Here is a 460,037-nt window from a genome sequence, read left to right as displayed (position 1 = left end):
ACCAAGATCGAGGCCGCTCGGCATCTCGTCTACGCCTCGGCCGCTGCCTCCGAGCGTGGCGACAAGCGGGCTGGGTTCATGGCGTCCGCGGCGAAGGCCTACGCCTCGGATATCGCCATGGAGGTCACCACCGACGCCGTTCAGCTCTTCGGTGGGGCTGGGTACACCCGGGACTTCCCCGTTGAGCGCATGATGCGGGACGCCAAGATCACGCAGATCTACGAAGGCACCAACCAGATCCAGAAGGTCGTCATGGCCCGCGCCCTGCTCAAGGGCTGAGTCTCCACTCGAAGCCCGACCACGGCCGGCGGCACCGGGTGTCGCCGGCCGGTCAGGTTCCTTGTTTCTCGGTGGCCCAGGACGTCATGATCAGCAGGGCGTCGTGGGACGGCGTTCCCTTTTCCGCCGTCAGGACCATCAGGCGCTGGCCTGATCCGTCCGGGCTCGCCCATGTGTCGCAGTCCAGGGTCAGCTCTCCCACCAGTGGGTGCCTGTAGTGCTTCGTCCCGTAGCTCGCGCTGTTCACCCTGTGCTCGGCCCACCACCCGCGGAAGTCCTCGTCCTGGACCGATAGGTCGCCCACCAGCCTGGCCAGTTCCGGGTCCTCCTGGTCCTTTGCCGCCTCCAGGCGCAATGCCGCTACCGCGTCCCTCGCGTCGTGTGCCCAGTTCACGTGCAGCTCTCGGATCGCCGGGTTCGTGAACAGCAGCCTGAGGTAATTGCGGCGGTTCTGGGGGATTTCCGCGAAGTCCGTGAACAACGCCTTCGCCGCCGGGTTCCAGGCCAGGATGTCGAGGCGCTTGCCCAGTACCAACGCCGGGGTCTCGGTCAGCTGGCTCAGCAGCCTGGTCATCGCCGGGCGGACCCGCTGGGGCGGACGGCGGCGGCGGGGCAGTGCGTCCGCCCTTCCCGCCAGCTCGTACAGGTACCGCTGCTGGTCCTCGTCCAGGCGCAACGCCTTCGCCAGCGTGATCAGCACCGGTGCCGATGCCCGGACCCGGCCCTGCTCCAGGCGGACGTAGTAGTCCACGCTGATCGATGCCAGGTGGGCCACCTCCTCGCGGCGCAGCCCCGCCACCCTGCGCGCCGAGTCCGGCTCCGGCAGGCCGCACTCCTGCGGGGTCAGCTGGGCCCGGCGGGCCTTGAGGAACGCGCCCAGCGCTCGCGGGTCCGTCTCCGACGTCATGCCTCCAGTCTCCCGCCGCCGCCCGGGGGAGGGGAGTAGCGAAGGGGGGCAAGTCTTTTCCCAGGCAGAAACCTGTCTCTCCCGCCCCGGCGGAATCGGGCGCAAGTTGGTGGAGCAACCACCGACGACCCAGGGAGAACCTCCGATGGCCAAGACCACCGTCACCTTCGACAGCGCCGGCATCCCGCTCGCCGCGCACCTCTACACCCCCGACACCCCCGCCTCCGGGCCGCTGCCCGCGCTGGTCGTCGGGCACCCCGGGACCGGCGTCAAGGAACAGACCTCCGGCACCTACGCCCAGCTCATGGCCGAACGCGGGTTCGTCACCCTCGCCTTCGACGCCGCCTACCAGGGCGAGTCCGGGGGCCTGCCGCGTGGCCTGGAAGACCCCGCCCAGCGCGTCGAGGACTTCAAGGCCGCCGTCTCCTTCCTCACCACCCGGGATGAGGTCGACGTCGAGCGCATCGGGCTGCTCGGGATCTGTGCCTCCGGTGGCTACTCGCTCTCCGCCGCCGGGGGTGACCACCGCGTCAAGGCCGTCGCCACCGTTTCCGGGGTCGACGTCGCCCGGCAGTTCCGCTTCGGGGCCGACGGCACCCAGGATCCCGCCGTCTTCCAGGGGCTGCTCGACCTCGCCGCGCAGGCCCGGACCGCCGCCGCCCGGGGGGACGACCCCGGTGTCATGACCATGTTCCCCGAGACCGCCGAGCAGGCCGGGGCCCTCGGTGGGGAGCACGGCGTCGAAGGCTTCGAGTACTACTGCACCCCGCGCGGTGCGCACGAGCGGTCCGCGAAGTTCCTCGCCTGGCCCAGCCTCGACAAGCTCGCCTTCTTCGACGCCTTCCGCGCCGTTCCGCTGATCGCGCCGCGGCCGCTGCTGCAGATCATCGGCAGCCGGGCCGTCACTTCGTGGATGGCCGTCGAGATCCACCAGCTCGCCGCCGGGCCCAAGGAGCTCCACTGGATCGACGGCGCCAGCCACGTCGACCTCTACGACAAGAAGGAGTTCATCGACCCCGCCGTCGAGAAGCTCGCCGACTACTTCACCGGCGCGCTTACCAGCAACGACACTGAAGGAAAATGACCCACTAGGGGGAGTGTCCGGACAAGTTACTTGCGCGTTAAGTCTGCGGTGACGCGGATCACCATCGGTTCACAGAGAGGTGAAACGGATGGGCGCAACGACGCGCAGGTGGCTCACGGCGGCCGTCGCCACGGTGGCGGCGCTCGCACTGGGGACGGGGACCGCCCAGGCGGCCGAACGGGAACCGACCGGGCCCGTGCAGCCGAACATCCTGACGGCCGCCCTCTACTCGCTGGGTGCGCCGACCATCGCGCCGCCCGGGGCGAACGACTGGAACTGCAAGCCCAGCGAGCGGCACCCCAACCCCGTCCTGCTGTCCAACGGCACCACCGCCAACGCCTACGAGAACTGGGCGAACCTTTCGCAGAAGCTCGCCGACGCCGGGTACTGCGTCTTCGCCGGGAACTTCGGCGGCACGCCGGGGACCTTCCTGCAGACCGTCGGCCCGATCGTCGACACCACGAAAGCGCTTGCTGCCTTCGGGGACAAGATCCTCGCCGCCACCGGGGCCGCGAAACTCGACGTCGTCGGGCACTCGCAGGGCGGGATGAACATCCGGTACTGGATCAAGTACCTCGGCGGTGCCGACAAGATCAGCAGGCTCGTCGGGCTGTCGCCGTCCAACCACGGCACCGACCTCTTCGGCCTGCTCAGCACCCTCGAGATGATCCCGGGCGTGCCCGCCGCGCTCGGCACCGTCTGCCAGGCCTGCAACGAGCAGACCGTCGGCTCGGACTTCCTCACCGACCTCAACGCCGGTGGCGAGACCGTGCCCGGCATCCAGTACACCGTGATCCAGACGCGGTACGACGACGTCGTGACGCCGTACACGAGCGCGTTCCTCAAGCCCGCGCCGAACGTGAAGAACATCCTGCTGCAGAACGTCTGCGGGCTCGACTTCACCGACCACCTCGGCATCACCTACGACCCGGTCGCCCAGGGGCTCGTGCTCAACGCGCTGGACCCGGCCCACGCCAAGACGCCGCCGTGCGTGCCTGTGCCGCCCGTCATCAGCTGAGTTTCGCCACATGAGACATAACCCACCGCCGGGGCGGTTTTCCGCTCCGGCGGTGCCACCCTCGAAGGATGTACTGGCCGGTTCCGGCGTCCTGGACGCCCCACGACGAAGCCGAGCTGGTCGCCGGCTGGCGGCTGTGGCTCGAACTGTCCGACCGCGCCTGGCCGACGGCCGCCTGGGACGGCACGCCCGCCGACGCGGCCCGGCAGCTGCGGGAGCTCCTCGGCGCGTGCGACGAGATCGAAACCGCTTACCGGGCGGCGGCGCGTGAGCCGTCACCCGGGTTCCTGAGCCTGACGCAGGGGCTCGCCGTTACCGCGGGCTCGGTGATCAGCCTGTGGTTCGACGACTTCGACCAGCTCGACGGCGAACGCGCGGCCCTGCTGCACGAGGACCTCGCGCGGTTCGCCGAACAAGCCGAGCAGGTGCTGACGCTGCTCGCGGTCAACGGCGGCTGGGCCCGCCTCGACGAGGTGCGCCGCCGCCCCGCGTGAGAGCGGATGAGAAAGTTCTCATCCGCCTTTCACGACCGGCTCACGACGGCCCGGAACCGTGGCGGGCATGAACCGCAAGATCGTGCTGGCGCTGGCGCTGGCCGTGGTCGTCGCCGCGGGTGCGTTCGCGGTGCGGGCGACCTCCGCCGCGACGCCACCCGACCTCGGCCCGCCGATCGTCGCGCCGGCCGGTGGGGGAGCGCCCGCCCCGGCCGACGGCGGCGCGCGGCCGGTGCCGCCCCAGGTGGCCGGGGTCGGCGATGCCGACGATGATGACGACATGCCTGATGGCGACGACGTGTTCGACGACTGACTGCTTTCGGGGGGTTCGGGTGGCGGAGTCCCCGGCCCGGGGCGGAGCCACGGAGGTCACTGAGCCATGAGCGCCCGCGCCCGCATCCTCGGCTGGGTGCTGCTGGTTGTCCTGCTCGCGTTGGCGGGCACGCTGCTGGCCACCCGGACCGTCCTGCACAACCAGCTCGACCAGCGGCTCGACACGGAGATCTCGCACGAGTCGGCCAAGCTGCGCGCCTACCTCGCTTCACCGGACTCGCGGCAGCCGGACGTCGACGCGCTGCTGCACCGCTACCTCGAACGCAACCTGCCCGAGCAGCACGAGACGTTCTTCTCGATCGTCGGCGGCGCCGCCGCGCGGCGCAGTGCCGTCGAGCCGCCCGCCCGGCTGGACACCGACCGCGCGCTGGTCGCCGACCTGGCGCGGGCCACCACCCCGGGCTACGGCACGGTCGAGACGGCCGTCGGGTCCGTGCGCTACGGCGTGCTGCCCGTGTCCGTGGAAGGCGATCCGCGGCGCGGGGCGCTGGTCGTCGCCGAGTTCGTCGACCACGCCGCCGGCCAGATCGACGACGTCCTCGGCGTCATGGCCGCGATGTCGGGGGCCGCGCTGGTGCTGGCCGGCCTGGTCGGCTGGCTGGTCGCCGGGCGGATCCTCGCGCCGGTGCGGGAGGTGCGGCTGGCCGCCGAGCAGATCGGCGAGTCCGACCTGACCCGGCGCATCGACGTGCGGGGCTCGGACGACGTCGCCGCGCTCGGCCGCACCTTCAACACGATGCTCGACCGGCTCGAGCGGGCCTTCGCCGACCAGCGCGAGTTCATCGACGACGCCGGGCACGAGCTGCGCACTCCGATCACCATCGTGCGCGGGCACCTGGAGCTGATGGGCGACGACCCGGACGACCTGGCCGTGACGCGCCGCCTGGTGCAGGACGAACTCGGCCGGGTGCAGCGGATGGTCGACGACCTGCTCGTGCTGGCGAAGTCGGGCCGTCCGGACTTCGTGCACCCCGGCGCCGTCGACCTCGCCGACCTCACGGTGGAGACATTGGCCAAGGCGCGGCCGCTCGCCGAGCGGGTTTGGCGGCTGGACGGGGTCGCCGAGACCACCGTCCGGGCGGACGGGCAACGGCTGGTGCAGGCGCTGCTGCAGCTGGTCGCGAACGCCGTCCGGCACACCACGGCGGAGCAGGAGATCGCCGTCGGCTCGGCGGTCACGGCGACGTCCGTGCGGCTGTGGGTGCGCGACACCGGCGAAGGCGTCCCGCCGGACTCGCGGACCCGGATCTTCGAGCGGTTCAAGCGGGGCAGCAACGCCGACGGCGACGACGGCGCGGGGCTGGGCCTCCCGATCGTCGCGGCCATCGCCGCGGCCCACGGCGGTTCGGTGCGCCTCGACAGCGTGCCCGGCCGCGGGGCCACGTTCACCATCGAGTTCCCGCTGACGCGGGTGTCCACTGTGGAGGCACTCCGGTGACCAGCATCCTGGTGGTCGAAGACTCGGCGCGGATCGGCGCGTTCGTCGAAAAGGGCCTGCGTGCCAACGGGTTCGCCACGCACTGGGCGAAAACCGGCGCGGCCGGGCTGACCGAGGCGCTGACCGGCGCGCACGACCTCGTCGTCCTCGACCTCGGCCTGCCCGACCTCGACGGCGCCGACCTGCTCAAGGCCCTGCGCGCGGCCGGGCGCACGACGCCGGTCGTCATCCTGACCGCGCGCGACAGCGTGCTCGACCGGGTGGCAGGCCTCTCCGGCGGCGCTGACGACTACCTGTCGAAGCCGTTCGCGTTCGAGGAGCTGCTGGCCCGCATCCGGCTGCGGCTGCGCGGGCCCGCCGACGCCGAACCCGCCGTGCTGCGCGCCGGTGACCTCGGCCTCGACCTGCGCACCCGCCGGGCTTCGGTCGGAGGAGTGGAGTGCGACCTGACGGCGCGCGAGTTCGCGTTGCTGGAGACGCTGATCCGCAACCGCGGGCAGGTGCTTTCGCGCGAGCAGCTGCTGGGCAGCGTGTGGGGGTTCGACTTCGACCCGGGGTCGAACGTCGTCGACGTCTACGTCCGGTACCTGCGCCGGAAGGTCGGCGCGGAGCGGATCGAAACCGTGCGGGGCATGGGTTACCGGCTGCGGACCGTCGAATGAGGACGCTCTCATCTGCGTCTCACGGCCCTCTCCCGGTGGGCGGCCACAGTGGACTCCATGATCCAGACACTCCTGCACCTGGTGGCCGACCTCGCCGCCGCCTCCTTGCTCGCCTTCGGTCTCTACGCGCGGCGTCACCAGCGGCGTGACCTCGCCTGCGCGTACCTCGCGCTGAACGTCGGCGTCTGCGCCGCGGTTGCCCTGCTGGCGGCGGTCCCCGCGGCGAGCGCGCTCGGGTTCGGCCTGTTCGGCGTCCTGTCGATCATCCGGCTGCGCTCGGACGCCATCACCCAGCAGGAGGTCGCGTACTACTTCGTCGCGCTCGTGCTGGGCCTGGTCAACGGCATCCCGGCGGCGGACTGGCGGCTGGTGCTGCTCTTCGACGTCGTGCTGCTCGGCGTCCTGTACGTCGCCGACCACCCGGCGCGCGCGGGCGGTCCGGTGCGGCGGACGGTCGTGCTCGACACCGTGCACCCGGACGAGCGGGCGCTGGTCGCCGACGTCGAGGCGCGGCTGCACGGCACGGTCGTCCGGCACCAGGTGTCCGAAGTGGACTACGTGCGCGAGGTGACCGTGGTCGACGTCCGGTTCCGGCCGCACCCGGTGCCCGCCCGGGCGGTGGTGCCGCGGTGAGCGAGCGCGGAACGGCCGTGGTCTCGGCCGTGACGGGGAGCCTGCCCGGCCTGTCGCTCGCGGAAGTCGTCGCCGGGAGCGAGCTGATGACCCGCGCGGACCGCAAGTACCTGCTGCGGCTCCCGGACTTCCTCGCGGTGGCCGACGCGCTCGGTGACGGGCTGCTGGCCCTCGACATCGAGGGGCGGCGGTCGTTCGCCTATTCGTCGGCTTACTTCGACACGCCGGACCTCGCGGTGTTCCGCGCCCACCGGCAGGAGCGCCGGCGCCGGTTCAAGATCCGGACCCGCACGTACGCGGACACGGCCGACACGTACTGCGAGCTGAAGCTCAGCGGCCGCCGCGAGGAGACGATCAAGCGCCGCCACCCGCACCCGACCGCGGCGGCGGACGTGCTGACGCGCGAGTCGCTGGCCTTCCTCGGCCGGGTGCTGGGCTCGGCCGGGCACGACGTCCCGGGCGGGCTGGCCGCGGTGCTCGTGACGGACTACCGGCGCGGCACGCTGGTGACGGCCGATCGCCGGACCCGGATCACGTGCGACACGGCGCTCGTCTGGTCGGCCGGGACCCGCTCGCGTGCCGCGTCGCGGGACCTGGTGCTGCTGGAGGTCAAGTCCGCCACCGAGCGCAACCCCGTGGCGGAGACGCTGTCCCGGCTGCGGCTGCGGGAGACGTCGGTGAGCAAGTACTGCGCCGGGGTGGTGGCGCTGGGCCTGGCCCCGGGGAACCGGTGGCTGCCGGTGCTGCGCCGGCTCACCGCTCGCTGACGGCGGCGGCGACCCCGGTCAGTAGCCGATCAGTCGCGCATCCGCACCGCGCCCGTCCCATCGCCGCGCGAATTAAGCCGCTCGGCCCAATCGGACCGGCGCGGTGCTGGGTACTCCCCCTGGCATGAACCGGACAGAGGCGACCGCCGAACGCGGCGAAAAGAGCGATACCGCGCAGCTGCTCGGCCGCGCCGGCATGGCGTGCTACGGCGTCGTGCACCTCGTCATCGCCTACCTGGCGCTGCAGGTGGCCTTCGGGGACAGCGAGCAGGCCGACCAGAAGGGTGCCCTGCAGCAGGTCGGCTCGACGGCGTTCGGGCAGGTCCTGCTCTGGATCCTCGCCGTCGGACTGGTCGCCTTCGGGCTGTGGCAGTTCCTGATGGCCGCCGTCGGGTACACCTGGGTCTTCGGCGGGAAGCGCACGCGCAAGCGGATCGGCGCCGCCGCGCGCGGGGTCGTCGGGCTCGCGCTCGGGTTCACCGCCTTCCGGCTCGCCACCGGCAGCGGGGGCGGCGGGTCGAGCAGCCAGCGCCAGCAGGAGTTCACCGCCAAGCTGCTGTCCCTGCCCGCCGGGCCCGCGCTGGTCGTCATCGCCGCGGCCGCCGTGTTCGGCGTCGCGATCGCCGCCGCGATCAAGGGCGTGAAGCAGAAGTTCCTCGAAGACCTCGACACGACCGAGCTGCCCGGCCGGTCCCGCCGCTGGGTCGGCTGGCTGGGCACGACCGGTTACCTCGCCAAGGCCGTCGTCTTCACGGTCGTGGCGATCCTGCTCGCCATCGCCGGCTTCGACGCCGACGCGCACAAGGCGGGCGGGCTGGACGCCGCGCTCAAGACGCTCGCCGCCCAGCCCTTCGGCACCGTGCTGCTGACCGTCGTCGCGCTCGGGCTCGCCGCGTTCGGCGTCTACTGCTTCGCGGCCGCCTGGGCGCACAAGCGCTAACGGCGCGCCACCCGCGCGAGGTATTCCTTGCGGTCCAACGGGTTCTCGCCGGTCCGTGGCCGCGTCGGCGGGGGACCGGGGCAGGGGCGGTACTCGGCGAACTCGCTGAGGAACACCCCTTCGCCCTGGCTGAGCGCGGGCAGGGCCTGCTCGAACTCGTGGACGTGCCCGGCCGGGATGGTCCCGTGCAGTGTGCACGAACTGGCGCCGACGACGGGCTCGCCGGGCACCGCGCGCAGGTCCGCGAGCTTGAGCAGCACCGCGCTGACGGCGTTCGCCGGGATCTCCAGCTCGAACCGGTGCACCGGCTCGTGCACCCGCGTCCCGGCCTCCCGCAACGCCGCCATCAGCACCAGCGGCGTCATCTTGCGGAAGTCGCCCGCGGCGCTGAGCGGGCTGAAGAACGCCGTGTGCGTGAGCGTGACGGCGCAGTCGAGCACCTCCCAGCCGTACAGACCCTGCTCGAGGGTGGCGTGGACGGTCTCTTCGATCGCCTTGTGGAACGCCAGCGGCAGCGAACCCAGCTCGACCGACAGCCCGAACGTGACGCCGGGGCCGGGTTCGACCCGCAGCCCGACCGTCGCGAAGAAGTACAGCCGTTGCTCGGGATCGAGGTGTTCGACGGCCTCGCCGCGCCCGACCGGCTTCTCGACGTACAGCGTGCGGGTCGGCTCGAAGGTGACGTCGATCCCGGCGCCGTCGGCCAGCATCGCGCGCAGCACCTCCTTCTGCACCTCGCCGTAAAGGCGAACCGAGACGTCGTGGCCGCGTCGGCGGACGTCGATCAACGGGTCCTCTTCGGACAGCCGCGTCAACGCCGCGAACAGCGCGGCGGCCTGCTCGGGCCGGACCGGCCGCACCACCGTCTCCAGGCTCGGCGGCGCGAACACGCCGTCGCGGGCGGTGCCGGGGGAGCCGAGCCGGTCGCCGATCCGGACCTCGCGCAACCCGCGCACCCGGGCGACGTCCCCGGCGAGGGCGACGTCGTCCCCGGCGACCTCGACCGCCGAAACCCGGCCGGTCAGCTCGGTTTCGCCGCGGTAGAAGGAAATCCGCTGCCGCGGCGCGAGTGAGCCCGACCGCAGCCGGGCGTAGGCGATCTTCTCCCCGGCGCGGCCGCGGTCGATCTTGAACACGGTCGCGTCCAGCGGTCCGGCACCGCTGCGTTCGGTCGCCGGGAGCAGCTCGGTCATCGCCGTCACGAGGTCGGCGACCCCGGCGCCGGTGATCGCCGAGCCGGACAGCACGGGGTGCGCGTCGGCGCGCGCGACCTGGCGGGCCAACTCGGCGCGGCAGGCGGCCTCGTCGACGCGTCCCTCCACATAGGACTCCAGGAAGGCGTCGTCGCCGTCGGCGAGGAATTCGGCGAGTTCGTCCGCGTTCAGCGGGATCGCGCGTGGCGCCAGCTTCGCGCGGATGTCGTCGAGCTGATCGCGGGCGCCCGCGCGGTCGGTCTTGTTGACGAAGACGAGCGTCGGGATGCCGAGGCGGCGCAGCGTCCGCATCAGCACGCGGGTCTGGGCCTGGACGCCTTCGACGGCCGACACCACCAGCACGGCGCCGTCGAGCACGCGCAGGGCGCGTTCGACCTCGGCGATGAAGTCCGCGTGGCCCGGGGTGTCGATCAGGGTGATCCGGGTGTCGCCGCTGGTGAAGGAGACCACGGCGGAGCGGATGGTGATGCCGCGACGGCGTTCCAGCTCGAGGGAGTCGGTCTGGGTGTCGCCGCGGTCGACGCTGCCGAGGCGGGTGATCGCGCCCGCTTCGAAGAGCAGGCGCTCGGTCAGGCTGGTCTTACCGGCGTCGACGTGCGCCAGAATGCCGATGTTCAGGGTTTTCACGGTCGTGGGAGATCCTTTGTGACGCGGGTGACAGGCCGGGTCGGACGGTCTGTCGGCGCATCGGGGTCTCCTCACGGTCGTGGACGCAGGTCAGGGCGAAGATAGCCGCGCGGCGGTGGTCGGGGAAGCGAATTTCCGTCCCTGTCGGTTCCCTGTCGATCACCCTCCGGAGCTTCGGGTGCGGGTGCCGGGTCCCCTACTTTGGGTCGGGTCAGTTGAAATTTCACCTACCGGGGAGCTGAAACGGGATGTTCGGACGGTTCAAAGACGTGGCCCTGTTGCTGGGGAGGATCGGCGTCGCGGTCGTCTTCCTCGCGCACGGGCTCCAGAAGTGGAACAACGGCATCGACGGCACGGCGAAGTTCTTCGAGATGACGGGCATCCCGCTGCCGACGGTCGCGGCGGTCTTCGCGATGACCGTCGAGATCCTCGGCTCCCTCGCGTTCATCGCCGGTTTCCTGCTGCCGCTCGTCGGCCTCGGCTACGTCGTGATCTCGCTCGGCGCGCTGCTCTCGGTGCACATCGACAACGGCCTGACCGGCCAGGGCGGCTACGGCTCGTCCTGGTGCTGGCGCTGGCCGGGCTCGCCCTCGGCTTCAACGGCGGGCGGCTTTCGCTGGACCACCTGCTGTGGGGCCGCAAGCGCGCCCGCCAGGCCGAGTCCGCCGAGCTTCCAAACGGCCTGACCCGCGAAGTCACCCTGCGGGTCGTGAGCGTTTAGGGCGGTTAGAACCGCCCTAAACACTCACGACAGCGTCAAGCCGGGAGGTCCGCCGTGGTGCGCTCGGCGTCGCGGCGGGCCGCCAGCTTCGCCGGGTCCGCGTTGCTCACGTGGACCAGGTGAACGCCCGCGGCGAGCGGGACGAGCAGGCCGTCGAGGATGCCCTCCGGTCCGCTCCAGTCCTTCGTGGACAGCACCCGGTCGTCCGGGGTGAGCCCGAGTTTCGCCGCGCGGGCGCGGGCTTCGGCCAGCACCTCGTCCACAGTGGACTCGAACAGCGCGGCCGTGTCGCCGGGGATCGGGAAGAGCGGGCTGAACTGGTCGCCCGCCGCGCGCGACTCCGTGAGGTAGTCGAACGCGCCGCCGCCCGGCGGCTCGGCCAGGCCGCGGCCCATCGGGTCGAGCGTCACGACGGCGGTCGCGGCCGCGCCGGTCGGCTCCGGATCGTCGGGTCCGACGAACGCCACCCGCGCGCCCGCGCCTTCGGTCACCACGCGCGCCCCGCACCACCACGCCCCGAGCAGCACGCCGACGGTCTGCCAGTGCGCCGGGAGCTGCACCGCCACGGCGTCGCCCGGCTCGACGTCGAACTCCTCGGTCAGCCAGTTCGCCGTCTTCGCCGCCCAGTTGGCGGTGGTCGCCACGGACAGCTCGACGCGGCTGCCCAGCTGGTCGTCGTAGTGGGTGATCAACGGTTTGGCGGCCGGCAGCGGGCGCAGCAGCTCGTCGGTCAGGCTCATGTGGACAAGGCTAAAGCGCGAACCACGCGCTTCGCCGGTTGACACGGCGTCTCCCGGCTCAGTACGTTTGCTTTGCAAGCAAATCTATCTCGTCCCTGGGGGACCACCATGACCATTCTCGTCACCGGAGCGCGCGGGCACGTCGGCCGTGCGGTGCTCGACGCGCTCGTCGCCGCGGGTCAGGACGTCCGCGCGTCAAGCCGCGACGCCACCACGCTGGACGTGCCCACCGCGAAGGTGAGCGCCGACCTGGAGGATCCGTCCACACTGGACGCCGCGCTCGACGGCGTCTCGGCGGTGTTCCTGTACACGCGGCCGTCGGGGATCGACGGCTTCGTGAAGGCGGCCGAGGCGGCGGGGGTGCGGCACGTCGTGCTGCTGTCCTCGGGCGCGACGCTCGAACCGGATTCCGCGCACAGCCGCATCGCGCGCGTCCACCGGGCGGCGGAGGAGGCGCTGATCGCGGCGCCGTTCGCGGAGACGATCCTCCACCCGGGCGCGTTCGCGACCAATGTCCTGGGCTGGCGCGCGGACATCGCCGAGGGCGTCGTCCGCACCCCGTACCCGGACGCGCGGATCGGCGCCGTCCACGAGCGGGACATGGGGGACGTCGCGGCGAAGGTGCTCGCGGACGGCTCCCACCTCGGGGAGGCGTTGCAGCTGACCGGGCCGGAGCCGATCAGCTTCCGTGAGCAGGCGGCCGTCCTCGCCGACGTCCTCGGCCTGCCGCTGGCGGTCGAGGAGCTGACTCCCGAGCAGGCCACCGAGCGGATGGTCGCGCTGGGCTGGCCGCCCGAGGTACCGCCGGGCGTCCTGCGGGTGTGGGAGCGCACGACCCGGGAGCCGGCACCGGTGACGGACGTGGTCCGCGAGGTGACCGGGCACGCGCCGCGGACGTTCCGCCAGTGGGCGGAGGACCACCGCGCCGACTTCGCCTGACGGAACTTTCGTAGGGAAAGTGACGCTCAGTTGACGCAGGGGACTCCGTCGGCGGCTTGGTGCACCGGCGTCGCGGCGGGGGCGGCGCCGCTGCCCGAGCCGCCGCCCGCCGGGGCGCCGCCCGGGGCCTTCGCGGCCGCCGGGGCCGCGCGGCCCGCCAGGCCCGCCACGAACTCGCGGACCGCCTTCGGGTCGATCTGCACGATGCTCTGCCCGTCTTCGCTCCGGCCGTTCGCCGTCACCACCGGGATCGTCGCGAACGTCAGCTCGCCCGACGCGATGCCCTTCGCCTGCTGCGCGAACTGCAGCAGGTCGAGCCCCGAGTCGAGGGTCAGCGACCGGTGCACCGCGTCCATCAGGTTGTTCAGCGTGCCCGGGCTGGTCAGCGTGCCCGCCGAGAGCACCTGGTGCAGCGCCGAGGACAGGAACGCCTGCTGCCGCACGATCCGGTCGAGGTCGCCGCGCGGGAGGTTCTTGCGCTGGCGGACGAACGACAGCGCCTCGCCACCCGACACCGTCTGGACGCCGCGGCGGAAGTTCGCGCCCGAGTCCTTGTCCTCCGTTGCGTGGTTCAGGCACACCTTGACCCCGCCGAGCGCTTCGGTCAGCAGATAGAAGCCCAGCAGGTTGATCTCGGCGTAGTGGTCGATCCGCACCTGCGTGAGATCCTGCACCGCCTGCACCAGGACGCGGCGGCCCTCGGTGTCGGAGTCGCGCTCGATCTTCGCCTGGTCGTGCTCGCCCTGCCCGCGCAACTGGTGCGCGTACTGCGACTTCGCGATGCCGTACGCGGAGTTGATCTTGGCTTTGCCGCGGCCCGGGATCTCGGTCCACGTGTCGCGCGGGACCGAGACCGCCGACGGCTTCGCGCCGTTCTTCGGCACCCGCAGCAGGATCACCGTGTCCGTGTTGACCGCGCCGTTGTTGGCCTCGGTGCGCAGGTCCTTCAGCACCCGCAATGGAAGCTGGTTGCCCTGGGCGTCGGTTCGCGCGTCGCTGCCGACGAGCAGGATGTCGTCCGCGCCGTCGTCGGCCGGCGGCGGCGCGGGCTCCCCGGCGCGCGGGGTCAGCGCGTCCGTCGTCGGGACGTTCTGCTGCAGCTGGTCCTTGGTGACGTACGCGTAGCCGCTGACGCCGAGCGCGAGCAGCGAGACCAGGCCGACCGCGACCCGGCGCGTCACCCGCCCGGCGCGCCGCACCTTCGAAGGTGCCGCGACCGGCGGCGCCGCACGCGGGAACGGCGAAGGCTTCCACTCCGGATCGTCGCGCTCCGTCACCGGCTCCGCGGCCGGTTCCGGCTGTTCCCGCTCGTCTTCCATCCCCTGCATACCTCCCCCGACCACCCTGCGTACGCAGTCTGAGTTGACGCAGGGAACGTCGCCCGCGGTGATCGGCGGCGCGGCGGGGGTGGAGGAAACGGGCGCCGACGGCGGCGCCTTCGGGACCGACGACGTCGGGGCGCCCCCGGAGCCGGCGGCGGAGTTCCGGAAGTCCTTGCCGAGCAGCACGCGCACGTGCCCGGCGGTGACGTCCCGGTCCGGCTCGGCCTGGACCGTGGTGCCCAGCGCCTGCTTGACCAGCGCCAGCGCGGTGTCGTCGGCCGGGTTGTACCGGACGACCGTGGTGTTGCGGGTGCTCAGCTTCTGGTCGGCGGCCAGGGTGAAGCCCTTGTTCTGCAGCATCGTGTGCGTCTGGCCGGCCAGCGTCGTGGAGCCCGAGCCGTCGAACAGCTCGATCGTGACGGCCTTCGCGCCGGGGAGCTGCGTCGACGTCGGGGCCGCCGGGGTGTCGCCGTCCGAGGTCAGCCGCGTCACCTCGGCCTGGACCGCGGCCTGGTCGACGCGCAGGACGTCGGCGCCGCCGATCACCGCGTTGCCCAGCGTCGGGATCGTGTGGAACTCGATGTTGCCGCCGGTCAGGCCGCGCATCTGCTCGGCGAACTCGGTCAGGTCCCAGCCCTGCGACACGACGACGGACTTCTTCACCGCGGCGACCAGGTCGGCGATCTTCGCCGGGCTGGTCAGCACGTCGGAGGAGATGACCTTGCGGGCCAGCCCGGACAGGAACGCCTGCTGGCGGGCGATCCGGTCGAGGTCGTAGTTGGGCAGGCCGTAGCGCTGGCGGACGAACGCCAGGGCCTGCACGCCCTCGATCGTCTGGCGCCCGCCCGGCAGGTCCACGCCGGACTTGATCTCCTTGACCGGACCGTTGAGGCAGACCTCGACGCCGCCGATCGACTTGGTGATCTCGTAGAAGCTCGCCAGGTTGACCTCGGCGTAGCGGTCGATCATGCCCGGCTTGCCGATGAACTTCTCGATCGTGGCGATCAGGTTCTTCCGGCCGGCGACCTTCGCCTGGGCGTCGGCCTCCTTGAGGTCGGTCATGCCCTGGCGCTGCAACGTCTTGTAGGTGTCCGTGTACGCGTAGACGAACGCGCTGTTGAGCTTGTGCTTGCCGTAGCCGCCCGCCAGCTCGACCCAGGAGTCGCGGGGGAAGGAGATCGCGATCGCGTGCTTCCCGTTCTGGGGGATGTGCACGAGGATCATCGTGTCGGTGTTCAGCTCGCCGTCGGAGACGCCGGCGTGCAGCATGTCGAGCACCTCGCGCGGCAGCGGGTTGCCCTGCGCGTCGGTGCGGCTGTCCTGGCCGACCAGGAGGATGTCGATCGCACCGTCGAGCGGTTTCGCGTGCGCCTCGGTGTCGGCGAAGACGTTCGTGGTGGTCAGGCCGGTGTTCGGGTCACCGATGAAGTGCCAGCCGTACCAGGTCAGGGCCAGGATGGCGACCGACAGCAGGGACACGACGACCTTGCCGCCGCGGCGTGCGAAGACCGCGACGCCGTGGCTCCGGCGCGCCGGGACGGGCGGCGCAGGCCATTCGGTCACGCGCTTCCTCCCCTGTGAACCCCGTGCTTCCCCCAGGACACCCCTGTGTCTCCAGGAGAGACTCTACTGAGGGTGTTGTTGGACCTCCGTAGGCTGGGGGCCGAATTGCCCCGGTCGGGGCGCGAGGAAAGGCGGGAAGATGCGGGTCCTGGTCACCGGTGGTGCGGGGTTCATCGGGTCGCACTACGTCCGGCAGGTGCTGACCGGCGCCTACCCGGCGCTGCGTGACGCCGAGGTGGTCGTGCTGGACAAACTCACCTACGCCGGCAACGAGGCCAACCTGGCTCCGGTCGCCGCCGACCCGCGGCTGCGGTTCGTCCGCGGCGACATCTGCGACACCGGGCTGGTCGCCGAAGTCATGCGCGGGGTCGACCTGGTGGTGCACTTCGCCGCGGAGTCGCATGTGGACCGCTCGATCCTCGGCGCCGCCGACTTCGTGCTGACGAACGTGCTGGGCACGCAGAACCTGCTGCAGGCGGCGCTGGAGGCGGGCGTCGGCAAGTTCGTGCACGTGTCGACCGACGAGGTGTACGGCTCGATCGAGCACGGTTCGTGGACCGAGGACCACCTGCTGGAGCCGAACTCGCCGTACTCGGCGTCGAAGGCGTCGTCGGACCTGGTGGCGCGGTCGTTCTTCCGCACCCACGGGCTGCCGGTGTGCATCACGCGGTGTTCCAACAACTACGGTCCGTACCAATTCCCGGAGAAGGTGATCCCGCTGTTCGTGACGAACCTGCTCGACGGGCGGAAGGTGCCGCTCTACGGCGACGGGCTCAACGTCCGCGACTGGCTGCACGTGGACGACCACTGCCACGGCATCCAGCTCGTCGCCGACGGCGGGCGGCCGGGCGAGATCTACAACATCGGCGGCGGCACGGAGCTGACGAACCGCGAGCTGACGGAGAAGCTCCTGGAAGCGGTCGGCGCGGGCTGGGAGAGCGTCGAGCCGGTGGAGGACCGCAAGGGTCACGACCGCCGGTATTCGGTGGACATCACGAAGATCGGCGAGGAGCTGGGGTACGCTCCGCGCGTGTCCTTCGAGGACGGTCTGGCCGCGACGGTGGCCTGGTATTCGGACAATCGCGCGTGGTGGGAGCCCCTGGCGGAGCGGGCCGCGCTCAAGAAGTAGAGGATGTGCCTGTGCGGCTGACGGTGCTCGTGCCCGGCGGTTCCGGACAGCTCGGCCACGACCTGGCCGCGCTGGCTTCCGATGCGGTGGACGTCATCGCCCCGGGGTCGGCGGAGCTGGACGTGACCCAGACCGGTCAGGTGCTGGCCGCGGTCGGCGCGTTGGCCGAGCGGGCCCGTGAGAACGGGTCGGCGCCGGTGGTCGTCAACGCGGCTGCGTACACGGCGGTCGACAAGGCGGAGACGGACGAGGAGCGGGCGTTCGCGGTGAACGCCGACGGGCCTCGGGTGCTGGTCGCGGCTTGTGCTTCTCGCCGGGTGCCGTTGATTCATGTCTCCACGGACTATGTCTTCTCCGGGGATGCTGCTTCGCCTTATGAGCCTTCCGATGCGCTCGGGCCGCGTTCGGCTTATGGGCGGACGAAGGCGGCCGGGGAAGACGCCGTGCTCGGGTCGGGGGTTTCTTCCTGGGTGGTCCGGACCGGGTGGCTCTACGGGAAGTCCGGGTCCAACTTCGTGAAGACCATGACTTCTCTGGAGTCTTCGCGGCCGGAGCTGTCCGTTGTGGACGATCAGGTGGGTGGTCCTACGTGGACCTTCGACCTGGCTTCCGGGCTTCTCGAGCTGGCTTCGCGCGTGGCCGCGGGGGAAGGGCCGGAGCAGCGGGTCCTGCACTGCACGAACGCGGGTTCGGTGAGCTGGTGCGGCTTCGCCCGGGCGATATTCTCGCACCTCGGGGCGGATCCTTCGCGGGTGAAGGCGTGCACGTCGGCGGAGTACCCGCAGGCGGCTACGCGACCGGCGTACTCGGTGCTGTCGCCCGCCGCGTGGAAAGAGGCAGGGCTGACCCCGATGAGGTCGTGGGAAGAAGCGCTGGACGCCTACTTCGCGGCGTAGGCCAAGACTCAAGCGCCCCAATGTGGCCTTGGTTGCGTCTGACGCACCGAAGGCCGCCTTGGTTGCGTGTGACGCACCGAAGGCCACATTGGGGCGCTTGGGCCCGGCTCAGTGACGGCCTGAGGCGAGCCGGTAGGCGCCGACCGTCAGCTCGGCGCACGTCCGCCACGTGAAGTTCGCCGCGTGGGCACGCCGGGATGCCGACGTCGCCACCGCGTGCGGGTCGATCACCGCCGTGCGCAATGCCTCCGCCAAGCCGTCCACGTCTCCGTACGGCACCAAGCTCGCGCAGTCCCCGGCCACCTCGCGCAACGCCGGGATGTCCGTGCACACCACCGGGACGTCCGAGGCCATCGCCTCCAGCACCGGCAGCCCGAACCCCTCGTCTCGCGAGGGCAGCACCAGTGCCGACGCCCCCGCGACCACCGTGCGCAGGTCCACATCGGACAGATAGCCCGTCTGGCGCACCCGCGGTCCGCGCGGGAACGGGCCCGGCCCGGCGAACACCAGGTCCGGCAGGTCGGCCGCCGCGTCGTGGGCGCGCGTCAGCCAGTCCAAGCCCTTGCGCGGGCCCGCCGCGCCCGCGAACAGCAAGTAGCGGGCAGGCAGGCCGAGGCGCGCGCGCCGCTCGTCGTCCGGCGGGCGCGCGGTGAACCACGCCGGGTTCACGCCCAGCGGCGTCACCACGATCTTGTCGCGGGAGACGTCGAGGCGCTCCGCCACCGCGTCCGCGACCGCCGCCGTCGGGGTGCAGATCACGTTCGCGCGACGGGCGCCGCGGCGGACCAGCTGCGGCAGGTCGCGGTCGCTCGGGGCCAGCTCCGCCGGGTTGTCCAGGAACGCCAGGTCGTGGATCGTCACCACGCCCGCCGCGCGCAACCGGCCCGGCAGCACGAAGTTCGTGCCGTGCACGACGTCCGTCGGGCCGGCGAACAGCTCCACCGGCGGGAAGTCCGACCGCACCCACGCCATCCGCAGCAGCCGCGCCGCCACCGGCATCCCGCGGGCCCGCGCGCCGTACGGCAGCACGTGCCGCAGCCGCCGCCAGCCCCGCAGCGTGAACGCCACCGCGCGCGTGTCCACCTCGGGGATCGACACCAGCTCTTCGCTCAGCGCCGCCGTGTACCGGCCGATCCCGGTGCGCGCGCCGAGGAGCGGGGTGCCGTCGAGGAGGACGCTGAGGGACCTAGCCACGGCGCAGCCGTTGCTTCGCGACCTTCAAGACCCGGCCACCCGCGCGCCGCGCCAGCTCGGCCGGGCCGCCGGCGGCCAGGTACTCGCGGACCAGGTCGACGTCGCGGCGCAGCAGGGCCCGGCCGCGCACCGGCGGCGTCGCCGTCAGGTCCGCCGAACCGGGCAGCCGGTCGGCCGCCGGGCGCGGGTCGCGGCAGAACTCCACCAGCGGCTTCAGCGCCTCGGGCCACGCGTACCGCTGCGCGACGACGGCGATCCGCTCGACGCAGCCCGCGGCGAACTCCTCGTCGTACAAGCACTTTTCGAGCGCATCGGCCAGCGCGTCGGCGTCTTCGGCCGGGACGACGACGCCGAGGCGCTCGGCCCGGACCAGGTCGGCGAACGCGTCGCCGTCGGTCGTGACGATCGGCAGCCCGGCCCACAGGTAGTCGAGGACCCGGGTGCGGAACGCGAACGTCGTCTCCACGTGCTCGTAGTGCGTCGTGACACCGCAGTTCGCGTCGAGCAGCCAGTTCTGCCGCTCGTGGTAGGGCACCCACTGCTCGTTGAAGTAGACGTGCTTGCCGGTCAGCCCCAGCGAATCCGCGAGCCGGATCGTCCGGGCGCCGATGTCCATCTCGGTGACCTCGGGGTTCGGGTGCTTCATCCCGAGGAACACCAGCCGGACGTCGGCGCGGCGGCGGCGCAGCGCGTCGATCGCGCGGACCAGCGTCAGCGGGTCGAACCAGCTGTACACCCCGCCCGCCCACAGCACGACGTGGTCGGTGCCGCCGATGCCCAGCGACGAGCGCAGGCCGGGGCCGGTGCGCTTCGGCGCCTCGGGCGACAGTCCGAAGGGGACGACCGCGAGCAGCGACTGCGTCGTCGGGTCGGCGTCGTAGAGCCGCGGCGAAAGGCGGCCGAGCGCGGCCAGGTGCCCGAGCCACAGGTGCCGCTGCCGCTCGGACGCGCAGAGGAAGAAGTCGCCGCGCTCGAGCTGCGCGTCGAGCACCCGCGTGACGCCGGCGAGGTCGGCCGCGCGCTGGTCGTCGGCGACGCCCTTGCCCTGCTCCAGCAGCTCCAGGTGCATCGGGTCGTAGAGGTCGGCGACGACGATCTTGCCGCGGTGCTCCTTCTTCAGCGACGGCGCCAGTTCGAGCACGTGCCCCTGCAGGATGACGATGTCGGCCCAGGCGACCGGCGCCTCCAGCTCGCGGTGCTTGCCGGAGCCGACGCGGAACGGCGCGGGCGGCGGCGTGGCGAGCGGGTTCGTCGTGACCAGGTGGACGTCGTGCTCGGCGGACAGCGCCAGCGCGATGTTCCAGGCGCGGATCGCCGGGCCGGCCATCCGCTCGGTGAGCGCGTCGCCGGTGATCACCAGGATCTTGCGCCGCTGCCCGAACGCCTGCTCGATGCCGAACGCCTCGACCAGGATGTCGTGCGCGGCGAGGTAGCGCGGCAGCGGGTAGGCGGGCTCCAACGCCTTGCGCAGCAACGGAAGCAGGTCGGCGTCGGTGCGGACGCGGGCGGCCTGCTCGGCCGCGCGGGACTCGGCCAGCGACGGCAGCAGCTCGACGAACTGGTCGATCGCGAGCAGCCCGGCCAGGGTGGTCCGCGGGATCGCGACGTCGCCGGACTCGACCGGGCCGACGCCTTTTTCGAGGTCGAGCTGCGTGGCGTCCAGCTCGCCGCGGGCGGTGGCGCGCCGGACGGCCAGCGCGAGCGCGGCGGGCAGCGCGCGGGCGAGCGTCTCGTCGGAGAGGTTCTTGTAGAGCGCGGCGAGGGCGTTGCGCTCGAGGAGGAAGGTTTCGCGGCCCGTTTCCGGCGCGTCGACCGCGGACATCGTGCCGTGGTGGCGGTGGTAGGTCACCGATTCCGGGACGTACCGATAGCGCCAGCCGCGCAGGTTGAGCCGCCAGCCGAGGTCGACGTCCTCGTAGAACATGAAGAACCGCTCGTCGAAGCCGTCCAGCTCGGCGAACACGCTCGCCCGGACGAACATCGCCGAGCCGGTGCCGAACAGGACGTCCTTCGCGACCTCGTGCTCGGTGGCCGGGACGTCGGCCAGCGGCGCGCCGGCGTGGCGCTTGTAGCCCATGCCGAACCAGGTCAGGCCGCCGTCGACGAAGTCGGTGCCGGTGCCGTCCCAGTCGAGGACCTTGCTGGCCACCGCGGCGACGCGGGGCTGCGCGCGCAGCTCGGCGACCGCGGCCGAGACCCAGCCGGGCGCCGGGCGGGCGTCGTTGTTGAGGAAGGCGAGGACGGTGCCCTTCGCGTGCTTCGCGCCGAGGTTGCAGCCGCCCGCGAAGCCGGTGTTGCGCCCGGCCGCGACCACCTGGGCCTGGGGGACGGCCTCGCGGATGCGCGCGGCCTCGCCCTCGCCGGAGGAGTTGTCGACGCAGATCAGTTCGAAGCTCGGGGTAGTCGTGCTCGGCCAGTGCGCGCAGGCAGGCGATCGTGTCGTCGGCGCCGTGGTAGTTCACGACGATCACCGAGACGAGCGGTTGCGGGTCCCCCTGCGCCAAAGCCAGCTCCTCGAGGTCGGGTGCCGCAAGCTTAAAGGCCCGCCCACGCCTCCCAGACCGCGCCTCGGCCCAGTGCCGCCCGGCGGCCGATCGCGCGGCGGGCCGTCAACGTCGCAGGTAGCCGCGCGGCCACCTCGGCCAGCACGCGGCAGCGCAGGCCGAAGCGGAAGTTCGCGGCGGACGGCCGCCCGGGCCGCAGCGGCAGCACGGCGGTCAGCGCGGCGAACTTGACCAGCTGCTTCACCGCGACGTCGCGGGGCGCGCAGCGCAGCAGCATGAGCAGCCGGTTGCGCTCGTTCCAGCGGTGGAACTCCGGCGAGCCCGGCTTGCTGCTGACGCCGTGGGCGTGCTTGACGCGCGCGTCCGGCGCCGCGACGACGTCCCACCCGGCCAGCCGCAGCCGCCACGCCGTGTCGGTGTCCTCGTAGTAGCAGAAGAAGCTCGCCGGGACGCCGTGCACGGCGCGCAGGGCGTCGCTGCGGAGCAGGGCCGCGCCGCCGCAGAAGCCGAACACCTCGCCGGTGGGCTCGGTGCGGTCGGCGCCGTGGCCGTCGGCGGTCAGCCGGACGCCGGTGGACTGCGTGCGGCCGTCGAGGCTGACGAGCAGCGACGTCGCCGCGGCCGCGAGCGGCGCTTTCTCGAGGGTGTCTTCCAGCGTCGCGAGCCAGCCGGGCGCCGGTTCGGCGTCGTCGTTGAGCCACGCCATCAGCGGGGTCTCGACTTTTCCGAGCGCGACGGAGAGCGCGCCCGCGTACCCCGTGTTGCGGGGCAGGCGAATTACTTGCGGACGCGAAGGATGGGCCGCGAGCAGGGCGTCGGTGCCGTCGTCGGAGGCGTTGTCCACCACGAGCGTCCGATGTGGACGCGTCTGCGCGGCGAGCGCGTCGAGGCAGGCGGTGACGTGCCCGGCGCCCCGCCAGGTCACGACGACCACCGTGGTGGCGGGATTCGCGGTCACGTCCCGCACAATAGCCGCGTGCCCGAACTGGTCGTGCTCGCCGAGCAGCTCCTCGCGCCCGTGCCCGGTGGCACCGGGCGCTACACGGCCGAGCTGCTCCCCGCGCTCGCGAAGACCGCGCCGCCGGGCTGGACGGTGTCCAGCGTGGTCGCGCGGCACGCCGACGTGGGCCCGGCCGAGCTCGAGGGCGTCGACGGGCCGCGGGTGCTGCGGATCCCGCCGCGCGCGCTGATCGCCGCGTGGCAGCTGGGCCTGCGCTGGTGGCCGGGTGGCGACGCGGTGCACGCGCCGACGCCGTTCGCGCCGCCGCGCGCGCCGGCCGGGAAGACGTTGAGCGTGACCGTGCACGACACCGTGCCGTGGACCCACCCGGAGACGCTCACCGCGCGCGGCGTCAGCTGGCACCGGTCGATGATCGCGCGGGCGGCGCGGCGGGCGTCCGGGCTGGTGGTGCCGACGCGGGCGGTCGCCGACGAGCTGGCGGTGCTGATCGACGTCGACGTCCCGGTGCGCGTGGTGCCGCACGGCGTGCGCGTCCCCACCGGTGACGCGGACCTGGAGCTGCCCGCGAAGTACGTGCTGGCGGTGGGCACGATCGAGCCGCGCAAGGGCATCGACGTGCTGGTCGACGCGGTCGCGGCCCTCGACGGCACGGTCCTCGTGCTCGCCGGGCAGCCGGGCTGGGGCGGCATCGACCCGGTCGCGCTGGCCGCGGACCGGGGCCTGCCGGCCGAGCGGCTGCGGGTGCTGGGGAAGGTGTCGGACGCCGAGCTGGCGACCGCGCTGCGGCACGCGAGCGTGCTGGCCGTGCCGAGCCTGGCGGAGGGCTTCGGGCTGGGCCTGCTGGAGGCGATGGCGGCCGGGGTCCCGGTGGTGCACACGGACGTCCCGGCGCTCGTGGAGGTGGCGGGCGGAGCCGGGGTGACGGTGCCGCGCGGCGACGCGACGGCGTTGGCGGCGGCGCTACGGGAAGTACTGGATTCACCCGCTGTGGCTGCGGATTTGACTCGATCGGGGCGCGAACGGGCCCGGATGTTCACGTGGCGTCGCGCCGCGGAAGCCGTTTGGGCGATCCACCGGCGGGCGCACGAGTAGCCGGTTTGCCAGTTCCTCACCAAGGGGGCGGGGCACCGCCGTACCCTGCAGGGGTGAGCGATGATCCCCGGGTCTTGATCGACGCGACCGCGGTTCCCGCGGACCGCGGCGGGGTCGGCCGCTACGTGGACTCGCTCGTCGCGGCGCTCGACGCGGACGGCGCGCGCCTCACGGTGGTCTGCCAACCCCGGGACCTGCGGCTTTACGATCGGCTGGCACCGGGCTCGCGGGTGGTGCCGGCGTCCCCGACGACGACCACCCGGACGGCCCGTCTGACCTGGGAACAGGCGACGCTGCCGAGGCTGGTCCGCCGCCTGGGCGCGGACGTGGTCCACTCGCCGCACTACACGATGCCGCTGGCGACGTCGGCGGCCTCGGTGGTGACGTTGCATGACGCGACGTTCTTCACCGACGCGGTGCTGCACTCATCGGTGAAGGCCCGGTTCTTCCGGGCGTGGACGGCGACAGCGCTGCGGCGCGCGACGCTGTGCGTGGTGCCGTCCGCGGCGACGGCGGCCGAGCTGGCCCGCGTCGGCCCGGTTCGGCACGCTTCTCTGGAAGTCATTCACCACGGCGTCGACACGGAGCGCTTCCACCCGCCATCGCCGTCGGAGGTCGCGGCGGCTCGGGCGGCGGTCGGTCTCGGCCGGACGCCGTACGTGGCGTTTCTGGGGGCGTTGGAGCCGCGGAAGAACGTGCCCGCGTTGATCCGCGGGTTCGCGCGGGCGGTGGCCGGTCAGCGGGACGCGCCCGCGTTGGTGCTGGCTGGGCAGCCGGGGTGGGACACGCAGGTGGAGCGGGCGTTGGACGCCGTGCCGCACCGGCTGCGGGTGATCCGGGCGGGGTACTTGCCGTTCGGGACGCTGGCGGGGTTCTTGGGCGGATCGACGCTGGTGGCGTACCCGTCGTTGGGGGAGGGGTTCGGGCTGCCGGTCCTCGAGGCGATGGCGTGCGGCGCGTGCGTGCTGACGACCCGGCGGCTGTCGTTGCCGGAGGTCGGGGGTGATGCCGTGGCGTACTGCGGAGTGGGTGCGGGGGATGTCGCGGCGGCGATTTCGGAGCTGCTGGCGGACCCGGGGCGGCGGGCCGAGCTGTCGATGGCGGCTCAGCAGCGGGCGAAGGAGTTCTCCTGGGCCACGACCGCGGAGCGGCACCGGGAGGCGTATGCCAAGGCCTGGTCGCGCCACCTGCGGACCCGCTGAGTTCTTCCAGCGTGCTGCTGCACCGGGGTCCGCGACTGACCCTCCGTGACGAGTGGACAATGGCCGGGTGACTGAGCAGAACCGCTATGGCGACGATGTCGGCGTCGTGACCGTGACCTACTTCTCCGGGGACACCCTCGAGCGGATGCTCGACAGCCTCGAGAAGGCCACCGAGCGCGAGGTCCACGTCGTCGTCGCCGACAACGACTCCACCGATGGGGCCCCCGAAAAGGCCTCGCGGCGCAAGAACGTGCAGCTGCTCAGCATCGGCGAGAACGTCGGCTACGGCACCGCCGCCAACCGGGGCGTCGCCGAGCTCGACGACCGGTACGGCTGGGTCGTCGTCGTCAACCCCGACCTCGAATGGGAGCCCGGTTCGCTGGACGCCCTGCTCGACGCCGCGAAGCGGTGGCCTCGTGGGGGTGCCTTCGGGCCGCTCATCCACGATCTCGACGGCACCGTCTACCCCTCCGCGCGGCTGCTCCCCTCCTTCGGGCGGGGCATCGGGCACGCCGCCTTCGGGAAGGTCTGGCCCGGCAACCCCTGGACCAAGCAGTACCGGCAGGAGACCGGCACCCCCGTCGAGCGGACCTCCGGCTGGCTTTCCGGCTCCTGTCAGCTCTTCCGGCGGGAAGCCTTCGACTCCGTCGGCGGCTTCGACACGCGCTACTTCATGTACTTCGAGGACGTCGACCTCGGCGACCGGCTCGCCAAAGCCGGCTGGCTGAACGTCTACGTGCCCTCTTCGAGCGTCACCCACGAAGGTGGTCACTCCACGTCGCAGGCGTCGAAGAAGATGCTCAAAGCCCACCACGACAGCGCTTACCGCTACCTCGCCGACCGCCACCAGGGCCTCGCCTGGAAGCCGGTGCTCGCCGCCGCGAAGCTCGGGCTCGCCCTGCGGCTGAAGCTCGAGACCCGCTAGATCCCGTCGAGCCGGCGCGAGAGGTCGGACTTGCCGTTGTTCTGCGTCACCGTCGGCACCAGGCCGGTGTCCTCCGGGTCCGGCTCCTTCAGCGGGCTCGTGATCGGCTCGGCCTGGGGCCGGCGGGCCAGCGGCGTCGTCACCGGCGCCGGGGACGGCTTCGGCAGCGGGGTCGTCGGCGTCGGCGTGCTCAACGGCGTCGTCGCCTGCTGGCGGCGCCCGCCCTGGGACTCCAGGCGCCGCGTCGGGGCCGAGCCCGCCAGCGGGTGGTCGTTCTCCTCGATCAAGGACGCCGGGAGCTGCGTGGTCGTGTCCGGATCACTGCTGCGGTCGAGCCCGTCGATCGCCGCGCGCGGGATCTGCTGCGTGTTCGACGAGTCCATCGGTGACGTCGCGCTGTCGGGTGTCACTACGAACGCACCGCGCGCTTGGGCTCGTGCGAGCAGGGCGTCCGCCCGATCGCGGGGGTCCATCCCCTCGGCCTCCCGACTGACCCGGGGCCCTCTGGGGAAAGGCCCGTCTGTTTCCTGTCTAGGGTAGGCCCTCCGGGCGACCTCCGTCAGGGTTTCCCGCGGCTTGTCGCTCAGCGGTGCGTGATACAAGAGGAGATTTCCGTGACGTCCGAGGTCCGAGCCGACGCAGTCGACGCCGTCGTGCTGGTCGGGGGCAAGGGCACCCGCCTCCGGCCATTGACCCTGTCGGCGCCGAAGCCGATGCTCCCGACGGCCGGGACACCGTTCCTGAGCCACCTGTTCTCGCGCATCCGCGAAGCCGGGATCCGGCACGTCGTGCTGGGCACGAGCTACCGTGCGGAGGTGTTCGAGGAGTACTTCGGCGACGGCAAGTCGATCGGTCTGGACCTCGAGTACGTCGTCGAGGAGGAGCCGCTCGACACGGCCGGGGCCATCCGGAACGTCCACGACAAGCTGCGCGCCGAGCACGTGATCGTCTTCAACGGCGACATCCTCTCCGGCGCCGACGTCGGCGAGCAGCTGCGCGTGCACCGCGAAAGCGAGGCGGACGTCACGCTGCACCTGCAGCGCGTGCCGGACCCGAGCCGGTTCGGGTCGGTGCCGACCGACGAGACCGGCCGCGTGGAGGCGTTCCTGGAGAAGACGCCGAACCCGCCGACCGACCAGATCAACGCCGGCTGCTACGTCTTCCGCCGCCCGGTGATCGAGGCCATCCCGGCCGGGCGCCGCGTGTCGGTCGAGCGCGAGACGTTCCCGCAGCTGCTGGAGCAGGGCGCGCACATCCAGGGCTTCGTCGACGCCTCCTACTGGCTCGACGTCGGCACGCCGGAAGCGTTCGTGCGCGGCTCCGCCGACCTCGTGCGCGGTGTGGCGCCGACGTCGGCGCTGCCCGGCCGTCCCGGCGACTTCCTGGTCCTGGACGGCGCGTCCGTCGCCGAGGACGCCCAGCTCTCCGGTGGTTCGACCATCGGCGTCGCCGCGGTGGTCGGCTCGGGCGCGAAGATCGACGGCTCGGTGCTCTTCGACGGCGCGGCCGTCTCCGAGGGCGCGATCGTCGAGCGCTCGGTGCTCGGGCACGGCGCGCGCGTCGGCGCGGGTGCGGTGCTGCGCGGCGTCGTGCTGGGCGATGGCGTGTCCGTCGGTGCCGGGTGCGAGCTGCTCGACGGCGCCCGCGTGTGGCCCGACACCGTGCTCCCCGACGGTTCCGTCCGCTTCTCGAGCGACGCGTAGCCCGATGTTCTGGCGTCCCGCGTACGAAGTCGACCTGGGCTCGGTCCTGGGACCGCTGAAGCGCGGCCGCGGGTCGCTCAACATCCTCACCGACGAACGCGGCATCACCTGGCTCGCGTCGAACACGCCCGACGGGCCCGGCACGCTGGCGCTGCGCCGCCTTTCCGACGGCCGCATCGAGGCCGCGGCCTGGGGTGAGGGCAAGGACCGGCTGCTCGACGGCGTCCCGGCGCTGCTCGGCGCGAACGACGACGACTCCGCGTTCGTCGCGCACCACGACGTCGTCGCGCGGGCCCGGCGCGAGAACCCCGGCCTGCGGCTCGGCGCGACCGGCGTGGTGTGGGACTGGCTGGTGCTGGCCGTGCTGGAGCAGAAGGTGGCCGGCAAGGAGGCGATCCGGTCGTGGGCCGAGCTGTGCCGCCGCTTCGGCGCGCGGGCGCCCGGCCCGGGGCCCGAGCGGCTGCGCGTGCCGCCGACGCCGGTGGCCCTGCGGTCCCTGCCGGATTGGCACTGGCACCGCGCGGGCGTCGACATCAAGCGCCGGACGACGTTGCTCAACGCCGCCCGCGTCGCCCACCACCTGGAGAAGGCGGTGGAGCTGGGCGGGCTCGCGGGACGGCACTGGCTGCGCCAGGTGCCGGGCATCGGCGTGTGGACGGCGGCGGAGATCGCGCAGCGCGCCTGGGGCGACCCGGACGCGGTCAGCTTCGGCGACTACAACATCCCGTCGATGGTCGGGAACGCCGTGCTGGGCGTGAAACTCGACGACGCGGGGATGGCCGAGGTGCTGGCACCGTACGCGCCGCAGCGGCAGCGAACCGTCCGGTACCTGGAGCGGGCGGGGCACAAGCGCCCGCGCTTCGGCCCCCGCATCGAACTGCGCGACTACCGCGCCATGTGAGGACTTCGGCTACTGCTGTGGGGGATATCCCGGTGGCGGGTAGGGCGGCTGCTGGCCGGGGTAGGGCGGCTGCTGTGGCGGGTAGCCCGGCGGCTGCTGGCCCGGGAAGCCTTGCTGCGGCGGGTATCCCGGTTGCTGGTACCCCGGGTACTGCGGCGGGTACGGCGGCTGCTTGGGCTTGCTCGAATTGACCACGAGCAGCACGACACCGACGATCGCCGCGATCACCACCAGGATGATCAGCAGCATGAGCACGCTCACCATCAGCTCTTCCCCTCGTCGAGTGCCGCGCGGACGATCGCCAGCGCTTCGGCGTCGTCGAGGCCGAGCTTACGAGTCGTCTTCGCGTACTCCGCGGCGGCCTGCTGGGCACGGCGGCGGCTCTGGTCGCCCGACGCCGCCACGAAGCTGCCTGCCCGCCCGCGCGTCTCGATCAGCCCCGCCTCCTCCAGCTCGCGGTAGGCGCGCGCGACCGTGTTCGGGGCGATGCCGAGGTCGGCCGCGAGCTGGCGGACCGTCGGCAGCTTCGTGCCGACGGCCAGGCTCCGGTCATTGATCCGCGTCGCGAGCCCGGACCGGACCTGCTCGAACGGCGGCACCGGCGAGCTGCTGTCGAAGGGGACGATCACCAGCTCTGCGGACCCGCTCCCGGACCGGGCAGCGTCTGCTGCGGGTACGGCGCCGGAGCCGGGTACGGCTGCTGCGGCGGCGGGTACCCCGGCTGCTGCGGAAACCCTTGCTGCGGCGGGAAACCCTGCTGCGGGAACCCGGCCTGCGGCGACGGCGGTGGTGGCGCGAATCCCTGCTGCGGTGGCGGGAAGTTCTGCGGCGGCGGGAAGTTCGCCTGCGGGAACTGCCCGCCGTTCTTCATCGCCTCTTCGCGGCGCATCTTCGACACCCGGACGATCACCGCGATGACGAACACGATGATGCCCAGCACGATCAGCCCGAGCACGATGTAGCCGAACACGCCGGTGTCGCCGCCACCGCCGGAGTGGTAGTGCACCCGCTCGGGGAACTGCGTAGCCATGTGGTCCCTCCCTGTCCGCGACCCAGGCTAGTGCCCGGCACCGACAGGAATGGCCGCTTTCACCGGATCGGCGAGATCTTCGGAGCCCTCGGGCAGCGCGTCGACCGGCCACCACCGCAGGTCGTCGGACTCCTCGCTGCGCACCGGCGATGCGCCCGGCGGGGCGTGCACGGCGTAGCGGACGTCGAAATGCCGCGTCGGCACGCCGAGCGAGCACGTGATCGGGTGGACGTCCAGGTGCACCGGCTCCGCGGAGATCCGCAGGCCGTCGATGCCGGACTCCTCGGTGGCCTCCCGCAGCGCGGCCGCGGCCAGCGAGACGTCGGACGGCTCGCAGTGGCCGCCGAGCTGCAGCCAGCGGCCGACACGCGGGTGCAGCGTGAGCAGCACCCGCGTCCCGGTGTGGTCCAGCACCACCGCCGACGCCGTCAGGTGCCCGGCCGCGCACGACCGCTGACAGCTGTCCTCGCGCGCGGCGAGGAACCCGAGGAACGCCTGCCGCAGCGATTCCTGGGACCCCACCGCGGGCCGCCACGACGAAAGCGTCGCGACGGCGTCTTCGTGCAGGCTCACAGCTCCAGCAGCCCTTCCCCGGGCGTGCCCAGCTCACGGGCGGGCGGCGTTTCGAGCGGCACGCCGATCGCGACCGAGCCGAGCGGCTGCCAGCGTTCGTCGAGGCCGAGGACGTCCCGGACGAGGTCGGCGGCGAAGATCGTCGACCCGATCCAGCACGAGCCCAGCCCTTCGGCCGCCAGCGCGACCAGCAGGCCCTGCACCGCGGCGCCGCCGGCGACGGTGAACATTGTCTTCTCACAGTCGTTGCGGCGGGCGTCGCGGTAGGTGTGCGCGCCGTCCGGGACCAGGAACGGGACGACGACTTCCGGGGCCCGGTAAAGGATGTCACCGCGGCTGAGCCGCTTCGCGATCTGCTCGGCGGTGAACTCGTCGCCCGCCAGGTCGGCCTGCCACGCCTCGCGCATCGCGTCGAGGAGCTTCTTCCGCACGCCGGAGTCGCGCAGCCAGACGAACCGCACCGGGTGCGTGTGGTGCGGCGCGGGCGCGGTCAGCGCGGCGGCCACCGCGCGACGCAGTGCGTCCGGGTCCACCGGCTCGTCCGCGAACTGCCGCACCGAGCGCCGCGCCGGGACGGCTTCGCGGCGGCCCTGCGCGATGGCTTCGTTGGTGCCCAGCCGGAACAGGTCCTCGTCGAGCGGGCGGACGAGGCTCCGCGCCGTCGAGCCGTCGTCGAAGATGTCGAGTCCGCGCACGACGGCCACCGGCGTGCCGCCGAGCTTGCCCTTGACCAGGTCGGCGGCCGCGGCCAGCTCGTCGGCGACGGCGACCTCGGTGACGGCCAGCTCGTTGCCCTGCCCGTCTACCTCGCCGCGGTAGGCGTGCAGCACGCGCAGGCCGGACGCGCCGATCGCGGCGTCGGTCTGCCCGACCCGCCACGCGCGGCCCATCGTGTCGGTGACGACCACGGCGACCTCGACGCCGAGCCGCTCGCGCAGGCCGTTGCGCAGGGCCAGCGCGGACGCGTCCGGGTCGGCGGGCAGCAGCGCGACCTCGTCGCCCTCGACGTTCGACGCGTCGATGCCGGACGCCGCCTGCACGATCCCCAGGTGGTTCTCGGTGATGACCGTCCGCGCGATCCGCGCGACCACCCGGACGGCCTCCTGCTCGACCAGCTTCCGGCGCTCGGCGTCGCGGACCTCGGGGTCGGCGGGCACCTTGACGAGCCTGCCTTCGGCCTTGGAGACGATCTTGCTGGTCACGACCAGGACGTCACCCGAGCGCAGCCAGGGGGCCGCCTTGACGATCGCGCCGGTCAGGTCGTCGCCGGGGCGGAACTCCGGCAGCCCGGTGACGGGCAGGATCTCGAGCTTCGGCGAAGCGTGGTCATGCAACGGGGGCTCCCGCGAGGTCGAGGGCGGCGCGGGCCATCGCCGCGGTCGCGTCCACATCGGACATCAGCAGCGGGACGTCGCGGACGGTCACGCCCGGCACGTCCGCCGTCTCGCCCTCGGCGATCAGCCAGCCGTCGAGCACGCCGTCGGCCTTGCGGGACCCGTAGTGGCGGCCCACCGCCTCGGCCGACGTCTCGACGCCGATCGCGGTCAGGCACGCGTCGGCCATCCCGCGCAGGGCCTTGCCGCCGATGATCGGCGACACCCCGACGACGCCCGCGGACGTCTTGCGCAGCGCGTCCCGGACGCCCGGCACCCCCAGCACGGTGCCGACCGAGACGACCGGGTTCGACGGCGCGAACAGCACGGCGTCGGCGTCCTTGATCGCCTCCAGCACGCCCGGGGCGGGCTTGGCCTCGTCGTTGCCGACCGCGACGATCGAATGCGCCTTCGGCTCGGCGCGGTAGCGCACCCACCACTCCTGGAAGTGCACGGCCTTCTGCTGGCCGTCCTGCTCCGGGTCGTCGATGACGACGTGCGTCTCGACGCGGTCGTCGGACATCGGCAGCAGCCGGACGCCGGGCTGCCAGCGGTCGCACAGGGCCTCGGTCACGGCCGAGAGCGGGTAGCCCGCGCGCAGCATCCGCGACCGGATGAGGTGGGTGGCGATGTCCTTGTCGCCGAGGCCGAACCAGGTCGGCTCGGCGCCGTAGGCGGCCAACTCCTCCTTGACGACCCAGGTCTCACCCGAGTGCCCCCAGCCGCGTTCGGAGTCGATCCCGCCGCCCAGGGTGTACATGCAGGTGTCCAGGTCGGGACAGATCCGCAGGCCGTGCATCCAGACGTCGTCGCCGGTGTTGACCAGCGCCGTCACCTCATGCTCGGACTCCGAAGCACCTTCCGGTGCCATGCCCAGCGCTGCCTTGACACCCAGCAGGAAGCGGGCCCCGCCCACTCCGCCGACCACTACCACGATCTTCACGACGTCGAATCCTCGCACGAGCCGGGTGCGGGCACCCAGTACCGGTATCTGTGGTGCGGGGCGTAGCCGAGCCCCGCGTAGAGCGCGAGCGCGCCCGAGTTCCCCTCCGCCACCTGCAACACCGCCCGGTCGGCCCCGTGTTCCTGGCCCCAGGCGTGCAGCGCGCCCATCAGCGCGGACGCCAGGCCGCGACGCCGGTACTCCGGCGCGACGGCGAGCCGTCCGACGTGCAGCCAGCCGTCCACCAGCGCACCGCGGACGGCCGCTGCGGTGCCCTCGCCGTCGACCACGACGCCGTAGCCGACCTTCCCGCCGGTCAGGACCAGCCGCGCGCCTGCGCCGTCCGGGTCCGAGCCGAGCACCAGCTCCCACCAGCCGGGCGTGGGCTCGTCCAGCACTTTCACGCCTGGGGGCGGCACTTTCACGTGAAAGTGCCGCGTCGTGAGGACGACGACCTCGTGGCCCGCGCCGTGGCCGGTCGCCGGGACCCACCCCTGAGCGGCGATCGCGTGCTCGTTCGGGCTGTCGCGGACCACCTGCACCATCGGCGGGATCCCCCGATCGTGGGCGAAGTCACACACCGCGCGCAGCGCCTCGGGCAGCGGGCGGCCGGGGTCGCCGACCGCGAGCGCGCTGTTCGCGCGCCCGGTGAAGCCGTCTGCCCAGCGCAGTCGCCAGTCCTTCGAGAACTCTTCGACCAGCGGCGGCCATGCTCTGCTGCAGACGACTTCGAGCGCTTCGGGTGCGTTCACAGCTAGATTGTGACCGAGGCCTCGATGAGGCGCGGAGCTATTTCCGGGAGGTGGCCGTGGGCATCCAGCGCAAGGACGAGCGGCACAACGAGAAGCTCGTCGACGAGATCTCCGAGGGGTTCAACCGCGCCGTGGGGGAGAAGAAGGACGAGGACGAGGCACCCAAGCCCCGCTTCGTCATCACCGGTGACGCGCGGGCGACCCCGCCCGCGCGCCGTCGGCAGAGGTGAGAACGGCCATACCTCGGGTATGGCTAAGGCTTGCCTCACCAACCGAACGGGTGGCCGAACCGCGTAGTGTCGGCACCGACTGGCTGTTTGCAGAGAAAAGCAGGAGTGCGCAGTGACCTACGTGATCGCCGAGCCCTGCGTCGACGTGCTCGACAAGGCGTGTATCGACGAGTGCCCCGTGGACTGCATCTACGAGGGCGAGCGGATGCTGTACATCCACCCGGACGAGTGCGTCGACTGCGGCGCCTGCGAGCCGGTCTGCCCGGTCGAGGCGATCTACTACGAGGACGACGTCCCGGACAACTGGTCGGACTACACCAAGGCCAACGTCGACTTCTTCGACGAGCTGGGCTCGCCCGGCGGCGCGTCGAAGGTCGGCAAGACGGCCAACGACCCCGCCTTCGTCAAGGCGCTGCCCCCGCAGGGCGAATGAGCCGGATCGCGCTGCCCGACTTCCCCTGGGATTCGCTCGCCGAGGTCAAGGCCACGGCGCAGGCGCATCCCGGCGGGGTGGTCGACCTCTCCATCGGCACGCCGGTCGACCCGGTCCCCGAAGGCATCCGCGCCGCGCTGGCGTCGGTGTCGGACATCCCCGGGTACCCGACCACGCACGGCATCCCCGCGCTGCGCGAAGCCGCGCGCGCGGCGCTTTCGCGGCGGCACGGTGTCGAGGACATCGAGCCGGACGCGGTGCTGCCGACGATCGGTTCGAAGGAAGCCGTGGCCTGGCTGCCGCGGCTGCTCGGCTTCGGCGACGGCGACCTGGTCGTCATCCCGGAGCTGGCGTACCCGACGTACGAGGTCGGCGCGCTCCTGGCGGGCGCGTCGATCCTGCGGTCGGACGGCCTGACGGCGCTCGGCCCCCAGCGGCCGGCGATGCTCTGGCTGAACTCGCCGTCCAACCCGACGGGCAAGGTGCTGCCGGTCGAGCACCTGCGCAAGGTGGTCGAGTGGGCGCGCGAACGCGACGTCGTGGTGGTCTCCGACGAGTGCTACCTGGCGCTCGGCTGGGAGACGGACCCGCTGTCGGTGCTGCACCCGGACGTCTGCGACGGCCGGATGGACGGCCTGATCGCGGTGCACTCGCTCTCGAAGTCGGCGAACCTGGCCAGCTACCGGGCCGGGTTCCTGACCGGTGACCCGGTCCTGATCAAGCGGCTGCTCGAGGTCCGCAAGCACGCGGGCATGATCGTGCCGCGTCCGGTCCAGGAGGCGATGGTCGCGGCGCTGACCGACGACGAGGCGTTGACGGCCCAGCGCGAGCGTTACGCCCGGCGTCGGCTGGCGTTGTGGAAAGCGTTGCAGGACAACGGGTTCCGCATCGACCACTCCGAGGCGGGCCTGTACCTCTGGGCGACGAGGGACGAGGACGCGTCGGCGACGGTCGGCTGGCTGGCCGAGCGCGGGATCCTGGTGGCCCCGGGAACGTTCTACGGCCCGAAGGGCGGCAAGCACGTCCGAGTGGCCCTGACGGCGACGGACGAGCGGGTGGACGCCGCTGTCGAGCGGCTCACGGCTCCTCGCTGAGCCGCTTCCCGAGGATCGCGAGCAGCGCGGCGGCGACGAGGAAGTACCCGGCCGACACGAGCGGGGCGGACGGGTCGAGCGGGCCCGACGTCCGCCGCGTGAAGAGCCCCGCGGCGAACCCGAACCCGACGGCCGCCGTGGTGACCAGGGCGGCGAACGCCGGGAGTTCTCCGCGCGGGGCGGCCGCGCTCGTCACGGCCGCCACCGCGCCCAAGGCGAAGATCAGCAGCGCCCCGGACAGGAGTCCCTGGATGGTCTGGCTGTCCCCGCCGAGCTGAAGGCCGACCGCGGCCATCGGAAGGGCGGCGAGGACGGCTGCCCGGGCGGCCCAGGGAAGGTGCCTGGCGGCGGTCCCGCTGAAGATGCCGACGAGGGCCACGACCCACAGGTACCCCGGCCGCCCGGCGGCGAGCGAAGAGTGCGCGAAGACGAGGACGGTCGCGGGGGCGGCGAGAACGAGCGCACTGGCAGCGACGGCGAAGAGCCGGTCCCGGCTCCCGGCGGCGGCGAGGCTCGCTACGACCAGGAGGACGCCCACGAGGCCGCCGGTCGTGGTGCCGAGGAGCTGCCGGCCGAGGACGGCGACGAAGGCGGTCGGGATCAAGGGGAGGAAGACCACGACGGCGGCGGGCCAGACTCGCCTGGTAGCCGAGTGGGTGGCGGCCGTGACGGGCCCGGAGCGCGTCGAGGTCTGGTCGGTGGGCGAGTTCGGGCCGTGCGGGGCTTGCTCGGGCGACCATGTGTGTCCGGTCGTCGAGGTCTGGTCGGTGGGCGAGTTCGGGCCGTGCGGGGCTTGCTCGGGCGACCATGTGTGTCCGGTCGTCGAGGTCTGGTCGGTGGGCGAGTTCGGGCCGTGCGGGCTTTCCTCGGGCGACCACGCCGGCCCGGCCGCCGAGCCTGGCCAACCCGGCGGGTTCTTCGCGGCGGGCGAGGCGTGTGAGCCGTGGTCGGCGGGCGGGATCTGCCAGGCAGGCAAGGTCTGCCCGGCCGGCGCGCCCCGCCCCACCAAGGCCGCGCCCGTGAGCAGCGCCGCCACCCCGGTCACCGCCAAGCGCACCGCGGCTCCGGCGTCGAGCAGCGGCCCGACCAGCGCGACCCCGTAGTAGGCCGCCACCGCGACCACTCCGACGACCATTCCCGACCGGGCCGCCGCGAGCAACCCCACCAGCAGCACCCCGGATGCCGCGCTCAGCACGCACGCCGCCACCGGGTGCGCGACCACGTCCGGGACGGGCGCGTCCTCGCCCGGCACCCGGACCGTCACTTCCCGCAGCACCGGTAGGTGCGCCAACGCGGCCGCGAACACCCCGACCGCCCCGGCCGGGAGCAACCACCGCCAGAACCGTGCCGCGAACAGGCAAACCGCGATCGCCACGGCCCCGCAGAGCCCTACCGCGAGCTGCGTCCCCGCGTGGCGGGGCGTGTCGATCCCGACCCGCAGCAGGTACGAGATGGACTGCGGTGCTCCGGTCGTCGCGAGGACGACCACGCCGCCCAGAACGGCCGGCAGACTCGGGCGCGGCTCGATGGCATCGGTCACCTTCGCACACTATTGGACATCGCCGGTCAGTAGTCCCGCCCAGTCAACCCGCGGTACACGAACCGGGTGAGCAGCTCGACGGCTTCCTCGTCGGTCGGCGGGGTCCAGCCCTGCGGGGCGCCGTGCAGCCACGTCGCCGCGAACGAGTCGACCATGCTGTACATCAGCATCGCGCAGCGGCCGGGCGTCGACGGGAGGCGGAGCCCGGCGCGGGTGATGTGCGCCAGGTGGTCGTCGAGGTCGGCCGCCTGGGACGCGCCGAACTGGGCGACCGTGCGCGCGAACGAGTCGCTCACCATCGCCGCCTGGCGCAGGGCCAGCATCGTCGCCGCGTTCTCCCGGTAGAAGTCCCAGTACTGCTTCACGTGCCAGCGCACGGCCGCCGGGTCGGTGAAGTCGGACAGGTGGTCCTCGCGCTCGGCGCTCTCGTCGCCTGAGGCCGCGATGTCGGCCAGGAGCGCTTCGAGCAGCTCTTCCTTGCCCGCGAAGTGGTTGTAGAACGACCCCGCGGCCCGGCCGGCCTCGGCCGTGATGTCCGTGATCTTCGTGTTGAGGTAGCCCTTGCGCGCGAACACGCGCTTCGCCGCCGCCTTGAGCGCGCTCTCCGTCTCGGCGGCCTTCTCCTTGCGGTTCGTCGCCGTCATCGGCACCTCCCTTGACACGAGAAGCTAGCAGCGCCATTCTGAATCCAGATTCACTGAATTTCAATTCACCGGGAGGACGACATGGACACACGGGTGCTGATCGCGGGGGCGGGACCGACCGGGCTGACGCTGGCCATCGAGCTGGCGCGCCGCGACGTCCCGGTGCGGATCATCGACAAGGCCGAGACGTACTTCGTCGGCTCGCGCGGCGACGGCATGCAACCGCGCACGCTGGAGGTCTTCGAGGACCTCGGCGTGCTCGACGCGGTGCTGGCCGCGGGCGGCCCGCCGGTGCCGATGAAGATCCACCTCGACGGCGAAGTCGTCGACGAGCGGATGATGTTCGACCTGGTCGACCCGACGCCGTCGAAGCCGTACCCGACGGGCTGGTTCCTCGGCCAGTCGCAGACCGAGGGCATCCTGCGCGACCGGCTGGCCGAGTTCGGCGTGCGCGTCGAGCTCGCCACCGCGCTCACCGGCTTCGAGCAGGACGCCGACGGCGTGACGGCCACGCTGAGCACCGGCGAGACCGTCCGCGCCGAGTACCTCGTCGGCGCCGACGGCGGCAAGAGCTTCGTGCGCAAGGCGCTGGGGATCGCGTTCGAGGGCAGCACCGACGAGTCGATCCGGATGCTGCTCGGCGACGTCCGCGCCGACGGCCTCGACCGCGCGTACGGCCACTGGTTCGCGGGGAAGGACGAGCCGATGAGCGGGATGATGTTCAGCCCGCTGCCGGGGACGCCGCTCTTCCAGTTCGGCGCGTCGCTCGCCGAGGGCGAGGTGGACGTCGAGACGGCGCTGCCCGCGGTCCAGGCCCGGCTCGACGCGCTGAGCGGCGGCACCGTCAAGCTGTCCGGCCTGGCCTGGTCGACGGTCTGGCGGCCGAACACCCGCCTGGCCGCGCGCTTCCGCGACGGCCGCGTCTTCCTGGCCGGCGACGCGGCGCACGCGCACCCGCCGACCGGCGGCCAGGGCCTCAACACGGGCATCCAGGACGGCTACAACCTCGGCTGGAAGCTGGCCGACGGCTCGCCGGAGCTGCTCGACAGCTACGAGCCCGAGCGGCGGACGGTCGCGGCGCGAGTCCTCGGGGTCACGTCGGAGCTGCTGCGGAAGTACATCGACGGCGACGACGACGCCCACCGCCGCGGCGAGGACACCCAGCAGCTGGACATCACCTACCGCGGCGGCCCGCTGTCCCCGGCGGGCACGGGCGCCCTGCGTCCGGGCGACCGCGCCCCGGACGCGCCGCTGGTCGACGCGAACGGCAAGCGGGTCCGCCTGTTCGAGCTGTTCCGCGGCCCGCACGCGACGGAGCTGCTCTTCGGCGACGGCGAGACGACGGGCTACCGGATCCTGCCCGCGGGGAGCGTCGCGACGGGCCCGGACCTGGTCGACGAGGGCGGCCACGCGTACGAGGCCTACGACGTCCAGCCGGGCACGCGAGTCCTGATCCGCCCGGACAACTACGTGTGGTCGATCTCCCGCGCCGCCTCGTGAGTGTTTAGGGCGGTTAGAACCGCCCTAAACACTCACGACGGGGTCAGGCGTGGAGGGCGCGGGCGGCCGCGTCGACCGCCGCCCAGGAGCCGCGCCAGGCGGCGCGGGCCTCGGCGCGGCGGGCCAGCTCGCGCTCGGCGATCCGCCCGGCGACGAACCCGACCGCGGCGTCGGCGGTGTCCAGCACCGTGCGCATCCGCTCGGCCGCGATCACCGCGTCCTGGTGGTCGCCCAGCACGGTCTGGAAGTCCTTCGTCGCCTTGATCAACGTCTTGATCCGCGCCGCGCGCTTCTTCTTCGCCGACGTCAACGCCAGCTCGGCGGCGTACCGCAGCTTCTTGCCGTGGATGCGCAGGGCGTGCAGGTCGTCGTCGGGCGGGTCGGCGGGCAGCGCGCGCACGGCTTTGGCGAGCTTGCGGTGCGGCTTGGCCAGCCCGCCGATCAGGTCGTGCGGCCGGTCCGCGGCGCCGGGCGACGTCTCCTGCGTGAGCAGGCTGACTTCGCGCAGCAATGCCGAGTAGCGGACGCTCGACAGCGCCCGCGTCAGCCGCCCCTTGGCCGCCGCCCGCTCGGTGACGAATTTCGACACCAGACGGCGTCCCGCGGCCTGGTCGCGCACCTCGAACTCGGCGATGACCTCGCGCAGGTGCCCGATCAGGACGTCGTAGTCGCGCACCTCGCCCAGCGACTGCCCGAGCCAGCCCAGCTCCGCGCGCACCGGCTCGGCGCCGTCCCCGACCAGCGTGCCGGAGAGCTTGAGCACGCTGCGCATCCGCCGCAGGGCGACGCGCATCTGGTGCAGGTCCTCGGGGTCGGCGCCGGAGCGGGTGCCGGGCTCGTGCGCGAGCAGGGCCCGGATCTCGCGGTCGAGCTTGGCCCGGACGTGGTGGACCGCCGGATCGGCCGGGCCCGCCTCGATCGGGAAGCTCCGGCAGGCCGACTCCACCGGGGTACGCGGCAGCGATTCGGTGGTCACACCATGAATTCTAGGTGAACGAGGTCACTCAATCGTTCGCGTGCAGCATCGCGTTCAGCTCGACGCCGGAGCCGGTCCGCGGCACGACCTCGACCGCGCCGGTCGCGGAGTTGCGCCGGAACACCGCGCCCGAGATGCCGTTCAGCTCGCGGGCCTTCACGACCTTGCCCTCGACGACGACCTTCGTGCCCGCGGTGACGTACAGCCCGGCCTCGACGACCGTGTCGTCGCCCAGCGAGATCCCGACGCCGCCGTTCGCGCCGATCAGGCAGCGCTCGCCCAGCGAGATCGTCTCTTTGCCGCCGCCGGAGAGCGTGCCCATGATCGACGCGCCGCCGCCGACGTCCGAGCCGTCGCCGACCACGACGCCGGCCGAGATGCGGCCCTCGACCATCGACGCGCCGAGCGTGCCGGCGTTGAAGTTGACGAAGCCTTCGTGCATCACCGTCGTGCCGGACGCCAGGTGCGCGCCGAGCCGGACGCGGTCGGCGTCGCCGATGCGGACGCCCGACGGCATGACGTAGTCGACCATCCGCGGGAACTTGTCGACGCTGTAGACGGTCACCGGGCCGCGCGCCCGCAGCCGCAGCCGCGTCGTCTCGAAGCCCTCGACCGGGCACGGGCCGTGGTTGGTCCACACGACGTTGGCCAGCAGGCCGAACATGCCGTCGAGGTTCTGGCCGTGCGGGCGGACCAGCCGGTGCGAGAGCAGGTGCAGCCGCAGGTACATGTCGTGCGTGTCGGCCGGCGCGTCGGCCAGCTTGCCGATCGTCGTGCGCACGGCGACGACCTCGACCCCGCGGTCGGTGTCCGGGCCGAGCAGGCCCGCGGCCGCCTCGCCGAGCAGCTCCGCGGCCTCTTCGGCGGTGAGCCGCTCGGTGCCGGGCGTGCCGCCTTCGGTCAGCTTCGGGTGCGGGTACCAGGTGTCGAGGACCGTCCCGTCGGTCGTGACGGTGGCCAGCCCGACGCCGCTGGCGCCGGTCGTTTCGGGGTTCGGGCTCTGCTCGCTCACGCCCGACACGGTAGTCCCTGTTTTCCGGGGCCGAGCCCCGGACCCCAGCCGGGGGCAAGCCCCCTGGACCCCCGGAAAAGACGGTGTGTGACGCGGATCAACCACTCGTGGGCCGCGCGTCCACCTGCTTCTTCAGGCCGGAAAGGGCGGCGGCGATGTCGACGAGCGCCTGCGTGCACGGCCCGCCGGCGGTGGGGACGGTCGTGCAGCTCGCGCCGCGGAAGGACTTGACCGCCTGCTCGAGCTTGTCCGCTTCGGCGACCAGCTGCGGGTCGCGGTCGTCCGCGCGCTTGCGGGCCGCGCCGGGGACGTTGCCGACCTCCGTGACGTACTTCTCACAGCCCTTCGGCAGCTGGGTCTGCGGGCTCGCGAAGCACTGGTCGACGGTCAGGGCGTCCAGCTTGGTCGGGAGCGCGTCGGGGCCGGGCTCGCCGCCCTGCTTGGGTGTCGGGCCCGCCTCGTTGCCGCAGCCGGACAGGACCAGGACCAGCACCGCGCCGCCCACTGCGACTCCGAACCTACGCACACCCTCACGGTAGCGTGCCGGGCATGAGCCTCGACCTGCACGCCGATCCCGTCGACCTGACCGCCGCGCTCGTGGACACCTTCAGCGTGTCCGGCTCGGAGGCCGAAATCGCGACGGCGGTGCAGGAAGCGCTTCGCGCGCAGGCGCCGCACCTCGAGGTCGTCCGCAACGGCGACGCCGTGCTGGCCCGCACGAACCTCGGCCGCGCGTCGCGGGTGGTGCTCGCCGGCCACCTGGACACCGTGCCGGAAAACGGCAATTTCCCGTCCCGGCGCGAAGGCTCCGGCGAGGACGAGGTGCTGCACGGCCTCGGCACGGTCGACATGAAGGGCGGCGACGCGGTTTTCCTGCACCTCGCCGCGACGCTGCCGGAGCCCAAGCACGACGTCACGTTCGTCTTCTACGACAACGAAGAGGTCGAAGCGGTCAAGAACGGCCTCGGCCGGATCGAGCGCGAGCTGCCGGAGTGGCTGGCCGGCGACCTGGCGATCGTCGGCGAGCCGTCGAACGCCGTGATCGAGGCGGGCTGCCAGGGCACGATGCGCGTCGAGCTGCGGCTGGCGGGCAAGCGCGCGCACACGGCACGGGCGTGGATGGGGGAGAACGCGATCCACGCGCTGGCCGAGCCGTTGCGGCGGCTGGCGGAGTACACACCGCGGATCGTCGACATCGACGGCCTGACCTACCGCGAGGGCCTGCAGGCGACGTCGATCAGCGGCGGGGTGGCGGGCAACGTGGTCCCGGATTCGGCGGTGCTGACGGTGAACCACCGGTTCGCGCCCGACCGCTCGCCGGAAGCGGCGGAACGCCACCTGCGCGAGGTGTTCGACGGGTACGAACTGTCCGTTGTGGACCTTTCGCCGGGCGCGCTGCCGGGCTTGTCGGCCCCGGCGGCGGCAGAGCTGGTCGAGGCGGCGGGCGGCCGCGCGGCGGCGAAGCTGGGCTGGACGGACGTCGCGCGCTTCGCGGCGCTGGGCATGCCCGCGGTCAACTTCGGGCCGGGCAACCCGACGCTGGCGCACACGCGGCAGGAGAACGTCCGGACGGCGGAGATCCGCCAGGTGACCGAGGTCCTGCGCAAGTTCCTGGGCTGAGCCCCCAGCGCCCCAAGGCGGCCTTGGTTGCGTCTGACGCACCGAAGGCCGCCTTGGGTGCGTCTGACGCACCGAAGGCCACATTGGGGCGTTGTGGCCGTCGTCACACTCGCGGCTCTGAGCTGCGGTGACGCACGGTCGCGAGGTGTCACCGCAACTTTTCGCCGTCCCCGTCCGTATCTCCCGGTGAAGCCGCGCTCTGGGAGGACCCATGCCGAAAACCGCGAGACGGGCCGCGGCCGCCGCCGTGCTCGCCATGGCGGTGGCCGCGGCTCTCACCGCGTGTGAAAGGCAGCCCGTCGCCGCGCCCGCCGCCGGGACCGTCGTCACCGCCATCGGGGACGCCACCTCCGTCCCGCCGCCGCCCGCCGAACGCGAGCCCGTCACCCAGACCGTGCCCGTCGAGGTCGCCATCACCTTCCCGCGGACCGGGTCCGGGCAGTGGATGTTCACCCCCGGCAGCGACGACGTCGCCGGGACGCAAGGCCGCCTGATGCGCTACCGGATCGCCATCGAGACCGACATCGACGGCGTCGGGCCCGCCGACTTTGCGCGGCAGATCCGCGGCATCCTCGGCGACCGCCGCGGGTGGACCGCCGGCGGCCAGTGGCGGCTGCAGCACGTCGGGCCCGATCAGCCCGCCGACTTCACGATCTACCTCGCGACCCCGGCCAGCCGCGACAAGCTGTGCGGCGGCACCGCCGACGGCTACACGTCCTGCCGCAACGGCAGCAACGTCGTGCTCAACGTCGCCCGCTGGGCCCACGCCGTCCCGAACTACGGCGCGCCGCTCGACGTCTACCGCCAGTACATGGTCACGCACGAAACCGGGCACCGGCTCGGCCAGGGCCACGAACTGTGCCCGGGCCCCGGCAAACCGGCGCCGGTGATGGAGCAGCAGACGCTCGGGCTGCACGGCTGCGTCCCGAACCCGTGGCCGTTCCCGAACGGCCGCGCGTACGAAGGCCCGCCGGGCGAGTACGACGACCCGATCCCGGCGGGCGACTCGTGAGTGGCAATTAGGGTTCTAACCCGAATTGCCACTCACGACATCTTCAGCGGCCCTGGAGAGACTTGACGTTGTCGCCGAAGGTCCAGCCCTTCGAGCCGTCCCAGTTGATCGACCAGTCCATCAGGCCCTTGAGGCCCGGAATCGACCGCCACGCCTGCGAAACCAGGCTCGGCGACATGTACCCGCCACCCGCGCCGGGCTGGGCGGGCAGGCCAGGGACCTGCTTGTCGTAGGGCACCCGGATCGTCGTGCCCTGCACGACCAGGCCGTTGTTCAGGCACTGCGTCTGCACGGTGAAGCCCTGCACGGTCCCGGCCTGGTACGAATCACCGGCGCAGCCGTACATGGATCCGTTGTAGTACTGCATGTTCAGCCACCACAGGCGGCCGTTGTCCGCGTACTTCTTGATGATCGGCAGGTACGCGCCCCAGATCGAGCCGTAGGTGATGCTGCCGCCGGTGACGTACGCGGTCTCGGGCGCCATCGTCAGCCCGAAGTTCGACGGCATCTGCGCGAGCACGCCGTCGATGATGCGGATCAGGTTGGCCTGAGACGTCGACAGCGTCTTGATGTTGCCGCTGTTCGTCAGGCCGGTCTCGATGTCGATGTCGATCCCGTCGAAGTTGTACTTCTTCAGGATCGGCACGACCGTGGCGACGAACTTGTCGGCCACCGCCGACGACGAGAGGTCGATCCCGGCGGCCGCGCCGCCGATGGACATCAGGATCGTCGCGCCCGCGGCCTTCGCCGCGCACATCTCCGTCGGCGTGGACACCTTGACCCCGGCGTCCATCCCGTCCTCCCACAGCACGGTGCCGTCGGAGCGGATCACCGGGAAGGCGGCGTTGATGACGTTGTAGCCGTGCTGGGCCATGCGGCTGTCGGTGATCGGGATCCAGCCGAGGCCGGGGTGGACGCCGTTCGCGGCGCCGTCCCAGTTCTCCCAGTAGCCCTGGAGGACCTTGCCCGCGGGCCGCGACTTCACCGCGCACGTGTCGGCCTGCACCGCCCCCTGCGCGGGGGCCGACACGAGCAGCGGGACGGCCAAGACCGCCGCCAGAAGGGTTCCGAACAGGCGGGTTCTGCGACCGGACATACCGGCTCCCATCGTCGTTGAGGGCGAACGCGGCGTGTCCGCCCAACATAAGCGCCGCGGAAACCGTTGCCTACCTACGAACGGGTGGTCTAGACAACCCGAGCTTTCACGTGAAAGCTCGGGGGCGGCGCTTTCGTAGGGAAAGTGCCGCCCCCCGCAGGTCAGACGGTGAGGGTCCAGGCGGACAGGTAGCCCGTGTCGGCCGGGCCGACGTCGCGGATGCGCAGCTGCCAGGCCCCGTTCGCCGCCTCCGAAGAGGCGTTGACGGTGTACGTCGTGTCGAGGTTCGGCGTCGAGTCGCTGCTGGAGTTCTTCAGCCGGTACGCCGTGCCGTCCGGGGCGACGAGGTCGATGACCAGGTCACCGCGGTAGGTGTGGGTGATGTGCACCTCGACCTTCGTGGTGCCGGACGCGTTGCGCGCGCACCCGCCGACGTTCGCCGTGCTGCTCACCGCGGCACCCGGGTAGTCCGGGATGTCGAGGCGCGTCGAGTTCGTCACCGGCGCGCACGACGAGCTGCCGACACCCAGCGAGAACGACGCCGTGTGGTCGACGTTCACGCCGTCTGCGGTCACCGTGACCGGGAACGTGCCGGTCGGGGTCGAAGCCGACGTCGTGATGGTCAGCGTCGAAGAGCCGCCGGACTGCATGGTCGCCGGGCTGAACGACGCCGTCGCGCCCGCGGGCAGCCCGGACGCCGACAGCGAGATCGACTGCGCGCTCCCGGACGTCGTCGCGGTGCCGACGGCGACCTGCAGCGACTGTCCGGGTTGGACGGTCCCGGCCGTCGGGTTGAGCGACACGGAGAAGTCGTTGCCCTGCGGCGCGGCGACGGCCAGCTTCCAGAGCGCGTACCCGATCGCGTCGGAGTTCTTCTCCAGCGGCGCGTCCGGGATGTTCGAGATCGTGTCGCAGGCGCGGTGGTAGCAGTTGTCGAACGGCGAACCCGCGGTGCCGCCCCACTTCTGCGCTTGCGACGAGCTCTTGATGTCCCCGGCGCCGGTCGCCAGGCCGCCGACCGGGATGCCCGCGCTCTTGAACGACGCGTGGTCGGAGCGGCCGTCGCCTTCGCTGTCGCCCTCGGTCGGGATGCCGATCGAGGAGAAGTACTCGTCGAAGACCGCCTTGATCGACGCGACGTCGTCGTAGACGAAGTAGCCCCAGTTCTTGGAGCCGATCATGTCGAAGTTGAGGTAGGTCTTGATCTTCGTGCGCTCGGTGCTCGGCAGGTTGTTGACGTAGTACTTGGAGCCGACCAGGCCGGACTCCTCGTCGGCCCACCAGCCGAACCGGACGCGCTTGGCCATCGCCGGGTTGGTGCGGGCCAGCGTCAGGGCGACCTCGAGGATCGACGCGCTGCCGGAGCCGTTGTCGTTGATGCCGGGGCCCGCGCTGACGGAGTCGAGGTGGGCGCCGAGCATGATGACCTGGCTCGCGTCGCCCTGCGGCCACTCGGCGATCAGGTTCTGCGACTGCCCGATGCAGCTGGTGCACGTCTGGCGCGTCGTCGTGTACCCGGCGTTCTTGAGCAGGTTTTCCACATAGGACACCGACGCCGCATAGCCGCCGCCGCGCGGCGAGCGCGTGCCGCCGTTGTTGTTCGCGATGGTCTGCAGCTGGTTGAGGTGGGTCTTGATGTTGGCCAGCGAGATGTCCGGCGCGGCGAGCGCCGTGGCGGGCGCGGCGGTGGCCGTCGGCACGCTGACGACGCCCAGCACGGCGGCCAGGGCGGTGACCCCGGCGCCGAGTCGTGTCTTCCACTTCATGGCGGTGAATTCCTTCGGTGGGGGTTGGGGAGTACGACGGGCCCGAGCTTTCACGTGAAAGCTCGGGCCCCAGGTGGGAGCTTTCACGTGAAAGCTCCCGGTGGTGCTACACGGTCAACGTCCAGGAGGACAGGTAACCGGTGTCGGCGGGGCCGACGTCTCGGATGCGGAGCTGCCACGCGCCGTTCGCGGCTTCCGAAGAAGCGTTCACGGTGTAGGTGGTGTTGATGTCCGGCGCCGAGTCGCTGCTCGAGTTCTTCATGCGGTAGGCCGTGCCGTCCGGCGCGACCAGGTCGAGGACGAGGTCACCGCGGTAGGTGTGGGTGATGTGCACCTCGACCTTCGTGGTGCCGGACGCGTTGCGCGCGCAGCCGCTGACGGTGTTCGTGCTGCTGACCGCGGCCGCCGGGTAGTCGGGGATGTCGAGGCGGGTCGAGTTGGTCACCGGGGCGCACGACGACGTCGTCCCGACCGTCAGCGCGTACGTCGCGGTGTGGTCGGTGCTGGCGCCGTCGGCGGTGATGGTGATCGGGAAGCTGCCGGTCGGGGTCGACGAGGTCGTCGCGATGGTCAGCGTCGAGGAACCGCCGGACTGGATGGTGGCCGGGCTGAACGTCGCGGTCGCGCCGGCCGGGAGACCGGACGCCGACAGCGTGATCGACTGCGCCGCGCCGGAGGTGATCGCGGTGCTGATCGTGGTGGTGGCCGAGGCGCCCGGCTGCACCGAACCCGAAGCCGGGTTCAGCGCGACCGAGAAGTCCGCCCCGCCGCCGCTGCACGAGGCCGGCTCACCGGTCGCCGCGGTGACGGAGACGGCGTCCCACGCGGCCTTGGTGGCGTTGTACTCGGTGCAGCTGCCGGGGAAGAGCGCGATCGCGGCTTCGAGGGTCGCCTTGCGGGCGGCCTTGTGGTTCCACGACGAGGTCTTCTTCAGCAGGCCGTTGTAGAAGATCTTCCCGGCCTTCTGGATGCCGACGCCGGTGACGGTCGAGTTGTTGCACGTCGGGCTGGTGGGCTTGCCGCCACCCGGGTTCGAGCCCTCGGCCAGCAGGTAGAACCAGTGGTTCTGCGGACCGGCGGCCGCGTGCACCTCGGTGCTCGGGATGGACGAGGAGTAGCAGTTCGGGTCGCCGACCTTCGACGGCTGGTACATGTAGCGGATCGGGCCGTCGCCGACCAGGTTGACGCCTTCGCCGACCTCGTAGTCCGGCGTGTCCTTGGCGTTGTTCGCGTACGCCTCGGTCAGCGCGCCGAAGATGTCACCGGTCGACTCGTTCAGGCCGCCGTTCTCGTTGCCGGACCCCGCGCCACCCGGGGTGGTCTGGAAGATGGCGTGCCCGTACTCGTGGGCGACGACGTCGATCGAGGTGGCCTGGCGCTGGTTGTCCTGCGAGTGGCCGAAGTGCGTCGACGAGCCGTTCCAGTAGGCGTTGACGTCGTTGAGGCCGACCGACGCCGGGTAGCCGCCGCCGGTGCCGTTGATGCCGTTGCGGCCCAGCCAGTCGCCAAGCATCTTCCACTCGGTCTGCGAGCCGAACAGCGTGTCGACGCAGCCGGTCTCGAGGTCGGTGCCGGAGCCGTTGCCCCAGGTGTTGTCCGGTCCACTGTAGACGGAACCGCCTTCGCGGCCGCAGCTCAAGCCCGTGCGGGCCGGGTCGCGCATCGTGTACGTGCTGCCGGACTGCGTCGTGTCGATGGAGACGTTGCCGACGTAGTAGCTGTTGCCGGTCCCCGCGACTTCCACGGTGTTCGGCTGGGCCTGGCGCTTCGCGCCGGAGTCGAACGTCCGGACGTCGTCGCGCTTGTCGAGCACCGCGCCGGTCGCGGCGTCGACGAACACGTGCAGGTTGCTCGGCGCCGTGGCGGTGCGCCCGGCGACGACGACCTCGTAGGCCAGCTTCGGGGTGGCGCCGGCCAGCACCACCTTTTCCGGCGTGCTCACACTGTCCACAGTGGGCAGCTGGGCGCGCGCGGTGGCGGCGGCCTTCGCGGCGTCGACGAGGGCCTGCGTGCCGACCGTGATCGGCGCGGTTTCCGCGGCGCTGGTGCCGCGGACGCGTCCGGCGCCGTCGGCGACGACCACCGCGTCCCCGCCCACGACCCGCAGGCCCTGGTAGGTCCGCTGGTAGGCGCCGTAGAACAGGCCACCGCCGCCGGCGGTGAGCCCGATCCGCTGGAACGCTTCGGCCGGGCCGCGGCGCAACGCGTCGAGTCCGCTGGCGGCGGCCTGGTCGGCCGCGCGGGCGGCGGCGACGTCCGGCGCCGCGGGCTGGGCCTGGGGAGCCGCGCTCGCCGGGGTCACCGGCAGCGCGAGCGTCATGGCGAGCCCGGCGGCGGCCGCCAAGCCCGTTCTGAACGCACGATGGGTCATCGAGGTCACCCTTTCAGGAAGGCGAAATCGTGGACCGGCAAGGGGAAAAGGAGACGTGTCCCGGCTGTCAACAGGAGGTATGCGCCCGGACGCATCCGAGTAAAGGATCAGCGATTCGGGCCGTCAATGGACCGAACGGACTAATACCGCGTTCCGGATTACCGCGTCAAATCGTGCAAACCCCACCGCAGCAGGGCGTTCTCGGTGAATTCCGCGCTGGAACGACTTTCGTAGGGTTTGTGCCGGACACCATCCGAACGCCGGACGATCTCGATCACCGGGAATCGTTAGTACAGCTCAGGAATCCCGCTCAGGCGGGTTCCGCGCCCAGGGCGAGCAGGCCGTCGCGCAGCACGTCGGCCGCCTCCGCCTGCCGCCCGGTCTCGCCGAGGAGCTCGCTCAACGGCCGCAACGCCCGCGCCAGCACGCCGCGTTCCCCGAGCCCGGTGGCGAGCTCGACGGCGGCCCGCAGGTCCTCGGCCGCGCGCCGGGCGTCGCCGCGGGCCATGGCCAGTGAGCCCAGCTGCAACCGCAGCTCCGCCGCCAGCGCCGTGCCCGCCGCGACCGACGGCCGGACCTGGTCGAGCAACGCGCCCGCCGTCTCCAGCCGTCCCGCCGCGAGGTACTCCCCGGCGAGCTCGACGGTGATCGCCGGGACGTCGTCCGGCCACGCCGTCTCCCGCGCCGCGCCGAGGTCGGCCAGCGCGCCCTCGACGTCACCCGCGCGACCGCGGACCCGCGCCCTGGCCAGCAGGCAGTGCGCCATCGCCGGGTGCAGGGCCCGTTCCTGCATGAGGTCGTAGGCCGCGGCGACCGACGCGGCCGCGTCGGCGAACCGGTCCGCCGCCAGGTGGCTGCGGCACACCTCGATGTGGCTGCGAGTCAGTTCGGCCAGCACCGCCGGGCCGCCGCGGTGCAGCCGCAACGCCGACTCGGCGTACTCGGCCGCCCGTTCCAGGTCGCCCTGGCGCAGGTGCCGCTCGGCGAGGCAGGCCCGCAACGTCAGCAGCAGCGACGGCTGCGGGTAGCCGTCGCGCAGCAGTTCGGCGTGGCAGGTTTCCAGCAGGTGCACCGCGTACCGCGCCTCGCCCCACTCGGACAGGACCGCCGCGCGCAGCGGCACGACCATCGCCCGCACCGGCGGCGGCTCGCCCGAGAGCGTCGTCTCGGCCTCCGCGACGTACTTCGTGCGGGCGTCGCCGGTCGAGTACCCGGCCAGCCACAGCAGCGCGATCCCGGCCTGCCGCGGCCGGTCGAGCCGCTCGGCGCGGCGCCGGATCCGCTGCATCCGCGGGGTCGCGCGGCGGGCGTCGCCGGCCAGGAACCGTTCCGCCGTCTCGATCGAGCTCGAGGTCGAGCTCGATCAGCTCGCGCGGCGAGCTGCCGCCGAGCAGCTCGTCGGGGTCGATGCCGAGCTGCTGCGCGAAGAACCGGAGCGCGTCGCCCGACGGCGTCCGCGCGCCGGTTTCGACCGACGACACGTACGCCGCGGAGTACTGCGGTCCGGCGAGCTCCCGCTGCGTCAGGCCGCGTTCGGTGCGCAGCTCACGCAGGCGTTCGCCGACGCTCTCGCTCACTCGGGCCGCCTTTCCACCGGTTCAGGGTAGGCCGCGCGGTGGTGTGGTCCACCACCGCGCGGCCGGGATCAGCAGGCGCCCGCGTCGCTCCACACGGCCCACGAGGTGGGCGCGCCGGGCTCGGCGCCGGTCGAGTACCACAGGGACGTCCACTTGTGACCGTTGTGGCCGACGACGTCGTCGGGCACGTACGCCTTCGCCGCGTCCCACTCGGCGATCCCGTCGCAGCCGGTCGGCGGGGTGCCGGTGCCGACGGTGAGCGAGAACTGCGCGGTGTGGTCGGCGTCGGTGCCGTCGCCGGTGACCGTCACCTGGCTGGTGCCCTCCGGCGTGGTCGCCGAGGTGGTGATGGTCAGCGTCGCGGAGCCGCCGGACTGGACGCTCGCCGGGCTGAAGGTCGCCTTGGCGCCTTCGGGCAGGCCGGTCGCGAGGAGCTGCACGGTCTGCGCGTTGCCGGAGGTGATCCGCGTGGTCACCGTGGTGGTGGCGGTCTGTCCGGGTTGGACGGACGCCGACGTCGGCGACAGCGTCAGCGAGTAGTCGTTGCCCGCGGGCGGCTGGCCGCTGCAGGTCGGCTCACCGCTGACCGCGGCGACGCTCACCGCGTCCCAGGCGGCCTTGGTGGCGGTGAATTCGGCGCAGCTGCCCGGGAAGAGCGCGATCGCGGCTTCGAGCGTGGCCTTGCGGGCCGCGCGGTGGTTCCACGACGACGTCTTCTTGAGCAGACCGTTGTAGAAGATCTTGCCCGCCTTCTGGATGCCGATGCCGGTGACCGTGGAGTTGTTGCACGTCGGGCTGGCGGCACTGCCTTGGGAGAGCAGGTAGAACCAGTGGTTCTGCGGCCCCGCGGCGGCGTGCACCTCGGTGTTCGGAATGGCCGAGGAGTAGCAGTTCGGGTCCCCGACCTTGGACGGGTTGTCCATGTAGCGGATCGGGCCCTGGCCGACGAGGTTGACGCCCTCGCCGACGCTGAAGTCCGGGGTGTCCTTCGGGTTGTTGGCGTAGAACTCGGTCAGCGCGCCGAAGATGTCGCCGGTGGACTCGTTGAGGCCGCCGTTCTCGTTGCCGGACCCCGCGCCACCCGGCGTCGTCTGGAAGATGGCGTGCCCGAACTCGTGGCCGACGACGTCCATCGGGGTGGCTTGGCGGCGGTTGTCCTGCGAGTGGCCGAAGTGCGTCGAGGAGCCGTCCCAGTAGGCGTTGACGTCGTTGAGGCCGACGCTGGCGCGGAAGCCACCGCCCGCGCCGTCGATGCCGGTGCGGCCCAGCCACTCCCCGAGCATCTTCCACTCGGTCTGGACGCTGTAGAGGGCGTCGACGCAGCCGGTTTCGAGGTCGGTGCCGGAGCCGTTGCCCCAGGTGTTGGTGCTCTTCGTGAAGATCGAGCCGCCTTCGCGCCCGCAGGCGATGCCGCGGCGGCCGGGGTCGGTCATCGAGTAGGAGCTGCCGGAGCCGGAGGTGTCGATGGAGACGGTCCCGGCGTAGTAGGAGTTGCCGGTGCCCGCAGCGGTGGCCGCCACAGGCGCGGCGGCGCGGGCGGGTCCGGCGAAGGTGCGGATGTCGTCGCGCGTGTCGAGGACGGCGCCGGTCGCGCTGTCGACGAAGACGTGCAGACGGGTCGGCGTGGCGCCCTGGTGCCCGCTGACGACGACCTCGTAGGCGAGCTTCGGGGCGTTCCCGGCCAGCACGACCAGCTTCGGTGCGTCGGTCTTGTCTACTGTGGACACTGTGGCTGCGGCGATCTTCGTCGCCTGCGCGGCACTCAGGGCGGCTTTCGTGTCGACGGTGATCGGCGCGGTCTCGGCGGCTTCGGTGCCGCGGACGCGCCCGGCGCCGTCGGCGACGACGACCGCGTCCCCGCCCACGACCGGCAGGCCGTGGTAGGTGCGCCGGTAGGAGGCGAAGTAGAGCCCGCCGCCACCCGGGGTGACTCCGGTGCGGACGAAGGCCTCCCCGGTGCCCTTGGCGAGCCGGTCGGCGCCGGAGGAGGCGGCCTGGTCGGCGGCACGGGCGGCGAGCGCCTCGGGCGGGGTGGCGGCGGGAGCGGGGGAGGCGGCGGCCGGGATCGCCGGCACCGCGAAGGTCAGGGCCAGGCCGGCGATCGCCGCCAGCCCACGTGGGGATCTCATGGGGCACCTTTCCGGGGAACGCGAGGAATGTGCCCGGCGGGATAACTGCTGTTATGGCGCCGGACGCGTCCGAGTAAAGGTTCCGGTCGCCGGTCGGTCAATGGGCCGAACGGAGCAGCGGGCCACTTCGGCGATCACGCGGATTCCGGCGAAACCCCAGCAAACGGCCGGGTTGCCGACTGGTCTGAACCAATTCACCAGACTTTGGTAGGGACTTCGCGCCGGGCGGACCACCGGGTGCGCAGGTCCGCTTGGTGGCGGGCGTGTGTAGCGGGTGCGCGGACCGCCGCGGGCGCTGGTCCGCGCTCAGGTGTCGGTAGAAGCCGAGTCGAGGCCGCGCCGATAAGCCTCGACCGCCTCATCAAGCCGCCCCTGCTCCCGCAGCACGTCGCCGAGTCGCAGGGCCGTCGAAACCGCCGCCCCGTGCAGCGAAGCCCGCGTCTGGATGTCCGCGGCCTCCCTCAACAGCCGCGTCGCCGCCGCAAGATCGCCCTGGGCCTGCGCGATCAACCCCCGCAACCCTGTCGCCTCGCCCAGCGCCTCGACGTCACGCGCCAACAGCGGCCAGACCGAAGAAACCAGCTCCGCGGCCTCGTCCGGCTCACCCTGGCGGAGCCGGACCTCGGCCAGCTCGACCGTCGCCCCCGCGACGCCCTCCTCGGCACCGATGGCCGCGAGCTGGTCGCGGGCCGCCGTCAGCTCCTCCCGGGCCTCCGCCACGCGGCCCAGGCGGCGCAGCAAGTACCCGCGGGCCCAGCGGCAACGGGCCGCGTCTCGGTCGAAACCCACCGATGTGAACAGGCGGCACGCCTCCGTCAGGTCCTGCTCCGCCTGCTCCGCGCGGCCGATCGCCTGCCACACCTGCGACGCCTGCCTGTGGAACCGCGCGACGAAGTCCGGCCGCGTGGCCGCGCGCGTCAGACGAACGCCGTCGAGGGCCGCGCGCCGGGCGCGGTGCAGGCCGCCCATCTCCATCAGCGGGTGGATCAACGCGCTGAGCAGGCACAACTCCGCGTCGGGATCGAGATCCGGGGAAGCCAGTGCCTCTTCGACCCGCGCGATCGCCGTGCCCGCGTCGCCGCTCAGGTACCGGCAGCCGGACCAGCGGTGCACGATCATCGCCCGCAGCCACGGCGGTGCCGCCTCCGCCAGTTCCGCCGCGTGCTCCAGCTCCTCCTGCGCGCCCGAGACGTCGAACAGCTGCCACTTCACCTCGGCCTGGCAGAACCGCGCGTAGCACTCGACGTCGTCGAGGTGGTAGCCCGCCGCCTGCTTCGCGACGTCGGCGAACCGCTCTTCGGCGAGGGCGACGCGGCCCTGTTCGAGGTCGCGGTAACCCTCGTCGAGCGACGCGCGCAGCTCGTCGGCGATGCCCGGCGGACGGCCGAACCGGAGCTCGTCGACCGTCAGGCCGAGCCGGTCGGCCAGGTAGGCCAGCATCTCCTCCGACGGCGGCCGGCTCCCGGTCTCGACCTTCGCCAGGAACCCCCGGTCGTAGCCCGGCTCCGCCAGCTCGCGCTGGGTCCACCCGCGGTCGGCGCGCAGCCGCCGGATCCGCGCGCCGAGCGGTTCGGTCATGGTCCCACGGTAGGTCATCGCCGCCGCGAGCGCGGAAACGGACATATTGACGTCCCGAGCGCGCCCAGGCTAGCGTTTAATAGGAAACTTTCCTAACAAAGTGGAGGGCGATCATGCGCCTGCTTCCCCTCGCGACGGCGGCCGCGCTCGCCGTGCCCCTCGCGGCGACCCCGGCCGAGGCCGCCACCCCGGCCGAGGTGCGCGTCGACCAGGTCGGGTACGCGCTCGGCGAGGCGAAGCACGCCTACCTCCTCGGGGGCGCGCCGGGGAAGTTCGCCGTCGTCGACGAGCGGGGCCGCACGGTCCGGGAAGGGCGCACCGGCGTGAGCCTCGGCTCCTGGAACGCGCGCTACCCGGCGGTGTTCGACCTCGATCTGTCCACTCTGGACCGGCCGGGCACCTACCGCGTCAAGGCTGCCGGGGCGACGTCGCCGCCGTTCCGGATCGACACCGCGCGCCGCCTCTTCCGCCCGCTCGTCGGTGCCACCACCGAGTTCTTCCAAGCCCAGCGCGACGGCCACGACGTCGTCCCCGGCCGCCTCGACCGGAAGCCGTCGCACCTCGCCGACCGGACCGCGACCGTCTACGCGGAGCCGAAGTTCGAGGGCGAGGGCGGCGACGAAATCGTCGAACCGCTGAAGCCGCAGGGCGGCCCGGTCGACGTCGAGGGCGGCTGGGTCGACGCCGGGGACTTCGTGAAGTTCACGTCCAACACCGCGTATTCGCTGGCCGAGCTGGGGTTCGTGCTGCGTGAGGACCCCGATCCGGTGCTGGCCAAGGAGGTCCGCTTCGGCCTCGACTGGCTGGACAAGATGTGGGACGGCCGGACGAAGACGCTCTACGCCCAGGTCGGCATCGGCACCGGCAGCGAGGAGTTCGGCTTCCTCGGCGACCACGACGTCTGGCGCAACCCGCAGGACGACGACGCTCTCGACGTCCGGCCCGGCGACCCGGCGTACTTCGTCAAGCACCGCCCGGTGTTCCCGGCCGCCCCGGCGGGCGCGCCGCTCTCGCCGAACCTCGCGGGCCGCGTCGCCGCCGCCTTCGCGCTCGGCGCGCAGGTGCAGGCCCACCGCGACCCGAAGCTCGCCCGCCACTACCTCGCCGAAGCGGCCGCGGTGTTCGCCCAGGCCAAGACGGCCGACGTCGGCGAGCTCGTCACGGCGTACCCGCACGCCTACTACCCGGAGTCGTCGTGGGAAGACGACCTGGAGCTGGGCGCGACACAGCTCGCCCTGGCCGCCCGCGCCCTGAAGGACCCGCGCGCGACCGGCTGGGCCCGCGAAGCGGCGAAGTGGGCGAAGGCCTACATCGGCAGCGGCGACAAGAGCACGTTGAACCTGTACGACACGAGCGCGCTCGCCCACGCCGACCTCGCCGTCCTGCTGCGGGCCGGGGTGCCGGGTGCCGCGCTCGGCGTCCGCGACCTCGCCGCGGACCTGCGCCGCCAGCTCGACTCCGGCGTCGAGGCGGCGAAGAAGAGTCCATTCCGGACGGCCGTCGCGGTCACCGACTTCGACGCGGCCAGCAAGAGCTTCGGGTTCGCCGCCACGGCCCGGCTCTACCAGCGCGTGACCGGGGACTCGCGCTACGCGGCCTTCGGGGCGCAGCAGCGGGACTTCACCCTCGGCGCCAACGCGTGGGGCGTGTCGCTGGTGGTCGGCGTCGGCTCGACGTTCCCGCGGTGCCCGCACCACCAGGCCGCGAACCTCGCCGGACCTTCGAAAGTGCTGTACGGCGCGGTCGTCAACGGCCCCAACGGCGCGGACAACTTCGCCGACCTGCCGTTCCCGGCGGGCGCGAAGGAATGCACTCGTCCGTATGAATCCTTCGACGGCCAAGGAAGTCGCTACGCCGACGACTTGAGTTCATGGCCCAGCAACGAGCCCGCCATCGACTTCACCTCGACGGCGCTTCTCGCATTCTCGCTGGCGGGCAGGCCGTAGCATGGGGAAGTGAGCGAACAGTCTGAATGGCCGGACGGCCAGTACCCCGAACGCCCGGTAGAGCGCCACAAGGGCCCGGTCGTGCTGCGCCGCGACCGCCGCGACCAGGGCAGCACGACCGACCAGCGGCTCCTGGATTCGCGCGGCCCGAGCGACTGGGTGCACACCGACCCGTGGCGCGTGCTGCGGATCCAGGCCGAGTTCGTCGAGGGCTTCGGCGCGCTCGCCGAGGTCCCGCGCGCGGTCACCGTGTTCGGCTCGGCGCGCACCAAGCGCGAGAACCCCGAGTACGAGCTGGGCCGCAAGATCGGCGGCGCGCTCGCCAACGCCGGCTTCGCCGTGATGACCGGCGGCGGCCCGGGCGCGATGGAGGCGGTCAACCGCGGCGCGGCCGAGGCCGGCGGCTTCTCCATCGGGCTCGGCATCGAGCTGCCGTTCGAGCAGGGCCTGAACCCGTGGGTCGACCTCGGCGTCAACTTCCGCTACTTCTTCGCCCGCAAGACGATGTTCATCAAGTATTCGCAGGCCTTCATCTGCCTGCCCGGCGGTTTCGGCACGCTCGACGAGCTGTTCGAGGCGCTGACCCTGGTGCAGACCAAGAAGGTCACGAAGTTCCCGGTGGTCCTGTTCGGCAGCGCCTACTGGGGCGGGCTGTACGACTGGATCAAGAACTCGGTGATGGCCGAGGGCAAGATCAGCCCGGGCGACCTCGACCTGCTGCACGTCACCGACGACATCGACGACGCCGTCCGCGTGGTCCAGGAGTCCTACCAGGCCTGGGAGGACACGCACTGATGAGCCGGATCTGCGTGTTCTGCGGTTCGTCCATGGGCTTCTCGCCGCGCTACGCCGAGCAGGCGGCGGCGCTGGGCAAGCTCCTGGCCCAGCGCGGCATCGGCCTGGTGTACGGCGGCGCGAGCGTCGGCACGATGGGCGTGGTGGCGGACGCGGCCCTGGCGGCGGGTGGCGAGGTGATCGGCGTGATCCCGGAGGCGCTCTCGAGCGTCGAGATTTCGCACGCCGGGCTGTCGGAGCTGCACGTCGTGAAGGACATGCACGAGCGCAAGGCCAAGATGGCGGCGCTGTCCGACGGTTTCCTGGCGCTCCCGGGCGGTGCGGGCACGCTGGAGGAGCTGTTCGAGGTCTGGACGTGGGCCCAGCTGGGCTTGCACGGCAAGCCGATCGGCCTGGTCGACGTCGACGGCTACTACGAGCCGCTGATGACGTTCGCCGACCACATGGTCGCGGAGGGCTTCCTCAAGGACGGCTACCGGCAGCTCCTGCTGACCGACCCGGATCCGGCCGTGCTGCTCGACAAGTTCGCGACGTACGAGCCGCCCGCGCCGCCTAAGTGGGCGAAGGAGCCGCCGGGGATCTGACGTCGGTGCTCGCCCGGACGAACGCGGCCACCGCGCGCGAGCGCGTCCGGTCGGGCCACGCCAGCAGCACCGACGTCCGCGGCGCGTCGAGCACCGGGACGCACACGACGTCCGCGCGCGCGTGGCGGCGGGCCGACTCCGGGACCACCGCGACGACCTGGCCCAGCGCCACGAGCTGGAGCAGCTGCCCCGCGTCCCGGATCTCGGGCCCGCGCACGTCGCTGCCCGGCCACCGGGGGAACGGCTCGCCGTCCAGGTCGGCGAGCACCAGCGCCGACCGGCCGGCCAGCCGGTGGCCGCGGGCGAGCATCGCCACCTGGTCCTGCTCCAGCAGCAGCTCGGTGTCGAACCCGGCGCAGTCGTCGTGCGGGCCGTGCAGGAACGCCAGGTCGACGCGGCCGTCGCGCAGCATGCGGGACTGCTCGCCGACCCCGCCCACGACGACCTCGACCTCGATCGCGTCCGGGTCCTCCCGGTACCGCGGCAGGATCGTCGCCAGCAGGCCCGCGTCGCCGTCGGGTTTCATCGCCACGAGCAGCTTCGGTTCGGATTGGCCCGCGCGCTGGGCCCGGCGGACCGCGGCGGCCACCGCGTCGAGCGCTTTGCGGCTCTCCGCGAGGAAAACCGCGCCTGCTGGCGTCAGGGTCACACCGCGGCTCGTGCGGTTCAGCAGCGGCACGCCCATGCGGCGTTCGAGTTGCTGGATGGCGCGCGACAGCGGGGGCTGCGCCATGCCGAGGCGCCGCGCGGCGCGGCCGAAGTGCAGTTCTTCGGCGACGGCCACGAAATACGCGAGCTCCCGCGTCTCCATACCGCCAGAGTATCGGCCGATGCGGCATCGGTGTTGGCTCGCGCGAGGCGCCCGCTGGTGTGCTGGAGCCATGAACGAAATCACTCTGGTCACCGGCGCGAACAAGGGCATCGGCCGCGAGATCGCCGCCCAGCTCGCCGCCCTCGGGCACACCGTCGTCATCGGCGCCCGCAACGCGGAACTGGGCGAGAAGGCGGCCGCGGAGCTGGGCGCGGATTCGGTGGTCCTCGACGTCACCGATCCCGCCTCGGTCGCGGCGGCGGCGTCCTCACTCGAAGAGCGCTACCGGCGGCTCGACGTGCTGGTCAACAACGCCGCCATCGCCCGCCCACCGGGCACCGACCTGGCACACCAGAGCCCCAGCACGGCCGACCTGGGCACGCTGCGCACGATCTTCGAGACGAACTTCTTCGGCGTCGTCACGGTGACGAACGCGCTGCTGCCGCTGCTGCGCCGGTCGAAAGCGCCGCGCATCGTCAACGTCTCCAGCAGCGCCGCGTCGCTGGCCCGGAACGCCGATCCCGCCGTCGAGCTGCCGATTTCCGCCGGTTACACCCCGTCGAAGACCGCGTTGACGTCGTTGACCCTGCAGTACGCGAGGGAGCTGCGGCCCGACGGGATCCTGGTCAACGCCGTCTGCCCGGGCTACTGCGCCACCGACCTGAACGGCCACGCGGGGTTCCGGACCCCGGCGCAGGGCGCGGTCGCGGCGGTGCGGATGGCGACGATCCCGCCGGACGGCCCGACCGGCACCTTCGTCGACGACGAGGGCCCGGTGCCGTGGTGACTCAGGCGACGTCCTCGCTGGGCCGCTTGTGGTAGGTGTCCACGTACTCCTGCCCGGAGATCTCCAGGATCGCGTACATGACCTCGTCGGTCACCGAGCGCCGGATCGCCGGGGAGTAGTCCTGGCCCTCGTAACGCGAGAAGTCCAGCGGCTTGCCGAACGTGATGCCGATCTTCGCCAGACGCGGGATCTTCGCGCCCTTCGGCTGGAGGCCCTCGGTGCCGGTCAACGCGACCGGCACCACCTTCGCCCCCGTCGCCAGCGCGAGCGCCGCGACACCCGTGTGGCCGCGGTGCAGCCTGCCGTCGAGGGAGCGCGTGCCCTCCGGGTAGATCGCGAAGACACCGCCCGCGTCGAGCACCTTGCGGGCCGCCTCCAGGGCCGCGAGCCCGGCCTGGGCGTTGCCGCGCTCGACCGGGACGTAGCCGAGGCCGCCGAGGAAGCCCGCCAGCAGCTTGCCCTTGACGCCCTTGCCGACGAAGTACTCCGCCTTGCCGAGGAACTTGACCTGCCGCGGGGTCGCGAACGTGATCACGCCGGTGTCGAGGGCGGCGCGGTGGTTGGCCGCCAGCAGCACCGGGCCGGTGAGCGGGACGTTCTCCACGCCACGCACCTCGGGCCGGTACACCGCCCTGGCCAGCGGGCCCAGCACGAACCGGACAAGCAGCGCGATCAAGTGGTCCTCCTCTTCGGTGCGGTGCCACCAGCATGGCACGATCGTTACCCGTGAGTTGGTTCGAGCGGCGTACGTGGCAGGAGCCCGGGTGGACGCCCGAGGCCATCGTGACCGCGAAGGGTGACCGGACGGTTTCGGTCGTGCTACCGGCGCTGGACGAAGAGCGGACCGTGGGCGACGTCGTCGCGTCGGTCCGCCCGCTCGTCGGCTCGGTCGTCGACGAGCTCGTCGTCGTGGACTCGGGTTCCACGGACGCCACGGCGCGAACCGCCGAGGCCGCGGGCGCGCGCGTGGTCCGCCGCGAGGACGTCCTGCCGGACCTGCCGCCGGTGCCCGGCAAGGGCGAGGTGCTGTGGCGCTCGCTGGCCGCGACCAGCGGCGACTTCGTCGTGTACCTCGACTCCGACCTGGTCGACCCGGACCCGGCGTTCGTGCCGTCGCTGCTCGGCCCGCTGGTCACCGAGCCGGGCGTGCACCTGGTCAAGGGCTTCTACCGCCGCCCGCTGCGGCTGGAGAGCAGCGGCGGCGGCCGCGTCACCGAGCTGCTGGCGCGGCCGGTGCTCTCGGCGTTGCGCCCGTCGCTCGGCGGGCTGATCCAGCCCCTCGGCGGCGAGTACGCGGGCACGCGCGAGTTCCTCGAATCGGTGCCGTTCGCGGCCGGGTACGGCGTCGAGATCGGGCTGCTGCTCGACGCCGAGGCGCGCTACGGCCTCGACGGCCTGGCGCAGGTCAACCTCGGCGTCCGCAAGCACCGGAACCGGTCCCTGCTGCAGCTGGGCGTGATGTCCCGCCAGATCCTCGGCACGGCGCTGGCGCGCTGCGGTGTCCCGGCGGCGGACGCGCCGCTGACGCAGTTCGTCCAGGTCGACGAGGAGTGGCTGCCGGACGTCACGGACGTCCGGGTCGCGGACCGCCCGCCGATGCGGGAAGTGCTCGCCCGTCCTCGAGGGTGAGGACCTCGTCGAAGCCGTCGAGGTGCTCGGGCCGGTGGGTGACGAGGACGACGGTGCCTTTCGCGGCGTCCAGGACCCGCTTGAGGACGGCGTCGCCGTGGGCGGGGTCGAGGCCTTCGACGGGTTCGTCGAGCACGAGGACGTCCGGGGCCGCGAGCACCGCGCGCGCCAGGACGAGCCGCTGCCGCTGACCGCCGGAGAGGTGCTCGCCGTCCGGGCCGGTTTCGCGGTCGAGATCGAGGTCGAACCCGGCGGTCTCGCAGGCTTGCCGCAGCTCCTCGTCGGTGGCGTCCGGCTTGGCCAGGGCGAGGTTCTCGCGGACGGTCGTGTGGAAGACGTGGGCGTCGGCTTCGGCGCCCGAGATGGTCTTCGGCAGGTCGGCGTACTCGGCGAGCGGGTGGCCGTCGAGGGTGACGCTGCCGGACGTCGGCCTCTCGAAGCCGAGGAGCAGCCGGAGGAGCGTGGTCTTCCCGGCGCCGCTGGGCCCGAGGATCCCGACGCGCTTGCCGGGCGGGAGGTCGAGGTCGACGTCCTGGAGGGCGGGGGCGCGGCCCGGGTACCGGACGGTCGCTCGGCGCAACCGGAAGTGCCCGTGCTCCGCGTGCCGGGTGCCTTCCGCTGGGGTCGGTTCGGCGAGCACGGCCCGGACGCGCGCGGCCGATTCGCGGATCTCGGGAACCCGTTTGGCGGCGCCGACCAGGGGGAGGACGACCTCGAAGGTCGTGAGCGCGGCGAGGGTGAGCGCGGCGGTCCACGGCACGGAGGCGTGCGCGAGCAGTGCGACGGCGACGGTGGTGAGCAGCTGGACGAGCACCCCGGCGGCGCTCAGTAACGCCGTCTGGCCCGAGGCCTTCCGATCGCTGTCTTCGAGGTGGCCGACGACGTCCGCGGCCCGGGCGCGGTGTTCGTCGAGCGCGCCCGCGGCGACGAGTTCCCAGTGCCCGGTGACGAGTTCGACGGCACGTTCGGCCAGCTCAGCGCGTTTCGGGGCGTTCTCGGCGGCGGCGCGGGCGGTGACCCGGACGACGCACCAGGGCAGCAGGACCCCGGCGACGAGCAACCCGACGGCGAGCGCCCCGGCGGCGGCCACGGAGGCGGTGGCGGTGACCGCGACCGCGGTGGCCCCGACGATGGTGGCGACACCCGCGGGCAGCAGCCACCGCAGGACGGCGTCCTGCAGAGCGTCCACGTCGGACACGAGCCGGGTGACGAGGTCCCCGCCGGAGAACCGGGTCCCGGGGACGAGGGCCTGGTAGACGCGGGTGCGGAGGAGGCTGAGCCACCGCAGGACGACTTCGTGCCCGGCGAGGCGTTCGGCGTACCGGAGGCCGCCGCGGAGGAGGGCGAGGGCCCGGACGGCGACGATGGCGACGGTGAGCGCGGCGAGCGGCGGCCGTTCGGCGGCGCGGAGCAGCAGCCAGGCGGCGGTGGCCATGAGGGCGAGGGCGGCGAGTTCGGCCCCGGCGCCGAGGAGCGCGGCGCGGAGCAGGCGGATAGTGTCCTTTTTCGACACGGCCCAGAGGTTCACGCGGCCACCTCCGCACAAACGCGCCCGTCCCGCAGCGACACGACCCGCTCGGCGAGCGAAACCATCGCCGGACGATGAGCGACCAAGACAGCGGTCCGCCCGGGCAACATCCGCCGGGTAGCCGAAAGAACCGCCGCCTCGGTACGCGAATCCAGCCGAGCGGTCGGCTCGTCCAGCAACACCAACCCAGCTGAAGTCCGGGCCAACGCCCGCGCCAACCCGACCCGCTGCCGCTGACCGGCCGACAGGACCTCACCCAGCTCTCCCACCGGCGTCCCGTACCCCGAAGGCAACCCACCGGCCACCGAGTCCAAAGCCGCCGCCCGCGCCGCGGCGGGAACATCCGCGGAAACACCCAAGGCGATGTTCGACTCCAACGACCCCCGGAACAACGTGGGCCGCTGCGGGACCCAGGCGACGTCGGCCAGCCAGTCGGCGGGCGACAACGTCCGCAGGTCCACCCCGTCGACCAGCACCCGCCCCGAAGACGGCGTCACGAACCCGAGCAGCACGGCCAGCAAGGTGCTCTTCCCGGACCCGCTCGGCCCCACCAAGGCGACCCGCGAACCGGCGGGCACCGACAAGTCCACATCGGACAAAGCCGGAACCCCGTCGTAAGAGACCGAAACGCGTTCGAGAACCAGCGAAGGAGCGCCCCGGCGACGGCACCGGGCCCCGGAGAGCGAAGGGACCACCGGCACCGCGAGCGCCTCCCGCAACGCCGTCAACCCCTCGGCCGCCGCGTGGAACTTCGCGCCCGCGGCCCGCAGCGGCAAGTACGCCTCCGGCGCCAGGACGAGGATCAGCAACGCGGTCCGCGCGTCGAGACCTCCGGAGAGCAGCCGGAACCCGATCGGCACGGCCACCAGCGCCACCGAAAGCGTCGCGACCAGCTCCAGCACCAGCGACGACAGGAACGCCACCCGCAACGTCTTCATGGTGGCGTCGGCATGCGCGTCGGCCATGGCTTGAACCGAACGAGCCTGCGCCGAAGCCCGGCCGAACACCTTGAGCGTCCCGAGCCCGCGGACGACGTCGAGGAAGTGCCCGCCGAGCCGCAGGAGCAGGCCCCACTGCCGGGCGGTCCGCGCCGCCGTGTGCTTGCCGACCAGGATCGCGAACACCGGGATCAGCGGCAATGTCGCCAGGACCACCACCGCCGACGTCACGTCCGTCGTGAAGAGCCGCACCACTACCGCGATCGGCACCACGACCGACACCACCAGTGACGGCAGGTACCCCGTCAGGTAGCTGTCGGTGGCGTCGACCCCGCGCGTCACCTGCGTCGCGACGACGCCCGCGCGGTCGGCGCGTGAGTCGAGCAACCGGCGCCGCAGGCCGCCGCGCACGGCCGCCGCGAACCGTCCACTCAGGACGGAATGCGAGAACGCGAGCACGACCCGCGACGCGATCGCCACGACCAGGAACAGTGAGACACCACCGCCAGTGAGCAAGGTCGCGAGCCCCTCGGCCTGGAGCAGCACGGCGACCGCCGAGGCCACGCCCAACAACGTCAAAACCACCAGGTACGGCCGGAGTCCGGGCAGCGCAGGCACGACGTCCCCCTAGAAGTGCAGCAGCGAACGCTGGTCGACCGGACGCCGGTGCGCGCGCCACGTCAGCCACTGGACCACCAGCAGCACCAGGACCGACGGCGGCGCGAACCACGCCAGCACCGAGAACGTCCCCGATGCCGTCGCCGCCTGGTCCACCGTCAGCGCGTAGCCCGACGAGACCAGCACGGTCGGAAACCGCAGCGTGCCGACGAGCAGTGCCGGGCACGCCGCGAGCACCATCGCGCCGACCAGCGACACCCGGTACCGGCGCGCCACCAAGCCGAAGTGGGTGACGGCGAACGCGGCGAACGCCAGCACGACCGCCCCCACGCCGAGCGCCGTCACGCCGTCGAGGGCGAAGAACCCCCACGCCGTCGCGATCACCAGGAATGCCAGGACCGGCCCCGAGAAGGCCCGTGCCAGCCGCACCGCGCGGCCGGTCAGCTCGGCCGGCGCCCGCACCGCGAGGAACACCGCGCCCTGCAAGCAGAACAGGGCGACGAACCCGAGCCCCCACAACACGGCGTACGGCGTGAACAGCGCCAGTACGTCCCCGGACGGCGAACCGTCGGCGTCCAGGGGCAGGCCGACGACCAGGTTGCCGAGGAACAGCCCCCACGACAACGCCGTCACCAGCGCGCCGCCGACGATGCCCGCCGTCCAGGCGCCGCGGGGCGCGTCCGGGCGGCGGCTGCGCAGCTGCATCGACGCCGTGAACGTCACCAGCCCGAGCAGCAGCGTCACGACCAGCACGTACGCCCCGGCGAACACCTTGCCCTCCAGGTGCGGGAACGCGCCGAACAACAGCCCGACCGCGGCCACCAGCCACACCTCGTTGGCCAGGAAGAACGGCCCGAGCGCGCCGAGCGTCTGCCGCCGCTTCCGCTCGTCGGCCTCGAACGCGGGCAGCAGCATGCCGACGCCGTAGTCGTAGCCGGCCAGCGCGAAGTACCCGCAGGTCAGCAGGCCGAGCACGCACCACCAGATGGTCACCACGGTCAGACTCCGCTCAGGACGGGCCGCTCGGCCGGCTCTTCGACCGGCTCCGGGCCGCGCTTGGCGACCCGCGCCATGAGCACCCAGTCGGCCACCGCGAGCGCGGCGAACAGCAGCGAGAAAGCGATGAAGGAGAACAGGATCTGGCCGGCCGGGACGTCCGCGATCGCGTCGGCGGTGCGCAGCTTCCCCCAGACCAGCCACGGCTGGCGGCCGAGCTCGCGCACCAGCCAGCCCATGATCGCCGCCGCGAACGGCAGCGGGATCGCCGCGACCATCAGGTAGTGCAGGAACCGCGCTTTCGTGACCCAGTTCCGGAACAGCAGCAGCGTGCCGAGGATCGCGCAGAGGAACATGACGAACCCGAGCGTGATCATCGCCCCGAGCGGCGCGCCCACCGCGGTTTCCTGCAGCTTGTCCGGTTGGTACGCCTTGAGCTTGCCGAACTGCGCGAAGCCCTGGTTGACCACGAAGATCGAGCCGATGAGGGCGGCGACCACGCCGAGCCGCATCGACCGGCGGAAGAACTCGACCTCGGGCGTGCGCTTGAGGAAGTGGTAGGCGCTGACGCCGACGACGAAGAACCCGCCGGTCAGGATGGCCGCGCTCACCACGTGCGGGAGCGAAGCGACCAGCGCCGGGTTCGAGAACAGCGCGCCGAAGTCGTCGAGGTGCAGCGTCCCGTTCTCGATGCGGCTGCCGACCGGGTTCTGCAGGAACGAGTTGGCCAGCATGATGAACAGCGCCGACGCGTACGCGGTCAGCGTGACCAGCCAGATCAGCGTCAGGTGCAGCCACTCGGGCATCCGCCCGAAGCCGAAGATCCACAGGCCGAGGAAGGTCGACTCGAGGAAGAACGCGACCAGCGTCTCAATGGCCAGCGGCGCGCCGAAGACGTCGCCCGCGAACGTGGAAAGGCCGGTCCAGGTCAGCCCGAACTGGAATTCCATCACGATTCCGGTCACGATGCCCAGCGCGTAATTGATCACGTACAGGCGGCCCCAGAAGCGGGTCATCCGCAGCAGCTCGGGCTTGCCGCCGAGCGCCCAGCGCGTCTGCATCACGGCCACCAGCGTGACCAACCCCAGTGTGAGCAGCACGAACAGGAAGTGCAGCGATGTCGTCGTCGCGAACTGGAGTCTCGCGACCGGGAGTGCGTCCATGGCGCCCGACTATATACGTAGGCTGGCTACATGTAGCCACCAAATCCATGAGATCCGGGTCATCTCCGGGAAATCCCCGGGTGCCCTCGTGGTGCCGCGGCAATAGCCTCTCCGGGGTGGGATGCGTAGACTGCGTACCTATGAAGGCGGACACCTTGCGCGGGCACCTCGACGCGTTGCTGCTGGCCGTGCTCGACGGCCGCAAGCTCCACGGCTACGCGATCATCGAGGCGCTCCAGCTGCGTAGCGACGGCGCGCTCGACCTGCCGACCGGCACCGTCTACCCGGCGCTGCGCCGGCTCGAGCGGGCCGGCTGGCTCGCCAGCGAGTGGGACGTGGTGTCCGGCCGCAAACGGCGTACCTACCGGCTCACCCGCTCCGGCCAGCAGGCGCTCGCGGCCGAACGCGCCGAGTGGCGGGAGTTCACTACGGTCATCGGGGGAGTGCTGGAGGGGCGCGCGTGATCGACGGATACATCCAGGAAGCTCGACCGGCGGCTGCACGGCTGCGGCCGGTTCAAGGCCGACCTCCTCGAAGAGGCCCGCGACGGCCTGCACGACGCCGCCGACGCCTACCGGGCCGGCGGCTGGACCGACGAGGACGCCGAACGCCGCGCCGTCGCCGACTTCGGGCCGGCGGCCGTCGTCGCCCGCGACTACCAGGCCGAGCTCGGCATGCTCAGCGGCGTCCGCACGCTGTGGAAGCTCGTCATCGGCGTCCCGTTGATGCAGGTGTCGTGGGATTATGCGCGGATCCTCACCTTCGGCGAGTGGACGAAGCTCTCGACGCCGACTCCCGACTGGTACAAGGTCGTCGCGCACGCCTCCCACGGCGCCGTGTTCATCGTGCCCGTGATCGGGCTGCTCGCCCTGCTCGGCACCCGCTGGCTCAGCCGCCGCCTCGACGGCGTCCGGCTCGCCCGGTTCTGCGGCGTGCTCATCGCCGTCGCCGTCGGCGTCAACCTCGCCTCCGTCGGGCTGCTGATCGGCGCGACCGGCGTCGTCGACGCCTCGAGGCTGTTCCTGAGCGTCCCGTGCGCCCTGCTGATGGTCGCCTGGGTGCTGCTTTCGGTCCGGCTCGTCGTGCTCGCGCGACGATCCTGGGGTGGGTATGCCACGATCGTCGCGTGACGACCGCGCTGATCTACCTCGTAGTCATGCTGCTGGTGGCCGCCGTGGTGTTCCTGCTCGCCGCGGTCGTGTTCGGCCGGGGTGAGGAGCTTCGCCCCGCTGCCGCCGGGCAGCTCGCCCACGCGGCTGCCCGCCGAGGACATCACCGGCGAGGACCTGAACGAGGTCCGCTTCCAGCTGGTGCTGCGCGGCTACAAGATGTCCGAAGTGGACTGGGTGATGCGGCGCCTCGGCGTCGAGCTCGACGAGCTGCGCGCCCGCGTCGCCGAGCTGGAGCAGCGCGAACGCGAGCGGGAGAGCTCGCCGGAAGGCGCTCAGTGACGGACCTGGTGCTCTCGGTCGACGTCCGCGCCCCGGCCGGCACGGTCTGGCTCGCGCTGACCGACTGGGCCCGCCAGGGCGAGTGGATGCTCGGCACCGAGGTCGAGGTCGTCGAGGGCAACGGCCGCAGCGTCGGCTCGCGGCTGTCGGCGTTCACCGGGGTGGCCGGGATCGGCTTCACCGACACCATGGAGATCACCAGCTGGGAGCCGCCGGTGCGGTGCGCGGTCCGCCACCTCGGCAGCTTCGTGCAGGGCACCGGCGTGTTCCAGGTGGTCCCGAAGGGCGCGACGCGCTCGACGTTCGTCTGGGCCGAGCACCTGCGGCTGCCGTTCGGGCCGCTGGGGCGGCTCAGCTGGCCGGTGGTGCGGCCGGCGTTCGCGCTGGGGGTGCGCCAGTCGCTGCGGCGGTTCGCGCGGTTCGCGGAGAACTATTCGGTGGGTGGGGATGAGTGAGCTTCTCGGCGCCGACGGCGTCGCGCGGTGCAGCTGGGGCAATTCGACCCCGGACTACGTGGCCTACCACGACGAGGAGTGGGGCGTGCCGCTCCACGGGCAGGACGAGCTGTACGAGCGGCTGTGCCTCGAGTCGTTCCAGTCGGGCCTGTCGTGGATCACGATCCTGCGCAAGCGCGAAGGCTTCCGGAAGGCGTTCAAGCGGTTCAAGCCGGCGAAGGTGGCGAAGTTCGGCGACGCGGACGTCGAGCGGCTGATGCAGGACGCGTCGATCGTCCGGAACCGGGCGAAGATCCTCGCCGCGATCAAGAACGCGCAGGCGATCGCTTCCCTGGACACGCCCTTGGACGACCTCTTGTGGTCGTTCGCGCCTTCATCGCACAAGCGGCCCGCGACGATGGCCGACGTCCCGGCCATCACGGACGAGTCGAAGGCGATGGCGAAGGAGCTGAAGAAGCGCGGCTTCGTCTTCCTGGGCCCGACGACGTGCTACGCCCTGATGCAGGCGACGGGCATGGTCGACGACCACGTCGAGGGCTGCTTCCGCGCGGGCTGAAGGGGACGTTCAGTGCATGTGACGCGCTGAAGGGGACTTTCCTCGCATCAGATGCCAGGAAAGTCCCCTTCAGCTCACTTGCCCTGGAAGTCCGGCTTGCGCTTGCTGACGAACGCCTCCACCGCTTCGGTGTGGTCGGCGGTCGCGCCGAGCGCGGTCTGGGCGGCGTCCTCGGCCTCGAGGGCCTCGTCGAACGTCGACTGGGCGGCCAGGTTCAGCACGCTCTTGATCTTCGCGTAGGCCACCGTCGGCCCGGCCGCGAGCTTCGCCGCGACCTTCTGGGCGCGCGCGGGCAGCTCCTCGTCCGGCACGACCTCGCCGACCAGGCCGAGCCGAAGTGCCTCGGCGGCGTCGACGTTGCGGGCCAGCAGCATCAGCTCCGCGGCCCGGCCGTAGCCGACCAGCCGCTGCAGCGTCCACGACGCGCCCGAGTCCGGGCCGAGCCCGACGTTGGCGAAGGCCATCAGGAACGACGACGACTCGGCCGCGATCCGCAGGTCGCTGGCGTAGGCGAAGGCGGCCCCGGCACCGGCGGCGGTGCCGTTGATCGCGGCGATCACCGGCTTCGGCATCTCCACGATCGCCTTGACGATCGGGTTGTAGTGCTCCTTCACCGTCTGTAGCGGAGCGGGGTCACCCGCCTGCAGCAGCCCCACGTGCTCCTTCAGGTCCTGGCCGGCGCAGAACGCCTTGCCCGAACCGGTCAGCACGACCGCGCGGACGGCTTCGTCCTCCGCCGCCCCGCGCAGGCCCGCGAGCAGTGCTTCCTTGAGCTCGACGGTCAGCGAGTTGTACGCCTGCGGCCGGTTGAGGGTGAGGGTGCGCACCCCGTCGGCGTCGGCGGTCACCAGGACGTCGGATGTGGTCACGTCTTCTCCTTGCGCGGAAACATCGGTCGTCCGACAGTCTTTCATTCCGTGCGAGCCGCATACCAGCACCGATACGACGGCAAAAGATCGGTCCGCTGATGCGCCCGGCCGCTGATGAGGGACAATGGACACCAGACCCGGCTGGCTTTCACGCGAGCGCGACCCGGGCGCGCCGGTTGAGACGGAGGGAGCACGCTATGGCGGCCATGAAGCCCCGGACCGGAGATGGTCCCCTCGAAGTGACTAAGGAGGGGCGGGGCCTCGTGATGCGCGTACCGCTCGAGGGCGGTGGGCGACTCGTCGTCGAACTCTCCGCGGAGGAAGCGAAGGACCTCGGCGCCGCACTGGCGGAGGTCACCGGCTGACCCAGCCCTCCCGAACCGTCCTTCCGTCGCACCCCGGTCTCCCTTCGGAGGCCGGGGTCGCGGTTCCTCTGCGCCCGAAGGTTGCTCACTGTGCGTAATCCGCTACCCCCCGTTCCGACGAACCTGCTCGACATCGAGGTCGCGGACTCCCTGCGTCGCGGCGTCCCGACGGCTCGGCTCGTGGCCGCTCCCGACAACGATGACGTCGAGCCGCTGGAGATCGAGGGCGTCCGGATCACGGGCAAGGCGGGCGACGTCCAGACGGTGCCCGGTGACGGCCCCCGCTGGGTCGCCGGCCTCGGCGAGGGCGAGCCGAAGGGCTACCGCAAGACGGGCGCGGCGCTGGCCCGCGCGATCAACGCGTCGCTGGCCGAAGACGTCGACAACGGCGGCAAGGCGTTCCGCGCGGTGCAGCTGGAGCTGCCCGAGGAAGCGTCCGGCGAGCACGTCACCGACCTGACGCTGGGCCTGCTGCTCGGCGGCTACCGGTACCAGGTCTCCGGCGACGACCCGAAGCCGTCGGTGCGGACCGTGCGGCTGGTGTCGGCGGACCCGGCGGTGCCCGCGCTGGTCGAGCGCGCCACGGCGCTGGCCGCGGCGACGGCGCTGACCCGCGACCTCGCGAACACGCCGTCCAACGTGAAGACCCCGGCCTGGCTCGCGGACACCGCGGCCCGCGTGGCCGGCCCGCGCGTCGAGGTGACGGTGCGGGACGAGAAGTGGCTCACCACGCAGGGGTTCGGCGGCGTGCTGGCGGTCGGCGGCGGCTCCGACCGGCCGCCGCGGCTGATCGAGCTGGCCTACCGGCCGTCGGGGGCTTCCCGGCACCTGCTGCTGGTCGGCAAGGGCATCACGTTCGACACGGGCGGCCTGTCGATCAAGCCGGCCGACGGCATGCACCTGATGCGCACGGACATGGCGGGCGGCGCGGCGGTGATCGCGGCGGTCCGCGCGATCGCGGCGCTGGGGCTGCCGATCCGCGTGACGGCCCTGGTCCCGGCGGCGGAGAACCACGTGTCGGGCTCGGCGTACCGGCCCGGCGACATCGTCCGCCACTACGGCGGCAAGACGACCGAGGTCGCGAACACCGACGCGGAAGGCCGCATGGTGATGGCCGACGCGCTGGTGTACGGGATCAAGCGGTTCAGCCCGGACTACGTCGTCGACGCGGCGACGCTGACCGGCGCGATGAAGGTGTCCCTCGGCCTGCGCACGGGCGGGCTGTTCGCTTCGGACGACGCCCTGGCGGCTCTGGTCGCCGAAGCGGGTGCCCGCGTGGGCGAGGCGTGGTGGCGGATGCCGCTGGTGGAGGACTACGCGGAGAACGTGCGCGGCGAGTTCGGTGACGTCCGCCAGACGCCGGCGGGGCCGGGCGGCATCACGGCGGCGCTGTTCTTGCGCGAGTTCACGGCGGGGCTGCCGTGGGCGCACCTGGACATCGCGGGCCCGGCGCGGTCGGAGAAGAACTACGACGACGTCGTCCCGGGCGCGACGGGGTTCGCGGCCCGGACGCTGGTGGAGCTGGCGGCCTCACTGGCCTGAGCCGCCTCGACGAGCAGTCCGGCCAGTTCGGCGGGCATGGTGATCATGCAGTCGTGGCCGGTCGGCAGCTCGCGCAGGCGCGCGGTCGCCGGAACGGGCCGACGCGTGATGCCTTCCGGCCGCCCGGCGACGCAGTGGATGTGCGTCTGCGGGATCGCGCGCACTGCCGGGTTGTCCAGGTGCACGGGCTGCCGGAGGCAGTTCACGGGCTGGTCCGAAAGCATCGACCGCAGCCAGGCGACGTCCTCGGGATCGGTGACGCCGAACAGGCCGAGCGGCGGCGGCAGTTCCGGCAGCGGCGGGACTCGCCAGCCGTCGACGGCGTCGTCGATGAGCTGCTTGGTGAAGGGCAGGACGTCCACCGCGGTTTCGCCGTCTTCGGGGACCATCGCGTCGAGGTAGACGAGGTGCGCGATCCGGTCCGGGAGCCGGTTGGCCACCGACGAGATGACCAGCCCCGCGTAGCTGTGGCCGACGAGCACGACGTCGTCGAGCGTCTCGGCCAGGCGCGCGACGTCGTCGACGTGCGTGTCGAGCCCGACGTCGGGGCTCAGCAGGTGCGCCTTCTCGCCGTAGCCGGTCAGGGACGGCGCGAACACCCGGTGCCCCGCCGATTCGAGCAACGGGACCACCCGGTCCCAGCACCGCCCGCTGTGCCAAGCGCCGTGTACCAGCAGAAACGTCGACATACCCACTCCGGTTCCTATCAGTGCCTCGGTACCATTCGGTAACCATCGTGATCGACTTGACCCGGACCAGGCAATAAGGCACTTTCTGGTGCCCCGGTTCTCTGGAGGTGACCGTGCAGGACGTGTGCCGGACCCGAGCGGTGCTCGACATCGTCGGGGACAAGTGGGCGCTGCTGGTGGTCCGCATGCTCAAGGACGGGCCGCTGCGCTTCACCGAGCTCAAGCGAGCGGTCGACGGGATCAGCCAGCGCATGCTCACGGTGACCCTGCGCGACTTGGAACGCGACGGCCTCTTGACGCGCACGGTCCACGCGGTGATGCCCCCGCATGTGAGCTACGAGCTGACCCCGATGGGCCGCACGCTGCGCGAGGCGGCGGCGCCGTTGCTGGAGTGGAGCGTCCGGCACATGCCGCAGATCGACGCGGCCCGGGCGGCGTACGACGAGCGCGGCTAGGAGCGCGTCGCCAGGACGTGCGCGCGGAAGCCGGTGACCGCGGGCGTCATCGGCTCGTCCGCGCGCCAAGCGAGCCCGATGGTCCGGTACGGCGTCGGCGACAGCGGCACTTCGGCGACCCCCGCGGGCGTCCCCGGCCCGAACCGCGGCAGCAGGGCGACGCCCAGCCCGGCCGCCACGAGGCCGCGCACCGTGTCCGACTCCTGGCCCTCGAACGCGATCCGCGGTGTGAAGCCCGCCGCCGCGCACAGCTCGTCCGTGAGTGTCCGGACGCCGTAACCCTGCTCCAGCAGCACGAACTCCTCCTCGGCCAGCTCCGCCACGCGCACCGACTCCCGGCCCGCGAGGTGGTGGCCCGCCGGGACCGACAGCAGGATCTCCTCCTGGACCAGGCCCGCCGACTCCAGCGACGACACCGCGGGCAGCGGCGCCAGCAACGCGAGGTCCAGCTCGCCGCCGACGAGCCGGTCGATCATCTCCTGCCGCGAGCCCTGGACCAGCGTGAACCGCACGCCCGGGTGCCGCGCCCGGTGCCCGGCCAGCAACGACGGCACCAGCGACCTCCCGAGCAGGTGCAGGAACCCGAGCACGACGTGCCCCGACTCCGGTGCGACCTCTTCGCGGGCCAGCCGGACGCCGGTTTCGACGGCCGCCAGGCCCCGCTCGGCCGCCTCGGCCAGCAGCTCCGCCGCGCGGGTGAGCCGGATGCCGCGGCCGTCGGGCACTGTCAGCGGTGCTCCCAGCGCGTCGGCCAGCGCCGCCAGCCGTCGGCTGACCGTCGGCTGCGGGACGCCCAGCAGCTCCGCCGTGCGTGTGACGTTCCTCGTCTCCCGCAGGGCGGCGAGCAGGGGGAGGTGCGATGCCACCTGCGCGGACAGCGAGTCATACTTCATCACATCGATCGTCGCATATGAACGCATTAGACGTATTGGTTAGGCCTGCTTACTTTCGAACGGTGACCTCCACCCGCCGCGTCAAAGCCGCGGTCGCCGCCGCCGGGATCTCCTCGTTCGCCCTGCTCTACGCTCCGCAGCCGGTGCTGCCGCAGCTCGCCGCGCAGTACCACCTGGATCCGGGCGGCGCGGCGCTCGCCGTGAGCGTCGCGACCGGTGCGCTCGCCATCGCCGTCCTGCCGATCGCCGCCCTGTCCGAGGTGATCGGCCGTCGTCCGGTGATCCTCACGTCGGTGATCGCGTCGGTCGTCTTCGGCCTGCTCCTGCCGCTGATGCCGACGTATCCCGCGTTGCTGGTGTTGCGTGCCCTGCAGGGGGTCGCGATCGCGGGGTTCCCCGGGGTGGCGGCCGCGTATCTGGCCGAGCGACTGGGCCGGGCGGGAGTCGCGGCCGCGGTCGGGGCGATGATCGCGGGCAACACCGTCGGCGGCATGCTCGGGCGGCTGGCCAGCGGGTTCACCGCCGGCCAGCTCGGCTGGCGGGGTGCCCTGTTCGTCGTCGCCGGGGTCGGTGCGGTGTGCTCGGCCATCACCGTCGTGACGCTGCCGCCGGGCTCGCGGCCTCGCGGGGACGCCCAGCTGCGCGCGGTCGCCCGCGGGCTGCTCACCGCGGTGAGCCGTCCGGTGCTGCTGGCCCAGTACGCCGTCGCGCTGCTGGCGATGGGCTCCTTCGTCGCGCTCTACAACGCCGCCGGGTTCCGCCTGACCGGCGACCCGCTGAACCTGTCCCCGGCGATCGCGTCACTGGTCTTCCTGGCGTACGCGACGGGTTCGGTGTCGTCGGCCGCGGCCGGGCGGCTGGTGGCGCGCGTCGGACGTCGGCGGGCGTTGATCGGCTCGCTGCTGCTGACCGCCGCCGGTGCCGCCCTGACGCTGCCGAACTCGTTGCCGCTGGTCATCGCCGGTTTCTTGGTCCTGACCTGCGCGTTCTTCGCGGCCCACGCGGTCGCGAACGGCTGGGCCGCGGCGGACGCCCCGGAGGACGCGCGCGGCCAGGTCGGCGGCACCTACACCGCGACGTACTACCTGGGCAGCAGCGTCGGCGGCGCGGCCGGCGCGTGGGTCTACGGGCACGAGGGCTGGCCGTGGCTGATCGCGCTGGTCGCGGTGTGGCTCGTGCTGGCGGCAGCCGCCGTCGGGGCGGGGACGCGGGGTCGGGCCGGGCGTCCGGAGGCTGCGCGGGTCCCCGTGGGGCCGGGTCTCGAGCGCGGTCCTGAAGGGTCCTTTCCTCGCGTCACATGCGAGGAAAGGACCCTTCAGCGCCGCAGATGAGACGAACGTCCCCTTCAGCGCGCCCGGGCTCAGATCGCGGCGCCGACCAGCAGCCCGCCGCCCACCGGCAGCAGCGCCGGGACGATCCGGTCGTCCTCGCGGAAGGCCCGCGCCACCTCGCGCAGCGCCAGCGTCTCCGGATCCCGGTGAGCCGGGTCGATCACGCGCCCGCCCGCCAGGACGTTGTGGAAGGCGATGATCCCGCCCCGCCGCAGCAGGGACACGCCCAGCTCGTAGCACCCGGGGTACTCGATGTGCGCGGAGTCGACGAACACCAGGTCGTAGCCGCCCGGCGTGAGCCGCTGGAGCACGTCGAGCGCGCGCCCGATGATCAACCGCGTCCGGCCGGGCGCGTACCCGGCCTCGCGGAACGTCACCCGCGCCGCACGCTGGTACTCCGGCTCGACGTCGATCGACGTCAGCACGCCGTCCGGCGCCATCCCGCGCAGCAGGCTCAGCCCGCTGACCCCGGCACCCGTCCCGACCTCGACCACGGCCTTCGCGCACAGCGTCGCGGCCAGGAACCGCAGGGTCGCGCCCGCACCCGCGCTCAGCGGGGTGCAGCCCAGGTCGGCGGCCCGCGCCCGGGCCGCGGACAGCACCTCGTCGTCGGGCAGGTACCCGTCGACGAACCCGGAATCGGCCGGTGCGGCCGCAGGGGTGGGCGTGTTCACGCACGGAGGTTAGCGTTGGTTGTCGATAAATCCGTGCAGGCTCCCTGGTAAGCACCGCGGGAGATGTTCTCAGCCTGCTCTCAGTCCAGTCTCACTAGAACCATAAGGAAGCCGGACAGACTCGATCCCGAACACGGGAACACCGTGCCGACGACCCGCGTTGGGTGGAGCAGACAGGAGAAACGCAGATGGAGGTGCCTGCTCCCGCGATGCAGACCGTTGCCGAAACCGACGTCGACGCGGCTCAGCCCGTGTCCCTGGACGAGGCGGCCTGGACGCCGCCGTCCTGGGACGAGGTCGTCCGCGAACACGGCGACCGGGTCTACCGGCTCGCCTACCGCCTGACCGGCAACACCCACGACGCCGAGGACCTGACGCAGGAGACCTTCATCCGGGTCTTCCGCTCGCTCGCGTCCTACAAGCCCGGCACCTTCGAGGGCTGGCTGCACCGGATCACCACCAACTTGTTCCTGGACATGGCCCGCCGCCGCTCGCGCGTGCGGATGGAAGGCCTGCCGGACGACACCGACCGCATCGTGGGCGACGACCCGAGCCCCGAGCAGGTCTACTCGGACACGCACCTGGACCCGGACCTGCAGGCGGCGCTCGACGAGCTGCCCCCGGAGTTCCGCGCCGCCGTGGTGCTGTGCGACGTCGAAGGACTTTCGTACGAGGAGATCGGCGCGACGCTCGGTGTCAAGCTCGGCACCGTCCGCAGCCGGATCCACCGCGGGCGCCAGGCACTGCGCGCTTCGCTCGAGCGCCGGCGCGCTCACGCACCGGAGTCTGCGAAGGTGTCGGTATGACCGCACCGCGAGGCTGGGGACTCCCCGAGTCGCACTTGCTGCCGGAGGTCGTGGTGGCCTTCGTGGACGGCGAGCTTTCCCACGGCGCCCGTGACCGCGCGGCGTCGCACATCACGCGCTGCCAGGCGTGCGCCGCCGAGGTGCGCGCCCAGCGGCAGACCGTCGAGGCGATCCGCCGTGCGGGCGCCCCGTCGATGTCGGCCGGGTTCCTGGCGAGCCTGCAGTCGATCCCGCAGCACACCGAGCTGCCGAGCGCCCCGGACAACCTGGCGATCACGGCCGACGGCCAGCTGGTCGCGATCCAGCGCCCCGACCGCGTGGCCGGGCTGCGCGACACGGGCGTCCTGGGCGGCGTGTCCCCGCTGGGCTCGTCGGCCCCGCTCGGCCAGTCGGCGAACGTCCTCGGCGGCGGCCGGTTCAAGCGCCGCGCCGCGCAAGGCGCGGGCGTCGTCGTGTCCGGCCTGGTGCTGAGCGCGCTGGCGTTGGTCGGGACGTCCGCGGACAGCGGTGACGCCAACCCGGAGACGGGCGGCGGCGCACCGCAGCAGGCGAACCTGCTGCCCGCCCAGATGGCGGTCCCGCAGCAGCAACGACCGGCCCCCGCGCCGACGTCGACACCGGTGAGCACCCCGGCGCCGGTCGGCATCCGCTGAGTCTTCGTTCCAGGAAGGCCGTCACGAGTCGTGGCGGCCTTCCGTTTCGACGTCCGGATTGCTGTCCCGTGCGAAGTTCCGGCCTGGCAAGAAACAGCCATTTCACCGGGTGACCGGCAGACTCGAAGCACCGGGCTTGGGTATCGTCACGCCCAGCCACCTGATCTTCTGCACCGGGGAATGGATGACCGAGCCGAACGTGAATCCCGAGCAGCCCGGCGCGCGCGAAGCCGACCGGCTGGGTCCGCGGCCGCTCGCGCGGCCCGCCGTCGATCCGGCGCAGGCCGCCGTGTTCGGGCGGCCGCAGGGCGTCGACGGGGCGTTCGACCAGCTCTACACCCCGCAGCGGACCAACGGCGTCAGCCTCGCCCCGCCCGCGCCCGAGTCGCTCGCCGAAGCCTTCCGGCGGCCGCCGGGGGCCGAAGGCGTGCTGCTCGAACGGCCTCGCGAAGCCACCGGTGAACCGCCGGAAGCCGACCCGCCGCTGTGGAACAGCACCGCCGACCCGTGGCGCGATCCGGGTGCCGGTGCGGTGCTCGCCGGGCCCGCGGTGCCCGCCGAAGACGAGGAAAAGCCCGCGAAACGGCCGCCCGGCGCGCTGCTCAGCCTGCCCGAGGTGCTGTTCGGACGCCGCGTGCAGCCGAAGGCGCTGGCGCTGCTCGGCGTCGTCGCGCTGCTCGTCGGGGCGGCCGGCGGCCTGGTCGGCTGGTGGGTCGCCGACACCGGCACCGAGCTCACCGGCTCCGCCACGATCTCCGAGGCCGAAGCGGCCAAGGAGCGGCCCGCCGGCTCCGTCGCCGACATCGCCAAGCGCGTCGCACCGGCCGTCGTCTCGCTCGAGGTGTTCAAGCCCGGCGCCGAATCCGGCGAGCAGGGCTCCGGCGTGATGATCGACCCGCAGGGCTACATCCTCACCAACGAGCACGTCATCGCCTCCGCGGCGGCCGACCCGGGCGTCAAGGTGACGGCGATCTTCGTCGACGGCACCCGCACCGAGGCCAAGCTCGTCGGCGCGGACCAGAAGACCGACCTGGCCGTGGTGAAGGTGAACGTCACCAACCCGACGGTGCTGCAGATCGGCAAGTCCGCGGATCTGCAGGTCGGCGACACGGTGATGGCGATCGGCTCGCCGCTGGCGCTGCAGAACTCGGTGACGGCGGGGATCGTCAGCGCGTTGAACCGCCCGATCACCGCGGGCGGCGACAACGGGGCGGCGCCCGTGACGTACGAGGCCATCCAGACCGACGCGGCGATCAACCACGGCAACTCGGGCGGCGCGCTCGTCGACGCGACCGGCGCGCTGGTCGGGATCAACTCGTCGATCCGCTCGTCCAGCGCGGACGGCGGCAGCATCGGCATCGGCTTCGCCATCCCCAGCGACTACGCGATCAAGATCGCGAAAGCGCTGATCAAGGACGGCAAGGTCCAGCACGCGGACATCGGCATCAACGCGTCCTCGACGGTGGCGGGTTCCTCGACGATGGGCGCGCAGGTGAAGAACGTGGCGCCCGGCGGCCCGGCGGCGAACGCGGGCATCAAGGAGGGCGACGTCATCACGAAGATCGGCAACCGCCTGGTCCGCGACTCCGCGGAGCTGACGGTGGCGGTCCGCGCGCACGACGTCGGCGAAGTGGTCCCGGTGTCCCTGGCCCGCGACGGCGCGAGCTTCGTCGTGGACGTAACCCTGGCTTCCGACTGAGTTCCCGCGTTCGGCCTGCCGGAGCGCGGCCGCGGGCGGGTACCCTGGGCGGGTAGGTTCTTCTTCGGAGGTTGACTGGTGTTCGACAGCGTCGGATGGGGCGAAATCCTCGTCCTCATCATCGCCGGTCTCTTCATCCTCGGCCCGGAACGGCTGCCCGAGGCGGCGTCGTGGCTCGCGAAGAGCGTGAAGAAGGTCCGCGACTTCGCGACGGGCGCGCGCGAGCAGCTCCGTGAGGAGATGGGCCCGGAGTTCGACCAGCTGCGCAAGCCGCTGGAGGACTTGCGAGGTCTGCGCAATTTCGACCCGAAGCGAGTGGTGACGCAGCACCTGTTCGACGGCGACGCGGACCCACTGGGGCTCAAGGGCATCACGAACGGCAGCAGCACACCGACCAACGGGACGAACGGCTCGAACGGCTACACGGTGGGCCAGACGCAGTCCGCGCCGGAGCCCCTGAAGCCGGGCGAGCGCCCGCCGATCGACCCGGACGCCACGTAGCCCCAGTTCTCAAGCGCCCCAAGGCGGCCTTGGTTGCGTCTGACGCACCGAAGGCCGCCTTGGTTGCGTCTGACGCACCGAAGGCCACATTGGGGCGCTTGGCACTGGCGGCCCGCCGGGTGTCTTGAATGAGTCATTCAGGGCGTCGGAGGTCCTGAATGACTCATTCAAGACTTTTGCGGGCCGCCTGGGGCGCTGGGGACTAACGGCCCGCCGGGGTCACGTTCAGCATCATCCCCGCCAGGCCGCGGGCCTTCACCGTCAGCTTCTTCGCCGCTTCCTTCAGCACCAGCGACGCCGGGGCCTCCGGCTCGGTCAGCACCAGCGGCTCGCCGGCGTCGCCCTGGGAAACCATCCGCGGGTCCATCGGCACCTGACCCAGCAGCGGCACCTCGGACCCGATCGACTTGGTCAGCGAGTCCGCCACCGTCTGGCCGCCGCCGGAGCCGAACAGCTCCAGGCGGGATCCGTCGGCCTGCTCCAGCCACGACATGTTCTCGATTACCCCCGCCACGCGCTGACGCGTCTGCAGCGCGATCGCGCCGGCGCGCTCGGCCACCTCGGCCGCCGCCTGCTGCGGGGTCGTCACCACCAGGATCTCCGCGTTCGGGATCAGCTGGGCCACCGAAATGGCGATGTCGCCCGTGCCCGGCGGGAGGTCCAGCAGCAGGATGTCCAGGTCGCCCCAGAACACGTCCGCCAGGAACTGCTGCAACGCCCGGTGCAGCATCGGCCCGCGCCACACCACCGGCGTGTTGCCCGGGGTGAACATGCCGATCGAGATCACCTTCACGCCGTGGGACTGCGGCGGCATGATCATCGTGTCGACCTTGGTCGGCTTCTCGCGCGCGCCCAGCATGCGGGGGATCGAGTGGCCGTAGATGTCCGCGTCCACCACGCCGACCGACAGCCCGCGCGCGGCCATCGCCGCCGCCAGGTTGACCGTCACCGACGACTTGCCCACGCCACCCTTGCCCGACGCCACGCAGTACACCCGCGTCATCGAGCCCGGCTGCGCGAACGGGATCACCGGCTCCGCGGCGTCCCCGCGCAGGGACTTCCGCAGCTCCGAGCGCTGCTCGTCGCTCATCACGTCCAGCTCGACGCGCACGTCCACGACGCCGGGCAGCTTCGAAACCGCCTCGCGGGTGTCATTGGTCAGCGTCGCCTTCAGGGGACAGCCCGCCACCGTCAGGTAGATGCCGACCGTGACGACGCCGTCGTCGGCGACGGCGACGTCCTTGACCATCCCCAGGTCCGTGATGGGTTTCCGGATCTCGGGATCTTGCACGCTCTTCAGCGCGCTGCGGACGTCCTCGACGCTGGGGAGCTGCTGAGTGCTGGTCACCCCGTCCATGTTACGAGCCGGTAGGAGTGCGCGGCTTCCTGGGCTTGACGTCCAGGTCCTCGCGCAGCCGGTCCAGCTCGCTGCGCAGGTAGTCGCGCGTCGCCACCTCACCGATCGCCAGCCGCAGCGCCGCCAGCTCCCTGGCCAGGTATTCCGTGTCCGCTTTCGTCTGGGCCGCCCGGTTGCGGTCCTCCTCCAGGGAGACGCGGTCGCGGTCGTCCTGGCGGTTCTGCGCCAGCAGGATCAACGGCGCCGCGTACGCCGCCTGGGTCGAAAAAGCCAGGTTGAGCAGGATGAACGGATACGGGTCCCACTGCAGCGACACCGCCGTGATGTTCAGCACGATCCACACGATGACGATCAGCGTCTGCCAGAACAGGTACTTCCCGGTGCCGAGGAACCGCGCCAGCCGCTCGGACAACCGCCCGAAGGTGTCCGGGTCGATGTTCAGCTTGAACCGGGCTTGGCTGCGGGGCTGGTCGAGCCGCCGTCCCGAAGTCAGCTCAGGCACGGTCTTCCTCCAAGGTGTCGTGCAGCCCGGTTTCGCGCCAGTCCTCCGGCAGCAGGTGGTCGAGGACGTCGTCGACGGTCACCGCGCCGATCAGGTGGTCGTCGGTGTCGACGACCGGCCCGCAGGTCAGGTTGTACGCCGCGAAGTAGCGCGTCACCTCGGCCAGCGACGCGCCCGGCTGCAGCGGCGGCAGCCCGGTGTCGACGGCGCTGGCGACCAGCTCCGCGGGCGGCTCGCGCAGCAGCCGCTGGAAGTGCACCACGCCGACGTAGCGCCCGGTCGGCGTCGCCGTCGGCGGGCGGCACACGAACACCATGCTGGCCAACGCCGGCGGCAGCTCGGCGTTGCGGATGTGGGCCAGCGCCTCGGCGATCGTCGTGTCCGGGGTCAGCACCACCGGCTCCGGCGTCATCAGGCCGCCCGCGGTGTCCGACGAGTACTCCAGCAGCCGCCGGACCGGCGCCGACTCCTCGGGCTCCATCAGCTCCAGCAGGCGGCTCTGCTCGGCCGGGGCCAGCTCGGCCAGCAGGTCGGCGGCGTCGTCGGGGTTCATCGCCTCGAGGACGTCGGCCGCGCGCTCCTCGGCCAGGTAGGCCAGCAGCTCCTTCTGGTCGTCGTCCGGGAGCTCTTCGATGACGTCGGCGAGGCGCTCGTCGTCCATCGCGTCGGCGACCTCGTGGCGCCGCTTGAGCGGCAGGTCGCGGACCGTCGCGGCGATGTCGGCCGGGCGCATCGTGTCGAACAGCATGAGCAGCTGGCCCGCGCCCTGCGGCTGGGCGCCGAGGTCGGCCAGGCCCAGCCCGGCGACGTCCGACCAGGGCAGCACCTGCATCGTCGCGCGACGGCGGCCCAGCCCGAGCCGCCGCTCGCGGATGGCGAGCTTGGCCAGCACCCAGTCGCGGGTGCGGGTCGGCTCCATCCCGGCGTCGACGACGGTGATCCGCGTGCCGGACCCGGCGAGCGTCGCGTGCGCGTCGAGCAGCTGGCCGAGCACCAGGACCTCGTTGGGGCGCTGGTTGAACTGGCGCATGTTGACCGAACCGGTGGCGAGCGTGACGGCGGTGGGCTCGATCGAGGTGACCCGCAGCATCGGCACGAACACCCGCCGCCGGGTCGTCAGCTCGACGACCAGGCCGAGGATCCGCGGTGGCTGCGCGTCCAGGCGCAGCCCGGCGACCAGGTCACGGACCCGGCCGATGGACTCGCCGTCCGGGCCGAACACCGGCAACCCGGACAGCTGAGCTGCGAAAACCCTGTTGACCGCGGCCATGCCGCTGACACTATCGGCTGGCCGCCCACGGAGCGATTTCCGCCACTGTGACGAAGGCCGGGTCGTCGCTTTCTTCGCCGGGTTCGAGGTGTTCTTCGATCATCCAGAGCCAGTTCTGCACGGCCCGCACGAGCGTCCAGCCGCGGGCGCGGGCGGCGTCCAGCTCCTGCGAGGCGACGATCATCCGAAACCGTTCGTCCAGTGTGGACTCGGTGAAGCGGTTCCAGAACAACGGGATGACGCCCCACTCGAGGTCGCCGGAAAGGGGCTTGGGGTCGATGACCAGCCACGGCTCGCGCGTGCCGGCCAGGACGTTCTCGAAGTGCAGGTCCTCGTTCACCAGCAGCTCATCCGCCGACGGCCCGAGCTTCGCGGCAGATCGCGACGGCGTCGTCGACCAGCCGCCGCTCGAACGGCTCGCCCAGCTCCGCCCACCGCCGGGGCAGCTCCTCGACCAGCTCCTCGGCTTCGACACGCAGGTGCCGCGCCAGCGACGGCGGTGCGGGGACGGCCAGGCGCCGCGCCAGCTCGCCGATGAGCGGCACGGCGGACCGCAGCGGGAGGTCGTCGAGGGTGCGGCTCGCGTCCAGCCGCTCCAGGAGCAGGACGCCGTCCTCGGGCGCGGACTCCAGCAGCAGCACCGCACCTCGACCGTTCCATGTGGACAGTGCGAGCGGCTCGTCGGCGGACTCTTCGTCCCGCCAGCCCAGTTTCAGCACCACCGGGGTGCCGTCGGCCCGGCGCGCGGGCTGCACGACGCCGACGTAGCCGTGCATCGCCGCGCCCTCGAACGTCAGTCCCCACTTCCGCGCGTAGGCGGCGGCCAGTTCCGGCAGCGCCGCGAGCCACGGGACGGCTTCCGGGCCGAGGACCCGCGGGGCCCGCGCGGCGAACAGCGGCGGGACGGCAAGATCGTGCACCACCCCAGCCTGGCAGCCGCGTCCAGCGCTTTTCGCGCTGGTCCGCACGGGCGTACGCTGGGATTTCAGGGGAAATCGAGCCCCGGGAGCAGCCATGGTGGTGGAGATTCTCAGCGCCGTCGTCGTCGCGGGTGGTGCCTGGCTCGCGTCCAGCGTGCGCGTCGTGAAGCAGTACGAACGCGGTCTGGTCTACCGGTTCGGCCGGGTGCGGCCGCGGGTCGCGGAACCCGGCCTGATGGTGCTGGTGCCGTTCGCGGACCGGCTCCAGAAGGTCAACATGCAGATCGTGACCATGCCGGTGCCCGCTCAGGACGGCATCACCAGGGACAACGTCACGGTCCGGGTGGACGCGGTCGTCTACTTCAAGGTGATCGACCCGGTCGTCGCGGCGGTCAACGTGCAGGACTACCGGTCGGCGGTCGGCCAGGTCGCGCAGACGTCGCTGCGTTCGATCATCGGCAAGAGCGACCTTGACGACCTGCTCTCCAACCGCGAGCGCCTCAACGAGGGCCTGGAGCTGATGATCGACAGCCCGGCGCTGGACTGGGGCATCCACATCGACCGCGTCGAGATCAAGGACGTCGCACTGCCGGAGGCGATGAAGCGCTCGATGTCGCGGCAGGCCGAGGCGGAGCGGGAACGGCGCGCGCGCGTCATCTCCGCCGACGGTGAGCTGCAGGCGTCGCACAAGCTCGCGCAAGCCGCGGCGACGATGGCCGACACCCCGTCGGCGCTGCAGCTGCGGCTGCTCGAAACCGTCGTGCAGGTGTCGTCGGAGAAGAACTCGACGCTCGTCCTGCCGTTCCCGGTGGAGCTGCTGCGGTTCCTCGACGCGCAGACGCCGAAGCCCGTAGCCGAGGCCGCGCCGGAGGTCAAGGAGGCGAATCCGGAGGTGAACGGCCACGCGACGCCGTCGCCGCGCAGCCCCGGCGACGCCGTGCTGCCGACGGCGGACTAGTTGTCGAGGTAGCCGTTCGCGCCCAGGATGATCAGCGTGGTGAAGAACCCGACCCACAGCGCAACGACGACGTAGCCGACGATCACGGCGGCCGTGGCCATCCCGCGGCCGCCCGCCTCGCCGCGGTTGGTCTTGCTCAGCGCGATGTGACCCATGATCAGCCCGGCGACCGCGGTGATGCCGGAGCAGAAGCCGAGGATCGAGCAGACCAGCGCGCCGATGGCGAGGGAGTTGTCCTGCTTCGGCGGTGACGCGTACGGCGCCGTGTACGGGCGGCCGTACGGGTACGCCTGCTGGTAGCCGGGCTGCTGCAGGTAGGCCGACGCCGGGTGAACCGGCTCACCCGGCGTCGCGAACGGCGTGCCCGGGATGTGCGCCGCGGGGGTCTCGAACGCACCCGGCGGCAGCTGCCCCGGCGCGGCCGGGGTCTCCGCGACCGTGGTGTCCGCGCTCGCGGTGTCGGCGGCTGTCGTGTCCGCGACCGTGGTGTCCGGCTCGGCCGTGGCGGGCGGGTCGTAGTTCTCCGGCGTGTACGGCGCGGGATCCGCGGTCGGCGGCGGGTCGTACGACACGGTCGGATCGGCGGCCGGGCGGTCTTTGTCCCCGGACGGGTCGGTCATGGCTTTCTCCCCTCCGCGCCGCACTTTACGGTGCGGATCACCGGCAGCGTGAGCGCCCTCATAGCAGGGTCGCCGGAATGGGGTCATACTCACCGGTAACCCAGCGCCGGGAGCCGGCGTCGAACGGAAAGGGAGCCGTGATGGCCCGTCTCGCCCAGACCGCCGGCCTGACCGACGTGCAGCAGGAGATCCTGTCGACGGTCCGCTCGTTCGTGGACAAGGAGGTCATCCCGCACGCGCAGGAGCTCGAGCACGCCGACACCTACCCCGCCGACATCGTCGAGGGCATGAAGGAGATGGGCCTGTTCGGGATCACCATCCCGGAGGAGTACGGCGGGCTCGGCGAGTCGCTGCTGACCTACGCGCTGGTCGTCGAGGAGATCGCGCGGGGCTGGATGAGCGTGTCCGGCGTGATCAACACCCACTTCATCGTGGCGCACATGATCTCCCGCCACGGCACGGAGGCGCAGAAGCAGCACTTCCTGCCCCGGATGGCGACGGGCGAGGTGCGCGGCTCGTTCTCGATGTCGGAGCCGGACCTGGGGTCGGACGTCGCGGCGATCAAGACCCGCGCGAAGCGGGACGGCGACGGCTACGTCATCGACGGCTCCAAGATGTGGCTGACGAACGGCGGTTCGTCGAACCTGATCGCGCTGCTGGTTCGCACCGACGAAGGTGCCGAAAAGGCCCACCAGAACCTGACGACGTTCCTCGTCGAGAAGCCGGAGGGCTTCGGCGAGGTGGCACCGGGCCTGACGATCCCGGGAAAGATCGACAAGATGGGCTACAAGGGCGTCGACACGACCGAGGCGGTCTTCGACGGCTACCGCATCGGCGCGGACAAGGTGCTCGGCGAGGCACCGGGCAAGGGCTTCGCGTACATGATGGACGGTGTCGAGGTCGGCCGGGTGAACGTCGCGGCCCGGGCGTGCGGCATCGCGATCCGGGCGTTCGAGCTGGCGGTGGAGTACGCCCAGCAGCGCAAGACGTTCGGCAAGGCGATCGCGGAGCACCAGGCGGTGGCGTTCAAGCTGGCCGAGATGGCGACGAAGGTCGAGGCGGCGCACCTGATGATGGTGAACGCGGCCCGCTTGAAGGACTCGGGCGAGCGCAACGACGTCGAGGCGGGAATGGCGAAGCTGATCGCATCGGAGTACTGCGCAGAGGTGACACAGGACGCGTTCCGCATCCACGGAGGCTACGGGTACTCGAAGGAGTACGAGATCGAGCGCCTGATGAGGGAGGCGCCGTTCCTGCTGATCGGCGAGGGCACGAGCGAGATCCAGAAGACGATCATCAGCCGAGGCCTCCTGCGCGAGTACAAGACGAGGGGCTGAGCCGACAGGCTTGAAAAAGAGCTGGGTGGTCATCCCGTCGCCTGAGGCCGTCAAATCACTTTGAGCCAGGCCCGCAACTACCTCTTCAACGCGACTTAGCTACGGAGGCTTGCGGGCCTGGCTCAAAGTGATAGGCCTCAATCAGGCGACGGGATGACCACCCAGCGACCCCGGGGAGAGGTGCCGAGACTACGAGGCCCCGGCCATCCCGGAGCCTGCCCGTCCGGCGAGGACATTCTTTTGATCTTTGAACCTGCGTCATCGAAAAAGATGGCGGGCCCGACATCCCCCACTCCGCCCGCCGCCCCGACCCCGGCCAGACCCGCGTCTTGAATGAGTCATTCAGGACCTCCGAAGACCTGAATGACTCATTCACGACCCGCGGGCCCCGGCGGGGGGTCGTGGTGAACCGCGCCCGGCCTTTCGGGGTAAGCGGCTCGCACCGTCCGGGCGTTCTTGACAAGATGGACGCCCAGACCCACGAGTGCGCAGGTGATGATGGTGAGTAGTCCCTTCGGTGGGGGCCGGGCGCCCCAAGGTCTGCCTCGGCTGCCGACCCCGCCGACCGGCTGGCCGATCGGGTCCTATGCGACCTACGGCGAAGCGCAGCAGGCCGTCGACTTCCTCGCGGACAGCGAGTTCTCCGTCTCCGACGTCACCATCGTCGGGGTCGACCTGATGCTCGTCGAACGCGTCATCGGGAAGCTCAGCTGGGGGCGCGTGCTCGGCACCGGGGCCGTCTCCGGGGCCTGGTTCGGCCTCTTCGCCGGGCTGCTGCTCGGGCTGTTCGTCAACCAGGGCTTCGCGCTGCAGCTGCTGACCGGGCTCGTGCTCGGCGTGCTGTCCGGGCTGATGTTCGCCGCCATCGGGTACAGCATGTCGCGGGGGCGGCGGGACTTCTCCTCGGCTAGCCAGCTCGTCGCCGGCCGGTACGACGTCCTGTGCCAGCCGCGCTCGGCCGAACAGGGCCGGGAACTGCTCGCGAAGCTCGCTTTGAAGCCACCCCCTGCCACCCCCTGAAAACCCGACCACTACCAGGGAAAAATCACGATTCGACGCGCGGTGGGCTGAATCGTTACCGATACTGCTTGCGGGGTGTGATCGCCCGGCATAAGTTGTCCGACACCAGTCGGGCGGCCTCGCCCAACCAGCGCGGCGGCCCGAGCACTAGCACGTCGGGGTGCTGGCGCGGTTTCGCCTCATCGCGTCGTGGTGCCCTCCGGGCGCCATGGCATCCGGCGTGCACGCGGGTGAGGAGGCCTTATGGGGAAGAGGATCGGCGCGGGCAAACGGGGACGCTCGCCCGGCCGCACCGCAGTCCTGCTGGGGGCAGGGGCTTTGGTGACCGGCATGCTGGCCGGTTGCGGTTCGGGTGGCGGCCTGAAGATCAACGTCTACTACGCGCCCGAAGACAGCTTTCAGAAAGTCGTCGACAACTGCAACAAGGCGGCGAACGGCCGCTACGAAATCGTCTACAACAAACTGCAGCGCGGCGCGGACGACCAGCGCCTGCAGATGGCCCGGCGGCTCGCCGCGGGAGACACGGCGATGGACGTCCTCGGCCTCGACGTGACCTGGGTTTCGGAGTTCGCCGAAGCCGGCTGGGTCGAGGAGTGGAAGGACCAGAACAAGGCCGAGGCGACGCAGGGCGTCCTGCAGGGGCCGCTGGAAACGGCGACCTACAACGGGAAGCTCTACGCGGCCACGAAGAACACGAACGTCCAGCTCCTCTGGTACGACGACCGCATCACGCCCACGCCGCCGAAGACGTGGGACGAGATGATCGCCAAGTCCAAGGAGCTCAAGGCGCAGGGCAAGCCCTACAGCATCGTGTTCACCGGCGCGCAGTACGAAGGCCTCGTCGTCTTCTACAACACGCTGGTGGAGTCGATGGGCGGGCACATCCTGTCCGACGACGGCAAATCCGTGGTCCTCGACGACGGCGCGGTCAAGGCGCTGGCCCTGCTGAAGCAGATCGCTTCGTCGGGCATCACCGACCCGTCGCTGACCAACTCGAAGGAGGACGACGTCCGCCAGACGTTCCAGCGCGGTGACGCCGCGTTCGAGCTGAACTGGCCGTTCGTCTACGCCTCCTACGCCAAGGAGAAGCCGCAGGACGTCTCGCACTTCAAGTGGGCCGTCTACCCGGAGGCGAAGCCGGGCACGCCGGCGAAGACCACGATCGGCGGGTACGACCTCGCCGTCAGCTCGCTGTCGGAGCACAAGCCCGAGGCGTTCGAGGCGGCGCTGTGCCTGCGCAACGCGGAGAACCAGAAGTTCTCGGCGATCAACGACGGCGTGCCGCCGACCATCGAATCGGTCTACCACAACGACACGCCGCTCGACCCGTCGAAGCCCGCGAGCGCCGACAACCCGAACATGGCGCTCAAGTACCCGATGCGTGACTCGATCATCGACGCGATCAAGGACGCCGCGGTGCGGCCGCTGACCCCGGCCTACCAGAACATGTCGACGGTGATGTCGAAGGTACTCTCGCCGCCGGCCGACATCGATCCGCAGGCCACCGCGGACAAGCTGCGCGAGCAGCTCAACGACGCGCTCCAGTCGAAGGGAGTGATCCCGTGACCGTCCAGGACTCGACCCCGGCCGGGGCCACCGTCGCCGAAACGACGACACCGGCCAAGAAGGGCAAACCCGCCCTCTCCGAGGGCAAGAAGGCCGAGCGGCGGCTCGGGTTGTGGCTGTGCGCGCCCGCGTTCCTCGTGATGGTCGCGGTCACCGGCTACCCGATCGTCTACTCGATCTGGCTGTCGCTGCAGCGGTACGACCTGCGCTTCCCGGCGCAGCAGCAGTTCGTCGGCTTCGACAACTACGGCGCCGTGCTGTCCAATTCGTACTGGTGGACGGCGTTCGGCACCACGATGTTCCTGACCGTGGTGTCGGTGGCGATCGAGTTCGTCCTCGGCATGGCGCTGGCGCTGGTCATGCACCGGACGCTCGTCGGCCGCGGGCTGGTGCGCACGGTCGCGCTGATCCCGTACGGCATCGTCACGGTCGTCGCGGCATTCTCGTGGTACTACGCCTGGACGCCGAAGACCGGCTACCTGGCGAACTGGCTGGCCGCGGACGCCGCACCGCTGACCGAGCAGTGGCCGTCGATGTTCATCATCATCGGCGCCGAGGTGTGGAAGACGACGCCGTTCATGGCGCTGCTGCTGATGGCGGGTCTGGCCCTGGTGCCGGACGACCTGCTCAAGGCCGCGGCGATGGACGGCGCGAGCGCGTGGCAGCGGTTCACGAAGGTGATGCTGCCGGTGATGAAGCCGGCGATCCTGGTGGCGCTGCTGTTCCGCACGCTCGACGCGTTCCGCATCTTCGACAACATCTACGTGCTCACCGGCGGCGCGCAGGACACCGGTTCGGTGTCCATGCAGACCTACGACAACCTGGTCAAGGGGCTCAACCTCGGGATCGGGTCGACGATGGCGGTGCTCATCTTCATCACCGTGGCCATCATCGCGTTCATCTTCATCAAGGTGTTCGGCACGGCCGCACCGGGCTCGGACAACGGGGGTAAGCGCTGATGGTGATGGGAACCGTCACGACGGGCCGCAAAGTTCGCTGGGGCCTGGTCGACATCCTCGTGCTGGTGTTCGCGCTGGTGCCGGTGCTCTGGGTGGTTTCGCTGTCGTTCAAGACCAAGGACACGCTGACCGACGGGTACTTCATCCCGCAGTCGTGGACCTGGCAGAACTACGCGGACATCTTCCAGACGTCGGAGTTCCTGCTGGCGCTGGTGAACTCGATCGGCATCGCGGTCATCTCGACGGTGATCGCGGTGGTGCTGGGCACGATGGCCGCGTACGCGATCGCGCGGCTGGACTTCCCCGGCAAGCAGCTGCTGGTCGGGCTCTCGCTGCTGATCGCGATGTTCCCGCAGGTGTCGCTGGTGACGCCGCTGTTCAACATCGAGCGGAACCTGGCGCTGTTCGACACGTGGCCGGGGCTGATCCTGCCCTACATCACGTTCGCGCTGCCGCTGTCGATCTACACGCTGTCGGCGTTCTTCCGGGAGATCCCGTGGGAGCTGGAAAAGGCGGCGAAGATGGACGGCGCGACGCCGGCGCAGGCGTTCCGGCGGGTGATCGCGCCGCTGGCCGCGCCGGGCGTGTTCACCACGGCGATCCTGGTGTTCATCTTCTGCTGGAACGACTTCCTGTTCGCCATCTCGCTGACGTCGACCACGGCGTCGCGCACGGTGCCGGCGGCGCTGTCGTTCTTCACCGGGTCCTCGCAGTTCGAGGACCCGACCGGGCAGGTGAGCGCGGCCGCGGTCGTGATCACCATCCCGATCATTGTGTTCGTGTTGTTCTTCCAGCGTCGCATCGTGGCGGGGCTGACCTCCGGTGCGGTGAAGGGGTAGTCATGGCAGAAATCGTCCTCGACAAGGTGTCGAAGAAGTACCCCGACGGCGCGCTCGCGGTGTCCGAAGTGGACATCACCATCGCCGACGGCGAGTTCATCATCCTCGTGGGCCCGTCCGGCTGCGGGAAGTCGACGACGCTGAACATGGTGGCGGGCCTGGAGGACATCTCCTCGGGCGAGCTGCGCATCGACGGCCAGCGCGTCAACGAGAAGGCCCCGAAGGACCGCGACATCGCGATGGTGTTCCAGTCCTACGCGCTGTACCCGCACATGAGCGTCCGCGAGAACATGGCCTTCCCGCTGCGGCTGGCCAAAGTGGACGACAAGACGGTGCGGGCCAAGGTGGAGGAGGCCGCGAAGATCCTCGACCTCACGGCGCACCTGGACCGCAAGCCGGCCAACCTCTCCGGTGGCCAGCGCCAGCGCGTCGCGATGGGCCGGGCGATCGTCCGCAGCCCGAAGGCGTTCCTGATGGACGAGCCGCTGTCCAACCTGGACGCCAAGCTGCGCGGCCAGATGCGGACGTCGGTGTCGAAGATCCAGAAGCAGCTCGGCACCACGACGCTGTACGTGACGCACGACCAGACCGAGGCCATGACGCTGGGCGACCGGGTCGTGGTGCTGCGGGCCGGGTACGTGCAGCAGATCGGCTCGCCGCAGTTCCTCTACGACAACCCGGCGAACCTGTTCGTGGCCGGGTTCATCGGCTCGCCGTCGATGAACTTCGTCCCGGCGACGCTGGAGAACAACGAGCTGCGCAGCGCCCTCGGCACGACGCCGCTGACGGACCGCGTCCGCCAGCTGGTGGAGAAGGCGAACGCGCCCCGCGACGTGATCGTCGGCATCCGGCCGGAGCACTTCGAGGACGCGGCGCTGGTCGAGGCGGGCCAGAAGGCGGGCGGGGCGACGTTCACCGCGCACATCGACGTCCTCGAGTCGATGGGCTCGGAGAAGTTCGCCCACTTCACGGTGGAGGGCGAGGTCGCCACCGCCGAGGAGCTGGCCGAGCTGGCGGCCGACAGCGGGTCGGCCGACGTCCCGGGCGCGGAGTCCCAGATCGTCGCGCGGTTGTCGGCGGAGTCGTCGGCGACGGAGAACGCCGACCTCGAGGTCTGGTACGACGCGGACAAGATCAAGCTGTTCGACCCGTCCAACGGCAAGAACCTCACCTACGAGGACTAGCCGGTCGTGAGTGTTTAGGGCGGTTCTAACCGCCCTAAACACTCACGACGGCTACGCGCGGGGGAGGCGGGGGAAGAGCGAGGATGCTGCTGTTCGGGCCAGGGCGCACGTGCCGTCGCCCGCTGTGCCCGCTGTTTCCACCACGCTGATTTCCGCCAGCTCGCGGCGGCCCGCCGCCTGCTGGGTCGTGTCGACCAGGCAGAACGCGCCCGCGGTCCGGACTCGGGCCTCGCGGCCGCCGAGCTGCTCGGCCGGGCCCGTCGGGGTCGCGGTTTCCACCGTCAGCTTCAAGCTCACCTTGCCGCGGATGCAGCTGTGCCCGGACAGCTCGGTCGTCGGCTGGGCGCCGGCGCCCGCGACGGCGTCGAGGTCGTGGCTGTCGAGCAGCGCGCACGGCGCGACCCAGCCCCACGAGCGGTCGGGGAACACCAGCCTGCCGACCTTGTTCGCGGTGACGGCCGCGAGTGCCGAGCCGACGGCCGCGTCCGCGACACCGCACCGCGCGCCCTGGTCACCACCGTTGTCGGACACCGACAGGTCGAGCCGGTTCCCGTCGGCGAAGGTGATCGCCCGGGTGCACGCGCTGTGGTCGTTGAACATCGACTGCTGGACGGCGACACCGTCGGGCACCGGCCCGGGGTAGGCGTACGGCTTGATGTTCGGGTCGGCGTCGAAGGCCAGCGGCCCGATCCGGATGGTCCGCGCGCCAAGCGTCGCCTGGCAGGAGTCGAACGTCGGGACGGCGACCGCGCCGGGCGCCACCTCCGGCACGTTCAGCAGGCTGCAGAGGTCGACGGTGCCGAAGTCCCCGAGCGCGGCGGACGCCGTCAGCGGCGAGGGCCCGGACTGGTCGGGTGCCGCCTGCGTCGTCGTCGCGCACGCCGCGGTGAGCAGGGCGCAGAAGATCGCGACGGCCAAGCGGATCAGACGCGGGTACACGGGGTGCAAGTATCACCACATCCCGCCGAAAAACCAGCCCTGACGGGGACATCTCTCAATTTCCCGTGGCGACGTCCGGTAGAGCCGCAGGTCACCGGGGGTCCCGAAGTTTCCGAAAGAATTTCGGGATTCTCGGGGGCGAAGGTCCCCTAGGGGCGGAATCCGTCCGGCGAGCGATGCGGAAGTGGGTACTCCGGTGGTGAAGTGGAGATATCGAGCTTCTTGAACAGTGGAGAAAGGGCAAGATGATGAGCACACCGGTCACCCGACGGCTGTCCCGCCCGCGCCACGGCCGCATGATCGGCGGTGTGTGCGCGGGGCTGGCGCAGCGGTTCGGCATGAAGCCCAACACCGTGCGGCTGCTGGCCGTGCTGTCCTGCCTGTTGCCCGGGCCGCAGTTCGTGGCCTACATCGTGCTGTGGGCGGTCATGCCGTCCGAGTGACGGTGGTGAGGAAGCCGCGCCAGGCGGCGGAGTCGACGGTGAAGGAGGGGCCGCCGGGGTCTTTGGAGTCCCGGACGGCCACGGCGGGGGAGACGAACGCCACCTCGACGCACGCGGTGTTTTCGCCGCCGCTGTAGCTGCTCTTCCGCCACTCGGGGTTCAGGCTCACGGTTCACCTCATGCGCTCAGCAGGTCGGCGAGCTGCAGAACGAGATCGCGTGACTCGCCCTCGCCGAGCGCCATCTTACTGAGGCTGGCGAATTTCTTGGCGAGAGCGGCGACCGCGGAAGGCTTCACCAGCTGCAGGTTGCCGCCCGCGTGGTCCACGTAGCCGAGATCGCCGATGGTGTCCGGCGGAAACCGCAGCACGCTGAACGGCCCGCGCAGCCCCTCGTAGGCGCCCGCGATCGCCGGAGCGATCTGGAAGGTCACGTTCGGCAGCTCGGAGATCTCCGCCAGGTGCAGCAGCTGGGCGATCAGCACGTGCGGCTTCGCGATCCGCCGGGTCAGCGCGCTCTCGTCCACGATCGCGTGCACCGTGATCTGGTTCTCGCTGCGAAGCCGCTCGCAGCGGCGCATCCGCACGTGGAGCTGGTGGTTGCGCTGGCGGGTGCCGAGATCGGCGAAGAGCGCGCTCGCGTATTCCTCGGTCTGCAGGAGGCCCGGCACGAACGCCAGCTCGAAGTTGCGGACCGAGACCGCCTCCGCCTCGAGCGCCGGGTAGCTGTTGACCGACACCCCCTCGATCCGGTTCTGGTTGGGCCGCTTGGCTTCCCGCGCGATGTCGACCAGCCGCACGAGGTCGTCCTCAGGCACGTGGTACAGCTCGGCCATCGCGCGGGCGTGCAGGGGGTGGATGGCGCCCTGCCCCTTCTCCAGCCGGGACAGCGTGCTCTTCGACATGTCGAGGTCGCCGCCCGCTTGCTCCAGCGTCAGGCCCGCCTTCTCCCGCCAGGCCTTGAGCTCTCGCCCGAGCTGCAACCGCCTGATCGCCGGAACGCTGTAATACGCCAACCCGCGCACCTCCCCGTCACCATGATCGCGCGGGGTGCAGTGTCCGGGCGGGAGGCCGTCGCCGGGATCCCGCGCCGATCACCCCATCAGGGGCGCCAGCAGGACATCGCTTCGTCGACTTCGGCCACGTCGAGCGGCGGGTGCGGCAGCTTCGACGGCTTGCCCGGCGCCGCGCGCAGGCCGTCGAGGAGCATCGTGAGGCAGCGGCGCCACAGGTCCGGCTCCACCGCGCACGTGAACTCGATCGCCGAGCCCACCATCATGTGCAGCAGCGGGATGTCCGTCGGGGAGAAGTCGGCGCGCAGGCCGCCCGCCTCCTGAGCCCGTTCGACGAGCCTTGTGATCAACGGCACCATGCGGGCTTTCGCCTCGGCGACGTGCTCGTGGCCGAACTTGTTCGACAGCATGATCTCGCGCAGCCCGCGGTCGCCCGAGTGGAGCTCGATCGACTTCCAGGTGAAGTCGACGAACGCCTGCCAGGCGTCTTCGGCCTTCAGCGCCTCCTCGGCGAGGTCGCCGATTTCCTCCATGCGCTCGGCGAACATCGCCTCGACCAGGTGTTCCTTGCTGGGGAAGCGGCGATAGACCGTGCCGACGCCGAGGCCGGCGTGGTGTGCGATGTCGTCCAGCGTGGCCTCGAGCCCGCGCCGGCCGAACACCTCGCGGGCCGACGCGAGGATGCGACGGCGGTTGAGTTCAGCGTCACGCCGCAGCGGCCGCGCCGGTGCGGCGGGACCAGCGTCCCGTGCCATACGTCCAGTCTAACGCGTCAAGTAGAGGCGTCCTCTCCGCTTCTTGTGTACCTTGGGTCGCGTAAGGGGAGATATCTACTCCACATACCGTCTTGATCACTCCCAGTGAGGGGACACCCATGTCCGAATCGACCCTCGCCGTCGCGCCGCCGGGGGACGCGCGCGCCGTCGAGAACCCGCACCACGCCAGACGCTGGCTGATCCTGGTGATGATCGGCATCGCGCAGCTGATGGTGGTGCTGGACGCGACCGTCGTGAACATCGCGCTGCCCTCGGCTCAGGCTGACCTGGGCTTTTCCAACGACGCGCGGCAGTGGGTCGTCACGGCGTACGCGCTCGCGTTCGGCAGCCTGCTGCTGCTCGGCGGCCGCCTGGCCGACCTCTTCGGCCGCAAGAACGCGCTGCTCGTCGGCCTGGCCGGGTTCGCCGCGGTGTCCGCGCTCGGCGGCTTCGCGACCAACATCGAGATGCTGCTGATCGCGCGGGCGGCACAGGGCGTGTTCGGCGCGCTGCTCGCGCCCGCCACGCTTTCGCTGCTGACCACGACGTTCACCGACCCGAAGGAACGCGGCCGCGCGTTCGGTGTGTTCGGCGCCATCGGCGGTGGCGGCGCGGCGATCGGCCTGCTGCTCGGCGGCGTGCTCACCGAGTACCTCGACTGGCGCTGGTGCATGTTCGTGAACATCATCTTCGCCGTCGTCGCGTTCGCGGGCAGCTCGGTCCTGCTGCGCAACGAGAAGTCCGAAGGCCCGCGCCCGAAGCTCGACCTGCCGGGCACGATCACCGCGTCGGCCGGCCTGTTCGCGCTGGTCTACGGCTTCGCGAACGCCGAGTCGGACTCGTGGTCGTCGGTTTCGGTGTGGGGCTTCCTCGGCGCCGGTGTCGTGCTGCTGGGCGTGTTCGTGTGGCTGCAGCAGCGCGTCTCGCACCCGCTGCTCCCGCTGCGCGTGCTGCTCGACCGCAACCGCGGCGGCTCGTACCTGGCGATGTTCCTGCTCGCCATCGGGATGTTCGCGATCTTCCTGTTCCTGACGTTCTACGTGCAGCAGAACCTGCACTTCACGCCGATCGAGAGCGGCGTCGGGTTCCTGCCGATGGTGGCGACGCTGATGCTGGCCGCGACGACGGCGACGAGCGTCCTGCTGCCGCGCTTCGGCCCGCGTCCGCTGGTGCCGACGGGCATGGCGATCGCCGCGGTCGGCCTGTTCTGGCTGAGCGGCATCGGGCTGGAGAGCACGTACGCGAGCGGCGTCCTCGGCCCGCTCCTGGTGATGGGCTTCGGGATCGGGCTGGCGATGGCGCCGGCGATGAGCGTCGCGACGTTCGGCGTCGAGGCGCACGACGCGGGTGTCGCGTCGGCCGCGGTCAACACGATGCAGCAGGTCGGCGGGTCGATCGGCACCGCGCTGCTCTCGACCCTCGCGGGCAACGCGGCCACGGCGTACCTCGCGAACAAGGTCCCGACCCCGCAGCTGGCGGCCGAAGCGTCGATCGAGAGCTACACGACGGCGTTCACCTGGGCCGCGGTGATCTTCCTCGCCGGTGCGGTGCTCAGCGGGCTGCTGCTGCGCCCGGGCGTGCCGAAGGGCGAGGCCGCGCCCGGCGCCGTCCACATGTAGAGCGTCAGGTGACCAGGCCGTGGCGGTAGGCGTACACCACGGCCTGGACCCGGTCGCGCAGGTCGAGCTTGGTGAGGATGCGCGAGACGAACGTCTTCACGGTTTCCGGGCTGATCACCAGCGCCGCGGCGATCTCGCTGTTGGACAGCCCGTCCGCGATGAGGCGGAGGACCTCCAGCTCGCGGGCGGACAGCGGGTGGTCGGCCGCGGTGCCGGCGGGCCGGATCCGGGCGGCGTGGCGGCCGACGAGCTGGCGCGTCACCTCGGGGTCGAGCAGGGCCGCGCCCGCGGCGACCGTCCGGATCCCGTGCAGCAGGTGCTCCGGCGGCGCGTCCTTGAGCAGGAACCCGCTCGCGCCCGCGCGCAGGGCCTCGTAGACGTACTCGTCGAGGTTGAACGTCGTCAGCACGAGCACCTTGACCGGGTGCGCCACCCCGGGCCCGGCGAGCAGCCGGGTGGCCTCGATGCCGTCGAGGACCGGCATGCGCACGTCCATCACGACGACGTCCGGCCGGACCTTGGCGGCGAGGTCGACCGCGGCCCGGCCGTCGCCGCACTCGCCCGCGACGGCCATGTCCGGCTGGGCGCCGATGATCGTCACCAGGCCGGTGCGGATGAGCATCTGGTCGTCGCAGACCAGGACCCGGACGGTCACGAGCGGCTCCCCGTCGGGATCCGGGCCCGGACGACGAACCCGGCGTCGCGGGCGTCGGCGCTGAAGTCGCCACCCAGCACGCTGACGCGTTCGCGGAGCCCGGCGAGCCCGCGGCCGGGTTCGTTCTCGCCGGGCGGGCCGTCGGTGCGGACGGCGACCTCGATCTCGCGTTCGCCGTGCCGGACCTCGACGGACGTGCGGCGGCCGCGGGCGTGCTTGAGCGCGTTGGTCAGGGCTTCCTGCACGACCCGGTAGGCGACGAGGTCGGCGCTGCCGGAGGACTCGGCGGGGGTGCCGTCTTCGGTGAAGTCGACCGGCTGCCCGGCCTCGCGGGCGGTCTCGACGAGCGTGCGGAGGCTGCCGCGCGGGGTCGTCTCGGTGCCGTGGTCGGGGTTGAGCAGGTCGAGCAGGTGCCGCAGGTCCGTGATGGCCCGGCGGCCGGTGCCGGTGATGGCGGTCAGCGACTCGTCGAGGCGGGTGGGGGCGGCGGTGAGGTACCGGGCCGCCTCCGCCTGGACGACCATGGCCGTCACGTGGTGAGTGACGACGTCGTGCAGTTCGCGGGCGATGCGAGCGCGTTCGGCGGCGCGGGTGTCTTCGGCGACGCGGAGGCGGCGTTCGGCCTCGGCGGCCCGGGTGGCGCGCAGCCACGCGCCGATGCCCCACGCGAAGACCAGCAGCAGGTAGAAGGTGACGAACTCTTCGGGAGGTTCCGTGCCGAGCCGAAAGAGGACGACCGCGAGCACCGCGTACGCCGCGGAGTAGAGCAGCACGGTGGCGCGCCGTCGTTCCCCGTAGGCGCCCGCGCTGATCAAGGCGACGGCCAGGGCGGCCCCGGAAACCAGGTGGTAGCCGCGGACCTGGTCGATGACGAAACCCAGGGACACCAGGGCGAGGCAGGTTCCCGGCCACCGCCGCCGCCCGGCGAGCGGGAGGCATTCGAGCCCGATGGCCACGAAGGTGAGCGCGTCGAAGGGCCGCGCGGGGAGGCCGCCGAGCTGAGTTCCGTGGCTCTGGACGGCGGGCAGGAACGCCGCCGTCAGGAACAGCAGCCCGAGCGGCAGGTCCCGGACGGCGACGTCGAACCGGCGCCACCGCGCCAGGATCCGCTCGATCACGCGGAGAGTGTATTCACGGCGTCGACCTTGACGGCGCGGCGGCGGAGGTTCCCGCGCCGGTGGGCCAGCCACAGGAAGACGCAGGTGGCGAGCACGCAGAACAGCACGGAGTAGAGGCTGCCTTCGGGCCCGAAGTCGCCTCCGGTGAGCGCGACGGGGCCGGAGGTGACGGCGTCGAGCAGGCCCTGCGGAGTGCCGTTGCCGGAGACCTCGGTGCCGAAGAGGCCGCCCGCGGCGAAGTTCCAGCCGAAGTGCAGCCCGATCGGCAGCCACAGCTTCCGGGTGGCGATGTAGGCGGAGGTCAGCAGGCCACCGGCCTCGATGGCGATGGCGAGGGCGCCCCAGAGGGTGGCGTGTTCGTTGAAGAGGTGGGAAAGGCCGAAGAGGACGGCGGTCAGCACGAGGGCGATCCAGGTACCGGTCCATTGCTCGATGATCCGGAAGAGGACCCCGCGGAAGAGAAGTTCTTCGGTCACCGCGGCGGCGGCCATGAAGCCGACCAGGCCGAACGCGCCCGGGATCGAGCCCCAGCCGCGGACTTCGTAGTCGCCGAGGAAGGCGAGGTTCGCGATGACGGCCCCGAAGAGGGCGACGCCGATGACGGTCCCGAGAGCGAGGCCTTGCGGCTTGGCCAGTTCGGCGACGGGGCGGTGTTCGGTCTTCCCCACGACCCAGCGGTAGACGAAGACCGCCGCGGTGGCGGTCGCGCCGCCGAGGACGAGGACGAGCCACGGGTTCCCGACCGCGTTGGTGGCCTGGCCACCGAGAAAAGCGACCGCCGCGACGGCCAGCAACTGCCAGACCAGCCTCATGAGAATGCTCCTTCACCAAGTCCCGCGGCTGTGTGCCGCGGCTGGGAGGAACGCTAGGGATTTTCGCGGCGGTGATCGTCCCCGTGGGGTGGACACCTGGGTGTAGCTCGCGTGGGGGACAGCGGAACCTTGGCGGACCGAGTACTTCGAGACTCCGAGGGTTCTGGTGATGACCCGACTACTACAGTGTCACTGTGCGTATCGGAGTTTACGTTGACGGTTACAATCTGTACTACGGCGGGCGCGGGATCATGGGAGGCTCGGGCTTGGCCGGTTGGCGTTGGCTCGATGTCCGCCGACTGGCCGAGGATTTGATCGCGCGACGCTCCGGCTGGTCCGGTGCCCGGGTCGAGCGCGTCGTCTTCTGCACCGCCCGGATCAGTGGGGCGAGTCACCCGACGGGTTCCCGCGACCAGAACGTGTACCTGCGCGCCTTGAAGGCCGCGAACTCGGTCGACGTCATCGAGCTGGGGCGCTATGTGAACCGGGTGGCCACCGCGCCGCTGGCGGTGAAGGGCCCCAAGGGAAAGCCGGTGGTGGCCACCGCGGCCTGGCCGATCATGGTGCAGGACGCGGCCGAGCAGCCGGTCTCCGACGCCCGGTTCATGGTGTCGGTCGCCCGGCGTGAGGAGAAGGGGTCGGACGTCAACGTGGCTTCCCACTTGCTCCTGGACCTGATGCACAAGCGTGTCGACGCGATCGTGGTGATCAGCAACGACAGCGACTTGGCGTTCCCGATCGCGCAAGCTCGTCAGCTCGTGCCGGTCGGCGTGGTCAACCCGACCCGCAACTACGTCGCCGGTGCGTTGAGCGCGGACGCGGGTGACGGCGTCGGCGGGCACTGGTGGTGGCAGCTGGCCGCTACCGACCTCACCAACGCTCAGCTTCCCCCGCGGATCGGCACGCTGTCCCGGCCGCCGGGATGGTGAGCCACCACCGGTCCGGGTGGTGGTGAGGTCGCGCCGCCATCGTGTAAAGTGTCTTTACACACCGCCCGACCCCCTCGTGGGTCGGGTTTTTTCATTCTCGGGACTGCTAGTGCCGCCGGGAGCGGAGGGTCTCGATGACCTCGTCGTCCCACCGATGTGTCCTGATCAACCGGTACCGCTCCGCCGCCACCCACATGTACGCCTCGGCGTCCGTCCGGTCCCCGATCAAATCCGCCTGCCGCAGCATCGCGACCACCGGCACGAACTCCTCGTCGAACCACCGCTGCGCCACGCTCGCCCGGTCGCAGAACTTGCCCTCGTCCTGCATCAGCCGGAAGCCCCACGCCTCCACGTGTTCGCCCAGCTTCGCGTAGTCCCACGGGTCCGACACGATCACCGATGCCCGCGCGTGCCCCGTCAGCGGCACCCGCTCCAGGAACAGCCTCCGATAATCCTTGACGATCAGATCGCCGCGGTGGCGGATGCCCGCCGGGTTGAGTTTGGTCCGGACCACCGTCACCGCTGCCTCTATTGTGGACAGTCCCTGCGCCAGTGCGACCGATACCCGGTGGTGGCCATCGATGATGAAGTGCAGCTCGCCGACGCGGTACACCTCGATTGGCGGGATCTCCTCTCCCCGCCGCGCCGCCAGCGCGAGCCGCTCCCAGCGCTCGCGGACCCGGCCCGACGTCGGGCGGAAGCGGCGGTCGAAGTCGCGGCTGCGGTCGACCGTGCCGACGATCGAGTCCAGCTTGATCACCCGCAGCCCGATCCGGTGCTCGCCCAGGTAGCCGAGCGCCTCCACCACCTCGTGGAACGGCAGCATGATGTTGACGTCGTCGGGCTCGCGCCGCAACCACGTCGAAAGCCGCGAAAGCACCTGGCCCCGGCGGGCGCGGAGGAAGTCGTTCTCCGCGTCGGCGCGGGGGAACCCCGTCTCTTTCATGAGAACTCCATGATCCGGTGGCCCACCACGTTGCGGATCCGGGTGGCGCCGACCACGCGGTCCGGCACCGGCTCGCCGTGCGGGTGGATGTGCCCGTGCAGCAGCCACTTCGGGCGCAGCACCTCGATCGTCCGGTGCAGGCACGCGAACCCGCGGTGCGGCGGGTCCGGCCGGTCGCCCAGGTCCAGCGGCGGCGAATGCGTCAGCAGGACGTCGACGTCGCGGCCGTCGCGCCACCGCTTCAGCCGGGCCCGCCGCACCAGACCGCGGGCGCGGCGGGCCTGCTGGCGCTGCGTCCACTGGTTCGGCCCGTCGTTGTAGCGGACTGAGCCGCCGAGGCCGGCGAACCGGAGGCCGGCGACGTCGACGACCCGGCCGTCGGCGTTGACGCCGCCCGCCGGGCCCGGCCAGACCGTCGGGAAACCGTCCTTCATGGACAGCCCGCCGTAGCGCGTGTACCCGCTCAGGTCCGGGTCGTGGTTGCCCGGCACGAACACGCACGGCGCGTCGAGCGCGCTGGCCAGGAACGCGAGGTAGTCGTAGGGGAGGTCGCCGGCGCCGATGACGAGGTCGACGGCGACGGCGCGGACCGCGCCGGTCCACAACCGCTCGTCGACCTCGTCGGAGACCACCAGCGCTTTCGGCATGGCCCCAGGATAGGACTCCCGGGCGTCATTTCATCCCGTGCGCGAACCCCGGGTCGGCGACGATGACGAAAGTGATGACGACGATCCACAGCACGCTGAGCGCGAGCGCCCAGAACTTCAGGTTGGACAGCATCCGAGGCATCACGAATTCTCCGAATCCGGTGAGGAAAAGAAAGGGGACCTAGAGCCAGCCGTTCTTCCGGAATATTCGGTACAGCAACAGGCAAATCCCGAGGATGACCGTGATCACCAGCGGGTACCCGAACTTCCAGTGCAGCTCGGGCAGATAGTCGAAATTCATCCCGTAGATGCCCGCGATCATCGTCGGCACGGTGATGATCGCCGCCCACGACGTGATCTTGCGCATGTCGGTGTTCTGCTGCAGGGAAATCTTCGCGACCGTCGCGTCGACCAGTGTGGACAGCAGTTCGTCGAACGCCGCCACGCGCTCGGACACCGTCGTGAGGTGGTCGGCGACGTCGCGGAAGTAGGAGCGGACCTCGTCCGGCACCAGCCGCGTGTAGCCCTCGGCCAGGCGCTGGATCGGCGTCGCCAGCGGCATCACCGCCCGGCGCAGCTCGAGGACCTCCCGCTTCATCAGGTAGATCTGCTCGGCGCTGACCTGCGAGCGGGGCGCGAAGACCTGCGCCTCCATGACGTCGATGTCGTTCTCGATCCGGCCCGTGACGTCGAGGTAGTGGTCGACGACGTGGTCGGTGATCGCGTGCACGACCGCGGCCGGGCCCAGCTGCAGCCGCTCCGGGTCGTCGTCCAGCTCCCGGCGCAGGCGCGCCAGCCCCGAGTGGTTCCCGTGCCGGACCGTGATGACGAAGTCGCGGCCGAGGAACACCATGAGCTCGCCGGTCTCGACGATCTCGTTCGCCGTGGTGGGGGACTCGTGTTCGACGTACCGGACGGTCTTCACCACGAGGAACAGCGTGTCGTCGTAGCGCTCGAGCTTCGGCCGCTGGTGCGCCTCCAGCGCGTCCTCGACGGCCAGCTCGTGCAGCCCGAACGTGTCCGCGACGCCCTGGATCTGCTGGGCGTCCGGCTCGTGCAGGCCGATCCAGACGAAGCCCTCGTGCCGCTTCCGGACCTCCTTGATCGCCTCGGAGTGCGTCCAGCGGCCGGGGAGGCGCTCACCGGCGACGTACACCGCGCAGTCGACGACGTACGCCGACAGCGGCACGGGGACCGGGCGGACGGGAACGGCGCCCTTGTTGCCGCGGCCGCGAAGGCCGCCGAGCGAGGGTATGGCGGGCATGGGATCTCCTGGGCGTCGTGCGTGGTCGTGCGAGACGACTGACCAGGGGCGGAACGCGTCCGCCCGGCGACACAGCAGCGTTCCCGGGAAGAGAGGGCCTACCTGCCGGCCGGTGAGGTGGGAACGCTGGAACTACTAGGGAGCGGACTATCGCCACTACTCATCGGGGTTCCTCACCTCCTTCGGGCCGGGTGCAGAGTGGTGGGGCTCGCGTTGACGCGCGAACACCAATGGTTGAGGGTACTCCTCACTACGGATGCGTGTCGTACCAGCCTCACGCGGTGTTACGCGGACAGGAGAAGACGAGTGCAGTTCGGTCGGTACTACGAGGAGTTCGAGGTCGGTGCGGTCTACAAGCACTGGCCGGGCAAAACGGTCACCGAATACGACGACCACCTGTTCTGCCTGATCACGATGAACCACCACCCGCTGCACCTGGACGCGCACTACGCCGGAGAGACCACCGATTTCGGCAAGAACGTCGTCGTCGGCAACTACGTCTACTCGCTGCTGCTGGGCATGTCGGTGCCCGACGTTTCGGGCAAGGCGATCGCGAACCTCGAGGTGGAATCGCTCAAGCACGTGAAGCCGACGTTCCACGGCGACACGATCTACGGCGAGACCGAGGTGCTCGACAAGACGCCGTCGAAGTCGAAGGACGACCGCGGCGTGGTGTACGTCGAGACCCGCGGCTACAAGCAGGACGGCACGATCGTGTGCACCTTCCGCCGGAAGGTGATGGTGCCGAAGCGCTCATACGGGGAGACTCGGGGCGGGGAGCAGCCGGGCCGGCCGGTGCCGCACGAATGAGGCTTTGATGGACCTGGACGCGATCAAGGGGATACTCCGCACGTTCGCGGAAGTGGAGGCGCGCGGGGTCTCGCCGCTGTACGAGCACCTGGCGCTCCAGGCGTCGGCGGACGACGACGTCGCGGGTCTGCTGACGGAGGCCCGCGACGGCGAGGTCCGAGGGACGCTGCTGATGGCGGTGGCGCACCGGCTGGTCCAGGCGGACCCGATCCACCCGCTGTCGCGCTACTACCCGTCGTTGGGCGGCTTCGACGGCGTCGACTCCGAGACGTGGCCGCTGTTCCGGTCGTTCCTGCTGGAGCGGGCAGCGAAGGCGCGTGAGCTGATTTCGTCGCGTTATACGCAGACGAACGAGGTCCGCCGGGCGGCGCTGCTGTACCCGGGCGTCGCGCGGGCGGCGAAGGAGGCGGGCGGGAAGGTTTCGCTGCTGGAGGTGGGGTGTTCGGCGGGGTTGCTGCTGGGCCTCGACCGGTTCGGCTACCGCTACCAGTGCGACGGCGGCGAGCAGTTGACGGCCGGTCCGGCCAAGTCGGCGGTCGGGCTGCACTGCGCGCTGGACTTGGCCCCGGGCGCGGTGGCGCCGAAGCTGCCGAAGAAGCTCGCGGTGCTGGACCGGGCTGGTCTGGACCGGGCGCCGGTGGACCTTTCGGACGAGGACGAGCTGGCCTGGCTGGAGGCGTGCGTCTGGGCCGACCAGCCGGACCGCATCCGGCTGCTGCGCACGGCCGCGGCTGAGCAGGCCCGGCATCGGCCTACGTTGATCGCCGGTGATGGGGTTGACGATCTGGCCTCCGCTGCTGGGACTCTTGATGGGCCTTTGGTGGTGTTGACCAGCCATGTCTTGGCTTACTTCAGCCCTTCGCGGCGGGAGGAGTTCGTAGCTGCCCTCGCCTCGCTGGCTGAATCCCGGCCGGTGTGGTGGGTTTCCGAGGAGTTCTACGGGGCTGGGTTGGAGCTGGTTTTGCCTGGTCGGGCGGATCTTGCCGGGTCCGATGGGCTTGCCACGCTGGGCGTTGTGCGGTGGGACTCCGGGAAGCCCGAGGCTCATGCCCTGGCTCGGACCGCGCCGCATGGGCAGCGGATGACCTGGCTGCCGCTTTAGCGTTCGGAGCGCTCCGGCGGCCCGTGGTGGCGGGTCGCGAATGGGTCATTGGCGGCGTTGGTGGTCCCGAATGAGTCATTCGCGACGTTCCTGCTGGGGCCCGCCGCGGATCCGCCCGCACTGCCTGCGCCCCGCTCGGTCCGCCCGGCCCGGCCTGCCCGCCTGCCCACCTCTGCTCGGCTCCGCCGCCAGCCCGCCAGCCCGCCAGCCCGCCAGCCAGCCAGCCAGCCAGCCAGCCCCGCCGTCCGCCGCCCCGAGCGTCCTGAATGAGTCATTCAAGACCTCCCAAGCCCTGAATGACTCATTCAAGACGCCGCGACCAGCCCTGGCGGCCGAGATCAAGCCCGTGGCAACGCATCCCAGTCACGAAGCGTCACGAACAAGAGATCCACCAGCTCCCCAGCCGCCTCCAGGGCCGACAGGTCTGCCGCATCGGACCAACGGGCCTCCGTTGCGTCGTCACCCGCCGTGAGCACTCCGCCGACCACCGCGCACGCGTAGTCGAAGATCTCGAACGGGCCCCGGGTCACCTTGCCGATCAATGTGCCCGGAATCACGTCGAGTCCCGTTTCCTCCCGAAGCTCCCGGACCACGGCCTTTTCGTCCGTTTCGCCCGGTTCGACTCGGCCACCCGGCAGCGACCACTGCCCCGAACCGGGGTCGTTCGCTCGCCGGATGAGCAGCAAGCGGCCCTGTGCGTCGAACGCGATCCCGCCTACGCAGCGGATTGTGGCTCCGGGAACGTGCTCCATGTCCCGAAGGGTAGACGTGACCGACTTGAAAACCGATGTCCTGTACACGGAGAGTAGTCGTACGGTACACTTCGGACCGCGTGCTGACCCAAGCGCGGGACTTACCTCCCCTGCGCCTGTCCAGTGCGGTACAAGTTAATTGCCCTTGTCCGGTGTCACCGTAAGAGACGGGATTTGATCGCGGTGAACGTGAAGAAGATTGCGGGCCTCGCCGGTATCGCGTTGGTGCTGTTCTTCGTCATTGCGCAGCCGGGGCAGGCCGCTGGCCTGGTCGGCAACATCATCGACTTCCTGCGCAGCTCGGCCGAATCGGTGATCACCTTCGTCAGCAACGTCTTCAGCTGAGGCGATCGGGGCTAACCTGGACCCATGTTCGCGCCACGCGACCCCGACGAGTACCTCCTCGACACCGAGCGGCGGGTCATCCGGATCCGCCGCCACTGGGCGGTGCTGCTCTGGGACACCTTCGAGGCGGCCGCGCTGCTGGCCATCTGCGTCCTGGTGTCCTACCTGCTGCCACCGGCGCTGTACATCGGCCAGAACATCCTCTGGTACGTCGCGCTGCTCGTCGTGCTCCGGTTCGCCTACGTGGTGATGGAGTGGTGGGTCGAGCGGCTGGTCGTCACCGACAAGCGGTTCGTGATGACCACCGGGGTGTTCACCACCAAGGTGCTGATGATGCCGATCAGCAAGGTCACCGACCTCAGCTACGTGCGCACCGCCACCGGCCGCATGATGGGCTACGGCACGATGGTCGTCGAGTCCGCCGGGCAGATCCAGGCGCTGAACCGGATCGACTACCTGCCGCGGCCCGAAGAGTTCTACGACACGATCTCCGAGCTGGTCTTCGGCGACAAGCAGAAGCAGGCCGAACGCTTCTCGATGATCAAGGCCCAGCGCGCCGCGCGGGGCAAGAAGCCGGTCGGCTGAGCCGTCCCGGCGCAGGTGTGACGTAGCGCATCGTCGACAATGGACACGATGCGCATCGACCTGCACGCCCATTCCACCGCTTCCGACGGCACCGACACGCCGGCCGGGCTCGTCGCCGCGGCCGCGAGAGCCGGGCTCGACGTCGTCGCGATCACCGACCACGACACCACCGCGGGCTGGGCGCCCGCCACCGACGCCGTGCCGCCGGGCCTCACCCTGGTCCCCGGCGCCGAGCTGTCCACGGTGTCGATCGACCCCGAAACCGGCAGGCAGATCAGCGTCCACCTGCTCGCCTACCTCTTCGACCCGACGGCGGAGGCCGTGGTCGTCGAGCAGACCCGGCTGCGCCTCGAGCGCCGCACGCGGCTGCGCCGGATGGCCGAGCGGATGGCCGCCGACGGCCTCCCGATCGACGCCGACGAGATCTTCGGCCTGCTGCCCGAGGACTCGCCGCCGGGGCGCCCGCACCTGGCGCAGGCGCTGGTCCGCGCCGGGCTGGTCAAGTCCGTCGACGAGGCCTTCGCCGACTACCTCAGCCCGCGCCGCGGCTACTACGTCGCCCGCCGCGACACGCCGGTCGAGGAAGCCATCGACATGATCGCCGCGGCCGGCGGCGTCACCGTCATCGCGCACCCGTTCGCCTTCAGCCGCGGCGCCACCATCAGCGAGGACACCCTCGCCGACCTGGCCGCGCGCGGGCTCACCGGCGTCGAAGCCGACCACCCCAACCACGACGCGCCGACGCGGGCCCGCACCCGTCAGCTCGCCGGCGAGCTCGGCCTGCTCGTCACCGGCTCCAGCGACTACCACGGCACGAACAAGACGATCGCGCTCGGCGAGTGCACGACCGCCCCGGAGCAGCTCGAGGAGCTCGTCGCGCGCGCGACCGGGTTCCAGGTCGTGAAGGGCTGAAATGGCGATCGCCGACCTCTTCGACGCGAAGCTCTTCATGAGCGCGACGATCACCTTGATCGTCATCATGGACCCGCCCGGCACGGTGCCGGTGTTCCTCAGCCTCGTCGGCCGCAAGCCGATGGCGACGCGGGCGCGCGCCGCCCGTCAGGCCGTCCTGGTGTCGCTGCTGGTCATCAGCCTGTTCGCGGTCGCGGGCCAGGCGATCCTCGCCTACCTCGGCATCGGCATCCCGGCCCTGCAGGGCGCGGGCGGCCTGCTGCTCCTGCTCATCGCGCTGCAGCTGCTCACCGGGAGCGGCCACGAACCGGAGGCGGCGGCCGAAGACGTCAACGTCGCACTCGTGCCGCTCGGCACGCCGCTGCTGGCCGGGCCCGGCGCGATCGCCGCGACCATCGTGTTCGTCCGGCAGGCCGACGGCCACATCGGCGCGTACATCGCGCTGGCGGCCGCGATCGTCATGACGCACTTCGTGATCTACATCTGCATGCGCTACTCCGGCGTCGTCATCCGGCTGATCAAGGAAAGCGGCATCACGCTGCTGGCCAAGGTAGCCGGTCTGCTGCTCGCGGCCATCGCCGTCGAGCTGGTCGCGAACTCCGTGCGCGGGTTCATCTCCGGCGCCGGCTGACCCCCGCCACCCGGGTTGTCCTGCCGGACAGGATCCGCCCGGTTCGTTGACATCGTTGGCACCGCTCGCGCAGCCTGAATCCCAGCTCAGCGCTTGAAACGATTCAACGTCCTTGCGGAGGCCTCGATGAAGTGGCTCAGAGCAGTCCTGCCGGTGACGGTCCTGGTGGCGAGCGGTGTGGTGGCGGCGCCCGCCGACGCCGCGCCGGGCTGGCAGAAGTACGTCGTCGCGCCGACGAGCCGGGACGTCCGGCCGGTGAAGGTGCTGTCGACGACCGGCGACGTCACCAACCCCGACGGCCTGCTCGGCCGGGGTGTCGCGACCCTGAAGCGCGACGCGCCGCCGCCGAAACCGGCCTGGCCCGCCGGGACGACGGCGACCGCGTCGTCGTTCCACGCCCCGAACAACGGCGGCAACGGCCAGCCGCGCACGTACGACCCGGGCAACGCCGTCGACGGCGACACCGAGACGTTCTGGAACGACGACACGATCGGCGCCTACCCCGACGTCCTGACGATCACCTCGGCCGCGCCCATTTCGCTGCCCGGCGTCACCCTGTTGTCCAATGTGGACGGCGTGCCGCAGGACTACACCGTCGAGGTGCTGGACGCGGGCGCGTGGCGCGTCGCGGCCACGGTGAGCGGCAACACGGCCGTACAGCGCGCCGTCGCGTTCGACCGGCCGGTGACCACCACCCAGGTCCGGATCACCGTGACGAAGGACCAGAACACGCCGTCCGGCGAGTTCAGCCGCGTCGCCGAGGTCTGGCCGGGGCTGGTCGCCGACCCGCCGGTGCCGTCGGCGGTCATCGACTTCGGCAAGGTCGTCGCCGGGTACCCGAAGATCGCTTTCGCGGGCGCGTCGGCGAACCGCCCCGGCGTGCGGCTCGCGTTCTCGGAAACCCTGCAGTACCTGGGCGAACGCTCCGACTTCACGCGCTCGGACTTCTCCGGCGGGCCCGGCACCGACCAGTACGCCGTGCCTTCGGCGCCGACCGTCTGGCGCGACACGAAGGGCTGCCTGAGCGGGACGCAGGTCTGCGCGGACGGCCTGCACGGCTTCCGCTACCTGCGGATCAGCCTCGACGCGCTGGCGTCGGACTCGCCGCTGGCCCAGCCGTCCGGTGAGGTGCGGATCAGCGGCGTCTCGCTCGACTTCACGCCGTTCCTCGGCACGCCGGACACCTACCGCGGCTGGTTCGAGTCCTCCGACGACGCCTTGAACCAGTACTGGTACGCCGCGTCCTACACGAACGAGCTGGGGATGGACACGTTCCGCGAGTCCGATGTGGACCCGCGCGGCGCGTTTTCGCCGTCGCTGGACGGAAAGCTCGTGCTGCACGACGGCGCGAAGCGCGACCGGGACCCGTACGTCGGCGACGTCGCGGTGTCCGGGCTGACCGAGTACCTGACGCACCAGGACGGCACGGCGGCGAAGAACGTCCTGGCCGACCTCGCCGACCACCAGCGGGCCGACGGCTGGATCCCGCCCGCGTCGATCAACAACTACACCTTGCCGCTGTTCGACTACCCGCTCTGGTGGGTGACGTCGAGCTGGGACTACGTGCTCTACACGGGCGACACCGCGTACGCGTCTTCGTACTACTCGCACCTCGTGAAGACGCTCGACACGTGGTACCCGTCGGTCACCGATTCGCGCGGGTTGCTCGCGAAGGGGCTCAACGGCACCGGCGGCTACGGCGACTACGCGTTCCTGCCGCGTACGGGCGAAGTGACGTACTACAACGCGTTGTACGTCCGGGCGCTTCAGGGCGCGGCCGGGCTCGCTCGCGCGACCGGGCACCCGGCCGACGCGGATCGCTGGCTGGCGCGCGCTTCGGCCGTCGCGGCGGCGGTGAACCAGTACCTGTGGGACCCGGCGGCGGGCGCGTACCTGGACTCGGCGACCGGCGCGGTGCGCCACGGCCAGGACGGCAACAGCCACGCGATCGTGGCCGGGATCGCGTCGCCGGCGCAGGCGACGTCGGCGTTGGCGCGGCTGGCGGCCGGGGCGTTGCCGTACGGGAACCCGTTCATGGACAACGACACTCTCGTCTCCGACGGGACGAAGCGCGTGTACGCGTTCACGTCGTTCCCGGAGCTGGTCGCCCGGTTCCGGACGGGGCAGGCGGACTCGGCGATCGACCAGATCAAGCGGATGTACGGCTGGATGGCCACGCACGACCCGGGCATCACGGCGTGGGAAGGCATCGGCGAAGGCGGTTCGCACTACGAGCAGGGATACACGTCGGCGGCGCACGGCTGGTCGACCGGCGTGGTCCCGGCGCTGACCAACGAGCTGCTGGGTGTCTCGCCCGCCTCGCCGGGCTTCGCGACGTGGACGGTCGCGCCGCACCCGGGCTCGGTCAAGTGGGCGCGCGGGGCGGTGCCGACGCCGAAGGGCGCGTTGTCGGCTTCGTGGTCCCAGAACGGTTCGGTGTTCTCGCTGACGGTTTCGGCGCCGCGCGGGACTTCCGGCTCGCTGGTGGTCCCGGCCGGGCATCTCGTGTTGCTCGACGGGCACGCGGTGCGGGGCGGGACGTTGGCCGTCGGCGGGGGGACGCACACCGTGCTTGTCGTGCGGTAGCCGGGCTTTCCGCGCGGGGTGGCGCGCCCCGCGCGGAAAGTGTCGGTGGTGGTGCGTAGCGTGGGCGGCGTGAAGGAGCAGATGGGGTTCGACTTCGGCGTCGCGCAACCGGTGCGGCTGACGAAGGTCTCGCCGGCGCGGCTGGCGACCTTCGACGACTGCCCGCGCCGCTACCGGCTCGCGTACCTCGACCGGCCGACGCCGCAGCGCACCGGGCCGTGGGCGCACAGCACGCTCGGTGCGGTGGTGCACAACGCGTTGCGGGCGCTGTTCGACCTGCCGGTGCTCAAGCGCGTGCCGCAGCGAGCGGTCGCGCTGGTCGCCGAGTTCTGGAAGGACGCGGGCTTCGAGAGCGACGAGCAGGCGGCGCGGTACCGGGCGCGGGCCAAGGGGTGGGTGGCGGAGTACGTCGAGGACAACGACGTGAGCCACGACCCGGTCGGGCTCGAGCGGTGGGTGTCCGCGCCGGTCAACTCCGAGCCGGGGGAGCGGCCGTCGATGATCATCGAGGGCCGCGCCGACCGGATCGACGCGCGGGCGGGGGAGCTGGTGATCGTCGACTACAAGACGGGCCGCCGCCCGCCGGACGAGTACGAGGCGCGCGCGTCGCAAGCGCTGGCGCTGTACGCGGTGGCGGCGGCGCGGACGTTGCGGATGCCGTGCACGACGGTCGAGCTGCACCACCTGCCGACCGGCACGATCGCGGCGGCCGAGCACACACCGGAGAGTTTGCGCCGGCACCTGCAACGCGCGGAGGAGACCGCCGGGGACTTGAGGCTGGCCACGGATACCCTGGACGCGGGCGGCGACGGGGACGTGCTGTTCCCGCCCCGCCCGGACCGGCGCTGCGCCTGGTGCGACTTCCGGCCGAGCTGCGCGGCAGGCCAGGAAGCCGCCCCGGCGGCGCAGCCGTGGGACCTGCTGGCGCCCTGACGAGGAGGGGGAACGTGGCTTCACCGGACACCGACGAGCTGGCGACGGTGCCGCTCCCCGCGGGAGAGGCGGACGCGGAGCAGACCGAGCCGCAAGAGCGGGTCGAGCCCGAGGAGATCGAAGCCGCCACATCCGAACCCGTGGCTCTCGAGCGGGAGCGCGGGCGCTGGTGGCGCGGCTTGACCGGCTCGCTGGCCGCAGGACTCGCCGTGCTCGCGATCGGCGTGCTGGTCGTGGCGGGCATCTGCCTGTACACCGGCGCCCCGGGGCCCGGCGCGGCCATGCTGATCGGCCACCCCGTCGCGGCGGTGCTGGCCCTGTCGGCTCAGCGCGTGGTGGATCGGCGCAACGGAGCCGCAGCCGTGGGCGCCGGGGTGGCCGTGGTGCTGTTCACCGTCTCGGCGCTCACCCTGTTCTGGCTCACCTGACCAGGCTTACTTCAGCGCCGTCAGCGTGTCGCCGCGCTGTTCGAGCAGCACCGGGCCTGCCGCGCCCAGGCGGACCACTCCCGCGTACCCGCGGCGGTCCACCCCGACCGTGCGGATCGTCGACCCGTCGTTCTCGTTCAGCACCGCCAGGCCGCCCTTGATCGGGACCACCAGCTGCTGCGCGAACGTGATTCCCGGGCCCATCGCGCTGCTCAACGTCCAGCGCGGCGAAAGGTCGTCGCGGGACAACGCCAGTACCTTCGATCCGCTGAACCAGTACACGTTCTGGGTTGTCCTGGTCGTCGCTTCCGTTCCCCCGGGCGGGTCCTGGGCCAGGTCCGACTCCGGCACGTCCAACGGGTACGCCGCGCGCTGGGAACCGTCGCCGTTGTAAATCACCAGGAGCTTCTGGTCCGGCAGGACCACCGCCGTCAAGTCGCCCGACATCGCGATCACGCGCGCCCTCTTGCCCGCCAGCACCGAACTGAAGCTGACCTGGGGCTCGTCGTCCTTCTCCGGGGCCGCCTTGTACACCGTCAGGCGGTCGGCCGGGTCTCCCGGGCAGCGCTCGATCACGCCGACCTTGCCCGACGCCGCCGCCACCGTGCCGTACGTGCAGCCCGTCCTCGGCTGCTTGCCCGCGTTCACCAGCGCCGGGACCTGGCCGTACTCGGCGCTCTTCACCAGGTCGTCGCGCCACGTGTCGAGGAGCTTCTTGCCCGTCGTCGTCACGTGCGAGCCGTCGCTGACCAGCTGCGTGCCCAGCTCCGCGTTGCCGTTGCGCTGGGCCGTGATCCGGCCCGTGCCCGGGTCGAGCTGCGTGACCTCACTGCAGTTCAAGCTCTTGTGGTACACGGCGTTCAGCCGCCCCCACGTCTCGTTCACCGTGCACAGCGGCAAATCACGCGAGTAGTGCCAGCGGATCTGGCCGGTCAGCGGGTCGCGGTCGGCGACCTCGCCGCCGTCCGCCGTCGCCACCGTGTCGCCCGCCACCACCGGGACCGGCGTCGCGCCGCTGCGAGCGCTCCACAGTTCCGCCAGCGAACCCGGCACCTTGTCCGGCGCCGCCGGCAACGGCGGTGGTGGCGCCGCCTCGGTCCGGTCGGTGGCCGCGCTGTCGCTCGTCACCGCCACGACCAGCGCGACCGCCACCACGACGACCGCGATCAGCGCCGCGATCACCCTGTCCCGCCCGCGGTTCCAGGGCGACCGGCGCGCCTTCACCCGCGGTGCGGGCGCGGGCGGGCTCTCGACGTCTTCGAGGACGTCCTCGGAGCCGTACTCGGGAGCCGGGTCCGCTTCAGGCGCGTCTTCCGGCGCCTTCGACTCGTCGCTCACTTACCCGACCCCCGTGCGTAGGCCTCAGTCTGCCGACGCAGGTGTATCAGACGTGGCGACCGGACGGCGACGGCGGCGCCGACGAGCCGGGCGCTCGGCGTTCTCGCCGGACTCCTTCTCGGTGGCCGGGCCGGTCGCCTCCGGGGCGGTGCCACTGCGGCGACGCGTCCGCGTGCGACCCTCCGACGCCGGAGCCGGAGCCTCGCCGGACTCGGCGGCCGCCTTGTCCGCGGCCTCGATCGCCTCGGCCGCGCGCGAGCCGCCGCGGGTCCGCTTGCGCGGGGCCCGGGTGCGCTTGCGCGGCGCGTCTTCGGAGGCGGGCTCGCCACGACGACGGCCGCGCTTCTTGCCGCCCAGGTCCTCTTCCTCCTCGGCGGCCAGGCCCGCGCGGGTCCGGTTGGCCAGCGGGAGCCGGCCGGTGGTGCCCGCCGGGATGCCCAGGTCCTCGTACAGGTGCTTCGACGACGAGTACGTCTCCACCGGCTCCGGCTTGTCCAGCCCGAGGGTGTCCGAGATCAGCTTCCAGCGCGGCTCTTCGTCCCAGTCGACCAGGGTGACGGCGACGCCGGTGCGGCCCGCGCGGCCGGTGCGGCCGATGCGGTGGACGTAGGTCTTCTCGTCGTCCGGGCACTGGTAGTTGATCACGTGGGTGACGTCGTCGATGTCGATGCCGCGGGCGGCGACGTCGGTCGCGACCAGTACGTCGACCTTGCCCGAGCGGAACGCGCGCAGCGCCTGCTCGCGGGCGCCCTGGCCCAGGTCGCCGTGCACGGCGGCGGCCGCGAAGCCGCGCTCGACCAGGTCGTCGGCCACCTTCTGCGCGGTGCGCTTGGTGCGGCTGAAGATCATCGTCAGGCCGCGGCCCTCGGCCTGCAGCACGCGGGCGATGACCTCGGGCTTGTCCATCGAGTGCGCCCGGTAGACGAACTGGGTGGTGCGCTCGTGGATCGCGCTCGCGTCGTTCTCTTCGGCGCGGATGTGCGTCGGCTGGCGCAGGAACGTGCGGGCCAGCGTGATGATCGGGCCGGGCATGGTGGCCGAGAACAGCATCGTCTGCCGCTCGTCCGGCACCATCCGCAGGATGCGCTCGATGTCGGGCAGGAAGCCGAGGTCGAGCATCTCGTCGGCCTCGTCCAGCACGAGCCCACGGACCTTGCCGAGGACCAGGTGCTGCTGCTCGGCGAGGTCGAGCAGCCGGCCCGGGGTGCCGATCACGACGTCGACGCCCTTGCGGAGCGCCTCGATCTGCGGCTCGTACGGGCGGCCGCCGTAGATGGCCAGCGTGCGGATGCCGAGGTGCTTGCCGGCGCCCTTGAGGTCGTTGGCGACCTGGATGCACAGCTCGCGCGTGGGCACCACGACCAGCACCTGCGGGGTGCCGTCGCCGGGGACCTGCACGCGGTGCAGCAGCGGGACGCCGAAGCCCAGCGTCTTGCCCATGCCGGTGCGGGCCTGGCCGATGAGGTCGTCGCCGGCCATCGCGAGCGGCAGCGTGAGCGCCTGGATCGCGAAGGTCCGCTCGATGCCGGCCTCGCCGAGTGCCTTGACGATCTCCGGCTTGACGCCGAAGGACGCGAAGGTCGGGGCCTCGGGCTCGACCTCGACGCCCGCCTGCAGCGGGTGCGAGGTGTCGAGCGCGGCCGGGCCGGTCTCGCTGTGTTCCAGCGCGACGGCGGGGGGCTGTTCGGTTGTGGGAATTTCTGCGGTCAGGGTGATCGCCTCTCTCGTGACCAGCGCGCACAGCCCTGGGTCCGCTCGACACTCGACCGGGAGTAAACCCTGGTCCCTGGCGCTGATGTGAAGCGCGGAACCGGTCCGTCCCGGGAATGCCGGAAGAGGCGTGCACGCACATTGCAGTACGTCGGCAAGCCACGTGACCTGCCTGTTTCCCGACGCCGGTATGGCGTACGGAAGCTTGATCTCGAACGCCAGTGTACCTGGTCAGCAGTTTTTCGACAGTACCCGGCGCGCCGGAGCCAGTGTGATCGGTCTCGTCGCGGCACGCCCGGGTGCTTCGGCGATACCCTGCCCCCGTGACCGAGCCGAAAGAGATCTCCGAGGGCGTAGTCGACCTTCTGGGTGTGATCGCCTACCTCGAACTGTCCGCGTTCGACCGGATGGCGGAAGACGCCCGCAGCGCCCCGACGCTGGACGGCCGGGCGGCGCTGGCGCAGATGGCCGCCGCGGAGATCGGTCACTACGGCCTGCTCGAGAAGCACCTCGCCGCGCACGGCGTCGAGATCGCGGACGCCATGGCGCCCTTCGTGGCCCAGGTGGACGCCTGGCACGCCTCGACGCCGCCGAAGTCGTGGCTCGAGTCGCTGGTCAAGGCCTACGTCGGCGACGGGCTGGCCGCCGACCTCTACCGCGAGATCGCCAGCTGGCTCGACGCGGAGACCAAGGACCTCGTGCTCACCGTGCTCGCCGACACCGGCCACTCCGCCTTCGCCGAGCGCGAGGTGGCGGCCGGCATCCAAGCCGACCCGAAGACCCGCGACAAGCTCGCCCTGTGGGGGCGCCGCCTGCTCGGCGAGGCGCTGACCCAGGCCCAGTACGTCGTCGCCGAGCGCGACGGGCTTGCCGAGCTGATCGTCAGCGGTTCGGGCGACCTCTCCGGAATTGCCGCGCTGTTCCGGCGGTTGCAGCAAGGGCACACCAAGCGCATGCAGGCGCTCGGCCTGGGCTGATCCCGATGGAGTACCCGGAAGTGACGACGCGGTCGAGCGCGGACATGCGCCACCGGAACGAGCCCGTTCGGTTAGCCTTGCCGAGCACATCCCTTACGAATTTCCAGCGGAGGTCCCACGTGGAGGTCAAGATCGGCATCAAGGACACACCGCGCGAGCTGGTGGTGTCCAGTGGCCAGTCTCCCGAAGAGGTGGAGAAGCTGGTCGCCGAGGCCCTGACGGCCGGTGACGGGCTCTTCCGCATCAGCGACGAGAAGGGGCGCAAGTACATCGTCCCGTCCGACCGCATCGCGTACGTCGAGATCGCCCCGTCCGACGTCCGCAAGGTCGGCTTCGGCGTCGGCGACTGACAGTTTCTTCGGACACCGGTGGCGGTCACCTCGCGAGGTGACCGCCACCGCCGTTCACCCGGCCACCCCGAAGGGGTTGTCGATGACGTACCGCCACTTCCCGTCCGCGCCGCGGCGGGCGACGTCGGTGGCGGTGCCGCGCACTTCCCGGCCGATCGACCAGTCGACGACGAGCAGGGCGAGCCCGCCCGCCACGTGGACGCGGCGCGGCCGGACCTCGATCGGACGGCCGAGCCGTTGCAGGGCGTCGTTGGCGGCCCGCCGCGCGTCCCCGGTGACGGCCGTGCCGTCCGCGGTGACCAGGACGGCGTCGGCTTCGTAGACCCGGTCGAGCAGATCGGGGTCGCCGCTGTTGAAGGCCTCGGCGAACACCGCCGGGTGCCGGGCGGCCTCGGTGGTCAGTGTGAAGGTCATGGCGACCAGCGAACCGGAGGCGCACGTGGCTCACCAAACGGTGCGGAACTGGGACGAAACCCTCGTCCCGTCCGCGGCCGGGCGCACCGACCGGCCGACGCCGGACTGCCCGGTGGAAGCGGCGCTGGCGGCCGTCGCCGGCCGCTGGACCACCCTCGTGCTGCGCGAGCTGATGCACGGCCCGCACTCCTACAGCGCCCTGCGCGCGGCCTTGCCGCGGCTCAGCGACAAGGTGCTGACCGAGCGGCTCGCCGACCTGCGTGCACGCGGCCTGGTGCGCCGCTCGGCGCGCACCGGGTTCCCGTCGCGGGTGACCTACGACCTGACGGACGCGGGCCGCGCGCTGCGGCCGCTGCTCGTGGAGCTGTACCGCACCGGCGAGGAGCTGCTCAGGCGTTGCAGCTCTTCCAGGGTCGTCGGCACGTGGAACGGCGGCGTGCTGGTGCCCGTGATGCGGTAGCGGCCCCACGGGTCCGGGTCCGACAGCTCGCCCGTGGCGGTGTGCGTGCCCGTCTCGATCGTCACCGGCTTCTTCTTGCCGCCCGCCAGCTTCGCCAGCTCCTCGTTCACCGCCACCCGGCCGTACCAGCGGTAGTAGCCGTCGATCGGCTGGAAGTAGCCGCGCAGCTCGACCGTCGCCGGCACGGAGACCCCGTCGACCACCAGCGTGGCCGGACCGCTGTAGCCGTCTTCGTCGTGCTCGCTCATGACGTTTCCTCCAACGACTGCGAAGCGCGGCCCAGCTGGACCACCTTGTTGGCTTCCAGGGGCTGGTTCGGGTCGATGACCACGCCGTTCTGGCGGGTCAGGCCGTCGATGGCCGCCCAGATGATCTGCGTCAGGTACTCGACGACCGCGTCGCGGCCCATCGAGCGGCGGTCCAGCCACCACTCGCCGGTGTTCTGGACCATGCCGACGATGCCGTGCGCCCACGGCTCGGCCGCGCCGGAGTCCATGTTGAACATCCGCATGTAGTCGCCGAGCAGCGCCGTCAGCGCCGTCGCGATCAGCTCCTTGTCCTCGGCGACGACGTCCGAGGAGACCGGCTTCTCCGGGCGCCCATGCGCCAGCAGCCGGTACAGGTTCGGGTGCTCCTCGATCACCGTGAAGAACGCGTCGAGGGCCATCCGGATCCGCGGGACCGGCGCCAGCTCGGCGTTGATCGCCGGGATCAGCCGCTCGAAGAGGATCTCCGTGCCGCGCTGGCCGAGCGCCACGTAGAGGTCGGCCTTGTCGTCGAAGTGCCGGTACAGCACCGGTTTCGTGACGCCGGCCTCCGCGGCGACGTCCTCCATGCCGAGGTCCGGCCCGTGCGTGTCGAGGGCCCGCAGCGCGGCCTCGACGAACTCCTTGCGCCGGGCGATCCGGTGCTTGCGCCAGCGGTCGCGGCGGGCGTCGCCGGTCGCCTCCTCGTCGCGCGACGAGGACTTGGACTGCTTGCCGGAGCGCTTGACACGTTCGATCACGAGCCTCATGCTACCAGAGGTAACTGTTACCTCAAGTTACATGTTGCGGAAGGGGTGTCGGCAATGACGCGGACGCTGAAGGAAACGGATCGCGAGAAGACCGCGGACCGGCTGCTGAAGTCGTCGGCGAACAAGTTCTACGACCCCGACGTCGACATCGACTGGACCGCGCCGCTGGTCGAGGGCAAGCGCTACATCCTCGAAGAGCGCTCCTCGCTCTACGGCACCGAACTCTGGGAGAAGCTGACCCCCGAGCAGCGTGTCGAGCTGGGCAAGCACGAGATCGCGAGCATCGCGACGACCGGGCTGTGGTTCGAGATCCTCCTGATGCAGATGCTGCTCAAGGAGGTCTACGAAGAGGACCCGACGTCCGCGCACGCCCAGTTCGCGCTCACCGAGATCGCCGACGAATGCCGCCACTCGACGATGTTCGCGCGGATGGCGGCGCGGATCGGCTGCCCCGCCTACGGCCCGGTGCCGTGGCTGCGCCGCCTCGCGAAACTCATGCCGACGATCTCCTACGGCCCGGCCCGCTACGGCGCGATCCTGGTCGCCGAGGAAGTGCTGGATCGGCTGCAGCGCGAGCAGATGAACGACGAAGGCATCCAGCCGCTGGTCCGGATGGTCAACCGGATCCACGTCCTCGAAGAGGCCCGGCACGTCACCTTCGCGCGCGAAGAGGTCACGCGCGGGATGGCGAAGCTGTCGAAGGCCGAGATCGCCTACCAGCAGTTCATCATCGCGCTCATCTCGTACTTCGTGACGCGGGCGTTCATCAACCCCAACGTCTACAAGGCGGTCGGCATCCGGCCGCGCGACGGCGTCGAAGCGGCGCTGAACAACCCGAACTGGCACGGGACGATCGCCTGGGCCGGGGAGAAGATCATGCCGTTCCTCGAAGAGTCCGGGCTGGTCGGGCTGCCCGGGAAGTTCTTCTGGCGCAAGTCGTTCCTGCTCCCGGCGGGCCGATGACCACCGCGTCGCGGCTGCGCGACCCCTCGATCGAGCACCGGTTCGTCGCGAGCGACGGCGCCGCCCTGCACGTCTCGCAAACCGGCCCGGCCGACTCCGCGGTGACGCTGGTGCTGGTGCACGGCTGGACGCAGGACCACCGCACGTGGGACTTCGTCGTGCCGCACCTCGACCCCGGCGTCCGCGTGCTGCGCTACGACCTGCGCGGCCACGGCGGCTCGGCGCAGGCTCGCCCCGGCGCGGCGACGATCGCCCGGCTGGCCGACGACCTCGCCGAGCTCATCGCTTCGCGGGTGCCGTCCGGACCGGTGGTGCTGGCCGGGCACTCGATGGGCGGCATGACGCTGATGGTGCTCGCCGAACGGCACCCGTCGCTGGTCCGCGAACGGCTGGCGGGCGCGGCGTTCGTGGCGACGTCGTCCGGCGACATGGACAAGCTGACGCTCGGCTTCCCCGGACTGGTCGGCCGGAGCGTGACGCGTTTCGAGCCGAAGCTGGCCCGACTGCTGGCCGGGCTGCGGTCGGACACCCTGCGGCTGCGGCCGGGGATGGTCCGCTCCGGAGCGCGTCGCCTGGTGTTCGGGAACCGGCCGGGACGCGAGCAGGTGGACAGCGTCGTCGAGCAGCTGCTGGCGGCGCACCCGGCGAGCGCGGGCATGTTCCTCGACGCGATCGCGTCCCACCGCGGAGTGGGCGGGCTGGGCGCGCTGTGCGACGTCCCGTCGGTGGTGCTGGCGGGGGAGAAGGACCGGCTGTGCCCGTTGGCGCACGCGAAGGTGATCGCGGACGAGCTGCCGCACGCGGAGTTCGTCCGCTACCCCGGCGCAGGCCACATGCTCCCGCAGGAGCGCCCGTACGAGGTGGCCCGCCGCATCAGCGCGCTGGTCCGCACGGCCGCTCGCTGACAAGCGCCCCAAGGCGGCCTTGGTTGCGTCTCACGCACCGAAGGCCGCCTTGGGTGCGTCTGACGCACCGAAGGCCACATTGGGGCGCTTGGGTCAGGCGTCCTTGAGGGGGAAGCCGCCGCCGATGCCTCGCCAGGCCAGGTTGGCCGTCAGGGCCACTGCTTCCTCCTGGCTCATCGACTGGTGGTGCTGCAGCCAGAACCGGGCGCTCACCTGGCTCATCCCGACCAGCCCGACCGCCAGCAGCCGCGCCTTGTCCTCGTCGAGGCCCGCGTCCGCCGTGATCGTCTCGGTGATCGCGTCCACGCTCGCCGACGTCGCCCGGTCGACCGCTTCCTGGACCGCCGGCTCGCCGCGCAGGTCGGACTCGAACACCATCCGGAACGCGCCCGCGTCGTTGCTGACGAAGTCGAAGAACGCGCCGACCGTCGCCGGGACGCGCTGCTTGTTCTCCGTCGTCGAGTCCAGCGCGTTCTGCACGCGCTTGACCAGCTCGTCGACGTGGCTCTCCAGCAGCGCGATGTACAGATCGAGCTTGCCGGGGAAGTGCTGGTACAGCACGGGCTTCGAGACGCCGGCGACCTCGGCGATCTCGTCCATCGCGGCGGCGTGGTAGCCGTTCTCGGCGAAGACCCGCTGCGCCGCGGCGAGGAGCTGGGCCCGGCGCTCCGTCCGGGGCAGCCGCACCCCACGTTGCTGCAGCCGCGTCATCTCCGTCATGCTCTTCCTCCCGTCCTCGGCCCTTCGACGGGCGGGTTCGCCACCGCGTGAAGTCGACCTGAAGATTACTCGCCGGTATGTATGCCTTGCCACGGGTCGGGCATCCTGGGTTCGTGAACACCGCCGCGACCGCGCGGGCGCCGCTGACGCACGTGCCCCTTTCGACCAGGGAATTGCCGTCCCTCGAGCCGGTGGTCCCGCCGTGGCCGGCGAACTTCGAAGAGGTCGGCACCGCCCGGCTGCACGTCCGCCGCACGCCGGGTCCCGACGGCGTGCCCGCGGTGTACGTCCACGGCCTCGGCGGGTCCTCGACGAACTGGACCGACCTGGCCGCGCTGCTCGCGCCGGTCGCCGGGGGCACCGCCCCCGACCTGCCCGGCTTCGGCTACTCCGAGCCCGAGGAGGGCTTCGACTTCAGCCTCCAGGCCCACGCGGAGGTCGTCGCGCGGCACATCGAGGACGTCGGCGCGCCCGTCCACCTGCTCGGCAACTCGATGGGCGGCGCCATCGCGCTGCTGGTCGCCGCGCGGCGACCCGAACTCGTGAAGACGCTCACGCTCATCTCCCCGGCGGTCCCGGACCGGCGGCTCGACCCGCGCCGCCTCTCCGACCCGCGGATGGCGCTGGCCTACCTGCCGCTGGTCGGCGCCCGGGTGCGGGCGCAGCTGGCCGCGCTCGGCCCGCGGGAACGGGCCATGCAGGTGATCAAGCTGTGCTTCGCCGACCCGTCGCGGTTCCCGGAGAGCAGGCTCGACGAGCTGGCCGAGGAGCACGGCGCCCGCGCCGGGTTCGATTGGGCCGCGCCGGCGCTCGCGCGCAGCACCTTCGCCATCTTCCGGGCCTGGTCGACGCTCGGGAAGGCGTCGCTGTGGGCCACCGCGCCGCGCGTGCGGGCACCGACGCTGGTGGTGTGGGGCCGTGACGACCGCGTCATCTCGGTGCGGCGGGCCGTGCGGACCGCGCGGGCGCTGCCGCGGGCCCGGCTGCTCGTGCTCCCGCGCACCGGCCACGTCGCCCAGATGGAACGTCCGGTCGTCGTCGCGAAGGCCGTCCTGGGCATGTGGGAGCACGTCGAAGCGGGCACCTGGTAGTCCGATCGGGTGACAACAAATCCCCGGGTGGTGCGCCAGTCGCCGATAACGGTTCGGTGGCGCTGTGGCACCCTGGTGCGGTGGACCGGGTGAAGCAGGACGCGCGAGGCGAAGATCGGCGGGCTCCCCACCGCGCGTCGGCCCGCCGCGTGCCGCACGGCGCCCCGGAGCCCGAAGAGTCCCCGCGCACCGGGCAGTACCGGCCGTCGAAGCAGCCCGCCCAGCGCATCGGCGAGGACCGCTACCGGCCGGGCACCCGCCGGACGAGCGCCGAACCGCTGAGCGCCTCCTGGAAGCCGCACCAGGAAGCCCGGCAGGCGAAGCCGGAGCCCCCGAAGTCCGGGCTCGCGAAGCTGACCAAGACCTACGGCTGGCGCGTCTACGCCCTGCCGATCCTCGTCGTGCTGACCGTGCTCGTCGTGGTCAACACGGCCAACAGCCCGGCCCAGCCGATCGCCGAGGAGGGCACCGGGACGAGCGTCGAGTCCGCGGGCGGCGACTCCTCCGGCGGCGCCATCGACGGCAACGGCGAGCAGGGCATCCCGGAGAACCCGGCGACGCCGGTCAAGCTCGACGTGCCGACCGCCGACCTGCCCACCGGCAGCCCGTTCACGCAGACCGGCAAGGGCACGTGGCACGTCGTGCCGGGCAGCGGCCCGAAGGTCGGCACCGGGAAGCTGTACACCTACACCGTCGAGGTCGAGGACGGCATCGACCCGGCGAGCTACGCGGGTGACGACGCCTTCGCGAGCGCCGTCCAGGGCACGCTGTCGGATCCCAAGAGCTGGACGTGGGACGGCAAGATCGCGCTGCAGCGCGTCGACGCCAACTTCCCCAACCCGTCGTTCCGGGTGAGTCTCACCACACCGGACACCACGCACCGCGCCGACGCCTGCGGCTTCCAGATCACCTTCGAGGCGTCCTGCTACCGCAAGAGCATGGGCCGCGTGCTGATCAACCTGGCCCGCTGGGTGCGCGGCGCGAAGGCGTTCGGCGCGGACATGACCGCGTACCGCCAGTACGCCATCAACCACGAGGTCGGGCACGCCCTGGGCAACCAGCACGTCGGCTGCGGCGGCAACGGCCAGCCGGCGCCGGTGATGATGCAGCAGTCCTTCGGCGTCGCCGACGACTACGTCTCGATGCTCAACGACATCCCCGGCGGCGACAAGGGCAAGGTGGCCAAGGACGGCCGTGTCTGCGTGCCGAACGCCTGGCCGAACCCCACTCCGAAGCAGTAGCGCGTCCCATCATCTGGACGAGGGAAGGCATATTTGCCTGCGCGCGTTGTGCATAGTGGGATGGACGCGATCCGCGCGAGATGGAGGACCCGATGTCAGCACTGCCGCCGCTCGTCGAGCCGGCTGCCGAGCTCACCAAGGACGAGGTGGCCCGGTACAGCCGTCACCTGATCATCCCGGACGTCGGGGTGACCGGGCAGAAGCGGCTGAAGAACGCGAAGGTCCTGGTGATCGGGGCCGGCGGCCTCGGCAGCCCCGCGTTGCTGTACCTGGCCGCGGCCGGGGTCGGCACGCTCGGCATCATCGACTTCGACGTCGTGGACGAGTCGAACCTGCAGCGCCAGGTCATCCACGGTCAGTCCGACGTCGGCAAGCTCAAGGCCGCGTCCGCGCAGGAGTCGATCGCCGAGATCAACCCGCTGGTCAAGGTGCACCTGCACACCGACCGGCTGGACTCGTCGAACGCGCTCGAGATCTTCGAGCAGTACGACCTGATCCTCGACGGCACCGACAACTTCGCCACCCGCTACCTGGTGAACGACGCCGCAGTGATCCTCGGCAAGCCCTATGTCTGGGGCTCGATCTTCCGGTTCGAGGGCCAGGTCAGCGTCTTCTGGGAGGACGCGCCGAACGGCAAGGGCCTCAACTACCGCGACCTCTACCCGGAGCCGCCGCCTCCCGGCATGGTCCCCTCCTGCGCCGAGGGTGGCGTGCTGGGCGTGCTGTGCGCGTCCATCGGCTCGATCATGGTGACCGAGGCGATCAAGCTCATCACCGGCATCGGCGAGCCGCTGCTCGGCCGCCTGATCAGCTACGACGCGCTGGAGATGAAGTACCGCGAGGTCAAGATCCGCAAGGACCCGGAGACGCCGAAGATCACCGAGCTGATCGACTACGAGGCGTTCTGCGGTGTGGTTTCCGACGAGGCCGCGCAGGCCGCGTCGGGCAGCACGATCACGCCCGCCGAGCTCAAGGCCAAGTTCGACAACGGCGACAACTTCGCCCTGATCGACGTCCGCGAGCCGCACGAGTACGAGATCGTCAACATCAAGGGCGCGACGCTGATCCCGAAGGACCGGATCCTGTCGGGCGAGGCGCTGGCCGAGCTGCCGCAGGACAAGCCGATCGTCCTGCACTGCAAGTCGGGTGCCCGTTCGGCCGAGGCCCTCGCCGCGCTGCACGCGGCCGGGTTCAAGGACGCGACGCACCTCGGCGGCGGCGTGCTCGCCTGGGCGCGCCAGATCGACCCGAGCCTGCCGACCTACTGATCGTTGTCCCGTGAGGGGCACCTTCCCGGCTTTCACCGCCGTGAAGGTGCCCCTCACGGCGTTTCGTCCGACTCCTAAAACACTGCGTGACCAGCGCGTCTTCTCGATCGTGGACCACCCGGCCGGGTAACGTCACGACCCGTGCGGTCAACCCTCGAAAGACCTCCGGCCCGCGTCTGCGGGGCCTTCGGCGGCGATGCCGACACCACCGAGCCGTTACCGGACTCGACGGCCTGGCGCTGCGGCGACCTCGTCTTCAAGCCGGTCGTCGACAAGGCCGAGACCCTCTGGACCGCCCGCGCCCTCGACTACGTCGACGAGCCGGGCCTGCGCGTCGCGAAGCCGGTCCGCTCGACCGACGGCCGCTGGATCGTCGGCGGCTGGACGGCCTCCCGGTTCGTGAGCGGCACGCCGGAGCACCGCGGTGACGAGTCGGTCCTCGCCGCCGTGAAGCTGCACCGGGCCACCCTCGGCCTGCCCCGGCCGGACTTCCTCGCCGCCCGCCAGGACCTCGACGCCGTCGCCGACCGCGTCGCCTGGGAAGAGCTCGAAGTCCCCCTCGAAGAAACCAAGGGCGGCCGCTGGTTCGAGGTCCTCGCCGGCTCGCGCCGCCCCATCAAGCTCCCGCACCAGGTGGCGCACGGCGAACTGCTGGCGGGCCTGCTGTTCGACGGCGACGCGGCCCCGGGCCTCGTCGACTTCGTCCCCTACTACCGCCCGGGCGAGTACGGCGCGGCGATCGTCGCGGTCGACGCGCTCGCGTGGGGCGGGGCCACCCGGGCGCTGCTCGAACGCTGGGCGCACCTGCCGGAGTGGCCGCAGCTGCTGCTGCGCGCGGTGCTGTTCCGCCTCGCGGGCAACGCGCTCAACCCGCGGTCCACCCAAGCTTCGCTCGACGGCCTGCGCGCCGCCGCGAGCGAGGTGTCCGGCATTCTGTGACCGAGGTCGCAAGATCGCGCGTCATCTCCGGTTCCGCCCCGCTGACCTCCGGACTCCCGTTCCGTGGACGCCGATCTCACCGGCCGGGCGACGGCCGCCCCGCCGTAATGTCAACTGCCTGAAACATTCGGTCGAATCCGGTTAACAAGGCCTCCTTAGCGTCAGGGCATCCCCGAACGCCGAGGAGGTGCCCGTGCCGCAGGTCGACACCCACTGCCCGTACTGCGCGCTGCAGTGCGGGATGAGCCTGGACGGCGCCCGCGTGACGCCGCGGGACTTCCCGGTGAACGCCGGCGGCCTGTGCCAGAAGGGCTGGACCTCCGGCAGCCTGCTCACCAGCCCGAAGCGGCTGACCACTCCGCTGCTGCGGGTCAACGGCGCGCTCGAGCCGGTGAGCTGGGACTTCGCCCTCGACTTCGTCGCCCGCAAACTGCGTGAGACGCAGGAAGCCCACGGTCCGGACGGCGTCGCGATCTTCGGCGGCGGCGGGCTGACCAACGAAAAGGCCTACCTGCTCGGCAAGTTCGCCCGCGTCGCGCTCGGCACCTCGCAGATCGACTACAACGGCCGGTTCTGCATGTCCTCGGCCGCCGCCGCGGGGATCAAGGCCTTCGGCGCCGACCGCGGGATGCCGTTCCCGGTAACCGATCTGAAACAAGCCGACGTCGTGCTGCTCGCCGGGGCGAACCCGGCCGAGACGATGCCGCCGTTCACCCAGCACCTGCGCGGCACCGACCTGATCGTCGTCGACCCGCGGCGCACCCCGACCGCCGAGCTGGCGAGCCTGCACCTGGCCCCCGCGCCGGGCACGGACCTCGCGCTGGCCCTGGGCATCCTGCACGCGGTCGTCGAAGGCGGCCACCTCGACCGGTCCTATGTGGACGAACGAACGAGCGGCTTCGAAGACATGTGGCGGATCGTCGCGAGCTGGTGGCCGGAGCGCGCCGAGCGCGTCACCGGCGTCTCGGCCGCGGACATGCGCCTCGCCGCCGCGAAGCTCGCCACCGCCCGCAACGCCTACATCCTCACCGCCCGCGGCACCGAGCAGCACGCCACCGGCACCGCGACCGTCGGCGCGTGGATCAACCTCGCGCTCAGCCTCGGCCTGCCCGGCCGCAAGGGCTCCGGGTACGGCTGCCTGACCGGTCAGGGCAACGGCCAGGGCGGGCGCGAGCACGGCCAGAAGGCCGACCAGCTGCCCGGCTACCGCAAGCTCGACGACCCGGCCGCGCGCGAGTACGTCGCCGGGGTGTGGGGCGTCGACCCGGAAAGCCTGCCTGGTCCCGGCCGCTCGGCGAGCGAACTGCTCGAAGCGCTCGGCCAGGACGGCGGCCCGAAGGCGCTGATGGTCTTCGGCAGCAACGTCGTCGTCTCGGCGCCGCGCTCACAGCGCGTCCAGGATCGGTTGTCGTCTTTGGACTTCCTGGTCGTCGCGGACTTCGTGCTGTCGGAGACCGCGGCCATGGCCGACGTCGTCCTGCCGGTCACCCAGTGGGCCGAGGAAGACGGGACGCTCACCAACCTCGAAGGCCGAGTCCTGTTGCGCCGCAAGGCGTTGACGCCGCCGCCGGGCGTCCGCTCGGACCTCGACGTCCTCCACGGGCTCGCCGAACGCCTCGGCCAACCGGACGGCCGGTTCCCGACCGACGCCGAGACGGTGTTCGAGGAGTTGCGGATCGCGTCGAAGGGCGGCGTCGCCGACTACTCCGGTGTCAGCTACGACCGGTTGCGCGCGGGCGAGGCCCTGCACTGGCCGGTGCCCGCCGACGACCACCCCGGCACCCCGCGGATGTTCCTCGACGCCTTCGCCCACCCCGACGGCCGCGCGCGGTTCGTGCCGGTGGAGCACACCGGCCCGGCCGAGCTGCCGGACGAGGACTTCCCGTTGCAGGCCACCACCGGCCGCGTGCTGCAGCACTACCAGTCGGGCGCGCAGACCCGGCTCGTGCAGGAGCTGAACGACGTCGTGCCGGAGGCGTTCGTCGAGGTCCACCCGGACACCGCCAAGCGCGCCGGGCTGGAAGAAGGCGACCGTGCGGTGGTCCGGTCGCGGCGCGGCGAAACCGTCGCGAAGGTCCGGTTCGCCCAGTCCCTGCAGCCTGATCTCGTGTTCCTGCCGTTCCACTTCCCGGGTGAGCAGCGCGCCAACCTGTTCACCAACCCGGCGCTCGACCCGGTCTCCCGGATGCCGGAGTTCAAGGTGTGTGCCGTGTCCTTGTCTACTGTGGATGGTGCCGCGTGAAGCCTCGTGAAGTCGTCATCGTCGGCTACGGCATGGCCGGAGCCCGGCTCGCCGACGAAATCCGCCGCCGCGACCCGATCGCCGAACGCGTCCGGCTGACCGTGCTCGGCGCGGAGAAGCACGCGGCCTACAACCGGGTGCTGCTCTCGGCCGTCGTCGCGGGCGGGATGAGCGCCGAGAGCGTTCGCCTGCACGACGACGAATGGGCCGCCCGCCACAACATCGATCTGCGGCTCGGCGTCGACGTCGCCCGCATCGACCGCGAGAAGCGCTGCGTCGAGCTGGCCGACGGCTCCACGGTGGACTACGACGCCCTGGTGCTCGCCACGGGCGCCAACCCGTGGATCCCGCCGGTCGAAGGCCTCGAAGCCGGGCCGGGCGTGGTCGCCTTCCGCAGCCTCGACGACTGCGCCAAGATCCTCGACGCCGCCCGCTTCGGCGCGCCGGTAGCCGTCCTCGGCGGCGGCCTGCTCGGGCTGGAAGCCGCCCGCGGGCTGGCCGGGCGGGGCAACCAGGTGACCGTCGTGCACCCGCTCGGGCACGTCATGGAACGCCAGCTCGACCCGGCCGCCGGGCACGTGCTGGCCCGCCAGCTCAGCGACATGGGCGTCACGTTCAAGTTCGGCGCCACCGCCGCCCGCTACCTCCCGGGCGACGGGCTCAAGCTCGACGACGGCACCCTCGTCCCGGCCGACCTGGTCGTCGTCGCGGCCGGGGTCCGCGCCGAGACGAGCCTGGCCGCCGACGCCGGGCTGGACGTCGACATGGGCATTCTCGTCGACGACACCCTGCGCACCAGCGACGGCCGCATCCACGCCCTCGGCGACTGCGCCCGCCACCCCGGCGCCCCGGCCGGGCTCATCCAGCCCGCGTGGGAACAGGCCGAAGTCCTCGCCGACGTCCTGACCGGGACGAACGCGGCGGCCCGCTACCGCGGCACCACGGCCGTGACCCGGCTCAAGGCCCGCGGCATCGACCTCGCCGCACTCGGCGAGACCCAGCTCGAAGCATCCGACAACGGCGCCGAGGTGCTCACCTTCAACGACCCCACCGGCGGCCGGTACGGCAAGCTCGTCGTCCGCGAAAACCGCGTCACCGGAGCGATCCTGCTCGGCCTGCCCGACGCGGCCGCGACCATCACCCAGTTCCACGACCGCGGGACGCTGCTGCCGGAAGACCGGCTCGCCGTCCTGCTGGGCCGCGCGCTGCCCAGCGGCAGCACCCCGGCGGCCAGCCCGGCCGACCTGCCCGCGGCCGCGGTGATCTGCCGCTGCAACAACGTCACCAAGGGCCGGCTGATCGAAGCCTGGAAGGCCGGGGCCACCGACACTCCCGCACTGGCGCGGGCCACGCGAGCCACGACGGGCTGCGGCGGGTGCACCGACACCGTCGGCGGCATCGCCAACTGGCTCGCGGCGCAATGACCGACCCGACCCGTCGCAAGGAGAACTTCGTGGCACACCAAGGAAAGCACTGGATCGAGCACTGGGAACCCGAGAACGCCGAGTTCTGGGAGTCCACGGGCAAGAAGGTCGCCCGCCGCAACCTCTGGTTCTCGGTCTTCGCCGAGCACATCGGCTTCTCCATCTGGACCCTGTGGTCGGTCATCGTCCTGTTCATGGGCAAGGACTACGGGTTTTCCGCGGCCGACAAGTTCCTGCTCGTCTCGACGCCGACGCTGATCGGCGGCCTGATGCGGCTGCCCTACACCTTCGCCGTCGCGAAGTTCGGCGGGCGCAACTGGACGGTCGTGTCCGCCGCGCTGCTGCTGATCCCGACGGCGCTGGCCGCCGTCGTGCTGCACCCCGGCACGTCGCTCGGCACGTTCCTGCTGGTCGCGGCCCTCGGTGGGGTCGGCGGCGGCAACTTCGCGTCGTCGATGACCAACATCAACGCCTTCTACCCCGAGAAGCACAAGGGCTGGGCCCTGGGCCTCAACGCCGGTGGCGGCAACCTCGGCGTCGCCGCGATCCAGCTGGTCGGGCTGCTGGTGATCGGCACGGCGGGCGCGACCGCGCCACGGGTCGTGCTGTTCATCTACCTGCCGCTGATCGTCGTCGCCGCGGTGTGCGCGTACTTCTACATGGACAACCTCGCCACGATGAAGGGCGACACCAAGGCGATGCGCGAGGTCGTCAAGGAGCCGCACACCTGGGTGATGTCGTTCCTCTACGTCGGCACGTTCGGCTCGTTCATCGGCTACAGCTTCGCCTTCGGCCTGGTGCTGCAGAACCAGTTCGGCCGCACCCCGCTGCAGGCGGCCGCGGTGACGTTCCTCGGCCCGCTGCTCGGCTCGCTTTCACGGCCCACGGGCGGCTGGCTCGCCGACCGCGTCGGCGGCGGCAAGATCACCTTCGCCACGTTCATCGGGATGGCGCTGGCGACGGTCGTGCTGGTCCTCGCCTCGACGTCGAAGTCCCTCGCGCTGTTCACCATCGCGTTCATCGTGCTGTTCGTGCTCACCGGCATCGGCAACGGCTCGACGTACAAGATGATCCCGGCGATCTTCCGCGCCAAGGCGAGGATCGCGATCTCGAACGGCGCCGAGGAAGCGGCGGAGCTGCTCAAGGCGCGGCGCCTGTCCGGCGCGCTGATCGGCCTGGCCGGCGCGATCGGCGCCGAGGGCGGCCTGTTCATCAACCTCGCCTTCCGGCAGTCGTTCGCCGACGCGCACAGCGGGGTGCCCGCGTTCATCGGGTTCCTCGTCTTCTACGGGCTCTGCTTCGCCGTCACCTGGGCGGTCTACCTGCGGAAGCCCGCCGAACAGCCCACGAGTGAGCGCGGTCTGGCGCTCGCGGGAGCGGAGGTCTGACATGCCCACCTTGGTCGTCGCCGGACACGGCATGGTCGCCCACCGGCTCGTGGAGGCGGTGCGCGCGGAAGACCCTTCCGGCACTTGGCACATCGTCGTCCTGTCCGAGGAGCCGCGCCCGGCGTACGACCGGGTGGCGCTCACGTCCTACGTGGACACCTGGGACCCCGCGTCGCTCGCCCTGCCCGGGTCCGACTACGCGGATGACTCCTTTGTGGATCTCCGGCTCGGGGAGCTGGCGGTTTCAGTGGACCGGGCCGCGAAGACGGTCACCACGGCGTCCGGTGCCGTCGTCGCCTACGACGCCCTGGTCCTGGCGACCGGCTCGCGGCCGTTCGTGCCGCCGGTGCCCGGCCACGACCTGCCCGGCTGCTTCGTCTACCGGACCATCGAAGACCTCGACGCGATCCGCGCGGCGGCGATCGACAAGCCGGGCCGCGGCCGCCGGTCGGCCGTCGTCATCGGCGGTGGCCTCCTCGGCCTGGAGGCCGCGAAGGCGTTGCGGGACATGGGACTCTCCCCGCACGTCGTCGAGATGGCGCCGCGGCTGATGCCGCTGCAGGTCGACGAGGGCGGCGGCTCGCTGCTGCGGCGGCTCATCACGAACCTCGACGTGACCGTCCACACGGGAACGTCGACCGACGCCATCGAGGCCGACGGCTCGCGGCTGCTGGCCAAGCTGGGCAACGGCACCGAGCTCGACGTCGACCTCGTCGTGTTCTCCGCGGGTGTCCGGCCGCGCGACGACCTCGCCCGCCGGTCCGGTTTGGACGTCGGCCCGCGCGGCGGCGTCCTGACGGACTTGTCGTGCCGGACCAGCGACCCGGCGATCTACGCGATCGGTGAGTGCGCCGCGGTCGACGGTCGCGTGTACGGCATCGTGGCGCCCGGCTACGCGATGGCGGAGATCGTCGCGGCCCAGCTGACCGGCGGCGCCGGGGAGTTCCCGGAGCCGGACACGTCCACGAAGCTGAAGCTGATGGGCGTCGACGTCGCTTCCTTCGGCGACGCGCACGCGGCGACTGAAGGCGCGTTGGAAGTCGCTGTCAACGACGCGGTCGCCGGGACGTACAAGAAGCTCGTGGTCACCGACGACGGCAAGACGCTCCTGGGCGGGGTGCTGGTCGGCGACGCGACCGAGTACAACACGCTGCGCGCGCTGGTCGGCCGTCCGCTCCCGGCCGAGCCGGGCGCGATCCTCGCCCCGGCGGGCGGCGGCGCGGCGGTCGGCGTCGACGCGCTGCCGGACACGGCACAGATCTGCTCGTGCAACGCGGTGTCCAAGGGCGCGATCACCAACGCCATCCACGAAGAGGGCTGCGACACCGTCCCGAAGCTGAAGGCGTGCACCCGCGCGGGCACGGCCTGCGGGTCGTGCGTCCCGCTGCTGAGCAAGCTGCTCAGCGCCGCCGGCGTCGAGCAGTCGAAGGCCGTCTGCGAGCACTTCCCGCAGTCGCGCGCCGAGCTGTTCGAGATCGTCCAGGCCACGCGGATCACGACGTTCAGCGAGCTGATCAGCCGCTACGGCTCGGGCAGCGGCTGCGCGATCTGCAAGCCCGCGGTGGCGTCGATCCTGGCCACGCTGGGCAACGGGCACGTGCTCGGCGGCGAGCAGATGACGTTGCAGGACACCAACGACCGGTACCTGGCGAACCTGCAGCGCAACGGCACGTACTCCGTCGTCCCGCGGATCCCGGGCGGCGAGATCACGCCGGACAAGCTGATCGTGATCGGCGAGGTGGCCCGCGACTTCGGGCTGTACACCAAGATCACCGGCGGCCAGCGGATCGACCTGTTCGGGGCCACGGTGGACCAGCTGCCGCTGATCTGGCGGCGGCTGGTGGACGCCGGGTTCGAGTCCGGGCACGCGTACGGCAAGGCGTTGCGCACGGTCAAGTCGTGTGTCGGGTCGACGTGGTGCCGCTACGGCGTGCAGGACAGCGTCGGGCTGGCGATCGAGCTGGAGCTGCGTTACCGCGGGCTGCGGTCGCCGCACAAGCTCAAGTCGGCGGTCTCGGGCTGCGCGCGGGAGTGCGCCGAGGCGCGCAGCAAGGACTTCGGCATCATCGCGACGGAGAACGGCTGGAACCTCTACGTCGGCGGCAACGGCGGCACCGCCCCGCGGCACGCTGACCTGCTGGTGTCCGATGTGGACACCGAGACGCTGATCCGCACGATCGACCGGTTCCTGATGTTCTACGTGCGCACGGCCGACCGGCTGCAGCGGACGGCGCCGTGGATCGAGGAGATGGAGGGCGGCCTCGACCACCTGCGCGCGGTGATCGTCGACGACTCGCTCGGCATCTGCGAGGACCTCGACGCGGCGATGGCCAAGCACGTCGACAACTACGCCGACGAGTGGAAGGGCGTCCTGGAGGACCCGGAGAAGCTGGCCCGGTTCACGTCCTTCGTCAACGCGCCGGGCACGCCCGACCCGGCGATCTCGTTCCGGTCGGAGCGGGAGCAGAAAGTGCCCGTGATGCTGGGTGTCCCGGAGGTGCGCCGATGACGACGTCGATCGAACGAACCTGGACGGCGGTCTGCGCCGCCGGCGCGGTGCCGGAGTACGCGGGGGTGGCCGCGCTCCTGGACGGCGGCGTGCAGGTGGCGATCTTCCGGCTGCCGGGCGACCGGTTCTACGCACTGTCCAATTGGGACCCGTGCAGCGGAGCGGCGGTGCTGTCCCGCGGCATCGTGGGCGACGCCGGTGGCGTCCCGGTGGTGGCGTCGCCGGTCTACAAGGAACGGTTCGCCCTCGACAGTGGACAGTGCCTGGACGCGCCGGACGTTTCGGTGCCGGTGTTCGAGGTGCGCGTGCGAGAGGGCGTGGTCGAAGTGGAGAGCCCGTGAGCGATGTGCTCCCACTGGCCGGTTTCGTGGTCGGCATCACCGCGGCGCGCCGGGCGGACGAGCTCGGCGCGCTGCTGGTGCGCAAGGGGGCGAGCGTCCGCTACGGGCCGGCGATCCGCATCGTGCCGCTGACGGACGACACGGAGCTGCACGCGGCGACGACGAGGCTGTTGTCGTCCCCGGTGGACGCGGTGGTGGCGACCACGGGCATCGGCTTCCGCGGCTGGCTCGAGGCGGCCGAGGGCTGGGGCCTCGGCGATTCCCTGCTCTCGCGGCTTTCGTCGGCTTCGCTGCTGGCGCGCGGCCCGAAGGTGACGGGCGCTCTTCGCGCGGCTGGCCTTTCGGAGTCGTACTCGCCGACGTCGGAGAGCAACGCGGAGTTGTTGCAGCACCTGCTGGCGTCGGGCGTTTCGGGGATGCGGATCGCGGTCCAGCTGCACGGCGAGCCGTTGCCGTATTTCGTGGACGCGTTGCGCGACGCGGGTGCCGAGGTCATCGAGATTTCGGTGTACCGGTGGGTGAGTCCGGTCGACCCGGGCCCGGTGGACCGGTTGCTCGACGGGGTGCTGGACGGATCGATCCACGCGTTGCCGTTCACGAGCGCCCCGGCGGCGGCGTCGTTGATCGCGTTGGCGCGCCGGACGGGCCGGTTGCCGGGGCTGGTGTCGGCGTTGTCCGGGCCGGTGGTGGCGGCGTGCGTCGGGCCCATCACGGCTGGACCGTTGGCGGCGCTGGGGGTGCCGACGGTCCAGCCGCAGCGGGCCCGGATCGGGGCGTTGGCACGGACGGTGTCGGAGACGCTGGTGGCCCGCTCGCCGCGGTTGCGGGCCGGGGGACGGTCGATCGAGCTGCGCGGGCAAGCGGCCATTGTGGACGGTGAGTGGCGGGAGGTGGCCCCGGCACCGATGGCGTTGCTGCGGGCTTTGGCGGCCTCGCCGGGGCGGGTGGTTTCGCGGCGTGAGTTGATCTCGGCGTTGCCTGGGGGCGGGGAGGAGCACGCGGTGGAGACCGCCATCGGGCGGCTGCGGACTTCACTGGGGGGCGGGAAGGTGGTGCAGACGGTGGTCAAGCGGGGGTACCGGCTGGCCGTGGACGCCTGAGCCGCCGGGCTTGCTCCATCCGGGCGACCGCGTCTTGCCGCCGCCCCATGAGGGGAATAACCTATAGCCCAAGCTAGAGCTCATAGCCTGGAGTGACCCGGTGGACGAGACGCGCGGACCCCAACGACGCCGCCGGGCGGACACGCGGCGGGAGATCCTCGACACCGCCGTCGACGTCATGCGGGAGCGGGGCGTCGCCGGACTCAGCCTCTCCGAGGTGGCGCGGCGCGTGGGCATTCGGCAGCCCTCGCTCTACAAGCATTTCGCCTCGCTCAACGCCGTGTACGACGAGCTGTTCCGGGAGGGCGCGGAACAGCAGCGAGATGTGGTGGCCCGGGCGGTGAAGGGGAGCCCGCCCGGGCTGCCCGCCCTCACCGCCGCCGTCGAGGCGCTCGGGCGGCTTGCCATGACCTTCCCCGTGCACGCCCAGCTCGTCGCCTGGCGGCCCGTGCCCGAGTTCGCTCCTTCGCCCGAAGCCTTCGGGCCCAGCGTCGAAATGGTCGAGCTGGTGCGGGGAACCCTGCGGGACGCCGTCGCGGCGGGGAAGCTCGACCCCGCCGCCGATTCCGACGCCGGTGTCGCCCTGGTTTCGATCGTGGTTTCCGGGACCGTCACCCAGCAACTGGCCAACGAACCCGGCGCCACCTACGAAGAAGGCCGCTTCAGCTCGCTGCTGCCGCAGGCCTTCGCCATGTTCGTCCGGCACTTCACCCCGGGAGGGGAGCCATGCACCAGACCCGGACCACCCACGCTCTGACCATCCCGCGCCCGGACCGCGAAGAAGTCGCCTGCGGCGGCCTCGCGGAGCTGACCGCGCTCGACGACCTCCTCAGCTCGCTCGACGACAGCGACTGGCGACAGCCGACCGCCTGCGGCTGGACTGTGCACGAGGTCGTCGCCCACCTCCTCGGCCAGCACCTCGAGACGGCGCGGCCGTGGACGATCGGTGGCCGAATCCGCGCCGCCCGGCGGCGGTTTCCTGGACTGTCCGCTTTGGACGCGCACAACGCGTTGCAGGTGGCCACCTTCTCGCCACTGTCCGATGTGGAGCTTCGAACGCGGCTCGCGCGGGTCGGCCCGCGTGCGGTCCGGATGCGGCGGCGCACGCCGGGGTTCATCCGGCGGCAGCCGAGCGAACGGTACTTCCCCGGCGAGCCGCTCGTCGAGCCGGAAGCTCGCGTACGTCATGGATGTGCTGTCCAATCGCGACACCTGGATGCACCGGCTGGAGATCGCGCGCGCCACCGGCCGCCCGTTCCGCGGAGGCGACGACGGCGTCGTCGCACAGGTTGTGCGCGACCTCGCGCAGGAGTGGACGGGTCCGCCGCTGGTCCTGGAGCTCACGGAGCCGGACGGACAGTGGCGGCTCGGCGACGGCGAGCCCGTCGCACGGGTGCGGACCAGCGCGATCGACTACCTGTGGCACCTCTCCGGGCGGCCGGGGGAGCCGCACCTCGAGGGCGACCCCGCCGCGGTGGAGGCGCTGCTGGCGGCTCGCGTCGTGTTCTGACCGGCCCGGGTCAGCCGACCCAGGTGACGGTGTGCTTTCCGAACCCCCGCGCCGCCGCGACCCGGGCCGCCTCGGCTTCCGCTTCCTCGCGGACCGCCGGGCGGAGCGGGTCGAACACCGTCATCGTGAACGCCAGCTTCGCGCCGCTGCTCTTCGTGCGCCATGTGCCCGCGATATCGCCGTCGGCGATCAGCACCCCCGGGTTGCCCAGCATCTTCCAGACCTCCTTGCGGCGCGCCGGATCCGGGACCAGCAATGCCTTGTCCCGCGCCTGGATGAACGGGTCCCACGGTGGCAGCAGCCGCACCACCTCCGGCTCCGGTGGGTTCTCCAACGCCGCGAGACGGTCCGACGGCAGGTACCGGACCTTACCGTCGACCTTCACCTCGGCCAGGTCCGCCGGCCACGTCCGGTCCACGACCGCGCGGGCCGTGCCCGCGAACTCCGCCGCGTCGCCGGGGGACGCCGGGCCGTTCAGGCGCAAGTACCGCTCGACCACCGCCGTCGCCGCCGCCGGGTCCGGGGACTTGCGGAGGCGGCCGCGGCCCTCCAGCGGTGCCAGCGTCGCCGGGGATGCCCCCGCCACCAGGCGGACGCCGCCCAGCGGGGCCGCGATGCGCATCAGCTGCTCGTGGATGTGCGTCGCGTTGCACCCCCGGCACCAGCGCGAGAACGAGTCCGGCACCTTCTTCGTCACCGCCGTGCTCGCCGCGCCCTTCGTCATCGGCTCGGTCACCACCGCGCGCAACGCCGCCGCCGCCGTGAACACCACCTCCGACGCGCCCTTGCCCGTCACCGCCACTTCCTTGCGCTGCCACAGCATCCGGGCCAGCGCGTCGGCGTCGTCCAGCGGGATCAGCGCGCGGATCGCCTCCGGCAGGTCCGCGCGCAGGTGGTAGTGCGGTGCGCCGCGCAACGTCCAGGCCAGCACGAGCCGGTCGTCGTCCAGCGACACTTCGCCGTCGAGCCGGGCCACCAGGGCCAGCAGCGCGGTGTCGCGCATGCTGTCCTGGAGCCCGGCCCGCACCACGGCGAGGTCGGCGACGTCGGCCGCCGAGCGGTGCAGCCCGTGCTCGGCGATGCGGTAGGCGAGTACCTGACGGCGGTCCACGAGCGACTCCTACAGCGCGTACTCGAACGTGTAGCCCAGCTGGTCCTCGCCCAGCGCGCCCCCGGACGTGCCGGTCCCGGTCAGCCCGGTCAGCTCGCCGGTGCCCGAGCCGGGCACGACGGTGAACGTCGAAGCGATGCCCTTGGCGTCGAACGTGTACTCGTGGCGCACGATGAACGTCCCTTCGCGACCGTCCACCTTGCCCTCGAAGCGCTCGAAGCTCGGCGACGTCGTCTGCCCGCTGTCGTAACCCTCGCCCGCGTAGTACAGCAGAAGGTCGCAGCTCGACTCACCTTCGATGACCCCTTGGTACGCCATCGTGGCGCGAGCGTGAGCCACGCGAGGACCGCCTTCGGTCCCGCTGACGACCTTTTCTTCCCAGTTCTTGGTGGTGAATGCGTTCATGGGGACCACCTTGCCCGCTTTACCTGTCAGCTTGTGTCAGGTATTTCTGCAAAACTGGATTTCATGCGCGCCAGCCGTCTCCTGTCCGTCCTCCTGCTGCTGCAGAACCGCGGCCGGATGACGGCCGAGGAGCTGGCCGAAGAGCTCGAGGTCTCGGTGCGCACGGTCTACCGCGACATCGACGCGCTCTCGGCGTCCGGCGTCCCGGTGTACGCCGACCGCGGGCGGACCGGCGGCTACCGGCTGGTCGACGGCTACCGCACCCGGCTCACCGGGATGACCGAAGAGGAGGCCCAGTCGCTGTCGCTGGCCGGGCTGCCCGTCGCCGCGGCCGAGCTGGGCCTCGGCACGGTCCTCGCGGCCGCCCAGCTCAAGCTGTACGCGGCGCTGCCCGCCGAGCTGCGCGACCGCGCCGGCCGCGTCGCCGAGCGGTTCTACCTGGACGTCCCCGGCTGGCACCGCGGCATCGAAAGCCTGCCGACGCTGTCCGCGGTCGCCGACGCCGTGTGGTCGTCACACCGGATCCGGATCCGCTACGAACGGTGGGGCCAGCGCGTCGTCGACCGCGAGGTCGAGCCGCTGGGCCTGATCCTGAAGGCGGGCAACTGGTACCTCGCCGCGCGCTGCGACGGCACCGACCGGACGTACCGGATCTCGCGCGTGCTTGAGCTGCAGGACCTCGGCGAGGTGTTCGAGCGGCCCGCCGGGTTCGACCTCGCGCGGTACTGGCAGGAGTGGTCCGAGCAGTTCGAACGCCGGATGTTCCCGCGCGTCGCGGTGGTGCGCCTGTCGCCGCGGGCGCAGGCTCTCGTACCGTTCTACGCAGGTTCCGTGGGCGCTCGTGCACTGCGCGAGTGCCGCAACGATCCCGACGCGGACGGCTGGCTCACCGTGGAGCTGCCGGTGGAGCCGGGTGAACCGGCCATCGGCGAGCTGCTGCGCTTCGGGCCGCACCTGGAGGTCCTCGCACCGGCGGACCTGCGCGCGGAGCTGGCGGCAGCGATCGAGGAGATGGGCGCGTTCTATGGGTGAGCTGAGCGGGATCGCCATCGGCGTCACGGCCGAACGCCGGGCGGAGGAGTTCATCGGAGCCCTCGAACGGCACGGCGCCGACGTCCGCCACGCGCCGACGATCACCATCGTCCCCCTCGACAGCGACCCCGAGCTGAAGGCGGGCACGCAGGCGCTGCTGGCTTCGCCGATCGACTTCACGGTGGTGACGACGGGCGCGGGCTTCCGAGGCTGGCTCGACGCGGCTTCGGAGTGGGGCCTGCGCGACCGGCTCGTGACGGCGCTGGGAGCGTCCCGGATCTACGCCCGCGGCCCGAAGGCGGTCGGCGCGGTGCGGGGCGCCGGGCTGCGGGAGTCCTTTTCGGCCGCTTCGGAGACCAACGCGGAGCTGTTCGGGGCGTTGGCTTCGGCCGACGTGGACGGCGCGCGGGTCGCGGTCCAGCTACACGGGACGCCGCTGCCGGAGCACACGGCACCGCTCGTCGAGGCGGGGGCGTCACTGGTGGAGCTACAGCCGTACCGGTGGTTTTCGCCGCCGGACGTCACGCCGGTGCACCAGCTGATCGACGCCTCGGTGGCGGGCGAACTGGGCGCGCTGGCGTTCACGAGCGCCCCGGCGGCGGCGAACTTCCTGGCGCTGGCGCGGTCCTACGGCCGGTACGACGAGCTGCTGGCGGCGATGCGGGGGCCGCTGGTGGTGGCGTGCGTCGGCCCGGTGACGGCGGCGCCGCTGGAAGCCGCGGGGGTCGAGACGGTGCAGCCGGAGCGTCAAAGGCTGGGGGCGCTGGTGAAGCTGCTGGTCACGGAGCTTGGCGGCGGGCGGCCGTAGCGCCCCAATGTGGCCTTCGGTGCGTCAGACGCAACGAAGGCCGCCTTGGGTGCGTCAGACGCAACCAAGGCCACATTGGGGCGCTTGAAGCTGGTCAGTCGTCGTTCGGGAGCTCGCCCGCCTCCGCGGCCCGGACCGCTTCCCGCCCCGCGGCCTCCTCGCTCAGCCCGCGCCGCCAGTACCCCGTGAAGCAGATCAGCCGCTTGTCGACTTCGCGCTCGCGCACCAGGTGCCGCCGCACCTGCTTCACCACGCCCGCCTCGCCCGACACCCACGCGTACGGCCTCCCGCCCGGGAACGCCGCTCCGCGCACCGCCTCCAGCAGCGCCTCGCCCAGCGGACGTGAGCCGCGCAGGATCCAGTGGATCTCCACCGCGCCCAGCGTCTCGAACGACTGCCGGTCCGCGCGGTCCGCCAGCTCCACGAACACCGACGCCCGCGTGCCCGGCGGGAGCCGCTCGACGATCGCGCCGATCGCGGGCAACGCCGTCTCGTCGCCCACCAGCAGCTGCCAGTCGCTTCCCGGCGGCACGTCGTACAGCCCGTGCGGGCCCAGGAACGCCACCCGGTCGCCCGGCGTCACCCGCGACGCCCACGCCGACGCCGGGCCTTCGTCGCCGTGCAGGACGAAGTCCACGTCGATCTCCGCCGACTCCGGGCGGTGCGCCCGCAGCGTGTACGTGCGCATCGGCGGGCGGACGTCGTCCGACATCGCCAAGTACGTGCGGTACCACGACATCACGTCGGAGCCCGTTTCCGGCAGCACCGGCTCGGGCTGTCCCGCCTGCGGGAAGAACACCTTGACGTACTGGTCGGGCGCCCCGGGCGGCACGTCGCGGAAAGTCTCCCCGCCGAACGTCACGCGCACCATGTGCGGCGTCAGCGGCCGGACCGCGGTCACCCGCGCCCGGTGGTACGTCAATGCGGGGCGCTCCACCTGCGTCGTCATTAGGCGAGGCTAACCTAAAAGTCAGAGGTCAGAACAGGCCCTCCTCGTCACCTTCCGGTTTCCACCGGTACTTCCGCAGGTCGACGCGCTGGCCGTCGGCCAGCACGCCCTCCGCGCGCAGCCGCTCCAGCTGGTCGTGGACCAGGTGCGGCGCCGGGGTGCCGTTCGCGCGCAGGATCCGGTGCCACGGCAGGTCGTGCCCGTCCTCGGCGAGGATCGCGCCGACCATCCGCGGCGAAGGCGCGCCGGCGAGCGCCGCGATGTCGCCGTACGTCGCGACCGTGCCGGCCGGCACCGACTCGATGATCTCCCGCACGCGCTCGTGCAGAACGTCGTCCATGCCCCCACTGTGCCGCACGGGTACGACACTTCCGGTGCCCGCCCGCCGCACCGCCGGGGCCCTTCGCCGACCGCACCCCCGCCAAGCCGTGCCGGTGCGACACCCGGGGGACCCGGCGTGGTTCCATCGCGGGGTGAACAGGAGGCGAACGGCGCAGGCGGACGCGCGGCTGGTGCGCACGCCGATCGCCGCCACACCCGCGTTCACCTGGGACGAAGGCGCGCGGCGGCTGCTCTCCGCACCCGGCGGGTTCCGCCGCGTGCTCGGCGGCCCCGGCACGGGCAAGACGGCGTTGCTGGCCTCGGCCGCGACCCGGCGCATCGCCGAAGGCGCCGACCCGGAGAACGTGCTCGTGCTCACCACGTCCCGCAAGGCCGCGGACGCGCTGCGGGCCGACATCACCCGCCGCCTCACCGCCGACCCCGAGCTGGCGCGGCCGCTGCCCCGGACCGTCCGCGAGCCGCTCGTGCGGACCGTCCACTCGTACGCCTACTCGCTGCTGCGGCTCGAGGCGATGGCCGAAGAGCTCCGCCGCCGCGGCTGCTCGCCGGCGCCGAACAGGACGTCGTCGTCCGCGAGCTGCTGGCCGGTGACCTCGACGAAGGCGCCGAGTACTGGCCCGAGCAGCTGCGGCCCGCCTTGATGGTGCCCGGGTTCGCCGAGGAGCTGCGCGACCTGCTGATGCGCGCCGCCGAGCGCGGGCTCGGCCCGGCGGACCTCGCCGAACTGGGCCGCCGCCGCGGGCGCGAGGAGTGGGTCGCGGCCGGGCACTTCTGGGCGCAGTACGAAGAAGTCACGCAGCTGCAGGGCGCGGGCGGCAACGCGCTGGGCGTCGCGAGCGCGCCCGCGCTGGACGCCGCCGAGCTGGTCACGTCGGCGCTGCTCGCCCTGGAGGACGACGACGAGCTGCGCGAACGCGAACGCACCCGCGTGCGGCACCTGTTCGTCGACGACGCCCACCACCTCGACCCGCTGCAGACCAGCCTGGTCCGGATGATCGGGCACACGGCGGCCGAGTTCGTCGTCGCCGGCGACCCCGACCAGAACGTCTATTCGTTCCGCGGCGCCGACGCGAGCCTGTTCGCCGACGCCGACCCGGACGGCAGCCGGACCGTCACGCTCACGACGTCGCACCGGCTGGCCCCGGCCGTGCGGCTGGCCGTGGCGAAGATCGGCGCGACGCTGCCGGGCGCGTCGCCGCACCGCAAGATCCTCCCGCCCCAGGGCGCCACGGGCGGGAACGTGCGGGTCCGCGTGATGCCGACCCCGGCCGCCGAGGCGAGCTGGATCGCCGACCAGCTCCGGCGCGCGCACCTCGTCGACGGCGTGCCGTGGTCGGAGATCGCGGTGCTCGTCCGGTCGCCCGCGCGGACTTTCCTGGTGCTGCAACGGGCGTTGCGCGCGGCGGGGGTCCCGATCGGCTCGGCGACCGAGGAGCTGCCGCTGGCCCGCCAGCCCGCGGTGCGGCCGCTGCTGGCCGTCTTGAAGCTGGCGCCGTCGCCGGAACTGCTCGACGTCGACCTCGCCGAAATGCTGCTGTCGTCCGCGCTCGGCGGCGCGGACCCGCTGGCGCTGCGCCGGTTGCGGCGCGGCTTGCGACGCCTCGAGCTGGCCGGCGGCGGGCAGCGCTCGAGCGACGAGCTGCTCGTGGAAGCGTTGCGCGGCGGCGACATCCTCGCCGGGCTGGCCGACGCCGAGGCCGAGCCGGTGCGGCGCGTCGGCGCGTTGCTGCGGGTGACGCACCAGGCCGTGGCGCGCGGCGACGGCGTCGAGCAGGTGCTGTGGCAGCTGTGGCGCGAAAGCGGGCTGCAGGAGAAGCTGCTGAACCAGGTCGAGCGCGGCGGGTCGCTGGGCGCGCAGGCCGACCGCGACCTCGACGCCGTCGTGGCGTTGTTCGACGCGGCCGGTCGCTATGTCGACCGGCTGCCGCGCGCGAGCGTCGCGTCCTTCGCGGATTACCTCGGCGCGCAACGGATCGCGGGTGACACGCTGGCCCCGGCCGCCGTCCCGTCCGACGGGGTTTCGCTGCTCACCGCGCACGCCGCCGCCGGTCGCGAGTGGACGGTCGTCGCCGTCGCCGGGGTCCAGGAGGGGGCGTGGCCGGACCTGCGGCTGCGCGGCTCGGTGCTCGGCGTGGAGCGGCTCAAGGACCTGATGGCCGGGGTCGACGACGACGCCGTCTCCCAGACGGCCCCGATCCTCGCCGAGGAACGGCGCCTGTTCTACGTCGCGATGAGCCGGGCGAAGCGGACGTTGCTGGTGACGGCGGTGTCGGGGGAGGACGAGCAGCCGTCGCGGTTCCTCGACGACCTCGAGGAGAACGGCGCCGACGACGGCGGGCTCGACTCGCGGATGAAGCCGCCGGGCCGGTCGCTGGTGCTGGCCGAGCTGGTCGGGGAGCTGCGCGAGGTCGTCTGCGACGACAAGGCCGAGCCGTCGCGCCGCCGGCGGGCGGCCAAGCAGCTGGCCCGGCTGGCCGAGGCGAAGGTGCCGGGCGCGCACCCGTCGACGTGGTACGGCTTGCTGCCCGCGTCGACCGACGTGCCGGTGCACCCGCCAGGTGACCTGATCCGGATCTCACCGTCCACAGTGGAAATCCTGACCAAGTGCCCGTTGCGGTGGATGATCGAGCGGCACGGCGGCAGCGACCCGGCCCAGCTCGCGGCCGTGACGGGGACGCTCGTGCACGGGCTCGCGCAGGCTGTGGCTTCCGGCCGGACCGACGCCGAGCTGCAGGCGGCGCTGGACGAGGCCTGGGTCCGGGTCGACGCCGGGGCGCCGTGGTTCTCCCGGCGGGAGCGCCGGCGGGTCGAGCAGATGCTGCGGAACTTCGTCACCTGGCTGGAGCGCAGCCGGGCCGAGCTGAAGGAAGCCGGGGTCGAGCAGGACATCGAGGTCGAGCTGCCCGCCGGGGGCGCGGACGAGGTCCGGGTGCTGCTGCGGGGCCGGGTCGACCGCGTCGAGCTGGACGCCGACGGGCGGCCCGTGGTCGTCGACATCAAGACCGGGAAGGTGCCCGTCTCCGGGGCGGACGCCGAGGTGCACCCGCAGCTGGCCGCCTACCAGCTCGCGGTGCTGCTCGGGGCGATCAAGGGCAGCAACGAGCCCGGCGGGGCCCGGCTGGTCTACGTCGCCAAGGCCAACGCCAAGACCGGGTCGACCGAGCGGTCCCAGCCGCCGCTGGACGAGGTCGGCGGGAAGCAGTGGCTGGACCTGGTCCGCGACGCGGCCGCGTCCGCCGCCGGACCGGACTACCAGGCGCAGGAGAACCCCGACTGCGACCGATGCCCGGCGCGCGGGTGCTGCCCGCTGCGGCCCGAGGGCAGGCAGGTGCCGGGCCCGTGACCGACCCGACCACCACCGAGCTTTCACGTGAAAGCTCGGCCTCCGGCCGTGGCGCGGCACTTTCACGTGAAAGTGCCGGGGTTGGGGTGGGCTCGTGAGTCCGCTGCTCATCGCGAACCCCGTCGAGCCCGCCGAACTCGCCGATGCCCTCGGACTGCACCGGCCGACTCCCGAGCAGGCCACGGTCATCGCCGCGCCGGTGGAACCTTCGCTCGTCGTCGCGGGGGCGGGCGCGGGCAAGACCGAGACCATGGCCGCGCGCGTGGTCTGGCTCGTCGCGAACGGCATCGTCAGCCCCGACCGCGTCCTCGGCCTCACCTTCACCCGCAAGGCCGCCCGCCAGCTCGGCGAACGCGTCCGCGCGCGGCTGCGACGCCTCGCCGGGTCGGGACTGCTCGACCGCCTCGACCCGACCGGCGGCCTGCGAGCCACCGTCGTCGCGGGCGAACCGACCGTCCTCACCTACCACGCCTACGCCGGGCGCCTGCTCTCCGAACACGGCCTCCGGCTGCCGGTGCAACCCGGCGTCCGGCTGCTGTCCGAGACGTCGTCGTGGCAGATCGCGCACCGGGTGGTGTCCACTTGGGACAACGAGCTCGACACCGACCGCGTGCCGCCGACCGTCACCGCGGATCTGCTCGCCCTCGCCGGGGAACTCGGCGAGCACCTCATCTCCACCGAACAGCTCGCCGAGTACACGACGTGGATGTGCCGCGTCATCGAAAACGCCCCGCGCGCCAAGGGGCAACGCGCCGCCCTGCCGCAGAAGCTGACCGAAATCATGGCCGCGCAGCACTTCCGGCTCGCGCTGCTGCCGCTCGTCGAGGAGTACCACCGGCGCAAGCGGAACGAAGGCGCCCTCGACTTCGCCGACCAGATGTCCCTCGCCGCGCAGCTGGCCAGCGGGTACCCGTCGGTCGTGCGCGGGGAGCGTGAACGCTTCGGCGCCGTCCTGCTCGACGAGTACCAGGACACCGGGCACGCCCAGCGCGTCCTGCTCCGCGCCCTCTTCGGCGGCGTCGAGAACCAGCCCATGCCGGTCACGGCCGTCGGGGACCCCGCGCAGGCCATCTACGGGTGGCGCGGGGCCAGCGCCGCCAACCTGCCCCGCTTCACCACGGACTTCCCGCGCCACGACGGCGAACGGCTCGTCCCCGCGAACGAATTCGGGCTCCTGACGAGCTTCCGCAACCCGCCCGAAATCCTCGACCTCGCCAACGCCATCGCCGAACCGCTGCGGGCCCGCGGTCTCGGCGTCGAACGGCTGCGGGCGCGCGAAGGCGCCCCGCCCGCGGACATCGCGTGCGCGTTGCTGCCCGACATCCGCGCCGAACGGGAGTGGGTCGCCGACGCCGTCGCGCGGCGGTGGCACGCCGTCCGGGAGGAAACCGGGAAGCCGCCGACCGCCGCCGTGCTCGTGCGGCGGCGGGCCGACATGGCCCCCATCGCCGCCGAACTGCGCGCTCGCGGGTTGCCCGTCGAGGTCGTCGGGCTCGGCGGGCTGCTCGACGAACCCGAGGTCGCGGACCTCGTCTCGACGCTCAAGGTGCTGGCCGACCCGCTCTCCGGCAGCGCCGCGGCCCGGCTGCTCACCGGCGCGCGCTGGCGGCTCGCGGCCGCCGACGTCGCCGCGCTGTGGCGGCGGGCCGGGGAACTTTCCAGCCCCGAGAAGGCCTCGGCCGAACCCGAGCTGGTCGCCGAGCGCGTCGAGCAGGCCGGGCTGATCGACGCCATCGACGAGCCGGGCGATCCCGCGCGGTACTCCGAGGAGGGCTACCAGCGCATCCGGCGCATCGGCCGGGAGCTGTCGGCGTTGCGGCGGCGGCTCGACCAGTCGCTGCCCGAGCTGGTCGCCGACGTCGAACGCACCATGCTGCTCGACGTCGAGTCCCTGGCTCGCCCCGGATCCGCCGGGCGCGCGCACCTCGACGCGTTCGCCGAGGTCGTCACCGACTACGCCGAGACGGCGCCGACTGCCACCCTGCTGTCCTTTGTGGACTACCTGAACACCGCCGCGCACGCCGAAGACGGGCTCACCCCCGGCGAGGTCGAGGTCGTGCCGGACCGGGTGCAGGTGCTGACCGTGCACTCGGCGAAGGGCCTCGAGTGGGAAGTCGTCGCCGTCCCGCACCTGGTGCACGAGGTCTTCCCGGGACGGCGGCGGTCGTCGTCGTGGCTGCGGACCGCGACGTCGCTGCCCGCCGCGTTGCGCGGCGACGCCGAAGACTTGCCGGAACTGCGGATCGCCGACGGCTACGACCGCAAGGAAGTCCAAGAAGGACTGGAACTGCACGAAGCCGGGTTCGTCGAACGGGAACAGGCCGAGGAACGGCGGCTCTGCTACGTCGCGCTGACGCGGTCCGAGCACGCGCTGATCGTCTCCGGGTACTGGTGGAACGAAAGCAGCAGCCGCGCCAAGGGGCCGTCGGAGTTCCTCACCGAGATCGCCGACGTCCTGCGCGAGACCGGCGTCGGGCAGCTCGCCGAATGGGCACCGGAACCGCAGAAGGAGGACGAGAACCCGCTCGTCTCGGACTCGCGGACGTCCAAGTGGCCGGTGGACCCCCTCGCCGACCGCCGCACCGGCGTGCAGGGCGGGGTCGACCTCGTCTTCGAGGCACTGTCCAATTCGGACGAGGCGGACGAGGAAGAGGAAGCCGACGAAGACGGCTGGCGCACCGACACCGACGTCCTGCTGGAGGAGTGGGCGCGCAAGGACGACCACGTCAAGCTGGTCCCGCTGCCGTCCCGGCTCACGGTGAGCCAGCTGGTCGCCCTGGCCGAGGACAGCGCGCGGCTCGCGAGCGACCTGCGTCGCCCGCTTCCGGTGGAGCCCAACAGCTTCGCCCGCCGCGGCACGGAGTTCCACGGCTGGCTGGAACGCCGGTTCGCGGGCGACCAGCTCATCGAGATCGACGACCTCCCGGGCGCGGCCGACTTCGGCGAGGCACCGGACGCGGACTTCGAGGAGCTGCGGGAGGCGTTCGAGGAAAGCGAGTGGGCGACGCGGGTCCCGGAGGCGGTCGAAGTCACCTTCTCCGCCGACGTCGAGGGCATCACGCTGCGGGGCCGGATGGACGCGGTGTTCGCCGACCCCGACGGCGGCTGGACGGTGGTCGACTGGAAGACCGGCGCGGTCCCACCGGAGTCGCGGCTCCCGGCGCTGGCGGTCCAGCTGGCGGCGTACCGGATGGCGTGGGCCGCGTTGAAGAACGTCCCGGTGGAGCGGGTCCGGGCGGCGTTCCACTACGTCCGGGCGAACCACACGGTCCGCCCGGCCGACCTGCTGGACGCGGAAGGCCTGCGGCGCCTGCTGCGCGACATCCCGGAGGCGTGATGCGCTGAAGGGCGCTTTCAGTGCACCAGATGCGAGGAAGGCGCCCTTCAGCGCGTCAGATGCGAGGAAGGTCCCCTTCAGCCCGCTGCGGCGGCGACCGGTCCAGCGGTGGCGGGCCCGTGTGAGGTGGCCGTGAACTCATCGTTTCACGCGGCGGCCGATCACCCGGTTCGGCTATCCTCCGGGCGTGAGTGACGCCGGACACCCGGGAGCGGGTGCATGAAGGCACTGAAGCGGCTGCCGCTGGGCAGTCTCACCGACCGGCCGGACCACGAGCTCGTCGGAATCCTGCGGATGCCGGAGCTGACCGTCAGCCCGCTCCGCTCGATCGTCAAGCGGATCATCGGCGCGATGCTCGCGCTGCTGGCCACGGTGATCATCGTCTACGTCGACCGCGACGGCTACCGCGACGCCAACGGCGACGGGCTGTCCCTGCTGGACAGCCTCTACTACGCCACCGTCTCGCTGTCGACCACGGGCTACGGCGACATCGCGCCCGCCACGTCGTCCGCGCGGCTGGTCAACGTCCTGGTCATCACGCCGCTGCGGGTGCTCTTCCTCATCGTCCTCGTCGGGACCACCCTGGAGGTGCTCACCGAGCGCTCCCGGCAGGCGTTCAAGATCCAGAAGTGGAGGACGAAGGTGCGCGACCACACGGTCGTCGTCGGGTTCGGCACCAAGGGCCGGTCCGCCGTCAACGCGCTGCTCGGCGACGAGAACGTCGCCCCAGGCCAGATCGTCGTCGTGGACACCGACCAGCAGGCCCTCGACGCGGCCAGCGCGCTCGGCCTCGTCGCCGTGCACGGCTCGGCCACCCGGGCCGACGTCCTGCGCGTCGCCGCGGTGCAGCACGCCCGCGCGGTCGTCGTCGCCCCGAACCGGGACGACACGGCCGTGCTCGTCACGCTCACCGCCCGCGAGCTGGCGCCCAAGGCGCACATCGTGGCGTCGGTGCGGGAGGCGGAGAACGTCCACCTGCTCAAGCAGTCCGGGGCCAACCAGGTCGTCGTGTCCAGCGAGACGGCCGGGCGGCTGCTCGGGATGGCGACGTCGACGCCGCTGGTCGTCGACATCATGGAGGACCTGCTGACCCCGGAGTCGGGGCTGGCGATCGCCGAGCGGCCGGTCGAGCCGTCGGAGGAGGGCGGGTCGCCGCGGCACCTGCCGGACATCGTGCTCGGCGTGGTCCGCGACGGCGTCCTGTACCGCGTGGACGCGCCGCAGGCCGACGCCATCGAGCCCGGCGACAAGCTGCTCTACGTCAGGAAGGTGACCCCGGCGGAGAAGATCGAGCAGCGGTAGCCCGGTGCGCCCCAAGGTGGCCTTGGTTGCGTCTGACGCACCGAAGGCGGCCTTGGTTGCTCCTCCCATGCCCCCACCGCCGCCCTCAACGGAGGCGCTTCGCGCCGCAGTGCCTATTCAACGCACCGAAGGCCACATTGGGGCGCGGTAGCCCCGACCAGGGCGCCTGGGTTTTGACCGCGGGATCTGGAACCATGGCCGGGTGCCCCCGCGATCCCTCGCCCTGAAGTGGCCCACGGTGGCGATCCCCGCCGCGGCGGGCGTGCTCGTCGTGCTGCTCGCCTGGCTCGCCGGGCCGGGGCTGCTCGGGATCACCAACGACGACCTCGGCGCTCCCGTGCAGGCCGAGGTCACGAAGCCCGCGCCGTGCGACAACCCGAACGCCGTGGAGACCGTCAAGTTCACCATCGCCGGGAAGACGCACGAGGGCACGCTCAACGGCTGCGGGCACGGCCAGGGCGAGCGCGTCGAGGTCGGCGTGCCGGAACCGCTGCCGGACCAGGGCACGGTCACCGTCCGGGCCGCGGACACCTCCGCCGGCGCGCAGGACGCGCGGCGGCCGATCGGGCTCGCGCTGCTGGTGTTCGCCTGCTTCTCCGGCGGGATGTTCGTCTACCTGTGGCTGAGCATCCCGCTGCGGCCGAAGCCCGCTAGCTGACCTCGGACGACGGCGCCGCGAAGGTGTTGCAGTCGGCGATCCGGTTGCTCGTCGCGCCCGCCCGCCACCAGGACGCGTAGTGCGCGTTCGTCCCGTGGTCGTGGCTGCGGGAGGTGTTGTCGCCGCGGGTTTCCTGGTCGTTCCAGGCCTTGTTGTACATGTCGCGGCTGATCGTGCCGCCCTGGTCGACGTGCGCGCCGAGGAACATGCCCGAGAAGCACTGGGCCTGCAGCTCCTTGCGCCGCGACATCTCCAGCCCGGCCGGGCTGTTCTGACCCGCCTCGTAGATCTTCTGCCAGGCCGCGTCCATCAGGCCGGCGACCTCCTGGACGTGGTGGCCGTACTCGTGGGCGAACAGGGCCAGGTAGACGCCGGGGTTGTTGCCGTACTGGTCGGTCTGCAGCCCGCGGAACGGGACGTACAGGTTGTTTTCGCAGTAGTACGCGGCGGTCGCGATGCCGACCTGGATGGTGCCGCACTCGGTCTCGAAGCTCGCGCCGGTCGGGAAGTGCAGCGCCGGCGGCGTGAACGGCAGGTGGTAGGCCTCGAGGAACGGGCCCCACGCCGCGTCGAGGCACTTGCTGGCCGCGGTGAAGAACGCCTCCGCGCCGTCCTGCGTGCTCTGCCAGACCGGGAGGGTGCAGACGCGGTTCTGCAGCCCGGCGTTCGGGTCCTGCAGGATCGGGTGGTCGGCGAGCTTGAGGATCTTCTGCGGGCCGGTCGCGCTGGGCGTCGACGGCTCGGTCGAGGGGCTCGACGCCGAAGCCGGGGCGCCCGCGCCGCCGGGCGGCAACTGCGAAGGGACGTCCTGGGACGACGGCGCGTCGCGGTAGTTCGTGTTCGCCAGCGGGGTTTCGCCGCGGTTGAGCGCCACGATCGCGACGAGCCCGAGCACCAGCACGGCCACCGCGCCCAGGCACACGCCGATGACGGCGGCGGGCGAGCGGCGTTTCGGGGCGGCCACCGTGTGCGGGCGGCCCAGCCACGGGAGGTCCGGTCGCGCATCCGGCACCGGCGGCGGCTGAACGGTTCCGCGAGGCGGTACCTGGCCGTGGGGCGGTTGCGTCATCTGGGCAGTCCCGAGGGTCGGTACGGACCGGGGGTACCCGGACCGGCGTTCAGCATATCGGGGGAACGGGGGCTCTCGCACCCGTCCGTGCGCGTGCCGTCACCACTCGCGGACGTCACCCCAGGTCTGGCCGGGTCTCCGCGGCTCTGAGAGAGTGTGGTCAAGCAGGTACTGCAGGCGAGGGGCTTCGATGACAGACACCGGTGGCGCGCCCGGCGGAGAGGGCGCCGACACGCCGACACCGAGCCAGGGGATCCCCCAGGCTCCCGCCCCTGGAACGGGTGAACCGAAACCGGGTGACGCTCACGCGGAGTCACCGGCCACGCCGCCGCGCGGGTGGCAGGCGCCGGACACCCAGGCGACGCCGCCGCCCGGCTGGCAAGCGCCCGGTCAGCCGGCCCCGCCCGCGCCGTCGCAGGGCTGGCAGCCGGACGCGCTGCCGCCCTACTCCCAGCAGCCGCGGTACACGCCGCAGCCGGGCTGGAGCCCGCACGGGCTCGGCAAACCCGGCGTGATCGCGCTGCGGCCGCTCAACATCGGCGACATCCTCGACGGCGCGATCACCGCGATCCGCCGGTACCCGCTGCTGATCCTCGGCATCGGCGCGGTGGTGGCGGTGCTCAACGCCGGCCTCGCCTTCCTCGTGCAGCGGTACGTGCTCGCCGACCTCGAAGACCTGACCGCGACGGCCAACCTGGGTCCCGGCGCCACCGAAGAAGAGCTGCGGAACGCCGTGTTCGGCGCGTTCGGCGACGTCTTCCTCGCGCTGATCCCGACGCTGCTGATCACGACCCTGCTGCTGACGATCACCACCGGCCTGATGGCCGCGGTGATGGGCCGCGCCGCGCTCGGCCGCGAGGTGACCTTCGGCATCGTGTGGCGCGAGGTGCAGCCGCGGCTGCTGCCGCTGTTCGGCGTCGCGTTCGTCTACGCGCTGGTGACCACCGTCGGCCTGATGCTCTGCGTCATCCCGGGCGTGGTGGCGTGGGTGTTCTGGGCGCTGGCCGCCCCGGCGCTGGTGCTGGAGCGCGGCACGTTCCGCGCCGCGTTCTCCCGCACGGTCAAGCTGGTCGCCGGCGCGTTCTGGCGGGTGCTCGGCGTCCTGGTGCTGGCGAAGGTCATCCAGTCGTTCTTCGAGAACATCATCCAGCTGCCGTTCACCTTCGGCACCGGCGTGTTCGACCAGGTGCTGAACCCGGGCAAGGTGTACGTGCCGAGCACCGGCGACCTGCTGCTGGCCTCGGCCGGCCAGATCGTCTCCGGCACCATCGCGATCCCGTTCGTCACGCTGGTCACCGTGATCGTCTACCTCGACCAGCGGATGCGCCGCGAGGGCATGGACATCGAGCTGGCCCGCGCGGCCGGGGTGCAGCCGCCGCAGGCATGGTGACGCTGCTGCTCACCGACGTCCCGGTCGACATCGACCGGGACGATGCCCGGCGCGCGGCGGTGGCAGAGCTGAGCGACCCGAAGTACCGGGACGCGCAGCCGAACATCCTGCAGCAGATCGGGCAGTGGCTCGGCGAGCAGCTGGAGAAGGTGCTCAACGGCCTGTCTTCGGTCGTTCCGGGCGGGCCGCTGGGATTGCTGCTGGTCGTCGTGCTGCTGATCGTGCTCGTCGTCGTGGTCCGGCTGCGCACCGGCAAGGTCGCCCGCACCGCGCGGGCCGGCCGGGTGGTCTTCGGCGGGAAGCGCCAGAGCGCGGCCGACTACCGCCGTCTGGCCACCGAGGCCGCCGCCGCGGGCCGGTACGACGACGCCGTCCGCGACCGCTTCCGTGCCGTGGTGCGGGCGTTGGAGGAACGCGCCCTGCTCGACACGCGCTCGGGCCGGACCGCGGATGAAGCCGCCGCCGAAGCCGGAGTCCTGCTGCCGAACGTCGCGAACGAACTGCGGCAAGGCGCGCGGTTGTTCGACGACGTCCACTACGGCGGCCGCGACGGCACCGAAGCCGCCTACCGCGCCCTGACCGAGCTGGACGAACGCTGCCGCCGCGAGCGGCCGGTCGCGCTGGCGGACTCGTGAGCACTTCGGTTTCGCCGGACCTGCGCCGGATCTGGCGTGGCGCACGGGTTCCGCTCGCCCTCGTCCTCCTGATCTTCGCCGCGGGCGCCCTGCTGCTGCTCGGCCGCGGCGAGCAGACGCACGGCGCGCTCGAACCCGGCTCCTACGAACCCGGCGGCGCGCACGCGCTCGCGAAGCTCCTGCGCGACCACGGCGTCGACGTCCGGACCGCGCACACGATGGCCGAAGCCGACGACGAGCTCGGCGAGGACGCGACGCTGCTGGTCACCCAGCCGGACCTGGTCCCGGCGAAGCGGCTCGACGCACTGCGCGAGCACGCGGCCGACGTCGTCATGGTGACGCCGGGCGCGCCGACGCTCCACGATTCGCTGCCGCTGGTGCACCCGGTCGGCCAGAACGACGTCGGCAGGCTGAGCCCGCAGTGCACGGTCGCCGCGGCCGTCGCCGCCGGAGACGTCACCCTCGGCGGGATCGGTTACGCCTCGCCCGGCGCGCGCTCGTGCTACCCCGGCGAGGACGGCGGCGGCACGCTGCTGCAGCTCGCCGACGCGGGCGGCACGACGACGCTGCTCGGCACGTCGGCGCCGCTGACCAACGACCGGCTCGCCCAGGACGGCAACGCGGCGTTGGCGCTGCACCTGCTGGGGCAGCACCCGAAGCTCGTCTGGTACCTGCCGTCGACGACGGACCCGGGGCTGGACGACACCCGCAAGTCGATCTTCGAGCTGATCCCGGACGGCTGGTACTACGGTGCCGCGCAGGCGTTCATCGCCGTGGCACTGCTGGCGTTGTGGCGGGCGCGGCGGCTCGGCCCGGTGGTCACCGAGCCGCTGCCGATCGTCGTCCGCGCGGCCGAAACCGCCGAGGGCCGCGCCCGGCTGTACCGGCGGGCGAAGGCGGCCGACCACGCGGGTGAGACGCTGCGGGAGGCGGCGCGGACCCGGCTGCGGACGACACTGGGCCTGCCCCGCGACGCCGACGCGGCGGCGCTGGTGACGGCTGTGGCCACGCGCACCGGCCGCGCGGCGAACGAGGTGGGCGCGGTGCTCTACGGCCCGCCGGTGACCGACGACGTCGCGCTGGTCCGGCTGGCGGGCGAACTGGACAGGGTGGAACGAGAGGCGGGGCGAACTTGACCAGCGAAAACGCGACCGGGGCCCGAGACGCGCTGATCGCGCTGCGCGCCGAGGTCGGCAAGGCCGTCGTCGGCAACGACGCCGCGGTCACCGGGCTGATCCTGGCCCTGCTCTGCCGGGGGCACGTCCTGCTCGAAGGCGTCCCCGGCGTGGCGAAGACGCTGCTGGTGCGGGCCCTGGCCGCGGCACTGGACCTGGAGACCACGCGCGTGCAGTTCACGCCGGACCTGATGCCCGGCGACGTCACCGGCTCGATCGTCTACGACGCGCACAGCGGCGAGTTCTCCTTCCGCGAGGGGCCGGTGTTCACGAACCTGCTGCTCGCCGACGAGATCAACCGGACGCCGCCGAAGACGCAGTCCTCGCTGCTGGAGGCGATGGAGGAGCGGCAGGTCTCGATCGACGGCAAGTCCCGGCCGCTGCCGGACCCGTTCATCGTGATCGCCACCCAGAACCCGGTGGAGTACGAGGGCACCTACCCGCTGCCGGAGGCGCAGCTGGACCGGTTCCTGCTCAAGCTGACGATGCCGACGCCGTCGCGTGAGGACGAGATCGGCATCCTCTGGCGGCACGCGCAGGGCTTCGACCCGCGCAACCTGGCGGCGGCGGGGCTGAAGTCCGTCGCCGGGGCGACGGAACTCGCGGCCGCGCGGGAAGCCGTGGCGCGGGTGACGGTCGGGCCCGAGGTGATCGGGTACGTCGTCGACCTGTGCCGGGCGACGCGGCAGCTGCCGTCGGTGCGGATCGGCGTTTCCCCGCGTGGTGCCACGGCGTTGCTCGCGGTGGCGCGCGCGTGGGCGTGGCTCGCCGGACGCGACTACGCGACGCCCGACGACGTCAAGGCCCTGGCGCGGCCCGGGCTGCGGCACCGGCTGGACGTGCGGCCGGAGGCGGAGTTGGAGGGCGTCACCGCGGACGGCGTGCTGGACCGCGTGCTCGCGTCCGTGCCCGTGCCGCGCTGACATGGCCGTCACCGGAAGGCTCGGGCTGCTCGCGCTGTTCGGCGCGCTGGTGGTCGGGCTGCTCGTGCCGTCGGACACCGGGATCCTGCTGGTCGGCGGGGTGCTCCTGGTGCTGGTGGTCGTCGACCTCGTGCTGGCGGGCGGCGTGCGGCCGTTGACGTTCCGGCGTTCCGGCGACACGTCCGTGCGGCTCGGCGAGCCGTGCGAGGTGACGCTGGTGGTCGCGAACCCCGGCCGTCGCACGGTGCGCGGGCAGCTGCGCGACGCCTGGCCGCCGAGCGCGGGCGCGGCCGACCGGCACGCCCTGCGCGTCCCGCCGGGGGAGCGCCGGGCCTTGGTGACGGCGTTGCGCCCGACGCGCCGCGGTGACCGGACAGCGGCTCGCGTGACGGTCCGGTCGGTCGGCCCGCTGGGCCTGGCCGCGCGGCAGGGTTCGCACGAGGTGCCGTGGACGGTCCGCGTGCTGCCGCCGTTCCACAGCCGCAAGCACCTGCCTTCGCGGCTGGCGCGGCTGCAGCAGCTCGACGGCCGCAACGCGGTGCTGATCCGCGGCCAGGGCACGGAGTTCGACTCGCTGCGCGAGTACGTGATCGGCGACGACGTCCGCTCGATCGACTGGCGGGCGACCGCCCGCGCGGCCGACGTGATGGTCCGGACCTGGCGCCCCGAACGCGACCGGCACGTGGTGCTGGTGCTCGACACGGGCCGCGTCTCGGCGGGCCGGGTCGGCGACGCACCCCGCCTCGACGCGGCGATGGACGCGGCGTTGTTGTTGGCGGCCTTGGCTTCCCGGGCCGGTGACCGCGTCGATCTGCTCGCGTACGACCGGCGGCTGCGGGCGGCGGTGCAGGGCTCGTCTGGACCGGCGTTGCTGACGTCGCTGGTGAACGTGATGGCGCCGCTCGAGCCGTCGCTGATCGAAACGGACGCGCGGGGCATGGTCGCCGAGGTGCTGCGGCGCACCCGCCGCCGCGCCCTGGTCGTGCTGCTCACCGGCCTCGACGCGGCTCCGCTCGAGGAAGGCCTGTTCCCGGTGCTGAGTTCCCTGACCGCGCGGCACCAGTTGGTGGTCGCGTCGGTGGCGGACCCGCGGGTGGCGGAGATGCTCGCCGGTCGCGGTGACGCGGAAGCCGTCTACGACGCGGCGGCCGCGTCGCGAGCGGTGGCCGAGCGCCAGAAGGTGACCGAACGCCTGGCCCGGCACGGCGTCAGCGTGGTCGACGCCGTGCCCGAGGAACTGCCGCCCGCGTTGGCCGACCGGTACCTGGCCTTGAAGGCGGCGGGCCGCCTTTAGAACCAGTGCACGCAGTGCGGGACGCGCTCGGTGCGGAAGAGCGCGTCGGCGCGGGCGGCCGCGTCGGTGTGGTGGGCCCGGACGTGCCCGGCCCGCACCAGCGTGCTCGGCGGGGTGCCGCCGAGGTAGACCGAGCCGAGGTCGCTGACGTCGAGCGAGAGGTCGGGCTCGCGGTCGGTCGGGACGCACTCGGCCTTGCCGTCGCGGACCGTCAGCAGGTGGCGGCCGCGCTCGCCGAGGAACGGGTCGTCGACGTCGAGGACCAGCTCGCCGTCGGCGAACCAGCCGCGCGTGGCCAGCGCCCGCGGGACGTCCAGCAGCCGCACCCAGAGCCAGTCGGTCTCGTCCTTCAGGCGGCAGGCGCGCAGGTCCGTCAGCTGCCAGCGCAGCGGGTGGCCGGGCGGGACGTGCTTGAACACGACCTCGGTGACCAGGTCGTGGCCGAGCACGAACCGGGCCAGCGCGCTGAACACGGCGTCGTCGGCGGCGATGACCTCGTCGACGGTCAAGGTGTTGTCGGGGTCGCCGACCGCGTAGCTGGCGTACCCGTCCGGGACGCCATCGGCGTCGCGGTGGACGGCGATGTGGCGCGGGGCCGCGGTGATCGGCGGCTGGCCCGCTTTCGCGGCCCACCAGCGATGTGGCCGGGACAACGCGCCGGGCTGGGCGCGGCGGTAGGCGTCGTAGACCTCTTCGAGGAGGTCGCCGCACTCGGCGCGGCGCAGCAGCTCGACCGTGCCGGAGTCCGTGCTTTCCGCGCGTGGCACGGCGAAATCGGCTTGCCGACGGGGGACGCTGAGCTTCTGCGTGAACGTCGCCGGCCCGTAGCCGAACCGGCGGTAGATCACGGCTTCCGAGGCGAGCAGCACGGAAATCGCTTCGCCGCGGGCTCGGACGTCGGCGAGCTGGCGGCGCATCAACGCGCTGAGCACGCCCCGGCGGCGGTGCGAGGGCGCGACGCCGACAGCGGTCACCCCGGCGACCGGGACGACGACCTCGCCGGGCAGCGTCAGCTCGAAGGAGTACGCGCCCGCGGTGCCGACGGGCAGCCCCTCCGGCGTCACGGCGACCAGGTTGCGGTCCATCTCGAAGGCCGACCACCAGAGCCCGCCGCCGCTCTCGGCGGGCGTCTCCGGGAAGCGGCCGAACGCGGCGTGGACGGCGTCGACGAAGACGTCGAGGTCGTCGTCGGTGGTGGAACGGATCTCCATCGCTGCCTTTCCGGATCTCGGGTTCGCCGCCACAGTGCAGCGGTCCCCCGAGGGGAGGGCAAGCGAATTACCCGGCAGAGTGGCTGCGGTGGTGCGCGGCCCGCACGGCTGTTAAGCCCGAAGGATGCGGAAGCCGCTCATCGCGTGCCTGGTCCTGCTCGCCGTCTCCGTGCCGGGCACGGCCTCGGCCGCCGACGGCTCGCCCGTCTACCTCGCCGACGGCGGGGGCAAGCTCTCCCTGGCCGCCGTCGACGGCAAGGCCGTGCTGGCCGACGCGGCGGACCCGAACGCGAAGTGGACGTACGACAAGACGTCGCAGCACTTCACGAGTGTCCCGAGTGGACAGTGCCTGACCGCGGCGAGCCCGGTCGACGGCGTCGCGGTGAAGCTCGCGCCCTGCGACGACAAGGACAAACACCAGTCCTGGCGGCGCGTCGCGGGCCTGCCGGGCCTGGTCGAGATCGCGAACGTCGCGACCGCGCGCTGCCTCACGGCCGAAGCCGCGACCGCGGGCGCCCGGCTGTACCAGGAGGTCTGCTCGCTGACCGGCATCGCGAACACGTGGGCGGCGGGTGGCCGGACGCTGGCGATCCTGTCCGGCAACGGCCAGCGCCTGGCGTCGAAGGACCCGGGCGCGCCCTTCGTGGTCCGGGTGATCGGCGAGAACGGCCAGCCCGCCGCGGACGTCCCGGTGAACTTCTACGTCCGCGCGGCCCGCCCGAAGAACGTCCTGGTCTTCGAGGGCGGCAGCGAGACGGCGTCGGCCAAGACGGGCGCGGACGGCAGCGCGGCGAGCCCCAAGCTGACGTTGACCGAGCCGGGCGAGTTCGAGGCCCGGTTCGTCGGGACGGCTGGGCTCGACGACGGATCGTCGATCGCCTTCGAAGGCTCGTGCCTATGCTGACTCGGGCAGCGCGTCCCCGGCGTCCCGGGCGTCGAGGTCGCCGACTTCTCCCTCGCGAGCCGCGCGGCGGCCGAGGGTGAAGACGTAGCCCAGGAACAGCACCTCGACGAGCCCGCCGATGCCGACGCGGACCCACGTCGGCCAGCCCGACGGCGTCACGAACGCCTCGATGATCCCGGACACGAACAGCACGCACGCCAGCCCGAGCGCCATCACGACGACCGACCGGCCCTGCTCGGCCAGCGCTTTCGTGCGTGACCGGCGGCCGGGGTCGATGACCGTCCAGCCGAGTTTGAGGCCGGTCCCGGCGGCGATGAACACCGCCGTCAGCTCCAGGAGGCCGTGCGGCAGCAGCAGGCCGATCATCACGTCGCCGCGGCCGGCCGCGCTCATCGCGCCGATGATCAGGCCCGCGTTGAGGGAGTTCGCCCACAGCGCGGCGATCACCGGCAGGCCCAGCGCGATGCCGAGGAAGAGGCAGGTCGCGGCGACCCACGCGTTGTTCGTCCACACGCGTGCGGCGAACGACGACGCCGGGCCGGTCGAGTAGTAGCTCTCGGCCTCGCCGCCGGGCCGGGTCAGCTCGTTCAGCTCGTCCGGCGTCGCGATCGCCGCCCGCACGTGCGGGTCGCCCGCCACCCAGACGGCGATCACGGCCATCACCGCGATCGACACCAGCGCGGCCGGGATCCACCAGCGCCGCGAGAGGTAGACGGCGGCGGGGAAGCGGCGCGCGAAGAACAGGGCGACCTCGCGCCAAGCCGGGTTGTGCGAACCCGAGATCGCGCTCCGGCCGCGGGCGACCAGCTCCGAGAGGCGCCCGATCAGCGCCGGGTCGGGCGCGACCGACCGCACGATCGACAGGTGCGTCGCGGTGCGCTGGTAGAGCGTCACCAGCTCGTCGGCCTCCGCGCCGGTCAGCTTGCCGCCGCGGCGGGCCAGCTCGCCGAGCCGGGTCCACTCCGCGGTGTGCGCGGCGACGAAGACGTCCACATCCACCAGGCCACCCTATCCGTCGATACGCTGGGTGGCGTGCACGAGGAATCCGAGCTGGTCACCGGCGAAGCCGTCGTCCTGGACCTGCGCGTGGCGAAGCTCGCCAGCCGGGCGCTGGCGATGGCGCTCGACGTGCTCGTGCAGTTGGCGTTGCTGGTGGGCGCGATCTTCGCGCTGACGATCGCGGTGCCGGCCGACGACGAAGCCCTGGCGCTGACGCTGGTGCTGGTGTTCCTGGTGCTGATCATGGTCGGCTACCCGGTGCTGTTCGAGACGCTCTCGCGCGGCCGGTCCCTGGGCAAGATGGCGGTGGGCCTGCGGGTGGTCCGCGTCGACGGCGGCCCGATCCGGTTCCGGCACGCCCTGGTGCGCGGCCTGGCGGGGTTCGTCGTGGACTTCTGGACGCTGGGGCTGTTCGGCGCGGTGGCGGTGATCGTGTCGCTGTGCTCGTCGGACGGCAGGCGCGTCGGCGACTTCCTGGCCGGGACGCTGGTGGTCCGCGAGCGGGTCCCGGAGAGCACGGGGTACCCGGCGATCGGGATGCCGCCGGGGCTCGAAGGCTGGGCGGCCCAGCTCGACCTGACTCGGCTGCCGGACGACCTCGCGTTGGCGAGCAGGCAGTTCTTGGCGCGGTTTTCGGAGCTGCGGCCGGAGGCGTCGCACGCGCTGGGCTGGGGGTTGGCGCAACAGGTGGGGAACGCGCTGGGGACGGCGGTGCCACCGGGGGTGCCGCCGTGGGCGTTCCTGGCGGCGGTGCTCGCCGAACGGCGGCGGCGGGATCACGCGCGGGCGTTCCAGGCTTATACGGCTCGGGTCGAGGCCGCGCGGGGGCAGGTGGGGGTCGGGCAGGCTGGGTATCCGCAGGCGGGCTTCGGGCAGGCTGGGTATGCGGCTGGCGGGCCGTTCGGTGATCCGGCCGCGGGGCAGCCGCACGCGGGTTGGGCCCAGCCGCAGGCTGCGGCGGGCGTGCTGCAGGGTGGATCAGCTCAGCCGCAGGCGGGCTGGAGCTCGCCGCAGGTGAGTTCGGCCGAGCCGCAGGCGGGTTCCGGCGTGCCGCAGGCGGGAGCGGGCCAGCCGCAGGCGGGCGCGGCCGAGCCGTCGCCTCGGTCGGCGGCCGAGACGTACCCCCCGACTCCGCCGTCGGGGACTGCGGTCGAGAACCCGTTCACGCCGCCGAGCTAGGAAACGTCACTCGAGGCGGCGAGCCACGTGTTGCACTGCTGGTTGCGGTTCTTGGTCGCACCGTGTTGCCACCAGCTGATGTTGTGGCGGGCGCTGCCGTGGTCGCGTTTGCCGTTGCGGGCGTAGTCGTCGCCGCGGTCCTGGGCGTTCCAGGCTTCGTTGTAGATGTTCTTGTCGACCGAGCCGCCGGAGACCGACGCCGAGCCGAGGAACATGCCCGAGAAGCACTGGGCTTCCAGTTCCATGCGGCGGGAGAAGCTCGAGGCCCGCCGCCGAGTCGGCGCCCGCGTCGTAGCGCTGGTCGCCGTAGGCCTCGGTGATGCCGGACAGGTTCTGCACGTGGTGGCCGTACTCGTGGGCCAGGATCGAGAGGTACGGGCCGGGGTGGTTGCCCCACGTTTCGATCTCGATGCGGTCCATCGGCATGTAGATGGTGTTGTTGGTGGGGCAGTAGAAGGGCGTGACGCCGGTGGTGGTGCCCCCGCTGCCACAGGGCGTCGAGGACTCCGAGATCGACCGCGGCACGGACAGGTTCGGCGACTCGAACGGCAGGTCGACGGCGCCGAGCATGCGCGACCACATCGCGTCGAGGCAGGCGATGCCGGACTGGAAGAAGCGCTGGACGCTGTTCTGGTCGGTCGCCCAGCGGGTCAGCGAGCAGGGGATGTTCTGCAGGCCGTAGTCGGCGCGGCCGAAGAGGGGGTTGTCGCCGGTCCGGGGCACGGAGCGCGGGCCGGACGGGGTTTGCGACGTCGGCGTCGCGCGTTCGGTGGTGGTGCGGGTCGCGCTGGTGGTGGTTTCTTCGGATTCGGTGGTCTCGGAGGTGGTCTCTTCAGTGGTGCTGTAGGTGGGATAGGTGCTGGAGTAACCGGCATCGGCGACGTGCCGCGAACCGCCCCCGGCAAGCGCGACGGCGGCGACGAGCCCCCCGACCACGGCGACGATCCCGATGATCGCCACGGCGACGATCACCCCGGCATTGGACTTCTTCGCGACGTAGGGGGTGTAGCCGGGAGCGAACCGAGGCCCGAACGGCGAGCCCGGCGGTGGTCCGGCGTAGGCGGGGTGGAAGGCAGCGGCGGCGACCGGGGGTGGGAGGGGAGCCCCGGCCGGTGGGACTGGGCGGCCGAAGGGTGCGGTGCCGGACTGCGGGTAGGGCCCGGACGGAGGGCCTGGGGTGGGAAAGCCTTGAGTACCTTGCGGTCCACGCGGCGGTGGACCTGGCTGCGGCCAGCTTGGACCGTGCGGCGCGCCTGGCCCCTGCGGCCCACCCGGCGGCTGGCCCGGCTCACCCGATCCACCGCGCCCCGGTCCACCCGGCGACCCCTGGGGAAGAGGCCGCGGCACGGGCGGCGGCAGCGGCCGAGCCCCCGGCGGCGGCAGCGGGCGTCGCGGATCCTGCGGCCCGGCACCCTGCGGCCCCGAGCCCCACGGCCCAGGACCCACCGGACCCGAGCCCCACGAACCGGGACCCTGCGGGCCTTGCGTCATCGAAGCGGAACCCCCCGTGCGATTTCCCCGTCGGAACCGGCGTACCTGCGGTGATCTCGCCGTTCCGGGCGTCAGCATAGATCGAGTGCTCTAGGGTGTGGTGCTGTGTCGATGAAATGGGGGATCGCGGTCGCGGTCGCCGCCCTGCTGGCCACCAGCGGGGTCGCCTTCGCCGATGACGGGCCCTCCGCGGGGCCCGTGCTGCCGAACCTGCCCGCCGACCAGGTCAAGAAACCCCAGCTCCTCACCGGCACCGACGTCCAGCCGCCGGACGGGCCCACCGCCGACGTCGCCCTCAAACTCCTTCGCGACGGCTCGCTCGAAGTCACCGAAAAAGTCACCGTCCCCGGCGGGAAGCAGCTCACCTCGCGGGTTCCGCTCAAGGTTCCCGCCAGTGAAGACCAGGACCGCGTCTTCGCCATCCGCGACGTCAAGACCGAGGGCGCCGCCAGCGGACAGCTCACCGCCGACCAGCTCGTCCTCACCTTCACCGGCGGCGCCGCCACCGTCACCTACCGCGTCGACGGCGCCGTCGCCGACCAGAGCGGCCGTCAGCAGGCCCGGTGGCAGGTCGCCAGTGGCTTCGACGCCCCGCTGGCCAAGCTCACCGCGTCCTTCATCGCGCCGTCGCCGCGACTGTCCCCTGTGGACTGCTTCGCCGGTCCGCTCGGCTCGAACCAGCGCTGCACCCTCGCCGAGCTCGACCACACCGGGGTCGTGCGGCTGGAACAGAACGACGTGCGGCCCGGTGACCGCGTCGACCTGCTCGTCGGGCTGCCCGCGAACACCGTCCCGGCGACCGCGGAGTTCGCCCCCATCGGCCTGCTCGCCAACGCCTTCGCCCTGACGCCGCTGACCGGCGTAGTCTTCGCGCTCCTGCTCGCTTTCCTCGTCGTGGGCGGCATTTTCGTGTGGCGACGCCGCAAGCAGGACGCCGGCGCGCTGCACGCCGCCACCGGACCCGTCGAGGTGCTGCTGCGCGACGGCGACCGCGTCTTCTTCGCCAGCCCCGACGGCGTGCTGCCCGGCCAGGTCGGCACCGTCGTCGACGAGACCGTGGACGTCGTCGACATCAGCGCCACCGTCGTCGACCTCGCCGTCCGCAACTACCTGTGGCTCGCCGAAGTCCCCGGGCCCGACTGGCAGATCGCCCGCCGCAACCCGCCGGACGAGCACCTGCACGACTTCGAACGCGCCGTCTGCGAAACGCTGCTGCCCGAGGGCACCGACTCCGTGCTCGTCTCGCAGCTGCGCGCCCGCGGCGGGCTCGACCTGCGCCGGATCAGCGACGCCATGTACGCCGACGTCGTCACCAAGCGCTGGTTCTCGCGCCGCCCCGGCGCCGCGCGGGGACGGCTGACCTGGCTCGGTGCCGGGATCTTCACCCTCGGCCTCGTCGCCACCGCCGTGCTCACCTTCACCGCCGGTTACGCGCTGCTCGGCGTCGCCGTCGCGCTCGCCGGGCTCGCCGTCGCCGCGGCGGCCGCGCTGCTGCCGTCGCGCACCGCGCGCGGGCGGGCGCTCGTCGGCCAGGTCCGCGGCCTGCTCGACTACCTGCACCACGCCAAAGCCGAGGACATCCCGCCCGCCGACCGCGAGCTGGTGTTCTCCCGGTCGCTGCCGTACGCGGTGGTGCTCGGCGACACCGAACGCTGGCTCGGCACCTTCGCCGCGCTGAACCCGGCGTCGGACGGCTCGGCCGGGCTCTACTGGTACGGCGGCCTGGAGACCGACCGCGACCTGCGCCGCTTCGGCACGCACTTCCCGTCGTTCCTGACCGCGCTCGACGGCCTCCTCACCGAGTCCCGCCGCGCCGCCGCGACCCGCTAGTGCTCGCCGCGGCCGCGCTGGCGCTCTTCCTGGCCGCGGCCCCGGTCGCGACGGAAGACCAGCCGCCACTGCCGACCGTGCCGCAGAGCGCCGAGATCCAGCTCAAGGTGCAGCGCGACGGCTCGCTGTCGGTCGTCGAGGCGATCTCCGTGCCCACCGGCATGACGATGGACCGCCGCGTCGCGCTGCGAGTCGCCGCGCCGCACCACCGCGACCGCGTCTACACCGTCCGTGACGTCGCCATCGAAGGTCGCGGCAACGCCCAGCTGGAGAAGGACGCCTTCACCGTCCACCTCACCGCGGGCACGTCGCTCGTCCGGTACACAGTGGACGGTGCGGTCGCCGGGAACCAGGTCACCTGGGAGCTGGCGGGCGGCTGGAACGCCGACCTGAAGTTCATCCGCGCCTCGTTCGCCGCACCCGAAATCCCGACCGCCGTCGACTGCCTCGCCGGGCCGCCGGATTCGGACTTCGCGTGCGGCGCGGCGCAGATCGACCACGCCGGGCTCACCCGGTTCAGCCAGCAGAACCTCGCCGCGGGCCAGCGGATGACGGCGACGGTGGAACTGCCGCCGGGCACGGTCCCGGAGAACGCGAAGCTGGTCCCGTCGGCGACGATCGGCGGCGCGTTCGTGCTCACCGCGCCGGTCGCCTGGGCGTGGGCGGCGTTCGGAGCGCTCTTGCTGGTGGCGGCCGCGCTCGTCTGGCTCACGCGGCGCCGGGACGCTGACACCGCGGACGCGCCGAAGGTCGAGCTGGTCGCGAAGGGCGGCGAGTTCGCGTCGCCGGAGGGGGTGCTGCCGGGCCACGTCGGCGTCCTCCTGGACGGCCGCGCCGGGCCCGCGGACCTGGCCGCGACCGTGCTCGACCTCGCCGTCCGCAACTACCTCTGGGTGAGCGCCGAGGACACCGGGTGGCGGCTGGCCCGCCGCAACCCGCCCGACGAGCACCTGAGTGCCTTCGAACGTGCCGTCTTCGCGGCCGTCGTGCCGGATGACTCGGTGACGCTCGCCGAACTCCGGCAGCGGCACGTCGACCTCCCGCGGGCGGAACTGGACGCCGACCTCGTCGCCCGCGGCTGGCTCGCCGGACGGCCGCGGCGGCTCGGCCGCGCGGGGATCCGGATCGTCTTCTACGGCGTCTTCCTGACCGTCCTGCTGACCCTGACAGTCGGATATGCCCAGCTCGGCGTCATCGTCGTGCTGGCCGGGGCCGCCGCCGTCGTGGCCTCGGCCGCGTTGCCCGCGCGGCGGCGAGCGGGTCTCGACGTGGCGCGACGCTTGCGTGGCGTGGCCGAGAAGCTGGCGTCGGTCAAGCCCAAGGACCTGACCAAGCCCGAGCGCGAGCTGGTGTTCTCCCGCGGCCTCCCGTACGCGCTCGCTCTGGGCGAACTAGGACCGTGGGTGGCCGCTTTCGCCGGGCTCGACCACCCGCCGCCGGTGTACTGGCACGCCGGCGGCATCGCCCCTGACCAGGCCGGATCCTTCGCGACGGCGCTCGCGGGCACGTTCGCTCCCGCCCGCCGTGGTCGCCTCCAGGGCCTCGTGAGCGTGAAACAGGGTTAGAACACTGTTTCTCACTCACGAGCCGGGACGCACGCGACCGCCGACCCGTCGTAGGGTGGGGCCATGGCCGATCCCGAGCTCGTCCGATACACCCTCGACAACGGTCTGCGCGTGGTACTGGCACCCGACGCGACCGCGCCGGTGGTCGGCGTCAGCGTGCACTACGACGTGGGTTTCCGCTCCGAGCCGGAGGGGCGCACCGGTTTCGCGCACCTCTTCGAGCACCTGATGTTCCAGGGCTCCGAGAGCCTCGAGAAGCTCGCGCACTTCCGGCACGTGCAGTCCAGCGGCGGGACCTTCAACGGGTCCACCCACCCGGACTACACCGACTACTTCGAGGTGCTGCCGAGCGCCGCGCTCGAGCGCGCGCTGTTCCTCGAAGCCGACCGGATGCGCGCGCCGAAGCTGACCGCCGAGAACCTGGCGAACCAGATCGACGTCGTCAAGGAAGAGATCCGGCTGAACGTGCTGAACCGGCCCTACGGCGGGTTCCCCTGGATCACCCTGCCGCCGGTCCTGTACTCGACGTTCCCCAACGCGCACAACGGCTACGGCGGCTTCGAAGACCTCGAGAGCGCCACGGTGGACGACTGCGCCGCGTTCTTCGACACGTACTACTCGCCCGCGAACGCCGTGCTCACGGTGGCGGGCGACTTCGTGGTCGACACGGCGAAAGAGCTGATCGAGAAGCACTTCGGCGACGTCCCGCACCGGCCCGCGCCCGTGCGGCCCTCGTTCGCCGAGCCGCTGCCGACCGAAGAGCTGCGCGGCGAGGTCGAGGACCCGCACGCGCCGCTGCCCGCGCTCGGCATCGGCTACCGGATGCCCGACCCGATCAACGACGTCGACGGCTACCTGGCCTACCTCGTGCTGGCCGGCGTGCTCACCGACGGCGACGGCTCCCGCCTGCAGCAGCGTCTGGTGCACCGCGAGCCGCTGGTCGTCGACATCGGCGCCGGGGCCGGGCTGTTCGGCCCGTTCGAGGCGCGCGACCCCGACACGTTCACCATCACCCTCATCCACCCGCACGAGGTGCCCCGCGAGCGCGTGCTCGCCGCGCTGGACGACGAGCTCGAGAAGCTCGCCGAGACCCCGCCGGACGAGCAGGAGCTGCGCAAGGTGACGGCCCGCTGGACGGCGAGCCTGCACTCCGAGCACGACAGGCTCGTCTCGCGGACGCTGGCGCTGGGCTCGTTCGAGCTGCTCTACGGCGACGCGTCGCTGGTGTACAAGCTGGCGGACCGGATGGCGGCCGTCACCGCGGAAGCCGTCTCGGCGGCGGCGAAGGCGCTGCGCCCGGACGCGCGCGCCGTGCTGGTGGTCAAGCCCGCTTCGGAAGGGAACAACGAGCAGTGACTTCGGCAACGCACCGCAGCGCGGAGGAGATCGGCCGCACCGCGCTGGGCCCCCGCCCGCTGCCCCCGCTCGGCGAGCAGCGCGCCGCCGCCGATCTGTCCCATGTGGACACCGAACTGAGCAACGGCCTGCGCGTGCTGGCCGTGCGCAAGGCGACCGTGCCGATGGTCGAGGCCCGGCTGTGGATCCCGTTCGCGGGTGAAGACGCCCTGCACCCGGCCACGGCCGAGGTGCTCGCCGAGACGATCCTGACCGGCACGGCCCGCCGCAACCGCATCGAGATCGACGCCGAGCTGGCCCTGATCGGCGGCGACATCGGCGCCGGCGTCGACCCGGAACGCCTGGTGCTGACCGGATCCGCGCTGGCCGAGAAGCTGCCGACGTTCCTCGACGTGCTCGGCGACGTCCTCACCGGCGCGACGTACGCCGACGACGAGATCGCGCGGGAGAAGGAGCGGCTCGTCGAGCGGATCGCCGTCTCGCGGACGCAGCCGCGCACGATCGCGCGCGAGGCGCTGCAGAAGCACCGCTACGGCGACCACCCGGCGACGCGCGAGGTCCCGCGAGCCGAAGACGTCGCGGTCGTGACGCCGGAGCAGGTGCGCGCGCTGCACCAGGCGTCGGTGCTGCCGCGCGGTTCGGTGCTGGTGCTGGTCGGCGACATCGACCCCGCCGCGGTGCTCGGTGACCTCGAAAAGGTGCTCGGCGGCTGGGCGTCGGACCGTTCGGCCGTGCGGCTGCCGCCGCTGCCGGACCTGACCGGGCCGAACGTGCTGCTGGTGCCGCGCGCCGGCGCCGTCCAGTCGCAGATCCGGCTTTCGGCGCAGACGATCCCGCGCACGGACCCGGGCTACGCGGCGCTGCAGCTGGCGAACCTGGCCTTCGGCGGGTACTTCTCGTCGCGGCTGGTGGAGAACATCCGCGAGAGCAAGGGGTACACGTACTCCGCGCACTCCGGGTTCGAGTTCACCGACGGCACGGCGGTGGTCAACGTCGACGCGGACACCGCGACCGGCGCGACGGCCCCGGCGCTGCTGGAGACCCGCTACGAGCTGGGCCGCCTCGGCCAGGTCCCGCCGTCGGGCGACGAGCTGGAGTCGGTGCGGCAGTACGCGATCGGTTCGCTGCTGACGTCGACGTCGTCGCAGTCCGGGCTGGCCGGCCAGGTGCTGGCGCTGGCGTCGACCGGGCTGGGCCTGGAGTGGCTGAACGAGCACCCGGCGCGCGTGGCGGCGGTGACGGCCGACGAGGTGGCCGAGGCGGCGCTGAACTACTTCGCGCCCAAGCGGTTCACGGGTGTGGTGGTCGGCGACGCGGCGGTGCTGGAACACAAGCTCCTGTCCCTCGGCGACGTCGTGGTGGGCGAGCCCGCCTGATGAGCGTCCCCTTCGGTCTCGGCTCGCTGCCGACCCTGTCCCGGTCCACTGTGGACCGTCAGGAAGGCTTGCGCACCAACCCGTCGCGGCTGGTGTCGCGCTGGCCCGACGCCCGGGTCGTCCTCCTGGACGACACCGGGCGCACCCCGGTCGTCGAGGGATCGTCGACGCTGGCGTTCCGCAAGGCGATCGACTTCGGCTCGGCCCCACCGGCGGACGCGGTGTTCCTCGGCGAGTGGCAGGACACGGACTACTGGTCGCTGCCGGGCGGGCCGTCGGGTTCGGCGGACACCGTGAAGATGGCGGGCAGCTGGGGTTTCGTGGAGGAGGTCCCGCGCGCGGACGGCGAGGTCTGGGTCGACCTGCGCGGCTACGGAGACCTGCTGGACGACACCTCGGCGGGGCTGTTCACGACGGCGCAGGCGTTGCGCTTCTGGCGTCGCCAGGCGAAGTTCTGCACGCGGTGCGGACACCCGACAGAGCTGATCCAGTTCGGCTGGGCGAGCAAGTGCACGAACGACGGACGCGAGGAGTACCCGCGCACGGACCCGGCGGTGATCTGCCTGGTCCATTCCACGGAGGGCGTCAACGGGTCGCACGTGCTGCTGGCGCGCCAGCCGATCTGGCCCGCGGGGCGGTATTCGGTGCTGGCCGGGTTCGTCGAGGCGGGGGAGTCGCTCGAGGCCTGCGTGGTCCGGGAGATCCGTGAGGAGGTCGGCGCTTCCGTTTCGGACGTGCGGTATCTCGGGAGTCAGCCGTGGCCGTTCCCGCGGTCGATCATGCTGGGGTTCACGGCGCGGGCGGATCGGTCGTTGCCGTTGACCCCGGCGGACGGCGAGATCGAAGAGGCGTTGTGGGTGTCACGCGAGGAGGTGCGCGCGGCGTTCGAGAACAGCCAGCTGAGGAACGAGGGCGCACGGCCGACGCCGATCGCGGACGGCAAAGCGGAGATGATCCTGCCGGGGAACTCGTCGATCGCCCGCGTGATGCTCAAGGCCTGGGCGGACGCGGAGGAGTAACGACCCGCCACAGAGCGCGACCAAACGGCCCTGGCTACCCGCCGGGGCCGTTTTCGTTGCGCTGTGTGAAACCGACCCCAAGCGCCCCAAGGCGGCCTTGGTTGCGTCGCACGCACCGAAGGCCGCCTTGGTTGCGTCTGACGCACCGAAGGCCACATTGGGGCGCTTGAGGCGGGGCAAGCGTTACCTGCTCTTTTGCCGAGACCGTTGACGGCTGTGCTCCGGCTCACTACAGTCCCCGGAAACCGTCTGTAAAGTATCCTAATTAAGTCGGGGAGACGAACGAGTGCGAGCCGGTAGCCCGCGGATGCTGCGCGAGATCAACGATCGCGCCGCCATCGAGGTCCTCCTCCGGGAAGGCCCCCTCACGCGTGCCGAGCTCGACTCGCCATCGGGCTCTCCAAGCCCGCCACCGCGCAGCTCATCACCCGGCTCGAGCAGGACAACCTTGTCATCAAGGCCGGTGTGCGGGGTGGCGGGCGCGGGCCGCGTGCCCAGCTCTGGGCCGCCAACGGCAGCCTCGCCTTCGTCGCCGCCGTCGATCTGACCCCGCACGTTGCCGACTTCGTCGTCGCCGATGTCGCCGGGGTTGTGCTCGCCGAGTACCGGGCTCCTCTTCCCGTGCACGAAGGCGCCGATGTCGTCGGGGCCTTCGGCGAGGCCCTCACCACCGTCGCCGAAGAAGCCGGGATCAAGCGGGAAGACCTGGCCCACGTCGTGATCGGCGCGCAGGGGGCGTTCGATCCGCGGACCGGCCTGCTCTCCTCCGCCCCGCACATCCCCGGCTGGCTCGGCTTCGACGTCCCGCAGAAGCTCTCCGACGAACTCGGCGTCGACGTCCTCATCGAGAACGACGTCAACCTCGTCGCCGTCGAGGAGATGAGCGTCGGGATGGCCCAGGACGTCGACGACTTCGTCATGGTCTGGCTCTCCGAAGGCGTCGGTGGCGCCGTCGTCATCGGGCGGCGGCTGCTTCGCGGGGCCACCGGTGGAGGCGGCGAGATCGACTGGATGCGCGTGCCCGATCCGGCCACAGTGGACACCGGCGACGTCTGGCCCGAAGCCGGGGCGCGGTTCGGGAACCTCGTCGACTCGCCCGCCATCTGCCGCCTCGCCGCCGCGCACGGCATCGAAGCCGAGACCGCCTGGGAAGCGGTCGAAAAAGCCGGGAAAAGCCCCTTTCTCGACGACCTGGCGCGAAGGGTCGCCGGGGGAGTGGCGAACCTCGTCGCCGTCGCCGATCCGCAGCTCGTGCTCCTCTGCGGGGACACCAGCCGCGCCGGTGGCGAAGCGTTCGCCGCGCTGGTGCAGGAAAAGCTGCACGAACTCGTCCTGCCGCGCACGCCCGTCGGCTGCGCTTCCGTGCAGGGCAACGCCGTTCGCGCGGGCGCTCTGCAGTCCGCGCTGGCCAAAACCCGCGAGGACGTCTTCGGCGTCGTCACCCCCACGCTCCTCGGCTCACGCCGGACCGAGGACAAGCACCCGAGTAGCCCCAACCGATGAGGAGGAGGGCCATGCCCCCTACCACCCGGACCCGTCGCGGCGCGCTGTTGGCGGCCGCCGCCGCGGCGTCCGTCCTGCTGACCAGCGCCTGCTCCGGCGCCGCCGCGCCGAGCGGGGGTGACGCGGCGGCCGCGCCCGGCAAGGACGACAAGCTCACCATCACCGTGTACTCGAAGTTCACCGACCGCGAGTACGGCGTGGTCACCGCCGGCCTCAACAAGCTCAAGCAGAAGTTCCCGAACATCGAGATCAAGCACGAGGGCAACCAGGACGACGACAAGCTCACCCAGTCGATCCGCGGCGGCAACCCGCCCGACGTCGCGATCTCCTTCTACACCGACAACCTCGGCGCCTGGTGCTCCACCGGCAGCTTCCAGGACCTGAAGCCCTACATCGACCGCGACAAGATCGACCTGAACCAGATCCCGGAAGCGGTCCGCAACTACACCGAGTACCAGGGCAAGCGGTGCGCGATGCCGATGCTCGCCGACGTCTACGGGCTCTACTACAACAAGGACATGTTCGCGGCGAAGGGCATCACCTCGCCGCCGAAGACGACGTCGGAACTGTTCGAGGCCACCAAGAAGCTCACCGAGTTCAACCCGGACGGCTCGATCAAGGTCGCTGGCTTCCTGCCCTCGATGCCGTTCTACGCCAACCAGGCCCAGTACTGGGCGCCGAACTTCGGCGCGCCGTTCCTCGGCCCCGACGGCAAGTCGGACCTCGCCACCAACCCCGGCTGGAAGGCGATGTTCGAGTTCCAGAAGCAGCTGATCGACTTCTACGGCGGCCACGCCAAGGTCGAGCAGTTCAAGGCCGGCCTCGGTGACGAGTACTCCGCCGACCACGGCTTCCACAAGGGCAAGCTGGCGATGATCTACGACGGCGAGTTCCGCACCGCGTTCCTCAAGGACCAGGCGCCGAACGTCAACTACGGCACCGCGCCCGCGCCGGTGCTCGACACCATGGCCGACCACTACGGCGGCGGCTTCACCACCGGCACGATCATCGCCATCCCCAAGGGCGCCAAGAACCCCGGCGCCGCGTGGGAGCTGATCAAGCAGGTCACCCTGGACACCGACACGCTGGTGGACATGGCCAACGGCCTGAAGAACGTGCCCAGCACCAAGGCGTCGCTCACCTCGCCGCGGCTGGACCTGCAGCCGCAGTTCAAGACGTTCCTCGACATCTACGACAGCGGCAAGCTGGTGGCCAACCAGACCACCCCGATCGGCGACGCGCACCTCAAGGCGGTCAACGACTTCGCCGAGAAGTGGCAGGCCGGCTCGGTGCCCGACCTGACCGAAGGCCTCAAGAAGGTCGACGCGCAGATCGACGACGAACTGAAGCAGAAGGGCGCGGGCGGATGACGACGCTCGCCGAAAAGGCTTCCCCGTCCGCACCGGCAACGGTGCGGGCGGGGGCCCGCCGGGCCAAGCGCCGCCGGACGGTCTTCCTCTTCATGGCACCGGCGTTCGTCGGGTTCCTGGTCTTCTTCGGCTACCCGCTGATCGCCACCGTCTACTACTCCTTCACCCGCTACGACCTGATCAACCCGCCGACGTTCGTCGGGTTCGACAACTACGTCCGGATGTTCACCACCGAGCCCCTGGTCGGCACGGCCGCGTACAACACGCTGTGGCTGGTGGTCGTCCTGACGGTCTGCCGGGTCGTGTTCTCCCTCGGCGTCGCCTCGGTGATCTCGCGGCTGAAGTCGGGCGTCGGCCTGGTCCGGACGCTCTGCTACCTGCCGACGCTCGCCCCGCCCGCGGCGGCGACGCTGGCCTTCGTCTTCGTGTTCAACCCGGAATTCGGGCCGGTCAACCGGTTCCTGCGGCTCGTCGGCATCGACGGTGGCCTCTGGTTCAACAGCCCGGCCATGTCGAAGCCCGCGCTGACGCTGCTCGCGCTGTGGGGCTCCGGCGAGCTGATGATCATCATCCTGGCCGCGCTGCTGGACGTCCCCACCGAGCAATACGAGGCCGCCGAACTCGACGGCGCGGGTCCAATCCGCCGGTTCTGGCACGTCACGCTGCCGTCGATCTCGCCGGTGCTGCTGTTCGGCGTGGTCAACTCGATCATCTACGCCCTGCAGTTCTTCACGCAGGCGATCGTGGCGGCGTCCGCGAGCGCGGGTACCGCCGACGTCGCCGGGAACTCGAAACTCATCGGGGCACCGCAGAACTCGACGCTGACCTACCCGATCTGGCTGTACGTCCAGGGTTTCCGCTACTTCAACATGGGTTACGCGGCGGCGATGGCGGTCCTGCTGTTCATCGTGAGCGCGGCCTTCACGTGGATTCTCGTGCGGCAGTTGCGGAAGTCCCAGCACCAGGAGGAGGGCGCATGACCGCCGTGGCCGAAGCGCCGCCGCGCGAAGCGGGCGTACCGCCGAAGGTGCGGTTCAAGCGGAACTGGGACAAGCGGCTGTCGTTCATCGCGCTGCATTCCGTCGGCATCGCGATGGGCGTGATCTTCATGCTGCCCATCCTGTTCGTCTTCCTCACCGCGGTGATGGCGAGCGACCAGGCGATGACGGCGAGCCTGTGGCCGAGCGAATGGCACTTCGAGAACTTCGTCAAGGTGTTCCAGAAGGCGCCGCTGCTCGAATACTTCGGCAACAGCCTGCTGTATTCGGCGCTGGCGACGGCGGGTGCGCTGCTGTCCGCGATCCCGGCGGCCTACGGGCTGTCGAAGCTCAAGTGGCGCGGGCAGAACCTGTTCTTCATGCTGACCGTGGCGGCGATGCTGCTGCCGCCGCAGGTCACCGTCGTGCCGCTGTACGACCTGTGGGTCCGCCTCGGCCTCACCGGCACGCTGGTTCCGCTGATCGTGCCGTACTTCTTCTTCGACGCCTTTTCGATCTTCCTGCTCCGCCAGTTCTTCCTCACCATTCCGAAGGACTACATCGAGGCGGCGAAGATCGACGGCTGCACCGAGTTCCAGGCCATGTACCGGGTGCTGATCCCGATGGCCAAGCCGGGGATCGCGGCCACCGCGATGTTCTGCTTCCTGTTCACCTGGAACGACTACTTCGGGCCGCTGCTCTACACCGGCGAGAACCAGGACCACTGGCCGCTTTCGCTGGCCATCGCGTCCTTCCGCGGCATGCACCATGTCGAGTGGAACATGACGATGGCGGCGACCGCGCTGATCATGGCGCCGGTGATCGTGCTGTTCATCTTCGCCCAGAAGTCGTTCGTCAAGGGCATCACATTCACGGGAGTCAAGGGATGAAGCTGGCAGTCGTCGGTGGCGGGTCCACCTACACGCCGGAGCTGATCGACGGGATCGCCGGGCGCCGGTCCACTTTGGACGTCGACGAGATCGTGCTGGTCGACCCGGACGCCTACCGCGTCGAGGCCGTCGGCGGGTTCAGCCAGCGGCTCCTCGACCACGCCGGCCACCCGGCGCGGATCAAGACCACGCAGTCGCTGGAAGAGGGCGTCGACGGCGCGTCGGCCGTGCTCATCCAGCTGCGGGTCGGCGGCCAGCGGGCGCGGCGGTCCGACGAAACGTTCCCGCACGTGTGTGGCTGCGTCGGGCAGGAGACGACCGGCGCGGGCGGCCTGGCGAAGGCGCTGCGCACGGTCCCGGTGGTGCTCGACATCGCCGACCGCGTCCGCAAGATCGCGGGCGACGACACATGGATCGTCAACTTCACCAACCCGGTCGGCATCGTCACCCGCGCCCTGCTCAACGAGGGCCACCGCGCGGTCGGGCTGTGCAACGTCGCCATCAACCTCCAGCGGCAGTTCGGTCGCCTGCTCGGCGTCGGCGCGGACGACGTCAAGCTCGTCCACACCGGACTGAACCACCTGAGCTGGGAGCGCGGCGCCCTCGTCGACGGCGTCGACCGGCTGCCGGAACTGCTCGACCAGCACCTCGACTACCTGTCCAACGAGGTCAGCGTCCCGCCGGAGTGGCTGCGGCGGATGAACGTCGTGCCGTCGTACTACCTGAAGTACTTCTACGCGCACGACGAGCAGGTCACCAAGCAGTGCACCGAGCGGCCGCGCGCGGACGTCGTCTCCGACGTCGAGGAAGAACTGCTGAAGATCTACCTCGACCCGGAGCAGAACACCAAGCCGGAGTCGCTGGAGAAGCGCGGCGGCGCCTACTACTCGGAAGCCGCCGTGCAGCTGGTGCACGCGCTGACCGCGGGCGGCCCGGCCGAGGAGCACGTGGTGAACGTCCGCAACGACGGCACGTTCCCGTTCCTGCCGGACGACGCCGTCATCGAGTCCCGGTCCACTGTGGACTCCCAGGGTGCGGTTGCGATCCCGCAGCCACCGGTCGAGCCGAACTTCTCGGGCTTGATTTCGGCGACGACGGCCTACGAGTTCCTCGCGCTGGAGGCGGCGGTCAAGGGCGGCCGCGACCGCGTCGCCGACGCCCTGCTCGCACACCCGCTCGTCGGCCAGTACAGCAAGGCCGACACGCTCGCCGACTCGCTCGTGCGGATCAACCGCGAGTACTTGCCGTGGGCGCGCGGATGAAGCCTGCGGTCATCGCCATCGACGGGGGGAACAGCAAAACCGAGGTCCTCGTGATCTCGGACGACGGCGTCGTGCTCGGCAAGTCCCGCGGCCCCGGCGCGTCGCCGCAGAACATCGGCGTCGCGGCCTGCGTCGCCGCGCTGGAAGACCTGGTGCTCGAGGCGTACCCCGCGTTCGGCGAGAAGCCGTCCGCGGTGCACACCTCCGCGTACCTGGCGGGCCTCGACTTCCCGCGCGAGGAAGAGGCCCTGCACGCGGCGCTGGCGGCCCGCGGCTGGAGCGACACGCTGACCGTCGGCAACGACACCCTCGCGCTGCTTCGGGCGGGTAGCGCGGGGGTGGGTGTCGCCGTCGTGTGCGGCGCCGGGATCAACGGCGCCGGGGTCGGCCCGGACGGCCGCGTGCACCGCTTTCCCGCGCTGGGCAAGATTTCCGGCGACTGGGGCGGCGGCTACCGCCTCGGCGAAGAAGCCCTGTGGTGGGCGGTCCGCGCCGAAGACGGCCGCGGCCCGCGGACGGCGTTGCTGTCCGCCGTCGCCGGCTACTTCGACCGGCCGACGCTGCTGGACGTGGTGCAGGGCCTGCACTTCGAGGAGATCGACCCGGCCTCGATCCACGGCCTGTGCCCGCTGCTGTTCGAAGTGGCGGCGGCGGGCGACGAGGTCGCGCAGGACATCGTGACGCGGTTCGTCGAGGAGGTCAGCGTGTTCGCGGCGGTGATCCTCCGCGAACTGGACCTGACCGAAGACGCGCCGGAGATCGTCCTCGGCGGCGGCGTCCTGACCGGGGTCGGCGCGCCGGTGATCGCGGAGATCGAGCGCCGCTGCCTGAAGGTGGCGCCGCGCGCGGTGGTCCACGTCGTCGACGTGAACCCGGTCGTCGGCGCGGCCCTGTTCGGACTCGACACGCTGGGTGCCTCGGAGGACGCCAAGGCGGCCTTGAAGGCGGCGACCCAGCGCGTGTGAAGACCCTGGCGGGACCTGCCTCGAAGCGGCGCGAGGCAGGTCCCGCCAGACCCCTCAGGACGCCAGGATCTCGCCGGTTTCCAGCAGGGACTTGAGGTCCGAGAGGATCCAGCTCCAGCCGCCACCGGCGTTCTCGCCGGGCCCGGCGTTGACGTCTTCCAGTTGCCCGCTCACGAGAGCGGCGGTGTTCGGCGCGCCGGTGACGTCGTGGGTGATGGTGAGTCTGGTGCCCGCGGTCTTCGTTTCCTCGATGTCGTAGGTGAGCGTCGTGTACGGCTCGTCGGCGACTTCGGGGCTCATCAACAGCTTCCAGGTGACGACGAGCTTGCGCGGCGGGTCGGCTTCGAGGACCTCGCCGTCGACGAGGTCGCCGGTGAAGCCCGCGTCGATGAACTCCCGCGTCGGCCGGGTGCGGTGCTTGCCGCCCGGCTTGAGGTCGTAGTCGGCGAGGCCGGTGTAGCCGTACTTCTGCGTCCACTCGGGCTTGGTGATGGCTTCCCAGATCCGCTCCGGGGTGGCCTTGATGTAGACGCGGTGGACCTGCACGGTGTTCGTCATGGTTCTTCGCCTTCCAGCTCGGTTTTGAGGTCGAGGAGCGCGGTGACCCGGCGCTCGGTGTACTTGTCGATCCACCGGTCGTGGATCTGCCGGATCGGGACGGGGTTGAGGAAGTGCCGCTTCTCGCGGCCTTCCTTGCGCGCGACGACGAGTCCGGCTTCTTCGAGGAGCTTCAGGTGCTTCATGACGCCGAAGCGGGTCATCTCCACCTGGGTCTCCAGCTCGGTGAGCGTGCGGCCGTCACGCTCGAAGAGCAGGTCGAGCAGGAACCGGCGGGTCGGATCCGCCAGCGCCTTGAACACCAGGTCGTCGTCGGGCACGTCGAAGAGAATAGGTGACCAAAAGGTCACATGTCAACGAGTGCTCAGAGGCGGTCGCGCTTCGACTCCAGGAAGGTCCGTTCGGTGTCGTTGGTGGCCAAGGCGATCGCTTCGTCGTAGGCGGCGACGGCCTCGTCCGTGCGCCCCAGCCGGGCGAGCAGGTCCGCGCGGGTGGCGGGCAGGAGGTGGTAGCCCGGCAGGTCCAGCTCGTCGACGACGGCCAGCGCGACCGCGGGGCCGTGCACCTCGGCGACGGCGACCGCGCGGTTGAGCGCCACGATCGGCGTCGGCGTCCGCTGCCACAGCTGGTCGTAGAGGGCGAGCACCTGCGTCCAGTCGGTCGACGGCCCGTCCGTGTGCACGGCGTTGATCGCGGCCTGCAGCTGGTACGGCCCCGGCTGGTTGCGCCGCAGGCACCGCCGCACGAGGTCGTGCCCCTCGGCGATCAGCTCGCGGTTCCACAACGACCGGTCCTGCTCGGCGAGCGGCACCAGCTCGCCCGAGCGCCCCACCCGCGCGGGCCGCCGCGCCTCGGTGAGCAGCAGCAGCGCCAGCAGGCCGAGGACCTCCGGCTCGTCGGGCATCAGCTCGGCGAGCGCCCGCGCCAGCCGGATCGCCTCCAGGCACAGGTCCGTCCGCAGCAGCTCGCCCGACGTCGACGCGTACCCCTCGTTGAACACCAGGTAGAGCACGGTCAGCACCGGGGCCAGCCGGTCGGGGAGCTCGGCCTCGCCGGGCACGCGGTAGGGGATGCCCGCGTCGCGGATCTTCTTCTTCGCGCGGACGATCCGCTGGGAGATCGTCGCCTCCGGCACCAGGTAGGCCCGGGCGATCTCGGGCACCTCGAGCCCGCCGAGCAGGCGCAACGTCAACGCCGTCTGCGCCAACGGGGACAGCGCCGGGTGGCAGCAGGTGAAGATCATGCGGAGCTGGTCGTCACGCACCGGGCCCACCTCTCGTGGCTCGTCGGGCTGGCTGAGCAGCAACGCCTGCGCGTGGCGGGCCTCCCGGGTGGACTCCCGGCGCAGGCGGTCGATCGCCCGGTTCCGCGCGGTGGTCACGATCCACGCGCCGGGGTTGGGCGGCAGCTCCTCCGCCCACTTCTGGACGGCGATCGCGAACGCGTCCTGCACGGCCTCCTCGGCGAGCCCGATGTCGCCGAGGAGGCGCGTCAGCGTCGCGACGCACCGGCCGTACTCCGCGCGGTAGACGTCGTCGAGGTCCATCAGCGGCGCGAGCCGTCGTCGAACGGGCGCACCTCGATCGGCTGCCCGCACGCCAGCGAGCACTTCTCGGCCCAGGTCAGCGCCTCGTCGAGGTTCTCGGCGTTGATCACCCAGAACCCGCCGAGCTGCTCCTTCGTCTCGGCGAACGGGCCGTCGGTGATCGTCGTCGCCCCGCCGCTCGAAGCGCGCACGACCGTGGACGCGTGCGAGTGCTCCAGGCCGCCGACGAACACCCACGCGCCGGCGGCCTTCATCTCGTCGGTGACCTTCCCCGTGCGCGCCATCATCGCCAGCACGTCCTCCTCCGGCTCCGGCGGCGCGCTTTCGTCGAACTGGACGGCGAGCAGGTACTGCTTCATGGCGAACTCCCTCGGTGGTGAAGACGGTCCTTCACCTCGGCTACGAACGGGCTCGCCGCCATTCGACACCTAAACGACGAGGGAGAGGGGGAGAATCAGCGCGATCGCGACCACGGAGATCAGCGTCTCCATCACCGACCAGCTCTTCAGCGTCTGCCCGACCGACAGCCCGAAGTACTCCTTGACCAGCCAGAACCCGGCGTCGTTGACGTGCGAGAAGAACAGCGAACCGGCGCCGATGGCCAGCACGAGCAGCGCGCTGTGCGACGGGTCCATGCCCGCGGCCAGCGGGGCGACGATGCCCGCCGCCGAGACCGTGGCGACCGTCGCCGAGCCCGTCGCCAACCGGATCGCCACCGCGACCAGCCAGCCGAGCAGCAGCGGGGACAGGTGCGCGTCCTTGGCCAGGCCGGTGATGACGTCGCCGACGCCGGCGTCGACCAGGGTCTGCTTGAACCCGCCGCCCGCGCCGACGATCAGGGTGATCCCGGCGATCGGGCCCAGCGAGTCACCGACCACAGTGGACAGCTTCTCGCGGCCGAGCCCGGCCGGGCGGCCGAGCAGCACCATGCCCACCAGGACCGCGGCGAGCAGCGCGATCAGCGGGTCGCCGACGAAGTCGAGGATCTTGCGGGCCTGCGTGTCCTTGCCCAGCAGGATGTCCGAGAGTGCCTTCGCGAGCATGAGCACGACGGGCAGCAGCACCGTCGTGAGCGTCGCGGCGAAGCTCGGCCGCGGCTTGTCCGTGTCGGCGCGTTCCGGGATCAGGCGCTCCGGCGGCTGCGCCTCCGGCACCAGGCGCGCGGCGACCTTGCCGAACAGCGGGCCCGCGACGATCACCGTCGGGATGCCGACGAGCAGGCCGAACGCCAGCGTGATCCCGACGTTCGCGTTGAGGGCACCCGCCGCCGCGAGCGGGCCGGGGTGCGGCGGGACGAGGCCGTGCAGCACCGACAGCCCGGCGACGGCCGGGATCCCCACCAGCATCAGCGGTTTGCCGGTGCGCTTGGCCGCGAGCAGCACGACGGGGATGAGCATGACGAGGCCGATCTCGAAGAACATCGGCAACCCGATCAGCGCGGCGACCAGCGCCATCGCCCACGGCAACGCGGCGCCGCGGGCCTTGCCGAGCACGGTGTCGACGATCTGGTCGGCGCCACCGGAGTCGGCCAGCAGCTTGCCGAGCATGGCGCCGAGGGCGATGAGGATGCCGACGGACGCGATGGTGCTGCCCACCCCGGCGGAGAACTTCTTGATCACGTCGGTGATCGGCATCCCGGCGGTCAGGCCGAGCACGAGCGAGCCGAGCACCAGCGACAGGAACGGGTGCAGCTTCACCTTCGTGATCAGCACGACGATGACGGCGATCGCGAGGAGGGTCGCGCCGATCAGGCGGGTGTCGTGGCCGGTCCAGCCGGCGGCGAGGACGGTGTTCACACGTGCTCCCGGAAAGCGGTCAGGGCGGCTTCGGTGATCTCCTGGGGAGTGCCGCCGATGTCGAAGATCGCGCCGGGCTCGTCCGGCTCGAGGGGTTCCAGGTCGGCCAGCTGGGAGTCCAGCAGCGACACCGGCATGAAGTGGCCCGTGCGCGTCGTCATGCGCTGGGCGAGGAGGGCACGCGGGCCGTGCAGGTGCGCGAACCAGACGTCGCCGCCGGTTCTCAGCACGTCGCGGTAGCGGCGCTTGAGCGCGGACGACGTCACGACGCCGCCGGTCGCCTGGTGCTCGCGGATCCAGCCGGCGATGGCCTCGAGCCAGGGGGCGCGGTCCTCGTCGGTCAGCGGGTGCCCCGCGGTCATCTTGTCGATGTTGGCTTTCGGGTGGAACGTGTCCGCTTCGGCGTACTCGACGCCCAGCGCGTTCGCCAGCGCCGTGCCGATCGTCGTCTTCCCGGAGCCTGACACGCCCATCACCACGATGACGGTCATCCGCACCTCCCACTTCGTTGTGCTCAGGTGAGTGAAACTCAAAAGTACTACTTATTCAAGATGAAGTACTACTTAATCGAGTCAGACGGCTAGGTTGGGACGGGTGAGGCACGAGCAGGTACTGGACGAACTGGGCGCGGCGATCGCCAACGGGGCGCTGGCCCCGGGCACGGTGCTGCGGTCCGAAGAGCTTCAGGAGCGCTTCGGTGCTTCGCGGACGGTGGCGCGCGAAGTCGTCCGGGTCCTCGAGACGATGCGGCTGACGAGCAGCAAGCGCCGCGTCGGGGTGACGGTGCGGGAGCCGGGGGAGTGGAACCACTACGACCCGCGGCTGATCCGCTGGCAGCTCGACGGCCCGGCCCGCCCGGCGGCCTTGGCGACGTTGAACGAGCTGCGGTCGGCGATCGAGCCGTGCGCGGCGCGGTACGCGGCCCTGCGGGCGACGCCGGAGGAGCGCGGCCGCCTCGGCGCGCTGGCCGAGCGGCTGGCGCGGACGGCCCGCGCCCGCGACCTCACGACGTTCCTCGAGTTCGACATCGCGTTCCACGACCTGCTGCTGTCGGCGTCGCGGAACCCGATGTTCGCGCAGCTGTCCGAGGTGGTCGCGGAGGTGCTGACCGGCCGGACGGGGCACGGCCTGATGCCCCCGGAGCCGCAGCCGGAGGCGGTGGCGCTGCACGCGGAGGTGGCCGCGGCGGTGGCCGGGGGTGAGGCGGACCGGGCGGAACGGGCGATGCGGGACATCGTGGTGCAGGCGCGGGACGAGATCGCGGCACTGGTCGAGTAGCCTCGTCGGGTACTGGACGTTTCTTCCGCCGGGGGGCACGGGTGAGCGCGGCGCGCGCGATCGGACTGGTGTTGGGTGTGGCGGCCGACGGCGCCCTCGGCGACGCCCGCCGTCGACCTCCGGTGACGGCGTTCCGCCGGTTGTCACAGCGTCGGGGCGCGGCGCTGGCGGGAGCTTTGGTAGTCGGCGGGCTGCTGCTGGAGCGCGCGGGGCGCGGGCGTCCGGTGGTCCAGGCCACGGCGACGGCAGTGTCGACGTGGGCTGTGCTTGGCGCGGCCGGGCTGGCGTTGCAGGGCACGGAGCTGGCTCGGGATCTGGAGGAGTGCCGCTTCGAACCCGCTCGCGCGACACTGTCCGAACTGGACCCGCGGGTCGCCGACAGTCTTGATTTAGTGGGGCTTTCCCGGGCCTCCGTGGAGACTTTGGCGGAGAACACTTCCGATGCGGTGGTGGCTCCGTTGGTCTGGGGTGCGGTTGCCGGCGTGCCGGGTTTGGTGGGCGCGCGGGCGGCCAGCTTGTTGCGCCGCGCCCGGGTGGGGCGTCAGGGGCATTGGGCGATCGACCGGCTCGATGAGCTGGTTCACCTGGTGCCGACGCGGGTTGCCGCGGGGTTGACCGTGCTGGCGGCCCCGGTGGTCGGTGGCTCGGCTGGTGGGGCTTGGCGGGCTTGGCGGCGGGACACGATCGCTCATCCCAGCCCCAATGCCGGACGGGTCGAGGCGGCTTTCGCCGGGGCATTGGAGATTCGGGTCGGGGGGCGGACCGTTTACCCGCACGGGGTGGCTGAGCTGCCAGTGCTCGGGGTTGGGCGGAACCCGGATGCCGGGCATGTGACGCGGGCTGTGGAGCTGTCGCGGGTTGTCGGGTGGCTGGCCGGGGTGACTTCCGTGGTGCTGGCCGTGGTGGCTGGGTTCTGGCGCCGGTCGCGCTGAGGTGCTCGGGGCCCGGCCGCGGCTTGTCGTGTGGGCGGCGGTGGCGTCGCGAATGACTCATTCGGGACGTCCATGGTCCCCAATGAGTCATTCGCGACGTCGCACGCCCGGTCGTCGCCCTGACTCTTCCCCAGGGCGCGGCGGATGTGGACAACTGCGCCGCCGAGGCCGCTTCGCGCCGGTTTTGTCGGCCGTCGCCGATAGACTGGCCAAGGGGACGCCCCCCAAGGGAAGGGCGGGGGCCGGGCCTCTCAGCCGCGGCGGCGCAACTGCCCCAAAGCAGCCTGATCCAGCCGCCCGCCCCGCTCCGCGAGCCGCGCCCCGATCCGTTCCCGGTCCTCGGCCCCCTTGTTCCCGCCGAACTTGAACTTCGCCCGCACCCCCGTGATCGTGAACTCGATCCCGCGGATCCCCGGCAGCAGCCGCCGGTCCGGGGCCTCCGTCGCGCTCACCTCGGCCCGCGCCCCGTCCGGCTCGAAGTGCCTCAGCTGCCGGTCCAGCAGCTCGGCCTTCGCCGCCGGGTCGTCGACCAGCCGGACGTCGCCCTCGAGCTGCACCGTCGCGTAGTACGACGTCGGCACTCCGTGCTCCGGGTCCGCCGGGGTGTTCCAGTCCGCCCGGATGTACGTGTAGTCGTCGACCACCGTCAGCAGCGCCCTCGGGTGCTCCTCCAGCAGCGGCCAGATCGGGTTCGGCCGGGCCAGGTGCGTGACCACCGTGCGGTCGCCGTCGAACGCGAAGTGCGCCGGTGTCACCACTGGCAGGTCCCGGCCCGCGCCGCCCGCGATCAGCTGGCCGAAATCGTGCTCGGACAGCCACTCCCGCCACTCGGCGTCGTCACGGGCCGCGTCCCACGGGTGGATCAACATGCGACCAGTTCAGCACCGCAAGTGGCCTTGCCCCAGGGCCATTTCCGGCCTATTGCTGATGGCCACTTTCCGCGTACTCGTCCTCGGCCAGGATCTCCGCGACGGACTTGCGGCGGACCTTCTCGGTCGACGGCGTCGTCAGCGCACCACCCGGCTTCAGCTCGCGGACGGTGAAGTACAGCCAGCCCAGCAGGGCCATCGCGCCGAACGCGATCCACTGCAATGCGTACGACAGGAACGGTCCCGAGTCGGTCTGCGGCAGCGGCAACGCGCCGAGCACGCCGGGCTGGCCGTTGTCGAGCTGGAAGTACCCCGGCCGGATGTCGAGCTTGCCCGCCCGCGCGACGACCCGCGAGTCGACGACGTAGCTCTGCAGCCGCCCGCCCGTCGAGGCGTCGGCGAACGCGTCGCGGTTCTTCGGGTCGGTCTCGTCGGCGCGGACGCGGGCCGTGACCTGCACGGTCCCGCCCGGCGCCGGCGCGAACGGCAGCGCGCCGGACTTGCTGTCGAGCCGGACGTACCCGCGGTCGATCAGCACGACCGTGCCGTCGGTGGTCCGCAGCGGCGTCAGCACCTCGAAGGCACCCTCACCCTGGACCGTCCGCAGCCGCGCGACGACCTCCTTGTCCGGCAGGTACTGGCCGGTGATCGAGACGAGGTGCCATTCGGTGTGCTGGTCGGGCACGGTCCCCGGCGGCAGCAGCTGGTTCAGCGGCAGCGGCGCGGCGGTGAAGGAGGCCTCCAGGGCGGCGTTCTGCTGCTCGCGTTCGGTGTTCCGGCTGAACTGCCACGGCGAAAGCAGCGTGAAGCAGCAGACGGCGAAGGTGAACACCACCACCGTCAGAGCCAGCCACCCGGGCCGGAGCAGGAACCGCAACCGCACCCCACCACGGTAGGCCGTGCCCCGCCGCGGGCGCCCGCCGACCTCCGCCGGATGTGACCGCTACCCCCGCGAACGCACCCAATCCAGCAAACCGGGCACGGCGCGCTCGATCATGCCGAGGACGTCCTCGAAGCCATCGTCGCCGCCGTAGTACGGGTCCGGGACCTCGGCCCCCTCGGGCGCCGACGGGTCGAACGACCGCAGCAGCCGCACCTTCGCCGGATCGTCGACGCGGGCCCGCAGGAACTCGGCGTGCCCTTCGTCGGCGGCCAGCAGGAGGTCGGCGCCCAGGTCCTCATCGGAGACCTCGGAGGCGACGTGCGAAGTCGGGTAGCCGTGCGCTTTCAGGGTCGCGCGGGCGCGCTTGTCGGCGGGCTCCCCAGCGTGCCAGGGCCCGGTCCCGGCGCTGGTCACGCGGACGGCATCGGCGAGGCCGGCATCCTCGAGCCGGGCGCGGAACACCAGCTCGGCCATCGGGGAGCGGCAGATGTTGCCGGAGCAGACGAAGACGATGTGCGTCACGCCGCGAGCGTAACCGGCGGGTTCACCGGGAGCGGACGACGCCGGTCGCGCCGCGGCGGGGCGCCCGCCAGGCGCGGCGCGAGTGTCGGCGAGCGTAACCGGCGGGTTCACCCGGTCACCCGCTCGCTCGGCGGTACCACCGGCCCGCGCCGGTCACTTAGCGTCGATCACGCGAGGACGCGAACCGAAGGGAGAGCGATCATGCACGGGTGCTGCTCGAAGTGCACCGGCCAGGGCTGCGGTTGCTGCGGCAACTGCAACTGACCCTCCACCCGGCGCTCGCGGCGGCGGCGGTCCGACGCCGCCGGAGCGCCCCTAACGGCTGGTCGCCGAAGTGCGCGGCCTCGGCGTGGCCCCGCACCGTACATGCGAAGATCCCGGGGTGCCCGCCCTCTCCGAAATCATCACCGCCCTGGAGCAGGCCTACCCGCCCGCACTCGCCGAGTCGTGGGACGCGGTCGGCCTCGTCTGCGGCGACCCGGCCGAACCCGTCACGCGCGTGCTGTGCTGCGTCGACCCCGTCGCCGAGACCGTCGACGAAGCCCTCGACTTCGGCGCGCAGCTGATCGTCGCGCACCACCCGCTGCTGCTGCGCGGCGTGCACGGCGTCCCCGCCGACACCGCCAAGGGCGGCCTCGTGCACCGGATGATCCGCGAAGGCGTCGCCCTCTACTGCGCGCACACCAACGCCGACTCCGCCGACCCCGGTGTCTCCGACGCGCTGGCCGAGGCGATCGGGCTGCGCGTGACCGGCCCGCTCGCGGCCAACGAAGACGGCGTCACCGGCATCGGCCGCATCGGCGAGCTGCCCGAACCGGAGCCGTTCGCGGTGTTCGTCCAGCGCGTCGCCGACGCCCTGCCCGCGACCGTGCCCGGCGTGCTCGGGGCCGGCGAGGAGAACCGCCCGATCCGCACCGTCGCCGTGTCCGGCGGTGCCGGGGACTCCTACCTGAAGCAGGCCACCGCCGCCGGCGTCGACGCCTTCGTCACCGCCGACCTGCGGCATCACCCCGCCGGTGAGCACCTGGCCGGCACCGGCCCGGTGCCCGCGCTGGTCGGGCTGACCCACTGGGCCAGCGAATGGCCGTGGTGCGCGCAAGCCTCGGCGGTCATCGGCCACGCCTTTGCGGGTAACGTCGACGTTCACGTCTCCACGCGGTGCACCGACCCGTGGAACGTCCGCGCCGAGCGCACATCTAGCTAAGAGGAGCACCGTGAAGGCCGAACCCGCCGTGCAGCGCCAGTTGCTCGAGCTCGCCAAGGTGGACGCCGAGCTCTCGCGCACCGCGCACCGCCGCCGCACCCTGCCCGAGCTGGCCGAGATCGACGCCGGGGAGAAGACCGTCCGCGAGCGCCGCGACGCGCTCGTTTCGGTGGAGACCGCCGCGTCGGACCTCGACCGCGAGATCGCCCGGCAGGAGAAGGAGATCGAATCGGTGCGCGCCCGCGAGGACCGCGACCGCAAGCTCCTGGCGTCCGGCTCGGTCAACTCGAAGCAGATGACCGACATCGAGCACGAGCTGCAGTCGCTCGAACGCCGTCAGAGCGCGCTCGAGGACGACCTGCTGGAGCTGATGGAGCAGCGCGAGGCCCTCGGCCTGGACGCGCAGCGCACCGGCGCCGAGGTCGACAAGGCCGAGGCCGAGGTGGCCGCCGCGACCGCCCGCCGCGACGAGGCGTTCAAGGACCTCGACACCACCCGCGCGCGCCGCGAGGAAGACCGCGCGAAGCTGGTGCCGCGCTTCCCGGAGCCGCTGCTCAAGCTGTACGAGCGGGTCCGCGAGCACAAGGGCATCGGCGCCGCGCTGCTGCGGGCCCGCCGGTGCGGCGCCTGCCAGCTGGAGCTGGACCGCAACACCGTCAACGAGATCAAGGGCGCGCCCGAGGACGACGTCATCCAGTGCGAGAACTGCGGCGCGATCCTGGTCCGGACCATGGAGTCGGGTCTGTGACGTCGCACGTCATCATCGAGGCGGACGGCGGCTCCCGCGGCAACCCGGGTCCGGCGGGCTACGGCGCCGTGGTCAAGGACAGCGACGGCGAGGTGCTGGCTGAGCGCAAGGAAAGCCTCGGCGTCGTCACCAACAACGTCGCCGAGTACCAGGGCCTGATCGCCGGGCTGACCGCGGCCGCCGAGCTGGGCGCGTCCACTGTGGACGTCCGGATGGACTCGAAGCTCGTCGTGGAGCAGATGTCCGGGCGCTGGAAGATCAAGCACCCGGACATGCAGCCGCTCGCCGAGCGGGCGAAGGAACTGGCGGCGGGCTTCTCGCGCGTCAAGTACGAGTGGATCCCGCGCGCGCAGAACTCCCACGCCGACCGCTTGGCCAACGAGGCGATGGACGCGGCCGCCGGAAAGCCGGTCGCCACGCCGAAACTTCCGACCCGGAGACCCGACCGCGGGACGACCGCCTGGACCGGCGCGCAGGGCACCCCGACCCGGCTGCTCCTGCTGCGCCACGGCCAGACGGAGATGTCGGCGCTGCGCCGCTACTCCGGCCGCGGCGACGTCCCGCTCACCGAGCTGGGCCGCGCGCAGGCCGCCGCGGCGGCGAAACGCCTGGCCGCGACCGACGGCCTGGTCGTCGACGGCGAGGCCGTCCCGATCATCTCGTCGCCGCTGACCCGCACGAAGCAGACCGCGCAGGCCGTCGCCGACGCGCTCGGCGGCCGCGTCGAGACCCACCCCGGCCTGATCGAGACCGACTTCGGCGAGTGGGAAGGCCTGACGTTCGCCGAAGCCGCCGACCGCGACCCCGAGCTGCACCGGTCCTGGCTCGGCGACAGCTCGGTGGCCCCGCCCGGCGGGGAGAGCTTCGACGTCGTCCACCGGCGCGTCCGCAAGGCCCGCGACGAGCTGATCGCCGAGCACGGCGGCCGGACGCTGGTGCTGGTCAGCCACGTGACGCCGATCAAGACGCTGCTGCGGATGGGCCTCGACGCCGGCCCGCAGCTGCTGTTCCGGCTGCACCTGGACCTGGCGTCGCTGTCGATCGTCGAGTTCTACCCGGACGGGAACGCGTCGGTCCGGCTCGTCAACGACACCTCGCACCTGGCCTGACCCGCGAAAATGTGGGGTGGATCACGCTCAACGCCGACGCGTGGCCGACCCCGGATGGGGTATTGGCTACAGTGTCTCGACCGCGTCGCCGCGGTGAGGGTCCCGGCCACCGGGTCCGATCAGGGGGCGCCAGCTCGCGCGTATCCCACCGGCAGAAGCCTGCGGGCGGAACAGTGACGAGGACATGACGGCTAGCGCACTCACCGAGACCTCCCAGAGCGACGTCCCCGAGGACCCCGCGCCCACCGCCACCCGGCGGGGCTGGGGCGCCCGGTTGGCGCCGGTGCTGGCCGTGCTCGCCGGCGTCGCGGCGGTCGCCGTGCACGCCACCCGCTACGGCCACTGGATCGTCGACGACGCCGCCATCACGTTCTCCTACGCCCGCAGCTTCGCCGACGGCCTCGGCCCGGTGCTGCAGCCGGGCGCCCCGCCGGTCGAGGGCTTCTCCGACCCGACGTGGATGGTGCTGCTCGGCCTCGGCAAGCTGGTCGGCCTCTTCGACCACGGCCTGCTCTTCGGCATCCCGGACTACGTGCTGTTCCCCAAGGCGCTGGGCCTGCTGTTCACCGGCGGCATCCTGACGGCCTGTTACATCGCGGCGAAGCAGATCTTCACGCGCTTCGCGTGGCTGGCGACGCTGATCGCCGGGCTGACGCTGGCGACGATCCCGTCGTTCGTCATCTGGGTCGTGTCCGGCCTGGAGAACTCGCTGTTCGCGTTCGCCGTCGTCACGCTGGCCGTGACGCTGTTCGTCGCGGTCCGCAACGACACGCTCCTGACGCCGAAGATCGCGCTGTGGTCGGGTGTCCTGGTCGCGTTCGCCGCGCTGACCCGGCCGGAAGGCCTGATCTACGCGGGCGCGTACCCGCTGGCGGCGCTGTTCCTGCTGCGCGGCGGCCTGTTCTGGAAGAGCTTCCGGCTGGCGCTGCTGTCGGTGGCGGCGTTCGCTGTGCCGTTCGGCGCGTACGTCGTCTGGCGGCACGCGGAGTTCGGGCGGCTGCTGGCCAACCCGTCGGTCGCGAAGCAGCAGGGCCTGCCCGGGATGGACGCGCTCAAGCGGCCCCTCGAGCTGGTCGGCTACGCGGGCTGGGCGGGGGTCGTCCTGCTCGCGCTGGTGATCGTGTTCGCGCTGGCCAAGGCACCGTGGCGGCGTTCGCTGATCGCGCTGCTGGTGCCGCTGGGCCTCGGGATCGTCGCGTACGGCGTGATGGTCGCGGACTGGATGTACCAGCACCGCTTCGCCAGCCCGATCTGGGCGCTGGCGGTCATCGCGGGCACGCTGTCGGCCGGGGAGCTGCTGAAGCACCGGCGGGCGCTGCTGCGCGTCGGCGTCGTCGTGGTGCTGGTGGGCGCGTTCGTGCCGTCGGCGGTCGGGTTCGCGGCCGCGGCGGACAAGTTCGCGAAGAACCCGAACATCACGGCGTGCCTGGTCGCCGACCGCTTCGGCCGCGGCTTCAACACCTACGCCGACATCCTCGGCCTGCAGAAGGCGTCGCTGCTGCTGCCGGACCTCGGCGGTTCGTCGATGACGAGCCGGCTCGAGCTGGTCGACATGGCGGGCCTGGTCAACAAGCCCATCGCCGACCTCGTCCACGACAACGACCTGGCGGGCCTGCGGAACTACGTGTTCGACACGGTGAAGCCGACGTTCATCCACTCGTGGGGTCCGTGGGCGGCGGGCAACGGCATCGCGCTCGACCCGCGGCTCGACCGCGACTACGTGCTGATCTACAGCTCGCCGGTGGAGGGCCTGCGCAACGGCGACTGGGTCCGCAAGGACGCGGTCACCGACCCGGCCAAGCTGAAGGCGGCCCAGGAGTACGCGGCGAAGACGATCCCGCTGGTGGCGGCGGACCGCTTCGGCGGCCCGCTGGACGACTGCGGCGCGACGATGAAGCCGGGCCAGACGATCACGACGCCCAGCTGAGGCCCACCCAGAGCGCGACGGTCGCGGCGGCCAGGCTCAGCGGGGTCGTCGCGGCCCCGAGCGCGTGGAAGGTCCGCGCCGAAGGGTGCTGCGGCAGCGTCCGCCGCCAGAGGAGCGTGGCGAGCGAGCCGAGGTAGCTCGCGTTCGGGCCGATGTTGACGCCCAGCAGCACGGCGAGCAGCACGCCCGGCGCCGGGTGCGGGCCGAGCACGGAGAGCAGGATCAGCGTCGCGGGCAGGTTGTTGACGAGGTTGGCCAGCAGCGCGGCCACTCCAGCGGTGAGCAGGAGGTCGGCGAGTCCGGTCGACGTCGGCAGGACGTCGCGCAGCAGGCCGCCGAGCAGGTGTTCCGACACGGCCTCCACGACCACGGCCAGCCCGAGCACGAACAGCACGAGCTGCGGCGCCGCTTCGCTGACCAGCTGCCACGGCCGGATGGTGCCCCGAGCGAGCGCCCGGACCCCGAGGATGAGCGCGGCGAGCATGGCGATCCACCCGGGTTCGACGTGCCCCAGCTGCCCGACCCCGAAGCCGACGAGCGTCAGGCCGAGGACGACCAGGGCGAACGTCGGGGTCTCCAGGTGCCGCCCGGGTTCGGCGGTCTCGCGTGGTTTGAGGTCGTCCTTGAAGAACCGCAGGAAGACGAGCAGTTCGATGCCGATCGTGACGAGCCACGGCAACGCCATCAGGGCCGTGAACCCGGCGAAGGTCAGCCCGGAGGCGGCGAAGGCCAGGAGGTTGGTCAGGTTGGAGACGGGTAGGAGCGTCGAGGCCGAGTTGGCGAGGTGCGCGCAGGCGTAGACATGCGGGCGCGGCGGCAGGGCGAGGCTCTGGGCGGTGGCGAGCACGACGGGGGTGAGCAGGACAACGGTGGCATCGAGGCTGAGGACGGCGGTCACCCCGGCCGCGGCGGCGAAGGTGAGCACGAGCAGCCGCCGCGGTTTGCCGTGACAGGCCTCGGCGAGGCGGTTGCCGAGCCAGGTGAAGACGCCGTCGACACTGGCCAAAAAGGACAAAAGCAAGATGGCGGCGAGAAAGCCGAGGGTGGGCAGGATCTCGACGGCCCGGCGCCCGGCTTCGGCGGGTTCGACGAGACCGAGGAGGAGAGCGAGCCCGGCGGCGGGAACGGCGGCGACGGCTTCGGGCCAGCCGCGCGGGCGGACGATGGCGAAGACAAGCACGGCGGCCAGGAGTGCCAGGCTTCCCGCGCCTGCCCAGAAGTTCACGCGTTCACGCTAATCGACGGCGGTCGGAAGTCAGTGGCCGCTGGGTCCGGACTCACATCGAATCGGGGGTGCGTCAGGCGACACGTCCACCCGGCGCGCGGGCATGGCGGCCACCGCTTCGGGCCAGCCGTGGGGGCCGCACGGCGGCGACTCGTTCGGGCCGGTGTTGGGGCTGAAGAGGGCGGGGACGGCGGCGGGCGCAGCGGCCAGAATTCCCGCGCCTGCCCCGAAGCTCAGGCCGCCGCGCACGACCGACGGACCGCGGCCGAGCACGGCCCGCCGCCCAAGTCGGCCCCGAGCCCGCGGGGGCGCCCCCGTCTTCCACTCTACCGGCGACCACCGACAATTCCGGCGCCGCTCACATCCCCTTCGAGTCCGATGTGGACTTCCCGGCCTGCGGACCCTCGAACCCGACATGGCCCGAGTAGAGCAACGGCGCCGGGCAGGGTCAACGCGCGTCCGTCCGCTGGGACTTCGCCAGCGCGCCCCCGAGTTCCGCCCGCCCCGGAATCCCCAGCTTCCGGTAAGCCCCCGACAAATGCAGCTCCACCGTCCGCCGCGTCAAATGCAACGCCGTCGCGATCTCGCGGTTCGTCAACCCCTGCGCCGCCATCACCGCGATCCGGTTCTCCTGGCGCGTCAAGCCGTGCTCGTTGTCCTTCGCCGGGGTCAACGCGCGACGCGCCGACCGCAGCTCCTCCGCCGCTCGCCGGGCCAGCGGACGCGCGCCGCAGTGCTCGCTCAGCTCCACCGCCTGCCGCAGTGTCTCGATGGCCTTCTCGGACTGGCCGTGCCGTGCCTGCAACGTGCCCAGCTCCGTCAACGCCGTCGCCAGCTGCAGCCGGGCCGGGGACGACCGCAGCGTCGAGATCGCCTTGTTCAGCGCCCGCTCGGCTTCGTCGTCCTCGCGCACCAGGCCCAGTGTCGTCAACGCCGTGCCCAACGGCCGCGCCGCGCCCCAGCGCGTCGATGCCGTCATGTCCTCTTCGGCCAGGCGGGCCGCGTCGTCCGCCTGGCCCAACGCCAGCGCCGCCCGCGCCGCGTGCGCGCGCCACGGCACGAACCCCGGGAACCGCATCCCGTGGTGCGCCAGCCGCCGTCCGCAGCTCAGCAGGTCCTCGAACCCGAACCGCGTGTACCCCGTCGCGACGCGCAGGCGGCCCCGCGCATACAGCAAGTACGTGTGGGTGAACAGGCCCTGGCTCGCGACGAAGTCCATCCGGTCCAGCAACGACGTCGCCGCCTCGAAGCGGCCCAAGTCCACCCAGCACTCGACCAGCTTCGCCGCGCACAGCACGCCGACCGGGCACGTCGTCGTCCCGCCGCGCTCGTCGAACCGGCGCAGCAGCGACTCGAAGTGCACGCTGGCCCGCTGCAGGTCGCCGCTGGCCTGCAACGCGATCCCGCGCGCGAGGGTCGGCAACGCGCCGTGCGGCACGTGCACGTCCCACGGCTCACGCTCGACGTCGAGCACCCGGCACAGCCGGTCCACGTGCGACGGCTCGTCCGCGAGCACCGCGGTCGCCAGCGTGAAGAAGTAGTGCTGCTCGAACAGCTCGCCGTCGTCGCCGGTCAACGCGTCCGCGAAGTGGCCGAGCGCGTCCTGCGCCGATTCGCCGCTGCGGACCGCGTCGAGCGCCAGCAACGCCGATCGGCTCCGCTGCGCCGCCGGGTCGGTCAGCGGCGCCCACTGCTCCTCGAAGTCGCGGAACTCCGGCGGCGGCCCGAGCCTGCTGCCCGCTTCCGCGAGATAAGTCATGCACAGCAACGGCCACACGGCGTCCGGCCCGCCCGCGTCGAGCCGCGCGGCGATCTGGCCCGCCGCGCTGATCCCGAGCCGGGCGTCTTGGCCGCCGCACAGCGACAGCAGCATCGCCGTCGCGATGAACGCCGCCGTCTCGCGGTTGCCGATGTTGTCGACCGCCTCCCGCACCCGCTTCGCCGCCGCGGACGGGTCGAGCTGGAACTCCGCGTGCGCGAGCTGCAGCAGCACGGCCACCCGGCGCCCGGACGTCAGCCGTTCCTCCAGCGCGCGACGCAGGTGGCGCGCCGCCAGCTCGGGGTGGCCCGAGAACACGGCGTTGCGCGCGCTCAGCCGCAGCACGTCCACGCCCCACGGGATCCGGATCGCCGTCGCTTCCAGCAGGTGCGCGGCGACGCGCTCGGCCGGCGCGCCTGATTCCGAAAGCAGTTTCGCCGCCCGCGCGTGGCTGACCGCCCGCGTCGTGCGCGGCATGTCCCGCAGCACGGAGTTGCGGACGAACGAGTACGTCAGCGTCGGCTGGTTGCTGTTGTTGAGCACGTGCAGCCGGACCATGGTGTCGATCGCCTGCAGCGCGTCGAGCTCGTCGACCCCGGCGAGCTGGGCCAGCAGGTCGAACCCGGCGTCCTCGCCGAGGATCGCGGCCGCCTGCAGGATCGCCGGCGCGTGCGGGAATTCCTGCATCCGGGTGTGGAGCACCTGCCCGATCAGCGACGAGCCGAGTTCGTGCGGGTCCGCGCCGGGCAGCAGCCGCGGCCGCAGCGCCTGCAGCAGGTACGGGTTGCCGCCGGTGGCCTCGCGGCACGCGGTGGCGAGCTCGCCGGGGGCGAGGCCGAGGATCTCCGCCGCGGCGGCGTCGCCGAGGCCGTTGAGGGTGATCGACGCCGGTGTGCAGCCCGCCATCTCCAGCAGCGCGACCTCGTGGTGCGGCGGGTGCCCGATCAGCGACGTCAGGACGATCAGCACGGGCAGGCCGGCCACGCGGTTGCGGATGTAGGCGAGGCAGCGCATCGACCAGGCGTCGGCGAGGTGGACGTTGTCGATGCCGAGGAACAGCGGCCCCCGTCCGGCGGCCTCGCGGACGAGCCCGAAGAAGAGGTCGAGTGCCTCGCTCTCCCCGGCGGGCCCGCACAGGTCGGTGGCGGCCGGCCGCGGGGCGCCGGGAGCCGCGAGCGCGTCGGCCAGCTGGCGGGCGAGCCCGCCGGGCAGGTGGCTCTCGAGCCGCGACCCGGTGGCGACCGCGACGGTGAAGCCCGCGTCCCCGGCCAGCGCCGCGACGGCGTGCAGGGTGGCGCTCTTGCCCATGCCGAACTCGCCGATCAGCACCGCGCTGGCCGCCGAGCCGCCGAGCACGGCCGGGAAGAGGCTGGTCAGACGGCTGAGCTCGGGCTCGCGGCCGGGGAGCCGCGGGGCGGGACGCTTCGGTACCGAAGCCCCGCTGACGGGGTGCTCGGGATTTACTTCGGTATCCACCGTAAGGACTTTCATGTTGGGTTGGGGCAGACTACTGGAATCCGGTCGGCCAGGGGAGATCCCGCAGGTCACGGCCGGTACCGGCCACGACGGGAGCAGGGGAGACGATGCACGCAGCGGAGGCGAACCGGATCCCGCCGCCCGCCGGGCGAGCAGCGCACAGGCCGAGCACGGCCGCGGCGAGCGCGAGCACCAGCAGCGCCGAGCCGAGCGGGCCGGAGAACACGCCCGGCTTCCGCCGCCGAGCCGCGCCCGTGACGGGCGTCGGGTAGCGACTGGTCGCCGCGCGGGCCGAGTGGCCGGAAATCGGCTGACGGCGTTCGGTCGGCACGTCGACGACTCGCGGGCCCGAACCGCCGATCGGCAGGTAACCCAGCCGGACCGCCTCCGCCAAGGCCGCGGCCACCGGCTCGAACCCCGCGACCCGTTCCCGGCACCGAGCACAACCCCGCAGGTGTGCCTCGAACTCCGCCGCGTCGTCGAGCACCCCGAGCCCGAGGGCCGCGGATTCGCGGCGCCGCCCCCTCATCGCACCGCCATTTCCCCGAGCGCCTTCCGCAATTGCCGCATCGCCGTGTACAAGCGCGATTTCACCGTTCCCTCGGGAATTCCCAGAATTGTCGCCGCCTGCCGGACGGTGTTTCCGGCCAAGTAGGTCTCGTGGATGACGGACTGGTATTTCGCGTCCAGTTCCGCCAATGCCCGGGTAATCGTTAGTGCGGCTAACGAACTGTCCGCGCGGTCCGCGGACTCGGCGTTTTCCGGGATCTCCAGCGCGACCTCCTGCGGGCGGACCCGGCGATTCCGCCAGCCGTCGATGACGATGCGGCGGGCCACCGTCAGCAGCCAGCCGCGCAGCATTCCCGGTTCGCGTTCCAGCGTGTCGGAGTGCTGCCACGCGCGGATCATCGTCTCCTGCACGACGTCTTCGGTCCACTGCCGGTCGTGGTTGGTCAGGGCCAGGACCTGCGCGAACAGTGTGGCGCGGAAGTCCTTGTACAGCAACGGGACGAGGTCGTCGCCGGGCTCGACCGCCGTCGCGGTGCCGGTGTGGCCGACGGGGGCGCGACTTTCTCTTCCCGGTGCTTCCATAAAGCTCGCAACCTCACCTGACTGGCGGACCGTGGGGCTATCGGAGCGTAGCGCAAAAGCAGTTAATAGGCCATATGCCTCACTTTCCCATTCCCATTTGGCGACGGCCGCTACGGCGACCGGCCACGCGTGGTTCACAATGTGTCTTGTGATGCACATCACAGTCTCTAAAAGGTGACGACGAGAACCGGATCACACCTTCTCCCCGTAGCTCCCGGTGAGGACTCCACCGCGAAGGGAGAACGGGAATGCCGCTGCGCTGGGTGGCCCTGCTGGCCATCACGACCGCGCTCGTGCTCGGCGCCGCCGTCCCGGTTTCCGCCGCGGAACCGCAGCAATCCGACCGCACCCTGCTGACCCGGCTGAAACAGCACACGCTGTGGGCTGTGCCGTCGAGCAGGCTCGCCGCCGAGCGGGCCACCAACCGGCGCGTCCGGGCCGTCGCCGTCCGGATCGCCGACGACCAGGCCCGCCTCGACGTCGCCCTTCGCGCGGCAGCCGACCGGCTCGCCGTCACCCTGCCCGCCGAACCCACCGCGCGCGAACGCGGCTGGGCCGACGAAATCGCCGCGGACTCCGGGGACGCGTTCGACCGCGCCTACGTCAACCGCCTCCGCGCCGAGTACGGCAGCCTCTTCGCCCTCGCCTCCGACGTCCGCGCCGGCACCCGCGACGACGACGTCCGCGCGTTCGCCCAGACCGCCGTCGACACCGCGCTCGGCCACCTGACGCTCCTCGAGAGCACCGGCCTCGCCGAAACCACGTCCCTGCTCGTCTCCGCCACCGAGGACGACACCCTCGGCGGCGGCGACGTCGCCCTCGGCGCCGCGCTCGTGGCGCTCGCCACCGTCGCCACGTTCGGCCTGCTCCGCCTGCTCGGGACCCCCGGCAGGACCCCGCCGCGCACCCGGAGGTAAGCCGCCCCATGTCCCCCTCAGCCGCGCTGGTCCCGGTGTCGCCGCACGACACCGGGATCGCCGAGGCCGCCGCGCTGTCCGGCCGCCTCGCCTACCTCTGCATGTGCCTGACGCTCTGCTGGGGCGTGCTGGCCGCCACCGGCTGGGTCCGCCGGTTCAGCGGCCGGGACGCGCTGCGCTCCGGGCACGTCGTGCTCGCCACGTTCACCCTCGCCACCGGCACCCTGCACGGGCTGACGTTCCTCTTCCTCGAAGACGACCCGTTCGGCGTCGCCGACCTGCTCGTGCCCTTCTACGACGCCACGCCGCGGCACGCGCTCGGCGTCGCGGGCCTCGAACTGGTGATCGCCGTGTCCGTCACCGCGGGCCTGCGCCGCGGCCGCTGGCTGCGTTTTCACCAGGTCGGCTACGGCGCGATCGGGCTGCTGGCCGTGCACGCCTGGCTCGGTGCTGTCGCAAGTGGACACTTGGCCGTGGTGTGGCTGGCCGGGATCACGCTGCTCGCGCCGCCGGTGATGCTGTCCGTGCTGCGGGTGCTGCCCGCGGCGGTGCTCGTCCGCGCCGGGCTGATCGCCCCCGCACCGGAGGAGCCCGGCGACGAACTGCGCGTCGACGTCGACAGCCACCGCTGCCACGCCTACGGCGTCTGCCAATCCGAGGCGCCGCAGGTCTTCCGGCTCGGCCAGGACGGGCAGCTCGAGTACGAGAAACGCCCGCGGGCACAGGAAGTCCCGAACGTGCGCGCCGCCGCGCGCGCGTGTCCCATGCGAGCCATCCACCTGGCGGGAGCGACCCGATGAGCGAACGCATCGTCATCGCCGGAGCCGGCCTGGCCGGCCTGCGCGCCGCGGAACGGCTGCGCGAGCTCGGGTTCGACGGCGAAATCGTCGTCCTCGGCGCCGAACCCGGCATCGCCTACCACCGCCCGGCGCTGTCCAAGCAGCTGCTGACCGGCGCGGTCAGCCGGGCCGACACGCAGCTGGCCGACCCGCTCGAAGTCGACGCGGAGTGGTACTTCGACACGCCCGTCACCGCGCTGTCGCCGAACCGGCAGATCGTCCACCTGCGCGACGAGGAGATCCGCTACGACGGCCTGATCATCGCCACCGGCGTCGAACCGCGTCGCATGCCCGGCGCGCTGCACGGGCACCCGCGGGTCGTCGTCGTGCGCACGCTATCCGACACGATCGCGCTCCAGCGCGCGCTCGCCACGGCACCCGGCCCGGTCGCCGTGATCGGCGACGGCTTCATCGGCTGCGAGGTCGCCTCCAGCCTCCGCGAGCTGAACCGCGACGTCGTCCTCATCGGCCGCGCGCGGGCGCTCCTCGCCGACGTCCTCGGCCCGGACATCGGCGACTGGCTCACCGCGCTGCACACCGCCCACGGCGTCCACGTCGAACTCGGCACGACGATCCGGCGCTGGCGGCCCGGGCCGTCTTCGGTCGGCCTCGAATTCACCGACGGGCGCGCGATCGACGTCGCCTGCGTCGTCGTCGCGGTCGGCAGCGTCCCGGCGGTGTCGTGGCTGCGCGGCGCCAAGCTCCCGCTCGACGACGGCGTCGTCTGCGGGCCGACGTGCCACGTCGTCGGCTCGTCGACGATCGTCGCGGCCGGTGACGTCGCCCGCTGGCCGAACCTGCGTTACGACTCCGCGCCGCGGCGGGACGAACACTGGCTCAACGCCGTCGAAATGGGCCGCGCGGCCGCCGAAAACCTGCTGATCGGGCCGCAGGGCGCCCCGGCTTACACGCCGGTGCCGCGCTACTGGTCCGAGCAGCACGGCGTCCGCATCCAGGTCGCCGGGCGGCCCGGCCTCGGCACCGACACCGTCCTGCTCGAGTCGCCGATCCCGAGCACGCGGCCGATCACCGGCTTCGTCCGCCGCGGCAAGCTCGTCGGGCTCATCGGCCTCGACAGTCCCGCGGCGGTGCTGCACTGGACGGCCGAGCTCGCCCGCCAGCACCCGGCCCCGGCGGCCGAACCGCGCGCGGCGGTGGCCGGGTACTGAGCTACGATCTGCGCGCGGACGAGCTGGCAGGGCGGTCGCGAGCCGGGGAGACCCGGCCCGAGGAAAGTCCGGACTCCGCAGGGCAGGGTGGTTGCTAACGGCAACCCGGGGCGACCCGCGGGAAAGTGCCACAGAAAACAGACCGCCCCGGTCTCCGGACCGGGGTAAGGGTGAAACGGTGGTGTAAGAGACCACCAGCATCCCGGGTGACCGGGGTGGCTGGGTAAACCCCACCCGGAGCAAGGCCAAGAGGGAGCGCGAGCTCCTGCGCAGGCGTTCGAGGGCGGCCCGTCCGAGCCTGCGGGTAGGCCGCTGGAGCCTGCCGGCGACGGCAGGCCGAGATGGATGACCGCCGCCCCGCGAGCCGCGAGGCGACCGGGGAACAGGATCCGGCTTACATGCCAGCTCGTCCGCCCCAAGCCCTCGTGAGTGTTTAGGGCGGTTCTAACCGCCCTAAACACTCACGACAAGGTGAGGGACAGCGGTTCCGCAACGTGGTTACCCGGTAGTAGGGTGCCGCCATGGCGGGTGACGAGAAGCGGTTCAAGTCGGCGTTCGATTCCCTGCACGCCCTGGCGTACTTCGCGCCCGAGGTCGATGCCGCGCTCACCGGGATCGGGCTGCGGCCCGGCCGGATGCCGTACTTCGCGAGCCGGTCCGCGGCCATGGGCGCCGTCGGCCCCGAGGTCGTCGCGGCCACCTTCTACAACTTCAACCCCGAGGTCGTCGCCCGCGTGATCCCGCGCGCCTGGACCCTCGCGACGCCGGAGCAGGTCCTCGAAGCCCGTCTCGACGGCGTCGACAAGGCCCTGACCCGGCTGCTCGGCGACCACGTCAAGAGCGACGAAGTCGCCGAAGCCGCCGAGCTGGCCCGCGAGGCGAGCGACGGGTGCACCGGCGAAGGACGTCCGCTCTACGCGGCCCACGCGGGGCTCGACTGGCCCGGCGAGCCGCACCTCGTGCTCTGGCACGCCATCACCCTGCTCCGCGAGTACCGCGGCGACGGCCACATCGCCGCCCTCGTCCTCAACGGCCTCAGCGGGCTCGAAGCCCTGCTGACCCACGTCGCCACCGGGCGCGGGTTCGCCGTCGACGCGGCCAAGCTGACCCGCGGCTGGAGCGACGAGCAGTGGTCCGCCGCCGAAACCGGGCTCCGCGACCGCGGGATCCTCGACGCCGACGGTTCGCTGACCGAGGCGGGCGTCGCCGTCCGTGACCGCGTCGAGGTCGCCACCGAGGCCGCCGCGAAGGGGCCGTGGGACCACCTCGGCCCCGAAAAGGCCGCCCGGCTCGAGGAGCTGTGCCGCGGCCTCAGCCGCCGCGTCGTCGAAGCCGGCGCCTTCCCGGACGGCGTCTTCGCCCGCCGCCGGGCCTGACGGGTCAAGATCACGCTATGTAGTGAAAAAGATGTTAAGTTCTGCGCGCCCTGTGACGGACGGCGGCGGAGTCCAAGATCGACATGGGCCTGGACCGGCCGGAGGGCGGTCACAGAGCGGACTCGCGCGACACGGCCGTTCGGGTCATGTCACACTGTTCCAGGCCGCACAACGGCTGTGGCGTCAGTACCCACAGTGAGCAAATCCCGGGCATTGGGGTGAGTTCGTCAGCACACTGAGAAGTATGGGTGGCCGGGGTTTAACCCGAGGACCCTTGCCGCGATGATGGTGGGCGTGGAGTTTTCGTGTGCCACGCGCGCCACACCGGTTGAAGAGGCAGCCGACATCTACGCAGCGCGCTTTGACCACTACCCCTCGTAGCCTCCATGATGTTGTTCGAAGCACCGCCTGAGCCAGAACCGCGCGGCCCCCACCGCGCACCGGGAGTATCGCGATGACGACCTTGACCACCCTCGACACGCTGGCCGCCGGCGAACTGGGCACCGGAAACGTGCGCCAGTGGCTGCTGGACAACATCATCCCCCTGGTGCTGCTGGCCGTCGCCCTCCTCCTGCTGTGGCTGGGCGGTGGCAAGGGCGACAACGCCGGCGTGATGCGGCGGCTCGCCGGCGTGGTCATCGCGCTCGCGATCATCGGCCTCGCGGTCAGCGGCGCCGGCGTGAACGTGGGCCAGTGGATCGCCGGCCTGTTCACGGGCTGAGGCGGACGGCGTGCGCATCAGGACTGATGACGAGGTCTACCGGGTCGACGCCGTCTGGCTCGGCCCGCCGAAAGCGACTTTTCCCTGGCGAGCCCGCTACGTCGCGTGGCTCATCGGCATCCCGGCGTTCTTCGTCGTCCTCGGCGTCGAGCGCTGGGCGGGGTGGAGCTTCGGGTTCTTCTCGACGGCGTGGGCGTTCGTCGCCACCATCGTGATCACCCGGCTGCTCACCGCCAAGATCAGCCACGAGCGCCCGCTGGGCACCGTGGTCGCGATGGCGGGGCGCGAGCTGAACACCCCCAGAGAGGTGACCACGGGCACGGGTGGCGCGGTCAGCGCCAGCCGGATCCGGGTACGGGCGGAACGCCCGCTGCCGAAGCACAAGCGGAGGCGGCAGTACCAGCACCACGGCGTGCCGCCGGGTGCGGCCTACACCCAGGGAACACCACGAGCGCGCCGGAGCCGCAGCAGTGCGGCTCGGGCCGGGAGGTAGTCGTTGTTCGGTCGCGGCGGTAGCCGAGGAAAACAGGGTCGGGACGCACACACGGGCGCGTGGCAGGCGCCCGAGCAGGTCCGCGCGCCGCGGAACGGCTCGGGCGGCAAGGGCCGGCGCCTGACCGGCGAGCAGGCCATTCCGGCGTACACCCCGTCGATCGCCGTGCGCAGCATCGACGGGCACCTGGTCCGCACCGGGTTCGAGGTCTACGCCTGGTACCGGCTGGCGCCGCAGCGCTGGTCGTTCCGCTCGGACTCGCAGCGGCGCGACCTGATCGCGGCCATCGCGGGCCAGTACGCCGAGCTGCAGGGCCGCTGGCTGCACCTGCGCGTGACGAACCGGCCGTACCCGATCCGGATGTGGGCCGAGGCGCACGTCTACAACGCGCACGGCCGCCCCAACGACGTCCCGGGCGCGCTGTCGTTCGACGACTACCTGATCGGCGAGCAGCAGCAGCTCATGGGCCGCTCGATGGCCGAAAAAGAGGTCTACCTGGGTGTCCAGGTGCAGACCCGGCGCATGGTCGACCGCGCGGTCGAGCGGGCCGCGCCGGTGCTGCGCAAGATCCTGCCCGAGGCCGTCGACGCCGAACTGGCCGCGCTGGACTCCGAGGTCGAGCACCTCGACCAGGTCATCGGCAGCGCCGGGCTGGAAGGCCGTCCGGTGCACGCCGAGGAGATGTCCTGGCTGATGCACCGGTCCTGTTCGCTGGGGCTGCCCGCGCCGCGGAACATGCCCGCCGTGCCGGGCGCGGCGTGGGAGCCGGAGGACCTGGCCAGCTTCACCGACGCCGCCGACTTCTACGCCGAGCCGTACGCGCCGACGGTGACCGTCCGCGGCCGCACCGGCTCCAACGCCGGCGTCTCGCGGCACCTGGCGATCCTGACCGTCGGGCAGATGCACGGCCTGCAGATTCCCGAGGTCGACGACCCGTGGATCCAGCACGCGGACCGCCTGCCCGCCGCGGTCGAAGTGTCCGCGCGCATCTACGTCCGGCGACCCGAAGAGGTCGCCGGAGAACTGCAACGGCAGATGAACAAGGTCCGTTCGCAGGTCAAGCACTACACGGACGAGCACGAGCTGGAGCCACCGCAGTCGCTGTCGCGCCAGGCCGGGCGCGTGCTGGAGATCGACGACGAGATGACGTCGGGCTTCACCGCGCTGGCCACCCGCGTCCGGTCGTGGTGGCGGCTGGCGGTGTCCGGCCCGACCGAGCGCGACGCGCTGCGCCTGGCCCAGCAGCTGCTGGATCTGTACAAGCCGAAGATCGCGATCGAGCACCCCGAAGCGCAGTACGCGATGGCCCGGGAGTTCATCCCGGGCGAGCCGCTGGCGTCGGCGGCGTACATGCGCCGCGGTTCGGTGGTGTGGGCGTCCTCGGCGGTCCCGACGGCGACGGCGGAGGTCGGCGACCGGCGAGGCATCCTCCTGGGCGAGACGTGCACGGCGACGCGGCGCCCGGTGGCCTGGGACCCGTGGATGGCCCAGGAGATCCGCGACGGCTCGGGCCTGACGGCGATGGTGGCGGGCCTGGGTGGTGGTAAGTCGTTCCTCGGCGGCGGCATCGTCTACAAGACGCTGCGCGCGGGGGCGAACTGGACGATCCTCGACCCCTCGGGGCCGCTGTCGCGGCTGTGCGACCTGCCGGAGCTGCGCCCGTACGCGCGGCCGATCAACCTGCTCAACGCGCAGCCGGGGATCCTGAACCCGTACCGGGTGGTCGCCGAGCCGCAGATCGAGCACTTCATGGACGAGGACGACCCCGAGCGGTCGTGGCGCCGGGAGAAGGCACTGGCGGGTGCGACCCGCCGGCGTCTGGTGCTGGACGTCCTGACGGGGGTGCTGCCGTACGAGGTCTCGCGCATGGCGCAGACGCGGATCGTGCTGCTGCGCGCGGTCCGCGCCGTGGGTGGCCGGTTCGACGCGGACCCTGGCCAGGTAATCGATGCGCTGAGGCGGGATTCGTCGGAGCACCACGAGCACGCGGGCGTCGTCGCGGACTTCCTCGACGAGATGCGCGAGCGGATGGCGCTGCTGATCCCGGAGACGGACGCGGACCCGTACTCGGAGACGCGCGACGACCGCCTGACGGTCCTGACGATGGCGGGGCTGACGCTGCCGAAGGACGGCGTGCCGCGCGAGTACTGGACGGACGCGGAGAGCCTCGGCGTCGAGATGCTGAACCTGGCGGCGTGGCTGACCCAGCGGTCGGTGTACGAGAAGCCGAAGGAGATGCGCAAGGGCGTCTGGATCGACGAGGCGTTCTTCCTGTCGGAAGTCCCGACCGGGCGTGTGCTGATGAACCGCTTCGCGCGTGACTCGCGGAAGTGGAACGTCCGGGTGCTGCTGTCGTCCCAGATCCCGGCGGACTTCTTGAAGATCCAGGGTTTCGTGGCGCTGCTGGACTCGGTGTTCGTGGGCCGCCTCGATGACGACGACGCTCAGGCTGACGCTCTGCGCCTGTTGAAGGTGCCGGTGGGTGTCGGGTACGAGCAGGTCGTCGCGGCTTTGGGCCGTCGTCCCGGTTCGCAGCGGGGCCTTCTCGAGCGGGACGTCGAGCCGCGCCAGTTCATCTTCGGCGACGGCGCCGGAGGCGTGGAGCGCATCCGCGTCGACTTCTCGGGCCCGCACCTGGACCACCTGAGGGCGGTCATGGACACAACGCCGGGTTCGAAGGACGCGGCCCCCACGCGGCGGCCCGGGAACGAGCTGGCGTTGCCCGCGGAAGAGAAGAAGCCGTTCGTGGCGTCCCCACCGGAGGACGACATCGAGCTGGAGCAGGACTTCGAGCTGGCGGCGGAACTGGAGGTCGGCCTGGCCGACGAGAACCTCCTGGGCGCACCGGACCCGCTGGCATCGGAGACAGGCGAGGTCGAGGGCGGCGTCCAGTCGCCGAACGGCCAGCAGCACGCGCGAACGGGCGGAAAGGGCGGCACCGGCCGGGACGCCGCATGAGCACCCTGCTGACGCTGGCGGTCCTGCTGACGTTGGCCGCGGGATGGCATTCGCTCAAGCGGCGGATCAAGGAGGGCCCGCGCTCGGCCCGCCGAGTACCGAGCCGCAAGGCGACGATGTTCGCCGTGATGCTGGTGCTGGGCCTGCAGGCGATCGCGACGGCGCCGGCCGCCAGCGCGGCGGCTTGTGGTGAGGCCCCGAACCCGGAACGTCCGGGTGCGGGGATGGTCGGTGCCATCGACCCACCGGAAAGCGCCCACGGCGAGGGCTTCAGCCCGTACCGGGCTTACGGCTACGCCGGCATGGTCTGGGACACCTTCGAAACCGACTGCAGCCCGCTGTCGGGGCTCGGTTCGCCGAGCGCGTCGCTCGACACCTGGGCCGGCAACCAGCTGTTCAACATCGGCAAGAACATCGTGGGCGCCACCAACTCTCTGCACTACACCGTTCTGCAGGGCAGTCTGCTGAGCCCGTTGTACAACGCGGTCAAGGCGGGCGCGGACAAGATCTACAACAACATCTACGCCCAGTTGTTCGGCCTGGTCGCGCTGATCATGTCGATCATGATGTTCCGCAACATCTGGCGCGGCGACTTGGCCGCCGTGAGCAAGCGGGCGCTCTACGGACTCGCCGCGGTCTGGCTGGCCGCATCGTCGTTGGCGCTGCTGCGCTATCTGGATCCGATCGACAACGCGATCGTGAAGACCACGACGAACATCCAGGCCGGCTTCGTCGACGCCGGACCGCCGTCGGCGCCGCCTGCGCAGAGCCCGACCCCGGCCCAGATCACCTGTCAGAACAAGGGAACGACGGCGGGCCGGCCGACCTGGGACATCCTGCCGACCGACCTGCACTGCCAGATCGTCTACGAGAACTGGCTTCGCGGGGAGTTCGGTTCCGCGACCTCACCGCAGGCGCAGCAGTACGGCGCGCCGTTGCTGGACGCCCGCGCTTTCACGTGGGAGCAGATCCAGCAGGGCGGTGACGCCGATGCCGGCCTGGTCGACTCGAAGAAGGCCGCGTACAAGGACATCTCCACCAAGCTCGGCCCCGCCACCGGCTACTTCACGGGCGAGGCGGGCGGGCGCACCGGTGCCGGGTTCCTTTCGCTGGGGCAGGCGTTGGTCTACTCCCTGTTCCAGTTGCTGGCCAAGGCGTCGATCCTGCTCGCGCAGGTACTGATCCGGCTGCTCGCCTTGACCGCGCCGTTGATCGGGCTGATCGCACTGATCCAGCCCCAGATCCTCCACCGCGTGCTGAAGGTCGCCGGCGGGGTCGCGTTCAACCTGATCGTCCTGTCGGTCCTCGCCGGGGTGCACATGCTGCTGCTCCAAGCGATCTTCGGAGCGGGCAACTCGCTGAACATGCTCACGCAGATGGTTCTCGCCGGGCTCATCACCGTGCTGCTGTTCATGGTCGGACGCCCCGTCCGCCGCCTCTGGCAGATGGTCGAGATGTCGGTCAGCATGGTCGGCGCCGCCGTTCCGTCGCCCGGCGGCGGGATCTTCTCCCGCTTCCGGCGCCACAAGAACGGCCCCACCCCGCAGGACGAGTTCTGGCAGCACGTCCGCGAGACCGACGACGTCGTTGACGGGGAGCAGCGCGGTCCGCTCGGGGCCACCGCCGGTGGCGGGCGCTTCCGGCCCGAGGCCACGATCTTCGCCAACGCCCAGCGCCTCGACAACACCTCCGGCGCGTCCCGGCCGGCCGCGGCCTGGTCCGGGGCCTGGCCGGGGGCCATCGGCGGGGGCTCCGCCGGTGCGCTGCCCTCCGGTGGCCGTCCCGGCTCGCCCGTGTTCGGCCAGTACAACCCCGCCAACGGCGATCCCGGCGACTACGTCGTCGTCGGCGCCGGGGGACGTCCGGTGCTGCGGGGTGAGGAAAGCCGTCGCGTCGACACCTCGCCCGTCGCCGATCGGCGGTGGAGCGATGAACCCGAGCCCGTCGTCGTGCCTTCGCACCTTCGCGCCCCTGAGTCCGGCTTCAGCGACTACGTCCCGCCGGACGCTCCGCGCACCCCCGGTGTTCGGGCGCAGCCGCGGCGGGTCGATCCCGAAGTCGTTGCCGGGAAGCCTGTTTTCGTGCTGTACCGGCCTTCGCGCGGCATCGAAGTGCGGGAAGAACCCCGTGACACCGACCAAGTCATGGGGCGGTGACCGATGCCGATCCGCACCAACCGCGGCCGCGCCGCGGTCTACCGCCGCCTGTGGGGCTGGCCGCTGCGCTCGCCCCGCCACCTCGTCGGGACGCTCGTCTTCCTGGCCATCCTCATCACCGCCCTCGGCGTCGTGCTGCCGAAGGTCGTCGGCAAGCAGCAGGCCAAAGCGGCGCCGAGCACCGGGCCGACCACGTCCATCCACACGACGCCGCCGGGCGTCGCCGCGCCCGGCCCGACGTCCAACCTGCCGACGCGGCTGTCCGCGCCGCTCGCCACCCCGACCACGGCCGCCCCGAACGGCGACGCCGTCCGCGTCGCCAAGGAGTGGGCCGCCGCTTGGGTCAACCATCCCGCCGGCATCACGTCCGAGCAGTGGCTGGCCCAGCTCAAGCCGTACACGACGGAGGAGTACCTGCCGGTGATGGCGTCGGTCGACCCGGCGAACATCCCGGCCACGAAGGTCACCGGTGAGCCGGTGGTCGGCACGTCCTACACCAGCTCGGTGCAGCTGACGATCCCGACCGACGGCCCGAAGCTCAGCATCACGGTCGTCACCACCAACGCGGGCTGGCGCGTCGCCGACTACGACCAGGCGAGCTGACGGTGCGGCGCCTGGGGTTGTGGCTGGGGCTGGTCGTGTTCGTCGCGATCGGCGCCCTCGTCGTGACCGCGGTCGCCGCGAAAGTCGTCATTGACAACCAGCAGGCGCAGGCCCGCGGCGTGTCCCTGACCAGCTGCGACGCCTCGGTCGGGCCCACGCAGCCCGGCCAGGGCGACCGCGGCGAGATCGACGCGTCCAAGCTGGACGGCGAGCAGCGCGGCATCGTCGCGCTGATCATCTCCATCGGCAAGCAGCGGTCGCTGGCGCCGCGCGCGTGGCAGGTCGCGATCCAGGCCGGGATGACCGAGTCGGGCCTGCACAACCTCACCTACGGCGACCGCGACTCCCTCGGCATCTTCCAGATGCGCCCGTCGATGGGCTGGGGCTCGGTCGCCGAGGTGACGAACCCGCCGTACCAGGTCAACAAGTTCTACGACGTGCTCCTCGCGGTGCCGGACTGGGAGAACAAGCGGCCGGGCGACGCGGCGCAGGCCGTCGAGCGCTCGGGGTTCCCGGACCGCTACCACAAGTGGGAGCCGATGGCGGCGACGCTGGTGGAGAACGTCGGCCAGGTCGTCGACGTCGTCGCCTGCGGCACCGGCGTGGGCAACCTGCTGCCGCCGAGCGAGGCCGCGGGGAAGGCGATCAGTTTCGCGCTGGGCGAGCAGGGCAAGCCGTACGTGTGGGGGGCCACAGGGCCGAACTCCTACGACTGCTCGGGGCTGATGCTGCGCGCGTACGAGGCGGCCGGGATCATCCTGCCGCGTGTGTCCCGCGACCAGTACCGGGCGGGCGCGATGCTGCCGGTGCGCGAGGCGCAGCCCGGTGACCTGCTGTTCCTCGCCACGGACCCGTCCAACCCGAACACGATCCACCACGTGATGATGTACCTGGGCGACGGCAAGGTCGTCGAGGCCCAGCAGACGGGCGTGCCGGTGCACACCCGGCCGTTCTCGTTCGACGAGGCCGAAGTGGTGCCGCAGGCGGTCCGCCCCGGCGTTTAGCATGGGTCGCGAGGGCCTTGACACGAATCGGCCGATTCACCCGACGTCGCGGCGCTTCCACGAGCAGGCGGCCGCGTACTGGCAGAGGATGAGCACGTGGGACGGAAATTCGGCAGGCGAGGCAAGCCCGGCGGCGGAGAGCCCCGCGACCCGGCGACGCTGTTCGGCGCGCCCCAGCCGCCCCGGCAGTCGGCTCGCCCCGCGTCCAGCACGCCCCTGTCCGACCAGCTGAGCCAGGGCTACCCGGGTGTGGACGCGGGGTACGTCGTGCTGCCCCGATCCTTGGCGGAGGGGATGTCGTTGCCATGGCAGCAGCAGATGGCGGCGCTGCTGGCCCAGTTCCACGCCGAGCACGCGTCGCTGGCCTGGCCGATCTACCGGGTGGTGCCATCGCGGTACGAGCGGCTGGAGGATTTGGACGAGGAGCAGCTCGCGGAGGCGGGCTACCTGGTCGAGATGGACGCCGACGGCGAGATGGTCTACCGCGAGCGGAGCGGAAGGAAGGTCGAGGACCCGGAGAACACGACGGTGCTGGTGTCGTGCCTGGACCCGATCCCGAAGCCCGCGGCGCGACCGGCCCCGCCCCCGCCCGGCGCCCCGCCTGGGCAGGCGCCCGCGCCGATGAACATCGGTCCGGCCCCGGTGTGGCGGACGGTGCCGCATCCGCCTCCCGCGTCGGCGGTGCCGGGGACGCCTGAGCAGCATGTTCCGGAGCCGTCCGGGTGGACTTCGTCTCCGGCTCGGCATGCGGCTCCGTTCGAGGAACGGCCTGTTCATCCGGTTGCGCCTGATTTTCAGGCTGGGCCGGTGACGATGCCTTCCGGGGTTCCGCAGACGGCTGCTCCTTTGCCGCCTTCTGTTTCGCCTGCCGGGGCTCAGGCCGGGTTTGGTGGCTCCCCGGCTGGGTCGGCTTTTGAGTCGTCTGCTGATGTGCAGCCCGGCGCTGTGCCGCCGGTCGGCGCGCCGGAGACGCCAGCTGTGCCGCAGTCGGCTGCGGTGGAGGCGGAAGTTCCCGCCGAACACTCGCAAACGCCGCCCGTCGCTCCACAGGCGGGGGCCTTGGGCGCGCAACCGTTTGCTGAGGCGCAATCGCAGTCCGCGCCGCCTGCTTCCGAGCCGGAGCCGAAGGTGCCCACGGCTGGTGCGCCGACTGAGCCGGAATCCGCGTCCGGGCCAGTGCCTGCCGAACACTCTCCGGCTGAGTCGCAATCCGCGGCCGTGCCCGAGCCGTCTGCTGGTTCGGAGGCGGGGGTTTCCGCTGCGTCCGAGCCGGAGCTGGCTGCCGCCGAGGAGGCGGGACCTGCGCCGGTCGAGCCGGAATCCTCTGGTGGTGCGCAGACGGAAGAATCTGCCGCGTCTGCGCCGGTCGAGCCAGAGTCTTCTGGGGGTGGACCGGTAGCGGAGCCCGCCGCGCCGGAGCCCTCTGGAGGTGGGCACTCAGCGGAGCCCGCCGCGCCGGAGTCTCCCGCTGGTGCATTGCCGGAAGAGTCCGCGCCGGTCGAGTCGGGATCCGCATCCGGGTCGGTGCCGCCTGCGGAAGAGCCGCCAGCGCCGCCCTCGCCGGTAGTTTCTCCGTCTGCGGACGAGCCGCAAGCCTCGACCGAGGCGCCGCAGTCACCTGCAGTTGCGCCGCCTGCGGACAGGCCGCAGCCGCAATCGCCGGTGGGCGCGCAGCCCTTCGCGCCACCTGCCGCCACGCAGCCGCCGGTTGGTGCGGAGTCTCCTGCGCCGTACTCGACGGAGGTTTCGCAGCCTGTGGCGCCAGCCGCGGCTGCACCCCCGCAGCCGCCCGTCGACGCGCAGTCAGCTGCACCGGCTTCGGCCGCGCCCCAGTCGCAGCCTCCTGCGTGGCAATCACCGGCTGCCCCGCCGCAGCCCCCGGTGGGCTCGCAACCCGCTCCGGCCGCTGGCTCATCGCAGCCGCACGAGCCGCAGCCGCACGAGCCGCCGCAGCAGCCGCAGCAGCCGCAGCCCGCCATGGGCTCGCAGTCCGCTCCGGCCGCTGGCTCAGCTCAGCCACCGATTGCCCCGCCGCAGGCCCCCATGGCCTCGCATCCCGCCCCGGCCGCGGGCTCAGCTCAGCCGCAGCAGCCGGTTGCCCCGCCGCAGCCGCCGCCTCCCGCGGTCGCCCAGCCCGCCGCACCTCAACCGCCCACCTCCCCGGAGTCTCACCAGCAACCTCCGGCCGCCACCCCACCCTGGGCCCCCACCCCCACCAGGCCCAAGCCCGTCTTCCCAGGCCCGGAATCCACCCCCCAGCCCTTCCCCACAAGGCACGCCGCCCCGGCGCGGCCAGTCTTCCCCGGCCCCGGCACGATGCCGCCCGCTCCGAGCGCTCGGCCCGTCTTCCCCGGCTCGGACACTCCGCTCCCGCAGCCCTCGCGCACCGAACCCGACACCCCGCCCCGCGGTACTCCGCGCGGCTGGTTCGACGAGTTCACCGAACAGCCACCACCCGAAGACCCGCCGGACTTCGGGCCCACCGGGGAACCCACCGAGATCCCCTATCGGTACAAGCGCTGACAGACCGCCTCGCGGGTGCGAACCTTGTTCCATGGCCAAAGACCCGAACCCGGACCCGGGGTGGTACTACAACACCCGCACCCACGAGGTCGAACACCTCGAACGCAGCCGCAGCGTCGACCTGCTCGGGCCCTACCCCGACGAGGCCACCGCCCGGCGGGCGCTGGACATCGCCAAGGAACGGACCCGGCAAGCCGACGCCGCCGACGCCGCCTGGAACGACGACTAAACCGCCAGCCGAGGTCCCAAGACGAACTCCGGGTCCACCTGCGCCGCGAGGTCGGCGCCCGCCCAGGCGCGCGCGTTGCGCAGGTGGAACTCCACCGCCTGACGCTGGTAACGCGCCCAGTCGCGCTGCTCCGCGTCCACCGCCGCGTGCATCGACCGCAACGTCGACAGGTTGCGGGCCTCCAGCTCCGTGATCGGGCGGGCCGCGCCGCGCTCCGCCGCTCGCACGTGCCCTGATGCCGAAATCCAGCCCAGCAGCGCCGCGCCCACCTGGTCCTGGAGGAACTCGACGTCCTCCGCGTCCGTCACCTTGTTGCCCACCACCACGAGCCGCACGCCGAAGTCGCGCGCGTAGTCCGCGTACTGGCGGTAGACCCCCACGCTGCGGACCGTCGGCTCGCACACCAGGAACGTCACGTCGAACCTCGTGAACAGCCCCGACGCGAACGCGTCCGCTCCCGCCGTCATGTCCATCACGACGTACTCGCCGTCGACGTCGACCATGTGGTTCAGCAGCAGCTCCGCCGCCCCCACCTTCGAGTGGTAGCACTTGACGCCCAGGTCGTCCTCGTCGAACTGGCCCGTGACGCCCAGGCGGACCCCGCCCAGCTCACGGAAGCACGCCGAAAACACCGGGTTGTCCTCGAACGGCCGGACCAGCCTCGACCCGCGGCCCGGCGGCGTCGTCTTGATCATCGACGCCGCGTCGGGGATCCGCGGGTTGTCGCCGCGCAGGTAGTCCTTGATCAGGGCCATGTTGTCGCCGAGCGTCGGCCACGCGATGGCCTCCTCCTCGGTCGCGCCGAGCGCCACCGCGAGGTGCTGGTTGATGTCGGCGTCGATGGCCAGCACCGGCCGCCCGGCGTCGGCCAGGTACGCGACGAACAGCGACGACAACGTGGTCTTCCCGCTGCCGCCCTTGCCGACGAACGCGATCTTCACGTCTCGGATCCCTTTCTGGCAATGAAGACGGTTTTCATTATTGTCCCGTAACGTACACCCGACCGGCGCGCGCCCGATCGGGCGATCATCGGGCCCCGGCGGGGTTAGGGTTGGGGGGTGCCTCCCCTCGTGATCAGGACACACTCGGCGGGCGGGGACTTCGGCCCCCTGCGTGCCGAGTTTTCGCTGCCGGAGTCGTTCGGGCCCGAGGTGCTGGCCGAAGCGGAGGCCGCGGTCCTGGACCCGCTGGCGAGCGCCGGTCCCCGCGAGGACGCGACGGACCTGCCGCTGGTCACCATCGACCCGCCCGGCGCGAAGGACCTCGACCAGGCGATGGTCGTCGAACGCACCGCGCACGGCTTCCGCGTCCACTACGCCATCGCCGACCTGGCCGCGTTCGTCCCGCCCGGCGGCGCGCTCGACCGGGAGTCGCGGCTGCGCGGGCAGACGCTCTACCTGCCCGACGGCAACGTCCCGCTGCACCCGCCGGTGCTCTCCGAAGGCGCGGCGAGCCTGCTGCCCGGCGAGGTCCGGCCCGCGGTGCTCTGGACCATCGAGACCGACGACGCGGGCGAGCTGACGGCCACCCGCGTGCGCCGCGCTCTGGTCCGGTCGACCGAGCAGTTCGACTACGAGACCGTGCAGGCCGCGCTCGACGCCGGGAACCCGCACCCGTCGGTGGCCGCGCTGCCCGAGCTGGGCCGGGCGCGGCGCGAGCTGGCCGTGCGGCGCGGCGCCGTCGAGCTGCAGCTGCCCGAGCAGGAGATCAGCGGCGACCCGGACGGCGGCTGGGTGCTCGCGCGCCGCCCGCGCACCGCCGTCGACGCCTGGAACGCCGAAATCTCGCTGCTCACCGGCATGGCCGCGGCGCGGATCATGATCGACGCGGGAGTCGGCGTCCTGCGCACGCTGCCCGACCCGGAGCCCGAGGCCGTCGACTGGCTGCGCCGCTCGGCCGAGGCGCTGGGCATCGCGTGGGCGCCGGAGACGACGGTGTCGGAGTTCCTCGCGAAGCTCGACCCCGGGCAGCCGGCGTCGATGGCGCTCTACGCCGACACGACGAGACTCCTGCGCGGCGCGGGCTACACGGCGTTCGACGGCGAGCTGCCCGCGCTCACCACGCACGCGGGGATCGGCGGCGCGTACGCGCACGTCACGGCGCCGATCCGGCGGCTGGTCGACCGGTTCGCCACGGAGATCTGCCTCGCCGTCTCGGCCGGGCGCGAGGTGCCGGAGTGGGTACGGGCGGCGCTCGCGGACGTCCCGGACCGCATGATGGCCTCGGACACGCTCGCCGCGAAGGTCGAGCGCGCGTGCATCGACCAGGTCGAGGCGTGGGTGCTGGCCGAGCACATCGGCGGCGAGTTCAGCGCGGTGGTGCTGCGCGCGGACGAGAACAAGGCGGAGATCCTCGTCGAGGACCCGACGGTGATGGCGAAGTGCGCGGGGGAGAAGCTGACCGCGGGCGAGCGGATCGCCGTCCGGCTGACCGCGGTCGACGTCGACAAGCGGAAGGTGTCGTTCGAGCGCGCATGAGGACCTCGGAACTGGTCGACGACCTGGGCGAGACGGTCCCGATCGACGGGCCGGTCGCGCGGGTGGTGTCGCTCGTGCCGTCGCTGACCGAGGCGGTCGAGGTCAGCGCGCCGGGACGGCTGGCGGGCGCGACGGACTACTGCACCCACCCGGCCGGTCTGGACGTGCCGCGCGTCGGCGGCTCGAAGTACCCGAAGCTCGACCGGGTCCTGGACCTGGCGCCGGACCTCGTGCTGGCCAACTCGGAGGAGAACCGCCCCGAGGACGTGGAACGATTGCGCGCCAACGGGATCCCGGTATGGGTGATGGCCGCGGCGGCGACCGTGCCCGCCGCGCTGGGCTCGCTGCGGCGGATCCTGACCCAGGCGTACGAGCTGGAAGAGCCGGACTGGCTGGTCGAGGCCGAGGAGGTCTGGCGCGAGGTCCGGCCGGTGCGGTTCCACGCGGTGGTCCCGGTGTGGCGCAAGCCGTGGATCGTCCTGGGTCGCGACACGTTCGCCGGTGACGTCCTGCGCCGCGTCGGGGTGGCGAACGTCTACGCCGGTTCGGAGGAGCGTTACCCGCGGCCGGACGTCGAGGAGTTGCGCGCGCACTTCGCGGCCGATGCGGACTTGCTGGTGCTGCCGGACGAGCCGTACCTGTTCACCGAGGAGGACGGGCCGGGCCACTTCCCGGACGCGCAGTACGTCCTGGTCTCGGGCCGCCACCTCACCTGGTACGGGCCGTCACTCGTCGAGGCCCACGCCGCGTTGACGGAGGTGTTGGCCGGGCTGTGAAGTCGAAGCCCGTGCGCCGGGCGGCGCGAACGGCGTCGGCGACTTCGGCCGGGCGGACGGGATCGGTCGGCAGGTGCAGCCAGTTGTCCGGCCGCGGCCGCCCGGTGTCGACGACGAGCGTGGCGCCGGGCCGGTCGGCGAGTTCGACCGCGAAGGTCATTGTCGAGCCGAGGCCCTGGGAGTAGGTCGGCTTGGGGCGGACCGTCCAGCGGTAGCCGGTGCCGTCGACCGTGATGAGCCGCGAACCCCTGCGCGTCAGTGACACGGACCCTCCTCGCTCGGCCCCGAACCTACGCCGGGGCCGAGCGAGGCGCGATCGATTTCAGAGCGTCAGGCCGGTGAGGACCGTTACCCGCTCCTCGGTGAAGTCCGCCATCGCCGCCGCCGGGCCCTCGCGGCCGACGCCCGAGTCCTTCACCCCGCCGTACGGCATCTGGTCCGCTCGGAAGCTCGGCACGTCACCGACGATCACCCCGCCTACGCGAAGCGCCGCCGACACCTCGAACGCCGTCGGCAGCTCGCGCGTGAACACGCCCGCCTGCAGCCCGAAGCGCGACGCGTTGATCCGCGAAACGCCCTCCTCGACCGATGACACCCGGACCAGCGAAACCACCGGCCCGAACACCTCCTCGGCCATCACCGACGCGTCCTCCGGGACATCCGCCAGCACCGTCGGCTCCACCGTCGCCCCCGACCGGCCGCCGCCCGTCAGCAGGCGCGCGCCCGCGGACACCGCCGATGAGACCCAGGAAGAAACGCGCGAAGCCGCGTCCTCGTTGATCAGCGGGCCCACGTCCACGCCTTCGGCACGCGGATCGCCGGTGCGCAGCGAAGCGACCTGCTCGACAACCTTCGAAGCCAGAGCGTCGAAAACTGAAGTGTGCGCGTAGACCCGCTGCACCGAGATGCACGACTGCCCCGCCTGGTACATCGCGAACGTCGCTATCCGCTGGGCCGCGAAGTCGAGGTCCGTCCAATCGGGACAGACGAGGACCGCGCCGTTGCCGCCCAGCTCCAGCGCCACGTGCTTGCGCGGGACGCGGTCGCGGATCGCCCAGCCGACCGGGACCGAGCCGGTGAACGACACCACCGGCAGCCTCGGGTCCTCGACCAGCCGCGACGACGTCTCGTTGTCCACCGGCAGGATCGACCACGAGCCCGCCGGGAGGTCCGTCCCGGCCAGGATTTCGCCCAGCAGCAACGCCGTCAGCGGCGTCGCCGGCGCGGGCTTGAGCACGATCGGCGCGCCGACCGCGATCGCCGGGGCCACCTTGTGCGCCACCAGGTTCAGCGGGAAGTTGAACGGCGTGATGCCCAGCACCGGCCCGCGGGGCACGCGCCGGACCAGCGCCAGCCGCCCGGTGCCGCCCGGGTCCGTGTCGAGCCGCTGCAGCTCGCCCGAGAACCGGCGGGCCTCCTCGGCCGCCCAGCGGAACGTCGACACCGCGCGGCCGACCTCGCCGCGCGCCCACTTCAGCGGCTTGCCGGACTCGGCGGTGATCAACGCCGCGATCTCTTCGGCCCGCTCACCCAGCGCGCGGGACACGTGGTCCAGCGCCCCGGCGCGGACGTGCGCGGGCAGCGTCGCGAACTCGTCGGCGACGTCGGCCGCCGCCTGCACCGCCGCCTCGACGTCCACGGGCGACGGGACGAAGTGGGAACCCGCCGAAGAGCCGTCGTAGGGGTGCCGGACGGTGGCGGTCTCCCCGCCGGTCACCGGCTTTCCGGCCACCCAGAAGGGAAAGGTCATTTGCGGGCCTCCGTGCGGACAGCGTGCTCGAGGACCGACAGGCCCTCGTCGAGCAGGTCGGTGGACAGGGACAGCGGTGGCAGCAGCCGGACGACGTTGCCGTACGTGCCGCAGGTCAGCACGACGACGCCGGCCCGGTGGCAGGCCGCCGCGACGCGCTTGGTGAGGTCGGCGTCCGGCTCCGAAGTCCCCGGACGAACGAACTCCGCGGCCAGCATCGCGCCGCGCCCGCGGACGTCGCCGATCACGCCGGTCTCGGTGGCCAGCGCACGCAACCGCGGCAGCACAACGCCTTCGATGCGCTTCGCCGACGCAGCCAGGTCTTCGGCCTTCATCGTCTCGATCGAGCCGAGCGCGGCGGCGCAGGCGATCGGGTTGCCGCCGTACGTCCCGCCGAGCCCGCCCGGGCCGACCGCGTCGAGCAGTTCCGCGCGGCCGGTGACCGCCGACAGCGGGAGGCCGCCCGCGATGCCCTTCGCCGTCGCGATCAGGTCCGGCACGACGTCTTCGTCGCTGGAGGCGAACCAGGAACCCGTGCGGCAGAAGCCCGTCTGGACCTCGTCGGCGACGAACACGATGCCGTTTTCGCGGCACCACGCCGAAATCGCCGGGAGGAAGCCGCGCGCAGGCTCGATGAACCCGCCCTCGCCCTGGATCGGTTCCAGCACGACCGCGGCCACCTGGTCGCCGCCGATCTGCTTCTCGATCCGGTCGATCGCCAGCGCCGCGGCTTCGGGGCCGGACAGGCCGTCGCGGTACGGGTACGAGCCCGGCACGCGGTAGACCTCGGGCGCGAACGGCCCGAAACCATGCTTGTAGGGCACCGACTTCGCGGTCATGCCCATCGTCAGGTTGGTGCGGCCGTGGTAGGCGTGGTCGAACACGACGACGGCCTGGCGCCCGGTCGCCACCCGCGCGATCTTCACGGCGTTCTCGACGGCTTCGGCGCCGGAGTTGAACAGCACGGACTTCTTCGCGTGGTCGCCCGGCGTCAGCTCGGCCAGCGCCTCGCAGACCTCGACGTACCCCTCGTACGGCGTGACCATGAAACAGGTGTGGGTGAACCAGCACGCCTGCTTGCGGACGCGGCCGACGACCGCCGGCGCCGAGTGCCCGACGTTGGTCACCGCGATCCCGGAGCCGAAGTCGATCAGGACGTTGCCGTCGGCGTCGGTGAGCAGCCCGCCGCTCGCGGACGTCACGTAGACGGGCAGCACCGAGCTGACCCCGGCGGCGACGGCGTCGACGCGGCGCTGCTGCAGCTCGCGCGAGGCGGGGCCGGGGATCTCGGTGCGCAGCCTGCGCTGCCGGGGCGCCGGGGCCTGCGGCTCGGCGGTGGTGCTTGCGGTCACGGCGTGCTCCTGGGGAAGTCGGTGGACGTCCCCAGGATGAGTCCCGTGAGGGCCGCCGTCAGCTGGCCTTCTTGGACAAATCGGCGCGTACAATTGGCCGTTATGGCACTCACGCTGGCCGGGCTGACCGCCGAGCGCCCGCTCGGGCTGCGGGTGCTGACCGGCGAGGACCTCCTGGACCGCCCGATCGGCTGGGTGCACCCGACCGAGCTGACGAATCCGCAGGCGTTCCTCGAAGGCGGCGAACTGCTGCTCACCACGGGCCTGGCACTGGACGAGGAGACGTCACCGGACTACGTGCGGCGGCTGGTCGACGCCGGGGTCGCCGGGCTCGGCTTCGGCGTCGGGCTGAGCCACGAGTTCGTTCCGCGTGCGCTCGTCTCCACCGCCGCCGAGGTGGGGCTGCCGGTGCTCGAGGTGCCGCGCGAGACGCCGTTCATCGCCATCACCCGCGCGGTGTCGCGGGCGGTGGCCGCCGACGAGTACGCGACGACGGTCCGGATCGGCCGTGCCCAGCAGGAACTGACCCGCACGGCGGTCGGCAAGGGCGGCCCGGCCGGGGTGCTGCGCAAGCTGGCGAAGCTCGTCGACGGCTGGGCGCTGCTCCTGGACACCGCGGGCGCCGAGGGGACCGGCTCCGCGCTGTCTTACGCCGACGAAGTGCGCGAAGAGCTGAAGCAGCTTCGTTCGGGAACGCGCGTCTTCGCGCTCGACGGCCACGAAGTCGTGCTGCAGACCCTTCCCACGCGGGCGCGGCGGGCGCTCGCGGTCGGCACGCCCGAGCCCCTCGACACCGCCGGGCGGCACGTCGTGAACACGGCGGTCGCCTTGCTTTCCCTTGCGCTGGAACAGGATCTGAAGCTCACGCACGCGTGGCGGTCGCTGCGGACCGGCGTGGTGGACCTGCTCGCGGCGGGGCAGCACGAACTCGCGCTCGGGGTGATGACCACCGCGTGGGGCGACCCGCCGGAGCCGCCGTGGGCGGTGGTCGCCCTGGTCGGCGGGCCCGCGCAGCGCCGCCGGGTCGGCGACGCGCTGGAAGGCGACGGCTCGCTGTTCTTCGCGGAGTCGGGCTCGGCGGTGCTCGTCATCGGCAAGTCCGGCGGCGACGTGCTGGATCGCGCGCTGACCGCGGCGGCGACCGTCGGGCCGATGTACGCGGGCCTGGTGGACCCGGTGCCGCTGGAGAACTTCGCGGTGGCGGCGGAACAGGCGGACCTGGCCGCCCGCGCGGCCGAGGCGGACGGCAAGCCCCTGGTCACGTACGCGGAACACTCAGCACGCGGCCTGCTGTCCCTCATCGACCCGGTGGTCGCGCGCATCTACGGCGAAAACCTGCTGGCCCCGCTGCGCCGCCACGACGAGTCCGGCCGCGGCGACCTGGTCGAGTCGCTGCGCACCTGGCTGGAACACCACGGCCACTGGGACGTCGCGGCCGCGCGGCTGGGCGTCCACCGCCACACGCTGCGGAACCGCATCCGGAAGGCGGAGGAGCTGCTGGGCCGCGACCTCGACTCCCCAGGAGTCCGCGCCGAACTCTGGGTCGCGCTCCAAGCCTCGTGAGTGGAAAACAGTGTTCTAACACTGTTATTCACTCACGAGCACGATGGGGGAGTCGCCGCAGCGACGGAGGACCGGGCCGGGCTCCGCGCCCGCCGACCACCACGCCGGGACGTCGACCTCGCGCACCAGCGACCCCGTCGGCTGGCGGACGCTGTTGGACACGATCACCCGCCCCTGCGCGTTCAGCAACGCCGCGCCGCGGCCGAGCGCCCGCAGCCGCGGCCGCACCGCGCGCTCGAACTCGCGCACGTAGACGTCCGCGCCCACCACGCCCGCGAAGGCCCCCGCGCGGAACACCGGGATCGTGAACGTCAGCGTGTACTCGTCGGTGCAGAGGTAGTCGACGTACGGGCCGTTGATGTGGCGGCGGCCCGTGTCGCGCGGGACCGTGAACCACGACTGGCGCGTGTAGTCCAGGAAGTTCTCGCTGCCCGGGTCGAGGCTGATGAACAGCTGCGTCGGCGGTTCGCCGCCCGAGCCCGTCCACCATTCGAAGCCGAACTCGGAGTCGGTGAGCACGTGCGGGGCGCTGACGAAGCCGGCGCCGATGATCAGCCCGCCGAGCGCCTCGGTGACCTGCGGCCGGATCCGGTGCAGGGCCGACGCGGCCGGGGCGTCCGCCAGCACCGACTCGGCGGCCGCCAGGAGCGGCTTGAGCCGTTCGAAGACCCCTTCCACCAACGCCGAAACCTGCTCGACGACCTCGTCGCCGGCCAGCGTGCGGGTGTCGTTCACGGTGCTCACCTCGATGCGCGGGTTGTGCGGAGTTTACGGGGCGAGCAAGCCGAGGTGCACGTCCGCGAGCCGGTCGAGCGCGCCGAGGACGTGTTCCTCGGTGAGCTTGCGGGCCAGCTCGCCGTCGGCGGCGGCGATCGCGGCGGCGATCGCCGCGTGCTCCTCGTGGGAGTGTGCCCCAGGCCCGAGCGGCAGCCACAGCAGGCCGCCGCGTTCGCTCTGCAGGTGCAGCTCTTCCTGGGTGAGCCGCGGTGACTGCGCGGCCGCCGCGACCTCCAGGTGGAACTGCCGTTCCGCCCGCGTGAAGTCGGTGCCGTGGGCGGTGCGGAGGTCGTCCGCGGCCAGCCGCAGGCGGGCGACGTCTTCGGGGGAGCTGCGTTCGGCGGCGAGCTTGGCGGCGGCCCCGGCGATCGCCAGGTAGTGGTCGCCGACGTCGCGCAGGTCCGACAGCGACACCTCGCGCAAGCGTTCGCGCCACGCGTCCGGCGGCGGGTTGGCCGGCGCGCGGACGAAGCTGCCGCCGCTGCGCCCGCGCCGCGTCTCGACCAGGCCCTGCTGCCGCAAGGCCACCAGCGCTTCCCGGACCGTCACGGTCGAGACGCCGAACTGCGCGGCCAGGTCGGCTTCGCTGGGCAGCTGCTCTTCGTCGGCGAGCAGGCCGAGCGTGATGGCGTCGACCAGCCGGGCCGCCACCGCTTCCGCCCGCCCGACCTGGCCGAGCGGCGCGAACATGGCGGACCGCGCGCTGTGCGACATGCCCTTGCGCATCGTGACCTTTCGCTGCCGTCGACTACCCGTTCGCACCAATCTTGCCTGATCCTCTTGTCCTATTACATATGGACTTATATGTTTTAGCTCCCGCCAGCTGAGGAGACCCACCGTGCAGGAGCTGAAGCACTACGTCGGCGGCGCGTACGTCGAGTCGAAGTCGGGCCGGACGGCCGAGATCGTCGACCCGGTGACCGGGCGGCCCTACTGCACCGCGCCGATCGCCGGCCCCGAGGACGTCGACAACGCGCTGCAGGTCGCCGCGACCGCGTTCGAGACCTGGCGCGAGACGACGCCCGCCCAGCGCCAGCTCGCGCTGCTGAAGATCGCCGACGCCCTCGAAGCCCGCGCCGACGAGATCGTGCGCGTCGAGTCCGCGAACACCGGCAAGCCGATCGCGCTGACCATGGCCGAAGAGATCCCGATGATCCTCGACCAGGTCCGCTTCTTCGCCGGGGCCGCGCGCGTGCTGGAAGGCCGGTCCGCGGGCGAGTACATGGAAGGCCACACGTCGTTCGTCCGCCGCGAGCCGGTGGGCGTCTGCGCGCAGGTCACGCCGTGGAACTACCCGCTGCTGATGGCCATCTGGAAGATCGCGCCCGCGCTCGCCGCCGGAAACACCGTCGTGCTCAAGCCATCCGACACCACCCCGGCCTCGACGCTGCTGCTCGCCGAGATCGCCGGCGAGTTCCTGCCGCCAGGTGTGCTCAACGTGATCTGCGGCGACCGCGACACCGGCCGCGCGCTGGTCGAGCACGACATTCCGGCGATGGTGTCGATCACCGGCTCGGTCCGCGCGGGCATCGAGGTGGCGCGCAGCGCGGCCGACGACGTCAAGCGCGTGCACCTGGAGCTGGGCGGCAAGGCGCCGGTCATCGTCTTCGCCGACGCCGACCTGGAAGCCGCCGCCGAGGCCATCGCCGTCGCGGGCTACTTCAACGCCGGGCAGGACTGCACGGCCGCCACCCGGGTCCTGGTCGCCGACGAAGTCCACGACACGTTCGTCGCGGCGCTCTCCCGGCAGGCCGAGGCCACCAAGACGGGCAAGCCGGACGACGAAGACGTCGCCTACGGCCCGCTCAACAACGCCGCCCAGCTGGAAAAGGTGGCCGGGTTCATCGACCGGCTGCCGTCGCACGCGACCGTCCACTGTGGAGGCCGACGCGCCGGGGACGAGGGCTACTTCTACGAAGCCACCGTCGTTTCCGGGGTCAAGCAGGACGACGAGATCACCCAGAACGAGGTCTTCGGGCCGGTCATCACCGTCCAGCGGTTCGCCGACGAGGCCGAAGCGCTGAAGGCCGCGAACGGCGTCCAGTACGCCCTCGCCTCCTCGGTCTGGACGCGCGACCACCAGCGCGCGATGCGCCTGGCCGGGAAGCTCGACTTCGGCTGCGTCTGGATCAACACCCACATCCCGCTCGTCGCCGAGATGCCGCACGGCGGGTTCAAGAAGTCGGGCTACGGCAAGGACCTCTCGCTGTACGGCCTCGAGGACTACACCCGTGTCAAGCACGTGATGAGCGCACTGTGAGGGTCGCGATGCCCAACCAAGCACCCACCGAGACGCGGGAAGAGCCCGCGGCCGCCGAGCACACGCGACCCGCGATCCGGCTTTCCGGGCTGCGCAAGCACTTCGGCGACGTCCACGCGGTCGACGGCGTCGACCTCGACATCCCGCCCGGCGAGTTCTTCTCGATGCTCGGCCCGTCCGGTTCCGGCAAGACGACGGTGCTGCGGATGATCGCCGGGTTCGAGCTGCCCACCGGCGGCACGATCGAGCTGGAGGGCCACGACGTCAGCCGCCTCGCGCCGTTCGAGCGGGACGTCAACACGGTGTTCCAGGACTACGCGCTGTTCCCGCACATGACCGTGCTGCAGAACGTCGAGTACGGCCTGCGCGTCAAGCGCGTCCCGAAGCGGCAACGCCGGGAGCGCGCGCTCGAGGCGTTGAAGACGGTGCGGCTGGAGGACTACGGCTCGCGCAAGCCCGCGCAGCTTTCGGGCGGGCAGCGCCAGCGCGTCGCGCTCGCCCGCGCGCTGGTCAACCGGCCCAAGGTGCTGCTGCTCGACGAGCCGCTCGGCGCGCTCGACCTCAAGCTGCGGCAAGCCATGCAGCTGGAGCTCAAGCAGATCCAGCGCGACGTCGGCATCACGTTCGTCTTCGTCACCCACGACCAGGACGAAGCGCTGACCATGAGCGACCGCATCGCGGTGTTCAACAACGGGAAGATCGAGCAGGTCGGGCCGCCCGAAGAGGTCTACGAACGCCCGGCCAGCGCGTTCGTCGCCGGGTTCGTCGGCACGTCCAACCTGCTCGGCGGGCGCGGTGCCGAGACCGTGATCGGCAGGCCGGGGCTGTTCAGCATCCGGCCGGAGAAGATCCGCATCGACGACGCGCTGTCCGAACCCGCCGCGGCGGGGGAGACGAGCGCGACCGGCACGGTCACCGACGTCGTCTACGCCGGGGCGACGGTGCGCTACGCCGTGACGCTCGACGCCGGCGGCCAGCTTTCCGTCGTCCGGCAGAACACCGACGGAGCCGCCGCGTTCGGAGCCGGGCGCGTCCGGCTGAGCTGGCGGAACGAACACAGCTTCCAGGTCCAGTAGTCCCTCGAAAGGGTTGCCATGAAGAACAGGAAGACGCGGCTTGCCGGGATCCTCGGCGCTAGCCTGCTGTTGGCTGCATGTGGCACGTCGGGGTCGAACTCCGCCGCGCCGCCCGGCGCGCAGGGGTTCACCCCGCCGAAGCTCGAAGCGCTGAAGGCGCTCGGGCAGCCGGAAGGCCAGCTGAACGTGCTCGCGTGGCCGGGTTACGCGGAGAACGGCTCCAACGACCCCAAGGTCAACTGGGTGACGCCGTTCGAGCAGCAGACCGGCTGCAAGGTGAACGTCAAGCCGTTCGGCACGTCCGACGAGGCCGTGACGCTGATGAAGACCGGCCAGTACGACGTCGTGTCCGCCTCCGGTGACGCGTCGCTGCGGCTGGTCGCCTCGGGTGACGTCGAGCCGGTGAACACCGCGCTGGTGCCGAACTACGCCGACGTCCAGCCGTTCCTCAAGGACAAGTCCTGGAACAGCGTCGGCGGTGTCTCCTACGGCATCCCGCACGGCTGGGGCGCGAACCTGCTGACCTGGCGCACCGACAAGGTGACGCCCGCGCCGACGTCGTGGTCGGTGATGTTCGACGCGAACTCGCCGTACAAGGGCAAGGTGATCGCCTACGACTCGCCGATCTACATCGCCGACGCCGCCCTGTACCTGATGGCCCATCAGCCGGACCTCGGCATCAAGAACCCGTACGCGCTGGACGACAAGCAGTTCACCGCCGCGGTGAACCTGCTCAAGCAGCAGCGGCCGCTGGTGAGCGAGTACTGGTCGGACTACCTCAAGGAGTCACAGGCGCTGAAGAACGCCGACGCCGTCGTCGGCACCGCCTGGCAGGTCACGGTCAACCTGACCAAGGGCGAAGGCGCGCCGCTGGAGTCGGCGGTGCCGAGCGAAGGCGCCACCGGGTGGTCGGACACCTGGATGGTGGCGGCGAAGTCGCCGCACAAGACGTGCGCCTACAAGTGGCTCGACTACATCATCAGCCCGAAGGCCAACGCCCAGGTCGCCGAGTACTTCGGCGAAGCGCCGGCGAACACGAAGGCGTGCGCGGAGATGACGGACAAGACCCTCTGCGACACCTACCACGCCAACGACGCGGCGTACGCGTCGAAGATCGCCTACTGGACCACGCCGATCGCCCAGTGCATCGACGGCCGCACGGACGTCAAGTGCAAGGACTACGGCGAGTGGACGAAGGCCTGGACCGAGATCAAGGGCTGACGGCCTCCGCAAGCTCCGGCCGGTCGTGAGTGTTTAGGGCGGTTCTAACCGCCCTAAACACTCACGACAACCCGCACCGATGATGAGGTGACATGACTGCGCTCTCGGCCTTCTTCTACCGGAAACCCCGGCTGCGCCTGGGTTTCCTGCTCTCGGCGCCGCTGCTCTGGCTCGGCCTGGCCTACCTGGGCGCGCTGGCCGCGTTGTTCGTGACGGCGTTCTGGCACACGGACGCGTTCACCGGCCAGGTCGTCATCGAGTGGTCGCTGGACAACTTCAAGACGTTGTTCACCGACGCGGTGTATCGCACGATCACGTTCCGCACGGTCGGCATCGCGGCGCTGGTCACGGTGATCGACGCGGTGATCGCGTTCCCGATGGCGTACGCGATGGCCAAGCTGGCTTCGCCCCGGGCGCAACGCATCCTGGTGATCGCGATCATGACGCCGCTGTGGGCGAGCTACCTGGTGAAGGCGTACGCGTGGCGCTCGATGCTGTCCGGCAACGGAGCCCTGAGCTGGCTTTCGCCTGGTTATGGTGTCACAGCCACGATCATGACGCTGTCGTACTTGTGGTTGCCGTACATGATCCTGCCGATCTACGCGGGCCTGGACCGGCTCCCGGATTCCCTGGTGGACGCGTCGGGTGACTTGGGGGCGCGCTCGTTCCGGACGTTCCGCTCGGTGATCCTGCCGCTGACGTTCCCGGCGATCGTGGCGGGCTCGATCTTCACGTTTTCGCTGTCCTTGGGCGACTACATCGCGGTGAAGATCGTCGGCGGCACGTCCCAGATGCTCGGCAACGTGGTCTACGACAACATCGGCGCGGCCAACAACTTGCCGTTCGCGGCGACGGTCGCCACGGTGCCGGTGGTGATCATGCTCGTGTACTTGGCCGCGGTGCGCCGCACCGGCGCGTTGGACAACCTCTAGGAGCTTCTTGTGCGCAGGGTGTTGTGGGCGGCGTTGGGGCTCGGCTTGGCGGTGATCTACTTCCCGCTGGTGGTGGTGCTGCTCAACTCCGTCAACGCGGACACCACGTTCGGGTTCCCGCCTTCGCGGTTCACGTTCGAGTGGTGGAGCCGGGCGGCGTCCAATGAGGGTGCGTTGCATGCGCTGTGGACGAGCGTCGAGGCTGGTCTCGCGGCGACAGCGATCGCGCTCGTGCTTGGGACCATGGCGGCTTTCGCCTTGCAGCGGTATCGGTTCTTCGGGCGGAATCCCGTGTCGTTGCTGATCATCCTGCCGATCGCGCTGCCGGGCATCGTCACGGGCATCGCGCTGAACAATGCGTTCAGAACCATTTTGGGCATCGACCTCGGGTTGCTGACGGCGATCATCGCGCACGCGACGTTCTGCATTGTGGTGGTGTTCAACAACGTTGTCGCTCGGTTGCGTCGGATGGGTGGGAACCTTGAAGAGGCGTCGATGGATCTTGGGGCTACTGGGTTCACGACGTTTCGGTTGGTGACCTTTCCGATGTTGCGGTCGGCGTTGCTGGCTGGTGGGTTGCTGGCGTTCGCGCTGTCGTTCGACGAGATCATCGTGACTACGTTTACTCTCGGTACGGGCATGGAGACGCTGCCCATCTGGATCTACAACAACCTCTTCCGGCCGAATCAGGCGCCGATCGTGAACGTCGTCGCTGCGGTGTTGATCGTGGTTTCGACCGTGCCGGTTTATCTGGCGCAGAGGCTGTCGGGGGACACCGCTTCGGGTGGCCGGTTGTAGCCGTCTTTGAACCGGCGGCCGGCAACGCAAAGCAGGCACGAGATCACCAGACCTCCCCCGCCCCTCGTCCTCGCCGCCCTTCAGTCGACGGTTGAGCTTGTCAAGGCACGCTTTCCCGCCTTGACAAGGTCTACCGGCGGCTGAACACTCCGCGAGGAGGGGTGGGGGATGTCGGGCCCGTTCTCCCTCTTCGGGACGTTCAAAGATCAAAAGAATGTCCTCGCCGGACGGGCAGGCTCTGGGATGGCCGGGGCTTCGTAGTCTTGTTGCGTTCTCGCGTGGGCCGCGAGGTGGTCATCCCGTCGCCTGATTGAGGCCTATCACTTTGAGCCAGGCCCGCAAGCTTTCGTACTTCGGCTGAAGTAGACGAGGTAGTTGCGGGCCTGGCTCAAAGTGATTTTGACGGCCTCAGGCGACGGGATGACCACCCCGCTCCTTTGTCTGGGTTGGCTGGGCTACTCGCGGAACGCGTCCGTTGCCGCTCTGAGCGCTGACAACACCCCCGGGTCCGTTACCGCGTGGCCTGCTCCCTCCAGCAACCTCAGCTCCGACCCCGGCCACGCCTGGTGCAGCTCGTACGCCGTTGTCGGGGGACACACCGTGTCGTACCTTCCCTGCACTATCACCCCCGGGATTCCTGCCAGCTTGCCCGCGTCGCGGATCAGCTGTCCTTCCTCCAGCCATGCTCCGTTGCTGAAGTAGTGGACCGCCAGCCTTGCGAATGTCAGTGCGAACCCCGGCTCCGCGTACTGGCGGACGAACGATTCCTGGGGCTGGACCGAGACCGTCGCTCCCTCCCACGTGCTCCAGGCGATCGCCGCCCGGTGGCGGACCTCCTCCGATGGGTCCTCCAGCAGCTCCGCGTACGCCGCCAACGGATCGTCGCGTCGGGATTGCGGGATCGGTGCCAGGAACTCCTCCCACTCTCGGGGGAACACGTTGGCCGCGCCGCCTCGGTAGATCCAGTCCAACTCACTTTGGCGAACCGTGAACACTCCGCGCAGGATGATCTCGGAGACTCGCGATGGGTGGGTCTCCGCGTACGCGAGGGCCAGCGTTGCTCCCCACGAGCCGCCGAACAGCTGCCAGCTCTCTATGCCCAGGCGCTCTCTGAGCATCTCCATGTCCGATACCAAGTGCCACAGCGTGTTGGCCCTCAGGTCTTCCGCCCCCGGTGTCGACTCGCCTGATCCTCGCTGGTCGAACAGGATGATCCGGTAGGCCGCCGGGTCGAAGTGCCTTCGGGCCATCGGGGCTATTCCGCTTCCCGGGCCTCCGTGCAGGACCACCACCGGCTTTCCCGCCGGGTTGCCCGCCTCCTGGCAGCGGATCCGGTGGCCGTCGCCGACCTCCAAGAATCCTTCCGCTCGGGCGGGGATCGGTGGGTAAGGCTCTCCATGCCCGACACTCTGCCGGAATGGCTCGGCCGTCGCCCCGACACCCTGGGATTTCCCAGTGCGGGACGACGGCCAAGTAGGTGGGGGCCCGCCCCCGCCGCCGGGCTGAGCGGGCCCCCGGTCCGTGTCGCTTCAGCAGCCCGATGCCGGGGCCACGTTCGCGAAACCCTTTGCGTTCGTCACCGTGTTGTTGCCGCAGATCTTCGTGCCCTGCCCCGTCTTCGCCACGTAGAACCCGTACGCGTACGGGGACTGCACGTCCGCGATGTTGTTCGAGAACGTGTTGTCCCGGCCCCAGCCGTCCAGCTGGACGTGGATCTCGAACGCTCCGTACGTCGCGTCGTGGACGTACACCTTCGATCCCTTGTTGCCGGTGATCAGGTAGCCGTTGCCCTTCGCGTCGATCCAGCTGTCCGCGTAGTGCTCGCCCGTCTGACCCGTGCCGTCGAACGTGTTGCCGCGGATCTCGCCGCCCGTGGTGCCTTCCTTGATGTCGATCGACTCCGCCCGCACGTCCGGGCCGATCTTGTTGCCGATCGCCTTGTTGCGGTCGCTGCGGTCCGGGGTGCCGCCCGGCCAGTTCGACACCGCCGAACCGAAGTAGATGCCCTCGCCGTAGCCCGCGTACTCGCGGCCCGTGTCCGTGACCTCCGAGTTCTGGACCACGTTGTCGGTGCTCGTGTACTGGAAGTGGATGCCCTCGTGGCCGATGCCCGTCACCTTCACGCCGTCGACCAGCGTGTTGTGCACGCCCAGCGCCATCAGGCCCTTCTGGCCGCCGGTGATCGTGAAGCCCGACAGCGTCCAGTAGCTGCCCGTCAGCTCGATCGTGCGCCCGCCGGTCGCCTTGACCACCGCCGACCGCTGCCCGGTCAGGGTGATCCGGCTGGTCGCCGTGCCGCTGTTCGCCGCCTTGAAGTTGCCGGTGAACGTCGTGTCCGCGGCGAGCTGGATCGTCGTCCCCGGTGCCGCGGCGGCCAGCGCCGAAGCCAGCTGGGCCGACGTCGACACGGTCACCGTCGCCGCCGACGCCGTCGGCACGGCCACGGCCGCCAGTGCGGCGGCCCCGGCCAGCACGGCCAGCACCCGCTCACGCATTCGATCCTCCTCGTCGAGGGTCCGGTTTTCCGTCGTGGCGGCGACGAGGCACCACGCTAAGCCACGAGCCGAACACCAGTCAAGGACATGATTGGTGTTCATGGATGTGAACAACTGAGAGGACGCTGAGCGCGCGTGTCCCCCTTGCCCCCGGTTAACGAATGGGCCGGTAGTTTCGGGTGTCGGGATTTTCGACGGCAGTTTCGAAATGAGGGTACGGAATGTCCGCGGTGACCTATGTCGAGGCGATTGTCGTCGGGGCATTGCAAGGGGTGTCGGAATTGTTTCCGGTGTCCAGTCTGGGCCACAGCATCCTGTTGCCGGCCTGGCTCGGCGGCTCGTGGCAGCGGGACCTGAGCATCGGGAAGGACTCGCCCTACCTCGCGGTGCTCGTGGCCATGCACGTCGCCACCGCGCTCGCCCTCGTGCTGTTCTTCCGGAAGGACTGGGTGCGGATCGTCGGCGGCCTGTGGACGTCGATCCGCCACCGCGAGGTCCGCACCCCCGACCAGCGGCTCGCGTGGCTGCTGGTGCTCGCCACCATCCCGGTCGGGCTGGCCGGGCTGCTGCTGGAAGGCCTGCTGCGCGACTTCCTCGGCAAGCCGGTGCCGTCGGCGATCTTCCTCGCGCTCAACGGCGGGGTGCTCTACGCGGCCGAGAAGTTCTCCCGGAAGCCGCCCGCCGAGGAAGCGGACACTGTGGACTTTTCGGCGGAGGAGACGCTGGTGATGCGCGCGGTCACCGTCGAGGAGAAGACCGACGTCCGGCTGGCGAAGCTGCGGGTCGGCGAGGCCGTGCTGATCGGTGCGGCGCAGATCCTCGCGCTGCTGCCGGGCATCAGCCGCTCGGGCATCACGATGGTCGCCGGGCTGCGGCGCGGCCTGGGCCACGAGGACGCGGCCCGGTTCGCGTTCCTGCTCGCCACCCCGGTGATCCTGGCCGCGGGCGTGCTGAAGCTGCCGACGCTCTTCGCTCCCGAGAACCACGCTTCGCTCGGCCCGGCGCTTGCCGGCAGCGTTGTCGCCGGGGTCGCTTCGTACATTTCCGTCCGTTTTCTCACCGGATACTTCGAAACGCGCACTCTGACCCCGTTCGCCATTTACTGTGTGGTCGCCGGAATCGGCAGCCTCGTCTTCTTCGCGGTCTGACGTGCACCTCACCTTCGACGTCCCCGCAGTCCTCGGCGTGCTCGTCGCGGGCACGCTCTACGTCCGCGCGGCCCGCCACCGAAGCTGGCCGCCGGGCCGCACGACGGCGTTCCTCGCCGGGCTCGCGACGATCGTGGTCGTCACCTGCTCGCCGCTCGCGGTCTACGACCGGACGTTCTTCTGGGTCCGCTCGGTCCAGACGGTCACCCTGCTGATGATCACGCCGCTGCTGCTGGCCCTGGGCTCACCGATCCGGCTGCTGCTGGACACCGCCGAGGTCCCGTGGCTGCGGCGGCACGGCCGCGGCCGGGTGGCCCGCGCGCTGACGTTCCCGCCCGTCGTGACCCTCGCCCTGGTCGTGCCGGTCCTGGTGCTCTACCTGACCCCGCTCTACGACCTCGTGCTGCGCTCCTCGATCGCCGACGGCCTGGTCCGGCTGGCGCTCGTGCTGGCCGGGTTCAGCTACTTCTGGACGCGGCTCGGGCTCGACCCGACGCCGAGAGCGGACCCGCACCTGGTGTCGGTGTGGATCGCGTTCACCGAGGTCGTCTTCGACGGCGCGCTCGGCCTGGTGCTGTGGCTCGGCCCGCTGCTGGCTCCGGCGCACTACGCGGCGGCGCACCCGGGGTGGGGCCCCGACCCGCGCACGGACCAGATCATCGGCGCGGGAGTCCTCTGGATCGGCGGCGACGTCGCCGGGCTGCCGTTCGTGGTGGCCCTGTTCGTCCGCTGGGCCCGCGACGACGAGCGGCGCGCGAAGCAGATCGACGTCCAGCTGGACGAAGAAGCCGCTTCGGGTGCCGCACCGTCGTCGGGACTGTGGTGGGAGAACGACCCGGCCCTGGCCGAGCGGTTCCGGCGCCGGTGACCGAGGTGCTCGAGCGCCCCAATGTGGCCTTGGTTGCGTCAGACGCACCCAAGGCGGCCTTCGTTGCGTCTGACGCACCGAAGGCCGCCTTGGGGCGCTTGGGGTCAGTCGTGGAAAGCGTGTTCCGGAGCCGGGAACTCACCGCGGCGGACGTCCTCGGCGAACGCCGTCGCCGCGTCCTGCAGGACCGTCGCGACGTCGGCGTACCGCTTGACGAACCGCGGGGCCTTCCCACGCCGCAGCCCGGCCATGTCCTGCCAGACGAGCACCTGCGCGTCGCAGTCCGGGCCCGCGCCGATGCCGACCGTCGGGATCTTCAGCTCCGCCGTGACGCGCTTGGCGGCTTCGGCGGGCACCATCTCCATCACCACCGCGAACGCGCCGGCCTCCTGCAGCGCCAGCGCGTCGGCGAGCAGCACGTCCGCCGCCTCGCCGCGTCCCTGCACCCGATAGCCGCCGAGGTTGTGTTCACTCTGCGGGGTGAATCCGATGTGGCCCATCACCGGCACGCCGGCCGAGGTCAGCGCCTCGACGTGCGCGGCGAACCGCCGGCCGCCTTCGAGCTTGACGGCGTGCGCGCGGCCCTCTTTCATGAAGCGGACCGAGGTTTCCAGCGCCTGCTGCGGCGAGAGCTGGTAGGAGCCGAACGGCAGGTCCGCGACCACGAGGGCCCGCTTGACCGACCGGGTGACCGCCCGGACCAGCGGCAGCAGCTCGTCGACCGTCACCGGCAGCGAGGTGTCGTACCCGAAGACGTTGTTGGCCGCGGAGTCGCCGACGAGCAGCACGGGGATCCCGGCCTCGTCGAACAGCGCGGCGGTGTACATGTCGTAGGCGGTGAGCATGGGCCACGGCTCGCCGCGCTCCTTGAGCTCCCGCAGGTGGTGGACACGGACCTTCCGGCCCGGCGCCGGTTTGGCGGCGGGTCCGGTGCCGTAGGGGGCCGGTTCTTCAGCGGTGGCAGACATCGTCGTCGACCGTCCTTCCCTCGAGGCCTCGGTGAGGTCCCCGGGTCGTGGAGCAGAGGCGTCTCAAAGCGTGACACGCTCACCGGCGGGCCCCAACCACCTGGGACCAGCTTCACACCCTCGAGGACGAGGCCCCGTCAGCCTTCAGGTTGATGCCCGGGGACAACCAACCTGTGTTCACTGACGTCAAGAAGAGGCATGACCCCCGACCGTCCGCGAAAGGCGACGAAAGCAACGATGGGAAACCTCGCGAACACGCGTCCTCGCCTCCCCGCGTGGAAGGCGAGGGCGGGCGGGATCGTCGCGACCGTTGTCCAGCTGGCCGCGGTGTTCTCGGTCGTCCTGCTGTTCGCCGGCGGGGCGCACGGGCGCCTGCTCAACGGCATCGACATGGCCTTCTCCAGCCTGAGCGTGCCGACCAGCGCGAGCCTGGTCATGGTGCTGCTGCTCGTGGTGCTCGGCGGGGCGCTGCGCCGCCGAAAGAAGGCGGCGCTGTACACGCTGGTGCTGTTCCAGGTCGGCGGGCTGCTGCTGACCCTGGCCCTGCAGGCGACGCTGCTGTGGTCGCCGGAGCTGCTCTCGCTCGGGTCGCGGCAGGTCCGGCACATCCCCGTCCAGCTGTGGGCCCTCACCGTGGCCGACCTGCTCTCGGTCGGGCTGATCGTGTTCCTGCTCAAGTTGCGCCCGGCGTTCCCGGCGCGGCTCGCGCCGAGCGCCTGGCGCGACGGCCTGACCATGCTGTTCGGCGGGTTCGCCGTGGTCATCCTGGTCGGCTGGGCGCTGGCGGAGGCATTTCCGGGCCACCTCGGCGACACCTGGGAGCGCTTCGCCTGGGTGGTGAACCACGCCACCGGTGAGAACCTGCAGCTGCGCCGGATCGGCGTCGGTGAAGGGCCGGGCTGGCTGGACGTCCTCATCGACCTCTGCGCGACGACCGTCGCCACCGGGGCGCTGTACATGCTCTTCCGCGGCGTACGCAGCCGTCGCCTGCGTACGGACGACGAAGAGCTTCGCGTGCGTCAGCTGCTCGCCGAGCACGGCGAAGACGACTCGCTCGGCTACTTCGCCACCCGGCGCGACAAGAGCGTCGTCTTCTCGCCGAACGGCCGCGCGGCGGTCACCTACCGCGTGCTCGGCGGCACCAGCGTCGCCAGCGCCGACCCGATCGGCGACCCCGAGGCGTGGCCGGACGCCGTGCGCGCGTGGCTCGACGAGACGCGCACGTACGGCTGGACGCCGGGGGTGCTCGGGGCGAGCGAACGCGGCGCGAAGGTGTACACCGACGCCGGGCTGCGGGCGCTGGAGATCGGCGACGAAGCCGTGCTCGACGTCCGCGAGTTCAGCCTCGCCGGGCCGGAGCGGCGCTCGGTGCGCCAGGCCGTCAAGCGCATCGAGCGGGCCGGCTACACCTCGCGGGTCCGCCGCCACGGCGAGATCCCCGAAGCCGAGATGACCGAGCTGCTGGCCAGGGCACAGGCCTGGCGCGGGGCCGAGACCGAGCGCGGGTTCTCGATGGCGCTGGGCCGCCTCGGCGACCCGAGCGACGGCCGCAGCGTGATGGTCGAGGCCTACGACGCCCACGGTGACCTGCGCGGGCTCCTGTCGTTCGTGCCGTGGGGGCGGCGCGGGCTGTCGCTGGACCTCATGCGCCGCGACCGCGACGCCGAGAACGGCCTGAACGAGTACATGATCGCCGAGGTCGTCGCGGCCGCGCAGCACCTCGGCGCGCAGCGGGTCTCGCTCAACTTCGCGATGTTCCGCGCGGTGTTCTCCGAGGGCGAGCGGATCGGCGCGGGCCCGGTGCTGCGGGCCTGGCGCGGGATCCTGAGCGTCTTCTCGCGGTTCTTCCAGCTGGAGTCGCTCTACCGGTCCAACGCCAAGTACGGGCCGGACTGGGAGCCCCGGTTCCTCTGCTACTCCTCGGCCCGGCGGCTGCCGCGGGTCGGCATCGTCGCGGGCGCGCTCGAAGGGTTCGTCCCGACCGGGCGGTCGCGGTCGCTGCGGCTGGAGAAGGTCGGCGACGACTTCGTCGCGCGCGTCAAGGAAATCGAAGAGACGACCGCGGTCCCGGCGCCGAAGCCGGTGCGGCGGCCCGAACAGGTCCGCGTCCGCATCGCCAAGCTCGCCAAGCTGCGCGAGGCGGGCATCGACCCGTACCCGGTCGGGTTCCGCCGCGACGACCACATCGGCGACGTCGTGGCTAAGTTCGGCGACCTGGCGCCGGGCACGGTCACCGGGCACCGGGTCCGGATCGCCGGGCGCGTGCTGAACCTGCGCGTCCTCGGCGGGCTGTGCTTCGCCCGCGTGAAGGACTTCAGCGGCGAGATCCAGCTGATGCTCGAGGCGGGCGAGCTGGACCTGAACCGCTGGCGGACCGGCGTCGACCTCGGCGACCACGTCGGCGTCGGCGGCCAGGTCGTGACGTCGAAGCGGGGCGAGCTTTCGGTGCTCGTCGACGAGTGGACGGTCACCGCGAAGTGCCTGCACCCCTTGCCGGACAAGCGGAAGGGCCTCACCGACCCCGAGACGCGGGTGCGGCAGCGCTACCTCGACCTCGCGGTCAACCCGGACTCCACGAACATGCTCCGGCTGCGGTCCACAGTGGTCCGCGCGGTGCGCGACCGGCTGCACCACGCCGACTACCTCGAAGTCGAAACACCGATGCTGCAGACGGTCCACGGCGGCGCCAACGCCCGCCCGTTCGTCACCCACATCAACGCCTACGACATGCGGATGTACCTGCGGATCGCGCCGGAGCTGTACCTGAAGCGGCTGTGCGTCGCCGGGGTCGAGCGCGTCTTCGAGCTGAACCGGAACTTCCGCAACGAAGGCGTCGACGCGACGCACAACCCCGAGTTCACGATGCTCGAGGCGTACCAGGCGTACGCGGACTACGACACGATGAGGACGTTGACGCGGGAGCTCGTGCAGCACGCGGCCGAAGCGGCGTACGGCGCCCAGATCGTGCGAAGGCCCGACGCCGACGGGAAGCTCGTCGAGCACGACATCTCCGGTGACTGGCCGGTGGTCCCGGTGCACCAGGCCGTTTCGGCGGTCTTCGGCGAGGAGATCGACTCCGGGACGTCGGTGGCCGATCTGCGCCGCCTCTGCGTGGCCGCGGGGGTGCCGGTGGGGGAGGACCCGAGCCACGGCGACCTCGTGCTCAAGGCGTTCGAGCACCTCGTCGAGGGCGCGACCGTGCTGCCGACCTTCTACACCGACTACCCGACCGACGTTTCGCCGCTGACCCGCCAGCACCGCGCGGACCCGCGGCTGGCCGAGCGCTGGGACCTGATCGCGTTCGGCTCCGAGGTCGGCACGGCCTACACCGAGCTGACCGACCCGCTCGAGCAGCGGCGGCGGCTGGAGGCGCAGTCGCTGCGCGCGGCCAGCGGCGACGTCGAGGCGATGGAGCTGGACGAGGACTTCCTGCTGGCACTGGAACACGGCATGCCGCCCACCGGCGGCCTCGGGCTCGGCGTCGACCGGCTGCTGATGATGCTCACCGGCGCGTCGATCCGCCAGACAGTCCTGTTCCCCTTCGTCCGTCCGCAGGGATAACGAGTCAGTAGCCCCGGTAAGCGTCACACCGCCGGGACAGCCCCGGTCGCTTACTGTGTGCCTCGTGCGCACGGCTCGAATCACCTCGGCCCTCCTGATGGGGGTGGCCGTGCTGGCGTATTCGGGCTGGGTGCTGGAGTTCTTCCTGCCGACCGGGGTGTCGCCGGTGCACGACCCGGTCGACGACCTGCTGTCCGGGCCGCCGGTGTTCCGGGTGCTGCTCGCGGTGTCGGGCGTCGCGTTCCTGCTCGCCGGGCCGCCGCTGCACCGCCTCGGCCCGGTCCAGTGGGTGGCGCGGCTCAGCTCGATCTCGGTGAGCGCGTTCGGCGCCGTCGCGCTGGTCCAGGCCGCCTACCCGGACCGCAGCCACGCGCTGTCGTCGCTGCTCAGCGTCGTGCTCGCGGTCGGGGTGGTCAGCCTGGTGCTGTGGTGGCCGCCGGGCTGGCGGGCGCTGGCCGTCGCCGGGCTGGTGGTGGTGATGGTGACCTGGCTGGCCGTCGTGCTGGCCCGGCAGCTGGACGCGTTCGAGGGCGTCCTCACGCGGTTCCAGCTGGTGGTGCGGGCGGTGCTGTTCGCCGTCGGCGGGGCGTACGCCTTCATCAAGCCCGCGCCGCGACATGCTCCTCGAGGCGGCTGAGCAGCTCCAGCAGCGTCTTCCGCTCGTTCTCGTCGAGCACGCTGAAGGTCTCGTCGGCGTGGCCCCGCTGGATCCGTTCGATCTCCGCCAGCCGGCGGCGGCCGGCGTCGGTGATGGCCAGCAGGCTCGCGCGCCGGTCGGTCGGGTCGGGTTCGCGCCGCAGCAGCCCGTCCCGCTCCAGCGCGTCGACGGCCGAGGTGATCGCCCGGCCGGTGACGCCGAGCCGTCGCTTGACCTCGCCCATCCGCGGCCGGTCACCGAGCAGGTCGACCATGAGCAGCAGCTGGACCTGGGCGGTCGGCCAGCCGCGCTTGGCGTAGGGCGCACCCGCGTACCGGCGCAGGACGTGCGTGATGCGCCGCAGTGCGTCGGCCAGCTCCTCCCCGGTGGGGATCTTTTCGGTTGACACCTCCGCGACTCTACCCGCAAAGTACATAGACGAAATTGATACTAACTACTTTGCATCTAACTCTGGGGAGTCTTGGTTTTGTGGCGGAACCGCACGTTCGTGCTGCACACCGCGTCGGTGACGCTCTCGGTGGCGGGCACCGCGGCGGCGCAGGTCGCGGTGGTGTTCGCGGTGCTCGGCTCGGGCGGTTCGGCGGGCGACGTCGGGACGGTGGGGGTCTGCGGGCTGGTCCCGGCGTTGGCGTTCTTCCTGGTCGGCGGGGTCGTCGCGGACCGGTGGCCGCGGCGGCTCGTGCTGGTGGGGTCGAGCACGGTGTCCGCGGTGACCCAGGCCGGGCTCGCGATCTCGGTGCTGACCGGTCAGGCGCGGCTCGCGCACTTCGCCGTCGCGGCGGCCCTGTTGGGCATCGCGACGGCGTTCGCCAGGCCCGCGGCTCAGGGCCTGCTGCTGCGCGGCCTCGGCCGCGAAGAGGGCCCGCGCGCGTTCGCGGCGTTCCGCTTGGCGTTGAACCTGGCGCAGATCGGCGGTTCGGCCCTCGGCGGCACGGTGGTCGCGGCCACCGGCCCCGGCTGGACGCTGCTCGCCGACGCGCTGACGTTCGCCGTCGCGATCGTCCTGGGCCTGTCCTTGCGGGTCGAAGGCACGTTCAGGGTGCGAAGCGGCGTCGTGCGTTCGTTGCGCGACGGCTGGGCCGAGTTCCGCGCGCACCGCTGGCTGCCGCCGATGATCGTCCAGTTCGCGGCGGTCAACGCGCTCGCGGTCGGCGCGTACGAGCTGGTGCTCGGCCCGGTCGTGGCGGCGGACGCCGCGGCGTGGGGCCTGATCATGGCGTTCGACGCCGTCGGGATGGTGCTGGGCGGGGCGCTCCTGTTGCGCTGGACGCCGTCGCGCCGAGCGGCTGTCGGCGGCGGCGCGTTGACGGCGGCACCCTTGGTGGCGATGGCCTTCGGGGCGCCGGTGTCCGCGGTGTGCGTCGCCGCGACGGCCGCCGGAGTGGGGGTCGAGGTGTTCGGCGTCGGGCTGATGACGTTGCTGCAGCGCCACGTCCGGCCGGACCGGCTGTCGCGGGTCTCGGCGTACCAGTCGCTGGCCGGGTTCGGCCTGACCCCGGCGGGCACGGCGCTCGCGGGCCCGCTCGCCGCGTGGTCCGGCGACCGCGGGGCGCTCGGCGTCACGGCCGCGGTGCTCCTGGCCGTTTCCGCCGGAATTGTCGGTCCCCGGTGGCAGGATCGGGGCGACGAACGCGAAGGAGAGGATCGACATGGCGGGAAACGTGCCCCCGGTGGCCGACGAGCGTGACGGGCTGCTGCGCTACCTCGAGCAGCAGCGGTACGTGCTGAGGTTGACCGCATACGGGCTCACGGACGAGCAGGCGAGACTCACGCCGACGAAGAGCGAGCTGTCGGTGGGCGGGCTGATCAAGCACGTGGTGAGCACCGAAGACGGCTGGATGGACACGGTGCTGCAGCTCCCGCAGAAGCCGTTCGCCGAGAGCATGCGGGAGTACCAGGAGAACTACCGGCTGGGCCCGGACGAGACGCTGGAGTCGGTGCTGGCCCGGTACGACGCGGTGGCGGCGCGCACGGCGGAGATCATCGCGGGGATCGACGACCTCGGCCAGGCGGTCCCGGTGCCGCAGGGCGTGCCGTGGTTCCCGAAGGACGTCGAGGCGTGGTCGGTCCGCTGGGTGCTGCTGCACCTGATCCAGGAGACGGCCCGCCACGCGGGCCACGCGGACATCATCCGGGAGCACGTGGACGGCGGCACGGCATTCCCGATCATGGCGGCGGCCGAGGGCTGGCCGGAGACGCCGTGGATGAAGCCCTGGAGCCCGCAACCGGCTTGAGGCAGGGCGCCGGTGGGGTGAGTCGGCCGGGGGTTTGGCCGGTGAGCTGACTGCGGCAGGGGGCCTCGGCCGTTCTGACTGGCCGGGGCCTCGGTGATCTCGCGTGCCCCGGGCCGTGAGCCGATTACCGGCGCGCGGGCCGATTCCGCCAGCGGCCCCGCCCGCGTTCGCCCGGCCGCTCCTGACCGGCGGCGGGCCGTGTCAACCCGCGCCCGGCCCGCCGCCGGTCAGAACAGCGTCGGCTCGTCCGCCAGCGCGCCCTCGATCACCAGCATCCGGCGTTTCGTCTCCACCCCGCCCCGCGCGGAAAACCCGCCGTCCTTGCCGCCCGCGGCCAGGACCCGGTGGCACGGCACGATGATCGGGAACGGGTTGTGCCCCATCGCCTGCCCGACGGCCTGCGCCGAGCCCGGCATCCCCAGCCGGTGGGCGATGTCGCCGTAGGTCAGGGTCTTGCCCGGCGGGATCGTCCGCGCGATCTCGTACGCGCGCCGGTTGAACTCCGGCACGCCCGAAAATTCGAGCTCGACGTCGGCCAGGTCGCGCCGGGCTCCGCTCAGCAGCGCCACGATCCCGTCGATCGCGTCCCGCACCACGGGCCCCGGCGGCTCGGACCCGGCGTCCGGGAACCGCCGTGCCAGCCAGGCGCGAGTGGCCGCCGCCCCGCCCGAAGGCAGCGACGTCCCGAGCACGACGTCGTCGCGCCACGCCAGCCCGCAGGCGCCGATCGCCGTGTCGAACACCGTGATCCCCGTCGTCATCCCGTCAGCCTACGACCGAAGAGGGGTACCGCCGCCGCGAATGATCGCTATGTTCGGTTCGGGCGATTTCGAGGAGGATCCGTGCGGCGACTCATCCTGGTGACAGCACTGCTGCTCGGCTTGATCGCCACCCCCGCGGCCGCGGATCCCCTCGTCATGCCGCACGTCGTCGTCACGCACGCCGATCCCGCGCACACCTGGTGGGCCGAACACACCATCCGCAAGGCGGGCGGCACCGTCGTCGCGAGCTACCCGCAGATCGGCGTCGTCGTCGCGTACACGGCGAACGACGACTTCGCCGCGAAGGTCCGGAAAACCCCGGGCATCGACGCCGTCGGCGCGACGCGCACGGCGAAGATCCCGAAGGAGTTCTTCGCGCCCCGCAAGGACGTCCGCTACACCGGCCCGGGCTCGCCGAACTCCGGCCAGGTCCCGCCGGAAGGCACCGCGTGGGACGTCCCGGCGCTGCACCTGCCCGAAGCGCACGCGGTCACCGAAGGCAGCAAGCGGACCGTCGTCGGCGTGCTCGACGTCGGCGTCGACGACACCCACCCCGACCTGAACCCCGCCTTCGACGCGCGCGACTCGGTCTCCTGCCTGTCCGGCTGGGCGGACCGGAGCCCCGGTGCGTGGCGGCCGACGCTCGACGGCCACGGCACGCACGTCGCGGGCACGATCGCCGCCGCGCACAACGGAACCGGCGTCGTCGGGGTCGCGCCCGGCGTCCGGATCGCCGCCGTGAAGCTCGCCGAGCTCGACGACACCGAGACGGCCGAGAGCATGGTCTGCGGCTTCGTCTGGGCCGCCGAGCACGGGTTCGCCGTGACCAACAACAGCTACCGCTCGATCCCGTGGCGCTACAACTGCGACGACCAGCCGGACCAGGCCGCGGCCAAGCTCGCCGTCGGCCGCGCGGTCGCCTACGCCCAGCGCCGGAACGTCCTCGTCGTCGCCTCCGCCGGCAACGCGGGGATCGACCTCGACACGCGCTCGGTCGACCGCGAAAGCCCGGCCGACAGCACCCCGGTCGAGCGCCGCATCGACCCGACGTGCACGCGGCTGCCGCACGAGCTGCCCGGCGTCGTCGGCACCGGCGCGCTCGACGAAAAGCTCGTGAAGGCGAGCTTCTCGAACTACTCGGCGCACCGGATCAGCGTCGCCGCGCCGGGCGCGCGCGTCTGGTCGACGTGGCCGAACGGCGAGTACCGCTCGGCGAGCGGGACGTCGATGGCCGCGCCGCACGCCAGCGGTGTCGCCGCCTTGATCGCGAGCGAACACCCGCATTGGACCGCCGAGCGCGTCAAGCGCGCGCTCTACGAAACGGCGACCCCGCTCGCCTGCCCGGACGCGGTCTGCCGGGCCACGCCGGACGGCACGACCTACTACGGCCACGGAATGGTCGATGCGGCGAGCGCCGTCGGCGCGGGATGATGTCGTCCGTGCTCGACCACCTCGTCTACGCCGGACCGGACCTCGCCGAGGCCGTCGCCCGCGTCACCGAACTCACCGGCGTCACGCCCGCGCCCGGCGGCAGTCACGCCGGCTGGGGCACCGCCAACCACCTCGCCGACCTCGGCGCCGGCATGTACCTGGAGGTGATCGGCCCGGACCCGGCCCAGCCGGAACCGGAGGCGCCCCGGCCGTTCGGCATCGACGAGCTGACCGAGCCCGCGCTGGTCGCGTGGGCGGTCCGCACGACCGACATCGACGCGACGATCGCCGCGGCCCGCGCCCACGGCTTCGACCCGGGCGACGCGCAGGAGATGTCCCGCCGAACAGCCGACGGCGAAGTGCTGCGCTGGCGCCTGACGCCGCCGGGCACCCCGGGCACGCTCCGGCCGTTCCTGATCGACTGGGGCACGACGCCGCACCCGACGACGCGCGGCCTGCCGTCGTTGCCGCTGCTGATGGTCACCGGCACCCACCCGGACCCGGACTCGGTGCTCGCGGTGACCGACGCGCTCGGCCTGGAGCTGCTGGTCCGCCGCGCCGACCGGCCGAGCCTGGTGGCGGCCCTGCGCACCCCGCAAGGCCGCCAGGTCGCGCTGAGCTGAGGCTTAGGCCTTGCCCTCGCGCCAGGCGTTGGTGATCGGCAGCCGCCGGTCGCGGCCGAAGGCCTTGAACGTGATCTTCGTGCCCGGCGGGTACTGGCGCCGCTTGTACTCGGCCTTGTCGACCATCCGCACCACGCGGTCGATGGTCTCGGGGTCGAACCCGGCGGAGACCAGGTCCGCGTAGCCGCGGTCGCCCTCGACGTAGTCGTCGAGGATGTCGTCGAGCAGCGCGTAGTCCGGCAGGGAGTCGGAGTCCATCTGGCCCGGTCGCAGCTCGGCCGACGGCGGCTTCGAGATCGAGTTCTCCGGGATCGGCGGCGTCTCGCCGCGCTTGGCCGCCTCGGCGTTGCGCCAGCGCGCGAGCTGCCAGACGTGGGTCTTGAAGACGTCCTTGATCGGGGCGAACGCGCCGACGGCGTCGCCGTAGATCGTCGAATACCCGACGGCCAGCTCGGTCTTGTTGCCGGTGGCCAGCACGAGGCGACCGTCCAAGTTGGACAGTGCCATCAGGAGCATCCCGCGCGTGCGCGCCTGGATGTTCTCCTCGGCCAGGCCGGTCAGCGACAGCTGGTCGACGTAGACGCGCACCATGTCCTCGACCGGCTCGACCCGGTAGTGCGCGCCGATCCGCCGCGCGAGGTCGGCGGCGTCGTCCTTGGAGTGGCCGGACGAGTACTTCGACGGCATCGAGACGCCGTAGACGTTGTCGCCGCCCAAGGCGTCCGCGGCCAGCGCCGCGCAGACCGCCGAGTCGATGCCGCCGGAGAACCCGAACGTCACCGACGAGAAGCCGTTCTTGTGCACGTAGTCGCGCAGCCCGACGACGAGCGCGTGCCACACCTCGGCCTCGTCCGAGAGCGGCTCGCTGATCACCGGCTCGGCCGTCGGCTCGTACGCGGGCAGCGGGTCGGAGCTCAGGACGCGGCGCCGGACGTGCAGGCCTTCGAGCTCGCCGTCGCCGGCGTGCCCGCCCGCGGTGAGGTCCATGTCCAGCACGAGCAGGTGCTCGACGAACTGCGGCGCGCGCGCCACGACCGAACCGTCCGCGGCGACGACGAGCGAGTCGCCGTCGAACACGAGGTCGTCCTGGCCACCGACCTGGTTGGTGTAGACCAGCGGGGCGCCGGCTTCGGCGGCGCGGCGCGCGATGAGCGGCAGCCGCTGCTCGTCCTTCGACCGCTCGTACGGCGACGCGTTCGGCGCGACGACGAGGTCGACGCCCGCGCGGCCCAGCGCCGAGATCGGCCCGCCGTCCTGCCAGATGTCCTCGCAGATGACCATGCCGATGTCGAGCCCGTGGAACCGGACGACGTCGAGCTCGGTGCCCGGCTTGAACCAGCGGTGCTCGTCGAAGACGCCGTAGTTCGGCAGGTGGTGCTTGAACTGCCGCGCGACGACCTCGCCGCGGTAGAGCGCCGCCGCCGCGTCGCGCGGGCCGGCCTCGTCGAGGTCGAGGTAGCCGATGTAGGTGAGGACTTCGCCGCAGCCGGCCTCGTCGAGACGGCGCGCCAGCGACTCGACGCCTTGGCGGGAGGCCTCGGCGAAGGTGCGGCGCAGGGAGAGGTCCTCGACGGGGTAGCCGGTCAGGGACATCTCGGGGAAGACGACCACGTGGGCGCCGGCTTCGGCGGCGCGGCGGGTCCAGTCGACGTGCAGGTCGGCGTTGCCGTCGAGGTCGCCGACGGTGGGGTTGACCTGGGCGAGCGCGATGCGCAGTTGCGGCATGCCGCCATTCTGTCCCACGGCCACCCGGGAGGCCGAGCGAATGTGGGCGAAACGCCACGTCGGGTACGGATCGCCGGGTACCTTGCGGCTGACCGCCACGAGGGAGAGCCATGACGTACCCGACGAAGAAGGGCAACGGCCTGCTCGTCGGCCTGCTCGCCGGGGGCGGCGGCCTGCTGCTGGTCGTGGTCTTCCTGGTGACCGGGTTCCTCGCGCCGGGCTTCCTGGTCTCCGACGCCGAACCGAAGGCACCGGTCAGCCCGCCGCTCGACCTGAACGCGGGGAGCATCGCCGCCGGGAAGTTCATCCTGGCCGTCCTCGGCGACGACGAAGAGCAGGCGCGCGAGGCCGCCTGCCCGTCGACGGTGGGAACCATCGCCGAATCCGCGAAGCTGCTCGGCAGCGAGAACGCGCATTTGACCGCCGGCACGCCGGTGCAGACGGGCCCGAACGAAATGCGCGTCCCGCTCGAAGGCAACGTCGGCAGCAGGTCGGTCGAGGGCGCGCTCCGGGTGCGGCGCAGCGAAGGGGACTACTGCATCTCCGGCGTCACGACGCCGCACTGACCCGGGGCCGGTACCGGTCGTGAGTGTTTAGGGCGGTTCTAACCGCCCTAAACACTCACGACAGCGTTACTTGCGCCGGATCATGCTCCGGACCTTCTTGACCGTCTGCTCGAAGTCGGAGTCGAACGGGTTGTCGTGCACCAGGTAGGTCCACGTCGTGTTCGCCCGCCGGACGCCGGCGTCGCCGAGGTCGATGCCCTCGTCGGTCAGCTCGGCCTCTTCGAGGGTCTTCGCCGCCCGCGAGTCGGCCTCGCCGATGATCTTGTGGAACTCCGGGATCGCCGCGCGGTGGAACTCGTCGAGCGGCGTCTCGCGCGCCAGCGCCCGCAGGTGGATGCTCTCGCGGACGTCGGTCAGGTACGCCAGGTGGTCCGACCAGAGCTGGTCGATGTGGAACAGCAGCACCTCGCGGCACATCTGCTCCAGCTTCTCCTGGTCGTCGAGCTTCTCCTTCAGCTCGCCGAACTTCTCCGGGTGCGCCTTCTCCAGCACCTCCGCCGCGTACGCGGTGCGGAGCACCTTGTCGCGGTGGGCCAGCAGGTCGCCGCGCTGCCGCTCGATGAGCCGCGTGTAGCGCCAGGTGTTGCGGTGGATTTCGAGGTCGACGCCCTCGGCGACGCGCTGGGCGTGGTTGAGCTGCCGCAGCGCCGCCGGGTCGGTGATCTCGCCGGTCTCCTCGTCGTCGGTGATGCCTTCGGGGATGTCCGGCGCGTTCGACAGCACGAGCTCGTCGTTCAGGCTGGCGAAGAAGATCGCGCTGCCCGGGTCGCCCTGGCGGCCGGAGCGGCCGCGCAGCTGCCCGTCGAGGCGGCTCGACGGGTACCGCGCGGTGCCGATGACGTGCAGCCCACCCAGTTCGACGACCTCTTCGCGGGTGGCGCCGTCGGTGCCGCCCAGCCGGATGTCGGTACCGCGGCCCGCCATCTGCGTGGACACGGTGACCGCGCCCTTCTTGCCCGCTTCGGCGATGATCGCGGCCTCTTCGGCGTCGTTGCGCGCGTTGAGCACGACGCACTCGAGGTCGACCTTCGCGAGCTTTTCGGCCAGCTCCTCGGACTCGGCGACGTCCTGGGTGCCGACGAGGATCGGCCGCCCGGTCTCGTGCACCGTGCGGATCTCCTCCTCGATCGCCCGCAGCTTCTGCGACGGTGACGCGAAGATCCGGTCGGGGAGGTCCTCGCGGATGTTCGGGGTGTTCGGCGGGATGACCGCGACTTCCAGCTTGTAGAACTCGCGCAGCTGCTCGGCGACGGCGACCGCGGTGCCGGTCATGCCCGCGACCTCGGGGTAGCGCGCGAGCAGCGCCTGGACGGTGATCGAGTCGAGGATCTCGCCGCGGTCGGTCGCGGTGACCTGCTCCTTCGCCTCGACGGCGGCCTGGAGGCCGTCCGGCCAGCGCTGCAGCTCGGCGACGCGGCCGCGGGCGGCGTTGATGAGCTGCACCTTGCCGTCGCGGACCAGGTAGTCGACGTCGCGGGTGAGCAGCGCGTGGGCGTGCAGGGCGACGTTGACGGCGGCGAGCCGGTCGGAGGCCTGCTCGTTGAACAGGTCGTCGATCTCCAGGCCGAGCGACTTCGCGACGACGGACGAGCCGGCGTCGGTCAGCCACGCGTTGCGGCCCTCGCTGTCGGTCTCGTAGTGCAGGTTGAGCCGCAGCCGCCGGACGACCTTGGCGACCTCTTCGTCGGCGTCGGTGTGGTCGATCGAGCCGGCCATCACCAGCGGCACGCGGGCCTCGTCGACCAGCACCGAGTCCGCTTCGTCGACGATCGCGACCTCGGGGGCGGGCTGCACGAGGTCCTCGACCTTCGTGACCAGCCGGTCGCGCAGCACGTCGAAGCCGATTTCCGCGACGGCGCCGTAGGTGACGTCCTTCGCGTAGGCCTCCTTGCGCTCCTCCTTCGTGTGCGCCGGCTCGACCCAGCCGACCGACACGCCGAGCAGCGCGTACACCGGGCCCATCCACTCGGCGTCGCGGCGGGCCAGGTAGTCGTTGACGGTGACGACGTGAACGCGCTTTCCGCGGATCGCGTACCCGGCCGCGGCCAGCGCGCCGGCCAGGGTCTTGCCCTCACCGGTCTCCATCTGCACGACGTGCTTGGTGAGCAGGCCCATGGTGCCCAGCACCTGCACGTCGAAGGCGCGCTCGCCCAGCGCCCGCCGGGCGGCCTCGCGGCCCAGCGCGCACACCTCGACCAGGTGGTCGTCGCCGAACGCGGTGTCCTTCAGCGTCTCGCGGAGCTTGCCCGCCCGCTCGGTCAGCTCCTCGTCGGAGAGCTTCTCGAGCTCGGGTTCGAGCTTCTCGACTGCGGGCAGCAGTGCTTCGTAGCGGGTCAGCTCGACGCTGCCCGGCCGCTGGATGATCCGGCGGAGCTTCTTGCCCACCCGGCTGATCAGTGCTGCCACCCCTGGTCTCCCGTTCTCTCTCGCTCGACCGGCCTCCACCACCCAACGCGACGGTGGTGCGTTCGAGTTCCACGGCCGGATGGGACGATCCAACCGTGTTCCCTCATCCCAGCGCCAGGTCCGGACGTCGCCGGATCACCGCATTCGCGACATCCGTGCTGATCGCGGCCTCGCTGACCGCCTGCACGGCGGGCCGCGACACGACGCCGCCCGCGCCGACGACCGAGTCGCACCCGCCGTCCGGGCCGGTGCCCGCCGGGCTGGAGCGCTTCTACGGCCAGAGCCTGACCTGGGCCGACTGCGCACCTTACGCGACATCGGAAGACGCGAGGTCGGCGTTCCAGGCGAAGGACATCCAGTGCGCCCGCCTGACCGTGCCGCTGGACTACGCCAAGCCGGCCGGGGACACGATCACGCTGGGCCTGCTCCGGCACAAGGCCACCGACAGCGGGTCGCGGATCGGGTCGCTGGTGGTCAACCCGGGTGGTCCCGGCGCGTCGGGCATGGTCGCGGCCGCCGGGCTGATCAAGCCCGCGACCAGCACCGGCCTGGCCAAGCGCTTCGACCTGGTCGGGTTCGACCCGCGGGGGATCGGGGCGAGCCAGCCCGCCATCCACTGCATGACCGACGCCGAGCGCGACGCCGACCGCGCCGACGACAGCGAGACCGACGGCTCGCCCGCGGGCGTCCTCAAGCAGGAATCGCAGGAGAAGGACTTCGCCGCGAAGTGCGCCGAGCGCACCGAGGACGGCACCGGGATGCTCGCCAACGTCGGCACCCGCGACGTCGCGAAGGACCTGGACGTCCTTCGCTCGGTCCTCGGCGACGAAAAGCTCACCTATCTGGGCTATTCCTACGGCACCCGGATCGGGTCGACCTACGCCGAGGCGTTCCCGAAGAACGTGCGGGCGATGATCCTCGACGGCGCGGTCGACCCGGAGCAGGACGCCGTCGAGTCGCTGGTCGCGCAGGGCCAGGGCTTCGGCACGGCGTTCACGCAGTTCGCGAAGTGGTGCGCCGCCCAGCAGGATTGCGCGCTCGGCCCGGACGCGGGCGGCGCGGTCAAGGCGTTCCAGGACCTGGTCCGGCCGCTGATCGACTTCCCGGTGCCGGTCGGCGACGGCCGCAAGCTCTCCTACGAGGACGCGACCACCGGCGTCATCCAGGCCCTCTACCAGGAGAGTCTCTGGGACACGCTGAACTCGGGCCTCAACGAGCTGAAGCAGCAGCGCGGCGCGACGCTGGAGAAGCTCGCCGACATCTACAACGAGCGCGACTCGACCGGCCGCTACGGCACCACGCAGGACGCGTTCACCGCGGTCCGCTGCGTCGACGACCCGCGCGTCACGGACCCGGCCGTCATCCTCAAGGCCCAGGAGGAGTACGTGCGGGTGGCGCCGTTCCTCGACGACGGCCGCCCGGCCAGCGCGGCCCGCGACGCGTGCGCGTTCTGGCCGGTCCCGAACACCTCCGAGCCGCACGTGCCGAACGTCGAGGGCCTGGCGAAGACGCTGGTCATCTCGACGACGAACGACCCGGCGACGCCGTACCAGGCCGGGGTCAACCTCGCGAAGGGCCTGAAGGGCGGCCTGCTCACCTTCGAGGGCACCCAGCACACGGTGTTCCTGCAGGGCGTGAAGTGCGTGGACGACGCGGGCGTGGCCTACCTCGTGGACGGCACGGTGCCGCCGGACGGGACCCGGTGCTCCGGGCAGTAGGTGCCGCCGCGCTGGCGGTGCTGCTGGCGGCGTGCACGGGTGCTCCGGCACCCGCGCCGCCCGACCTGCGGAAGTTCACCGCGCAGAAGCTGACGTGGAGTCCGTGCGGTGACGGGCTGGACTGCGCGCACCTGACCGTGCCGCTGGACTACGCCGCGCCGGACGGCAAGACCGTCACGGTCGGCCTGCTGCGGCACAAGGAGGCGAAGCAGCGGATCGGCTCGCTCGTCGTCGACCCGGGCGGGCCGGGAGCGTCGGGAACGGCCTTGGCCGCGTCGCTGGCCAAGTCGCCCGCCGCCGCGCCCCTGCGGGACCGGTTCGACCTGGTCGGATTCGACCCGCGCGGCGTCGGCACCAGCGAGCCGCGGATCACCTGCCGCTCCGACGCCGAGCTGGACGCGGACCGCGCGACCGACACCGAAAGCGACATGTCGCCCGAAGGTGTGAAAAAGCAGCTCGCCGAGACGACCGCGTACGGCGCGAAGTGCGTCGAAGCGACGAAGTACGGCAAAGAGTTCCTCGCGAACGTCGGCACCCGAGACGTCGTACGCGACCTCGACGTCCTTCGCGCCGCACTCGGCGACGAGAAGCTGACGTACCTCGGCTATTCGTACGGCACGCAGATCGGCGCGGCCTACGCCGAGGCGTACCCGCGCAACGTCCGCGCGATGGTGCTCGACGGGGCGATCGATCCGGCCCAGGGCCTGGTCGAGTCGCTGGTCACGCAGGCCGCGGGCTTCCAGGACGCGCTGGACGAGTTCGGGAAGTGGTGCGCGGCTCGCGGCGACTGCGCGCTCGGCCGAGACCCGGCCCGCACGACCGACGCCTTCCAGCGGCTCGCGCGTCCGCTGATCGCGAAGCCCGCGCCCGCCGGGGCCCGGCACCTGTCCTTCGAAGACGCGGTCACCGGCACGTTCGGCGGCCTCTACTCCCGCGGCGACTGGACCGCGCTGAACAACGCGCTCGCCCAGCTCGCCGAGGGCAACGGCCGGACGCTGCTGGCCTTCGCCGACGACTACTACCAGCGCGACCCCGACGGCCACTACAGCGGCGCGATCGACGCGTACTTCGCCGTCCGCTGCGTCGACCACGCCCGCGTCACCGACCGGGCCGAGATCGACCGCGCGCACGAGAAGATGGTGGCCGGGGCGCCGTTCCTGGCCGGGGGCACGCCCGACACGAGCGAGCTGGACATCTGCTCGACCTGGCCGGTCGCGCCGACGTCGGCCGAGCACGCGCCGCACGCGCCCGGGCTGCCGAAGCCGCTGGTCGTCTCGACCACGCACGACCCGGCGACGCCGTACCAGCAGGGCGTCGACCTCGCGAAGGACCTCGGCGGCCACCTGCTGACCTACGAAGGCGTGCAGCACACGGTCTTCTTGCAGGGCAACGCGTGCGTCGACCGGGCGGGCGTCGCGTACCTCCTCGACGGGACACTGCCCGCGACGGCCCGCTGCTAGCCGAGGTCGACCGGCTCGTTCTGCCTGGTCAGCGACAGTTCGATCATCACCGGGCTGAGGTGGTCGCCCGCCGGGGGCACCTGCACCCACAGGCGCGCGAACCGCCGCGGCCCGTCGTCGGAGACCCACACCTTGACGTTGAGGTCCGCGGTGATCTGCGGCAGCACGCCGTGCGCGACCGCGGCGGGCACCCGGCCGCCGACGCGCAGGGCGGCGGCGCCGTCGACGTTCTCCCGGCCTTCGGTCTTCGCGTCCGTGACGCCGTCGAGGAGCCGCTTGAGCCCGGCGGACGGGCCGAGGAACGCGCCGACGTCGTACATCGCCGGGACCCGCCCGCGCGCGACGTCAGGGTCGGTGGTGACTTCGCCGTTCCGGACGGTGAAGCGGAACTTCGTGTGGCCCTCGCCGTCCTGGACGTCGGCCGTGCCGGTCGCCGCCCCGCCGCCGTCGAGGGTGGCGTCGCCTTCGATCTGGCGCAGCGGGAAGCCCGGAAGCACGCCGTTGACCCCGGCCGCGAAGTGCGCGCTGCGCACCGAGGCGAAGGACGTCGCGGCGTCGCGGACCAGGTCGGCGCCCGCCGGGAACGGCCCGCGCGTGTCGGGCGAACCGGTGCACCCCGCGGTCAGGAACAACACGAGCGCGAGGACGATGCGGGGCATTCCCAGAGCCTAGCCGTGGCCCGATCCTTGCGGATGATGTCCTTCAGGCCACTTTCGACGCCTCGCGCGCGCGGTGAAACTGCTCAGGTGACTGTTGAGACCCGCCCTGCCCCGAAGCTGCACCGCGCCTGGCTGATCGCCGGTGCCGCCTTCGTCGCGTTGCTCGCCTCCGCCGGTTTCCGCGCCGCCCCCGGCGTCCTCATCGACCCGCTGCACGAGGAGTTCGGCTGGTCACGCGCGACCATCAGCTCCGCTGTCTCGGTCAACCTCGTGCTCTACGGCCTCTTCGCGCCCTTCGCGGCCGCGTTGATGGAACGCTTCGGCATCCGCCGCGTCTCGGCGACCGCGTTGTTCGTCATCGCCCTCGGTGCGGCCGGCACGGTGTTCATGACCGCGAGCTGGCAGCTCGTGCTGTGCTGGGGCGTGCTGGTCGGCGCGGGCACCGGCTCGATGGCGATGAGCTTCGCGGCAACGGTCGCCACCCGGTGGTTCGTCCGCAGCCGCGGTGTCGTCACCGGCGTCCTGACCGCGGCGGGCGCCACCGGCCAGCTGATCTTCCTGCCGTTGATCGCGAACCTGGCCGTGGACTCGGGCTGGCGGACGGCATCGCTGGTGATCGCGATCGCCGCGCTGGCCGTGGTCCCGGTGGTCCTGCTGGTGATCCGCGACCACCCCGCCGACGTCGGCACGACGGCCTACGGCGCCCCCGCGGACGCCGAGGTCGCCCGCCCGGCCTCGAAGACCGGGTCGGCCCGCCGCGCCCTTTCGGTGCTCGGCCAGGCCGCGCGGACCCGGACGTTCTGGCTGCTCGCGGTCGGCTTCGCGATCTGCGGCGCGACGACCAACGGCCTGGTCGGCACCCACTTCGTCCCGGCCGCGCACGACCACGGCATGCCGCAGACGACCGCGGCGAGCCTGCTGGCGCTGGTCGGCGTGTTCGACGTCGTCGGCACGATCTTCTCCGGCTGGCTCACCGACCGCGTCGACCCGCGGATCCTGCTTGGCATCTACTACGCCCTGCGCGGGCTGTCCCTGGCGCTGCTGCCGCAGCTGTTCACCGACTCGGTGCAGCCGAGCATGTGGGCGTTCATCCTGTTCTACGGCCTCGACTGGGTGGCCACGGTCCCGCCGACGGTCGCGCTCTGCGTCCGCGCGTTCGGCGACGCCGGCCCGATCGTGTTCGGCTGGGTCTTCGCCTGCCACCAGCTCGGCGCCGCGTTCGCCGCCTCGGCCGCCGGACTGGTCCGCGACCAGCTCGGGAACTACAGCCTGGCCTGGTATTCCGCGGCCGTCTTGGCGGTCATCGCGTCGGCCGCGTCACTGGCGATCAGGCGGGCGAAGAAGCCCGTTCCGGTGCTCGCGAGCTGACTTCGCCGCACTCGGCGCGTCGCGAAACATGCCGTTAACACGCTGTGGTTAGGGTGCGGCCATGGATCGCCAGCAGGAATTCGTGCTCCGCACGCTCGAGGAGCGCGACATCCGTTTCGTCCGTCTCTGGTTCACCGATGTGCTGGGGTTCCTCAAGTCCGTCGCGGTCGCGCCGGCGGCAGCTCGAAGGCGCTTTCAACGACGGGATCGGCTTCGACGGCTCGGCCATCGAGGGCTTCGCGCGCGTCTACGAATCGGACATGGTCGCCAAGCCCGACCCCGCCACGTTCCAGGTCCTGCCGTGGGAAACCCCCGACGGCGGCCCGTACTCGGCCCGCATGTTCTGCGACATCGCGATGCCGGACGGCTCGCCGTCGTGGGCCGACCCGCGGCACGTCCTGCGCCGCCAGCTGTCGAAGGCGGCCGAAGCGGGCTTCACCTGCTACGTGCACCCCGAGATCGAGTTCTTCCTGCTCTCGACCATGCCCGACGACGGCAGCGAGCCGGAGCCCGCGGACAACGGCGGCTACTTCGACCAGGCCAGCCACGCCACAGCGACGCACTTCCGCCGCCACGCCATCGAGACCCTCGAGGCGATGGGCATTTCCGTCGAGTTCAGCCACCACGAAGGGGCACCGGGGCAGCAGGAGATCGACCTCCGTTACGCCGATGCGCTGACGATGGCCGACAACGTGATGACGTTCCGCTACGTCGTCAAGGAGGTCGCGCTGACCCAGGGCGTGCGCGCGACGTTCATGCCCAAGCCGTTCACCGACCAGCCGGGTTCGGGCATGCACACGCACGTCAGCCTGTTCGAAGGCGACCGCAACGCCTTCTACGACGCCGAGGACCCGCACGAGCTGTCGGAGACCGGCAAGGCGTTCGTCGCCGGCGTCTTGCACCACGCCAAGGAGATCTCCGCGGTCACCAACCAGTGGGTGAACTCCTACAAGCGCCTGATCAGCGGCAGTGAGGCGCCGACGACGGTCTCGTGGGGCCGGGCGAACCGCTCCGCGCTCGTCCGCGTCCCGATGTATTCACCCGGAAAGGCGTCATCCCGGCGGGTGGAGATCCGTACCCTGGACTCGGCGTGCAACCCGTACCTGGCGTACTCGGTCATCCTGGCCGCCGGGCTCAAGGGGATCGAGAAGGGCTACGAGCTGCCGCCACCCGCCGAGGACAACATCTGGCAGCTGAGCGACTCCGAGCGGCGCGCCGCCGGGTACGCCCAGCTACCGCAGAACCTGGGGGAGGCGCTGGCCGAGATGGAGAAGTCCGAGCTCCTGCCGGAAGCACTCGGCGAGCACGTCTACGACTTCTTCCTGCGGAACAAGCGCGTGGAGTGGGACAACTACCGCAGCGCGGTCACCCCGTACGAACTCCGCACCCTGCTGCCGGTGCTCTGATGGGGCGGCGGCCGGTGTTCCTCGCGATCCTGGCCGCCGCGCTCGTGCTCGTCCCCGCGGCGCCCGCCACGGCCTCGCCCGCCACGGCCTCGCCCTCGACGCGCTTCGACCTCGACTCGGCCGACATCCCGGCGCTGCAGGCGCGGATGGCGTCCGGACGGCTCACCGCCGTCGAGCTGACCGGCCGGTACCTCGACCGGATTCACCGGATCGACGGAAAGGTCAACGCGGTCCTCGCGCTCAACCCGGCCGCGCTCGGCCAGGCCGCCGAGAGCGACGCCCGGCGTCGCGCGCACCGCCTGCGCGGACCCCTCGACGGCATCCCGGTGCTGGTCAAGGACAACGTCGACACGCGGGACCAGTGGACGACAGCCGGATCGCGGGCTCTGCGCAGCTACCCGGCGAAGGACGCGACGCTGATCACCCGGTTGCGCGACGCGGGTGCGGTGATCCTCGGCAAGGCGAACCTGTCAGAGTGGGCGAACTTCCGCGCCGCGAAGCCGACGTCCGGCTGGTCCGGCGTCGGCGGGCAGACGAACAACCCGTACGTGCTGGACCGCAACCCGTGCGGGTCGTCCGCCGGATCCGCGGCCGGCGTCGCCGCGTCGCTGGCCCAGGTCGCGGTCGGGTCGGAGACCGACGGCTCGATCGTCTGCCCCGCCGGGATGACGGCCACGGTCGGCCACAAACCGAGCCTCGGCCTGGTCAGCCGCACCGGCGTGGTGCCGATCTCCGCCGAGCAGGACACCGCGGGCCCGATCGCCCGCAACGTCGTCGACGTCGCGCTGACGCTGTCGGTCCTGCAAGGGCGCGACCCGACGGACCCGGCCACGTCGACGTACCCCCGCAGCCAGCCGAAGGACTACGCGAAGCTCCTGCGCCCGGGTGTTCTGCGCGGCGCGCGGATCGGCCTGTGGCGGCTGCCGGTGCTCGGCCCGGCGACGGACGCGGTCCTGACGTCCGCGCGGAACGCCCTGGTCAAGGCCGGGGCGACGGTCGTCGAGGTGACCCCGCCGTACCAGGACCGGCTGGTGGAGCTGGAGTTCCCGGCGCTGCTCACGGAGTTCCACCGCGACATCGACGCCTACCTCGCGACCCGCCCGGCGGGCCCGCGGAACCTGGCCGAGCTGATCGCCTACAACCGGGCCGACCCGCTGGAGCAGACCTGCTTCGTCGGGCAGGAGCTGTTCGAGCAGGCCCTGGTCGCGCCCGGCCCGACCGATCCCGCGTACCTCGCGATGCGCGCGGAGCTGTCGGACCTCGCCCGCCGGTCCCTCGACGAAACGCTGGCGAAGTACCACCTGGACGCGATCGCGTCGCCGACCAACCCGCCGGCCTGGAAGACCGACTGCGCGGTGGGCGACAACGACGTGATCCCGTCGTCGACGCCGGCCGCGGTCGCGGGCTACCCGGACGTGACGGTGCCCGCCGGGTTCGCCGGCCCGCTCCCGGTGGGGATCTCGTTCATGGGTGCGCGGTGGTCCGACGCCCGGATGCTGGCGCTCGCCGCGGACTTCGAACGCGTGGCTCCGGCGCGCGTTCCGCCGAGGTACCTGCCGACGTTGCCGTCGTAGCGCCCGTGTGCACGCTCTGACCTGCGGCAATGGCGTTAAGTGACCCCCCTGTTCTGGGGTGGTTCCGGGGCATGTAATCTTCTCTTCGTCGCCAGGAACACCGGGTCGCCCCGGGGCCGCAAGCCCCGAAGATCCGGCCGGGCCGAGCGGGTTGACACCGCGGATCGGACCGGGTAATGTTCAGCGTCGGCCCACGAGCGGCCGCCGAATCCCTACGACTAACACCGTAGGCTGAGGCATGCTCGACCAAAAGCTTGTGAATATCGCTTGGAACAACTGCCGAGGATAGAGCCGCTGATAAGGCGGTGAATCCAGAGTGTGTTGCTTGAGAACTCAACAGTGTGCTAGTGAACTAAGCCAGTAGAGCTTATATTTGAAACCCCCTCGTCGGGGTTTCCTTTGAGAAGCAAGAAATTGCCTCGATTGAACTGTTCATTGTTGGAGAGTTTGATCCTGGCTCAGGACGAACGCTGGCGGCGTGCTTAACACATGCAAGTCGAACGCTGAAGCACCTTCGGGTGTGGATGAGTGGCGAACGGGTGAGTAACACGTGGGTAATCTGCCCTGCACTCTGGGATAAGCCTTGGAAACGAGGTCTAATACCGGATATCACCTTTCTAGGCATCTAGAGGGGTTGAAAGTTCTGGCGGTGCAGGATGAACCCGCGGCCTATCAGCTTGTTGGTGGGGTAGTGGCCTACCAAGGCGACGACGGGTAGCCGGCCTGAGAGGGTGACCGGCCACACTGGGACTGAGACACGGCCCAGACTCCTACGGGAGGCAGCAGTGGGGAATATTGCACAATGGGCGAAAGCCTGATGCAGCGACGCCGCGTGAGGGATGACGGCCTTCGGGTTGTAAACCTCTTTCGCCAGGGACGAAGCGCAAGTGACGGTACCTGGATAAGAAGCACCGGCTAACTACGTGCCAGCAGCCGCGGTAATACGTAGGGTGCGAGCGTTGTCCGGATTTATTGGGCGTAAAGAGCTCGTAGGCGGTTTGTCGCGTCGGCCGTGAAATCTCCACGCTTAACGTGGAGCGTGCGGTCGATACGGGCAGACTTGAGTTCGGTAGGGGAGACTGGAATTCCTGGTGTAGCGGTGAAATGCGCAGATATCAGGAGGAACACCGGTGGCGAAGGCGGGTCTCTGGGCCGATACTGACGCTGAGGAGCGAAAGCGTGGGGAGCGAACAGGATTAGATACCCTGGTAGTCCACGCTGTAAACGTTGGGCGCTAGGTGTGGGCGACATCCACGTTGTCCGTGCCGTAGCTAACGCATTAAGCGCCCCGCCTGGGGAGTACGGCCGCAAGGCTAAAACTCAAAGGAATTGACGGGGGCCCGCACAAGCGGCGGAGCATGTGGATTAATTCGATGCAACGCGAAGAACCTTACCTGGGCTTGACATGCGCCAGACATCCCCAGAGATGGGGCTTCCCTTGTGGTTGGTGTACAGGTGGTGCATGGCTGTCGTCAGCTCGTGTCGTGAGATGTTGGGTTAAGTCCCGCAACGAGCGCAACCCTTATCCTACGTTGCCAGCGCGTTATGGCGGGGACTCGTGGGAGACTGCCGGGGTCAACTCGGAGGAAGGTGGGGATGACGTCAAGTCATCATGCCCCTTATGTCCAGGGCTTCACACATGCTACAATGGCTGGTACAGAGGGCTGCGATACCGCGAGGTGGAGCGAATCCCTTAAAGCCGGTCTCAGTTCGGATCGCAGTCTGCAACTCGACTGCGTGAAGTCGGAGTCGCTAGTAATCGCAGATCAGCAACGCTGCGGTGAATACGTTCCCGGGCCTTGTACACACCGCCCGTCACGTCATGAAAGTCGGTAACACCCGAAGCCCATGGCCCAACCCCGTAAGGGGAGGGAGTGGTCGAAGGTGGGACTGGCGATTGGGACGAAGTCGTAACAAGGTAGCCGTACCGGAAGGTGCGGCTGGATCACCTCCTTTCTAAGGAGCACAACACATCCCGATCACCTCGGTGACCGGGAGTGGCCAGGGTTTAACACCCGCACGTGGTGTTGCCTTGGTTGCTCAAGGAATTGTGGAACTACTGGTCTAGGTGAACTCGTGGTGGCGCTGCCGCTGGCTAGTACTGCGAAGCTTGCTTCGCGTGGAACGTTGGCTCGCGGGGTCGGGCGAGGTTCATGTTCCTGGCACACTGTTGGGTCCTGAGGCAACACGCCTTGGGGCTTCTGCCCCAGAGGGACGTTTGTTTCTGGTGTGGTGTTTGAGAACTGTAGAGTGGATGCGAGCATCTTTGTGGTCAAGTTGTTAAGGGCACATGGTGGATGTCTTGGCTTCAGGAGCCGATGAAGGACGTAGGAGGCTGCGATAAGCCTCGGGGAGCTGTCAACCGAGCTGTGATCCGAGGATTTCCGAATGGGGAAACCCAGCACCAGTGATGTGGTGTTACCCGCACCTGAATATATAGGGTGTGTGGAGGGAACGCGGGGAAGTGAAACATCTCAGTACCCGTAGGAAGAGAAAACAACCGTGATTCCGTGAGTAGTGGCGAGCGAAAGCGGAAGAGGCTAAACCGTTTGCATGTCAAGCTGTCAGGCGTTGTGCAGGCGGTGTTGTGGGACCCAGCGTCGAGGATCTGACAGTCCTCGGAACGATCGCGTGTGTTAGTGGAACGCCTTGGGATGGGCGGCCGGAGTGGGTGAGAGCCCCGTACGCGAAAACACATTGTTGATTGTTTGTTTGGTGTTCCCGAGTAGCAGCGAGCTCGTGGAATTTGCTGTGAATCTGCCGGGACCACCCGGTAAGCCTAAATACTTCCTGAAGACCGATAGCGGACGAGTACCGTGAGGGAAAGATGAAAAGTACCCCGGGAGGGGAGTGAAAGAGTACCTGAAACCGTGTGCCTACAAGCCGTCAGAGCCTTTCGGGGTGATGGCGTGCCTTTTGAAGAATGAGCCTGCGAGTTAGTGCTGCGTGGCGAGGTTAACCCGTGTGGGGTAGCCGTAGCGAAAGCGAGTCTGAATAGGGCGAATGTAGTCGCGTGGTCTAGACCCGAAGCGGAGTGATCTACCCATGGCCAGGGTGAAGCGACGGTAAGACGTCGTGGAGGCCCGAACCCACTTAGGTTGAAAACTGAGGGGATGAGCTGTGGGTAGGGGTGAAAGGCCAATCAAACTCCGTGATAGCTGGTTCTCCCCGAAATGCATTTAGGTGCAGCGTCACGTGTTTCTCTGCGGGGGTAGAGCTACTGGATGGTCTAGGGGCCTTACCGGGTTACCGAAATCAACCAAACTCCGAATACCGTAGTGTGAGAGCGTGGCAGTGAGACGGCGGGGGATAAGCTTCGTCGTCGAGAGGGAAACAGCCCAGAACACCAGCTAAGGCCCCTAAGTGTGTGCTCAGTGGGAAAGGATGTGGGATTGCCCAGACAACCAGGAGGTTGGCTTAGAAGCAGCCACCCTTGAAAGAGTGCGTAATAGCTCACTGGTCAAGTGGTCCTGCGCCGACAATGTAGCGGGGCTTAAGCACACCGCCGAAGCTGTGTCATTCGCGCAATACATCGGCTCAACTCCTTGAGGGTTGTGTCTAGTGGTACGGATGGGTAGGGGAGCGTCCTGCATCCAGGGAAGCGGCCGGGTAACCGAGTCGTGGAGGGTGTGGGAGTGAGAATGCAGGCATGAGTAGCGAATGCAGAGTGAGAAACTCTGCCGCCGGATGACCAAGGGTTCCTGGGCCAGGCTAATCCGCCCAGGGTAAGTCGGGACCTAAGGCGAGGCCGACAGGCGTAGTCGATGGACAACGGGTTGATATTCCCGTACCCGAGCATGTGCGCCCATGACGAGGCGTTTGATACTAACCACCCAAAGCCATGGATTGAAGTCTTCGGATGGATGTCTGTGTGTGGAGCGTGGGACCTGATTTCGTAGTAGTCAAGCGATGGGGTGACGCAGGAAGGTAGCTCCGCCAGGCGATGGTTGTCCTGGTGTAAGCGTGTAGGCCGTCATGTAGGCAAATCCGCATGGCAATAGGCTGAGACGTGATGCGTAGCCGTTTGAGGCGAAGTAGAGTGATCCTATGCTGCCGAGAAAAGCCTCTAGTGAGTGCATGCACGGCCCGTACCCCAAACCAACACAGGTGGTCAGGTAGAGAATACCAAGGCGATCGGGTGAACTGTGGTTAAGGAACTCGGCAAAATGCCCCCGTAACTTCGGGAGAAGGGGGGCCAAACATCCTGAAGCTTCTTGCAGGCTAGGGGTGGGTGGCCGCAGAGACCAGCGGAAAGCGACTGTTTACTAAAAACACAGGTCCATGCGAAGTCGCAAGACGATGTATATGGACTGACGCCTGCCCGGTGCTGGAACGTTAAGAGGACCGGTTAGCCTTTCGGGGCGAAGCTGAGAATTTAAGCGCCAGTAAACGGCGGTGGTAACTATAACCATCCTAAGGTAGCGAAATTCCTTGTCGGGTAAGTTCCGACCTGCACGAATGGCGTAACGACTTTCCGGCTGTCTCAACCACAGGCCCGGCGAAATTGCACTACGAGTAAAGATGCTCGTTACGCGCGGCAGGACGGAAAGACCCCGGGACCTTTACTATAGTTTGGTATTGGTTTTCGGTTCGGCTTGTGTAGGATAGGTGGGAGACTGTGAAGCTGCAACGCTAGTTGTGGTGGAGTCGTTGTTGAAATACCACTCTGGTCGAATTGGGAATCTGAACCTCGGGCCATGATCTGGTTCAGGGACAGTGCCTGATGGGTAGTTTAACTGGGGCGGTTGCCTCCTAAAGAGTAACGGAGGCGCCCAAAGGTTCCCTCAGCCTGGTTGGCAATCAGGTGTTGAGTGCAAGTGCACAAGGGAGCTTGACTGTGAGACAGACATGTCGAGCAGGGACGAAAGTCGGGACTAGTGATCCGGCACCTCCTGGTGGAAGGGGTGTCGCTCAACGGATAAAAGGTACCCCGGGGATAACAGGCTGATCTTGCCCAAGAGTCCATATCGACGGCATGGTTTGGCACCTCGATGTCGGCTCGTCGCATCCTGGGGCCGGAGTAGGTCCCAAGGGTTGGGCTGTTCGCCCATTAAAGCGGCACGCGAGCTGGGTTTAGAACGTCGTGAGACAGTTCGGTCCCTATCCGCCGCGCGCGTAGGATACTTGAGGAAGGCTGTCCCTAGTACGAGAGGACCGGGACGGACGAACCTCTGGTGTGCCAGTTGTTCCGCCAGGAGCATGGCTGGTTGGCCACGTTCGGAAGGGATAACCGCTGAAGGCATCTAAGCGGGAAGCCTGTTCCAAGATGAGGTATCCCACCCCATGTGGGTTAAGGCCCCCAACAGACCATTGGGTTGATAGGCCAGAAATGGAAGCACAGTAATGTGTTGTCGAGTTGACTGGTACTAATAGGCCGAGGACTTGCCCACGAAGATGTTACGCATCCACTCTACAGCTCTGAAACACCACACCGGGGTGTGTTGTTTCGTAGTGTTTCGGTGGTTATAGCGTCAGGGAAACGCCCGGTCCCATTCCGAACCCGGAAGCTAAGCCTGACAGCGCCGATGGTACTGCAACCGAAGGGTTGTGGGAGAGTAGGACACCGCCGAACTTACCTTGGGGAAGGCCCCGGTTGAGGACCAGAAATGGTTCTCCCGGGGCCTTTCTTCATGCCCGGAAACCTCAGGGCCGAGCCAGCGGACGCCGTCGTAGCGGCGACGACAGCACCAGTGACGTCGTCGTCTCGCCGTAGCGCTGCACCTTCTCGACCAGCTCCTCCAGCTCGCCCGTGGTCCGGCACAGCACCCGCAGGATCCAGCACTCGTCGCCGGTGATGTGGTCCGCGGCGACGACCTGGGGCAGCGGCAGCACCGCCGTCCGGAACCGCGGCGTGTCCAGGCTCCGCACCCGGGCCCGCACCAGCGCCTCGATCGGCAGCCCCAGCTTCGTCGTGTCCACGTGCGCCCCGTACCCCGTGATCACCCCGCGCTCCTCGAGGCGGCGCACCCGCTCCGTCACCGCGGAGCCGGACAGCGACACCCGGCGGCCGAGCTCGGTAAAGCTCAGGCGGCCGTCCTCCTGGAGGAGCTCCAGCAGGTGCCAGTCGACGTCGTCGAGGGGGTCCACCGCAACTCTCCCGGGTTCGCACGGCCAGAACGGGGAAATCCCCGGCCGACCCGGGCTCCCACGCCGATTCTCCCCTGTGACCGGGACCCCGCCGCCAGCAGGATTGACGGCATGACCACCGCACGCACGCTCACCGTCCCCGCCCCTGCGCCCGAATCCGCCGTCGAGTACTTCGGCGCCGAGCTCGGCTTCGAAGTCGACCCCGACGACCTCGTCCGGGACCTCGAAGCCGGCCGGACCGACGGCTACCTCGTCGTCGAGACCCGCGCTCCCGAGGCCTTCGCCCAGGCGCGCATCCCCGGGGCGATCAACCTGCCCTACCGGGACATGACGGCGGAGAGCACGAAGGACCTCGACCGGGATCTCGTCTACGTCTGCTACTGCGAGAGCTTCCCAGTGCAACGCCGCCACCAAGGGCGCCTTCAAGCTCGCCCAGCTCGGCTTCAAGGTGAAGCGGCTCTCCGGCGGCATCACCGCCTGGACCGCGGCCGGCTACCCGGTGGAAGGAGCCCCGACCACCGGAATCCGCTGCGCCTGCTGACTACCCTGGAAACCGTGACACGATTGCTGATCATCCAGCCGGACGCGTCGGACCCGCTCGGCCCCCTCGGCGACTGGCTGACCGACGCCGGCGCCGAGCTCGACGTCCGCCTGCCGCCGAAGGACGAGCTGCCGACCGCGCTCGACGGCTACCAGGGGGTCGTCTGCCTCGGCGGTGGCATGGGCGCGGGGGACGACGCGAAGCACCCGTGGCTCGCCGACGTCCGGCGGCTGCTGGCCATCGCGGCGTCGAAGCAGCTGCCCACCCTCGGCATCTGCCTCGGCGCCCAGCTGCTGACCGTCGCGACCGGGGGCCGCGTCGAGGTCGGGGCCGACGGGCCCGAGGTCGGCCCGCACCTCGTCGCCAAGAAGGACGCGGCGTGGACCGACCCGCTCTTCGCCGACCTTCCGCTCATGCAGGACGTCCTGCAGTTCCACAACGACGCCATCACCCGGCTCCCGCCCGGTGCCGAGCTGCTCGCGTCCGCGCCGCGCTACGCGAACCAGGCCTTCCGGCTCGGGCGTTGTGTCTACGGTGTCCAGTTCCACATCGAGACGACACCCGCCGTCGTCGCGAGCTGGGCCGAAGACAGCCCCAGGGAGGCGGAATTCGCCCGTCCGGGCTCACTCGAGCACGACGCGTTGACCACCGTGCACGCCGACATCGAGGAGACCTGGCGTCCGTTCGCGCGGCGGTTCGTCCGGTTGGCCGCCGGTGAGCTCGAGCCGGCCGCCGACAGTCAACGGACTTTGCCGCTCGCTTAACGGAAAGCGTCACAACTGAAAACGGCCTGTTAACCGCCCCCGTCACCCGTCAGGTACCTTGCGGGAGGAGTCCCCACAAGGGTGCGGAGGTCGGGGTGGAGCCCTCGTTGCTGGTCGTGATCGTCGTCGTCACGGCCTTGGTATTCGATTTCACGAACGGGTTCCACGACACCGCGAACTCGATGGCGACGTCGATCGCCACGGGCGCGTTGCGGCCGCGGGTGGCCGTCGCCATCTCCGCGGTGTTGAACCTGGTCGGCGCGTTCCTGTCGGTGGAGGTCGCCAAGACGATCTCCAGCGGCTTGGTGGACGACACGAAGATCGGCCCGTCGATCGTGTTCGGCGGGCTGATCGGCGCGATCGTCTGGAACTTGGTGACGTGGTTCGTCGGCTTGCCGTCGAGCCGTCGCACGCCCTCTTCGGCGGCCTGATCGGCGCCACCTGGGTTTCGGCGGGGTCCGATTCGGTCCACTTCGGAAAGATCGTCGAGAAGGTCCTGGTCCCGGCGGCGGCCAGCCCGGTGATCGCCGGGGTGGTCGCGATGGTCGCGACCTACCTGGTCTACCGCTTCCTGGTGCGGGGCCGTCCGGCCACGCGCGGGTTCAAGGTCGGCCAGATCGTCTCGGCGTCGCTCGTCTCGCTCGCGCACGGCACCAACGACGCGCAGAAGACGATGGGCGTCATCACGCTCACGCTCGTCAGCGCCGGCAGCCTGCCGTCGGGCGCGGCCCCGCCCGTCTGGGTGATCATCAGCGCCGCGTGCGCGCTCGCGCTGGGCACCTACCTCGGCGGCTGGCGGATCACGCACACCCTCGGCAAGGGCCTGACCGACATCGAGGGCCCGCAGGGCTTCGCGGCCCAGACGAGCTCGGCGCTGGTCATCCTGGTTTCGTCGCGGCTGGGCTTCCCGCTGTCGACGACGCACGTCTGCTCCGGCGGGATCGTCGGCTCCGGCGTCGGCCGCCGGGACGCGCCGGTCCGCTGGCGGATGGCGGGCCGGATGGTGCTGGCGTGGCTGTTCACCCTGCCCGCCGCCGCGATCGTCGGCGCGGTCTCCGGCAAGGTCGCCTCGCTCGGAACCGCGGGCACCATCGCCGTCGGTGTCGTCGGGCTCGGCGTCGGAGTCGGGATCTACTTCCTTTCGCGGCGCAATCCCGTCACCGCGCACAGCTTCCACGTGCCGGAGCCGACCCCGGCCGAGGTCGAACCGGGCAGGCTCGCCGCCTGAGCCGAGCCGCCGGGATACGGTGGTTCGTGATGGCAGACCGAGCGCGAACGACCGCTTCCGCGGCGAGGTACGGCTTCACGGACGCCCGTGCCGAGGGGCAGCTTCGCGCGGCCGGCTGGTGGGACGACACCGGCCCGGTCGCCGCGGCGGCCGACGTGCTCGCGGCGTTGTCCCGCACCGCCGACCCCGACCTCGCCCTGCGCGGGATCGACCGGATCCGCGAAGCGAACGCCGCCGAGTGGGCGCCGCTCGCGGAGCAGCTGCTCGCCAACCGGACCTTCCGCGGCCGCTTCCTCAGCGTGCTGGGGACGTCGAGCGCCCTGGCCGACTTCCTCGGTGCGAACCCGGCGCAGTGGCGGATGCTCGCCGAGAAGGACAGCACCGATCCCGCGCGCTACCGCGAAGCGCTGCGCACGGCGCTCCTGCGTGACGACGGCTCGGTGCTCACCGGCCTCGAAGCGGAGCAGGCCCTCAAGGTCGCCTACCGCGCGCAGTTGCTCGGCATCGCCGCGGCGGACCTGGGGCACGTCGTCGAAGCCGGGCTGGAGCAGCCGCACTACGCCGAGGTCGCGGCGCAGCTGACCGAGCTGGCCGAGGCCGCGCTGGCGGCCGGGCTGGTGGTCGCCGAGGCCGAGGTCGGCGCCGAAGCCGAGGGCACGCTCGCGATCATCGCCATGGGCAAGTGCGGGGGCCGCGAGCTCAACTACGTCAGCGACGTCGACGTCATCTTCGTCGGCGCGGACGACCTCGGTGTCGCGACGCGCTTGGCGAGCACGGCGATGCGGGTGGTCGGCCGGGCGTGCTTCGAGGTCGACGCCGCGCTGCGCCCGGAAGGCAAGGCCGGCGCGCTGGTCCGCACGCTGGACAGCCACCGCGGCTACTACCAGAAGTGGGCCAAGACCTGGGAGTTCCAGGCGCTGCTGAAGGCACGCCCGGTGGCGGGCGACGCCGAGCTGGGCCGCCAGTACGCCGAGATGGTGGCGCCGATGGTGTGGTCGGCGGCCGACCGGGACAACTTCGTCGACGAGGTGCAGCAGATGCGCCGGCGCGTCGAGGGGCACGTGCCGTCCGAGCACGCCGAGCGCGAGCTGAAGCTGGGCCGCGGCGGGCTGCGCGACGTCGAGTTCGCGGTGCAGCTGCTGCAGCTCGTCCACGGCCGGGTGGACGCGGACCTGCGGTCGCCGTCCACGATGGACGCGCTCGCGGCGCTCGGCGAAGGCGGTTACGTGGGCCGCCAGGACGCCGCCGAGCTGGGCGCGTCGTATGAGTTCCTGCGGATGCTGGAGCACCGGCTGCAGCTGCGGCGGCTGCGCCGGACGCACCTGTTCCCGGCGACGTCGGACACGGACGAGCTGCGGATCCTCGCCCGCGCGAGCGGCATCAAGGCGACCGGCGGCAGGAGCCAGGGCGAGGCGCTGCTGGCGGAGTTCCGCAAGCACGCCAAGGGCATCCGGCGGCTGCACGAGAAGATCTTCTACCGGCCGCTGCTGCAGTCGGTCGCGAACGTGCCGACGGAAGCGCTGCGCCTGACCACGAAACAGGCCGCGAGCCGTCTGGCGGCACTCGGGTACACGGCGCCCGACGGCGCACTCCAGCACATCAAGGCCCTCACAGCGGGCGTCTCGCGGCGCGCGGCGATCCAGCAGGCGCTGCTGCCGGTGCTGCTCGACCTCCTGGCCGACACCCCCGACCCCGACGGCGGCCTGCTGTCGTACCGGAAGGTGTCCGAGGCGCTCGAGGACACGCCGTGGTACCTGCGGGTGCTGCGGGACGAGGGCACGGTGGTGGAGAACCTCGCGGTCCTGCTGGGCACGTCCCACCTGGTGCCGGACCTGCTGGTCCGCGCGCCGGAGGTGCTGCGCCTGCTCGGCGACCCGGCCCGCTTGCTGGGCCGCACCCCGGCCGAGGTGGCGACGTCGCTGCGGGCCGCCGTCCGACGTCAGCCCGGGCTGAACGCGGCGGTGGCGGCAGCGCGCTCACTGCGTCGGCACGAACTGCTGCGCGTGGCGTGCGCGGATCTGCTCGGGTTGCTGGACGTGCCCGCGGTCTGCGAAGCGCTGTCGAGTGTCTGGGTGGCGGTGTTGCAGGGCGCGCTGGCGGCGGCGTTCCGCCAGCGCCAGGCGGAGCTGGGACGCACGCCCGCCCGCATCGCCGTCATCGGGATGGGCCGCCTGGGCGGTGCCGAGCTGGGCTACGGCTCCGACGCCGACGTGCTCTTCGTGTGCGAGCCGTCCGAAGGCGTCTCGGACGCGGACGCGGTGAAGTTCGCCTCGTCGGTAGCGGAGACGGTCCGGAAGATGCTGGGCGCGCCGAGCTCGGACCCGGCCCTGCTGGTCGACGCGGACCTGCGGCCGGAGGGCCGGAGCGGGCCGCTGGTGCGCACGCTGGAGTCATACCGCGCGTACTACGCCCGCTGGGGCGAGGTGTGGGAGGCACAAGCGTTGTTGCGGGCCCGGTTCGTCGCGGGCGACGACGAGCTGGGCGAGCGGTTCATCGCGATGATCGACCCGATCCGCTACCCGGAGGGCGGGCTGGACGCGACGAAGGCGCGCGAGATCCGCCGCATCAAGGCGAGGGTGGAGACGGAGCGGATGCCGCGCGGCGCCGACCCGACGCGCCACACGAAGCTGGGGCGAGGCGGCCTCGCCGACGTCGAGTGGACGGTCCAGCTGCTGCAGCTGCAGCACGCGTGTTCGGTCCCGGGCCTGCGCACGACGTCCACGCTGGACGCGCTGGCGGTGCTGCCGGAGGCGGGCCTGGCCGAGCAGTCGGAGGCGGACTCGCTGGCGGAGGCGTGGTTGCTGGCGACCCGCGTCCGCAACGCGGGCATGCTGGTCCGCGGCAAGGCGGTGGACGAGGTCCCGGGCTCGGGCCGCGACCTGGCGGCGGTGGCGCGGGTGCTGGGCCAGTCGGCGGAGGACGACCCCGGCGAGTTCCTCGACACCTACCGGCGGATCACGCGCCGGGCGCACACCGTGGTGGAGCACCTGTTCTACGAGGCCTGAGCGGTCGCTTACAGTGGGGAGCGTGACTGAGCGCGAGCCGTTCCGGACCCGGATCAAGGTCCGGCACTACGAGTTGGACACCCTGGGCCACCTCAACCACGCCGTGTACCACTCGTACGGCGAGGTTTCGAGGCTGGAGCTGCTGGAACGGGCGGGCGCGCTGAAGGACATGGGCAACGTCGCGTCGGTGCTGCTGGAGACGAACGTGGTGTTCCGCCGCGAGCTGCGCGCGGGCGACGAAGTCGACGTGACGTGCGACGTCAAGTTCGGCAGCGGCAAGACGTTCAAGATGGATTCGAACATCTACAAGCTCGACGGCACGCTGGCCGCGGAGATCACCTGCACGATGGGGCTGATGGACCTGGAGCTCCGCAAGCTGGTGGCGGACCCGCGCGGCCGCTTCGAAGCGGCGGGCGCGGACATGAAGCTGCTGTCGACGGCGGAGTAGAGACGAGAAACGCCGGCGGCGAGGGCTTTTCGCTCCTCGCCGCCGGCGTGTCCAGGGCCGTACTACCGGATCACACGTCGTAGTACAGGGCGAACTCGTACGGGTGCGGGCGCAGCCGCAGCGGGTCGATCTCGTTCTCGCGCTTGTACGAGATCCACGTCTCGATCACGTCCGGCGTGAACACGCCACCCTCGAGCAGATAGTCGTGGTCGGCCTCGAGCGTGTCGAGCACCGTGCCCAGGTCGGCCGGGACCGTCTGGACGTTCTTGGCCTCCTCCGGCGGAGCTCGTAGAGGTCCTTGTCGATGGGGTCCGGCGGCTCGATCTTGTTCTTGATGCCGTCGAGACCGGCCATCATCATGGCCGAGAACGCCAGGTACGGGTTGCCCGACGAGTCCGGGCAGCGGAACTCGGCGCGCTTGGCCTTCGGGTTGTTGCCCGTGATCGGGATGCGGACGCAAGCCGAGCGGTTGCGCTGCGAGTAGACCAGCGAAACCGGCGCCTCGAAGCCCGGCACCAGGCGGTGGTAGGAGTTCACCGTCGGGTTCGTGAAGGCCAGCAGGCTCGGGGCGTGCTTGAGCAGGCCGCCGATGTAGTGGCGCGCGGTGTCCGACAGGCCGGCGTAGCCCGACTCGTCGTGGAACAGCGGCTGGCCGTCCTTCCACAGCGACTGGTGGCAGTGCATGCCCGAGCCGTTGTCGCCCGCGAGCGGCTTCGGCATGAACGTCGCGGTCTTGCCCGCGGCGAACACCGTGTTCTTCACGATGTACTTGAACAGCTGCAAGTCGTCCGCCGCGTGCAGCAGCGTGTTGAACTTGTAGTTGATCTCGGTCTGGCCGGCGGTGCCCACCTCGTGGTGCGCGCGCTCGATCTCGAAACCGGTGTTGGTCAGGTTGCGGACGATCTCGTCGCGCAGGTCGGCGAAGTGGTCGACCGGCGGGACCGGGAAGTAGCCGCCCTTGAACTTCGTCTTGTAGCCCTGGTTGCCGCCGACCTCGTCGGCGCCGGTGTTCCACCAGCCCTCGATCGAGTCGATCTCGTGGAACGAGGCGTGCTCGGCGGAGTCGAAGCGGACCGAGTCGAAGATGTAGAACTCGGCTTCGGGGCCGAAGTACACGTTGTCGGCGACGCCGTACTCGGAGATGTACTGCTCGGCCTTGCGCGCGATGTTGCGCGGGTCACGGCTGTACGCCTCGCGTGTGAACGGGTCGTGGACGAAGAAGTTCAGCGCGAGCGTCTTCGCCTTGCGGAACGGGTCGATACGCGCGGTCGCCGCGTCCGGCAGGAGCAGCATGTCGGACTCGTGGATGGACTGGAAGCCGCGCACCGAGGAGCCGTCGAACGCGAGACCCTCTTCGAAGGCTTCTTCGGTAAAGGCCTTCGCGGGGACCGTGAAGTGCTGCATCACGCCGGGCAGGTCGCAGAACTGGACGTCGACAACTTCGACGTCCTCGTCGGCGATGAGGCGCTGGATGTCGTCTGGAGTAGTGGGCACCCTCGGTGACTCCTTCGTATTCGAGCTCGTACGGCAGTGCTCTCTTCGGCTCACGCTAAAAGCGCGGTGTTGCCCGACCGTCACCCGTATGTTTCGCGGGTGTTAACGGGTGGGTGGATACCGGCTATCCGACCAGGGCGAATGTGGTCCGCGCCACCGGCATACCCTGGATGGGTGGCGAGATGGACCGGTGAATGGCTCCCGGGCACCGGCGACGGTGGTCAGGGTACTGATCAGCAGGGCGCGCGCTGGCCGGGCGAAAAGCTCGGTTTGCCCGAATCGGGCGTCGGCTCGGCGGCGAGCGGCGGGGCCCGGCTGCTCGGACTGGTCGTCGACCTCGTCATCGCGGCGCTGGTCACGGCCATCTTCCTGCACCCGAACCTGCAGGACCCGGTCGCGATGCAGAACTTCAACCTCTGGTCCGGCGGCGTGTGGGCGATCATCTCCGTCGTGTCGGCCGGCTTCTTCGGCTTCACGCCCGGGATGGGTGTCGTCGGCATCCGCGTCGCCCGCCTCGACGGCGCCGCGCTGGTCGGGCCGCTGCGCGCGCTGGTGCGGGCGGTGCTGACGTTCGTGATCATCCCGGCGGCGGTCCGCAACGCCGACGGCCGCAGCTGGCTCGACCGGCTGACCGGCACCGTCGTCATCCGGATGCGCTGACCACGACGAAGGCCCCCGTCCGGATCGGACGGGGGCCTTCGTCGTGTGCGAGTCAGCGGCGGCGGATCGTGCGCTGGACGTTGCGCATCTTCGCGCCGGCGGGCATCGGGCCCTTCGGGAGCGCCGCGCCGCGGTTGCCGAGCGCGGCGAGCTTCGCCTCGAGCGCGTCGACCTGGGCCGGCTTGAGGTTGCGCGGCAGCTTCATCAGGAAGCCCTGCAGCTTCTTCAGCGGGATCTGGCCCTCTTCGTGGCCGATCGTCACGTCGTAGATCGGGGTGTCGCCGATCAGGCGGGAGACGCGCTTCTTCTCCTGGGCGAGCAGCGTCTTGACGCGGTGCGGCGCGCCCTCGGCGACGAGCACCACGCCGGGGCCGCCGAGCACGCGGTGCACGGCGTCGAGCTGCGTGGTCGCCGCGACGGTCGGCGTCACCTTCCAGCGGCCGCGCAGGTTCTCCAGCGCCCACGCCGCGGCGCCGGGCTGGCCGTCGGCCTTCGAGTAGACCGTCTTCTGCACGCGGCGGCCGAAGATGATCATGGCCAGCAGGGCGCCGAGGATCAGGCCCAGCGGCAGCAGCACCCACTGCGCGTCGAAGAAGAAGCCGATCCCGAACGCCACGCCGGCGACGACGACGATCGCGCCGACCATCCACGGGATGAGCCAGGGGTCTTCCTTGCGCTGCATCTTGAAGGCCTCGAAGAGCTGGCCACGGCGGGCCTTGCTCGCCGCGCGCTTCTCCTTCTTGGCCTGCTTGGCCGCTTCCTTGTCCTGCTGTCCCGCCATATGACCAGGATACGGCCGCGTGCCCCTGCCCCGATTCCCCGTCCCCCTCTGCGAGGATGCGGGACGTGACCGGCGTACTTTCCCCCAGGAGCCTGAACCGACTGCTCGATGGTCTCGACCCCGAGCAGCGCGCCGCCGCCAGTGCCCCGCGGGGGCCGGTCTGCGTGCTCGCCGGCGCCGGCACGGGCAAGACCCGCACGATCACCCACCGGATCGCCCACCTCGTCCGGTCCGGGCACGTTTCCGCTGGTCAGGTTCTCGCCGTCACGTTCACGACGCGCGCCGCGGGGGAGATGCGGACCCGGCTGCGCGGCCTCGGCGTCGAGGCGGCGCAGGCGTTGACGTTCCACGCCGCCGCCCGCCGCCAGCTGCGGTACTTCTGGCCGCGCGTGGTCGGCGACCGGCCGTGGGAGCTGCTGGAGAACAAGCTGCGCTTCGTCGGCCAGGCGGCGAACCGGGCGCGGCTGGGCACCGAGGTCGAGGTGCTGCGCGACCTGGCGAGCGAGATCGAGTGGGCGAAGGCGTCCCTGATCAGCCCGGACGACTACCCGGCCGTGACGGCGCGCGCCCAGCGCGACATCCCGGCGCCGGCGGCGCAGGTGGCCGAGGTTTACCGCACGTACGAAGAACTGAAGAACGCCGCGCAGGTCCTCGACTTCGACGACCTCCTGCTGCACACCACGGCGGTGCTCGAGGAGCACGGCGTCGTCGCGGAGGAGTTCCGCGACCGCTACCGCTGCTTCGTCGTCGACGAGTACCAGGACGTGACGCCGCTGCAGCAGCGCCTGCTCGACGCGTGGCTCGGCGGCCGCGACGACCTGACGGTGGTCGGCGACGCCAACCAGACGATCTATTCGTTCGGCGGCGCGTCGCCGCGGCCGCTGCTGGAGTTCACCCGCCGCTACCCGGACGCGACGGTCGTCCGGCTTGAGCGCGACTATCGGTCGACACCGGAGGTCGTTTCGCTGGCGAACCGCGTGATCGGCGCGGCGCGGGGACGGCCGGCGGGGTCGCGGCTGAAGCTGATCGGCCAGCGTCCGTCGGGGCCGGAGCCGCGGTTCGCCGAGTTCGACGACGAGGCGGTCGAGGCCGAGGCGGTCGCGCGGCGGGTCCGCGAGCTGCTCGACGGCGGCGTCGCGGCGAGCGAGATCGCGATCTTGTATCGCGTGAACGCCCAGTCGGAGGCGTACGAGTCGGCGCTGGCGGAGGCGGGCATCCCGTACCTGGTCCGCGGCGGCGAGCGGTTCTTCAACCGGACGGAGGTCCGGCAGGCGATGTCGGCCCTGCGCACGGCGAGCGGCGACGTCAGTTCCGACCTGGTGACGACGGTCCGCTCGGTGCTGGCGCGGGTGGGCCTGACGGAGTCCCCGCCGGCGGGCGGCGCGGCGAAGGAGCGGTGGGACGCGCTGCTGGCGATCGTCGAACTGGCCGAGGAGCTCGCCGCGACGGTTTCCGACGCCGACCTGCCGCGTTTCTGCGCCGAGCTGGACCAGCGCGCGGCGGCCCAGCACCCGCCGACGGTGGAGGGCGTGACGCTGGCATCGCTGCACGCGGCGAAGGGCCTGGAGTGGGACGCGGTGTTCCTGGTCGGCCTGGCGGAGGGAACGATGCCGATCCTCCACGCGGGCGACGACGAAGCGGCGATCGAAGAGGAGCGGCGCCTGTTCTACGTGGGCGTGACGCGGGCCCGCGAGCACCTGTGGTTGTCGTGGGCACTGGCCCGAACGCCGGGGGGACGGCGAAACCGCCGCCGCAGCAGGTTTTTGTACGGCCTGATCCCGGAGGACCACCCGGCGGCCCGGGTGGCTCGGTCGCAGCAGAAGCCGTCGGCGCCGATCAAGACGCGCTGCCGAGTGTGCGGCGGACCGCTGCTGGAGACGCTCGAGGTGAAGCTGGGCCGCTGCGGGCGCTGCCCGTCGACGGTGGACGAGGACCTGCTGGAGCGGCTGAAGTCGTGGCGCGCCGACCGGGCGAGGGAGCTGAAGGTGCCGGCGTTCGTGGTGTTCACGGACGCGACGCTGATGGCGATCGCCGAGCAACGCCCGGCTGATGAAGCGGCGCTGGTGTCGATCTCGGGGATCGGCGCCACGAAGTTGGAGCGGTTCGGTGCGGAGATCCTCAAGGTGGTGCGGGCTTCCGCGAGCGCCTGAGGTTGAGGTGGGCGCGCTGGTTGTGCGGCGCCGCTCGCGGCCGGGTCGGTTGCGATCGAGCCGCTCGTGGGCAGTCCGCCGTGCCCGAGCTGCTCGCATTGGCCGGGCCCGCCCGTCGGCGCCGTCCGGGGCGTGCCGCGCTGCCCTTTCGGGCGGACTGAAGTGCCGCGACCGTTTCGAGGGTCGCCGCGGGGCTCGTGTCCGCCCGGCCGTGGACCTGCGTCGCTCGGGCCGGGTGACCGCGCCGATGCGGTGTCGGCCGCGCGCGGGGCATGATCCACGCGGCGAACCCGCTGCTCAGGGGCGATCTTCGCAACTTCGAGGATTTTCCGGTTAATTGAGTTGCCCCCGTGTGGTGGGGGGCAATAACCTGCCAGTACCGAGCCCGAAGGGCTCGGCTGGGGATCCACGTGACAGCGCCGCTCGGCGGCCGTGTGTGCAGAGTACAGATGAGGAGGTGCCGGTGAAATGACCATCAACATGACGCTCACGAACCCGGGCACCCGTCTGTCCTGCGCCGCGGAAGTTGCGGCTGCTCAGCGCCCGGGCACTGGTGTGTCCGTGAGCGCGCACGAGATCCGTGGCATGCGTCGCGTCGAGCGGCGTTGGGCCACCGGTGTCGTCGTCTTCGGGACGCAGGGCGTTCTCGCCGCGTACCCGCAGGCCGATCTGCCGACCATCAAGCAGTTCCGTGTTCCGTTGTCGATACGGGAGCGAAGTTCCTGACCTAGTCAGGACACGAGGCTCACGAAGGCCGCGGAACCGGAAAACCCGGATCCGCGGCCTTCGTGTTTTTGGCTGCACAACCCAAGAGGACCAGCGTTGCCCAGCTCCATCTCCCAACCGAAAACCCGTACGACACAAGGAGGAACTGCCATGTCTTCGGCCATCGCCTACACCTCGGGTGAGGCAATATTCGCCGACCTGCTCGACCCGATCGCCGTGCCCGACGCGGCGCTGCCCTGCCGTTCGGGCGACGCGGACCTGTGGTTCGCGGAGTCCCCGGCCGAGCTCGAGCGCGCCAAGGCCCAGTGCGCGGACTGCCCGGTGCGCGAGGCGTGCCTGGCCGGTGCCCTGGCCCGTCGCGAGCCGTGGGGCGTCTGGGGCGGCGAGATCTTCGAGCGCGGCGTGGTGATCGCGCGCAAGCGGCCCCGTGGCCGTCCGCGCAAGAACGCGACCGTCGAGCCCGCCGCTGCCAAGAGCGGCGATCACCGGAGCGCCGCCGCATGAGCGTCGAACCGGTCACGACCAGGGATTACGAAGCTCGCATCGACGAGCAGCTGCAGTTGACGAAGACCGAGATCGAGGAGATCAGCGAGATGTTGCTTTACGAAGAACTGTCGAGGGCCCGAATACGGGATCTGGAAGAGGGGGTCCGCGCCCAGCGGGCCCGAGGTAGCGCACGAGCGGTACGCCGCTGGACGCGAGTAGCCCGCTGGGCGGCTCGCCGAGCGGAGCGGTACCAGGACCAGAACTGAGCGAGGGCCCCCGCCGCCTCCGGGCGGCGGGGGCCCTCGCGCGCGTTTGTGGGTGGGCCGCCGGTGTCGCGGCGGTTGGGACCGGGTCGGCTTCACGGTTGCTCGGCGCGGCTGCTGCTTGCCGCGGTGGTTGCGGCGCGCCCACGTGGAGCGGCAAGTCGTGCGGGGCGGCGGCTCGGGCGGGACGGCGGCAGCTTGTGCGGCGGCGGTGCGGTGAGGGCATGCTTCGGTCGCCGGGTCGCCGGGTCGCCGGGTCGCCGGGTCGCCGGGTCGCCGGGTCGCCGGGTCGCCGGGTCGCCGGGTCGCCGGGTCGCCGGGTCGCCGGGTCGCCGGGTCGCCGGGTCGCCGGGTCGCCGGGTCGCCGGGTCGCCGGGTCGCCGGGTCGCCGGGTCGCCGGGTCGCCGGGTCGCCGGGTCGCCGGGTCGCCGGGTCGCCGGGTCGCCGGGTCGCCGGGTCGCCGGGTCGCCGGGTCGCCGGGTCGCCGGGTCGCCGGGTCGCCGGGTCGCCGGGTCGCCGGGTCGCCGGGTCGCCGGGTCGCCGGGTCGCCGGGTCGCCGGGTCGCCGGGTCGCCGGGTCGCCGGGCGGTCGTGCGGCCGGGTCGTCGCGGGACTGGCTAGCGTGGTGCCGCTTGCGGGCGGCGCCCCTTTCGTGGCCTCCTTCTTGTCGGCCCGCTCGGTGCGGTTGGGCCGGGGCCTCGCTGGTGTTGAATGGGGTGATGTCCGTACACACCCACGATCACATCGACTGGGCGGACCGCCTGGCCCAGCTGCGCATGGCCGATGCCCTCGACGCCGAAGCCCTCGCGCCCGTCGCGCGGCGGCTGGTTTCGATGGTTCCGGAACGGCCGACCCTTGTTGATGTCGGGTGTGGGGCCGGGGGCATGAGCGTGCTCTTCGCGCGCGAGCTTGCCCGTGGCGCCGGGGGCACCGTCGCTCTTGTCGATGCCACGCCCGCCCTGCTCGAGGAGGCTCGGCGGGTTGTCTCCGCGGCCGCCGGTGAACGGGTTGATGTTGTCGCGCAAGCCGGGGACCTCGCCGATCCCGCGTTGGGTTCTCGGGTTGCCGCCGCTGATCTTGTTTGGGCCTCCGGCGTTGTGCACCACGTCGGTGATCAGCAGGCCGCCCTGCGCACCCTCGCCGGGTTGCTCAAGCCCGGCGGGGTGCTCGCCATCGGTGAGGGTGGGCTTGACATGCGATGCCTCCCCTGGGAACTCGGCGTCGGGCGGCCTGGGCTGGAACAGCGGTTGCTCGGCGCGCGGGCCGTCTGGTTTGAAGGGATGCGGGCCGGGCTTCCCGGCAGTGTCTCCATGCCCTATGGCTGGCCGCGCGCTCTGCGTGAAGCCGGGCTCGCCGACGTCGAGTCCTTCGGTGCGCTCATCGATCACCCCATGCCTGGCTCCGACCTCCTTCGCGAATACGTCGTGCACCGCATCGGGTGGCTCGCCGAGTCGGCTGGGGACCTGCTCGACGCCGATGATCGGGATGCCGTTGCCGCGCTGATCGATCCTGATGGCCCGCACTTCCTCGGGAAGCGGGACGACCTCTTCCTCTTCGGCGCCAAGGCGATCCACTGTGGACGGTTGCCGTGAGCGCGCCGGAGCCCGTTGTGTGCACGCGCTGTGGGCGCGCCCGCAGCGCCGACGATGACCCGGCCACCGCGCTCGCCTGGGTCTCCACCCGCGAGCGGGGCGCCCTCCGGTGGCTCTGCCCGGACTGCGCGCGGCAGCACGTGCGGGACATCGAAGGGAAGCTGCCCGACGAGTACTGGTGACCGACCCGGGCTTTGGTGCTGTCCGCGTTGTGGTGGCTCATGCCGCGTCGCCTGGTTGGGTCATCGGGACCGTTCGCACCCTGGGGCGGGGTGTTCGGGATGCGTCCCCGAATGCCGATGCCAGCTCTCGGGCCACCTCGTTCGGTACCTGGCGCAGCTGGGGGACCGTGCAGCGCACCAGGACTATGCCCGTCGCCGCCAGGGCCAGGTGCGAGAAGCCCGCCGTGGGCGGGGCGCACCGGTACTGCCACGCCAGGCCGATCTCGTCCCACCACGCGTCCGCCTCGCCGATGCGGCGGCCTCGGCGGTCGCAGATCGTCACGTCCCACGCTGGCGGCGGGAGCCGAGCCGTGTCCAGGACCTTCGCCGCCAGGCCGTGGGCCTGGATCGGGCCCTCGTCCAGCTCGCGGAGGACCTTCCGGACCGCCGCCGAGCCGCGTTGGGCACCCGTCTCCAGCTCCGCCAGCAGCTCCTGCCGGTCGCACAGACCCCAGTAGAGCGACAGCGTCAGGAAGTGACGGATGCGCGCCGGGTCGGGCTCGGCACGCACCAGGTCGAGCGTCGCCCTCGCCGGCGGGGCGAACGGTAGCCCGTCGACCACCACCGGCTCCGGCACGCGGGCCGTGCGCGCCGCGCGGACGCCCTCGTACGGCACGATCCGGCAGTACTCCGGCACCAGCAGCTGGATGTCGCCCGCCTCCGGGCACTTCACGCCGTGGGCGCGCAATGCGTCCGCGCCGGTGATCACCGCCCTCGGCCCGTACCGCACCAGCGCGGCGTGCAGCAGCTGCTGCCGCGTCGGCGCGGTGTTGCGCAGCAGGACGACACCGGGGTGCAGGCGGCGCCACGGCCCTCCCGGGCCGCAGAGCCGCCGGGTTCTTCGATCGGATACTCCGGCGCGGCGTAACTGTTCGAGGTTCATCACCTCGCACGTGCCGGGGTTACTGAGGGCCAGTGGGTCAACGCAGTGAGTAGCAGTCATGCATCGAGCATGGAGGCTCGGCCAACCGGGTGGAACCCCGTTCCCCGCGCCTGTGGACAACTCGCCCGGAACCACCCGTTCGAGGCGTGCCCTGTGGACAACTCAGGCGGCGAACCCGGGCTGCCAGCGCTCGACGATCCCGCGGGCGGGGATCTCCGCGTCGAGCTGGCAGAGGATGCCCGTCGAACCCGCCGTGACCCGGTGGATCATCAGGTACTCGGGCGGCAGGTTGAGCGAACGGCCGACGCGGAAGTCGTTGCCGCGGCTGTCGCCCACCCGTCCCGCCTGCTTCTGCATCCACCGGCGCGTGAAGTGGAACGTCGGCTCGGCCAGCGGCTCGGTGAACGGCGCCAGGTACGCCAGCACCTCGTCCGCCGTCAGGTCGCTGTCCGGCCGGATGAACCGGTTCTCCCGCAGCAGGCGCATCAGCTCGGTGGACTGGCCGTCGAGGGCCAGCCGCGTCATCTCGCCCAGGTGGCGGGGGATGCCGTCGGGCAGGCGCGCGACCCCGCCGAAGTCGATGACGCACAGCCTGTCGTCCGCCGTGATCATGAAATTGCCCGGGTGCGGGTCCGAATGCAGCAGGTGGACGCGCTCGGGGGAGGAGTAGTGGAACTCCGCCAGCAGCCGGCCCGCCAGGTTCCGGGTCTCGCGGTCGCCGTCCGCGATCACCTTCGACAGCGGCGTGCCGTTCGCCCACTCCGTCACGACGACCTTCGGCGCGCTGGCGACCACCCGCGGCACCAGGATGCCGGGGTCGCCGTCGAACGCCTTCGCGAAGGCGCGCTGGTGCTGGGCTTCAGCCTGGTAGTCCAGCTCCTCGTTCATCCGCTCGGCGAGCTCGGCCAGCAGCGGCTTGACCTCGGTGCCGGGCACGAACGCCTGGAACAGCCTGCTGAACCGCTGCAGCTGCCGCAGGTCGCTGCGCAACGCCTCGTCGGCGCCCGGGTACTGCACCTTGACCGCGACCTCGCGGCCGTCGTGCCAGACCGCGCGGTGCACCTGGCCGATGCTCGCGGCCGCCGCCGGCTCGTCGTCGAACGACGTGAACCGGCTGGTCCAGGTGCGGCCCAGCTGCTCGGCGAGCACGCGGTGGGTCTGCCGGACCGACATCGGCGGCGCCGCGGCCTGCAGCTTCGTCAGCGCCTCCCGGTACGGCTTCGCCATGTCGTCCGGCACCGCCGCCTCGAACACGCTCAGGGCCTGGCCGAACTTCATCGCCCCGCCCTTGAGCGTGCCGAGCACCTCGAACAGCTGCTCGGCGGCCTTGGCCGAGAGCGTCGCGCTGACCTGCTCCGCGCTCTGGCCGGCCAGCCGCTTGCCCCAGCCGCCGACCGCCCGCCCGGCGATCCCGAGGGGGAGACTGGCGAGCTTGGCGGTACGGGCGGCACCCTTGCGCGGCATCGCGGTGTCACGATCGGCTGGGTCGCGGAAGTCGGTCACACCGGCGATTCTGCCTTGCGACCTCGGCGGCGCGCAGCCTGCTCGCGACGTCGGAGTGGCCTACGTCTCCTGCGGTACGGCTCGCGCGCCGCAACCGCACCGCGGGTGCGGGGGCCAGCCGCGGTGGCGAGTGCGGCCGTCGAAGGCGTCGATCTCGAGCGTCGCGTTCCACGCCGGCGGCGCCGGTCCGGCCGGGGTGAGCAGCCGCATGGCCTGGGCGACCGCCAGCGCCGCGCTCGACTGGACCGCGCCGAGGTCGGGGCGCTGGTGCCGGCCGGCGAGCTGGCCGGCGACGCGGGGCCAGCACGGGTCGAGGTCCGTCCGGTGCAGGTCGGCGCAGCGCAGGCACGAGCTGCGGCCCGGAATGACCAGCGGCCCGACGATGCCGGTGCCGTCGCGGACGCGCACCGGCATGTGCGGGACGCCGTCCTCCATCAGCTCGGCGACGATCTCCGGCGCGGGCACGACGGCGTCGGTGAGCAGCACCAGGTCCGGGTACCGGTCGTGCAGACGGGTGACCTTGACGCCCGGATCGACCCGGCGGAGCAGGTCGGCGAGCGCCTGCTTCCGGGGGCGTCCGAGGTCCGCATCGGTGAAGCCCGAGCCGATGTCGTGCTCGGCCACCGCGCCGGGCACGCGCAGCTCGACGTGCCCGATCCCGGCGTTGGCCAGCAGGACGGCCACCGCGACCGCGATCCGGCCGTCGCCGTGCACGGTGACCGCCGTGGCACGGCGCCGGTGCGTCATGGCCCCTTGGTGGTGGCGGGCTCGCAGGGACCAGAGGCCGGTTTCGGCGCGGAGACCGGGGCCGTCGGCCGGCCCGGCGTCGGTGACCAGGCCGAGCGCGGTCAGCTGGCGCAACAACGTCCGCACCTGGTCGCGGTGTTCGCTCTCCGCGAGCAGGATCCGCTCGACGGGCATGCTCCCGTCGAGCGTGCGCAGCAGCGTGACGAGGTCCGGCGGCAGCCCTTCGACGATCACGCCGTGGCGCGGGTCGAGCCCGATCTGGATTTCACGCGAGCCGCGTTCGAGCACCGTCAGGCCCGGGAGCAGGGCGGGATGGGCCGGCAGGAGGACCGGTGGCATGTCCGCGGTGGAGAGGATCATGTTCGCAGGATGGCAGGCGGCAGGGCGGGGACGGCCCGGCAAAGCCTCCGGCGGGCCGAGTTGTCCACAAGTGGAGCCGGCTGTGGACAACTCGGGCTTGTGACCTCAAGGCGCTCGGAGTTGTCGGTGCCTGGCCTTACCGTTGTCGAGTGGTCGAAGCACGGATGTCCTCACTGAGAGGCCGGGGGGAAACGAACCCCCCGTCGGACACACCCGGACACAAGGTCGAAGTGCGGCGCAGCCAGCGTCGGCACCGGACGGTCACCGCGTACTGGAACGACGACACGCTCGTCGTGCTCATCCCGGCGCGGATGACCAGGGCGGAGGAGAAACACTGGGTCGCCGAGATGGAGCGCAAGCTGCAGCGCTCGGAACCACGTCGGCCGGCGTCCCCGAAGACGTCGGACGAAGCCCTGCTGGCGCGCTGCGCGCTGCTTTCGGGGAAGTACCTGGGCGGCACCGCGGTGCCGGCGAGCGTCCGCTGGGTGGCGCCGATGCGCACGCGGTGGGCGTCCTGCACGCCGGTCGACGCGACCATCCGGGTCAGCGAACACCTGCGGAAGGTGCCTCCTTGGGTGCTCGACTACGTGCTGGTGCACGAGCTGGCGCACCTGCGCGAGCCCGGGCACGACGCGGCTTTCTGGGCGCTCGTGCGGCGGTATCCCAAGACCGAGCGGGCCATGGGATACCTCGAGGGGCTGTCGGCCGCTGCCGGGTGGGGGATCTCCACCGAGGATTGAGCGGGTGAGGTGGCCGGGGTGATTCGCGGGTTCGCGGGTTGCCCCGGTTGCCTTCGGGCGGGGTTGGGCGGGTCGCTGGCGTGGCTTGGGTGGCTGGATGGGCGCGGGCTGGGCTTGCGGGCCGGGCGCGGGGAGGTGGGGCTGGCTGATGGGGCGGAGATCGGCCTGGTGGGTGCGGGTCCGCGCGGGCTGAGCTGGGCTTGTGGGACGGGCACGGGTGGGCTGCGGGCCGGGGCGGCGCGAGGGCTTGCGGGCCGGGCGCGGGTGGGTAGCGGATCTGGGCTGGCGGGGGCGGGCGCGAGTGGTTGCGCGAGGACAGGCGCGAGCGGTTGCGACCGGCCAGGCGCCCCCTCACAGCAGAAAGCCGGTGACCCGCGCTGCGGATCACCGGCCTTCCAACGTCAGCTCAGGACGACTTGCCGCCCTCTTCGGACGGTGGGTCCTCGCCTTCCGGCTTGCCCGACCGCTCGTCCTTCTCCGCTCGCTCCGTGCGCTCCAGCTCCGCGATCGGGTCCAGGTCGTCGATCGAACCCGCTTCGCCCACTCGGTCCGCGAAGTCGATCGGCTCGTCCAGGTCCTCCGCCGTCGGCATCAGGTCCGGGTGGGACCACAGGCCGTCGCGCTTCTCCGCTCCGTGGCGGTCTCCCACCAGCTTCCACAGCGACGACGCCGCTCGCATCCGGCGGGGGCGCAGCTCCAGGCCCACCAACGTCGCGAACGTCTGCTCTGCCGGGCCGCCCGTTGCCCGGCGGCGGCGCAGCGTCTCGCGCAGCGCGTCCGCTCCCGGGAGGCGATCTCCGACCGCCTCCGCCACCACCACGTCGACCCAGCCCTCCACCAGCGCCAGCAGCGTCTCCAGGCGGTTCAGGGCCGCCTTCTGCTCCTCTGTCGTCTGGGGCTCCAACAGCCCCGAGGACATCGCCTCTTCGATGCTCGCCGGGTTCGACGGGTCGATGCGGCCGGCCAACGACTCCAGCGCCGACGTGTCCACCGAGATGCCGTGCGCGAACTCCTCGACCGTTGCCAGCAGCCTCTGGCGCAGCCACGGCACATGCGTGAACAGCCGCTGGTGGGCGGCCTCGCGGGCGGCCAGGAACACCAGGATCTCGCTGTTCGGCAGCTCCAGGCCTTCCGCGAACTTCTCGATGTTCGCCGGGAGCAGGGCCGAGGTGCCGGCCGGGGCCAGCGGCAAGCCGATCTCCGTGGACGTCAGCATCTCCGATGCCAGCTGGGCCAGGGCGTTGCCCAGCTGGGAGCCGAACGCCATGCCGCCCATCTGGCCCATCATCTGCAGCAACGGGCCCGCCGCCTGCTTGGCCTCCTCCGGCAGCGCCTGCATCCAGGCACCGGAGATCTGCTGGGCCACCGGGTCGCACAGCCGCTGCCACGTCGGGAGCGTCTTCTCCACCCAGGTCCGCGGCGACCAGGCGACCGTCGACGTCGCGCCGGCCGGGAACACCGTCGCCGCGTCGAGCCGAAGCTTCGCCAGGTGGGCCGCGTCGCGGACCGCCGCGTTCGCGTCGTCGCCGCCCGAGAAACCGAGGCGGCTTTCGCCCGTGTTGCCGGCGCTGCCCAGCGTCTGCAGGGCGATCTGCTTGGCGAGGTCGTAGTTCACCGGCCCGCTGGAGGTGCCGGCCTGGCTGAGCATCTGGCCCAGCTGGCTCAGCATCTGCCCGAGCTGGTTGAAGGCCTCGGCGCCGGACTGCTGCCCGCCTTCCGAGGGGTCGTTCTCACCTCGTTTGTCGGGATCGGAAGGTCCGAAGCCGAACGGGGGTTTGCTCATGTGTCCACCGTACGCGGGTCGGACACCGCTGAGCGCGTCAACCGGACCCATGTGCGTGGCCTTCACCGAGAAGCGAACACGGTCACCGTACGCTGTCATGCGTGACCAAGTCCTCCGAGCAGACCGCGCCCGCGAAGAGCAGCCCGGACCCGGCGGCCGAGTCCGCCGGGGAGGCCAGGCGGATGACCCGCCGCGGCTGGACGCTCGTGGTCAGCGGCTCGCTGTTCCTCGTCTTCGTGGTGCTCGGCTCGGTCGTGCCGGTGCCGTACGTGGCGATCAGCCCCGGCCCCACCTACGACACGCTGGGTCGCGACGCCGCCGGCAACCCGGTCATCCAGGTCACGGGTCACCAGACCTTCCAGACCACCGGCGAGCTGCGGATGACGACCGTCTCCCTGCACGACGGCGTCACCCTCTTCCAGGGCCTCGGCTTCTGGGCCAGCGGCCGGTACGCGCTCGCGCCGCGCGAGGAGTACTTCAAGCCCGGCGAGACCAACGAGCAGGTCAAGCAGGAGAACATCCAGCAGCTCCAGGACTCGCAGACGAACGCGCAGGTCGCCGCGCTGCGCAAGCTCGGCTACCCGATCAAGGTGCTGGCCAAGCAGATCGTCTCCGGCAGCCCGGCCGACCACGTGCTGTCCCCCGGCGACCGGCTGATCACCGTGAACGGCAAGAAGATCGCCGAGGCCGCCGACGTGCGGGCCGCGCTCGCCGGCACCCTGCCCGGCCAGACCGTGCAGATCACCTTCCAGTCCGACGGCCAGCCGGAGCGGACCGTGCCGCTCACGCTCGCTTCGCGCCCGGACCGCAAGGAGGGCTTCATCGGCCTGACCGCGGCCGACCGCGCCGACGCGCCCTTCACCGTCAACATCTCGCTGCAGGACGTCGGCGGCCCGTCGGCCGGGCTGATGTTCACCCTCGCGATCATCGACCGGCTCCAGCCCGGCGACCTGGCCGGCGGGCGGCACATCGCCGGCACCGGCGAGATCACCGAGACCGGCCAGGTCGACCCGATCGGCGGGATCTCGTTCAAGGTCGTCGGCGCCCGCGAAGCAGGCGCCACCGACTTCCTGGTGCCCGAGCACAACTGCGCCGAGGCCAAGACGACCGCGCCGGCCGGGCTCAACCTCATCAAGGTGTCCACACTGGACGACGCGCTCACTCAGCTGGACAACCTGAAAGCGGGCCGCCCGACGGCGTCCTGCTAGGGGAGCAGCGTGGCCTTCAACGCTTCGATGAGGTTCGGCGCCAGGTCGGGGCTTTCCACGATCTCGTCGACCGTTTCGTCCGTGCCCATCCCGCGCAGCCGCATCACGCACGCGCCTTCGCCGTCACGCAGCACCGCGGCGACCAGGCGGGCTTCCGTCCGCTGCGGGTGGTCGGCGGCCGCGCGGCGCAGGCTGTCCGCGTCGGCCTCGGCGACGTCCGGCAGCTCCGACTCCGAACCCGGCGGGAGCACGATGATCTCCTGGGCCAGCGCGCAGCCGATCACCAGGTCGGGCCAGGCGATCCGGGCCAGCGCCTCGGCGAGGTCGCCTTCGGGCAGCGCTTCCTGCGCGACCGGCGTCAGCGGGTTCGCCCGGTCCAGCTGGCCCGCCAGCTCCGGCTGCTCGTCCAGCAGGGCCGCGGTCGGCACCAGCGCGAACAGCTGCGGCGGCTGGTCCCAGCCGCCCGCGGCCATGAACTCCTCGATCTCGCGCGCGAGAGCGGCCACGCCGGCCTGCTGCTGCGGTTCCATGCGCACATCGTGTCAGGTCGGGCGGCGAACGGTCGCCGCGCGTCCGGTTTGGGCGGGTCCCGGGAACTTCACCCGGCATCCGTAGAGTTAGGGAATCAGGGGGCGCACGCGCCCCTGCTCAAGTGCTGACGAAGACAGGAGCGTGTGCCGTGGCGACTGGGCCCCCGGTGAGCCTGCCGAAGCTGTCCCGGCGGAGCCGGATCCTCCTCATCATCGCCGCGATCGTCGTGCTGGCGCTGCTGCTCGGGGCCCGTCTCCTCGACACGTACGTCGACTGGCTGTGGTTCGGCGAAGTCGGCGCGCGGGGAGTGTTCACCACCCAGGTGGTGACCCGGATCATCCTGTTCTTCGCCGTCGGCCTGCTCGTCGGCGGCGCGCTCGCGGTCAGCCTGATGATCGCCTACCGGACGCGCCCGGTGTTCGTGCCGATCTCCGGCGCCGACGACCCGCTGGCGCGCTACCGCTCGGCGATCGTGGCGCGGATCCGCCTCTTCGGCATCGGCATCCCGGTGCTCACCGGCCTCATCGCCGGCCTGTCCGCCCAGGGCGACTGGCAGGTCGTGCAGCTGTTCCTGAACGGCACCTCGTTCGGCCAGACCGATCCCGAGTTCGGCAACGACGTCGGCTTCTACGCCTTCGACCTCCCGTTCTACAACTGGCTCCTCGGTTGGCTGTTCATCACGGTCGTCATCTCCTTCTTCGGCGCGCTGATCTCGCACTACGTCTTCGGCGGCATCCGGCTGGCCGGCAAGGGCGGCCAGCTCGCCGGCCCGACCCGCGCGCAGCTCGCCATCACCGTCGGGCTCTTCGTGCTGCTGAAGGCGGTCGAGTACTTCTTCGACCGGTACAACCTGCTGCTGTCCGACCGCGGCGCCCCCCTGTTCATCGGTGCGACCTACACCGACCTGAACGCGGTCCTGCCCGCGAAGCTGATCCTGCTGTGCATTTCGGTGATCTGCGCGGTCGCGTTCTTCGCCGGTGCCTTCCTGCGCAACCTGCAGCTGCCGGCGATCGCGCTCGTGCTGCTGATCCTGTCGAGCATCCTGGTCGGCGTCGCGTGGCCGGCGATCCTCGACCAGTTCTCGGTGAAGCCCAACGCGAACGAGAAGGAAGCGACGTCGATCCAGCGCAACATGGACGCCACCCGCAAGGCGTTCGGCCTCACCGACGTCCAGTACCAGCCGTACACGGGCGCGTCCTCCGCGACGCCCGCCCAGCTCAAGGCCGACACCGGGACGATGTCGAACATCCGGCTGCTCGACCCGAACATCCTCTCCGACACCTTCACCCAGCGCGTCGGCCGGGAGAACTTCTACGGCTTCCCGGCGAAGCTGGACATCGACCGCTACACCGTCGGCGGCGTGACGCAGGACTACATCGTCGCGGCGAAGGAGATCAAGACCGAGGGCCTGACCGGCAACCAGACCAGCTGGATCAACAAGCACCTCGTCTACACCCACGGCAACGGTTTCGTCGCCGCGCCCGCCAACACGATCGACCGCGCGGTCAAGGACGCCAACTCCGACGGCGGCTACCCGATCGCCACCACGAGCGACACCCAGAACCCGACCGGCGCCGGCTCGCCCGGCCCGAACCAGCCGGGCATCGAGGTCAAGGAACCGCGCATCTACTACGGCGAGCTGTCCGCCGCGGACTCCGACTACGCCATCGTGGGCGGCACGTCCGGCAACGCGCCGGGCGAGTACGACACCGCGACCGACCGCTACACCTACAAGGGCACGGGCGGCGTCTCGGTCGACAACTGGTTCAACCGCCTCGCTTTCGCGGCCGAGTACGGCGAACGGAACATCCTGTTCTCCGACGCCATCGGCGACAACTCCAAGATCATGTACAACCGCGACCCGCGTGAGCGCGTCAGCAAGGTCGCGCCGTGGCTGACCCTCGACGGCGACCCGTACCCGGCGGTCGTCGACGGCAAGATCCAGTGGATCATCGACGGCTACACGACGATCAACAACTTCCCGTACGCCCAGCAGGTCCAGCTGGGCGCGGCCACGAACGACTCGCTCAACGGGGTCGCGCGGCAGGCCAACAGCTCGATCAACTACATCCGCAACTCGGTCAAGGCCACCGTCGACGCGTTCAACGGCACGGTGAACCTGTACTCGATCGACGACAAGGAACCGGTCCTCGACGCCTGGGAGAAGGTCTTCCCCGGGCTGGTGAAGCCGAGCTTCCGAGATCTCGCCGGACCTGCGGGCGCACTTCCGCTACCCGGAGGACCTGTTCAAGATCCAGCGTGAGCTGCTGTCGCGCTACCACGTCAGCAACCCGCAGGAGTTCTATTCGCAGCAGGCGTTCTGGAGCGTCCCGCAGGACCCGACGGCCGAAGGCGGCTCGAACCCGGCCGCGGCCGGTGCCGCCAACCAGCCCGGTTATTACGTCCTCGCCGACACACCGGGCCAGTCGAAGCCGACGTTCCAGCTGACGAGCTCTTCGACCGGTCTGCAGCGGCAGTACCTGGCGTCGTGGATGTCGGTGTCGTCCGATCCGGCGGACTACGGGAAGATCCGCGTCCTCCAGCTACCCAGCGCGGCCACCGGAGCCACGCAGGTCGACGGTCCGGTCCAAGTCCAGAACCGGTTCCAGAGCGATCCACGGGTGGCGCAGGACCGAACGCTTTTCAACAACCCCAACGTCATCCCGATCTACGGCAACCTGATCACGCTCCCGGTCGCCGACGGGTTCCTCTACGTCGAACCCGTCTACATCCGGCAGCGCAACCAGAACAGCTACCCGCAGCTGGCCCGCGTCCTCGTCTCGTACGGGCCGAAGGTCGGCTACGGCGCGACGCTGCAGGAAGCCCTTGATCAGGTCTTCGGGGCGGGCACCGGTGAGGCGACGACCACGCCGCCGCAAGCCGGGCAGCCGACCACGACACCTCCGACAACGCCTCCGACGACGCCGACCACTCCGCCACCCAACAACGGCGGGGGCAACGCGGCGCTCGACAAGGCCGTGACGGACATCCAGGCGGCGCTCGCGAAGCTCAAGGCCGCCCAGCAGTCGGGCAACTTCGCGGACCAGGGTGCGGCGCTCGCCGCCCTCGACGCGGCCGCGAAGGCGTACGAAGCGGCGAAGACCGCGGCGCCGGGAAGCAGCACTCCGCCGCCCAGCACGCAGCCCGGAGGGTGACATCGGGCACCTGCCGTGCACCCGTCGGAAACGAGGGCGTAAGGTAGGTGTCACGACGCGGGGTGGAGCAGCTCGGTAGCTCGCTGGGCTCATAACCCAGAGGTCGCAGGTTCAAATCCTGTCCCCGCTACTGGAAGAAGAGGCGTGGCCCAAGGGGCCACGCCTCTTCTTTTTTCTCAGGCCAGCCAGCCGTCCGTGGACCCGGTCGTCGAGGCGACGTAACCGTCCGGGCGGACCAAGACCTCCGTCAGGTCGGGCCAGGGGAGATCCGGCACCTCCGCTACGACCACCTCCGGATGCGGTGCCGGAGCCGGGGTTTTCGTCAGCAGGACGAACTTTCCTTTGTGGAACAAGTCGCTCGCGAAGCCTTCGCCCAGCAGCAAATCCGGGAGGCGCGCGCCCGCCGCCGGGTGCGTTTCGTCCGTGGCGTAGCGGATGTCCAGACCGGAAACCAGACCCGACAGGTGGCGCTCCACCTCCGGGATCGCCGTCAGGTCGCGGAACAGCGCGCGCAACGCCAGCTGGTCCGGGGTCACCGGGATCAACGCGTTCTGGGCGGCCACGTTCTGCAGCACCCGGTTCGCCACCGCGCGGCGCTCCTCCTCGTACGTGTCCAGCAGCCCGGCCGGGGCTCGGCCGCGCAGCTCCGCCGCCAGCTTCCAGCCCAGGTTCATCGCGTCCTGGACGCCCAGGTTCAAGCCCTGGCCGCCGGCGGGGAAGTGGACGTGCGCCGCGTCGCCCGCCAGGAGCACCCGGCCCACCCGGTACTTCGCGGCCAGGCGGCTGTCGTCGGAATACCGCGACGCCCAGCGGATCTCCTCGACCTCCACCTCGTCGCCGAAGCGTTCGCGGACCGCCGCGCGGACCTCCGCCTCCGGCACCTCGGCCCGGAGGTCCGCCGGGCGGCTCAGCCGGTCGCCGTAGCTCAGGCGGTACAGGTTCGGCTCGCCCAGCGGGATCAAGCCGATGAACTTGCCCGGGCTGTGCGACGTCACCATGTTGCCCATCGACCGCCACCGCGTCGGCGCACCCGGCGGCGTCGTCCGGAACAGGACGTCCGCCGAGACGCCGTGACCGCGGCCCTCGATCCCCTCGAACGGCAGGTTCAGCGCCTTGCGCACCGCGCTGCGGCCGCCGTCGCAGCCCACCAGGTACGCCGCCCGAACCCGGAGGCCGCGGGCCGTGACCGTCACGCCCGCGGCGTCCTGCTCGAACCCGGTCAGCTCGTGGCCGCGCAGCACCTCGACGCCCTGCTCGGCCAGCCGCTCCTCCAGCGCCGCCTCGACCTGCGCCTGCGGGATGCCGACCTGGTACGGGTGCCGCGTGTCCCAGCCGGTGTAGCCCACCGGGATCACCGCGAAGTGTCCGTCCGCGACGGTCGCGAACGAACGCTCCTCCGCCCGGCCCAGCAGCCCGCGCAGGTCCAGCACCTCGGCCGTGCGCGGCTGCAGGTTGAGCGCCTTCGACAGGCCGGTCCGGACGGGCAGGCGCTCCAGCACCACGACGTCCACCCCGGCCAGCGCCAGCTCGTTCGCCAGCATCAGCCCGGTCGGTCCCGCCCCGGCGACGACGACTTCCGCGATCAGCTCCCGCATCCCCAGCTCCTTAACAACGTTAAATTGACCTGGCCCGAGGATGCCCTTAACATCGTTAAACTGTCAACCCGGAATCGCGAGGAGACCGCAGAACATGGCCCTGACCAGGCAGGACATCGCTCGTTCCGGGCTGAAACTGCTCAACGAGGTCGGCCTCAACGGGCTCACGCTGCGGCTGATCGCCGCCGACCTCGGCGTCAAGGCACCCGCCCTGTACTGGCACATGAAGAACAAACAGGAACTGCTCGACGAGATGGCCACGCAGATGTACGCCGATTCGGCCGAGGACCGGCGGCCGCCGGCGGAACTGGGGGAGTGGGACGCCGTCGCGCACGGCGCGCGGGCGCTGCGGCGGATGATGCTGGCCTACCGCGACGGTGGGAAGGTGTTCGCGGGCACCTACCTCGGCGACACCGGATTGGTCGGGCCGAGTCCCCTGCAGCGCAGCATCGAGGCCGGACTGGACCCGCGGCGGGCGGGCCAGGCGCTGTTCACCGTGTACAGCTACGTCGTCGGGTTCACCATCGAAGAGCAGGCCGTCTACCCGGTGCCCGGTCAGCTGGACGAGCGCTACCGCGACGCGACCGCCGGGGACCTGCTCGCCGACGTCGGCGGCCGCTTCGAAGACGGTCTCTCGATGGTCCTCAGTGGAGCACGCCAGTGGCTGGAAACGGCGTAACGCCTGGTCAGCCGGTTAGGGGACCCCGGTGTAAAGACCTTGGCGACCCCGTGTAATCTATTCAAGTACCACAACGGCGCGGGGTGGAGCAGCTCGGTAGCTCGCTGGGCTCATAACCCAGAGGTCGCAGGTTCAAATCCTGTCCCCGCTACCACGAAGAGGCGGGTTTCCGGAAAACCGGGAACCCGCCTCTTTTTGTCATGCGTGCCCGGGTTTCGCTGCCGACTTTTCCGCGAAACCGTCGAACCGCTGCGGATCCCACGATGTGAACCCCGTTTCCGGGTGGTTGCGGTGCGTGTCCGGAGTGCGCCAAGCCGGGGAGCGGTGCCCGGCGGGGTCACCTGGCTGGCCGCCGTTCCGGCCGTCCGGACGCGGCTGGTCGGACCAATGCGTGGCCACCGTGGTTGCGCAGCGTGTCCGGGGTCCACAGTGGACCTGGTCGCATTGGGCCGAACGAGGGGATCTCACTAGCCACAATGGACAGATCCGCTGACCACTGTGGACACAGGCGCCGATAAGTGGGAATGTAGGGGACGTGTCCGAATTGAATGCAACAGCCGCCGCCCTGCTCGGTCTGCTCCACGACGGTCCCGCCACCGGCGGGCAGCTCGTCGCGGGAGCCGGTGAGCGTTTCGGCGCCTTCTTCAGCGTCACCCGCAGCCAGGTGTACCGGGAGCTTCCCGGCGCTGTCCAAGGAAGGCCTCGTCCGGCTCGGCAAGCAGGGCCCGCGCTCCAGCCAGCAGTACCTGATCACCGCCGCCGGCAAGAAGGCCTTCAAGGCCTGGCTGACGTCCGAGGCCGGCCCCGACCACCTGCGCAGCCCGCTCATCCTGCGGCTCGTGCACGCGGGGTCGCTGACGGCGAAGCAGCGCCAGACGCTGCTCGAGTCGGCCCGCGCCAGCTACAGCCAGCAGCTCGACGACGCGAAGGCGGCCACCAAGGCGGCCGACGGGCCGTACGAGAAGGCCGTCGGCGAGTTCGCCCAGGCTCAGGCCAAGGCCGCGCTGAAGCTGCTCGACGCCATCCCCGCGGCCTGAGGTTCGCGCGCCCACGACCGGTCCTCGCAACCGGTCGTGGGTTTTGCCGTAACCTTGACAAACGTGAGTGATGAGTTCGACGCGGCACTGAGGGACCTGACCGGCAAGCTGACGCAGATCGAGTCGGTGATGGACCTGGATGCGCTGCGTGCCCAGGTGGCCGACCTGGAGCAGCAGGCTTCGAGCCCGACGCTCTGGGACGACCCGGAAGCGGCGCAGAAGGTCACCAGCCAGCTGTCCCACCGGCAGGGCGAGCTGCGCCGGGTCTCCGACCTGCGCCAGCGGCTCGACGACCTGGGCGTGCTGTACGAGCTCGCCGAGGCCGAGGGCGACTCCGGCAGCATGGGCGAGGCCGAGACCGAGCTCGCCGACCTCGGCAAGGCCATCGACGGCCTCGAGGTCCGCACGCTGCTCTCGGGCGAGTACGACGACCGCAACGCCGTCGTCACCATCCGCTCCGAGGCCGGCGGCGTCGACGCGGCCGACTTCGCCGAGATGCTGCTCCGCATGTACCTGCGCTGGGCGGAGCGCCACGGCTACCCGACCGACGTCTATGACATCTCTTACGCCGAAGAGGCGGGCATCAAGTCGGCGACGTTCAAGGTGAGCGCCCCCTACGTCTACGGCACCCTCTCGGTCGAGCAGGGCACCCACCGGCTCGTCCGGATCTCGCCGTTCGACAACCAGAGCCGCCGCCAGACGTCGTTCGCGCACGTCGAGGTGCTGCCCGAGGTCGAAGAGGTCGACCACGTCGACATCCCGGAGAAGGACATCCGGGTCGACGTCTACCGCTCGTCGGGCCCCGGCGGCCAGAGCGTCAACACGACCGACAGTGCGGTGCGCATCACACACCTGCCGACCGGCATCGTCGTCTCCTGCCAGAACGAGAAGTCGCAGCTGCAGAACAAGGCGGCCGCGATGAAGGTCCTTCAGTCGCGGCTGCTGCAGCGGAAGAAGGAAGAAGAGCGCAAGGAGATGGACGCGCTCAAGGACGGCGGCTCCAGCTGGGGCAACCAGATGCGCTCCTACGTGCTGCACCCGTACCAGATGGTCAAGGACCTGCGGACCGAGTACGAGGTCGGCAACCCGTCCGCGGTGCTCGACGGCGACATCGACGGCTTCCTCGACGCCGGCATCCGCTGGCGCAAGCAGACCGCCGCAGTCTGACCGGTGCGGCGGGTGTTCGGCCGACCGCTCACCGTGCGCGAACGCCCGCTGCTCCACCCGGGTGGCACGGGCAACCGGGGCTTCACGAGACCGGTGGGTAGTATGCCGAATCGTGATCCGGCTCGAAGAGGTTTCCAAGGTCTACAAGACCTCGACGCGGCCCGCGCTCGAGCGGGTGTCCGTCGACATCGAAAAGGGTGAGTTCGTCTTCCTCATCGGTCCCTCGGGATCGGGGAAGTCGACCTTCCTCCGGCTCCTGCTGCGCGAAGAGACGCCGACCAAGGGCCGCGTGATGGTGTCCAACTTCGACGTCGCCAAGCTGGCCCGCCGCCGGGTCCCCCGCCTGCGGCAGACCATCGGCTGCGTGTTCCAGGACTTCCGGCTGCTGGCCAACAAGACCGTCGCGGAGAACGTCGCGTTCGCCCTCGAGGTCATCGGCAAGCCCGGCCCGACCATCAAGAAGGTCGTCCCCGAGGTGCTGGAGTCGTCGGCCTCGACGGCAAGGCCGACCGCCTGCCCAACGAGCTTCTCCGGTGGTGAGCAGCAGCGCGTGGCGATCGCGCGCGCGTTCGTGAACCGGCCGCTGGTGCTGCTCGCCGACGAACCGACCGGGAACCTGGACCCCGACACGAGCCAGGACATCATGCTGCTGCTGGAGCGGATCAACCGCACCGGCACGACCGTCCTGATGGCGACTCACGATCACTCCATCGTGGACTCCATGCGGCGCCGCGTCGTCGAGCTGCAGCTCGGCCGGGTGATCCGCGACGACGCCCGCGGCGTCTACGGCATCGGTCGCTGACCACCCCGCCCCGCCACGCCCCCGACCCCAAGGACCTGACCCCGACATGCGCGCCAGTTTCGTCTTCAGTGAGGTAATCACCGGCCTGCGCCGGAACGTCACGATGACCATCGCGATGATCCTGACCACGGCCGTGTCGCTCGCCATGCTCGGCGGCGGGCTTCTGGCCGTGCGCACGATCGACAAGATGAAGTCCAACTTCCTCGCCGACGTCGAGGTTTCGGTCTACCTCACCGACGACATCAGCGCGACGGACAAGAACTGCACCCAGTCGCTGTGCCAGTCGCTGCGGACCTCGCTGCAGAGCAACGACGGCGTCGAGTCGGTCGTGTTCGAGAACCGCGACCAGGCCTACGACCGGTTCAAGAAGATCTTCGAGAGCCAGCCGGAGCTGATCCAGCTGACCGGGCCGGAGTCGCTGCCCGCGTCGCTGCACGTGAAGCTGAAGGACCCGGACCGCAGCGACTCGATCGTGCAGGAGTACGCCTCGAAGCCGGGCGTGCGGAAGGTCGACGACCAGAAGAAGTTCCTCGACCGCGTGTTCAACGCCTTCAACGGCGTCCGGAACATGGCCTTCGGCGCCGCGCTCATCATGGCCATCGCCGCGCTGCTGCTGATCGCCAACACGATCCAGGTGTCCGCGTTCACCCGCCGCACCGAGGTCGGCATCATGCGGCTCGTCGGCGCGACGCGGTGGTACACGCAGCTGCCGTTCCTCTTGGAGGCGGTGGTCGCCGGCGTCTTCGGTGCGGTCATCGGGATCATCATGCTGATCATCACGAAGGCCGGCTTCCTCGATTCGGTGTTCACCGGGGACGTGTTCCCGAAGATCACCATGCTGGAACTGCTGTTCCCGGTCGCGCCGATCCTGCTGGCGGTGTCCGTGGTGATCTCCGCCATCACCGGTTACGTGACGCTGCGCCTGTACGTCCGGCACTAGGTTTAACCGGCTGCTTGTCACCGTCGGAATCACGTAGAGTGGTCGTATGCCCAAGGAACGTGGCCAGAAGGTGATCGTGTCGAACCGCAAGGCGCGGCACGATTACTCCATCCTCGACACCTACGAGTGCGGTCTCGTGCTCGTCGGCACCGAGGTCAAGAGCCTGCGCGAGGGCAAGGCGTCGCTGGCGGACGCGTTCGCGACGGTCGACGACGGCGAAGTGTGGCTGCGCAACGTGCACATTCCGGAGTACACGCAGGGCACGTGGACCAACCACATGCCGCGGCGCACCCGGAAGCTGCTGCTGCACCGGCGCGAGATCGAGAAGCTCATCGGCAAGACCAAGGAGAGCGGGCTCTCCCTGGTCCCGCTGTCGATGTACTTCAAGGACGGCAAGGTCAAGGTCGAGATCGCGCTGGCCCAGGGCAAGAAGGCCTACGACAAGCGGCAGACGCTCGCCAAGCGCGACGCGGAGCGCGACATCAGGAAGGCCATGGGCCGCGCGCTGAAGGGCCGGTTCACGGAGTGACGGCGGGGCCGGCGGACGACGCCGACGTCGCGCGGTGGACGGCGTCGCTGGGCCTGCCCGGCCTGGTCGACCTGCACGTCCACTTCCTGCCGAAGCCGGTGATGGACAAGGTCTGGGCGTACTTCGACGCGGCCTCGACGCACTACGGCACCGACTGGCCGGTGCACTACCGGACGCCCGAGGACGAACGCCTGGCGACGCTGCGCTCGCTGGGCGTGCTGAAGTTCGCGCCGCTGGTCTACCCGCACAAGCCGGGGATGGCGGAGTGGCTGACGTCGTGGGCCCTCGACTTCGCGTCGCGGGTCCCGGACGCCGTGCCGACGGGGACGTTCTACCCCGAAGAAGGCGCCGGGTCCGCTGTGGACGGTGCGCTGCGCGCCGGTGCGCGGGTGTTCAAGGCGCACGTGCAGGTGGGCGCGTACGACCCGCGTGACGACCTGCTGAAGCCCGTGTGGGGTGCCTTGGCCGACGCGGGCGTCCCCGTCGTCGTCCACTGTGGACACGGACCGTTGCGGGGCGACTTCACCGGGTTGTCGGTGTTCGAAGAGGTCTTGAAGCAGCACCCGCGGCTGACCGCGGTGCTCGCGCACGCCGCGATGCCGGAGTTCGGCGCGGCCTTCGAGCTGCTGGCGAAGTACCCGCGGGTGCACCTGGACACGACGATGGTCGGGGTGCCGTTCGCCGAGAAGATGTCGCCGTTGCCGCCGGACTGGACGGCGCGGCTGGCCGGGTTCGCCGACCGCGTCGTGCTCGGCACGGACTTCCCGAACATCCCGTACTCCTACGCGACGCAGCTGCAGGCGATCGCCGGCTGGGCGGCAGCCGACGATCGCCTGGGGGAGCCGTTCCTGCGGGCCGTCCTGCACGACACGCCCTTGCGGTTGCTCAGCGCTTGAGCGCGGCGCGCTCGCTGACGAAGACCGCGCGGCCCAGCAGCTCGGTCACCGGTAGCTGCCTGCCCGCCAGGAGGAACCCGGCCGTCGCGAGGACCACCCACGGCACCGGGCCGTGCGCGATGCCGTCCGACAGCGGCGCGAACCCGTGCGCGGCCAGCCCGAGCAGGCCGCCGGAGACCATCAGCCCGGCGACGACCAGCTGCGGCAGCCGGGCCGTCGAGACCGCCGCGTCGCGCCGCGTCTCGAAGTGCGCGAACAGCCGCAGCAGGCCCAGCAGCACCAGCCCGCACACCGCGAACCACGCGGGTGCCATCACCAGCCAGAACACCGTGCCCGGCGCGGGCGTCTCGTAGCCGAGGCCGTAAACGGTCACACCCGCCACCACGATCAGCGCCGGCATGTGCCACAGGTAGACGCTCATGAACCGCGCGCCCAGCCAGCCGAGCGCGGTGCCGACGCCGGGACGCTCGGCGAGCGCGTTGAGCTGCGGGCGGAAGGCCAGCAGCAACCCGATCTGACCGACGGCGAGGAACGCGAGCAGCACGGTCGGCGGGCTCATGTTCGACACCGGCGCGCCCGGCATGCCGATCATGCTGGCCGGGTACGGGCCGAACGCGACCATCAGCGCGGTGACGCCGAACCCGGCGGCCGAGAGCGTGAGCGCGGCGCGGCGGGTGAGCGTGCCGAGGCGGCCTTCGACGTAGTGGAAGCCGAGCTGGTGCACGGCGACCCAGACGAAGATCGCGTTGGCGTAACCGATGTACCCGAAGTCGTTGAAGCGGGCGACGTCGACGAGGATCCCGGCGGCTCCCATGACGAGCGGCACCTTCAGGCCCCAGCGCCGGTGCGCGGCGACCATCACCGGGGTGAGCAGGACGACCAGGACGTACACGGCGAGGAACCACAGCAGCTGCGCGGCGATCGCGCTGCCGACCTGCAGCGGCTGCGGCGGCACGCCCAGCCCGCGCAGGAAGTCCGGGATGACCAGCCACACGGCCATCAGCGGCAGCACCGGCACCATCAGCCGCCGGATCCGCGCGGCGAGCCACTTGCGCGGCGATTCCGCGCGGCGGAAGGAGATCAGGTTCGCGGCACCGCCGGCGAAGAAGACCAGGGGCATCACCTGCGACAGCCAGGTGACGACCCACCAGCCCGGCGTCGCGAGCGCGTTGCCCGTGGTCAGGTGGCCGTCGGAGTAGGAGAGCACCGGCATGACCCAGTGCTGGGCGATGACGGCGAGGATGGCCCCCGCTCTGACGACGTCGAGGAAGCGGTCCCGGCTCGTTTGCATGCTGTCGAGCTTGGTCGCTTCGACCTGCGGAAACAGCGGTGCTGACCGGCGTCTTCGAGGTCCTGTTCACCCCCCGGTGGGAGCGGGGGTTCTCCCTACCTCAGGCCGTCGGGCTCGGGCTCGTGCTGCGTCGCGGCGACCCGGTACTCCCAGCCGTTTTCGGTGAGGCCGAGCTCATAGCGCGTCTCGATCTTCGGGCCGCCGTGGAGGTGGATGTGCCGGATCACGGTGCCGGGCACCGGTTCGGCGTCGCCGAGTTCCTGGACGCGGCCGTCGAGGGGGCCGCCGAAGAAGCGGATTTCATCGGTCATCTGCTCGCTCCTCTCCGGCGGGTCCGCTCATGGTAGGTGAGCGGTGGTGGGGGTGCCGCCCGCGGAACGGGTGACCCTACGTCCACCCTACGGGACTTTTGGTCACCGTCCGTCTCGCTAACGGCCCAGATACGTCAACACAGCACGGACGCGACGGTGTTCCTCCGCGCTGGCCTCGAGGCCGAGCTTCGAGAAGATGTTGCCGATGTGCTTCTCCACCGCGCCGTGCGAGACGACCAGGGAGTTCGCGATCGCCGTGTTCGACAGGCCCTGCGCCATCAGGCCGAGGACCTCGGACTCGCGGGCGGTCAGCGCGTCGAGCGGGTTGCGGCGGCCGCGGGCCATCAGCTGGGCGATGACGTCCGGGTCGATCGCCGTGCCGCCGTTCGCGACGCGGCGGACCGCGTCCAGGAAGTCCGCGACGTCCGCCACGCGCTCCTTCAGCAGGTAGCCGACCCCGCCGGCGCCGCCCGAGAGCAGCTCCACGGCGTAGGACTCCTCGACGTACTGCGAGAGCACCAGCACCGGCAGGCCCGGGACCTCCTTGCGCGCCGCCAAGGCCGCGCGCAGGCCCTCGTCGGTGAACGTCGGCGGCATCCGGACGTCGACGATCGCCAGGTCAGGACGGTGTTCTTTGACCGCGCCGAGCAGGTCGTCCCCGTTGTCGACGGCCGCGGCCGTCTCGATGCCCTCGTCGGCGAGCAGGCGGGTCACCCCGGCCCGCAGCAGCACGGCGTCCTCGGCGATGACTACCCGCATCCGGCCCCCAGGTTCTCAGACGAACGGGGTCCAGCCTATTCACCACCGGCAGGGCAGGTCAGCCCGGATCACGGTCGGCCCGCCGACGGGGCTGACGACCGTGATGACGCCGTCGATCGTCGCGGCGCGGTCGGCTAGCCCGGCGAGCCCGCCACCGGGCCGCACTTCGGCGCCGCCGTGGCCGTTGTCGGTGATCTCCACGACGACGTGCTCGTCGGTCCGCCACACCTTCACGCCCGCTTCGGACGCACCGGAGTGCTTCGCGATGTTCGTGAGCGTCTCGCCGACGATGAAGTACGCGGTCGTCTCGACCGCGGCGGGCGGCCGCGGCTCGACGTCGACCTGGACGTCGACCGGGATCGGCGACTTCGCGGCTTGCGCCGACAGGGCGGCGTCGAGGCCGCGGTCGCCGAGGACGGCGGGGTAGATGCCGCGCGCGAGGTCCCGCAGCTCCGACACGGCGAGCTTCGCGTCCGCGTGGGCCTCGTCGATCAGCTCCCGCACGGACTCCGGGTCCTGGTCGAACTTCGCCTTCGCCCGGCCGAGGCTCATCGCGACGGACACGAGCCGTTGCTGGGCCCCGTCGTGCAGGTCACGCTCGATGCGGCGCCGCTCGGCCTCGGCCGCGTCGACACCCCGCGCCCGCGACGCCTGCAGCCGCTCGGCCTTCTGCTCCAGCCGCTTGGTCCGGTTCGGGCCCAGCAGGGCGACGCCCAGCTCGCCGTGCAGCCAGCCCAGCCACGGCGTCACCCAGACCGCCATCGGCAGCAGCACGATCGACGCGATCCCGATGGCCAGCTCCACGCAGGCCAGCGGGAACGCCGCCATGAAGTACGCCAGGTCACGCCAGGTCGTCGGGTCGCTCAGCCGGGTCATCCACCGCCGGACCAGCGGCTGGCCGTCGACCGGCCGCCGTTCGACGGGCGGCAGCGGCACCCGCAGCATCGTGCCGAGCCAGCCGCGCTCGCGATCAGCCGACCAGCGGACGAAACTCGTCGTCGCCAGCAGGATCGGGAACCCGACCCACACCACGACGGTGGCGACGCCCACGGCGATCCCGACGACGATCAGCACGAACTGCAGGAGCCGGAAGACGAAGCTCACGATCATGTACACGATCGTGCGAGCCGGGTGCGGCCGCGGGTGGTCCAGCTGCTGTTCCGCCGAGGTCATCCCGCCACCAGGTTCTGCTCTTCCACGTCCGCCCACGAGCGCTCCATCCGACGGCGCTGGGCGACGGTCGTCCCCAGCAGCGCGTTCGCCAGCCGGGCGTGCATCCCCGCGAGCGCCTTCGTCAAGGCGACCGACAAGGCGATGAACAGCACCCCCAGCGCAGCCCACGGTAGCGCCTCGACGGTCGAATCCACGGTCAGCCACCGCACGTCCTCCGAGGGGAAGTAGTAGGCGCCGTCCGGCAGCCACCGGAAGTAGATCGGCAGGCCCGCGAGCGCGAGGCTCGTCGACCAGAACGCCGTCACCAGCATGAACTCGACCAGGCCGAGCGGGAACAGGAGGAAGAAGTAGGCGAGGTCCCGCCAGGTGGCGGGGTCCTTGACCCGGCCCTTCCAGCGGTCCTTCTGGCCGCTCGCGGGCAACGGCAGGTAGGGCAGGTCGATGTAGTGGTCCAGCAGGGCGTAGACGCGGGCGCGTTCCAGCCGCGCGCCACCCCGCACGGCCAGGAGCAGCAGGGCGAGCAGCCCAACGCCGACCCAGACGACGGCGGTCCCCAAGCCGGCCGCCGTGAACGACGTCAGCAACCCGAACGCCACCACCCCCAGCGGCAGGTTCATCAGCAGGAACACCACCGAACCCCCGAACGGCGGATCCCGCCTCTCGCTCACCATGACCAGCTCCCTTCTGCTGGCATCCAGCCTGGCCGGCGGCTCGCGGAACCGACATGGTGCGCGCGGGCATCCTCCGGGTAGGGCTGGCCCTACCCACGGGGAGTAATGCGCTGGCGCCCCGCGTTATGATGAACAGGTTGTAGTTCCCGACAAGGGGGTGAACGGTTTCGACTTTGGACGTTGAGTCAGGAGAAGCGTGCCGGTGCAGGCGAGAGACCACCGTTAAGCGTCATCGCAACCAAATAAGCGCCGACTCCAGTCAGCGCGAGTACGCCCTCGCCGCCTGAGCGAGTGCGTCTCTGTCGGCCCGGGTTCGCCTCCGGCCCGGGTACCGGCATCAGCTAGGAGGCTCAGCGGCAGTCCCGGCCACGGGGAACTGCCGTGAAGCAAACAGTGGCTGGGCTCGTCACCTCAGCTTGTTCGCGTGACTGAGGGAGCCAAGCAGAGACGTAGCGGACTGCGCACGGAGAAGCCCTGTCAAGACGCCAAAGGACCCGGGTTCAATTCCCGGCACCTCCACTTCGAGAAGGCCTACGCCCCTTCGGGGCTGGGCCTTCTCTTCGTTCTCGGGTGTTTATCTGGGGGTCGAACCCCCAGACCCCCGCCAGGCGGGCTTCGCCCCCTGGACCCCCTCTCCGGGGCTTCGCCCCTGGACCCCGCCTCCCTCTGCGGGGCTTCGCCCCGCGCCCCGCCTCGGGTCGGCTCGGCTCTCCCGTCCGGTCGCGACCTGCGCTGGCTGCCGCCCGCTCCGCTCCGCTCTGCTGCGCTCGCTCTGCTCGCGGTCTGGTGCCTGCCCGCCTGCCGCACCGGCTCCGCCGGTGCGGTCGTTTCGTCGAGCACGGGCGCGGATGCGGGATCGCGAGGGCCACGGCATGACCCAGCCAAGGGAGAGTCGAAGCCGAGAACGGAACGAGACATCCGAGCACACCCCACCCCCGAACCGATACGCAGCCGCCTCAGCGGTCCTGGCGCCGGATCAAGGCACGCTTTCCCGCCTTGACGCGGTGTCAGGACCGTTGAACAATCCGGCGTTCGGCTCGGGGGAATCCCCGGCACACGACAGCGGCACCGGACCGAGGGCCCTTCGTCGAGCGCCCGGGCTTTCACCAGCCACAAAGCCGGGCACCGAGACCCGTCGGGTCCTCAGACCAACCGAGCAACATCCCCCAGCTCAGAGCCCACCCAACCCCTTGTGACAGGGGCCACTTGTGGGTGAACTTCGGCCTGGTGTCATGCTGGTGGCCCGACCATGGCTCCGCACCCGTGGAGTCGGAAGTAGGTGGCCAGATGACCTGGGCCCGCTCCAACGGCAGCTCCACCGCCAATGATGAAGACAGCCGGATGGGGGTCATCCGGGCCGAAGAGGCCGTTCGGCTCGCCGAACAGAACGACCGGGCCGTCATCACCGTTGCCGGGCACTCCGCCGATGTTCGGGAATGTGCCGAACTGCTCGCCATGCTCGGGCTCGATGCCGGGCGGCGGCACAAGATCGCCTGACCTATGCCAGGTCCGCTACGTGGACCACCTTGTTCCGGCCCGTCGCCTTCGCGTGGTATAGCGCCGTATCCGCCGCGTCCAGCAAGCGCTGCAACGATGTTCCCGCCCTCGGGTAGACCGCTATGCCGATCGACGTCGACAGCCCCGTGATCGACAACTGTCCTACCGGGACTCTCAATGTCGCTATCGCTCGGCGGATCCGCTCCGCCACCGGGCCGATGTCCGGATGGTCGATTCCCGGTAGCAGCACCACGAATTCTTCACCTCCGAACCGTCCCACCGCGTCTCCGCGCCCGCGGACCGCCGCGATGATCGACTCGGCCACCGCCTTGAGGACCGCGTCGCCCGCCAGGTGCCCGTATGTGTCGTTCACCTGCTTGAAGTGGTCCAAGTCCAGCATCAGCAACCCGAACGTCGTGTGCTGGCGCGCGGCCGCCGCCAGCGTTCTCTCCGCCAGTGCGTGCCAGCCGCTCGTGTTGTACAGACCCGTTTTCTCGTCGCGGTGGGCCGCCACCTCCAGCTGCTTCACCAGCACCGTCCGGTGCAGCAACAGCAACGGCGGGAGGACCAGCAGCACCAGACCCGGCATCGTCGCCAGCGCCAACGCGTTCAGCGCGCCCAGGCACAGCGTCGCCACCTCCAGGCCATTGTCCGACCACGTGCCGAACAACGCCTCCGGTGTCCGGCCCACCTCGCGGCGGGCCGGGAGGACCAGCAGCGCGTTCACCACGAAGAACGTCGCGCCCGCCGCCGCCACCGCGAACGTTCCCGGCCAGCCCTGCGTCAGCGCCGTGCGGATGTCCGCCCCGCGCAGCACCGCCTGGGCCGCGTAGCAGGACAGCAGGATGATCGCCGCGTTGCTCACCGTTCTCGACGCCGGGACCCGCTGCAGGCGGTACCAGCTGCGGACCGCCAAATGCCCGTACAAGCCCGTCACCAGCAACGCCAGCAACGGCGGCGGGAGCAGCAGCACCCCGGCGAACGTCCAGACCGACGTCATGTTGATGTGCGGCGTCCCCGACACCCGGCGGCGGATGCGCTCCACCCGGCGGCCCGTCTCCGACTGGACCACCCCGAGGACCAGCAGCACCGCCAGGATCAGGAGCGTGCGGCGGTCCACCGCGATCGGGGACGGCCGCAGCGTCAACGTCACCGCCGCCGCCTCCGTCAGGAGGCAGTACACGACCACCCGGGGCCCCTGGCGCCACAATGCCCAGTGCCGGGGCGGCACGAGCACGTCACGAAAGCGTGGCACAGCGCGCGGGGTGCCGCCCCCGATCCGCATACTCATGGTGTCCGGCCGGTGACGGAGCCGGTCCGGCTCGACGTGGTGAAGGGAGGCGCGCCATGTGCGGACGCGACAACTGAGGTCATCGTTCCTCCAGCCCGACCCGGCGCCACGCCCTCGCGATCGGCACGGCCACCGCGGCACCCGCCGCCCCGGCCACGGCGATGGTGTGCGCCGGGCCCACTACTTCGGCCAGCGCACCCGCCGCCGCCGCGCCGACCCCCTGCACGGTGAGCAGGCCCGCCGAGTTCACCCCCGCGCACTGCGCGCGGTGCTCGTCCGGCACCCGCCGCATGAACGAGACCGTGCCCTGGATGTTGTAGCCCGTCGCCAGCAGCCCCGACACGGCCAAGAGCAACACCGACAGCACCAGCCCCGGCCGGAACACGAAGAACACCAGCGGCAGCCCCGCCGCGATCCCCAACAGACCGAGTACCCGCACTTGGACGTGCTCCGGCACCGCCTTGCCGAACACGAACCCGCCGAGCACGCTGCCCGCCGGGTCGGCCGCCATCAGCAGCCCCACCAGCGTCGCGCCCGCCCCGATCCCCGCCGCGTACGGCGCGGCCAGCGCCTCCGGGACGATGTAGAACCCGGCCAGCCAGTTGAGCGCCACCAGCGTCCGCAACGCCGGAGTCCGCCAGATCAGCCGGATGCCCGCACCGGTCGTCGACAGCCAGGCCGCGCGGACCACCTGGGCGACCGCCGCGCGCCGCCGGACGCCGGTGACCAGCAGGACCGCCGACACCAGGAACGTCGCCGCGTCCAACGCCAGCGCCGCCGACGGCGTGAGCGCCGCGATCAGCGCGCCGCCGCCGGCGAACCCGGCCAGTTGCGCGCCCTGGATCGTCACGTTCCGCAGGGCCATCCCGGTCAGGTACCGCTCGCCTTCGAGGACCGTCGGCAGCAACGCCTGCTGCGCCGCCTTGAACGGGCCGCCCAGCGCCGTCAGCACCGCGACGAGCAGGCACAGCACCCACAGCGGAACACCGGGGACCGCGATCACCGCGACCAGCGCGGCCCGGGCGACGTCGGCCGCCACCATCACGTCGCGGCGCGGCCACCGGTCGCCCGCGCCGGCCAGCAGGACCCCGCCGAGCAGGGACGGCACGTACGTCAGCGCGTAGGTCAGGCCGGTCAGCGCGGCCGAGTCGGTGCGCTCGAACACCAGCACCGCCAGCGCGACCCTGGCGAGCTGGTCGCCGCAGACCGACAGCAGCTCGGCGGCCCACATCGCGCGGAACTCGGCGACGGCGAGCACCGCGCCGAACCCGACCCTCGTCACCCGTGCGTCGTCCATCGCAGGCGCCCCTCGAAACCGCTGTTCAGTCACGGTAATCACCGAGCGGAGTGGAATCGAGCCGTTCGGTGACAGTTGCCCCGATCGCACCAGCGCCTCAGCCCGGGTGGCCGCCGATCCGGCTGGTCAGCTCGGCCGCCGTCGCCGCCACTTCCGCGGCCAGCTCCGGCCACGTCTCTTCGCACGGGTCGGCCACGCAGTGGTGGCGCAGGGTCACGCTGATCGCCGCCATCGGGCGGGCGCCGTGGTCGAAGACCGGGCACGCCACCGACGCGAACCCGTCCGTGACGTGGCCGTCTTCCACCGCCCAGCCGAGGCGGCGCTCCGCGGTCAGCGTGCGCCGCAGCTCGGCCAAGGTGCGCGGGCCCCGGCCGGTGCGGAGCACGAACGCCGACGCCGACGGGAACAGCGCGCGCACGTGCGGCGCGGGCAGGTGCCGCAGGATCGCGCGGCCGGACGCCGTCAGCTGGCCCGGCAGCCGCACGCCGACCTCCGTCACCAGCGTTTCCGGCCGGACCGGGCGTTCCTTGATGAGGTAGAGCGACTCGTTGCCGTGCAGGACGCCCAGGTGCGCGGTGTGCCCGACGCGGTCGACGAGCTTGCGCAGCAACGGCCCGGCCAGCCGTTCGAGTGGGTCGTGGCGCAGGTAGGCCGAGCCCAGCTCGAAGGCGGCGATGCCGAGGCCGTACCGGCGTTCCGCCGGCAGGTGGACGACGAACCCGGCCGCCTCCAGCTCGCTGAGCAGGTGGTAGGTGGTCGAGCGGGGGAGGTTCGCCTCGCGCGCGATCGCCGCCGCGGTCACCGGGCCGGGGCGCGTGGCGAGCAGGCGCAGGACGGCCAGGCCGCGGCGCAATGCCGGGACTTCGCTGCTGTCGCCCACGCTCACCTCCCGCTCGATGCGCCCCAATGTGGCCTTGGTTGCGTCTCGCGCACCCAAGGCGGCCTTCGGTGCGTCTGACGCACCGAAGGCCACATTGGGGCGCTTGGGGCCAGCGTAGCTCGGGTGTCTGGGATTTCAGACGGAACCACTCTGTGGGGCGTCCCACCAGCGGTTCCGAGGGGGTGCAATAGGCCCATGCCGGAAACAGTGCTCCTGGGCTCCGCACCACTGACCGCCGCCCAGGTCGTCGATGTCGTCCGGGGCCACGCGCCCGTCGGGCTCACGGATGCCGCCGAGAAGAACCTCGCCGCCACCCGTCAGCACATCGAGAACCTCGCCCACGCCGTCACGCCCACCTACGGCGTCTCGACCGGCTTCGGCGCCCTCGCCACCCGTCACATTCCCGTCGAGAGCCGGACCGCGCTGCAGCGCAGCCTCATCCGCTCGCACGCCGCCGGGGCCGGGCCCGCCGTCGAGCCCGAGGTCGTCCGCGCGCTCATGCTGCTGCGGCTGCGGACCCTCGCCAGCGGCTACACCGGCGTCCGGCCGGGCACGGCGCAAACGCTTGCGGCCCTGCTCAACGCCGACATCACGCCGATCGTCCACGAGTACGGCTCCCTCGGCTGCTCCGGCGACCTCGCGCCGCTGGCCGCCGTCGCGCTGGCGCTCATGGGCGAAGGTGAAGTGACATACCGCGGCGAGGTGGTGAAAGCCGCCGAAGCGCTGAAGCACGCCGGGATCGAGCCGATCGTCCTCGCCGAGAAGGAAGGCCTCGCGCTCACCAACGGCACCGACGGCATGCTCGGCATGCTCCTGCTCGCCGCCGCCGATCTGCACAAGCTGTTCGACATCGCGGACATCACCGCCGCGATGAGCGTCGAGGCCCTGCTCGGCACCGACCGCGCCTTCGCCGCCGACCTGCAGGCCCTGCGCCCGCATCCCGGGCAGGCGTTGAGCGCCGCGAGGATGTGGCAGGCGCTGCAGGGCTCGAAGATCGTCGAGAGCCACCGCGGCCCGGACTGCAACCGCGTCCAGGACGCCTACTCGCTGCGCTGCGCCCCGCAGGTCCACGGCGCCGCGCGCGACAGCCTCGCCCACGCCGAACTCGTCGGCGACCGGGAACTCCAGTCCGCTGTGGACAATCCGGTCGTGCTCGCCGACGGCCGCGTCGAGTCCAACGGCAACTTCCACGGCGCGCCCGTCGCCTACGTGCTCGACTTCCTGGCCATCCCGATCGCCGACGTCGCCAGCATCGCCGAGCGCCGCACCGACCGGATGCTCGACAAGGCGCGCTCGCACGGCCTGCCGCCGTTCCTCGCCGACGACCCCGGCGTCGACTCCGGCCACATGATCGCCCAGTACACGCAGGCCGCCGTGGTCAGCGAGCTCAAGCGGCTCGCCGTGCCCGCGTCGGTCGACTCCATCCCGAGCAGCGCCATGCAGGAGGACCACGTCTCCATGGGCTGGTCGGCCGCGCGGAAACTGCGCAAGGCCGTCGACGGCCTGACCACGGTCCTGGCCATCGAACTGCTGACCGCGGCCCGCGCGCTCGACTTCCGCGCGCCGCTCGAGCCGTCGCCGGTCACCGGCGCGGTTCGCGACCTGCTTCGCACGAAGGTCGCGGGCCCCGGCCCCGACCGCCACCTGGCGCCCGAGATCGCGGCCGCCGAAGAACTCGTCCGCTCCGGCGCCGTCCTCGACGCCGCCCGTCTGGAGGTCTGATGTCCCGCGTAGTCCGTGCCGCCCGCGGCACCCAGCTCACCGCCAAGTCGTGGCAGACCGAAGCCGCGCTGCGGATGTTCCACAACAACCTCGACCCCGACGTCGCCGAGCGGCCCGAAGACCTGGTCGTCTACGGCGGCACCGGCAAGGCCGCCCGCAACTGGGCCAGCTTCGACGCGATCACCCGCGAACTGACCACTTTGGACACCGACGAGACGCTGCTCGTCCAGTCCGGCAAGCCGGTCGGAGTGTTCCGCACGCACGAGTGGGCGCCGCGCGTGCTCATCGCCAACTCGAACCTCGTCGGCGACTGGGCGACCTGGCCCGAGTTCCGCCGCCTGGAGGCCCAGGGCCTGACGATGTACGGGCAGATGACCGCGGGCTCGTGGATCTACATCGGCACCCAGGGCATCCTGCAGGGCACGTACGAGACGTTCGCCGCGGTCGCGAAGAAGAAGTTCGGCGGCAGCCTGAAAGGCACGCTGACCGTGACCGCCGGGCTCGGCGGCATGGGTGGCGCGCAGCCGCTGGCCGTGACCATGAACGACGGCGTCGCCCTGGTCATCGAGTGCGACCCGCAGCGCGCGCACCGCCGCGTCGAGACGCGCTACCTCGACGAGGTGGCCGACGACCTCGACGACGCCATCGCCCGCGTCACCAAGGCGAAGAAGGAAGGCAAAGCGTTGTCCGTCGGCGTTGTCGGCAACGCCGCCGAAGTGCTGCCGGAGCTGCTGCGCCGCAACGTCGAGGTCGACATCGTCACCGACCAGACGTCGGCGCACGACCCGCTTTCGTACCTGCCCAAGGGCGTGGACGTCGCCGACTGGCACGACTACGCGGCCAAGAAGCCCGACGAGTTCACCGACCGCTCCCGCGAGTCGATGGCCGACCACGTCGACGCCATGCTCGGCTTCCTCGACCGCGGCGCCGAAGTCTTCGACTACGGCAACTCCCTGCGCGGCGAGGCCAAGCTCGGCGGCTGCGAGCGCGCGTTCGACTTCCCCGGCTTCGTGCCCGCCTACATCCGCCCGCTGTTCTGCGAGGGCAACGGCCCGTTCCGCTGGGCCGCGCTGTCCGGCGACCCCGAAGACATCGCCGCGACCGACCGCGCGATGCTGGAACTGTTCCCGGAGAACGAATCCCTCGCACGCTGGATCAAGATGGCCGGGGAACGCGTTGCCTTCCAGGGACTTCCGGCGCGGATCTGCTGGCTCGGCTACGGCGAGCGGCACCTGGCCGGGCTGCGGTTCAATGAGATGGTCGCCAGCGGCGAGCTGAAGGCGCCGGTCGTCATCGGCCGCGACCACCTCGACTCCGGCAGCGTCGCCTCGCCGTACCGCGAGACCGAGGGCATGGCCGACGGCTCCGACGCGATCGCCGACTGGCCGCTGCTCAACGCGCTGGTCAACACGTCGTCCGGGGCGAGCTGGGTGTCGATCCACCACGGCGGCGGCGTCGGCATGGGCCGGTCCATCCACGCGGGCCAGGTCAGCGTCGCCGACGGCACCGAGCTCGCCGCGCAGAAGCTGGAGCGGGTGCTCACCAACGACCCGGGCATGGGCGTCATCCGGCACGTCGACGCCGGGTACGACCGGGCGAACGACGTCGCCGACGAGCGCGGCGTGCGGGTGCCGATGCGGGAGCGGGCGTGACGGCTTCGGGTCTGCTGGCGGAGATCGGCGACGTCGGGCGCGACCCGAAGCGCGGCGGCTATTCGCGGCACGCCTTCGACTCGCCCGAGCACGACCTGCGGGCCTGGTTCGTGGAACGTGCGCTGGGACTCGGGCTGGACGTCGACACCGACCACAACGGCAACATCTGGGCCTGGTGGGGTCCGCCCGGCCCGGACGCCGTCGTCACCGGCAGCCACCTCGACTCGGTGCCCGGCGGCGGCGCCTTCGACGGCCCGCTCGGCGTCGTCAGCGCGCTGGCCGCCGTGGAATCCTTGCAGGCACGCGGTTTCCGGCCGGGCAAGCCGTTCGCCGTCGTCGTGTTCACCGAGGAGGAGGGCGGCCGGTTCGGCGTCCCGTGCCTGGGTTCGCGGCTGCTCACCGGCACGATCGACGCCGACAAGGCGCGCGGCCTGCGCGACGCCGACGGCGTGACGTTCGCCGAGGCCGCCGCGAAGTCCGGCTTCGACCCGGAGCGGGTGGGCCCCGACCCCGACCGGCTCGGGCTGATCGGCCGGTTCCTCGAACTGCACGTCGAGCAGGGACGGGGGCTCATCGACCTCGGTTCGCCGGTGGCCGTCGGCAGCACGGTGATCGCGCACGGGCGGTGGCGGTTCTCCTTCGCCGGGCAGGGCAACCACGCCGGCGCGACGCTGCTGGCCGACCGCGCCGACCCGATGCTGCCCGCCGCCGCGACGGTCACCGCCGTCCGGCGGCTGGCCCGCGCGGTGCCGGACGCGCGCGCGACCGTCGGCCGCCTGGTGCCGACGCCGGGTGGCACCAACGTCATCGCGTCCACTGTGGACCTATGGCTCGACGCGCGGGTCCCCGGGACCGCCACACCCGAGCTGGTCGAGGAGATCACCCGGGCGGCCGAAGCCGCGGCGGCCGAGGAGGGCTGCCGGGCCGAGGTGACCCGGGAGTCCTATTCGGACGACGTCGTGTTCGACGACGCTCTCCGTCGCGACCTCGGCGGCTGGCTCGGCGGGCCGCCGGAGCTGCCGACCGGAGCCGGGCACGACGCGGCGATCCTCGCCGGGTTCGTCCCGGCCGGGATGCTCTACGTGCGCAACCCGACCGGCATCAGCCACTCGCCGGAGGAGTTCGCCGAGGCGGACGATGTCGAGGCGGGCGCCGCGGCGCTGGCCACGGTGCTGGAGCGGCTGGCGCGATGACGACGTACTGGTGCGAGCGGGCTTGGCTGCCGAGCGGAATCGCCACCGGGGTCGCGATCGAGGTCACCGGCGACCGGATCACGGCGGTGACCCCGGGCGCCCCGCGCGCGGGCGTCGTGCTGACCGGCCTGACGTTGCCCGGTTTCGCGAACGGGCATTCGCACGCCTTCCACCGGGCGCTGCGCGGCCGGACGCACCACGAGCGCGGCACGTTCTGGACGTGGCGCGAGCGGATGTACGCGCTGGCGTCGCGGCTCGACCCTGATACGTATCACCGGCTGGCGCGCGGGGTCTACGCCGAGATGGTGCTGGCCGGGTACACGAGCGTCGGCGAGTTCCACTACCTGCACCACGCTCCCGGCGGGAAGCCGTACGCGGACCCGAACGCCATGGGTGAGGCGCTGCGGCAGGCCGCGGCCGACGCCGGGATCCGGCTGACGCTGCTGGACACCTGCTACCTCGCGGGCGGCATCGGCGTCGAGCCGGACGAGGTCCAGCGGCGGTTCTCCGACGGCTCGGCCGAGGCGTGGGCTGCCCGGGTCGCGGCGCTGAAAGAGGACGACGGGTTCCGCGTCGGCGCGGCGATCCATTCGGTGCGGGCCGTCCCGGCGGACCAACTGTCGCTTGTGGACAGTCCGCGCGTGGTGCACGTCCACCTTTCCGAGCAGCGCGCGGAGAACGAGCAGTGCCTGGCCGCGTACGGCCGCACACCGACCGAGCTGCTGCACGAATGCGGGGTGCTGACCGACCGGCTCGTCGCCGTCCACGCGACCCACCTGACCGTGTCGGACATCAACCGGTTGCGCGGGGCCCGCGCGTGCTTCTGCCCGACCACCGAACGCGACCTCGGCGACGGCATCGGCCCGGCCCGCGCGCTGCGCGACGCCGGGGTCCGGCTGGGGATCGGCAGCGACAGCAACGCCGTCGTCGACGCCTTCGAGGAGACCCGCGCGCTCGAGCTGGACGACCGCCTGGCCGCGGAGGAACGCGGCCGGTTCACCGCCGAGGAGCTGCTGGCGGCCGGGACCGACCACGCCGCCGTCGGCTGGCCCGAGGTCGGCGCGCTCGCCGAGGGGGCGGGCGCGGACTTCGTCACGGTCGGGCTGGACTCGGTCCGGACGGCCGGGATCGAGCCGTCGGGCGTCGTGTTCGCGGCGTCCGGCGCGGACGTCCGGCACGTCGTCGTCGCGGGCCGCGAGGTGGTTCGGGACGGCAGGCACACGCTGATCGAACGACCGGAAACCGTGCTGGCGAAGGAGATCGAGGCACTGTGGCAGTCCTGATCACGGGTATCGGCGAGCTGACGACGAACGACCTCGGGCTGGGCCGGGTGACCGACGCGGCGCTGGTCCTCGACGGCGGGCAAGTCGCCTGGGCGGGTCCCGCGGCGAAGGCGCCGGACGCGGACGAACGCGTCGACGTCGAGGGCCGCGCGGTGCTGCCGGGCTGGGTCGACAGCCACACGCACCTCGTCTTCGCCGGTGACCGCACCGCCGAGTTCGAGGCGCGGATGGCGGGCAAGCCGTACACGGCGGGCGGGATCGCGATCACCGTCGGCGCGACGCGCGAGGCGTCCGACGAGCAGCTGGCGGCGAACCTGCGTCGCCATGTCGACGAAGCGGCCCGGCAGGGGACGACCTGCCTGGAGACGAAGACGGGCTACGGGCTCACGGTGGCCGACGAGGCGCGTTCGGCGCGGATCGCCGGGGAGGTGGCGGACGAGGTGACGTTCCTCGGCGCGCACCTGGTGCCGCCGGGCGCCGACGCCGAGTCCTATGTGGACCTCGTGTGCGGTGAGATGCTCGACGCGGTCGCGGAAAGCGTGCGCTGGGCGGACGTCTTCTGCGAGACGGGCGCGTTCGACGAAGCCCAGTCGGCGCGGGTCCTGAAGGCCGCGGCCGAACGCGGGCTCGGCCTGCGCGTGCACGGCAACCAGCTCGGCGAAGGTCCCGGCGTGCGGCTGGCGGTCGAGCTGGGCGCGGCCAGCGTCGACCACTGCACGTACCTGAGCGACGCCGACGTCGAGGCGCTGGCGGCGTCGGAGACCGTGGCGACGCTGCTGCCCGCGTGCGACTTGTCGACCCGGCAGGCGCTGGCCCCGGCCCGGCGGCTGCTCGACGCGGGCGCGACGGTCGCGCTGGCCAGCAACGCCAACCCGGGCAGCTCGTACACGACATCGATGGCGTTCTGCGTCGCGACGGCAGTGCTGCAGATGCGGATGACGATCGAGGAAGCGGTCTGGGCGGCGACAGCGGGAGGGGCGAAGGCGTTGCGCCGCGACGACGTCGGTGTGCTGCGGCCCGGCGCGCGGGCGGACGTCCACGTGCTCGACGCGCCGTCGGTGACGCACCTGGCGTACCGGCCGGGGGTGCCGCTGACGCATTCGGTGTGGCGCGCCGGGGAACGCGTGCGCTGACGTCGAGGTCGCGTTCACAGCGGCAGAGCGAACGGCGTGCAGGTCGGCTGGTAGCTCGCGTCGAGCGCGTGCAGGATCAAGCCGGTCACGTTCGGGTCGATCGCCTGGCTCAGGTGGCCCGAGTAGTCCGAGGCGCAGAAGTCCTGCAGCACGATGTCCGTCGTGCCCGGCTCGCCCAGGACGCCGCTCGTGTAGGGCGTGACGACCTCGTCGTAGCGGCTGACGATGCTCGTGTACGTCGGCCCCGGCACGTGCACGCCGCCGCGGGCGAGGTCGTCCAGGAACGCCGACGGCGCCAGGTATTCGGTGCACGCGCCGCACGCCGTCGTCAGGATCGAGCCCAGGCCGGGCACCGTCGCCAGGAGGGCCTTGGCGAGCGCGTCGAGGCCGCCGAGCGTGGTGCCGCGGTAGTTCGCGCCGAAGCCGACGAAGTGCTCGACCTTCGCCGCGCCGCCGAGGAACTTGAGGTAGTACGCGGGCATCGTGCTGCCCTCCGAGTGCCCGACGAGGTCGACCTTCGCCGCGCCCGTTTCGCTCCGGACGCGCTCGACGAACCGGCCCAGCTCCGCGGCGCTGTCGCGCATCGACGCCAGCCCGCCTACGCCGGGCCCGAACACCCCGGTGCCGTAGGTCAGGGAGAACACGCAGTAGCCCCGCGCGGCGAGCTTCGGCGCGTGGAAGAACCAGTTGACCGAGTCGTTGGCGCCGAGGCCGTGCACGAGGACGACGGGCTCCGGGTGCGCGGCGCTCGGCGCGCACGACCAGTCGTTCCAGCCGCCGCCCGTCGCCGCGTCGGCGACCGCCGGGGCGGCGGCGCCGAGGGTGAGTGCCGCGACGACCGCGGTCAGGACGCGCTTGACACCGCCGTTGGTGACCCGCATTCCGTGCCTCCAGTTACCCGTGAGTAGTGACGGATGTCATGATGTGGCACAGTCGCTTGCTCGCGACATGGGACGACGCTCAGAGTTGATCGGGGTCCGTTGTGACAGATGACAAGACCGGCTTCCGGCTCGGGGGTCAGGACCTCGCCGACCGGCTCACCGCCGCGCTGCCCTCGATGACCCGCGTGGTGCTCGGCGAGCTTGTCGAGCGGCTCTCGGCGTACCGGCTCATGCCGGGCGAGGAGCTGGCCGGCGACATCAGCCGCGTGATCGAGCAGACTCTCCGCTCGTTCGTCCGCGTGCTCCGCACGAGAGCCCTGCCGACACCCGCCGAGGTGGCGTTCCTGCGCGAGTCGGCGGCCCGGCGCGCGGAGGAGGGCATCCCGATCGACGTGGTCCTGACCGCCTACCACGTCGGCATCCAGGTGACCTGGGACGCGATGACCGCGGACGCGCGGCCCGGCGACATCGCCGACGTCATGGCGGTCAACGCGCTGCTGCTGCGCTACCTCGAACTGATCACCCCCGCCGTCGCCGGCGGCTACCTCGCCCAGCAGCAGTCCATTTCCGGCGACGAACATTCGGCGCGGCAAAGCCTGCTGGCGGCGCTGCTCGGCGGCGAGCCCGCGCGGGAGGCGGCCGACCAGGCCGGGCTGCGGCTGCCCGCGCGCTACTCGGTGGTGGCCTTGGGTTTCGGCGCGCACCCGGATGAGACGTCGGCGGACGTCGACGCGGCCGTCGCGGCCCGCCGGAAACTGCGGCGGCTGCGGGCCGAACTGGAACGGCAGGTCCGCGAGCCGATGCTGGCGTCGCTGACGACCGACGGCGGGCTCGTCCTGCTCCCCGAACGCGATCCGGCGTGGCTGGCCGACGTCGTGCGCGCGCTGAGCCGGGCGGCGGCGGTCGAGGTGACCGCGGGCGTGGCCGTCGCCGAGCCGGACGAGGTGGTCACGGCGGCGCCGTGCGCACGCCGGATCCTCGCGGTGGCACGGACTTTCGGACGCCCGCCGGGCGTGTACCGGCTGGACGACGTGGTGCTGGAGTACCAGCTGTCCTGCCCGAGCGAGGCCCGCGACCGGCTCGCCGAACTGCTGGACCCGGTGGCGGACAAGGCGGACCTGCTGGAGACGCTGCGGGCGTACCTGCGCCTCGGCGACCGCCGCACGACGGCGGCGCGGCTGCACGTCCACCCGAACACCGTCGACTACCGGCTGCGCCGGGTCCAGGCCCTGACCGGCCTCGACCCGACGGCGACGGCGGACATCACCCTGCTCGGCGCCGCCGTCGTCGCCCGGTCCGCGGGCTGAGACCGGCCTATGCCACCCCGACGCGCTCGGCGTCCGACCGGCGGCGGACCGCGGTCGCGATCCCGGCCAGCGCGACCAGCCCGCAGAGCCACGCGAACCAGTCGCCGAACCGGGCGTACGGGGTCTTGCCCGGCCCGAGCGGGACGTCCGCGACGACCACCGAGAACGGGCTGCCGCCAGTGTGGGTCTCGGCCAGCACGCGGCCCCGCGCGTCGGCCAGCATCGGCGTGCCCCGCGCCGCGCTCCACGCCACCGAAAAGCCGTTCTCGACGCCGCGGATGAGGGCCGTGCGGCTGTGCTCCCAGCCGTCGACGTCTTCGTCGGAGGCCGGGATGAGGACCAGGCCCGTTCCGGCGTCGCCGTAGTCCCGGCTCGGGTCGGCGAAGTTGACGTCCATGCACACCATCAGGCCGAGCCCGGCGAAGCGGGTCAGCTCGGTGCCGGACGCGAGGTTCGGCGAATCCCCGTTGTGCCACTTGCGGTATTCGGCCGTTCCCCCGGACGGCGGGATGGCGAGCGCGGCGTTGAACCGGCCCTCCGGAGTCGTGTCGATGACGCCGGTGACGACGTCGAGGTTCTTCGCCCGCGCCACCTGCGTGAACGCCTCGACCAGGTGAGGACGGCTGGTCTGGTCCACCGCGAAAGTCGCTTCGGGCAACACGACGACGCCGATTCCGGCGGGCAGCCGCCCGATCTCGTCCACATAGGACTGGAGGACCGCTTGGCCGTCCGGGGTGGCGACGTCGGCCGCCCACGGGTGCCGGGCCGGGGCGACCACCGCGACCCGCGTCGACGGCCCGGTGAGCGGTGGCACCGTCCAGACGGCGAGCCCGGCCAGGACGGCCACGACGACGACCGCGGTACCCAGCCGAGTCGCGCGCCGCACGCCGGGCGCGAGCGCGGCGGCCACCGCGGCCGGGACGAACAGCACCAGGAACTCCACGCCCCAGCCGCCGGTCACCGCGGCGATCCGCAACACCGACGGCCGGTCGGCCTGGGTGGTCATGAAAGTACCCATCAGGCCGGTCGGGTTCAGCAGCGAAACGCCGTAGAGCGCGACGGTCCACAACGCGGGCGCCGCGACCGCCGCCAGCACCGCGTGCCCGCGCCGGGCCAGCAGCCCGAACAGCCCGGCGCACACCGCGAAGAGCACCGCACTGCCGCCGAGGATGCCGAGCGCGGCGGGCCGCGGGACCGACAGCGAATGCCAGAAGTAGCTCCAGGTGCCCGCGCTGCCCGCGAGGTGGGCGGCGAACGCGCAGGCGAGCGTGGCCCAGCCGGGCACGCGCGGCGCGAGCAGCAGGATCGGCAACGGCGCCAGCCACGCCAGCTCCGGCACCGGATCCAGGCCGGTGCCGAAGAAGAACAACACCGCCGAGGCGAGTGCCGCCAAGACCGCCCGCTTGCCCATGACCGCCCCTTTCGTCCGGGAAAAGACGTTCGCAGGCTCCGGAACCGGACGCACTGGGCCAGACCACCCGATCCGTGGTCGGGCTGGCCCCACCCCGGTTCATCGAGAGTTCAGGCAGCCGTCACACGACCGGGATCGGCCCGGCCGAAGTTGATCAGTAGCGTTGCCAATGAACAGTTCCGGCGACGGAAGAGGCGCCATGGACTTCTCGCTCATCGTGCTCGTGGTGATCGTCGCGGCACTGGCCTTCGACTTCACCAACGGCTTCCACGACACCGCCAACGCGATGGCCACCTCCATCGCCACCGGTGCCCTCAAGCCGAAGGTCGCCGTCGCCGTCTCCGCCGTGCTGAACCTCGTCGGCGCGTTCCTCTCGGTCGAAGTCGCGAAGACGATCTCCGGCGGCATCGTCGACGACACGAAGGTGACGCCGGTGATCATCTTCGCCGGGCTGGTCGGCGCCATCGTGTGGAACCTGCTGACCTGGCTGGTCGGCCTGCCGTCCAGCTCGTCGCACGCCCTCTTCGGCGGGCTCATCGGCGCCACCTGGATCGCCTCCGGCGCGGACGCCGTCCACTTCGCCAAGGTCGTCGAGAAGGTCCTGATCCCCGCGCTGGCGTCGCCGATCGTCGCCGGGGTCGTCGCGACGCTCGGCACCTTCCTCGTCTACCGGATCACCGCCCGCGCGAACCAGGACGTCGTCGGCCGGACGTTCAAGACGGGCCAGGTCGTTTCGGCGTCGCTCGTCTCGCTCGCGCACGGCACCAACGACGCGCAGAAGACGATGGGCGTCATCACGCTGACGCTGATCGCGTCCGGTTCGCTCGCGCCGAACTCCGGCCCGCCGGTCTGGGTGATCCTGGCCGCGGGCACCGCGATCGCGCTCGGCACCTACCTCGGCGGCTGGCGGATCATCCAGACCATGGGCAAGAAGCTGACGGAAATCCGGACGCCGCAAGGCTTCGCGGCCGAAACCAGCGCGGCCGCGGTGATCCTGGCGTCGTCGCACCTCGGGTTCGCGCTGTCCACCACGCACGTCTGCTCGGGCGGCATCATCGGGTCCGGGCTCGGCCGCAAGCTCGCCGAGGTCCGCTGGGGCGTCGCGGGCAAGATGGTCGTTGCCTGGACGCTGACGCTGCCCGCCGCCGCGGTCGTCGGCGCGGTCGCCGCCGAGGTCTCGAAGCTCGGCACCTGGGGCACCGTGCTGGTCGGCCTCGCCGGGGTCGTCGTCGCGCTGGGCATCTACCTCGCCTCGAAGCGGAACCCGGTCAACGCCAAGAACATCAACGAACCCGCCGCCGGCGTGCCGCAGCCGGTCAACGCCTGAGGAGTGCCGTGACCATCGACTGGAGTGCCCTCGGCACCGTCTTCGTCATCGCCCTCGGCTCGGTCGCCGTGCTGGCGAGCCTGTTCTCCTTCGGTGTCGTCGGGCTTTCGCAGCGCGAAGCGGCCCGCGAGGCGGGTGGCTCGGGCACCGGGCAACTGGCGGGCGCGGTCGTCTGCTTCGCCGTCTGCGCGGCGATCATCGGGTACGGGATCTACTTGATCGTCGCCTGAGCGCGTTCCCGCAGGCCCTCCGGCAACCCGCCGAGCATCGGCTTGAGCGTCGCGCGGCGCTCGTCGCCCAGGTGGTTGAGCAGGTCCAGCGCCGGGGTCCAGAGGTCCTCGTCGGCCCCGGCCGCGGTGAGCAGCCGGCCGAGCCGGTGCGCGGGCAGCAGGCCGACGACGTGGTCGATGCGGCGCTTGTCGTCGAGCACGAACGCGATCCGCAGCAGGCCGGGGTCGTCGATCTCCTCCAGCGCCCGCCGCACGGTCGGGTCCGGCAGGTGCCCGACGAACCGGCCGAGGGTGATCCAGTCCTCGCGGCGCGCCAGCTCGGCGGCCACCGCGAGGACGGTGTCGAGCGGGATGCGCGAGATGATCGCGCTCGCCCGCCGCGGGTCGAGCTGCGCCGCGACCTCCGCCAGGAACCGCGGGCTCAGCCGCTTGGCGACGTCGACGCCGCGGGCGACGTCGACCAGCCCGGCGATCCGGGCGCACAGCAGCGGGCCGAACACCTTCTCGGCGATCTTGGCGAGCACCCCGCCGGGCAGCAGCCGCGCGGCCAGCGCCATCCGCTGCAGCACCGCGATGTTCGCGTCGAACAGCGTGTCGGTGACCTGTTCGCGGAAGGCGCGCAGGTCGTCCGCGTCGACCCGGGCGAGGTACTCCAGCCGCTCGGGCTCGACGTCCAGCACGCGGGCGAGCTTGAGGATCTCCGCGCGGGCCTCGTAGTCCTCGGTCACAGGCCGACCGCCTTCCGGACGGCCCCGCGCAGCAGCGCCGGCACGTACCGGAGGCCTTCCTCGCCCGCCTCGGCGAGCGCCTTCGCCTGCCGCCTGCGCGCGGCGCGCAGCGCGTCGGCGAGGTCCTGCCGCTCGTGCGGTTCGAGGGCCTCGATGCCTTCGGGGAGGTAGCCGCCCAACTGATCGGCGAGTGTGCGCTCGGCCATGGTGGATCATCATGCAACACGGGGCGCGCTACCGTGCGGATATGCCCATCGAGACGTCCACGGTCCGTGTCGGCGAGCTTCTCCGCGTACCTCGCGCGGCCGGACTCCGGGTCGGCGACCGGAATGCTGCTCCTGCCGATGATCACCGGTATCGGCGCGCAGGTCCGCGCCTGGGCCGACGAGCTCGCCGGCCGCGGCATCACCGCCCTGACCTGGGACGTCTTCCACGGCGCGAGCACCGACAACACCTCCCGCGAGGACCTCGGCGCGAAGCTCGGCGACCTGCGCGACGAACCCGCGCTCGCCGAGCAGACGGCGTTGCTCGACCACCTGCTCGGCGACCTCGACTGCACGTCGGCCGGAGTCATGGGCTGGTGCCTCGGCGGCCGCTTCGCGCTCCTGCTCGCCGCCCGCGACCCGCGCCTGTCCGGCGTCGTCGCCTACCACCCGACGGTCCGCGACCCGGCGCCGCCCAACCACGAGCTCGACGCCGTCGCCTCGGCGGCGGACATCACCGCGCCGGTGCTCGTGGCCTACCCGGAGGCCGACGCCGTCGTCTCGCACGAGACGTTCGCCCGGCTGCAGACGGCGTTGCAGTCCCGGCCGCGCGGGGCGACGTTCACCCAGCACTTCCCGGGCGCCGAGCACGGCTTCAGCGACTCCGCGCGGCACGGCACCGAAGTCAACGCCGACGCCTTCGCGCTGTCCTGGCCGCAGACCCTGGCCTTCGTGGACACCCTGAAAGGTTGACTTTCGGCAGTGGTCGGCATCCGGCGCGCCTTGTAGCTTCGAACCCGTGCGGGAGGTGACGAAGCGCAGGTGGCGCGTGGTGCTCGACGTGCTGCTGGCGCTGTTCCTGGCGTTCACCGTCGTCTCCGACTCGGTGACCACCCGCTCGGCGTGGGAGCTCACCGGCGGCCTCGCCGTCGTCGCGGCGTCGGTCGCGACGGCCCGGCGGTACCCGGCCGTCTCCCTCGGCATCGCGCTGGCCGGGACGCTCGCGGTGCCGTTCCCGTACGGCGACCACGTGCCCGTGTGGACGGTGTTCGTGCTGGTCGCGATGAGCTACCTCGCCGGGCTGCGGATGAAGCGGGCGCGGCCGGGCGTGCTGACCGGCGCGGCCGTCGCGCTGCTCGGGATCCCGCTCTCGCTGCTCGTCGCCCCCGACGGGCTCGGCGACTGGGCCGCCATGGTCGCCATCCTGGTGTTCGCCGGGCTCTCGCCGTGGCTGCTCGGCCGGTACGTCCGCGTGCGCGGCGAGCTCGCCCGCACCGGGTGGCGCCGGGCCGAGGAGATGGAGAGCAGGCAGCGGCTGGTCGCCGACCAGGCGCGGTTGCGCGAACGCGCGCGGATCGCCAGCGACATGCACGACTCCCTGGGCCACGAGCTGAGCCTGATCGCCGTCCGCGCGGCGGCGCTGGAGGTCGCGGGCGGCCTCGACGAAGCCCAGCGCGGCGCGGCCGCCCAGCTGCGGGTCAGCGCCGCGGCGGCGACCGACCGGCTGCGCGAGATCATCGGCGTCCTGCGGGAGGACGCGGCGCCGGTCGAGCCGGTGCAGGGCGACCTCGGCGAGCTGATCGCCCGGGCTCGGGCGTCCGGGTTGCTCATCGAGTCCACAGTGGACAGCGAGGCGGCGCCGCCGATGGTCGCCCGCGCCGCCTACCGCGTCGTCCAGGAAGCCTTGACGAACGTCGCGAAGCACGCGCCCGGCGCCGCCGTGACCGTCCGCGTGACCAGCTCCGCCGAACTGACCGAGGTGAGCGTGGTCAACGCGCCGCCGCCCGCCGGGCCGCTGCCGGGTGCCGCGTCGGGGCACGTCGGGCTGATCGGCCTGCGCGAGCGCGTCCGGCTCGTCGGCGGCACGCTGCGGGCGGGGCCGCACGAAGGCGGGTTCGCCGTCACCGCGACGCTGCCGCACGACGCCGCGCCGGTCGAGGAGACGCCGGAGCTGCGCGAGGCCGCCGACGACGAGGTCGGCCAGTCGACGTCGGCGCAGGCACTGGAGCTGGCCCGCCGCGACGTGCGGCGCAGCCTGCTGCAGGCGGTCGCCGTCCCGCTCGCGCTGTTCGCCGTGGTGCTCGCGGTCAGCGGGATCGCGTTCCTCTACCAGTGGAACTCCTCCGAGCTGCCCGGCGCGGTCTACGAGCGGCTGCGGATCGGGCAGTCGCGGGCCGAGCTGGCCCCGCAGCTGCCGGAGCACCAGCGCGCCGCCCGCCCGGTGCGCGGCGAGCCACCGCCGCCGGCCGGCGCGGTGTGCGAGTACTACGGCTCCGGACGGTCGTGGCTGTGCGACGACTACGCCGCTTACCGGTTGTGTTTCGCTGATGGGAAGCTGGTGGCGAAGGACTGGTTCGCCGAGGGGGCATCGTGATCAGGGTGGTACTGGCCGACGACGAGGCGATGATGCGCGCCGGGGTGGCGGCGATCCTCGGCGCGGACGCGGGGATCGAGGTCGTCGCCGAAGCCGCCGACGGCCGCGAGGCGGTCGAGAAGGTGCTGGCCACGCACCCGGACGTCGTGCTGCTCGACATCCGCATGCCGGGGCTGGACGGCCTGGGCGGCCGCCGAGATCCGCAAGCTGCTCCCGGCCACCGGCGTCATCATGCTGACCACGTTCGGCGAAGACGACTACATCGAGCGCGCGCTGAGCCTCGGTGCGGGCGGCTTCCTGCTGAAGTCCGGCGACCCGCGCGAGCTGCTGGCGGGCATTCACGCCGTCGCCGACGGGGCCGCGTTCCTCTCCCCGAAGGTGGCGCAGCGGGTGATCGCCCGGCTCTCCGGCGGGCAGCTGGCGCGGGCCTCGGCGGCGCGCGAGCGGATCGCCGCGCTGACCCCGCGTGAGCGGGAAGTGCTGACGCTGCTCGGGTCCGGACTGTCCAATGCGGACATCGCGGCGAAGATGTTCGTCGTCGAAGGCACGGTGAAGGCGCACGTCAGCACGATCCTGACCCGGCTCGGGGCGAAGAATCGGGTGCAGGCGGCGATCACGGCGTACGAGGCGGGACTGGTCGGGGGAGACGCGGCGGCCGCCACCCCGTGATCTCCGCGCCCACCCGCACGGTCACCCGCGCCGGGAGGAGCTTTAGCACGGCGGTGCGGAGCTTGACCGCGGCGGCGTTCGTCAGCTGGGGGCCGAGCTTGCCCATCCGGACGGACTCGCGAGCCACCTTCTGGCTGCGCGGCCGCCGCTGCGCGTCATAGCTCTTCAGCGCCTCGTCGACGTCCTTTGTGGACACGGCGTGCGCGAGCACGGTCGCGTCTTCGAGCGCCTGGCACCCGCCTTGGCCGAGGAACGGCGGCATCGCGTGGGCGGCGTCGCCGAGCAGCGCGATCCGGCCGCGGACGTACGTCTCGAGCGGCGTGCCCAGGTAGTAGAGATCGTGGTACAGCAAGGATTCCGGGGACGTCGCGTCGATCAGCGCGGGGATCGGGTCGTGCCAGTCGCCGAAGTGCTCTTTCAGGTAGGCCTTGAGATCCTCCGGGCGCCGGTTCGGTTCGGTGACGTAGGAGACCCACCAGTAGACGTCGTCGCCGGGCAGCGGCAGGACGCCGATCTCGGTGCCGCGGTCGAAGCTCGTGCTGAGCCGCGCCCCGGGGAACTTCGTGACGCCGCGGAACGCCGTGCTGCCGCTGTACACCGGCTCGGGGTGGTGCGGGAAGAGCGCGCGGCGGATCGGGCTGCGGATGCCGTCGGCGGCCACGACGAGGTCAGCCCGAAGTTCCCCGCCGGTGAAGCGGACCAGCCCGTCTTCGCGGACTTCGGTGACTTCGGCGTTCGTCCGGAGGCTGTCCGCGGGGACGGCCGCACGGAGGGCGTCGATGAGGTCGCGGCGGTGGATCGCGCCGAGCGGGCGGCCGTGGATGCGGGCGAAGGCGGCGGCGTCGTAGCGGGTGACCCGGCGGCCGCGCCGGTCCTGGAACCCGCCCTCGTGCTGGGGCGCGAGGTGGCCGCCCAGGTCCACGCCCAGTTCGTCGAGGCAGCGCAGGGCGTTCGGCCACAGCGAGATCCCGGCGCCGACGTCCCCGAACTCCTTCGCCTGCTCCAGGACGGTGACCGTCCAGCCGACCCGGTGCAGCCCGGCCGCCGCGCCCAGCCCGCCGATGCCCCCGCCGACCACCACTGCTTGCATGACTCCTCCTCTACATCTGTAGAGGACTCTACACCTGTAGAGTGCGCTCGTGGACCGGGTGGAACAGATCGGCGACGCGGCGATCGAGGTGCTCGCGGCGGAGGGCATGCGCGGGTTGACCCACCGCGCGGTCGACCGGGCGGCGGGCCTGCCGTTGGGCTCGACGTCGTACTACGCGCGCACGCGGGCGGCCCTGCTGGAGCTGACGATCCGGCGGATCACCACGCTCGACCAGGTCGAGGCGCCGATCCCGGCGGGCGGGCTGGCGGAGGCCGTCGCCGGTTACGTGCACGACGCGATCACGGCGGGCCGCACGCGGATGCTCGCGCGCTACGAGTTCGCGTTGGAGTCCACCCGGCGTCCCGAACTGCGCGCGGCCTACGACGAAGGCGGGCGCCACATCCGCCGCCGGGCGGCGGAGGTGCTGGCGGCGCTCGGTTCGGCCGACCCCGGCCGCCACGCGACCCTGGTGGTCGACTGGATGGACGGCACGATCTTCGGCGCGCTGGCGGGAGCGTCGGAGCCACCGTCGTTCGAATCCCTGGTGACGAGCGCGCGGGAGGTCCTCGCGGGCATCGGCCTGGGGTAACGCGGGTGCGCGCCGCCGCGAGTTAAAGGGATGGCAACCGACACGCTGAGCCCGCTCGAGCGGACTCTGCTGGAGCACGTCGAGCGCGGTGAGCTCCTCGACCTGGCCGGTGCCGAGTCCACGGACGAGAAGGCCATGCGCGCGTGGCCGCGGTCCCGGACGATCCGGGCCGGGATCCTGCGCGAGGTGCTCCGCAGGCGACTGGTCGCCGAGCCCGATCCGCACGGCGTGCGCCTGCGGGGCGCGCGCATCGCCGGTCGGGTGGACTTGGAGAACCTGACGAGCTCGGCCTGGCTCGAACTGACGGACTGTTTCCTCGACGAGGGCCTCAACGCCCGTGATGCGACCCTCCCCGGTCTCGTGCTGGACGGGTGCCTCGTCGAGCACCCGGCCAAACCGGCGATCGACGCCGAGCGCGTCACCGCCACCACTCTCGTGCTCGATCGCGCGACCATCCGGGCGAACGGCGAGCGCGGCGCGGTCTGCCTGGCCGGTGCCCACCTCGGGCGCCTGGACTGCACCGACGCGGACGTCCGCGGCGAGTCCGGTCCCGCGCTCGACGCCGACGGTCTGCGCGTCGACCAGAGCCTGGTCCTGGACGGCCTGAAGGCGGTCGGCGCGGGCGCGAACGGGACGATCCAGCTGACCAACGCGGTCATCGGCGGCCTGCTGACCTGCACGGGCGGCACCGTGCGCAACAAGTCCGGCTGCGCGATGGTCGCCGACGGGGTCCGCGTCGACGCGGGCATCTACTTCCGGGACGGGTTCGAGGCGGTCGCCACCGCACCGGACGGGGCGATCCGGCTGGTCGGCGCGCACGTGGGTGGTCAGCTGGACTGCACGCGGGCCAAGGTGCGCAACAAGTCCGGCACGGCGCTCGACGCCGCGAACCTGCGGGTCGACCAAGGCTGCTACTTCGACGACGCCGACCTGGCCGGTACCGGGGACGATGGCGCCGTCGACCTGACCGGTGCCCACGTCGGCGGGCCGTTCGAGTGCACGGGCAGCCGCGTGCGCAACGAATCCGGCCCGGCCCTCAACGGCACCGGCCTGGAGGTCGACCAGGGCGTCGTCCTGCGTGACTCGGAGGTGGTCGGCGCGGGCGAGAGCGGGGCGATCACCTTCGTCGGCGCGCACCTGCGCAGCAAGCTGGAGTGCACGTCGGTGCGTGCCACCAACGAATCCGGTCCCGCGCTCCACGCCGAGTTCCTGCGGGTCGGGCAGACCCTGTACCTCGGCGACTGCACCGCGGCCGGGGCGGTCAACCTGCTCGGCGCGCACATCGGCGGGCAGCTCAACTGCTGGGACTCCAGCCTGCGCAACGAGTCCGGCCCGGCGCTCAACGCCGACAGCCTGCGCGTCGAGCAGAGCGTGTTCTTCCGCGGCCGGTTCGAAGCGATCGGCGCGGGCGAGAGCGGGGCGGTCAACCTGACCGGCGCCCACGTCGGCAGTCAGCTGGACTGCTCGGGGCTGAGCGCGCGCAACGAGTCCGGTCCGGCGCTCAACGCCGACAGCCTGCGCGTCGAGCAAAGCCTGTTGCTGCGGGACCGGTTCGAGGCGGTCGGCGGTGGGGAGGCGGTGGCCGTCAACCTGATCGACGCCCGGATCGGGAGTGCCTTCGACTTCGAACCCGCGCGCCTGGCCCACCTGACCAGCCGCCGGTACCGGCTGGACGCCACCGGATTGGTCTACAGTGGACTCCCCATCGGCGTCGGCGCGGCGGCGTGGCTGAAGCTGCTGCGGGAGGCCACGCCCGCCTACGCGGCCCAGCCCTACCAGCAGCTCGCCGGTGCCCAGCGCGCGGCCGGGCACGACAACGAAGCCCGGCGCACCCTGATCGAACAGCGCCGCGCGCAGCTGGACCGGGGCGCGCTCACCACGGGTGGCGAGCGCGCCTGGGCCCGGCTCACCGGGCTGACCCTCGGCTACGGCTACCAGCCGTGGCGCGCGCTCCTCGGGCTCGTCGGCGCGCTGACGGTCGCCGTCGTGCTCGCCTGCTGGCTCGGCGGGCAAGGCGGCCTGGCGCACGTGTCGCCGGGTGCCGCCGCCTCGCCCTGCACGCTGGTCGAGCGCGTCGGCGTCGGACTCGACCTCGGCTCGCCCCTGATCAGCACCGGCGCTCGCGCGCAGTGCGACTACACCCGGACCACGACCGGGGCGGTCCTCACGGTGGCCGGCTGGGCGCTCCGGCTGCTCGTGTGGGCCTTCGCCACGCTGTTCATCGTCGGGTTCACCGGCGCGGTCCGGAAAACCTGACTCAGGCGTCGCGGCGCCGCAGCACCGCCGCGCCCGCGACGAGCGCCGCCGCGGCCCAGGCCGCGCAGATCACCAAACCCACCCACGGCGCGTACGGCGCCGGGGCCATCGTGATCGGGTTGGGCTGTCCCGCCTCGACCATCGCGTTCACGCCCGCGATGCCGGGGAAGTACGGGATCCACGCCGCCAGCCCCAGCGACCCGACGATCAGCGGCAGCGGCACCAGCAGCACGATCACCGTCACCAATGTCCCCGCCGCGCTTCGCAGGGCCCAGCTGGTGCCCGTGCACAGCAGCCCCAGCAACGCGAAGTAGCCGCCCATGCCCGTCGCCGTCGTGACCGCCGCCGTCGCCGACGTCGGCAGGCCGTGGCCCGCCTTCACCGCGCCCGCCAGCGCCATGCCCGCCAGCGACAGGACCACCCCGGTCGCGAACAGGACCGGCAGCAGCACCGCCGCCTTCGCCAGCACGACGCGGGCGCGCACCGGCGTCCACAACAGCGTCGAGCGGATGCCGCCGCCCGCGTACTCGCTCGTCACGAACAGCGTCGCCAGCGCGATCACCGCGAACTGCGCCAGGTAGAACCCGCCGCCGAGGGCGATCGTGTGCGCGCCCGTCGGCTGGTCGCCGTCGACGCGCTGGGCGAGCGCCGACAGCGTGCTGTAGCCCAGCATCAACGCCGTGGCCGTGATCAGGCACCACCACGTCGCCCGCACCGACCAGAACTTCGTCCACTCCGCGGCCACCGCGCCCGGCAACCCGCCGCCGCGGACCTCGACCGAAGCCGTCATGCCGACACCCCGTATTCCACCGAAGAAGCGGTCAGTTCCATGTAGGCCTGCTCGAGCGACGCCGTCCGCTCGGCCAGCCCGTGCACGCGGATCCCCAGTTCGTGCACCAGATCGCCGACGCGGGTGACGTCGAGGCCGTCGACCACCAGCTCGCCCGGCTCGCCGGGATGCGTCAGCCCGCCCTCGGCCCGCAGCCGCCGGTCGAGCACGTCGCGGTCGCCGTCGGCCGGGACGCGCACCGCTACCGTCGTCCGGGAGTTGCCCGCGATGAACTCCGCGACCGGCGCGTCGGCCAGGAGCTTGCCCTTGCCGATGACGACGAGGTGGTCGGCGGTCAGCTGCATTTCGCTCATCAGGTGGCTGGAGACGAACACCGTGCGCCCCTCGGCGGCCAGCGACCGCATCAGCTGCCGCACCCAGCGGACACCGTCCGGGTCGAGGCCGTTGACCGGCTCGTCGAACATCAGGATGCCGGGGTCGCCGAGCAGCGCGCCCGCGATGCCCAGCCGTTGCCCCATGCCGAGCGAGAACTGCCCGGCGCGCTTGCCCGCGACGTCCGAAAGCCCGACCGTGGCCAGGACTTCCTCGACGCGGCCGGGCGCGATCCCGTTGCTGCGCGCCATGGCCAGCAGGTGTTTCCCGGCGCTGCGGCCGGGGTGCAGGGCCTTGGCGTCGAGCAGGGCGCCGACCTCGCGCAGCGGGTGCCGCAGCTCGGCGTAGCGCCGCCCGCCGACCAGGACCTCGCCTTCCTGCGGGTGGTCGAGCCCGACGGTCATCCGCATGGTCGTCGACTTCCCCGCCCCGTTGGGGCCGAGGAACCCGGTCACCTGGCCCGGCGCGACGTCGCAGGTGAGCGCGTCGACGACGGTCTTCTCCCCGTAGCGTTTGGTGAGTCCCCTGAGTGTGATCATGCGACGAAGTCTGCGGCGCGCGCGGGTGCGCGGGCATCGGACGACGGTCGCGAGCCGCCCCCGACTTTCGTCAGGTGCGGCGGCGGGTGTGCCGGGTCGGGACGGCGGTGGCGGGGTCCTCGGGCCAGGGGTGCTTGGGGTAGCGGCCGCGCAGGTCGGCGCGCACGGCGGGGTAGCCGCTGGTCCAGAAGCCGGCGAGATCGGCGGTGATGGCGGCCGGGCGGCCGGCGGGGGAGAGCAGGTGCAGCACGACCGGGACCCCGGCGAGGGTGGGGGTTTCGGTCCAGCCGAAGGTTTCCTGCAGCTTGACGGCGAGAACGGGCTGGTCACCGCGGTAGTCGACGCGGATGTGCGAGCCACTCGGGACTTCGAGGCGGTCCGGGGCCAGGTCGTCGAGTTTCGTGGCTTCGGGCCAGGGAAGGAGGGCCTTGAGGGCGGTGCCCGCGTTGATGGTGGCCAGGTCGGCCTTCTTGCGGGCACCGGAGAGGTCCAGCCAGCGGTCCACATCGGACAGGAGGGTGGTGTCGTCGACCGCGGGCCAGGGGTCGCCGAGGACGCGGTGCAGGAAGGCCATGCGCTCGCGCAGCCGGGTCCCGTCCTGGGTCCACTTGAGCAGGCCGAGGCCGTTTTCCCGGAGTCCGGCGACGAGGGCGTCGTGGACGTTCGCGTTCCGGAGCGGTTTCTCGGACAGGGTGATGGCACCGAGCTTGCGGACCCGCCGGGCGACGACATCGCCGTCCCAGGTGACTTCGTCCACTTCGGACACGGGGCCGACGCGGGTGGCGAGCCGTTCGTCGGCGGCCGCGGCGAGCCGGATGGTGCCGTGCACGCGCCCGGGATCCCGGGTGGCCTCGGCGACGGCGAGCCATTCGGAGTCGAGCCCGCTCCCGGGCGGCAGCTCGGCGGCGGTGCCGCCGGCCATGAGGTAGACGGGAGCGTGGCCGGGACGCCGCCGGGCAAGCCGTTCGGGATGCGCGAGGGCGACGACGAGTGCGGGATCCGAGCGTTCGGCTGGGCCGCGATCACCGTGCGTGCGGCGACCCGCCACCAATCCCTCCAACCGCCGCACCTCGCGCTTCCAGCGGCGCGCCCCTTCATCTCCCGCCGAGCGGAGCCGCCGCAGCTCCGCCTCCACGTCCGTCAGTGTCGCGCCCGCGTCCAGCAGCGCCACCACCTCCGCGGCATTCCGGGCACCCACCTCCTCCGCGCCGTCCAGCAACGCGCGCGCCAGCCGTGGGTGCAGGCCCAGCTCCGCCATCCGGCGCCCGCGCGGGGTCACCACGCCGTCCGGGCCCGTCGCGCCCAGCGTCTCCAGCAACGCCCGGCCCGCCGCCAACGCCCCCTCGCCCGGCGGGTCCCACCACGCCAAGCCACTGCCGTCCGGCGTCGACCAGCACGCCAGCTCCAGCGCCAGGCGGGCCAGCTCGGCCGTGCGGATCTCCGGCTCCGGGTACGCCGGGAGCAGCGCCTGCTCGTTCTCCGCCCAGCACCGGTACGCCCGGCCCGGTGCCTCGCGCCCGGCGCGGCCCGCCCGTTGGGCCGCCACCGCCGCCGACACGCGGACCGTCGCCAGGCCCGGCAGGCCACGCCGGTGGTCCACCCGCGGGACCCGCGCCAGCCCCGAATCCACCACCGCGCGCACGCCCGGCACCGTCAGGCTCGACTCGGCCACCGCCGTCGCCAGCACCACGCGCCGCCGGTCGCGCGGCCTCAGCGCGTCGTCCTGGTGCGCCGCCGACAGCCGCCCGTGCAGCGGCAGGACGTCCACATCGGACAGCCGCAGCAGTCCCGAAGTCCGCGCGATCTCGCCCGCGCCCGGCAGGAACGCCAGCACGTCACCGTCCCCTTCGGACAGTGCCGTCCGCACCGCCCGGGCGACGCACGCCTCGATCCGCTCACCCCGCGAAGGCGGGACATACGAGAACGTCACCGGGTACGTCCGCGCCGACGCCTCGACCACCGGCGCGTCCCCCAGCAGCGTCGCCAGCCGCCCGGACGCGACCGTCGCCGACGTCGCCAGCAGGCGCAGGTCCTCGCGCAGCCCCGCGCGGACGTCCAGGAGCAGCGCCAGCAGCAGGTCCGCGTCCAGGTGCCGCTCGTGGCACTCGTCGAGCAGCACCGTCGCCACCCCGGGCAGCTCCGGGTCGTTCTGCACGCGCCGCACCAGCAGCCCCGACGTCACGACCTCGATCCGGGTCCGCGCCGACACCTTCCGGTCGCCGCGCACGGCGTAGCCCACCGTCTCGCCGACCGGCTCGCCCAGGATCGCCGCCATCCGCGCCGCCGCGGCCCGCGCCGCCAGCCGCCGCGGCTCCGCGACGACCACGCGGCCGGTCGAGGAAAGCGCCAGCGGCACCAGTGTCGTCTTCCCCGTGCCGGGCGGGGCGACGAGCACGGCGCTGCCGTGGGCGTCCAGCGCCGAGAGGACGTCGGGCAGCACCGCGCGCACCGGCAGGTCGGGCAGCTTCACTTCTCGGTGACCTCGGGAGGTGGGGGCAGCTGGTAGCCGGACGGGCCGATGTTCTCGTTGAGCGAGCGCAGCCATTCGCCGGAGGAGATCATCTTGCGGATCGCGTCGTCGACCGCGCTCACCCCCTGGGTGTCGCCCTTGCGCAGGCCGATGCCGTAGCTCTCCTTCGAGAACGGCTTCCCGACGACCTTCAGCAGCTCGGGGTCGCGCGCGACGTAACCCGCCAGGATCACCCCATCGGTGGTCACGGCGTCGATCTGCCCGGCCAGCAGCGCCGTCACGCAGTCGGGGTACCGCGGGTACTCGACCAGCTGCACGGCCTGGGCGAACCGGTCCTTCACCTGCTGGGCGGGGGTCGACCCGGCGACCGAGCACAGCCGCCGCCCGTTGAGCGTCTCCGGCCCGGTGAGGTCGGCCGAGGTCCGGCGGACCAGCAGGTCCTGGCCCGTGGTGAAGTACGGCCCGGCGAACGACACGACCTGCTTGCGCTTGTCGGTGATCGAGTACGTCGCGACGACCAGGTCGACCGCGCCCGAAGTCAGGTCGGTTTCGCGCGTCGCGGACGTCGTCTCGCGCCAGGTGATGTCCTTCGCGGCGACACCCAATTCCGATGCGACGAAAGTAGCGACGTCGACGTCGAACCCGACGAACCGGCCGTCCACGGTGTGCTCGGAAAGGCCCGGCGCGTCGAACCGGATGCCGATGGTCAGGTGATCCGTGGCACTCGCGCGGGTGACGAGCGAGTCGGTCGGCGAAACCTGCTTCGGCCCGCAGCCCACCGCCGTGACCAGCAGCAACGCCGAGCCGAGGAGCGTGCGCCATCGCATCCAGCCGCTCCCTCCGCCGCTGCCCTGCCCTCACGAAGTTCTCAGGTCCTCCCGTTAGCCTAAGTGCGTGGTGCGACCGTCCCAACCCGTGCTGGACGCCGTCGGCACGCTGGCCCGGCTCGGGCTCGCGGCCGTCTGGCTCGTTTCCGGTGCGCTGAAGCTGGCGGATCCCGGGCAGACGCTGATCGCCGTGCAGGCGTACGACGTGCTGCCGGACGCACTCGAAAACGTGGTGGCCATCGCGTTGCCGCTCGTCGAACTCGTGCTCGGGCTGTTCCTGCTCGCGGGCCTGGCGACCCGCTGGGCCGCCGGCGCCGCGCTGGTGCTGCTCGTCGTGCTCATCGCCGGGATCGCCCAGTCGTGGGCCCGCGGGCTGAGCATCGACTGCGGGTGCTTCGGCGGTGGCGGCCAGGTGGCGGCGGGGCAGACGGAGTACCCGCAGGAGATCCTCCGCGACTCCGGGTTCGCGCTGCTGGCCGGGTGGCTGCTGGCGCGCCCGCGCACGTGGCTGTCGGTCGACGGCTGGCTGGCGCGAGGTCGCGGGAACTCCACCGAGCCCGAGCACGACTACTCGGGTATCGCGGAAGGGAACTGATACACAGTGGGTGGAGCTGAGCGGACCGCTCGGAAGCGTCGTCAGGCCGCGCAGGCCGGGGGAGCGAAGGCGGTGGCCCAGGCCAGGGGCGCGTCGACCGACAAGCGGAAGTGGATCATCGGGATCGCCGCCGTGGTCGTCGTGGCCGCGCTCGTGATCGGCGGCGTGATCTGGACGATCGCGGACCGGAACAAGACCGAGGGCAAGGTCATCAGCCCGGGTGAAACGACGAGCGCGCTGGCCGGCGACGTCACGCAGAAGCGCGACGGCGTCGTCGTCACCGTGGGCAAGACCGGCGCCAAGGCCTCGATCGACGTCTACGCCGACTTCCTCTGCCCGATCTGCGGTCAGTTCGAGAAGCAGTACAAGAGCGAGATCGAGCAGGCCGTCAACGACGGCAAGCTGCAGGTCCGCTACCACATGGTGCCGCTGCTCAACGAGCGCTCGAACCCGCCGGGCTACTCGCTCGACTCGGCGAACGCGGCGCTGGCCGCGGCCGACGCCGGCAAGTTCCTCCAGTTCCACGACGCGTTGTTCGCCAACCAGCCCGAAGAGGGCAAGCGCGGCTACGACAAGGCGCAGCTGATCGAGCTCGGCAAGAACGTCGGGATCACCGATCCGGCGTTCGCCCAGGCGGTCAACGCCGGCACCTACGACCAGCAGATCAACGCCGCCTTCCAGCAGATCGAAAACGACCCGAAGCTGGTGCAGGACTTCGGCGGCGGGCAGAGCGGCTTCGGCACGCCGACGGTCACCGCGAACGGCTCGATCGTGTCCTGGCAGGACCCCGATTGGCTCAAGAAGGTCACCGGCTGAGTCCGGGCAATTCGCCCACCCGGGTACGGACCGTGGTCTAGGCTGAATCCCGCAGCAGGGAACCGGGGGTGCCGCGCGCACGTCGCACCTCCGGTGACAGGGAGGGCCAGTGGACGGTTCGCATTCGGGGTTTCACGTCGATGACGGCGCGTACACGCGGTACGCGCGCGAAGTCGACCCACTCGGGGATGACGTCAAGGGTGCCGCCGACAAGCACGTCGGCCCGCACGTGACGCTGGGCGGCCACGGCTTCTCGGAAATGGGCGGCGAGTCCGGCTTTTCCGGCGCCTACAGCGGCCGGATGCGTGCGCTGCAGGAGAAGATGCACCGCGTCGGCGGCGGCTGGCGGCAGGTCGGCGAGGCCGCCCGGCAGACCGACCGCAACTACGCGGCGGTCGAGGGCGAGCACGGCGACGTCGTGCGCAGACTCGGGCAGGACCTCGCGTGACCGAGCACGAAGCCGACCAGCTCGTCCGGCACGGCCTGGACACCACGAACCAGTTCGCGCAGAAGCTGCGCCACGACCCGGCCGCGATCGGCGGCGCGCGCGACGCGCACTACGCGCTGCAGACGTCGGTGGGCCGCACCCGCGACGTCGCCGCCGAACAGCGCGTCAACCTGGTCTCGGCCAGTTCGGGCTCGACGACCGACCGCGCCACGGCGACGTCGCAGAGCCTCGAGAAGGAGGTCCAGGACCTCCTCGACGAGAGCGCCGAGATCGAGAAGGCCGTCACCGAGGCCGCCGAAGCGCTGCACGTCGGCGAGATCAAGAACGACCAGGTCCGCGACCAGATCATCAAGGAGATCTCGGCGGCCATGAAGGCCTTGGCGGCCGTGAAGAACATCCAGCCGCCGGAGAGCCGCGGGGCCGCGTCGCGCGACATCCTGATGAAGCTGCAGACCAAGATCAGCCAGCTCACCGGCCAGGCCGCGACGTTCAGCGAGCAGACGATCAACCAGCTCACCGACATCGGCACCCGGCTCGGCGGCCCGGAGCAGACGACGTCGTCGAGCAGCGCGTCCTCGACCAAGGTCGGCTCTTCCTTCAACAGCAACAGCGGCTACTCCGGCGGTTCCGACGGCGGGGGCGGCGGCGGTGGGGGAGGCGGCGGTGGCGGCGGGGGCGCCGTGCACAAGCCGCGGTTGCCGGTCGCGATCCCGCCGCAGCCCGGCTCCGGCGTCGCGATCAACCTGCCCGGCGGCAAGCAGGTGATGGCCCCGAACGAAACGGCGGCGAAGGCCGTGCGCGCGGCGCTGTCGCAGCTCGGCGTGCCGTACGTGTGGGGCGGGACGGCGCGGGGTCAGGGCCTCGACTGCAGCGGGCTGACCATGACGTCGTACCAGGACGCCGGGCTGCAGCTGCCGCGCACGGCGAAGCAGCAGACGGTCGGGGCCGAGGTGCCGTCGATCGACCAGCTGCTCCCGGGCGACCTGGTGGTCTGGTCGGGGCACGTGGCGATGGTGATCGGCGACGGCCAGATGATCGAGGCGGGCGACCCGGTGCAGATCAGCAAGATCCGCACCACGAACGCGGGCCAGCAGTTCATCGGCTTCTACCGGCCGACGGGGTAACTTCGGACCGTGGCTGAATTCGACATGGAGCTGGCGACGGCCCGGATCGCGGAACAGGCGGACCGGGCGGGCACGGAGGCCGAGGCACGGTTCGCCCGTTCGGGTCCGGTGGTGGGCAAGGCGTCGAACGACTCCATCGAGGTCCAGGTGGCGCCGGGCGGACTCCTGACCGGCGTGACGATCCACCGCTCCGCGCTGCGGCAGGGATCGGCGGTGCTCGCCGACCAGATCCTCGAGCTGGCCCAGCGCGCGACGCGCCGCGCGGGCGACAAGATGTACCACGCGCTCGCCCCGGTGGTGGACAAGGAACAGCTCGAAACCCTGGGCTACGAGCCGATCCCGGACGACGACCCGGACGCCGACACCTACTCCTACGGAAGGTGAGCGCGGTGATCACGACCCGCGAGCTGATCGCCCAGGCCCGGGCGCGCGAAGAAGCGATGGCCCGCGTCGACGAGCTGCTGGCGTCGGCGTCCGGCACGGCGCACGACCTCGACAACCAGGTCGAGGTGACGGTCGACGCGCGCGGCAAGCTCCTGCGCCTCTGGCTGGCCCCGTCGGCGGTGAACCTCGGCGAGCAGCTGGGCCCGCTGATCGTGGAGATCGCCCAGGCGGCGATGCGCGAGGCGACCCAGGACGGCTACAACAAAGTCGCGCTGCTGCTCGGTGAAGACATGACGTCCATGATCGAGCAGATGACCGGGATGCCCGCGCCGGCGCGGGCCGAGGACGACGACCCGGGCATGACGGTCGAGGAGTTCCAGCGGCTGCGGGCCGAGCGGCTGGGCTCCGACGCCGCGCCTGCGGAGACGCTCGCCGCGACGAGCGTCGAGGACGAAGACGCGTACTGGGAGTCCTTCGACCCGGCGTCCCTGCGCTCCGACCGATGAGCTACTCGGTTCCGGGGCCTAGCCGGGACGACCGGTTCCTCCGCATCGAGCGCGACCGCGAGCAGCGGCTGGTCGAGCAGGCCCGCCAAGCCCTGCCGAAGCCGCCGGGCGAGGACCGCGAAATGGTCGCTTCGGCCCCGGCCCGGCCGGTGGAGAAGCGGACAAAGGTCGACCCGCCGGTGCTGGACCAGTTGCTCCGGCACGAGGAAGCCCGGGCGGCCGCGCGGGAGGCCGGGGACCGCAGGCTGGCCGCGAACGCGCTCGCGCAGGTGACCGGCGACCTGGACGCGCTGCTCGTCCAGGTGCGCGACCACCTGCGGCAGAGCGGCCGCGGCCGGTCCCGGCAGGTGGTCCGCGAGGCGGCGCCCCGGCTCACGGCGATGTCCGGGGTCGCCGCGCTCCCGCTGGGCGAGGTCGCCGACCTCCTCGACGTTCCCCGGCAGCGCGTCGAAGGCGTGCTCGACACGATCGCCCGTCACGGTGGCATGACTCCCGCCGAACGGCACGACGCGCTCGAGCAGGTGGACTGGCTGCGCGCGCAGGTGAGCCAGGTCCGCGTCGCCGAAGACCATTCGCGCCTGGACCGGCTGCTCCGGTTCCTCCCGAACTTCCTGGCGGCGGCGCTGGCCGCGCTCGCGGCGGCGGCCGCGGGGGCCTGGGTGGTCGGCGAATCGGTGGTCAAGGAGGTGGTCAAGACCGCGGTGATCGCGCTGGTCGCCGCGGGCGTGAAGGTCGTCACCGACCGCCTGCGCGGCACCCGGGACCCCGGGGACGCCGACGACGCCCACGCCGCGCTGCTGGCCGACCTGCGCGACGTGCCGTCACCGGAACCGGCCTACACCGGAGAACACGCGATCCTCCGGCTGAAGCTCGAAGTGCACTGCTGCACGGCGAAGATCGCGTCCATCCCGGTGGACTGGCCGGACAAGCACGCGTACTGGAGCTTGCTCACCGAAATCGTCGAAGCCGCGAAGAGCGATCGCGTCGCCGATCTGCGGGTGCTGCGGCGGAAACTGCAAGCCCTGCGCCCGCCCGCGGCCTGACGTCACGCCAGCTGGGCCGTGGAGTTGGCGCCGTCCAACGACTCGCGGATGATGTCCGCGTGACCGGCGTGCTGCGCCGTCTCGTGGATCAGGTGCAGGATGATCCGCCGCGCCGACCAGAACCGGGGCTCCGGCGGAGACCACGGCGTCGTCGGCAGCCGCACCTCGACGTCCAGTGAAGGCAGCGATCGCACGTACTCGTCGGTCTCGGCCGCGGCGGCGGAGTAGGCCGAAAGCCAGTGCTGCTGCGTTTCGCTCATCGAGTACTGCGCCGTGTCGAGCATGCCGTCGGGCAGCGTGCCGTCGGCGTCGCGCAGGACCTGCAACCACATCCGCTCGCCCGTCGCGAGGTGGCGGATCAGGCCGCCCAGCGTCAGCTCGCTGACCGTCGTGCGCTTCGCCGCTTCTTCGTCGGTGAGGCCGCGGACCGGGATCAGCAATCGGGAGCGGACTTCGGCCAGCAGGGCCAGGAGTTCGTCGTGTTCGCGAGTCATGGGGGAACCGTAGAACCCAATTAGGTCAGGTTCTGGCCGGAAGCGACAATCCCGCTCAGCGGCACCCGAGTTCACTCAGAGGTCTGGACCAGCCAGCAACCGCTGTGCATTAATTCAAGGCGTGAATTTTGGTCTCTCGACGAGGAGGACCCGGATGCGGCTCGGACGCAGACTGGGCATCGGCGCACTGGCACTGGGGTTGCTGGTCGCGTCGGAAACCCCGGCACTGGCCGGGAACAGCCCGGCCTACAAAGACTCCTGGCGTCCGGTGAAGGTCCGGGTGGCCGACCTGATGTCCCGGATGACCCTCGACGACAAGCTCGGCCAGATGATGCAGGCCGAACGCCTCGGGGTGAAGAGCCCGGCCGACGTCACCACCGGGCGGCTCGGCTCGCTGCTGTCGGGCGGCAGCTCGCAGCCGACCCCGAACACGCCCGTCACCTGGGCCGACATGTACGACGGCTTCCAGAAAGCCGCGCTCGCCACGCCGCTGGGCATCCCGCTCATCTACGGCGTCGACGCCGTCCACGGCCACAACGGCCTCTACGGCGCCACCGTCTTCCCGCACAACATCGGCCTCGGCGCGACGCGCGACCCGCGCCTGGTCGAGAAGATCGGCCGCGCCACCGCGGAAGAGGTCTCCGGCACCGGCATCGACTGGGACTTCGCGCCCTGCCTGTGCGTCGCCCGCGACGACCGCTGGGGCCGCACCTACGAGTCCTTCGGCGAGGTCCCGCAGCTGGCCACCGAGATGACGTCGATCATCACGGGCCTGCAGGGGCGCCGGCTGGACCAGCCGGGTTCGGTGCTGGCCACCGCCAAGCACTACGTCGGCGACGGCGGCACGACCGGCGGCGTCAACGAAGGAAACACGGAGATCAGCGAGCAGGAACTGCGCGCGATCCACCTGCCGCCGTTCAAGGCCGCGGTCCAGCGCGGCGTCGGCTCGGTGATGATCTCCTACAGCAGCTGGAACGGCGTCAAGATGCACGCCGGGTCCTACCTGATCAACGACGTCCTGAAGAGGGAACTCGGCTTCACCGGCATCGTCATCTCCGACTACAACGGCGTCGACAAGATCGACGGCAAGACCGGGTTCACCCCGGAAGAGGTCGAAGCCTCGATCAACGCCGGCATCGACATGGTGATGGTGCCCTACGAGTGGCAGAAGTTCATCGACACGCTGCGGACGCTCGTCCAGGACGGCCGCGTGCCGATGTCCCGGATCGACGACGCGAACCGCCGCATCCTCACCAAGAAGTTCGAGCTCGGCCTGTTCGAGCACCCGCTCACCGACCGGCGGTTCCTGAACACCATCGGCAGCAAGCCGCACCGCGACCTCGCGCGCCAGGCCGTGCGGGAATCCCAGGTGCTGCTGAAGAACGAGGGCAACGTGCTGCCGCTCGCGAAGCGGAACAGCAAGATCTTCGTCGCCGGGAAGAGCGCCGACGACCTCGGCAACCAGTCCGGCGGCTGGACGGTCGGCTGGCAGGGCACCAGCGGCCCGGTCATCCCGGGCACCACGATCCTGCAGGGCATCAGGAGCAAGTCGTCCGCGGTGACCTACGCCAAGGACGGCACCGGGATCGACCCGAGCTACGACGTCGCCGTCGCGGTCGTGGGCGAAACGCCGTACGCCGAGGGCAAGGGCGACCGTCCACAAGGGATGGGACTGGACGCGACGGACCTCGCGACACTGCAGAAGCTCAAGGAGTCCGGCGTGCCGACGGTCGTCGTCCTCGTGTCCGGGCGGCCGCTCGACATCGCCGCGCAGCTGCCGGACTGGGCCGGGCTGGTCGAATCCTGGCTGCCGGGCAGCGAAGGCAAAGGCGTCGCCGATGTCCTGTTCGGCGACTACAACCCGACCGGCAAGCTGCCGGTGACCTGGATGCGCAGCGCCGACCAGCAGCCGATCAACGTCGGCGACGGCAAGCCCGCGCTGTTCCCGTACGGCTACGGCCTGCACTACCCGCGCCACTGGTGATCCCCGTCCCCCACCGGAAGGAACACGCATGCCTCGTCGTCCCTTGCTCAGGATCTTGGCCTTCTTCGCGGCCTGTCTCGGGCTCACCTTCGCCAGCCCGGCCGTGCAAGCCGCGACGCCGTTCAAGGTGCTCGCGTTCTACAGCGGCACCTACGACGCCGCGCACATCAGCTTCGAGAAGGAGGCGAACGCCTGGTTCCCGCAGCAGGCGGCGGCCAACGGGTTCACCTACACGGCGACGAACAACTGGAACCAGCTGACGACCCTCACGCCCAGCCAGTACCAGGTGGTCATGTTCCTCGACGACCAGCCGCAGTCGCAGGCGCAGTTCGAGGGCTTCCAGCGCTACATGCAGGCGGGTGGCGCGTTCTACGGCTTCCACGTCACGGCGTACAACGACAACACGACGCCGTCGTACGCCAACTGGTTCCACAACGACTTCCTCGGCACCGGGCGCTTCACGTCGAACACGTGGGGCCCGACGCCGGAGACGTTGAAGATCGAGAACCGCACGCACCCGTCGACGGTCAACCTGCCGGCGACGATCAAGTCGTCGACGTCCGAGTGGTACGCCTGGCAGTACGACCTGCGCCAGAACCCGAACATCTCGATCCTGGCGTCGATGGACACCGCCACGTTCCCGATCGGCACGGACCCGAACCAGACGTGGTACAGCGGCTACTACCCGATCGCGTGGACGAACAAGAACTACAAGATGATCTACGCGAACTTCGGCCACAACGCGATGAACTACGAGACGAACACGGCGCTGTCGTCGACGTTCGAGAGCGCGGACCAGAACCGCTTCCTGCTCGACGGCCTGAAGTGGCTGGGCGGCGGCGGGACGACGACCCCGCCCCCGGACGGCACGATCGACCCGGCGGCCTGGTACGCGGTGACGAACAAGGCGTCCGGCAAGTGCGTGGACGCGCGCGCGGCGGGCACGGCCAACGGCACGGTGATCCAGCAGTACACGTGCAACGGCACGACGGCCCAGCAGTACCAGTTCGCCCCGACCAGCGGCGGCTTCGACCGGATCAACAACCGGACGAACGCCACGCAGGTCATCGACGTGACCGACGTGTCGACGGCCGACAACGCGGGGCTGCAGCTGTGGTCCTACAGCGGCGGCGGCAACCAGCAGTGGCAGCCGGTGTCGGAAGGGAGCGGGTACTACCACTTCATCGCCCGGCACAGCGGCAAGTGCCTGACGGTGCCCGGTTCGTCCACAGCGGACAGTGGGCAGCTGGTCCAGGCAACCTGCAACGGCAGCGCCGCTCAGTCGTTCAAGGTCGCCTAGCGGGGGGACGGGAAAGGCCGCCTCGGGAACTCCCGGGGCGGCCTTTCCCGTCAGTCCCGCTCGATGAGGTGGCCCACCACGTCCGGGCCCGGGTGGGCGTGGCCCGAGCCGTCGCGGCGGACGTCGATCTCCGGCAGTTCCACCGGGTCTCCGTTGCGGGCCGCGCCCGCGGGGCGGGGGCCGATCCACGCCACCCGCAGCGCCGTCTCGCCCTTGAGGAACCGCTGGGCCCGGACGCCGCCCGTCGCGCGGCCCTTCGCCGGGTACTCGCTGAACGGGGTCACCTTGACGCTCTGGCCCGTCGACGTGATCACCAGGGGCTCGCCGTGCTCGTCGTCGTCCGTGCGGACCGCGCCGAAGAAGACCACCGAGGCCCCTGATGGCAGGTTGATGCCCGCCATGCCGCCGCCCTTCAGACCCTGCGGGCGGACCAGCGACGCCGCGTACTTCAGCAGTGACGCCTCCGACGAGACGAACGCCAGCGTCTCCGTGCCGTCCATCAGCCACGTCGCGCCGACGACTTCGTCGCCGTCCTTCAGGCTGATGACCTCGAACTCGTCCGAACGGACCGGCCACTCCGGCGAACAGATCTTCACCACGCCCGCCCGCGTGCCGAGCGCCAGGCCCGGGGAGCCCGCCGCCTGGTCGCCCAGCGGGGCGATCCCGACGACCGTCTCGCCCTTCTCCAGCGGCACCAGCTCCTTCGCCGCCATGCCGCCGCGCAGGGACACCGTGCCCGCCTGCTCCGGCAGGACCGGCAGCGGCAGCACGTCCGTCTTGAACGCGCGCCCGCGGCTGGTCACCAGCAGCACCTGCCCGCGCGCGGTCGTGTGGACCAGGGCCGCCACCGCGTCGTGTTTCACGCGGCCGTTGCGGCGACGTGTCTCCGTCGCCTCTTCGGACTCGGCCGCGGTGCGCGCCACCAGGCCGGTCGCCGACAGGATCACCTGGCACGGGTCGTCCGCGACTTCCAGGGGGCCCGAAGGCTTCGACGCGGCCAGGACCTCCTTCAGGTCGCCGTCGATCAGCGCGGTGCGGCGCTCGGTCGGGAAGTCCTTCGCGATCTTCGCCAGCTCCGACGAGACGAGCTTCTTCAGCACGGACTCGTCGTCGAGGATCTTGGTCAGCTCCGCGATCTCTTCGCGCAGCCGCTCCTGCTCCGACTCGAGCTCGAGGCGGTCGTACTTGGTCAGCCGTCGCAGCGGCGTGTCCAGGATGTACGTCGCCTGGATCTCCGACAGCTTGAAGCGCGTCATCAGGCCGTCCTTCGCGGCCTGCGCGTTCTCGCTCTCGCGGATGAGCTTGATCACCTTGTCGATGTTCAGCAGCGCGATCAGCAGGCCGTCGACCAGGTGCAGGCGCTCTTCGCGCTTGCGGCGCCGGTACTTCGTGCGCCGCGTGACGACGTCGTAGCGGTGCCGGAGGAAGACTTCGAGGAGTTCCTTCAAGCCCAGGGTCTGCGGCTGGCCGTCGACGAGCACCAGGTTGTTGATGCCGAACGACTGCTCCAGCGGCGTGAGCCGGTACAGGTCGGCCAGCAGCGCCTGCGGGTTGACGCCGACCTTGCACTCGATGACCAGCCGCGTGCCGTTCTCGCGGTCGGTCAGATCCTTGACGTCGGCGATGCCGGTTAGCCGCTTGGACTTGTTGACCTCGTCGGTGATCTTCTCGATCACCTTCTCCGGGCCGACGCCGTACGGCAGCTCGGTGACGGTGATGGCCTGCCGCCCGCGACTGCCTTCCAGGGGCCCGGTTTCGCAGTTCGCGCGCATCCGGACCACGCCGCGGCCGGTTTCGTACGCGCGGCGCACCTCGTCCAGGCCCAGCAGGCTGCCACCGGTCGGCAGGTCGGGGCCGGGCACGAACTCCATCAGCTTGTCGAGCGTGGCCGTGGGATGCGTGATCAGCCACCGCGCCGCCGCGATGACCTCGCCGAGGTTGTGCGGGATCATGTTGGTCGCCATCCCGACCGCGATCCCGGACGTGCCGTTGACCAGCAGGTTCGGGAACGCCGCGGGCAGCACCGACGGCTCTTCGAGCGAACCGTCGTAGTTGGGCCGGAAGTCGACGGTGTCCTCGCCCAGCTCGCCGACCAGCTGCATCGCCTCGGGCGACATGCGGGCCTCGGTGTACCGGGAGGCCGCCGGGCCGTCGTCGGGCGAACCGAAGTTGCCGTGGCCGTCGATGAGCGGGACGTTCAGCGAGAAGTCCTGCGCCAGCCGCACCATCGCGTCGTAGATCGCGACGTCGCCGTGCGGGTGGTACTTGCCCATCACGTCACCGACCACGCGCGACGACTTCACGTACGCGTGCGTCGGCCGGTAGCCGTTCTCGTTCATCGAGTACAGGATCCGGCGGTGCACCGGCTTCAGCCCGTCCCGCGCGTCCGGCAGGGCGCGCGAGTGGATGACCGAGTACGCGTACTCCAGGTAGGAGTCTTCGATCTCGGTCTTCAGCGAGTTGTCGAAGACGTGCGCACCGGGGGAGTCGAACGCGCTGGGATCGACCTTGGTGGTGGTGCCCTTGCGGCGTGCCACGGCAGAACTCCTTGGTAGCTAAGAAAATCAGGCGTCGATGGCTTCGCGGTCGACCCGGTCGGAGGAGGCGACCAGCCAGTTCCGCCGGGGCTCGACCTTCTCGCCCATCAGCAGTTCCAGCGCCGCCTCCGCGGCCTCGGCGTCGTCCATGGTGATGCGGCGCACCGAGCGCGTCGCCGGGTTCATCGTGGTCTCCCACAGCTCGTCGGCGTCCATCTCGCCGAGACCCTTGAACCGCGGCACCGGCGTGACGATGTTCTTGCCCGCGCGCTCCAGCTCGGCGAACTTCTGCTCCATCTCCCGCTGGGTGAAGGTGAAGTGCGTCTCCGGGTTGCGGCCCTTGGTGACGAGCTTGTGCAGCGGCGGCATCGCCGCGTACAGGCGGCCGTCCTCGATCACCGGGCGCATGTACTTCGCGAAGAGCGTGATCAGCAGCGTCCGGATGTGCGAGCCGTCGACGTCGGCGTCCGCCATCAGGATCACGCGGCCGTAGCGCATGGTCGACAGGTCGAACGTGCGCCCGGTGCCCGCGCCGAGCACCTGCACGATCGACGCGATCTCGGCGTTCTTCAGCGTGTCGCCGAGCGACGCCTTCTGGACGTTCAGGATCTTGCCGCGCAGCGGGAGCAGCGCCTGGTACTCGGACACGCGCGCCATCCGGGCCGACCCCAGCGCGCTGTCACCCTCGACCAGGAACAGCTCGCTGCGGGAGACGCCGGTGGTGCGGCAGTCGACCAGCTTCGGCGGCATCGCCGCGCCCTCGAGGGCGGTCTTGCGCCGGGCGGCGTCCTTCTGCTGCTTCTGGGTGAGCCGCACGCGCGAGGCGTCGACCACCTTCTGCAGCACGACCTTCGCCTCGGACTTGGTCTTGCGGTCCTCGGTCCACGCCTTGACGTGCTTGTCGACGATGCCCTGGATGACCCGGGTGATGCCGGCGGTGGACAGCTCGTCCTTCGTCTGCGACGTGAACTGCGGCTCCGGCAGCCGGACGTGGATCACGGCGGTCACGCCCTCGAGGACGTCCTCGATCGTCGGCATGTCCTCCTTGGGCTTGAGCAGCCCGCGGGTCTTGGAGATGGCCTCCTGCAACGCCTTCGCCATCGCGCGGTCGAAGCCGCGGCGGTGCGTGCCGCCGTGGACGTTGCGGATCGTGTTGGTGAAGCACTCGACGGTGCGCTCGTAGCCGGTGCCCCAGCGCAACGCCACCTCGATCTCGGCGTGGCGCTCCACATTGGACTGCATGACGCCCGCGGCGTCGGCCGCGTTCTCCTTGTACGTGCCCTCACCGGTGATCAGCAGCGTGCCGCAGACCGGCTTCTCGCCCGACGGCGTCAGGAAGTCGACCATGTCGACCAGGCCGTTCGGGAAGTGGAACGTCTCTTCGTTGATCGTGTCCTCGATGGCCGTGCGCAGCACGTACGTGACGCCCGGGACGAGGAAGGCGGTGTTGCGCAGCTTCGACCGGACGCCTTCGACGTCGAGCGCCGCGCCGGACTCGAAGTAGCGCGAGTCGTACCAGTAGCGGATCGACGTGCCGCTGCGCTCGCCGCGCTTCATCTTGCCGACGACGTTCAGCCCGGACCGGCGGGTGAACTTCGCCTTCGCGCCCGGACCGTCGAAGGTGCCGGGGACGCCGTGCTTGAACGACATCTGGTGGACTTTGCCGTCCTGCTTCACCGTGACGTCGAAGCGGTGCGACAGCGCGTTGACCGCTGAAGCGCCGACGCCGTGCAGGCCGCCGGAGGTCTTGTAGCCGGAGCCGCCGAACTTGCCGCCGGCGTGCAGGCGCGTCAGCACCAGCTCGACGCCGGACAAACCGGACTTGGCGTGCGTGCCGGTGGGGATGCCGCGGCCGTCGTCGTCGACCTGGACGCTGCCGTCGGCGTGCAGCGTGACGACGATCTTCGTCGCGTGGCCGGCGACACCCTCGTCCGTCGAGTTGTCCACCACCTCGGAGAAGAGGTGGTTGATGCCCCGGCTGTCGGTGGAGCCGATGTACATCCCGGGGCGTTTGCGGACGGCTTCGAGACCCTCGAGATGGGTGAGGTCGTCGGCCCCGTACAAGGTCTCGGCAGTCACAGGGTCGTTCTCCCGGATCGTGGCTCGCGAAAGTGCTGGTGGTGGTGCGGACTCGCCTGCACCGTAGTGCAGGATATCCGCCGACCCCGACAACTTCCGCGCGCTCCCGTCCCGGGAGTGGCGCGCGCCGCTCCCTACTTGGGGTCGTAGCCCAGGTCGGGCCACAGGCCCAGCAGGGCTTCGATCTTCCGCGGGACCTGGAAGCTGTTCCGGAAGTTCGGCTTTTCCCCGATCGCGGCGAGGCCCTTGCGGAGGTCGCCGAAGACGGGGCGAGAGGCAGTCTCCCGCGTCAGGAGGTAGCAGTAGGTCCGGCGGGGGTAGGCGTACTCGTCCGTGTAGGCGTGCAGGACGAGGCCCGGGGCCTCGATCCGCGAGCCGACCAGGGCACGGCCCTGCTTCTGGCTGTAGACGCGGATCACGTGCACGCCGGCGCGGAGGGTGCGCGGCGGGTCCTGGCCCTGGCCGTCGTCGGCCCAGAAGAGCTCGACGCGGAAGGGCGATTCGCCGTTCTCGCCGGGGTGGGTGTGGTCGCGGGCGAGTTCCTCGAGGCGGTACTCGGCTTCGGCCGAGGGTTCGCCGCCTTCGACGAGGCTGACGAGGTACAGCTCGGCCGGGCGCGGCCAGGAGGGCCGGGGCACGTCGGTGGCTTCCGGCGCAACCGGTTCCGCGGTGTCGGTGTCGGCCGGGGTGGCTGCCGTGGGCTGCTCCTGGACCGGAGTGCCGGGCTCGGCCGGGTGGGTCGGCGACGTGGCTGACGTGGCGCCGGGCGGGTTGGCCCCAGCTGGGCTGGTGCTGGCCGGGCTTGCCGCGGCGGACGGGCTGGCGGGGCCTGCCTGATCGGGACTGGTTGGGCTGGCACCGGCCTGGCTCGCGGCTGCGGCCGGGCTGGCCGGGTTGGTGCTGGCGGATCCGGCTTGGCTGGCACTGGCGGTTCCGGCCGGGTTGGCGTCGGCCGGGCGCGCGGAGCCGGCTTGGCTGGCGCCGGCCGGGTTGGCGGATGCCGACCGGGCCGCGTCGGCCGGGTTCGCCGGGCGCACCGGCGACGGCGCGGCGGGGCGGACCGGTGAGGCCTGCGGGGTCGCGGCCGGGCGCACCGGAGTTCCGGGGCGGGTCGCGGGCGGTGTGCCCGGGCGGGTGACCGCGGTCCGGGACGGGGCCGCGGCCGAGCGGGTGGGCGCCGCGGGGCGGGCGGTGACCGGTTTGCCCGCGCCGTACTGCTCCAGCAGCGGCTCCAGGTCGCCCGCGGTCAGCGCGGGGCCGGCCAGGTCGGCCCACTCGAGCCAGGCTTCCTGTGCCTCTTCGACGGTGTGCTTCTCGTGCGAGACGGTGACCGCCTCGAACAGCTGCCGGGGGCCGGCCGCGGTGACGTCGGCCGAGCCGACCACCACGAACGACGGGTCGTCCTCGGCGATCACCAGCTTCGCGTTCAGCCCGCGCAGGGAGTGCACGAGCACGCCCGCCTTCACCCAGTGCAGCAGCGCGTGCGGGCTGGTGGCGCCGGAGAGCACCGTGTCCAGGCTCGCGTCCGTGATCAGGGTGTCCCCGGGTTCCAGGGGCAGCAGCGCGGCCGCGCCGGGACCGACGTGACCGAAGGCGGCCACCAGGTTCCGGCGCGGGGCGAGCAAGGGGGTGATCGAGGCCCAGATGTCGCGACCGGCGAGTAGTCGTACCGAACGTTCTGCCAAACCCAGCCGAGCGAGCTCCGCGTCCATGTCCCTGACCTTACTTGGTGGGCTCCGCGGCTTTGACGGCCGGAATATCTCTTGCTTGGAAGTAGTTGAACGCGCATGTAAGATGGGCTTCGCGAAGGGAGCGGGTCATGCAGTTCGGAATCTTCACGGTGGGCGACGTCACGACCGATCCCACGACGGGCACCACGCCGACGGAACACGAGCGCATCAAGGCGATGGTCCGGATCGCGCTCAAGGCGGAGGAGGTGGGCCTGGACGTGTTCGCGACGGGCGAGCACCACAACCCGCCGTTCGTCCCGTCGTCGCCGACGACGATGCTCGGCCACATCGCGGCACAGACGTCGAAGCTGATCCTGTCGACCTCGACGACGCTCATCACGACGAACGACCCGGTGAAGATCGCCGAGGACTTCGCGATGCTGCAGCACCTGGCGGACGGCCGCGTCGACCTGATGATGGGCCGCGGCAACACGGGCCCGGTGTACCCGTGGTTCGGCCAGGACATCCGCCAGGGCATCCCGCTGGCGATCGAGAACTACGCGTTGCTGCGCAAGCTGTGGCGCGAGGAAGTGGTGGACTGGCAGGGCAAGTTCCGCACGCCGCTGCAGGGGTTCACGTCGACCCCGCGGCCGCTGGACGGAGTACCCCCGTTCGTCTGGCACGGTTCGATCCGCAGCCCGGAGATCGCGGAACAGGCGGCGTACTACGGCGACGGGTTCTTCGCCAACCACATCTTCTGGCCGACGTCCCACTTCCAGCAGCTGATCGGGTTCTACCGCCAGCGCTACGAGCACTACGGCCACGGATCGGCGGACCAGGCGATCGTCGGCCTCGGCGGGCAGGCGTTCATCCGGCCGAAGTCCCAGGACGCGTGGAACGAGTTCCGGCCGTACTTCGACAACGCGCCGGTGTACGGGCACGGACCGTCGCTGGAGGAGTTCACCGAGCAGACGCCGCTGACGGTCGGGAGCCCGCAGGAGGTCATCGACAAGACGCTGACGTTCCGCGAGCACTTCGGCGACTACCAGCGGCAGCTGTTCTTGATGGACCACGCGGGGTTGCCGCTGAAGACGGTGCTGGAGCAGCTGGATCTGCTGGGCGAGCACGTGGTCCCGGTGCTGCGCAAGGAGATGGACTCGATGAGGCCCGCGCACGTGCCGGAGGCGCCTACGCACGAGTCCCTGAAGGCGGCTGCCTTGGTGGGTAGCGAGGCGTGACCCTGGTGGGGGTTGCGGTGTGAGGTTGCTGGTGCGGGCCGGGCGTGAGTGCGGGGTTGCCTGGCTTCGCAGGCGTGAGCGGCGTCGGGCTCGGCTCGGCGCCGGGTTGGTTCTTGAGAATTCGGCGTTGCGGCCGGTGCGGCCGGGCGCTGTGAGGAGTTAGTCATGAAGCTTGCGGTTGTTACCGCGGGGTTGTCGGTGCCCTCGTCCACCCGGCTCTTGGCCGACCGGCTGGCCGCCGCGACCGTGGCCGCCGCCGGGGATGCTGTCGAGGTTTCCGTGGTGGAACTTCGGGATGTGGCCCTCGATGTCACCAAGAACCTGCTCACCGGCTTTCCGAGCCCGGAGCTGCGGGCCGCGATCGAGACCGTCACCGGTGCCGATGCGCTGGTCGTCGTCACGCCCGTCTTCACCGCCGGTTACTCCGGGCTCTTCAAGTCCTTCTTCGACGTTCTCGATGCCGACTCGCTCGTCGGCAAGCCCGTCCTGCTCGGTGCCACCGGTGGTACCGAACGGCACTCCCTCGTCATCGACTACCAGCTGCGTCCGCTCTTCGCCTACCTGAAGGCGGATCCGGTCGCCACCGGGGTCTACGCCGCCTCCTCGGACTGGGGCAGCAACGAGGGTGGCTTGCAGCGGCGGATCGAGAAGGCCGGTGCCGAACTGGCGGCCCTGGCCGCCGGGCGGGTTGCCGCTCCCGTCGAGCCCGACTTCATTCCCTTCGACCAGCTCCTCGCCTCGACCGGGGAGTGACGTGGGTCCAGGCCCGTAGCCGGTCGGCTACGGGCCTTTCCCGTGTCGTCAGGCCGCGAACGGGAGAGGTTCGTGGATGTTGTCGCGCCGGGGTTTTCGGCGCCTGTCCAGGTAGGCCGGCGGCAAGAACTCCGGGTGACCGTCGGCCGCGATGCGGACTTCCCAGCCCAACTCAGACCTGGTCTCAAAACTCGGCGTGTCGCCAAGTGAACCAACGGCCCGCCCCTGGCTCCGCACCGCCGCCTGTGGGCCCGACCCGACGGACCGGAGGTCTGTCAGAGAGACTGGGGGGCCAGTGCCCGCCCTCTCGACCTGGAGTCTTTGATGCCGCAAGGGACCGTCCGTTGGTTCGACGCCGATCGTGGTTTCGGCTTCCTCGCGCCCGAGGACGGCTCGCCGGACGTGTTCGTGCACGCCTCCGAGATCGTCGGGGACGGCGGCGCGAAAATGCTCCGCGAGGGTCAGGCCGTCGTGTTCGAGATCGGCGAGAACGACCGCGGGCCCCAGGCGCTGCGCGTTCGCGTCACCGCCGATGCGGCCACCGGCAGCGCCGTGGGCCTGCTCGGCACCATCAACTGGTACGAGCCGGGCAAGGGGTACGGCTTCGCGTCGCCGGACGGCGGCGGCGCCGACATCTTCGTGCACAGCTCCGCCATCGTGACCGGCGGCGTGGTCACCGAGGGGCAGCGGGTGGCCTTCCTGATCGTCGAAGGCGAGCGCGGCCCGCAGGCCGGGTATGTGATCCCGCTGGGAGCAGGGGCCGGCTCACCCGCTGCGGCTGGTATCGCGGACGGTGCCGACGGCACGGTGGCCTGGTACGACGAGGACAAGGGCTTCGGCTTCATCAACCCCGACTCCGGCGCCGGGGACGTCTTCGTTCACGCCCGGGCCCTGGCCGAGGGGCTGACGTGGCTCGCGGAGGGCGACCGCGTCGCCTACGAGGTGGCCAGTGGAGACAAGGGCCCGCAGGCCCGCGACGTGCACCTGGTCCGGGGCGCCGAGCCCCAGACGGCGCCGCAGCGGTCGGCACCTGCCGCGGCCGCAGGGCCGACGGCGCGGGACGTGCCCGTACGAGGCGGCGAGGGCGTCGTCGCGCGCTACGACGCCGACCGCGGCTTCGGCTTCATCACCCCGGACGCAGGCGGCGACGATCTCTTCGCCCACGCGTCCGTGGTCATGGGGTCGGAGCCGCTGCAGAAGGGTGACCGGGTCCGGTACGCGGTGCGTCAGAGCGACCGGGGCCCGCAGGCCGACCGCGTCGAACGCCTCTGAAGAGGCGGCCCCACCGATGGCTGATCACTTGCCCGACGAGAGTGCTCGTTCATCCCCGTCGATGGTGCCGTCAGCAACGCGGCTGCAGCCTCCTTCAGGAGATCGACTTGGTCGCAGAGCTCGATCTTCATGAGCTGGCGGACGTTGATCACGGTGCGGGCCAGCGTGAGTAGCGGGTGTTTGCCGCCGACAACATGATGTGCAGCGGTAGCCCGTTCGCGTCGCACAGAACGCGGTACTTGGAGCCGGCTTTACCCCGGTCAGTGGGGCTGCGGCCGGTCAGCTCGCCCCCTTTCCGACCGCACCGACACCGCGTCGATGCAGCCTCTGGCCCAGTCGAGCTCGTCGATGTTGGACAGCTCGTCGAGCACGAGCTGGTGCAGCCGGTCCCACACGCCGGCGTCCTGCCACTCAGGTAACCGCCGTCACGCGGTGTGCCCGGAACCGCATCCGAGCTGCTCGGGTAGGTCTCGCCAGCGGCAGCCGGTGTCGAGCACGAACAAGATCCCCTCCAGCGCGGCACGGTCATCGATCCGGGGCCGCCCACCCGGACCGCGCGGCGCTGGTCGGGACGGGATCGGGGGGTTCGATCAGCTCCCAGAGCCGGTCTTCGACCCGCCGCTGCTGCGTCGTCTTCGCCACGACTGCCCACGATCGACGACCAGGACCGGCAAGTTACGCAGTGGTGGGCGCACATCAAGACCGTGGTGGCCAGGTTGGTCGGGCCTCCGTCGGCCCAGTGCCGGATGTGGTGGCCCTGGCAATGCCTCGGCGGGCGGTGGCAGCCGGGGAACGCGTAGCCTCGGTCGCGCAGGTACAGCGCTCGGCGGAGTCCGGCCGGGATCAGGCGGCGGAGGCGGCCCAGGTCGATCGCGTCGGAGAACGCATCCCCGTAACGCGCTTGCGGGGAACGGAAACTCCCGGGTCGGGCGCGGGGCCGTCCGGGTCGAGGTGCGCCACGATTCGGGCGCCCAACGCGGCGACCTGCTTGTGTCCGGCGTCTTCGGCCAGGGCGAGGTGGTGCTGTTCCGCGTCTTCGCGGTGCTCCGCCGGGATTTGCCGCAGCGTATCGACGATCACGTCGATCATCGGGGCACTCAACGAGGCGGCGGCCCGGCCGGTCGCCGCGGCCACCGCGGGCACCGGACTGCCGTCGAGATTGCGACCGGAGTTGAGTGCGCGGGCGCGTTTCACCACCCGCTCGGCGGCGGCTTTGGGGACATCGGCGAGGTGTTCGTAGAGGCGGGCAGCAGGGCACCGAGTTCAGCGTCCGCCGTGCGGATGGTCGCGAGCAGCTCGCCGACGCGGTCGGCCAAGGCCACCGATCAGCTGGTAACTCGATACCGGAGATGCGTAACTCCTTCCCCCGCAACGACTTCGACGATCTCAAGCGACGCGACGTCGGCATCGAGCCCCTCGAAGTACCGCACCCCGGAACCGAGAAACACCGGCACCAGATCGACTTTCACCTCGTCGAGCAGCCCCAGCGCAAGGCATTGCCGCGCGATGGAGGGCCCGGAAACCCCCACATTCCCGTCCCCGGCACGCCGAGCCAGCTCCACAGCCTCCGAGACATCGGAAACAAACGTGAACGGCGCCAAATTATCCGGCGACCAGTCCGGCGGCGGCCGATGGGTGACGACGAACGCCCGGCCGCCACCGGGCGGTCGCCCGCCCCAGCCGTGCGTGTAGTCGAAAACCCTTCGCCCGCAGACGAACGCGGACCCCGCGGCGGCCGCCAGGTGCCGCCGCAGGTAGTCCGCGCTCGCCTCCGCCACGCGGAACGTCATCGGGTAGCCCACCATCGGCACCTCGACGTCGCCCGCCGTGTACCAGTCGAACAGCGGGCCGACGCTGTCGTCCGGGCGGGCGACGAACCCGTCGAGCGACATGCAGAAGCTCGCCATCACCACCGGCATCCTCACTCCTCCTTTTCGAGGAGCGTGTCGAGCCGCTCGTACGACTGCTGGATCCCCTTGTTCATCCCGCTTTCCATCGCCGCGTCGCGGGCCTCGACCGACGGGTACACCGAATGGCTCACCATGCGCGTGCGGCCGCCGAGGTCCGTCAGCGTCATCGTCTCGAGCGTCACCTCGCCCGGGGCGCCCTCGTACTCGAACGTCTGGACGATCCGCTCCTCGCTCACCGTGTGGTACACGCCGCGGAAGCGGTACTCGCCGCGCTCGTCCCGGTGGACGTAGTGGTAGCCGCCGCCGGTGCGAGCGTCGAACTCGATCAGCTCCATCTCCATGCCGTGCGGGCCCAGCCAGCGGACGATCAGGTCCGGGTCGGTGTGGGCGCGGAACACGGCCGACGGCGGTGCGTCGAACTCGCGGGTGACCTCGATGAACGGCGTTCCGGGCCGGGCGGTGATCGTGGTGCTCATGACTTCTCCTCCATCGTGTTCAGGACGGCGTCGAGCCGCCGGTAGGTGCGTTCGGTGGCCAGCCGGTACTGGTCGATCCAGCCGGTCAGCGCTTCGAGGGCGGACGGCACGAGGTGACAGGGGCGTCGCTGGCCGTCGCGGCTGCGCGTGATCAGCCCCGCCTGCTCCAGGACCTGGATGTGCCGGGAGATCGCCTGCTTCGTGATCGCGAAGGGCTCGGCCAGCTCGTTGACCGTCGCTTCTCCGCGCGAAAGCCGCGCGACGATCGCCCGGCGCACCGGGTCGCCGAGCGCCGTGAACGCCCGGTCCAGTGCCTCCTCGTCAACCGCCATTTTTATCAACCAATCTCTTTATCAACCGATGCGTTGACAATAAGCCCGCAGTGCCGCATCCGTCAAGAACCTGCCGAAAGTAGGGGGTGGCCGACGTCGTCAGGCAGCCGCGGCCGGGTGCCGAAGATCCCTAGCTTTACCCCCATGACCAGGCTTTTCCTCGTGCTCGCGGTGCTGCTGCTCGGCACCGCGACCCCCGCCGCCGCGGCGCCGGGCCCCGACGTCGACGCCTACGTGCGCGCCTACCTCGACCACACCGGCCTGCCCGGTGCCGCCGTCGCCGTCACGCGCGGCGGCGACGTCGTCCGCGTCGCCGGCTACGGCCACGACGCCGCCGGCGCGCCGATCACCGCGTCGACGCGGCTGCCGATCGCGTCGCTCAGCAAGTCCATGACCGCCTTCGCCGTCCTGCAGCTCGTCGAGGACGGCCGGATCGCGCTCGACGAACCCGTGACGCGCTACCTTCCAGAATTCCGGCTCGCCGACCCGCGCGGCGCGCGGATCACCGTCCGGATGCTGCTCGACCAGACGTCCGGGATGGCCGACTCCGCCTTCCCCGACCTGACCCTGCCGCAGCCGCACACGCTCACCGAAGCCGTCGAACGCCTGCGGGACGCCGAGCTCGCCGACGAGCCGGGTGCGAAGTTCCACTACCACAACCCGAACTACGAGGTGGCCGCGCGGATCGTCGAGGTCGTGGCCGGGCAGCCCTTCGCGGAGTACCTGCGGACGCGGCTGTTCGCGCCGCTGGGGATGACGTCGAGCAGCGAAGTGGACGGCCCGCCCGCCGACCTCGGGAAGGGCCACGTGCGCGCCTTCGGGTTCGAGGTCCCGGTGACCGAACCGGACTGGTTCACCGGCGGCAGCCACGGCGTGCTGACCACCGCCGAGGACCTCTCTCGGTGGTTGGTCGCGCAACGCGACGGCGGTGGGGTGCTCTCCCCGGCGTCGGTCGCGCTCGCGCACACCCCGGCACCCGGCCGCGACTACGCCCTCGGCTGGGCGGCCTGGCGGCCCGGGCAGCTGAGCCACAACGGCGAGTGGTTCACCCACACCGCCGCGCAGGTGCTGCTGCCGGACGGCTACGGCATCGCCGTCGTCGCCACCACCGGCCTGGCCCTGGACAACGACGCCGAAACGCTCGCGCAAGGCCTCGCCACGCTCGTCCGGGGCGGGACGCCGGAGCTCGCGCTGCCCGCCGGGGAGGTCGCGGACCGGGTGCTCGCCGGGCTGATCCTGCTTTCGATGCTGCTCGCCGCGCTCGGCGTCGTCCACGCGCGACGGTGGGCCGCGCGCCGCCCGCACTGGCTGCGGTTGCTCCCGTGCCTGCTGCCCGGTCTGGTGCTGGCGTTCCTGCCGGACCTGATGAGCGTCGTGTTCGCCGGGCGCCAGGGCACGTTCGGGCAGCTCCTGTACGTCTGGCCGGGCGTCATCCTCTGGCTCGGCGTGGCCACGCTCTGTGGTCTGACCGTGCTCGCGACGCGCGTTCGCGCCCTCGTGAGTGGCACGGTGCGGCGGCGACGGGAAGAATCGGGCGAAACGACGGGAGTGGTGGCGTGGGCATCGGCAAACAGGCCAAACGCATCCTGATCGCGTCGGCGGGCGCGGTCCTGCTGGTGGTCGGCGTGCTGCTGCTCGTCCTGCCCGGACCCGGGCTGCTCCTGGTACTCGCCGGCTTGCTGGTGCTCGCCTCGGAGTTCCCGGCGCTCGAGCGGTACGTCGACCCGGTGCGCGACCGCGCGATGAAGGCGGCCGAGGACAGCGTGTCCTCGCCGCTGCGGATCGCCGGTTCGGTGCTGGCCGGGCTGGCGCTGCTGGCGGCCGGGATCGTCTGGGGCACCGTGCGGTCGCTGCCGTTCAGCGGCTGGAGCACCGGGTCGAGCCTGATCCTGTCGTCGGTGATCCTGTTCGCGTTGCTGGGCTGGAGCTACCGGCGGGTCAAGTCCCGCCGGGAGGCCGTTCGCGAGCGCTGACGCGTTAGGGTCGGCGCCATGAGCGCCGGATTCCAGCGCGCCCGCCGTCCGGAGCAGGTCGAGGCGCGTCGCACCGCGATCCTCGCCGCCGCGCGGGAGCTGCTGGCGCAGCGTCCGGTCGCCGACATCAGCCTGCGGGAGCTCAGCTGCCGCGTCGGGCTGGCGAAGTCCAATGTGCTCCGCTACTTCGACAGCCGCGAGGCCGTCTTCCTCGAGGTCCTCGAAGGCGAGTGGACGGACTGGCTCGACGAGCTGGAGCGGGCTCTCGGCGATCCCACACCGCCGGAGCCCGGCTTCGCTCGCGAGGAACGCGTGGCCCGGACGATCGCGGCGACGCTCGACCGGCGGCGCCTGCTGTGCGAGCTGATCAGCTCGATGGCGCCGGTGCTGGAGCGGAACATCTCGCTCGAGTTCGCGCGCGGGTTCAAGCGCCGCGCGGCCGCGAACACCGAACGGCTCGGCGCGCTGGTCCGGACGCGGGTGCCGGAGCTGTCGGCCGGCGCGGCCCGGCACTTCGCGCTCGGCGTCGTCGTGCTGGTGTCCGGGGCGTGGCCCTACGCCAACCCGACCGACGCCGTCGCGGTGGCCGCCGCCGAGCTGGGCGGGGTACCGGAGTTCGCGGCGGGGCTGGCCGAAGGGCTCACGAACCTGCTGGCCGGTCTCGTCGCGCGAGCGCGGTGATGTCGGCGTTCTCCAGGACGGGCCGCTCGTAGCCGGAGCCGGCGACGGCCAGCATCGCGCGGCCGATGTCCTCCGTCGTCGTCACCATGCGCGGCAGCACCCGCCGCAGCGCCGGGTAGAGCGGCATCACGATGCGGTAGAGCACCCGGTACAGCGGGGTTTTCGAGGTGATCCCGTGCAGTGGCTGGATGTAGCCGGGGCGGAACGCGAACGTCCGCAGCGGCTGCCTGGCGAGGGCGTTCTCCGTGGCGCCCTTGACCCGGGCCCAGCGCACCCGGCCGCGTTCGGTGCCGTCGGTGCCGGCGCCCGAGACGTACACGAACGTGGTGCCTTCCGGCAGTTTGCGGGCCACCGAAAGGGCGAGCTGGTAGGTGATCCGCTCGTAGTCTTCCGGCGCGACGCCGACCGAGGAGACACCGAGGCAGAAGAAGCACGCGTCGTACCCGGTGATCGGCTCGAGGGCGAACAGGTCCTCGGTGACGACCTCGGTCAGCTTGGGGTGGCTGACGCCGACCGGGGACCGGCCGACCGCCAGCACCGCCTCGACGCGCTCGTCGAGCAGGCATTCCCGCAGCACGCCGCGCCCGACCATGCCGGTCGCGCCGAACAGGACCACCCGCACCGCGTTCACCTCAGTCCGTGGTCACCGGCAGCAGGCCTCGCTCACCGAAGACCTTCTTCGCCGTGAAGGTCGCGTTCAGCGCCTTCGGGAATCCACAGTAGACGGCAGAGTGCAGAAGCGCTTCGACGATCTCCGCCGGGGTCAGGCCGACGTTGAGCGACGCGTTGACGTGCACCTCCAGCTGCGGCTCGCACCCGCCGAGCGCGGTGAGCATGCCCAGCGTGACCAGCTGGCGGTCGCGCGGCGCGAGCCCGGGCCGGGCGTAGATCTCGCCGAACCCCCAGGACACCACGGCCTCGGCCAGCGCGGGGGAGACGTCGGCGAGGTTGTCGAGCACGCGCTGCCCGCTCTCGCCGTCGATCGCGGTCAGGGTCTTCAGGCCGAGTTCGAAGCGCTCGTCGGTCATGTCGGGTTCCTTTCCCCAGTTCGTCGTTGCCTGATCGACGCTAGGGGCTGGAGTGCGCTCCAGGGCAACCGTGACGGCCACCACGCCGGGTGGCCGTCACGGCCGGATCAAACCGCGTGCCTCGCCGACGCCGTCCCGGAGCCGAGGTCGACGGAGAAGCCCGTGCTCAGGGGGTCGGACAGCAGTCCGAGCGCGTTGACGCTGCGCACGTACAGGGAGATCGACGACGCCGTCTGGTCGGCCGGCACGGTGAACGTCATCGTGCCGGTCCCGTCGGTCGCGGGCACCGTCGCCTCCGGCTGCGCGCCCAGCACGTAGCGGAAGGCCACCGCGTTCGGCTGGGTCGTGGTGAACGTGCAGTGCACCTCCTGGCCCGGCCGCAGGTACCCGTTCGTGTCACACGTCATCTGCGGCGAGATCTGCTTGGCGAGGAAGTAGTACCGCCGCGTCTCCGACTGCGTGCCGTCGCCGAACGTGCTCGTCACCAGCAAGGTGTGCGAGTACGCGTGCAACGGCGTCAGCGTCACCGTCGCCGAACCGTCGGTCCCGGCCGGGACCGTGACCGGCGCGTCGTCCTCGAGGACGTACGTGTAGCTCACGACGCCCGGTACCGGCGAGGTGAACGTGAACTGCCCCGGGATCGTCGTGCCGCCGCTTTCGACGTACTCCGGGTAGTCCGTGCTCGTCACCGTCGGCTGGTTCGACGCCACGTCGACGTAGGTGTCCGTGCTGCCCGAGCGCACGCCGGACGCCGTCGTGCTGAACACCGTCAGCTGGTGGTAGCCCGACTCGGCCGGCGTGATCATGGCTTTCGCGGTGCCGTCCGCGAGGGCGGGCACGGTCACGGTCTCGCCGCCGTCCCAGCTGTACCCGAAGGTCGTCGACCCCGGGAGCACCGCGTGGAAGGTGAACTCGGCGGGCGCGCCCACCCGGACCCCTTCGGGCACGTCCACCGTCGGCTCGCCGAGGCGGATGCCCGGGTGGTGCGTGGTGGCCGCGGTCAGGTTGCCGTTGGTGAGCCGGGTCCGGACCGTGAGCGTCTGGAACTGCTCGGGTTCGGCCGGGGTCACCGTGACCGTCGCCGTGCCGTCCGGGCCCGCCGCGACCGTCGTCTCCGCGCCGTCGTTGAACTTCCAGGCGTAGGCGGTCGCGCCGCCGTTGCCGCGCGGGCTGAACGTGCACTGCCGCGGCACGCCGACGTAGTCCGACGACGGCGTGCACGCCACCGCGGGCTCGTTCGAGCCGACCCAGAACCGGTAACCGCCCGAGGGCGAGGTGTTCCCGGCCGCGTCGACGCTCCACGCGTACATGTCCTGCGGCCCGCTGCGGGTCGGCGTGTACTGGACCGTGGCCTGGCCGCCGGGGTGGTCGGCGGGGACGTACCCACCGCCCCAGGTGAAGCCGACGACGTCGGTGTCACCCTGGGCGTCGAAGGTGAACGAGCCGGGGATTCCGGTACCGCCCTTGGTGATGTCGCTGTAGTCGTAGTCGGGCGAGGTGATCACCGGACCGGCGGCGGGTGCCTTGAAGTCGGTGGTGAACCGGCAGGTTCCGCTCCACTCGCTCGCGGCCAGGCTGTCCTTCGCGCGGACCTGCCACTCGTAGGTGACGCCGTCGGCGAGCTGCGAGCCGGGGTCGTAGTACGCCGAAAGGGAGCCGTAGACGTCGTCCGTCCCGGTCGTGCGCTGGTCCGGGTGGTCGACGGGCCACCAGGCGAACTCGGCCGAGAAGTTCATGTCGTCCGGGTCGCTCACGGTCGCCGACAACGCCGCTCCGCCCGGGCGGACCAGCGGGTTGCCCGCGCAGGGGTGCTGCCCGGTCTTCAACGCCGTCGGCGTGGCCGGCGGCTGGTTCTTCTGCAGGCTCACGTACAGCATCGGCCGGTACGTGCGGGCGAAGCGCGGGTTGTACTGCTGGCCGTCCGGCAGGCGCAGGACCAGCGTCAACGACGGAAGCCCGGCGTCGATCGCCTGCTGCAGCGCCGGTGCGGCGTCCCAGTCGAGGTAGTCGGACGGGCAGACGTCGAGACTGCCCGGACCGTCCAGTTTGGACAGTTCGCGCGGTTGCGCGTCCCACGTCGGGGCCTTCCGCGCCGGGGCCGTCACCCACAGCTCGGTGCCGCGCGGCACCGAACAGTCGGCGACGGTGGTCTCCTTCCCGGACAGCTCCGCGGAAAGCACTTTCGCGCCGCGCAGCCCGGTGAGGTCGAACGTGAAGTACGACTTCGAGACGTGCTTCTTGCGGTCGGGCGTGATCTTCGCGCCGATCGGCGCGTCCCCGGCCGGGTTGACGAAGCTGGTCTTCGGCTGGGCCGAGTCGATGTAGGACCAGGACGTCGATTGGATGGACGTGTACGTCGTGGCCGAAGCCGGTGCCGCCAGCAGCGCCGATCCGGCCGTGACCACCGCCGCGGTGACGGCGAGGACGCCCGCTCTCGCGGGCAGGGTCGATCTTCCGGAGCCCAAACGGCTCACCCCCAACAGATGCGTTGACCCGGGAGACCGCGATCGCGATCTCCCGGGTCATACACGCGCGAGGGGCGTTAGTGGTTGCCTACTTCCCGCTGCTGTACAACGCGCTCACGTCCGCGTCGGACAGTGCCCGGTCGTAGACGTGCACCTGGTCGACCGCGCCGTTGAGGAAGTCGACCGGGCCGCCGCCGTACTTGCCGCGGCCGATCACCGTGTTGCCGGTCGACGCGTCGCCGAGGCAGACGCTCTTCGTCGCGGCCAGCTGACCGTCGACGTACAGCTTGAGCGTCCCCGCGGCCGCGTCACGGACGCCGACCACGTGGTACCAGCGGTTCGCCTCCGGGGCCGTGGGCGCCAGGGCCCGCGTGCCCACGAAGCTCATCGCCAGCCGGTGGTCCTGCCCCGAGTACTGCAGGAAGAACGCGCTGTTGCTCGGCCCGTCCTGGCTGACGATCGTCTGGAAGCCGTCACCCACGGCGTTGAACTTCACCCACGCCGCCGCGCTGTAGCTGCCTTCGGTGTTCACCAGGGCGGCGCCCGTGTCGGCGTACTGGCCCGACCCGTTCACCGCGAGCGCCGAACCGCTCTTGCCCGCGGTCCAGGACGCGCCGCCGACGAGCGTGGCGTCGTGGTCGCCCACGACGTCCGCCGCCACGGTGCCCGTGTTCTCGTCGAACGGGTACGCGGCGATGCCGTCGATGCCCGGCGTGCCCTGCGGGACCGAAGGCCCGGACACCGGCGCACCGGTGGCGCCCTTGATGACCGCGAGGTTCGCCGCGCGGACCGCCGCGAAGTCCATCTTCTTCACCTGCCGGTCGTAGGTGAAGAAGCCGTTGACCTCCTTCTCTACGTCGGTGGTCTGCGTGTAGACCCCCGCGGAGACGCCGCACCGCTGCGCGACCAGCAGCAGGCGCTGCTGCAGCTCGCCGTAGCGCCGGGTCAGCGTCGCGCTGTCGGGCTCCATCTCGTAGGCGAAGCTGCCCGCCGGGTCGAACTGGTGCCCGTCGACCTTGAGGCCGAGGCCGCCGTATTCACCGTCGACGGCCGCGCGGGTGCCGGTCTGCATCGGCGTGCCCGGCCCGGTGTAGGTGTGGTCGTCGTAGATGTCGCCCTTGCCGCTGTCCGGTTCGGACCTACAGCAGTTGACGCCCGATTCGGCGTTGACCAGCCGCGACGGATCCCACGACTTGACCTCGTCGGCGATCCGGCCGACCTCGTAGTCGCCCCAGCCCTCGTTGAACGGCACCCAGGTGACGATCGACGGGAAGCTGCGGTGCTGGTCGATCATCCGCTTCATCTCGGACTCGTAGTTGGCGCGCGAAGCCGCGGACGGCTCGACGTCGTCCTTCATCGCGGGCATGTCCTGCCACACCATGAGCCCGAGTTTGTCGGCGTAGTAGTACCAGCGGTCCGGCTCCACCTTGATGTGCTTGCGCACCATGTTGAAGCCGAGCGCCTTCTCCTGCTCGAGGTCGAACTTCAGGGCCGCGTCGGTCGGCGCGGTGTAGATGCCGTCCGGCCAGAAGCCCTGGTCGAGCGGGCCGACCTGCATGACGAACTTGCCGTTGAGCAGCATCCGCTCCTTGCCGTCGGCGGTCTTGCCGACGCTGATCGACCGGATGCCGAAGTACGAGCCGACCTCGTCACCCGAGGGCGCGAGCCGCACGCGCAGGTCGTAGAGGAACGGGTCGTCCGGCGACCACAGGTGCGGCCGGTCCACCTTGAGCTTCAACGGCGTGTTGGCGTCGCCGGTCACACGTCCGACGGGGCGGCCGTGGTCGTAGGCGATGGCTTCGACGCGCTGCCGCACCGGGCCGCCGACCACGGCGTTGACCGTGACCGAGCCGCTCGCGACGTCCGGGGTGACGTCCAGGCGGTCGATGTGCGCGGGCGCCACCGGCTCCATCCACACCGTCTGCCAGATGCCGGAGGTGGGCGTGTAGAAGATGCCGTCACCGGGCTGGCGCTGCTTGCCGATCGGCTGCCCGCCCTGGTCGTTCGGGTCGGCGACGCCGACGACGAGCTCCTGGGACTTCGCCGTGCTCAGCGCGTCGGTGACGTCGACGGACCACGCGTCGTAGCCGCCGGTGTGGCGGGCGACGGTCCTGCCGTTGACGATCACCGTGGCGTCGTAGTCGACGGCCTGGAAGTGCAGGAGCAGGCGCTGGCCGCGGCCGACCTGCCAGGTCTTCGGGACCTCGAACGTGCGGCGGTACCACATGTTCGTCTCGTGGCGCATGATCCCGGACAGCGCGGACTCGACCGGGTACGGCACCAGGATGCGCTCGCCGAGCGTCTTGCCGATCGGCGCGGCCTCACCCGGGGTGGCCTTGGCGAACTCCCAGACGCCGTTGAGGTTCTGCCAGGTGCCGCGGGTCAGCTGGGGCCGGGGGTAGTCGGGGAGGGCGTTGGCAGGGGAGACGTCCTTGGTCCACGGCGTGGACAGCGGGGGCGTGAGCCGTTGCCACTGAGGGGTGTCGGCGGCGCTCGCCGCCGGTGCGGTGCCGAGACCGGCGACCGCGACGGCGAACGCCGCGGCGGCGGTCAGCCATCTCCGGGTTTTTCGGGCAGGGCGGAACATCGTTGAACCTCCTGGTAGGGGACAGGGGTCAGCGGGTTCGGGAACGCGCCAGCAGGCGCTGGATCACCACGACGACGAGCAGGAAGGCCCCGCTCACCACCGTCTGGTAGTTGGAGTCGAGGGTGCCGATCTGGTTGATGACGTTCTGGATCAGCGTGCGCAGCAGCACGCCGACGAGCGTGCCGATGATCGTCCCGGCGCCGCCGGTGAGCAGCGTGCCGCCGATGACGACGACCGAGATCGCGTCGAGTTCGGTGCCGACGCCGATGACCGTGACGCCGGACTGCAGGTACGCGGCGGTGAGCACACCGGCGAACCCGGCGAGGGCGCCGCTGAGCGTGTAGAGGCTGATCTTGGTGCGGGCCACCGGCAGGCCCATGAGCAGCGCGGACTGCTCGGCACCGCCGATGGCGAACACCGACTGGCCGAACCGCGTGCGGCGCAACAGGAGCCCGCCGAGCGCGAAGAGGACCAGCGTCAGGTAGACCGGGACGCCGACGCCGAAGATCGTGCCCTGGCCGAGCCAGAGGAACGCCGAGCCCGGGTCCACTTTGTACGTCGTCGCGCCTTCGGACGTCAGGGCCAGCAGGAGTCCGCGGGCGAACAGGAGACTCGCCAGCGTCACGATGAACGGCGCCATCCCGGTGCGGGCGATGAGGATGCCGTTGACGAACCCGATCAGCGAACACACCGCCAGGGGCAGCAGGATCGCGACGACCAGCCCGTACTGCGCGCCGTACGCGGCGAGGACACCGCCGAGCGCGTAGTTCGAGCCGACCGACAGGTCGATGCCGCCGGAGATGATCACGAACGTCATGCCGAGCGCGATCACCGCGAGGAACGAGCCCTGCAGCACGAGGCTGCGCAGGTTGTCCGCGGTACCGAAGTGCGGGAACGCGAACCACGACGCGGCGATGCCGAGCACGAGCACGACGGCCGCGCCCTGGCGCTGCAGGACGCCCGCGAACGCCGCGTTGCGGGCGGGGATCGGAGTCGCGGACTGAGTTGTCGTCACTTGCTGCTCCGCTCACGCGCGACGTAGACCGCGACGACGATGATGGCCGCCTGGACCATCTGCGCGGTCGAGTCCGGCAGGTTGTGCTTGATCAGGGTCGCTTGGACGAGCTGCATGAGCAGCGCGCCGAACACGGTGCCGAGCACGCGGACCCGGCCGCCGGTCAGCGGGGTGCCGCCGACGACGACCGCGGTGATCGCGGACAGCTCCATCAGCAGGCCGACGTCGCTCGGGTCGCTGGCGGCCAGCCGCGACGTCGCCAGCACGCCGGCCACCGCGGCCAGTGCCCCGGAGATGACGTACACGCTGACGAGCACGCGCTTCACCGGCAGGCCGGCCAGGGTGCTGGCGGCGCGGTTGCCGCCGACCGCGACCAGGTGCCGCCCGAACGTCGTGCGCTGGACGACCAGCCCGGCCAGCACCGCGAGCACGCCCGCGACGATGACCATGATCGGCACGCCCAGGAAGTCGCCGGTGCCGAGGGCCAGGAAGTCCTGGTTGTGCAGCTGGACGAGCTGGCCGTGCGCGATCACCAGGGCCAGCCCGCGCAAGCCGACGAGCAACGCGAGCGTCGCGATGATCGGCTGGATCCCGAGGTAGGCCACCAGGTAGCCGCTGAACAGGCCGGACACGATCCCGGCGATGACCGCGACGACGATCGCCATGGCCGGGCCCGCGCCGAGGTAGAGCGGGATGAGCGCGGCGGAGATCGACATCACCGAGCCGACCGACAGGTCGATGCCCTCGGTGCCGATCACCAGCGCCATGCCGAGCGCGACGATGCAGACCGGCGCCGCCTGCACCAGCTGGGTGCGGAAGTTGGCCGCGGACAGGAAGTTCTCGGTGAAGAACACGTTGAACAGCAGCAGCACCACGACGGCCAGGTAGACGCCGTAGTTCTGCAGCCACGCCGTGACGTTCGCGCGGTCTCTGGTCAGGGTGGCGCTAGACATCGTTGTCACCCTCGGTGGTCTCGGCGGCGATCGCGGTCAGGACGTTCTCCTCGGTGATCCGGTCGCCGGTCAGCTCGCCGACGACCGAGCCGTCGCGCAGCACGACCACGCGGTCGGAGCCGTCGATCAGCTCTTCGAGTTCGGACGAGATGAGCAGCACGCCGAGCCCTTCCTGCGCGAGTTCGTCGATCAAGGCCTGGACTTCGGCCTTGGCGCCGACGTCGATGCCGCGGGTCGGTTCGTCCAGCAGCAGGATCTTCGGGCCGGTGGCCAGCCAGCGGGCGAGCAGTACTTTTTGCTGGTTGCCGCCGGACAGCTCGGACACCTTCTGCTCCGGGCTGGACGCCTTGATCCGCAGGCGGTCCATGAAGATCTTGACGATCTTGTCCTGCCTGGCCTTGCTGACCAGGCCGAACGGCGAGAGCGTCGGCAGCGCCGCGAGCACGATGTTCTCGCGCACTGACAGGTTGGGGATGATGCCGTCGGTCTTGCGGTCCTCGGCCAGCAGCGCGATCCCGGCGCGCATGGCGGCCTTGATCTTTCCCTTTTTGAGGGGTTTCCCGGCCAGCAGGACACTGCCGCCGTCGAGCGGGAACGCGCCGACGATGGCCCGCGCGGTCTCGCTGCGGCCGGAGCCGAGCAGCCCGGCCAGCCCGACGACCTCGCCGGGCCGGATGCTCACCGAGACGTCGTGCAGCTTGCGCATCCCGCTGAGGTTTTCGGCTTTGAGCAGCGGTTCGCGCTCGACGTCGTGCTCCTCGCCGAACGCCGTGACGCCCTCTTCGCGGATCTGGCGGATCTCGCGGCCGAGCATCATGGACACGAGCTCGATGCGCGGCAGCGGCTTCAGCGGTCCACTGTGGACGACTCGGCCGTCGCGCAGCACGGTGACGCTGTCGCACACCCGGTACAGCTCGTCCATCCGGTGGCTGACGTAGACGATCGCGATGCCCTCGGCGTGCAGCCGGTTCAGCACCTCGAAGAGCGTCTCGACCTCGCGCGGCTCGAGCGACGACGTCGGCTCGTCCATGATGACGACCTTCGCGTCGGTCGAGACCGCGCGGGCGAGCGCGACCATCTGCTGCGCGCCGACACCCAGGGTGTGCAGCGGCCGCTTGACGTCGTCGGTGATGCCGTAGCCCTTGAGCAGCTCGCGGGCGTCGGCGTACATCCTCGACCAGTCGACGAGACCGGCCTTCGTGCGCGGCTCGCGGCCGAGGAAGACGTTGCCGGCGATGCTCATCAGCGGGACGAGGTTGACCTCCTGGTAGATCGTGGAGATCCCGGCCCGCTGCGCGTCGATCGGCCGCTTGAACGTCACCGGCTCGCCGAGGTGGCGCACCTCGCCCTCGTCGGGCTGGTAGACGCCGGTGAGCACCTTGATCAGCGTGGACTTGCCGGCGCCGTTCTCGCCGACCAGCGCGTGCACCTCGCCCGGCCGCAGCGCGAAGCTGACGTCGTCGAGGGCGAGGGTGCCGGGGAACCGCTTGGTCACCCCGGCCACCTCGAGCACCGGTGCGGTCGTCATGGCGACGTCCTCTTCGGTGGCTGCCGTCATCAGTACGCGTTCCCGACCTTCTGGGACGCGTTGGTCTCGTCGTACTGGTCGTCGGTGATCACGATGCTGGCCGGGATGGCCTCGCCGTTCTCGAACTTCTGCAGCGTCTGGAAGGCCAGCGGGCCGAAGCGCGGGTTGGACTCGATGACGGCGTTGTAGCTGCCGTCGGCGATCAGCTGCACGGCGTTGCGGGTGCCGTCGATCGAGATGACCTTGACGTCCTTGCCCGGCGTCTTGCCGGCGGTCTTGAGCGCGTTGACCGCGCCGACGCCCATTTCGTCGTTCTCGGCGTAGACGGCGGTGATGTCCGGGTGGCTCTGGATGAGCTGCTCCATCACGGCCTGGCCCTTGGAGCGGTCGAACTCACCGGTCTGCTCGGCGACCACGGAGAGTCCCGGCGTCTTCGCGAGCTCGTCCTTGAAGCCCTTGGTGCGGTCGGTCGTGACGTTGTTGCCGGACGAGCCGAGCAGGATGGCGACCTTGCCGGTGCCGCCGGTGACCCGGGCGGTCTCCTGCGCGGCGCGCTTGCCCTGCTCGACGAAGTTGGAGCCGATGAAGGTCAGGTAGTCGGTGCACGGCTGCGACGTCACCTTGCGGTCGATGGTGACGACCGGGACCTTCTTGGCCTTCGCGGCGTCGAGGGCGGGCTGGAGGCCGTCGGAGTTCAGCGGCGCGACGATGAGCAGCTGGGCACCCCGGTCGAGCAGCGACTTGATGTCGCTGATCTGCCGGTTGAGGTCGCTCTGGGCGTTGGTGACGAGCAGCTTGTCGTTCGCGATGCCGAGCTTCGCGGCTTCGTCGCGAATGGACTGCGTCTCGGCGATCCGGAACGGGTTGGCTTCCTTTTCGGACTGGGAGAAACCCACGACCGCGGTCTTGAGGTCGACCTTGGGGTAGCCGGTCTTCTCGAGCGTGCAGCCGTCGGCGCTGGGCGCGACGGACTGGGCGCTGGCGGCGGGACCACCACCGCTGGAGGGGGCGGCGGGGGTTTCTTCCCTGGCGGTGCAGGAGGTGAGGGTGATGGCGGCGGCGGCCGCGGTGGCGACGACCAGCAGGGGGCGGGTGGGCAGGGGCACGGTGACTCCTCGGGCAGCGACGATGATGGCCCGCTCACCGGGGTGATCGGAGTCACCGCGGGAGCCTTGAGGTACTTTTTACATCGTTGGAACAACGTTGTAAACCGGCAAAAAATATCGCTACACTTCGTGCTCACTACAGCGAAGGGACCGCCCGTGACCGTGACGCTCAAGGACGTCGCCACGCTCGCCGGAGTGTCGGTGAAGACGGTGTCGAACGTGGTGAACGGCTACGCCTTCGTCAAGCCGGAGAACCGCAGGCGGGTGGAGGAGGCCCTGGCGGCGACGGGCTACCGGCCCAACGTGGGGGCGCGCAACCTGCGCCGAGGGAGGACGGGGTTCTTGGCGCTGATGGTGCCGGAGCTGTCGATCCCGTACTTCGGCGAGCTGGCGGGGTTGGTGATCACGGCGGCCCAGAAGCGCGGCTGGAGTGTGTTGATCGAGCAGACCCAGGGAACGCGCTCACGGGAGAGGGAGACGTTGTCCTCGCTGGGGCCGCACCTGGTGGACGGAGCGTTGGTCCACCCGGAGGCCCTGGAGGCGGCGGACTTTCCGTCACCGGGGGAGATCCCACTGGTGATGCTGGGCGAGCACGCGGTGGACGTACCGATCGACCACGTGGCGATCGACAACGTACTGGCGGCGCAGACGGCGGTGACCCATCTGGCTTCACTCGGGCGGACCAGGATCGCGGCTATTGGGCGGAATCCGTCTCGTGGGACGTCTTCTCAGCGGTTGGCCGGGTATCGGTCGGCTTTGGATTCGGCTGGGTTGTCCTATTCGGACTCTCTGGTGGCCCCGGCGGAGAAGTGGCACAGGTCCGTGGGGGCGGCGGCTATGCGTTCGCTTCTGGCTTTGCCCGCACCGCCGGACGCGGTGTTCTGTTTCAACGATCTGCTGGCCATCGGAGCCATGCGGGCGGTGGCCGAGCTGGGGTTGCGGGTACCGGAGGACGTGGCGATCGTCGGTTTCGACAACAACGAAGAGAGCGCGTTCTCGCTGCCTTCGTTGACTACGATCGCACCGGACAAGGCGGCGTTGGCCGAGGCGGCGATCGAGCTGGTGCACCGGCGGATCACTGGGGACAAGACGTCGCCACCGCAGGACATCCAGACGCCGTTCGCGTTGGAGATCAGGGAGAGCACGGGCGGTTAGCCGACCCAGACAAAGGAGCTGGGTGGTCATCCCGTCGCCTGAGGCCATCAAATCACTTTGAGCCAGGCCCGCAACTACCTGGTCTACTTCAGCCGAAGTACGGAAGCTTGCGGGCCTGGCTCAAAGTGATAGGCCTCAATCAGGCGACGGGATGACCACCCAGCGGCCCACCTCTCCAGCGTGAGAGGACTACGAGGCCCCGGCCATCCCGGAGCCTGCCCGTCCGGCGAGGACATTTCTTGAAAGGCCGGGCCCGACATCCCCCACCCCTCCTCGCGGAGTGTTCAGCCGCCGGTTGAGCTTGTCAAGGCGGGAAAGCGTGCCTTGACAAGCTCAACCGTCGACTGAAGGGCGGCGAGGACGAGGGGCGGGGGAGGTCTGGTGATCTCGTGCCTGGTTCGCGTTGCCGGCCGCCGGTTGCTCAGGTGACCTCTTGGCCACCTTCCGTTTCTGGCCGCCGGTGATCGCTCAATCGCCCGCCCCCGAGGTCGCGAATGACTCATTCGGGACCTCCGAGGTCCCGAATGAGTCATTCGCGACACCCGCACCCGGGCCGAGAGTGCGGGCCGGTCAGCAAGGTGCGACGGCTCCGGTCGTTCCCACTGCGCACCACCCGGGGTGGGTTGCGAGCCAGGCGTCGCGTTCGCGTTCGACGTCTTCCTGGGTCAGGCCGCGGGCCGCGTTGAGGCAGCCGCCCGTTTGGCAGTCCTCGGCCTTCGGCCGGGTCGTTGTGGCCTTGCGCGGCTGGGCCGTGGTGGTCGTGGTGACGACGACCGTCTCTGTCGTGGTGGCCGTTTCGGTGACCGTCACCGGCTCGGCCGTGACCGTTGTCGGTACCGGCTGCGGGGTCTGAGCCGCGGGGGCCGATGTGCAGCCACCGGCCAGCACGGTGACCGCGAACAGGCCGGCGATGGCGAACGGACGCATGATCGAGAACCTTCGGTGCGGCGGACGATGCTCCCACGATCCGCCTCGGCGATTCGGCTCACCAGGGCCGTTGGACCCGGCCGGACCCGCGTCTTGAATGAGTCATTCAGGACCTCCGACGCCCTGAATGACTCATTCAAGACGCGTCAGCGCGCGGGCCAGTGCCAGGACGGCCGGTCCAACCGACCCTGCCCCACCACCTTCGTCTCCCCGTACTCCTTCTCCAGCTCCACCACCTCCGCGAACTCCCCCAGCGCCCGGACCAGCGCGGAAGCATGAGACACCACCACAACCTGAGTCTCCTTCGCCGCGGAAGCGATCAACGTAGCCAGCGCCGGGAGCAAATCCGGGTGGAGGCTCGTCTCCGGCTCATTGAGCACGAGCAGCTCCGGCGGCCGCGGCGTCAGCAAAGCCGCTACCCACAACAAAAACCGCAACGTTCCGTCCGAAAGCTCCGCCGCCGACAACGGCCGAAGCAACCCATGCTGGTGGAACTCGATCGACAGCAACCCGTCGCGCGACGAAACCGACAAGTGCGACCCGGGGAAGGCCGAGTCCACGATCGCGGCCAGCTCCTCCGATCGGCCCACCTCGATGATCGTCTGCAGCGCCGCCGCCAGGTCCGCTCCGTCGTGGGACAGCACGAACGTCCTTGTTCCGATGCGGGACTGGCGGGCCGGGGCCGTCGCGTCCGTGCGGAAGTGGTCGTAGAACCGCCACGAGCGGATTCGCTCGCGCACCACCAGCAGCTCCGGGCACGCCCTCGGGTCCGCGAACTCGCTCAGCATGCTGTCCGACAGCCGGATCTTGAACGTCTCCTCGCCCCACGCCCCCGAGGCGACGCGCGTGCGTACCGAGGGGCCCGCCCGGTCCGCCAGCAACGCCGCCGGGCGCAACACCGGGCCCGACCACACCGCTTCCCTCTTGAACTCCGGGTCCAGGTTGAACACCGTCTCGCCCGGGACCGGCAGCCCCAGGTCCAGTGCGTAGCCGAACTCGTCGCCCGCGAAGCCCAACCTCAGGCCGACCGCCTTCGTGCGGACCGTGCCCTGGACTGGTGTGCGACCCGAACGCACCGATCGGCCCACCGTCTCCGGCCCTGCCCACAACGTCGATGGCAGCCCGCCCTCCTGGGCCAGCGCCGACACCGCGCCGTTGCGGGAGGCCTCCGCCAGGAGTCGCAACGCTCGGTACAAGCTCGACTTGCCGCTTCCGTTGGGCCCCGTCACCACCGTCAAGCCCGACAGCGGCAGCACCAGGTCGCGCAGTGAGCGGTAGTTCTCTACGGCGAGCGTGGTCAGCATCGCTCGAACCTAACGTGCCCGGATTCGTCCGATCTTTGTCCGGCGAGAGCGTTGACATCCGTGAAAGTCAGCAGCAAGAATCAGCCGTCGTCGATCCTATAGGATCCACGGTTCGTCAAAACGGGCCGTGGTCCTCCGATGTCTGACGTCCCCACCGACCTCGAAGGAGTGGTCATGGCAGCACGCGGCAGACGGGCACTCGGTGCCCTCGCCGGACTGACGGTGATCGCGGGCCTGCTCACGGCTCCCGCGGCGGCCGCGGAGCCCGAAGTCCAGGCGCAGGTAGCCCAAAAGCCCTACCTGGGCTGGAGCAGCTGGAGCCTCGAGTCGACGAACTACCCCGGCGTCAACCCGACCGGCCCGGCCAGCTGGCTCACCGAGGCGCACGTCCTCCAGCAGGCCGACGTCCTCGCCGCGAAGTTCAAGCAGCACGGCTACACCTACGTCAACATCGACGCCGGCTGGTCCAACGGCTATGACGAGTACGCCCGCCCGGTCGTCAACCCGACCACTTTCCCCGATGGCATGAAGCACGTCGCCGACTACGTCCACGGCAAGGGCCTCAAGCTCGGCTCCTACCTCGCCGTCGGGCTCGACCTCAAGGCGTACAACGACGGCAACTCGCCCATCTTCGGCACCGCGAACTGCCACACCCGGGACCTCGTCTACCCCGACCTGCGCAAGACCAACGGCTGGGACTCCGCCTACAAGATCGACTTCAGCAACCCGTGCGCGCAGTCCTACGTGGACTCCGAGGCGCAGCTGCTGGCGAGCTGGGGTGTCGACTTCCTCAAGCTCGACGGCGTCGGCCCCGGCTCCTTCAAGGGCGGCGACAACTACACCAACACCACCGACGTCGAAGCGTGGCACAAGGCCATCGCCAAGACCGGCCGCCCGATGGAGTTCGTCGTCTCCTGGGCGCTCAGCCACCGCCAGGCCGACGTCTGGAAGGCCAACACCAACGGCTGGCGCGTCGACACCGACGTCGAGTGCTACTGCGACACGCTGGTGACCTGGGACAACTCGGTCAAGCAGCGCTGGAACGACGTCGTGCAGTGGATCCCCGACGCCGGGCCCGGGCACTGGAACAACCTCGACTCGCTCGACGTCGGCAGCGGCAAGATGGACGGCCTCACCGAGGCCGAGCGGCAGAGCTACATGACGCTGTGGGCCATCGAAGCCGCGCCGCTCTACATCGGGGACGACCTGACCCAGCTCGACGACTACGGCGTGAAACTCCTGACCAACGACGAGGTCATCGCCGTCAACCAGGCCGGGGTGCCGGCCAAGCCGGTCAGCCAGACCACCGACCAGCAGGTCTGGTACGCCCGCAACGCCGACGGCAGCTACACCGTCGCGCTGTTCAACCTCGCCGCCACGCCCGCCCGGGTCGGCGCCGACTTCGCGCAGCTCGGCATCTCCGGCCAGGTGCGGATCCGCGATCTCTGGGCGCACCAGGACGTCACCACCGCGGCAGCTGACCTGCCCGCGCACGGCTCGCGCCTGTTCAAGGTCACCCCGCGCGACCGCAACGCCCTCGCCGCCCCGGCCGTCGTGCACGGCACCGCGGCCACCGGCACCAGCGTCTCCCTCGCCTGGGACGCCTCGAAGGGCGCCTCGAGCTACGACGTCTTCGCGGGCGGCAAGAAGGTGGCCAGCACCACCGGCGCCAGCGTCACCGTCGCCGGGCTCACCCCGTCGACCTCGTACGACTTCACGGTGGTCGCGAACCAGCGGTACGGCAGGCCGTCCGCGCTCAGCAAGGCGATCAGCGTCACGACGCCGACGGCTGACGGCCCCAAGGCGTACGAGGCCGAGAACGGCAGTCCGCAAGGCGGCGCGACCGTGTACGACTGCGCCTGCAGCAACGGCAAGAAGGTCGGCTATCTCGGCGGCAGCGGATACGTCGTCATGCCGACCGTCACCACCGCCAAGGCGGGCACCTACCTGATGCAGCTGTCCTACGTGGACGGTGACTCCAGCCGGACCGGCATCGTCACGGTGAACGGGACCTCGTTCCCGCTGCCGGTGGCCGGGAGCAACGACAACGACTGGAACACGCCGCAGACGGTGACGATCCCGGTGTACCTGCGGGCCGGGGCCAACACCGTCCAGATCGGCAACCAGGCCGGTTACGTCTACGACGTCGACAAGATCACGGTCTAGAGGAGGTCGCCGTGGCCGCCCACCGGCACGACGCGCCGATCGCGTGGCTGCTCATCGCGCCCGCGCTCGCCGGGTTCGCGGTGTTCTTCGCCTACCCGACCCTGCGCGGGCTCTACCTGAGCTTCACCGAGTTCCACGTGCTCACCGAACCCCGGTGGATCGGCCTCGGCAACTTCGAACAACTCTTCACCGACGGCGAGTTCTGGCACTCCCTGCTCGTCACGGTCTACTTCGTGGCGCTCTCGGTGGTGCTGGGCGTGCTGGTCTCGCTGGTGACGGCGGTGATCCTGCACCGGCTCGCCGTCTCGGCCACGGTCCGCGGGCTGATGATCCTGCCGTTCCTCATCTCCGGCGTGGTCACCGCGCTCGTCTGGTCGTGGATGCTCGACCCGCAGCTCGGCATCGTCAACGTCCTGCTCACGAAGCTCACCGGCGAGCCGGTGCTGTTCTTCGGGTCCGGGGCGTGGGCGGTGCCGACGCTGGCGGGGCTCAACGTGTGGAAGTCCATGGGCTACAACGCGGTGCTGATCTTCGCCGGGCTGCAGACCATCCCGTCCACTGTGTACGAAGCGGGCCGGATCGACGGCGCGAGCGAGCCGCAGATGTTCCGCCGGCTCACCGTGCCGCTGCTGCGGCCGATCCTGGTGATGGTCGTGGTGCTCACCGTGATCAGCTCGTTCCAGATCTTCGACATCGTGCAGGTCACCACCAAGGGCGGTCCGGCGAACGCGTCGAAGGTGCTGCAGATGTACATCTACGACAAGGCGTTCGGCCAGTTCGACTTCGGGTACGCCGCGACGATGTCGCTCGCCCTGTTCGTGCTGCTGGCCGCTGTCACCTTCGCCCAGCTCCGGATGGCTCGCGCGGGCGAGTCGGATACGAACTGAGGGGACCATGCGCCGGATCTCGGCGGGCCGGGCCGTCGCCTGGGCCTACCTCGCGCTCGTGCTGGTCGTCACGATCTTCCCGTTCTACTGGATCGTGCGGACCGCGCTGTCGAACAACTACGCGCTGGCCACGGACCCGTCGTCGCCGCTGCCGGTGGGCTTCACGCTGGGGGCGTTCAAACGCGCTCTCGGCCTGGCCACTCCGGCCGAAGCCGCGGCGCAGGGCGGGTCCGGTGCGTCGATCGACCTGCTGCTCGCACTGCGGAATTCAGTGATCTACGCGGTTCTGCTGACCGTCTGCACGGTGTTCTTCTCCGCGCTGGCCGCGTTCGCCTTCTCGCGGTTGCGGTGGAAGGGGCGCAACGTCGTGTTCGGCCTGCTGCTGAGCGCGCTGATGGTGCCGCAGGTGCTGACGCTGCTGCCGAACTTCGTGCTGGTCAAGGACCTGGGGCTGCTCAACACCTTCGGCGGGATGATCCTGCCGACGGCGTTCTTTTCAGCGTTCAACATCTTCTTCCTGCGCCAGTTCATGCTCGGGCTGAGCAACGAGATCGAGGAGGCCGCGATCATCGACGGCGCGGGCCCGCTGCGCGTCTGCTTCCGCATCGTGCTCCCGATGAGCGCGGCCCCGATCGCGACGCTGGCGCTGCTGACGTTCATCACCACCTGGAACGACTACCTGTGGCCGTTGCTGGTCACCAACGACGACACCGTGCGGCCGCTGACGCTGGCGCTCGCGGTGTTCAAGCAGTCCTCGCCGCAGGCGGCGCTGGACTGGGCGGGCCTGATGGCCGCCACGCTCGTCGCGGCGCTGCCGATGCTCCTGCTGTTCGTGGCGTTCGGCCGCCGCCTGGTGAACTCGATCGGCTTCACGGGGTTGAAATGACGGATCTCCTGCTTTCCTGGCCGCACCCGGCGCACGACTGGACCGAGGCCCTGCCGGTCGGCAACGGCCGCCTCGGCGCGATGGTCTTCGGCGGTCCCGGCCGCACGCGCGTCCAGGTCAACGACGCGACCGTCTGGTCGGGCACGCCGAACGGCCCCGCCGCCGCATTGAGCGACATCGACGCCGGGCCGGACCGGCTCGCCGAGGTGCGCGAAGCCGTGTTCGCGAAGGACTTCCGGCGCGCGGAAGAACTCCTGATGGCGTTCGAAGGGCCGTACAGCCAGGAGTTCCTGCCCTATGTGGACCTTTGGCTGACGTTGCCCGACGGGGTCTCGCACGGCCGGACGCTCAACCTGGACAGCGGGGTCGTCACCGAGCGGCTCACCATCGACGGCCACGACGTCGAGCGCACGACCTGGGTGAGCCGTCCCGCGCAGGTCCTCTGCGTCGCGCTGACCGGCCCGATCGACGTCGAAGTCGATGTGTCGACACCGCTGCGGGAGGTGTCGCGCGACGGCCTCGACCTCGGCATCGAGATCCCGGTCGACGGCGCGCCGCGGCACGAACCGCAGGTCGCGGAGCCGCTGCGGTACGGGACCGTCGAGGGGTACGACCCGTTCGGCGCGGTTTCCGTCCGGATCGCCCGGACCGGGGCGGGTGTTCTGGTCGTCCTGGCCAGTTCGACCAGCGCGTACGACGCCTGGATCGGCGACCGCCAGCACACCCGCGACGAGCACCGGCGGCGCGCGGCCGTGCTCGCCGAAGCCGCCATCGCCACCGGAGCCGAGGCGTTGCGGCGAGCGCACGAGGCGGACCTGCGGCCGCTGCTCGCCGCGTCGAGCCTGCGGATCGGCGACCGCCGCGGCGGCACCCACGACGTCGCGGACCTCTTGACGGGCAAAGATGATCAGCTGACCGCGACCGTCCTCTTCCAGTACGGCCGCTACCTCCTGGCGAGCGCGTCACGGCCCGGCGCGCCCCCGGCGAACCTGCAGGGCATCTGGAACGACGACCTCCGCCCGGCCTGGTCGTCGAACTACACGATCAACATCAACACGCAGATGAACTACTGGGCCGCCGAGACGACCGGGCTCGGCGAGTGCCACCTGCCGCTGTTCGACCTGCTCGGCAAGCTCGCGAGCACGGGCGCCGACGTCGCGCGGGAGATGTACGGCGCCCGCGGCTGGGTCACCCACCACAACACCGACCCGTGGGGCTGGGCGCTGCCGGCCGGCATGGGCCACGGCAACCCGTCGTGGGCGCTCTGGCAGCTGGGCGGCGCGTGGCTGGTCCAGCACGCCTGGGAGCACTACGACTTCACGCGCGACCGCGGCTTCCTCGCCTCGACGGCGTGGCCGCTGCTGCGCGGCTGCGCCGAGTTCTGCCTGGACTGGCTGGTCGAGCACGACGGCTTCCTCGACACCTGCCCGTCGACGTCGCCGGAGAACCTGTTCCTCTCCGACGCCGGGACGAAGGAGTCGCTGACGTACTCGGCGACCATGGACGTCGCGCTGATCCGGGCCGTGTTCGAACGGAGTCTCGCCGCGGCCGGAGAACTCGGCGTCTACGACCCGGTGTGCACCGAGATCGCGGCGGCCTTGCCGCGCCTGCGCCCGCTGCCCGTGCTCTCCGACGGGCGGTTGGGGGAGTGGGCCGAGGACCTGACCGAAGAGGACCCGACGCACCGGCACCTCTCGCACCTCGTCGCGCTCTACCCGCTCGGGCAGATCGACGCCGTCGCGACGCCCGAGCTGGCCGAAGCGGCGCGGCGGGTCCTCGAGCGGCGCGGACCCGGCGCGATGGGCTGGTCGTGGGCCTGGAAGATCGCGCTGCGCGCCCGCCTCGGCGACGGCGAGACCGCGCGGAAGCTCCTCGACGAGGCGGCCCAGCCGTTCACCGGTGACCGCCACCGCGACGCGCCGGTCGACGGCTCCGAGTGGGGCGGCCTGCTGCCCAACCTGTTCAGCACGCACCCGCCGTTCCAGATCGACGGCAACTACGGCTTCCTGGCCGGGCTCGCCGAACTGGTGGTGCAGAGCCAAACCGGCGTCGTGACGCTGCTGCCCGCGCTGCCCGCGGAGTGGACCGAAGGCGAAGCCCGGGGACTGCGCTGCCGCGGCGGGCTCGCGGCCGACGTCGAATGGCGGGGCGGCGACCTCGTCTACGCGGTGCTGCGGCGGCTGTCCGGCGACCCGGCCGAGCCGGTGCGCGTGCGCTACCGCGGCCGCGAAACCGAGCTGTGGCTGCGGACCGGCGAATCGACCGTCCTGAAAGGACTGTGATGCTCACCGACCTCGGTCTCGACGCCCTGTGGGAGTACCGCAGCGGCTACGAAGCCCCCGCGGACTTCGACGCCTTCTGGGCCTCGACCCTGGCCGAAGCCCGCGAGCACGACCTGGCGGTGGACCTGACGCCGGTCGAGACGCCGCTGCGGACACTCGACGTGTACGACGTGACGTACTCCGGCTTCGGCGGGCACCGGCTGCGGGCCTGGCTGCGGCTGCCGCGCGGGGCCGAGGGGCCACTGCCCGCGATCGTCCAGTTCCACGGCTACGGCGGCAGCCGCGGCAGCGCGTTGCAGGAGCTGCACTGGGCGTCGGCCGGGTACGCGCACCTCCAGGTCGACGTGCGCGGTCAGGGCGGGGTGACGCCCGACCCGGTCGGCAGCGGCCCGGCGTACCCCGGCCACCTGACGCGGGGCATCGAAAGCCGCGAGACGTACGTCTACCGGCGGATCTTCACCGACGCCGTGCGCGCGGTCGACACCGCCCGCGCGCTGGAGCACGTCGACCCGGCGCGGGTCGCGGTGCTCGGCAACAGCCAAGGCGGCGGCATCGCGCTCGCCACCGCGGGTCTCGTCCCGGACGTCGCGGCCCTGCACGCGCAGGCGCCGTTCCTCTGCGACTTCCGGCGGGCCAGCCTGATCGGCGGCGAACGGCCGTACGTCGAGCTGTCGCGCTACCTGGCCGACCACCGCGACGCGGTCTCGCGCGTCTTCGACGTCCTGTCCTATTTCGACGGTGTCGGGTTCGCCGCGCGGGCCACGGCACCCGCGTGGTTCAGCGTCGGCCTGATGGACGGCATCGTGCCACCGTCCACAGTGTTCGGTGCCTACCACGAATACCAGGGTCCGAAGGAACTCGCCGTCTGGGAGTACAACGGCCACGAAGCCGGGGGCGCCGATGACGTCCGCGCCGTGCTCGACGGGTTCCAGCCCATCCTGACGTCCACAAAGGAGCTGACATGAAGGTTCGGGTAGCGGCGGCCGCCGGTCTGGTGGCGACGCCGGGAGCGTTGACGGCCGCCTGCGGGGGCGGCTCGGCGAGCGGCGGCGGGAACACCGTCAACTGGTGGACCTGGGACGACAAGCAGGCCGCGGCCTACCAGACGTGCGCGTCCGCGTTCGAGAAGGCCAACCCCGGCACCACGGTGAAGATCACGCAGTACAACGTGGACGACTACTTCACCAAGCTCACCGCCGGGTTCGTCGGCGGCACCGCGCCGGACGCGTTCCAGAACAGCGTCCAGTACTTCCAGGCCTACGCCGCCCAGCACCAGCTGCTGCCGCTCGACGACCTGATCGCCCGCGACAAGTTCGACCTCAAGCGGTTCTCGGTCGGCGTCGACTCGTGGAAGTTCACCGACGGCAAGCAGTACGCGCTGCCGCTCGACTGGTCCGCGACCGGGCTGTACTACAACGTCGACGCCATCACGAAGGCCGGGTACCAGCCGGAAGACCTGGCGAAGCTGACCTGGAACCCCGACGACGGCGGGACGTTCGAGAAGGTCGCGGCGCACCTGAGCGTCGACAGGAACGGCGTGCGCGGCGACCAGCCCGGCTTCGACAAGGACCACGTCGCCACCTACGGCACCGGCCAGCTGGCCTCGCGCGACTTCATCGGCGAGTCGACGTGGAGCTCGTTCGCGATGACCACGGGCTGGCGGCTGGCCGACAAGCAGTCCTGGCCGACGACCTTCAACTACGCGGACCCGGTGTTCGCCAAGACCCTGCGCTGGGTGCGGTCGCTGACCGACCGCGGGTTCGCGCCGAAGATCGGCACGTTCACCACCGGCGGCCAGGCGACGATCAGCGACACCGACCTGATCGGCTCGGGCAAGGTCGCGATGGAGACGGCCGGCTCGTGGACGGCGGGCACGTTCGCGAAGCTGCCCGGTGTCAAGGTCGGGATCACGCCGACCGTGCTGGGCCCGACGGGGAAGCGCTCGCTGCTGTCCAACTCCAACGGCAACAACATCTGGGCCGGGACCAAGAACCCCGATCTCAGCTGGAAGTGGGTGTCCTACATGGGGTCGCCGGAGTGCCAGTCGGCGGCCGGGGCGAGCGGCACGTTCTTCCCGTCGATCCCGGCTTCGATGGACGCGGCGGCCGCGGCGATGAAGGGCCAGGGCGTCGACCTGTCGGTGTTCACGTCGATGCTGAAGGACGGCTCGCTCGTGCCCGCCGTCGTCTACGGCAACGGCGCGGCGCTGCAGGACGCGGAACGGCCGCTGTTCGAGGCGTACTTCGCGCACCAGCGCGACGACAACGTGTTCGCCGAAATGGCCGAGAAGAGCCGTCAGGTGCTGGGCAAGCAGTAGCCTGGACGGACGATCGAGAGGGGACCGATGGACGGCGGACGGCGGCTCGAAGCCCTGCCGGGCAGGCAGGTGCTGGCCGACGGCGTCTACGAGCAGATCCGCGCGCTGATCATGAACGACGGCATCGAGCCCGGCGCGCGGATCAACATCGACGAGATCGCCCGCGAGCTGGGGGTCTCGGGCACCCCGGTGCGGGAAGCGCTGGCCCGGCTGGAGTCCGAGGAGCTCGTCAGCAGGCTCCCGCTGCGCGGCTACCGCGTCACGGAACTGCTGAACCGCAAGGAAGTCGACGACATGTACGCGCTGCGGTTGCTGCTGGAGCCGCCGTCGGCGGCGCTGGCGGCGAAGGCGATGTCGGACGAGAACGTGGCGCTGCTGCGAGCCGAGCTGGCGACGTGCCCGGCGGCACCGGCCGAGGACGCGTACCGCGACTACAAGGCGTTGACGGCGCACGACCAGCGGCTGCACGAGCTGATCCTCCACCTGGCCGGCAACGCGGCGGTCGAGCAGGCCTTCGCGCGGACCCACTGCCACCTGCACTTCTTCCGGCTGAACTACAACCAGCCGTTCGGCGAGCAGACGATCTCCGAGCACGCGGTGATCGTGGACGCGCTGATCGCGGGCCACGCGGCGGCGGCGAAGAAGGCGATGGCGGACCACCTCGAAGTGGCCCGCGACAGGCTGTTGTCTCGCCTCTGACCCGGCGCCGGTTGTCGTGAGTGTTTAGGGCGGTTAGAACCGCCCTAAACACTCACGACAAGCCGCGGCAGACCTACCTCACTTGACCGGCATGGTCACTTCGTACACGCGGGTCGGGGCCTTGCGTGCCCCGGCGAAACCGTTGGCCCACAACGACTCCACCTTCGCGGACTCGTCCGCGTTCGGGTTCGCGTTGGTGCAGGACGGGCCGGGGCCGCCGCCCGACATCAGCTCCGAGCACGGGCCTTCGTAGTGGTCCGGCAGGCCCAGCGCGTGCCCGGTCTCGTGGGCCGCGATGCGGGTCTGGTTGTACTGCTCGGCCTGCGTGTAGTCGATGAAGATCGTGCCGCTGCCGTGGCCGTCGGTCTGCGCGTACGAGCCGCGCGGGTCGTTGCCCTCGGTGTAGTGCAGCGTGGCACCCGAGGAGCTTCTCCTGGAGCTTGACGTTCGACACCGCCGCGTTCCAGTTGGCCGCGCCGGCGTTGATCACGTCGCGGAAGGTCGGGGCGTCCGAGGTGTCGTAGTAGACGACCGTGGCCGCTTCCGGGGCCGCGAAGGCCGGGCCGGCCGTCAGCGGCGTGGCGATCATCGCCAGAGCGACGGCGGCGCCGGGCAGCAGGTACTTCCTGGACATCGGGACGACTCCTTGCCGTGGGGAATTTGCCGGGTTTGCGCGCGCTGGGGACCGAACCTACGGAATCGCCCGGCTCTTGTGACCCGACTTTCGTACTGCACGGCGAACGGTGATTTACCAACCATCGAGGAGTCTTGACATGCGTGGGCGCGCATACGAGGATGCGCCGTCCGGCTCAGCCGACGGGCTCCGCCAGGGGGATCTCGCCCTCGGTCAGCCACGAGCCGCGCCACGCCAAGTCGTCCCTGACCAGCGGTTTTCCGCAGACGTCGCACTTTTCGCCCGGCCGGGTCAGCGCGCCGCACTTCGTGTGGACGAGCTTCATCGGCCCGTACGCGCTCGCTGACGAAGTGTGGGCGTCACCCCACGCGCCGAGTGCGTGCAGCACCGGCAACGCGTCCGAACCCGCCTTCGTCAGGCGGTATTCGTGCCGGGTGCGGCCGCCGTCGCGGTAGGGGAGCTTCGTCAGCAGCCCGCGCTCGACCAGCTTGGCCAGCCGGGTCGTCAGCACGTTGTCGGCGATGCCGAGCTGGGCGCGGAAGTCCTCGAACCGGGTGGTGCCCGCGGTCGCGTTGCGCAGGATCAGCAGCGTCCACGGCTCGGCGAGGACGTCGGCGGCGCGGGCGATCGGGCAGGACGCGTCCTCCCAGGTGATGCGGCGGCTCATGACTGTGATCCCTCCTACCTGACTTGCTCCGAGCAAGTCTACGCCGTACAGTCGGCCGCAGCTAGCTTGCAACGAGCAAGCCAGGTGCGAGAGGAGCTCGTCATGGAGATCGCGGGTGCGGTGGCGCTGGTCACCGGAGCCAACCGAGGACTCGGCCGTCAGTTCGCCGCCGCTCTCCTCGAGCGCGGCGCGGCCAAGGTCTACGCCGCCGCGCGCAATCCCGAGTCCGTCGACCTGCCGGGCGTCGTCCCGCTGAAGCTCGACGTCACGGACCCGGAGTCGATCCGCGCCGCGGCCGAGGCCGCCGGGGACGTCACGCTGCTGATCAACAACGCCGGGTCGTCGACGGGGTCGTCGCTGCTCGGCGGGTCCCTGGACGACATCCGGCTGGAGATGGACACGCACTACTTCGGCACGCTCGGCGTGACGCGCGCGTTCGCGCCGATCCTCGAGCGCAACGGCGGCGGCGCGGTGCTCAACGTGCTGTCGGTGCTTTCGTGGTTCACCGCGCCGCACGTCGCGGCCTACTCCGCGGCGAAGTCGGCGGCCTGGTCGCTGACCAACGCGCTGCGTCTGGAACTGGCGCCGCAGAAGACGCAGGTGACCGCGCTGCACGTCGGCTACATGGACACCGACATGGCCAAGCACGTCGACGGCCCGAAGGTCGACCCGGCGGTGGTGGCGGGCCTCGCGCTCGACGGCGTCGCGCAGGGCCGGTTCGAAGTGCTCGCCGACGACGTCAGCCGGAACGTGCGGGCCGGGCTCTCCGGCGAGCTGCCGGGCCTGTACCCGGCGCTGGTTTCCTGAACCGGCCGGAACCGCGCGGATTCCGGGGTTCCGGCGTTTCCGGGACCCCGGAATGCGGGCGGTTCGGCCGCGGGCGTATGAATGGGCGGGTGCCGGAGAACGTCGAAGCCGGAATCGGCCGAACCAGGAACCGCTGGGGCGAAGGCGAACGGCTGCGCGGAGAAATCCTCGAAGCGGCCGGCCGGTTGCTCGCCGAGCTCGGCGGCGAGGACGGGCTGACGATCCGCGGTGTGGCGCGGGCCGTCGGCATCGCCCCGGCGAGCATCTACCAGCATTTTTCCGACCGCGCGGAATTGGTGAGCGGGCTGCTGGCGCACGAATACGCGCGGTTGCGGGAATCGATGCGCGCGGCCGAGGAGTCGCTCGGCGAAACGGACGTCGTCGGCCGGGTGCGGGCGCAGATCCACGCTTACTGCGCGTTCGCCATGGAAAATCCCGGCCATTACCGGTTGATGCTGGCGAACGGGGCGTCGCGGCCCGCGCCCGGCGCGCGGGCGGAAGGGCCGTTGCTCGACGTGATCGACCGGCTGGCGGCGGGCTTCGAGCGCTGCGTCGAGGCGGGGCACCCGCTGCGGGTGACGCCGGGCCGCGCGGCCGCGGTGGTGTTCGTCGGCGCGCACGGGCGGGTCGCGCTGTTCCACAGCGTGCTGAACCGGACCGGGGCCGAGCTGGTGGAGCCGTTCGTGGACGAGCTGGTGGCGTTGGTGTTCGCCTGACCACTGGCGCGCTCCCCCGGGAAATGCTTTCGAACTGCCGCCGGTGTCGCGGGTCCGGCTGTGGAACGGCAGCACGCCGTGGCTGGTCCGGCGCTACGACGACGTGCGCGCGGTCCTGCGCGACTCGCGGATCAGCGCCGACTCCGACCGGCCCGGCTACCCGCACCAGAGCGCGGCTTCGGCCGCCCGCCGCCGTCGCGCGAAGACGTTCCTCACCATGGACGGCGCCGAGCACGCGGCCCAGCGGCGCCTGCTCACCGGCGACTTCCTGGTGAAGAAGATGGAGGCGTTGCGCCCGGCGATCCAGCGGATCGTCGACGACCTGGTCGACGAGCTGCTGGCCGGGCCGAAGCCGGTCGACCTGGTGACGGCCTTCGCGTTGCCGGTGCCGTCACTGGTGATCTGCGAACTGCTGGGCGTCCCGTACGAGGATCGCGGGTTGTTCCAGGACATCACGAAGGTGATGGTTTCGCGGGACGCGACGCCGTCGGAGGCGGTGCGGGCCACCGAGGAGTTGCTGGCGTACCTGGGCGGGCTGGTCGAGCGGAAGGCGTCGGCTCCCGGGGACGACGTGCTGAGCAAGCTGGCGGCGACGCAGTACGCGACCGGGAAGATGACGGCCGACGAGGTCGCGTCGATGGGGCAGCTGCTGCTGGTGGCGGGCCACGAGACGACGGCGAACATGATCGCGCTCGGCACGGTGGCGTTGCTGGAGCACCCGGACCAGCTGGAGCTCGTCCGCGACGGCGACGCCGACCTGCTGCGCCGCGCGGTCGAGGAATTGTTGCGGTACTTGAACATCACGCATTCGGGCCGCCGCCGGGTGGCGGTCGAGGACGTCGAGATCGGCGGTCAGCTGATCCGCGCGGGCGAGGGCATCATCGCGGCGGGCGACGCGGCCAACCGCGACGAAGCGGTGTTCGACGCCCCGGACCGGCTGGACGTGACGCGCGAGGCCCGCCACCACGTGGCCTTCGGGTACGGCGTGCACCAGTGCCTCGGGCAGACGCTGGCGCGGGTGGAACTGCAGGTGGTGTACGGGACGCTGTACCGGCGGATCCCGAACCTGCGGCTCGCCGTTCCGGTGGCGGAGCTGGAGTTCAAGGACGACATGCTGGTCTACGGCGTGCGTTCGCTGCCGGTCACCTGGTGACGCGGCTTCACAACGCGCGCTGAACGGCGTCGAGGTCCTCGGTCAGGCGCGTGGTGAGGAACCGGGCCCGCTTGGCGTTCGAGTCCCGGCGCGGGGTCATCTCCACCACCATGATCAGGTCCAGGTAGACGCGGTACAGCGCGAGCCGTCGCCGGGAGGGCAGGTCGAAGCGGGCCGGGCCGCCCGCGTCTCGGTAGCCCGACACCAGCGGCTCGTCCAGGTCGCGGAACAACGTCAGGGACACGAACTCCGCCAGCGGGTCGCCCCAGAACGCGCGCTCAGCGTCGATGATCCCCGAAATCCGGGGCCCGTCGAGGAGGATGTTGCCGTTCCACAGGTCGAAGTGCACCAGCACCGGCGTCGACACCAGCTCCAGCAGCGGCTCGTGGCGGCGGACGAGGTGCGCGATCTCCGCCGCCGGGCGCGGGAGGCGGACGCCGAACCGGACGGCGTCCGCCAGCACCGCGTCCGTCATCGCCGTGAACGCTTCCGGCCACGTCGGGTGCGGGGGGTCCTGCGGGTAGCCGAACCCGTCGCCGGTCGTGCGGTGCAGTCCGGCCACGATCCCGCCCAGCTCGGCACGCCGTCGCGGGTCGGCGTCGGGGGCCTCGGCCCACGGCACGCCCGGCAACTCCGTCATCAGCAGGAAACCCGGCCCGGCGCCGACCACCGACGGCAGCGGCCCGGAAGTCCGGCGGTAGTACTCCGCCTCCGTCGCGAGCAGGTCGTGCTCGTACGACAGCCCCGTCTCCGGCGGCGCGATTTTCAAAACCAAGCGTCTGCCGTCGGCGAGGCGGAGGCGGATCGCCGTGTTGTACGTTCCGCCGCCGAGCTGCTCGGCCGACACCACCGATGCCGGGTCGATTCCCGCTGACGCCAGGGCCGTTTCCGTGCGCACCCGGCCGAGTCTGGCACGCCGTCAGCGCTTGCCGGTGGATCCTGCCCAGATCCCGCCGCCCGCATACGATGCCGAGTACCCCAGCAGCGCGGCCAGCCCTTCGGTCAACCCGCCGCAGGACGCGACGCCGCTCGGGTTCGTCACCGCGGAACACAGCGTCCGGCCGCCCGCCGCGAACGTCAGCGTCGCTCCCGGCACTCCGTGGCCGCGGGACGTCAGCGTCGCCGACAGCGCTGGTGAGCCCAGGCGGGCCGGGGCCACCGTGATCGACGTCGGGTCCGGTGTGGTCGAGAACAGCGACGCCGACGCGCGGACCCCGCTCGGGCCGACCTTCGCCGGGGCGAACAGGTACCGCACCGCCGAGTCCGGGCCGGACGGGCCCGGGCAGCCCGCTCCCGTCGTGGCGACGTCGATCGCCGGGTCCGTCTGGTAGGGGCCCGGGGCCGCGCCGACCGCGCGTGGCCAGCACACGAACTGCAGCGCCTGCGGTGGCGTCGGCGGCGGCGTGACCCGGGCCGGGCCGGTGCCCGTCAGGCCGTAGGTCAGCGTCGGCCCGCCTTCGTTGTCCGCCAGCGCCACACTGTCCACTGCGGACAGTGTCGCCTCGCGGGTTTCCGACGCGGCGAACGGGTTGTACGCACCCGCCTGGAGCACCGGGCCGTCGTCGGTGCCCGCCGCCGTGTCCCACAGGTACTGGAGCTGGAACGTGTCCTCCGTCGAGCCCGTCACCGTCGTCGTCACCTCGACGCTCGAGTCCGCGACCGTGCTGCCGTGCACGACGACGTCCTGGTCGATCAGCACCAGCTTGCCGTCGCCCGGGGCGTCGGTGTAGGTCGACCAGTGCGTGCGGAACCCGGTCGTGCCCAGCGCCGACTGCGTCCAGTACACCGAGTCGAGCGCGATTTCCGTCGGCATCGTCAGGTACTGGCTCTGCACGTAGTCGACACCGGAGGTCAGGTCGCGCACCGTCATGAACGACGTCCCGGGCACACCGCCGCCGAAGAGCACGTCCCGGCCCGCGCCCGCCGGGTGCGCCGGTCCGGTCCGAACCGTGAACGAGCCGACGCCGAGGCCCTCGGTCCGCTGGACGGACACGCGGAACACGTCGTTCCCCGCGCTGGGCGCCGCGGCCGCGGTGGCGCGGTCGGGTTTCTCGGGAGCCGCCGGGGCCGGGGTGGCCCCGGCCAGCAGCAGTGCCGTCGCGGTCCCGGCCGCGGCCAGCAGTCTGGTCCGGTTCATCAGGTCCTCCACAGTGGACGGTCAGAAGGTGAGGGCGTCGGCGTAGACGAGCCGCTCGCCGCCCTGGTTCGGCTGTTCGCTCTCGGTCAGCACCAGGCGGAACGGACGTGTCCCGCGCGCCGCGGGCAGCGGCACCGTGCCGGTCCAGCCGGTGCTGGTCGCGGTCAAGACGACCGGCTCGCCGGTCGCCTGCCAGGCGACGCTTCCGCTCAGCCCCGGGTCCGCCACCTGCAGCCGCGCGCTCACCTCGGCCGCCGAGCCGGACACCGGCGCGTACGCCGGCCCGGTCACGGTGAGCCGCACCGACGTCGGCGTCGCGAACACCGCCGTCGCGACGCGGTCCGGCGACAGCTGCGCGAACTGTGCCTGCACGACCGCCGACAGCTCGACGTCCGGCACCGAGATCGGCTGGTAGCGGGCCAGCGCGAGCCGCACGAACGGCGTGTACGGCGAGGGCTGCGGAGCCGCGAAAGTGATGTCGCAGAACCAAAGGCGGCGCTCGGCGTCGTAGACGACGTCGTGTGGCGCGACCGCGACCCGCGAAGCCGCTCCTTCGGCGAGCTTGAGGTTCGACCGCGGGTGCACGGCCAGCGGGAAGTCGCCGACCTGGGGCGGGCGGGTGAACGCGGTCGACTTCCACGCCGGGTCCTGCGCCCAGTCCGTCACGTACCGCGTCAAGTCCGCGGGCACCGCCGGGCCGTCGGCCAGCAGGACGCCGAGCTGTTCGCCGTCGCCGGAGGAGTACCACGGGCGGTTGAGGAAGACCCGCAGGCCGTTGCCGCGCCGGGTGCTCGTCACCTGGGTGGCCGTGGTTTCGGTCGTCCAGCCGAACGTCGGCACGACGTACGCGATGTCCGGCGCCGACGGGCGGGCCGAGCTGGGCACGTCGACCGTGAGTGCCGCCCCGGCCCGGGTGATCGGCGGGGGCACGTACGCGACCTCCACCGACGCGGGCGCCGATCCCCGCCAGGTGATCGAGCCCCGCACGTAGTCGACGGTGTAGTCGCTGTCGCGGACGTACGTCGTCTGGCCCGCGCGCACGACGTCCGACGCGGGCACGATCCCGGCCTTGTCCACCACGACCGGCGACGCGCCGGACGTCACCGTCTTGCGCTGCAGGAAGTACTCCGCGAACCGCGAAGTCCCGATCGGCGTGTAGGTGACGCGGCGGTACTTCGTGTCGTGGAACTCGTGCCGCTCGTCGACCGGCAGCACAGCGCCCGCCGGGTCGTCGGGCCGGGCGACCACGCCGAACGCGGCCGCTGAACTGGCCCGCGGCACCGGCGCGGGCAGCGCGGGATCGTCGACCTTCTCCGTCCACGCGGCCCGCAGGTCGACGCGGCTGGTGCTCGGCCGGTCGAAGCCGAGGCGGTCGATGATCCGCGCGGACGTCTCGCCCGGCAGCCGCACCGCGACCGGCTTGACCAGCGCGGGCGGGGTCAGCGGCTGCTTGATCGCGTGGACCAGCGTCAACGTGCGGAACGGCGTCAGCTGCCAGAGCCGTCCTTGCCGGGCCAATGCCCGCAGCGACGCGAGCGTCGTCCCGGACGGCAGCGTCACCGTGCCCGCGGCGACGGCGTCGGTCAGCCACTTCCACGGCCCGAGCAGGTCGATGTCGGCGTCGGCGAGCACGCTGCTGTAGCTGACGTCGAACGTCCGGCCCTTCGGCACCTGCACGGTCAGCACCCGGAACAGCGGGTCGAACTTCGGCTTGCCGGTGCCCTCGACGATCCGCAGCCGGAACGGCCGGTAGTCGGGCCAGTTCCCCAGCAGCGGCACCGGGTCGAAGTCGCCGGTGACGACTTCGCCGTCGGCCGTGCCGGGCAGCCCGGCGAACGCGGCGCCGCGGCTGAGCACGTCCGGCAGGTACGGCAGCGTCAGCTGGTCGGTGTCGTAGTACGGGATGCCGTACGCCCCGCTGTCGGGCGTGCCGCCCTGGTCGAACGAACCGGTGTCCTTCTGCTTGATCTTGCCGTAGGCCAGCTTGTTCATCATCGGCGGCGTCAGGAGTGTCGCCGGGAGGTCGAACAGGCCGTGCTGCTCGGCCAGCAGTTCCGCGATCCGGACCGGCGCGAGGTGGCGCTGGCAGTCCGCGGTCGCGGCCGTGTCGAAGTTGCTGCGGATCACCATGCGCTCCGCCGACTCGCCTTCGGTGCGCGGCTTGCGGAAGAGCAGGTGCGGCGAGACGACGGGCTCGAACCGCGTGTACTTCACCGGAGCCGTCGCCCCGGCGTCGCCGGTGACGTCGTCGAGGCCGGGGCCGTTGCCCGCGAGGTCGGCCGTGCGCGCACGGAACCGGTAGGTGCGGCCGAACCGCAGCCGGGGCAGGCTGCCCGGCTTGGCCGTGAACTTCACGCCGAGCGGGAACGCCGGGTCCGGCTCGGTGCCGTCGCCCGCGACGAGCGCGCCGTCGTCGGCGACGGCCTTGCCCGGCCGCGGCGCGACCAGGCTGTAGCCGCTCCACCGGGCCAGCGACTCGTGCAGGAACAACGTCTGCGTCGGGTCGTCCGGCTGGGTCGTGTGCGCGGTGGTGACGACGCCTTCGTCGGCGGCCGAGACCGCGGTCCCGGCCACGGTGTAGGTGCCCACGCGCTGGCACAGGCTGTGCCACTTCTTCGAAACGTCGTCCCAGACGTCGATCCGCAGCCCGCGCGTCAGGTCTTCGGCGGCCGCGGAAGCGCCGCCCGCCAGCTTCTCCGCCTGGTCGACCGACTCCCAGATGCGCTTGGCGCGGCGGGTTTCGGTGATCGAGAACCCGTTGCTCTGCAACGCGGGCGGGGCGGCGGTGTCCGGGGCGTCGGCGGCGGGTGGCCCGCCGATCCCGCCGTACGGGTCGAGCCGCGCGACGCTCTCGCCGAAGCCGAGCAGCTTTACCGCGGCGGAGTCCGGGTCGACCTCGGTGACGTCGAAGTCCTCGCCGCCCAGCTGCAGCAGGCCGCCGGAAAGCAGGGGAGTGCGGGCGTTCGCGGCGAACGTCGTCGCCGTGATCGTGCAGTCGGTGCGCTGGGCGCTCACCTGGGTGCCGGGCCGGACCGGGGTGACCGTCACCCACGTGGGCCCGGACGGCAGCGGGTCCGGCAGCGGGACGCGCAGGTCGCGCACGAGGCCGAACTTCCGCAGCAGCGCCGGGTACTGCCCGAGCGAGCCGATGACCGAGTGGAAGTTGGGCGGTTCGGGTTCGGCCGCGGCCCGGAACGCGTTAGCGTCGCCCGCGAAGTTGACCGGATGCGGGCGGGCCGCGGCGGGACGGGCGTGGAAGTGCTCCGACAGCAGGAAGTCCAGCTGCTGGCCGCTGAGGCCGTGCTCGCGGGCGATCCCGTCCAAGGCGTCGCGGTCGAGGTACTTGTTGTAGAAGAAGAGCAGCGCCAGCTCGCTCGTCACGGCCGCCTTGGTCTCGGGCGAGATCCACGTGTCGTGCAGCCGGTAGCGGCTGCGGGGCCCGCACCGGTTCCCGCTCGTCCGCAGGCGGCCCTCCGGAACGCCGACGTAGTCGGTGATCGTCGGGTGCGTGGTCGGGTTGTTCGCCGCCATCAGCGCGTACTGGTCGCGGACGAAGTTCCGCACGTTGCGCACCGGGTAGGACCGCACGAACGTCCGCTGCGGCGGCATCGGCGGCGCGGTCGCCGTCCCGAGCCGGGAGCCGCCGGTGAAGAGCTTCTTCCACAGGTCCGAGCGCAGCTCCTGCGGCAGCTTCTCGGCGCGCACCACCGTGCCGCCGAGCGAGACGTCGAACTCGACCGCGGCGGCGGGCCAGTCGAGCCAGTCGGGAAAGGCGGCCAGCGTGTCGGCGCCGGTCAGCCGCGGCGACAGGAACGCCGACAGGTGCAGGTACGCCCGGCCGCTCTCGGTGCGGACGCCGTCGGGAAGCGCGGTGCTCAGGATCGTCTGGGTGGCCATCACTCGTCTCCTCAGGCCGCGAACGCGTCGCAGTAGGTGTTCCAGTCGTCCTGGCTCATCTGGTCGCCGAAGGACGGCGAGCCGCCCGCGGGCAGCGCGGCCGCGGTCCGGGCGGCCAGTGACGAAGATCCGGGACCGGCGAAGGACTTGTGCACGGTGAGCGTGACCGACTTCGAGAAGAACAGGATGTCGATCTCGACGGTCAGCGAGGCTTCGCCCTCGACCAGGTTCTCGCCGCCGTCGTTCGTGTAGCTCAGCGCGAGATAGAACTCGGCCGAGATGGTGATCAGGCCGAGCACGTTGAGGGAGCCGTTCGCGCGGACGTACCCGGTGAGGGTGATCGCGTCGTGCGCGGGCACCGCGGGCGTGCTGCCGCTCGCCGGGATCTCCGGCTTGTGCTCGAGCTTGAAGTAGATCCCGGCCATCACCGAGACCGAACCGCTGGCGACGCCGAGGTTGAACGCCACCGCGCCGCCGAACTCGATCGAGGCCTCCATCAGCTCGAAGCCGTCGGTGCCCAGCGCCAGCGCGAAGAACCCGCCGCCGCCGAACAACGACACGGTGAGCGTGAACGGGTGCTCGCGGCTGCAGAACGCGAACCGCGCCCGCGCCGGGCTGCCGTCGAACGGGATCGACAGCGACGCGCCGAAAGCCAGGTGCTGCAACGCGAACACGCCGATGCCGACGTCCGGGATGGCGAGGGTGTAGCCCGCGGTGATGCCCGACGGCTGGACGTCGATGCCGAGGCCCTTGCCCGTGCTCACCAGGAACCGCTGCAGCGTGTTGACGAAGTTGAGCGGGCCCTCGAACTCGATCTTGTCCAGTTCGACGTGGATCACCGGCTTGGCGCCGTCGTGCTGCTCGAAGGCGAAGCGCCGGAAGGTGAGCTTGATGAACGACAGCGCGCTGTCGTCGCCCTTGACCAGCTCGATCGCGAAGTCGCGCAGGTCGCCCTTGATCGTCGACGTCGTGCTGCCGCCCCCGCCGAACACCGTGCGGCTCTCGCCGTGCAGCGTGAGGGTGGCGTGCGGCCGGTCGGGCAGCTTCGGGTGGAACACCCCGGCGGTGAGCTTGTCCGGGAGCTTCGGCTGCCAGTCGAAGACGGTCCGGACGGCGGTCGGTGGGTGGTCCTTGCCGTCGCCGTACTCGGGGGTGGTGACGATCTTCGGGCCGTTCGCGATCGGCAGCGTCAGGTTGTCGGGCAGCTTCGGGTCGAACCCGAGGATCTCGGCGAGGCTGAGCCCGCCGAGCAGCTTGGCCGTGTCGGGGAAGAACTTGCCGGGGTTGAAGACGCCGTCCTTGGCGATCTGGCTGATCGTCTCGGCGGGTCCGGACAGCGGGCCCAGCGAACGCGACAGGCCGCGGATGTCGAGGTCCGGCGCGGCGACGCCGCCGAGTTGCGCGACGGTCTTGCCGAACTGGGCCTGGACCGCGCCGACGTCCGGCAGGGCGGCGCCGGTTTCGATGGCCCGCACGAGCTTGCCGACGTCCGCGACCGACGGGCTGACCCGGGCGAACAGCTCGCCCTGGACGTTCTCGAACGCGGTCTTGACGTACTCGGGGTCGTAGCCGATGGCCGTGGCCAGCTCCTTGCCCCCGGCCAGCGCCTCGACCGCGGGCATCCGGATCTCGGCGGCGAGCATCCGCGGGGAGAACCCGGCTTCGCCCGCCAGCTCGCGGCGCCTCATGTTGAGGTGCAGGCGGACCGCGGGGAACGCCGTGTTGCGCGGGGCGTCGTCGGCCGCGGCGGCGGTGTCGGGCACCGGCGCGAAGGCGACCTTCTGCCCGCCCAGCTCGTGCGTGCGCCGCGGGTGGATGTCCGCGAAGTCGGCCGGGTCGGCCTGCGCCTGCAGCGCGTCGAGTGTCGCCGGGTCGTTGGCCTTGGAGAGCGGGACGAACGCCAGGTGCGCGATCGTCTCGACGCGGTTGCCCGCCCAGTCGGTGGCGACGATCGGAAACGGCACGTCCCCGGCCGCGGATTGCACCCAGAACGAGCCGGTGGTGCCGATCGGCTCCGGGTGCTCGGCCAGGAACGGCGTGGTCGTCGTGGTGATCTCGACCGAGCGGAACGGCAAGCCGTTGTCCTCGAAGGCTTTCACCGGTTCCAGCACCCGGATGTACTTCCGCTGCAGCAGCCGCGCGGCGCCGCCCGCGATGGTGCGCTCGGTCTCGGTCACGTGAAGGGCCTTGTGGCCGTAGGGGAAGAGGTAGCCGCGCTCGTCGATGCGGACGTAGTTGTCGCGGCCGATCGCCGAGCGGTGCTGCCAGGCGGCGACCTCGCCCTCGTCCCACTTGCCCTCCAGCTCGAGCGACGAGCCCATCGCCGAGAGCAGCACCAGGTCGCCACGGACCGGAGCACGGGTGTTGGTCTGCTCGACGAGCCCGGCGAGGGTCGAGGACCCGAGGCCGAGCATGGCGTCGAACCGCAGGTCGTCCGGGGTGTCCGCAGCCGCCGCGCGGACGTCGGCCGGGCCGAGCAGCGGGTCCGGCCTGCCGAACTCGTCGCGAGGAGCGAGGCGGGTGTGCCACAGCTCGGTGCGCCCGGCCGACGTCACCGGGTGCGTCACGTGCGCCCACGACGCGTGCTGCTCCGACGTCAGGTGCAGCCAGTCGACCAGAAGCAGGTCGGTGACCAGCGGGCCCGGCCGCGCGGGCGCGGTCTTCGGCACCACCCGCATCACCCAGTTCGACCAGGCGAGCAGGCCTTCCTCGGTGTAGGGCAGCTCCTTGACCGTCGCGGGCACCAGGAACGCGATCCGGCTCGGGCCGACGGCGCGGGTCGCGATGTCGCCCGGCGCGGGCAGGTTCGACGGCGGGGCACCACCCGGGTCGGAGACGAACGTCGGCTCCTCCATCAGGTGCTGGCTGTCGAACCCGACGACGACCACCGACTGCGCGGTCGCGTCGACCGGCACCAGCTTGGGCGGGCCCGCGGCGGTGGAGCGCTTGAGGTTGAAGAACGCGAAGTGCAGCTTGAGCATGTCTTCGCGGCGCAGCAGGTCGAGCGTCAGGTCGGGTGTCGCGTCGGCGGCGAGGAGGGCCTGCAGCGGCGAGTCGCCCGGCAGGTTCGCCAGCAGCAGGGCCGCGCTGCCGGCGACCAGGATCGTGCGCCGGTCGACGCCGCGCCGCCAGAACGGTCTCGGCGAGACGTCTTCGGTGTCGTGCGGAGTGGGTTCGGGCATGGCTCGGGACCTCCCCGGTGCGGACTGAGCCCGATCACCGTCCGCTCCGGGGTCCGGCCCCGGCAAGAAGCCCGGCCTGATACCTCCCCTTGGGGCAGTCTTGTCCGCCCCCTCGCCCCGCCCCCTCGTGAGTGGCGATTCGGGTTAGTACTCCAGCTGTAGTTCGTGATCGGGTGCTGGGTTTTCGTGTCGTCGCTGGTAGTGGCTTTGCCGGGCGTGATGTTGGTGTCGTCGGCGCCAGGTGGACCAGGCCAGGATGTCGGCGACGCGGCGGGCTGGCTTGAGGATGAGCTGGGCGTAGAGGTGCCTGATCTCGTTGCGTGTCAACGGGATCAGGCCCTCATGCGGTTTTGTGTGGCGGGCATGGGCGGCGGCGATGGCGAGGAAGGCGTGGGCCAGCATGACCAGCGTGGTCCAGCGATACCAGGAGGTCCAGGTGCGGACCTGGTGCTCGTCCAGGCCGGTGAGTTCTTTGCCGGTCTGGAAGGTTTCCTCGATCGTCCAGCGACGCCCGGCAACGCGGGCGAGCTTGGCCAGCGAGACGCGGCGGGGGCTGTAACAGCGGTAGAACGCAGTCTCCCCGGTGCGCCGGTTGCGGCGCATCAGGATCCAGTGATAACCGGTGGTGCCCGCGGGGTGCAGCCGGATGCGGGCCCACAGGTAGTAGCGCCGGCCTTTCGCGCCCGCTCCGGCGGAGAGCTTCTGCCAGGCCCGTTTCGGCAGCGCGGCCGCCCGCTCATCAGCTCGCACGCTCTGCCTGCCGGGCCCGGGAATGCGATGGTCGCAGGCCACGGCCAGCACATAGGCCTGTCCGCGTTGTTCGAGCGGATCACGCAGGCCGGCAGCGTCTTTGCCGTAAGCCTCGTCCCCGGTCACCCACCCCACCCGCACGCCCGCGTCCAGCGCCCGGGTGATCATGGCCAACGCGAGCCGGGATTTCGTGGTGAACCGGGTCCCGGCGGGCACTCCGGCCCGGTCCCGGCGCCGGGGGTCCTCGGCCCAGCTTTCAGGCAGGTAGAGCTCACGGTCGATGAACGTATGCCCGGCCGGGGTGGAATACGTCAGGAACACCGACATCTGCGAGTTCTCGATCCGGCCCGCCGTGCCCGTGTACTGCCGCTGGACTCCGACCGACTCGGTGCCCTTCTTCAGGTCGCCGGTCTCGTCGATGACCAGCATCGCATCCTGATCACCCAGCTGCTCGACCACGACCTCGCGCAGGTCGTCACGAACCCCGTCCACGTCCCAGCTCGCGCGCGAGAGCAGGTTCTGCATCCCATGCGGGGTCGTGTCCCCGACAGCCTCGGCGATGGTCCAGCAGTTCACCCGAACCAGCCCGGCCAGCAGCCCCTGCACGAACCGCCCCGCGCGGCGACGCGACTCCACCCGCGCGAACCGGTGCCCCACCCGCACGAACATCTCACCCAGCAGCGACTGCCACCCCGCAGGGTCTACGCTGGCAGCCGCGGCCACCACATGATCTTGAGTTGTCTTCACAAACACCATGATCACGTGGTGGCCGCACCCATCTCACCGGCCCCCTCCAGCAAGATCACGAACTACAGCTGGAGTATTAGAACCCGAATCGCCACTCACGACAGCTTTTCGGTCGCGTCGGCGAGGTCCTCGGGCGTCGGGGCGTCGTCCTGGGTCAGCGTGCGCCGCCAGTAGCCGGTGAACTCGATGTCGCCCTTGGCGAACCCGCGCTCGCCGACGAGGTGCCGCCGCAGCGCCCGCACCATCGTCGCCTCGCCGGCCAGCCACGCGGCCACCGAGCCGTCGGGCAGCTTCGCGCCGCGCACGGCCTCCAGCAGCCGGTCGCCGTGCTCGGCGCCGTCGCGGTGCACCCAGTGGACGTCACCGGGCAGCGGCTGCTCCTCGGCGGCGTCCGGGACTTCCAGGAACACCACGGCGTCGCGGACCTCGGCCAGGAGGGTGGCCGCCGCGGGGACGGCCGTCTCGTCCCCGGCGATGAGCAGAGTGTCCGCTGTGGACAGTGGACGGCGGTAGGCGGCGTCCGGGCCGTACCGGCCGAGGACGTCGCCGGGAGCCGCCGTCCGGGCCCACGCCGTGGCCGGGCCGTCGGCGGACTCGTCGTCGTGGAGGACGAAGTCGACATCGATGGTCGCCTGGCCCCGGTCGCGCACCGTGTAGCTGCGCATGACCGGGCGCTCGTCCTCCGGGATCGCGAGGTACGCCTGGTACCAGCGCATCACGTCGTCGTCGCCCGCGGGCAGCCGCACCGGGCGGCCCGGCGGCGGGAACAGGAGCTTCAGCTGCTGGTCGGGCCACGGCTCGAGGGTGTCGAGGCCGTCGCCGGTGAACGTGACGCGCACGGTGCGCGGGGTCACGCGGCGCACCGCGGTCACTTCGAGCAGTCCGGTCGGGTTCACGGCTTCCCCAGGTATTCGCGCAGGTGGCGGGCGGTGAGCGTGGACGCGTTCTCGACCAGGTCGGCGGGGGTCCCGGTGAAGACGACGCGGCCGCCGTCGTGGCCCGCGCCCGGGCCGAGGTCGATCAGCCAGTCGGCGTGGGCCATCACGGCCTGGTGGTGCTCGATGACGATCACCGTGTTGCCCGCGTCGACGATCCGGTCGAGCAACGCGAGCAGCTGGTCGACGTCGGCGAGGTGCAGGCCGGTCGTCGGCTCGTCGAGGATGTAGGTCGAGCCGTGCTCGGCCATCCGGATCGCCAGCTTGAGGCGCTGCCGTTCGCCGCCCGACAGCGTGGTGAGCGGCTGGCCGAGCGTCAGGTAGCCGAGGCCGACGTCGGCGAGCCGGTCGAGGACCACCCGCGCGGTGCCGGTCGGGAAGAACTCGCGCGCCTCGGCGACGGACATCGCGAGGACCTCGCTGATGTTCTTGCCCCGCAGCTCGAACGTCAGCACCTTCGGCGTGAACCGCTTGCCCTCGCATTCTTCGCAGACCGACGCGACCCCGGCCATCATCGCCAGGTCCGTGTAGATCACGCCGAGGCCCTTGCAGTGCGGGCAGGCACCTTCGGAGTTGGCGCTGAACAGGCTGGCCTTGACGCCGTTGGCCTTGGCGAAGGCCGTGCGGATCGGGTCGAGCAGGCCGGTGTAGGTGGCCGGGTTGGACCGCCGCGAGCCGCGGATCGCCGACTGGTCGACGACCACGACGTCGTCGCGGTGGGCCAGCGAGCCGTGGATCAGCGACGACTTCCCGGATCCGGCCACCCCGGTGACGACGGTCAGGACGCCGAGCGGGACGTCGACGCTGACGTCACGCAGGTTGTGCAGCTTCGCGCCGGTGATGGAGACGTGCCCGGCTGGCTGGCGGACCTTCTCGCGGAGGGTGACCCGGTGGTCGAGGTGGCGGCCGGTGAGCGTGCCGGACGTGCGGAGGCCGTCGACGCTGCCGGTGTAGCAGATCCGCCCGCCGTCGGCGCCCGCGCCGGGGCCGAGGTCGACGACGTGGTCGGCGATCCGGATGGTCTCCGGCTTGTGCTCGACGACCAGGATCGTGTTCCCCTTGTCCCGCAAGCACAACAGCAGGTTGTTCATCCGCTCGATGTCGTGCGGGTGCAGCCCGACGGTCGGCTCGTCGAAGACGTAGGTGACGTCGGTGAGGCTGGAACCCAGGTGCCGCACCATCTTCACGCGCTGCGCCTCGCCACCCGAGAGCGTCGCGGACTCGCGGTCCAGCGACAGGTAGCCGAGGCCGATCTCGACCAGCGAGTCCAGGGTGTCGCGCAGGTTGCCCAGCAGCGGCCGGATCGACGGCGCGTCGAGGTTCCGGACGAACTCGGCGAGGTCGCTGATCTGCATGGCGGCGCAGTCGGCGATGTTCCGGCCGTCGATCTTCGCCGAGAGGGCGGCCTGGTTGAGGCGCGCGCCACCGCACTCCCCGCAGGTCGCGAAGGTGGCGGCCTTCTCGATGAACGCGCGCAGCCTCGGCTGCAGCGACTCGACGTCCTTGTGCAGGTAGAGCCGCCGGACCTTCACCGCGAGACCCTCGTAGGTGACGTTGGTCTTGCCGACCTTCACCTTGCAGGAGTCCTTGTGCAGCAGGGCGTCGAGCTGCTCCGGCGTGAAGTCGCGGATCTTCGCGTCGGGGTCGTAGAAGCCGGAGGAGAGGTAGGTCTGCACGTACCAGGTGTCCGGCGTGAAGCCCGGCACCTGGATCGCGCCCTCGTTGAGGGAGAGGTCGAAGTCGAGCAGGGCGTCGACGTCGAGGTCGGAGACCCGGCCGAGGCCCTCGCAGGCCGGGCACATGCCCTCGGGCAGGTTGAAGCTGAACGCGCCGGACGTGCCGACGTACGGTTCGCCGAGGCGGGAGAAGGCGATCCGCAGCATGGCGTAGGCGTCGGTCGCGGTGCCGACCGTGGAGCGCGAGTTGGCGCCCATCCGCTCCTGGTCGACGACGATGGCCGCGCTGAGGTTCTCCAGCAGGTCGACGTCCGGGCGCGACAGGCTCGGCATGAACGACTGGAGGAAGGCGCTGTAGGTCTCGTTGATCAGCCGCTGGGACTCGGCCGCGATGGTGCCGAAGACCAGGGACGACTTGCCGGAGCCGGACACGCCCGTGAACACCGTGAGCCGGCGCTTGGGGATGTCCAGGTCGACGCCGGCCAGGTTGTTCTCCCGGGCGCCCCTGACCTCGATCACGTCGTGGGTGTCGGCGGCCCGCCTGGGTGAGGTCATACCGTCCTTCTCGATGCTTTAGGCTGTAAAGTAATTGCTCAGCGTACATTACTTTAGGGTGTAAGGAGTCGGCAAGGTGGTCGTCTTCGCGGGTCAGGGCGACGCCCGGCGGTCCATGGAGCTGCTGTGGGGGCCGCCCGTCGTGGCGCCGCGCACGGGCCCGGGGCCGAAGCCGGGGCTGTCGGTGGAGGCGATCGTCGCGGCGGCGATCGAGATCGCGGACGCCGAGGGGATGGGCGCGTTGTCGATGCGGTCGGTCGGCGAGCGGCTCGGCCGGACGGCGATGGCGCTCTACACGTACGTGCCGGGCAAGACGGAACTGGTCGACTTGATGTACGACCGGACGCTGGGGGAGCTGCCGTCGTCGTACCCGGTCGCCTCCGGGTGGCGGGTCGCGGCTTCGGCGTTGGCGGACGCGTTGTGGGACCTGCACCTGCGGCACCCGTGGTTGCTGCAGGTCTCCCCGGCGCGGCCGGTGCTCGGGCCGGGGGAGTTCCACGTGCAGGAGACGCTGCTGTCCGTCTTGGCTGAGACGGGGTTGCCGCTGGCGCGGGTGCGGTGGGTGGTGTCGGCGCTGTTCAACATCGTCCGCGGTTCGGTCCAGGCGGCGGCGGAGTCCCGGCAGGCGGCGAAGGAGACCGGACTGTCCGAAGAGGACTGGTGGGACGCGCGGTCGGCGTTGCTCGGGGAGCTGGTACCGGACTTGGCGACGCGGTTCCCCACGGTGTCCGGCTTGGGCGCGTCGGTGGAGGCGGCGTCGTCGAACGAGCCGTACTTGGAGCGCGAGGCACGGCTGTCGTTCGAAGCGGGGGTGGAGCTGCTGCTGGACGGCGTCGAGGCGGCGATCGTCCGCCACGGCTGAGAGCGCCGCCTTGGGGCGCTTGGGTCAGGGCTTGCGGGCCTCGATGAGGAACCGCGTCGTGTGGGCGACGAACGGGCCGTCGCGCTCGATCTTCTCGTGCAGCTCCCGCAGCTTGTCCCGGTAGCGCTCCACCGTGAACCCCGGGACCATCCAGATCACCTTGCGCAGGAAGTAGACCACCGCGCCGATGTCGAAGAACTCCGTGCGGAGCCTCTCGTGGCGCAGGTCGACCACCTCCAGGCCCGCCTCGGTGGCCGCCGCGACCGCGTGGTCCGGGTGACGGCTGCTGCGTGCCTCCTCCGGCTGTGGGCCGAGGAAGAACTCGACCAGCTCGAACACGCTCGCCGGGCCGACTTGCTGGGAGAAGTAGCTTCCGCCGGGGCGCAGGACGCGGGCGATCTCCGCCCACGCCGTCGTCACCGGGTGGCGGCTGGAAACCAGGTCGAACACGTTGTCGCCGAAGGGAATTCCCTCCGTGGCCACGACCACCACCCCGCGCGGCCGCAACCGCGCCGAAGCGCGCGCGACGTTCGGCGGCCACGACTCCGTCGCGGCCATCAGCGGCGGCAGGGACGGGCAGCCGTCGAGCACTTCGCCGCCGCCGGTCTCGACGTCGAGCGCCGCGTGGACCTCTCGCAGGCGCCCGCCGAGCAGACGCTGGTAACCCCAGGACGGGCGGGCCTCCGTGGCGCGGCCGTCGAGCCACGAGAAGTCCCAGCCCTCCACGGACACCGCTTCGGCTTCGGCGACCAGTTCGTCGAACCGCGACTTCCGCACTGGCGGCGGGGGCACCGGCTTGGCCAACGCCACGGCGGCGAACTCGATGACCACCGGGCCGCGACGGGTCTCCACCGTGCACGTCGTCGAGTCGCGCGCGACGAGGTCCCCGAGCGCGTCGGTGAACCCGCCCTCGATCCGGTACCGCACCACGACCCGCGTCCCCAGCGGCAGTTCGCGCAGCAGCTTCACAGGCGCGCACTCAGCTCGTCGTCGGACGGCTCGACCAGGAAGCTGCCGTCGTCCCACACGATCGTCGGGATGCGGCGCGCGCCGTTCTGCAGCTCGCGGACCCGGGCTTCCGCCTCCGCGTCGGCCTCGACGTCCACGTACGCGTACTCGACACCCTCGCGGTCGAGCAACGCGCGGCTGCGCTTCACGTCCGGGCACCAGGACGCGCCGTACACCGTCAAACTCACGAAACAACCTCCGAAACTGCGGCGGGAACGGGTGAAGGATGCCCGAGATCGGTGAGCCACCCCCGGAACACCCGGTGCAACGCCTCCGCGCCGACGACCTCGCCCAGCGGCGCGAACTCGCGCGGGTGCACGACGAACCCCCGCTGCTGCGGCCCGCCCAGGCCACCGTGCGAACCCACGTGCGTCTCGAACGGCGACGCCTGGTCCGAGTCCGGGTCGTAGCGGCTGTTGATCATCACGTCCGCGCAGTGCGGGAACGTGTCCACCCGGCGGATCAGGTCCGCCGCGTGCGGGCCGTACGGCAGCAGCGGGTCCTCGCCGATGACGACACCGGATGCGAGCCGGTGGAGGCCGTCGCGGCCCAGGACCACCGGGCCGAACTCGCGGCTGCGCACCAGCAGGAACCCGACGCCCGGGTGGTCCACCAGCGACGGCAGCAGGTCCGGGAACTCGCGCTCGATCGTCTCCAGCTCGACGCGGCCCTCGTGCTCGGTGAACGACACCATCGCGAGGTGCCCCGACACCACCGCGACCACGCCGGGCGCCACGCGGGTGACCGCGCCCGGTGAACCGGACGTCGTGCGCGGGCGGTCCTCGGCGCACTCCGCGTCCTCCACCCGGGCCCGCAGCCGCCGGGCGATCAGGCCGCCGCTCTGCGTCGCCTCCGCCAGTGCCGCGTTGATCTGCCAGCTCTCCGCCTGGCGGCGCTTGCCCGCCGAGCGCGACGGCGAGCCTCCGCACAGGCGGCCGACGTACGCCTCGATCGTCTCGCCGAACCGCTCCGAGAACGCCTGCCCCTGGGTCTGGCCGTGGTCCGACAGCGCGACGACGTGGTAGCGGCGCGGGGCGAGCCGCGAAGCCCGGTGCAGCCGCGCGATCTGCTGGTCGATCGAGCGCAGCACCGACAGCGTGTCGAACCGCTCGACGCCCGAGTGGTGCGCGACCTCGTCGTAGCCGAGGAAGTCCGCGTACACCACCGGCCGCCCGGCGAGCATGTCGCCGAGGATCGCCGACACTACGACGTCGCGCGCGATCACCGTCGTGCCCGGCCGGGCCAGCGGGTACCAGCCGCCGCGCGGGACCCGCGGCACCACGCCCGCCCGGCGCTGGCGCACCGACGCGTTGATCTCGCGGAAGACGTCGACCAGCGCGACGAAGAACGTGCGCAGCGCGTTGACCGGGTTCGCGAAGTACGCGTAGTAGCCCGCGCCGAGGCGGTCACGACGTCGGCGCAGCAGCTTCTTCGGCACCAGCACGGGAATCGAGCTCATCGTGAGGCTGACGTGGTCGGCGTCGCCGGAGAACAGGTTGCCGCGGCTCGCGCCGTCGCCCGAGAGCAGGCCGCGGCCGTCGGAGTGGCGCCGCTCGATCTCGGCCGCGTCCGTCGGGTGCGCGCACGCCATCACGTGGTCGCGGTCCTTTTCGTACCAGCGGAACCCGAGGATGTCGTGGTTCGAGCCGTGCAGGATGCCGCAGACGCTCGCGCCGGTCTGGGAGCTCCAGTCCGTGTGCCACGGCGTCAGCGTGTGGCTGCCTTCGGCGAGCCAGGCGGCGAACGTCGGCATGTCGCCGTCGCGGATCGCGCGGCGGACCGTGTCGAACCCGAGGCCGTCGATCTGCAGGAACAACACCCCGGGCGGCTGCTCGCCCTGGCCGGGCGCGGGCGTGTGCCGACGGCGGCGCCGCGCGGCGCGGCGGAAGAAGATCTCGTCCTCGTCGATGGCCAGCAGGCTGGAGATGAGCGCGCCGACCGCGGCCATCCCGATGGTGACGAGCACCGCGCTGCGGAAGTCGGCGATCTCGACGCCGGGCACCGAGCGGAACACCGCGAGCGTGGCCGCGCCGAGCAGCACGAACCCGAAGAGGCCGAAGGTGAAGAACGCCAGCGGGTAGGCGATCCGCATGACCAGCGGCCAGCCGACCGCGGCCAGCAGGCCGAGCAGCAGCGCGCACACCGTCGGCTGCCACCAGTGCGTCATCCGGAACCCGGGCAGCAGCACGTCGAGCAGGCGCAGCGCGCCGGTCACCGCGATCCACACCAGCAGGATGCGCGCGACGGCGCGGCCGCCGCGGAGCAGGCGGCCCTTCGGGGCGGTCGTCGTCACACTCGCTCCTTGGTTTTGCGCCGCCACCGGGAGACCAGGTTCAGCAGCACCGTGACCAGCAGGACCAGCACCGTCGCCAGCAGGGTCGCGACGAGCGGTGAGTCGAAGATGCCGCCGCTGAGGATGCCGAGCAAGCTGTACGCGGTCGCCCACAGCACGCACGCGACGAGCGCGGCGGGCAGCAGCCGCCGCCACGGGTAGCTCAGCGCGGCCGCCGCGAGCAGCACCGGGATCCGGCCGGCCGGGACGAGCCTGCCGATCACGACCAGCTGCCAGCCGCGGCGGGTGAACTGCTCGCGCGCCTTCTCCAGCCGTTCGGCGGGCTGGCGGCGGCTGATCCAGCGGAACGCGGCTTCGCTGCCCAGGCGCGGGATCCCGAACGTCACGACGTCGCCGACGTACGCGCCGAGCACGGCGAGCAGGATCACCAGCGGCAGGGACAGGTGGTCGGTGGTGGTCGCGACGGCGGCCGCGGCGCCGACCACCGCACCGGTGGGCACGATCGGGATGATCGAGCCGAGCAGGACGCCGCCGAACACGGCCGGGTAGCCGAGGGCGGCCGGGTCGGTCCAGTTCACGCGCGGTCCTCGCGCGCCGGGAGGACGACCTCGTCGCCGGGCTCGGTGAACAGCACGTCGGTGGTTCCGCCGGCGGCTTTCACCTCGGCGGCGAACACGCGCGGCGGGTCGGCGAGCAGCCGCCGCATCCGCGCGGTGCGCCGCAGCCCGGGGACGGCGAGCGTGCCCCAGTGGACCGGCACGGCGGCGCGGGCCCGGACGAGCCCGGCCGCCCGCGCGGCTCGGGCCGGGTCCAGGTGACCCGGCCCGAGATTCGGCCCCCAGCCCCAGACGGGCAGGAGCGCGACGTCGACCGGGCCGAAGCCCGCCATCCCGTCGAACAGGTCCGTGTCACCGGCGTTGTAGACGCGCGTGCCGCCGTCGCTCTCGACGAGGTGCCCGATGGCCGGGCTCTGCGGGCCGTGCGTGAGCCGCGGGCCCCACCGGTGTCCGGAGTGGACGGCTTCGGTGGCGGTGACCGTGAGGTCGCCTTCGGTGAGCGTCTCCCCGGGCGCGATCTCCTCGACGGCGGTGAAGCCCTTCTTGGCGAGCCAGCTCCCGGCGCCGCGCGGCACGACGATCCGGGTGCCGCGGCCGAGCAGCTTCAGCGACGGCAGGTGCAGGTGGTCGCCGTGCAGGTGCGAGAGCAGCACGAGGTCGACGTCGCGGTAGGTCGCGGGCGCGGGCGGCGGCACCACCCGGGTGAGCCCGCCGACGCGCGCGGTGAGCACCGGGTCGGTCAGCACGACCCGGCCGCCGAGTTCGAGCCGGACCGTCGAATGGCCGAGGAAACGCAGGTTGAAGCCGCTCACGGTGTCGAGTATCGCCCTCGCGTCTTCGAGATGCCCGGCGGAGTGGCGCGAACTACGCCGCTCAGCGACCGGCGGGCAGCAGCGCCGAGATCCGCAGCGCTGAGGTCCCGATCCCGCTCGGCCGGCCGGTGAAGGGCTGGTAGCCCAGCTCGATCTCGGTGTAGCGCGCAACGTTCTCGTGCCAGTGGGCGATGCCCGTCATCCAGTTCCGAAGGCGCTCGACGTACCCGTCCAGCGCGTCCGGGGCGAGCCCGCGGCCCTCGAGCAGGACGGGCAGCTCGACGTCGGCGGTGTGCCGGAACTGCGCGAGCCGCGCCTCGACGAGGTCGCCGACCACGGCGAACGCGCGCTCTTCGGTGCAGCCGAGGAAGTTCCGCACCACCAGGACGCCGTTGTTGAGCTCGCCTTCGAACCGGATCTCCTTGCGGTAGGAGTACAGGTCGTTGAGCAGGGCCGCGTAGTCCGTCGCGCTGTGTTCGAGGGTCTGCACCGGACGGGCGCGCGCCAGCTCCGGCGGCACGGCGCCGCCGCGCGCCAACGCCGTCGTCAGGTCCGCGCCGAACGTCCGGCGCCGCATCTCCACGTAGTCGATCGGGTCCGGGATCCGGTTCTGCGCCTGGTTCGCCAGCTCCCACAGCCAGCTCGACGTCATCTTCTCGACCGCGCGGCGCACCTCGTCCCGGTTCGCCGTCCGCGCCCAGACGTCGGCCAGGCCCGTCTCCAGCGGCGTCGACGGATCCGCCCCGGCCATGACCGCCGACAGCCTGAGGTTGCACGCCTTCGCCGCCGCGAGGTCGCGCGTCGCGCCGAAGACCATCGGGTAGTAGTCGTCGGCGTACGTGCCCCAGGTCAGCCAGTCGCTGGTGACGTCCAGCTCGGCCGCCGTCGCGTCCGGGTGGATGCCCGCCGCGCACAGCGGCAGGTCGGCCGCGCGCAGCCGCCGCTCGTCCCACACCACGCCGTCGAGCAGGCCCGTCCGGCGCGCCCAGTCGACGTTGCGCGCCCGGCACGTGGCCAGGTGCGGGCTCAGCCGCGGTGGGAACGGCGGCTCGAAGGACGGCCGTGCCACCGAAACCGCGCTGAACGGCGTGTGCCCGAACGCCCGCAGCCGCCGCGGGGCGGTGGCCAGCACCGAGGTGGCGATCCGCGCCGCCGACGTCCCGATGCCGGTCGCGCCGCCCAGCTCCGGGCCGCCGCGGCCGGCGAGTGCCCCCTCGTTCATGTAGCGGCTGGACCGCAGGTGCCACTCGTGCCCGCCGGCCTGCCAGTCCTGCAGGCCCTTGACGTAGGCGAACGTCGCCGCGCGGGCGGCCGGGTCGACGCCGTGCTCGTCGAAGAGCGCGGGGACCTCGGTGAGCGCGGTGTGCTCGAACTGGTGCAGCCGTGAGGTGATCAGGTCGTTGACGGCGTCGGCCGCCTGCTGGGTGGTCAGCCCGAGGAACCGCTCGAAGACCAGCACGCCGTTGGAGAGCTCGCCTTCGTCCTGCACCTCCCGCTGGTAGGAGAACAGGTCGTTGCGCAGGTGGACGCTGTCGGCGAAGCAGTCGCGCAGGACTTCCAGCGGCCGGGTCGCGGCGATCTCGCGGGGCACCTCGGCGTGCACGGAGTACTCGACCAGGTTCGCCGACCACGGCGCGCCGCCGACCTTCCGGCGCATCTCGACGTACTCGATCGGGTTGGCGAGGCGGCCCTCGTTGATGTTGGCCAGCTCCCAGAGCGACTCGTCGAGGAGTGCTTTCGTGCTCGCGGTGAAGCGCTTGCGCCAGCCGTCCGAGCGGTGCGGGACGGTCCGCCGCCACAGGTCGGTCAAGCCGCGCTCGACCGGGTTCTCCGGCGTCGCGGTGATCTCGCCTTCGGCGGGCATGAAGACTCGAGCCGGTCGAGGTAGGTGCGCGCGCTGTCGATGTCGCCCGTGCGCTTGTAGAAGCTCGAGGAAGTGGTCGTCGAAGTAGAAGACCCAGACGTACCAGTCGGTGACCAGGTCGAGCTCGGCCGCGCCGGCGTCCGGGTGGGTGTAGGCGCAGAGCAGCGCGTAGTCGTGGGAGTCGAGGTCGTGCTCGGTCCAGATCACGGTGCCGTGCTGGGGCGCGTCGATCATGTCCATCTCGCGCGCCCACGCCTTGCTGTGCGCGCGGGCGGTTTCGAGGTGCGGGTTCAGCCGCGCCGGGTAGGGCAGGTAGAACTCGGGGAGGACGAACGGCTGCTCGGGCACACCGTGAGGCAACCAAAACCCGCCGGTACCGCCAAGAGGATCAGCCGGGTTGCACACGAACGGGCCGGAGGCGTCCCCCGGCCGGCCCAGCGGGCGTCACGACCCGGTCGGCGCCCCCGCGCCCGCCGTCGCACGATGGGGGACGGACCCCGAGGCTCCAAGCGAGGAGAGCAGATGACCGACGAGAAGCGCGTGACCGACAACCCGGACGAGAGCCGCTACGAAGTGTGGGTCGGCGAGAAGCTGGCCGGGTTCGCCGAGTACGACCGGCGCGGGGACATCACGGTGTTCACCCACACGGAGATCGACGACGCCTTCGCCGGGCAGGGCCTGGGCAAGGTGCTGGCGGCGGGCGCGCTGGACGACGTCGTCGCGCGCGGCGGGACGATCGTGCCGGTCTGCCCGTTCATCGCCGGGTACCTGAAGAAGCACCCGGACTACGAGGAGCACGTCCGCTGGCCGAAGGGCTGAGCTCGCGACTGTCCGGCGGCGGGGCTCGGCTCGCGCGGGCCCCGGCAGCGGCGTCTTGAATGAGTCATTCAGGACCTCCGAAGACCTGAATGAGTCATTCAAGACACGCGGCGCGCGACCCGCCCGGCCGCGTGGCCTCCCACCTGCCGGGAACCCGGCTGCCGTTGGGCCGAACGCAGCAGCGGCGTTGGCCCGGATGGGGCTGGCTTGAGCGGTATGTCCGGATCGATTGGTTATTAACCAACCTTCGTCGGTGTTGCGTTGGTTGCCCGGCAACGAAAGTGACCGGCGCAGGCTTCGAACCGGCTCACTGGAGGAAGTTGATGACTCCCCGGAAGACCGCCCTCAAGACCTTCGCCGTCTTGTCGGCCGCCGCACTGACCAGCGGCGTTTGCGCGTCGGCGGCCACCGCGTCCCCGCTCGCCTTCGCCGAGATGCAGGCCCACGCCATCACCAACGCCACCCAGGTGGCGCAGTCGCTCGGTGCCCAGTCCGGTGGCATCTACCTGGAGAACGGCAAGGCCGTCGTGAACGTCGTCGACGACGCCGCCCTGCAGAAGGTGCAGGCCGCCGGCCTCACCGCGAAGAAGGTCAAGCACACCTTCGCCGCGCTCACCGGCGTCAAGAACCAGCTGGACGCGGTGAAGAACGTGCCGCAGACCGCGTGGGGCATCGACACCAAGACCAACCAGGTCGTCGTGAAGATCTACGACGCCGCCAGCAAGGACACCGCGGCCAAGGTCAACGCGGCCGCCGCGAAGTACGGCGACAGCGTCCGCGTCGAGCACCGCACCGGCAAGCTCGAGCTGCACATCCAGGACGGTGACGCCATCCAGAACAGCCAGGGCCGCTGCTCGCTCGGCTTCAACGTGACCAAGGGCGGCCAGCCGTTCCTGCTCACCGCCGGCCACTGCACCAACCTCGGCGGCACCTGGTCCGGCGGGGACGTCTCCGGGGCTGAGGTCGTCGAGAGCGACTGCCCCGGCGCCGACTCCGGCCTGCTGACCCGCCCGAACGGCACCGGGCCCGGCGAGATCAACACCGGCCAGAAGATCACCAGCGCGGCCGAGCCGACGGTCGGCGAGCAGATCCAGAAGCAGGGCTCGACCACCGGCGGCGGCAGCGGCGAGGTCACCTCGGTCGACGAGTCGGTCAACTTCGACGTCGGCGTGCTCAACCACGAGTTCGGCACCACCGCGCACACCGACCACGGTGACTCCGGCGGCCCGGCCTACGACGGCGAGAAGGGCCTCGGCACGCTGTCCGGCGGCGACACCGTGACCAGCTACTTCTACCCGCTCACCCTGGAGCTGCAGGCCTACGGCCTCGAGCTCGCCTGATCCACGCCAAGCTCGCGGGGCGGCACTTTCGTAGGGAAAGTGCCGCCCTTCGCGTGTCAGGCTACAAGCGCCGGGCGCGGTAGACGGCGTCGGTGTGGTGGCCCTCGCCGCGCGTCTCGCAGGTCTCGACGATCCACTCCCAGGCGTCGCCGAGGTAGCCGGTGATCTCCTCCGGCTCGAAGTACAGCTCCTCCGGCGGCTTCTGGCCGTCGAACTCGCGCATGGCCTTCGGCGAGTGCCCGACGACCAGCAGTGACCCGCCCGGCGCGATCGCCGCCGCGGCCGCCGTGAAGACGTCGCGCCGGAGGTCCGGCGGCAGGTGCATGTACTGCGCGGAGATCAGGTCGTACCGCTCTTCCGGCTGCCACTTGACGATGTCGCGGTGCAGCCAGCGGACGGTCACGCCGGCCTCGGCGGCCGCTTCCGCCGCGCGGGCGAGCGCGACGGTCGAGATGTCGGCGCCGTCGACCGTCCAGCCCCGCTTCGCCAGCCAGATCGCGTCGCCGCCTTCGCCGCAGCCGAGGTCGAGCGCGCGCCCGGGGGTCAGCCCGTCGACCTCGGAGCTGAGGTTGGTGTTGACGTTCCCGCTCCAGATCCGGTGCTCGTCGCGCTGGTACATCGCTTCCCAGAACTCCTGCTTGAGCATGTTCTCGACGAGCATCGGCTGGTCGTGTGCGTGGGACATGGCTCCTCCTCGGTGACGTCCCCAGCATGCGGAGACGTCACCGAAGAGGCAAATCGCGTTGCCGGAATGGCAACTCAAGCGGTGCCGTACACCTGCATCTCGTACAGCGAGTAGCCGTAGGACGTCCCGCGCGTGACGCCGTTCATCCGCACGTAGCGGCCGCTGCCGGTCAGGCCGGTGAGGTCGTCGGTGGCGCCGTTGCCGGTCGTGGTGCTGTAGATCGTCGTCCAGGTCGAGCCGTCCGGCGAGGTCTGGATGCTGTACGCCTTCCCGTACGCGGCTTCCCAAGTCAGCTTGACGTGGGAGATCGCCTTGGTGGCGCCCAGGTCCACGCGCAGCCACTCGCTCGCCGTGCCCTCGCGAGACGCCCAGCGGGTGCTCGTCAGGTTGCCGTCGAAGGCCGCGCTCGCCGGGTAGGACGACGACTCGAGCGACGACGCCGTCGCGGGTTTGCCTTGGGACAGCAGGACTTCGGCGCTGCTCCCGGTGATGGTCACGCCCAGCGAAACCGTCTTCGTGCCGCCGGTGAGCGTGATCGTCGCCGAGCCCGGAGCCGCGGTGGCCGCGGCGGTGACGGTCACCGTCGAGGTGCCGCCGGACGGTACCGACGTGGGGGAGAAGGCGACGCTCACGCCCGACGGCGCGCCGCTCGCTGACAGCGTGACGGCGTCCGTGGCGGTGACGGTGGCCGTCGCCGAGCCACCGGGGGCGACCGACACCGACGACGGCGTCACGCTGAGGCCGCCGGTCGCGGCCGGGGTGAACGCCCAGCGCGCGGCCGTGCCCGAACAGCTGCCCGCGGACAGCGTGGTGCCCGACGCGCGGAAGCACTTGGTGCTGGTCTGGATGTCGGAGATCGTGCCGTCCGGGTTGATCGACCACTGCTGGGCCGGGCCGCCGGTGCACGTCTGCAGCACGATCGAGCCGCCGGAGATGCCCGCGCAGCGGTTGTCGTACACGAGGAACGCGCCGTGGAAGGTGAACCGCTGCGTGGTGCTCCCGGTGCAGGTGCCCACCTTCAGCGTGCTGCCGCTGCTCGGGGCCTCGAGGCAGGTGCCGGTGGACTCGTTGCGGTACTGGCCGACCGTGGTGTTCGGCTGCGCGCCGCCCCAGCACTCGCCGGTGCTCGTGTCGAAGATCGGCGCCGGGTCGTAGGGCTCGTCCGAGGGCGGGTCGACGACCACCGGCTCCATGACCGGCGTGTTGTCCGGGTTGTAGTGCGTGAGCGCGTCTTCGCAGTCGATCGCGTCGAAGGCGCTGCCGCCCTCGCCGCCGAGCCAGAGGTCGATGTGCCGCAGCCCGGGTCCGCCGTTCGGGCCCTCACTGTTCCAGTCGTCGGAACACTCGTCGCAGCCGTCCTCCATGATGAAGTACTTCTTCACCCGCGGGACCCAGACCTTCGTGCCGGGCGCGAGCTCGTCGCTGCTGGTGGCGAAGGTGATCGGGTCGGCGTAGGTGCCTTCGCCGCCCGCGGTGTCGTGGATGCGCGGGTAGGCGATCTCGCCGCCGGGCGGGGTGTTGTCCCACCAGCCGTAGAAGGTGAGGAACGTCTGCTGCGTGGTGGCCGCGTTCGCGGTGCCGCCGCCGGTGAGCGCGGTGGCCAGGAACAGGGTCACGACGAGCACGAGCGCGCGCCGGGTCATGCTGCCTCCGGGGAGAAGGTGGGGACGATGACTGCGGCGTGCGTCCAGGTTCGCCGGGCGGCGGCCCGCCGTCAAGACCTGTTCGTAAAGTGTCCTAACGAATTGTGTCCCGGTCGCCGGGAAACCCGTGACGGCAAGCGCTTTCTTCGGCGAAGATGGCGCCCATGAGCGAACAGCGGGAAATCGTGGTCACCGGCGGCGGCACCGGCATCGGGCTGGCGGTCGCCGCCCGGTTCGCGGCGGCGGGCGAGCGGGTCACCGTCACCGGGCGCCGCAAGGACGTCTTGGAAGCCGCGGCCGAGCGGATCGGCGCGCAGGCGGTGGCCTTCGACGCGAGCGACCCGGCGGCCGTCGAGGCGGCCGTGGCCGAGCTGCCCGGGCGGATCGACGTCCTGGTCAACAACGCCGGCGGCAACACCGACCGGGTCCGCGAAGCCCCGGCGCCGGGTGACCTCGCCGGGCTGGCCGACGCGTGGCAAGCCAACTTCGCCGCCAACGTCCTCTCCGCGGTGCTCGTCACGGCGGCCCTGAAGCCGCGCTTCGCGGACAACGTGCGCGTTGTGACTCTCGGCTCCATCGCGGCGAAGCAGGGTTCCGGCTCGTACGGCGCGGCGAAGGCGGCCATCGAAGCGTGGAACACCGACCTCGCGCGGCAGCTCGGCGCCGGCGGCTCGGCCAACGTCGTCGCGCCCGGCGTCACCCTCGACACGGAGTTCTTCCACGGCACGGTTTCCGAAGAATGGGTGGCCGCGCGGGTGTCCGTCGCCTTCGACAAGCGGGCGGGCACGCCGGACGAGGTCGCGGAGACCGTCGCGTTCCTGGCGTCGCCGGGCGCCGGGCACATCACCGGCCAGGTCGTGCACGTCAACGGCGGCGCGTACGGCGCCCGCTAGGCCATCCGGGTCGGAAGTGGGTCGAACGTCCCACGACGGCACCGGTCCTCTCCATGGTGGAAGGGTCGAGACCACCGGAAGAGAGGTGTGATCCGCCGTGACGGCAGCATCCGCAACCCCGGCCCTTCCCACGGCACGACCGGCCGGATGCCCGTTCGACCCACCCGAGGACTACGCGAACCGGCGGGAAACCGCGCCGACGTCGCGCGTGCGCTGCCCAGGCGGCATGGACGCCTGGCTGGTGACGCGCTACAGCGACGTCCGCGCGGTGCTCGCCGACCGCGCGATGAGCTCGCGCGGCGCGTCTTCGGTGCACGTGAACCCGAACGCCGACCTCGACGAGGAGGTCAGCCCGGGCTCGATCATCCAGCTCGACGGCGCCGCGCACGCCCGGCTCCGCAAGAAGGTGATCGCGGAGTTCACGGTCCGGCGCGTGGAAGCCATGCGCGAGTACGTGCAGGAGCTCGTCGAGAGCCACCTCGACGCGATGCTCGCCCGGCCCGGTCACGCGGACCTGGTGCGGGACTTCGCGTTGCCGATCCCGTCGCTGGTGATCTGCGAGCTGCTCGGCGTCCCGTACGCGGACCGGGCGCGGTTCCAGCACCAGAGCACGACGCTGGTCAGCACCGACGCCACGCGCGAGGAAGGACAGCGGGCGTACGACGAGCTTTCGACGTACCTGGCGGGCCTGTTCGACGACAAGCGGCGGAATCCGCGGGACGACTTGTTCAGCAGGCTGATTTCCCGCGGCGGCGACGACCCGCTCAGCACGGAAGAGCTGGTGGTGCTCGGCCTCAGCCTGCTGGTGGCCGGCCACGAGACGACGGCGAACATGATCGCGCTCAGCACGTTGGTGCTGCTGGAACACCCGTCGCAGCGCGACGTCGTGCTGGCGCAGCCGGAACGAGCGGTCGAGGAGCTGCTGCGCTACCTGTCGGTGGTGCAGTTCGGCGTACTGCGCTACGCGACGGCGGACGTCCAGGTCGGATCGCGCGCGGTCAAGGCGGGCGAGTGGCTGGTGGCGGCGTTGAGCTCGGCCAACCGCGACGAGGACCTGTTCGCGGGCGCGGACAAGCTGGACTTCCACCGCGAGTCGCCGCGCACGCACGTCGCGTTCGGGTTCGGGGCGCACCAGTGCCTCGGCCAGCAGCTGGCGCGCGTCGAGCTGCAGGAAGCGCTGACGCGGTTGTTCCGCCGGGTGCCGGACCTGAGGCTGGCCGCGCCGCGGGAGTCGTTGGTGTTCAAGCACAACACGCTGGTGTACGGAGTGCGCGAGCTGCCGGTGGCGTGGGGCTGAAATTCGGAGGCGGCTTCGCCGTCGCGTGGTTACGCTGCTCGGCAACGCGCTGATGGAGCCGAGTAGCCCCGGGAGCGCACGGGTCGAGAGAGCCGCCGGAAGCTGAGAAGGCGGCCCCGTGCCCGGCGGCGAAGACCCTCCGGAGTGCGGGGAGGAACGGCGCCTAGCGTGCCCCATGCCCCGCCGGTTCGCCCCCGTCACCGGGCCACGACGAGGCCGCGTTTGTGCGGTGAAAGTGCGGTGGCACCGCGATTTCCTTCATCGCCCGCACTCCCGAGGGATCCTGCGTTGGGAGGGTGATGAGTTTTCGTGTTCTGGCCGCCGAGCTGCCGGGGCATGTCGGCGACCATGCGCGCGTCGCCGGGGGGGTGCACCGGCGGCGCCGGTTGAAGTCCGTGACGTTCGTCGTGGTCCGCGACCGGCCCGGCGACCTGGGTGCCACCGGAGGAAATCGTGGTGGCTGGGCGTGGTCACGGCCGACTCGCGGGGGCGAGCTGACTGATCCGTGGTAGAGACGCTGGGGAAGTTGTCCAGCCGTCGTTCGACCCCTACCTGCGTACTGTCACGGCGTCGCGGCTGATCCTCGACCACGAGCCGGTCGCGCCGCGGCACCCCCCGTTGAAGGCGTGCTTCGCCGATTCGGCGGTCCGGTCGTTTGGTCCACAGTGGACTAGCTCGGTTTCGCGGAGGTGCACACGCCGAAGATTGCGCCCTCGGCGACCGAGTCGGGCGGATGTGTTCGGCATCGACTACTTCGGCCGCCGAGCCTGCATGGCGCAGTCGCCGCGGCTCTGCAAGCAGGCGCTGGTCGGCGTCTTCGAGCGCGTCCATGAAGTCGGCCCGGTCTTCCGCGCCGAACCGCGCGGCACCGCGCGGCACCTGGCGAAGTACATCAGCCTCGCGTCCTCCCGAACCGCCACGACCTCATGGCCGTGCTGAGGGAAGCGCTGGCCCGATGACCGAGGCGATGCCGGGGCTCACCCAGCCGCCGGGATCCACTTCGTAAACGCATTGGCGCCACTCCGCGCGACCCGACCAGGCGCCCGAGCACGAGCGGGCGCTGTCGGAGTGGGCGTTGCGCGAGCACGGCTCGGGTTCCTCTTCGTCACCGGTACCCGAAGGCAAAATGCCATTCTCCACGCATCCGCCCCTGGCGCGCCCCGGCTATTTGAACTGCTGCGACCGCCTGTGACCGGCGGCCAGCGGCTGCACCGGCACGCCGACTACCTCGCGGTGCTCGGAGACGACGCGCCCGAGTACGCCGACTACCTGGCGTCGTTCGCCCACGGCATGCCACCCCACGGCGGGTTCGCGATCGGTCTGGAACGCTGGACCGCGCGCCTGCTCGGCGTCGCGAACGTCCGGGAGGTAACCCTCTTCCCGCGCGACCTGCACCGGCTCACCCCCTGAGGAGCGGACCATGACAGCACGCAGGCTCTGGGCGGCGGTCGAGCCGCTGCACGCCGTCGCCTACTTCGCGCCCGAGACCGCCGCCGCCGCGAAAGCCGTCGGCCTGCGTGGCTACTGGATGGGCTACTTCGCGGGCCGCCTCGCGCCGCTCGGGCCCGTCGGACCCGGACCGGCGACGTCCGTTCTGTTCGGCTTCGCCCCCGGGATGGTCGCGCGGGCCCTGCCGGACGCCTGGTCGTTCGCCGACCCCGCCGACGTCGTCCGGACGCGCGTCGAGGCCGTCTCGGACGCGCTGCGAAACCTCGTCGGTGCCGACCACCAGGAACTCGCGGACCTCCTGGAACGGGCCGTGGACGCCTGCCGCTTCGACGGGCGGCCGCTGGCGGCCGCCTGGGCGGCCGTCCCGAAGCCCGCCGACGTCCTCGGGCGCCTGTGGCTGGCGACCACGATCCTGCGCGAGCACCGCGGCGACGGGCACGTCCTCGCGGCCGTTCACGCGGGGTTGAGCGGCCTGGAGACCACCCTCACCCACATCGGTGATGGGGTGATCGGCCGGGCGGACGTCCAGCCCCACCGCGGCTGGACCGACGTCGAATGGGACGCCGCCGTCGAGAGCCTGCGGGACCGTGGGCTCCTCGACGGTGACCGGCTGACTCCGGCCGGGAAAGCCGTGCGGCAGCGGGTCGAGGACGACACCGATCGGCTCGCTTCGGCCCCGGTCGAGGCGCTCGGCGACGACCTCGACCGCCTGCTCGAACTGGCGGTTCCGCTCAGCCGGGCGGTGTTCGACGCCGGTGTCGTCCCGGTGCCTAACCCGATGGGCGTCTCGCGGCCGTGACGTCACCCGGGCCGGCGGGCAGCTCTTCCCGCCGGCCCGGGTCCCCGGGCGTCCCCGAGGTCACTCGGCCGCTTGGCCCGCCTGGCGCCGCAGCAGGTCGTACTGGCAGCTCAGCTCGTGCGCCTGGTCCTCGTACTCGCGCTTCTTCGCGAGGAACGGCCGGACGCTTTCGCTGTAGTGGCGCAGGTCGTCCTGCTCCAGCGAGCCGTCGCGGAACGCCGTCCAGAACACCAGCGTCGCCGACACGACCATGACCAGCGCGACCAGCACCGCCATCAGCACGGCCAGGTCGTTCATCCCGGACAGCACGCCCTCGGTGTAGACGCGGACGAACATCACCACGCCCATCAGCCCGACCAGCAGCCCGACCGTGACGAGGCTCAGCTTCGACCCGAGGGACAGCTTCGCCCAGTCCAGCTGGCGCCGGGCGTTCTTGTGCTGCCGCTGGTTGTGACCGAGGTGGTGCAACGCCGTCGCCGCGCCGCCGGTCGCCAGCACCGAGATGACGATGCTGATCGCCAGCGGCAGCCCGAGCGGGTCGGTCCAGTCGACGTTGAACACGGAACTGGCCAGCCACAACATGATCGGCAGGTCGACCACGGTCACCGTGAGCAGCGTCAGCACCCGGGTCAGCCGGCCGACGCGCCGGTGGCGCAGGCTCCCGCGCAACTGCTCCAGCTCGATCAGCCGGTCGATCAGCTCGGCGCGGGCCTGCGCCTCGCCGACGGTCAGGTTCTGGCCGTGCGGGCCCACGACGTGGCCCTCCAACGCCCGGGAAGAGCGGTAGTTCAGCTCCTGCACGCGGGCGAGGAGCAGGTCGCCCGCCGGCGCCTCGCCGCGCGGCCGCGGCTGGGGCAATGGCAGGTTGCGCGTCTGGTCTGTGCTGGTCATGGCCGTGCCTCCTGGTCTGGCTACGGCTCGGGCCGGGGCCCTGGTACGTGATCTCCACCCGCCTCATCCGGGCCGCCGCCGCTTCGTCGAACCGCCCGCCGGTCATCGCGGTGACCCCGGGCTGCGTGCCGGTGCCGGAGGCGTCGACCCGCTGGGTCACCCCGGCTTCGGTGAGCGCGCCGGCGACGGCACGCGCTCGTCGTTCCGCCAGCGCCCGCCGCCCCGCATCGGTCGACCCCGGCGGGTCGGCCGCGAAGCCGCGGACCGAGACCGGCGCGTCCGAACGCCCGGCCGTGATGCTGCCCGCGAGCGACCGCAGCAGGTCGCGGGCCGATTCGGAGAGCACCGCGGAGTCCCCGGCGAAGCCGAGCGCGGCGTCCGAAACCGTGGTGGTGACCTCGCCCCGCGGGCCGGTCACCGACATCACCCCCGGTACCGGCACGACCGGCGTCGCCGCGGTCGCGCGCGACGGCTCGGCCGGGGTCCGGCTCTGGTCGACGTCGCACGCCACCGCGCCGGCGGCCCGGCAGATCGCCTGCCAGTACGCGGCGAGCCGGTCGCGGGCGGGCGCGGGCAACGGCGGCTGCGCGCCGGCGACCGAACCGAGCCCGGCGAAGAGCACGCGCCAGCCGTCCAGGTGCGGCAACTGATGGGCCGCGGCGAGCTGCGCGGCGATCGCGGCCGGATCGGCTTGCCAGCCGACCTGCCGCAGGTCGAACGCGCCGTCCGTGCTCAGCCCGCCGCTGGTGACCACGAGCGTCCCGGCGGGCAGGCCGCGGACGGCGTCGGCGATGCCGCCGAGCAGGTCGAGGCCGCCTTTGCGGGCCGTGGTGGCGGCGATGGCGTCGACGGCGCTCGCGACGTTCCGGTCGATCAGGGCCGGCCGGGACAGGCCGTGCTCCAGCGAACCGTCGGCCCGGCGCGGGGTCAGCACGACCGAGCGCCGGTCGCCCCCGTCGGCGGCCGACACCAGGGCGACGCTGCTCTTGCCCGAGCCCTGCTGGGAGACGTTGCCGCTGTTCGCGGCGTCGCGCAGCAGCGTGCGGACGGCGTCGGTGACCGCGGGCCGCGGCTCGTTCGCCGTGCCGCTGACGACGACCACGACCCGGTCGCCACCGCTGGGCGTCACGTTCCGGACCGGCACCGCGCACGCGCTCACCACGACGCCGAGGACGAGTGCTCCGGCAAATGCCGTGCGGAGGGCGGACGTTTGCCGAGACCGGCCGTTCCGCAGGCCGAGCTGGGTGTTCTGGGGCTGCATGACGACCTCCCGAGGGTCGATGAAGCAAACTCAGGTTGGCATTTGCCGCGTAACGATGTCAATTGACAATGCGATGACACGAGGAAGAGCTCCCTGGTCGAGGCCTTTCGTGCGACCGGCGGACGCTGAACGCCGGAGCGAAACGGGCCGAACGGAGCAATTTCCCGGGGCTCGCCGCGTGACGTGCCGACCGCGCGGCGCAAGTGCCGGGCAGGAGAGGGCAAGTGACACGGGAGGGGGTAGGCTGAGTCGATGGCGAGGTACGACGCCAACGTCGAAGGCGTCCGGAGCGTGCTGCTGAAGCTGAGGACGCGCAGCGGGCTCACCGTCGAGCGCCTCGACACGACCGAGGTCGACGTCCGCGTGCTCGCCGAGCTGCCCGCCGTCCGCCGCCACGTCCGGGAAACCGGCGCGACCGAGGGTCAGGCGATCGTCGCCGTGGTGACCGCGGCCGTCGCCGCGCTCGAGTCCACCGACCTGCTGATCGCGGACGCCGCGCTGGCGCTCGGTGTCGTCCGCGCGCGCGTGGGTGAGCGGCCCGAGGTCGAGCGGCTGTACGCCGACGACCTCGGCGAGCGGCGCCGCGCGCTGGCCGACGGCTGGGACGTGCTGCACGAGCTGCTCGGCACCACGAGCGACTACCCGGCCCCGACGGTCCGGAGCCTGCGCGGCTCGATCGAGACGCGGACGCTGGGCGCGCTCGCCGAACGCTGCGTCGACGACGTCCGGCCGGCCGAGGAGCCCGCCGGGAAGACGGTCGGCTCGGTCGTGGTCGTGGGTGGCGCGACGGTCGACCACGTCGTCGTCTCCGACGTCTGGCCCGACATCGGGGACGCGGTCCAAGCCCGTTCGTTCGACGTGCACCCGGGCGGCAAGGGGCTCAACCTCGCGGTCGCGTCCCGGCGCATGGAGCTCGAAGCCTCGCTGGTGGCCGCGATCGGCGGTGACTCGCAGGCCCGCGAGCTGGTGGAGTACCTGCGCCACGAGGGCCTGTCCACCGAACTGGTCCGGGAGACGCCGGGCGAGGCCACCCCGCGGGCGCTGGTGGTGGTCGACCCGAACGGGAACGCCCGGTACGTCGGGTGGATGAACGAATCCGGCGTCGCTCTGTCCAGAGAGGACCTTCGCGCGCCGCGGGTGCGGGACGCGATGGCGGCGGCCGACGCCGTGCTGGTCACGCTCGAGCCGCCGATGGACACGATCAAGTGGGCCCTCTCGACCGCGGCCGCGCAGAAGCAGAAACCCTTGGTGCTGCTGCTGGCTTCGCCGCCCCGCGACTCGCCGCAGCAGCTCTACCGGCACCTGCGCGGGGTCGACTACCTCGTCGGCCGCGAACGCGAGCTGCGCAAGCTGCTGTCCGATCCGGACAGTCCGCGCACGGTCGACGAGCTGGCCCGGATGCTGCTCGCCTTGGGGGTGGGCGCGGTCTGCGTCCTCGAAGGCTTCGGTTGTAGGATCCGCTCGAGCGTGATCTCCGAGGACCTGGACGGCCCGCCGGTCCCGCTCGACGACGCTCCAGGCGTCCGCGAAGCCTTCTCCGCGGCGCTCATCCGAAAACTCATCCAAGAGGGTGCCGGCCGCAGCCGCGAGGAAGCTCTGCACTGGGCGATCGCGGCGATGGTGACGAACCCGTCGCTCGACGAGATCGCCGACTCGATGCCGAGTTCGGACGAGATCGAGCGCACCCTCGAGACCGACCAGAACCTGGAGATCCCGTGACCGGAGCGGTGGTTCACAAGCTGGAGGCGGACGGCAGACCCTTCCGCGCGGTCGTCATGGACGACGGCTCCGGGCGGCTGAACCCGCCGTCCGCGGCGGTGTACGGCGAGCCGTCCGACGGCTGCCCGGTGCGGATCCATTCCCGGTGCGTGTACGGCGAGATCTTCGAGTCGACGAACTGCGACTGCCGGTGGCAGCTGCAGGAATCCCTGCGGATCATCCGGGAGCACGGGGCGGGGGTGCTGGTGTACCTGGACCAGGAGGGCCGCGGTGCGGGCCTGCTGGTGAAGGCGCAGGGCTACAAGCTGTCGCAGGAAGAAGGCCTCGACACCTTCGCGAGCTACGCGGCGCTCGGATTCAAAGCCGACAGCCGGGACTACTCGGCCGCGGCGGATCTGCTGAAGGAGCTCGGCCTCGGCGCGGTCCGGCTGCTGACCAACAACCCGGACAAGCTGGCCGCGCTCGGGGCGGTCGGCATCAAGGCCGAGATGTGCCAGCTGGTGCAGCCGGAGCCGAGCGGGGAGACGCTCAAGTACCTGGCGGCCAAGAGCGTCCATGGGCACGTCATCCGCTCGGCTTGAGTTCCGCGCCCGTGTCGATTCCGGGCACCTCCGTTCGACGCCCTGGTGACCGCACCCGGACATCGGAGGGAACCATGACGTTGCTCGCCGGAAAGAACGCGATCGTCTACGGCGGCGCCGGGCGGATCGGCTCCGCCGTCGCCACCGCCTTCGCCGAGGAAGGCGCCACCGTCTTCCTCGCCGGGCGGACCGGCGCCCGGCTGGCCGAAGTGGCCGAGCGGATCCGGGCCGCCGGGGGAGCGGCCGAGGCCGCCGAAGTGGACGCCCTCGACGAGCGGGCCGTCGACGAGCACGCCGACGCCGTCGCCGCCCGGGGCGGGATCGACATCTCCTTCAACCTCATCACGCACGACGACGTCCAGGGCACACCCCTGGTCGAGATGAGCCTCGCCGACTACGAGCGGCCGGTCGTCACCGCCGTCCGGACCCACTTCCTCACCGCCCGCGCGGCGGCGCGGCACATGACCGCGCGGGGGTCCGGGGTGATCCTCTTCTTCGGAGGGGACGCGGATCCCGTGCGCGAGTTCGCCGTCGGCGGCCTGCAGGTCGCCTTCCACGCGCTCGAGGCCATGCGCCGCCAGCTCGCCGCCGAGCTGGGGCCGCACGGCGTCCGGACCGTGACGCTGCGGACCGGCGGCATCCCGGAGACGATCCCGGCCGACTTCGCCGGCCGCCGGGTGATCGAGGAGAGCATCACCGGCAAGACCATGCTCGGCCGCGCGGCCACCCTCGCCGACGTCGGGGCCGTCGCCGCCTTCGTGGCCTCCGACCGCGCCCGCTCCATGACCGCGTCGACGGTCAACGTCAGCTGTGGTGCCCTCGTGGACTAGGACCTGCCGACGTCTTGAATGAGTCATTCAGGACCTCCGAAGACCTGAATGACTCATTCAAGACCTTTGACGAGCCGGGCCGCGATCGCCGAGCGGCTCCACCCGCCTTCGATACCGGCCCTAGTGGCGTGCCGAGATCTGCTGAACGGCCCACGTGTTGCCGTCCGGGTCGGCGAAGTTCACGAACCCGACGTTGTCCAGGTCGGCTCGGCCGTCCCAGTCGCCCATGCCGTAGACCTGGATCTCGCCGACGTCGACACCGCGTTCGCGCAGCTGCGCGTGGGCCTTCGGCAGGTCCTTGACCACCAGCTGCAGCCCGCGCAGCGACCCCGGCGGCATCTCGGGGACCGCGCCCTTGCCGAACACCACCGAGCAGCCCGAGCCCGGCGGGGTCAGCTGGACGATCCGGGTGTGCTCGTCGAACGTCCGGTCGTGGTCGAGGGTGAAGCCGAGCCGATCGGCGTAGAAGGCCTTCGCCCGGTCCACATCGGACACCGGCACGACCACCACTTCGAGCGTCCAGTCCATCGCGCGTCCTTTCGCCGTCGCCCCACGCTACTCGCGTCCGGCCTCCCGCTGCTCCACCACGAGGCGCTGGTGGCGGGCCGCGCGGACCCGGTCGCCGCACGTCGTCGAGCACCAGCGGCGGCGGGCGTGCTCGCGGAAGAAGAACCGCACGCAGCCGTGGGCCTCGCACGGGCGCACCAGGCGGCCGAGGTCGCCGCCCGCGACGTCGATCGCGTCGCGGGCCAGCGTCGCCACCACCTCGTCGACGGTCCCCGGCCGGGTGCTGCGCCACTCCTTCCGCGGCCAGACGAGCTGGGGCGCGGCGGCGTCGGCGCGCGCGGCGGCGTTCACCGTCTCGACGGCGGTGGCGGCGGGCGGGCGGTCCTCCGCCAGCGCGGCGAGCAGTTCCCGGACGGCGGCGCGCAGGTCCGTCAGGCGGCGCAGGTCGTCCGCGCCGACGGCGACGGCCGGGAGTTCGTGACGGCGCAGCCAGGCGGCCGCCTCCTCGGGTGCGGCGAGGTCGTCGACTTCGCCGACGCGCCTCGAGTTGACCAGCGCCAGCGCGGGTGAGCGCTCTTCGCCGGGTGCCGCTGTGACCACGTTCGCCTCCCGAGTTCCGGAACCAGTTTCCCCGACCCGTTGACAGCCTACCGCGTCTCATGGATAAATGAAAAAGTATCCATGAGACGTGAGGAGAAACCCATGGTCGCCGTCCACCACCGCTACGCCACCGTCGCCGGGCACCGGCTGTTCTACCGGGAGGCCGGGCCCGCCGACGCCCCCACGATCGTGCTGCTCCACGGCTTCCCGACGAGCTCGCACATGTACCGGCACCTCATCCCGGCGCTGGCCGACCGCTACCACGTCGTCGCCCCCGACTACCTGGGCGCGGGCGCGTCCGACGCGCCGCCGGTCGAGGAGTTCACCTACACCTTCGACGCCCTCGCCGAGCTCACCCTCGGCCTGCTCGACCAGCTCGGCCTCGGCCGGTTCGCGCTCTACATCCAGGACTTCGGCTCGCCGGTGGGCCTGCGCATCGCGGCCGCCAACCCGGAGCGCGTCACCGCGATCGTCACGCAGAACGGCAACGCCTACGTCGAGGGCCTCGGCGCCGGGCTGCCGCAGCGGCTCGCCGCGGGCACGCTGACCGAGGACGACCTGGACGCCATGGTCACCTTGGAAGCGACGAAGGCGCAGTACCTCGACGGGTCGCCCGACCCGGAGCTGGTCAGCCCGGACGTCTGGATCCACGACCAGGCCCTGCTCGACCGGCCCGGCGGCGCCGCGATCCAGCAGGCGCTGCTCGCGGACTACCACCACAACATCGGCCTGTACCCGAAGTTCCACGAGTACTTCCGCACCAGCCGGGTGCCGCTGCTGGCGGTGTGGGGCGGCAACGACGAGATCTTCGTCGCCGACGGCGCCCGCGCCTACGCCCGCGACCTGCCCGACGCGGAGATCCACCTGCTCGACGCGGGCCATTTCGCGCTGGAGACGCACCTGGACACGATCGCCGGGTACGTGCGCGGCTTCCTGGGCCGGGTGCTGGGGTAGTCAGCCGCCGAGGAGCCGCGAGAGCGCGTCGCGGGCGTTCGCGTCCTTCGCCGCGAGCTTCGTCAGCTCCTCGGCCAATGCGGCGAGCCAGCCGTCGATCGCGACCGGTTTCCGGCTGATCACCACGCCGCGGACGACCTGGTGGATCTCCGCCGCGACCCCGCCGTGCGCGCCCGCGCTCAGCACCAGCACGCGGTCGGTGGTGCGCACCCGCACCGAGACCGGCTGACCGGCGCGGCCCGCGACGCGGTCGGCGAACGTCCGGCGTCGGGCCACCTCGACCATGCCCGGCGGCAGCGCGCTGCCGAGCGTCTCCGACAGGACCCGGTGGTAGGACTCGACGTCGGCGCGGTCCGTGCGCAGCGCCGCCACCAGCAGGTGGAAGTCCAGCTCGCCGCCCATCAGTCGGTGAGCGGCAGCACGAGCTGCGGCTTGGCGATGCGGTGGTCGGCGCGCAGCGGTTTCACGGCGGTGCCGATCGCGAAGAACTCCGTCGTGTGGCCGCCCCACCGGTGCGGCAGGGACAGCAGCTGCACGCCGACGATTCCTTCGGCTTCCAGTTGTTCGGCTTCCGCCTGCATGCGGGACATCGCGAGCTTCCCGCGCGTCGTAGAGGGCCTCGGTGTACTGCGGGATCTCGACGTTCTGGCCGATGTTGCCCATCATCTGCCGGAACCGCTGGTGCGCGATGTGGTAGACGCAGGTGCCCATCACCATGCCCAGCGGCGCGTAGCCGGCCTGGACCAGCGTCCAGAAGTCCTGTCCGGACAGATCGGAGGTGAACGGTTTTCCGGTGTTGTTGCGCCACTCGCCGGGTTCGTCGGCTTTCACCGCCGTGCCGACGGCGATGAACTCGGCGAGGTCGCTGCCGAACTCCTTGAACTCGATCTCGAGCCGGACGGCGACGATGCCGTCCGCGCCGAGGACGTCCGCCTCGGCTTCCATCCGGGACATCGCGAGCTCGCGCGCGTGGTACATCGCCTGCGAAAGCCGGTCCATCTCCTGGTTCTTGCTCCAGCGGCCCATCTGGAACCCGACGTGGTAGATGCTCGAGCCGAGCACCAGCCCGAGCGGCCGGAAGCCGGCTTCGCGCACGAGGAGGAACTCGTTGACGCTGAGGTCCGAGGTGAACAGGCTCGTCTTCTGGCCGGGGCGCATCTCGGCGAGCCGCCGCATCGCGTCCTCGGGGATCTGCTGCTCGGTGGTCACGGAGTCTCCCTCAACGGCAGGATCTTGAGCGCGCCGGTCGGCGCGGCGCGGCCTTCGTGGAAGCGGGCGATCGCGGTGCCGGTCACGCTGGCGATGCCGACCACGGCGAGGTCCTGCACCGGCCAGGCCCGCAGCCGCATGCCGGAGACGATGCCGCCGTCGGCGCCGCTGTCGCGGATGGCGCGCGCGAACTCGGCCCGCGCCGCGGCCCGCACTTCGGTGACGACCTTCGTCGCGGTGTCGACTTCGACGTTCCCGGCCCACGAGTTGGTCTGGTACCGCATGAAGTAGTCGAAGCCGCCCCGCCCGGCGACACCGACGGCGACCCGCACGGGCACCCAGCCGGCCCGCACGAGCTTGCCGACGTCCTGCCCGGGCAGATCGGTGGTGAACAACCGCCGCGGCCGTTGCCGGGTGTCGGCGCGCACGGCGGTGCCGAGCGCGACGAACTCCTGCATGACGCCGTCGAGCGGGGTGACGGTGAACCGGATGCCGAGCACGCCGTCGGCGCCGAGGGCGGTGGCTTCCTCGGTGAGCCGGTCGAGGGCGGTCGCGTAGCCGTGCCGGAGCATGTCGGCCAGCTGCCGGACCTGGTCGGCGGCCCACTGGCCGAGGTCGGTCCACCCGACCTGCTGCACGACGCAGCCCATGACTTCCCCGACCGCGGTGAAGCCGGCGACCTCGGCCCCGACGGCGCCGGGCACGGTGAGCAGCGAGGTTTTGAGCCCGGAGGAGCGGAAGCGGTCAAGCCGAGCCCGCGCGACGGGCGGCAGGCCACGACCGTCCCAAGCGGGCACGCGGACCACCTCCCTCGGCACTCTCCACACCATCGTGGCACGGTTCCCGACCCGGCCGCGGCGATCGACGGGGTATGTCCGGAAGGTCCCGCTCCTGGTGGGGGCCGGTGTCGCCGCGGGCTGGGTGGCGACGCGGCTTTGGCGCGTGGGTGGCGACGGGCGGCGCGGCCTTGGCGCGTGGGTGGCGGTGCGGCCGTGAGCGGCGCGGCTTAAGGGGGGCGGCGGTGATTCGGCCCGGCGGCGGGCGCGGTGCGGCCGGGCGCAGTGGGCATGGCGGGGGTGGTGGCGCGGCGGGTGCTGGTCGGGCGGCGCGGCTTTGGCGCGTGGGTGGCGGTGCGCGGTGCGGGCTTTGGCGGGTGGGCGGCGATGCGGCCGTGAGCGGCGCGGCTTAAGGGGGTGCGGTGGCGATTCGGCCCGGCGCACCGGCCGCCGCGGGGGGTCCGCCGACCGCCGACGCTAACGCCAGCTGTCGTCGCCGAAGCCCAGGGTCACCGGGCCCCGGCGGATCCCCGCGACCGTCTCCGAGGGGAGCACCTCGTCCAAGAACCCGTACTCCGGGCGGCGGTTCCGCGCGTGCCACTGCGCGATCTCGTGCCAGCTCGGGGCCGCCAGCGCTCCGCCGAAGTGCTGGACCGAGAGGCTGGCCGTCAGGCACGCGAACCGGAGCCGCTCCGCCAACGGCCAGCCCGTCAGCGTCGCCGCCACGAAGCCCGCGCCGAACACGTCGCCCGCGCCCGTCGCGTCCAGCACCTCCACCGGGAGCGCCGGGACCGACGCCGTCTCGCCCGTCGTGCCGTCCACCGCCAACGCTCCTTCACCACCACGGGTGATCACCGCGATCGGGACCAGCTCGGCCAGTGTCGACAAAGCGGCTTCGGGGGTTTCCGTTCGCGTGTAGCGCATCGCCTCGATCTCGTTCGGCAGGAACGCGTGGCAGCACGCCAGCTGCTCGAGCAACGCCGGCGACCACGCCTCGGACGGGTCCCAGCCGACGTCGGCGAACACCAGGCTGCCCGCCTGGTGCGCCGTGTGGACCCAGTCCGCCGTGTCGAGGCCGAGGTGGGCGACCGTCGCGCGGCTCGGCGGGGGTGAGCCCGCCAGCTCCGCCACCGGCACCGGCGGGGCGTGGCCGTGGGTCACCATCGCGCGGTCGCCCGCGTAGGCCAGCGACACCGTCACCGGCGAGTGCCACTCCGGGAACCGCCGGGACCGGGACAGGTCGATGTGCTCCTGCCGCGAAAGCACGTCCCAGCAGTACCGCCCGTAGACGTCGGTGCCGAACGCCGCCGCCAAAGACGTCCGCAAGCCCAGGCGGCTCAGCGCCACCGCGAAGTTCGCGATGCCGCCCGGCCCCGAGCCCATGCCGCCCGTCCACACCTCCGTGCCCGGCGCCGGCGGGTGTTCGAGCCCGGTGAACACCAGGTCGAAGAACAGCAGGCCGGACAGGAAGACATCGATGTCGGGAGCGGGCTCAGCCGGCACGGGCGCCTCCAGGGGGTCGGTGCGCACGAGCGTGCGTCAGCGGCGCGGAATCCGCAAGAGCAGCCGGTCTCGTCCAGGGGATCCTGCTATCGTCGCCGCGTGAGGCTCGCGATCCTGGGCGGCGGCGGGTTCCGCGTGCCGCTGGTGCACCGCGCGCTGCTGACCGGCGGGGACGTCACCGAGCTGGTCCTCCACGACGTCGACGCCGGGCGCCTCGCCGCCGTCGAACGGGTCCTCGCCGAACAGGCCGCCGGGGCCCCCGCCGCGCCGCGGGTGCGCACCACGACCGACCTCGCCACCGCACTGTCCGATGTGGACTTCGTGTTCTCCGCCGTGCGCGTCGGCGGGCTGCGCGGGCGGCAACTCGACGAGCGGATCGCCCACGAACACGGCGTGCTGGGCCAGGAGACGGTCGGCGCGGGCGGGATCGCCTACGGGCTGCGGACCGTCCCGGTCGCCGTCGCCCTCGCGCGGACGATCGCCGAACTCGCTCCGCGCGCCTGGGTCATCAACTTCACCAACCCCGCCGGGATGGTCACCGAGGCGATGTCCGCGCACCTCGGCGGCCGCGTCCTCGGGATCTGCGACTCGCCGGTGGGCCTGTGCCGCCGCGTCGCCCGCGCGCTCGGGATCGACGCCGCGACGGCGTGGTTCGACTACGCGGGCCTCAACCACCTCGGCTGGCTCCGCGCGGTCCGCGTCGGCGGCGAGGACGTCCTGCCGCGCCTGCTCGCCGACACGGACGCCCTGGAGTCCTTCGAGGAAGGCAAGCTCTTCGGCGCCGCCTGGCTGCGCGCCCTCGGCAGCATCCCGAACGAGTACCTGCACTATTACTACTTCCCCCACGAGAACGCCGAGTCGCGCGGCGCGTTCCTGCTGGAGCAGCAACGCGGTTTCTACGCGGAACCGTCGCTGGCGTCGTGGGAACGCACGCGCCTGGAACGTGAAGCGACGTACATGGCCGAGACGCGCGAAGGGGAGCGGGACGCCGAAGACCTCGACGGCGGCGGCTACGAGAAAGTCGCACTAGCCCTGATGCGCGCCCTGGCCCGCGGTGAGCGCACCACGCTGATCCTCAACTTCCGCAACGGTTCCGCGCTCCCCGGTGTGCCCGGCGACGCGGTCGTCGAGGTCCCGTGCGTCGTCGACGCGAACGGCGCCCACCCGATCGCCGCCGAGCCGCTCGCCGACCACGCACTCGGCCTGGTGACCGCGGTCAAGGCGGTCGAACGCGCGACGATCGAAGCGGCGACCACCGGTTCACGGGACGCGGCGGTGCGGGCGTTCGCGCTGCACCCGCTCGTCGGCTCGGTCCCCGTGGCGCGGCGGCTGCTCGACGCCTACGCCGCCGCGCACCCGGAACTTTCCTACCTGGCTTAGCAAAGCTCCCGCAGCAACGGCGCCAGCCGGGAAGCCAGCTCGGCGTCGACGTGGCCGATCTCGCCGATGAGCAGCTCGATGACTGCGCGGAAAGCCCGTCCGACGTCGCCGAGGCTCCCGACGAGCGTTTCCGAAAACGGCGCGAGCACGGCTGCGGGCAGCTGGTCGAGGCCCCGGCCTTCGACCGCCGGGACGCCGTGGCGGAGGCAGGCCAGCGCCAGCGCGTACTCCCGGACCCGGCCGACCATGTACTCGGCCTGCCAGCCGCGGCCGCGTTCGAGGCTCGACCGCACGTGCAGCGCGTGCAGCCAGGCCAGGTCGATCAGCCGCCGCGCGTCCGGCGGCCGCGCGGGTTCGCGTTCCCGAGCCGTCCCGAACAGCAGCCGGAACTTCGGCGTGGTCGCGCCGAAGTCCGCTTCCGGCCAGAACGCCAGGTCGACCTGGAGGGTGTTCGCGAGCAGGAACACGCGGAACACCGTGCGCTCGAACACGACGTCCATGTGGTGCACGGCGCCGTGGTCGCGGTGCATCCGCGCGGTGAAGTCCGCGAGAACCGGCGCCGGGTCACCGGAAACGGCGAAGGCGAGGTCGATGTCGGACCACGCGTCTTCGGCGTCGAGCGCGGCCGAGCCGGTGAGCGCGGCGCCGGTGACGCGCTCGTCCGACCGGGCCGCCTCGACCAGCGCGTCGCGGAGCCGGTTCCGCTCCTCGGACGTGTACATGAGCCCCAGGCTAGACCGCGGTCATCGCGGTGAACTCCGCTTCCGCTTCACCGCGCTCGACGTACATCGACCACGCCCGCTCGGCGATGGCGTCCGGGTCGAGCGTGCCCGCCGTGATGCCGAAGTCCTGCTCGGTGAACATGCGGTGGATGTCGCCGCGCTCGATCAGGCCGCCGATCGTCAGCGCTCCGGCGTAGACGCCCGTGTCGCGCAAGGCGGCGTTGAGCGTGAGGACGTACATGCGCAGCGCCGCCGACGCCGGGGCGAGGCTGCCCAGCATCGGCATCGGGTACTTGCCGCTCAGGCCACCGGCGAAGAACAGCGCCCCCGAGCCGCGCGCCCGCATGCCCGGCAGCACCGCCTCCACCAACCGGACCGCCGGGAGCACGAGCGACTCGAACGGCCGCCGCACGGCGTCGGCTCCGGCTTCGGGCAGCGGGGTGAGGTCCGGCCCGGCGCCGGCGTCCGCCGGGCCGAAGTACACCGTGTCGATCTCGCCCACGTCCGCCGTGATGCGGGCCAGGACCTCCTTGAGCTGGGCTTCGTCGGTCACGTCGGCGGTGTAGGTGGGCGCGGTGATCCCGGCCAGCGACGCGCGGTAGGTCGCGTGGCGCGCGTCGGTGCGCGAGACCAGCGCCGTCGTGAACCCTTCGCGGCCGAAGCGGCGCGCGATCGACAGGCCGAGCCCGGGGCCGACACCCAGGACGGCGAGCACCTTCGGCAAGAGGACCTCCTTGAAGTTGAGAGTGTCCTCAAGTTAGCCACAACTTGAGGGTGGCGTCAACTTAGGTGTCCACGAGCGACAGACGAAGAGGCGGCCGTCCGGGCGAAGTTCGGCGGCCGCTCGGGTCTTCCGTGCCCGCCCGTCTTCCGCCACGCCGGACGCGGCGCCCATCATCGGCGCCATGACCGCTGCCTACCCCGCCGAGAAGGACCACCCTGCCGTCCCGATGGGGGCGGTCTACGCCGGCCACCCGCCGCTGTCCCGGATCGCCTTCCCGAGCGGGCACGAGGGCTGGCTCGTCACCCGCTACGACGACGTCCGCACGGTGCTGGCCGACCCGCGGTTCAGCCGCAACCTGCTCTACCCGGGCGCGCCGTGCCTGATCGAACCCGGCGACTTCGCCACCGGCGAGCGCAGCATCCTCAACCTCGACCCGCCCGACCACACCCGGCTGCGCCGCCTGTCCGCGCAGGCGTTCACCGTGCGGCGGATCGCCGCGCTGCGGCCGCGGATCCAGGAGATTGCCGACGACCTGGTCGACACGCTCGTCGCGCACGGACCGCCGGCCGACCTCGTCGAGGAGTTCGCGTTCCCGCTGCCCACGGCCGTGATGTGCGAACTGCTCGGCGTGCCCTTCGCCGCACGGGAACGCTTCCGGCGGTGGTCGCGGGTGATCGTGACGCCGATGCAGCACGCGCCCGCCGACGTCGAGCGGGCGCGCCGCGACGGGGCGCACGACATGGCCGAGCTGGTCGCGGCCAAGCGGGCGGCCCCGGCCGGGGACTTCCTGAGCGCGCTCGTGCACGCCCGCGACGAAGACGGCGACCGGCTCACCGAAGCCGAGCTGATCGACCTCGCGACCCAGCTGCTGCTGGCCGGGCACGAGACGACGGTCAGCCTGATCTCGACCGGGATCTTCCTGCTGTGCCGCTATCCGGAGCAGCTGGCCGCGCTGCGAGCCGATCCGGCGCTGACGTCCGGTGCGGTCGAAGAGATCATGCGGTACGACAGCCCGGCGGAGGTGTCGCTGCTGCGCGTCGCGCTCGAAGACGTCGAGCTGGCCGGTTGCGTCGTGGGGCGCGGCGACGCCGTGCTGGCGCACACCGGCGCGGCGAACCGGGACGAGAACGTGTTCCCGGACGCGGCCGCGTTCGACATCCGCCGCAAGAACGCGCCGCAGCTCGGCTTCGGCCACGGCATCCACTTCTGCCTCGGCGCCGCGCTCGCCCGGCTGGAAGGCGAGATCGCGGTGCGGACGCTCGTCGACCGATTGCCGGGGCTCGACCTGGCCGTGTCGCCCGAATCCGTCGTCTGGCGGCCGCCGCTGTCGGTGTGCGGGCCCGAGGAGGTGCCGGTGACCTGGGTGGCGTGAGGCTGCGCCGAATGTCGTCCGCGGTTGGCGCGACCGGTCGAGCGCGCCCGTGCGCGGCTGCGCCAAGTGGGTAGAACTTGTTTCAGTTCGACGTCCTGGCCGAGATCATGGCCCTCGCCGTCCGCGAGCGAGGAGTGCGCCATGGATGCCGACCTGACCCGCCGCCAGCTCCTGCGCGGCACCGCCGCGGGCGTGGGCCTCGCCGTGACGGCCGGGGTCGCCGCGGCGCCGTCCGCGGGCGCCGCGCCGCTGCTGGGGGAGTACGACGTCGTCGTGGCCGGCTCCGGCGCGGCCGGGATGACCGCGGCGCTGACGGCGGCCAAGCGCGGGCTGAGCGTCGTCGTCCTCGAGAAGGCGCCGACGTTCGGCGGTTCCGCGGCCCGCTCCGGTGCCGGGATCTGGATCCCGAACAACCCGGTGCTGCTGGCGGCCGGGGTGCCGGACACGCCGGCGAAGGCCGCGCAGTACCTCGCCGCCGTCGTCGGCCCGGACGTCCCGGCCGCGCGGCAGGAGGCGTTCCTGCGCCACGGCCCGGACATGATCGCGTTCGTGCTGGCGAACAGCCCGCTGCGGTTCCGCTGGATGGAGGGCTACAGCGACTACTACCCGGAGCTGCCGGGCGGGCTGCCGAACGGCCGCTCGATCGAACCGGACCAGCTCGACGGCAACGTCCTCGGCGCGGAGCTGGCGAACCTGAACCCGCCCTACCTCGCGACGCCGGCCGGGATGGTCGTGTTCAGCGCCGACTACAAGTGGCTCAACCTCGCCGCGGTGAACGCGAAAGGCGCCGCGGTCGCCGCCGCGTGCCTCGCCCGCGGCACCGCCGCGGCGCTGGCCGGGCAGAAGCCGCTCACCATGGGTCAGTCGCTGGCCGCCGGGCTGCGGGCCGGGCTGCTCGCGGCGAACGTCCCGGTGTGGCTGAACACCCCGCTCGTCGACCTGAACGTCGAAGGCGGCGCGGTCACCGGCGTGCTGGTGCCGCAGGGGCTGGTGCGCGCCCGGCGCGGCGTGATCGTCGGTTCGGGCGGGTTCGAGCACAACGCGGCGATGCGCGCGCAGTACCAGCGGCAGCCGATCGGCACCGCGTGGACGGTCGGCGCCAAGGAGAACACCGGCGACGGCCATCGCGCCGGGCAGCGCGCGGGCGCGGCGCTCGACCTGATGGACGACGCGTGGTGGGGCCCGGCCATCCCGACCCCCGGCGACCCGTACTTCTGCCTGGCCGAGCGCACCCTGCCCGGCGGGCTGATCGTCAACCAGGCCGGGCGGCGGTTCGTCAACGAGGCCGCGCCCTACAGCGACGTCGTGCACACGATGTACGACCAGAACCCGGTGGCGCCGGACATCCCGGCGTGGCTGGTGGTCGACCAGAACTACCGGAACAAGTACCTGTTCCGCGACATCCTGCCGCTGCTGCCGTTCCCCGACGCGTGGTACTCGGCGGGCGCGGTGGTCAAGGCGTCGAGCATCCCGGACCTCGGCGCGAAGATCGGCGTGCCCCCGGCGGCGTTGAAGTCCACTGTGGACCGGTTCAACGGCTTCGCGTGGTCCGGAGTGGACAGTGACTTCCACCGCGGCGCCAGCGCGTACGACCACTACTACACCGACCCGCTGGTGCTGCCCAACTCCTGCCTCGCGCCGCTGTGGGCACCGCCGTTCTACGCGTTCAAGCTCGTCCCGGGCGACCTCGGCACGAAGGGCGGCATGCGCACGGACGCCCGCGCGCGCGTGCTCCGCCCGGACGGCACGGTGATCCGCGGCCTGTACGCGGCGGGCAACGCGAGCGCGGCGGTGATGGGCCACAGCTACGCGGGCGCGGGCTCGACCATCGGCCCGGCGATGACGTTCGGGTACATCGCCGGGAACGACGTCTAGAACTCCTTTTCCACCAACGGGAGCACCTCGGTGCCGAGCAGCTCGATGGCCCGCATGACGTCGGCGTGCGGCACGCCCGACCAGTCCATCTGCATCGCGTACCTGGCCGCGCCGGTGAGCTTGCCGACGGCGATGATGCGTTCGGCGATCTCCTGCGGGCTGCCGACGAACAACGCCTGCGCGTCGCGGGTGTACTCGTCGTACTCCGCGCGGGTCGGGACCGCCCAGCCGCGGGCGCGGGCGCCGTACTTCATCGTCTCGAGCCAGTACGGGTAGAACTTCTCCTTCGCGTCCTGCGACTTCTCGGCGATGAACCCGATGGCGCCCATGGTGACGTGCAGGTCTTCGGGCTGGTGCTCCCCGGCTTCCCCGGCCCGGCGGTAGAGGTCGACGAGCGGCGCGAACCGCTCGGGACGGCCGCCGATCACGGCGTAGACCACGGGCAGGCCCAGCAGCCCGGCCCGGATCGAGGACTCGGGGTTGCCGCCGGTGCCGACGGAGATGCGCAGGCGCTCGCCGTAGGGCCGGGGCAGGATCCGCGCGTTCTCCAGCGGCGGCCGGAACTTGCCGGACCAGGTCAGCGGGTCTTCGCGGTCGATCCGCAGCAGCAGGGCCAGCTTCTCCTCGAAGAGCTCGTCGTAGTCGCCGAGGTCGTTGCCGAACAGCGGGAAGGACTCGGTGAACGACCCGCGCCCGGCGAGCAGCTCGGCGCGGCCGTGGCTGAGCTGGTCGAGGGTCGTGAACTGCTGGTAGAGGCGCACCGGGTCTTCGGTGCTGAGCACGGTGACGGCGGAGCTGAGGGTGATCCGGTCCGTGACGCTCGCGGCGGCGGCCAGGACGGTGCCGGGGTTGGAGATCGCGTACTGGTCGAGGTGGTGCTCGCCGAGGCCGTAGAAGCCGAGGCCCAGCTCGTCGGCGAGCTTGATCCGCTCAAGGGTGTCGGCCAGCGTCCGGGCGACGGACGGCTGCTCGCCTGTGTGCGGGTCCGGCGCGCGGTCGCCGAAGCTGTAGATGCCAAGTTTCATAGAGCGTTCAACTATCTAGGGGGCTGATTCGTTCCCCGAGGTCAGGAGCCGAAGCGGCGTCGCCGAACAGGGTCCACCACCACCATGAGTTCGTCGCCGAGTTGGCCACGAAGTCCGGGATCACGCGGATGCCGCGCGCGTCGAGCCGCTCTTCGGCGTCCGCGGTCACCGGCAGGTTCGCCGCCTCGACGATGAGCTTCGCGCCGATCCGGGCCTGGTTGTCGCCGTCGACGCAGTAGGAGATCGCCGCCGGGACCAGGACCTCGGCCGGGACGGTGAGCCACGCCTCCGGCGGCAGCAGCTCGTCGCCGGGCTTCAGGTGGTCGCGGTCGATCCCGCCGAAGCGGTCCCGGTGCCGCAGCAGGTGCTCGACGTCGAGGCCGCCGGGGTTGGCGACGACCCCGCGCACGTCCGAGACGGCGACCACGCGCAGCCCGGCCTCGGCGAGGAACCGCGCGGTGGCCCCGCCCATGGAGCCGAACCCCTGCACCACCGCGCGGTTCGACCCGGTCAGGCCGAGCAGGGCGAGGCCGGTCAGCGTCGCCTGCGCGACGCCGAGCCCGCCGACCAGCTCGTCCAGCCCGAGGCCGCCCACCTCGACCCGGAACGCCGCCGCCAGCCGCGCCGTCGCCGCGTCGCGGTCTTCGAGCAGCGGGTAGACCGCCTGCACCGAGCTGAGCAGGCCGATCTCGGCGATGATCCCGTCGATGACGTCCTGCCGCAGGCCCAGGTCCTCGCCCATGGTCCAGTACCGCTCGATCAGCGGCCGCATGGCCCGCAGGTAGCGCGCGACGACGTCGCGGGCGCGCTCGTCGTACGGGTCGAAGTCGATGCCGCCCTTGGCGCCGCCGAGCGGGACGTACCGGCCGTCGGGGTCGTAGTTGAGGCCCTCCTTGAGCGTCATGCCCCTGGCCAGGCCGCGGACCTCGAAGAGCGAGCAGCCGCGGCGCATCCGGAGGCCGCCGCTGGCCACGCCGCGGACGAGCCGGTCGATCACCAGGTAACCCCGGCACCCGGTGACCGGGTCGGTCCACGCCACTTCGAGCAAGGCGGGTTCGTTCACCGCCGGTCCCGCCGGTCTTCGGCAGCGACGCCGAGTTCGTGCGCCAGTGCCTGCTCGGTCCACCGCGCGCAGTCGGCCGCGGTGACGGTGCCGTCGCGGGCGACGACCTGCACGGCGAGCCCGTCGAGCAGCGCGGTCAGCCGCCAGGCCGCGCCGCGCGGGTCCGGGCACCGGAATTCGCCGGTCCGGACGCCTTCGGTGATGAGCGAGACGACGGCGTCGCGCCACCGCAGGTCGAGCCGCTGCAGGACGTCGCGCAGCCGGATGTCCCGCATGGCCGCCGCGCCCGCTTCGATCCACAGTTCCCAGCCGGGACCGGGCGGTGCGTACAGGGCCAGCACGGCGCGGAGGCGGGTGTCGACGGTCCCGTCGCGGCCGAGGGCGTCGCGCAGGGCGGCGAGGTTCTTCTCGGCGGCCTGCCGGAACGCCTCGATGACGAGCGCCTCCAGGGTGCCGAAGTGGTAGAAGATCAAGGCGGTGCTGACATCGAGGGCGGCGGCGACGTCGGCCGCCCGCACGCCGGCGATGCCCCGGGCCCGGATCTGATCGAGCGCGGCGAGCACGATCTCCTCCCGCCGCACGGCGACGGCCTTGCGCCTCATGCGGTCACCGTACCGGCTCCCGGTCAGCCCCCGAGCTCGGTGACGAGCGCCCGCAGCCAGGGTTCCCCGCGAGCGGGTTCGCCGACGATGGTCCGCACGAGCCGTTCCCGCACGGAGGCGGACCGCCCGGCATCGACGAGCGCGAAGGCTTCGGCGAGCGCGCGCCGCGTCGCCTTGCCGTGGTCGGGGATCCGGACGGTTTCGTCGGTCCACCGCTGGCGGGGAAAGGAGGGAGTGAGTTTCGCTTGGTGGTCCCCGAAGTAGGACCAGACGGCGGGCGAGAGCGAGACGTTCCGCACGGCGGCGGCGGGCAGTTCCCCGGTCCAGGTGACGCCTTCCTGCCACCGCCAGGCATCCGGCCGGGTCGGCTGCCGCGAAGTGACGCCGACGAACCGCAGCTTCCGCCGGATGACGTGCCAGGCTTCACGGTCCTCGTCGATCCAGTCGCGGAGTTGGCGGTAGAGCCTCGGTGAAGGTGTCCCCGTCGCAGACGAGATCGGCGAAGACGGTGGGCCGCGTGCCCCGAGCGAGGGAGAAGGGCGTGATCCCGGCTGCGGCGAGGTTTTCCCGGAGCAGCTTGACGTCTGGTGGTTCGAGGTCGCCGGTCGCCTTGAGGGACAAGGGAAGCTGGTGGACGCGGGCGCGCCACGAGGTGCGTTCGAGGGCGCCGCCGAGGAGATCGTGCATGCTGTCGAGCGAGCGGCCGACGAAGTGGAGTTCGCCGTCGGCGCAGCGGGCCAGGACCTTGGCGGTGCAGGTGGTGAGGTCGTCGAGGAACCAGAGGTGCGGTTCTTCGGCGTTGTCGAGGAGCGTCCCGACCTGGTCGGGACGCACCAGGTCCCACCGGAAGGGCCGGTTCGTCATGGCGGCCAGGGTAAGCGGGGTATTTGTTGGGGGGCAACGGGTTTTCGGGGAGTGCGGCTGCGGTGGCCCACGGGCGCGGGTGGGGAGTTGTTGGGGGAGCGGGTGTGCGGCGGTTGGCCGAGGCGGCGGAAGCAGGCGGAGTTGTTGGGGGAGCAGGCTTACCAGGCGTTGGCGGCATCGCGATCGGCTGAGGCGCCCGGGAAGTGGGCCGGTCCGCGCGAGTGCGAGCTGACCGGGCCCGCGCCATCGGGAAGGCCCCACCGAGTCTCCCCGATGAGGCCTTCACGGACCTTCGCTCAAGCCGTCCACAGGGGATCGCGGCCCAGGTACCGCAGCAGCTCCGCCGCCGCGTCGTCGCCCGCCTCACTCGCCAAAGCCGCCGCGTACGCGAAGCCTCGCAACGGTTCCGCCAGCTCCTTCGCCACCGGCAGCAGCGCCGCCGCCAGCTCCGGGGTCAGCGGGGACTGCTGGCCCGTCGCCACCGCGATGTCCCATGCGTGCACCGCCGCGTCCAACGCCGCCGCGCCCACCGCAACCGGGGCCGGAAGGGCTCCCTGCGGCAACGGCGTCGGGACCGCCGTCGCATCGGAGGCGACCGTCGCGAACGCTGCTGCCGCCGCCGTCAGTGTCGGCTCCAGGAAGTCGCTCGGCGTTCCCGAAAGCTCGCCGGACGGGGCGAACGGGTCGAAGTCGGGGCCGCCCGATCCCGTGATGAACGCCGCGTAGCCCAGCTGGTCGCCCGCCGCGTGCTGGAGGACCTGCGTTGCGGTCCACGCCGAGCACGGTGTCGGCAACGACCAGTCCGTCACCCCCGTCACCGCCGCGCGCAGGGCTTCGTGCGCTGCCGTCAGCAGCGGCCAGCGGTCGAGGCCCGCGAAGAACTGGCGGATGTCCGCGACCAGGACCTCCGGCGCCTCGTGGGCCGCGTAGTGGCCCGCCGCGTCTCGGGGGCCGCCGCTGCCGCTTCGCACGTCGTAGCTGTTCCAGCTCACGATGTTCGCGTGGTCTCGCTCGGCGAACCGGCGGATCGACTGGAAGTCGCCGGCGAACATCGCCAGACCCGTCGGGACCGTCGTCGGGCCCGCCGGCTGCTCGGTCGCGTGCGCGTTCTCGTAGTAGAAGCGGATCGACGAGCCGCCCGTGCCCGTCAGCCAGTACAGCGCCACGTTCGCGATCACGAACTCCGGGTCCAGGTGCTCGCCGAACAGCTGCGCGTTCCACGCCAGCAACGCCAGCGGGGAGTCGGCCAGCGCGAACGCCAGCGTGTGCGGCTGCTGGCTGTGCAGCTGGTTGAAGGAGAACATGTTCTCGTAGAACCACTGCAGGTGCGCGAGCGCGGCCTGGTCGGCCTCGCTCAGGTCCGCCATCTCCGCCGGGTCGCCGGACGGGAACGAGAACAGCTGCGTCACGTGCACCCCGACGACCTTCTCCGGCGCGAGCCGGCCGATCTCCGGGGAGATCATCGACCCGCCGTCGTTGCCCACCGCGCCGTACGACGCGTACCCGAGGCGCTCCATCAGCTCCGCCCACGCGGCCGCCGTGCGGTGCGTGCCCCAGCCCGCCGAGCGGGTCGGGCCCGAGAACCCGAAGCCCGGCAGCGACGGGATGACCAGGTGGAACGCCGGTGCCTCGGCCGACTCCGGCTCCGTCAGCGGGCCGATCACGTCGAGGTACTCGACCACCGAGCCCGGCCAGCCGTGCGTCAGCACCAGCGGCGTCGCGTCCGCACGGGACGAGCGGACGTGCAGGAAGTGGATCGTCTCGCCGTCGATCTCCGTGACGAACTGCGGGTACGCGTTCAGCCGCGCCTCGAACGCCCGCCAGTCGAACTTCTCCAGCCAGTACTCGGCCAGCGCGCGGACCCGCTCGTTCGTGACGCCGTATTCGGCGGGCAGGTCGTCCGGCCACAGCGCCCGGCGCAGGCGGCCCCGCAGGTCCTCGAGGGCGGACTGGGGGACCTCGGCGCGGAACGGGCGGAGGGCGGGGACCGTCATGACTGGCTCCTCAGACTGGAACGGAATGCTTCGTTCCGAACTGTAGCAGAGCGGAACGATCCGTTCCAGTGGTAATCTCCGGGCATGCCGGAAACCGCCCTCCCTGGCCGCCGCGGGCAGGCCGCCCGCAACAACGTCGTCATCCTCGACGCCGCCCGCCACGTCTTCCTGAACGACCCGAAGGCGCCGATCTCACAGGTCGCGGAGCGCGCTGGCGTCGGCATCAGCGCCCTCTACCGGCGCTACCCGAGCAAGGAGCTCCTGCTCTGCCGCCTCTGCCACGACGGGCTCCGCCGGTACATCGCCGAGGCCGAGACCGCCGCCGAGGAGCCCGACGGCTGGACGGCGTTCGAGCGGTTCCTCGGCCGGGTGGTGGACGCCGACGTGCACTCGCTGACCGTGCACCTCGCCGGCACGTTCACCCCGACGCCCGAGATGGGGATCGACGCGCAGCGGGCGAACGAGCTGTCGGCCAAGATCGTCGAGCGGGCGCGCGAGTCCGGGCGGCTGCGCGCCGACGCCGTCCCCGAGGACATCGGCATGATCCTCGAGTGCTGCTCGTCGATCCGGGTCGACGACCCGGAGCGCACCCGGCAGCTGCGCCGCCGCTACCTCGCGATGCTCCTGGCCGGGCTGGCCGCCGGGGACGGGCCGGACCTGCCGGGCCCGCCGCCGCGCCCGGGTGAGATGAACGGCCGCTGGCGTCCCTCCTGACGGACCCGCCGCGGCGCCGCCGGATGGCGGTAACGAATTCCGGGAGCGCGACGACTGATCAGCGTCGGCTGTCCAAAAGAGACCACGCATCACCTGTCATAGCGGCATTCCCGGACCGGAACAGCGAGATCACGACTATGCAACGAAGCTGGCGACGGACCACGATCCTGTCCTCGGTGGCCGCTTTGGCCACGGCTTTCATCGCGACGGCACCCGCCGCGGAAGCGGCGCTGCCCCCCAGTTCTGTCGAAGTCAGTCCCACAACCGTGCTGCCGGGACAGACATTCACCGTCACGGAAACCCTGTACAACGAACTCGATTTCCCGGTGACCGGTGGCAAGGCGGCTATTTCCGCGAAGCCGACCGCGCTCACCGACCTCGCCGACCTGGTGTCGTGCGCCGGCACCACCGCGGACTGCTACGTGTACGACGGCAGCTACCGCGGGCCGGTCGGCGACGTCGAGCCGGGCGGGACCCGGACCGTCACGTTCACCTTGCGCGTCAAGGAAACCGCGGCGCCCGGCGAGTTCACCCTGCGGCACCAGTTCGTCGGCGACAACTACGCCTTCACGAGCACCGACGGCCCGGTGATCACGATCGGCCAGCCGACGACGCTCGCCGACGTCAAGGTCGCGCTCGCCGCGAGCGGGCACGGCGGGCTGAGCGCGCGCATCGACTACACGCTCACCGTGACGAACTCCGGCCCGTCGGCCGCGTCCGGGATCCGGGTCGTGGCAACGTATCCGTCCGGGACGTCGTTGGCGAGCGCGACCGGCTGCGTCCGCGTCGGCACCACCCGCACGCTGAACTGCGACGTCGCTTCGCTGGCCAGCGGTGCTTCGGCGACGGCGAAGTTCTCGGTCAACGGCGGCCTGCTTGCCCTCGGCTCGTACACCGCGACGGCCGTGCGGACGGCGAGCTCGCCGACGGATCCCAACAGCGCCAACGACAGCGCGTCGAAGACGTGCTCGGCGCTCACCGGGCTCATCGTGAGCTGCTGAGCTTCTCGAGAGGTGAACCGGGCTCGTGTCCTCCGCCAGGGACACGGGCCCGGTTCGCGTTTTCAGCCGGAGACCGAGGCGTAGAGCTTCGCGATGTCGTCGTCGAAATAGGCGCTGTAGGAGACGTCCGGGGTGGCGCCGCCCAGCTGGTAGCCGCCGATGACGCCGATGACCGCGCCGTCGGTCACCCACGGCCCGCCGCTGGTGCCGTCGGGGAAACCGGGGCACGCGACGCGCATTTGGAAGGTGTCGGATCGCGTGGTGTCCCCTTCGCAGACGACCGGGGAATCGGTCGTGTCGGGGTAGCCCGTGAGGGTGATCCGGTGGGTGAATCCGCGATTGACGCCGAGCACGTTCGCGCCGGTGACGCTTTCCAGTGAAGCCGGGTTTCCGGCCTGCTGAACGGTCAGGAACGCGAAATCCAGATCCGGATCGGCGGACGAAGTCCAGCCGTCGGCGACGGCCACCCCGGTCACGGTCCACATTCCGAACGGCGCGATCCCGTCGTGGTAACCGGGCGCGAAACTCATTCCGTCCCGCACGCAGTGGGCGGCCGTGAGCACGACATCACCGGTGTTCGAGTGCACGACGCTCGCCGTGCAGAAATGGCTTCCGTTCGCGAACAACGCGCCGACCGGGGACTTAGCGGGGGCAGCCGGTGCGGGAGGGGCTGGGGCGGGCTCCCCGGCCGCGTAGGCGTCGTCGGCCGTCGTGCCGGTGCCGGCGGTCAGGCCGGTCACCACCACGGCCGCCACCGCCGCCGCCCGCAGGAACTGGATCACCACGCCTCAAGACCACCACAGCGGCGGCGGATCGGCAGCCCGCGCGGCCCGATCCACAGGGACCTCACAGCGGCTGCCCGATGGCGCGGTCTTCGGTGCGGGACGGCCGGAACCGCGGCCGGCGTCGTTAGCCTCGGGGGATGTCGAGTTCGGTCAGGTCAGCCGACGGCACGGTCGTCGGGTTCGAGACGCTGGGCGACGGCCCGCCGCTGGTCCTCGTCCACGGCACCGGCGCGGACCACACGCGCTGGGCCACGGTCCGCGACCGGCTCGCGGCGCGCTACCGCCTCCACCTCGTCGACCGCCGCGGCCGCGGGCTCAGCCGGGAGGAGGCCGCCGCGTACGACATCCGGCGCGAAGGCGAGGACATCGCGGCGGTGGCCGAAGCGGCCGGGGGCGACGTCTACCTCGTCGCGCACTCCTACGGCGCGTTGTGCGCGTTGGAAGGTGTCCGGCGGACGGGCGCGGTCAAGAAGCTCGTCGCGTACGAGCCGCCGCGGCCGAAGCCGGGGGAGGTCGTCGTCGGTCCGGACGCGCGGGCCCGCATGCGGGCCGCCGAGGACCCGGAAGAGATCCTGATGATCTTCCTGCGGGAGGCGCTCCGGCTGCCCGCGGCGGACGTCGAGGCGATGCGGGGCACGCCGGTCTGGCGGGCCCGCGTGGCCGCCGCACGCACGATCCCGCGCGAGCTGGAGGTGGTCGAGGCGATGGTCTTCGACGACCGGCTCGGCGAGATCACGATCCCGGTCCGGCTCTTCGCCGGGACCGAGAGCCCGGAGTACCTGCGCCTCGCGGCCGAGGACGTGGCGAAGCGGATCCCCGGCGCCGACGTCGTGCCGATGGTGGGCCAGGCGCACCAGGCGATGGACTTCGACCCGGACCAGTTCGTGCGGGCGGTGTTCGAGTTCGGCGAGGTGTGACGCCTAAGCGGGGTCCTTGGGCAGCAGCGTGGTCGCCGCGTCCGGGGCGGCGGCCGCCCGGGGACGGCGGTCGCGGAACAGCCAGCCGCCGATGATGCCGCCGGCGAAGCCGAACAGGTGGCCCTGCCAGCTGACGCCCTCCTCGGTCGGCAGCAGGGACGTGAACTGGTAGGCGAAGCACAACGCCAGCACCAGGCCGATCACGATGTCGATCGGGTGGCGGTCGAACAGGCCGCGCACGATGACGTAGCCGAAGTAGCCGAAGACCAGGCCGCTGGCCCCGACCGTGACCGCCGACGACGGCGAGATGACCCAGATCCCGAGGCCGCTGGCCACGACGATCAGCAGGCTCACGCCGAGCCACTTCTTCACGCCCCGGTAGGCGGCGAGGAAGCCGAACACGAACAGCGGGCCCGAGTTCGCCTCGATGTGGTCCCAGCCGTAGTGCAGCAGGGGCGCGGTGAAGATCTCCGGCAGCGACGCCGGGTCGCGCGTCTCGATGCCGAACTCCCGGCTGAGGTCGTAGCCGCCGAGCGCGTTGACGATCTGGATCGCCCACAGCAGGCCCAGCAGGCCGACCATCACCCACAGGGCCTTCTTCGCCTCGGCGATCATCGCCTCCGCCGTGCCGCCCTCTCCGGTCGTGCTCATCCGTCCCCCTGCCCTCGGTTCGCGCCGAGGATAACCGGCACCCGGGCGCGGACGCGGCGTTCCGGACCGAGCCGTGACCTGGCAGGGTTGGGAGCATGACGTCACACCGGCCGGAAATCGTCTTCCGGGGCCGCCGCATGCCCGGCGACCGCGCACTGGTCATGGCCATCGTCAACCGCACGCCCGACTCGTTCTACGACAAGGGCGCGACCTTCGCCGAGAACGCGGCGCGCGACGCCGTGGACCGCGCGGTCGCGGCGGGCGCCGACATCGTGGACATCGGCGGGGTGAAGGCCGGCGAGGGCCCCGAGGTCGACGTCGACGAGGAGATCCACCGGGTGGTGCCGTTCGTCGCCGAGGTGCGCGAGCGCCACCCCGGGCTGGTCATCAGCGTCGACACCTGGCGGCACGAGGTCGGGCGGCAGGTCTGCGAGGCCGGCGCCGACCTGCTCAACGACACCTGGGCCGGCGCCGACCCGAAGCTGGTCGAGGTGGCCGCCGAGTTCGGCGCGGGGTACGTCTGCTCCCACGTCGGGGGCATGCCGGTGCGGACCGACCCGTACCCGGCGCCGACCGCGGACCGGCCGTTCTGGCCGCGCTACGACGACGTCGTCGCGGACGTCGTCGCCGAGCTGACCACCGCCGCCGAGCGGACCGTCGCGGCGGGGGTGCCGCGCGGTGGCGTGCTCGTCGACCCGACGTTCGACTTCGGCAAGAGCACCCGGCACGGCCTCGAACTGCTCCGGCACTTCGACCGGCTGGTCGCGACCGGCTGGCCGGTGCTGGTCGCGCTGTCGAACAAGGACCTCATCGGCGAGACCCTCGACGTCGAGGCCCACGACCGCCTGGCGGGCACCCTGGCCGCCACGGCGATCGCCGCGCACGCCGGGGCCGCGGTCTTCCGCGCCCACAACGTCCGCGAGACGCGGGAGGCCGTGGAGGCGGTCGCGGGCCTCGTGTCCACTATGGACTGAGCCGCCAGAGCGACGTCACCTCGACGGCCCTGGCCCGGTGCAGCGGGTCCGCCGGGTCGAGCGCGCGGGGGTGCCGGGGCGCGGTGTCGACGCGGCCGATGACCCGCAGGCCCGCCGCGTCGATCCAGGCGAGCAGCTCCTCGCGGGTGCGCAGGCCGAGGTGCTCGGCGAGGTCCGACAGCACCAGCCACGCCTCGCCGCCGGGCGTGAGGTGCTTGCGCGCGCGGTCGAGGAAGCCGCGCAGCATCCGGCTGCCCGGGTCGTACACCGCGTGGTCGAGCGGGGTGCGCGGGCGGCCCGGCAGCCACGGCGGGTTGCCGACCACCAGCGGCGCCCGGCCGGGCGGGTACAGGTCTGTCCGCAGCACCTCGGTGCACGTGGCGAACCCCAGCCGGGCCAGGTTTTCGGTCGCGCACGCGACGGCGCGGGGGTCGGTGTCGGTCGCGACCACGTGCCGCACGCCGCGGCGGGCGAGGACGGCGGCGAGCACGCCGGTGCCGGTGCCGATGTCGAAGGCGAGATCCCGGCTGGGCAACGGCGTTTCCGCCACCAGGTCGACGTACTCCTGCCGCACCGGGGCGAAAACGCCGTAGTGCGGGTGGATCCGCGCGCCGAGCGCCGCGACGGCGATGCCGGTGCGGCGCCACTCGGCCGCGCCGAGGACGCCGAGCAGCTCCCGCAGCGGAACCGCGGCGGGGACTTCCAACGGGCCGTAGACGTCGGTGCACGCGTCCCGGACGTCCGGGGCCCGCCGCAGCGGGAGGACGTGACCCGGGTCGAGTGGCACGTACAGCAGCGAAAGCAGCCGGGCGCGGCGGGCGCGGTCCGCCCGGTAGCGCGGGTAGTCGTCCGGCGGCGGGCCGGGAATCCGCCGGGACATGGCGGTCAGGAGCCGCCGCACGGCCGGGTAGTCGCCGTGCCAGAGCAGGGCGACGCCGGAGGCCGCGGTGCGCAAGGCGGCGTCGGCGGACAGGCGGTCGTCGGCGGCGACCGCGTGGCGCGAAGGTGGGCTGAAGAGCAGGCGATCGGGTTCGCCGGGCAGCACGAGGTGAGGCACGAGAAAGGGGTTTCCGTTCTTGCAGCGAGCGCGACGAAGAACCCGCGGGAGACGCGGGCGTGCGGGAAGACCTGAGCCGACTAGCTCAGGACGGCTGCATGAACGGGCGTCGTCACCCTTCGACCCTAGCGCCGGGGCCCGGGGCATGGCGTACAAAGGACGGAAGAGGTGATGCCGGATGACACCCTCGCCGGTGCGGCGCGAAAAGCGGCGCCGATGGTCGGTCGTCGCGGCCGTCGCCGCGGTGCTGGTTTCCGTGCCCTCGCTCGTCTCCGCGCTCGCCCCGGCCGGCGAATCGATCGACGCCGCCCGGTTGCGCGCGCTGGTGCTGGACTCCGCCGGACGGCCGTACCAGGGCTACGCCGAAAGCGCCGGGTCGCTCGCCCTGCCGGAGCTGCCGAACCTCGCCCCGGTCACCGCGCTCTTCTCGATGCGGACGCCGATGCGCGCGTGGTACGCCGGGCCCGACCGCTACCGCGTCGACATCCTCGGCACCGCGGGCGAGCACGACGTCTACCGGCTGCCCGACGGCGAATACACGTGGGACTACGGCGACAACACCCTGACGGAGCTGATCGGCGAGCCCGCCGTCCGGCTGCCGCGGGCCGGGGACCTACTGCCGCCCGAGCTCGCGCGGCGGATCCTCCAGGCCGCGAAGAACGACCCGGTGAGCGTGCTGCCCGCGCGGAACGTCGCCGGTGTCGCCGCGTCCGGGCTGCGGCTCGTCCCGGCCGACCCGGACACGACGATCGGGCGCGTCGACCTCTGGGCGGACCCGGCGACCGGCGTCGCGGTGCGCGTCGAGGTGACCGCGCGCGGGCAGGCGGCCCCGATCCTGGTCACCGAGTTCAAGCAGCTGGAGCAGACGGCACCGGTCGTCGAAGCGCCGCGGCCCGCCCTCGGGTCCGGGTTCACCGTGGCGAGCGCGCCGGACGTCTCGGACGCGCTCGGCGCGTTCAGCCAGCTCCCGCTGCCGTCGTCGCTGGCGGGGCGGCCGGTCATCTCGTCGAACTTCGGCGGGATCCAGGGCGCCGCGCTCTACGGCCGCGGGCTCGCGTCCTTCGTGGTGGTCGTCGTGCCGCGCGCGGTCGCCAACGCGGCGAGCGACGCCGCCGGGAAAGCCGGGGCGGTGCAGGTGAAGCTGGCCGCCGGGACGGTCGTGCAGCTGTCGATCACGCCGCTGTCGCTGGGGATCGCGCGCTCGGCCGTCTCCCGCCGCTCGTACCTGCTGGCCGGGACGGTGACGCCGGACGTGCTGAAGGCGGTCGCGGACGAGCTGTCCCGGCTGCGCCGGAGCGGCCGATGATCGCCACGCACGCGCTGACCAAACGCTACGGCCGCACCGTCGCCGTCGACGCGGTCGACCTCGAAGTCCGCGAAGGCGACCGCTACGGCTTCCTCGGCCCGAACGGCTCCGGCAAGACCACGCTCGTCCGGATGCTGCTCGGCCTGGTCTACGCGACGAGCGGGGAGATCGAGGTGCTCGGGAAGCCGGTGCCGAAGCGCGTCGCCGAGGTGCTGCCGGACGTCGGCGCGCTCGTCGAAGGCCCGGCCGCGTACCCGCACCTGTCCGGGCGGCGGAACCTGGCGCTGCTCGACGCGGCCGGGCGCGGCGGCCCGCGGCGGACGCGACGCCGTCGCATCGACGACGTCCTCGAGCAGGTCGGGCTCGGCGGGGTCGACCAGCGGCCGGTGAAGGCGTACTCGCTCGGCATGCGGCAGCGGCTCGGGCTGGCCGCGGCCCTGCTGCGGCGGCCCCGGCTGCTGATCCTCGACGAGCCGACCAACGGCCTCGACCCGCAGGGCATCAAGGAGATCCGCGAGCTGCTGGTCGAGCTGAACGCGGGCGGCACCACGGTGTTCCTGTCCAGCCACCTGCTGGCCGAAGTCGAGCAGCTGTGCACGCGCGTCGGCGTCGTCGACCGCGGGCGGCTCGTGCTGGAGGAGGACCTGGCGACGCTGCGGGCGGCGACCGGCCGCGTCCTGGTCGGCACGCCGGACGCCGCCGCGGCGGCCGCGGTGCTCGACGGCCAGCTCGAAGCCCGCGACGGCGACCGCCTGGTCATCCGGCACGCGGACCCGGCGGCGCTGAACGCACTGCTCGTCGAGGCGGGGGTGCGGGTGACGTCGATCCACGCCGAGCAGCGGACGCTGGAGCAGGTCGTGCTCGACGTGACGGGGCCGGGTTCGGACCGGTTCGGGGCGGCCGGATGATCGGCGTCGAACTGCGGAAGCTGGTGCTGCGCCCGCGCGTGTGGGTCAGCGTGCTGCTGCTGTGCCTGTTGCCCGCGATCGTCGGCGTCTTCCTGGCGACGGCGGACTTCGCGCCGCCGCCGGGCCAGGGCGGCGCGTTCCTGTCGGCGGTGGTGAGCGACGGCGCGTTGTTCCCGGCCGCCGCGCTCGCGCTGGTGCTGCCGCTGTTCCTGCCGATCGCGGTCGCCGTCGTCGCGGGCGACTCGATCGCCGGGGAGGCGTCCGGCGGCACCCTGCGGTACCTGCTGGTGCGCCCGGTCGGCCGGACCCGGTTGCTGGGCGCGAAGCTGGTGGCGCTGGCGGTGTACGTGACCGCGGCGATCGTCATCGTCGTGCTGACGTCCTTGGTGCTGGGCGTGATCCTGTTCGGCACCGGCGGCAACCCGGGCGTCGCCGGACCGGGCGGGCAGCCGACCGGCGTGACGTCGTTGTCGGGGCAGTCGCTCAGCTCGTCGGCGCTCGGCCTGCGGCTGCTCGGCGCCGTCTCGTACATCGTGATTTCGATGCTCGGGTTCGCCGCGATCACGGTGTTCCTCTCGACGGTGACCGACTCGGCGCTGGGGGCCGCGCTGGGCGGGCTGGCCGTGCTGATCACCAGCTCGGTGCTGGAAACCCTGGACGCGGCCGCTTCCGTGAAGCCGTACCTGCCGACGCACTACTGGCTGTCGTGGATCGACTTCTTCCGCGACCCGGTGCTGTGGCGCAACATCGACCACGGGCTGCTTCTGCAGGCGGGCTACATCGTGGTGTTCTTCGGGGCGGCGTGGGCGAACTTCGCGACGAAGGACGTCACGAGCTGACGCAGTCGGTCGGTGCTTCCAGCGGCCGGGTGCCGAGGGCCTGGAGGACCAGCTCGGTGACGGCGGGGTCGGTGGGCAGGTCACCGTGCGCGGCCTGGTTGCCGGGGCAGACCTGCTGCAGCGAGACGTTGACGGCGCCGTCGAGCCGGGCCGACTCGGGCGGGGTGACCGTCTCGTCCCGTTCGGTCCAGATCGACAGCCACGGCAGGGTCGACGGGATCGGCTCCTTGGCGAGCTCCCGCATGAGCGTGCTCCCGGGGGCCAGCTGGACGCACGCCGTGGGGCAGGCGCCCGGAACCAGCGCGCCGCCCGCCGTGGCGAGGCCGGTGCCGTGCATCGGCGCGCCGAGCGTGACGACCCGGCGGGCCTGGTGCTCACCGCCGTCGCGGCTGACCCACAGCCGCGCCACGACCCCGCCCGCCGAGTAGCCGACGACGTCGACCGAAGGCGCTCCGCCCGCGTACGCGCGCTCGACGGCGTCGGCCAGGACGCCAGCCTGTTCGAGGAGGTCACCGGTGCCGTCCCCGGCCAGGGTGAGCACCTCGGTCGCGCGGCCGGTCGCTTGCCGGATCCGCGCGGCGAGCTCGTCGAGTGCGCCCTGGCCACCGCCGTAGCCGGGGACGAGCAGCACCGGCCCGGGCCGCGCCTGGTCGGGGACGCCGTCCCGCGGCGCGGCGTCGCTGCCGGAGCCGGCGATCAGGGCCGCGGCGAGCACGACCACGGCGACGGCCGCGACCCCGCCCACCAGCAGGCGACGCCGGGGACTGATGCCGCGCCACCAGGCCGTGATCCGCATGTCTCCATGATGACCGAAGGCGTGGGGTCAGAGACCCGCCCAGCCGGTGGTGACCACGGTGCCGTCGGGGGTGGTCAGCCGGACGCGGGTGGCGCCGCGGGGGAGTCCGGTGGCGGTGAACCAGCCGTCGTCGTCGATCGGCCTGGTGTGGTGCTCGCCCGAGACCTCGATGACGGCGTCGCCGGTGGCGCCGGTGACGAGGCCGCGCAATACGACCCGGCCGTCGGTGTACTCCACTTGCAGTTCGACGGACACCCGCGGCGACTCGAACGACAGCAGGCGGACCTCGTCCCCCGCGGCGCGGACGGCGCCAGCCTCGGCGAGGTCGGTGTCGAACGCGAGCTCGGCGAGTTCGGCGTCGAGCTCGCGGGTGGAGAGGGCGGCCCGCGCCTGCCGCAGCACGAGGTCCGGCACGGGGTCGGCCTGCGCGGCGGCCGCGCGCAGCTGGTCGAGCAGCTCTTCGTCGGTCACGTCCCGTCCTCCGTCCCGAGCCCGGCCTGGCCCGCCCGTTCCCGCAACCGGCCCAGGCAGCGCTGCCGGGTCGGGCCGATGCTGCCGATCGGCATGTCGAGGGCGTCGGCGACCTCGGCGTACGACGGCGGGGGAGTGGCCATGAGCACCCGCAGCAGGCGTCGGCACTGGTCGGACAACGTCTCCAGAGCGCGCCACAGTGCCGCGTTGCGCTCGTCGAGCAGCAGGGCGGCGTCGACGGCTTCGCCGGGCGCGGGATCGACCCGCCAGTCGGCGTCGTCGGTCGGCCGTTCCCGGTCGGCGCGGCGGATCTGGCGGAGGCACTCGTGCCGGGCGGTGGTGGCCAGCCAGCCGGGCAACCGCTCGGGATCCTTGATCCGGCCCAGGTTCTCGACCAGCTTCAGCCAGGTCGTCTGGACGACATCGGCGGCATCGGCATCGGCGAGCCGGTGCGCGCGGGCGATCGACCAGAGCAGGCTGGCATACCGGTCGACAAGGGCGTCCCAGGCAGCCTGGTCCCCCCGCGCGGCCGCCTCGAGCAGGGCCGTGGTGTCCACATCACCTCCGGTTGACCCACTCAGCCTAGCCAAGAGCGACCCTTCGGACCTGTACGCCATCGGGGGACTCCTTTCCCCGTCCAGCAGATCCGGTTCCCGGCGGGGAAATACACCTGAACCCGGTGGTGGTGGCGGCCGTGTGCCGGTTGGGAGTGTGTGGAGAGGAACCGGGGTGAGCCGATCATGTGGATCCGGAAAGTGCTGCTCGTCGTGCCGTTGCTGGTGCTGGACCTTGCCGGGTGTGCGCAGCCGGCGGTGTTCGTGAAGGTGGGGAAGGCCGTGCCCGTTCCGGCGCGCACCGAGGTGCCCGGGAGCGCGCTGCTCGGGGACACGCCGGTGGCGCCGGACGTCGCGCGGCTCTAGTCGAAGTCACCAGACGTCCCGCGCGGCGGCTGTGCGCTCAGCCGGTCTCGGACTTCCGGTCGGCCGCGGTGATGGCCGGGCGGATGTTCCGGCGCGCGCGAACGGCCGATCCCGGCGCCCCGCCAGCGGCGCCGGGATCGGCCGTCGTCCTCGCGCTAGTTGAACGGGTCCAGCGTGAGGTAAGCCGTCGCCGGGTTTGCGTCGTTCACCAGCGACTCGTAGTGGCCCACGTCGTCGAACGCGAACGCGTACGCCTTTCCGTCCGCCATCTGCGCGTGGATCTTGCGGGCGTAGTGGTTCGTCACCGCGTCGAGGTAGAAGCCCGCCGAACTCGTGTCCGGCTGGTTCGCGTTCGTCAGCAACGTCGAACGGTTGAAGCCCGCGCACAGCGTCCGGGAAATCTGGCCGCGGACGTCGTTGGGGGCGTCGAGGTTCTTGTAGCAGCCGAAAACGCTGTCGGAATCCGGTTTCTGGAACGCCGTCACGAACCCGCCGGACGTGTTCGTGAAGTTCATGACGTTGCCCGACACCCGGCCGTAGTACTTGACGCCCGGCTGGTCCGCCACCGGGGTCACCGTCAGCGTCGACGAGCTGTACTTCGACCACACCCGGTCGATGTAGTCCTGCAGCACGTTCGCGGGCAGCGCGCCCATTTCGATGCCGTGGCTCGGGGCGAGCGCGCGCAGCACCGTGCCGTCCGACCGGGTGCGGATCAGGTTGGCCCAGCCGCCCGGCTGGCCGCGCAACGCGTTCAGGAAACCGTTGTAGCCGCCCGCTTTCAGGTGTCCCGTCGACTTCGTCGTGCCGCCCACCGGTTGCACGCCCACCGCGTACGGTGCCGAGAACATGTCCACCTGGGTGCTGTTGATCCAGAGGCCGCCGTCGTTGAGCGTGTACTCGGACCAGTTGAAGAGGATGTTGACGTTCGGGTCCGATGGGTTCTGGATCGCCGGCTGCACCAGGCCGCCCGTCGCGAGTTTGAACACCAGCTTCTGCCCGTAGGAGAAGTAGATCCGGCCGGAGAACTTCGGGATCCGGATGGTGATCGACTGGCCGTTCGCCGGGCCCGGGATCGACGCGTCGGGTGCCGGGATCGGCGGGACCGAGCCCGCCGGCCAGGCGTGGAACGTGCCGTTCGCGTCCGCCCAGCCCTGCTGGCCGGTCGCCAGGTTCGTGCCGAGGTCGTAGAGGTAGACCTGGTCGGCGCGGCCGGAGTTGTTGGTGATCTTCAACGGGATCGTCGCGGGGACCGCTTCGGCGGCGGGTGCGGTGGCGAGCGCGACGGCGGCCGCCGCGGCCAGCACCCCCAGTCTCGCTCGGATGGGACTTCTCGTGCGCACGGGCGCCTCCTCGTCGAGGCCGATGATCACAAGTTGTTCAGACCATTTCAGAGTCCGTGGGCCGGTGAGCGGTTGTCAAAGGCTGATATTTATCAGCCCCCGTCCGGCCCAACGGCTTGCCTTGGGCGAAGACGACGGCGGTGAGCACGACCGCGGCCCCGAGCAGCTGCCACGCCGTCAGCCGCTGACCGAGCACCAGCCAGCCCAGCAGTGTCGCGACGACCGGGCTCAGCAACCCGAGGAACGTCACGTGCGTGGCCGGCAGCGCGCGGATCCCCCGGAACCACAAGGCGTACGCCAGCGCGGCGCCGATCAGAGAGAGGTAGGCGTAGCCAGCCAGGTTGGCGCCGGACAACGACGCGGGCGGCGGCCCTTCGACGGCCAGCGCGACCGGCACGAGCACCAGCCCGCCCGCGACGAGCTGCCAGCCGGTCGTCGCCAGCAGCGGTGCCGGGGACACCCAGCGCTTGCTGAGCACGACGCCGGTGGCCATCACGACCGCGCCGCCCGCCGCGGCGGCGACGCCGAGGGTGTCCAGGTGGGCGCTCGAGCGCAGGACCAGCAGGCTGACCCCGGCCACGCCCGCGACACCGGCGAGCAGCGTGCGCGCGGTGAGGCGTTCGCCGAGCAGGCCGGTCGACAGCCCGGCGACGAGCAGCGGCTGCAGCGCGCCGAGGGTGGCGGCGACCCCGCCGGGCAACCGGTAGGCGGCGACGAACAGCAGGGCCAGGAACGCGCCGATGTTCAGCGTGCCGAGCACGAGCGAGCGCCACCACCAGTCGCCCTTCGGCAGGCGGCGGGTGAGCGCGACGAGCAGCAGCCCGGCGGGCAGGGCCCGGATCACCGCGGCGAGCAGCGGGCGGTCCGGGGGCAGGTACTCCGTCGTGACGAGGTAGGTGGAGCCCCAGACGGCCGGGGCGAGCGCGGTGAGGATCAGCGTCTTGTTTAGCACTAAGACAGATTACCTCAGCGCTAAGCTAAATGGCTACCCACTCACTTACCGCTAAGCAATCGGCTACGCTGGGCCGATGGCCGACCACGTGGACCGTGTCCTGGCGCAGTGGCACGCCGAGCGCCCCGACCTCGACGTCTCCCCGATGGCGGTGATCGGGCGGCTGTCCCGGCTGAGCGCGCTGGTCGACACCGAGCTGCGCCGGACGTTCGCCCGCCACGGCCTCGATCGCGCGACGTTCGACGTCCTCGCGACCCTGCGCCGCAGCGGGCCGCCGTACCGGCTCACGCCGACGGAGCTGATGCGCTCGGCGATGGTGACGTCCGGGGCGATCACCCAGCGCCTCGACAAGATGGAGGCGCGCGGCCTGGTCAAGCGCACGCCGGACGAGACCGACGGCCGCGGCGTGCGGGTGGAGCTGACCGACGCCGGGGGTGAGCTGATCGACCGCGCGCTGCCCGACCACGTCGAGACCGAGCACCGGATCCTGAGCGCGCTGAGCCGAGGCGAGCGCGACGAACTGGCCGCGACGCTGCGGACCCTGCTGGAGAGCCTGGGCGGCGCGGGGTCATGAGCGCGCGGACCCAAGCGCCCCAAGGCGGCCTTGGTTGCGTTGAATCGGCTTTGCGGCGCGCAGCGCCTCCGTTGAGGGTGGCGGTGGGGGCATGGGTGGAGCACCGAAGGCCGCCTTGGTTGCGTCTGACGCACCGAAGGCCACATTGGGGCGCTTGGCGCCGGGCCCTACGAAATCTGGCGGACCGGCTCGCCGTCCAGCAGGTAGTCCAGGTCGATGCGGCCGCCCGCCGCCGCCAGGATCGCGTCGATCGCCAGGTCCACGTCCAGCTTGCGGCTGTGCTGGTCGGCGTACGCGCGCATCAGGTTGCCGATGTGGCGCTCCGGGTTGCGCCACGACGGCCAGCGCAGCGACGCCTGGTGCGCCAGCTTCGTGAAGTCCGACTGGCGCGCCGTCACCTCCAGCAGCCACTCCAGGTAGACGCGCATCGCGTGGAACGCCGTGTGGCCCGGGTTGGCCACCGGCCCGTGGCCGGGCACCAGCGTCCGCGGCCGGAACGTGTCCTGGAGCCAGTCGAGCGCCTCGAGCCAGCCGGGGATCGAGCCGTGCACCGCCACCGGCGTGTCGCCGATGACCACCAGGTCGCCGGTGAACAGCGTGCCCGAGCGCGGCTCGTGCACCACCAGGTCGCCCGCCGTGTGTGCGACGCCCGGCACCGCCACCACGTCCACGGCCGCGTCGCCCAGGTCGAGCCGCCGCCAGCCGGTCACCGGCTGGACCGCCTCCGGCTCCGGCGGCTCCAGTACGCCCCACCGCGTGTAGGTGAAGACGTTGCCGTAGGTCTGCGGACCCGCCTTGACCAGGTCGATGCTGCCGGGCGCGACCAGCGCCGTCCCGCCCTCGCGCAGCGCGACGCCCAGGCCGTTGTGGTGCTCGCCGTGCGCGTGCGTGATGACGACCGTGCAGCTCCTGCTCGCCCGCGTACTTGCGGACGTCGCGCAGCAGCTCCAGCGTCGCCTGCTCGGTGCCGCAGGTGTCGATCAGCGCGACGCCGTCGCGGCCCTGGATCCACCCGCTGTTGGCGACGAACCATTCGGCCGGGCTCTTCACGTACGCCACCACGCCCGGACGCGCGTGCCGGAGCGGGACGATGTTCGATCTGACGGCCGGCATGCATTCCTCCCCTGAACGGACGAAGCGGTTAACGACGGTGGCGGGCGGCAGGTTGCGCGGTTTCTCCCGGAATGTTCAGCCGGGCCGCCGCCACCCCCGGTTGGCCCCCGCCGAGTGGGGTCGGATCCGGGGATGAGCGCCGTCCGTCGAGGAGCTGCCAGCGGTCTAGACCATTCGGAATGATAAGAGGCGGTCATCGGCGTGTCACTGACAAGAACGGACAGCTCCGGGTGAACTCCTGGCGAACCGAGGCAATTTCGATCGGGCGCCCGGCCGAATAATTTTCGGGTTTCCGCTCTTGACAGTCGATCTCGTACGCCCATACTGGTATATACCTTTATGGGAGGGTCCGGGCACAAAAAGAGACTTCGCGCTCGTGGGCCGACGGAAGGTCTGAGGGGTCCTTCCGTCGGTCGCGCGAAGTCCGAGGGGGCCGGTCACCGGCAGTGTTGACACAGATACTGGTACTAACCAGTATGTCTCTCCTGCCGTCCGGGAGGAGAAACATGGGGGCACACGTCCGGATCGACAACCGGCTGGTCCACGGGCAGGTCACGGTCGCGTGGACGCGGCTGCTCGGCGTGCGCCGGCTCGTCGTCTGCAACGACGACGTCGCCGCCGACGACCTGCAGCGGATGCTGCTCCCGCAGGCCGCTCGTGGGCTGCCCACCGACATCCTGACGGTGGCGGACACGCTCGCCGCCGCGCCGGGGACCGAGGCCATGATCGTCGTGAAGCACCCCGAGGACGCGTTTCGCCTGGTCGAGGGCGGGTTGCGGCCGGAGGTCGTGAACGTCGGCAACGTCGCGCCCCGCCCGGGCACCGCCTACACCATGGTCACCCGCTCGATCGCGGTCACCGCGGACGAGGCCGACGCCTACCGCAAGCTCGCCGCCGCCGGCGTCCCGCTGGTCACGCAGCTGATGCCGCGGGACAAGCCCGCCGAATTCGTCCCGTTGCTCGACCGGAAAGGGCTGTGACCGAAGAGCATGCTCGTCGCGCTGGCCCTGACCCTGTGGGCGATCTACTGCACCTACGACGGGCTCGGCCCGTTCCTCATCTACGCCCAGCGCCCGCTGATCGCCGGTTCGGTGGCCGGGCTGATCACCGGGCACCCGCTGCTCGGTCTGCTGATCGGCGCGACGCTGGAGCTGGCCGCGCTCGGCGTCTACACCTACGGCGGCGCGACGATCCCGGACTACCAGACCGGCGCGATCGTCGGCACCGCGCTGGCCGCGGGCGCCGCCGGTGACGTGTCCGCGCAGGTCGCGATCGGGATCGGGGTCGGGCTGCCCGCCGCGATCCTGCTGGCCGCGCTCGACCCGGTCGGCAAGATGGTCACCACCGCATTGGTGCACCGCGCCGACGGCTACGCCGCCGACGGCAACGCCCGCGGCCTGGCGCGGATCCACTGGGTCAGCCTGGTCCCGTGGGCCGCGGTGCGCGCGATCCCGACGTTCCTCGCCGCGCTGGCCGCGTCCGGCGGGCTGGTCAAGGACATCACCGCGAGCATCCCCACCGGGTTCGTGCAGGGCATGACGCTCGCCGGGTCGCTGCTGCCCGCGGTCGGCTTCGCGCTGCTGCTCGGCATGATGGAGCTGTCGAAGTACTGGTACCTGCTGCTGATCGGGTTCGTCGGGTTCGCCTACCTGCACCTGCCGGTGCTGGGGATCGCGCTCGTCGGCGTCGCGGTCGCGATGCTGTTCGTGACGCTCAAGCGCGACGAGCCCGTGCTCGCCGTGCCCGAGACGGCCGAAGAATCCACAGTGGACTCCCGGCTGACCAAACAGGACCTGCGGCGGGTGTTCCGCCGGTACTTCTGGTCGAGCCAGATCTCCTGGAACTACGAACGGATGCAGGCGCTCGGGTTCGCCTACTCGATGGAGCCGGTGCTGCGGCGGCTCTACCCGGACAAGGCCGACTACGTCGCCGGGCTGCAGCGGCACCTGCAGTTCTTCAACACGTCGGTGCTCATCGGCGGGCCGCTGATCCTCGGCTCCAGCGTCGCGCTGGAGGAGGCCGGGACGCCGAAGTCGGCCGCGAGCACCAAGGTCGCGCTGATGGGCCCGCTGGCCGGGATCGGCGACACCGTCGTCTTCGCGCTGTACAACAGCATCGTCTTCACCATGGGCGCGTCGTGGGCGCTGCAGGGCAACTGGCTCGGCCCGGCCTTCGCCGCGGTGATGGTGCTCGTGCCGTACGCGCTCGTGCGGCGCTGGCAGTTCGGGTTCGCCTACCGGGAAGGGAAACGGCTGGCCGGGCACCTCGCCGCCGGCGCGCTCGCCCGCGTCGCGCAGGGGGCGACCGTGCTCGGGTTCGTCGTGCTCGGCGGGTTCATCCCGTCGATCGTCAAGGTCGTCACCACGCTGACCTACCGGCAGACCACCACGGTCCAGGGGCAGGCCGTGACCCAGTCGGTGGCGATCCAGGACCGGCTCGACGAGCTCGTGCCGTTCCTGCTGCCGGTGCTGGTCACGGCCGGGGTGTACCTGCTGACGGTCAAGGCCAGGCTGCGGCCGGTCTGGGTGATCGGCATAGTCGTCGTCGCCGGGGTCGTCCTGGGGTGGCTCGGCTGGTTCGCGCCGTCGGCCCCGGCGAAGAGTTAGGAGAAGCGCCATGAGCGTCCCGATCATCCTGGCCGGGCACGGCGGTCTGCCGTCCGGCGTCGGGGAGGCCGCCGAGATGATCCTCGGCCCGCAGTCCCGGCTGAAGGTCTGCGAGCTGAGCCCGCGCGACAGCCCGGAGGAGTTCGGCGTCCGGCTGCTCGCGCTGGCCGGCGACGCCGCCGAGCTGCTCGTGCTGGCCGACCTGCACGGCGGTTCGCCGTTCAACGCCGTCCGCGCGCTCGCCGTCGCCGGGCGGCCGCGCATCGAACTGGTGTCGGGGCTGAACCTGCCGATGCTGCTGGAGGTCCTGCTGCACACCACCGACGACGTCTCCGAGCTCGCCGGCGTGGCCCGCGCCGCCGGCCGCGACGGCGTCGTCGACGTCCTGGAATCCACCTGGTGACCGCCCCGCTCCTGCTGGCCGCGCAAGACGTCCGGATCACCCCGGGACCGGGGCACCCGCTCGGCGGTTACCTGGCTCGCGACGGCGTCGCGACCGGCACGCACGACGACCTCGAGGCGTCGCTGATCTGGCTGTCCACAGAGGACGATCCAGGGGTGCTGTGGGTGGCGCTGGACGCGCTCGCCGTCGACGCCGGGCTGACCCGCACGCTCGCCGACGCCGTGGCCGCCGCGGTCGGCATCGACCCGGAGCGGGTGCTCGTCTGCGCGTCGCACACGCATTCCGGGCCCGAGGGCTGGACCGGCCAGCTGCACCCGGGGCTGCCGGGGCGGCGCGACGCCGGGCTCGTCGGCGGCATGGCGGAGAAGGTGACCGGCGCGGCGCTGCGGTTGCGCGCGGGCCGCGGCCGGGTGCGGGCGCGCTGGCACGCGGGCTCGACCGAAGCGGTGGGCGGCAACCGGTACCGGCCGGATGGGCCGCACGACACGTCGTTCGGCGTGCTCGAGCTGCGCCGCGACGACGGCACGCCGGCGGCGCTGCTGTTCGACTACGCGAGCCACCCGACGGTGCTCGGCCCGGACAACCTGGCGTGGTCGGCGGACTGGCCGGGCGCGACCCGCCGCGAGCTGGCGGCGCTGGTCGGCCGACCGGTGGCGGCGTTCCTGCAGGGCGCGGCGGGCGACGCGAGCTTCCCGGTTCGTCCGCCGCGGCCGCGACCACGACGAGGTGCGGGCACTGGGCGGCCACCTGGCGACGTCGATCGCCCGCACGCTGGCGGCCGTGTCGCCCTCGCCGTCGGCGGAGATCGGCCCGGTCCGGCTGTCGCGGTCGGAGCTGCGGCTGCCCTACCGCGACGTACCGTCCATTGAGGACAGTCTGGCGCTGCGCGGCGCGGCCGAGGCCGAGTGGCGGCGCGAGCTGGCCGGCCACGGCGAGGACCACCCGGCGGTCCGCATCGCCCGGACGCGCTACGAGGGGTGCGCGATGCTCGCGGCGATGGCGGCCAGCGACCGGCCGACGGGCTGCGCGCGGGTGCCGGTCAGCGTCGTGTCACTGGGCGAGGTGGCGTGGCTGCACACGCCGTTCGAGCTGTTCGCTTCGCTGGGGCTGCGGATCCGGCGGGGCAGCCCGTTCCGGCACACGCGGGTGATCGGGTACACCGACGGGTACCTCGGGTACCTGCCGGACGCCGACGGGCACCGCGACGGCGTTTACGAGTCGTACGTGACGCTCTTCGGGGCCGACGCCGGGGACGTGCTGGTGGCGCACTGCCTGGAGCTGCTGCGGACGCACGCGCGGCGGTGACGCGTCAGTCGGTGTCCCGCGGAGTGCGGAGGGGAAAGCCGAAGCCGAGCACGCAGGACGCGAGCAGGCCGATGCCGGTCAGCACGAAGACCGCCGACGGCGACGGGTTCACCTCGCCTCGCAGCGGGGTCGATCGCCAGGCGACCGCCCACAGCACCACGCCGATCGCGCCGAAGCCGAGCATCGAGATCAGGGCCCCGGTGCCGAGCCGCTCCTGGTGGGCGGACCACACGGACAGGCAGGCGCCGGCGAGCAGGATGGCGGCCAGCGCCAGCCACCGGTGCACCTTGGCCTCGGGCGGCACCACGTCGTCGACCGGCGGCCGCCGCGGGCGTGGGGCAGGGCGAGGCCGCGGTCCCTTCGCTCGGGGTCGGCGGGCTGACCAGGCCGCCAGCACCGCCGACGAGCCCGGCACCGCGCCCCCTCCCGCCGGTCGTGAGTGTTCAGGGCGGTTAGAACCGCCCTGAACACTCACGAGCACGCGCGTCGGGCCCCTCAGGTTGCCGGGTTGCGCCTCGCCTGCGTGAAGACCGTGTAGCGGTCCGCGCGGTACAGCGACCGGCCCGCTTCGATCACCCCGCCGCTCTGGTCGTGCAGCGTGCCCTCGATGATCAGGCACGGCTGGGTCGGCTCGATGCCGAGCAGGTCGGCGTCCTGGCTGGTGGGGAGCACCGCCGAGATCGCCGTGTCGTTCCACTCCGCGTGGACGCCCCAGCGCTCCTCCAGCGTGCGGTGCAGGGACTGCGTCTCCCAGTCGAAGAGCTCGATGTCCGGGAACCGGTCGACCGACAGGTTGGTGCGTTCGACGGCGAACGGCTCGTCCTCGACGTAGCGCAGCCGCTCCAGCCGGAACACCTTCGCCCCCGGCGGGACGTTCAGCCGTCCCGCGATGCGGGGGCCCGCGCTCTCCACCTCCGCGTGCAGCACCTTCGTCTTGGGGACGACGCCGCGGGCCTGCATGTCCTCGGTGAACGAGGTCAGCATGTCGATGTGCGCGGCCTGGCGCTGGGCGGTGAACGTCGCCGTGCCGTGCTGGCGGTAGAGGACGCCGTCGGCGACCAGGCGATTGATCTCCTGGCGGACCGTGCCGCGGGCGACCTGGAAGTGCTCGGCGAGGAACCGCTCCGACGGCATCAGCCTGCCGGGGCCGGCCTCCGTCGCGACGCTTTCGAGGATCTCGCGGAGCTGGTCGCCTTTCGGCCGCCCCGGCTCGAGTGCGTCCGGGAGGCGGAGATCGCTCGCGGGGACGTGCTTGGGACGAGGCATGGCTCAAGTATGTCGCGCCGCACGGGGAGAGGTAACACCCGCGCCCGGCTCGGCGATCGGGGGCGGGGCCGGGTCAGCCCGTCGCGCGGGTGGCCAGCTCCTCGAGAAACCGGTCCGCGAGCGCCGTCCCCGTGACGTGCCCGACCGCCGTGTACAGCGCCTTCGACTCGCGGGCCGTCCCCGTGGCCAGCGTCGACCGGCCCGCCGCCGCCTCCACCGCGGCCAAGCCCAGCAGCGCCTGCGCCTCCAGCAGCCGGAAGCCGCCCGCGCGGGCCGCGTCCAACGCCGCCCGCGCGTGCTCGCCCGCCTCCGTGACGCGGCCGCTCACCGCCAGCACTCCCGCCAGCGTCGCCGACGCCTCGGCCAGCTGACCGCGCAGCCCCGACTCCGCCGCCAGCTCCCGCGCCTCCCGCAGGACGCGCTCCGCCACGGCCAGGTCGCCACCCGCCTCCGCCGCCCGGCCGAGGACGATCAACGCCGCCGCCTCCACCTGGCGGTCGCCGTCCCGGCGGACCAGGTCCAAGGCTTCCTCCGCCGTGCGGGCCGCCGGGCCGTGGTCGCCGCGGGCCGTGTGCAACGCGCTCAGCACGTTCAACGCCGTCGCCTCGCCGAAGCTCGAGCCCAGCTCGCGGAACTCCCGCCGCGCCTGGTCGACGGCTTCGGCCGCCTCGTCGAGGCGTCCCGTCGCCAGCAGCACCCCGCCGAGGTCAGCGAGGTTCGCCGCCTCCCAGAACACGAGCTTTTCCTTGCGGCACAACGCCACCGCCTCGTACAGGCAGTCCTCGGCCTGCTCCAGCCGCCCCAGCTGCCGGTAGTGGCAGCTCAGCGAGTTCAGCGCGAGCGCCTCGCCCGACCGGTTGGCCAGCTCGCGGAACAGCTGGATCGCGCGACGGCTGTGCTCGACGGCCTCCGACAGCCGCCCGGTCCACTCCAGCATCGCGCCGAGGTTCGCGACGGCCGTCGCCTCGCACTCGCGCCACCCGCACGCCCGGCTGGCGAGCACCGCCTTCTCCGAGTGCCGGATGCCCGCCTCGTGCTGGCCTTCGCGGAAGTACGCCCCGCCGATCGACAGGTGGACCAGTGCCTCCGCGGGCTGCGCGCCGTGGTCCCGCGCCGCCTCCAGCACGATCGGGGCCAGCTCCAGCCACTCCGCGCGGCGCCCGTGGTCGTGGAAGAACCGCCGCAGCGCGTCGGCGAGGTACCACGCGCCCGGGTACGGCCCGCGGGTCGCGGCCTGCCGTAGCGCGGCCGCCAGGTTCGGCACCTCGACGTCCAGCCAGGCGACGGCTTCGGCGGCGTCGCTGAAGGCGATCGGGCTCGGCGCCGTCGGCGCGTCTTCGCGGGGCAGCGTCACGATCCGCGCGCCCAGCAGCGCGACGGCGGCGTCCGCGGCCGCGCAGTAACCGGTGAACAGCCGTTCCCAGGCCCGCTCGCGGGCGGCTTCGTCCTCGTCGGCGCGGACGCACCGCTCGGCGTAGCGGCGGGCGAGGTCGTGGAACCGGTAGCGGCGGGGCGCGTGCGCCTCCAGCAGGTTCGCCGCGGCCAGGCCGCGCAGCCGCCGGGTCGCCTCCGGCGGCGGCACGTCGAGCAGTGCGGCGGCGGCCATCGGCGTGAAGTCGGCGCCGGGCACCAGCGCGAGCAGCCGGAACGCGTGCCGCAGCTCCGGCGGCAAGGCCTGGTAGGAGACCGAGAACGCCTTCGCGACGGCACTTTCCTCCGCGCCGTCGAAGCCGAGCTGGGCCAGCGGGTCGCCGCGCAGCTCGTCGACGAGCTCGCCGATGCTGGCGACCCCGGTGTTCGCCGCGGCGATCCGCAGGGCCAGCGGGTGGTGCCCGCAGAGCCGGGCCAGCTCGTCGGCCGCGTCGGGTTCGGCGGTGGTCCGCTCGCCGAGCAACGCGGTCAGCAGCGCTCGTGAATCGTCCTCGCGGAGCTGGCCCAGCCCGAGCGAGCGCGCGCCGGTGCGGGCGACGAGCTCGTCGAGCCGGTGGCGGCTGGTCACCAGCACCCGGCCCGACGACGGCAGCAGCGGCAGCACCTGCGCCGTGTCGCGGGCGTTGTCGAGCACGACCAGCGCCTCGCGGTCGGCCAGCAGCGAGCGGTAGAGCTTGCTCTGGTCGTCGAGGCCCGGCGGCACGTCGCGCAGGTCGACGCCGAGGGTGCGCAGCAGCTGGGCGAGCGCGGCGGCGGGGGTGAGCGGCTCGTCGTCGGCGTCGAAGCCGCGCAGGTTCACGTACAGCTGGCCGTCGGGGTAGCGGGCCCGCGCGGTGTGGGCCCAGTGCACGGCGAGCGCGGTCTTGCCGACACCCGCGGTGCCGGTGATCACCCAGACGTCGCCGGGTTCGTCGAGCGCGGCCAGCTCCGGGGCGCGGCCGGCGAACCCCCGGACGTCGAGCGGCAGTTCGGCGGGCCGCGGCGCGACGGGCGCCGGCGCCGGTTCCCCCTCGCCGCGCAGGATCCGCAGCCGCAGGTCCTGCAGGGCCTGGCCGGGTTCGATGCCGAGCTCGTCGACCAGCAGGTCGTGCGCCCGGGTGTACGTCTCGAGGGCTTCCGGGGTGCGGCCGCAGCGGTGCAGGGCGAGCATCAGCGCGCCGCGCAGCCGTTCGCGGAACGGGTGTTCGTCGACGAGCCGCCGCAGCTCGCCGACGACGTCGCCGTGCCGCCCGGACGCCAGCTCCTGCTCGTACAGCTCCTCCAGCACGACGAGCCGACGTTCGGCCAGCGCTGGGCCCTCGTGCTCGGCGAGCGCTTCGCTGACCCCGCCCAGCGGCGTGCCTTCCCAGAGCGCCAGCGCGGCCCGCAGGTGCGCGACGGCTTCCGGCCCGGAGGTGGCTCTGGCCTTGGCGACTTCGTCGGCGAAGACGTCGAGGTCCCGGTCACCGGGAGCCACCTCGATCAGGTAGCCGGGCGCGCGCCGGACGATGACGTCGCGGCCGAGCAGCTTCCGCAGTTCGGAGATGTGCACCTGCAGCCGCCCGCGGACGCTCGGCGGCGCGTCTTCGCCCCAGGTCAGGTCGATCAGCCGGTCTTCGGCGACCACCCGGTTCGCGTTGAGCAGCAGCGCGGCCAGCACGGACGTCTGCTTCTGGCCACCTGGCCGGACCGCGCCCGTGTCGCCGAGGACCGTGACCGGCCCGAGCAGGCGGTAGCGCACGTGTTGCCCCCAGAAGGCGGACCGAAGCGGAACGGAAGTGCTCCGGGCGAGCCTAATGGCGGGCGAGAGGGAAGGACGGCCACGGGTGGACACCGACGACGCCGAGCGCATGTTGTTCGTCTGCTTCCCGGACGCCGGGGAGGCGGCGGGCCGGTACCGGGCCTGGCGCGATCCGCGGATCGCGGTGCACGTGGTCGAGCTGCCGGGCCGGGGGGAGCGGCGGCACGAGCACCCGTACCGGGACATGTGGCTGCTCGTCGAGTCGCTGGCCGCGGAGCTCGCGGGGGTGCTGACCCGGCCGTACGTGCTGTTCGGCGCGGGGCTCGGCGCGCTGGTGGCCTACCGGCTCGCGCAGCGGCGGGTGGCCGCGGGACTGGGGGTCCCGCGGGCACTCGTCGTGGCGCACCAGGCCCCGCCCGACCGGGCCGCGCGGTCGGTGCCGGTCCAGGCGGACCGCGCGGACGTGAGCCTGCTGGTCAGCGACGGGCACGTGCCGGTGGCGCCGCCGCTGCCGTGCCCGATCCGCGGCTTCGGCGAGCCGCACGTGATGACCGGCTGGGGCGACCACACGAACGCCGGGTTCGTGCTCACCCCGGCGCGGGCGCGGGACAGCGCCGCGCTGCTGCGCGACGCCGTCCTGCGGGCGGGTTACCTGATCTCCGCGCTGGCGGGTGCCCCGGCGGCGGGCGCGGACGTGGCCGAGTCGCCGATGTAGGGCCCGCCGCCGATGGTGACGACGGAGGGGTGGTACTCGAGGTCGGCCGCCTGCGCGGCGGGTGCGAGGACGACGACCCCCAGGAACGCCGTGCCGATGACGGCCTTGATTGCCCCGGCTCTCATGTTTCGACTCCTCTTTCCTTGCGTGTGCGGGCTGATCCTGCCCGACCCGGCTTCCAATCCGCTTCCCTTTGCCGCAGGTGACCGGACGGCTACGCACCGGAAGGTCCTTTGTGGAGCACGCGGCGGCGGTCGGTCCGGTCCCGAGCGCCCCAATGTGGCCTTCGGTGCGTCAGACGCACCCAAGGCGGCCTTCGGTGCGTGAGACGCAACCAAGGCCGCCTTGGGGCGCTTGGGCGGGACTTCGTGCGCTGCGGCTGACAGGATCGAGCCATGGGGCACGAAATCCTGGACCTGGCCGGGCTGGCGACACCGATGGCGATCCGGGTGGCGGTGACCCTCGGCCTGCCCGACCGGCTCCTCGGCCGCGCGGCCACCGCCGAGGAGCTGGCCGCCGAACTCGACGTCGCCGCGGTTCCGCTCGAACTTCTCCTCGCCCACCTCACCAGCCTCGGTTTCTTCGAACCGACCGGGGACGGCTACCGGACCGCCGACCGCGGCCGAGAACTCTGCGGCGAGAGCCTGGCGACGGTCCTCCTGCGCCTGGACACCGCCGGTGGCCGCGCCGAACTGGCGTTCGTCGAGCTGCTGCACAGCATCACCACCGGAGAAAGCGGTTACCGGCGCCGGTACGGGCAGGACTTCTGGGCCGACCTCGCCGCGCACCCGACCCTGCGCGCGTCCTTCGACAAGCAGATGGACCTCCGGTTCCGCGACCAGATCCCGGGGATCGTCGCCGGGTACGACTGGGGCCGGTTCGCCACCGTCGTCGACGTCGGCGGGGGCACCGGGACGCTCCTGACCGCGATCCTCGCCGCCTGTCCGGGGACGCGGGGCACGCTCGTCGACCTGGCGCCGCCGCCCGGGCTCGGTGACCGCGTCGAAACGATCGCGGGCAGCTTCTTCGACCCGCTGCCGCCGGGCGCGGACGCCTACCTGCTGAGCGACATCCTGCACGACTGGGACGACGAGCACGCTCACCGCATCCTGGCCCGCTGCGTCGAAGCCGCGCCGCCGGACGGCCGGATCCTCGTCGTCGAACCGGTCGGCGGGCGGCGGGCGAGCACCGCGATCGACCTGGCCATGCTCGTCATCTTCGGCGGCCGTGAACGCCGGGTCGAGGAGTTCCGCGCGCTGGCCGAACCACACGGCCTGGTCCTCGACGCCGTCGTCGACCTGGCCGCCGACCGGTGTGTCCTGGAGTTCCGCCGGGCAACCGCCTAAGGGAGCGCCTGGTCCGCCGCCGCGACTGTCCGAAGTGGACGGGCAACGGCGACCGGGGCGGGAAGCCGGGTGAAACTTTCCGGCGTCCGCCGCCCTGCGGCGGCGTCGGCCGCGGCCGACGGAATGCGCCGCCGCACTGGCCGAACCGGGTCGTGCCGACTGCTCCGATCGGCTCGTCCGGCCTTCGTCCGTTCGGCCCCGCCGGGTGGTCGTCGCAGGTCAAGCCGCGACCGCGATTCGAAACCAAAATCGAATTCCGATTTTCGAGGAAAGAACCGGAGTGAAATTCCGTCCGGCGGTTGCCGCTGAAAGAATGGGTGAGTAGCCGGCGTACGGCCGCGACCTGCTGTGATGCGATCACCCCGGGAGTTGGTTTGTTTCTGCTGACCCGCCCTTCGTGGTGGCCGGAGAACGTGTTTGCGGACCCGGAAATCGTCATCTACAGTCCGGCGAACCGCGGCTCGACGGGCCGGTTTCCGGGTTTCCAAGATTCTTTTCCGAGGAGTGGCATGATCGGACGCGCCCCGAGGCGCCGGTGGGCCGCGCTCGCCCTCGCCGCGGCCGTGCTGAGCGGTTGCAGCCAGCCGAGCGGGTCCTCGGGCGGTGGGGGAGTGGAGAAGGCGTCGATCCGGGTGGCCATCCTGACCACCGTCGACCTCGCCACCCTCTGGCTGGCCCAGGAGGGCGGGTACTTCAAGGCCGAGGGCCTCGAGGTGCAGACCGACGTCGGCGCCAGCGGCCAGGACACCCTCACCCGGATGACCAGCGGCAAGGACGACATCGCGCTGTCCACCTACACGCTGTTCTTCCTGGCGAAGAGCAGTGGTTCCGCGGACCTGAAGCTGATCGCCGACGCCACTTCGGCGAGCCCGCGCAGCAACGAGGTCGTCACCGTGCCGAACTCGCCGGTGAAGACCGTCAAGGACCTCGGCGGCAAGCGGATCGCGATCAGCTCGAAGAACGCCGCCTCCGACGTGCTGACCCGGTCGGTGATGCGCGACCACGGCATCGACACCGAGAAGGTCGAGTGGGTCCCGATGCCGCTGCCGGAGATGGGTACGGCGCTCGCGCAGGGCCGGGTCGACGCGGCCTACCAGCCCGAACCGTTCCTCACCCAGTCCGCCAAGATCGCCGGCGCGTACCCGGTGATCGACGCCGCCAGCGGCAGCACCCAGGCCTTCCCGCTCACCGGCTACGGCGCCACCGCGAAGTGGGTGCAGGACCACCCGAAGACGATGCGCGCGTTCCAGCGGGCGATGCTCAACGCGACGCGCGCCGCGGTGGACCGCGCCCGGATCGAGCCGCTCGTCGTCCGCAACGCCCGGGTCGACCAGGACATCGCGAGCCTGATGGTGATGCCGGCGTTCGGGTCCACTCTGGACGCCCGCCGCATCCAGCGGGTGCCGGACCTGTTGCAGCAGCTGGGAGTCGTCCAGACCAAAATCGACGCTTCGTCGATGATCGCCCCGCAGGCCAGTACCGGCTGACGCGGGCGACGAGCCGCGGCGAAGGGCGGGTGCGCGAACGAGCGCACCCGCCCTTCGCCGTTTTCCGGTATCTCCGGTTCGCACCTTGACACGACCGGCGCCGCACCCCACCCTCTTCATACCGACCGCGCGGTACGTGCCGGTCCACATGGTGAGACGCGGAGGAGTCAACGATGACGCTTCTTGGTGAGGACCTGCTCGTGGTCGACGGCCTCACCGTGCGCTTCGGCGGCCTCACCGCGCTGCACGACGTCCGGCTGAGCGTCGGCGACGGCACCGTCGTCGGGGTCATCGGGCCCAACGGCGCGGGCAAGACGACGCTGTTCAACGCCATCTGCGGGTTCGTGCGGCCCCAGTCCGGCCGGGTGCTGTGGCGCGGCGAGCCGCTCGTGCGCCACCGCCCCGAACACCTCGCCCGGCTCGGGATCGTCCGCACCCTGCAGGGGCTCGGCCTGTTCGCCGGGTTGACCGTGCTGGAGAACGTGCTCGCCGGGGCGGGCCGGCACGCCCGCACCGGCGCCGTCCCGGCCCTGGTCGGTGCCGGGCGCGCGGCCCGCGACGAAGCCGACCTGACCGAGCGGGCCCGCGCGACGCTGGGAGAAGCTCGGCATCGCCGACCTCGCCGACCGGCTGCCCGGCGTCCTGCCTTATGGCGTCCGCAAACGCGTCGCACTGGCCAGGGCACTGGTGGCGGAACCCGATCTGCTGCTGCTCGACGAACCCGCGAGCGGGCTCTCGTCGGCCGAGCTCGTCGAGCTTCTCGACGTTGATCCTGTCGCTGCGGCGGCACATGGCGGTCGTGCTCGTCGAACACCACATGGACCTGGTCATGCAGGTCTGCGACCGCGTGGTGGTGCTGAACTTCGGCGAGGTGATCGCGACCGGGTCCCCGGCCGAGATCCAGGCCGACCCCCGCGTGGCCGAGGCCTACCTCGGCGACCCCGCCGAGGAGGCGCCCGGTGCTTGAGATCGAAGAGCTTTCCGTGGCCTACGGCGCCGTCCGCGCGCTCGACGGCGTCGGCTTGACGGTCGAGCGCGGCGGGATCACCGCCGTCCTCGGCGCGAACGGCGCCGGGAAGACGACGCTGCTGCGCACGATCAGCGGCCTGCAGTCCGCCCGCGGCGGCCGGATCACCTGGGACGGCCGGGAACTGACCGGGCTCGCGCCGGACCGCATCGCGCGCGGCGGAGTCGCGCACGTGCCCGAGGGCGGCGGCGTCATCACCGAGCTGACCGTCGACGAGAACCTCCGGCTGGGCGCGCTGTGGCGGCGGGACCGCGCCGACCGCGCAGCCGCCCGGCGCGAGATGTACGAGCTTTTCCCGCCACTGGAAGAACGTTCGGCGAAACCCGCGTCGACGCTCTCGGGCGGCGAGCGGCAGATGCTGGCCATCGGCCGGGCCCTGATGAGCCGGCCCGAACTGCTGCTGCTGGACGAGCCGTCGCTGGGGCTCGCGCCGCTGATCACCGCCCGGATCATGGGCATCCTGCGCGACCTGCGGGCCTCGACCGGGCTCACCGTGGTGCTCGTCGAGCAGAACGCGCACAGCGCGCTGTCCATCGCCGACAACGGGTACGTCCTGGCGCTCGGCAGCGTGGTCGCGGTCGACACCGCGGCGGAACTGCTGGCCGACGACGGCCTCCGCCACGCCTACCTCGGTTTCTGACCCACCCACAGGAGGTGAACGGTCCGGTATGCAGGACTTCTTCGACCTGACCCTCGGCGGGATCTCCGCCGGCGCGGTGTACGCGGCGCTCGGGCTCGCGCTGGTCATCATCTACCGGGCCACCCGGGTGGTGAACTTCGCCCAGCCCGCCCTCGCCCTGATCTCGACGTACCTCGCGTACTCGGTGACGAAGGCGTCGGGCAGCTACTGGCTCGGGTTCGCCGTCGCGATCGTCGCCGGTACCGTGCTCGGCGTCGCCACCGAACGGCTGCTGATCCGGCCGCTGCGGCACCGCTCCGAGCTGAGCTCGATCATCGTCACGCTCGGGCTTCTGCTGGTGCTGCAGGCGATCGCGGGCATGATCTGGTCCAACGAGCCGCTCGCGTTCCCCTACGCCTTCGACTTCCGCGGCCGGTTCTCCACCAACGACCTGTTCGTCGTGCTTGTGGTCCTGGCCATCGCCGCGCTCGTACTGGTGGTGTTCAAGTACACGCCGCTGGGCCTGCGGATGCGCGCGGCGGCGTTCGCGCCGGACGTGGCGCGCACCCTCGGCGTGCGGGTCGGGCTGATGCTCACCGTCGGCTGGGGGATGGCCGCGGCCGTCGGCTCGCTGGCGGGATTGCTGGCCACGCCGCCGTTCCTGTTCCCGAACGTGCTGGACGGCGTCTTCGTCTACGCGCTCACCGCCGCCGTGCTCGGCGGCCTCGACAACCCGCTGGGCACCATCGCGGGCGGGTTCGTCCTCGGCATCGGACTGTCCTATGTGTCCGGCTACCTGGGACCGGAGATGGTGACGATCGCCGCGCTCGCGATCCTCGTGGTGGTGCTGACGTTCCGGCCGAGCGGCCTGTTCGGCCGGGCGAAGGTGAGGCGGGTATGACCGTGCGCACGAGCCTGCCCGAAACCGGCGTGAAAACCCCGGCCAAGAAGCGGACGCTGCCGCCGCTGCTGCTGCACGCGCTGGCGGCGCTGGCCGCGTTCGTCGTGATCATCCTGCTCACGCTGGTCACCGACGAGTTCACCAACCTGCGGCTCGCCACGATCGGCTACTACCTGATCGCGGTGGCCGGGCTGACCCTGCTCACCGGCCTCACCGGGCAGGTTTCCCTCGGCCACGGCGCGTTCATGTTCATCGGCGCCTACACGGTCGCGTTGCTCGTGAAGCACGCGCCGTCGTTCCCGCTGTGGGCCGACCTGCTGCTGGCCAGCGCCGCCGGCGGGCTGGCCGGGCTGCTGGCCGGGGCGGCCGCGGCCCGGCTGCGCGGGCCGTACCTCGCCGGGGCGACGCTCGCGCTGGCCGTCGGCCTGCCCGCGCTGACCCGCCGGTTCCAGGACTTCCTGGGCGGCAGCAACGGGTTGAGCTTCACCGTCCACAGTCGACCGTCCTTCGTGGTCGGCGTCGTCCCGGAACTGCGCTGGCAGACCTGGATCGTCTGGCTCAGCGTGCTCATCGCGCTGGTGCTCGTGGTGAACATCGTGCGCGGACGGCTCGGGCGCGACTTCCGCGCGGTCCGCGACGACGAGGTCGCCGCCTCCCTGAGCGGGATCGCCGTCGGCCGCACGAAGATCCTCGCGTTCCTGGTCAGCGCGGTGTGCGGCGGGCTCGCCGGTGGCCTGCAGGCGTTCCTGCTCGGCACCGCCGCGCCCGGCTCGTTCACCCCCGCCCTGTCGCTCAGCCTGCTGGCGGCCGTGGTGCTGGGCGGGCTGGGCTCCCTGTGGGGCGCGCTGTGGGGCGCGGTCGCGCTCGTGTACTTCCAGGCCTGGTCCGAAGACCTCGCCGACGTCCTGCACCTGAACACCGACGTGGCCAACAACCTCCCGCTCGCGGTGTACGGCGTGATCCTCATCGTCGTCGTGCTCGCCTTCCCGCGCGGCATCCAGGGCGGCGTCCACCGGTTGCGCGGGCTGCTCCGCCGATCCGCCGAAAAGAAGGAGAACCATGAGAAGCACTAGATACGGCGCGGGTTTCCTCGCCCTCGCCCTGGCGCTGACCGCGTGCGGCGGCGCGGGGGAGAGTGACGGCGGTGGCCAGCAGGCCGCCGACTCCGCGGTCGGCGTCACGAAGGACGCCGTCGTCATCGGCACCCACCAGCCGCTCACCGGGCCCGCCGCGCCGGGCTACAGCAAGATCTCCGTCGGCGCCCGCGCGGTGTACCAGTCGATCAACGACGCCGGCGGCGTCAACGGCCGGAAGATCGACTACAAGGTCGAGGACGACGGCTACAACCCGACCAAGACCGTCGAGGTCGTGAAGAAGCTCGTCCTGCAGGACAAGGTGTTCGCCATCGTCGGCGGGCTGGGCACGCCGACGCACTCCAAAGTGGTCGACTACCTGAACTCCGAGGGCGTGCCGGACGTCCTGGTGTCCTCGGGCGCGCTCGCCTGGGACAACCCGAAGCAGGCGCCGATGACGTTCGGGTACCAAGTGGACTACACCCGCGAGGGCAAGATCCAGGGCAAGTTCCTCAAGGACAACTTCGCCGGCAAGAAGATCGGCTACTTCACCCAGAACGACGACGTCGGCCGCGACACGCAGGCCGGGCTCGACCAGTTCGTCAAGGACCAGACCGTCGTCCGGCAGGGCTACGACAGCGCCAACACCGACGTCACGCCGCAGCTGTCGGCGCTCAAGGCGGGCGGGGCCGAGGTCGTCGTCTGCGAGTGCATCCCGGCGTTCACCGCGCTGTCCATCCTGGCCGCGGCGAAGATCGGCTACCACCCGCAGTTCGTGGTCAGCAGCATCGGCGCGGACCCGGCGACGCTCTCGGGCCTGCTGCAGGACTTCGCCAAGCGCGGCGGCGCGAGCGTGTCGAGCGCGCAGCTGCTGTCCGGGCTGATCGGCACCGGCTACCTGCCCGACGTCGCGCAGACGTCGGACCCGTGGGTCGCCTACTTCAAGGGCATCCACGACAAGTACATCCCGAAGGAGCCGTTCACCAACACGGTGATGTACGGGATGGTGCAGGCGTTCACGTTCGCGCAGGC

The 460,037-nt window shown here is 71.5% G+C and carries 405 protein-coding genes, 2 tRNA genes, 3 rRNA genes, 2 other RNA genes and 27 pseudogenes (2 of these 439 running past the window's edge); 250 read left to right on the top strand and 189 right to left on the bottom strand.

The features are described from left to right. A protein-coding gene (locus QP939_RS07600) for an acyl-CoA dehydrogenase family protein (protein WP_285455871.1) crosses the window boundary here: on the top strand, positions 1–279 show its 3' portion. 879 nt of this gene lie to the left of the window's left edge; only the last 279 of its 1,158 coding nucleotides appear in the window; the start codon falls outside the window, past its left edge; it ends in the stop codon at positions 277–279. A 52-nt stretch (positions 280–331) separates the two neighbouring features. Here the strand turns inward: QP939_RS07600 and QP939_RS07595 are convergent, their stop codons facing one another. Continuing rightward, positions 332–1,186: a helix-turn-helix domain-containing protein gene (locus QP939_RS07595; protein WP_285455870.1), complete on the bottom strand. Its 855-nt coding sequence runs from the start codon at positions 1,184–1,186 to the stop codon at positions 332–334. Between the two features lie 145 nt (positions 1,187–1,331). Between QP939_RS07595 and QP939_RS07590 the strand changes: the two genes are divergently transcribed. From QP939_RS07590 to QP939_RS07550, 9 genes are all read left to right on the top strand, one after another. After that, complete coding sequence (locus QP939_RS07590) at positions 1,332–2,270, top strand: alpha/beta hydrolase (RefSeq protein ID WP_285455869.1); 939 nt, start codon at positions 1,332–1,334, stop codon at positions 2,268–2,270. A gap of 88 nt (positions 2,271–2,358) precedes the next feature. Further along, on the top strand, positions 2,359–3,288 hold the full coding sequence (locus QP939_RS07585) for an esterase/lipase family protein (RefSeq protein ID WP_285455868.1): 930 nt from the start codon (positions 2,359–2,361) through the stop codon (positions 3,286–3,288). 68 nt (positions 3,289–3,356) lie between these two features. Next, positions 3,357–3,782 (top strand): hypothetical protein, encoded by a 426-nt coding sequence (locus tag QP939_RS07580; RefSeq protein ID WP_285455867.1) that lies wholly within the window; start codon positions 3,357–3,359, stop codon positions 3,780–3,782. 67 nt (positions 3,783–3,849) lie between these two features. Continuing rightward, positions 3,850–4,095: a hypothetical protein gene (locus tag QP939_RS07575; protein WP_285455866.1), complete on the top strand. Its 246-nt coding sequence runs from the start codon at positions 3,850–3,852 to the stop codon at positions 4,093–4,095. Between the two features lie 66 nt (positions 4,096–4,161). Next, positions 4,162–5,553: a sensor histidine kinase gene (locus QP939_RS07570; RefSeq protein ID WP_285455865.1), complete on the top strand. Its 1,392-nt coding sequence runs from the start codon at positions 4,162–4,164 to the stop codon at positions 5,551–5,553. Then, the gene (locus QP939_RS07565; RefSeq protein WP_285455864.1) at positions 5,550–6,215 is read left to right on the top strand and encodes a response regulator transcription factor; all 666 of its coding nucleotides are present in this window, start codon (positions 5,550–5,552) and stop codon (positions 6,213–6,215) included. Before QP939_RS07570 ends, QP939_RS07565 begins: the two co-directional genes overlap by 4 nt. A gap of 57 nt (positions 6,216–6,272) precedes the next feature. Next, entirely contained in the window at positions 6,273–6,848 is a 576-nt protein-coding gene (locus QP939_RS07560) for a DUF4956 domain-containing protein (protein ID WP_285455863.1), read from the top strand. Then, positions 6,845–7,615 (top strand): VTC domain-containing protein, encoded by a 771-nt coding sequence (locus QP939_RS07555; RefSeq protein WP_285455862.1) that lies wholly within the window; start codon positions 6,845–6,847, stop codon positions 7,613–7,615. Before QP939_RS07560 ends, QP939_RS07555 begins: the two co-directional genes overlap by 4 nt. A 124-nt stretch (positions 7,616–7,739) precedes the next feature. Further along, a complete protein-coding gene (locus tag QP939_RS07550; RefSeq protein WP_285455861.1) occupies positions 7,740–8,555 on the top strand; it encodes a DUF1206 domain-containing protein in 816 nt (271 codons plus the stop codon). Here QP939_RS07550 and QP939_RS07545 read toward each other — a convergent pair. Continuing rightward, positions 8,552–10,396, bottom strand: coding sequence for an elongation factor G (locus tag QP939_RS07545; RefSeq protein ID WP_285455860.1), 1,845 nt, complete (start codon positions 10,394–10,396; stop codon positions 8,552–8,554). The two genes, QP939_RS07550 and QP939_RS07545, sit on opposite strands and share 4 nt — an antisense overlap. Before the next feature lie 248 nt (positions 10,397–10,644). On the opposite strand from QP939_RS07545, the pseudogene QP939_RS07540 reads away from it, so the two are divergent. Next, positions 10,645–11,117 (top strand): annotated as a pseudogene (locus QP939_RS07540) (DoxX family protein). Between the two features lie 35 nt (positions 11,118–11,152). On the opposite strand, the gene QP939_RS07535 reads toward QP939_RS07540, so the two are convergent. Further along, positions 11,153–11,857 carry a TIGR03089 family protein gene (locus tag QP939_RS07535; RefSeq protein WP_285455859.1) on the bottom strand — a complete coding sequence of 235 codons (705 nt, stop codon included), beginning with the start codon at positions 11,855–11,857 and terminating at the stop codon, positions 11,153–11,155. Positions 11,858–11,965: 108 nt separating this feature from the next. On the opposite strand from QP939_RS07535, the gene QP939_RS07530 reads away from it, so the two are divergent. Further along, a complete protein-coding gene (locus QP939_RS07530) occupies positions 11,966–12,796 on the top strand; it encodes an NAD(P)H-binding protein (RefSeq protein ID WP_285455858.1) in 831 nt (276 codons plus the stop codon). Positions 12,797–12,822: 26 nt separating this feature from the next. Here the strand turns inward: QP939_RS07530 and QP939_RS07525 are convergent, their stop codons facing one another. Both QP939_RS07525 and QP939_RS07520 read right to left on the bottom strand, forming a co-directional pair. Beyond that, positions 12,823–14,115, bottom strand: coding sequence for an LCP family protein (locus QP939_RS07525; RefSeq protein ID WP_285459687.1), 1,293 nt, complete (start codon positions 14,113–14,115; stop codon positions 12,823–12,825). Positions 14,116–14,157: 42 nt separating this feature from the next. Beyond that, positions 14,158–15,681: pseudogene (locus tag QP939_RS07520) on the bottom strand (LCP family protein); the annotation flags it as partial. A gap of 139 nt (positions 15,682–15,820) precedes the next feature. Between QP939_RS07520 and rfbB the strand changes: the two are divergent. Together rfbB and rfbD are read left to right on the top strand one after the other, a co-directional pair. Then, positions 15,821–16,810, top strand: coding sequence for a dTDP-glucose 4,6-dehydratase (gene rfbB / locus QP939_RS07515; protein ID WP_285455857.1), 990 nt, complete (start codon positions 15,821–15,823; stop codon positions 16,808–16,810). Positions 16,811–16,815: 5 nt separating this feature from the next. Then, positions 16,816–17,706 carry a dTDP-4-dehydrorhamnose reductase gene (gene rfbD / locus QP939_RS07510; protein ID WP_285455855.1) on the top strand — a complete coding sequence of 297 codons (891 nt, stop codon included), beginning with the start codon at positions 16,816–16,818 and terminating at the stop codon, positions 17,704–17,706. Positions 17,707–17,814: 108 nt separating this feature from the next. On the opposite strand, the gene QP939_RS07505 is transcribed toward rfbD, so the two are convergent. The 3 genes and pseudogenes from QP939_RS07505 to QP939_RS07495 all read right to left on the bottom strand — a co-directional run bounded on the left by QP939_RS07505 (position 17,815) and on the right by QP939_RS07495 (position 22,371). Next, on the bottom strand, positions 17,815–18,900 hold the full coding sequence (locus QP939_RS07505; protein ID WP_285455854.1) for a glycosyltransferase family 4 protein: 1,086 nt from the start codon (positions 18,898–18,900) through the stop codon (positions 17,815–17,817). Then, a pseudogene (locus QP939_RS07500) lies at positions 18,893–21,404 on the bottom strand (glycosyltransferase). The gene QP939_RS07505 and the pseudogene QP939_RS07500 overlap by 8 nt, the downstream one beginning before the upstream one ends. Positions 21,405–21,435: 31 nt before the next feature. After that, positions 21,436–22,371, bottom strand: a complete 936-nt coding sequence (locus QP939_RS07495) for a glycosyltransferase family 2 protein (RefSeq protein ID WP_285455853.1) — start codon at positions 22,369–22,371, stop codon at positions 21,436–21,438. A gap of 9 nt (positions 22,372–22,380) precedes the next feature. On the opposite strand from QP939_RS07495, the gene QP939_RS07490 reads away from it, so the two are divergent. The 3 genes from QP939_RS07490 to QP939_RS07480 all read left to right on the top strand — a co-directional run bounded on the left by QP939_RS07490 (position 22,381) and on the right by QP939_RS07480 (position 25,584). Then, positions 22,381–23,457, top strand: coding sequence for a glycosyltransferase family 4 protein (locus tag QP939_RS07490; RefSeq protein ID WP_285455852.1), 1,077 nt, complete (start codon positions 22,381–22,383; stop codon positions 23,455–23,457). A 53-nt stretch (positions 23,458–23,510) separates the two neighbouring features. Continuing rightward, positions 23,511–24,659, top strand: coding sequence for a glycosyltransferase family 4 protein (locus QP939_RS07485; protein ID WP_285455851.1), 1,149 nt, complete (start codon positions 23,511–23,513; stop codon positions 24,657–24,659). Between the two features lie 67 nt (positions 24,660–24,726). Further along, a complete protein-coding gene (locus tag QP939_RS07480; RefSeq protein WP_285455850.1) occupies positions 24,727–25,584 on the top strand; it encodes a glycosyltransferase family 2 protein in 858 nt (285 codons plus the stop codon). On the opposite strand, the gene QP939_RS07475 is transcribed toward QP939_RS07480, so the two are convergent. After that, complete coding sequence (locus QP939_RS07475; protein WP_285455849.1) at positions 25,581–26,057, bottom strand: hypothetical protein; 477 nt, start codon at positions 26,055–26,057, stop codon at positions 25,581–25,583. The two genes, QP939_RS07480 and QP939_RS07475, sit on opposite strands and share 4 nt — an antisense overlap. 141 nt (positions 26,058–26,198) lie before the next feature. Here QP939_RS07475 and manB point away from each other — a divergent pair, with 141 nt between their 5' ends. Both manB and QP939_RS07465 read left to right on the top strand, forming a co-directional pair. Further along, positions 26,199–27,287 carry a mannose-1-phosphate guanylyltransferase gene (gene manB / locus QP939_RS07470; protein ID WP_285455848.1) on the top strand — a complete coding sequence of 363 codons (1,089 nt, stop codon included), beginning with the start codon at positions 26,199–26,201 and terminating at the stop codon, positions 27,285–27,287. A 4-nt stretch (positions 27,288–27,291) separates the two neighbouring features. Continuing rightward, positions 27,292–28,188: a DNA-3-methyladenine glycosylase family protein gene (locus tag QP939_RS07465; protein ID WP_285455847.1), complete on the top strand. Its 897-nt coding sequence runs from the start codon at positions 27,292–27,294 to the stop codon at positions 28,186–28,188. 9 nt (positions 28,189–28,197) lie between these two features. On the opposite strand, the gene QP939_RS07460 is transcribed toward QP939_RS07465, so the two are convergent. Genes QP939_RS07460 through QP939_RS07430 form a run of 7 tightly spaced genes read right to left on the bottom strand, consistent with a single transcriptional unit; the run spans position 28,198 to position 32,859 of the window. Next, positions 28,198–28,452: a hypothetical protein gene (locus QP939_RS07460; RefSeq protein ID WP_285455846.1), complete on the bottom strand. Its 255-nt coding sequence runs from the start codon at positions 28,450–28,452 to the stop codon at positions 28,198–28,200. Beyond that, on the bottom strand, positions 28,452–28,817 hold the full coding sequence (locus QP939_RS07455; protein ID WP_285455845.1) for a GntR family transcriptional regulator: 366 nt from the start codon (positions 28,815–28,817) through the stop codon (positions 28,452–28,454). The genes QP939_RS07460 and QP939_RS07455 overlap by 1 nt, the downstream gene beginning before the upstream one ends. Further along, positions 28,814–29,218: a hypothetical protein gene (locus QP939_RS07450; protein ID WP_285455844.1), complete on the bottom strand. Its 405-nt coding sequence runs from the start codon at positions 29,216–29,218 to the stop codon at positions 28,814–28,816. Before QP939_RS07450 ends, QP939_RS07455 begins: the two co-directional genes overlap by 4 nt. A 27-nt stretch (positions 29,219–29,245) precedes the next feature. Beyond that, positions 29,246–29,791: an NUDIX hydrolase gene (locus QP939_RS07445; RefSeq protein ID WP_285455843.1), complete on the bottom strand. Its 546-nt coding sequence runs from the start codon at positions 29,789–29,791 to the stop codon at positions 29,246–29,248. Further along, the gene (locus QP939_RS07440; protein WP_434219637.1) at positions 29,788–31,182 is read right to left on the bottom strand and encodes a coenzyme F420-0:L-glutamate ligase; all 1,395 of its coding nucleotides are present in this window, start codon (positions 31,180–31,182) and stop codon (positions 29,788–29,790) included. Before QP939_RS07440 ends, QP939_RS07445 begins: the two co-directional genes overlap by 4 nt. Next, positions 31,118–32,107, bottom strand: a complete 990-nt coding sequence (gene cofD / locus QP939_RS07435) for a 2-phospho-L-lactate transferase (RefSeq protein ID WP_285455841.1) — start codon at positions 32,105–32,107, stop codon at positions 31,118–31,120. The genes QP939_RS07440 and cofD overlap by 65 nt, the downstream gene beginning before the upstream one ends. After that, positions 32,104–32,859 carry a GNAT family N-acetyltransferase gene (locus QP939_RS07430; RefSeq protein ID WP_285455840.1) on the bottom strand — a complete coding sequence of 252 codons (756 nt, stop codon included), beginning with the start codon at positions 32,857–32,859 and terminating at the stop codon, positions 32,104–32,106. The genes cofD and QP939_RS07430 overlap by 4 nt, the downstream gene beginning before the upstream one ends. 56 nt (positions 32,860–32,915) lie before the next feature. Between QP939_RS07430 and QP939_RS07425 the strand changes: the two genes are divergently transcribed. From QP939_RS07425 to dapC, 3 genes are all read left to right on the top strand, one after another. After that, entirely contained in the window at positions 32,916–33,089 is a 174-nt protein-coding gene (locus tag QP939_RS07425; protein ID WP_285455839.1) for a hypothetical protein, read from the top strand. 112 nt (positions 33,090–33,201) lie between these two features. Further along, positions 33,202–33,522: a ferredoxin gene (fdxA, locus tag QP939_RS07420; protein ID WP_285455838.1), complete on the top strand. Its 321-nt coding sequence runs from the start codon at positions 33,202–33,204 to the stop codon at positions 33,520–33,522. Continuing rightward, positions 33,519–34,616 (top strand): succinyldiaminopimelate transaminase, encoded by a 1,098-nt coding sequence (dapC, locus tag QP939_RS07415; RefSeq protein WP_285455837.1) that lies wholly within the window; start codon positions 33,519–33,521, stop codon positions 34,614–34,616. Before fdxA ends, dapC begins: the two co-directional genes overlap by 4 nt. Here dapC and QP939_RS07410 read toward each other — a convergent pair. Together QP939_RS07410 and QP939_RS07405 are read right to left on the bottom strand one after the other, a co-directional pair. Beyond that, positions 34,600–36,156 (bottom strand): hypothetical protein, encoded by a 1,557-nt coding sequence (locus tag QP939_RS07410; protein ID WP_285455836.1) that lies wholly within the window; start codon positions 36,154–36,156, stop codon positions 34,600–34,602. The genes dapC and QP939_RS07410 overlap by 17 nt on opposite strands. 26 nt (positions 36,157–36,182) lie before the next feature. Next, complete coding sequence (locus QP939_RS07405; RefSeq protein ID WP_285455835.1) at positions 36,183–36,800, bottom strand: TetR/AcrR family transcriptional regulator; 618 nt, start codon at positions 36,798–36,800, stop codon at positions 36,183–36,185. Between the two features lie 81 nt (positions 36,801–36,881). Between QP939_RS07405 and QP939_RS07400 the strand changes: the two genes are divergently transcribed. Next, entirely contained in the window at positions 36,882–38,300 is a 1,419-nt protein-coding gene (locus tag QP939_RS07400; RefSeq protein ID WP_285455834.1) for an FAD-dependent monooxygenase, read from the top strand. Positions 38,301–38,343: 43 nt separating this feature from the next. Here QP939_RS07400 and QP939_RS07395 read toward each other — a convergent pair whose 3' ends face one another. From QP939_RS07395 to QP939_RS07385, 3 genes are all read right to left on the bottom strand, one after another. After that, positions 38,344–39,276, bottom strand: coding sequence for a CHAD domain-containing protein (locus QP939_RS07395; protein ID WP_285455833.1), 933 nt, complete (start codon positions 39,274–39,276; stop codon positions 38,344–38,346). A gap of 28 nt (positions 39,277–39,304) precedes the next feature. Then, positions 39,305–40,288: a 2,3,4,5-tetrahydropyridine-2,6-dicarboxylate N-succinyltransferase gene (gene dapD, locus QP939_RS07390; protein ID WP_285455832.1), complete on the bottom strand. Its 984-nt coding sequence runs from the start codon at positions 40,286–40,288 to the stop codon at positions 39,305–39,307. 97 nt (positions 40,289–40,385) lie between these two features. Continuing rightward, the gene (locus tag QP939_RS07385) at positions 40,386–40,793 is read right to left on the bottom strand and encodes a hypothetical protein (protein ID WP_285459686.1); all 408 of its coding nucleotides are present in this window, start codon (positions 40,791–40,793) and stop codon (positions 40,386–40,388) included. Between the two features lie 44 nt (positions 40,794–40,837). On the opposite strand from QP939_RS07385, the gene dapE reads away from it, so the two are divergent. Next, on the top strand, positions 40,838–41,908 hold the full coding sequence (dapE, locus tag QP939_RS07380) for a succinyl-diaminopimelate desuccinylase (protein ID WP_285455831.1): 1,071 nt from the start codon (positions 40,838–40,840) through the stop codon (positions 41,906–41,908). A 211-nt stretch (positions 41,909–42,119) separates the two neighbouring features. Further along, positions 42,120–42,920 (top strand): DUF3152 domain-containing protein, encoded by an 801-nt coding sequence (locus QP939_RS07375; RefSeq protein WP_285455829.1) that lies wholly within the window; start codon positions 42,120–42,122, stop codon positions 42,918–42,920. 43 nt (positions 42,921–42,963) lie between these two features. Here the strand turns inward: QP939_RS07375 and QP939_RS07370 are convergent, their stop codons facing one another. The 7 genes and pseudogenes from QP939_RS07370 to QP939_RS07340 form a co-directional block, all read right to left on the bottom strand. Then, positions 42,964–44,016, bottom strand: a complete 1,053-nt coding sequence (locus tag QP939_RS07370) for a chitinase (RefSeq protein ID WP_285455828.1) — start codon at positions 44,014–44,016, stop codon at positions 42,964–42,966. A 161-nt stretch (positions 44,017–44,177) separates the two neighbouring features. Further along, on the bottom strand, positions 44,178–45,782 hold the full coding sequence (locus QP939_RS07365) for a M28 family metallopeptidase (protein WP_285455827.1): 1,605 nt from the start codon (positions 45,780–45,782) through the stop codon (positions 44,178–44,180). A gap of 106 nt (positions 45,783–45,888) precedes the next feature. Further along, positions 45,889–48,153, bottom strand: coding sequence for a M4 family metallopeptidase (locus tag QP939_RS07360; RefSeq protein ID WP_285455826.1), 2,265 nt, complete (start codon positions 48,151–48,153; stop codon positions 45,889–45,891). Between the two features lie 310 nt (positions 48,154–48,463). Then, entirely contained in the window at positions 48,464–49,441 is a 978-nt protein-coding gene (locus tag QP939_RS07355) for a tetratricopeptide repeat protein (RefSeq protein WP_285455825.1), read from the bottom strand. 163 nt (positions 49,442–49,604) lie between these two features. After that, positions 49,605–49,730: pseudogene (locus tag QP939_RS07350) on the bottom strand (helix-turn-helix transcriptional regulator); the annotation flags it as partial. 68 nt (positions 49,731–49,798) lie between these two features. Then, complete coding sequence (locus tag QP939_RS07345) at positions 49,799–51,859, bottom strand: M4 family metallopeptidase (RefSeq protein ID WP_285455824.1); 2,061 nt, start codon at positions 51,857–51,859, stop codon at positions 49,799–49,801. Between the two features lie 306 nt (positions 51,860–52,165). After that, positions 52,166–53,455 (bottom strand): helix-turn-helix domain-containing protein, encoded by a 1,290-nt coding sequence (locus QP939_RS07340; RefSeq protein ID WP_285459685.1) that lies wholly within the window; start codon positions 53,453–53,455, stop codon positions 52,166–52,168. A 95-nt stretch (positions 53,456–53,550) separates the two neighbouring features. Between QP939_RS07340 and QP939_RS07335 the strand changes: the two genes are divergently transcribed. The 3 genes from QP939_RS07335 to QP939_RS07325 are packed head-to-tail and all read left to right on the top strand — an operon-like array spanning position 53,551 to position 56,762. Beyond that, positions 53,551–55,383 (top strand): glycoside hydrolase family 9 protein, encoded by a 1,833-nt coding sequence (locus QP939_RS07335; RefSeq protein ID WP_285455823.1) that lies wholly within the window; start codon positions 53,551–53,553, stop codon positions 55,381–55,383. A 9-nt stretch (positions 55,384–55,392) separates the two neighbouring features. Further along, positions 55,393–56,178, top strand: coding sequence for an LOG family protein (locus tag QP939_RS07330; protein WP_285455821.1), 786 nt, complete (start codon positions 55,393–55,395; stop codon positions 56,176–56,178). Continuing rightward, entirely contained in the window at positions 56,178–56,762 is a 585-nt protein-coding gene (locus QP939_RS07325; protein ID WP_285455820.1) for an LOG family protein, read from the top strand. The genes QP939_RS07330 and QP939_RS07325 overlap by 1 nt, the downstream gene beginning before the upstream one ends. Here QP939_RS07325 and QP939_RS07320 read toward each other — a convergent pair. After that, entirely contained in the window at positions 56,731–57,573 is an 843-nt protein-coding gene (locus QP939_RS07320) for a LysR family transcriptional regulator (RefSeq protein WP_285455819.1), read from the bottom strand. The two genes, QP939_RS07325 and QP939_RS07320, sit on opposite strands and share 32 nt — an antisense overlap. A 70-nt stretch (positions 57,574–57,643) precedes the next feature. Between QP939_RS07320 and QP939_RS07315 the strand changes: the two genes are divergently transcribed. Further along, positions 57,644–58,360 carry an SDR family oxidoreductase gene (locus tag QP939_RS07315; protein ID WP_285455818.1) on the top strand — a complete coding sequence of 239 codons (717 nt, stop codon included), beginning with the start codon at positions 57,644–57,646 and terminating at the stop codon, positions 58,358–58,360. A gap of 1 nt (position 58,361) precedes the next feature. Here QP939_RS07315 and QP939_RS07310 read toward each other — a convergent pair whose 3' ends face one another. Continuing rightward, positions 58,362–59,036, bottom strand: a complete 675-nt coding sequence (locus tag QP939_RS07310) for a lysophospholipid acyltransferase family protein (protein WP_285455817.1) — start codon at positions 59,034–59,036, stop codon at positions 58,362–58,364. A gap of 50 nt (positions 59,037–59,086) precedes the next feature. Between QP939_RS07310 and QP939_RS07305 the strand changes: the two genes are divergently transcribed. After that, a complete protein-coding gene (locus QP939_RS07305) occupies positions 59,087–59,989 on the top strand; it encodes a glucosyl-3-phosphoglycerate synthase (RefSeq protein ID WP_285455816.1) in 903 nt (300 codons plus the stop codon). On the opposite strand, the gene cydC is transcribed toward QP939_RS07305, so the two are convergent. From cydC to QP939_RS07285, 4 genes are read right to left on the bottom strand one after another with little or no spacing between them, the layout of a single operon-like run. Beyond that, positions 59,925–61,517 (bottom strand): thiol reductant ABC exporter subunit CydC, encoded by a 1,593-nt coding sequence (gene cydC / locus QP939_RS07300; protein ID WP_285455815.1) that lies wholly within the window; start codon positions 61,515–61,517, stop codon positions 59,925–59,927. The genes QP939_RS07305 and cydC overlap by 65 nt on opposite strands. Next, the gene (gene cydD / locus QP939_RS07295; RefSeq protein WP_285455813.1) at positions 61,514–63,073 is read right to left on the bottom strand and encodes a thiol reductant ABC exporter subunit CydD; all 1,560 of its coding nucleotides are present in this window, start codon (positions 63,071–63,073) and stop codon (positions 61,514–61,516) included. The genes cydC and cydD overlap by 4 nt, the downstream gene beginning before the upstream one ends. 9 nt (positions 63,074–63,082) lie before the next feature. Next, on the bottom strand, positions 63,083–64,069 hold the full coding sequence (cydB, locus tag QP939_RS07290) for a cytochrome d ubiquinol oxidase subunit II (RefSeq protein ID WP_285455812.1): 987 nt from the start codon (positions 64,067–64,069) through the stop codon (positions 63,083–63,085). A 2-nt stretch (positions 64,070–64,071) separates the two neighbouring features. Next, positions 64,072–65,232, bottom strand: a complete 1,161-nt coding sequence (locus QP939_RS07285) for a cytochrome ubiquinol oxidase subunit I (protein ID WP_285455810.1) — start codon at positions 65,230–65,232, stop codon at positions 64,072–64,074. A 140-nt stretch (positions 65,233–65,372) separates the two neighbouring features. On the opposite strand from QP939_RS07285, the gene QP939_RS07280 reads away from it, so the two are divergent. From QP939_RS07280 to QP939_RS07260, 5 genes and pseudogenes are all read left to right on the top strand, one after another. Continuing rightward, positions 65,373–65,696, top strand: coding sequence for a helix-turn-helix transcriptional regulator (locus QP939_RS07280; protein ID WP_285455809.1), 324 nt, complete (start codon positions 65,373–65,375; stop codon positions 65,694–65,696). After that, positions 65,693–66,362, top strand: a pseudogene (locus QP939_RS07275) (permease prefix domain 1-containing protein). The gene QP939_RS07280 and the pseudogene QP939_RS07275 overlap by 4 nt, the downstream one beginning before the upstream one ends. Continuing rightward, positions 66,359–66,683: pseudogene (locus QP939_RS07270) on the top strand (DivIVA domain-containing protein). The pseudogenes QP939_RS07275 and QP939_RS07270 overlap by 4 nt, the downstream one beginning before the upstream one ends. Next, entirely contained in the window at positions 66,680–67,138 is a 459-nt protein-coding gene (locus tag QP939_RS07265) for an SRPBCC family protein (RefSeq protein ID WP_285455808.1), read from the top strand. Before QP939_RS07270 ends, QP939_RS07265 begins: the two are co-directional and overlap by 4 nt. Next, positions 67,131–67,694 carry a DNA-3-methyladenine glycosylase I gene (locus tag QP939_RS07260; RefSeq protein ID WP_285455807.1) on the top strand — a complete coding sequence of 188 codons (564 nt, stop codon included), beginning with the start codon at positions 67,131–67,133 and terminating at the stop codon, positions 67,692–67,694. Before QP939_RS07265 ends, QP939_RS07260 begins: the two co-directional genes overlap by 8 nt. A gap of 74 nt (positions 67,695–67,768) precedes the next feature. Here the strand turns inward: QP939_RS07260 and QP939_RS07255 are convergent, their stop codons facing one another. Next, complete coding sequence (locus QP939_RS07255; RefSeq protein ID WP_285455806.1) at positions 67,769–68,563, bottom strand: enoyl-CoA hydratase-related protein; 795 nt, start codon at positions 68,561–68,563, stop codon at positions 67,769–67,771. Between the two features lie 197 nt (positions 68,564–68,760). On the opposite strand from QP939_RS07255, the gene QP939_RS07250 reads away from it, so the two are divergent. Continuing rightward, the gene (locus QP939_RS07250) at positions 68,761–68,928 is read left to right on the top strand and encodes a DUF3117 domain-containing protein (protein WP_013222969.1); all 168 of its coding nucleotides are present in this window, start codon (positions 68,761–68,763) and stop codon (positions 68,926–68,928) included. Positions 68,929–69,018: 90 nt separating this feature from the next. After that, positions 69,019–70,470 (top strand): leucyl aminopeptidase family protein, encoded by a 1,452-nt coding sequence (locus tag QP939_RS07245; protein WP_285455805.1) that lies wholly within the window; start codon positions 69,019–69,021, stop codon positions 70,468–70,470. Here QP939_RS07245 and QP939_RS07240 read toward each other — a convergent pair. Next, positions 70,395–71,159, bottom strand: a complete 765-nt coding sequence (locus tag QP939_RS07240; protein WP_285455803.1) for an alpha/beta fold hydrolase — start codon at positions 71,157–71,159, stop codon at positions 70,395–70,397. The genes QP939_RS07245 and QP939_RS07240 overlap by 76 nt on opposite strands. A 122-nt stretch (positions 71,160–71,281) precedes the next feature. Between QP939_RS07240 and QP939_RS07235 the strand changes: the two genes are divergently transcribed. Continuing rightward, positions 71,282–71,614, top strand: coding sequence for a winged helix-turn-helix transcriptional regulator (locus QP939_RS07235; RefSeq protein WP_285455802.1), 333 nt, complete (start codon positions 71,282–71,284; stop codon positions 71,612–71,614). Here the strand turns inward: QP939_RS07235 and QP939_RS07230 are convergent. Then, positions 71,611–72,507 carry a LysR family transcriptional regulator gene (locus QP939_RS07230; RefSeq protein WP_285455800.1) on the bottom strand — a complete coding sequence of 299 codons (897 nt, stop codon included), beginning with the start codon at positions 72,505–72,507 and terminating at the stop codon, positions 71,611–71,613. The genes QP939_RS07235 and QP939_RS07230 overlap by 4 nt on opposite strands. Before the next feature lie 62 nt (positions 72,508–72,569). Between QP939_RS07230 and QP939_RS07225 the strand changes: the two genes are divergently transcribed. Further along, positions 72,570–73,838 (top strand): MFS transporter, encoded by a 1,269-nt coding sequence (locus QP939_RS07225; protein WP_285455799.1) that lies wholly within the window; start codon positions 72,570–72,572, stop codon positions 73,836–73,838. 29 nt (positions 73,839–73,867) lie between these two features. Here QP939_RS07225 and QP939_RS07220 read toward each other — a convergent pair whose 3' ends face one another. Then, the gene (locus tag QP939_RS07220; RefSeq protein ID WP_285455798.1) at positions 73,868–74,512 is read right to left on the bottom strand and encodes an O-methyltransferase; all 645 of its coding nucleotides are present in this window, start codon (positions 74,510–74,512) and stop codon (positions 73,868–73,870) included. 188 nt (positions 74,513–74,700) lie between these two features. On the opposite strand from QP939_RS07220, the gene sigE reads away from it, so the two are divergent. From sigE to tatB, 4 genes are all read left to right on the top strand, one after another. Then, positions 74,701–75,318: an RNA polymerase sigma factor SigE gene (sigE, locus tag QP939_RS07215; protein ID WP_285455797.1), complete on the top strand. Its 618-nt coding sequence runs from the start codon at positions 74,701–74,703 to the stop codon at positions 75,316–75,318. Then, the gene (locus tag QP939_RS07210) at positions 75,315–75,971 is read left to right on the top strand and encodes an anti-sigma factor family protein (protein ID WP_285455795.1); all 657 of its coding nucleotides are present in this window, start codon (positions 75,315–75,317) and stop codon (positions 75,969–75,971) included. The genes sigE and QP939_RS07210 overlap by 4 nt, the downstream gene beginning before the upstream one ends. A gap of 184 nt (positions 75,972–76,155) precedes the next feature. Next, positions 76,156–77,670, top strand: coding sequence for a trypsin-like peptidase domain-containing protein (locus tag QP939_RS07205; RefSeq protein WP_285459683.1), 1,515 nt, complete (start codon positions 76,156–76,158; stop codon positions 77,668–77,670). 78 nt (positions 77,671–77,748) lie between these two features. Beyond that, complete coding sequence (tatB, locus tag QP939_RS07200; RefSeq protein ID WP_285455793.1) at positions 77,749–78,171, top strand: Sec-independent protein translocase protein TatB; 423 nt, start codon at positions 77,749–77,751, stop codon at positions 78,169–78,171. Between the two features lie 202 nt (positions 78,172–78,373). Here tatB and QP939_RS07195 read toward each other — a convergent pair whose 3' ends face one another. From QP939_RS07195 to QP939_RS07180, 4 genes and pseudogenes are all read right to left on the bottom strand, one after another. Beyond that, positions 78,374–79,519, bottom strand: a complete 1,146-nt coding sequence (locus QP939_RS07195; protein ID WP_285455791.1) for an Mrp/NBP35 family ATP-binding protein — start codon at positions 79,517–79,519, stop codon at positions 78,374–78,376. 10 nt (positions 79,520–79,529) lie between these two features. Next, positions 79,530–80,030: a DUF1003 domain-containing protein gene (locus QP939_RS07190; RefSeq protein ID WP_285455789.1), complete on the bottom strand. Its 501-nt coding sequence runs from the start codon at positions 80,028–80,030 to the stop codon at positions 79,530–79,532. After that, positions 80,023–81,300 (bottom strand): magnesium transporter MgtE N-terminal domain-containing protein, encoded by a 1,278-nt coding sequence (locus tag QP939_RS07185; RefSeq protein WP_285455788.1) that lies wholly within the window; start codon positions 81,298–81,300, stop codon positions 80,023–80,025. Before QP939_RS07185 ends, QP939_RS07190 begins: the two co-directional genes overlap by 8 nt. A gap of 10 nt (positions 81,301–81,310) precedes the next feature. Next, positions 81,311–82,223 (bottom strand): annotated as a pseudogene (locus QP939_RS07180) (aminoglycoside phosphotransferase family protein). 91 nt (positions 82,224–82,314) lie between these two features. On the opposite strand from QP939_RS07180, the gene QP939_RS07175 reads away from it, so the two are divergent. Next, on the top strand, positions 82,315–83,178 hold the full coding sequence (locus QP939_RS07175) for a slipin family protein (protein ID WP_285455787.1): 864 nt from the start codon (positions 82,315–82,317) through the stop codon (positions 83,176–83,178). Here QP939_RS07175 and QP939_RS07170 read toward each other — a convergent pair. After that, a complete protein-coding gene (locus QP939_RS07170) occupies positions 83,175–83,798 on the bottom strand; it encodes a DUF4190 domain-containing protein (RefSeq protein WP_285455786.1) in 624 nt (207 codons plus the stop codon). The two genes, QP939_RS07175 and QP939_RS07170, sit on opposite strands and share 4 nt — an antisense overlap. A 140-nt stretch (positions 83,799–83,938) precedes the next feature. Here QP939_RS07170 and QP939_RS07165 point away from each other — a divergent pair, with 140 nt between their 5' ends. The 6 genes from QP939_RS07165 (at position 83,939) to QP939_RS07140 (ending at position 90,703) form a co-directional block, all read left to right on the top strand. Beyond that, positions 83,939–85,135 (top strand): acyl-CoA dehydrogenase family protein, encoded by a 1,197-nt coding sequence (locus QP939_RS07165; RefSeq protein ID WP_285455785.1) that lies wholly within the window; start codon positions 83,939–83,941, stop codon positions 85,133–85,135. Positions 85,136–85,630: 495 nt separating this feature from the next. After that, positions 85,631–86,155, top strand: coding sequence for a YflT domain-containing protein (locus QP939_RS07160; protein WP_285459682.1), 525 nt, complete (start codon positions 85,631–85,633; stop codon positions 86,153–86,155). A 243-nt stretch (positions 86,156–86,398) separates the two neighbouring features. After that, positions 86,399–87,721, top strand: coding sequence for an ABC transporter substrate-binding protein (locus QP939_RS07155; RefSeq protein WP_285455784.1), 1,323 nt, complete (start codon positions 86,399–86,401; stop codon positions 87,719–87,721). Beyond that, a complete protein-coding gene (locus QP939_RS07150) occupies positions 87,718–88,680 on the top strand; it encodes a carbohydrate ABC transporter permease (RefSeq protein WP_285455783.1) in 963 nt (320 codons plus the stop codon). Before QP939_RS07155 ends, QP939_RS07150 begins: the two co-directional genes overlap by 4 nt. Then, positions 88,680–89,519, top strand: coding sequence for a carbohydrate ABC transporter permease (locus QP939_RS07145; RefSeq protein ID WP_285455782.1), 840 nt, complete (start codon positions 88,680–88,682; stop codon positions 89,517–89,519). Before QP939_RS07150 ends, QP939_RS07145 begins: the two co-directional genes overlap by 1 nt. A gap of 2 nt (positions 89,520–89,521) precedes the next feature. After that, positions 89,522–90,703, top strand: coding sequence for an ABC transporter ATP-binding protein (locus tag QP939_RS07140; RefSeq protein WP_285455781.1), 1,182 nt, complete (start codon positions 89,522–89,524; stop codon positions 90,701–90,703). 51 nt (positions 90,704–90,754) lie between these two features. On the opposite strand, the gene QP939_RS07135 is transcribed toward QP939_RS07140, so the two are convergent. Continuing rightward, positions 90,755–91,642, bottom strand: a complete 888-nt coding sequence (locus QP939_RS07135) for a hypothetical protein (RefSeq protein WP_285455780.1) — start codon at positions 91,640–91,642, stop codon at positions 90,755–90,757. A 248-nt stretch (positions 91,643–91,890) separates the two neighbouring features. Between QP939_RS07135 and QP939_RS07130 the strand changes: the two genes are divergently transcribed. Further along, entirely contained in the window at positions 91,891–92,085 is a 195-nt protein-coding gene (locus QP939_RS07130; protein ID WP_285455778.1) for a PspC domain-containing protein, read from the top strand. On the opposite strand, the gene QP939_RS07125 is transcribed toward QP939_RS07130, so the two are convergent. From QP939_RS07125 to QP939_RS07115, 3 genes are all read right to left on the bottom strand, one after another. Continuing rightward, positions 92,069–92,254, bottom strand: a complete 186-nt coding sequence (locus tag QP939_RS07125) for a DUF397 domain-containing protein (protein WP_285455776.1) — start codon at positions 92,252–92,254, stop codon at positions 92,069–92,071. The two genes, QP939_RS07130 and QP939_RS07125, sit on opposite strands and share 17 nt — an antisense overlap. An 8-nt stretch (positions 92,255–92,262) precedes the next feature. After that, the gene (locus QP939_RS07120; RefSeq protein ID WP_285455775.1) at positions 92,263–93,099 is read right to left on the bottom strand and encodes a helix-turn-helix domain-containing protein; all 837 of its coding nucleotides are present in this window, start codon (positions 93,097–93,099) and stop codon (positions 92,263–92,265) included. Between the two features lie 86 nt (positions 93,100–93,185). Beyond that, positions 93,186–93,851, bottom strand: a complete 666-nt coding sequence (locus QP939_RS07115; RefSeq protein WP_285455774.1) for a TetR/AcrR family transcriptional regulator — start codon at positions 93,849–93,851, stop codon at positions 93,186–93,188. A 119-nt stretch (positions 93,852–93,970) separates the two neighbouring features. Between QP939_RS07115 and QP939_RS07110 the strand changes: the two genes are divergently transcribed. Beyond that, entirely contained in the window at positions 93,971–95,470 is a 1,500-nt protein-coding gene (locus tag QP939_RS07110; protein WP_285455773.1) for an MFS transporter, read from the top strand. A gap of 4 nt (positions 95,471–95,474) precedes the next feature. On the opposite strand, the gene QP939_RS07105 is transcribed toward QP939_RS07110, so the two are convergent. From QP939_RS07105 to QP939_RS07095, 3 genes are read right to left on the bottom strand one after another with little or no spacing between them, the layout of a single operon-like run. After that, positions 95,475–96,125, bottom strand: a complete 651-nt coding sequence (locus QP939_RS07105) for a response regulator (protein WP_285455772.1) — start codon at positions 96,123–96,125, stop codon at positions 95,475–95,477. Beyond that, positions 96,122–97,243 (bottom strand): sensor histidine kinase, encoded by a 1,122-nt coding sequence (locus tag QP939_RS07100; RefSeq protein ID WP_285455771.1) that lies wholly within the window; start codon positions 97,241–97,243, stop codon positions 96,122–96,124. Before QP939_RS07100 ends, QP939_RS07105 begins: the two co-directional genes overlap by 4 nt. Next, positions 97,240–98,055 carry a CPBP family intramembrane glutamic endopeptidase gene (locus QP939_RS07095; RefSeq protein ID WP_285455769.1) on the bottom strand — a complete coding sequence of 272 codons (816 nt, stop codon included), beginning with the start codon at positions 98,053–98,055 and terminating at the stop codon, positions 97,240–97,242. The genes QP939_RS07100 and QP939_RS07095 overlap by 4 nt, the downstream gene beginning before the upstream one ends. A 266-nt stretch (positions 98,056–98,321) precedes the next feature. Here QP939_RS07095 and QP939_RS07090 point away from each other — a divergent pair, with 266 nt between their 5' ends. Then, entirely contained in the window at positions 98,322–98,984 is a 663-nt protein-coding gene (locus tag QP939_RS07090) for a PIN domain-containing protein (RefSeq protein WP_331658314.1), read from the top strand. 106 nt (positions 98,985–99,090) lie between these two features. Here the strand turns inward: QP939_RS07090 and QP939_RS07085 are convergent, their stop codons facing one another. The 3 genes from QP939_RS07085 to corA all read right to left on the bottom strand — a co-directional run bounded on the left by QP939_RS07085 (position 99,091) and on the right by corA (position 101,841). Beyond that, the gene (locus tag QP939_RS07085; protein WP_285455767.1) at positions 99,091–99,930 is read right to left on the bottom strand and encodes a chromosome partitioning protein ParB; all 840 of its coding nucleotides are present in this window, start codon (positions 99,928–99,930) and stop codon (positions 99,091–99,093) included. Further along, complete coding sequence (locus QP939_RS07080; RefSeq protein ID WP_285455766.1) at positions 99,927–100,577, bottom strand: metallophosphoesterase family protein; 651 nt, start codon at positions 100,575–100,577, stop codon at positions 99,927–99,929. The genes QP939_RS07085 and QP939_RS07080 overlap by 4 nt, the downstream gene beginning before the upstream one ends. Positions 100,578–100,758: 181 nt before the next feature. Beyond that, positions 100,759–101,841 carry a magnesium/cobalt transporter CorA gene (corA, locus tag QP939_RS07075; protein WP_285455765.1) on the bottom strand — a complete coding sequence of 361 codons (1,083 nt, stop codon included), beginning with the start codon at positions 101,839–101,841 and terminating at the stop codon, positions 100,759–100,761. 306 nt (positions 101,842–102,147) lie between these two features. On the opposite strand from corA, the gene QP939_RS07070 reads away from it, so the two are divergent. Both QP939_RS07070 and QP939_RS07065 read left to right on the top strand, forming a co-directional pair. Beyond that, entirely contained in the window at positions 102,148–102,651 is a 504-nt protein-coding gene (locus tag QP939_RS07070; protein ID WP_285455763.1) for a MaoC family dehydratase, read from the top strand. Between the two features lie 7 nt (positions 102,652–102,658). Then, complete coding sequence (locus QP939_RS07065; RefSeq protein ID WP_285455761.1) at positions 102,659–103,753, top strand: DUF2332 domain-containing protein; 1,095 nt, start codon at positions 102,659–102,661, stop codon at positions 103,751–103,753. A 338-nt stretch (positions 103,754–104,091) separates the two neighbouring features. Here the strand turns inward: QP939_RS07065 and QP939_RS07060 are convergent, their stop codons facing one another. Then, positions 104,092–104,505, bottom strand: a complete 414-nt coding sequence (locus QP939_RS07060; RefSeq protein WP_285455760.1) for an NUDIX hydrolase — start codon at positions 104,503–104,505, stop codon at positions 104,092–104,094. 183 nt (positions 104,506–104,688) lie between these two features. Here QP939_RS07060 and QP939_RS07055 point away from each other — a divergent pair, with 183 nt between their 5' ends. The 7 genes from QP939_RS07055 to QP939_RS07025 all read left to right on the top strand — a co-directional run bounded on the left by QP939_RS07055 (position 104,689) and on the right by QP939_RS07025 (position 110,925). Next, entirely contained in the window at positions 104,689–104,850 is a 162-nt protein-coding gene (locus tag QP939_RS07055; protein WP_285455759.1) for a hypothetical protein, read from the top strand. A 24-nt stretch (positions 104,851–104,874) separates the two neighbouring features. After that, positions 104,875–105,435 carry a PH domain-containing protein gene (locus QP939_RS07050; RefSeq protein ID WP_257923087.1) on the top strand — a complete coding sequence of 187 codons (561 nt, stop codon included), beginning with the start codon at positions 104,875–104,877 and terminating at the stop codon, positions 105,433–105,435. 48 nt (positions 105,436–105,483) lie between these two features. After that, positions 105,484–106,347, top strand: a complete 864-nt coding sequence (locus QP939_RS07045; protein ID WP_434219636.1) for a PHP domain-containing protein — start codon at positions 105,484–105,486, stop codon at positions 106,345–106,347. 1 nt (position 106,348) lies between these two features. Next, positions 106,349–106,978 carry a MarC family protein gene (locus tag QP939_RS07040; RefSeq protein ID WP_285455757.1) on the top strand — a complete coding sequence of 210 codons (630 nt, stop codon included), beginning with the start codon at positions 106,349–106,351 and terminating at the stop codon, positions 106,976–106,978. Positions 106,979–107,104: 126 nt separating this feature from the next. Further along, positions 107,105–109,564, top strand: a complete 2,460-nt coding sequence (locus QP939_RS07035; RefSeq protein WP_285455756.1) for an alpha-L-rhamnosidase-related protein — start codon at positions 107,105–107,107, stop codon at positions 109,562–109,564. A gap of 81 nt (positions 109,565–109,645) precedes the next feature. Beyond that, on the top strand, positions 109,646–110,497 hold the full coding sequence (locus tag QP939_RS07030) for a RecB family exonuclease (protein WP_285459681.1): 852 nt from the start codon (positions 109,646–109,648) through the stop codon (positions 110,495–110,497). Positions 110,498–110,511: 14 nt separating this feature from the next. Further along, positions 110,512–110,925 (top strand): hypothetical protein, encoded by a 414-nt coding sequence (locus QP939_RS07025; protein ID WP_285455754.1) that lies wholly within the window; start codon positions 110,512–110,514, stop codon positions 110,923–110,925. 6 nt (positions 110,926–110,931) lie between these two features. Here the strand turns inward: QP939_RS07025 and QP939_RS07020 are convergent, their stop codons facing one another. After that, the gene (locus QP939_RS07020) at positions 110,932–112,263 is read right to left on the bottom strand and encodes an Rv3212 family protein (RefSeq protein ID WP_285455753.1); all 1,332 of its coding nucleotides are present in this window, start codon (positions 112,261–112,263) and stop codon (positions 110,932–110,934) included. A gap of 24 nt (positions 112,264–112,287) precedes the next feature. Further along, a complete protein-coding gene (locus QP939_RS07015; protein ID WP_285455752.1) occupies positions 112,288–113,742 on the bottom strand; it encodes a DEAD/DEAH box helicase in 1,455 nt (484 codons plus the stop codon). Between the two features lie 554 nt (positions 113,743–114,296). Here QP939_RS07015 and QP939_RS07010 point away from each other — a divergent pair. Both QP939_RS07010 and QP939_RS07005 read left to right on the top strand, forming a co-directional pair. Continuing rightward, positions 114,297–114,950, top strand: coding sequence for a ferritin-like fold-containing protein (locus QP939_RS07010; protein WP_285455750.1), 654 nt, complete (start codon positions 114,297–114,299; stop codon positions 114,948–114,950). Positions 114,951–115,069: 119 nt separating this feature from the next. Further along, positions 115,070–115,300: a DUF3107 domain-containing protein gene (locus QP939_RS07005; protein ID WP_125307071.1), complete on the top strand. Its 231-nt coding sequence runs from the start codon at positions 115,070–115,072 to the stop codon at positions 115,298–115,300. Between the two features lie 54 nt (positions 115,301–115,354). On the opposite strand, the gene QP939_RS07000 is transcribed toward QP939_RS07005, so the two are convergent. Next, the gene (locus QP939_RS07000) at positions 115,355–115,714 is read right to left on the bottom strand and encodes a YybH family protein (RefSeq protein WP_285455749.1); all 360 of its coding nucleotides are present in this window, start codon (positions 115,712–115,714) and stop codon (positions 115,355–115,357) included. Between QP939_RS07000 and QP939_RS06995 the strand changes: the two genes are divergently transcribed. After that, positions 115,713–116,174: a winged helix-turn-helix transcriptional regulator gene (locus tag QP939_RS06995; protein ID WP_285455747.1), complete on the top strand. Its 462-nt coding sequence runs from the start codon at positions 115,713–115,715 to the stop codon at positions 116,172–116,174. The genes QP939_RS07000 and QP939_RS06995 overlap by 2 nt on opposite strands. Here QP939_RS06995 and QP939_RS06990 read toward each other — a convergent pair. Both QP939_RS06990 and QP939_RS06985 read right to left on the bottom strand, forming a co-directional pair. Then, positions 116,114–116,422, bottom strand: a pseudogene (locus tag QP939_RS06990) (DUF4873 domain-containing protein); the annotation flags it as partial. The gene QP939_RS06995 and the pseudogene QP939_RS06990 overlap by 61 nt on opposite strands. Next, a complete protein-coding gene (locus tag QP939_RS06985; protein ID WP_285455746.1) occupies positions 116,419–117,189 on the bottom strand; it encodes a TetR/AcrR family transcriptional regulator in 771 nt (256 codons plus the stop codon). The pseudogene QP939_RS06990 and the gene QP939_RS06985, both read right to left, overlap by 4 nt. A 54-nt stretch (positions 117,190–117,243) precedes the next feature. Here QP939_RS06985 and QP939_RS06980 point away from each other — a divergent pair, with 54 nt between their 5' ends. Continuing rightward, positions 117,244–118,152 (top strand): AurF N-oxygenase family protein, encoded by a 909-nt coding sequence (locus QP939_RS06980; protein WP_285455745.1) that lies wholly within the window; start codon positions 117,244–117,246, stop codon positions 118,150–118,152. Beyond that, positions 118,149–119,057: an alpha/beta fold hydrolase gene (locus tag QP939_RS06975; protein WP_285455744.1), complete on the top strand. Its 909-nt coding sequence runs from the start codon at positions 118,149–118,151 to the stop codon at positions 119,055–119,057. The genes QP939_RS06980 and QP939_RS06975 overlap by 4 nt, the downstream gene beginning before the upstream one ends. A gap of 93 nt (positions 119,058–119,150) precedes the next feature. On the opposite strand, the gene QP939_RS06970 is transcribed toward QP939_RS06975, so the two are convergent. Then, positions 119,151–119,777, bottom strand: coding sequence for a TetR/AcrR family transcriptional regulator (locus QP939_RS06970; RefSeq protein WP_285455743.1), 627 nt, complete (start codon positions 119,775–119,777; stop codon positions 119,151–119,153). A gap of 77 nt (positions 119,778–119,854) precedes the next feature. Here QP939_RS06970 and QP939_RS06965 point away from each other — a divergent pair, with 77 nt between their 5' ends. From QP939_RS06965 to QP939_RS06905, 13 genes and pseudogenes are all read left to right on the top strand, one after another. Beyond that, entirely contained in the window at positions 119,855–120,868 is a 1,014-nt protein-coding gene (locus QP939_RS06965) for an alpha/beta fold hydrolase (protein WP_434219635.1), read from the top strand. Positions 120,869–120,948: 80 nt separating this feature from the next. Then, a complete protein-coding gene (locus tag QP939_RS06960; protein WP_285455740.1) occupies positions 120,949–122,109 on the top strand; it encodes a DUF3152 domain-containing protein in 1,161 nt (386 codons plus the stop codon). Between the two features lie 92 nt (positions 122,110–122,201). Then, positions 122,202–123,377, top strand: coding sequence for an adenylyltransferase/sulfurtransferase MoeZ (gene moeZ / locus QP939_RS06955; protein WP_285455739.1), 1,176 nt, complete (start codon positions 122,202–122,204; stop codon positions 123,375–123,377). Between the two features lie 141 nt (positions 123,378–123,518). Then, positions 123,519–124,316, top strand: coding sequence for a TIGR02569 family protein (locus QP939_RS06950; protein ID WP_285455738.1), 798 nt, complete (start codon positions 123,519–123,521; stop codon positions 124,314–124,316). 193 nt (positions 124,317–124,509) lie between these two features. Further along, a complete protein-coding gene (locus QP939_RS06945; RefSeq protein ID WP_285455737.1) occupies positions 124,510–126,558 on the top strand; it encodes a molybdopterin oxidoreductase family protein in 2,049 nt (682 codons plus the stop codon). Further along, entirely contained in the window at positions 126,555–127,982 is a 1,428-nt protein-coding gene (locus QP939_RS06940) for an FAD-dependent oxidoreductase (protein WP_285455735.1), read from the top strand. Before QP939_RS06945 ends, QP939_RS06940 begins: the two co-directional genes overlap by 4 nt. After that, entirely contained in the window at positions 127,979–129,370 is a 1,392-nt protein-coding gene (locus QP939_RS06935) for a nitrate/nitrite transporter (protein ID WP_285455734.1), read from the top strand. The genes QP939_RS06940 and QP939_RS06935 overlap by 4 nt, the downstream gene beginning before the upstream one ends. Position 129,371: 1 nt before the next feature. Next, complete coding sequence (nirB, locus tag QP939_RS06930; RefSeq protein WP_285455733.1) at positions 129,372–131,879, top strand: nitrite reductase large subunit NirB; 2,508 nt, start codon at positions 129,372–129,374, stop codon at positions 131,877–131,879. Next, complete coding sequence (gene nirD, locus QP939_RS06925; protein WP_285455732.1) at positions 131,876–132,220, top strand: nitrite reductase small subunit NirD; 345 nt, start codon at positions 131,876–131,878, stop codon at positions 132,218–132,220. Before nirB ends, nirD begins: the two co-directional genes overlap by 4 nt. Then, complete coding sequence (locus tag QP939_RS06920) at positions 132,217–133,320, top strand: uroporphyrinogen-III synthase (protein WP_285455731.1); 1,104 nt, start codon at positions 132,217–132,219, stop codon at positions 133,318–133,320. The genes nirD and QP939_RS06920 overlap by 4 nt, the downstream gene beginning before the upstream one ends. 100 nt (positions 133,321–133,420) lie before the next feature. Then, positions 133,421–134,077 (top strand): TetR/AcrR family transcriptional regulator, encoded by a 657-nt coding sequence (locus QP939_RS06915; protein WP_285455730.1) that lies wholly within the window; start codon positions 133,421–133,423, stop codon positions 134,075–134,077. Further along, a pseudogene (locus QP939_RS06910) lies at positions 134,047–134,415 on the top strand (maleylpyruvate isomerase N-terminal domain-containing protein); the annotation flags it as partial. The gene QP939_RS06915 and the pseudogene QP939_RS06910, both read left to right, overlap by 31 nt. Before the next feature lie 91 nt (positions 134,416–134,506). Then, a complete protein-coding gene (locus QP939_RS06905; RefSeq protein ID WP_285455729.1) occupies positions 134,507–134,830 on the top strand; it encodes a maleylpyruvate isomerase mycothiol-dependent enzyme family protein in 324 nt (107 codons plus the stop codon). Positions 134,831–134,840: 10 nt separating this feature from the next. Here the strand turns inward: QP939_RS06905 and QP939_RS06900 are convergent, their stop codons facing one another. Both QP939_RS06900 and QP939_RS06895 read right to left on the bottom strand, forming a co-directional pair. After that, positions 134,841–135,941: a DNA glycosylase AlkZ-like family protein gene (locus QP939_RS06900; protein WP_285455727.1), complete on the bottom strand. Its 1,101-nt coding sequence runs from the start codon at positions 135,939–135,941 to the stop codon at positions 134,841–134,843. 9 nt (positions 135,942–135,950) lie between these two features. Continuing rightward, positions 135,951–136,346 carry a DUF3224 domain-containing protein gene (locus tag QP939_RS06895; protein ID WP_285455726.1) on the bottom strand — a complete coding sequence of 132 codons (396 nt, stop codon included), beginning with the start codon at positions 136,344–136,346 and terminating at the stop codon, positions 135,951–135,953. 63 nt (positions 136,347–136,409) lie between these two features. Between QP939_RS06895 and QP939_RS06890 the strand changes: the two genes are divergently transcribed. Together QP939_RS06890 and QP939_RS06885 are read left to right on the top strand one after the other, a co-directional pair. Further along, positions 136,410–137,378: a helix-turn-helix transcriptional regulator gene (locus QP939_RS06890; protein ID WP_285455725.1), complete on the top strand. Its 969-nt coding sequence runs from the start codon at positions 136,410–136,412 to the stop codon at positions 137,376–137,378. Continuing rightward, on the top strand, positions 137,371–138,186 hold the full coding sequence (locus QP939_RS06885) for a uroporphyrinogen-III synthase (RefSeq protein ID WP_285455724.1): 816 nt from the start codon (positions 137,371–137,373) through the stop codon (positions 138,184–138,186). The genes QP939_RS06890 and QP939_RS06885 overlap by 8 nt, the downstream gene beginning before the upstream one ends. 94 nt (positions 138,187–138,280) lie before the next feature. On the opposite strand, the gene QP939_RS06880 is transcribed toward QP939_RS06885, so the two are convergent. Both QP939_RS06880 and QP939_RS06875 read right to left on the bottom strand, forming a co-directional pair. After that, on the bottom strand, positions 138,281–139,135 hold the full coding sequence (locus QP939_RS06880; protein ID WP_285455722.1) for a siderophore-interacting protein: 855 nt from the start codon (positions 139,133–139,135) through the stop codon (positions 138,281–138,283). A gap of 28 nt (positions 139,136–139,163) precedes the next feature. Further along, positions 139,164–139,475: an MGMT family protein gene (locus tag QP939_RS06875; protein ID WP_285455721.1), complete on the bottom strand. Its 312-nt coding sequence runs from the start codon at positions 139,473–139,475 to the stop codon at positions 139,164–139,166. A gap of 172 nt (positions 139,476–139,647) precedes the next feature. Here QP939_RS06875 and QP939_RS06870 point away from each other — a divergent pair. From QP939_RS06870 to QP939_RS06855, 4 genes and pseudogenes are all read left to right on the top strand, one after another. After that, positions 139,648–142,820, top strand: a pseudogene (locus QP939_RS06870) (ATP-dependent helicase). Between the two features lie 94 nt (positions 142,821–142,914). Next, on the top strand, positions 142,915–146,157 hold the full coding sequence (locus QP939_RS06865) for an ATP-dependent helicase (protein ID WP_285455720.1): 3,243 nt from the start codon (positions 142,915–142,917) through the stop codon (positions 146,155–146,157). 219 nt (positions 146,158–146,376) lie between these two features. Further along, the gene (locus QP939_RS06860) at positions 146,377–147,459 is read left to right on the top strand and encodes a potassium channel family protein (RefSeq protein WP_285455719.1); all 1,083 of its coding nucleotides are present in this window, start codon (positions 146,377–146,379) and stop codon (positions 147,457–147,459) included. Between the two features lie 238 nt (positions 147,460–147,697). After that, positions 147,698–148,117 (top strand): P-loop NTPase family protein, encoded by a 420-nt coding sequence (locus tag QP939_RS06855; protein WP_285459680.1) that lies wholly within the window; start codon positions 147,698–147,700, stop codon positions 148,115–148,117. Here QP939_RS06855 and QP939_RS06850 read toward each other — a convergent pair. Then, entirely contained in the window at positions 148,110–149,129 is a 1,020-nt protein-coding gene (locus QP939_RS06850; RefSeq protein WP_285455718.1) for a neutral zinc metallopeptidase, read from the bottom strand. The genes QP939_RS06855 and QP939_RS06850 overlap by 8 nt on opposite strands. Before the next feature lie 247 nt (positions 149,130–149,376). Here QP939_RS06850 and QP939_RS06845 point away from each other — a divergent pair, with 247 nt between their 5' ends. The 5 genes from QP939_RS06845 to QP939_RS06825 are packed head-to-tail and all read left to right on the top strand — an operon-like array spanning position 149,377 to position 154,603. After that, a complete protein-coding gene (locus QP939_RS06845; RefSeq protein ID WP_285455717.1) occupies positions 149,377–150,576 on the top strand; it encodes a hypothetical protein in 1,200 nt (399 codons plus the stop codon). Further along, entirely contained in the window at positions 150,570–151,211 is a 642-nt protein-coding gene (locus QP939_RS06840; protein ID WP_285455716.1) for a DUF4129 domain-containing protein, read from the top strand. The genes QP939_RS06845 and QP939_RS06840 overlap by 7 nt, the downstream gene beginning before the upstream one ends. Then, positions 151,208–152,347: a DUF4350 domain-containing protein gene (locus tag QP939_RS06835; RefSeq protein ID WP_285455715.1), complete on the top strand. Its 1,140-nt coding sequence runs from the start codon at positions 151,208–151,210 to the stop codon at positions 152,345–152,347. The genes QP939_RS06840 and QP939_RS06835 overlap by 4 nt, the downstream gene beginning before the upstream one ends. After that, entirely contained in the window at positions 152,344–153,309 is a 966-nt protein-coding gene (locus tag QP939_RS06830; protein ID WP_285455714.1) for an AAA family ATPase, read from the top strand. The genes QP939_RS06835 and QP939_RS06830 overlap by 4 nt, the downstream gene beginning before the upstream one ends. A 1-nt stretch (position 153,310) precedes the next feature. Beyond that, entirely contained in the window at positions 153,311–154,603 is a 1,293-nt protein-coding gene (locus tag QP939_RS06825) for a DUF58 domain-containing protein (RefSeq protein ID WP_285455713.1), read from the top strand. Here the strand turns inward: QP939_RS06825 and QP939_RS06820 are convergent. Then, positions 154,600–155,814, bottom strand: coding sequence for a GNAT family N-acetyltransferase (locus QP939_RS06820; protein WP_285455711.1), 1,215 nt, complete (start codon positions 155,812–155,814; stop codon positions 154,600–154,602). The genes QP939_RS06825 and QP939_RS06820 overlap by 4 nt on opposite strands. Before the next feature lie 124 nt (positions 155,815–155,938). Here QP939_RS06820 and QP939_RS06815 point away from each other — a divergent pair, with 124 nt between their 5' ends. Beyond that, a complete protein-coding gene (locus QP939_RS06815; protein WP_285455710.1) occupies positions 155,939–156,718 on the top strand; it encodes an RICIN domain-containing protein in 780 nt (259 codons plus the stop codon). On the opposite strand, the gene QP939_RS06810 is transcribed toward QP939_RS06815, so the two are convergent. Next, entirely contained in the window at positions 156,710–157,717 is a 1,008-nt protein-coding gene (locus QP939_RS06810; protein ID WP_285455709.1) for a stage II sporulation protein M, read from the bottom strand. The genes QP939_RS06815 and QP939_RS06810 overlap by 9 nt on opposite strands. Before the next feature lie 33 nt (positions 157,718–157,750). On the opposite strand from QP939_RS06810, the pseudogene QP939_RS06805 reads away from it, so the two are divergent. Then, positions 157,751–158,611 (top strand): annotated as a pseudogene (locus QP939_RS06805) (RDD family protein); the annotation flags it as partial. A 281-nt stretch (positions 158,612–158,892) separates the two neighbouring features. Here the strand turns inward: QP939_RS06805 and QP939_RS06800 are convergent. Both QP939_RS06800 and QP939_RS06795 read right to left on the bottom strand, forming a co-directional pair. Continuing rightward, complete coding sequence (locus tag QP939_RS06800; protein WP_285455708.1) at positions 158,893–159,141, bottom strand: neutral zinc metallopeptidase; 249 nt, start codon at positions 159,139–159,141, stop codon at positions 158,893–158,895. A 109-nt stretch (positions 159,142–159,250) separates the two neighbouring features. After that, positions 159,251–159,478 (bottom strand): annotated as a pseudogene (locus tag QP939_RS06795) (neutral zinc metallopeptidase); the annotation flags it as partial. Between the two features lie 1,020 nt (positions 159,479–160,498). On the opposite strand from QP939_RS06795, the gene QP939_RS06790 reads away from it, so the two are divergent. From QP939_RS06790 to QP939_RS06740, 11 genes and pseudogenes are all read left to right on the top strand, one after another. Continuing rightward, positions 160,499–162,217: a DUF2207 family protein gene (locus tag QP939_RS06790; RefSeq protein ID WP_285455706.1), complete on the top strand. Its 1,719-nt coding sequence runs from the start codon at positions 160,499–160,501 to the stop codon at positions 162,215–162,217. Then, the gene (locus QP939_RS06785; RefSeq protein WP_285455705.1) at positions 162,217–163,782 is read left to right on the top strand and encodes a DUF2207 family protein; all 1,566 of its coding nucleotides are present in this window, start codon (positions 162,217–162,219) and stop codon (positions 163,780–163,782) included. Before QP939_RS06790 ends, QP939_RS06785 begins: the two co-directional genes overlap by 1 nt. A 63-nt stretch (positions 163,783–163,845) precedes the next feature. Next, on the top strand, positions 163,846–165,138 hold the full coding sequence (locus tag QP939_RS06780; RefSeq protein ID WP_285455704.1) for a M16 family metallopeptidase: 1,293 nt from the start codon (positions 163,846–163,848) through the stop codon (positions 165,136–165,138). After that, positions 165,135–166,514, top strand: coding sequence for a M16 family metallopeptidase (locus tag QP939_RS06775; RefSeq protein WP_285455703.1), 1,380 nt, complete (start codon positions 165,135–165,137; stop codon positions 166,512–166,514). The genes QP939_RS06780 and QP939_RS06775 overlap by 4 nt, the downstream gene beginning before the upstream one ends. Continuing rightward, positions 166,514–167,533, top strand: a complete 1,020-nt coding sequence (gene nudC / locus QP939_RS06770) for an NAD(+) diphosphatase (protein ID WP_285455702.1) — start codon at positions 166,514–166,516, stop codon at positions 167,531–167,533. Before QP939_RS06775 ends, nudC begins: the two co-directional genes overlap by 1 nt. Positions 167,534–167,840: 307 nt before the next feature. Continuing rightward, positions 167,841–169,036 (top strand): annotated as a pseudogene (locus tag QP939_RS06765) (ROK family transcriptional regulator). Between the two features lie 11 nt (positions 169,037–169,047). Then, positions 169,048–170,406 carry an extracellular solute-binding protein gene (locus QP939_RS06760; protein ID WP_285455700.1) on the top strand — a complete coding sequence of 453 codons (1,359 nt, stop codon included), beginning with the start codon at positions 169,048–169,050 and terminating at the stop codon, positions 170,404–170,406. Then, positions 170,403–171,386: a carbohydrate ABC transporter permease gene (locus QP939_RS06755; protein WP_285455698.1), complete on the top strand. Its 984-nt coding sequence runs from the start codon at positions 170,403–170,405 to the stop codon at positions 171,384–171,386. Before QP939_RS06760 ends, QP939_RS06755 begins: the two co-directional genes overlap by 4 nt. Further along, positions 171,383–172,273, top strand: a complete 891-nt coding sequence (locus tag QP939_RS06750; protein ID WP_285455697.1) for a carbohydrate ABC transporter permease — start codon at positions 171,383–171,385, stop codon at positions 172,271–172,273. Before QP939_RS06755 ends, QP939_RS06750 begins: the two co-directional genes overlap by 4 nt. Next, the gene (locus QP939_RS06745) at positions 172,270–173,535 is read left to right on the top strand and encodes a 6-phospho-beta-glucosidase (RefSeq protein WP_285455696.1); all 1,266 of its coding nucleotides are present in this window, start codon (positions 172,270–172,272) and stop codon (positions 173,533–173,535) included. Before QP939_RS06750 ends, QP939_RS06745 begins: the two co-directional genes overlap by 4 nt. Further along, positions 173,532–174,500: an N-acetylglucosamine kinase gene (locus QP939_RS06740; protein WP_285455695.1), complete on the top strand. Its 969-nt coding sequence runs from the start codon at positions 173,532–173,534 to the stop codon at positions 174,498–174,500. The genes QP939_RS06745 and QP939_RS06740 overlap by 4 nt, the downstream gene beginning before the upstream one ends. A 54-nt stretch (positions 174,501–174,554) precedes the next feature. On the opposite strand, the gene QP939_RS06735 is transcribed toward QP939_RS06740, so the two are convergent. From QP939_RS06735 to QP939_RS06710, 6 genes are all read right to left on the bottom strand, one after another. Further along, entirely contained in the window at positions 174,555–175,058 is a 504-nt protein-coding gene (locus tag QP939_RS06735; RefSeq protein ID WP_285455694.1) for an SRPBCC domain-containing protein, read from the bottom strand. Further along, positions 175,055–175,378 carry an ArsR/SmtB family transcription factor gene (locus tag QP939_RS06730; RefSeq protein WP_285455693.1) on the bottom strand — a complete coding sequence of 108 codons (324 nt, stop codon included), beginning with the start codon at positions 175,376–175,378 and terminating at the stop codon, positions 175,055–175,057. Before QP939_RS06730 ends, QP939_RS06735 begins: the two co-directional genes overlap by 4 nt. Positions 175,379–175,422: 44 nt before the next feature. After that, positions 175,423–176,604 carry an RNA polymerase sigma factor gene (locus QP939_RS06725; protein ID WP_285459679.1) on the bottom strand — a complete coding sequence of 394 codons (1,182 nt, stop codon included), beginning with the start codon at positions 176,602–176,604 and terminating at the stop codon, positions 175,423–175,425. Next, positions 176,604–176,963, bottom strand: coding sequence for a YciI family protein (locus tag QP939_RS06720; RefSeq protein ID WP_285455692.1), 360 nt, complete (start codon positions 176,961–176,963; stop codon positions 176,604–176,606). The genes QP939_RS06725 and QP939_RS06720 overlap by 1 nt, the downstream gene beginning before the upstream one ends. A gap of 69 nt (positions 176,964–177,032) precedes the next feature. Continuing rightward, the gene (locus tag QP939_RS06715) at positions 177,033–178,400 is read right to left on the bottom strand and encodes a GntT/GntP/DsdX family permease (RefSeq protein WP_285455691.1); all 1,368 of its coding nucleotides are present in this window, start codon (positions 178,398–178,400) and stop codon (positions 177,033–177,035) included. After that, positions 178,397–178,891 carry a gluconokinase gene (locus QP939_RS06710; RefSeq protein ID WP_285455690.1) on the bottom strand — a complete coding sequence of 165 codons (495 nt, stop codon included), beginning with the start codon at positions 178,889–178,891 and terminating at the stop codon, positions 178,397–178,399. Before QP939_RS06710 ends, QP939_RS06715 begins: the two co-directional genes overlap by 4 nt. A 103-nt stretch (positions 178,892–178,994) precedes the next feature. Here QP939_RS06710 and QP939_RS06705 point away from each other — a divergent pair, with 103 nt between their 5' ends. Beyond that, positions 178,995–179,678 (top strand): FadR/GntR family transcriptional regulator, encoded by a 684-nt coding sequence (locus QP939_RS06705; protein ID WP_414641661.1) that lies wholly within the window; start codon positions 178,995–178,997, stop codon positions 179,676–179,678. A 41-nt stretch (positions 179,679–179,719) separates the two neighbouring features. Further along, positions 179,720–180,610: a cobalamin biosynthesis protein CobD/CbiB gene (locus tag QP939_RS06700; protein WP_285455688.1), complete on the top strand. Its 891-nt coding sequence runs from the start codon at positions 179,720–179,722 to the stop codon at positions 180,608–180,610. Between the two features lie 251 nt (positions 180,611–180,861). Here QP939_RS06700 and QP939_RS06695 read toward each other — a convergent pair whose 3' ends face one another. From QP939_RS06695 to QP939_RS06685, 3 genes are read right to left on the bottom strand one after another with little or no spacing between them, the layout of a single operon-like run. After that, positions 180,862–181,479 carry an FMN-binding negative transcriptional regulator gene (locus tag QP939_RS06695; protein WP_285455687.1) on the bottom strand — a complete coding sequence of 206 codons (618 nt, stop codon included), beginning with the start codon at positions 181,477–181,479 and terminating at the stop codon, positions 180,862–180,864. A 49-nt stretch (positions 181,480–181,528) separates the two neighbouring features. Beyond that, on the bottom strand, positions 181,529–182,362 hold the full coding sequence (locus QP939_RS06690; protein WP_285455686.1) for an SURF1 family cytochrome oxidase biogenesis protein: 834 nt from the start codon (positions 182,360–182,362) through the stop codon (positions 181,529–181,531). A gap of 60 nt (positions 182,363–182,422) precedes the next feature. After that, a complete protein-coding gene (locus QP939_RS06685) occupies positions 182,423–182,884 on the bottom strand; it encodes a low molecular weight protein-tyrosine-phosphatase (RefSeq protein ID WP_285455685.1) in 462 nt (153 codons plus the stop codon). Between the two features lie 382 nt (positions 182,885–183,266). Between QP939_RS06685 and QP939_RS06680 the strand changes: the two genes are divergently transcribed. The 4 genes from QP939_RS06680 (at position 183,267) to QP939_RS06665 (ending at position 187,872) form a co-directional block, all read left to right on the top strand. After that, the gene (locus tag QP939_RS06680; RefSeq protein ID WP_285455684.1) at positions 183,267–184,088 is read left to right on the top strand and encodes a Nif3-like dinuclear metal center hexameric protein; all 822 of its coding nucleotides are present in this window, start codon (positions 183,267–183,269) and stop codon (positions 184,086–184,088) included. Positions 184,089–184,098: 10 nt separating this feature from the next. Further along, entirely contained in the window at positions 184,099–184,836 is a 738-nt protein-coding gene (locus QP939_RS06675) for a zinc ribbon domain-containing protein (RefSeq protein WP_285455683.1), read from the top strand. Further along, complete coding sequence (locus tag QP939_RS06670) at positions 184,833–185,945, top strand: bifunctional RNase H/acid phosphatase (RefSeq protein ID WP_285455682.1); 1,113 nt, start codon at positions 184,833–184,835, stop codon at positions 185,943–185,945. The genes QP939_RS06675 and QP939_RS06670 overlap by 4 nt, the downstream gene beginning before the upstream one ends. Positions 185,946–186,129: 184 nt before the next feature. After that, a complete protein-coding gene (locus QP939_RS06665; RefSeq protein ID WP_285455681.1) occupies positions 186,130–187,872 on the top strand; it encodes a HAMP domain-containing protein in 1,743 nt (580 codons plus the stop codon). On the opposite strand, the gene QP939_RS06660 is transcribed toward QP939_RS06665, so the two are convergent. From QP939_RS06660 to QP939_RS06645, 4 genes are all read right to left on the bottom strand, one after another. After that, on the bottom strand, positions 187,856–189,097 hold the full coding sequence (locus QP939_RS06660; protein WP_285455680.1) for an SLC13 family permease: 1,242 nt from the start codon (positions 189,095–189,097) through the stop codon (positions 187,856–187,858). The two genes, QP939_RS06665 and QP939_RS06660, sit on opposite strands and share 17 nt — an antisense overlap. A gap of 448 nt (positions 189,098–189,545) precedes the next feature. Further along, the gene (locus QP939_RS06655) at positions 189,546–192,332 is read right to left on the bottom strand and encodes an AAA family ATPase (protein WP_285455679.1); all 2,787 of its coding nucleotides are present in this window, start codon (positions 192,330–192,332) and stop codon (positions 189,546–189,548) included. Between the two features lie 31 nt (positions 192,333–192,363). After that, entirely contained in the window at positions 192,364–192,861 is a 498-nt protein-coding gene (locus QP939_RS06650) for a zf-HC2 domain-containing protein (protein WP_285455678.1), read from the bottom strand. Continuing rightward, complete coding sequence (locus QP939_RS06645; RefSeq protein ID WP_285459678.1) at positions 192,858–193,424, bottom strand: sigma-70 family RNA polymerase sigma factor; 567 nt, start codon at positions 193,422–193,424, stop codon at positions 192,858–192,860. Before QP939_RS06645 ends, QP939_RS06650 begins: the two co-directional genes overlap by 4 nt. Before the next feature lie 248 nt (positions 193,425–193,672). Here QP939_RS06645 and QP939_RS06640 point away from each other — a divergent pair, with 248 nt between their 5' ends. The 12 genes from QP939_RS06640 to QP939_RS06580 all read left to right on the top strand — a co-directional run bounded on the left by QP939_RS06640 (position 193,673) and on the right by QP939_RS06580 (position 208,412). After that, positions 193,673–194,341, top strand: a complete 669-nt coding sequence (locus QP939_RS06640) for a DUF4142 domain-containing protein (protein ID WP_285455677.1) — start codon at positions 193,673–193,675, stop codon at positions 194,339–194,341. Positions 194,342–194,349: 8 nt separating this feature from the next. Continuing rightward, complete coding sequence (locus QP939_RS06635) at positions 194,350–195,141, top strand: ferredoxin (RefSeq protein ID WP_285455676.1); 792 nt, start codon at positions 194,350–194,352, stop codon at positions 195,139–195,141. Further along, positions 195,138–196,349 carry an NAD(P)/FAD-dependent oxidoreductase gene (locus tag QP939_RS06630; RefSeq protein WP_285455674.1) on the top strand — a complete coding sequence of 404 codons (1,212 nt, stop codon included), beginning with the start codon at positions 195,138–195,140 and terminating at the stop codon, positions 196,347–196,349. Before QP939_RS06635 ends, QP939_RS06630 begins: the two co-directional genes overlap by 4 nt. 19 nt (positions 196,350–196,368) lie before the next feature. Further along, positions 196,369–196,762, top strand: an RNA gene (rnpB, locus tag QP939_RS06625) — RNase P RNA component class A. Between the two features lie 108 nt (positions 196,763–196,870). Then, positions 196,871–197,725, top strand: a complete 855-nt coding sequence (locus QP939_RS06620; RefSeq protein WP_285455673.1) for an SCO6745 family protein — start codon at positions 196,871–196,873, stop codon at positions 197,723–197,725. A 454-nt stretch (positions 197,726–198,179) separates the two neighbouring features. Continuing rightward, entirely contained in the window at positions 198,180–198,446 is a 267-nt protein-coding gene (locus QP939_RS06615) for a hypothetical protein (protein ID WP_285455672.1), read from the top strand. Positions 198,447–198,456: 10 nt separating this feature from the next. Then, complete coding sequence (locus tag QP939_RS06610; protein ID WP_285455671.1) at positions 198,457–198,939, top strand: hypothetical protein; 483 nt, start codon at positions 198,457–198,459, stop codon at positions 198,937–198,939. 3 nt (positions 198,940–198,942) lie between these two features. Continuing rightward, positions 198,943–201,897, top strand: coding sequence for an ATP-binding protein (locus QP939_RS06605; RefSeq protein WP_285455670.1), 2,955 nt, complete (start codon positions 198,943–198,945; stop codon positions 201,895–201,897). Then, the gene (locus QP939_RS06600; protein ID WP_285455669.1) at positions 201,894–204,053 is read left to right on the top strand and encodes a magnesium transporter; all 2,160 of its coding nucleotides are present in this window, start codon (positions 201,894–201,896) and stop codon (positions 204,051–204,053) included. The genes QP939_RS06605 and QP939_RS06600 overlap by 4 nt, the downstream gene beginning before the upstream one ends. Positions 204,054–204,056: 3 nt before the next feature. Next, positions 204,057–204,656, top strand: coding sequence for a hypothetical protein (locus QP939_RS06595; protein WP_285455668.1), 600 nt, complete (start codon positions 204,057–204,059; stop codon positions 204,654–204,656). Positions 204,657–204,673: 17 nt separating this feature from the next. Next, a complete protein-coding gene (locus QP939_RS06590; protein WP_434219672.1) occupies positions 204,674–205,660 on the top strand; it encodes a C40 family peptidase in 987 nt (328 codons plus the stop codon). 2,554 nt (positions 205,661–208,214) lie between these two features. Then, positions 208,215–208,412, top strand: a complete 198-nt coding sequence (locus tag QP939_RS06580; protein WP_285455666.1) for a hypothetical protein — start codon at positions 208,215–208,217, stop codon at positions 208,410–208,412. On the opposite strand, the gene QP939_RS06575 is transcribed toward QP939_RS06580, so the two are convergent. Continuing rightward, the gene (locus QP939_RS06575; RefSeq protein ID WP_285455665.1) at positions 208,409–209,353 is read right to left on the bottom strand and encodes an ATP-binding protein; all 945 of its coding nucleotides are present in this window, start codon (positions 209,351–209,353) and stop codon (positions 208,409–208,411) included. The genes QP939_RS06580 and QP939_RS06575 overlap by 4 nt on opposite strands. Positions 209,354–209,482: 129 nt before the next feature. Between QP939_RS06575 and QP939_RS06570 the strand changes: the two genes are divergently transcribed. Both QP939_RS06570 and QP939_RS06565 read left to right on the top strand, forming a co-directional pair. Beyond that, positions 209,483–210,889, top strand: a complete 1,407-nt coding sequence (locus tag QP939_RS06570; RefSeq protein WP_285455664.1) for an RNB domain-containing ribonuclease — start codon at positions 209,483–209,485, stop codon at positions 210,887–210,889. Beyond that, entirely contained in the window at positions 210,886–211,665 is a 780-nt protein-coding gene (locus QP939_RS06565; protein ID WP_285455663.1) for a helical backbone metal receptor, read from the top strand. The genes QP939_RS06570 and QP939_RS06565 overlap by 4 nt, the downstream gene beginning before the upstream one ends. Here the strand turns inward: QP939_RS06565 and QP939_RS06560 are convergent. The 3 genes from QP939_RS06560 to gabT are packed head-to-tail and all read right to left on the bottom strand — an operon-like array spanning position 211,598 to position 214,767. After that, positions 211,598–211,930: a hypothetical protein gene (locus QP939_RS06560; protein WP_285455662.1), complete on the bottom strand. Its 333-nt coding sequence runs from the start codon at positions 211,928–211,930 to the stop codon at positions 211,598–211,600. The two genes, QP939_RS06565 and QP939_RS06560, sit on opposite strands and share 68 nt — an antisense overlap. A 57-nt stretch (positions 211,931–211,987) precedes the next feature. Next, a complete protein-coding gene (locus tag QP939_RS06555; protein WP_285455661.1) occupies positions 211,988–213,415 on the bottom strand; it encodes an aldehyde dehydrogenase family protein in 1,428 nt (475 codons plus the stop codon). After that, on the bottom strand, positions 213,412–214,767 hold the full coding sequence (gene gabT / locus QP939_RS06550; protein WP_285455660.1) for a 4-aminobutyrate--2-oxoglutarate transaminase: 1,356 nt from the start codon (positions 214,765–214,767) through the stop codon (positions 213,412–213,414). The genes QP939_RS06555 and gabT overlap by 4 nt, the downstream gene beginning before the upstream one ends. A 102-nt stretch (positions 214,768–214,869) precedes the next feature. On the opposite strand from gabT, the gene QP939_RS06545 reads away from it, so the two are divergent. After that, the gene (locus QP939_RS06545; RefSeq protein WP_285455659.1) at positions 214,870–216,330 is read left to right on the top strand and encodes a PucR family transcriptional regulator; all 1,461 of its coding nucleotides are present in this window, start codon (positions 214,870–214,872) and stop codon (positions 216,328–216,330) included. 24 nt (positions 216,331–216,354) lie between these two features. On the opposite strand, the gene QP939_RS06540 is transcribed toward QP939_RS06545, so the two are convergent. After that, the gene (locus QP939_RS06540; RefSeq protein WP_285455658.1) at positions 216,355–217,065 is read right to left on the bottom strand and encodes a cache domain-containing protein; all 711 of its coding nucleotides are present in this window, start codon (positions 217,063–217,065) and stop codon (positions 216,355–216,357) included. Between the two features lie 33 nt (positions 217,066–217,098). After that, positions 217,099–217,833, bottom strand: a complete 735-nt coding sequence (locus tag QP939_RS06535; protein WP_285455657.1) for a FadR/GntR family transcriptional regulator — start codon at positions 217,831–217,833, stop codon at positions 217,099–217,101. 112 nt (positions 217,834–217,945) lie between these two features. On the opposite strand from QP939_RS06535, the gene QP939_RS06530 reads away from it, so the two are divergent. From QP939_RS06530 to QP939_RS06510, 5 genes are all read left to right on the top strand, one after another. Beyond that, positions 217,946–219,367 (top strand): gamma-aminobutyraldehyde dehydrogenase, encoded by a 1,422-nt coding sequence (locus tag QP939_RS06530; RefSeq protein WP_285455656.1) that lies wholly within the window; start codon positions 217,946–217,948, stop codon positions 219,365–219,367. Positions 219,368–219,375: 8 nt separating this feature from the next. Next, positions 219,376–220,443 (top strand): ABC transporter ATP-binding protein, encoded by a 1,068-nt coding sequence (locus QP939_RS06525; protein ID WP_285455655.1) that lies wholly within the window; start codon positions 219,376–219,378, stop codon positions 220,441–220,443. An 18-nt stretch (positions 220,444–220,461) separates the two neighbouring features. Further along, a complete protein-coding gene (locus QP939_RS06520) occupies positions 220,462–221,664 on the top strand; it encodes an ABC transporter substrate-binding protein (RefSeq protein ID WP_285455654.1) in 1,203 nt (400 codons plus the stop codon). 92 nt (positions 221,665–221,756) lie between these two features. Continuing rightward, positions 221,757–222,596, top strand: coding sequence for an ABC transporter permease (locus tag QP939_RS06515; protein WP_285455653.1), 840 nt, complete (start codon positions 221,757–221,759; stop codon positions 222,594–222,596). A gap of 9 nt (positions 222,597–222,605) precedes the next feature. Further along, positions 222,606–223,394: an ABC transporter permease gene (locus QP939_RS06510; RefSeq protein WP_285455652.1), complete on the top strand. Its 789-nt coding sequence runs from the start codon at positions 222,606–222,608 to the stop codon at positions 223,392–223,394. A 455-nt stretch (positions 223,395–223,849) separates the two neighbouring features. On the opposite strand, the gene pip is transcribed toward QP939_RS06510, so the two are convergent. Together pip and QP939_RS06500 are read right to left on the bottom strand one after the other, a co-directional pair. Continuing rightward, the gene (pip, locus tag QP939_RS06505) at positions 223,850–224,749 is read right to left on the bottom strand and encodes a prolyl aminopeptidase (RefSeq protein ID WP_285455651.1); all 900 of its coding nucleotides are present in this window, start codon (positions 224,747–224,749) and stop codon (positions 223,850–223,852) included. Positions 224,750–224,923: 174 nt separating this feature from the next. After that, a complete protein-coding gene (locus QP939_RS06500) occupies positions 224,924–225,889 on the bottom strand; it encodes a right-handed parallel beta-helix repeat-containing protein (protein ID WP_285455650.1) in 966 nt (321 codons plus the stop codon). Between the two features lie 221 nt (positions 225,890–226,110). Here QP939_RS06500 and QP939_RS06495 point away from each other — a divergent pair, with 221 nt between their 5' ends. After that, on the top strand, positions 226,111–227,037 hold the full coding sequence (locus tag QP939_RS06495) for an undecaprenyl-diphosphate phosphatase (protein WP_285455649.1): 927 nt from the start codon (positions 226,111–226,113) through the stop codon (positions 227,035–227,037). A gap of 1 nt (position 227,038) precedes the next feature. Continuing rightward, positions 227,039–227,905, top strand: coding sequence for a cytochrome c oxidase assembly protein (locus tag QP939_RS06490; RefSeq protein WP_285455648.1), 867 nt, complete (start codon positions 227,039–227,041; stop codon positions 227,903–227,905). Between the two features lie 104 nt (positions 227,906–228,009). Here QP939_RS06490 and panB read toward each other — a convergent pair whose 3' ends face one another. After that, entirely contained in the window at positions 228,010–228,873 is an 864-nt protein-coding gene (gene panB / locus QP939_RS06485) for a 3-methyl-2-oxobutanoate hydroxymethyltransferase (protein ID WP_285455647.1), read from the bottom strand. Between the two features lie 237 nt (positions 228,874–229,110). Between panB and lysX the strand changes: the two genes are divergently transcribed. Continuing rightward, positions 229,111–232,434 carry a bifunctional lysylphosphatidylglycerol synthetase/lysine--tRNA ligase LysX gene (gene lysX / locus QP939_RS06480; RefSeq protein ID WP_285455646.1) on the top strand — a complete coding sequence of 1,108 codons (3,324 nt, stop codon included), beginning with the start codon at positions 229,111–229,113 and terminating at the stop codon, positions 232,432–232,434. Positions 232,435–232,498: 64 nt separating this feature from the next. Next, positions 232,499–233,071 carry a hypothetical protein gene (locus tag QP939_RS06475; RefSeq protein ID WP_285455645.1) on the top strand — a complete coding sequence of 191 codons (573 nt, stop codon included), beginning with the start codon at positions 232,499–232,501 and terminating at the stop codon, positions 233,069–233,071. On the opposite strand, the gene QP939_RS06470 is transcribed toward QP939_RS06475, so the two are convergent. Beyond that, on the bottom strand, positions 233,034–233,480 hold the full coding sequence (locus QP939_RS06470; RefSeq protein ID WP_285455644.1) for a MarR family winged helix-turn-helix transcriptional regulator: 447 nt from the start codon (positions 233,478–233,480) through the stop codon (positions 233,034–233,036). The two genes, QP939_RS06475 and QP939_RS06470, sit on opposite strands and share 38 nt — an antisense overlap. 72 nt (positions 233,481–233,552) lie before the next feature. On the opposite strand from QP939_RS06470, the gene QP939_RS06465 reads away from it, so the two are divergent. Together QP939_RS06465 and QP939_RS06460 are read left to right on the top strand one after the other, a co-directional pair. Then, positions 233,553–234,779, top strand: a complete 1,227-nt coding sequence (locus tag QP939_RS06465) for an MFS transporter (RefSeq protein WP_285455643.1) — start codon at positions 233,553–233,555, stop codon at positions 234,777–234,779. Beyond that, positions 234,742–235,326: a DinB family protein gene (locus QP939_RS06460; RefSeq protein WP_285455642.1), complete on the top strand. Its 585-nt coding sequence runs from the start codon at positions 234,742–234,744 to the stop codon at positions 235,324–235,326. The genes QP939_RS06465 and QP939_RS06460 overlap by 38 nt, the downstream gene beginning before the upstream one ends. A gap of 227 nt (positions 235,327–235,553) precedes the next feature. On the opposite strand, the gene QP939_RS06455 is transcribed toward QP939_RS06460, so the two are convergent. Further along, the gene (locus QP939_RS06455; protein WP_285455640.1) at positions 235,554–236,087 is read right to left on the bottom strand and encodes a methylated-DNA--[protein]-cysteine S-methyltransferase; all 534 of its coding nucleotides are present in this window, start codon (positions 236,085–236,087) and stop codon (positions 235,554–235,556) included. 81 nt (positions 236,088–236,168) lie between these two features. Between QP939_RS06455 and QP939_RS06450 the strand changes: the two genes are divergently transcribed. Then, positions 236,169–237,518, top strand: coding sequence for a S8 family peptidase (locus tag QP939_RS06450; protein WP_285455638.1), 1,350 nt, complete (start codon positions 236,169–236,171; stop codon positions 237,516–237,518). An 8-nt stretch (positions 237,519–237,526) separates the two neighbouring features. After that, on the top strand, positions 237,527–238,141 hold the full coding sequence (locus QP939_RS06445; protein WP_331662790.1) for a VOC family protein: 615 nt from the start codon (positions 237,527–237,529) through the stop codon (positions 238,139–238,141). 3 nt (positions 238,142–238,144) lie between these two features. Here the strand turns inward: QP939_RS06445 and QP939_RS06440 are convergent, their stop codons facing one another. Beyond that, a complete protein-coding gene (locus tag QP939_RS06440; RefSeq protein WP_285455637.1) occupies positions 238,145–239,866 on the bottom strand; it encodes an NAD+ synthase in 1,722 nt (573 codons plus the stop codon). Positions 239,867–239,976: 110 nt separating this feature from the next. On the opposite strand from QP939_RS06440, the gene QP939_RS06435 reads away from it, so the two are divergent. After that, positions 239,977–240,432, top strand: coding sequence for a hypothetical protein (locus QP939_RS06435; protein ID WP_285455636.1), 456 nt, complete (start codon positions 239,977–239,979; stop codon positions 240,430–240,432). A 66-nt stretch (positions 240,433–240,498) separates the two neighbouring features. On the opposite strand, the gene secA2 is transcribed toward QP939_RS06435, so the two are convergent. After that, the gene (secA2, locus tag QP939_RS06430) at positions 240,499–242,838 is read right to left on the bottom strand and encodes an accessory Sec system translocase SecA2 (protein WP_285455634.1); all 2,340 of its coding nucleotides are present in this window, start codon (positions 242,836–242,838) and stop codon (positions 240,499–240,501) included. A gap of 155 nt (positions 242,839–242,993) precedes the next feature. On the opposite strand from secA2, the gene QP939_RS06425 reads away from it, so the two are divergent. Together QP939_RS06425 and QP939_RS06420 are read left to right on the top strand one after the other, a co-directional pair. After that, positions 242,994–244,556: an alpha/beta hydrolase gene (locus tag QP939_RS06425; RefSeq protein WP_285455633.1), complete on the top strand. Its 1,563-nt coding sequence runs from the start codon at positions 242,994–242,996 to the stop codon at positions 244,554–244,556. Next, positions 244,541–246,016 (top strand): alpha/beta hydrolase, encoded by a 1,476-nt coding sequence (locus tag QP939_RS06420; protein ID WP_285455632.1) that lies wholly within the window; start codon positions 244,541–244,543, stop codon positions 246,014–246,016. The genes QP939_RS06425 and QP939_RS06420 overlap by 16 nt, the downstream gene beginning before the upstream one ends. Here QP939_RS06420 and QP939_RS06415 read toward each other — a convergent pair. Continuing rightward, a complete protein-coding gene (locus tag QP939_RS06415; protein ID WP_285455631.1) occupies positions 246,013–246,675 on the bottom strand; it encodes an LppX_LprAFG lipoprotein in 663 nt (220 codons plus the stop codon). The two genes, QP939_RS06420 and QP939_RS06415, sit on opposite strands and share 4 nt — an antisense overlap. Before the next feature lie 87 nt (positions 246,676–246,762). Between QP939_RS06415 and QP939_RS06410 the strand changes: the two genes are divergently transcribed. The 6 genes and pseudogenes from QP939_RS06410 to rrf all read left to right on the top strand — a co-directional run bounded on the left by QP939_RS06410 (position 246,763) and on the right by rrf (position 256,595). Beyond that, complete coding sequence (locus QP939_RS06410; protein WP_285455630.1) at positions 246,763–248,043, top strand: MFS transporter; 1,281 nt, start codon at positions 246,763–246,765, stop codon at positions 248,041–248,043. Positions 248,044–248,104: 61 nt separating this feature from the next. Beyond that, positions 248,105–249,449: pseudogene (glnA, locus tag QP939_RS06405) on the top strand (type I glutamate--ammonia ligase). Beyond that, positions 249,449–251,023, top strand: a complete 1,575-nt coding sequence (locus tag QP939_RS06400) for an amidase (RefSeq protein ID WP_285455629.1) — start codon at positions 249,449–249,451, stop codon at positions 251,021–251,023. The pseudogene glnA (QP939_RS06405) and the gene QP939_RS06400 overlap by 1 nt, the downstream one beginning before the upstream one ends. Positions 251,024–251,458: 435 nt before the next feature. Continuing rightward, a 16S ribosomal RNA gene (locus QP939_RS06395) occupies positions 251,459–252,979 on the top strand. A 314-nt stretch (positions 252,980–253,293) separates the two neighbouring features. Next, a 23S ribosomal RNA gene (locus QP939_RS06390) occupies positions 253,294–256,413 on the top strand. Between the two features lie 65 nt (positions 256,414–256,478). After that, positions 256,479–256,595, top strand: a 5S ribosomal RNA gene (gene rrf / locus QP939_RS06385). The 16S, 23S and 5S rRNA genes sit together here, the layout of an rRNA operon. Positions 256,596–256,666: 71 nt before the next feature. Here rrf and QP939_RS06380 read toward each other — a convergent pair. Next, positions 256,667–257,110, bottom strand: coding sequence for an Lrp/AsnC family transcriptional regulator (locus QP939_RS06380; RefSeq protein ID WP_285455628.1), 444 nt, complete (start codon positions 257,108–257,110; stop codon positions 256,667–256,669). A gap of 111 nt (positions 257,111–257,221) precedes the next feature. On the opposite strand from QP939_RS06380, the pseudogene QP939_RS06375 reads away from it, so the two are divergent. The 5 genes and pseudogenes from QP939_RS06375 to QP939_RS06355 form a co-directional block, all read left to right on the top strand. Beyond that, positions 257,222–257,461 (top strand): annotated as a pseudogene (locus tag QP939_RS06375) (rhodanese-like domain-containing protein); the annotation flags it as partial. A gap of 204 nt (positions 257,462–257,665) precedes the next feature. Further along, positions 257,666–258,415: a type 1 glutamine amidotransferase gene (locus QP939_RS06370; protein WP_285459675.1), complete on the top strand. Its 750-nt coding sequence runs from the start codon at positions 257,666–257,668 to the stop codon at positions 258,413–258,415. Between the two features lie 95 nt (positions 258,416–258,510). Further along, positions 258,511–259,643, top strand: a pseudogene (locus QP939_RS06365) (inorganic phosphate transporter). A 29-nt stretch (positions 259,644–259,672) separates the two neighbouring features. Continuing rightward, positions 259,673–262,648, top strand: coding sequence for a bifunctional [glutamine synthetase] adenylyltransferase/[glutamine synthetase]-adenylyl-L-tyrosine phosphorylase (locus QP939_RS06360; protein ID WP_285455627.1), 2,976 nt, complete (start codon positions 259,673–259,675; stop codon positions 262,646–262,648). Between the two features lie 22 nt (positions 262,649–262,670). Continuing rightward, positions 262,671–263,096, top strand: coding sequence for an acyl-CoA thioesterase (locus QP939_RS06355; protein ID WP_285455626.1), 426 nt, complete (start codon positions 262,671–262,673; stop codon positions 263,094–263,096). Positions 263,097–263,166: 70 nt separating this feature from the next. Here QP939_RS06355 and glnA (QP939_RS06350) read toward each other — a convergent pair. Continuing rightward, a pseudogene (glnA, locus tag QP939_RS06350) lies at positions 263,167–264,590 on the bottom strand (type I glutamate--ammonia ligase). A gap of 270 nt (positions 264,591–264,860) precedes the next feature. Between glnA (QP939_RS06350) and QP939_RS06345 the strand changes: the two are divergent. Further along, positions 264,861–265,250, top strand: coding sequence for an RDD family protein (locus QP939_RS06345; protein WP_285459673.1), 390 nt, complete (start codon positions 264,861–264,863; stop codon positions 265,248–265,250). 52 nt (positions 265,251–265,302) lie between these two features. Here QP939_RS06345 and QP939_RS06340 read toward each other — a convergent pair whose 3' ends face one another. Beyond that, complete coding sequence (locus QP939_RS06340) at positions 265,303–266,031, bottom strand: DUF4191 domain-containing protein (RefSeq protein ID WP_285455625.1); 729 nt, start codon at positions 266,029–266,031, stop codon at positions 265,303–265,305. Between the two features lie 65 nt (positions 266,032–266,096). Here QP939_RS06340 and QP939_RS06335 point away from each other — a divergent pair, with 65 nt between their 5' ends. The 6 genes from QP939_RS06335 (at position 266,097) to QP939_RS06310 (ending at position 271,429) form a co-directional block, all read left to right on the top strand. Then, complete coding sequence (locus tag QP939_RS06335) at positions 266,097–268,181, top strand: ATP-dependent DNA helicase UvrD2 (RefSeq protein ID WP_285455624.1); 2,085 nt, start codon at positions 266,097–266,099, stop codon at positions 268,179–268,181. A 468-nt stretch (positions 268,182–268,649) separates the two neighbouring features. Then, positions 268,650–268,907 carry a hypothetical protein gene (locus QP939_RS06330; protein WP_285455623.1) on the top strand — a complete coding sequence of 86 codons (258 nt, stop codon included), beginning with the start codon at positions 268,650–268,652 and terminating at the stop codon, positions 268,905–268,907. 150 nt (positions 268,908–269,057) lie between these two features. Then, complete coding sequence (locus QP939_RS06325; protein ID WP_285455622.1) at positions 269,058–269,411, top strand: WhiB family transcriptional regulator; 354 nt, start codon at positions 269,058–269,060, stop codon at positions 269,409–269,411. Next, a complete protein-coding gene (locus tag QP939_RS06320; protein ID WP_285455621.1) occupies positions 269,408–269,659 on the top strand; it encodes a hypothetical protein in 252 nt (83 codons plus the stop codon). Before QP939_RS06325 ends, QP939_RS06320 begins: the two co-directional genes overlap by 4 nt. Before the next feature lie 715 nt (positions 269,660–270,374). Beyond that, positions 270,375–271,247 (top strand): class I SAM-dependent methyltransferase, encoded by an 873-nt coding sequence (locus tag QP939_RS06315; protein WP_285455620.1) that lies wholly within the window; start codon positions 270,375–270,377, stop codon positions 271,245–271,247. Next, entirely contained in the window at positions 271,244–271,429 is a 186-nt protein-coding gene (locus QP939_RS06310; RefSeq protein ID WP_285455619.1) for a hypothetical protein, read from the top strand. The genes QP939_RS06315 and QP939_RS06310 overlap by 4 nt, the downstream gene beginning before the upstream one ends. Positions 271,430–271,466: 37 nt before the next feature. On the opposite strand, the gene QP939_RS06305 is transcribed toward QP939_RS06310, so the two are convergent. The 3 genes from QP939_RS06305 to QP939_RS06295 all read right to left on the bottom strand — a co-directional run bounded on the left by QP939_RS06305 (position 271,467) and on the right by QP939_RS06295 (position 274,961). Then, on the bottom strand, positions 271,467–272,351 hold the full coding sequence (locus QP939_RS06305; RefSeq protein WP_285455617.1) for a hypothetical protein: 885 nt from the start codon (positions 272,349–272,351) through the stop codon (positions 271,467–271,469). A gap of 162 nt (positions 272,352–272,513) precedes the next feature. Beyond that, the gene (locus tag QP939_RS06300; RefSeq protein ID WP_285455615.1) at positions 272,514–273,854 is read right to left on the bottom strand and encodes an ABC1 kinase family protein; all 1,341 of its coding nucleotides are present in this window, start codon (positions 273,852–273,854) and stop codon (positions 272,514–272,516) included. 60 nt (positions 273,855–273,914) lie between these two features. Continuing rightward, positions 273,915–274,961, bottom strand: a complete 1,047-nt coding sequence (locus tag QP939_RS06295; protein ID WP_285455614.1) for a hypothetical protein — start codon at positions 274,959–274,961, stop codon at positions 273,915–273,917. Between the two features lie 230 nt (positions 274,962–275,191). Between QP939_RS06295 and QP939_RS06290 the strand changes: the two genes are divergently transcribed. Continuing rightward, on the top strand, positions 275,192–275,701 hold the full coding sequence (locus QP939_RS06290) for a M48 metallopeptidase family protein (protein WP_285455613.1): 510 nt from the start codon (positions 275,192–275,194) through the stop codon (positions 275,699–275,701). A gap of 406 nt (positions 275,702–276,107) precedes the next feature. Here the strand turns inward: QP939_RS06290 and QP939_RS06285 are convergent, their stop codons facing one another. Further along, positions 276,108–277,484: a zinc-dependent metalloprotease gene (locus QP939_RS06285; RefSeq protein WP_285455612.1), complete on the bottom strand. Its 1,377-nt coding sequence runs from the start codon at positions 277,482–277,484 to the stop codon at positions 276,108–276,110. Positions 277,485–277,666: 182 nt separating this feature from the next. Between QP939_RS06285 and QP939_RS06280 the strand changes: the two genes are divergently transcribed. Continuing rightward, positions 277,667–278,692, top strand: a complete 1,026-nt coding sequence (locus QP939_RS06280) for a YlbL family protein (RefSeq protein ID WP_285459671.1) — start codon at positions 277,667–277,669, stop codon at positions 278,690–278,692. Here QP939_RS06280 and QP939_RS06275 read toward each other — a convergent pair. Beyond that, a complete protein-coding gene (locus QP939_RS06275) occupies positions 278,689–279,222 on the bottom strand; it encodes a PPA1309 family protein (RefSeq protein ID WP_285455611.1) in 534 nt (177 codons plus the stop codon). The genes QP939_RS06280 and QP939_RS06275 overlap by 4 nt on opposite strands. Positions 279,223–279,389: 167 nt before the next feature. On the opposite strand from QP939_RS06275, the pseudogene QP939_RS06270 reads away from it, so the two are divergent. Together QP939_RS06270 and QP939_RS06265 are read left to right on the top strand one after the other, a co-directional pair. Beyond that, a pseudogene (locus QP939_RS06270) lies at positions 279,390–282,378 on the top strand (UPF0182 family protein). A gap of 56 nt (positions 282,379–282,434) precedes the next feature. Beyond that, positions 282,435–282,508, top strand: a tRNA-Met gene (locus QP939_RS06265). A 46-nt stretch (positions 282,509–282,554) separates the two neighbouring features. Here QP939_RS06265 and QP939_RS06260 read toward each other — a convergent pair. After that, complete coding sequence (locus tag QP939_RS06260) at positions 282,555–283,973, bottom strand: FAD-dependent monooxygenase (protein ID WP_285455610.1); 1,419 nt, start codon at positions 283,971–283,973, stop codon at positions 282,555–282,557. A 94-nt stretch (positions 283,974–284,067) separates the two neighbouring features. Here QP939_RS06260 and QP939_RS06255 point away from each other — a divergent pair, with 94 nt between their 5' ends. From QP939_RS06255 to QP939_RS06220, 8 genes and pseudogenes are all read left to right on the top strand, one after another. Further along, the gene (locus tag QP939_RS06255; RefSeq protein WP_285455609.1) at positions 284,068–284,652 is read left to right on the top strand and encodes a TetR/AcrR family transcriptional regulator C-terminal domain-containing protein; all 585 of its coding nucleotides are present in this window, start codon (positions 284,068–284,070) and stop codon (positions 284,650–284,652) included. A gap of 77 nt (positions 284,653–284,729) precedes the next feature. Further along, positions 284,730–284,806, top strand: a tRNA-Met gene (locus QP939_RS06250). A gap of 381 nt (positions 284,807–285,187) precedes the next feature. Then, positions 285,188–285,689, top strand: a pseudogene (locus QP939_RS06245) (PadR family transcriptional regulator). A gap of 63 nt (positions 285,690–285,752) precedes the next feature. Continuing rightward, complete coding sequence (gene prfB, locus QP939_RS06240) at positions 285,753–286,856, top strand: peptide chain release factor 2 (protein ID WP_285455608.1); 1,104 nt, start codon at positions 285,753–285,755, stop codon at positions 286,854–286,856. 112 nt (positions 286,857–286,968) lie between these two features. Beyond that, positions 286,969–287,658: a cell division ATP-binding protein FtsE gene (gene ftsE / locus QP939_RS06235; RefSeq protein ID WP_285455607.1), complete on the top strand. Its 690-nt coding sequence runs from the start codon at positions 286,969–286,971 to the stop codon at positions 287,656–287,658. A gap of 46 nt (positions 287,659–287,704) precedes the next feature. Further along, entirely contained in the window at positions 287,705–288,598 is an 894-nt protein-coding gene (ftsX, locus tag QP939_RS06230) for a permease-like cell division protein FtsX (protein WP_285455605.1), read from the top strand. A gap of 46 nt (positions 288,599–288,644) precedes the next feature. Further along, positions 288,645–289,127, top strand: a complete 483-nt coding sequence (gene smpB, locus QP939_RS06225; protein WP_043776590.1) for an SsrA-binding protein SmpB — start codon at positions 288,645–288,647, stop codon at positions 289,125–289,127. Further along, a complete protein-coding gene (locus QP939_RS06220) occupies positions 289,124–290,023 on the top strand; it encodes an amidohydrolase family protein (protein ID WP_285455602.1) in 900 nt (299 codons plus the stop codon). The genes smpB and QP939_RS06220 overlap by 4 nt, the downstream gene beginning before the upstream one ends. On the opposite strand, the gene QP939_RS06215 is transcribed toward QP939_RS06220, so the two are convergent. The 5 genes from QP939_RS06215 to QP939_RS06195 all read right to left on the bottom strand — a co-directional run bounded on the left by QP939_RS06215 (position 290,013) and on the right by QP939_RS06195 (position 294,228). After that, positions 290,013–291,314 (bottom strand): acyltransferase family protein, encoded by a 1,302-nt coding sequence (locus QP939_RS06215; protein ID WP_285455600.1) that lies wholly within the window; start codon positions 291,312–291,314, stop codon positions 290,013–290,015. The genes QP939_RS06220 and QP939_RS06215 overlap by 11 nt on opposite strands. A 95-nt stretch (positions 291,315–291,409) precedes the next feature. Continuing rightward, complete coding sequence (locus tag QP939_RS06210) at positions 291,410–291,625, bottom strand: DUF8847 domain-containing protein (protein WP_285455599.1); 216 nt, start codon at positions 291,623–291,625, stop codon at positions 291,410–291,412. Between the two features lie 117 nt (positions 291,626–291,742). After that, positions 291,743–292,384: a response regulator transcription factor gene (locus QP939_RS06205; RefSeq protein WP_285455598.1), complete on the bottom strand. Its 642-nt coding sequence runs from the start codon at positions 292,382–292,384 to the stop codon at positions 291,743–291,745. A 39-nt stretch (positions 292,385–292,423) separates the two neighbouring features. Then, on the bottom strand, positions 292,424–293,557 hold the full coding sequence (locus QP939_RS06200) for a sensor histidine kinase (protein WP_285455597.1): 1,134 nt from the start codon (positions 293,555–293,557) through the stop codon (positions 292,424–292,426). Continuing rightward, the gene (locus QP939_RS06195) at positions 293,554–294,228 is read right to left on the bottom strand and encodes a sensor domain-containing protein (RefSeq protein WP_285455595.1); all 675 of its coding nucleotides are present in this window, start codon (positions 294,226–294,228) and stop codon (positions 293,554–293,556) included. The genes QP939_RS06200 and QP939_RS06195 overlap by 4 nt, the downstream gene beginning before the upstream one ends. A 153-nt stretch (positions 294,229–294,381) precedes the next feature. Here QP939_RS06195 and ssrA point away from each other — a divergent pair. Together ssrA and QP939_RS06185 are read left to right on the top strand one after the other, a co-directional pair. Further along, positions 294,382–294,750: a transfer-messenger RNA gene (ssrA, locus tag QP939_RS06190) on the top strand. Positions 294,751–295,515: 765 nt separating this feature from the next. Beyond that, entirely contained in the window at positions 295,516–295,725 is a 210-nt protein-coding gene (locus tag QP939_RS06185) for a hypothetical protein (RefSeq protein WP_285455594.1), read from the top strand. Position 295,726: 1 nt separating this feature from the next. Here the strand turns inward: QP939_RS06185 and QP939_RS06180 are convergent, their stop codons facing one another. The 3 genes from QP939_RS06180 to QP939_RS06170 all read right to left on the bottom strand — a co-directional run bounded on the left by QP939_RS06180 (position 295,727) and on the right by QP939_RS06170 (position 299,193). Beyond that, entirely contained in the window at positions 295,727–296,956 is a 1,230-nt protein-coding gene (locus QP939_RS06180; RefSeq protein WP_285459669.1) for a GGDEF domain-containing protein, read from the bottom strand. A 139-nt stretch (positions 296,957–297,095) separates the two neighbouring features. After that, positions 297,096–298,313 (bottom strand): MFS transporter, encoded by a 1,218-nt coding sequence (locus QP939_RS06175; RefSeq protein WP_285455593.1) that lies wholly within the window; start codon positions 298,311–298,313, stop codon positions 297,096–297,098. 97 nt (positions 298,314–298,410) lie between these two features. Beyond that, the gene (locus tag QP939_RS06170; RefSeq protein ID WP_285455592.1) at positions 298,411–299,193 is read right to left on the bottom strand and encodes an IclR family transcriptional regulator; all 783 of its coding nucleotides are present in this window, start codon (positions 299,191–299,193) and stop codon (positions 298,411–298,413) included. 195 nt (positions 299,194–299,388) lie between these two features. On the opposite strand from QP939_RS06170, the gene hutH reads away from it, so the two are divergent. Genes hutH through hutI form a run of 5 tightly spaced genes read left to right on the top strand, consistent with a single transcriptional unit; the run spans position 299,389 to position 306,176 of the window. Beyond that, positions 299,389–300,915 (top strand): histidine ammonia-lyase, encoded by a 1,527-nt coding sequence (gene hutH / locus QP939_RS06165; protein WP_285455591.1) that lies wholly within the window; start codon positions 299,389–299,391, stop codon positions 300,913–300,915. Continuing rightward, positions 300,915–302,567, top strand: coding sequence for a urocanate hydratase (gene hutU, locus QP939_RS06160; RefSeq protein WP_285455590.1), 1,653 nt, complete (start codon positions 300,915–300,917; stop codon positions 302,565–302,567). The genes hutH and hutU overlap by 1 nt, the downstream gene beginning before the upstream one ends. Continuing rightward, positions 302,564–303,760, top strand: a complete 1,197-nt coding sequence (locus tag QP939_RS06155; protein WP_285455588.1) for an allantoate amidohydrolase — start codon at positions 302,564–302,566, stop codon at positions 303,758–303,760. Before hutU ends, QP939_RS06155 begins: the two co-directional genes overlap by 4 nt. Beyond that, on the top strand, positions 303,757–305,043 hold the full coding sequence (locus tag QP939_RS06150) for a formimidoylglutamate deiminase (protein ID WP_285455586.1): 1,287 nt from the start codon (positions 303,757–303,759) through the stop codon (positions 305,041–305,043). Before QP939_RS06155 ends, QP939_RS06150 begins: the two co-directional genes overlap by 4 nt. Continuing rightward, entirely contained in the window at positions 305,031–306,176 is a 1,146-nt protein-coding gene (hutI, locus tag QP939_RS06145; protein WP_285455585.1) for an imidazolonepropionase, read from the top strand. Before QP939_RS06150 ends, hutI begins: the two co-directional genes overlap by 13 nt. Before the next feature lie 14 nt (positions 306,177–306,190). Here the strand turns inward: hutI and QP939_RS06140 are convergent, their stop codons facing one another. Further along, positions 306,191–307,057, bottom strand: coding sequence for an esterase/lipase family protein (locus QP939_RS06140; RefSeq protein WP_285455584.1), 867 nt, complete (start codon positions 307,055–307,057; stop codon positions 306,191–306,193). 101 nt (positions 307,058–307,158) lie between these two features. Here QP939_RS06140 and QP939_RS06135 point away from each other — a divergent pair, with 101 nt between their 5' ends. Continuing rightward, entirely contained in the window at positions 307,159–308,364 is a 1,206-nt protein-coding gene (locus QP939_RS06135; protein WP_285455583.1) for a PucR family transcriptional regulator, read from the top strand. A 7-nt stretch (positions 308,365–308,371) separates the two neighbouring features. Here QP939_RS06135 and QP939_RS06130 read toward each other — a convergent pair whose 3' ends face one another. Next, positions 308,372–309,775, bottom strand: coding sequence for a nitrilase-related carbon-nitrogen hydrolase (locus tag QP939_RS06130; RefSeq protein ID WP_285455582.1), 1,404 nt, complete (start codon positions 309,773–309,775; stop codon positions 308,372–308,374). 199 nt (positions 309,776–309,974) lie between these two features. On the opposite strand from QP939_RS06130, the gene QP939_RS06125 reads away from it, so the two are divergent. Continuing rightward, the gene (locus QP939_RS06125) at positions 309,975–311,102 is read left to right on the top strand and encodes an inorganic phosphate transporter (RefSeq protein ID WP_285455581.1); all 1,128 of its coding nucleotides are present in this window, start codon (positions 309,975–309,977) and stop codon (positions 311,100–311,102) included. Between the two features lie 8 nt (positions 311,103–311,110). Next, complete coding sequence (locus QP939_RS06120; protein WP_285455580.1) at positions 311,111–311,332, top strand: hypothetical protein; 222 nt, start codon at positions 311,111–311,113, stop codon at positions 311,330–311,332. Here QP939_RS06120 and QP939_RS06115 read toward each other — a convergent pair. Next, positions 311,314–312,060: a hypothetical protein gene (locus QP939_RS06115; RefSeq protein ID WP_285455579.1), complete on the bottom strand. Its 747-nt coding sequence runs from the start codon at positions 312,058–312,060 to the stop codon at positions 311,314–311,316. The two genes, QP939_RS06120 and QP939_RS06115, sit on opposite strands and share 19 nt — an antisense overlap. After that, a complete protein-coding gene (locus tag QP939_RS06110; RefSeq protein WP_285455578.1) occupies positions 312,057–312,266 on the bottom strand; it encodes a hypothetical protein in 210 nt (69 codons plus the stop codon). The genes QP939_RS06115 and QP939_RS06110 overlap by 4 nt, the downstream gene beginning before the upstream one ends. A 66-nt stretch (positions 312,267–312,332) precedes the next feature. Here QP939_RS06110 and QP939_RS06105 point away from each other — a divergent pair, with 66 nt between their 5' ends. The 3 genes and pseudogenes from QP939_RS06105 (at position 312,333) to QP939_RS06095 (ending at position 315,306) form a co-directional block, all read left to right on the top strand. Then, positions 312,333–313,016, top strand: a complete 684-nt coding sequence (locus tag QP939_RS06105) for a dienelactone hydrolase family protein (protein ID WP_285455577.1) — start codon at positions 312,333–312,335, stop codon at positions 313,014–313,016. Between the two features lie 46 nt (positions 313,017–313,062). Next, entirely contained in the window at positions 313,063–314,637 is a 1,575-nt protein-coding gene (locus QP939_RS06100; protein ID WP_285455576.1) for a sensor histidine kinase, read from the top strand. Continuing rightward, a pseudogene (locus QP939_RS06095) lies at positions 314,634–315,306 on the top strand (response regulator). The gene QP939_RS06100 and the pseudogene QP939_RS06095 overlap by 4 nt, the downstream one beginning before the upstream one ends. On the opposite strand, the gene QP939_RS06090 reads toward QP939_RS06095, so the two are convergent. After that, entirely contained in the window at positions 315,251–316,396 is a 1,146-nt protein-coding gene (locus QP939_RS06090) for an FAD-dependent monooxygenase (protein ID WP_285455575.1), read from the bottom strand. The pseudogene QP939_RS06095 and the gene QP939_RS06090 sit on opposite strands and share 56 nt — an antisense overlap. Positions 316,397–316,445: 49 nt before the next feature. Between QP939_RS06090 and QP939_RS06085 the strand changes: the two genes are divergently transcribed. Continuing rightward, positions 316,446–316,985 (top strand): TetR/AcrR family transcriptional regulator, encoded by a 540-nt coding sequence (locus QP939_RS06085; RefSeq protein ID WP_285455574.1) that lies wholly within the window; start codon positions 316,446–316,448, stop codon positions 316,983–316,985. Positions 316,986–317,015: 30 nt separating this feature from the next. Continuing rightward, entirely contained in the window at positions 317,016–319,241 is a 2,226-nt protein-coding gene (locus QP939_RS06080) for a hypothetical protein (protein ID WP_285455573.1), read from the top strand. Between the two features lies 1 nt (position 319,242). Here the strand turns inward: QP939_RS06080 and QP939_RS06075 are convergent, their stop codons facing one another. From QP939_RS06075 to QP939_RS06060, 4 genes are all read right to left on the bottom strand, one after another. Further along, entirely contained in the window at positions 319,243–320,031 is a 789-nt protein-coding gene (locus QP939_RS06075; protein ID WP_285455572.1) for an ABC transporter permease, read from the bottom strand. Next, positions 320,028–320,942, bottom strand: a complete 915-nt coding sequence (locus tag QP939_RS06070) for an ATP-binding cassette domain-containing protein (RefSeq protein WP_285455571.1) — start codon at positions 320,940–320,942, stop codon at positions 320,028–320,030. The genes QP939_RS06075 and QP939_RS06070 overlap by 4 nt, the downstream gene beginning before the upstream one ends. Positions 320,943–321,012: 70 nt before the next feature. Further along, a complete protein-coding gene (gene hrpB / locus QP939_RS06065; protein ID WP_285455570.1) occupies positions 321,013–323,412 on the bottom strand; it encodes an ATP-dependent helicase HrpB in 2,400 nt (799 codons plus the stop codon). Beyond that, on the bottom strand, positions 323,409–324,239 hold the full coding sequence (locus QP939_RS06060) for a glutamate ABC transporter substrate-binding protein (RefSeq protein WP_285455569.1): 831 nt from the start codon (positions 324,237–324,239) through the stop codon (positions 323,409–323,411). Before QP939_RS06060 ends, hrpB begins: the two co-directional genes overlap by 4 nt. An 88-nt stretch (positions 324,240–324,327) precedes the next feature. On the opposite strand from QP939_RS06060, the gene QP939_RS06055 reads away from it, so the two are divergent. From QP939_RS06055 to QP939_RS06025, 7 genes are all read left to right on the top strand, one after another. Next, positions 324,328–324,834 carry a MauE/DoxX family redox-associated membrane protein gene (locus tag QP939_RS06055; protein WP_285459668.1) on the top strand — a complete coding sequence of 169 codons (507 nt, stop codon included), beginning with the start codon at positions 324,328–324,330 and terminating at the stop codon, positions 324,832–324,834. 72 nt (positions 324,835–324,906) lie between these two features. After that, positions 324,907–325,650 carry a DsbA family protein gene (locus tag QP939_RS06050; RefSeq protein WP_285455568.1) on the top strand — a complete coding sequence of 248 codons (744 nt, stop codon included), beginning with the start codon at positions 324,907–324,909 and terminating at the stop codon, positions 325,648–325,650. 109 nt (positions 325,651–325,759) lie between these two features. Then, positions 325,760–326,098 carry a hypothetical protein gene (locus tag QP939_RS06045; protein WP_285455567.1) on the top strand — a complete coding sequence of 113 codons (339 nt, stop codon included), beginning with the start codon at positions 325,760–325,762 and terminating at the stop codon, positions 326,096–326,098. Next, entirely contained in the window at positions 326,095–327,222 is a 1,128-nt protein-coding gene (locus QP939_RS06040; protein WP_285455566.1) for a C40 family peptidase, read from the top strand. Before QP939_RS06045 ends, QP939_RS06040 begins: the two co-directional genes overlap by 4 nt. Positions 327,223–327,231: 9 nt before the next feature. Next, entirely contained in the window at positions 327,232–327,606 is a 375-nt protein-coding gene (locus tag QP939_RS06035; RefSeq protein WP_285455565.1) for a YbaB/EbfC family nucleoid-associated protein, read from the top strand. A 5-nt stretch (positions 327,607–327,611) separates the two neighbouring features. Then, positions 327,612–328,112, top strand: coding sequence for a YbaB/EbfC family nucleoid-associated protein (locus QP939_RS06030; protein ID WP_285455564.1), 501 nt, complete (start codon positions 327,612–327,614; stop codon positions 328,110–328,112). Then, a complete protein-coding gene (locus QP939_RS06025; RefSeq protein WP_285455563.1) occupies positions 328,109–329,155 on the top strand; it encodes a hypothetical protein in 1,047 nt (348 codons plus the stop codon). The genes QP939_RS06030 and QP939_RS06025 overlap by 4 nt, the downstream gene beginning before the upstream one ends. Positions 329,156–329,157: 2 nt before the next feature. Here the strand turns inward: QP939_RS06025 and QP939_RS06020 are convergent, their stop codons facing one another. Continuing rightward, a complete protein-coding gene (locus tag QP939_RS06020) occupies positions 329,158–329,649 on the bottom strand; it encodes a DinB family protein (protein ID WP_285455562.1) in 492 nt (163 codons plus the stop codon). Between the two features lie 154 nt (positions 329,650–329,803). On the opposite strand from QP939_RS06020, the gene QP939_RS06015 reads away from it, so the two are divergent. Together QP939_RS06015 and QP939_RS06010 are read left to right on the top strand one after the other, a co-directional pair. Further along, a complete protein-coding gene (locus tag QP939_RS06015) occupies positions 329,804–331,633 on the top strand; it encodes a glycoside hydrolase family 3 protein (protein ID WP_285455561.1) in 1,830 nt (609 codons plus the stop codon). 28 nt (positions 331,634–331,661) lie between these two features. Continuing rightward, complete coding sequence (locus QP939_RS06010; RefSeq protein WP_285455560.1) at positions 331,662–332,933, top strand: RICIN domain-containing protein; 1,272 nt, start codon at positions 331,662–331,664, stop codon at positions 332,931–332,933. 50 nt (positions 332,934–332,983) lie between these two features. On the opposite strand, the gene QP939_RS06005 is transcribed toward QP939_RS06010, so the two are convergent. From QP939_RS06005 to QP939_RS05995, 3 genes are all read right to left on the bottom strand, one after another. Continuing rightward, complete coding sequence (locus QP939_RS06005; RefSeq protein WP_285455559.1) at positions 332,984–335,470, bottom strand: DNA gyrase/topoisomerase IV subunit A; 2,487 nt, start codon at positions 335,468–335,470, stop codon at positions 332,984–332,986. A gap of 27 nt (positions 335,471–335,497) precedes the next feature. Continuing rightward, positions 335,498–337,549 (bottom strand): DNA gyrase/topoisomerase IV subunit B, encoded by a 2,052-nt coding sequence (locus tag QP939_RS06000; protein ID WP_285455558.1) that lies wholly within the window; start codon positions 337,547–337,549, stop codon positions 335,498–335,500. 134 nt (positions 337,550–337,683) lie between these two features. Further along, on the bottom strand, positions 337,684–339,261 hold the full coding sequence (locus QP939_RS05995) for a hypothetical protein (RefSeq protein WP_285455557.1): 1,578 nt from the start codon (positions 339,259–339,261) through the stop codon (positions 337,684–337,686). Positions 339,262–339,368: 107 nt separating this feature from the next. Here QP939_RS05995 and QP939_RS05990 point away from each other — a divergent pair, with 107 nt between their 5' ends. Next, positions 339,369–340,457 (top strand): LLM class flavin-dependent oxidoreductase, encoded by a 1,089-nt coding sequence (locus QP939_RS05990; RefSeq protein WP_285455556.1) that lies wholly within the window; start codon positions 339,369–339,371, stop codon positions 340,455–340,457. Positions 340,458–340,622: 165 nt separating this feature from the next. Beyond that, positions 340,623–341,210: a CE1759 family FMN reductase gene (locus QP939_RS05985; RefSeq protein ID WP_285455555.1), complete on the top strand. Its 588-nt coding sequence runs from the start codon at positions 340,623–340,625 to the stop codon at positions 341,208–341,210. A 48-nt stretch (positions 341,211–341,258) separates the two neighbouring features. On the opposite strand, the pseudogene QP939_RS52175 reads toward QP939_RS05985, so the two are convergent. Further along, positions 341,259–341,378, bottom strand: a pseudogene (locus QP939_RS52175) (HNH endonuclease); the annotation flags it as partial. A 156-nt stretch (positions 341,379–341,534) separates the two neighbouring features. Here QP939_RS52175 and QP939_RS05980 point away from each other — a divergent pair. After that, the gene (locus tag QP939_RS05980) at positions 341,535–342,482 is read left to right on the top strand and encodes a cold-shock protein (RefSeq protein ID WP_285455554.1); all 948 of its coding nucleotides are present in this window, start codon (positions 341,535–341,537) and stop codon (positions 342,480–342,482) included. Between the two features lie 151 nt (positions 342,483–342,633). Here QP939_RS05980 and QP939_RS05975 read toward each other — a convergent pair. From QP939_RS05975 to QP939_RS05950, 6 genes and pseudogenes are all read right to left on the bottom strand, one after another. Next, positions 342,634–343,124: pseudogene (locus QP939_RS05975) on the bottom strand (IS5 family transposase); the annotation flags it as partial. A 201-nt stretch (positions 343,125–343,325) separates the two neighbouring features. After that, positions 343,326–343,676: a DUF222 domain-containing protein gene (locus tag QP939_RS05970; protein WP_285455553.1), complete on the bottom strand. Its 351-nt coding sequence runs from the start codon at positions 343,674–343,676 to the stop codon at positions 343,326–343,328. Next, positions 343,673–343,804 (bottom strand): hypothetical protein, encoded by a 132-nt coding sequence (locus QP939_RS05965; protein WP_285455552.1) that lies wholly within the window; start codon positions 343,802–343,804, stop codon positions 343,673–343,675. The genes QP939_RS05970 and QP939_RS05965 overlap by 4 nt, the downstream gene beginning before the upstream one ends. 3 nt (positions 343,805–343,807) lie before the next feature. Then, positions 343,808–344,401, bottom strand: coding sequence for a dihydrofolate reductase family protein (locus tag QP939_RS05960; protein ID WP_285455551.1), 594 nt, complete (start codon positions 344,399–344,401; stop codon positions 343,808–343,810). 2 nt (positions 344,402–344,403) lie between these two features. Beyond that, positions 344,404–344,868, bottom strand: a complete 465-nt coding sequence (locus QP939_RS05955; RefSeq protein WP_285455549.1) for an SRPBCC family protein — start codon at positions 344,866–344,868, stop codon at positions 344,404–344,406. Beyond that, positions 344,865–345,200, bottom strand: coding sequence for an ArsR/SmtB family transcription factor (locus tag QP939_RS05950; RefSeq protein WP_285455548.1), 336 nt, complete (start codon positions 345,198–345,200; stop codon positions 344,865–344,867). The genes QP939_RS05955 and QP939_RS05950 overlap by 4 nt, the downstream gene beginning before the upstream one ends. Before the next feature lie 144 nt (positions 345,201–345,344). Here QP939_RS05950 and QP939_RS05945 point away from each other — a divergent pair, with 144 nt between their 5' ends. The 3 genes from QP939_RS05945 to QP939_RS05935 are packed head-to-tail and all read left to right on the top strand — an operon-like array spanning position 345,345 to position 347,854. After that, positions 345,345–346,790 carry a serine hydrolase domain-containing protein gene (locus QP939_RS05945; RefSeq protein WP_285455547.1) on the top strand — a complete coding sequence of 482 codons (1,446 nt, stop codon included), beginning with the start codon at positions 345,345–345,347 and terminating at the stop codon, positions 346,788–346,790. Next, entirely contained in the window at positions 346,757–347,173 is a 417-nt protein-coding gene (locus QP939_RS05940) for a PGPGW domain-containing protein (protein ID WP_285455546.1), read from the top strand. The genes QP939_RS05945 and QP939_RS05940 overlap by 34 nt, the downstream gene beginning before the upstream one ends. An 18-nt stretch (positions 347,174–347,191) precedes the next feature. Continuing rightward, the gene (locus tag QP939_RS05935) at positions 347,192–347,854 is read left to right on the top strand and encodes a TetR/AcrR family transcriptional regulator (RefSeq protein WP_285455545.1); all 663 of its coding nucleotides are present in this window, start codon (positions 347,192–347,194) and stop codon (positions 347,852–347,854) included. On the opposite strand, the gene QP939_RS05930 is transcribed toward QP939_RS05935, so the two are convergent. The 8 genes from QP939_RS05930 to QP939_RS05895 all read right to left on the bottom strand — a co-directional run bounded on the left by QP939_RS05930 (position 347,814) and on the right by QP939_RS05895 (position 358,536). After that, the gene (locus QP939_RS05930; RefSeq protein ID WP_285455544.1) at positions 347,814–348,476 is read right to left on the bottom strand and encodes a Rossmann-fold NAD(P)-binding domain-containing protein; all 663 of its coding nucleotides are present in this window, start codon (positions 348,474–348,476) and stop codon (positions 347,814–347,816) included. The genes QP939_RS05935 and QP939_RS05930 overlap by 41 nt on opposite strands. A 10-nt stretch (positions 348,477–348,486) precedes the next feature. Then, the gene (locus QP939_RS05925; protein WP_285455543.1) at positions 348,487–348,882 is read right to left on the bottom strand and encodes a carboxymuconolactone decarboxylase family protein; all 396 of its coding nucleotides are present in this window, start codon (positions 348,880–348,882) and stop codon (positions 348,487–348,489) included. A 107-nt stretch (positions 348,883–348,989) separates the two neighbouring features. Further along, a complete protein-coding gene (locus tag QP939_RS05920) occupies positions 348,990–351,347 on the bottom strand; it encodes a hypothetical protein (protein WP_285455541.1) in 2,358 nt (785 codons plus the stop codon). An 88-nt stretch (positions 351,348–351,435) separates the two neighbouring features. After that, positions 351,436–353,934 (bottom strand): LamG-like jellyroll fold domain-containing protein, encoded by a 2,499-nt coding sequence (locus tag QP939_RS05915; protein ID WP_285455540.1) that lies wholly within the window; start codon positions 353,932–353,934, stop codon positions 351,436–351,438. Positions 353,935–353,962: 28 nt separating this feature from the next. Next, complete coding sequence (locus tag QP939_RS05910) at positions 353,963–354,949, bottom strand: ABC transporter permease (protein WP_285455539.1); 987 nt, start codon at positions 354,947–354,949, stop codon at positions 353,963–353,965. Then, positions 354,946–355,902: an ABC transporter permease gene (locus tag QP939_RS05905; RefSeq protein WP_285455538.1), complete on the bottom strand. Its 957-nt coding sequence runs from the start codon at positions 355,900–355,902 to the stop codon at positions 354,946–354,948. Before QP939_RS05905 ends, QP939_RS05910 begins: the two co-directional genes overlap by 4 nt. Beyond that, complete coding sequence (locus QP939_RS05900) at positions 355,895–357,460, bottom strand: sugar ABC transporter ATP-binding protein (protein WP_285455537.1); 1,566 nt, start codon at positions 357,458–357,460, stop codon at positions 355,895–355,897. The genes QP939_RS05905 and QP939_RS05900 overlap by 8 nt, the downstream gene beginning before the upstream one ends. Continuing rightward, on the bottom strand, positions 357,460–358,536 hold the full coding sequence (locus QP939_RS05895; protein ID WP_285455536.1) for an ABC transporter substrate-binding protein: 1,077 nt from the start codon (positions 358,534–358,536) through the stop codon (positions 357,460–357,462). Before QP939_RS05895 ends, QP939_RS05900 begins: the two co-directional genes overlap by 1 nt. A 156-nt stretch (positions 358,537–358,692) precedes the next feature. On the opposite strand from QP939_RS05895, the gene QP939_RS05890 reads away from it, so the two are divergent. After that, on the top strand, positions 358,693–359,691 hold the full coding sequence (locus QP939_RS05890) for a LacI family DNA-binding transcriptional regulator (RefSeq protein ID WP_285455534.1): 999 nt from the start codon (positions 358,693–358,695) through the stop codon (positions 359,689–359,691). A gap of 570 nt (positions 359,692–360,261) precedes the next feature. Here QP939_RS05890 and QP939_RS05885 read toward each other — a convergent pair. Further along, a complete protein-coding gene (locus QP939_RS05885) occupies positions 360,262–360,618 on the bottom strand; it encodes a hypothetical protein (protein ID WP_285455532.1) in 357 nt (118 codons plus the stop codon). 146 nt (positions 360,619–360,764) lie between these two features. Further along, on the bottom strand, positions 360,765–361,922 hold the full coding sequence (locus QP939_RS05880; RefSeq protein ID WP_285455531.1) for an AAA family ATPase: 1,158 nt from the start codon (positions 361,920–361,922) through the stop codon (positions 360,765–360,767). A gap of 174 nt (positions 361,923–362,096) precedes the next feature. Here QP939_RS05880 and QP939_RS05875 point away from each other — a divergent pair, with 174 nt between their 5' ends. The 7 genes from QP939_RS05875 to QP939_RS05845 are packed head-to-tail and all read left to right on the top strand — an operon-like array spanning position 362,097 to position 371,159. Next, positions 362,097–364,088, top strand: a complete 1,992-nt coding sequence (locus QP939_RS05875; protein WP_285455530.1) for a fibronectin type III domain-containing protein — start codon at positions 362,097–362,099, stop codon at positions 364,086–364,088. Between the two features lie 11 nt (positions 364,089–364,099). Then, positions 364,100–364,975 carry a carbohydrate ABC transporter permease gene (locus QP939_RS05870; RefSeq protein WP_285455529.1) on the top strand — a complete coding sequence of 292 codons (876 nt, stop codon included), beginning with the start codon at positions 364,100–364,102 and terminating at the stop codon, positions 364,973–364,975. Positions 364,976–364,982: 7 nt separating this feature from the next. Then, positions 364,983–365,861: a carbohydrate ABC transporter permease gene (locus tag QP939_RS05865; RefSeq protein WP_285455528.1), complete on the top strand. Its 879-nt coding sequence runs from the start codon at positions 364,983–364,985 to the stop codon at positions 365,859–365,861. Next, positions 365,858–368,143 carry a glycosyl hydrolase family 95 catalytic domain-containing protein gene (locus tag QP939_RS05860; RefSeq protein WP_285455527.1) on the top strand — a complete coding sequence of 762 codons (2,286 nt, stop codon included), beginning with the start codon at positions 365,858–365,860 and terminating at the stop codon, positions 368,141–368,143. Before QP939_RS05865 ends, QP939_RS05860 begins: the two co-directional genes overlap by 4 nt. Continuing rightward, positions 368,143–369,108, top strand: a complete 966-nt coding sequence (locus QP939_RS05855; RefSeq protein WP_285455526.1) for an acetylxylan esterase — start codon at positions 368,143–368,145, stop codon at positions 369,106–369,108. Before QP939_RS05860 ends, QP939_RS05855 begins: the two co-directional genes overlap by 1 nt. Next, a complete protein-coding gene (locus QP939_RS05850) occupies positions 369,105–370,460 on the top strand; it encodes an ABC transporter substrate-binding protein (protein ID WP_285455525.1) in 1,356 nt (451 codons plus the stop codon). Before QP939_RS05855 ends, QP939_RS05850 begins: the two co-directional genes overlap by 4 nt. Before the next feature lie 27 nt (positions 370,461–370,487). Next, on the top strand, positions 370,488–371,159 hold the full coding sequence (locus tag QP939_RS05845) for a GntR family transcriptional regulator (protein WP_285455524.1): 672 nt from the start codon (positions 370,488–370,490) through the stop codon (positions 371,157–371,159). Between the two features lie 78 nt (positions 371,160–371,237). Here the strand turns inward: QP939_RS05845 and QP939_RS05840 are convergent. Next, positions 371,238–371,793, bottom strand: a pseudogene (locus tag QP939_RS05840) (snapalysin family zinc-dependent metalloprotease). A 175-nt stretch (positions 371,794–371,968) separates the two neighbouring features. Further along, a complete protein-coding gene (locus QP939_RS05835) occupies positions 371,969–372,460 on the bottom strand; it encodes a winged helix-turn-helix transcriptional regulator (RefSeq protein WP_285455523.1) in 492 nt (163 codons plus the stop codon). 102 nt (positions 372,461–372,562) lie between these two features. On the opposite strand from QP939_RS05835, the gene QP939_RS05830 reads away from it, so the two are divergent. From QP939_RS05830 to QP939_RS05820, 3 genes and pseudogenes are all read left to right on the top strand, one after another. Continuing rightward, positions 372,563–373,267: an SDR family oxidoreductase gene (locus QP939_RS05830; protein WP_285455522.1), complete on the top strand. Its 705-nt coding sequence runs from the start codon at positions 372,563–372,565 to the stop codon at positions 373,265–373,267. A 152-nt stretch (positions 373,268–373,419) separates the two neighbouring features. Beyond that, entirely contained in the window at positions 373,420–373,983 is a 564-nt protein-coding gene (locus tag QP939_RS05825) for a TetR/AcrR family transcriptional regulator (protein ID WP_352252590.1), read from the top strand. Between the two features lie 31 nt (positions 373,984–374,014). Next, a pseudogene (locus tag QP939_RS05820) lies at positions 374,015–375,136 on the top strand (cytochrome P450); the annotation flags it as partial. 7 nt (positions 375,137–375,143) lie between these two features. On the opposite strand, the gene QP939_RS05815 reads toward QP939_RS05820, so the two are convergent. The 7 genes from QP939_RS05815 to QP939_RS05785 all read right to left on the bottom strand — a co-directional run bounded on the left by QP939_RS05815 (position 375,144) and on the right by QP939_RS05785 (position 389,015). Further along, positions 375,144–376,034 carry a phosphotransferase family protein gene (locus tag QP939_RS05815; protein ID WP_285455520.1) on the bottom strand — a complete coding sequence of 297 codons (891 nt, stop codon included), beginning with the start codon at positions 376,032–376,034 and terminating at the stop codon, positions 375,144–375,146. Between the two features lie 21 nt (positions 376,035–376,055). Continuing rightward, positions 376,056–377,273 (bottom strand): hypothetical protein, encoded by a 1,218-nt coding sequence (locus QP939_RS05810; protein WP_285455519.1) that lies wholly within the window; start codon positions 377,271–377,273, stop codon positions 376,056–376,058. A gap of 21 nt (positions 377,274–377,294) precedes the next feature. Then, positions 377,295–381,170 carry a hypothetical protein gene (locus QP939_RS05805; RefSeq protein ID WP_285455518.1) on the bottom strand — a complete coding sequence of 1,292 codons (3,876 nt, stop codon included), beginning with the start codon at positions 381,168–381,170 and terminating at the stop codon, positions 377,295–377,297. Between the two features lie 11 nt (positions 381,171–381,181). After that, positions 381,182–384,352 (bottom strand): hypothetical protein, encoded by a 3,171-nt coding sequence (locus QP939_RS05800; RefSeq protein WP_285455517.1) that lies wholly within the window; start codon positions 384,350–384,352, stop codon positions 381,182–381,184. A gap of 144 nt (positions 384,353–384,496) precedes the next feature. Continuing rightward, entirely contained in the window at positions 384,497–385,771 is a 1,275-nt protein-coding gene (locus tag QP939_RS05795) for an IS701 family transposase (protein ID WP_285459667.1), read from the bottom strand. Positions 385,772–385,944: 173 nt separating this feature from the next. Then, positions 385,945–386,745: a siderophore-interacting protein gene (locus QP939_RS05790; protein WP_285455516.1), complete on the bottom strand. Its 801-nt coding sequence runs from the start codon at positions 386,743–386,745 to the stop codon at positions 385,945–385,947. Next, complete coding sequence (locus QP939_RS05785) at positions 386,742–389,015, bottom strand: ATP-binding cassette domain-containing protein (protein WP_285455515.1); 2,274 nt, start codon at positions 389,013–389,015, stop codon at positions 386,742–386,744. The genes QP939_RS05790 and QP939_RS05785 overlap by 4 nt, the downstream gene beginning before the upstream one ends. Before the next feature lie 76 nt (positions 389,016–389,091). Between QP939_RS05785 and QP939_RS05780 the strand changes: the two genes are divergently transcribed. Next, the gene (locus tag QP939_RS05780) at positions 389,092–389,877 is read left to right on the top strand and encodes a TetR/AcrR family transcriptional regulator C-terminal domain-containing protein (protein ID WP_285455514.1); all 786 of its coding nucleotides are present in this window, start codon (positions 389,092–389,094) and stop codon (positions 389,875–389,877) included. 24 nt (positions 389,878–389,901) lie between these two features. Here the strand turns inward: QP939_RS05780 and QP939_RS05775 are convergent, their stop codons facing one another. The 7 genes and pseudogenes from QP939_RS05775 to QP939_RS05750 all read right to left on the bottom strand — a co-directional run bounded on the left by QP939_RS05775 (position 389,902) and on the right by QP939_RS05750 (position 396,759). Beyond that, a complete protein-coding gene (locus QP939_RS05775) occupies positions 389,902–390,654 on the bottom strand; it encodes a class I SAM-dependent methyltransferase (RefSeq protein ID WP_285459666.1) in 753 nt (250 codons plus the stop codon). Then, positions 390,643–390,846 (bottom strand): annotated as a pseudogene (locus QP939_RS51780) (putative acetyltransferase); the annotation flags it as partial. The gene QP939_RS05775 and the pseudogene QP939_RS51780, both read right to left, overlap by 12 nt. Further along, complete coding sequence (locus QP939_RS05770) at positions 390,843–391,073, bottom strand: glutaredoxin family protein (protein ID WP_285455513.1); 231 nt, start codon at positions 391,071–391,073, stop codon at positions 390,843–390,845. The gene QP939_RS05770 and the pseudogene QP939_RS51780, both read right to left, overlap by 4 nt. Continuing rightward, on the bottom strand, positions 391,070–393,178 hold the full coding sequence (locus QP939_RS05765) for a phage holin family protein (RefSeq protein WP_285455512.1): 2,109 nt from the start codon (positions 393,176–393,178) through the stop codon (positions 391,070–391,072). The genes QP939_RS05770 and QP939_RS05765 overlap by 4 nt, the downstream gene beginning before the upstream one ends. Continuing rightward, positions 393,175–393,756 (bottom strand): DedA family protein, encoded by a 582-nt coding sequence (locus QP939_RS05760; protein WP_285455510.1) that lies wholly within the window; start codon positions 393,754–393,756, stop codon positions 393,175–393,177. Before QP939_RS05760 ends, QP939_RS05765 begins: the two co-directional genes overlap by 4 nt. After that, entirely contained in the window at positions 393,753–394,547 is a 795-nt protein-coding gene (locus QP939_RS05755; protein WP_285455509.1) for an MBL fold metallo-hydrolase, read from the bottom strand. The genes QP939_RS05760 and QP939_RS05755 overlap by 4 nt, the downstream gene beginning before the upstream one ends. 61 nt (positions 394,548–394,608) lie before the next feature. Continuing rightward, positions 394,609–396,759, bottom strand: a complete 2,151-nt coding sequence (locus tag QP939_RS05750; protein WP_285455507.1) for a terpene synthase family protein — start codon at positions 396,757–396,759, stop codon at positions 394,609–394,611. A 174-nt stretch (positions 396,760–396,933) separates the two neighbouring features. Here QP939_RS05750 and QP939_RS05745 point away from each other — a divergent pair, with 174 nt between their 5' ends. Both QP939_RS05745 and QP939_RS05740 read left to right on the top strand, forming a co-directional pair. Then, positions 396,934–397,230 (top strand): GNAT family N-acetyltransferase, encoded by a 297-nt coding sequence (locus tag QP939_RS05745; RefSeq protein WP_285455505.1) that lies wholly within the window; start codon positions 396,934–396,936, stop codon positions 397,228–397,230. Between the two features lie 323 nt (positions 397,231–397,553). Then, positions 397,554–398,570: a S1 family peptidase gene (locus tag QP939_RS05740; protein WP_285455504.1), complete on the top strand. Its 1,017-nt coding sequence runs from the start codon at positions 397,554–397,556 to the stop codon at positions 398,568–398,570. Positions 398,571–398,631: 61 nt separating this feature from the next. On the opposite strand, the gene QP939_RS05735 is transcribed toward QP939_RS05740, so the two are convergent. Continuing rightward, positions 398,632–399,255, bottom strand: a complete 624-nt coding sequence (locus QP939_RS05735) for an SAM-dependent methyltransferase (protein WP_285455503.1) — start codon at positions 399,253–399,255, stop codon at positions 398,632–398,634. A gap of 74 nt (positions 399,256–399,329) precedes the next feature. Continuing rightward, on the bottom strand, positions 399,330–400,898 hold the full coding sequence (locus QP939_RS05730; RefSeq protein ID WP_285455502.1) for a discoidin domain-containing protein: 1,569 nt from the start codon (positions 400,896–400,898) through the stop codon (positions 399,330–399,332). A gap of 164 nt (positions 400,899–401,062) precedes the next feature. Between QP939_RS05730 and QP939_RS05725 the strand changes: the two genes are divergently transcribed. The 5 genes from QP939_RS05725 (at position 401,063) to QP939_RS05705 (ending at position 405,336) form a co-directional block, all read left to right on the top strand. Continuing rightward, the gene (locus QP939_RS05725) at positions 401,063–401,791 is read left to right on the top strand and encodes an SDR family oxidoreductase (protein WP_285455501.1); all 729 of its coding nucleotides are present in this window, start codon (positions 401,063–401,065) and stop codon (positions 401,789–401,791) included. A gap of 97 nt (positions 401,792–401,888) precedes the next feature. Beyond that, complete coding sequence (locus QP939_RS05720; RefSeq protein WP_285455500.1) at positions 401,889–403,088, top strand: cytochrome P450; 1,200 nt, start codon at positions 401,889–401,891, stop codon at positions 403,086–403,088. A 735-nt stretch (positions 403,089–403,823) separates the two neighbouring features. Further along, positions 403,824–404,027, top strand: a complete 204-nt coding sequence (locus QP939_RS05715; RefSeq protein ID WP_285455499.1) for an amino acid--tRNA ligase-related protein — start codon at positions 403,824–403,826, stop codon at positions 404,025–404,027. Between the two features lie 249 nt (positions 404,028–404,276). Next, the gene (locus tag QP939_RS05710) at positions 404,277–404,498 is read left to right on the top strand and encodes an amino acid--tRNA ligase-related protein (RefSeq protein WP_285455498.1); all 222 of its coding nucleotides are present in this window, start codon (positions 404,277–404,279) and stop codon (positions 404,496–404,498) included. Between the two features lie 10 nt (positions 404,499–404,508). After that, positions 404,509–405,336: an SCO6745 family protein gene (locus QP939_RS05705; protein WP_285455497.1), complete on the top strand. Its 828-nt coding sequence runs from the start codon at positions 404,509–404,511 to the stop codon at positions 405,334–405,336. A gap of 60 nt (positions 405,337–405,396) precedes the next feature. Here QP939_RS05705 and QP939_RS05700 read toward each other — a convergent pair whose 3' ends face one another. Further along, complete coding sequence (locus QP939_RS05700; protein WP_285455496.1) at positions 405,397–406,227, bottom strand: hypothetical protein; 831 nt, start codon at positions 406,225–406,227, stop codon at positions 405,397–405,399. Positions 406,228–406,396: 169 nt separating this feature from the next. Next, positions 406,397–406,651: pseudogene (locus QP939_RS05695) on the bottom strand (OmpA family protein); the annotation flags it as partial. Positions 406,652–406,864: 213 nt separating this feature from the next. On the opposite strand from QP939_RS05695, the gene QP939_RS05690 reads away from it, so the two are divergent. The 4 genes from QP939_RS05690 (at position 406,865) to QP939_RS05675 (ending at position 410,618) form a co-directional block, all read left to right on the top strand. Further along, a complete protein-coding gene (locus QP939_RS05690) occupies positions 406,865–407,554 on the top strand; it encodes a hypothetical protein (RefSeq protein WP_285455494.1) in 690 nt (229 codons plus the stop codon). A 186-nt stretch (positions 407,555–407,740) separates the two neighbouring features. Then, positions 407,741–409,207 carry a PfkB family carbohydrate kinase gene (locus QP939_RS05685; RefSeq protein WP_285455493.1) on the top strand — a complete coding sequence of 489 codons (1,467 nt, stop codon included), beginning with the start codon at positions 407,741–407,743 and terminating at the stop codon, positions 409,205–409,207. Next, positions 409,204–409,788, top strand: coding sequence for a GTP cyclohydrolase II (locus QP939_RS05680; RefSeq protein WP_285455492.1), 585 nt, complete (start codon positions 409,204–409,206; stop codon positions 409,786–409,788). Before QP939_RS05685 ends, QP939_RS05680 begins: the two co-directional genes overlap by 4 nt. Positions 409,789–409,862: 74 nt before the next feature. After that, a complete protein-coding gene (locus tag QP939_RS05675) occupies positions 409,863–410,618 on the top strand; it encodes an SDR family NAD(P)-dependent oxidoreductase (RefSeq protein ID WP_285455491.1) in 756 nt (251 codons plus the stop codon). 120 nt (positions 410,619–410,738) lie between these two features. Here the strand turns inward: QP939_RS05675 and QP939_RS05670 are convergent, their stop codons facing one another. Continuing rightward, entirely contained in the window at positions 410,739–411,146 is a 408-nt protein-coding gene (locus tag QP939_RS05670; RefSeq protein WP_285455490.1) for a VOC family protein, read from the bottom strand. Between the two features lie 27 nt (positions 411,147–411,173). Then, positions 411,174–411,725 carry a CGNR zinc finger domain-containing protein gene (locus QP939_RS05665; protein WP_285455489.1) on the bottom strand — a complete coding sequence of 184 codons (552 nt, stop codon included), beginning with the start codon at positions 411,723–411,725 and terminating at the stop codon, positions 411,174–411,176. A gap of 102 nt (positions 411,726–411,827) precedes the next feature. Between QP939_RS05665 and QP939_RS05660 the strand changes: the two genes are divergently transcribed. Further along, positions 411,828–412,679 carry an alpha/beta fold hydrolase gene (locus QP939_RS05660; protein ID WP_285455488.1) on the top strand — a complete coding sequence of 284 codons (852 nt, stop codon included), beginning with the start codon at positions 411,828–411,830 and terminating at the stop codon, positions 412,677–412,679. Here the strand turns inward: QP939_RS05660 and QP939_RS52170 are convergent, their stop codons facing one another. The 3 genes from QP939_RS52170 to QP939_RS05640 all read right to left on the bottom strand — a co-directional run bounded on the left by QP939_RS52170 (position 412,680) and on the right by QP939_RS05640 (position 416,167). After that, complete coding sequence (locus QP939_RS52170; RefSeq protein WP_434219634.1) at positions 412,680–413,888, bottom strand: heavy metal-binding domain-containing protein; 1,209 nt, start codon at positions 413,886–413,888, stop codon at positions 412,680–412,682. Next, positions 413,885–414,685: a heavy metal-binding domain-containing protein gene (locus QP939_RS05645; protein WP_285455487.1), complete on the bottom strand. Its 801-nt coding sequence runs from the start codon at positions 414,683–414,685 to the stop codon at positions 413,885–413,887. The genes QP939_RS52170 and QP939_RS05645 overlap by 4 nt, the downstream gene beginning before the upstream one ends. A gap of 456 nt (positions 414,686–415,141) precedes the next feature. Further along, positions 415,142–416,167, bottom strand: coding sequence for a carbohydrate kinase family protein (locus tag QP939_RS05640; RefSeq protein ID WP_285455486.1), 1,026 nt, complete (start codon positions 416,165–416,167; stop codon positions 415,142–415,144). A gap of 99 nt (positions 416,168–416,266) precedes the next feature. On the opposite strand from QP939_RS05640, the gene QP939_RS05635 reads away from it, so the two are divergent. Next, the gene (locus QP939_RS05635) at positions 416,267–417,547 is read left to right on the top strand and encodes a 6-phospho-beta-glucosidase (protein WP_285455485.1); all 1,281 of its coding nucleotides are present in this window, start codon (positions 416,267–416,269) and stop codon (positions 417,545–417,547) included. Here QP939_RS05635 and QP939_RS05630 read toward each other — a convergent pair. After that, on the bottom strand, positions 417,544–418,269 hold the full coding sequence (locus QP939_RS05630) for a nucleotidyltransferase domain-containing protein (RefSeq protein ID WP_285455484.1): 726 nt from the start codon (positions 418,267–418,269) through the stop codon (positions 417,544–417,546). The genes QP939_RS05635 and QP939_RS05630 overlap by 4 nt on opposite strands. A 10-nt stretch (positions 418,270–418,279) precedes the next feature. Then, positions 418,280–418,984 (bottom strand): SDR family NAD(P)-dependent oxidoreductase, encoded by a 705-nt coding sequence (locus QP939_RS05625; RefSeq protein WP_434219671.1) that lies wholly within the window; start codon positions 418,982–418,984, stop codon positions 418,280–418,282. Positions 418,985–419,174: 190 nt separating this feature from the next. Between QP939_RS05625 and QP939_RS05620 the strand changes: the two genes are divergently transcribed. Continuing rightward, the gene (locus QP939_RS05620) at positions 419,175–420,365 is read left to right on the top strand and encodes a cytochrome P450 (RefSeq protein WP_285455482.1); all 1,191 of its coding nucleotides are present in this window, start codon (positions 419,175–419,177) and stop codon (positions 420,363–420,365) included. 141 nt (positions 420,366–420,506) lie between these two features. Continuing rightward, a complete protein-coding gene (gene kstD / locus QP939_RS05615) occupies positions 420,507–422,240 on the top strand; it encodes a 3-oxosteroid 1-dehydrogenase (RefSeq protein WP_285455481.1) in 1,734 nt (577 codons plus the stop codon). Here the strand turns inward: kstD and QP939_RS05610 are convergent. The 6 genes from QP939_RS05610 to QP939_RS05585 form a co-directional block, all read right to left on the bottom strand. Then, entirely contained in the window at positions 422,237–423,265 is a 1,029-nt protein-coding gene (locus QP939_RS05610) for an LLM class flavin-dependent oxidoreductase (RefSeq protein ID WP_285455480.1), read from the bottom strand. The two genes, kstD and QP939_RS05610, sit on opposite strands and share 4 nt — an antisense overlap. Positions 423,266–423,272: 7 nt before the next feature. Then, on the bottom strand, positions 423,273–424,328 hold the full coding sequence (locus QP939_RS05605; protein ID WP_285455479.1) for a Glu/Leu/Phe/Val dehydrogenase dimerization domain-containing protein: 1,056 nt from the start codon (positions 424,326–424,328) through the stop codon (positions 423,273–423,275). Next, positions 424,325–424,930, bottom strand: a complete 606-nt coding sequence (locus tag QP939_RS05600; RefSeq protein ID WP_285455478.1) for a TetR/AcrR family transcriptional regulator — start codon at positions 424,928–424,930, stop codon at positions 424,325–424,327. Before QP939_RS05600 ends, QP939_RS05605 begins: the two co-directional genes overlap by 4 nt. Positions 424,931–424,953: 23 nt before the next feature. Continuing rightward, on the bottom strand, positions 424,954–425,229 hold the full coding sequence (locus tag QP939_RS05595) for a hypothetical protein (RefSeq protein WP_285455477.1): 276 nt from the start codon (positions 425,227–425,229) through the stop codon (positions 424,954–424,956). A gap of 124 nt (positions 425,230–425,353) precedes the next feature. After that, the gene (locus QP939_RS05590; RefSeq protein ID WP_285455476.1) at positions 425,354–425,794 is read right to left on the bottom strand and encodes a hypothetical protein; all 441 of its coding nucleotides are present in this window, start codon (positions 425,792–425,794) and stop codon (positions 425,354–425,356) included. A gap of 296 nt (positions 425,795–426,090) precedes the next feature. Continuing rightward, positions 426,091–427,788: an alpha/beta fold hydrolase gene (locus QP939_RS05585; RefSeq protein ID WP_285455475.1), complete on the bottom strand. Its 1,698-nt coding sequence runs from the start codon at positions 427,786–427,788 to the stop codon at positions 426,091–426,093. 84 nt (positions 427,789–427,872) lie between these two features. Between QP939_RS05585 and QP939_RS05580 the strand changes: the two genes are divergently transcribed. Together QP939_RS05580 and QP939_RS05575 are read left to right on the top strand one after the other, a co-directional pair. Beyond that, a complete protein-coding gene (locus QP939_RS05580; RefSeq protein ID WP_285455474.1) occupies positions 427,873–428,502 on the top strand; it encodes a TetR/AcrR family transcriptional regulator in 630 nt (209 codons plus the stop codon). A 176-nt stretch (positions 428,503–428,678) separates the two neighbouring features. Beyond that, positions 428,679–429,503, top strand: a complete 825-nt coding sequence (locus QP939_RS05575) for a hypothetical protein (RefSeq protein WP_285455472.1) — start codon at positions 428,679–428,681, stop codon at positions 429,501–429,503. 62 nt (positions 429,504–429,565) lie between these two features. On the opposite strand, the gene QP939_RS05570 is transcribed toward QP939_RS05575, so the two are convergent. After that, positions 429,566–430,288, bottom strand: coding sequence for a trypsin-like serine peptidase (locus tag QP939_RS05570; RefSeq protein WP_285455470.1), 723 nt, complete (start codon positions 430,286–430,288; stop codon positions 429,566–429,568). A gap of 137 nt (positions 430,289–430,425) precedes the next feature. On the opposite strand from QP939_RS05570, the gene QP939_RS05565 reads away from it, so the two are divergent. Next, entirely contained in the window at positions 430,426–431,205 is a 780-nt protein-coding gene (locus QP939_RS05565) for an alpha/beta fold hydrolase (RefSeq protein WP_285455469.1), read from the top strand. A 3-nt stretch (positions 431,206–431,208) separates the two neighbouring features. Here QP939_RS05565 and QP939_RS05560 read toward each other — a convergent pair whose 3' ends face one another. After that, the gene (locus QP939_RS05560) at positions 431,209–431,856 is read right to left on the bottom strand and encodes a rhomboid family intramembrane serine protease (protein ID WP_285455468.1); all 648 of its coding nucleotides are present in this window, start codon (positions 431,854–431,856) and stop codon (positions 431,209–431,211) included. Between the two features lie 95 nt (positions 431,857–431,951). On the opposite strand from QP939_RS05560, the gene folP reads away from it, so the two are divergent. Continuing rightward, positions 431,952–432,830 carry a dihydropteroate synthase gene (gene folP, locus QP939_RS05555; RefSeq protein WP_285455467.1) on the top strand — a complete coding sequence of 293 codons (879 nt, stop codon included), beginning with the start codon at positions 431,952–431,954 and terminating at the stop codon, positions 432,828–432,830. Here the strand turns inward: folP and QP939_RS05550 are convergent. Continuing rightward, a complete protein-coding gene (locus tag QP939_RS05550) occupies positions 432,820–433,887 on the bottom strand; it encodes a methyltransferase (protein WP_434219633.1) in 1,068 nt (355 codons plus the stop codon). The two genes, folP and QP939_RS05550, sit on opposite strands and share 11 nt — an antisense overlap. A gap of 178 nt (positions 433,888–434,065) precedes the next feature. Here QP939_RS05550 and QP939_RS05545 point away from each other — a divergent pair, with 178 nt between their 5' ends. Genes QP939_RS05545 through QP939_RS05535 form a run of 3 tightly spaced genes read left to right on the top strand, consistent with a single transcriptional unit; the run spans position 434,066 to position 436,940 of the window. Continuing rightward, a complete protein-coding gene (locus tag QP939_RS05545) occupies positions 434,066–435,193 on the top strand; it encodes a hypothetical protein (protein ID WP_285455466.1) in 1,128 nt (375 codons plus the stop codon). Further along, a complete protein-coding gene (locus QP939_RS05540) occupies positions 435,190–436,101 on the top strand; it encodes an ABC transporter ATP-binding protein (RefSeq protein ID WP_285455465.1) in 912 nt (303 codons plus the stop codon). Before QP939_RS05545 ends, QP939_RS05540 begins: the two co-directional genes overlap by 4 nt. Then, positions 436,098–436,940 carry an ABC transporter permease gene (locus tag QP939_RS05535; protein WP_285455464.1) on the top strand — a complete coding sequence of 281 codons (843 nt, stop codon included), beginning with the start codon at positions 436,098–436,100 and terminating at the stop codon, positions 436,938–436,940. Before QP939_RS05540 ends, QP939_RS05535 begins: the two co-directional genes overlap by 4 nt. On the opposite strand, the gene QP939_RS05530 is transcribed toward QP939_RS05535, so the two are convergent. Genes QP939_RS05530 through QP939_RS05520 form a run of 3 tightly spaced genes read right to left on the bottom strand, consistent with a single transcriptional unit; the run spans position 436,930 to position 438,764 of the window. Then, positions 436,930–437,736 carry an esterase/lipase family protein gene (locus tag QP939_RS05530; protein ID WP_285455462.1) on the bottom strand — a complete coding sequence of 269 codons (807 nt, stop codon included), beginning with the start codon at positions 437,734–437,736 and terminating at the stop codon, positions 436,930–436,932. The two genes, QP939_RS05535 and QP939_RS05530, sit on opposite strands and share 11 nt — an antisense overlap. A gap of 27 nt (positions 437,737–437,763) precedes the next feature. Then, complete coding sequence (locus tag QP939_RS05525; RefSeq protein WP_285455460.1) at positions 437,764–438,207, bottom strand: hypothetical protein; 444 nt, start codon at positions 438,205–438,207, stop codon at positions 437,764–437,766. After that, the gene (locus QP939_RS05520; protein WP_285455459.1) at positions 438,204–438,764 is read right to left on the bottom strand and encodes an RNA polymerase sigma factor; all 561 of its coding nucleotides are present in this window, start codon (positions 438,762–438,764) and stop codon (positions 438,204–438,206) included. The genes QP939_RS05525 and QP939_RS05520 overlap by 4 nt, the downstream gene beginning before the upstream one ends. 183 nt (positions 438,765–438,947) lie before the next feature. Here QP939_RS05520 and QP939_RS05515 point away from each other — a divergent pair, with 183 nt between their 5' ends. Beyond that, positions 438,948–439,127 (top strand): hypothetical protein, encoded by a 180-nt coding sequence (locus QP939_RS05515; protein WP_285455458.1) that lies wholly within the window; start codon positions 438,948–438,950, stop codon positions 439,125–439,127. 155 nt (positions 439,128–439,282) lie between these two features. Here the strand turns inward: QP939_RS05515 and QP939_RS05510 are convergent, their stop codons facing one another. Together QP939_RS05510 and QP939_RS05505 are read right to left on the bottom strand one after the other, a co-directional pair. After that, positions 439,283–440,467 carry a glycoside hydrolase family 64 protein gene (locus QP939_RS05510; protein ID WP_285455457.1) on the bottom strand — a complete coding sequence of 395 codons (1,185 nt, stop codon included), beginning with the start codon at positions 440,465–440,467 and terminating at the stop codon, positions 439,283–439,285. A 37-nt stretch (positions 440,468–440,504) separates the two neighbouring features. Next, positions 440,505–441,419 carry an EamA family transporter gene (locus tag QP939_RS05505; protein ID WP_285455456.1) on the bottom strand — a complete coding sequence of 305 codons (915 nt, stop codon included), beginning with the start codon at positions 441,417–441,419 and terminating at the stop codon, positions 440,505–440,507. Positions 441,420–441,495: 76 nt separating this feature from the next. Here QP939_RS05505 and QP939_RS05500 point away from each other — a divergent pair, with 76 nt between their 5' ends. Then, on the top strand, positions 441,496–441,993 hold the full coding sequence (locus tag QP939_RS05500; RefSeq protein WP_285455455.1) for a MarR family winged helix-turn-helix transcriptional regulator: 498 nt from the start codon (positions 441,496–441,498) through the stop codon (positions 441,991–441,993). 167 nt (positions 441,994–442,160) lie between these two features. Here QP939_RS05500 and QP939_RS05495 read toward each other — a convergent pair whose 3' ends face one another. Next, positions 442,161–442,841, bottom strand: coding sequence for an MBL fold metallo-hydrolase (locus QP939_RS05495; protein ID WP_285459663.1), 681 nt, complete (start codon positions 442,839–442,841; stop codon positions 442,161–442,163). 771 nt (positions 442,842–443,612) lie between these two features. Here QP939_RS05495 and QP939_RS05490 point away from each other — a divergent pair. Genes QP939_RS05490 through QP939_RS05470 form a run of 5 tightly spaced genes read left to right on the top strand, consistent with a single transcriptional unit; the run spans position 443,613 to position 447,420 of the window. Then, the gene (locus tag QP939_RS05490) at positions 443,613–444,086 is read left to right on the top strand and encodes a PTS sugar transporter subunit IIB (protein WP_285455454.1); all 474 of its coding nucleotides are present in this window, start codon (positions 443,613–443,615) and stop codon (positions 444,084–444,086) included. A gap of 9 nt (positions 444,087–444,095) precedes the next feature. Next, the gene (locus QP939_RS05485) at positions 444,096–445,712 is read left to right on the top strand and encodes a PTS system mannose/fructose/sorbose family transporter subunit IID (RefSeq protein WP_285455452.1); all 1,617 of its coding nucleotides are present in this window, start codon (positions 444,096–444,098) and stop codon (positions 445,710–445,712) included. A 10-nt stretch (positions 445,713–445,722) separates the two neighbouring features. Further along, positions 445,723–446,115: a PTS sugar transporter subunit IIA gene (locus tag QP939_RS05480; RefSeq protein WP_285455451.1), complete on the top strand. Its 393-nt coding sequence runs from the start codon at positions 445,723–445,725 to the stop codon at positions 446,113–446,115. Continuing rightward, positions 446,112–446,984: a hypothetical protein gene (locus QP939_RS05475; protein WP_285455450.1), complete on the top strand. Its 873-nt coding sequence runs from the start codon at positions 446,112–446,114 to the stop codon at positions 446,982–446,984. Before QP939_RS05480 ends, QP939_RS05475 begins: the two co-directional genes overlap by 4 nt. Next, positions 446,896–447,420, top strand: coding sequence for a hypothetical protein (locus QP939_RS05470; RefSeq protein ID WP_285455448.1), 525 nt, complete (start codon positions 446,896–446,898; stop codon positions 447,418–447,420). Before QP939_RS05475 ends, QP939_RS05470 begins: the two co-directional genes overlap by 89 nt. 4 nt (positions 447,421–447,424) lie before the next feature. Here the strand turns inward: QP939_RS05470 and QP939_RS05465 are convergent, their stop codons facing one another. From QP939_RS05465 to QP939_RS05455, 3 genes are all read right to left on the bottom strand, one after another. Continuing rightward, positions 447,425–447,727, bottom strand: coding sequence for a hypothetical protein (locus QP939_RS05465; RefSeq protein WP_285455447.1), 303 nt, complete (start codon positions 447,725–447,727; stop codon positions 447,425–447,427). A gap of 188 nt (positions 447,728–447,915) precedes the next feature. Further along, positions 447,916–448,686: a GntR family transcriptional regulator gene (locus QP939_RS05460; protein WP_285455446.1), complete on the bottom strand. Its 771-nt coding sequence runs from the start codon at positions 448,684–448,686 to the stop codon at positions 447,916–447,918. 73 nt (positions 448,687–448,759) lie between these two features. After that, positions 448,760–451,837, bottom strand: a complete 3,078-nt coding sequence (locus QP939_RS05455; RefSeq protein ID WP_285455444.1) for an AfsR/SARP family transcriptional regulator — start codon at positions 451,835–451,837, stop codon at positions 448,760–448,762. A gap of 85 nt (positions 451,838–451,922) precedes the next feature. On the opposite strand from QP939_RS05455, the gene QP939_RS05450 reads away from it, so the two are divergent. Then, the gene (locus QP939_RS05450; protein ID WP_285455443.1) at positions 451,923–452,552 is read left to right on the top strand and encodes a thioesterase II family protein; all 630 of its coding nucleotides are present in this window, start codon (positions 451,923–451,925) and stop codon (positions 452,550–452,552) included. Here QP939_RS05450 and QP939_RS05445 read toward each other — a convergent pair. Then, the gene (locus QP939_RS05445; RefSeq protein ID WP_285455442.1) at positions 452,486–452,677 is read right to left on the bottom strand and encodes a hypothetical protein; all 192 of its coding nucleotides are present in this window, start codon (positions 452,675–452,677) and stop codon (positions 452,486–452,488) included. The genes QP939_RS05450 and QP939_RS05445 overlap by 67 nt on opposite strands. A 270-nt stretch (positions 452,678–452,947) precedes the next feature. On the opposite strand from QP939_RS05445, the gene QP939_RS05440 reads away from it, so the two are divergent. The 7 genes and pseudogenes from QP939_RS05440 to QP939_RS05410 form a co-directional block, all read left to right on the top strand. Continuing rightward, complete coding sequence (locus QP939_RS05440) at positions 452,948–453,898, top strand: methyltransferase (protein WP_285455440.1); 951 nt, start codon at positions 452,948–452,950, stop codon at positions 453,896–453,898. Between the two features lie 509 nt (positions 453,899–454,407). Then, positions 454,408–455,385, top strand: coding sequence for an ABC transporter substrate-binding protein (locus QP939_RS05435; protein ID WP_285455439.1), 978 nt, complete (start codon positions 454,408–454,410; stop codon positions 455,383–455,385). Between the two features lie 173 nt (positions 455,386–455,558). Beyond that, positions 455,559–456,352: pseudogene (locus QP939_RS05430) on the top strand (ABC transporter ATP-binding protein). Further along, a complete protein-coding gene (locus tag QP939_RS05425; protein WP_285455438.1) occupies positions 456,345–457,052 on the top strand; it encodes an ABC transporter ATP-binding protein in 708 nt (235 codons plus the stop codon). Before QP939_RS05430 ends, QP939_RS05425 begins: the two are co-directional and overlap by 8 nt. Positions 457,053–457,080: 28 nt before the next feature. Then, entirely contained in the window at positions 457,081–457,932 is an 852-nt protein-coding gene (locus QP939_RS05420) for a branched-chain amino acid ABC transporter permease (protein WP_285455437.1), read from the top strand. Further along, entirely contained in the window at positions 457,929–459,005 is a 1,077-nt protein-coding gene (locus QP939_RS05415) for a branched-chain amino acid ABC transporter permease (RefSeq protein WP_285455436.1), read from the top strand. The genes QP939_RS05420 and QP939_RS05415 overlap by 4 nt, the downstream gene beginning before the upstream one ends. Beyond that, positions 458,992–460,037, top strand: partial view of an ABC transporter substrate-binding protein gene (locus tag QP939_RS05410; RefSeq protein ID WP_285455434.1) — the 5' portion only. The gene runs 268 nt beyond the window's last position; 1,046 of the gene's 1,314 nt are visible here — the first part of the coding sequence; the start codon lies at positions 458,992–458,994; the stop codon falls past the right edge of the window. Before QP939_RS05415 ends, QP939_RS05410 begins: the two co-directional genes overlap by 14 nt.

It is taken from the genome of Amycolatopsis nalaikhensis (genome assembly GCF_030264295.1).
Classification (GTDB): Bacteria; Actinomycetota; Actinomycetes; order Mycobacteriales; family Pseudonocardiaceae; genus Amycolatopsis; species Amycolatopsis nalaikhensis.
This window is presented reverse-complemented; position numbering and strand designations above follow the sequence as displayed.

Bases quoted from the DNA above. Each gene is read 5' to 3' on its own strand.
- QP939_RS05435 (WP_285455439.1), top strand. From the start codon at position 454,408: ATGATCGGACGCGCCCCGAGGCGCCGGTGGGCCGCGCTCGCCCTCGCC.
- QP939_RS05675 (WP_285455491.1), top strand. From the start codon at position 409,863: ATGACGTTGCTCGCCGGAAAGAACGCGATCGTCTACGGCGGCGCCGGG.
- QP939_RS06200 (WP_285455597.1), bottom strand. From the start codon at position 293,557: ATGACCTCGGCGGAACAGCAGCTGGACCACCCGCGGCCGCACCCGGCT.
- hutU (WP_285455590.1), top strand. From the start codon at position 300,915: ATGTCCCGCGTAGTCCGTGCCGCCCGCGGCACCCAGCTCACCGCCAAG.
- QP939_RS07060 (WP_285455760.1), bottom strand. From the start codon at position 104,505: ATGGAGCACGTTCCCGGAGCCACAATCCGCTGCGTAGGCGGGATCGCG.
- QP939_RS07065 (WP_285455761.1), top strand. From the start codon at position 102,659: ATGGACCTGGACGCGATCAAGGGGATACTCCGCACGTTCGCGGAAGTG.
- QP939_RS07160 (WP_285459682.1), top strand. From the start codon at position 85,631: ATGATGGTGAGTAGTCCCTTCGGTGGGGGCCGGGCGCCCCAAGGTCTG.
- QP939_RS07040 (WP_285455757.1), top strand. From the start codon at position 106,349: ATGGCGATCGCCGACCTCTTCGACGCGAAGCTCTTCATGAGCGCGACG.
- QP939_RS05460 (WP_285455446.1), bottom strand. From the start codon at position 448,686: ATGCCTCGTCCCAAGCACGTCCCCGCGAGCGATCTCCGCCTCCCGGAC.
- QP939_RS07240 (WP_285455803.1), bottom strand. From the start codon at position 71,159: ATGTCGACGTTTCTGCTGGTACACGGCGCTTGGCACAGCGGGCGGTGC.
- QP939_RS06015 (WP_285455561.1), top strand. From the start codon at position 329,804: ATGCGGCTCGGACGCAGACTGGGCATCGGCGCACTGGCACTGGGGTTG.
- QP939_RS05985 (WP_285455555.1), top strand. From the start codon at position 340,623: ATGAAGCTTGCGGTTGTTACCGCGGGGTTGTCGGTGCCCTCGTCCACC.
- folP (WP_285455467.1), top strand. From the start codon at position 431,952: ATGACGTCACACCGGCCGGAAATCGTCTTCCGGGGCCGCCGCATGCCC.
- nudC (WP_285455702.1), top strand. From the start codon at position 166,514: ATGAGCGTCCCCTTCGGTCTCGGCTCGCTGCCGACCCTGTCCCGGTCC.
- QP939_RS06710 (WP_285455690.1), bottom strand. From the start codon at position 178,891: ATGACCGTCATCGTGGTGATGGGCGTGTCAGGCTCCGGGAAGACGACG.
- QP939_RS06745 (WP_285455696.1), top strand. From the start codon at position 172,270: ATGAAGCTGGCAGTCGTCGGTGGCGGGTCCACCTACACGCCGGAGCTG.
- moeZ (WP_285455739.1), top strand. From the start codon at position 122,202: ATGTCAGCACTGCCGCCGCTCGTCGAGCCGGCTGCCGAGCTCACCAAG.
- QP939_RS05800 (WP_285455517.1), bottom strand. From the start codon at position 384,352: ATGCCCGAACCCACTCCGCACGACACCGAAGACGTCTCGCCGAGACCG.
- QP939_RS07015 (WP_285455752.1), bottom strand. From the start codon at position 113,742: ATGGCCGGCGACGACCTCATCGGCCAGGCCCGCACCGGCATGGGCAAG.
- QP939_RS06210 (WP_285455599.1), bottom strand. From the start codon at position 291,625: ATGACCGATGAAATCCGCTTCTTCGGCGGCCCCCTCGACGGCCGCGTC.
- QP939_RS07405 (WP_285455835.1), bottom strand. From the start codon at position 36,800: ATGACGGCGACGAACCGCAAGGAGAAGGCCGCCGAGACGGAGAGCGCG.
- QP939_RS06280 (WP_285459671.1), top strand. From the start codon at position 277,667: ATGACCCGCCGCGGCTGGACGCTCGTGGTCAGCGGCTCGCTGTTCCTC.
- QP939_RS06320 (WP_285455621.1), top strand. From the start codon at position 269,408: ATGAGCGTCGAACCGGTCACGACCAGGGATTACGAAGCTCGCATCGAC.
- QP939_RS07000 (WP_285455749.1), bottom strand. From the start codon at position 115,714: ATGACCTTCACACTGACCACCGAGGCCGCCCGGCACCCGGCGGTGTTC.
- QP939_RS06890 (WP_285455725.1), top strand. From the start codon at position 136,410: ATGCGCGCCAGCCGTCTCCTGTCCGTCCTCCTGCTGCTGCAGAACCGC.
- QP939_RS06020 (WP_285455562.1), bottom strand. From the start codon at position 329,649: ATGACTCGCGAACACGACGAACTCCTGGCCCTGCTGGCCGAAGTCCGC.
- QP939_RS06010 (WP_285455560.1), top strand. From the start codon at position 331,662: ATGCCTCGTCGTCCCTTGCTCAGGATCTTGGCCTTCTTCGCGGCCTGT.
- QP939_RS06060 (WP_285455569.1), bottom strand. From the start codon at position 324,239: ATGCGATGGCGCACGCTCCTCGGCTCGGCGTTGCTGCTGGTCACGGCG.
- QP939_RS07320 (WP_285455819.1), bottom strand. From the start codon at position 57,573: ATGGAGACGCGGGAGCTCGCGTATTTCGTGGCCGTCGCCGAAGAACTG.
- QP939_RS07530 (WP_285455858.1), top strand. From the start codon at position 11,966: ATGACCATTCTCGTCACCGGAGCGCGCGGGCACGTCGGCCGTGCGGTG.
- corA (WP_285455765.1), bottom strand. From the start codon at position 101,841: ATGCCCGCCATACCCTCGCTCGGCGGCCTTCGCGGCCGCGGCAACAAG.
- QP939_RS05600 (WP_285455478.1), bottom strand. From the start codon at position 424,930: ATGAGGCGCAAGGCCGTCGCCGTGCGGCGGGAGGAGATCGTGCTCGCC.
- QP939_RS07525 (WP_285459687.1), bottom strand. From the start codon at position 14,115: ATGGAAGACGAGCGGGAACAGCCGGAACCGGCCGCGGAGCCGGTGACG.
- QP939_RS05805 (WP_285455518.1), bottom strand. From the start codon at position 381,170: ATGGCCACCCAGACGATCCTGAGCACCGCGCTTCCCGACGGCGTCCGC.
- QP939_RS05935 (WP_285455545.1), top strand. From the start codon at position 347,192: ATGAGCGCCGGATTCCAGCGCGCCCGCCGTCCGGAGCAGGTCGAGGCG.
- sigE (WP_285455797.1), top strand. From the start codon at position 74,701: ATGGAGGTGCCTGCTCCCGCGATGCAGACCGTTGCCGAAACCGACGTC.
- QP939_RS07115 (WP_285455774.1), bottom strand. From the start codon at position 93,851: ATGGCACGGGACGCTGGTCCCGCCGCACCGGCGCGGCCGCTGCGGCGT.
- QP939_RS05440 (WP_285455440.1), top strand. From the start codon at position 452,948: ATGGGGCACGAAATCCTGGACCTGGCCGGGCTGGCGACACCGATGGCG.
- QP939_RS07280 (WP_285455809.1), top strand. From the start codon at position 65,373: ATGAAGGCGGACACCTTGCGCGGGCACCTCGACGCGTTGCTGCTGGCC.
- panB (WP_285455647.1), bottom strand. From the start codon at position 228,873: ATGTCTGCCACCGCTGAAGAACCGGCCCCCTACGGCACCGGACCCGCC.
- QP939_RS05950 (WP_285455548.1), bottom strand. From the start codon at position 345,200: ATGGCGGTTGACGAGGAGGCACTGGACCGGGCGTTCACGGCGCTCGGC.
- QP939_RS06520 (WP_285455654.1), top strand. From the start codon at position 220,462: ATGAAGAACAGGAAGACGCGGCTTGCCGGGATCCTCGGCGCTAGCCTG.
- QP939_RS06780 (WP_285455704.1), top strand. From the start codon at position 163,846: ATGGCCGATCCCGAGCTCGTCCGATACACCCTCGACAACGGTCTGCGC.
- QP939_RS07465 (WP_285455847.1), top strand. From the start codon at position 27,292: ATGTTCTGGCGTCCCGCGTACGAAGTCGACCTGGGCTCGGTCCTGGGA.
- QP939_RS05860 (WP_285455527.1), top strand. From the start codon at position 365,858: ATGACGGATCTCCTGCTTTCCTGGCCGCACCCGGCGCACGACTGGACC.
- QP939_RS06080 (WP_285455573.1), top strand. From the start codon at position 317,016: ATGGCAACCGACACGCTGAGCCCGCTCGAGCGGACTCTGCTGGAGCAC.
- QP939_RS05630 (WP_285455484.1), bottom strand. From the start codon at position 418,269: ATGTACACGTCCGAGGAGCGGAACCGGCTCCGCGACGCGCTGGTCGAG.
- QP939_RS06140 (WP_285455584.1), bottom strand. From the start codon at position 307,057: ATGCGGGTCACCAACGGCGGTGTCAAGCGCGTCCTGACCGCGGTCGTC.
- QP939_RS07315 (WP_285455818.1), top strand. From the start codon at position 57,644: ATGAACGAAATCACTCTGGTCACCGGCGCGAACAAGGGCATCGGCCGC.
- QP939_RS07165 (WP_285455785.1), top strand. From the start codon at position 83,939: ATGGCCCGTCTCGCCCAGACCGCCGGCCTGACCGACGTGCAGCAGGAG.
- QP939_RS07365 (WP_285455827.1), bottom strand. From the start codon at position 45,782: ATGAAGTGGAAGACACGACTCGGCGCCGGGGTCACCGCCCTGGCCGCC.
- QP939_RS06150 (WP_285455586.1), top strand. From the start codon at position 303,757: ATGACGACGTACTGGTGCGAGCGGGCTTGGCTGCCGAGCGGAATCGCC.
- QP939_RS07250 (WP_013222969.1), top strand. From the start codon at position 68,761: ATGGCGGCCATGAAGCCCCGGACCGGAGATGGTCCCCTCGAAGTGACT.
- QP939_RS05875 (WP_285455530.1), top strand. From the start codon at position 362,097: ATGGCAGCACGCGGCAGACGGGCACTCGGTGCCCTCGCCGGACTGACG.
- QP939_RS06260 (WP_285455610.1), bottom strand. From the start codon at position 283,973: ATGCGGGAGCTGATCGCGGAAGTCGTCGTCGCCGGGGCGGGACCGACC.
- QP939_RS06360 (WP_285455627.1), top strand. From the start codon at position 259,673: ATGGCAGACCGAGCGCGAACGACCGCTTCCGCGGCGAGGTACGGCTTC.
- QP939_RS07585 (WP_285455868.1), top strand. From the start codon at position 2,359: ATGGGCGCAACGACGCGCAGGTGGCTCACGGCGGCCGTCGCCACGGTG.
- QP939_RS07130 (WP_285455778.1), top strand. From the start codon at position 91,891: ATGAGCACACCGGTCACCCGACGGCTGTCCCGCCCGCGCCACGGCCGC.
- QP939_RS05845 (WP_285455524.1), top strand. From the start codon at position 370,488: ATGGACGGCGGACGGCGGCTCGAAGCCCTGCCGGGCAGGCAGGTGCTG.
- QP939_RS06725 (WP_285459679.1), bottom strand. From the start codon at position 176,604: ATGGACCTCGACGACGTCTACCGCGCGGAGTACGGCCGGTGCGTCGCG.
- QP939_RS05830 (WP_285455522.1), top strand. From the start codon at position 372,563: ATGGAGATCGCGGGTGCGGTGGCGCTGGTCACCGGAGCCAACCGAGGA.
- QP939_RS05905 (WP_285455538.1), bottom strand. From the start codon at position 355,902: ATGTCTAGCGCCACCCTGACCAGAGACCGCGCGAACGTCACGGCGTGG.
- QP939_RS06535 (WP_285455657.1), bottom strand. From the start codon at position 217,833: ATGCGCAAGGGCATGTCGCACAGCGCGCGGTCCGCCATGTTCGCGCCG.
- QP939_RS06845 (WP_285455717.1), top strand. From the start codon at position 149,377: ATGACAGACACCGGTGGCGCGCCCGGCGGAGAGGGCGCCGACACGCCG.
- QP939_RS05960 (WP_285455551.1), bottom strand. From the start codon at position 344,401: ATGCCGGTGGTGATGGCGAGCTTCTGCATGTCGCTCGACGGGTTCGTC.
- QP939_RS07185 (WP_285455788.1), bottom strand. From the start codon at position 81,300: ATGGCCGCGGTCAACAGGGTTTTCGCAGCTCAGCTGTCCGGGTTGCCG.
- QP939_RS05670 (WP_285455490.1), bottom strand. From the start codon at position 411,146: ATGGACTGGACGCTCGAAGTGGTGGTCGTGCCGGTGTCCGATGTGGAC.
- QP939_RS07110 (WP_285455773.1), top strand. From the start codon at position 93,971: ATGTCCGAATCGACCCTCGCCGTCGCGCCGCCGGGGGACGCGCGCGCC.
- QP939_RS06645 (WP_285459678.1), bottom strand. From the start codon at position 193,424: ATGGAAGCACCGGGAAGAGAAAGTCGCGCCCCCGTCGGCCACACCGGC.
- QP939_RS06825 (WP_285455713.1), top strand. From the start codon at position 153,311: ATGGCCGTCACCGGAAGGCTCGGGCTGCTCGCGCTGTTCGGCGCGCTG.
- dapE (WP_285455831.1), top strand. From the start codon at position 40,838: ATGAGCCTCGACCTGCACGCCGATCCCGTCGACCTGACCGCCGCGCTC.
- QP939_RS06895 (WP_285455726.1), bottom strand. From the start codon at position 136,346: ATGAACGCATTCACCACCAAGAACTGGGAAGAAAAGGTCGTCAGCGGG.
- QP939_RS06820 (WP_285455711.1), bottom strand. From the start codon at position 155,814: ATGGAGATCCGTTCCACCACCGACGACGACCTCGACGTCTTCGTCGAC.
- QP939_RS06620 (WP_285455673.1), top strand. From the start codon at position 196,871: ATGGCGGGTGACGAGAAGCGGTTCAAGTCGGCGTTCGATTCCCTGCAC.
- QP939_RS06875 (WP_285455721.1), bottom strand. From the start codon at position 139,475: ATGGACGACGTTCTGCACGAGCGCGTGCGGGAGATCATCGAGTCGGTG.
- QP939_RS06565 (WP_285455663.1), top strand. From the start codon at position 210,886: ATGAGGACCTCGGAACTGGTCGACGACCTGGGCGAGACGGTCCCGATC.
- QP939_RS06545 (WP_285455659.1), top strand. From the start codon at position 214,870: ATGGCACTCACGCTGGCCGGGCTGACCGCCGAGCGCCCGCTCGGGCTG.
- QP939_RS07580 (WP_285455867.1), top strand. From the start codon at position 3,357: ATGTACTGGCCGGTTCCGGCGTCCTGGACGCCCCACGACGAAGCCGAG.
- QP939_RS06495 (WP_285455649.1), top strand. From the start codon at position 226,111: ATGTCCGCGGTGACCTATGTCGAGGCGATTGTCGTCGGGGCATTGCAA.
- QP939_RS06665 (WP_285455681.1), top strand. From the start codon at position 186,130: ATGACGGCTAGCGCACTCACCGAGACCTCCCAGAGCGACGTCCCCGAG.
- QP939_RS06285 (WP_285455612.1), bottom strand. From the start codon at position 277,484: ATGAGCAAACCCCCGTTCGGCTTCGGACCTTCCGATCCCGACAAACGA.
- smpB (WP_043776590.1), top strand. From the start codon at position 288,645: ATGCCCAAGGAACGTGGCCAGAAGGTGATCGTGTCGAACCGCAAGGCG.
- QP939_RS07260 (WP_285455807.1), top strand. From the start codon at position 67,131: ATGAGTGAGCTTCTCGGCGCCGACGGCGTCGCGCGGTGCAGCTGGGGC.
- QP939_RS06185 (WP_285455594.1), top strand. From the start codon at position 295,516: ATGACCTGGGCCCGCTCCAACGGCAGCTCCACCGCCAATGATGAAGAC.
- QP939_RS06295 (WP_285455614.1), bottom strand. From the start codon at position 274,961: ATGATCCTCTCCACCGCGGACATGCCACCGGTCCTCCTGCCGGCCCAT.
- hutH (WP_285455591.1), top strand. From the start codon at position 299,389: ATGCCGGAAACAGTGCTCCTGGGCTCCGCACCACTGACCGCCGCCCAG.
- QP939_RS07170 (WP_285455786.1), bottom strand. From the start codon at position 83,798: ATGACCGACCCGTCCGGGGACAAAGACCGCCCGGCCGCCGATCCGACC.
- QP939_RS06935 (WP_285455734.1), top strand. From the start codon at position 127,979: ATGACCGACCCGACCCGTCGCAAGGAGAACTTCGTGGCACACCAAGGA.
- QP939_RS07595 (WP_285455870.1), bottom strand. From the start codon at position 1,186: ATGACGTCGGAGACGGACCCGCGAGCGCTGGGCGCGTTCCTCAAGGCC.
- QP939_RS06455 (WP_285455640.1), bottom strand. From the start codon at position 236,087: ATGACGACGGGGATCACGGTGTTCGACACGGCGATCGGCGCCTGCGGG.
- QP939_RS07575 (WP_285455866.1), top strand. From the start codon at position 3,850: ATGAACCGCAAGATCGTGCTGGCGCTGGCGCTGGCCGTGGTCGTCGCC.
- QP939_RS07535 (WP_285455859.1), bottom strand. From the start codon at position 11,857: ATGAGCCTGACCGACGAGCTGCTGCGCCCGCTGCCGGCCGCCAAACCG.
- QP939_RS05885 (WP_285455532.1), bottom strand. From the start codon at position 360,618: ATGCGTCCGTTCGCCATCGCCGGCCTGTTCGCGGTCACCGTGCTGGCC.
- QP939_RS07460 (WP_285455846.1), bottom strand. From the start codon at position 28,452: ATGGTGAGCGTGCTCATGCTGCTGATCATCCTGGTGGTGATCGCGGCG.
- QP939_RS07285 (WP_285455810.1), bottom strand. From the start codon at position 65,232: ATGGACGCACTCCCGGTCGCGAGACTCCAGTTCGCGACGACGACATCG.
- QP939_RS06615 (WP_285455672.1), top strand. From the start codon at position 198,180: ATGACGACCTTGACCACCCTCGACACGCTGGCCGCCGGCGAACTGGGC.
- QP939_RS05795 (WP_285459667.1), bottom strand. From the start codon at position 385,771: ATGTTCGTGCGGGTGGGGCACCGGTTCGCGCGGGTGGAGTCGCGTCGC.
- QP939_RS05980 (WP_285455554.1), top strand. From the start codon at position 341,535: ATGCCGCAAGGGACCGTCCGTTGGTTCGACGCCGATCGTGGTTTCGGC.
- QP939_RS05660 (WP_285455488.1), top strand. From the start codon at position 411,828: ATGGTCGCCGTCCACCACCGCTACGCCACCGTCGCCGGGCACCGGCTG.
- QP939_RS07085 (WP_285455767.1), bottom strand. From the start codon at position 99,930: ATGAAAGAGACGGGGTTCCCCCGCGCCGACGCGGAGAACGACTTCCTC.
- QP939_RS05955 (WP_285455549.1), bottom strand. From the start codon at position 344,868: ATGAGCACCACGATCACCGCCCGGCCCGGAACGCCGTTCATCGAGGTC.
- QP939_RS05545 (WP_285455466.1), top strand. From the start codon at position 434,066: ATGACACCCTCGCCGGTGCGGCGCGAAAAGCGGCGCCGATGGTCGGTC.
- QP939_RS07345 (WP_285455824.1), bottom strand. From the start codon at position 51,859: ATGAGATCCCCACGTGGGCTGGCGGCGATCGCCGGCCTGGCCCTGACC.
- QP939_RS06070 (WP_285455571.1), bottom strand. From the start codon at position 320,942: ATGATCACACTCAGGGGACTCACCAAACGCTACGGGGAGAAGACCGTC.
- QP939_RS05835 (WP_285455523.1), bottom strand. From the start codon at position 372,460: ATGAGCCGCCGCATCACCTGGGAGGACGCGTCCTGCCCGATCGCCCGC.
- QP939_RS05565 (WP_285455469.1), top strand. From the start codon at position 430,426: ATGTCGAGTTCGGTCAGGTCAGCCGACGGCACGGTCGTCGGGTTCGAG.
- QP939_RS05420 (WP_285455437.1), top strand. From the start codon at position 457,081: ATGCAGGACTTCTTCGACCTGACCCTCGGCGGGATCTCCGCCGGCGCG.
- QP939_RS06790 (WP_285455706.1), top strand. From the start codon at position 160,499: ATGAAATGGGGGATCGCGGTCGCGGTCGCCGCCCTGCTGGCCACCAGC.
- QP939_RS07370 (WP_285455828.1), bottom strand. From the start codon at position 44,016: ATGTCCGGTCGCAGAACCCGCCTGTTCGGAACCCTTCTGGCGGCGGTC.
- QP939_RS07400 (WP_285455834.1), top strand. From the start codon at position 36,882: ATGGACACACGGGTGCTGATCGCGGGGGCGGGACCGACCGGGCTGACG.
- QP939_RS07335 (WP_285455823.1), top strand. From the start codon at position 53,551: ATGCGCCTGCTTCCCCTCGCGACGGCGGCCGCGCTCGCCGTGCCCCTC.
- QP939_RS06695 (WP_285455687.1), bottom strand. From the start codon at position 181,479: ATGTTGATCCACCCGTGGGACGCGGCCCGTGACGACGCCGAGTGGCGG.
- QP939_RS07475 (WP_285455849.1), bottom strand. From the start codon at position 26,057: ATGGACCCCCGCGATCGGGCGGACGCCCTGCTCGCACGAGCCCAAGCG.
- QP939_RS05500 (WP_285455455.1), top strand. From the start codon at position 441,496: ATGGCCGACCACGTGGACCGTGTCCTGGCGCAGTGGCACGCCGAGCGC.
- QP939_RS06090 (WP_285455575.1), bottom strand. From the start codon at position 316,396: ATGCAAGCAGTGGTGGTCGGCGGGGGCATCGGCGGGCTGGGCGCGGCG.
- QP939_RS05480 (WP_285455451.1), top strand. From the start codon at position 445,723: ATGAGCGTCCCGATCATCCTGGCCGGGCACGGCGGTCTGCCGTCCGGC.
- QP939_RS05620 (WP_285455482.1), top strand. From the start codon at position 419,175: ATGACCGCTGCCTACCCCGCCGAGAAGGACCACCCTGCCGTCCCGATG.
- QP939_RS06750 (WP_285455697.1), top strand. From the start codon at position 171,383: ATGACCGCCGTGGCCGAAGCGCCGCCGCGCGAAGCGGGCGTACCGCCG.
- QP939_RS07145 (WP_285455782.1), top strand. From the start codon at position 88,680: ATGGTGATGGGAACCGTCACGACGGGCCGCAAAGTTCGCTGGGGCCTG.
- QP939_RS05740 (WP_285455504.1), top strand. From the start codon at position 397,554: ATGACTCCCCGGAAGACCGCCCTCAAGACCTTCGCCGTCTTGTCGGCC.
- QP939_RS06330 (WP_285455623.1), top strand. From the start codon at position 268,650: ATGACCATCAACATGACGCTCACGAACCCGGGCACCCGTCTGTCCTGC.
- nirB (WP_285455733.1), top strand. From the start codon at position 129,372: ATGCCCACCTTGGTCGTCGCCGGACACGGCATGGTCGCCCACCGGCTC.
- nirD (WP_285455732.1), top strand. From the start codon at position 131,876: ATGACGACGTCGATCGAACGAACCTGGACGGCGGTCTGCGCCGCCGGC.
- QP939_RS06215 (WP_285455600.1), bottom strand. From the start codon at position 291,314: ATGCAAACGAGCCGGGACCGCTTCCTCGACGTCGTCAGAGCGGGGGCC.
- QP939_RS06840 (WP_285455716.1), top strand. From the start codon at position 150,570: ATGGTGACGCTGCTGCTCACCGACGTCCCGGTCGACATCGACCGGGAC.
- QP939_RS05515 (WP_285455458.1), top strand. From the start codon at position 438,948: ATGTGGATCCGGAAAGTGCTGCTCGTCGTGCCGTTGCTGGTGCTGGAC.
- QP939_RS06965 (WP_434219635.1), top strand. From the start codon at position 119,855: ATGTATGCCTTGCCACGGGTCGGGCATCCTGGGTTCGTGAACACCGCC.
- QP939_RS06255 (WP_285455609.1), top strand. From the start codon at position 284,068: ATGGCCCTGACCAGGCAGGACATCGCTCGTTCCGGGCTGAAACTGCTC.
- QP939_RS06125 (WP_285455581.1), top strand. From the start codon at position 309,975: ATGGACTTCTCGCTCATCGTGCTCGTGGTGATCGTCGCGGCACTGGCC.
- QP939_RS05705 (WP_285455497.1), top strand. From the start codon at position 404,509: ATGACAGCACGCAGGCTCTGGGCGGCGGTCGAGCCGCTGCACGCCGTC.
- ftsX (WP_285455605.1), top strand. From the start codon at position 287,705: ATGCGCGCCAGTTTCGTCTTCAGTGAGGTAATCACCGGCCTGCGCCGG.
- QP939_RS05530 (WP_285455462.1), bottom strand. From the start codon at position 437,736: ATGCGGATCACGGCCTGGTGGCGCGGCATCAGTCCCCGGCGTCGCCTG.
- QP939_RS05445 (WP_285455442.1), bottom strand. From the start codon at position 452,677: ATGAGAGCCGGGGCAATCAAGGCCGTCATCGGCACGGCGTTCCTGGGG.
- QP939_RS05610 (WP_285455480.1), bottom strand. From the start codon at position 423,265: ATGAAACTTGGCATCTACAGCTTCGGCGACCGCGCGCCGGACCCGCAC.
- QP939_RS05685 (WP_285455493.1), top strand. From the start codon at position 407,741: ATGGCGAGGTACGACGCCAACGTCGAAGGCGTCCGGAGCGTGCTGCTG.
- QP939_RS05540 (WP_285455465.1), top strand. From the start codon at position 435,190: ATGATCGCCACGCACGCGCTGACCAAACGCTACGGCCGCACCGTCGCC.
- QP939_RS05810 (WP_285455519.1), bottom strand. From the start codon at position 377,273: ATGAACCGGACCAGACTGCTGGCCGCGGCCGGGACCGCGACGGCACTG.
- QP939_RS06640 (WP_285455677.1), top strand. From the start codon at position 193,673: ATGCCGCTGCGCTGGGTGGCCCTGCTGGCCATCACGACCGCGCTCGTG.
- QP939_RS07045 (WP_434219636.1), top strand. From the start codon at position 105,484: ATGCGCATCGACCTGCACGCCCATTCCACCGCTTCCGACGGCACCGAC.
- QP939_RS06905 (WP_285455729.1), top strand. From the start codon at position 134,507: ATGGATGTGCTGTCCAATCGCGACACCTGGATGCACCGGCTGGAGATC.
- QP939_RS07080 (WP_285455766.1), bottom strand. From the start codon at position 100,577: ATGCCGAAAGCGCTGGTGGTCTCCGACGAGGTCGACGAGCGGTTGTGG.
- QP939_RS07560 (WP_285455863.1), top strand. From the start codon at position 6,273: ATGATCCAGACACTCCTGCACCTGGTGGCCGACCTCGCCGCCGCCTCC.
- QP939_RS05745 (WP_285455505.1), top strand. From the start codon at position 396,934: ATGACCGACGAGAAGCGCGTGACCGACAACCCGGACGAGAGCCGCTAC.
- QP939_RS05415 (WP_285455436.1), top strand. From the start codon at position 457,929: ATGACCGTGCGCACGAGCCTGCCCGAAACCGGCGTGAAAACCCCGGCC.
- QP939_RS06650 (WP_285455678.1), bottom strand. From the start codon at position 192,861: ATGAGGGGGCGGCGCCGCGAATCCGCGGCCCTCGGGCTCGGGGTGCTC.
- QP939_RS06515 (WP_285455653.1), top strand. From the start codon at position 221,757: ATGACTGCGCTCTCGGCCTTCTTCTACCGGAAACCCCGGCTGCGCCTG.
- QP939_RS06400 (WP_285455629.1), top strand. From the start codon at position 249,449: ATGGGGCGGCGGCCGGTGTTCCTCGCGATCCTGGCCGCCGCGCTCGTG.
- kstD (WP_285455481.1), top strand. From the start codon at position 420,507: ATGGATGCCGACCTGACCCGCCGCCAGCTCCTGCGCGGCACCGCCGCG.
- QP939_RS06025 (WP_285455563.1), top strand. From the start codon at position 328,109: ATGAGCTACTCGGTTCCGGGGCCTAGCCGGGACGACCGGTTCCTCCGC.
- rfbB (WP_285455857.1), top strand. From the start codon at position 15,821: ATGCGGGTCCTGGTCACCGGTGGTGCGGGGTTCATCGGGTCGCACTAC.
- QP939_RS06440 (WP_285455637.1), bottom strand. From the start codon at position 239,866: ATGCCGCAACTGCGCATCGCGCTCGCCCAGGTCAACCCCACCGTCGGC.
- QP939_RS05880 (WP_285455531.1), bottom strand. From the start codon at position 361,922: ATGCTGACCACGCTCGCCGTAGAGAACTACCGCTCACTGCGCGACCTG.
- QP939_RS06325 (WP_285455622.1), top strand. From the start codon at position 269,058: ATGTCTTCGGCCATCGCCTACACCTCGGGTGAGGCAATATTCGCCGAC.
- QP939_RS07140 (WP_285455781.1), top strand. From the start codon at position 89,522: ATGGCAGAAATCGTCCTCGACAAGGTGTCGAAGAAGTACCCCGACGGC.
- QP939_RS07570 (WP_285455865.1), top strand. From the start codon at position 4,162: ATGAGCGCCCGCGCCCGCATCCTCGGCTGGGTGCTGCTGGTTGTCCTG.
- QP939_RS07440 (WP_434219637.1), bottom strand. From the start codon at position 31,182: ATGTGGACGCGACCGCGGCGATGGCCCGCGCCGCCCTCGACCTCGCGG.
- QP939_RS07450 (WP_285455844.1), bottom strand. From the start codon at position 29,218: ATGGCTACGCAGTTCCCCGAGCGGGTGCACTACCACTCCGGCGGTGGC.
- QP939_RS06205 (WP_285455598.1), bottom strand. From the start codon at position 292,384: ATGCGGGTAGTCATCGCCGAGGACGCCGTGCTGCTGCGGGCCGGGGTG.
- QP939_RS05785 (WP_285455515.1), bottom strand. From the start codon at position 389,015: ATGACCTCACCCAGGCGGGCCGCCGACACCCACGACGTGATCGAGGTC.
- QP939_RS06720 (WP_285455692.1), bottom strand. From the start codon at position 176,963: ATGAAGCAGTACCTGCTCGCCGTCCAGTTCGACGAAAGCGCGCCGCCG.
- QP939_RS05585 (WP_285455475.1), bottom strand. From the start codon at position 427,788: ATGACGGTCCCCGCCCTCCGCCCGTTCCGCGCCGAGGTCCCCCAGTCC.
- QP939_RS06500 (WP_285455650.1), bottom strand. From the start codon at position 225,889: ATGCGTGAGCGGGTGCTGGCCGTGCTGGCCGGGGCCGCCGCACTGGCG.
- QP939_RS05945 (WP_285455547.1), top strand. From the start codon at position 345,345: ATGACCAGGCTTTTCCTCGTGCTCGCGGTGCTGCTGCTCGGCACCGCG.
- QP939_RS05995 (WP_285455557.1), bottom strand. From the start codon at position 339,261: ATGGACGCGGAGCTCGCTCGGCTGGGTTTGGCAGAACGTTCGGTACGA.
- QP939_RS06860 (WP_285455719.1), top strand. From the start codon at position 146,377: ATGAAGGCACTGAAGCGGCTGCCGCTGGGCAGTCTCACCGACCGGCCG.
- QP939_RS06740 (WP_285455695.1), top strand. From the start codon at position 173,532: ATGAAGCCTGCGGTCATCGCCATCGACGGGGGGAACAGCAAAACCGAG.
- QP939_RS07550 (WP_285455861.1), top strand. From the start codon at position 7,740: ATGAACCGGACAGAGGCGACCGCCGAACGCGGCGAAAAGAGCGATACC.
- QP939_RS05990 (WP_285455556.1), top strand. From the start codon at position 339,369: ATGCAGTTCGGAATCTTCACGGTGGGCGACGTCACGACCGATCCCACG.
- QP939_RS07155 (WP_285455784.1), top strand. From the start codon at position 86,399: ATGGGGAAGAGGATCGGCGCGGGCAAACGGGGACGCTCGCCCGGCCGC.
- QP939_RS06970 (WP_285455743.1), bottom strand. From the start codon at position 119,777: ATGACGGAGATGACGCGGCTGCAGCAACGTGGGGTGCGGCTGCCCCGG.
- QP939_RS07050 (WP_257923087.1), top strand. From the start codon at position 104,875: ATGTTCGCGCCACGCGACCCCGACGAGTACCTCCTCGACACCGAGCGG.
- QP939_RS06525 (WP_285455655.1), top strand. From the start codon at position 219,376: ATGCCCAACCAAGCACCCACCGAGACGCGGGAAGAGCCCGCGGCCGCC.
- QP939_RS06815 (WP_285455710.1), top strand. From the start codon at position 155,939: ATGCGGAAGCCGCTCATCGCGTGCCTGGTCCTGCTCGCCGTCTCCGTG.
- QP939_RS07375 (WP_285455829.1), top strand. From the start codon at position 42,120: ATGCCGAAAACCGCGAGACGGGCCGCGGCCGCCGCCGTGCTCGCCATG.
- QP939_RS05900 (WP_285455537.1), bottom strand. From the start codon at position 357,460: ATGACGGCAGCCACCGAAGAGGACGTCGCCATGACGACCGCACCGGTG.
- QP939_RS06995 (WP_285455747.1), top strand. From the start codon at position 115,713: ATGGCGACCAGCGAACCGGAGGCGCACGTGGCTCACCAAACGGTGCGG.
- QP939_RS05915 (WP_285455540.1), bottom strand. From the start codon at position 353,934: ATGTTCCGCCCTGCCCGAAAAACCCGGAGATGGCTGACCGCCGCCGCG.
- QP939_RS06415 (WP_285455631.1), bottom strand. From the start codon at position 246,675: ATGCCCCGCATCGTCCTCGCGCTCGTGTTGTTCCTGACCGCGGGGTGC.
- QP939_RS07340 (WP_285459685.1), bottom strand. From the start codon at position 53,455: ATGACCTACCGTGGGACCATGACCGAACCGCTCGGCGCGCGGATCCGG.
- QP939_RS05580 (WP_285455474.1), top strand. From the start codon at position 427,873: ATGCCGGAAACCGCCCTCCCTGGCCGCCGCGGGCAGGCCGCCCGCAAC.
- QP939_RS06305 (WP_285455617.1), bottom strand. From the start codon at position 272,351: ATGAACCTCGAACAGTTACGCCGCGCCGGAGTATCCGATCGAAGAACC.
- QP939_RS06985 (WP_285455746.1), bottom strand. From the start codon at position 117,189: ATGAGGCTCGTGATCGAACGTGTCAAGCGCTCCGGCAAGCAGTCCAAG.
- QP939_RS06195 (WP_285455595.1), bottom strand. From the start codon at position 294,228: ATGGTGAGCGAGAGGCGGGATCCGCCGTTCGGGGGTTCGGTGGTGTTC.
- QP939_RS05850 (WP_285455525.1), top strand. From the start codon at position 369,105: ATGAAGGTTCGGGTAGCGGCGGCCGCCGGTCTGGTGGCGACGCCGGGA.
- QP939_RS06555 (WP_285455661.1), bottom strand. From the start codon at position 213,415: ATGACCTTTCCCTTCTGGGTGGCCGGAAAGCCGGTGACCGGCGGGGAG.
- QP939_RS06755 (WP_285455698.1), top strand. From the start codon at position 170,403: ATGACGACGCTCGCCGAAAAGGCTTCCCCGTCCGCACCGGCAACGGTG.
- QP939_RS05725 (WP_285455501.1), top strand. From the start codon at position 401,063: ATGAGCGAACAGCGGGAAATCGTGGTCACCGGCGGCGGCACCGGCATC.
- QP939_RS06315 (WP_285455620.1), top strand. From the start codon at position 270,375: ATGTCCGTACACACCCACGATCACATCGACTGGGCGGACCGCCTGGCC.
- QP939_RS07205 (WP_285459683.1), top strand. From the start codon at position 76,156: ATGACCGAGCCGAACGTGAATCCCGAGCAGCCCGGCGCGCGCGAAGCC.
- QP939_RS07210 (WP_285455795.1), top strand. From the start codon at position 75,315: ATGACCGCACCGCGAGGCTGGGGACTCCCCGAGTCGCACTTGCTGCCG.
- QP939_RS06885 (WP_285455724.1), top strand. From the start codon at position 137,371: ATGGGTGAGCTGAGCGGGATCGCCATCGGCGTCACGGCCGAACGCCGG.
- QP939_RS06735 (WP_285455694.1), bottom strand. From the start codon at position 175,058: ATGACGAACACCGTGCAGGTCCACCGCGTCTACATCAAGGCCACCCCG.
- QP939_RS07030 (WP_285459681.1), top strand. From the start codon at position 109,646: ATGGGGTTCGACTTCGGCGTCGCGCAACCGGTGCGGCTGACGAAGGTC.
- QP939_RS07325 (WP_285455820.1), top strand. From the start codon at position 56,178: ATGAGCCGGATCTGCGTGTTCTGCGGTTCGTCCATGGGCTTCTCGCCG.
- QP939_RS06110 (WP_285455578.1), bottom strand. From the start codon at position 312,266: ATGGCCGAGCGCACACTCGCCGATCAGTTGGGCGGCTACCTCCCCGAA.
- QP939_RS05490 (WP_285455454.1), top strand. From the start codon at position 443,613: ATGGGGGCACACGTCCGGATCGACAACCGGCTGGTCCACGGGCAGGTC.
- QP939_RS07230 (WP_285455800.1), bottom strand. From the start codon at position 72,507: ATGAAGTATGACTCGCTGTCCGCGCAGGTGGCATCGCACCTCCCCCTG.
- dapC (WP_285455837.1), top strand. From the start codon at position 33,519: ATGAGCCGGATCGCGCTGCCCGACTTCCCCTGGGATTCGCTCGCCGAG.
- QP939_RS06175 (WP_285455593.1), bottom strand. From the start codon at position 298,313: ATGGACGACGCACGGGTGACGAGGGTCGGGTTCGGCGCGGTGCTCGCC.
- QP939_RS05590 (WP_285455476.1), bottom strand. From the start codon at position 425,794: ATGACGAACCGGCCCTTCCGGTGGGACCTGGTGCGTCCCGACCAGGTC.
- QP939_RS06275 (WP_285455611.1), bottom strand. From the start codon at position 279,222: ATGGAACCGCAGCAGCAGGCCGGCGTGGCCGCTCTCGCGCGCGAGATC.
- QP939_RS06340 (WP_285455625.1), bottom strand. From the start codon at position 266,031: ATGGCGGGACAGCAGGACAAGGAAGCGGCCAAGCAGGCCAAGAAGGAG.
- QP939_RS07590 (WP_285455869.1), top strand. From the start codon at position 1,332: ATGGCCAAGACCACCGTCACCTTCGACAGCGCCGGCATCCCGCTCGCC.
- QP939_RS05485 (WP_285455452.1), top strand. From the start codon at position 444,096: ATGCTCGTCGCGCTGGCCCTGACCCTGTGGGCGATCTACTGCACCTAC.
- QP939_RS05700 (WP_285455496.1), bottom strand. From the start codon at position 406,227: ATGACCAGCACAGACCAGACGCGCAACCTGCCATTGCCCCAGCCGCGG.
- QP939_RS06580 (WP_285455666.1), top strand. From the start codon at position 208,215: ATGGCCAAAGACCCGAACCCGGACCCGGGGTGGTACTACAACACCCGC.
- QP939_RS06435 (WP_285455636.1), top strand. From the start codon at position 239,977: ATGACGTACCCGACGAAGAAGGGCAACGGCCTGCTCGTCGGCCTGCTC.
- QP939_RS07035 (WP_285455756.1), top strand. From the start codon at position 107,105: ATGAAGTGGCTCAGAGCAGTCCTGCCGGTGACGGTCCTGGTGGCGAGC.
- QP939_RS05730 (WP_285455502.1), bottom strand. From the start codon at position 400,898: ATGACCCGGCGCGCGCTCGTGCTCGTCGTGACCCTGTTCCTGGCCACC.
- QP939_RS06075 (WP_285455572.1), bottom strand. From the start codon at position 320,031: ATGACGGCTTCGGTCGAGGTCCGCGGCGGCGGGTTGCCGGGCGCGGTG.
- lysX (WP_285455646.1), top strand. From the start codon at position 229,111: ATGGGAAACCTCGCGAACACGCGTCCTCGCCTCCCCGCGTGGAAGGCG.
- QP939_RS05735 (WP_285455503.1), bottom strand. From the start codon at position 399,255: ATGTCCCACGCACACGACCAGCCGATGCTCGTCGAGAACATGCTCAAG.
- QP939_RS06595 (WP_285455668.1), top strand. From the start codon at position 204,057: ATGCCGATCCGCACCAACCGCGGCCGCGCCGCGGTCTACCGCCGCCTG.
- QP939_RS05535 (WP_285455464.1), top strand. From the start codon at position 436,098: ATGATCGGCGTCGAACTGCGGAAGCTGGTGCTGCGCCCGCGCGTGTGG.
- QP939_RS06635 (WP_285455676.1), top strand. From the start codon at position 194,350: ATGTCCCCCTCAGCCGCGCTGGTCCCGGTGTCGCCGCACGACACCGGG.
- QP939_RS06975 (WP_285455744.1), top strand. From the start codon at position 118,149: ATGACCACCGCGTCGCGGCTGCGCGACCCCTCGATCGAGCACCGGTTC.
- QP939_RS05865 (WP_285455528.1), top strand. From the start codon at position 364,983: ATGCGCCGGATCTCGGCGGGCCGGGCCGTCGCCTGGGCCTACCTCGCG.
- QP939_RS05855 (WP_285455526.1), top strand. From the start codon at position 368,143: ATGCTCACCGACCTCGGTCTCGACGCCCTGTGGGAGTACCGCAGCGGC.
- QP939_RS06130 (WP_285455582.1), bottom strand. From the start codon at position 309,775: ATGGGCAAGCGGGCGGTCTTGGCGGCACTCGCCTCGGCGGTGTTGTTC.
- QP939_RS05560 (WP_285455468.1), bottom strand. From the start codon at position 431,856: ATGAGCACGACCGGAGAGGGCGGCACGGCGGAGGCGATGATCGCCGAG.
- QP939_RS06460 (WP_285455642.1), top strand. From the start codon at position 234,742: ATGGCGGGAAACGTGCCCCCGGTGGCCGACGAGCGTGACGGGCTGCTG.
- QP939_RS07175 (WP_285455787.1), top strand. From the start codon at position 82,315: ATGGTGGTGGAGATTCTCAGCGCCGTCGTCGTCGCGGGTGGTGCCTGG.
- QP939_RS06980 (WP_285455745.1), top strand. From the start codon at position 117,244: ATGACGCGGACGCTGAAGGAAACGGATCGCGAGAAGACCGCGGACCGG.
- QP939_RS07360 (WP_285455826.1), bottom strand. From the start codon at position 48,153: ATGACCCATCGTGCGTTCAGAACGGGCTTGGCGGCCGCCGCCGGGCTC.
- QP939_RS06630 (WP_285455674.1), top strand. From the start codon at position 195,138: ATGAGCGAACGCATCGTCATCGCCGGAGCCGGCCTGGCCGGCCTGCGC.
- QP939_RS06880 (WP_285455722.1), bottom strand. From the start codon at position 139,135: ATGACGACGCAGGTGGAGCGCCCCGCATTGACGTACCACCGGGCGCGG.
- QP939_RS07355 (WP_285455825.1), bottom strand. From the start codon at position 49,441: ATGCAGCGGATCCGGCGCCGCGCCGAGCGGCTCGACCGGCCGCGGCAG.
- QP939_RS07095 (WP_285455769.1), bottom strand. From the start codon at position 98,055: ATGAGGCTGGTCTGGCAGTTGCTGGCCGTCGCGGCGGTCGCTTTTCTC.
- QP939_RS05925 (WP_285455543.1), bottom strand. From the start codon at position 348,882: ATGACCGACGAGCGCTTCGAACTCGGCCTGAAGACCCTGACCGCGATC.
- QP939_RS06760 (WP_285455700.1), top strand. From the start codon at position 169,048: ATGCCCCCTACCACCCGGACCCGTCGCGGCGCGCTGTTGGCGGCCGCC.
- QP939_RS06800 (WP_285455708.1), bottom strand. From the start codon at position 159,141: ATGGAACTGGAAGCCCAGTGCTTCTCGGGCATGTTCCTCGGCTCGGCG.
- QP939_RS06600 (WP_285455669.1), top strand. From the start codon at position 201,894: ATGAGCACCCTGCTGACGCTGGCGGTCCTGCTGACGTTGGCCGCGGGA.